The organism is Halomonas sp. KM007 (assembly GCF_050709225.1).
Taxonomy (GTDB): Bacteria; Pseudomonadota; Gammaproteobacteria; order Pseudomonadales; family Halomonadaceae; genus Vreelandella; species Vreelandella hamiltonii.
This window is the reverse complement of sequence record NZ_CP136131.1, coordinates 1,312,742-1,774,114: the sequence shown is the minus strand read 5'-3', so window position 1 is coordinate 1,774,114 and position 461,373 is coordinate 1,312,742. Positions and strand designations below refer to the sequence as shown.

412 protein-coding genes, 10 tRNA genes, 11 rRNA genes, 1 other RNA gene, 8 pseudogenes, 1 CRISPR repeat array and 1 riboswitch (2 of these 444 only partly in view) are annotated in these 461,373 nt (G+C 59.2%); of the genes and pseudogenes, 286 read left to right on the top strand and 156 right to left on the bottom strand.

The window, feature by feature from the left end; genetic code table 11:
- From RVM27_RS08305 to RVM27_RS08295, 3 genes are all read left to right on the top strand, one after another.
- Positions 1–1,171: ribosomal RNA gene (locus RVM27_RS08305) — 23S ribosomal RNA — on the top strand (it extends 1,722 nt beyond the left edge of the window).
- Between the two features lie 153 nt (positions 1,172–1,324).
- Positions 1,325–1,440 (top strand): 5S ribosomal RNA (gene rrf / locus RVM27_RS08300).
- A gap of 114 nt (positions 1,441–1,554) precedes the next feature.
- Positions 1,555–2,886, top strand: coding sequence for a deoxyguanosinetriphosphate triphosphohydrolase (locus RVM27_RS08295; protein ID WP_193462185.1), 1,332 nt, complete (start codon positions 1,555–1,557; stop codon positions 2,884–2,886).
- Here the strand turns inward: RVM27_RS08295 and RVM27_RS08290 are convergent.
- From RVM27_RS08290 to RVM27_RS08280, 3 genes are all read right to left on the bottom strand, one after another.
- Positions 2,883–3,791 (bottom strand): nuclease-related domain-containing protein, encoded by a 909-nt coding sequence (locus RVM27_RS08290; protein ID WP_016915648.1) that lies wholly within the window; start codon positions 3,789–3,791, stop codon positions 2,883–2,885. The genes RVM27_RS08295 and RVM27_RS08290 overlap by 4 nt on opposite strands.
- A 61-nt stretch (positions 3,792–3,852) precedes the next feature.
- Positions 3,853–4,227 carry a translation initiation factor gene (locus tag RVM27_RS08285; RefSeq protein WP_498957720.1) on the bottom strand — a complete coding sequence of 125 codons (375 nt, stop codon included), beginning with the start codon at positions 4,225–4,227 and terminating at the stop codon, positions 3,853–3,855.
- Positions 4,228–4,246: 19 nt separating this feature from the next.
- Positions 4,247–4,945: an HAD family hydrolase gene (locus RVM27_RS08280; RefSeq protein WP_498957719.1), complete on the bottom strand. Its 699-nt coding sequence runs from the start codon at positions 4,943–4,945 to the stop codon at positions 4,247–4,249.
- 225 nt (positions 4,946–5,170) lie between these two features.
- On the opposite strand from RVM27_RS08280, the gene RVM27_RS08275 reads away from it, so the two are divergent.
- A complete protein-coding gene (locus tag RVM27_RS08275) occupies positions 5,171–5,488 on the top strand; it encodes a hypothetical protein (protein WP_227407400.1) in 318 nt (105 codons plus the stop codon).
- Positions 5,489–5,794: 306 nt separating this feature from the next.
- Here RVM27_RS08275 and fba read toward each other — a convergent pair whose 3' ends face one another.
- The 6 genes from fba to tkt are packed head-to-tail and all read right to left on the bottom strand — an operon-like array spanning position 5,795 to position 12,312.
- Positions 5,795–6,859 (bottom strand): class II fructose-bisphosphate aldolase, encoded by a 1,065-nt coding sequence (fba, locus tag RVM27_RS08270; protein WP_016915653.1) that lies wholly within the window; start codon positions 6,857–6,859, stop codon positions 5,795–5,797.
- Between the two features lie 40 nt (positions 6,860–6,899).
- Positions 6,900–8,066: a phosphoglycerate kinase gene (locus RVM27_RS08265; protein WP_016915654.1), complete on the bottom strand. Its 1,167-nt coding sequence runs from the start codon at positions 8,064–8,066 to the stop codon at positions 6,900–6,902.
- Between the two features lie 44 nt (positions 8,067–8,110).
- The gene (locus RVM27_RS08260; protein WP_498957718.1) at positions 8,111–9,148 is read right to left on the bottom strand and encodes a type I glyceraldehyde-3-phosphate dehydrogenase; all 1,038 of its coding nucleotides are present in this window, start codon (positions 9,146–9,148) and stop codon (positions 8,111–8,113) included.
- Between the two features lie 58 nt (positions 9,149–9,206).
- Positions 9,207–9,926 (bottom strand): LrgB family protein, encoded by a 720-nt coding sequence (locus tag RVM27_RS08255; protein WP_498957717.1) that lies wholly within the window; start codon positions 9,924–9,926, stop codon positions 9,207–9,209.
- Positions 9,916–10,269, bottom strand: a complete 354-nt coding sequence (locus RVM27_RS08250; protein WP_498957716.1) for a CidA/LrgA family protein — start codon at positions 10,267–10,269, stop codon at positions 9,916–9,918. The genes RVM27_RS08255 and RVM27_RS08250 overlap by 11 nt, the downstream gene beginning before the upstream one ends.
- A gap of 51 nt (positions 10,270–10,320) precedes the next feature.
- Entirely contained in the window at positions 10,321–12,312 is a 1,992-nt protein-coding gene (gene tkt, locus RVM27_RS08245; RefSeq protein ID WP_498957715.1) for a transketolase family protein, read from the bottom strand.
- A gap of 240 nt (positions 12,313–12,552) precedes the next feature.
- On the opposite strand from tkt, the gene metK reads away from it, so the two are divergent.
- Both metK and ligB read left to right on the top strand, forming a co-directional pair.
- On the top strand, positions 12,553–13,773 hold the full coding sequence (gene metK, locus RVM27_RS08240) for a methionine adenosyltransferase (RefSeq protein ID WP_016915659.1): 1,221 nt from the start codon (positions 12,553–12,555) through the stop codon (positions 13,771–13,773).
- Between the two features lie 173 nt (positions 13,774–13,946).
- Positions 13,947–15,626, top strand: coding sequence for an NAD-dependent DNA ligase LigB (ligB, locus tag RVM27_RS08235; RefSeq protein ID WP_498957757.1), 1,680 nt, complete (start codon positions 13,947–13,949; stop codon positions 15,624–15,626).
- Here the strand turns inward: ligB and RVM27_RS08230 are convergent.
- Complete coding sequence (locus RVM27_RS08230; protein WP_498957714.1) at positions 15,623–16,558, bottom strand: AEC family transporter; 936 nt, start codon at positions 16,556–16,558, stop codon at positions 15,623–15,625. The genes ligB and RVM27_RS08230 overlap by 4 nt on opposite strands.
- A gap of 140 nt (positions 16,559–16,698) precedes the next feature.
- Here RVM27_RS08230 and metF point away from each other — a divergent pair, with 140 nt between their 5' ends.
- On the top strand, positions 16,699–17,538 hold the full coding sequence (gene metF, locus RVM27_RS08225) for a methylenetetrahydrofolate reductase [NAD(P)H] (protein WP_287806661.1): 840 nt from the start codon (positions 16,699–16,701) through the stop codon (positions 17,536–17,538).
- 137 nt (positions 17,539–17,675) lie between these two features.
- Here the strand turns inward: metF and RVM27_RS08220 are convergent, their stop codons facing one another.
- The 4 genes from RVM27_RS08220 to prlC form a co-directional block, all read right to left on the bottom strand.
- A complete protein-coding gene (locus RVM27_RS08220; RefSeq protein ID WP_287806664.1) occupies positions 17,676–19,880 on the bottom strand; it encodes a TRAP transporter permease in 2,205 nt (734 codons plus the stop codon).
- A gap of 100 nt (positions 19,881–19,980) precedes the next feature.
- Positions 19,981–20,961 (bottom strand): TAXI family TRAP transporter solute-binding subunit, encoded by a 981-nt coding sequence (locus RVM27_RS08215; RefSeq protein WP_287806667.1) that lies wholly within the window; start codon positions 20,959–20,961, stop codon positions 19,981–19,983.
- A gap of 278 nt (positions 20,962–21,239) precedes the next feature.
- A complete protein-coding gene (locus tag RVM27_RS08210; protein WP_287806670.1) occupies positions 21,240–21,488 on the bottom strand; it encodes a YheV family putative zinc ribbon protein in 249 nt (82 codons plus the stop codon).
- Positions 21,489–21,544: 56 nt separating this feature from the next.
- Positions 21,545–23,593: a M3 family metallopeptidase gene (gene prlC / locus RVM27_RS08205; protein WP_498957713.1), complete on the bottom strand. Its 2,049-nt coding sequence runs from the start codon at positions 23,591–23,593 to the stop codon at positions 21,545–21,547.
- Between the two features lie 176 nt (positions 23,594–23,769).
- Here prlC and RVM27_RS08200 point away from each other — a divergent pair, with 176 nt between their 5' ends.
- The 3 genes from RVM27_RS08200 (at position 23,770) to RVM27_RS08190 (ending at position 26,455) form a co-directional block, all read left to right on the top strand.
- Positions 23,770–25,110, top strand: coding sequence for a sodium-dependent transporter (locus RVM27_RS08200; RefSeq protein ID WP_498957712.1), 1,341 nt, complete (start codon positions 23,770–23,772; stop codon positions 25,108–25,110).
- A gap of 31 nt (positions 25,111–25,141) precedes the next feature.
- Positions 25,142–25,687, top strand: a complete 546-nt coding sequence (locus RVM27_RS08195) for a gamma carbonic anhydrase family protein (protein WP_193462197.1) — start codon at positions 25,142–25,144, stop codon at positions 25,685–25,687.
- A 96-nt stretch (positions 25,688–25,783) separates the two neighbouring features.
- Complete coding sequence (locus tag RVM27_RS08190; protein ID WP_498957711.1) at positions 25,784–26,455, top strand: metal-dependent hydrolase; 672 nt, start codon at positions 25,784–25,786, stop codon at positions 26,453–26,455.
- On the opposite strand, the gene RVM27_RS08185 is transcribed toward RVM27_RS08190, so the two are convergent.
- Genes RVM27_RS08185 through RVM27_RS08175 form a run of 3 tightly spaced genes read right to left on the bottom strand, consistent with a single transcriptional unit; the run spans position 26,431 to position 30,480 of the window.
- The gene (locus RVM27_RS08185; protein WP_287806680.1) at positions 26,431–27,813 is read right to left on the bottom strand and encodes a sigma-54-dependent transcriptional regulator; all 1,383 of its coding nucleotides are present in this window, start codon (positions 27,811–27,813) and stop codon (positions 26,431–26,433) included. The two genes, RVM27_RS08190 and RVM27_RS08185, sit on opposite strands and share 25 nt — an antisense overlap.
- The gene (locus tag RVM27_RS08180) at positions 27,806–29,713 is read right to left on the bottom strand and encodes a sensor histidine kinase (protein ID WP_498939708.1); all 1,908 of its coding nucleotides are present in this window, start codon (positions 29,711–29,713) and stop codon (positions 27,806–27,808) included. Before RVM27_RS08180 ends, RVM27_RS08185 begins: the two co-directional genes overlap by 8 nt.
- The gene (locus RVM27_RS08175; RefSeq protein ID WP_039183605.1) at positions 29,710–30,480 is read right to left on the bottom strand and encodes a GntR family transcriptional regulator; all 771 of its coding nucleotides are present in this window, start codon (positions 30,478–30,480) and stop codon (positions 29,710–29,712) included. The genes RVM27_RS08180 and RVM27_RS08175 overlap by 4 nt, the downstream gene beginning before the upstream one ends.
- A gap of 322 nt (positions 30,481–30,802) precedes the next feature.
- On the opposite strand from RVM27_RS08175, the gene lldD reads away from it, so the two are divergent.
- The 6 genes from lldD to rrf (RVM27_RS08145) all read left to right on the top strand — a co-directional run bounded on the left by lldD (position 30,803) and on the right by rrf (RVM27_RS08145) (position 37,759).
- On the top strand, positions 30,803–31,963 hold the full coding sequence (lldD, locus tag RVM27_RS08170; RefSeq protein WP_287806685.1) for an FMN-dependent L-lactate dehydrogenase LldD: 1,161 nt from the start codon (positions 30,803–30,805) through the stop codon (positions 31,961–31,963).
- Positions 31,964–32,488: 525 nt separating this feature from the next.
- Positions 32,489–34,020 (top strand): 16S ribosomal RNA (locus RVM27_RS08165).
- A gap of 85 nt (positions 34,021–34,105) precedes the next feature.
- A tRNA-Ile gene (locus RVM27_RS08160) sits at positions 34,106–34,182 on the top strand.
- Positions 34,183–34,296: 114 nt separating this feature from the next.
- Positions 34,297–34,372 (top strand) — tRNA-Ala (locus tag RVM27_RS08155).
- A gap of 244 nt (positions 34,373–34,616) precedes the next feature.
- Positions 34,617–37,509 (top strand): 23S ribosomal RNA (locus tag RVM27_RS08150).
- Positions 37,510–37,643: 134 nt separating this feature from the next.
- A 5S ribosomal RNA gene (gene rrf / locus RVM27_RS08145) occupies positions 37,644–37,759 on the top strand.
- Together the 16S, 23S and 5S rRNA genes with 2 tRNA genes alongside form the textbook arrangement of a ribosomal RNA operon.
- 86 nt (positions 37,760–37,845) lie before the next feature.
- Here the strand turns inward: rrf (RVM27_RS08145) and RVM27_RS08140 are convergent.
- The 4 genes from RVM27_RS08140 to flgA all read right to left on the bottom strand — a co-directional run bounded on the left by RVM27_RS08140 (position 37,846) and on the right by flgA (position 39,525).
- Positions 37,846–38,064 (bottom strand): hypothetical protein, encoded by a 219-nt coding sequence (locus RVM27_RS08140; RefSeq protein WP_287807786.1) that lies wholly within the window; start codon positions 38,062–38,064, stop codon positions 37,846–37,848.
- Between the two features lie 67 nt (positions 38,065–38,131).
- Positions 38,132–38,581, bottom strand: coding sequence for a flagella synthesis protein FlgN (locus RVM27_RS08135; RefSeq protein ID WP_287807789.1), 450 nt, complete (start codon positions 38,579–38,581; stop codon positions 38,132–38,134).
- 8 nt (positions 38,582–38,589) lie between these two features.
- The gene (flgM, locus tag RVM27_RS08130; protein ID WP_096921695.1) at positions 38,590–38,856 is read right to left on the bottom strand and encodes a flagellar biosynthesis anti-sigma factor FlgM; all 267 of its coding nucleotides are present in this window, start codon (positions 38,854–38,856) and stop codon (positions 38,590–38,592) included.
- Positions 38,857–38,940: 84 nt separating this feature from the next.
- Entirely contained in the window at positions 38,941–39,525 is a 585-nt protein-coding gene (gene flgA / locus RVM27_RS08125; protein WP_498957756.1) for a flagellar basal body P-ring formation chaperone FlgA, read from the bottom strand.
- A 338-nt stretch (positions 39,526–39,863) separates the two neighbouring features.
- Here flgA and flgB point away from each other — a divergent pair, with 338 nt between their 5' ends.
- The 11 genes from flgB (at position 39,864) to flgL (ending at position 50,173) form a co-directional block, all read left to right on the top strand.
- Positions 39,864–40,295 carry a flagellar basal body rod protein FlgB gene (flgB, locus tag RVM27_RS08120; RefSeq protein WP_287807846.1) on the top strand — a complete coding sequence of 144 codons (432 nt, stop codon included), beginning with the start codon at positions 39,864–39,866 and terminating at the stop codon, positions 40,293–40,295.
- A gap of 25 nt (positions 40,296–40,320) precedes the next feature.
- Entirely contained in the window at positions 40,321–40,731 is a 411-nt protein-coding gene (gene flgC, locus RVM27_RS08115) for a flagellar basal body rod protein FlgC (RefSeq protein WP_287807795.1), read from the top strand.
- Positions 40,732–40,733: 2 nt separating this feature from the next.
- Positions 40,734–41,423, top strand: a complete 690-nt coding sequence (locus tag RVM27_RS08110) for a flagellar hook assembly protein FlgD (protein ID WP_039180897.1) — start codon at positions 40,734–40,736, stop codon at positions 41,421–41,423.
- Positions 41,424–41,459: 36 nt separating this feature from the next.
- Entirely contained in the window at positions 41,460–42,677 is a 1,218-nt protein-coding gene (flgE, locus tag RVM27_RS08105) for a flagellar hook protein FlgE (RefSeq protein WP_039180896.1), read from the top strand.
- 30 nt (positions 42,678–42,707) lie between these two features.
- Entirely contained in the window at positions 42,708–43,466 is a 759-nt protein-coding gene (gene flgF, locus RVM27_RS08100; protein WP_287807799.1) for a flagellar basal-body rod protein FlgF, read from the top strand.
- A 30-nt stretch (positions 43,467–43,496) separates the two neighbouring features.
- On the top strand, positions 43,497–44,279 hold the full coding sequence (gene flgG / locus RVM27_RS08095) for a flagellar basal-body rod protein FlgG (RefSeq protein ID WP_287807802.1): 783 nt from the start codon (positions 43,497–43,499) through the stop codon (positions 44,277–44,279).
- A 38-nt stretch (positions 44,280–44,317) separates the two neighbouring features.
- Complete coding sequence (locus RVM27_RS08090; protein WP_287807804.1) at positions 44,318–45,007, top strand: flagellar basal body L-ring protein FlgH; 690 nt, start codon at positions 44,318–44,320, stop codon at positions 45,005–45,007.
- 114 nt (positions 45,008–45,121) lie between these two features.
- Positions 45,122–46,177 carry a flagellar basal body P-ring protein FlgI gene (locus RVM27_RS08085; RefSeq protein WP_498941791.1) on the top strand — a complete coding sequence of 352 codons (1,056 nt, stop codon included), beginning with the start codon at positions 45,122–45,124 and terminating at the stop codon, positions 46,175–46,177.
- Positions 46,177–47,190, top strand: coding sequence for a flagellar assembly peptidoglycan hydrolase FlgJ (gene flgJ / locus RVM27_RS08080; RefSeq protein ID WP_498957710.1), 1,014 nt, complete (start codon positions 46,177–46,179; stop codon positions 47,188–47,190). Before RVM27_RS08085 ends, flgJ begins: the two co-directional genes overlap by 1 nt.
- A 67-nt stretch (positions 47,191–47,257) precedes the next feature.
- Complete coding sequence (gene flgK, locus RVM27_RS08075; protein ID WP_498957709.1) at positions 47,258–48,916, top strand: flagellar hook-associated protein FlgK; 1,659 nt, start codon at positions 47,258–47,260, stop codon at positions 48,914–48,916.
- 15 nt (positions 48,917–48,931) lie between these two features.
- Complete coding sequence (gene flgL, locus RVM27_RS08070) at positions 48,932–50,173, top strand: flagellar hook-associated protein FlgL (RefSeq protein ID WP_193462109.1); 1,242 nt, start codon at positions 48,932–48,934, stop codon at positions 50,171–50,173.
- Between the two features lie 52 nt (positions 50,174–50,225).
- Here the strand turns inward: flgL and fliR are convergent, their stop codons facing one another.
- From fliR to fliF, 13 genes are all read right to left on the bottom strand, one after another.
- A complete protein-coding gene (fliR, locus tag RVM27_RS08065; protein WP_498957708.1) occupies positions 50,226–51,017 on the bottom strand; it encodes a flagellar biosynthetic protein FliR in 792 nt (263 codons plus the stop codon).
- A gap of 3 nt (positions 51,018–51,020) precedes the next feature.
- Positions 51,021–51,290 (bottom strand): flagellar biosynthesis protein FliQ, encoded by a 270-nt coding sequence (gene fliQ / locus RVM27_RS08060; protein WP_039180870.1) that lies wholly within the window; start codon positions 51,288–51,290, stop codon positions 51,021–51,023.
- A gap of 28 nt (positions 51,291–51,318) precedes the next feature.
- Positions 51,319–52,041, bottom strand: coding sequence for a flagellar type III secretion system pore protein FliP (gene fliP, locus RVM27_RS08055; protein WP_422822518.1), 723 nt, complete (start codon positions 52,039–52,041; stop codon positions 51,319–51,321).
- Positions 52,042–52,103: 62 nt separating this feature from the next.
- Positions 52,104–52,541: a flagellar biosynthetic protein FliO gene (gene fliO / locus RVM27_RS08050; protein ID WP_039180865.1), complete on the bottom strand. Its 438-nt coding sequence runs from the start codon at positions 52,539–52,541 to the stop codon at positions 52,104–52,106.
- Positions 52,538–53,056, bottom strand: coding sequence for a flagellar motor switch protein FliN (gene fliN / locus RVM27_RS08045; protein WP_498957707.1), 519 nt, complete (start codon positions 53,054–53,056; stop codon positions 52,538–52,540). Before fliN ends, fliO begins: the two co-directional genes overlap by 4 nt.
- Positions 53,053–54,108 carry a flagellar motor switch protein FliM gene (gene fliM, locus RVM27_RS08040; RefSeq protein ID WP_498957706.1) on the bottom strand — a complete coding sequence of 352 codons (1,056 nt, stop codon included), beginning with the start codon at positions 54,106–54,108 and terminating at the stop codon, positions 53,053–53,055. Before fliM ends, fliN begins: the two co-directional genes overlap by 4 nt.
- Before the next feature lie 21 nt (positions 54,109–54,129).
- On the bottom strand, positions 54,130–54,603 hold the full coding sequence (fliL, locus tag RVM27_RS08035) for a flagellar basal body-associated FliL family protein (RefSeq protein WP_498957755.1): 474 nt from the start codon (positions 54,601–54,603) through the stop codon (positions 54,130–54,132).
- Between the two features lie 161 nt (positions 54,604–54,764).
- On the bottom strand, positions 54,765–56,003 hold the full coding sequence (locus tag RVM27_RS08030) for a flagellar hook-length control protein FliK (protein ID WP_498957705.1): 1,239 nt from the start codon (positions 56,001–56,003) through the stop codon (positions 54,765–54,767).
- An 18-nt stretch (positions 56,004–56,021) separates the two neighbouring features.
- Entirely contained in the window at positions 56,022–56,474 is a 453-nt protein-coding gene (gene fliJ / locus RVM27_RS08025) for a flagellar export protein FliJ (protein WP_096921684.1), read from the bottom strand.
- The gene (fliI, locus tag RVM27_RS08020; protein WP_498957704.1) at positions 56,475–57,863 is read right to left on the bottom strand and encodes a FliI/YscN family ATPase; all 1,389 of its coding nucleotides are present in this window, start codon (positions 57,861–57,863) and stop codon (positions 56,475–56,477) included.
- A gap of 4 nt (positions 57,864–57,867) precedes the next feature.
- Positions 57,868–58,623, bottom strand: a complete 756-nt coding sequence (locus tag RVM27_RS08015) for a flagellar assembly protein FliH (RefSeq protein ID WP_144984068.1) — start codon at positions 58,621–58,623, stop codon at positions 57,868–57,870.
- Complete coding sequence (fliG, locus tag RVM27_RS08010; RefSeq protein WP_287807833.1) at positions 58,616–59,620, bottom strand: flagellar motor switch protein FliG; 1,005 nt, start codon at positions 59,618–59,620, stop codon at positions 58,616–58,618. Before fliG ends, RVM27_RS08015 begins: the two co-directional genes overlap by 8 nt.
- Complete coding sequence (gene fliF / locus RVM27_RS08005) at positions 59,613–61,364, bottom strand: flagellar M-ring protein FliF (protein ID WP_498939734.1); 1,752 nt, start codon at positions 61,362–61,364, stop codon at positions 59,613–59,615. Before fliF ends, fliG begins: the two co-directional genes overlap by 8 nt.
- 256 nt (positions 61,365–61,620) lie before the next feature.
- Between fliF and fliE the strand changes: the two genes are divergently transcribed.
- Complete coding sequence (gene fliE, locus RVM27_RS08000; RefSeq protein WP_498957703.1) at positions 61,621–61,947, top strand: flagellar hook-basal body complex protein FliE; 327 nt, start codon at positions 61,621–61,623, stop codon at positions 61,945–61,947.
- A gap of 158 nt (positions 61,948–62,105) precedes the next feature.
- Here fliE and RVM27_RS07995 read toward each other — a convergent pair whose 3' ends face one another.
- Complete coding sequence (locus tag RVM27_RS07995; protein WP_498957702.1) at positions 62,106–62,459, bottom strand: flagellar protein FlaG; 354 nt, start codon at positions 62,457–62,459, stop codon at positions 62,106–62,108.
- 253 nt (positions 62,460–62,712) lie between these two features.
- On the opposite strand from RVM27_RS07995, the gene RVM27_RS07990 reads away from it, so the two are divergent.
- From RVM27_RS07990 to RVM27_RS07860, 27 genes are all read left to right on the top strand, one after another.
- A complete protein-coding gene (locus RVM27_RS07990; protein WP_498957701.1) occupies positions 62,713–64,404 on the top strand; it encodes an HD domain-containing phosphohydrolase in 1,692 nt (563 codons plus the stop codon).
- A 173-nt stretch (positions 64,405–64,577) separates the two neighbouring features.
- On the top strand, positions 64,578–64,994 hold the full coding sequence (fliS, locus tag RVM27_RS07985) for a flagellar export chaperone FliS (RefSeq protein WP_039180829.1): 417 nt from the start codon (positions 64,578–64,580) through the stop codon (positions 64,992–64,994).
- A 6-nt stretch (positions 64,995–65,000) separates the two neighbouring features.
- A complete protein-coding gene (fliT, locus tag RVM27_RS07980; RefSeq protein WP_498939739.1) occupies positions 65,001–65,408 on the top strand; it encodes a flagellar protein FliT in 408 nt (135 codons plus the stop codon).
- Positions 65,405–66,652 (top strand): flagellar hook-length control protein FliK, encoded by a 1,248-nt coding sequence (fliK, locus tag RVM27_RS07975; protein WP_498957700.1) that lies wholly within the window; start codon positions 65,405–65,407, stop codon positions 66,650–66,652. The genes fliT and fliK overlap by 4 nt, the downstream gene beginning before the upstream one ends.
- A complete protein-coding gene (locus RVM27_RS07970) occupies positions 66,639–66,929 on the top strand; it encodes an EscU/YscU/HrcU family type III secretion system export apparatus switch protein (RefSeq protein WP_144984092.1) in 291 nt (96 codons plus the stop codon). The genes fliK and RVM27_RS07970 overlap by 14 nt, the downstream gene beginning before the upstream one ends.
- Positions 66,930–67,035: 106 nt before the next feature.
- Positions 67,036–67,368: a flagellar transcriptional regulator FlhD gene (flhD, locus tag RVM27_RS07965; protein WP_498957699.1), complete on the top strand. Its 333-nt coding sequence runs from the start codon at positions 67,036–67,038 to the stop codon at positions 67,366–67,368.
- A complete protein-coding gene (gene flhC, locus RVM27_RS07960) occupies positions 67,365–67,889 on the top strand; it encodes a flagellar transcriptional regulator FlhC (protein WP_039180820.1) in 525 nt (174 codons plus the stop codon). Before flhD ends, flhC begins: the two co-directional genes overlap by 4 nt.
- Before the next feature lie 223 nt (positions 67,890–68,112).
- Entirely contained in the window at positions 68,113–68,982 is an 870-nt protein-coding gene (gene motA / locus RVM27_RS07955; protein WP_189462945.1) for a flagellar motor stator protein MotA, read from the top strand.
- On the top strand, positions 68,979–69,908 hold the full coding sequence (gene motB / locus RVM27_RS07950; protein ID WP_498957698.1) for a flagellar motor protein MotB: 930 nt from the start codon (positions 68,979–68,981) through the stop codon (positions 69,906–69,908). The genes motA and motB overlap by 4 nt, the downstream gene beginning before the upstream one ends.
- Before the next feature lie 43 nt (positions 69,909–69,951).
- On the top strand, positions 69,952–72,051 hold the full coding sequence (cheA, locus tag RVM27_RS07945; protein ID WP_498274399.1) for a chemotaxis protein CheA: 2,100 nt from the start codon (positions 69,952–69,954) through the stop codon (positions 72,049–72,051).
- Entirely contained in the window at positions 72,048–72,548 is a 501-nt protein-coding gene (gene cheW, locus RVM27_RS07940) for a chemotaxis protein CheW (protein WP_016915719.1), read from the top strand. Before cheA ends, cheW begins: the two co-directional genes overlap by 4 nt.
- A 126-nt stretch (positions 72,549–72,674) precedes the next feature.
- Positions 72,675–73,955, top strand: coding sequence for a methyl-accepting chemotaxis protein (locus RVM27_RS07935; protein ID WP_498957697.1), 1,281 nt, complete (start codon positions 72,675–72,677; stop codon positions 73,953–73,955).
- Between the two features lie 73 nt (positions 73,956–74,028).
- A complete protein-coding gene (locus tag RVM27_RS07930) occupies positions 74,029–76,191 on the top strand; it encodes a methyl-accepting chemotaxis protein (RefSeq protein ID WP_498957696.1) in 2,163 nt (720 codons plus the stop codon).
- Entirely contained in the window at positions 76,188–77,060 is an 873-nt protein-coding gene (locus RVM27_RS07925; RefSeq protein WP_498957695.1) for a CheR family methyltransferase, read from the top strand. Before RVM27_RS07930 ends, RVM27_RS07925 begins: the two co-directional genes overlap by 4 nt.
- Before the next feature lie 79 nt (positions 77,061–77,139).
- Entirely contained in the window at positions 77,140–78,201 is a 1,062-nt protein-coding gene (locus RVM27_RS07920; protein WP_498939751.1) for a protein-glutamate methylesterase/protein-glutamine glutaminase, read from the top strand.
- A gap of 42 nt (positions 78,202–78,243) precedes the next feature.
- Positions 78,244–79,920, top strand: coding sequence for a methyl-accepting chemotaxis protein (locus RVM27_RS07915; RefSeq protein WP_498957694.1), 1,677 nt, complete (start codon positions 78,244–78,246; stop codon positions 79,918–79,920).
- Between the two features lie 53 nt (positions 79,921–79,973).
- On the top strand, positions 79,974–80,363 hold the full coding sequence (gene cheY / locus RVM27_RS07910) for a chemotaxis response regulator CheY (RefSeq protein WP_016915725.1): 390 nt from the start codon (positions 79,974–79,976) through the stop codon (positions 80,361–80,363).
- Between the two features lie 42 nt (positions 80,364–80,405).
- The gene (cheZ, locus tag RVM27_RS07905) at positions 80,406–81,101 is read left to right on the top strand and encodes a protein phosphatase CheZ (RefSeq protein WP_498939755.1); all 696 of its coding nucleotides are present in this window, start codon (positions 80,406–80,408) and stop codon (positions 81,099–81,101) included.
- Positions 81,102–81,233: 132 nt separating this feature from the next.
- Positions 81,234–82,400, top strand: a complete 1,167-nt coding sequence (flhB, locus tag RVM27_RS07900; protein WP_498957693.1) for a flagellar type III secretion system protein FlhB — start codon at positions 81,234–81,236, stop codon at positions 82,398–82,400.
- A complete protein-coding gene (gene flhA, locus RVM27_RS07895; protein ID WP_498957692.1) occupies positions 82,397–84,481 on the top strand; it encodes a flagellar biosynthesis protein FlhA in 2,085 nt (694 codons plus the stop codon). The genes flhB and flhA overlap by 4 nt, the downstream gene beginning before the upstream one ends.
- A gap of 50 nt (positions 84,482–84,531) precedes the next feature.
- Complete coding sequence (flhF, locus tag RVM27_RS07890; RefSeq protein WP_287808194.1) at positions 84,532–86,706, top strand: flagellar biosynthesis GTPase FlhF; 2,175 nt, start codon at positions 84,532–84,534, stop codon at positions 86,704–86,706.
- Positions 86,703–87,302, top strand: a complete 600-nt coding sequence (locus tag RVM27_RS07885) for a hypothetical protein (RefSeq protein WP_144984134.1) — start codon at positions 86,703–86,705, stop codon at positions 87,300–87,302. The genes flhF and RVM27_RS07885 overlap by 4 nt, the downstream gene beginning before the upstream one ends.
- 81 nt (positions 87,303–87,383) lie before the next feature.
- Complete coding sequence (locus tag RVM27_RS07880) at positions 87,384–87,797, top strand: flagellar protein FlhE (RefSeq protein WP_227407420.1); 414 nt, start codon at positions 87,384–87,386, stop codon at positions 87,795–87,797.
- Positions 87,798–87,823: 26 nt separating this feature from the next.
- A complete protein-coding gene (locus RVM27_RS07875) occupies positions 87,824–88,528 on the top strand; it encodes an RNA polymerase sigma factor FliA (RefSeq protein WP_096921670.1) in 705 nt (234 codons plus the stop codon).
- A 39-nt stretch (positions 88,529–88,567) separates the two neighbouring features.
- A complete protein-coding gene (locus tag RVM27_RS07870; protein ID WP_039180782.1) occupies positions 88,568–89,383 on the top strand; it encodes a motility protein A in 816 nt (271 codons plus the stop codon).
- Positions 89,384–89,387: 4 nt separating this feature from the next.
- Positions 89,388–90,059 (top strand): OmpA/MotB family protein, encoded by a 672-nt coding sequence (locus RVM27_RS07865; RefSeq protein ID WP_498957691.1) that lies wholly within the window; start codon positions 89,388–89,390, stop codon positions 90,057–90,059.
- Positions 90,060–90,082: 23 nt separating this feature from the next.
- Positions 90,083–92,092, top strand: a complete 2,010-nt coding sequence (locus RVM27_RS07860) for a sensor domain-containing diguanylate cyclase (protein ID WP_498957690.1) — start codon at positions 90,083–90,085, stop codon at positions 92,090–92,092.
- On the opposite strand, the gene RVM27_RS07855 is transcribed toward RVM27_RS07860, so the two are convergent.
- From RVM27_RS07855 to uvrA, 3 genes are all read right to left on the bottom strand, one after another.
- Complete coding sequence (locus tag RVM27_RS07855) at positions 92,089–92,649, bottom strand: invasion associated locus B family protein (RefSeq protein ID WP_498957689.1); 561 nt, start codon at positions 92,647–92,649, stop codon at positions 92,089–92,091. The genes RVM27_RS07860 and RVM27_RS07855 overlap by 4 nt on opposite strands.
- A 39-nt stretch (positions 92,650–92,688) precedes the next feature.
- The gene (locus tag RVM27_RS07850) at positions 92,689–93,426 is read right to left on the bottom strand and encodes a Crp/Fnr family transcriptional regulator (protein ID WP_039180770.1); all 738 of its coding nucleotides are present in this window, start codon (positions 93,424–93,426) and stop codon (positions 92,689–92,691) included.
- 129 nt (positions 93,427–93,555) lie between these two features.
- The gene (gene uvrA, locus RVM27_RS07845; protein ID WP_498957688.1) at positions 93,556–96,399 is read right to left on the bottom strand and encodes an excinuclease ABC subunit UvrA; all 2,844 of its coding nucleotides are present in this window, start codon (positions 96,397–96,399) and stop codon (positions 93,556–93,558) included.
- A 184-nt stretch (positions 96,400–96,583) separates the two neighbouring features.
- Between uvrA and RVM27_RS07840 the strand changes: the two genes are divergently transcribed.
- The 4 genes from RVM27_RS07840 to RVM27_RS07825 are packed head-to-tail and all read left to right on the top strand — an operon-like array spanning position 96,584 to position 100,281.
- Positions 96,584–97,963, top strand: coding sequence for an MFS transporter (locus tag RVM27_RS07840; protein WP_498957687.1), 1,380 nt, complete (start codon positions 96,584–96,586; stop codon positions 97,961–97,963).
- A 41-nt stretch (positions 97,964–98,004) separates the two neighbouring features.
- The gene (gene ssb, locus RVM27_RS07835) at positions 98,005–98,604 is read left to right on the top strand and encodes a single-stranded DNA-binding protein (RefSeq protein ID WP_039180763.1); all 600 of its coding nucleotides are present in this window, start codon (positions 98,005–98,007) and stop codon (positions 98,602–98,604) included.
- A gap of 58 nt (positions 98,605–98,662) precedes the next feature.
- The gene (locus tag RVM27_RS07830) at positions 98,663–99,559 is read left to right on the top strand and encodes a sugar nucleotide-binding protein (protein ID WP_287808207.1); all 897 of its coding nucleotides are present in this window, start codon (positions 98,663–98,665) and stop codon (positions 99,557–99,559) included.
- A complete protein-coding gene (locus tag RVM27_RS07825; RefSeq protein ID WP_039180758.1) occupies positions 99,556–100,281 on the top strand; it encodes a lysophospholipid acyltransferase family protein in 726 nt (241 codons plus the stop codon). Before RVM27_RS07830 ends, RVM27_RS07825 begins: the two co-directional genes overlap by 4 nt.
- 89 nt (positions 100,282–100,370) lie before the next feature.
- Here the strand turns inward: RVM27_RS07825 and fabB are convergent, their stop codons facing one another.
- Together fabB and fabA are read right to left on the bottom strand one after the other, a co-directional pair.
- Positions 100,371–101,588, bottom strand: a complete 1,218-nt coding sequence (gene fabB / locus RVM27_RS07820) for a beta-ketoacyl-ACP synthase I (protein WP_039180755.1) — start codon at positions 101,586–101,588, stop codon at positions 100,371–100,373.
- 12 nt (positions 101,589–101,600) lie between these two features.
- On the bottom strand, positions 101,601–102,116 hold the full coding sequence (fabA, locus tag RVM27_RS07815) for a 3-hydroxyacyl-[acyl-carrier-protein] dehydratase FabA (RefSeq protein ID WP_016915744.1): 516 nt from the start codon (positions 102,114–102,116) through the stop codon (positions 101,601–101,603).
- Positions 102,117–102,393: 277 nt separating this feature from the next.
- On the opposite strand from fabA, the gene RVM27_RS07810 reads away from it, so the two are divergent.
- The gene (locus RVM27_RS07810; protein WP_498957686.1) at positions 102,394–104,232 is read left to right on the top strand and encodes a putative bifunctional diguanylate cyclase/phosphodiesterase; all 1,839 of its coding nucleotides are present in this window, start codon (positions 102,394–102,396) and stop codon (positions 104,230–104,232) included.
- Here the strand turns inward: RVM27_RS07810 and RVM27_RS07805 are convergent.
- The 5 genes and pseudogenes from RVM27_RS07805 to RVM27_RS07785 all read right to left on the bottom strand — a co-directional run.
- Positions 104,231–104,719: pseudogene (locus RVM27_RS07805) on the bottom strand (SAM-dependent methyltransferase); the annotation flags it as partial. The gene RVM27_RS07810 and the pseudogene RVM27_RS07805 overlap by 2 nt on opposite strands.
- A 149-nt stretch (positions 104,720–104,868) precedes the next feature.
- Positions 104,869–106,281 carry a cryptochrome/photolyase family protein gene (phrB, locus tag RVM27_RS07800; RefSeq protein ID WP_498957685.1) on the bottom strand — a complete coding sequence of 471 codons (1,413 nt, stop codon included), beginning with the start codon at positions 106,279–106,281 and terminating at the stop codon, positions 104,869–104,871.
- A gap of 30 nt (positions 106,282–106,311) precedes the next feature.
- Positions 106,312–107,232, bottom strand: coding sequence for a MerR family transcriptional regulator (locus tag RVM27_RS07795; protein ID WP_186299159.1), 921 nt, complete (start codon positions 107,230–107,232; stop codon positions 106,312–106,314).
- Between the two features lie 239 nt (positions 107,233–107,471).
- Entirely contained in the window at positions 107,472–108,089 is a 618-nt protein-coding gene (locus RVM27_RS07790) for an NAD(P)/FAD-dependent oxidoreductase (RefSeq protein ID WP_498957684.1), read from the bottom strand.
- The gene (locus tag RVM27_RS07785; RefSeq protein WP_498957683.1) at positions 108,065–108,550 is read right to left on the bottom strand and encodes an NAD(P)/FAD-dependent oxidoreductase; all 486 of its coding nucleotides are present in this window, start codon (positions 108,548–108,550) and stop codon (positions 108,065–108,067) included. The genes RVM27_RS07790 and RVM27_RS07785 overlap by 25 nt, the downstream gene beginning before the upstream one ends.
- 200 nt (positions 108,551–108,750) lie before the next feature.
- Here RVM27_RS07785 and RVM27_RS07780 point away from each other — a divergent pair, with 200 nt between their 5' ends.
- Entirely contained in the window at positions 108,751–109,653 is a 903-nt protein-coding gene (locus RVM27_RS07780) for a TIGR01777 family oxidoreductase (protein ID WP_039180721.1), read from the top strand.
- Between the two features lie 30 nt (positions 109,654–109,683).
- Here the strand turns inward: RVM27_RS07780 and rapA are convergent, their stop codons facing one another.
- Positions 109,684–112,629: an RNA polymerase-associated protein RapA gene (rapA, locus tag RVM27_RS07775; protein ID WP_498957682.1), complete on the bottom strand. Its 2,946-nt coding sequence runs from the start codon at positions 112,627–112,629 to the stop codon at positions 109,684–109,686.
- Between the two features lie 115 nt (positions 112,630–112,744).
- On the bottom strand, positions 112,745–113,548 hold the full coding sequence (locus RVM27_RS07770) for a redoxin family protein (RefSeq protein WP_498957681.1): 804 nt from the start codon (positions 113,546–113,548) through the stop codon (positions 112,745–112,747).
- A 67-nt stretch (positions 113,549–113,615) separates the two neighbouring features.
- Here RVM27_RS07770 and RVM27_RS07765 point away from each other — a divergent pair, with 67 nt between their 5' ends.
- Complete coding sequence (locus tag RVM27_RS07765; RefSeq protein ID WP_287808222.1) at positions 113,616–113,864, top strand: hypothetical protein; 249 nt, start codon at positions 113,616–113,618, stop codon at positions 113,862–113,864.
- A 97-nt stretch (positions 113,865–113,961) separates the two neighbouring features.
- Positions 113,962–115,170: an ABC transporter substrate-binding protein gene (locus tag RVM27_RS07760; RefSeq protein ID WP_498957680.1), complete on the top strand. Its 1,209-nt coding sequence runs from the start codon at positions 113,962–113,964 to the stop codon at positions 115,168–115,170.
- A gap of 125 nt (positions 115,171–115,295) precedes the next feature.
- On the opposite strand, the gene RVM27_RS07755 is transcribed toward RVM27_RS07760, so the two are convergent.
- The 6 genes and pseudogenes from RVM27_RS07755 to typA form a co-directional block, all read right to left on the bottom strand.
- Complete coding sequence (locus RVM27_RS07755; RefSeq protein ID WP_498957679.1) at positions 115,296–116,621, bottom strand: branched-chain amino acid ABC transporter permease; 1,326 nt, start codon at positions 116,619–116,621, stop codon at positions 115,296–115,298.
- Complete coding sequence (locus tag RVM27_RS07750; protein WP_498957678.1) at positions 116,618–117,625, bottom strand: branched-chain amino acid ABC transporter permease; 1,008 nt, start codon at positions 117,623–117,625, stop codon at positions 116,618–116,620. The genes RVM27_RS07755 and RVM27_RS07750 overlap by 4 nt, the downstream gene beginning before the upstream one ends.
- Positions 117,626–117,641: 16 nt before the next feature.
- Entirely contained in the window at positions 117,642–118,370 is a 729-nt protein-coding gene (locus RVM27_RS07745) for an ABC transporter ATP-binding protein (RefSeq protein ID WP_498957677.1), read from the bottom strand.
- A 100-nt stretch (positions 118,371–118,470) separates the two neighbouring features.
- Positions 118,471–119,241 (bottom strand): ABC transporter ATP-binding protein, encoded by a 771-nt coding sequence (locus RVM27_RS07740; RefSeq protein ID WP_096923354.1) that lies wholly within the window; start codon positions 119,239–119,241, stop codon positions 118,471–118,473.
- A 180-nt stretch (positions 119,242–119,421) separates the two neighbouring features.
- Positions 119,422–119,551 (bottom strand): annotated as a pseudogene (locus tag RVM27_RS07735) (hypothetical protein); the annotation flags it as partial.
- 250 nt (positions 119,552–119,801) lie between these two features.
- Positions 119,802–121,628, bottom strand: coding sequence for a GTP-binding protein TypA/BipA (typA, locus tag RVM27_RS07730; RefSeq protein ID WP_498957676.1), 1,827 nt, complete (start codon positions 121,626–121,628; stop codon positions 119,802–119,804).
- Positions 121,629–121,791: 163 nt separating this feature from the next.
- Here typA and RVM27_RS07725 point away from each other — a divergent pair, with 163 nt between their 5' ends.
- From RVM27_RS07725 to trhP, 49 genes are all read left to right on the top strand, one after another.
- A complete protein-coding gene (locus RVM27_RS07725; protein WP_498957675.1) occupies positions 121,792–122,775 on the top strand; it encodes a bifunctional biotin--[acetyl-CoA-carboxylase] ligase/biotin operon repressor BirA in 984 nt (327 codons plus the stop codon).
- Complete coding sequence (locus RVM27_RS07720; protein ID WP_039180687.1) at positions 122,772–123,611, top strand: type III pantothenate kinase; 840 nt, start codon at positions 122,772–122,774, stop codon at positions 123,609–123,611. Before RVM27_RS07725 ends, RVM27_RS07720 begins: the two co-directional genes overlap by 4 nt.
- Positions 123,612–123,761: 150 nt before the next feature.
- Positions 123,762–123,845, top strand: a tRNA-Tyr gene (locus RVM27_RS07715).
- Between the two features lie 105 nt (positions 123,846–123,950).
- Positions 123,951–124,024 (top strand) — tRNA-Gly (locus tag RVM27_RS07710).
- A 14-nt stretch (positions 124,025–124,038) separates the two neighbouring features.
- Positions 124,039–124,113, top strand: a tRNA-Thr gene (locus RVM27_RS07705).
- 143 nt (positions 124,114–124,256) lie between these two features.
- Positions 124,257–124,332, top strand: a tRNA-Trp gene (locus RVM27_RS07700).
- A gap of 71 nt (positions 124,333–124,403) precedes the next feature.
- Positions 124,404–124,787: a preprotein translocase subunit SecE gene (gene secE, locus RVM27_RS07695; protein WP_189462968.1), complete on the top strand. Its 384-nt coding sequence runs from the start codon at positions 124,404–124,406 to the stop codon at positions 124,785–124,787.
- 8 nt (positions 124,788–124,795) lie between these two features.
- The gene (gene nusG, locus RVM27_RS07690) at positions 124,796–125,329 is read left to right on the top strand and encodes a transcription termination/antitermination protein NusG (protein ID WP_287808232.1); all 534 of its coding nucleotides are present in this window, start codon (positions 124,796–124,798) and stop codon (positions 125,327–125,329) included.
- Between the two features lie 120 nt (positions 125,330–125,449).
- Positions 125,450–125,881: a 50S ribosomal protein L11 gene (rplK, locus tag RVM27_RS07685; protein ID WP_287808234.1), complete on the top strand. Its 432-nt coding sequence runs from the start codon at positions 125,450–125,452 to the stop codon at positions 125,879–125,881.
- 2 nt (positions 125,882–125,883) lie between these two features.
- Positions 125,884–126,576 carry a 50S ribosomal protein L1 gene (rplA, locus tag RVM27_RS07680; protein ID WP_287808235.1) on the top strand — a complete coding sequence of 231 codons (693 nt, stop codon included), beginning with the start codon at positions 125,884–125,886 and terminating at the stop codon, positions 126,574–126,576.
- A gap of 326 nt (positions 126,577–126,902) precedes the next feature.
- Positions 126,903–127,409: a 50S ribosomal protein L10 gene (rplJ, locus tag RVM27_RS07675; RefSeq protein ID WP_016915767.1), complete on the top strand. Its 507-nt coding sequence runs from the start codon at positions 126,903–126,905 to the stop codon at positions 127,407–127,409.
- A gap of 102 nt (positions 127,410–127,511) precedes the next feature.
- Entirely contained in the window at positions 127,512–127,880 is a 369-nt protein-coding gene (rplL, locus tag RVM27_RS07670) for a 50S ribosomal protein L7/L12 (RefSeq protein WP_016915768.1), read from the top strand.
- Positions 127,881–128,244: 364 nt separating this feature from the next.
- Complete coding sequence (gene rpoB / locus RVM27_RS07665) at positions 128,245–132,321, top strand: DNA-directed RNA polymerase subunit beta (RefSeq protein WP_498957674.1); 4,077 nt, start codon at positions 128,245–128,247, stop codon at positions 132,319–132,321.
- Positions 132,322–132,331: 10 nt separating this feature from the next.
- Positions 132,332–136,546 carry a DNA-directed RNA polymerase subunit beta' gene (gene rpoC, locus RVM27_RS07660; protein WP_287808237.1) on the top strand — a complete coding sequence of 1,405 codons (4,215 nt, stop codon included), beginning with the start codon at positions 132,332–132,334 and terminating at the stop codon, positions 136,544–136,546.
- Between the two features lie 196 nt (positions 136,547–136,742).
- The gene (gene rpsL / locus RVM27_RS07655; RefSeq protein ID WP_009098973.1) at positions 136,743–137,117 is read left to right on the top strand and encodes a 30S ribosomal protein S12; all 375 of its coding nucleotides are present in this window, start codon (positions 136,743–136,745) and stop codon (positions 137,115–137,117) included.
- Positions 137,118–137,258: 141 nt separating this feature from the next.
- The gene (rpsG, locus tag RVM27_RS07650; RefSeq protein WP_016915771.1) at positions 137,259–137,729 is read left to right on the top strand and encodes a 30S ribosomal protein S7; all 471 of its coding nucleotides are present in this window, start codon (positions 137,259–137,261) and stop codon (positions 137,727–137,729) included.
- Between the two features lie 167 nt (positions 137,730–137,896).
- Positions 137,897–140,020 (top strand): elongation factor G, encoded by a 2,124-nt coding sequence (gene fusA, locus RVM27_RS07645; RefSeq protein WP_287808240.1) that lies wholly within the window; start codon positions 137,897–137,899, stop codon positions 140,018–140,020.
- A 29-nt stretch (positions 140,021–140,049) separates the two neighbouring features.
- Positions 140,050–141,243 carry an elongation factor Tu gene (tuf, locus tag RVM27_RS07640; protein WP_039180669.1) on the top strand — a complete coding sequence of 398 codons (1,194 nt, stop codon included), beginning with the start codon at positions 140,050–140,052 and terminating at the stop codon, positions 141,241–141,243.
- A 159-nt stretch (positions 141,244–141,402) separates the two neighbouring features.
- Positions 141,403–141,714, top strand: a complete 312-nt coding sequence (gene rpsJ, locus RVM27_RS07635; protein ID WP_009098983.1) for a 30S ribosomal protein S10 — start codon at positions 141,403–141,405, stop codon at positions 141,712–141,714.
- A 150-nt stretch (positions 141,715–141,864) separates the two neighbouring features.
- The gene (gene rplC / locus RVM27_RS07630; protein ID WP_039180665.1) at positions 141,865–142,503 is read left to right on the top strand and encodes a 50S ribosomal protein L3; all 639 of its coding nucleotides are present in this window, start codon (positions 141,865–141,867) and stop codon (positions 142,501–142,503) included.
- 15 nt (positions 142,504–142,518) lie between these two features.
- The gene (gene rplD / locus RVM27_RS07625) at positions 142,519–143,124 is read left to right on the top strand and encodes a 50S ribosomal protein L4 (RefSeq protein ID WP_096921646.1); all 606 of its coding nucleotides are present in this window, start codon (positions 142,519–142,521) and stop codon (positions 143,122–143,124) included.
- Positions 143,121–143,417, top strand: coding sequence for a 50S ribosomal protein L23 (rplW, locus tag RVM27_RS07620; protein WP_016915776.1), 297 nt, complete (start codon positions 143,121–143,123; stop codon positions 143,415–143,417). The genes rplD and rplW overlap by 4 nt, the downstream gene beginning before the upstream one ends.
- 17 nt (positions 143,418–143,434) lie before the next feature.
- The gene (gene rplB / locus RVM27_RS07615) at positions 143,435–144,265 is read left to right on the top strand and encodes a 50S ribosomal protein L2 (protein WP_016915777.1); all 831 of its coding nucleotides are present in this window, start codon (positions 143,435–143,437) and stop codon (positions 144,263–144,265) included.
- Positions 144,266–144,298: 33 nt separating this feature from the next.
- Entirely contained in the window at positions 144,299–144,574 is a 276-nt protein-coding gene (gene rpsS / locus RVM27_RS07610; protein ID WP_009098993.1) for a 30S ribosomal protein S19, read from the top strand.
- A gap of 18 nt (positions 144,575–144,592) precedes the next feature.
- Positions 144,593–144,925, top strand: a complete 333-nt coding sequence (gene rplV, locus RVM27_RS07605) for a 50S ribosomal protein L22 (RefSeq protein ID WP_010626471.1) — start codon at positions 144,593–144,595, stop codon at positions 144,923–144,925.
- An 11-nt stretch (positions 144,926–144,936) separates the two neighbouring features.
- Complete coding sequence (rpsC, locus tag RVM27_RS07600) at positions 144,937–145,644, top strand: 30S ribosomal protein S3 (protein WP_016915778.1); 708 nt, start codon at positions 144,937–144,939, stop codon at positions 145,642–145,644.
- Positions 145,645–145,659: 15 nt separating this feature from the next.
- Positions 145,660–146,073, top strand: coding sequence for a 50S ribosomal protein L16 (gene rplP / locus RVM27_RS07595; protein WP_007112000.1), 414 nt, complete (start codon positions 145,660–145,662; stop codon positions 146,071–146,073).
- On the top strand, positions 146,073–146,264 hold the full coding sequence (rpmC, locus tag RVM27_RS07590) for a 50S ribosomal protein L29 (protein ID WP_016915779.1): 192 nt from the start codon (positions 146,073–146,075) through the stop codon (positions 146,262–146,264). Before rplP ends, rpmC begins: the two co-directional genes overlap by 1 nt.
- A 1-nt stretch (position 146,265) precedes the next feature.
- Positions 146,266–146,526 carry a 30S ribosomal protein S17 gene (gene rpsQ, locus RVM27_RS07585; RefSeq protein WP_009723897.1) on the top strand — a complete coding sequence of 87 codons (261 nt, stop codon included), beginning with the start codon at positions 146,266–146,268 and terminating at the stop codon, positions 146,524–146,526.
- A 51-nt stretch (positions 146,527–146,577) separates the two neighbouring features.
- Entirely contained in the window at positions 146,578–146,949 is a 372-nt protein-coding gene (gene rplN / locus RVM27_RS07580; protein ID WP_009723896.1) for a 50S ribosomal protein L14, read from the top strand.
- Positions 146,950–146,963: 14 nt separating this feature from the next.
- The gene (gene rplX / locus RVM27_RS07575; protein WP_009723895.1) at positions 146,964–147,278 is read left to right on the top strand and encodes a 50S ribosomal protein L24; all 315 of its coding nucleotides are present in this window, start codon (positions 146,964–146,966) and stop codon (positions 147,276–147,278) included.
- Positions 147,279–147,296: 18 nt separating this feature from the next.
- Positions 147,297–147,836, top strand: coding sequence for a 50S ribosomal protein L5 (gene rplE / locus RVM27_RS07570; protein WP_016915781.1), 540 nt, complete (start codon positions 147,297–147,299; stop codon positions 147,834–147,836).
- Between the two features lie 10 nt (positions 147,837–147,846).
- Positions 147,847–148,152, top strand: a complete 306-nt coding sequence (gene rpsN, locus RVM27_RS07565; protein WP_026001935.1) for a 30S ribosomal protein S14 — start codon at positions 147,847–147,849, stop codon at positions 148,150–148,152.
- Positions 148,153–148,184: 32 nt separating this feature from the next.
- The gene (gene rpsH / locus RVM27_RS07560; protein WP_009723892.1) at positions 148,185–148,577 is read left to right on the top strand and encodes a 30S ribosomal protein S8; all 393 of its coding nucleotides are present in this window, start codon (positions 148,185–148,187) and stop codon (positions 148,575–148,577) included.
- Between the two features lie 9 nt (positions 148,578–148,586).
- Positions 148,587–149,117, top strand: coding sequence for a 50S ribosomal protein L6 (gene rplF / locus RVM27_RS07555; RefSeq protein WP_016915784.1), 531 nt, complete (start codon positions 148,587–148,589; stop codon positions 149,115–149,117).
- Positions 149,118–149,126: 9 nt separating this feature from the next.
- Positions 149,127–149,477 (top strand): 50S ribosomal protein L18, encoded by a 351-nt coding sequence (gene rplR, locus RVM27_RS07550; RefSeq protein ID WP_008959159.1) that lies wholly within the window; start codon positions 149,127–149,129, stop codon positions 149,475–149,477.
- Positions 149,478–149,488: 11 nt separating this feature from the next.
- Entirely contained in the window at positions 149,489–149,989 is a 501-nt protein-coding gene (gene rpsE, locus RVM27_RS07545) for a 30S ribosomal protein S5 (RefSeq protein WP_016915785.1), read from the top strand.
- Positions 149,990–149,995: 6 nt separating this feature from the next.
- Positions 149,996–150,178, top strand: a complete 183-nt coding sequence (gene rpmD, locus RVM27_RS07540; RefSeq protein ID WP_009723888.1) for a 50S ribosomal protein L30 — start codon at positions 149,996–149,998, stop codon at positions 150,176–150,178.
- A gap of 3 nt (positions 150,179–150,181) precedes the next feature.
- Entirely contained in the window at positions 150,182–150,616 is a 435-nt protein-coding gene (gene rplO, locus RVM27_RS07535; protein WP_016915786.1) for a 50S ribosomal protein L15, read from the top strand.
- Positions 150,617–151,948: a preprotein translocase subunit SecY gene (gene secY, locus RVM27_RS07530; RefSeq protein ID WP_016915787.1), complete on the top strand. Its 1,332-nt coding sequence runs from the start codon at positions 150,617–150,619 to the stop codon at positions 151,946–151,948.
- 50 nt (positions 151,949–151,998) lie between these two features.
- The gene (gene rpmJ / locus RVM27_RS07525) at positions 151,999–152,112 is read left to right on the top strand and encodes a 50S ribosomal protein L36 (protein WP_081139244.1); all 114 of its coding nucleotides are present in this window, start codon (positions 151,999–152,001) and stop codon (positions 152,110–152,112) included.
- Between the two features lie 121 nt (positions 152,113–152,233).
- Entirely contained in the window at positions 152,234–152,590 is a 357-nt protein-coding gene (gene rpsM / locus RVM27_RS07520; RefSeq protein WP_039180640.1) for a 30S ribosomal protein S13, read from the top strand.
- A gap of 52 nt (positions 152,591–152,642) precedes the next feature.
- Complete coding sequence (gene rpsK / locus RVM27_RS07515) at positions 152,643–153,029, top strand: 30S ribosomal protein S11 (RefSeq protein WP_009099028.1); 387 nt, start codon at positions 152,643–152,645, stop codon at positions 153,027–153,029.
- Between the two features lie 12 nt (positions 153,030–153,041).
- Complete coding sequence (gene rpsD / locus RVM27_RS07510) at positions 153,042–153,662, top strand: 30S ribosomal protein S4 (RefSeq protein ID WP_016915789.1); 621 nt, start codon at positions 153,042–153,044, stop codon at positions 153,660–153,662.
- Between the two features lie 125 nt (positions 153,663–153,787).
- The gene (locus tag RVM27_RS07505) at positions 153,788–154,783 is read left to right on the top strand and encodes a DNA-directed RNA polymerase subunit alpha (protein ID WP_016915790.1); all 996 of its coding nucleotides are present in this window, start codon (positions 153,788–153,790) and stop codon (positions 154,781–154,783) included.
- Positions 154,784–154,822: 39 nt separating this feature from the next.
- Positions 154,823–155,209, top strand: coding sequence for a 50S ribosomal protein L17 (gene rplQ, locus RVM27_RS07500; protein ID WP_044628819.1), 387 nt, complete (start codon positions 154,823–154,825; stop codon positions 155,207–155,209).
- Positions 155,210–155,406: 197 nt separating this feature from the next.
- The gene (locus RVM27_RS07495; RefSeq protein WP_498939796.1) at positions 155,407–156,786 is read left to right on the top strand and encodes a serine hydrolase; all 1,380 of its coding nucleotides are present in this window, start codon (positions 155,407–155,409) and stop codon (positions 156,784–156,786) included.
- A 108-nt stretch (positions 156,787–156,894) separates the two neighbouring features.
- Entirely contained in the window at positions 156,895–157,770 is an 876-nt protein-coding gene (locus tag RVM27_RS07490) for a DMT family transporter (protein WP_498939798.1), read from the top strand.
- A gap of 101 nt (positions 157,771–157,871) precedes the next feature.
- Positions 157,872–159,227, top strand: a complete 1,356-nt coding sequence (gene trhP / locus RVM27_RS07485; RefSeq protein ID WP_498939800.1) for a peptidase U32 family protein — start codon at positions 157,872–157,874, stop codon at positions 159,225–159,227.
- Here trhP and RVM27_RS07480 read toward each other — a convergent pair.
- The 7 genes from RVM27_RS07480 to RVM27_RS07450 form a co-directional block, all read right to left on the bottom strand.
- Positions 159,220–159,957: a DODA-type extradiol aromatic ring-opening family dioxygenase gene (locus tag RVM27_RS07480; protein WP_144984202.1), complete on the bottom strand. Its 738-nt coding sequence runs from the start codon at positions 159,955–159,957 to the stop codon at positions 159,220–159,222. The two genes, trhP and RVM27_RS07480, sit on opposite strands and share 8 nt — an antisense overlap.
- 53 nt (positions 159,958–160,010) lie before the next feature.
- Positions 160,011–160,421, bottom strand: coding sequence for a DoxX family protein (locus RVM27_RS07475; RefSeq protein WP_016915796.1), 411 nt, complete (start codon positions 160,419–160,421; stop codon positions 160,011–160,013).
- A gap of 92 nt (positions 160,422–160,513) precedes the next feature.
- Positions 160,514–161,434: a LysR family transcriptional regulator gene (locus tag RVM27_RS07470; RefSeq protein WP_016915797.1), complete on the bottom strand. Its 921-nt coding sequence runs from the start codon at positions 161,432–161,434 to the stop codon at positions 160,514–160,516.
- Positions 161,431–162,045, bottom strand: a complete 615-nt coding sequence (gene thiE, locus RVM27_RS07465; protein ID WP_039180618.1) for a thiamine phosphate synthase — start codon at positions 162,043–162,045, stop codon at positions 161,431–161,433. The genes RVM27_RS07470 and thiE overlap by 4 nt, the downstream gene beginning before the upstream one ends.
- Positions 162,035–162,844 (bottom strand): hydroxyethylthiazole kinase, encoded by an 810-nt coding sequence (gene thiM, locus RVM27_RS07460; protein ID WP_193461404.1) that lies wholly within the window; start codon positions 162,842–162,844, stop codon positions 162,035–162,037. The genes thiE and thiM overlap by 11 nt, the downstream gene beginning before the upstream one ends.
- 26 nt (positions 162,845–162,870) lie before the next feature.
- Positions 162,871–162,962, bottom strand: a riboswitch (TPP riboswitch).
- Between the two features lie 48 nt (positions 162,963–163,010).
- Complete coding sequence (locus RVM27_RS07455; protein ID WP_039180612.1) at positions 163,011–163,355, bottom strand: hypothetical protein; 345 nt, start codon at positions 163,353–163,355, stop codon at positions 163,011–163,013.
- A 120-nt stretch (positions 163,356–163,475) separates the two neighbouring features.
- Positions 163,476–163,850 (bottom strand): DUF2237 family protein, encoded by a 375-nt coding sequence (locus tag RVM27_RS07450; protein ID WP_039180609.1) that lies wholly within the window; start codon positions 163,848–163,850, stop codon positions 163,476–163,478.
- 206 nt (positions 163,851–164,056) lie between these two features.
- Between RVM27_RS07450 and gloA the strand changes: the two genes are divergently transcribed.
- Both gloA and RVM27_RS07440 read left to right on the top strand, forming a co-directional pair.
- Positions 164,057–164,590 (top strand): lactoylglutathione lyase, encoded by a 534-nt coding sequence (gene gloA, locus RVM27_RS07445; protein ID WP_096921639.1) that lies wholly within the window; start codon positions 164,057–164,059, stop codon positions 164,588–164,590.
- A 1-nt stretch (position 164,591) separates the two neighbouring features.
- Positions 164,592–164,957, top strand: a complete 366-nt coding sequence (locus RVM27_RS07440) for a DUF6164 family protein (RefSeq protein ID WP_193461403.1) — start codon at positions 164,592–164,594, stop codon at positions 164,955–164,957.
- On the opposite strand, the gene RVM27_RS07435 is transcribed toward RVM27_RS07440, so the two are convergent.
- Together RVM27_RS07435 and ampC are read right to left on the bottom strand one after the other, a co-directional pair.
- Positions 164,938–165,630 carry a cupin domain-containing protein gene (locus RVM27_RS07435; protein ID WP_498957673.1) on the bottom strand — a complete coding sequence of 231 codons (693 nt, stop codon included), beginning with the start codon at positions 165,628–165,630 and terminating at the stop codon, positions 164,938–164,940. The two genes, RVM27_RS07440 and RVM27_RS07435, sit on opposite strands and share 20 nt — an antisense overlap.
- A gap of 140 nt (positions 165,631–165,770) precedes the next feature.
- The gene (gene ampC, locus RVM27_RS07430) at positions 165,771–166,955 is read right to left on the bottom strand and encodes a serine hydrolase family protein (protein WP_498957672.1); all 1,185 of its coding nucleotides are present in this window, start codon (positions 166,953–166,955) and stop codon (positions 165,771–165,773) included.
- A gap of 147 nt (positions 166,956–167,102) precedes the next feature.
- On the opposite strand from ampC, the gene RVM27_RS07425 reads away from it, so the two are divergent.
- Positions 167,103–167,990: a LysR family transcriptional regulator gene (locus tag RVM27_RS07425; protein ID WP_212636770.1), complete on the top strand. Its 888-nt coding sequence runs from the start codon at positions 167,103–167,105 to the stop codon at positions 167,988–167,990.
- Between the two features lie 20 nt (positions 167,991–168,010).
- Here the strand turns inward: RVM27_RS07425 and RVM27_RS07420 are convergent, their stop codons facing one another.
- The 5 genes from RVM27_RS07420 to RVM27_RS07400 all read right to left on the bottom strand — a co-directional run bounded on the left by RVM27_RS07420 (position 168,011) and on the right by RVM27_RS07400 (position 171,208).
- Entirely contained in the window at positions 168,011–169,144 is a 1,134-nt protein-coding gene (locus RVM27_RS07420; protein WP_498957671.1) for a TroA family protein, read from the bottom strand.
- Between the two features lie 22 nt (positions 169,145–169,166).
- Positions 169,167–170,057 carry a metal ABC transporter permease gene (locus RVM27_RS07415; RefSeq protein WP_096921635.1) on the bottom strand — a complete coding sequence of 297 codons (891 nt, stop codon included), beginning with the start codon at positions 170,055–170,057 and terminating at the stop codon, positions 169,167–169,169.
- Complete coding sequence (locus RVM27_RS07410; RefSeq protein WP_016915809.1) at positions 170,041–170,775, bottom strand: metal ABC transporter ATP-binding protein; 735 nt, start codon at positions 170,773–170,775, stop codon at positions 170,041–170,043. The genes RVM27_RS07415 and RVM27_RS07410 overlap by 17 nt, the downstream gene beginning before the upstream one ends.
- Positions 170,772–170,921 carry a hypothetical protein gene (locus tag RVM27_RS07405; RefSeq protein WP_167385702.1) on the bottom strand — a complete coding sequence of 50 codons (150 nt, stop codon included), beginning with the start codon at positions 170,919–170,921 and terminating at the stop codon, positions 170,772–170,774. The genes RVM27_RS07410 and RVM27_RS07405 overlap by 4 nt, the downstream gene beginning before the upstream one ends.
- A gap of 80 nt (positions 170,922–171,001) precedes the next feature.
- Positions 171,002–171,208, bottom strand: a complete 207-nt coding sequence (locus tag RVM27_RS07400; RefSeq protein WP_287808277.1) for a hypothetical protein — start codon at positions 171,206–171,208, stop codon at positions 171,002–171,004.
- Positions 171,209–171,365: 157 nt separating this feature from the next.
- On the opposite strand from RVM27_RS07400, the gene cas1f reads away from it, so the two are divergent.
- Together cas1f and cas3f are read left to right on the top strand one after the other, a co-directional pair.
- Positions 171,366–172,352, top strand: a complete 987-nt coding sequence (gene cas1f, locus RVM27_RS07395; RefSeq protein ID WP_498939819.1) for a type I-F CRISPR-associated endonuclease Cas1 — start codon at positions 171,366–171,368, stop codon at positions 172,350–172,352.
- A complete protein-coding gene (cas3f, locus tag RVM27_RS07390) occupies positions 172,349–175,693 on the top strand; it encodes a type I-F CRISPR-associated helicase Cas3f (RefSeq protein ID WP_498957670.1) in 3,345 nt (1,114 codons plus the stop codon). The genes cas1f and cas3f overlap by 4 nt, the downstream gene beginning before the upstream one ends.
- Here the strand turns inward: cas3f and RVM27_RS07385 are convergent, their stop codons facing one another.
- Together RVM27_RS07385 and RVM27_RS07380 are read right to left on the bottom strand one after the other, a co-directional pair.
- The gene (locus tag RVM27_RS07385) at positions 175,694–176,023 is read right to left on the bottom strand and encodes a type II toxin-antitoxin system HicB family antitoxin (protein WP_081192045.1); all 330 of its coding nucleotides are present in this window, start codon (positions 176,021–176,023) and stop codon (positions 175,694–175,696) included.
- Positions 176,024–176,039: 16 nt separating this feature from the next.
- Positions 176,040–176,291: a toxin HicA gene (locus RVM27_RS07380; RefSeq protein WP_081192043.1), complete on the bottom strand. Its 252-nt coding sequence runs from the start codon at positions 176,289–176,291 to the stop codon at positions 176,040–176,042.
- Positions 176,292–176,615: 324 nt separating this feature from the next.
- On the opposite strand from RVM27_RS07380, the gene csy1 reads away from it, so the two are divergent.
- The 4 genes from csy1 to cas6f are packed head-to-tail and all read left to right on the top strand — an operon-like array spanning position 176,616 to position 180,573.
- Positions 176,616–177,998, top strand: a complete 1,383-nt coding sequence (gene csy1 / locus RVM27_RS07375; RefSeq protein ID WP_498939824.1) for a type I-F CRISPR-associated protein Csy1 — start codon at positions 176,616–176,618, stop codon at positions 177,996–177,998.
- A complete protein-coding gene (gene csy2 / locus RVM27_RS07370; RefSeq protein WP_193461395.1) occupies positions 177,991–178,959 on the top strand; it encodes a type I-F CRISPR-associated protein Csy2 in 969 nt (322 codons plus the stop codon). Before csy1 ends, csy2 begins: the two co-directional genes overlap by 8 nt.
- Positions 178,960–178,974: 15 nt before the next feature.
- Entirely contained in the window at positions 178,975–180,000 is a 1,026-nt protein-coding gene (gene csy3 / locus RVM27_RS07365) for a type I-F CRISPR-associated protein Csy3 (protein WP_498939826.1), read from the top strand.
- 3 nt (positions 180,001–180,003) lie between these two features.
- Entirely contained in the window at positions 180,004–180,573 is a 570-nt protein-coding gene (gene cas6f, locus RVM27_RS07360; RefSeq protein WP_287808274.1) for a type I-F CRISPR-associated endoribonuclease Cas6/Csy4, read from the top strand.
- Positions 180,574–180,702: 129 nt separating this feature from the next.
- Positions 180,703–187,691: direct repeats of the CRISPR family, unit length 28 nt; unit sequence GTGCGCTGCCGCCCAGGCAGCTCAGAAA.
- Positions 187,692–187,858: 167 nt separating this feature from the next.
- Here the strand turns inward: cas6f and RVM27_RS07355 are convergent.
- Positions 187,859–188,176 carry a hypothetical protein gene (locus RVM27_RS07355; protein WP_081137944.1) on the bottom strand — a complete coding sequence of 106 codons (318 nt, stop codon included), beginning with the start codon at positions 188,174–188,176 and terminating at the stop codon, positions 187,859–187,861.
- Between the two features lie 744 nt (positions 188,177–188,920).
- Between RVM27_RS07355 and glnA the strand changes: the two genes are divergently transcribed.
- The 4 genes from glnA to glnG all read left to right on the top strand — a co-directional run bounded on the left by glnA (position 188,921) and on the right by glnG (position 193,629).
- Positions 188,921–190,327 (top strand): glutamate--ammonia ligase, encoded by a 1,407-nt coding sequence (gene glnA / locus RVM27_RS07350; RefSeq protein WP_039183269.1) that lies wholly within the window; start codon positions 188,921–188,923, stop codon positions 190,325–190,327.
- A 151-nt stretch (positions 190,328–190,478) separates the two neighbouring features.
- Positions 190,479–190,961, top strand: coding sequence for a DUF4124 domain-containing protein (locus RVM27_RS07345; RefSeq protein ID WP_096921621.1), 483 nt, complete (start codon positions 190,479–190,481; stop codon positions 190,959–190,961).
- Between the two features lie 186 nt (positions 190,962–191,147).
- Positions 191,148–192,209 (top strand): nitrogen regulation protein NR(II), encoded by a 1,062-nt coding sequence (glnL, locus tag RVM27_RS07340; RefSeq protein WP_039183267.1) that lies wholly within the window; start codon positions 191,148–191,150, stop codon positions 192,207–192,209.
- Positions 192,202–193,629, top strand: coding sequence for a nitrogen regulation protein NR(I) (gene glnG / locus RVM27_RS07335; RefSeq protein ID WP_081193481.1), 1,428 nt, complete (start codon positions 192,202–192,204; stop codon positions 193,627–193,629). The genes glnL and glnG overlap by 8 nt, the downstream gene beginning before the upstream one ends.
- A gap of 218 nt (positions 193,630–193,847) precedes the next feature.
- On the opposite strand, the gene RVM27_RS07330 is transcribed toward glnG, so the two are convergent.
- Positions 193,848–194,360, bottom strand: coding sequence for a YqiA/YcfP family alpha/beta fold hydrolase (locus RVM27_RS07330; protein ID WP_287808772.1), 513 nt, complete (start codon positions 194,358–194,360; stop codon positions 193,848–193,850).
- Positions 194,361–194,367: 7 nt separating this feature from the next.
- Positions 194,368–194,499: an entericidin A/B family lipoprotein gene (locus tag RVM27_RS07325; protein ID WP_016915839.1), complete on the bottom strand. Its 132-nt coding sequence runs from the start codon at positions 194,497–194,499 to the stop codon at positions 194,368–194,370.
- 1,001 nt (positions 194,500–195,500) lie between these two features.
- On the opposite strand from RVM27_RS07325, the pseudogene RVM27_RS07320 reads away from it, so the two are divergent.
- Positions 195,501–196,508, top strand: a pseudogene (locus RVM27_RS07320) (RNA-guided endonuclease InsQ/TnpB family protein); the annotation flags it as partial.
- Between the two features lie 210 nt (positions 196,509–196,718).
- Here the strand turns inward: RVM27_RS07320 and RVM27_RS07315 are convergent.
- From RVM27_RS07315 to RVM27_RS07305, 3 genes are all read right to left on the bottom strand, one after another.
- A complete protein-coding gene (locus RVM27_RS07315) occupies positions 196,719–198,164 on the bottom strand; it encodes a sodium/glutamate symporter (protein ID WP_287806342.1) in 1,446 nt (481 codons plus the stop codon).
- Between the two features lie 92 nt (positions 198,165–198,256).
- The gene (locus tag RVM27_RS07310) at positions 198,257–198,796 is read right to left on the bottom strand and encodes a phosphatase PAP2 family protein (protein ID WP_287806344.1); all 540 of its coding nucleotides are present in this window, start codon (positions 198,794–198,796) and stop codon (positions 198,257–198,259) included.
- Positions 198,759–199,922 carry a glycosyltransferase family 4 protein gene (locus RVM27_RS07305; protein ID WP_498957669.1) on the bottom strand — a complete coding sequence of 388 codons (1,164 nt, stop codon included), beginning with the start codon at positions 199,920–199,922 and terminating at the stop codon, positions 198,759–198,761. The genes RVM27_RS07310 and RVM27_RS07305 overlap by 38 nt, the downstream gene beginning before the upstream one ends.
- Positions 199,923–200,071: 149 nt before the next feature.
- Here RVM27_RS07305 and RVM27_RS07300 point away from each other — a divergent pair, with 149 nt between their 5' ends.
- Positions 200,072–200,425 (top strand): 5'-nucleotidase C-terminal domain-containing protein, encoded by a 354-nt coding sequence (locus tag RVM27_RS07300; protein ID WP_498957668.1) that lies wholly within the window; start codon positions 200,072–200,074, stop codon positions 200,423–200,425.
- A 30-nt stretch (positions 200,426–200,455) separates the two neighbouring features.
- On the opposite strand, the gene RVM27_RS07295 is transcribed toward RVM27_RS07300, so the two are convergent.
- The 4 genes from RVM27_RS07295 to ugpB form a co-directional block, all read right to left on the bottom strand.
- The gene (locus RVM27_RS07295; protein WP_498957667.1) at positions 200,456–201,508 is read right to left on the bottom strand and encodes a sn-glycerol-3-phosphate import ATP-binding protein UgpC; all 1,053 of its coding nucleotides are present in this window, start codon (positions 201,506–201,508) and stop codon (positions 200,456–200,458) included.
- Positions 201,509–201,510: 2 nt separating this feature from the next.
- Complete coding sequence (ugpE, locus tag RVM27_RS07290; RefSeq protein ID WP_016915847.1) at positions 201,511–202,359, bottom strand: sn-glycerol-3-phosphate ABC transporter permease UgpE; 849 nt, start codon at positions 202,357–202,359, stop codon at positions 201,511–201,513.
- 40 nt (positions 202,360–202,399) lie between these two features.
- Positions 202,400–203,284 carry a sn-glycerol-3-phosphate ABC transporter permease UgpA gene (ugpA, locus tag RVM27_RS07285; protein WP_016915848.1) on the bottom strand — a complete coding sequence of 295 codons (885 nt, stop codon included), beginning with the start codon at positions 203,282–203,284 and terminating at the stop codon, positions 202,400–202,402.
- A gap of 67 nt (positions 203,285–203,351) precedes the next feature.
- Positions 203,352–204,677, bottom strand: a complete 1,326-nt coding sequence (gene ugpB, locus RVM27_RS07280) for a sn-glycerol-3-phosphate ABC transporter substrate-binding protein UgpB (protein WP_016915849.1) — start codon at positions 204,675–204,677, stop codon at positions 203,352–203,354.
- 174 nt (positions 204,678–204,851) lie between these two features.
- On the opposite strand from ugpB, the gene argE reads away from it, so the two are divergent.
- Positions 204,852–206,033 (top strand): acetylornithine deacetylase, encoded by a 1,182-nt coding sequence (argE, locus tag RVM27_RS07275; protein WP_498957665.1) that lies wholly within the window; start codon positions 204,852–204,854, stop codon positions 206,031–206,033.
- Between the two features lie 74 nt (positions 206,034–206,107).
- Here the strand turns inward: argE and RVM27_RS07270 are convergent, their stop codons facing one another.
- The gene (locus tag RVM27_RS07270) at positions 206,108–206,422 is read right to left on the bottom strand and encodes a hypothetical protein (RefSeq protein WP_039183225.1); all 315 of its coding nucleotides are present in this window, start codon (positions 206,420–206,422) and stop codon (positions 206,108–206,110) included.
- A gap of 156 nt (positions 206,423–206,578) precedes the next feature.
- Here RVM27_RS07270 and RVM27_RS07265 point away from each other — a divergent pair, with 156 nt between their 5' ends.
- The 11 genes from RVM27_RS07265 to RVM27_RS07215 all read left to right on the top strand — a co-directional run bounded on the left by RVM27_RS07265 (position 206,579) and on the right by RVM27_RS07215 (position 221,725).
- Positions 206,579–207,043 (top strand): YchJ family protein, encoded by a 465-nt coding sequence (locus RVM27_RS07265; RefSeq protein ID WP_498957664.1) that lies wholly within the window; start codon positions 206,579–206,581, stop codon positions 207,041–207,043.
- 25 nt (positions 207,044–207,068) lie between these two features.
- On the top strand, positions 207,069–208,097 hold the full coding sequence (locus tag RVM27_RS07260; RefSeq protein ID WP_498957663.1) for a Bug family tripartite tricarboxylate transporter substrate binding protein: 1,029 nt from the start codon (positions 207,069–207,071) through the stop codon (positions 208,095–208,097).
- Positions 208,098–208,127: 30 nt separating this feature from the next.
- A complete protein-coding gene (locus tag RVM27_RS07255; protein WP_498957662.1) occupies positions 208,128–211,613 on the top strand; it encodes an EAL domain-containing protein in 3,486 nt (1,161 codons plus the stop codon).
- 9 nt (positions 211,614–211,622) lie between these two features.
- On the top strand, positions 211,623–211,910 hold the full coding sequence (locus RVM27_RS07250) for a GIY-YIG nuclease family protein (RefSeq protein WP_498957661.1): 288 nt from the start codon (positions 211,623–211,625) through the stop codon (positions 211,908–211,910).
- Between the two features lie 25 nt (positions 211,911–211,935).
- Entirely contained in the window at positions 211,936–212,970 is a 1,035-nt protein-coding gene (locus RVM27_RS07245) for a histone deacetylase family protein (protein ID WP_498957660.1), read from the top strand.
- A gap of 64 nt (positions 212,971–213,034) precedes the next feature.
- Positions 213,035–213,463, top strand: coding sequence for a hypothetical protein (locus RVM27_RS07240; protein WP_016915857.1), 429 nt, complete (start codon positions 213,035–213,037; stop codon positions 213,461–213,463).
- A gap of 32 nt (positions 213,464–213,495) precedes the next feature.
- A complete protein-coding gene (locus tag RVM27_RS07235) occupies positions 213,496–215,175 on the top strand; it encodes a PDDEXK family nuclease (RefSeq protein WP_498957659.1) in 1,680 nt (559 codons plus the stop codon).
- Entirely contained in the window at positions 215,172–217,439 is a 2,268-nt protein-coding gene (locus RVM27_RS07230; RefSeq protein WP_498957658.1) for an ATP-dependent DNA helicase, read from the top strand. Before RVM27_RS07235 ends, RVM27_RS07230 begins: the two co-directional genes overlap by 4 nt.
- A 48-nt stretch (positions 217,440–217,487) precedes the next feature.
- Complete coding sequence (locus RVM27_RS07225) at positions 217,488–218,267, top strand: TSUP family transporter (RefSeq protein ID WP_498957657.1); 780 nt, start codon at positions 217,488–217,490, stop codon at positions 218,265–218,267.
- Between the two features lie 28 nt (positions 218,268–218,295).
- Positions 218,296–220,023 (top strand): ExeM/NucH family extracellular endonuclease, encoded by a 1,728-nt coding sequence (locus RVM27_RS07220; protein ID WP_498957656.1) that lies wholly within the window; start codon positions 218,296–218,298, stop codon positions 220,021–220,023.
- Between the two features lie 295 nt (positions 220,024–220,318).
- A complete protein-coding gene (locus RVM27_RS07215; protein WP_498957655.1) occupies positions 220,319–221,725 on the top strand; it encodes a site-specific integrase in 1,407 nt (468 codons plus the stop codon).
- Here the strand turns inward: RVM27_RS07215 and RVM27_RS07210 are convergent.
- From RVM27_RS07210 to RVM27_RS07195, 4 genes are all read right to left on the bottom strand, one after another.
- Positions 221,700–224,522: a DEAD/DEAH box helicase gene (locus tag RVM27_RS07210; RefSeq protein WP_498957654.1), complete on the bottom strand. Its 2,823-nt coding sequence runs from the start codon at positions 224,520–224,522 to the stop codon at positions 221,700–221,702. The genes RVM27_RS07215 and RVM27_RS07210 overlap by 26 nt on opposite strands.
- Entirely contained in the window at positions 224,519–226,483 is a 1,965-nt protein-coding gene (locus RVM27_RS07205; protein WP_498957653.1) for an RNA/DNA-binding domain-containing protein, read from the bottom strand. Before RVM27_RS07205 ends, RVM27_RS07210 begins: the two co-directional genes overlap by 4 nt.
- 3 nt (positions 226,484–226,486) lie before the next feature.
- Positions 226,487–229,765 (bottom strand): site-specific DNA-methyltransferase, encoded by a 3,279-nt coding sequence (locus RVM27_RS07200; RefSeq protein WP_498939879.1) that lies wholly within the window; start codon positions 229,763–229,765, stop codon positions 226,487–226,489.
- A 292-nt stretch (positions 229,766–230,057) separates the two neighbouring features.
- Complete coding sequence (locus RVM27_RS07195) at positions 230,058–231,092, bottom strand: IS630 family transposase (RefSeq protein ID WP_498957652.1); 1,035 nt, start codon at positions 231,090–231,092, stop codon at positions 230,058–230,060.
- 102 nt (positions 231,093–231,194) lie between these two features.
- Here RVM27_RS07195 and RVM27_RS07190 point away from each other — a divergent pair, with 102 nt between their 5' ends.
- Both RVM27_RS07190 and RVM27_RS07185 read left to right on the top strand, forming a co-directional pair.
- Positions 231,195–231,542 (top strand): hypothetical protein, encoded by a 348-nt coding sequence (locus RVM27_RS07190; protein WP_498939880.1) that lies wholly within the window; start codon positions 231,195–231,197, stop codon positions 231,540–231,542.
- Positions 231,543–231,556: 14 nt separating this feature from the next.
- Positions 231,557–231,736 (top strand): hypothetical protein, encoded by a 180-nt coding sequence (locus tag RVM27_RS07185; protein WP_193461377.1) that lies wholly within the window; start codon positions 231,557–231,559, stop codon positions 231,734–231,736.
- Between the two features lie 95 nt (positions 231,737–231,831).
- On the opposite strand, the gene RVM27_RS07180 is transcribed toward RVM27_RS07185, so the two are convergent.
- From RVM27_RS07180 to tnpA, 4 genes and pseudogenes are all read right to left on the bottom strand, one after another.
- Complete coding sequence (locus RVM27_RS07180) at positions 231,832–232,263, bottom strand: GNAT family N-acetyltransferase (protein ID WP_193461376.1); 432 nt, start codon at positions 232,261–232,263, stop codon at positions 231,832–231,834.
- 1,084 nt (positions 232,264–233,347) lie between these two features.
- A pseudogene (gene tnpC, locus RVM27_RS07175) lies at positions 233,348–234,913 on the bottom strand (IS66 family transposase); the annotation flags it as partial.
- A gap of 28 nt (positions 234,914–234,941) precedes the next feature.
- Positions 234,942–235,250, bottom strand: a complete 309-nt coding sequence (gene tnpB, locus RVM27_RS07170) for an IS66 family insertion sequence element accessory protein TnpB (protein ID WP_498957651.1) — start codon at positions 235,248–235,250, stop codon at positions 234,942–234,944.
- Positions 235,251–235,281: 31 nt separating this feature from the next.
- Positions 235,282–235,572 (bottom strand): IS66 family insertion sequence element accessory protein TnpA, encoded by a 291-nt coding sequence (gene tnpA / locus RVM27_RS07165; protein WP_498957650.1) that lies wholly within the window; start codon positions 235,570–235,572, stop codon positions 235,282–235,284.
- A gap of 585 nt (positions 235,573–236,157) precedes the next feature.
- On the opposite strand from tnpA, the gene phnC (RVM27_RS07160) reads away from it, so the two are divergent.
- The 18 genes and pseudogenes from phnC (RVM27_RS07160) to RVM27_RS07075 all read left to right on the top strand — a co-directional run bounded on the left by phnC (RVM27_RS07160) (position 236,158) and on the right by RVM27_RS07075 (position 251,023).
- Positions 236,158–237,021, top strand: a complete 864-nt coding sequence (phnC, locus tag RVM27_RS07160; RefSeq protein ID WP_498939884.1) for a phosphonate ABC transporter ATP-binding protein — start codon at positions 236,158–236,160, stop codon at positions 237,019–237,021.
- 62 nt (positions 237,022–237,083) lie between these two features.
- Positions 237,084–238,103, top strand: a complete 1,020-nt coding sequence (phnD, locus tag RVM27_RS07155; protein WP_498939886.1) for a type 2 periplasmic-binding domain-containing protein — start codon at positions 237,084–237,086, stop codon at positions 238,101–238,103.
- Between the two features lie 67 nt (positions 238,104–238,170).
- Entirely contained in the window at positions 238,171–238,965 is a 795-nt protein-coding gene (phnE, locus tag RVM27_RS07150) for a PhnE/PtxC family ABC transporter permease (protein WP_498939887.1), read from the top strand.
- A gap of 35 nt (positions 238,966–239,000) precedes the next feature.
- The gene (phnF, locus tag RVM27_RS07145; protein WP_498957649.1) at positions 239,001–239,747 is read left to right on the top strand and encodes a GntR family transcriptional regulator; all 747 of its coding nucleotides are present in this window, start codon (positions 239,001–239,003) and stop codon (positions 239,745–239,747) included.
- A gap of 41 nt (positions 239,748–239,788) precedes the next feature.
- Positions 239,789–240,238, top strand: coding sequence for a phosphonate C-P lyase system protein PhnG (gene phnG / locus RVM27_RS07140; protein ID WP_498957648.1), 450 nt, complete (start codon positions 239,789–239,791; stop codon positions 240,236–240,238).
- 2 nt (positions 240,239–240,240) lie between these two features.
- Entirely contained in the window at positions 240,241–240,960 is a 720-nt protein-coding gene (gene phnH / locus RVM27_RS07135) for a phosphonate C-P lyase system protein PhnH (RefSeq protein WP_498939893.1), read from the top strand.
- The gene (locus tag RVM27_RS07130) at positions 240,960–242,051 is read left to right on the top strand and encodes a carbon-phosphorus lyase complex subunit (RefSeq protein ID WP_498939895.1); all 1,092 of its coding nucleotides are present in this window, start codon (positions 240,960–240,962) and stop codon (positions 242,049–242,051) included. The genes phnH and RVM27_RS07130 overlap by 1 nt, the downstream gene beginning before the upstream one ends.
- A complete protein-coding gene (locus RVM27_RS07125) occupies positions 242,048–242,917 on the top strand; it encodes an alpha-D-ribose 1-methylphosphonate 5-phosphate C-P-lyase PhnJ (RefSeq protein ID WP_498939897.1) in 870 nt (289 codons plus the stop codon). The genes RVM27_RS07130 and RVM27_RS07125 overlap by 4 nt, the downstream gene beginning before the upstream one ends.
- Positions 242,914–243,762, top strand: coding sequence for a phosphonate C-P lyase system protein PhnK (gene phnK, locus RVM27_RS07120; RefSeq protein ID WP_498957647.1), 849 nt, complete (start codon positions 242,914–242,916; stop codon positions 243,760–243,762). The genes RVM27_RS07125 and phnK overlap by 4 nt, the downstream gene beginning before the upstream one ends.
- Positions 243,763–243,802: 40 nt before the next feature.
- Positions 243,803–244,561 (top strand): phosphonate C-P lyase system protein PhnL, encoded by a 759-nt coding sequence (phnL, locus tag RVM27_RS07115; protein ID WP_498957646.1) that lies wholly within the window; start codon positions 243,803–243,805, stop codon positions 244,559–244,561.
- The gene (locus RVM27_RS07110; protein ID WP_498939903.1) at positions 244,558–245,706 is read left to right on the top strand and encodes an alpha-D-ribose 1-methylphosphonate 5-triphosphate diphosphatase; all 1,149 of its coding nucleotides are present in this window, start codon (positions 244,558–244,560) and stop codon (positions 245,704–245,706) included. Before phnL ends, RVM27_RS07110 begins: the two co-directional genes overlap by 4 nt.
- A complete protein-coding gene (gene phnN, locus RVM27_RS07105) occupies positions 245,706–246,263 on the top strand; it encodes a ribose 1,5-bisphosphate phosphokinase PhnN (RefSeq protein ID WP_498939904.1) in 558 nt (185 codons plus the stop codon). Before RVM27_RS07110 ends, phnN begins: the two co-directional genes overlap by 1 nt.
- Positions 246,264–246,295: 32 nt before the next feature.
- Positions 246,296–247,066: an MBL fold metallo-hydrolase gene (phnP, locus tag RVM27_RS07100; RefSeq protein WP_498939906.1), complete on the top strand. Its 771-nt coding sequence runs from the start codon at positions 246,296–246,298 to the stop codon at positions 247,064–247,066.
- A gap of 379 nt (positions 247,067–247,445) precedes the next feature.
- Positions 247,446–247,583 (top strand): annotated as a pseudogene (locus tag RVM27_RS07095) (transposase); the annotation flags it as partial.
- A gap of 69 nt (positions 247,584–247,652) precedes the next feature.
- Complete coding sequence (locus RVM27_RS07090; protein ID WP_498939908.1) at positions 247,653–247,982, top strand: hypothetical protein; 330 nt, start codon at positions 247,653–247,655, stop codon at positions 247,980–247,982.
- Entirely contained in the window at positions 247,960–248,280 is a 321-nt protein-coding gene (locus RVM27_RS07085; protein ID WP_498939910.1) for a HipA N-terminal domain-containing protein, read from the top strand. Before RVM27_RS07090 ends, RVM27_RS07085 begins: the two co-directional genes overlap by 23 nt.
- A 120-nt stretch (positions 248,281–248,400) precedes the next feature.
- On the top strand, positions 248,401–248,685 hold the full coding sequence (locus RVM27_RS07080; protein ID WP_498957754.1) for a HipA domain-containing protein: 285 nt from the start codon (positions 248,401–248,403) through the stop codon (positions 248,683–248,685).
- Between the two features lie 325 nt (positions 248,686–249,010).
- On the top strand, positions 249,011–251,023 hold the full coding sequence (locus tag RVM27_RS07075; protein ID WP_193461373.1) for a sensor domain-containing diguanylate cyclase: 2,013 nt from the start codon (positions 249,011–249,013) through the stop codon (positions 251,021–251,023).
- A gap of 132 nt (positions 251,024–251,155) precedes the next feature.
- Here RVM27_RS07075 and acuI read toward each other — a convergent pair whose 3' ends face one another.
- The 4 genes from acuI to ispB all read right to left on the bottom strand — a co-directional run bounded on the left by acuI (position 251,156) and on the right by ispB (position 254,473).
- Complete coding sequence (acuI, locus tag RVM27_RS07070) at positions 251,156–252,136, bottom strand: acrylyl-CoA reductase (NADPH) (protein WP_193461372.1); 981 nt, start codon at positions 252,134–252,136, stop codon at positions 251,156–251,158.
- A gap of 45 nt (positions 252,137–252,181) precedes the next feature.
- Complete coding sequence (gene acuR / locus RVM27_RS07065) at positions 252,182–252,754, bottom strand: TetR/AcrR family transcriptional regulator (RefSeq protein ID WP_498957645.1); 573 nt, start codon at positions 252,752–252,754, stop codon at positions 252,182–252,184.
- A 548-nt stretch (positions 252,755–253,302) separates the two neighbouring features.
- Positions 253,303–253,379: transfer RNA gene (locus RVM27_RS07060), tRNA-Pro, on the bottom strand.
- Positions 253,380–253,468: 89 nt separating this feature from the next.
- Positions 253,469–254,473 (bottom strand): isoprenoid biosynthesis enzyme family protein, encoded by a 1,005-nt coding sequence (gene ispB / locus RVM27_RS07055; RefSeq protein ID WP_498957644.1) that lies wholly within the window; start codon positions 254,471–254,473, stop codon positions 253,469–253,471.
- A gap of 285 nt (positions 254,474–254,758) precedes the next feature.
- Here ispB and rplU point away from each other — a divergent pair, with 285 nt between their 5' ends.
- From rplU to proB, 4 genes are all read left to right on the top strand, one after another.
- Positions 254,759–255,070: a 50S ribosomal protein L21 gene (gene rplU / locus RVM27_RS07050; protein ID WP_016915863.1), complete on the top strand. Its 312-nt coding sequence runs from the start codon at positions 254,759–254,761 to the stop codon at positions 255,068–255,070.
- A 30-nt stretch (positions 255,071–255,100) separates the two neighbouring features.
- Positions 255,101–255,358 (top strand): 50S ribosomal protein L27, encoded by a 258-nt coding sequence (gene rpmA / locus RVM27_RS07045; RefSeq protein ID WP_016915864.1) that lies wholly within the window; start codon positions 255,101–255,103, stop codon positions 255,356–255,358.
- 139 nt (positions 255,359–255,497) lie between these two features.
- Positions 255,498–256,688: an Obg family GTPase CgtA gene (cgtA, locus tag RVM27_RS07040; protein WP_287805221.1), complete on the top strand. Its 1,191-nt coding sequence runs from the start codon at positions 255,498–255,500 to the stop codon at positions 256,686–256,688.
- A gap of 40 nt (positions 256,689–256,728) precedes the next feature.
- Entirely contained in the window at positions 256,729–257,889 is a 1,161-nt protein-coding gene (proB, locus tag RVM27_RS07035; RefSeq protein WP_016915866.1) for a glutamate 5-kinase, read from the top strand.
- On the opposite strand, the gene RVM27_RS07030 is transcribed toward proB, so the two are convergent.
- Positions 257,862–258,887 (bottom strand): DUF1853 family protein, encoded by a 1,026-nt coding sequence (locus RVM27_RS07030; protein WP_498957643.1) that lies wholly within the window; start codon positions 258,885–258,887, stop codon positions 257,862–257,864. The genes proB and RVM27_RS07030 overlap by 28 nt on opposite strands.
- Before the next feature lie 102 nt (positions 258,888–258,989).
- Positions 258,990–260,303 carry a ferredoxin reductase family protein gene (locus tag RVM27_RS07025; protein WP_016915868.1) on the bottom strand — a complete coding sequence of 438 codons (1,314 nt, stop codon included), beginning with the start codon at positions 260,301–260,303 and terminating at the stop codon, positions 258,990–258,992.
- 197 nt (positions 260,304–260,500) lie between these two features.
- Between RVM27_RS07025 and RVM27_RS07020 the strand changes: the two genes are divergently transcribed.
- Positions 260,501–261,850, top strand: coding sequence for a Glu/Leu/Phe/Val family dehydrogenase (locus tag RVM27_RS07020; RefSeq protein WP_498941796.1), 1,350 nt, complete (start codon positions 260,501–260,503; stop codon positions 261,848–261,850).
- 81 nt (positions 261,851–261,931) lie between these two features.
- Here RVM27_RS07020 and RVM27_RS07015 read toward each other — a convergent pair whose 3' ends face one another.
- Positions 261,932–262,408 (bottom strand): PepSY domain-containing protein, encoded by a 477-nt coding sequence (locus RVM27_RS07015; RefSeq protein ID WP_498939919.1) that lies wholly within the window; start codon positions 262,406–262,408, stop codon positions 261,932–261,934.
- 123 nt (positions 262,409–262,531) lie between these two features.
- Here RVM27_RS07015 and RVM27_RS07010 point away from each other — a divergent pair, with 123 nt between their 5' ends.
- The 12 genes from RVM27_RS07010 to RVM27_RS06955 all read left to right on the top strand — a co-directional run bounded on the left by RVM27_RS07010 (position 262,532) and on the right by RVM27_RS06955 (position 275,731).
- Complete coding sequence (locus RVM27_RS07010) at positions 262,532–262,894, top strand: PepSY domain-containing protein (RefSeq protein WP_081138002.1); 363 nt, start codon at positions 262,532–262,534, stop codon at positions 262,892–262,894.
- Between the two features lie 12 nt (positions 262,895–262,906).
- The gene (locus RVM27_RS07005) at positions 262,907–263,581 is read left to right on the top strand and encodes a winged helix-turn-helix domain-containing protein (protein WP_394425738.1); all 675 of its coding nucleotides are present in this window, start codon (positions 262,907–262,909) and stop codon (positions 263,579–263,581) included.
- Positions 263,578–264,948 carry a sensor histidine kinase gene (locus RVM27_RS07000; protein WP_498939922.1) on the top strand — a complete coding sequence of 457 codons (1,371 nt, stop codon included), beginning with the start codon at positions 263,578–263,580 and terminating at the stop codon, positions 264,946–264,948. The genes RVM27_RS07005 and RVM27_RS07000 overlap by 4 nt, the downstream gene beginning before the upstream one ends.
- Before the next feature lie 10 nt (positions 264,949–264,958).
- Positions 264,959–266,905 (top strand): metallophosphoesterase family protein, encoded by a 1,947-nt coding sequence (locus RVM27_RS06995; protein WP_498939924.1) that lies wholly within the window; start codon positions 264,959–264,961, stop codon positions 266,903–266,905.
- A 98-nt stretch (positions 266,906–267,003) separates the two neighbouring features.
- Positions 267,004–268,752 (top strand): bifunctional diguanylate cyclase/phosphodiesterase, encoded by a 1,749-nt coding sequence (locus RVM27_RS06990; protein ID WP_498957642.1) that lies wholly within the window; start codon positions 267,004–267,006, stop codon positions 268,750–268,752.
- A gap of 129 nt (positions 268,753–268,881) precedes the next feature.
- A complete protein-coding gene (gene phnD / locus RVM27_RS06985; RefSeq protein WP_039183168.1) occupies positions 268,882–269,862 on the top strand; it encodes a phosphate/phosphite/phosphonate ABC transporter substrate-binding protein in 981 nt (326 codons plus the stop codon).
- Positions 269,863–269,970: 108 nt separating this feature from the next.
- Positions 269,971–270,855, top strand: coding sequence for a phosphonate ABC transporter ATP-binding protein (phnC, locus tag RVM27_RS06980; protein WP_096921597.1), 885 nt, complete (start codon positions 269,971–269,973; stop codon positions 270,853–270,855).
- The gene (gene phnE / locus RVM27_RS06975; protein ID WP_096921596.1) at positions 270,852–271,679 is read left to right on the top strand and encodes a phosphonate ABC transporter, permease protein PhnE; all 828 of its coding nucleotides are present in this window, start codon (positions 270,852–270,854) and stop codon (positions 271,677–271,679) included. Before phnC (RVM27_RS06980) ends, phnE (RVM27_RS06975) begins: the two co-directional genes overlap by 4 nt.
- A 34-nt stretch (positions 271,680–271,713) precedes the next feature.
- Positions 271,714–272,529 (top strand): phosphonate ABC transporter, permease protein PhnE, encoded by an 816-nt coding sequence (gene phnE, locus RVM27_RS06970; RefSeq protein WP_016915879.1) that lies wholly within the window; start codon positions 271,714–271,716, stop codon positions 272,527–272,529.
- A gap of 12 nt (positions 272,530–272,541) precedes the next feature.
- The gene (locus RVM27_RS06965) at positions 272,542–273,171 is read left to right on the top strand and encodes a histidine phosphatase family protein (protein ID WP_039181483.1); all 630 of its coding nucleotides are present in this window, start codon (positions 272,542–272,544) and stop codon (positions 273,169–273,171) included.
- Positions 273,172–273,283: 112 nt separating this feature from the next.
- Positions 273,284–273,763: a C40 family peptidase gene (locus RVM27_RS06960; RefSeq protein WP_144984320.1), complete on the top strand. Its 480-nt coding sequence runs from the start codon at positions 273,284–273,286 to the stop codon at positions 273,761–273,763.
- Positions 273,764–274,015: 252 nt separating this feature from the next.
- The gene (locus tag RVM27_RS06955; protein ID WP_287806183.1) at positions 274,016–275,731 is read left to right on the top strand and encodes a putative bifunctional diguanylate cyclase/phosphodiesterase; all 1,716 of its coding nucleotides are present in this window, start codon (positions 274,016–274,018) and stop codon (positions 275,729–275,731) included.
- A 10-nt stretch (positions 275,732–275,741) separates the two neighbouring features.
- Here the strand turns inward: RVM27_RS06955 and RVM27_RS06950 are convergent, their stop codons facing one another.
- On the bottom strand, positions 275,742–276,341 hold the full coding sequence (locus tag RVM27_RS06950) for a putative metalloprotease CJM1_0395 family protein (protein WP_096921593.1): 600 nt from the start codon (positions 276,339–276,341) through the stop codon (positions 275,742–275,744).
- Between the two features lie 72 nt (positions 276,342–276,413).
- Here RVM27_RS06950 and RVM27_RS06945 point away from each other — a divergent pair, with 72 nt between their 5' ends.
- From RVM27_RS06945 to RVM27_RS06930, 4 genes are all read left to right on the top strand, one after another.
- The gene (locus RVM27_RS06945) at positions 276,414–276,644 is read left to right on the top strand and encodes a DUF2835 family protein (RefSeq protein WP_096921592.1); all 231 of its coding nucleotides are present in this window, start codon (positions 276,414–276,416) and stop codon (positions 276,642–276,644) included.
- A gap of 114 nt (positions 276,645–276,758) precedes the next feature.
- Positions 276,759–277,340 carry an antibiotic biosynthesis monooxygenase gene (locus tag RVM27_RS06940; RefSeq protein ID WP_096921591.1) on the top strand — a complete coding sequence of 194 codons (582 nt, stop codon included), beginning with the start codon at positions 276,759–276,761 and terminating at the stop codon, positions 277,338–277,340.
- A gap of 249 nt (positions 277,341–277,589) precedes the next feature.
- Positions 277,590–278,261 carry a glutathione S-transferase gene (locus RVM27_RS06935; protein ID WP_498957641.1) on the top strand — a complete coding sequence of 224 codons (672 nt, stop codon included), beginning with the start codon at positions 277,590–277,592 and terminating at the stop codon, positions 278,259–278,261.
- Between the two features lie 62 nt (positions 278,262–278,323).
- Entirely contained in the window at positions 278,324–280,831 is a 2,508-nt protein-coding gene (locus RVM27_RS06930) for an EAL domain-containing protein (RefSeq protein WP_096923346.1), read from the top strand.
- 135 nt (positions 280,832–280,966) lie between these two features.
- Here RVM27_RS06930 and nhaD read toward each other — a convergent pair whose 3' ends face one another.
- The 6 genes from nhaD to RVM27_RS06900 form a co-directional block, all read right to left on the bottom strand.
- Positions 280,967–282,445, bottom strand: a complete 1,479-nt coding sequence (nhaD, locus tag RVM27_RS06925) for a sodium:proton antiporter NhaD (protein ID WP_096921589.1) — start codon at positions 282,443–282,445, stop codon at positions 280,967–280,969.
- Between the two features lie 242 nt (positions 282,446–282,687).
- On the bottom strand, positions 282,688–284,301 hold the full coding sequence (locus RVM27_RS06920; protein WP_498957640.1) for an ABC transporter ATP-binding protein: 1,614 nt from the start codon (positions 284,299–284,301) through the stop codon (positions 282,688–282,690).
- Positions 284,294–285,133, bottom strand: coding sequence for an ABC transporter permease (locus tag RVM27_RS06915; protein WP_100731973.1), 840 nt, complete (start codon positions 285,131–285,133; stop codon positions 284,294–284,296). The genes RVM27_RS06920 and RVM27_RS06915 overlap by 8 nt, the downstream gene beginning before the upstream one ends.
- 45 nt (positions 285,134–285,178) lie before the next feature.
- Complete coding sequence (locus tag RVM27_RS06910) at positions 285,179–286,138, bottom strand: ABC transporter permease (protein ID WP_016915892.1); 960 nt, start codon at positions 286,136–286,138, stop codon at positions 285,179–285,181.
- Positions 286,139–286,152: 14 nt separating this feature from the next.
- A complete protein-coding gene (locus tag RVM27_RS06905) occupies positions 286,153–287,751 on the bottom strand; it encodes an ABC transporter substrate-binding protein (protein WP_227407467.1) in 1,599 nt (532 codons plus the stop codon).
- Positions 287,752–287,770: 19 nt separating this feature from the next.
- Complete coding sequence (locus RVM27_RS06900) at positions 287,771–288,538, bottom strand: HAD family hydrolase (RefSeq protein ID WP_498957639.1); 768 nt, start codon at positions 288,536–288,538, stop codon at positions 287,771–287,773.
- A 279-nt stretch (positions 288,539–288,817) separates the two neighbouring features.
- On the opposite strand from RVM27_RS06900, the pseudogene RVM27_RS06895 reads away from it, so the two are divergent.
- Positions 288,818–289,793: pseudogene (locus tag RVM27_RS06895) on the top strand (TAXI family TRAP transporter solute-binding subunit).
- Here RVM27_RS06895 and RVM27_RS06890 read toward each other — a convergent pair.
- Positions 289,790–290,746 carry a calcium/sodium antiporter gene (locus RVM27_RS06890; protein ID WP_227407470.1) on the bottom strand — a complete coding sequence of 319 codons (957 nt, stop codon included), beginning with the start codon at positions 290,744–290,746 and terminating at the stop codon, positions 289,790–289,792. The pseudogene RVM27_RS06895 and the gene RVM27_RS06890 overlap by 4 nt on opposite strands.
- Before the next feature lie 97 nt (positions 290,747–290,843).
- Positions 290,844–291,812, bottom strand: coding sequence for a LysR family transcriptional regulator (locus tag RVM27_RS06885; RefSeq protein ID WP_498957638.1), 969 nt, complete (start codon positions 291,810–291,812; stop codon positions 290,844–290,846).
- Positions 291,813–291,944: 132 nt separating this feature from the next.
- Here RVM27_RS06885 and RVM27_RS06880 point away from each other — a divergent pair, with 132 nt between their 5' ends.
- On the top strand, positions 291,945–292,889 hold the full coding sequence (locus RVM27_RS06880) for a sodium-dependent bicarbonate transport family permease (RefSeq protein WP_227407472.1): 945 nt from the start codon (positions 291,945–291,947) through the stop codon (positions 292,887–292,889).
- A 77-nt stretch (positions 292,890–292,966) separates the two neighbouring features.
- Here the strand turns inward: RVM27_RS06880 and ssrA are convergent.
- Positions 292,967–293,346: a transfer-messenger RNA gene (ssrA, locus tag RVM27_RS06875) on the bottom strand.
- A gap of 44 nt (positions 293,347–293,390) precedes the next feature.
- Positions 293,391–293,882, bottom strand: a complete 492-nt coding sequence (gene smpB / locus RVM27_RS06870) for an SsrA-binding protein SmpB (RefSeq protein ID WP_039181437.1) — start codon at positions 293,880–293,882, stop codon at positions 293,391–293,393.
- Between the two features lie 126 nt (positions 293,883–294,008).
- On the opposite strand from smpB, the gene RVM27_RS06865 reads away from it, so the two are divergent.
- Together RVM27_RS06865 and RVM27_RS06860 are read left to right on the top strand one after the other, a co-directional pair.
- The gene (locus tag RVM27_RS06865) at positions 294,009–294,443 is read left to right on the top strand and encodes a type II toxin-antitoxin system RatA family toxin (protein WP_039181434.1); all 435 of its coding nucleotides are present in this window, start codon (positions 294,009–294,011) and stop codon (positions 294,441–294,443) included.
- Positions 294,433–294,744: an RnfH family protein gene (locus RVM27_RS06860; protein ID WP_193461358.1), complete on the top strand. Its 312-nt coding sequence runs from the start codon at positions 294,433–294,435 to the stop codon at positions 294,742–294,744. Before RVM27_RS06865 ends, RVM27_RS06860 begins: the two co-directional genes overlap by 11 nt.
- A 3-nt stretch (positions 294,745–294,747) precedes the next feature.
- On the opposite strand, the gene RVM27_RS06855 is transcribed toward RVM27_RS06860, so the two are convergent.
- On the bottom strand, positions 294,748–295,215 hold the full coding sequence (locus RVM27_RS06855) for an outer membrane protein assembly factor BamE (RefSeq protein ID WP_193461357.1): 468 nt from the start codon (positions 295,213–295,215) through the stop codon (positions 294,748–294,750).
- Between the two features lie 72 nt (positions 295,216–295,287).
- On the opposite strand from RVM27_RS06855, the gene fur reads away from it, so the two are divergent.
- Complete coding sequence (fur, locus tag RVM27_RS06850; RefSeq protein WP_016915905.1) at positions 295,288–295,740, top strand: ferric iron uptake transcriptional regulator; 453 nt, start codon at positions 295,288–295,290, stop codon at positions 295,738–295,740.
- A gap of 150 nt (positions 295,741–295,890) precedes the next feature.
- On the opposite strand, the gene recN is transcribed toward fur, so the two are convergent.
- Positions 295,891–297,564 (bottom strand): DNA repair protein RecN, encoded by a 1,674-nt coding sequence (gene recN, locus RVM27_RS06845; protein WP_498957636.1) that lies wholly within the window; start codon positions 297,562–297,564, stop codon positions 295,891–295,893.
- 200 nt (positions 297,565–297,764) lie between these two features.
- Here recN and grpE point away from each other — a divergent pair, with 200 nt between their 5' ends.
- The 8 genes and pseudogenes from grpE to greA all read left to right on the top strand — a co-directional run bounded on the left by grpE (position 297,765) and on the right by greA (position 308,526).
- Positions 297,765–298,394, top strand: coding sequence for a nucleotide exchange factor GrpE (gene grpE / locus RVM27_RS06840; RefSeq protein WP_498957635.1), 630 nt, complete (start codon positions 297,765–297,767; stop codon positions 298,392–298,394).
- Positions 298,395–298,539: 145 nt separating this feature from the next.
- Positions 298,540–300,474, top strand: coding sequence for a molecular chaperone DnaK (dnaK, locus tag RVM27_RS06835; RefSeq protein ID WP_096921580.1), 1,935 nt, complete (start codon positions 298,540–298,542; stop codon positions 300,472–300,474).
- 109 nt (positions 300,475–300,583) lie between these two features.
- Positions 300,584–301,735 (top strand): molecular chaperone DnaJ, encoded by a 1,152-nt coding sequence (gene dnaJ, locus RVM27_RS06830; protein WP_227407476.1) that lies wholly within the window; start codon positions 300,584–300,586, stop codon positions 301,733–301,735.
- 188 nt (positions 301,736–301,923) lie between these two features.
- Entirely contained in the window at positions 301,924–302,205 is a 282-nt protein-coding gene (locus RVM27_RS06825; protein ID WP_044629464.1) for a DUF2218 domain-containing protein, read from the top strand.
- A 114-nt stretch (positions 302,206–302,319) separates the two neighbouring features.
- Entirely contained in the window at positions 302,320–303,126 is an 807-nt protein-coding gene (gene dapB / locus RVM27_RS06820) for a 4-hydroxy-tetrahydrodipicolinate reductase (protein WP_287806454.1), read from the top strand.
- A 387-nt stretch (positions 303,127–303,513) separates the two neighbouring features.
- Positions 303,514–304,747: pseudogene (gene carA / locus RVM27_RS06815) on the top strand (glutamine-hydrolyzing carbamoyl-phosphate synthase small subunit).
- Positions 304,748–304,822: 75 nt separating this feature from the next.
- Entirely contained in the window at positions 304,823–308,053 is a 3,231-nt protein-coding gene (gene carB, locus RVM27_RS06810; protein WP_498957634.1) for a carbamoyl phosphate synthase large subunit, read from the top strand.
- The gene (gene greA / locus RVM27_RS06805; protein ID WP_044629467.1) at positions 308,050–308,526 is read left to right on the top strand and encodes a transcription elongation factor GreA; all 477 of its coding nucleotides are present in this window, start codon (positions 308,050–308,052) and stop codon (positions 308,524–308,526) included. The genes carB and greA overlap by 4 nt, the downstream gene beginning before the upstream one ends.
- A gap of 129 nt (positions 308,527–308,655) precedes the next feature.
- Here the strand turns inward: greA and yhbY are convergent, their stop codons facing one another.
- Positions 308,656–308,982 carry a ribosome assembly RNA-binding protein YhbY gene (gene yhbY, locus RVM27_RS06800; protein WP_287806458.1) on the bottom strand — a complete coding sequence of 109 codons (327 nt, stop codon included), beginning with the start codon at positions 308,980–308,982 and terminating at the stop codon, positions 308,656–308,658.
- 114 nt (positions 308,983–309,096) lie between these two features.
- On the opposite strand from yhbY, the gene rlmE reads away from it, so the two are divergent.
- The 16 genes from rlmE (at position 309,097) to RVM27_RS06720 (ending at position 326,032) form a co-directional block, all read left to right on the top strand.
- A complete protein-coding gene (gene rlmE / locus RVM27_RS06795; RefSeq protein ID WP_498939953.1) occupies positions 309,097–309,744 on the top strand; it encodes an RlmE family RNA methyltransferase in 648 nt (215 codons plus the stop codon).
- Positions 309,745–309,957: 213 nt separating this feature from the next.
- Positions 309,958–311,949 (top strand): ATP-dependent zinc metalloprotease FtsH, encoded by a 1,992-nt coding sequence (ftsH, locus tag RVM27_RS06790; RefSeq protein WP_287806461.1) that lies wholly within the window; start codon positions 309,958–309,960, stop codon positions 311,947–311,949.
- Between the two features lie 99 nt (positions 311,950–312,048).
- Positions 312,049–312,960, top strand: a complete 912-nt coding sequence (gene folP / locus RVM27_RS06785; protein WP_498957633.1) for a dihydropteroate synthase — start codon at positions 312,049–312,051, stop codon at positions 312,958–312,960.
- Between the two features lies 1 nt (position 312,961).
- On the top strand, positions 312,962–314,326 hold the full coding sequence (gene glmM, locus RVM27_RS06780) for a phosphoglucosamine mutase (protein WP_498957632.1): 1,365 nt from the start codon (positions 312,962–312,964) through the stop codon (positions 314,324–314,326).
- A gap of 77 nt (positions 314,327–314,403) precedes the next feature.
- The gene (gene tpiA / locus RVM27_RS06775) at positions 314,404–315,153 is read left to right on the top strand and encodes a triose-phosphate isomerase (RefSeq protein WP_287806467.1); all 750 of its coding nucleotides are present in this window, start codon (positions 314,404–314,406) and stop codon (positions 315,151–315,153) included.
- Positions 315,154–315,157: 4 nt separating this feature from the next.
- Positions 315,158–315,517 (top strand): preprotein translocase subunit SecG, encoded by a 360-nt coding sequence (gene secG, locus RVM27_RS06770; RefSeq protein WP_016915922.1) that lies wholly within the window; start codon positions 315,158–315,160, stop codon positions 315,515–315,517.
- A 30-nt stretch (positions 315,518–315,547) separates the two neighbouring features.
- Positions 315,548–315,634, top strand: a tRNA-Leu gene (locus RVM27_RS06765).
- Positions 315,635–315,757: 123 nt separating this feature from the next.
- A tRNA-Met gene (locus RVM27_RS06760) sits at positions 315,758–315,834 on the top strand.
- A 283-nt stretch (positions 315,835–316,117) separates the two neighbouring features.
- Complete coding sequence (gene rimP / locus RVM27_RS06755; protein ID WP_081138051.1) at positions 316,118–316,579, top strand: ribosome maturation factor RimP; 462 nt, start codon at positions 316,118–316,120, stop codon at positions 316,577–316,579.
- A 68-nt stretch (positions 316,580–316,647) separates the two neighbouring features.
- On the top strand, positions 316,648–318,162 hold the full coding sequence (nusA, locus tag RVM27_RS06750) for a transcription termination factor NusA (RefSeq protein WP_039181366.1): 1,515 nt from the start codon (positions 316,648–316,650) through the stop codon (positions 318,160–318,162).
- Positions 318,163–318,189: 27 nt separating this feature from the next.
- Positions 318,190–320,730, top strand: coding sequence for a translation initiation factor IF-2 (infB, locus tag RVM27_RS06745; protein ID WP_287806474.1), 2,541 nt, complete (start codon positions 318,190–318,192; stop codon positions 320,728–320,730).
- A gap of 19 nt (positions 320,731–320,749) precedes the next feature.
- Positions 320,750–321,163, top strand: a complete 414-nt coding sequence (gene rbfA / locus RVM27_RS06740) for a ribosome-binding factor A (protein WP_498957630.1) — start codon at positions 320,750–320,752, stop codon at positions 321,161–321,163.
- Positions 321,163–322,083 (top strand): tRNA pseudouridine synthase B, encoded by a 921-nt coding sequence (gene truB, locus RVM27_RS06735; protein ID WP_498957629.1) that lies wholly within the window; start codon positions 321,163–321,165, stop codon positions 322,081–322,083. Before rbfA ends, truB begins: the two co-directional genes overlap by 1 nt.
- A gap of 117 nt (positions 322,084–322,200) precedes the next feature.
- Positions 322,201–322,470, top strand: a complete 270-nt coding sequence (rpsO, locus tag RVM27_RS06730; protein WP_009723734.1) for a 30S ribosomal protein S15 — start codon at positions 322,201–322,203, stop codon at positions 322,468–322,470.
- Positions 322,471–322,607: 137 nt separating this feature from the next.
- A complete protein-coding gene (pnp, locus tag RVM27_RS06725; RefSeq protein ID WP_498957628.1) occupies positions 322,608–324,773 on the top strand; it encodes a polyribonucleotide nucleotidyltransferase in 2,166 nt (721 codons plus the stop codon).
- 89 nt (positions 324,774–324,862) lie between these two features.
- A complete protein-coding gene (locus RVM27_RS06720) occupies positions 324,863–326,032 on the top strand; it encodes an MFS transporter (protein ID WP_058578291.1) in 1,170 nt (389 codons plus the stop codon).
- Between the two features lie 74 nt (positions 326,033–326,106).
- Here the strand turns inward: RVM27_RS06720 and RVM27_RS06715 are convergent, their stop codons facing one another.
- The 11 genes from RVM27_RS06715 to dksA form a co-directional block, all read right to left on the bottom strand.
- Positions 326,107–327,285: an acetyl-CoA C-acetyltransferase gene (locus tag RVM27_RS06715; protein WP_044629480.1), complete on the bottom strand. Its 1,179-nt coding sequence runs from the start codon at positions 327,283–327,285 to the stop codon at positions 326,107–326,109.
- 209 nt (positions 327,286–327,494) lie between these two features.
- Entirely contained in the window at positions 327,495–327,875 is a 381-nt protein-coding gene (gene panD, locus RVM27_RS06710; protein WP_009723730.1) for an aspartate 1-decarboxylase, read from the bottom strand.
- A 33-nt stretch (positions 327,876–327,908) separates the two neighbouring features.
- Entirely contained in the window at positions 327,909–328,769 is an 861-nt protein-coding gene (panC, locus tag RVM27_RS06705) for a pantoate--beta-alanine ligase (protein WP_137094227.1), read from the bottom strand.
- A gap of 21 nt (positions 328,770–328,790) precedes the next feature.
- Positions 328,791–329,582: a 3-methyl-2-oxobutanoate hydroxymethyltransferase gene (gene panB / locus RVM27_RS06700; protein WP_062360564.1), complete on the bottom strand. Its 792-nt coding sequence runs from the start codon at positions 329,580–329,582 to the stop codon at positions 328,791–328,793.
- A gap of 154 nt (positions 329,583–329,736) precedes the next feature.
- Positions 329,737–330,261: a 2-amino-4-hydroxy-6-hydroxymethyldihydropteridine diphosphokinase gene (folK, locus tag RVM27_RS06695; protein WP_498957627.1), complete on the bottom strand. Its 525-nt coding sequence runs from the start codon at positions 330,259–330,261 to the stop codon at positions 329,737–329,739.
- Entirely contained in the window at positions 330,258–331,643 is a 1,386-nt protein-coding gene (pcnB, locus tag RVM27_RS06690) for a polynucleotide adenylyltransferase PcnB (protein WP_287806494.1), read from the bottom strand. The genes folK and pcnB overlap by 4 nt, the downstream gene beginning before the upstream one ends.
- 820 nt (positions 331,644–332,463) lie before the next feature.
- A complete protein-coding gene (locus RVM27_RS06685; RefSeq protein WP_287806497.1) occupies positions 332,464–333,849 on the bottom strand; it encodes a sigma-54-dependent transcriptional regulator in 1,386 nt (461 codons plus the stop codon).
- Positions 333,827–336,772, bottom strand: a complete 2,946-nt coding sequence (locus RVM27_RS06680; protein WP_498957626.1) for an ATP-binding protein — start codon at positions 336,770–336,772, stop codon at positions 333,827–333,829. Before RVM27_RS06680 ends, RVM27_RS06685 begins: the two co-directional genes overlap by 23 nt.
- Positions 336,762–336,938, bottom strand: coding sequence for a hypothetical protein (locus tag RVM27_RS06675; protein ID WP_016915939.1), 177 nt, complete (start codon positions 336,936–336,938; stop codon positions 336,762–336,764). The genes RVM27_RS06680 and RVM27_RS06675 overlap by 11 nt, the downstream gene beginning before the upstream one ends.
- 1 nt (position 336,939) lies before the next feature.
- Entirely contained in the window at positions 336,940–337,839 is a 900-nt protein-coding gene (gene gluQRS / locus RVM27_RS06670) for a glutamyl-Q tRNA(Asp) synthetase (RefSeq protein WP_498957625.1), read from the bottom strand.
- Between the two features lie 120 nt (positions 337,840–337,959).
- Positions 337,960–338,397 carry an RNA polymerase-binding protein DksA gene (gene dksA / locus RVM27_RS06665; protein ID WP_016915941.1) on the bottom strand — a complete coding sequence of 146 codons (438 nt, stop codon included), beginning with the start codon at positions 338,395–338,397 and terminating at the stop codon, positions 337,960–337,962.
- Between the two features lie 201 nt (positions 338,398–338,598).
- Here dksA and RVM27_RS06660 point away from each other — a divergent pair.
- Positions 338,599–339,764: pseudogene (locus tag RVM27_RS06660) on the top strand (aminotransferase class I/II-fold pyridoxal phosphate-dependent enzyme).
- Positions 339,761–340,489, top strand: a complete 729-nt coding sequence (gene sfsA / locus RVM27_RS06655) for a DNA/RNA nuclease SfsA (RefSeq protein ID WP_287806508.1) — start codon at positions 339,761–339,763, stop codon at positions 340,487–340,489. Before RVM27_RS06660 ends, sfsA begins: the two are co-directional and overlap by 4 nt.
- Here sfsA and RVM27_RS06650 read toward each other — a convergent pair.
- The 6 genes from RVM27_RS06650 to RVM27_RS06625 all read right to left on the bottom strand — a co-directional run bounded on the left by RVM27_RS06650 (position 340,486) and on the right by RVM27_RS06625 (position 345,085).
- Positions 340,486–340,947, bottom strand: a complete 462-nt coding sequence (locus RVM27_RS06650; protein ID WP_287806511.1) for a DUF4426 domain-containing protein — start codon at positions 340,945–340,947, stop codon at positions 340,486–340,488. The genes sfsA and RVM27_RS06650 overlap by 4 nt on opposite strands.
- Before the next feature lie 12 nt (positions 340,948–340,959).
- Complete coding sequence (gene metW, locus RVM27_RS06645) at positions 340,960–341,559, bottom strand: methionine biosynthesis protein MetW (protein WP_287806512.1); 600 nt, start codon at positions 341,557–341,559, stop codon at positions 340,960–340,962.
- The gene (gene metX, locus RVM27_RS06640; RefSeq protein WP_498957624.1) at positions 341,559–342,755 is read right to left on the bottom strand and encodes a homoserine O-acetyltransferase; all 1,197 of its coding nucleotides are present in this window, start codon (positions 342,753–342,755) and stop codon (positions 341,559–341,561) included. Before metX ends, metW begins: the two co-directional genes overlap by 1 nt.
- Positions 342,756–342,810: 55 nt before the next feature.
- A complete protein-coding gene (locus tag RVM27_RS06635; protein ID WP_144984243.1) occupies positions 342,811–343,404 on the bottom strand; it encodes a YggT family protein in 594 nt (197 codons plus the stop codon).
- A gap of 87 nt (positions 343,405–343,491) precedes the next feature.
- On the bottom strand, positions 343,492–344,319 hold the full coding sequence (gene proC / locus RVM27_RS06630; RefSeq protein WP_100732157.1) for a pyrroline-5-carboxylate reductase: 828 nt from the start codon (positions 344,317–344,319) through the stop codon (positions 343,492–343,494).
- Between the two features lie 67 nt (positions 344,320–344,386).
- Complete coding sequence (locus RVM27_RS06625; RefSeq protein ID WP_498957623.1) at positions 344,387–345,085, bottom strand: pyridoxal phosphate-binding protein; 699 nt, start codon at positions 345,083–345,085, stop codon at positions 344,387–344,389.
- A gap of 34 nt (positions 345,086–345,119) precedes the next feature.
- Here RVM27_RS06625 and RVM27_RS06620 point away from each other — a divergent pair, with 34 nt between their 5' ends.
- Complete coding sequence (locus tag RVM27_RS06620) at positions 345,120–346,160, top strand: type IV pilus twitching motility protein PilT (RefSeq protein WP_287806524.1); 1,041 nt, start codon at positions 345,120–345,122, stop codon at positions 346,158–346,160.
- 10 nt (positions 346,161–346,170) lie between these two features.
- On the opposite strand, the gene RVM27_RS06615 is transcribed toward RVM27_RS06620, so the two are convergent.
- Positions 346,171–347,313, bottom strand: a complete 1,143-nt coding sequence (locus tag RVM27_RS06615; RefSeq protein ID WP_498957621.1) for an anhydro-N-acetylmuramic acid kinase — start codon at positions 347,311–347,313, stop codon at positions 346,171–346,173.
- A gap of 115 nt (positions 347,314–347,428) precedes the next feature.
- Between RVM27_RS06615 and tyrS the strand changes: the two genes are divergently transcribed.
- The 5 genes from tyrS (at position 347,429) to RVM27_RS06590 (ending at position 354,633) form a co-directional block, all read left to right on the top strand.
- A complete protein-coding gene (gene tyrS, locus RVM27_RS06610; protein WP_498939988.1) occupies positions 347,429–348,628 on the top strand; it encodes a tyrosine--tRNA ligase in 1,200 nt (399 codons plus the stop codon).
- Positions 348,629–349,097: 469 nt separating this feature from the next.
- A 16S ribosomal RNA gene (locus RVM27_RS06605) occupies positions 349,098–350,630 on the top strand.
- Between the two features lie 294 nt (positions 350,631–350,924).
- A 23S ribosomal RNA gene (locus tag RVM27_RS06600) occupies positions 350,925–353,818 on the top strand.
- A 153-nt stretch (positions 353,819–353,971) separates the two neighbouring features.
- Positions 353,972–354,087: ribosomal RNA gene (gene rrf / locus RVM27_RS06595) — 5S ribosomal RNA — on the top strand.
- A 357-nt stretch (positions 354,088–354,444) separates the two neighbouring features.
- Positions 354,445–354,633: a hypothetical protein gene (locus RVM27_RS06590; RefSeq protein ID WP_287804711.1), complete on the top strand. Its 189-nt coding sequence runs from the start codon at positions 354,445–354,447 to the stop codon at positions 354,631–354,633.
- A 128-nt stretch (positions 354,634–354,761) separates the two neighbouring features.
- Here the strand turns inward: RVM27_RS06590 and RVM27_RS06585 are convergent, their stop codons facing one another.
- Complete coding sequence (locus RVM27_RS06585) at positions 354,762–355,613, bottom strand: Tim44 domain-containing protein (RefSeq protein ID WP_144984767.1); 852 nt, start codon at positions 355,611–355,613, stop codon at positions 354,762–354,764.
- Positions 355,614–355,755: 142 nt separating this feature from the next.
- On the opposite strand from RVM27_RS06585, the gene RVM27_RS06580 reads away from it, so the two are divergent.
- A complete protein-coding gene (locus tag RVM27_RS06580; RefSeq protein ID WP_287804708.1) occupies positions 355,756–356,331 on the top strand; it encodes an isochorismatase family protein in 576 nt (191 codons plus the stop codon).
- On the opposite strand, the gene yaaA is transcribed toward RVM27_RS06580, so the two are convergent.
- Both yaaA and RVM27_RS06570 read right to left on the bottom strand, forming a co-directional pair.
- On the bottom strand, positions 356,328–357,113 hold the full coding sequence (gene yaaA, locus RVM27_RS06575; RefSeq protein WP_287804707.1) for a peroxide stress protein YaaA: 786 nt from the start codon (positions 357,111–357,113) through the stop codon (positions 356,328–356,330). The genes RVM27_RS06580 and yaaA overlap by 4 nt on opposite strands.
- A gap of 150 nt (positions 357,114–357,263) precedes the next feature.
- Positions 357,264–358,295, bottom strand: coding sequence for an aldo/keto reductase (locus tag RVM27_RS06570; protein WP_498939995.1), 1,032 nt, complete (start codon positions 358,293–358,295; stop codon positions 357,264–357,266).
- Positions 358,296–358,544: 249 nt separating this feature from the next.
- Here RVM27_RS06570 and RVM27_RS06565 point away from each other — a divergent pair, with 249 nt between their 5' ends.
- Positions 358,545–359,042, top strand: coding sequence for a tetratricopeptide repeat protein (locus tag RVM27_RS06565; RefSeq protein WP_498957620.1), 498 nt, complete (start codon positions 358,545–358,547; stop codon positions 359,040–359,042).
- Positions 359,043–359,092: 50 nt separating this feature from the next.
- On the top strand, positions 359,093–359,602 hold the full coding sequence (locus tag RVM27_RS06560) for a hypothetical protein (protein ID WP_026001954.1): 510 nt from the start codon (positions 359,093–359,095) through the stop codon (positions 359,600–359,602).
- Here RVM27_RS06560 and RVM27_RS06555 read toward each other — a convergent pair whose 3' ends face one another.
- From RVM27_RS06555 to RVM27_RS06535, 5 genes are all read right to left on the bottom strand, one after another.
- Positions 359,603–360,148, bottom strand: a complete 546-nt coding sequence (locus tag RVM27_RS06555) for an LOG family protein (protein ID WP_016915960.1) — start codon at positions 360,146–360,148, stop codon at positions 359,603–359,605.
- Between the two features lie 50 nt (positions 360,149–360,198).
- Entirely contained in the window at positions 360,199–360,720 is a 522-nt protein-coding gene (locus RVM27_RS06550) for a DUF501 domain-containing protein (RefSeq protein WP_016915961.1), read from the bottom strand.
- Between the two features lie 12 nt (positions 360,721–360,732).
- Complete coding sequence (locus RVM27_RS06545; protein WP_016915962.1) at positions 360,733–361,035, bottom strand: hypothetical protein; 303 nt, start codon at positions 361,033–361,035, stop codon at positions 360,733–360,735.
- 39 nt (positions 361,036–361,074) lie between these two features.
- The gene (locus tag RVM27_RS06540; protein ID WP_016915963.1) at positions 361,075–361,482 is read right to left on the bottom strand and encodes an acyl-CoA thioesterase; all 408 of its coding nucleotides are present in this window, start codon (positions 361,480–361,482) and stop codon (positions 361,075–361,077) included.
- 64 nt (positions 361,483–361,546) lie between these two features.
- Positions 361,547–362,353, bottom strand: a complete 807-nt coding sequence (locus RVM27_RS06535; RefSeq protein WP_016915964.1) for a hypothetical protein — start codon at positions 362,351–362,353, stop codon at positions 361,547–361,549.
- Between the two features lie 66 nt (positions 362,354–362,419).
- Between RVM27_RS06535 and RVM27_RS06530 the strand changes: the two genes are divergently transcribed.
- Entirely contained in the window at positions 362,420–362,779 is a 360-nt protein-coding gene (locus RVM27_RS06530; RefSeq protein ID WP_050980333.1) for a hypothetical protein, read from the top strand.
- A gap of 19 nt (positions 362,780–362,798) precedes the next feature.
- Here the strand turns inward: RVM27_RS06530 and RVM27_RS06525 are convergent, their stop codons facing one another.
- The gene (locus RVM27_RS06525; RefSeq protein ID WP_016915967.1) at positions 362,799–363,230 is read right to left on the bottom strand and encodes a hypothetical protein; all 432 of its coding nucleotides are present in this window, start codon (positions 363,228–363,230) and stop codon (positions 362,799–362,801) included.
- A 38-nt stretch (positions 363,231–363,268) separates the two neighbouring features.
- Here RVM27_RS06525 and RVM27_RS06520 point away from each other — a divergent pair, with 38 nt between their 5' ends.
- Positions 363,269–364,432 carry a MalY/PatB family protein gene (locus tag RVM27_RS06520; RefSeq protein WP_016915968.1) on the top strand — a complete coding sequence of 388 codons (1,164 nt, stop codon included), beginning with the start codon at positions 363,269–363,271 and terminating at the stop codon, positions 364,430–364,432.
- Between the two features lie 23 nt (positions 364,433–364,455).
- On the opposite strand, the gene RVM27_RS06515 is transcribed toward RVM27_RS06520, so the two are convergent.
- From RVM27_RS06515 to RVM27_RS06505, 3 genes are all read right to left on the bottom strand, one after another.
- Entirely contained in the window at positions 364,456–365,400 is a 945-nt protein-coding gene (locus RVM27_RS06515) for a tetratricopeptide repeat protein (protein ID WP_016915969.1), read from the bottom strand.
- 454 nt (positions 365,401–365,854) lie between these two features.
- Positions 365,855–366,340: an opioid growth factor receptor-related protein gene (locus RVM27_RS06510; protein WP_498957619.1), complete on the bottom strand. Its 486-nt coding sequence runs from the start codon at positions 366,338–366,340 to the stop codon at positions 365,855–365,857.
- Positions 366,341–366,556: 216 nt separating this feature from the next.
- The gene (locus RVM27_RS06505) at positions 366,557–366,937 is read right to left on the bottom strand and encodes a helix-turn-helix transcriptional regulator (protein WP_498957618.1); all 381 of its coding nucleotides are present in this window, start codon (positions 366,935–366,937) and stop codon (positions 366,557–366,559) included.
- A 350-nt stretch (positions 366,938–367,287) separates the two neighbouring features.
- Here RVM27_RS06505 and hsdR point away from each other — a divergent pair, with 350 nt between their 5' ends.
- The 4 genes from hsdR to RVM27_RS06485 are packed head-to-tail and all read left to right on the top strand — an operon-like array spanning position 367,288 to position 375,248.
- The gene (gene hsdR, locus RVM27_RS06500; protein ID WP_498957617.1) at positions 367,288–370,749 is read left to right on the top strand and encodes a type I restriction-modification system endonuclease; all 3,462 of its coding nucleotides are present in this window, start codon (positions 367,288–367,290) and stop codon (positions 370,747–370,749) included.
- A gap of 37 nt (positions 370,750–370,786) precedes the next feature.
- On the top strand, positions 370,787–372,001 hold the full coding sequence (gene fic / locus RVM27_RS06495) for a protein adenylyltransferase Fic (RefSeq protein ID WP_446718565.1): 1,215 nt from the start codon (positions 370,787–370,789) through the stop codon (positions 371,999–372,001).
- A gap of 23 nt (positions 372,002–372,024) precedes the next feature.
- Positions 372,025–373,749 carry a class I SAM-dependent DNA methyltransferase gene (locus RVM27_RS06490; protein ID WP_498957616.1) on the top strand — a complete coding sequence of 575 codons (1,725 nt, stop codon included), beginning with the start codon at positions 372,025–372,027 and terminating at the stop codon, positions 373,747–373,749.
- Positions 373,746–375,248, top strand: coding sequence for a restriction endonuclease subunit S (locus RVM27_RS06485; protein ID WP_498957615.1), 1,503 nt, complete (start codon positions 373,746–373,748; stop codon positions 375,246–375,248). Before RVM27_RS06490 ends, RVM27_RS06485 begins: the two co-directional genes overlap by 4 nt.
- A 102-nt stretch (positions 375,249–375,350) precedes the next feature.
- On the opposite strand, the gene RVM27_RS06480 is transcribed toward RVM27_RS06485, so the two are convergent.
- Complete coding sequence (locus RVM27_RS06480) at positions 375,351–375,896, bottom strand: HD domain-containing protein (protein ID WP_498957614.1); 546 nt, start codon at positions 375,894–375,896, stop codon at positions 375,351–375,353.
- A gap of 103 nt (positions 375,897–375,999) precedes the next feature.
- Positions 376,000–376,076 (bottom strand) — tRNA-Met (locus RVM27_RS06475).
- A 276-nt stretch (positions 376,077–376,352) separates the two neighbouring features.
- Between RVM27_RS06475 and phbB the strand changes: the two genes are divergently transcribed.
- Complete coding sequence (phbB, locus tag RVM27_RS06470) at positions 376,353–377,099, top strand: acetoacetyl-CoA reductase (protein WP_026001958.1); 747 nt, start codon at positions 376,353–376,355, stop codon at positions 377,097–377,099.
- Between the two features lie 96 nt (positions 377,100–377,195).
- Here phbB and RVM27_RS06465 read toward each other — a convergent pair whose 3' ends face one another.
- Positions 377,196–380,009, bottom strand: a complete 2,814-nt coding sequence (locus tag RVM27_RS06465) for a DUF349 domain-containing protein (protein WP_498957613.1) — start codon at positions 380,007–380,009, stop codon at positions 377,196–377,198.
- Between the two features lie 181 nt (positions 380,010–380,190).
- Here RVM27_RS06465 and minC point away from each other — a divergent pair, with 181 nt between their 5' ends.
- The 4 genes from minC to sbcB all read left to right on the top strand — a co-directional run bounded on the left by minC (position 380,191) and on the right by sbcB (position 383,777).
- Positions 380,191–380,937: a septum site-determining protein MinC gene (minC, locus tag RVM27_RS06460; RefSeq protein WP_498940005.1), complete on the top strand. Its 747-nt coding sequence runs from the start codon at positions 380,191–380,193 to the stop codon at positions 380,935–380,937.
- Between the two features lie 158 nt (positions 380,938–381,095).
- The gene (minD, locus tag RVM27_RS06455) at positions 381,096–381,914 is read left to right on the top strand and encodes a septum site-determining protein MinD (RefSeq protein WP_081138813.1); all 819 of its coding nucleotides are present in this window, start codon (positions 381,096–381,098) and stop codon (positions 381,912–381,914) included.
- Entirely contained in the window at positions 381,911–382,162 is a 252-nt protein-coding gene (gene minE, locus RVM27_RS06450) for a cell division topological specificity factor MinE (protein ID WP_016915987.1), read from the top strand. The genes minD and minE overlap by 4 nt, the downstream gene beginning before the upstream one ends.
- A gap of 121 nt (positions 382,163–382,283) precedes the next feature.
- Positions 382,284–383,777, top strand: a complete 1,494-nt coding sequence (gene sbcB, locus RVM27_RS06445; protein ID WP_498957612.1) for an exodeoxyribonuclease I — start codon at positions 382,284–382,286, stop codon at positions 383,775–383,777.
- Positions 383,778–383,790: 13 nt separating this feature from the next.
- On the opposite strand, the gene RVM27_RS06440 is transcribed toward sbcB, so the two are convergent.
- The gene (locus tag RVM27_RS06440) at positions 383,791–386,634 is read right to left on the bottom strand and encodes a M16 family metallopeptidase (RefSeq protein WP_498957611.1); all 2,844 of its coding nucleotides are present in this window, start codon (positions 386,632–386,634) and stop codon (positions 383,791–383,793) included.
- Positions 386,634–387,320, bottom strand: a complete 687-nt coding sequence (locus RVM27_RS06435) for an SOS response-associated peptidase (RefSeq protein ID WP_498957610.1) — start codon at positions 387,318–387,320, stop codon at positions 386,634–386,636. The genes RVM27_RS06440 and RVM27_RS06435 overlap by 1 nt, the downstream gene beginning before the upstream one ends.
- 199 nt (positions 387,321–387,519) lie before the next feature.
- Between RVM27_RS06435 and RVM27_RS06430 the strand changes: the two genes are divergently transcribed.
- Positions 387,520–388,134, top strand: coding sequence for a TetR/AcrR family transcriptional regulator (locus RVM27_RS06430; RefSeq protein ID WP_039183407.1), 615 nt, complete (start codon positions 387,520–387,522; stop codon positions 388,132–388,134).
- Positions 388,131–388,793 (top strand): 1-acyl-sn-glycerol-3-phosphate acyltransferase, encoded by a 663-nt coding sequence (locus RVM27_RS06425; RefSeq protein WP_498957609.1) that lies wholly within the window; start codon positions 388,131–388,133, stop codon positions 388,791–388,793. The genes RVM27_RS06430 and RVM27_RS06425 overlap by 4 nt, the downstream gene beginning before the upstream one ends.
- 5 nt (positions 388,794–388,798) lie before the next feature.
- Here the strand turns inward: RVM27_RS06425 and RVM27_RS06420 are convergent, their stop codons facing one another.
- Together RVM27_RS06420 and RVM27_RS06415 are read right to left on the bottom strand one after the other, a co-directional pair.
- Entirely contained in the window at positions 388,799–390,073 is a 1,275-nt protein-coding gene (locus RVM27_RS06420; RefSeq protein WP_498940012.1) for an HlyC/CorC family transporter, read from the bottom strand.
- Positions 390,074–390,142: 69 nt separating this feature from the next.
- On the bottom strand, positions 390,143–390,940 hold the full coding sequence (locus RVM27_RS06415; protein WP_498957608.1) for a cytochrome C assembly family protein: 798 nt from the start codon (positions 390,938–390,940) through the stop codon (positions 390,143–390,145).
- A 258-nt stretch (positions 390,941–391,198) separates the two neighbouring features.
- On the opposite strand from RVM27_RS06415, the gene ffh reads away from it, so the two are divergent.
- The 11 genes from ffh to RVM27_RS06360 all read left to right on the top strand — a co-directional run bounded on the left by ffh (position 391,199) and on the right by RVM27_RS06360 (position 402,187).
- Entirely contained in the window at positions 391,199–392,626 is a 1,428-nt protein-coding gene (ffh, locus tag RVM27_RS06410; protein WP_039183396.1) for a signal recognition particle protein, read from the top strand.
- A 301-nt stretch (positions 392,627–392,927) separates the two neighbouring features.
- Positions 392,928–393,176: a 30S ribosomal protein S16 gene (rpsP, locus tag RVM27_RS06405; protein ID WP_009098555.1), complete on the top strand. Its 249-nt coding sequence runs from the start codon at positions 392,928–392,930 to the stop codon at positions 393,174–393,176.
- A gap of 58 nt (positions 393,177–393,234) precedes the next feature.
- Positions 393,235–393,780, top strand: coding sequence for a ribosome maturation factor RimM (gene rimM / locus RVM27_RS06400; RefSeq protein WP_016915997.1), 546 nt, complete (start codon positions 393,235–393,237; stop codon positions 393,778–393,780).
- A gap of 89 nt (positions 393,781–393,869) precedes the next feature.
- Positions 393,870–394,646, top strand: coding sequence for a tRNA (guanosine(37)-N1)-methyltransferase TrmD (trmD, locus tag RVM27_RS06395; protein ID WP_039183457.1), 777 nt, complete (start codon positions 393,870–393,872; stop codon positions 394,644–394,646).
- Between the two features lie 149 nt (positions 394,647–394,795).
- Positions 394,796–395,152 carry a 50S ribosomal protein L19 gene (rplS, locus tag RVM27_RS06390; protein ID WP_100731956.1) on the top strand — a complete coding sequence of 119 codons (357 nt, stop codon included), beginning with the start codon at positions 394,796–394,798 and terminating at the stop codon, positions 395,150–395,152.
- Between the two features lie 104 nt (positions 395,153–395,256).
- The gene (gene xerD, locus RVM27_RS06385; protein WP_016916000.1) at positions 395,257–396,138 is read left to right on the top strand and encodes a site-specific tyrosine recombinase XerD; all 882 of its coding nucleotides are present in this window, start codon (positions 395,257–395,259) and stop codon (positions 396,136–396,138) included.
- 7 nt (positions 396,139–396,145) lie between these two features.
- Positions 396,146–396,904 (top strand): DsbC family protein, encoded by a 759-nt coding sequence (locus RVM27_RS06380; RefSeq protein ID WP_498957607.1) that lies wholly within the window; start codon positions 396,146–396,148, stop codon positions 396,902–396,904.
- A gap of 84 nt (positions 396,905–396,988) precedes the next feature.
- The gene (locus RVM27_RS06375; protein WP_498957606.1) at positions 396,989–398,305 is read left to right on the top strand and encodes a homoserine dehydrogenase; all 1,317 of its coding nucleotides are present in this window, start codon (positions 396,989–396,991) and stop codon (positions 398,303–398,305) included.
- Between the two features lie 2 nt (positions 398,306–398,307).
- On the top strand, positions 398,308–399,696 hold the full coding sequence (gene thrC / locus RVM27_RS06370) for a threonine synthase (RefSeq protein WP_498957604.1): 1,389 nt from the start codon (positions 398,308–398,310) through the stop codon (positions 399,694–399,696).
- Between the two features lie 6 nt (positions 399,697–399,702).
- Positions 399,703–401,499: a single-stranded-DNA-specific exonuclease RecJ gene (locus RVM27_RS06365; protein WP_498957603.1), complete on the top strand. Its 1,797-nt coding sequence runs from the start codon at positions 399,703–399,705 to the stop codon at positions 401,497–401,499.
- A gap of 70 nt (positions 401,500–401,569) precedes the next feature.
- Complete coding sequence (locus RVM27_RS06360) at positions 401,570–402,187, top strand: YitT family protein (protein ID WP_498957602.1); 618 nt, start codon at positions 401,570–401,572, stop codon at positions 402,185–402,187.
- Between the two features lie 85 nt (positions 402,188–402,272).
- Here RVM27_RS06360 and RVM27_RS06355 read toward each other — a convergent pair whose 3' ends face one another.
- Positions 402,273–404,834, bottom strand: coding sequence for a heavy metal translocating P-type ATPase (locus RVM27_RS06355; protein ID WP_498957601.1), 2,562 nt, complete (start codon positions 404,832–404,834; stop codon positions 402,273–402,275).
- Entirely contained in the window at positions 404,807–405,259 is a 453-nt protein-coding gene (locus tag RVM27_RS06350; protein WP_498957600.1) for a MerR family transcriptional regulator, read from the bottom strand. The genes RVM27_RS06355 and RVM27_RS06350 overlap by 28 nt, the downstream gene beginning before the upstream one ends.
- A 262-nt stretch (positions 405,260–405,521) precedes the next feature.
- Here RVM27_RS06350 and RVM27_RS06345 point away from each other — a divergent pair, with 262 nt between their 5' ends.
- The 8 genes from RVM27_RS06345 to rimI all read left to right on the top strand — a co-directional run bounded on the left by RVM27_RS06345 (position 405,522) and on the right by rimI (position 413,316).
- Positions 405,522–406,871, top strand: a complete 1,350-nt coding sequence (locus tag RVM27_RS06345) for an OmpP1/FadL family transporter (RefSeq protein WP_498957598.1) — start codon at positions 405,522–405,524, stop codon at positions 406,869–406,871.
- A 234-nt stretch (positions 406,872–407,105) separates the two neighbouring features.
- A protein-coding gene (prfB, locus tag RVM27_RS06340) for a peptide chain release factor 2 (protein ID WP_498957596.1) occupies positions 407,106–408,204 on the top strand; the annotation gives its coding sequence in 2 pieces (ribosomal slippage) (positions 407,106–407,180 and positions 407,182–408,204; 1,098 coding nt in all).
- A gap of 34 nt (positions 408,205–408,238) precedes the next feature.
- Complete coding sequence (gene lysS / locus RVM27_RS06335) at positions 408,239–409,750, top strand: lysine--tRNA ligase (protein ID WP_498957595.1); 1,512 nt, start codon at positions 408,239–408,241, stop codon at positions 409,748–409,750.
- A gap of 89 nt (positions 409,751–409,839) precedes the next feature.
- Complete coding sequence (locus tag RVM27_RS06330) at positions 409,840–410,226, top strand: hypothetical protein (RefSeq protein WP_016916012.1); 387 nt, start codon at positions 409,840–409,842, stop codon at positions 410,224–410,226.
- Positions 410,227–410,313: 87 nt separating this feature from the next.
- Positions 410,314–411,717, top strand: coding sequence for an MFS transporter (locus RVM27_RS06325; RefSeq protein ID WP_498957594.1), 1,404 nt, complete (start codon positions 410,314–410,316; stop codon positions 411,715–411,717).
- Between the two features lie 42 nt (positions 411,718–411,759).
- Positions 411,760–412,068 (top strand): BolA family protein, encoded by a 309-nt coding sequence (locus tag RVM27_RS06320; RefSeq protein ID WP_039183366.1) that lies wholly within the window; start codon positions 411,760–411,762, stop codon positions 412,066–412,068.
- Positions 412,065–412,886, top strand: a complete 822-nt coding sequence (locus RVM27_RS06315; protein WP_498957593.1) for a hypothetical protein — start codon at positions 412,065–412,067, stop codon at positions 412,884–412,886. The genes RVM27_RS06320 and RVM27_RS06315 overlap by 4 nt, the downstream gene beginning before the upstream one ends.
- Positions 412,870–413,316: a ribosomal protein S18-alanine N-acetyltransferase gene (gene rimI / locus RVM27_RS06310; RefSeq protein ID WP_287808014.1), complete on the top strand. Its 447-nt coding sequence runs from the start codon at positions 412,870–412,872 to the stop codon at positions 413,314–413,316. Before RVM27_RS06315 ends, rimI begins: the two co-directional genes overlap by 17 nt.
- Here rimI and RVM27_RS06305 read toward each other — a convergent pair.
- Together RVM27_RS06305 and rsmD are read right to left on the bottom strand one after the other, a co-directional pair.
- Positions 413,313–413,507: a cell division protein ZapB gene (locus RVM27_RS06305; protein WP_016916017.1), complete on the bottom strand. Its 195-nt coding sequence runs from the start codon at positions 413,505–413,507 to the stop codon at positions 413,313–413,315. The two genes, rimI and RVM27_RS06305, sit on opposite strands and share 4 nt — an antisense overlap.
- A gap of 105 nt (positions 413,508–413,612) precedes the next feature.
- Positions 413,613–414,233, bottom strand: coding sequence for a 16S rRNA (guanine(966)-N(2))-methyltransferase RsmD (gene rsmD, locus RVM27_RS06300; RefSeq protein ID WP_189463761.1), 621 nt, complete (start codon positions 414,231–414,233; stop codon positions 413,613–413,615).
- Positions 414,234–414,323: 90 nt separating this feature from the next.
- Here rsmD and ftsY point away from each other — a divergent pair, with 90 nt between their 5' ends.
- The 19 genes from ftsY to RVM27_RS06205 all read left to right on the top strand — a co-directional run bounded on the left by ftsY (position 414,324) and on the right by RVM27_RS06205 (position 434,059).
- A complete protein-coding gene (gene ftsY / locus RVM27_RS06295) occupies positions 414,324–415,649 on the top strand; it encodes a signal recognition particle-docking protein FtsY (RefSeq protein ID WP_498957592.1) in 1,326 nt (441 codons plus the stop codon).
- Positions 415,646–416,314, top strand: a complete 669-nt coding sequence (gene ftsE, locus RVM27_RS06290) for a cell division ATP-binding protein FtsE (protein ID WP_016916020.1) — start codon at positions 415,646–415,648, stop codon at positions 416,312–416,314. Before ftsY ends, ftsE begins: the two co-directional genes overlap by 4 nt.
- Entirely contained in the window at positions 416,311–417,369 is a 1,059-nt protein-coding gene (gene ftsX, locus RVM27_RS06285; protein WP_039182312.1) for a permease-like cell division protein FtsX, read from the top strand. Before ftsE ends, ftsX begins: the two co-directional genes overlap by 4 nt.
- Positions 417,370–417,575: 206 nt before the next feature.
- The gene (rpoH, locus tag RVM27_RS06280; RefSeq protein WP_498957591.1) at positions 417,576–418,445 is read left to right on the top strand and encodes an RNA polymerase sigma factor RpoH; all 870 of its coding nucleotides are present in this window, start codon (positions 417,576–417,578) and stop codon (positions 418,443–418,445) included.
- Between the two features lie 190 nt (positions 418,446–418,635).
- Entirely contained in the window at positions 418,636–418,785 is a 150-nt protein-coding gene (locus RVM27_RS06275; protein WP_287808005.1) for a P-loop NTPase family protein, read from the top strand.
- A gap of 273 nt (positions 418,786–419,058) precedes the next feature.
- Entirely contained in the window at positions 419,059–419,325 is a 267-nt protein-coding gene (gene rpsT, locus RVM27_RS06270; RefSeq protein WP_016916025.1) for a 30S ribosomal protein S20, read from the top strand.
- 99 nt (positions 419,326–419,424) lie between these two features.
- A complete protein-coding gene (murJ, locus tag RVM27_RS06265; RefSeq protein ID WP_016916026.1) occupies positions 419,425–421,002 on the top strand; it encodes a murein biosynthesis integral membrane protein MurJ in 1,578 nt (525 codons plus the stop codon).
- Between the two features lie 102 nt (positions 421,003–421,104).
- Positions 421,105–422,142, top strand: a complete 1,038-nt coding sequence (gene ribF, locus RVM27_RS06260) for a bifunctional riboflavin kinase/FMN adenylyltransferase (RefSeq protein ID WP_498957590.1) — start codon at positions 421,105–421,107, stop codon at positions 422,140–422,142.
- A 7-nt stretch (positions 422,143–422,149) separates the two neighbouring features.
- Positions 422,150–424,981 (top strand): isoleucine--tRNA ligase, encoded by a 2,832-nt coding sequence (ileS, locus tag RVM27_RS06255; RefSeq protein WP_498957589.1) that lies wholly within the window; start codon positions 422,150–422,152, stop codon positions 424,979–424,981.
- Positions 424,974–425,522, top strand: coding sequence for a signal peptidase II (lspA, locus tag RVM27_RS06250; RefSeq protein WP_498957588.1), 549 nt, complete (start codon positions 424,974–424,976; stop codon positions 425,520–425,522). The genes ileS and lspA overlap by 8 nt, the downstream gene beginning before the upstream one ends.
- A gap of 21 nt (positions 425,523–425,543) precedes the next feature.
- A complete protein-coding gene (gene fkpB / locus RVM27_RS06245; RefSeq protein ID WP_044630334.1) occupies positions 425,544–425,987 on the top strand; it encodes an FKBP-type peptidyl-prolyl cis-trans isomerase in 444 nt (147 codons plus the stop codon).
- 36 nt (positions 425,988–426,023) lie between these two features.
- Positions 426,024–427,004, top strand: coding sequence for a 4-hydroxy-3-methylbut-2-enyl diphosphate reductase (gene ispH, locus RVM27_RS06240; RefSeq protein ID WP_273682719.1), 981 nt, complete (start codon positions 426,024–426,026; stop codon positions 427,002–427,004).
- A 64-nt stretch (positions 427,005–427,068) separates the two neighbouring features.
- A complete protein-coding gene (locus RVM27_RS06235) occupies positions 427,069–427,473 on the top strand; it encodes a type IV pilin protein (RefSeq protein WP_498940051.1) in 405 nt (134 codons plus the stop codon).
- The gene (pilV, locus tag RVM27_RS06230) at positions 427,473–427,883 is read left to right on the top strand and encodes a type IV pilus modification protein PilV (protein WP_287807993.1); all 411 of its coding nucleotides are present in this window, start codon (positions 427,473–427,475) and stop codon (positions 427,881–427,883) included. Before RVM27_RS06235 ends, pilV begins: the two co-directional genes overlap by 1 nt.
- 2 nt (positions 427,884–427,885) lie before the next feature.
- Positions 427,886–428,422, top strand: a complete 537-nt coding sequence (locus tag RVM27_RS06225) for a PilW family protein (protein ID WP_498957587.1) — start codon at positions 427,886–427,888, stop codon at positions 428,420–428,422.
- Between the two features lie 9 nt (positions 428,423–428,431).
- The gene (locus RVM27_RS06220; protein WP_287807989.1) at positions 428,432–429,760 is read left to right on the top strand and encodes a hypothetical protein; all 1,329 of its coding nucleotides are present in this window, start codon (positions 428,432–428,434) and stop codon (positions 429,758–429,760) included.
- A 68-nt stretch (positions 429,761–429,828) separates the two neighbouring features.
- Positions 429,829–430,851, top strand: coding sequence for a tryptophan--tRNA ligase (locus RVM27_RS06215; protein ID WP_498957586.1), 1,023 nt, complete (start codon positions 429,829–429,831; stop codon positions 430,849–430,851).
- Positions 430,852–430,990: 139 nt separating this feature from the next.
- Positions 430,991–432,202 (top strand): YeeE/YedE family protein, encoded by a 1,212-nt coding sequence (locus tag RVM27_RS06210; protein WP_498957585.1) that lies wholly within the window; start codon positions 430,991–430,993, stop codon positions 432,200–432,202.
- A 177-nt stretch (positions 432,203–432,379) separates the two neighbouring features.
- Positions 432,380–434,059, top strand: coding sequence for an NAD-dependent malic enzyme (locus RVM27_RS06205; protein WP_498957584.1), 1,680 nt, complete (start codon positions 432,380–432,382; stop codon positions 434,057–434,059).
- Positions 434,060–434,123: 64 nt separating this feature from the next.
- On the opposite strand, the gene acnA is transcribed toward RVM27_RS06205, so the two are convergent.
- The gene (acnA, locus tag RVM27_RS06200; protein WP_498957583.1) at positions 434,124–436,871 is read right to left on the bottom strand and encodes an aconitate hydratase; all 2,748 of its coding nucleotides are present in this window, start codon (positions 436,869–436,871) and stop codon (positions 434,124–434,126) included.
- A gap of 225 nt (positions 436,872–437,096) precedes the next feature.
- On the opposite strand from acnA, the gene trxB reads away from it, so the two are divergent.
- On the top strand, positions 437,097–438,047 hold the full coding sequence (gene trxB, locus RVM27_RS06195) for a thioredoxin-disulfide reductase (protein ID WP_287807977.1): 951 nt from the start codon (positions 437,097–437,099) through the stop codon (positions 438,045–438,047).
- A 55-nt stretch (positions 438,048–438,102) separates the two neighbouring features.
- Here trxB and RVM27_RS06190 read toward each other — a convergent pair whose 3' ends face one another.
- Positions 438,103–438,615 carry a GspH/FimT family pseudopilin gene (locus RVM27_RS06190; RefSeq protein WP_287807975.1) on the bottom strand — a complete coding sequence of 171 codons (513 nt, stop codon included), beginning with the start codon at positions 438,613–438,615 and terminating at the stop codon, positions 438,103–438,105.
- Between the two features lie 125 nt (positions 438,616–438,740).
- Between RVM27_RS06190 and thiO the strand changes: the two genes are divergently transcribed.
- On the top strand, positions 438,741–439,838 hold the full coding sequence (thiO, locus tag RVM27_RS06185) for a glycine oxidase ThiO (protein ID WP_287807973.1): 1,098 nt from the start codon (positions 438,741–438,743) through the stop codon (positions 439,836–439,838).
- Positions 439,839–439,842: 4 nt separating this feature from the next.
- On the opposite strand, the gene RVM27_RS06180 is transcribed toward thiO, so the two are convergent.
- Positions 439,843–440,112, bottom strand: coding sequence for a PP0621 family protein (locus RVM27_RS06180; protein ID WP_081138865.1), 270 nt, complete (start codon positions 440,110–440,112; stop codon positions 439,843–439,845).
- A gap of 135 nt (positions 440,113–440,247) precedes the next feature.
- Between RVM27_RS06180 and RVM27_RS06175 the strand changes: the two genes are divergently transcribed.
- On the top strand, positions 440,248–441,882 hold the full coding sequence (locus RVM27_RS06175) for an NAD+ synthase (RefSeq protein WP_287807971.1): 1,635 nt from the start codon (positions 440,248–440,250) through the stop codon (positions 441,880–441,882).
- Positions 441,883–442,119: 237 nt separating this feature from the next.
- On the opposite strand, the gene RVM27_RS06170 is transcribed toward RVM27_RS06175, so the two are convergent.
- On the bottom strand, positions 442,120–442,932 hold the full coding sequence (locus RVM27_RS06170; RefSeq protein ID WP_287807968.1) for an outer membrane protein assembly factor BamD: 813 nt from the start codon (positions 442,930–442,932) through the stop codon (positions 442,120–442,122).
- A 197-nt stretch (positions 442,933–443,129) separates the two neighbouring features.
- On the opposite strand from RVM27_RS06170, the gene rluD reads away from it, so the two are divergent.
- From rluD to ilvN, 5 genes are all read left to right on the top strand, one after another.
- Positions 443,130–444,089, top strand: a complete 960-nt coding sequence (gene rluD, locus RVM27_RS06165; protein WP_016916047.1) for a 23S rRNA pseudouridine(1911/1915/1917) synthase RluD — start codon at positions 443,130–443,132, stop codon at positions 444,087–444,089.
- A complete protein-coding gene (gene pgeF / locus RVM27_RS06160) occupies positions 444,086–444,841 on the top strand; it encodes a peptidoglycan editing factor PgeF (RefSeq protein ID WP_287807966.1) in 756 nt (251 codons plus the stop codon). The genes rluD and pgeF overlap by 4 nt, the downstream gene beginning before the upstream one ends.
- Positions 444,842–444,998: 157 nt before the next feature.
- The gene (gene clpB, locus RVM27_RS06155) at positions 444,999–447,593 is read left to right on the top strand and encodes an ATP-dependent Clp protease ATP-binding subunit (RefSeq protein WP_498957582.1); all 2,595 of its coding nucleotides are present in this window, start codon (positions 444,999–445,001) and stop codon (positions 447,591–447,593) included.
- A 502-nt stretch (positions 447,594–448,095) separates the two neighbouring features.
- Positions 448,096–449,820: an acetolactate synthase 3 large subunit gene (locus tag RVM27_RS06150; protein ID WP_081193998.1), complete on the top strand. Its 1,725-nt coding sequence runs from the start codon at positions 448,096–448,098 to the stop codon at positions 449,818–449,820.
- Positions 449,820–450,311 carry an acetolactate synthase small subunit gene (gene ilvN, locus RVM27_RS06145; protein ID WP_016916051.1) on the top strand — a complete coding sequence of 164 codons (492 nt, stop codon included), beginning with the start codon at positions 449,820–449,822 and terminating at the stop codon, positions 450,309–450,311. The genes RVM27_RS06150 and ilvN overlap by 1 nt, the downstream gene beginning before the upstream one ends.
- A 77-nt stretch (positions 450,312–450,388) precedes the next feature.
- On the opposite strand, the gene ilvY is transcribed toward ilvN, so the two are convergent.
- The gene (gene ilvY, locus RVM27_RS06140; RefSeq protein ID WP_498957581.1) at positions 450,389–451,276 is read right to left on the bottom strand and encodes a LysR family transcriptional regulator; all 888 of its coding nucleotides are present in this window, start codon (positions 451,274–451,276) and stop codon (positions 450,389–450,391) included.
- Positions 451,277–451,469: 193 nt separating this feature from the next.
- On the opposite strand from ilvY, the gene ilvC reads away from it, so the two are divergent.
- The 5 genes from ilvC to rrf (RVM27_RS06115) all read left to right on the top strand — a co-directional run bounded on the left by ilvC (position 451,470) and on the right by rrf (RVM27_RS06115) (position 458,975).
- A complete protein-coding gene (ilvC, locus tag RVM27_RS06135) occupies positions 451,470–452,486 on the top strand; it encodes a ketol-acid reductoisomerase (RefSeq protein ID WP_016916053.1) in 1,017 nt (338 codons plus the stop codon).
- Between the two features lie 150 nt (positions 452,487–452,636).
- Complete coding sequence (gene pssA, locus RVM27_RS06130) at positions 452,637–453,521, top strand: CDP-alcohol phosphatidyltransferase family protein (RefSeq protein WP_498957580.1); 885 nt, start codon at positions 452,637–452,639, stop codon at positions 453,519–453,521.
- A 464-nt stretch (positions 453,522–453,985) separates the two neighbouring features.
- Positions 453,986–455,517: ribosomal RNA gene (locus RVM27_RS06125) — 16S ribosomal RNA — on the top strand.
- Between the two features lie 294 nt (positions 455,518–455,811).
- Positions 455,812–458,706: ribosomal RNA gene (locus RVM27_RS06120) — 23S ribosomal RNA — on the top strand.
- Between the two features lie 153 nt (positions 458,707–458,859).
- Positions 458,860–458,975, top strand: a 5S ribosomal RNA gene (gene rrf / locus RVM27_RS06115).
- Between the two features lie 203 nt (positions 458,976–459,178).
- Here the strand turns inward: rrf (RVM27_RS06115) and hisC are convergent.
- Complete coding sequence (hisC, locus tag RVM27_RS06110) at positions 459,179–460,240, bottom strand: pyridoxal phosphate-dependent aminotransferase (RefSeq protein WP_498957579.1); 1,062 nt, start codon at positions 460,238–460,240, stop codon at positions 459,179–459,181.
- A gap of 191 nt (positions 460,241–460,431) precedes the next feature.
- On the opposite strand from hisC, the gene RVM27_RS06105 reads away from it, so the two are divergent.
- Both RVM27_RS06105 and radA read left to right on the top strand, forming a co-directional pair.
- A complete protein-coding gene (locus RVM27_RS06105) occupies positions 460,432–460,881 on the top strand; it encodes a copper resistance protein NlpE N-terminal domain-containing protein (protein WP_026001970.1) in 450 nt (149 codons plus the stop codon).
- Positions 460,882–461,056: 175 nt separating this feature from the next.
- Positions 461,057–461,373: the beginning of a DNA repair protein RadA gene (gene radA / locus RVM27_RS06100; protein ID WP_498957578.1), read on the top strand. The gene runs 1,057 nt beyond the window's last position; 317 of the gene's 1,374 nt are visible here — the first part of the coding sequence; the start codon lies at positions 461,057–461,059; the stop codon falls past the right edge of the window.

The following is a 461,373-nucleotide window of genomic DNA, read 5'->3' as shown; positions in this document are numbered from 1 at the left end:
CCAAGCCCGAACCGGTCGAAGATACCAGGTGGCTGCAACTGTTTAGTAAAAACACAGCACTCTGCTAACGCGCAAGCGGACGTATAGGGTGTGACGCCTGCCCGGTGCCGGAAGGTTAAGTGATGGTGTTAGGATTCGTCCGAAGCTCTTGATCGAAGCCCCGGTAAACGGCGGCCGTAACTATAACGGTCCTAAGGTAGCGAAATTCCTTGTCGGGTAAGTTCCGACCTGCACGAATGGCGTAATGATGGCCACGCTGTCTCCACCCGAGACTCAGTGAAATTGAAATCGCCGTGAAGATGCGGTGTACCCGCGGCTAGACGGAAAGACCCCGTGAACCTTTACTATAGCTTCACACTGGACGCTGATGTTGCCTGTGTAGGATAGCTGGGAGGCTTTGAACCCCGGACGCCAGTTCGAGGGGAGCCAACCTTGAAATACCAGCCTGGCATCATTGGCGTTCTCACTCAGGTCCGTGATCCGGATCGAGGACAGTGTGTGGTGGGTAGTTTGACTGGGGCGGTCTCCTCCCAAAGCGTAACGGAGGAGCACGAAGGTACCCTCAGCACGGTCGGACATCGTGCAATGAGTGCAAGAGCATAAGGGTGCTTGACTGCGAGACAGACACGTCGAGCAGGTGCGAAAGCAGGTTCTAGTGATCCGGTGGTTCTGTATGGAAGGGCCATCGCTCAACGGATAAAAGGTACTCCGGGGATAACAGGCTGATACCGCCCAAGAGTTCACATCGACGGCGGTGTTTGGCACCTCGATGTCGGCTCATCACATCCTGGGGCTGAAGTCGGTCCCAAGGGTATGGCTGTTCGCCATTTAAAGTGGTACGCGAGCTGGGTTTAGAACGTCGTGAGACAGTTCGGTCCCTATCTGCCGTGGGCGTTGGATGTTTGAGAAGAGCTGCTCCTAGTACGAGAGGACCGGAGTGGACGACCCTCTGGTGTTCCGGTTGTCACGCCAGTGGCATTGCCGGGTAGCTATGGTCGGACGGGATAACCGCTGAAAGCATCTAAGCGGGAAGCCCCCTTCAAGATGAGACATCCCTGAGGCCTAGAGCCTCCTGAAGGGCCCAGCGAGACCAGCTGGTTGATAGGCACGGTGTGGAAGCGCTGCAAGGCGTTGAGCTAACGTGTACTAATGGCCCGTGAGGCTTGACCCTATAACACCCAAGGGGTCTGGTCGTGATGATAACGAAGAGTGTGAACGCACTCGACACACCGGATACGCCGCAGTGAGCCCAAGTGCTTGCTGACAAGAGACGCACACAATACACGTCAACGAATACTCAGCATGATATGCATTACCTGTTACGCCTGACGACCATAGCACGCGTGAACCACCTGATCCCATGCCGAACTCAGAAGTGAAACCGCTTAGCGCCGATGGTAGTGTGGGGTCTCCCCATGTGAGAGTAGGTCATCGTCAGGCACTTATATCGTAGAAAGCCCCGAGCACTCTGTGTTCGGGGCTTTTTTCTGTGCGTTAAATTTGTCTACCCCTGGTGCTTTTATGTCAGAATGAAGGCTCCAAGGAGGAGTGCCGATGACACAAATGCAATGGGATCAGTTACTTTCCCCTCAGCGCTTACATGACAAGCGCCCCGGCAGTAACCGCGAAATAGGGCGCACTCCTTTCCACAAGGACCATGACCGCATCGTCTTCTCAGGCTCCTTTCGTCGCCTGGGGCGCAAGACGCAGGTGCATCCCCTTACCGAAAACGACCATATCCATACGCGGTTGACCCACTCCCTGGAAGTCGGCTGCGTGGGCCGCTCGTTGGGCATGATCGTCGGCGAGTTGCTGCGTGATCGGCTGCCGGAGTGGATCACCCCAGCTGACCTGGGCGTCATCGTGCAAACAGCCTGTCTCGGCCACGACATCGGTAACCCCCCCTTTGGCCATGCCGGTGAATATGCCATTCGTGACTGGTTTCGCCGTGCCGAGGGGAGTGGCTTGCTGGAGGGACTCTCCGAACAGGAGCGCCAGGATCTGCTGACCTATGAGGGTAATGCTCAGGGATTTCGTGTCATTACGCAGATCGAGTACAACCAGTTCAACGGCGGCATGCGGTTATCTGCAGCAACCCTGGGGACTCTGTTGAAATATCCCTGGACCGTTCGCTATGGTGGCCGCGCTGGCAAGTTTGGCTGTTATCAGTCCGAGCAGGCGTTGCTCAAGGAAGTCGCTGACGCCGTGGGTCTGCTTCCTCAGGGCGAGCAGCGCTGGTGCCGTCATCCACTGGCGTGGCTGGTCGAAGCAGCGGATGACATCTGTTATGCGCTGCTGGATCTGGAAGATGGCCTCGAAATGGGGATTCTGCGTTACGAAGAAGTCGTCGAAATACTGCGTCAGATTGCTGGCGAATTTCCCCCTGAGTATGAAGAGATGCAGCGCAAGAGTGTCTCGCAGCGCCGCCGTATCGCGCTACTGCGGGGGGCAGCCATGGAGCGTGCGGTCAATGATGTGGCGGCCGTGTTTGTACAGCATGAGCAGGCGCTGCTGAGCGGTACCTTGAGCGATGACCTGCTGGAGCTTTGCCATCCGGATCTGGGCTGGGGCGTGCAGTCTGCCAAGCAGTTGGCTCGAGAACGCATTTTCCAGAACGAGCGCAAGGCCAAGCTGGAAATCGGTGCCTACACCACGCTGGGGATTCTGCTGGAGGCGTTCATTGGTGCTGCCCATGAGCTACACCATACCGGGCAAAGCTCTTTCAAGCATCAGCGCGTGCTGGCACTGATCGGTGAAAACACGCCGCTGCCCTCCTGGACGCTCTACGACAGCTACCGTCGTATGCTGGATTTCATTGGTGGCATGACCGACCACTACGCCGTGGACCTTGCCCAGGAGATGGGCGGGCGGCTGCGCGGGGATTAAACCGACGGGTGGCGCAAATGTTTTAGCTCCATCAGCCGCACCCGTTCCAGCAAGGTATGGATGACCTTGTCATGGATGACGTCGCTCATATGGCCCGGTTTAAGCTCGCTCAACTGGCGTGACAACCGTTCTCCGCTGACCACCAGAATATCTGAAGCTGCCTCACTGGTATCGATTTGCCAGCCAGGCAGCACCAGCACGCCTCGAACGGGAACAGGCACCCCACAGCGTCGCTCCAGCCACTGGGTGAGCCAATTGACCCCCTGACGCGTCTTGTGCAGTGGGCGACGCTCCTGCCAATGGGGAAAGCGCAGCCGTTCGCGTTCGACGGCCACGCTATTGAGCTCGCGGCCATCCGAACCTATCGCCAGCGCTCTGGCGCGGGTTTCGACGACAAAGACGCCATGGGGCGTCACGACCACGTGGTCGATGGTGAAGCTGTCGGTAGGTACGTCGTGAAACACATAGTAAGGGTGTGCCTCCGGGCGGATGAGTCGCTCCAGCTCCTGGCCAACGGCCAGCTCGCAGGCCAGCCCCAGCTTCAGGCGACGGATACGCTGATAATCGCGTACCAGCAGCAGTGAAAACGCCAGTACCAGCAGCGTGCTGAGCAGCCCGTACAGTGCCCACTCCACCCAGTCCTGCTGCTCCACGAACAGCATGCGGCCCATGCCGTAGACCAAGGGCGCCAGACTCACCAAAGGCCCTAGCGTACCGTTTAGAAACAGGCTCGAGAATGCTTGATCCAGCCGGTAACGCAGTGCCTGCCCAGGCTCGTGAAGCGGGGCATCGAAAGGAGACTGCACGCGCGCATCATGCAGACTGCGCAGCGCCAGCACGATACCGCCCATTGCCGCCATCGGAAACAGGAAAATGAGAGGTAGCAGGTATTCCAACCAAACCATTGCGATGCCTTGCCCTTGAGCCGTTTACCAGAAGTAGAGCGATTGGTGCTACATCAATACTTCAACCGCCTGCCAATTTTACCTGATATCCCATGGAGGTTAGCGTGTCACGCAGGGTTTCGCGATGATCTCCCTGGATTTCGATCACGCCCTCCTTGACGGCGCCACCGGTGCCACAGCGCTGCTTCAGGGTCTTGGCCAGTGCTTTCAGCTCCGCGTGGGCTAGCGGTATACCGCTGATGGTGGTCACACCCTTGCCTTTGCGGCCACTGGTCTCTCGTCGAATTCGCACGATGCCATCCAACGTAGCCAATCGAGCCTGTTCGCTGGCGTCTTCGCAGCGGCAGTCGTCAATTGCGGCACGGCACTGGGGGCATGTCTTGCCATGCTCGGTGGAATACACCAGACCACCCAGTTGGTCACGTAATGAAGCCATGTCTTGTCTCTGCTGAGGGTTATTGCTCTGTCGAGTGATGCGGCGTTGCCGTGTGCCATCGCTCGCGGGTCAAACGCTCCACAACGGCAGGCAGCTGATACATGTTACTGATCATGATAGCGCCTTCCGGGGTATTTTCGGCATCTGGAAAGCGGTTTAAATGAACCACCGTCATGCCCGCTTGAAGTGCTGCCCTGACGCCGACCAGCGCATCGTCGATGGCAATGCACTGTGCGGCGGCAAACCCCATGATGCTGGCCGCATGTAAGTGCAGGCACGGCTCGGGTTTCCAGCAGTTGGCGGTATAGCCGCTGAACAGGCGATTATCGAAGTAATGGGTCAGGCCCGTGGCCTTCAGCGCCGCGCGTATCTTCGTTTCCGGGCCGTTGGAAACCACCGCGCTGGGGTAGTGCGACAAGGCTTCCAGTGCTTCCAGTGCCCCGGGAATGGTGGTGAGTTCGTTGGTCAGTCGCGTGGCCAGGTTGGCGCGCATATCGTGCTCCATGCGCTCGAGTTGTTCGATGTCGACTTGACCATGGCGGTCCTGCAGCTCTGCGACGATCCTGCGAAAGCGGGCGCCGCGAAATTCGCCCATATAGTCGGAGGCAGCGAAGGGAAGCCCCACCGTATTGAGGCCGCGTGCCATTTCTTCGGCAAGCAGAGGTTCGCTATCGACGAGCGTGCCATCACAGTCAAACAACAAAAGTGGAAGCGGCATGTCAGTTCCTTGCAGTACCTGAAGCACTACGCATGTTGGGGTAAGCCGACCATCTTGCTATTGAACGGGATTTTAGCTCCTTTGTGAACACTGTTTGATAATTTTTTACGTTTTCGTCGATGGCGGAGTCGCTGCACGTCGAGAAAGCCCCTGGCAGGTGCTTATCCCTCGGAGCGGCTATAGTGAACAGGTGCAACGTCATGCATCATGAAAAAGGAGATTGATATGCGAGTATCCCCTTGGCTATTACCTTGGGTTTTGAGTGCATCCTTGTGTGTAGCCGCGGCCAGCGCGTGGGCAGACACCGCGGCTGAGAATGGACAGCACGAAGCGTTGGATGATGCGGCGCTGGAAGAGACGTACGGTATCAAGGCGGGGGCCGTCCGACGCGACGAACAGCCCGCCTCACAAGCGCAGGAAGATGCTGGCGACGATGATGAAGAGCATGCCGAAGGCGGCACTGGGGGCACCGGCAGTGCCGATGACGCCATGTTGCAAGGTGAAGACGAACAGAGCAGTGAAGAGCAAAGCAGCGATCAGTAACGCGATGCCGCTTAACGCGACAAGCGTCGTGAGTTGGCACTGCTGCGCCGATGGTAAGGCTTCATGGCTTGTTGACTGGTTGTCCACCATGGCGCGTACTGACCGCGCATGGCGCTGAACAAGACTTTTTGCATGATGAGGCCAGCTTCCACGCAGGCCTCGATCTTTTCAGTCACCATGCGCTGGTTTTCACGCATCATGGCAGGACTGAAAAAGGGCTGTGTTGTTTAGTAATGGCTCATTATTGCTGCAATGCAATAAAAAAGGCGACCCGAAGGCCGCCTTGATGTCGTCGCGAGGCGCTGCTTATTTGATCTTGGGCGCCAGCTCACCACGCTCGTAGCGCTGGAACATGGCTTCCAGGCTGATCGGCTTGATCTTGCTCGCGTTGCCTGCGGTGCCAAAGGCTTCATAGCGAGCAATACACAGATCGCGCATGGCCGTGACGGTTTCTTTCAGGAACTTGCGCGGATCGAACTCTGATGGGTTCTCGGCCATGAAACGGCGAACGGCGCCGGTCGAGGCCAGACGCAAGTCGGTATCGATGTTGACCTTGCGCACTCCGTGCTTGATGCCCTCGATGATCTCTTCCACCGGTACACCGTAGGTTTCCGGGATCTGACCACCGTAGCGGTTGATCACTTCCAGCCACTCCTGGGGTACCGAGGAGGAGCCGTGCATGACCAGGTGGGTATCCGGAATACGAGCGTGGATCTCTTTGATACGCTGGATCGAGAGCGTATCGCCCGTGGGCGGCTTGGTGAACTTGTAAGCGCCGTGGCTGGTGCCGATGGCAATGGCCAGGGCGTCCACATGAGTCGCCTTGACGAACTCGGCAGCCTCTTCCGGGTCGGTGAGCATCTGCTCCATATCCAGCTTGCCTTCGGCGCCAATACCATCTTCTTCACCGGCCATGCCGGTTTCCAGACTGCCCAGACAGCCCAGCTCGCCTTCCACGGAAACCCCACAGGCATGGGCCATTTCCACGGCACGACGGGTCACGTCGACGTTGTAGTCGTAATCCATCGGCGTTTTACCGTCTTCGCCCAGGGAGCCATCCATCATGACGGAGGAGAAGCCGAGCTGAATGGAGCGCTGGCAGACAGCCGGGCTGGTGCCGTGATCCTGGTGCATGACGACCGGAATGTGCGGGAACTCTTCCACCGCCGCAAGAATCAGGTGGCGCAGGAAGGGGGCGCCAGCGTATTTGCGTGCGCCAGCAGATGCCTGCACGATCACCGGCGAGTCAGTCGCGTCAGCGGCTTCCATGATGGCCCGCATCTGTTCCAGGTTGTTCACGTTGAACGCGGGAATGCCGTAGCCGTATTCGGCGGCGTGGTCGAGCATCTGGCGCATGCTAATCAAAGCCATGGGGTCACCTTATTGGGTTGTATGTTCAGAGTTCTAAGTATTAGCGCTGAGCAGCGGCTTCCAGCGCGGCAACGGCCGGCAGCTGCTTGCCTTCCACGTATTCGAGAAATGCTCCGCCGCCGGTCGAGATATAGGAGACTCGGTCAGCGATCGCGTACTTGTCGATGGCCGCCAGGGTGTCTCCACCTCCAGCAATAGAGAACGCGGCACTGTCGGCAATGGCGCGCGAAATGACCTCGGTCCCCTTGCCGAACTGGTCGATTTCAAACACGCCCACGGGTCCGTTCCACAGGATCGTGCCAGCATCCTTGAGCAGGCTGGCCAAGTGGGCGGCCGTGTCGGGGCCGATGTCCAGAATCATTTCGTTGTCTGCCACCTGATCAACGGGCTTGACCACCGCCTCTGCTGCTTCGGAAAACTCAGTGGCCACCACTACATCGGTAGGCAGCGGAATCTTCACCTTGGCCATCAGCGCCTTGGCCTGATCGAGCAGGTCTGCTTCGTAGAGCGATTTGCCCACATTATAGCCTGCTGCCGCAATAAAGGTGTTGGCGATACCACCACCGACGATCAATTGATCGCATTTTTCCGACAGTGCGTTCAGCACGTCCAGCTTGGTAGAGACCTTCGAGCCGCCGACGATGGCTGCCATGGGGCGTGCGGGATTGGCCAGCGCTTTCTCCAGGGCATCGAGCTCCTGGGCAAGCAGGGGGCCAGCACATGCCTGGGGGGCAAAGCGCGCGACGCCATGGGTAGAGGCCTGGGCACGGTGAGCGGTTCCAAAGGCGTCCATCACGAAGATGTCGCACAGTGCGGCATACTGCCTGGCAAGCTGTTCGTCGTCTTTCTTCTCGCCACGATTGAAGCGCACGTTCTCCAGCAGTACCACGTCACCGTTCTGCAGCGTCGGCGCAGTGTCGAGGTAGTCGTTGACCAGTTTGACGGGGCTGCCGAGCAGTTCGCCCAGGTGCTCGGCGACGGGGGCCAGCGAGAACTCGTCAGCGGGTTCACCTTCCGTGGGGCGGCCCAGATGGCTCATGAGCAGCACTTTGGCGCCCGCCTTGGCGGCAGCTTGTATGGTCGGCAACGCAGCACGCAGGCGAGCATCGCTGGAAACACGGCCGTTCTTGATCGGCACATTCAGGTCTTCACGAATCAGTACGCGCTGCCCATCCAGGGGCAGGTCGGTCATCTTTTGCACGTTCATGTGAGCGGTTTCCTCGTGTTCAAGCGAATGAAAGGTCGTGGCGGTCATACCCGCTGGCGTAGCGTTGCCAGTCGCTGGCTGATATCCAGCATACGGTTGGCAAACCCCCACTCGTTGTCAAACCAGCACAGCAGCTTGAGCAGGCGCTTGCCTGCCACTCTGGTTTGCGTGGCGTCCAGAATGCCAGAGCGAGGGTCGTGATTGAAATCGATGGAGGCTATGGGGGCCTCGGTATAGCCCAGCACGCCCGCCAGCCGCTGTTGGCTGGCCTCGCGTAGCAGTGCATTGACCTGCTGGGCATCGGTGTCGCGGCGTACGGTAAGCGAGACATCCATGGCCGAGACGTTGATCGTGGGAACGCGCACGTGCAGACACTCGAAGCGGCCTGCCAGCGCTGGCATCAAACGGCTGATGCCCACCGCAAGCCCGGTATCGACCGGGACGATGGACTGCATCGCCGAGCGGGTAAGGCGCAGGTCAGTCTGGTGGTAGGCGTCGATGACTGGCTGGTCGTTCATGGCCGAGTGAATCGTGGTGGTGACACCGTGCTCCAGCCCCAGCGCTTCATCCAGTACCGTCAGCAAGGGCACCAGGCAGTTCGTGGTGCAGGACGCCGCCGAGAGGATACGCTGTGCACCGCTGAGCTCATGCTCGTTGATCCCCCACACGATGGTGGCATCCACGTCGTTTTCTGCCGGTTGGGAAAACAGCAGCTGCCGTGCACCGGCCTTCAGGTGCCGCTCCGCCGTGGCGCGATCCTTGAAGCTTCCTGAGCACTCCAGTACCAGATCGATATCCAGGGCTTTCCAGGGAAGCGCATCGGGGTCACGCTCACATAGCACCTGAATGCGCTGGCCGTTGATCACCAGAGCGTCACCATCGTTCTCGACTTCGCCAGGAAAGCGCCCGTGGGTGGTGTCGTAGCGGGTGAGATAGGTGATGGTGGCCAGGTCGGAAAGCTCGTTGATGGCGACCACTTCCAGATCGGGATGGCCGCGCTCCACCAGTGCACGCAGTACGCACTGGCCGATACGTCCATACCCATTGATTGCAATGCGGAACTTAGCGGTTGCGTTAGCCATGTCGCGAAGCGGCCCCAAAAAAAGTGGCTAGATGATAACGTACTTCAGCGCCCGTTGCTCAGCTGCCAGCTCCCACCAGTCCCCAGGCGAACGGCAGCAGCAACGCGGTGAATATGCCCGTCAAACTCATCCCGAGGGAGGCAAAGGCACCGGCAGTGGGGCTCATCTCAAAGGCCCTGACAGTGCCAATGGCATGACCGTTAAGCCCCAGAGCGAAGCCGAGCAGGCGCTCGTCGGTAATGTCCAGCCATCTGGCAACGAGGCTCACCATCGGGATGGTGGCGACGCCTGTAACCAGCAGCGCACCCATTAACAAGGCAACGCTGCCACCCAACTGTTCGGTGATCCCGATGGCAATCGGAGCAGTGACGGACTTGGCCGCGATGGAGGCGAGTACTTCTGGGCTGGCGCCAAGCAGCCAGGCAATCCCCAGGGAATAGCAGGCGGCCAGAGACGCCGCCACGGGCAGGCAAGCTGCCAGGGGGCGCCATAGCTCACGGATACGCGGTAGCTGTTGATAAAGAGGCATGCCGAGTGCCACGGTGGCAGGCCCCAGCAGTATGGTCAGCCAGGTCGCCCCTTGTTGGTAAATGGGGTAAGGCAAGCCCAGCACGGCAAGCGTGGCCGCCAGCAGCAAGGCTGCAATCAGTATGGCGGGTAGCCAGGCAGGGTGGCCCAGCCGCCGGAACAGCGCGGTGCCCAAGAGGTAAGCCGCGAGCGTCAGGCCCACGGCAAACAAGGGCGTTGCGGTCAATAAGGTGAGCGTGTCACTGGCCATGTTCACGTCCCATCAGACGCTTGAGCAACCACAGCGTGGTCAAGACGCTGAGTAGCGTGCCCAGGAGCAGCGCCGCCAGGATGGCCAGCCACTGTCCCGCCAATTGATCCAGAATGAAAAATACCCCGACTACGCCGGGCATGATCAGCATGGCCAGTAACGCAATCAGGGGCTGGGTGGCGGCGGCAAGGCTTGTGGGCACACGGCCGATAAGGGCCAGAGTGACGCACAGCAGCAGCATTCCGACTACGCCAGAAGAAATGGGCAGGCCGAAGAAGTGAACCACGGCTTCTCCGACCAGCCAGTAGCCGATCAGCCAAAGCAGGCCATTCAGCGCGGGCATCTATAGGCCCACGCTGTCTGTTCAGGCGTGATCAGGCAGGGCGAGACAAGCTCAGCCGAGCAGTTCATTGGCCTGCTTGACGATATTCTCGACCGTAAAGCCAAAGTGCTTGAACAGCTCACCTGCCGGGGCCGACTCACCGTAGGTGGTCATGCCAATGACGCGCCCTTCCAGACCAACGTACTTGTACCAGTAGTCGGCGTGGCCCGCTTCGATGGCAATGCGCTTGGTCACGGCTTTGGGCAGCACGCTCTCGCGGTAGTCGGCGTCCTGGCCGTTGAAGCGGTAAGTAGATGGCATGGACACCACGCGCACGGCCTGGCCCTGCTGCTCGAGCGTGGCCGCAGCTTCCATGGCCAGCGCCACTTCGGAGCCGGTGGCAATCAGGATCAGTGCGGGCGTGCCGTCGCAATCCTTCAGCACGTAACCGCCGCGCTGGATGGCGGCCAACTGGGCCTTGGTGCGCGGCTGGTGCGGCAGGTTTTGACGCGACAGTACCAGCGCAGTGGGGCCGGAGTGGCGTTTGATGGCCGCATCCCAGGACGCCGCCGTCTCCACCGCATCACAGGGGCGCCAGGTGTTCAGGTTAGGCGTGGTGCGCAGGCTGGTGAGCTGCTCGATGGGCTGGTGGGTCGGGCCATCTTCGCCCAGACCGATAGAGTCGTGGGTGAACACGTAAATGGCCTGCTGGCCCATCAACGCCGCCATGCGTACGGCGTTGCGCATGTACTCCATGAAGATCAGGAAGGTCGCGCCATAAGGAACGAAACCACCGTGCAGGGCGATACCGTTCATCACTGCGCCCATACCGAATTCACGCACACCGTAGTGCAGGTAGTTGCCGCTGGCATCTTCAGGAGTGATCGCTTTGGCGCCTTTCCAGAACGTCAGGTTGGAGGGCGCGAGGTCAGCGCTGCCGCCGAGCAGTTCCGGCATTTGCGGGCCAATCACGTTCAGCGCTTCAAAAGAGGCTTTACGTGAAGCGATGCTTTCGCCTTTGTCCTGGGCCTGCTCGATCAGCGCTTCGGTGGCCAGCTCCGTGGGCAGCTGCGCTTTCATGCGGCGTTTGAACTCACGGGCCTGCTCGGGGAATGCTTCGGTGTAGCGAGCGAAGCGGCCTTCCCACTCCTGCTGGCGCGCTTTACCTGCCTCGCGGGCATCCCAAGCGGAGTAAACGGACTCGGGGATATGGAAGGGGGCATGCTCCCAGCCTAGCTGCTTGCGTGCCAGCGCTACTTCATCGTCACCCAACGGTGCGCCGTGGGCCTCTTCTTTGCCCTGCTTGTTGGGAGCGCCAAAGCCGATAATGGTCTTGCAGATGATCAGACTAGGCTTGTCGTCCTGGCTTTTTGCCAGCTCGATGGCGGCTTTGATTTCTTCAGGCTTGTGGCCGTCGACGTTGGGCACCACGTGCCAGCCGTAGGACTCGAAGCGCTTGGCGGTATCGTCGGTGAACCAGCCTTCGACTTCGCCATCGATGGAGATGCCGTTGTCGTCGTACAGGGCAATCAGCTTGCCCAACTGCTGGGTGCCGGCCAGGGATGCCGCTTCATGGGAAATGCCTTCCATCAAGCAGCCATCGCCCAGGAAACACCAGGTGTGGTGGTCAACGATGGTGTGGCCGGGGCGGTTGAACTGTGCAGCGAGGGTTTTCTCGGCAATGGCAAAGCCAACGGCGTTGGCAAAGCCCTGGCCCAAGGGGCCGGTGGTGGTTTCGATGCCGGGAGCATAGCCGTACTCAGGATGGCCTGCCGTGGGCGAGTGCAGCTGGCGGAAGTTTTGTAGCTGTTCCAGGCTGAGTTCGTAACCGCTCAGGTGTAGCAGCGAGTAGAGCAGCATGGAGCCATGGCCGTTCGACAGCACGAACCGGTCGCGATCGGCCCACTTGGGGTCTTCGGGGTTGTGCTTGAGGTAGTCATTCCACAGCACCTCGGCAATATCAGCCATGCCCATGGGGGCGCCGGGATGGCCAGACTTGGCCTTCTGAACGGCATCCATGGAAAGGGCGCGAATGGCATTGGCCAGCTCAAAACGGGACGGCATGGGGTGCTCCTCGCCTGAAAACGGAAAGAATAAAGGCGCTATTGTCGCTGACTTCCTCGGCGGCGGCAAATTCTCGGGGTGCGTTCTGGGAAGAACCCCCAACAGCGTGTAGACTCTGCCTCCCGAAGTAGTAGTGAAAAGGCTCTGCTTCTATATACGGGCAGGGAACCTCCTGCCATGATTTCCTGCTGATGCTGCGGTCATAACGAAGCAGCCGTCATACAGAGGGTCGAGTGCGCGATGAGCGAATATTCCCTGTTTACCTCCGAGTCCGTTTCCGAAGGTCATCCTGACAAGATTGCTGACCAGATTTCTGATGCGGTGCTGGATGCCATTATCGCCCGTGACAAGCAGGCGCGTGTTGCCTGTGAAACGATGGTGAAGACGGGTGTTGCCATTATTGCGGGTGAAATTACCACCTCGGCATGGGTTGATCTCGAAGCGCTGGTGCGTGATGTGATCACCGATATCGGCTATACCTCCTCGCAGGTAGGTTTCGATGGCGCCACCTGTGGCGTGATCAACCTGATCGGCAAACAGAGTGTGGATATTGCTCAGGGCGTTGATCGCACCAAACCCGAAGATCAAGGGGCGGGTGACCAGGGCTTGATGTTCGGTTACGCCACCAACGAAACCGACTCCTTCATGCCGGCCCCTATTCACTACTCCCATCGCTTGGTCGAGCGTCAGGCCGAGCTGCGCAAGCATGGCCTGCTGCCCTGGCTGCGTCCGGATGCGAAGAGCCAGGTCACCTTCCGCTACAATGCCGAAGGCCAACCCTGTGGCGTGGATGCCGTGGTGCTGTCGACCCAGCATGACCCGGAAATCGACCAGGAAGACCTGCGCAAGATGGTCAAGCGCGAAATCATCGAGCAGGTGATTCCCGCAGAGTGGCTGGATGCGAATACCCAATACCATATCAATCCGACCGGCAAGTTCGTGATCGGTGGCCCAGTGGGCGACTGTGGTTTGACGGGGCGTAAAATCATCGTCGATACCTACGGCGGCATGGCCCGTCACGGCGGCGGTGCGTTCTCGGGCAAGGATCCGTCCAAGGTAGACCGCAGCGCGGCCTACGCAGGCCGTTACGTGGCGAAGAACGTGGTTGCTGCAGGCTTGGCCGACAAGTGCGAGATCCAGGTGTCTTACGCCATCGGCGTGGCAGAGCCCACCTCCGTGTCGATCGACACCTTCGGCACAGGCAAGATCGACGATGCGAAAATCGTCGAACTGGTGCGCGAGCACTTTGACCTGCGCCCCTACGCGATCACCACCATGCTCGATCTGCTGCACCCGATGTATCGTCTGACCTCTGCCTACGGCCACTTTGGTCGCGAGCCGTTCGAGCATAGCTACCGTTGGACGGACGACAAAGGGGAAGAGCATACCGAGACGTTTACGGCGTTCCCTTGGGAGAAAACCGACAAGGCCGACGCGCTGCGCAAGGCGGCTGGTTTGTAGACGCCTGGTCATACCGCTGCCCTGATAGCGCCCCCTGATGAAAATCAGGGGGCGTTTTATTCTTTCCTATTGGCTGAACAACGTAACATTGCATCACGCCCAGTTTGAGTTAAGTTAAAGCTAGCGCGGTGGTGCAGGCACCGATGGCTTTGCTGATCATCAGGGGGGCGGCGATGGGGTGGCGGTGGATATTCAGAGCAGGGTGGCTGAGTGGCCTGTGCGCTCTGGCGCTGACAGCGCAGGCCGAGGAGTGCCCAGCATGGCCACAGGAGCGCCTTGTTCAAGAGCGCCAGACGCTGGCCGAGCATATCGCGCTGTGGGACCGTGCCTACCATGACGCGGGTGAGTCGCTGATTGCCGATGAGCTTTACGATCAGGCGCTGGCGAGGCTGACGCATTGGCAAACCTGTCTGGACGATACCACGCCCCACCGTCCCCTGACCCGATCCACCCGTAGCGATGGCACGGTGACTCACGCGGCTCCACAAACCGGGCTCCACAAGGCCGACGAGGCCGGAGTGCGGCGTTTTACCAGCCGTCGCCAGGGGCTATGGATCCAGCCCAAGGTGGACGGCGTGGCGGTGACTTTGCGCTATCGGCAAGGGGAATTGGTCGAAGCGGTCAGCCGCGGCGATGGGGAGCGCGGCCAGGACTGGACCGAGCGCGTTCGACAACTGCCCGATGTGCCTGCTTCGCTGCCCGAGCCGCTATCAGCGGTGTTCCAGGGCGAGCTCTATTGGCAGCTTGATCGGCATATCCAGTCGCAAGCTCCCGAGATTGGCGCGCGCGGTGCGGTGGCCGGGGCCATGGCGCAGCAGGCACCCAGTGAGGCGACGCTTTCCCGCGTAGGCTTGTTCGTGTGGGATTGGCCCGATGGGCCTACCGAGATGACGGAGCGGCTGGCGCGACTGACGGCACTGGGGTTCGATACGGTCGAGTACACGCACCCGGTTGCGGGCCATCAGCAAGCGGCCGAATGGCGCGAGCGGTGGTTCAACGAGCCGCTGCCCTTCGCTACCGATGGCGTGGTGCTCAAGCAGGCCGAACGCCCTGGCATTCGTCACTGGTCGGCGTCGCCTCCGGAGTGGGCCATCGCCTGGAAATACCCCGCGCAGCAAGCGCTGGCCCAAGTGCGTGGTATCGAGTTTCGGGTGGGGCGCACTGGGCGAGTGACGCCCGTGTTATGGCTGTATCCCGTGAGCCTGGAAGGGCGCAGCATTCGTCGTGTATCGCTAGGGTCGCTGGAGCAGTGGCAGGCCTGGGATGTTCGCCCAGGAGACCATGTCGCCGTGACGCTGGCAGGGCTGACGATTCCTCAAGTCACCAGCGTAGTCTGGCAGAGTGCTGAGCGGGCGCCGCTCAGTGTGCCATCGCCAGCGCGTTATGACCTGCTGAGTTGCCTGACGCTGACCCCAGACTGTGATGCCCAGCTATTGGCACGCCTGACCTATCTGGGGAATCAGCTAGGTATGCGTGGCATCGGCGAAGGCACCTGGCAGGCCTTGATGCGTGCCGGGGTCGTGACGGAGCTGCTGGGCTGGCTGGCGCTGTCGGAGGCGCAGCTGCAACAGGCCCATGGTATTGGCCCCGCCACGGCCGCCTCGCTGGCGGCACAGTTTGCGGCGGCACGTCAGGCGCCCTATGCCGCCTGGTTACGTGCGCTGGGCGTACCGTCGGGCGGCAGCGCCGAGCTGGGGGAGTGGGCAACGCTGGAAGGGCTCTCCCGCGCCGAGTGGCAGGCCCAGCCTGGGGTGGGCCCCGTCCGAGCCGAAGCGCTGGTGGCGTTCTTTGGCCATCCCGAGATCCAGCGGATGGCACGTCAGCTTCAGCAGGCGGGTGTGGAGGGCTTCTAGGCCAGCCCGGTCAGGTAGAGCATCATCCCCAGGTAGAACGGGATCAGCAGTGGCGCCAATAGCGTCGTGGTCAGCACGGCCAGGGCGCCTTTTTGGGGCTGAATGCCCAGCTCCATGGCCACGACCACCACATTGGAGGCCATCGGTACCACCCCCAGCAACAGCAGCGCCATGGCCAGCTCCGGTGCCAGCGGCGTCAGCTGTTGCAGCACCAGCACGGCACCGACCATGACCAGTGGCCACAGCACGTAGCGCAGCCCCACGCAGGCTGCCACGAAGCGCGTATCCCAGGCGGCCAGCGTCACCTGGCTGAGCGTCATGCCAATGATCATCATGCCCAGCAGGGTGTACGTGGCGGGAAAGACGGCCAGCGAGTTCATCATGGGCTCGGGGAGCACTACACCCAGCGAGCTGAGCAGCAGGGCCAGCAGGAAGGCATAGACCAGCGGCAGACGGGCAATCTTGATCAGACTCTGGCGCACCGAAAAGTGCCCTCGCGCGCTCAGGTAAAAGCCCACGGTAAATTCATACAGGTTGATCCCCAGCATGCAGAACAGGTACAGCGTGACGCCCTCCGGCGGCAGCAAGATCAGCGCCACGGGCAGGCCGAAATAGCCGGTGTTGCCGGTGCCGGAGGAAAAGGCCAGCAGAGCACCCTCCAGGGGGCCGAAGCGATGGCGGGTCAAGCGATGTACCAGCAGCGCCATGGCGCTGACCAGCAGAAACATGGCCAGCGACAGGGTCAGATAGGCTGCCGTGGGGCCGCCGTTCATCAGCGCGCGGAAAATCGTCAGGGGAGCAATGAGATAGACCAGCAGCGTGGCAATCGGGCGGGGGTCGATCTTGAGCCGCTGGGCCGCAAGGAACCCTAACCCGACATAGCCCAGCAGCATCAATAGTGGCCCCATCAACGTAGCGGGTGCTAAATCCATTTCTCCTCCTTGAATTTTGTCTGCCGAACAACATGAGCCGAATTGAAGATCGTGCGTGAAATCTTTCATTAGCCGCCACGCGGGTAAGCAGCGAGAATACCTCACATAATGATCACTTTGTTGTACTGCGAGGATACACCATGAGCAGCCAGGAACATCCGTTAGGTATCAGCTTCGAGTTTTTTCCGCCCAATACCGATGCCGGCCGGGAGAAGCTGATTCACGTGCGCGATGAGCTGGCCGCATGTAACCCTCGCTTCTTCTCGGTGACCTACGGGGCTGGCGGGTCCACGCAGGCGCGTACCCGCGATATCGTGCGTACTGTGAGTGAAAGCGGTATTACCACCGCCCCGCACCTTTCCTGTATCGGCAGTGAGAAAGCCCAGCTACGTGACCTGCTGGCTCAATATCAGGCGGAAGGCGTGGATAGCCTGGTGGCGCTACGTGGCGATATGCCGTCTGGCATGGGCAGTATCGGCGAGCTGCGCTACGCCAACGAGCTGGTCGAGTTCATCCGTGCCGAAACCGGTGATCACTTCGATATCGCCGTGGCGGCCTACCCAGAATCTCATCCACAGGCTCCCAGCCTCGACAAGGATGTGGAAAACTTTGCCCGCAAGATGAACGCGGGCGCCAATATGGCGATTACCCAGTACTTCTTCACCGCCGACGCCTACTTCCACTTCGTGGACAAAGCGCGGGCGCTGGGTGTCGAGCAGCCGATCATTCCCGGCATCATGCCCATCACCAACTACACCAAGCTGGCGCGCTTTTCCGATGCCTGCGGTGCCGAAATCCCCCGCTGGATTCGCAAGCAGTTAGAGGCTTACGGCGATGACAGCGACGCCATTGCCGCCTTTGGTACCGATGTAGTGACTCGCCTGTGTGAACGCCTGCTGGACGGCGGCGCGCCAGGCCTGCACTTCTACACACTGAATCAGGCGGCCCCAGTGTTGAAGGTGTTGGATAATCTGAGCTAACGCTGTCGCCTGATGATGATACCGGCCTGCATCTTTGATGCAGGCCGGTTTTTTTATGGTAGTTCTAAAGGTACGAAAAAAAGCCGGAACCTCTCGGTTCCGGCTAGTGCATAGCTTGGCTCTAGTAACGTAACGGTTTACGCAGCGCTTGCCGTTGCCTTGCCTTTGCCACCATGCTGCTTGCGCTGCATGATAAACAGCACCGTACCAATCGCTAAGCCCGCGATGTCGGTGTAGATGCCGCCGTAGATCAAGAACATGGCACCGACCAGCATCACTAAGCGCTGGGGTAAGTTCACCGGACCGAAGAACCACTTCTGAACCATGCCCGAGAGCAACACAATGCCTAGCGTGGCGGTGAGGCCTACGCGCAGTATCTGCATGGCGGAGCCTTCCATCAGCATCGCCGGGCTGTAGAAGAACATGAACGGAACGATAAAGGCCGCCAAGCCAATCTTGAACGACGCCACCGATGTGCCCATGGGATTATCCCCAGAAATACCGGCGGCTGCATAAGACGCAAGCGCCACGGGCGGGGTAATGGCTGATACCACGGCGAAGTAAAATACGAAGAAGTGGGCGACGAGTGGTTCGATACCAATGTTGATCAAGCCCGGTGCCACGACCGAAGCCGCCACGGCGTACGCCGCAGTGGTAGGCATACCCATTCCCAGCAAGATGCTGATCAGCATGGCAAACACTAGCGCCAGTAGCTGGCTAACGCCTGCAAGGCCAAGCAGCAACGATGAGAAGCGCGCGCCAACGCCGGTGAGCGAGATAACGCCCACAATCAGGCCCGCGCAGGCACACACGGCGATGATCTGGATGGACATCGTACCTGCTAGCTGAAGGGCCCTTAAAATGGCGCGAATGCCCATTTTATTGGGTGAAATCCAGCTAACGACCGCCGCTGATGCGGTGGCCAGGGTACCGGCACGAATCACTGAGTAGCCCATGAAGAGGGCGGCAATCAGAATAATAATCGGCGCAAACAGGTAGACCTGTTTCACCAGCTTCGAAAATAGCGGAATCTCATCCTTACGCATTCCCCGCATGCCTTTACGCGCGGCTTCAAAATCCACCATGAAGTAGATAGAGGCGAAGTACAGAATGGCAGGAATCAAGGCTGCAACGGCAATTTCGGTATAAGGAATGCCGGTGACCTCTGCCATGATGAAGGCACCTGCCCCCATGATGGGCGGCATAATCTGTCCACCGGTAGAAGCGGCTGCTTCAATGGCACCGGCGCTACGTGCCGGGTAGCCCACTTTCTTCATCAGAGGAATAGTGAGTGAGCCTGTCGATACCACGTTGCCTGCGGAGGTCCCGTTGATCATTCCCATTAAGCCAGAAGCAAAGATAGACACCTTAGCGGGGCCGCCGCGAGCACGACCTGCCGCGGCAAAGGCGAAGTTGACGAAGTAGTCGCCCACTTTAGACGCCTGCAAGAACGCGGCAAAAATGATGAATAGAATAATATAGGTAGAGGAGACCGCTGTTGTTGGGCCAAGGATACCCGCATCGGTATAGACCTGGCTAAAGAAGCGCTGGACCGATAGACCAGGGTAGCCCAGGAAGCCGGGTAAATAGGGGCCTGCAAAGACGTAGGTCAGAAACACGGCTGAAATGACGACCAGCGCCAAACCTGCCACACGGCGAGTCAGTTCGAGAATCAGCAGCGAGCCCGCGATGGCGGCCCAAGAGATACCAGGAGGCGCAAACGAGGTGCCGGTGGACATCCGCATGTTGGTGTTAAACGCCATCAGCAGGTAGCCGGCGCTGGCCAGTGCACATACCATGAGCACTAAGTCGGCAGGATTAAAACGGTGGCGGGCTTGGCGATAGAACCAGGAGAGCACAATCGCGCCTGCTGTGGTGGCCATCAGTGGGTAGCCAAAGTGCAGCGTCTCCACGGCCGGGTCGATGCGCATGGCACCGCCGTTGATGGCCTGCTGCATCAAGAATACTTGCACCAGCGAGTAAACTGCAGGAACCAGCAGCGCATAGCTCACCCATTTTAGCCAAGCAGGGGAGGCCTGCTGGTCATCTTCAGCAAAGCGGGCACCGGCAAACAGCCCGTAACCCAAAATTAATGCACCGGCGATGTGTACGATACGGAACGACCAGGTTTCCATGGGGTACACGTTGAGTGAAAACAGGTGGAAACCTGAATAGGCAATCGCCAGTGCTGCAAATAATAGGAACTGCCAGCCAACGAACAGGCGGCGGTTGGGCTCAACAACTTCTTCATCGACGCCATCAGCAATCGATTCTGGCGTTGATGAAGCAGCTAAGGCGTCATCCTTGAGGCCGTTGGGGTCTTGGTCGGTATTGTGACTCATCAGAGGTCACCCTCACAGCAAAAGCAAAGAAAGGGGGCAAGAGCAAACGCTGCCCCGCCCGACAGGATCGGCAGCGGGGCAGCGCGATGGTGCGTGGAGCTTACTTGATCATGTCGTCAGAGATATCGTAACCGTTCTCTTCGTACCAGCGTGCTGCACCTGGGTGGAAAGGCAGTACCGTGTTGTGCACGATGTTTTCCGGAATGCTGGTTTCAGCACTGCGGTGTACGTCGCGCATACGATCATTGTTTTCCATCGTGGCTTTCGTGACTTCATAGATGAAGTCTTCCGGCAGGTCACAGCCAGCAATCGCGAAGTTCCACATGGAAACGGCGCGAGCATCCTCTTCCAGCGTGGTGTAAGTGCTAGCCGGGATGGTGAACTCAGCGACCGGGAAGGCGTCTAGCACAGTCGCCAGCTCTTCTTCGGTAAACTCAATAATGTTCACGTCGGTTTGGACTTCCAGCTGGCTAACTGCCGGAATCGGGATGCCCGCAGCGAAGGCGACAACGTCCAGCAGGCCGTCCTGAAGCTGGCCGCCCAGGTCAGACCAACCGCCATTACGGCGGTCGAAGTTTACGCCCAGGGTTTCCAACATGGCCGGGAAGTAGGTGTCAGAGGTAGACGCCGCCGGGCCGAAACCGATGCGCGCACCGTCGGGGATGTCGGAAATAGATTCAATACCGGAGCTAGAGAGCGCAGCGATAGAGAACGGGGTTTCATACATCGGGAACAGCGCGCAAACGTTGTCCATGACTAGGCCAGGTGCCAGCGGGCTTTCGCCTTTCATGGCATCGGAAGCCGGTCCCATGGTGGTTAGGCCGAACGCCATATCGCCACTATGTACTAGCGCCAGGTTTTGGGTAGGGCCACCAGTCACTTCGCCGCCGCCTGAAACACCGAGCTCATCGGCGATGAAGTTTGCCCAGCCAGAGCCGTAAACGAAGTAGGTGCCGCCTTGACTGGCCGTACCCACCGTGAAGTTGGTTGGCCACTCGGAACGGTCCGCGTGGGCAGTACCAGCGGCGAGTAGCGCGCCACCAGCGAGCAGGGCAATCGTTTTGGGCATCGTATTGCGCATGGCGAGTTTTCCTAAGCTGTTATTGGGATTATCGTCTGGCGCGTGTGGGACACCGCCAGTGCTTTATCATTAAGCAGCTTATATAGAGCGATACTTGTGCCACATATACGATTTAATATAGAAATCAATGCATTAAGAATTTTCTCTTCAACTTTGGTTGAAAAGAAAAAGCCATTAAGTGTCTGGCTTTTCGCACTCTCTAGATAGGTTTGTGTGCGGTTTTCCGCACACTTTCAAGGGGGCTAGCGATGCAGCCGCTGCACCGCTAGAGAGGGGCGTTATTTGTTTTTACCTGCGTCAAGAATGCGAACCGGCTGCACATCCTGGATTTTTTGCTCATCACGCACCTGATTCACTCGTGTAGTGAGCTCGGGGGCCGCTTCGTCTTCAATGGGCAGCTGTTCGAAGAAATCACAGCTCACGCATTCACGGTAGCGGATGCCGTGCTGCTCCCACGCACGAATGCGGTCCATGGCGGCACAGCGGGGGCAGGTCACGCCTGCAATAAAACGCTTAATACTCGACATACATACACTCCCAACGTGCGGCGGCAACGCCGCCGCACCGGATAAAAATAGCCAGCTTAGGCGGCGCGAATACCGCTATGGCGCAGCAGCGGTTCGACGCTAGGTTCGCGGCCTCGGAAGGCGCGGAATAGCTCGGCGGCATCCCGCGCACCGCCTTGCTCCAGAATCTCTTCGCGGAAGCGCTGGCCAGTGTCTGGGTCAAAAATCCCGGCTTCTTCAAAGGCGCTCCAGGCATCGGCAGAGAGCACTTCTGCCCATTTATAGCTGTAGTAGCCCGCTGCGTAGCCGCCTGCAAAGATGTGGCTGAAACTATTTTGGAAGCGGTTGAAGTCGACTACGGGAACGACAGAGGTTTGGCGACGCACGTCGTCGAGCAGCGTCTGAACATCGCTGGCCGAAGGCGCTTCCAGCTCGTGATGGAGGCGTAGGTCGAACAGAGAAAACTCGATCTGACGAACCATGCCCATGGCGGACTGGAAGTTTTTCGCCGCTTGCAGGCGCTCGAACAGAACGTCCGGCAGCGGTTCGCCGGTTTCGACATGCTTGGCTAGCAGGTCGAGACCTTCCCGCTCCCAACAGTAGTTCTCCATGAACTGGCTGGGCAGTTCGACCGCGTCCCAGGCCACGCCGTTGATGCCAGAAACATCGGCGATGTCCTGCTTGGTCAGCATGTGGTGCAAGCCGTGGCCGAACTCGTGGAACAGCGTCGTGACTTCGTCGTGGGTCAGCAAGGCGGGTTTGCCGCCCACCGGGGCGGTGAAATTACAGGTCAGGAAGGCGACCGGCAGTTGCAGGCCGTGTTCTGTCTGGCGGCGTACTCGGCAGTCCGCCATCCAGGCGCCTCCGCGTTTGCCCTCCCGGGCGTAAAGGTCGAGGTAGAACCCCGCAATCGGCTTGCCTTGCTCGGTAATTCTGAAAAACCGCACATCGTCATGATAGCTGGCCACGCTGGCATCTTCCGCTACCTGCACGTTGTAGAGGCGCTCGATGACTTGAAACAACCCGTTGACCACGTGGGGGGCGGGAAAGTAGGGGCGTAGCTGCTCCTGGGAGAGGTCATGGCGAGCCACGCGCAGCTTTTCACTGGCATAGGCGACATCCCATGGCTGCAGCGTGTCGAGCCCGAGCTCATCACGGGCATAGGCGCTGAGCTCGGCAAACTCCTGCTGGGCTTGCGGCTTGGCACGCTGGGCCAGGTCTTCGAGAAAGTCGAGTACCTGGGCAGGGGAGTCGGCCATCTTGGTGACCAGCGAGTAGTCGGCGTAAGTATCGAAGCCGAGCAGGCGGGCCAGCTCTTGGCGCAGGGCCAGCGTCTCTTCCAGAATCGGGGCGTTATCAAACTGGCCTGCTTTAGGGCCCTGGTTTGAGGCGCGCGTCACAAAGGCGGTATACACTTCCTCGCGCAGTTCACGGTTGTCGGCATAGCTGACGATCGGAAAGAAGCTGGGGAAGTCGAGCGTAATGCGGTAACCCTCTGCGCCTTTGGCCTCTGCCAGTGCTTTCAGCGTTTCCAGAGCACTTTCCGGCACGCCTGCCAGCAGCGCAGGGTCAGTGATGTCCTTGTGCCATGCCTGTGTGGCATCCAGCACATGGTTGGAAAACTGATTGGACAGCGTGGAGAGACGCGCTTGAATGTCGCCGTAACGCGCCTTCTTGTCGGCTGGCAGGTCCACGCCCGCCAAGCGGAAGTCGCGCAGCGCATTATCAACGGTGCGCCGTTGGGCGGTGCTCAGGTCGTGCCAGGCAGGACCTTCCTTGAGCGCCTGCCAGCCCTTGAAGAGCCCTTCATGTTGGCCTACCCAGGTGCCAAAGGCCGACAGCTTCTCCAAACAGGCCTGATAGGCGTCACGCAGTTCCGGGCTGTTCATGGTGCTGTTGAGGTGCAACACCGGTGACCAGGCCTGAGACAGGCGGTCGTTCACGGCTTCCATGGGCGCGGCAAAGTTGTCCCAGGTAGGCGGTTGATGAGCGGCTTGTTGGGCAAGGCGCTCGATGGCGTCGCGACCCTCATTGAGCAGTTGGTCTACCGCGGGCACCACGTGTTCGGCACGAATGTCGGCGAAAGGGGGGAGCTCATGGCTCTCTAGCAACGGGTTACGGGACATAGGCACCTCATGGCGGCAGGTTGGTTCATGCGGGCGCGTAAAGCGTCCGTGGATAATGACACAGTGCGGGCAGCCAAGGTCAGTTTCAATGGCGGCATTGGCCTGGAGGCATGCGCCTGCTAGTCTTGCCGCCTTTTGATACGTCGAATCGAGTGCCACCAAGGCAGGAGCAGAAGATGAGTGAAACGCTGGAGCGTTGGGGGTCGAAGCGTGCCTTTATTCTCGCGGTGACCGGTGCTGCGGTAGGGCTTGGCAATATTTGGCGTTTTCCCTATGTGGCGGGGGAAAACGGCGGGGCGGCCTTCTTGCTGATTTACGTGGCGTTTGTCCTGTTGCTGGGACTGCCCGTGATGATGGCGGAAATACTCATTGGCCGCGCTGGCCGTCGAGGCCCCATGCAGTCACTGGGCGTACTGGCCACACAGGCGGGTGCCTCGCCCCACTGGCGCTGGCTGGGGCTGTTCGGTGCGCTGACGGTGTTTTGCATTCTGTCGTTTTATTCCGTGGTGTCTGGCTGGTCGATCGAGTTTCTGGTGGCCTCCATCAATGGCAGCTTTGACGGGGCCAGTGCCGCCGAGATCGGCGCTGGCTTTGACGCCTTTCTGGCCAACCCCGGCTTGCTGATTTTCAACCATTCACTGTTCCTATTCATGACCATGACGGTGGTAGCGGCTGGCGTCGCGAAAGGCCTGGAGCGGCTCAATAATCTCTTGATGCCGGTGCTCTATGGCCTGCTCCTGCTGTTAGCCATTTATGCCATGACCACCAGTGGTTTTGGGGCGGCGCTGCACTGGCTGTTCATGCCGTCTTTCGAAAACGTCACCGCATCGGTGGTGCTGCATGCCATGGGACACGCTTTTTTCACCCTGGCCGTAGGGGCGTGTGCGTTGATGGCCTACGGGGCCTATATGCCGGATGAGCAGAGCCTGCCGAAAGCCGCTTGTGCGGTGGCCGTGCTGGACATCAGCGTGGCGCTGCTGGCGGGTATCGCGATCTTTTCAGTAGTGTTTGCCCAGGGGATGGACCCAGCGGACGGGCCGGGACTGATGTTCGTGACCCTGCCCATTGCCTTCTCCGAGTTGCCTTGGGGCTCCCTGTGGCTGAGCGTGTTCTTTTTGCTGCTGCTGTTGGCAACATGGACGTCAGCCATCAATCTGGCGGAGCCGATGGTAGCCACGTTGCAGGGCCTTGGCTGGCGGCGCAGCGTTTCCACGGCCGTCGTGGCGATCAGTGTCTGGCTGTTGGGGCTGCTGTCGGCGTTCTCTTTTTCTCACCTGGCGGAGTTCCGGCCGCTGTTTGGGCGCAATGTGTTCGAGCTGGTCAGCAGTATTCCCCCCGATATCTTCCTGCCCATGGGAGGATTGCTGATTGCCATCTTTGCGGCCTGGGTGATGCCACAAGCTCAGGTGATGCACACCTTGGGCGTAGGGGAGCGAGGCTTTCTAGTGTGGCAGCGTCTGGTGCGCTGGGTTTCCATTCCGTTGACGTTCATCGTTCTGCTGGGTGGATTGCTATAGTGGTTCTTATGTGGCTGATAGGAGAGTCTTCATGAGCAATGCCTTACGCGCGTTTCACGCACACTCCCCTACGCTGGGCGAGCGTGTCTATATCGATCCGGCCAGTGTCGTGATAGGTAACGTCACCTTGGGCGACGACTGCTCGGTGTGGCCCATGAGCGTGATCCGTGGCGATATGCACCGGATTACCATTGGGGCGCGCACCAGCGTGCAGGACGGCAGCGTGCTGCATATCACCCACGCCAGCGATTTCAATCCGGAGGGCTTTCCTTTGACGATCGGTGACGATGTCACCATCGGTCACAAGGCCATTCTTCACGGCTGTACGTTGGGCAACCGTATTCTGGTGGGCATGGGCGCCATCGTCATGGATGGCGCGGTGGTGGAAGACGAGGTGATCATTGCGGCGGGAGCGGTGGTGACACCTGGCAAACGGCTGGAAAGTGGCCATGTATATGCGGGCAATCCTGCCAAGCCACTGCGGCCTTTGAAAGAGCAGGAGCGGGCCTTTTTCCCCTATACGGCAGGCAACTACGTCAAATTGAAGGACGAGTTTCTGGCACAGCAAGGTGGCTAGCCTAAACCTTTGGTAAACGGCAGCTTTTTTTATATCAGGCCGTGTTGTAGTCTTCGATAATCTGGTAATTTATCCAGTTTTTCAGAGTGCCACGACATGGCCAACTTTCGCACGCACATCACGGTGGCCGCCGCAGGCGGTACGCTCATGGCCTATATGGGCTGGCAGGCGCAGTGGTGGCCCGCGTCGCAATCCTTGCTGATCATTGCGCTGGTGGCCTTCGGCGGCATCCTGCCCGACATAGACGCAGACCGCTCTCGCTCTATCCGTCTGATTTTCAACCTGTTGTCGGTGCCTACCCTGGTGATGGGGGTATTGATGTTGCAGCCCTGGTTGACGCCTGGACTGCTGCTGGTGGCTTGTGGTGGTATCTATTTCTCAGTGCGCTACCTGGCCGCGATTCTCTTCTCCAGATTGACCGTTCACCGAGGTATCTGGCATTCGCTGATGGCGGCAGGGCTGTGCGCCTTGGCGACGGCGGCGCTCAGCTTTCATCTGCTGGAGCAACCCGCCTGGTTGGCCTGGTCGCACGGGGCCGCGGTACTGGTGGGGTTTATCATCCACCTGGGGCTGGATGAGCTGTTCAGTGTCGATCTGGAGGGGGCGCGGCTGAAGCGCTCGTTTGGTACGGCGCTCAAGCTGGGTGACAGCCGGCGCCCGCTCTCCAATCTATTGATGCTCATTGCCATGCTGGTGCTGATACCCTGGGTGCCGCCCTGGGGAGTGCTGCTGGAGTTGATGCATCAGGGATCACTGCTGTGGCGATAATCGTCAGCACTCAAACCGTGTTTTTTGAGCTTGTCGTAGAACGTCTTGCGCGGGATGCCCAAGTGGCGACACACCTCCGTTACGCGGCCATGGTGGCGCGCCAGTGACTGGCTGATGAGGCTCTTTTCGAACAGTTCTACCTGGCGCGGTAGCGAGGGTTCATGGGTATCTGCGGCGACGCCCTCCAGCAAGGCGTCCAGACGATAGTCGAAAGCCGCACCCAGCAAAACGTAGCGTTCTGCCAAATTGCGCAGCTCACGCACGTTGCCTGGCCAGTCGTGGGCCAGCAGGGCGGCAATGGCCGGGCTGTCCAGCGTCGGCGCTTCCAGCCCGCTACGGTTGGCGGCGACCACGGCAAAGTGTTGAAAAAGGAGCGGGATGTCTTCTCGCCGTTCGCGCAGGGCGGGCAGGGGCAGAGTGACCACATTGAGGCGGTAGTAGAGGTCTTCGCGAAACAGCCCGTCGTCGGCTGCCACCTTGAGATCCACTTTGGTGGCGGCAATGACGCGAATATCGAGCGGCACGGCTTCGTTGGCCCCCAGGCGTTCGACGCTACGTTCCTGCAGTACGCGCAGCAGTTTGACCTGCAGCGCCATGGGCATGGACTCGATCTCGTCCAGAAACACCGTGCCGCCGTTGGCATGTTCGAACTTGCCGATACGCCGCTCCACGGCCCCCGTGAAAGCGCCTTTCTCGTGGCCAAACAGCTCTGATTCGATGGTGTTTTCCGGCACGGCGCCGCAGTTGATGGCCACGAACGGATTATTGCGGCGGGCGCTGCGTTCATGGATCGCACGAGCCACCAGATCTTTCCCCGTTCCAGTTTCGCCAAACAGCAAGACATCGGCCTCTACCTGGCTGATGCGCTGGATCATGGCTGCCAAGCGCGAAATGATTGGCGTGCGGCCGACCAGGCGAGGCCCGAGTGCTGCGTGCTGGACTTCGAGTTCGGCTTTCAGGCGCAGGTTTTCCAGGCTCAGCTGGCGCTTTTCGATGCCGCGTCTGACGACGTCCAGCAGTTGATCGCCCGCAAAAGGCTTTTCCAGAAAATCCCAGGCACCGGCGCGCATCGCTTCTACCGCCGTCGAGATGTCGCCATGGCCGGTGATCAGAATGATCGGCAGGGTGGCATCGCGATGATGTAGTTCATGCAACAGGGCCATGCCATCCATGCCGGGCATGCGGATGTCACTGACGATGACGCCTGGAAAGTCGTCTGGCAACGCTGCCAACGCTTGCTCTGCGGATTCGAAGCAGTAGGGGGTGTAGCCGGCCAGCTCCAGGGTCTGGCTCGCGGTGATACGCAGGTGTGGCTCGTCGTCGATCACCATGACCGGCAGTGTCGACGGTTCATGCATGGTTATTGTTCTCCGTTACTCTCTGCAGCTCGCTGGGGGGCGGCACACGCGTGCGCGGCAAGGAGATCGTGAAGCACGCGCCTCCCTCGGCTCGGTTGCTGGCCTGCAGCTTGCCGCCCAAGTCTTCCATGATACGCGATGAGATGGAAAGTCCTAGCCCCAGGCCGCTGCCTGGTGCCTTGGTGGTGAAAAAGGGCTCGAAGATGCGCGAGACATGTTGTTCGGCGATGCCGGGGCCATTGTCGATGACATGGATATGCACGTGATGGGGCGTGGCCTCGGCCTGCAGTGTGAGTGTGGGCTGGGCGGCGTCTTTCATTGCCTGAATGGCATTGCCAATCAGGTTGACGATGACCTGTTCCAGGCGTACCAGATCCCCCTCTACCCATAGAGTCTCGGACGGCCACTGCGGCGTGACCTGGATATTGCCATCGCGCAGGCGGCTATGAAACAGCCGGAGGGCGTATTCGATGCAGGCCTGAACAGAGATGGTTTCGTGCCGTTCGCTGCTCTTGCGAGAAAATTGCCGTAGCTGAGCACTGATGTCGGCCATGCGCTGGGTCAGCTCGACGATTTGCGCCAGATTGGCATCGGCTTTCTCGATGCGCGTCAATTCGATGAAGCGGCGCGCATTTTCAGCATAGGCGCGGATGGCGGCCAGCGGCTGATTGAGCTCATGATTGATGCCTGCTGCCAGCTGGCCCAACACGGCCAGCTTGGCGGCTTGTATCAACTCGTTCTGGGTTTGCTGAAGATTGGCTTCTGCCCGGCGGCGCTCTTCGATTTCATCGGAAAGGCGTTGATTGCTGGCCACCAGATCGCGTGTTCGACGCTCCACGCTGGCTTCCAGCTCATCGCGCGCGCGCGCCAGAGTCTGTCGTTCACGTTCGGCAAAGGCTTCCCGCTCTCGGCGTAGCCGTAAACGTTGCCAACCGATGCCCGCGCCCAGTGCAACGACGCCATAGAGGCCTCCTGCCATCAAGGCGGCCACCCACTGGGCGCTGATCACCGAGTTCAATGGCTTGAGAATATGCATCTGCCAGCCAAATTCCGGTAGCGGTCTCGTCAAGCTGAGGTAGCGCTCTCCCTGCAGCGGGCCATGGGCAAAGCTGACAAGGTAGCTGTCGGGGCCATAGGGGGCCTCTACCTCGAGGCCGGAGGGGTCGAGCGGCTCGATGGCATAGCGACGCGTTGCGCGAAGGCTTTCGCGCTGCGCTTCGTTGAGGGGGTAAAGCGCATTCATGCGCAGCTCGGGTTGGCTGGCCATGAAAATGATCGAGTCGCTGTCCGTGACAAACAGCTCCGCATCTTGCTGTGCCCAGTTCTCTTCGACCTCATCGAGCAGCACTTTGATGACCAGCACACCATCCGGTGTAGCGTCGGGTGATGTATCGTCCAGCCATACGGGGGCAGAAAAGTAGTATCCCCGCTCCAGTGACTGCGTACCCAGACCGTAAAAACGCCCCTGCCCACCGGCAATGGCATCGGTGTAATAACTGCGGAAGGCGTAGTTATGGCCAATGAAAGTATTGGGGCGATGCCAGTTGCTGGCCGCAATGGTGTAGGCGTCGCGATCCAGCAGGTAAACGTCCGACACACCTGCCGTAAAGCGAAAGCGGTCCAGCAGCAGGTTCAGCGGCATGGGGTCCTGACCTTCGTGCGCGGCCAGGAAACGCTGGATGCCTTCTCGGGTAGAGAGTATTTGGGGCAGGTAATCATAACGGGACAGGTAGCCCGTCAAGTTGGCTGCCGATAGGCGCAGTTCGTTTTCAGCGTCGTCACGCAAATTGCCAAGCGCTTGCTCTCGAGCCAGCTGTGCGGCTTGCCACATGCAGAGCGCAAGCCCCACCGGCAGGATCAGCAGCCAGGCAAGCCGCCAGCGTGTGCCGGATGAGCTCATGCGGAGGTGCGCGTGCCTTGGGCGCGGCGTAATGCGCGCTGAGCGCGGGTTTCCGCCCGGGCCATTTCGAGTAACCCCTCTTCCACATACACCAGATGTTCATGAGCGCGGGCTCGGGCATCTTCTGCGCGGCCATCCAGGATAGCATCGAGAAGTGCTCGGTGCTGCTTCATCAACTGTGAGCGGGAGTCTGGCTTGGCAAACAGGTGCGCAAGATTATCCACGATACTCTGCTCCAGGAGATGGAAGATACCGCGAATGGTGTGCAAGAGCAGGACATTGTGCGCTGCTTCGGCAATCGCCAAATGAAACGCGGCGTCCAGCTTGGCTTCCTGTGCAGGGTCGGCGCCGACGAAACCGCCGTCCAACTCCTCGAAGCGCTGTATCAGCACGGCTTTGTCGGCGGGTGTCGAGCGCAGTGCAGCATAGTAGGCCGATATGCCCTCCATGGCATCGCGAAACTCCAGCAGATCCAGGTGAAACTCCTTGTGGCGGGAAAGCATTTCCAGCAAGGGGTCGGTATAGCCGCTGTTGAGCGTCTCGTTGACGAAGGTGCCGCCGCCTTGGCGACTGCTCAGTAATCCGCGGGCAGCCAATTTCTGAATGGCTTCTCGCAAGGAGGGGCGGGATACGCCAAAACGCTCAGCCAGTTCTCTTTCAGGGGGCAAGCGCTGCCCGGGTTTCAGGCTTCCTTCCAGAATCATGCCTTCAAGGCGTTCGGTAATCACATCGGCAAGGCGCTGCTGGCGGAGCGGCGGGTAAGACATGAACAGTAGCTCCAATAATTGGTAAGACCAAGAGTAAGCAAATTAAGTGTTCTGCTCAAGCGTAGGCAGTGCATCAATCTCGTCGGAAATTGGCTCTTTGAACTAAAGTATGGTGGGCGTGGAGGCCGTGATTAATGTTTTATGTTTGACACGATAGGCAGGCCTCTCTAATGTTGTTTCTGTTTTTTGTAAATTGGTAAAACCAATTTTTATTCTGGCTGAAGTGCTGGCATGCCAAAGAGTCGTAGGTACGCAAGTGCATGTAAGCATGGCTTTTTTGTTGACGTAACAATAACAGCGCAATTTCTCCATAGGGTGCTTCATGATCATTTCTGCCTCCACGGACTATCGCCAGGCTGCCAAGCGTCGCCTTCCTCCTTTCCTTTTTCATTATGCGGATGGAGGGTCGTACGCAGAGCACACTCTGCGTCGCAATGTGGATGACCTGCGTGATGTTGCGCTACGTCAGCGGGTGCTGAAGGACATGTCCTCGCTTTCTCTGGAAACCGAGCTGTTTGGTGAAAAGCTTGCCATGCCGCTGGCGCTGGCGCCGGTAGGGCTGGCAGGTATGTATGCGCGGCGGGGTGAAGTGCAGGCTGCCCGAGCGGCCAGCAAAAAAGGCGTGCCCTTTACCTTGTCGACTGTGTCGGTTTGTCCGATTGCCGAAGTGGCGGCAGCGGTTGACCGGCCCATCTGGTTTCAGCTCTACGTCCTGAAAGACCGTGGGTTCATGAAGCATGTGCTGGATCGCGCCAAGGAGGCTGGCGTAAAGACGCTCGTCTTTACCGTGGATATGCCAGTTCCCGGAGCGCGTTATCGTGATGCGCATTCCGGCATGAGCGGCAGGCACGGCCCGACACGGCGTATTCTGCAAGCGGCGTTGCATCCCTTGTGGGCCTGGGACGTGGGTGTCAATGGTCGCCCGCATGACTTGGGAAATGTGTCCGACTATCGCGGTAAGCCAACCGAGCTCGAGGATTACATTGCTTGGCTGGGCGACAACTTCGATCCTTCTATCTCCTGGAAGGATCTTGAGTGGATTCGAGAGCAGTGGGATGGGCCCATGATCATCAAGGGCATTCTTGATGCGGAGGATGCGCGGGATGCGGTGAGATTTGGCGCAGACGGTATCGTGGTATCCAACCATGGTGGTCGTCAGCTGGACGGCGTGCCGTCCTCGGCGCGTGCCCTACCTGCTATCGCGGATGCGGTCAAAGGAGACTTGGCGATTTTGGCAGACTCTGGGGTGCGCAGTGGCCTGGATGTCGTCAGGATGATTGCCATGGGGGCGGATACAGTGCTTATTGGTCGGGCATTCATCTATGCGCTGGCGACAGCGGGAGAGGCTGGCGTGACCCACCTGCTCGAGCTGTTTGAAAAAGAAATGCGCGTTGCCATGACGTTGACCGGGGCGCGTACCATTGCGGATCTCGGGCCTGAGTCGCTGGTGTCGAATGCTCTGCGGATGCTGCCGCAAGAGTAGCTGTGGACAGCGCGGCCTGCGTCGTCAGGACGCTAATAGATACAGTGCTGCAAGGCTGTGAAATTATTTTACGAAAGCCCTTGCCAACCCGGCAGCGAATCCGTAAAGTACGCATCCGCTGCCGGGGACGCCAAGCGTTGCCAGCGGTGAAGAAGGTTGAAAAACCTTCGGTTTGTCAGGAAGTTAGCGTCATCTGTTGGTTGGATTGATCGCTCGCTTCATTCGCTGAAAACAGCCCTTGACAAACACCACGGAATGCGTAGAATACGCCTTCCTCGCTGAGGCAACACGGTTCAGGTCACCGAGCCCGTCGCAGCGAAATGATTACAGTAGTATCGCTCTTTAACAATTTGATCAGGTAATTCATGTGGGCGCTTGCCGATGAGGGTGAATCATCACCCAATATCAAGGCAAGCGAACACGAAGATACTCTTCGGAGTATCGCAGTGAATTCGTTTGAACCTTGAGCCAAGTTTGATCCGCTTTTGTTGCCTTCGGGCAGCGAGTAAGGATCGCATTGATCTTAAACTGAAGAGTTTGATCATGGCTCAGATTGAACGCTGGCGGCAGGCCTAACACATGCAAGTCGAGCGGTAACAGGGGTAGCTTGCTACCCGCTGACGAGCGGCGGACGGGTGAGTAATGCATAGGAATCTGCCCGATAGTGGGGGATAACCTGGGGAAACCCAGGCTAATACCGCATACGTCCTACGGGAGAAAGGGGGCTCCGGCTCCCGCTATCGGATGAGCCTATGTCGGATTAGCTGGTTGGTGAGGTAAAGGCTCACCAAGGCGACGATCCGTAGCTGGTCTGAGAGGATGATCAGCCACATCGGGACTGAGACACGGCCCGAACTCCTACGGGAGGCAGCAGTGGGGAATATTGGACAATGGGGGGAACCCTGATCCAGCCATGCCGCGTGTGTGAAGAAGGCCCTCGGGTTGTAAAGCACTTTCAGTGAGGAAGAACGCCTGGTGGTTAATACCCATCAGGAAAGACATCACTCACAGAAGAAGCACCGGCTAACTCCGTGCCAGCAGCCGCGGTAATACGGAGGGTGCGAGCGTTAATCGGAATTACTGGGCGTAAAGCGCGCGTAGGTGGCTTGATAAGCCGGTTGTGAAAGCCCCGGCTCAACCTGGGAACGGCATCCGGAACTGTCAGGCTAGAGTGCAGGAGAGGAAGGTAGAATTCCCGGTGTAGCGGTGAAATGCGTAGAGATCGGGAGGAATACCAGTGGCGAAGGCGGCCTTCTGGACTGACACTGACACTGAGGTGCGAAAGCGTGGGTAGCAAACAGGATTAGATACCCTGGTAGTCCACGCCGTAAACGATGTCGACCAGCCGTTGGGTGCCTAGCGCACTTTGTGGCGAAGTTAACGCGATAAGTCGACCGCCTGGGGAGTACGGCCGCAAGGTTAAAACTCAAATGAATTGACGGGGGCCCGCACAAGCGGTGGAGCATGTGGTTTAATTCGATGCAACGCGAAGAACCTTACCTACCCTTGACATCTACAGAAGCCGGAAGAGATTCTGGTGTGCCTTCGGGAACTGTAAGACAGGTGCTGCATGGCTGTCGTCAGCTCGTGTTGTGAAATGTTGGGTTAAGTCCCGTAACGAGCGCAACCCTTGTCCTTATTTGCCAGCGAGTAATGTCGGGAACTCTAAGGAGACTGCCGGTGACAAACCGGAGGAAGGTGGGGACGACGTCAAGTCATCATGGCCCTTACGGGTAGGGCTACACACGTGCTACAATGGCCGGTACAAAGGGCTGCGAGCTCGCGAGAGTCAGCGAATCCCTTAAAGCCGGTCTCAGTCCGGATCGGAGTCTGCAACTCGACTCCGTGAAGTCGGAATCGCTAGTAATCGTGAATCAGAATGTCACGGTGAATACGTTCCCGGGCCTTGTACACACCGCCCGTCACACCATGGGAGTGGACTGCACCAGAAGTGGTTAGCCTAACGCAAGAGGGCGATCACCACGGTGTGGTTCATGACTGGGGTGAAGTCGTAACAAGGTAGCCGTAGGGGAACCTGCGGCTGGATCACCTCCTTAAACGATGTCTTCCCCTCGCGGCAAGCGCTCACAATGAATTACCTGATCAGATGATAGAGCAAACGGTTTTCGCACGACCCCTCTTGGGTCTGTAGCTCAGTTGGTTAGAGCGCACCCCTGATAAGGGTGAGGTCGGCAGTTCAAATCTGCCCAGACCCACCAAATTCCTGTTACGCCGAAACAACGACATCGCCCCCTGCAGCTTGCTGCAATGTGCGGTTCATTGACGTGTCTGCGAGGAATTTATAACAAGAGGTTGGTCTTGCATAACACGATGGGGCCATAGCTCAGCTGGGAGAGCGCCTGCCTTGCACGCAGGAGGTCAGCGGTTCGATCCCGCTTGGCTCCACCATATCGCGTCGTACCAGGTGATACCTGCTGTGCTTCTCGTGCCGTTTGTTGGTTTTGTGACCATTGATAAGCCAGAACGCACTGCGTTGTCTTATCACTGTTCATAGAACAGTCGCTCTTTAACAATGTATATCATGCTGACAGAAACGCGTTGAACGCGTTTCTACGTAAATTGTATTGTGATACGTCTCAAGCGTATCCGGCAATCGTTATCATTGCGAACCCCAGACCCCTTCGGGTTATAGGGTCAAGCAATGAAGCGCACACGGTGGATGCCTAGGCAGCCAGAGGCGATGAAAGACGTGGTAGCCTGCGATAAGGTTCGGTGAGGTGGCAAACGACCTGTGACCCGGACATCTCTGAATGGGGAAACCCACTCATCACAAGATGAGTATCTTGCGCTGAATACATAGGCGTAAGAGGCGAACCAGGGGAACTGAAACATCTAAGTACCCTGAGGAAAAGAAATCAACCGAGATTCCCCTAGTAGCGGCGAGCGAACGGGGACCAGCCCTTAAGCGTGTGACTGATTAGACGAACAGACTGGGAAGTCTGGCCATAGCGGGTGATAGCCCCGTAGTCGAAAATCTGATCACGTGAAATCGAGTAGGTCGGGGCACGAGAAACCTTGACTGAAGACGGGGGGACCATCCTCCAAGGCTAAATACTCCTGGCTGACCGATAGTGAACCAGTACCGTGAGGGAAAGGCGAAAAGAACCCCGGAGAGGGGAGTGAAATAGATCCTGAAACCGTGTGCGTACAAGCAGTAGGAGCCCACTTGTTGGGTGACTGCGTACCTTTTGTATAATGGGTCAGCGACTTATATTCAGTGGCGAGGTTAACCGTATAGGGGAGCCGTAGGGAAACCGAGTCTTAACTGGGCGACACAGTCGCTGGATATAGACCCGAAACCGAGCGATCTATCCATGAGCAGGGTGAAGGTTGAGTAACATCAACTGGAGGCCCGAACCAGGATCTGTTGAAAAAGATTTGGATGACTTGTGGATCGGAGTGAAAGGCTAATCAAGCTCGGAGATAGCTGGTTCTCCTCGAAAGCTATTTAGGTAGCGCCTCACGTATCACCGCCGGGGGTAGAGCACTGTTTCGGCTAGGGGGTCATCCCGACTTACCAACCCGAGGCAAACTCCGAATACCGGTGAGTGCCAGCGTGGGAGACACACGGCGGGTGCTAACGTCCGTCGTGAAAAGGGAAACAACCCAGACCGTCAGCTAAGGTCCCCAAATCCTGGTTAAGTGGGAAACGATGTGGGAAGGCTCAGACAGCTAGGAGGTTGGCTTAGAAGCAGCCATCCTTTAAAGAAAGCGTAATAGCTCACTAGTCGAGTCGGCCTGCGCGGAAGATGTAACGGGGCTAAACCAGGTACCGAAGCTACGGGTTCACACTATGTGTGAGCGGTAGAGGAGCGTCGTGTAAGCCGATGAAGGTGTGTTGAGAAGCATGCTGGAGGTATCACGAGTGCGAATGCTGACATGAGTAACGATAAAGGGAGTGAAAAACTCCCTCGCCGGAAGACCAAGGGTTTCTGTTCGACGCTAATCGGAGCAGAGTGAGTCGGCCCCTAAGGCGAGGCCGAAAGGCGTAGTCGATGGGAAACGGGTCAATATTCCCGTACCGGACATGATTGCGATGGGGGGACGGAGAAGGCTAGGTGAGCCAGGCGTTGGTTGTCCTGGTGAAAGTGAGTAGGCTTGGGTCTCAGGTAAATCCGGGACCCTTCAAGGCCGAGACACGAAACGAAGACACTACGGTGTCGAAGTCATTGATGCCACGCTTCCAGGAAAAGCCTCTAAGCTTCAGATCATGTGCGACCGTACCCCAAACCGACACAGGTGGTCAGGGTGAGAATCCCAAGGCGCTTGAGAGAACTCGGGTGAAGGAACTAGGCAAAATGGTGCCGTAACTTCGGGAGAAGGCACGCCGGCGTAGGGTGACGAGACTTGCTCTCCAAGCCCGAACCGGTCGAAGATACCAGGTGGCTGCAACTGTTTAGTAAAAACACAGCACTCTGCCAACTCGCAAGAGGACGTATAGGGTGTGACGCCTGCCCGGTGCCGGAAGGTTAAGTGATGGTGTTAGGATTCGTCCGAAGCTCTTGATCGAAGCCCCGGTAAACGGCGGCCGTAACTATAACGGTCCTAAGGTAGCGAAATTCCTTGTCGGGTAAGTTCCGACCTGCACGAATGGCGTAATGATGGCCACGCTGTCTCCACCCGAGACTCAGTGAAATTGAAATCGCCGTGAAGATGCGGTGTACCCGCGGCTAGACGGAAAGACCCCGTGAACCTTTACTATAGCTTCACACTGGACGCTGATGTTGCCTGTGTAGGATAGCTGGGAGGCTTTGAACCTCGGACGCCAGTTCGAGGGGAGCCAACCTTGAAATACCAGCCTGGCATCATTGGCGTTCTCACTCAGGTCCGTGATCCGGATCGAGGACAGTGTGTGGTGGGTAGTTTGACTGGGGCGGTCTCCTCCCAAAGCGTAACGGAGGAGCACGAAGGTACCCTCAGCACGGTCGGACATCGTGCAATGAGTGCAAGAGCATAAGGGTGCTTGACTGCGAGACAGACACGTCGAGCAGGTGCGAAAGCAGGTTCTAGTGATCCGGTGGTTCTGTATGGAAGGGCCATCGCTCAACGGATAAAAGGTACTCCGGGGATAACAGGCTGATACCGCCCAAGAGTTCACATCGACGGCGGTGTTTGGCACCTCGATGTCGGCTCATCACATCCTGGGGCTGAAGTCGGTCCCAAGGGTATGGCTGTTCGCCATTTAAAGTGGTACGCGAGCTGGGTTTAGAACGTCGTGAGACAGTTCGGTCCCTATCTGCCGTGGGCGTTGGATGTTTGAGAAGAGCTGCTCCTAGTACGAGAGGACCGGAGTGGACGACCCTCTGGTGTTCCGGTTGTCACGCCAGTGGCATTGCCGGGTAGCTATGGTCGGACGGGATAACCGCTGAAAGCATCTAAGCGGGAAGCCCCCTTCAAGATGAGACATCCCTGAGGCCTAGAGCCTCCTGAAGGGCCCAGCGAGACCAGCTGGTTGATAGGCACGGTGTGGAAGCGCTGCAAGGCGTTGAGCTAACGTGTACTAATGGCCCGTGAGGCTTGACCCTATAACACCCAAGGGGTCTGGTCGTGATGATAACGAAAACCGGATACGCAGCAGTGAGCCAAGGCGCTTGCTGACAAGAGACGATCACAATACACGTCAACGAACACCTCAGCATGATATGCATTACCCGTTACGCCTGACGACCATAGCGAGCGTGAACCACCTGATCCCATGCCGAACTCAGAAGTGAAACCGCTTAGCGCCGATGGTAGTGTGGGGTCTCCCCATGCGAGAGTAGGTCATCGTCAGGCACTTATCCCGTAGAAAGCCCCGAGCACACTGTGTTCGGGGCTTTTTGCTGTGTGCTGATATTCAAAGACCTTGATATTCAAAAATCTTAGTTACCACTCGATGGGCTCTCCTGCCCAATGCTGGTCGTCAGATCCGCTACCACGGAGGTGATTTTGTCATGCTGCAGCCCCAGCGGTGAGCGGCTGACGGCGATGATGTGGTAAGGCTGAGAGGACGAGAGTAGACGCTGCAAGATGGCGTTGCCAATGCCGCCGTTGGCCCCTGTGACCACTGCATTGAACTGTTTGGGAAGATGAGGCAGCATGACGACTCCAGCGTTAGACTATATTGCCTAATTGAAGCGTCTTGTATAAAGGTTGTCCAGGTATGTTTTAAGCAGAGGCGTTGATTCGCCCAGGTTGAGCGCTATTACGCCCATCAGGCTTGTAGAGGGTTTTTTCAGCGATTTGCCGAATATAATCAAGCATTTCCTGGTTGTGCTTCATGCGCACAGACAGCATTTGTCCGGTGAGGGCGTTCATGCGAGCCACTCGCTCACCTTTTTCCAGCATCTTTTCCCAAACAGGTAAACACTCGGCATCATGGGCTGCCTGGCGAGCACCTAGAGAGCCTTCCGGGTAGCCAAGCTTGTTCTGTACACCACGCCTCAGCACTTCGACACGCTCCAACTCGACCAGCAGCACCTGCTTTTTATGGGCAAGTTCAGCGAGTGCATCGCCATCGATGCTGCCCTTGGTCAGCTCTTCTTGCTCATGTGTCAGAAATCCAATCAAATCGTCAAGGCGCTGGAGTTGGCTGGAAAGAAGGCGAGATAAGCTCATGACCGGGACTATAGTTCTTTCAAGTTTGCAATGAGGCCATCGGCAATGCGATCAGCACGAATTTCCATGCGCCCTTCACGAATGGCATCACGGATTTCCTGCACTTTGGCCATGTCAATGTCTTGGCTACTATCCGCGCTGAACTGACTCAGTTGCGTCGATTCGCGGGCGGAGTTAGCACTGTCCGGCGTCTTGGGGCCGGTGATTTTTTGAGTGTCTTCACGCTGCTGTGCTTGGTTGGTGCGCACCAGCGGATTAAGGTTGTCGATTTTCACGTTGTGGGCCTCATCGTCAACGTCTGGGCATCTCGGGCTGTGTAATAACTATCGGCCTGGGCAATGAAGACTTTAGGTGCTGAATCAAAAATCCACCACTAAAATGCCTTGATCAATGACACGTGCCGTCGCGATTTCGCGACTCCCAAAGCGTACTCTGATGATGTCGCCTCGTGCGCCGTTGGCCATGGCTTCTCCTTCACGAGAAACACGAAAACCAGCCCCTTGTGCTATGACCGTGACACGCTGGCCCCGTTCAACCAGATGCGGCGCCTGTAGAAAGTGTGGCTGAAAAGAGCTACCGCTACGAATCGGTCGCTGGGCTACCTTGCCGATGATATCGGCTTGATCTGTCAGCGTTTGTGGTGCCAGATTGCTCAAGTTGCCATCCCTCTGGCTCAGCATGTCAGCAGTGATGAGTGTACCTCGCTCGATGTCGCGTAGCGCGACAACATAGCTACCTACGACGTCGACCTGGGCTTGCATGTACCTGACTTGGCGACCATCGGTGCCACAGCGCACGCCCACCGAAACTCTGCCCACTGGTGGTTGTGCGGTATTGGCTAGAAAAGGGTCCGGCTGAACGCAAGCAGGCAGGTGTGGGGATGGTGGCGTGACGGTGATGACCGCCTCCTGCCCCAGTGCCTGGGTATGCTGATAAAGGAACATATGCACGCTCTCTTCCAACGAGAGGTCACTCGCCTGTGCCCCATGAGGAAGAGCAATGACTATTAATGCTAAGAGTGTTAATAGTTTGCGCATGGCAGCGGCAGAAACGAGAGACAGCGCATGGAGCATGAAGAGGGCCACTCAGTGTGAAAGCTCAGAGTCTACGCAGGCCGGATGCTGCATAGACTCGGCAGTGTAATGCAAAAGTACCCACCGTATCATGGGAAATGCTGGTGGAAACGCTACCTGTTCCATGCTTTAAGATGAAAGCCTCGCCTCTATTATCCATGATCAAGAATTTCCGATTTATTTTTGCCTCACGGCGAGCGAGGGTCGGCATGATTGATCAGCTTGAATCTGCCTTTAATTTTCACCAGCAGGCGCTGGGCCTGCGCCAAGCACGTCACCAAGTGCTAGCCGCTAACATTGCCAATGCGGATACGCCCAACTATAAGGCGCGCGACATTGACTTTGCTAGTGAGCTGAAAAAAGCCGTTGAAGGCGGACAGTCTCAACAGCAGCCAAATGGCGGCTTGGCGTTAGTGCGCACCTCCGAACAGCACTTGGCAGGAGAAGGCCCCGCATGGCGTGGTGCTGGAAACACCGAGCTGCTCTATCGTGTTCCTGATCAGCCGAGCCTGGATGGTAACACCGTTGACATGGACCGTGAGCGAACCCAGTTCGCGGATAACGCTGTGCGCTACCAGGCGGCGCTCACCATGATGAACCGTCGTATTCAGGGCCTGAAAAATGCGATGCAACCTGAATAACCTAGTAATAGGAGAAAAATAAGCGATGTCGATGTTTTCAGCGTTCGAGATTGCCGGTTCCGCCATGAGCGCCCAAGCCCAGCGGATGAACGTCACGGCCAGCAACATGGCGAATGCCGATAGCGTGGCAGGGCCCGATGGTGAAACCTACCGCGCAAAGCAGGTGATGTTTGAAACCCAGGCACAGTCTAACCGCTACGGTGTCGGCGGCGTCCGGGTTACTGAGGTTGTGGAAAACGATTCACCGCTGCGCATGGAGTATATGCCGAACCACCCAGCGGCTGATGAAGATGGCTACGTTGCTAAGCCGAATGTTGAGCCGGTCCATGAGATGGTCAATATGATTTCGGCATCGCGCTCCTATCAGGCGAACGTCGAGGTCTTCAATACCACCAAGCAAATGATGATTCAAACACTGTCGCTGGGTGAGGGCTGATCATGAATATTGATACCAGTGTCATTAACGCGGTTAATGGCGGCGGCTCAAGCGGCATGCCTGCCAGACAGTCCCAGGAATTGCGTGAAAGCTTCCTGACCCTATTGATTACTCAGTTGCAAAATCAGGATCCACTCAATCCCATGGACAATGCTGAGATGACCTCTCAGTTGGCACAAATCAATACCGTCAGCGGTATCGAAGAACTGAATACGACGCTGAACGGTATTACCCAGCAAATGGACGCTGCGCAGACGTTGCAAGCGGCAGGATTGATCGACAAGGCCGTTCTGGTGCCTGGTAACAACGTCATGGTGAGCTCCGATGCTGAAAACGGCACGTATGCCACGCCCTTTGGTATCGAACTCAGTGCTCCCGCTGAAAAAGTAGAAGTGACGGTGACCAGTCAGTCGGGTGAAGTCGTCTACACCAATAATCTGGGACGAGTAGCCGCGGGCGTCGAGTCGTTTAGTTGGGGAGGTACTACCAACGCTGGCGAAGCTGTTCCAGCCGGTGCTTATCGCGTCAACTTCAGGGCCACCAATGCCGATGGAGAGCTGCTGGAAGCCAAGCCACTCAACTATGCCTTGGTACAAGGAGTATCTCCTGGTGCTGGGGGCCGTGATGTTCGGCTTGATCTAGGCGCTATTTATGGCCAGGTCACGCTCGACCAGATCAAACAAATTCTTTGATGACTCGCTAGCCGTCACTATTTTCAGGGGAATATCATGAGTTTCACTCAAGCACTTAGCGGCTTAAATGCTCAGCAAGAAAAATTGGGCGTCGTTGGTAACAATATTGCCAACTCGCAAACAGTGGGTTTCAAGAATTCGAATGTCCAGTTTGCCGATGTCTTCGCTAACTCCCGGGTGGGGTTGGGCGTTCGTACTTCGGCAGTTTTGCAGGATTTTAGCCAGGGTAACATCGAGTCCACCACGCGTAACCTGGACCTGGCCATTGCCGGTGAAGGCTTTTTCCGCTTTCAGCAAACCAATGGTGAAATAGCCTACTCACGCAATGGGCAGTTGACCATGACCGCAGATGGTCGATTGATCAATGCGCAGGGCGCCCAAATCATGGGCTATCCAGCCGATGCCGATGGTAACGTGCAAGAGGGCGGCAACGTCATTCCTCTGCAAATTCCGCCGGGCGACCTGCAAGCCAATGCCACATCAGAGCTGTCGTTATCGCTTAACCTCAACTCTGGTCAGCCTGTCATCGATGCGGCGTTCAACCCGAATAACGCCAATACCTATAACTACTCTACGAATGCCACGGTATTCGATTCGCAGGGTAATGCACGTAACCTGACGCTGTACTTTACCAAAACCGCACCCAATGAATGGGATGTCAACGGCCGCCTGTCCGGCGGGCCGGCAGGGGCTGACACCTACGATATTGACTTGGGCAGCCTGTCATTTACTCAGAACGGCACGCTTGCACAGGACAATGCCAATAATGCCGTGTTCGCCAATGGTGAGTTTGGTGCGGGGAACCCATTGGCTGAACTCGATATCGACCTGTCCTTCGAGGGGACAACGCAGTTCGCGAGTGACTCAACGGTCAATGACACCATTCAGGACGGCTATTCATCGGGTGCTTTGGTAGGCATTACCATCGAAGAAGATGGCACGGTGATGCGCAACTATTCAAATGAGCAGTCACGCGCATCTGGCCAGGTGACTCTTGTGACGTTCCGTAATCCTGAAGGGCTGCGCCCCGATGGAGATAACCTGTGGGCTGCTACGGCATCCTCGGGCCAAGAGCTTCTGGGAGCGCCCGGTGCTGGCCTGAGAGGGCTGATCCAGCCCAATGCCATTGAAACGTCGAACGTGGATATGGCAAGAGAGCTGGTTGACATGATCGTAGCGCAGCGTGCCTATCAAGCGAACTCGCAAACCATCAGCACCCAGGACGAGCTCCTGCAGACCATTATTAACCTCTAATAGTGGCGTCATCGCGCTAAGGAGCACGCTGTGGATCGTATGCTTTACACCGCCATGAGTGGCGCAAAACACACCATGGACCAGCAGGCAGTGGTCAGCAACAACCTGTCTAACGTTTCCACGGCAGGGTTTCGCGCCCAGCTGCAGGCGGTACGCTCAGTGCCCGTGCAAGGCGATGGCGTGTTGCCGACCCGTGTGTCGGCCGTCACCACGACGCCGGGAACCGACTTCTCGCAAGGCCCCATCGAGCGTACCGGCCGAATGTTGGATGTCGCCATGCAAGGCAATGCCTGGATGGCGGTGTTGGCGGAGGATGGCACCGAGACGTATACCCGGCGCGGCGACCTGCAGTTGGATAGTGATGGCGTGCTGCTAAGCGTTGGCCGCCCAGTGATGGGGGATGCGGGCCCCATTGCGGTGCCTCAAGGCGCGCAGATCTCCTTTGGCGCCGATGGGACCATCAGTGCTATTCCCCAGGGCGAAGGGCCTGAGGCGATGGTCGACGTTGGCCGTATCAAGCTGGTCACGCCAGACCAGCAGGCGTTGGTGCGTGGAGACGATGGCTTGTTCAGAGTGCCACCCAATGAGGGTGGTGAGCCCGGTGCGCTACCAGCAGACGAGAATGCACGTCTGGTGAGTGGTGCACTGGAAGGAAGCAATGTCAGTGCCGTCGATGCCATGGTTTCCATGATCGACGTGGCGCGTCGTTATGACATGCAAATGAAAATGCTGAGCACAGCCGATGAAAATGCTCAACGTGCCAACAGTATCCTATCGATTCAAGGCTAACTGCAGCCACTCAGCCAAGGGAACAATGTCATGATCAAGTCTTTGTGGACTGCCAAAACCGGGTTGGAGTCGCAGCAAACCAAGCTCGACGTTATCTCCAACAACCTGGCGAACGTCAGCACCAACGGTTTCAAGCGCTCTCGTCCGGTGTTTGAAGATTTGCTGTATCAAAACATGCGCCAACCCGGTGCGCAGAACAACATTCAGGACCGACTGCCCTCGGGCATGCAGATAGGGACCGGTGTGCGTGCTGTTGCCACAGAGCGCTTGCACACACAGGGTGGCCTTGAAGAGACCGGCAATTCTCGTGACCTGGCCATCAATGGAGAGGGCTTTTTCCAGGTGTTATTGCCCGATGGCACCATTGGCTATACTCGCGACGGTAACTTTCAGTTGAATGAAAATGGTCAGATGGTCACGGCGAATGGTTACCCCCTCGAACCCGCCATCTTTATCCCTGCCAATGCACTGGCAATCACGATTGGTGAAGACGGGACCGTGAGCGTTCGTCAGCCGGGTATTGCTCAGGATGCAGACATCGGCCAGATCAACGTCGCTTCGTTCATCAACCCAGCGGGTCTGGAAAGCATCGGTGGCAACCTGTATCTGGAAACCGGTGCGTCAGGTGCGCCCAACCAGAATGTACCGGGTAACAATGGCGCTGGCCGTCTGTTCCAGGGGTATGTCGAAACGTCTAACGTCAATGTCGTTGAAGAGATGGTCAATATGATTCAGACGCAGCGCGCGTATGAAATCAATAGCCGCGCCATTTCCACCAGCGATGAGATGTTGGCGCGCTTGAGCCAGCTCTAATGCTGCCGATTCGTAGAGCATAGAGATAGGGTCGCGTTATGTTAGAACTTCATGGCAGTTTGCGCCGTTTGGCGCTCGTTGGAATGGCCGTGTTCATTCTGATGGCGGCAGGGTGTGCGCAGGTACCACGCGCCTCGGTAGTCGGCGAGCAAGAGCAGATCACTATCATCGACCGTCCGCCACCTGTTCCTAATGGCTCTATTTATCAGGCGCGTCGCGGCTATCAGCCGCTTTTTGAAGATCGTCGGCCGCGCACGATAGGAGACATTCTGACCATTGTGCTGGATGAAGAAGTCAGTGCTAGTAAGAACTCTCAGTCCAATGCCAACCGCTCGGGCAGTGCAAGTCTTAACCTGGCCCAGCTACCCGACGTGTTGGATGCGCTGGCGGAGTACGGTTTCGATATCGGAGGTGCCAGTGACTTTGCAGGCGGTGGCGGCTCACAAGCCAACAATACGTTTACCGGTACGATTACCGTGTCCGTGTTGGAAGTCATGAATAACGGGAACCTGCGCGTGCGCGGTGAAAAGCAGATTGCGATCAATCAGGGCACCGAGTTCATTCGTTTCTCCGGTGTCGTGAATCCCCGCACGATTACCGCGCAAAACACCGTGCCGTCGACTCAAGTCGCCGATGCGCGTATCGAGTACGTGGGCGATGGCTATATCAACGAAGCGCAGCACATGGGGTGGCTGCAGCGCTTTTTCCTGAATGTGTCGCCGTTCTAGGCGTGTCAACAAGCTCGACAACAGAGACCTGGTGAAATGGCTATGCAGTGGAAGATGTATCAACGGATTCAAGCAACCGCGCGCTTCGCGACTCTGTTGGCTCTCTGTTTTGTGATGCTGCCAGCACACGCCGAGCGGGTGCGCGAGCTAGCGAGCTTTGCTGGCGTTCGCGACAACCAGCTGGTGGGGTATGGCCTGGTCGTAGGCTTGGATGGCAGCGGTGACCAGACCACGCAAGCACCTTTCACCAGCCAGAGCTTGACGAACATGCTTTCCCAGCTAGGTGTCACCGTGCCTCCGGGTACCAACCTGCAGCTGCGTAATGTCGCGGCCGTCATGGTGACCGCCGACTTGCCGCCGTTCTCCAGGCCTGGCCAACGACTCGATGTCGTGGTGTCGTCCATCGCCAATGCCAGCAGCTTACGTGGCGGTACGCTGTTGATGACGCCTTTGAAAGGTGCCGATGGCGATACCTATGCCATTGCTCAGGGCAATATGCTGGTGGGTGGTGCCGGCGCTCAGGCGGGTGGCAGTAGCGTACAGATCAATCAGCAATCTTCTGGCCGGATCCCCAATGGTGCTCTGGTCGAGCGTGAAGTGCCGCTCAACCTGGGTGGCAATGGTGGCGCGCTGGAACTGCAGCTCAACGACGCTGATTTTGGCACCGTGCAACGCATGGTCTCGGCGATCAACAGCGAGTTTGGACGTTCAGTGGCATATGCCAGAAATGGCCGGGTGATTGCGCTGGATGGCCCCATGGACGCCAACGAGCGGGTCAACTTCATGGCGCGTGTCGAAAATGTGCAAGTGACACCTACGGAAGCACCTGCCCGCGTGGTCCTGAATGCGCGGACCGGCTCTGTGGTGATGAACAGTGCGGTGACTCTGCGTCGTGCTGCGGTCGCCCATGGCAACCTCTCCATCATGATCGATACCCAGTTTGGGGTAAGCCAGCCCAATCCACTGGGCCAGGGTGAAACGGTGGTCGTGCCCGATGCGGATATCAACATCGAGCAGCAGGAGGCGTATTTGCAGATCGTCGAAGGCGCGCAGCTCAATGAAGTGGTCAATGCGCTGAATGCTCTCGGGGCGACACCACAAGACTTGATGTCGATTCTCGAGGCGCTCAAGGCCTCTGGCTCATTACGCGCCGAGCTGGAGATCATTTGATGAGCATGGGAGACATGACGAGCCAATTCGCATTGGACATGAATGGCTTTCAGCGCCTTCAGCATAACGCTCGGGTCGACCCCGAGGCGGGTGTGCAAGGTGCTGCGCAGCAGTTTGAAGCGCTGTTCATTCAAATGATGGTCAAAAGCATGCGCGATGCCACGCCAACGTCAGGCCTGATGAACAGCCGTGACATGAGTTTTTATCAGTCGATGATGGATCAGCAGTGGTCGCAGGTCATGGCGTCTCGCGGCATTGGGCTGGCGGATGCCTTGATCGACCAGTTGCAGCGTCAAGGTGCTATTGGCCAAGCGTCGGATGCCGACCAGGAGCTTCAAGCACTGATCGCCGGCATACCTCGTGGGACACCCAGAGTGCTGGATAATCCGCTTCAGCCACCAGAAGCATGGCGTGATGACAACACCGGCAATGGTCGTTTCTATCACGAGCTGGATATCGTTCGTCAGCGCGAGTCTCGTCAGGTCGAGAGCCAGGCCGCCACCCCGCGAGCGGCTCATCCGCAAGAACACGTCGAGCGTTTCATGAACACGCTGGCGATGCCTGCGAAAGCGGCGAGTGCGGCCACGGGTGTCCCTGCTGAGTTGATTCTTGCCCAGGCGGCGCTGGAAACCGGTTGGGGAAGGCATGAGATAGCCACCCAGCAAGGGCATAACAGCTACAACGTATTTGGTATCAAAGCCGGTAGCCATTGGCAGGGCAAGACCACCGACATCGTGACCCATGAGTACGTGAACGGTCGACGCACACAGGTCGTCGATGCTTTTCGTGTCTATGACTCGTTCGAGCATGCGTTTACCGATTATGCCCGGTTGATTGGCAATAACCCTCGGTATGCGGGTGTCGTGCAGGCTGGCTCACCAGAGCAGGCCGCACATGCACTTCAGCGCGGTGGGTATGCGACCGACCCACGTTATGCCGAGAAGTTGATCGCGGTAATGAACACCATGGGTCCCCTCGGCACATCCAGCAACTTGTTGGCGGATGCTCGCTAGCATGGCGGGGTATTCAAGTTTTTCTGCGCATTGCCGATAACCAGATATCGGCCTAAGGAATTGAACCATGAGCATGTTTTCGATCGGCTTGAGCGGCCTGAATGCTGCGCAGAATGCCTTGAATACGACCAGTAACAATATCAGTAACGTATATACACCGAGCTATAACCGCGAACTCACCATCCTGGGTGAGGGGCGGACTAGCGGTGGCGTACGTGTCAACGATATCGAGCGTCAGTTCAATACCTACGTAGCCAATCAGCTCAATAACGCCAAGACTCAGTCCAGCGCACTGTCTACCTATTACAACCAAGTGTCCCAGATTGACAACTTGCTTGCTGATCGAGATGCAGGCCTCTCGCCGTTGATGCAGACCTTTTTCTCGTCTCTGGAGGACTTGGCCAGTTCTCCCTCAGACCCTGCCGCTCGTCAGGGCGTGCTGGGTACGGCGAATACCCTGAGTGCTCAGTTCCGTTCTTTCGATGGTTATTTGCAGGACATGCAGAGCAACATCAATAACCAGATCAAGGACGAAATTACCCAAGTCAACAATACGGTTGAACAAATAGCGGGACTCAATCGTGAAATTGCCCTTGCGCGAGCAAGAACGGGGGAGGCCCCCAACAGTTTGCTGAACCAGCGTGATTACCTGGTTTCCGAGCTGAACGAACGTATGGATCTGCGCCTGAATGTGCAAGATGGTAAAACCTATAACATCAGTCTGCCGAACGGGCAGCCATTGGTGACAGGTACGAACGCATTCAAGCTGGAGCCGATGCAGGCCGATTATGACCCGCAGCGCACGATAGTTGGGTACCGTGATGGTGGTGGCAATCTGGTAGCGCTGAATGAAAGTACCATCACTGGAGGCGCGCTGGGAGGGTTGATGACCTTCCGGTCTGAAACACTGGACAAGACACAAAGCCAAGTAGGCCAGCTTGCCGTATCACTGTCCGTGGCTTTCAACGAACAGCATCGGCAAGGGGTAGATCTCGAGGGCGTCGCTGGAGAAGATTTCTTCAATGTGCGCGCTCCCCAAGCCTACAGCTATCCAGACAACAGTGCCGTGACCATCGATACCATTGCGTTCGATGCGGACACCATAGATCAACTACGTGCCACGGATTATACCGTCAGTTTCGAGGGAGGGGCGCCGTCGGTCATCCGCAAGGATAGTGGCGCAACCGTGGATATTGGCAGTGGTTGGGATGCGGCTAACAGCACGCTGACGTTTGGCGGTATTTCCATCTCGTTCAGCAATGTGCCTGCCAATGGTGACCAATTCGAGATCCAGCCAGTGCGCCGCGCGGCCAACGGCATGGAGGTCAATATCAATGACCTCGACAAGATTGCCGCTGGTCAGCCGGTCAACCCGGATGATGATCCTGCTGATTGGGTAGCCGCTGGTGCCGGAGACAACCGCAACGCACTGGCACTGCAGAACCTCCAGAGTATGAACATTGTGGGTGGCAGTGCATCCGTGAGTGGTGCTTACGGCGCCATGGTCAGCGATGTGGGTAACCGCACCAATATCACGCAAGTCAATCTCGATGCTCGGCAAGGGCTGACGGATCAGCTACGCGCCGTGCAGCAGTCGGAGTCCGGTGTGAACCTCGATGAAGAGGCCGCCAACCTGATTCGCTTCCAGCAATTTTATCAGGCCAATGCCCGGGTGATCGATACGGCTAGTACGATCATGGACACCATTTTGAACTTGCGGAACTAACAAGAGGCTTAGGCGATGCGTATCAGTACGGTCACCATGTTTGAGCAAAGCACGGCTTCTATCAACCGTCAGCAAAACGATTTTCTAAAGATCAGCCAACAGATTGCCAGCGGCCGCCGTGTGGTCAATCCATCGGATGATCCGCAAGCCGCGTCGCGTGCGGTAGGCGTCGATCAGTCCAAAGCGATTACCGAGCAGTATGCGGATGCACGAATTTCGGCACGCAACTCCTTGGCGCAGACAGAGAGTATTCTCAATAGTATCAGTGATGCGGTCATCAGTGCGAAAACGCTGCTCGTGCAGGCATCCAGCGACACATTGAGCGATGTCGACCGAGAGTCTATTGCCAGTGAGCTAAAAGGCATCTATGAAACGCTGATTGGTCAGGCCAACGCGACGGACGGCAATGGACGCTATATTTTTGGCGGCTACAAGGATAACGCCCCGCCCTTCGTGAAGTCCGCAGATGGCAGTGTCGAATATACAGGTGACAATAACGGTCGTGAGCAGCGGGTCGATGCATCGCGGTTAATGCCGGTCACTGAAAATGGTGTGACCATTTTCCAGCAAGTACCCAGTGGTGCCGGCTACATCGCCGAGGCCAACGTGGCGAACCAGGGGAGCGTGCTCATCAATGGCCCTCAGGTGACCAACGTCAACGACCCTGATTACGGCGATAGCTTCCGTGTCAGGTTCGCAGAAAATGGCGCCGGTGAGTCTATTTACACCTTGCAGCAGTTCGATGGCGCGGCTTGGTTGGACGTTGCTGGACAAGTGGGGCAGCCCTACGATGCCAGTGGTCAACAGTTGAGTTTTGGCGGTGTCAACGTCACGCTGCGTGGGCCTTCCGAAGCAGGCGATGAAATTCTTGTCGCGCGTTCAGGGAGCGAGCAACGACCAGCAGACCTGTTCCGTACCATGGAAGCGGCCATTCGTGTTCTGGAGACGCCTGCAGAAAGCAGTAGCCAGAAGGCTGCGCTGCGCAACACGCTCAATACCTCGATGCGTGATTTGGACAATGCGTTGGACAATGTGTTGACGGTACGGGCCTCTGCAGGCGCCAGGCTGAATGAGCTGGATGTCATCGACGCGGTGGGCAGCAACCGGATGCTCAACTACGAGCAGACGCTTTCTGATCTTGTGGATCTGGACTATGCCGCGGCGATCTCCGAATACAGCCTGCGTCAGGTAGGTTTGCAGGCGGCACAGCGTGCGTTCGTCGATATCAAGGGCATGTCGCTGTTCGATTTTATGTGACCTTGTCTCGCCACGCTGCGAAACGCCCTGCCACTTGCCCAGTGGCAGGGCGTCAATTTATGGGGGCCATGGCTTCGATCAGCCCTTGAGTAAACATCACGCCTTGACTGAACAGCTGTTGTAGAAAGCTGCCCAGGTCGGTCATCAGTACCATCAGTAGCGTCAGGCCCACCAGGATAGACGTGGGGAAGCCGATGTTGAACACCGTCAGCTGTGGCGCCGAACGGTTCAGGATGCCTAGCGATAGGCTGATCACGAGCAGTGGCCCTGACAACGGCAGTGCCAGCAGCATGCCTGACGCAAAGATGGTACCTCCATAGCGGGCAAGCAGCTCGAAGGCGCCAGGGTTCAAGGTCCCGATGCCTATGGGCAGCGTGACAAAGCTCATGATCAGAGCCTCCAGCACCATCAGGTGGCCATTGAAAGCCAGAAACATCAGCAGCGTCACCGTATAGAGAATGCGCGACAACACCATGATGTTGGTGCCGCTGGAGGGGTCAAAGAAACTGGCAAAGGCCAACCCCATCTGCAAACCGATGAACTCGCCCGCCGCCTGCACCACGGCAAATATGATATGCATGACCAAGCCAATGGCCAGCCCTATCAACATCTGCTCGATGATGATGCCGACGCCTGCCCATGACATGAGCGCTACATCCGGCATCGGGGGGAGTAAAGGGGCTATCACGATGGCAATGACGGCAGCGAGTGCCACCTTGACCTGATTAGGCACGCTGGAGTGGCCCCACAGTGGGGAGGCGGTCATGAAGGCCGTAATGCGCACGAAGGGCCAGAAAAACGCGACCAGCCAGCCCTGCAACTGGGCAAAGGTGACCTCGACCACGGCCTACATCACCATCGCGGGAATATTACTGAACAGGCGATGTGTAAAATCGGTAATCAAGCCAATGAGCCAGGGGCCTGCCACGACCAGTACGGTGAACACGGCAAGAATTTTAGGAATGAAGGTCAGCGTCATCTCGTTGATCTGCGTGGCAGCCTGAAAAAGACTGATCAGCAGGCCGACGAAGAGCGCTGCCAGCAATATTGGGCCCGCCAGGAATAACATTACCCGCATTCCTTGGTAGGCAAGGCTCATCACCATCTCTGGCGTCATGTTCGTTCTCCTTACCGGCCTGGCGGTACTAAATCATGTAAAAGCTCTCAGCCAGTGAGCCGATGATCAGTTGCCAACCGTCCACCAGCACGAACAGCATAAGCTTGAAAGGAAGTGAAATCGTGACCGGGGGAACCATCATCATCCCCAGCGACATGAGCGTACTGGCAACCACCAGATCAATGATCAAGAAGGGAATGAAGATCGTAAAACCAATCTGAAATGCGGTTTTCAGTTCGCTGGTCACGAAGGCGGGTAGCAAGACGCGCATGGGAAGCTCTTCGGGGCCTTGCAAGGGGCCTATGTCAGCCAAGCGTACGAACAGAGCCAGGTCAGGTTCCCGCGTTTGTGCCAGCATGAATTCTCTGAACGGAATTTGGGCCTGAAGCAAGAACTCTTCGAAATTGATGGCTTCCTGTGTCAAGGGCACCCAGGCCGTGTCGTATACCTGGCTGATGACCGGTGACATGACAAAAAAAGTCAGGAACAGGGCAATGCCCAGCAATACCTGATTCGGAGGCGTGGCCTGGGTGCCCATGGCCGTTCTCAACAGGCTCAGCACGATGATGATGCGCGTGAAGCTGGTCATCATCAATAGCATGGCAGGTAGAAATGCCAGCGAACTCAGGAAGAGCAGCGTTTGCAGCGATAGAGACCACTGTTGGCCTCCATCATCTGTCGGCTGGGAGACCAAGCCTGGCAACTGCTGTGCCTCCACGCCAGGGGAGAGCAAAGACAGCAGGCAGCCCATCAAAAGCAGGCTGAACAGCCACCCGCGTGGTGCTATGGAGCGAAACAAAGGCAGAGCATGGGTCATGGCTTGGGCTGAGAGTCGGTGGTGTGCTGAGCGCCGGAGCGCTTGAGACGATGGTTGGCCAAGGCGCTGCTGAAGCGTTGTGAAAAAGGAGAGGGCGAACTCTCGGCTATGGGGGCCGCGCGGTCTTCAGGAGCAGGCCGCTCGTGGAGCATGGATACTTTTCCACCGCTGACGGCGAGCACGAGCCAGGTATCCTCTATCTCGACGACCACCACCCGTTCGCGGCTCCCAATGGCGGTGCTACCCACCACGCGCAGATGGGCACCATGATCATAACGGTGCTGCTGCCAGCGTTTGAGCAGCGCAGTGCACACCAGAATGATTGCCACCACCAGTGCCAGCGCTGCAGCGGTTTTTCCAAGGACCGCCATGCCGATCAGGGCATCACCGCCGCTTAACGCATCCACGGAAGTCGAAGTCGTCGCGACACTCATCGATTTAGTTTATGAATACGCTCTGACGGCGTAATGATCTCGGTAATACGGATGCCGTACTTATCCTCGATGACGACCACTTCGCCCTGCGCAATCAGATACCCGTTGATCAAAATATCCATCGGCTCACCTGCCAAACCTTCCAGCTCGATGACCGAGCCTTGGGCGAGCTCCAGCAATTGTTTGATCGTCAGCTTGGTACGGCCTAGCTCGACGGTGAGTTTGACGGGGATGTCCATGATCATTTCCAGATCACGGGTCCCGCCACTGCTGGGTTCACCGCTCAGAGGGCGGAAGACATCGTCACTGGCAGGTTTTGCCTGGGGGGCTTCGGGGGCAGGCTCTTCCGTGGCCTCCGATTGCTCGGCAGCTTCTTGTTCCGCCATCGCGGCAGCCCAGGGGTCGTCATCGTCACTGGCGGCATCGGCGCTGGACGATGACTCATCTTGTGCAGACATGGCTTCCGCCCAATCGTCATCAGATACTTTTTGATCGGGTTTGTTTGGGTCTGTCATGCTTTGGGTTCCTTGGCTTTCTGTCGCGTTGAACCTTTGATAAAGTCCTTGGACGATACGTTATTCATGGCCGCATGGTCGATCATGTGCAGCACGCGCAAAGCGCGCTGCTGCCGCTGGCTGCCGTATTCACACTCCATCACAGGTACGCCATCGACCCGTGCTGTAATCGTAGAGGGGATGTCCAAAGGCAGTACATCGCCTTTTTTCAAACCCATCACGTGAGCAATACGGCTGGGGATCTGAGCGAACTCTGCAATGAGTTCGACTTCAGATTGGCGCAGTTCGCTGGCCATGCGCCGTGACCAGGTGCCATCGCTGTCGTGGTTACTGTCATTGATCGGGTTGACCAGCAGGTCCCTGAGCGGCTCGATCATGGCGTAGGGCATGCAAATCTGGAAACTGCTCGACAAATTGCCTACTTCGATATTGAACTTGGTATTGACGACGATCTCGTTAGGCGAATTGGTAATATTGGCAAACTTGGACTGTATTTCCGAGCGCAGAAAATGCACATCCAGCGGGTAGACGACCTTCCACGCTTCTTGATAAGCATCTATGGCCAGATTCAACAACCGCTGAATGATGCGCTGCTCGGTATTGGTAAATTCACGGCCATCCGACTTCGTGACGAAACGTCCGTCGCCGCCAAACAGGTTGTCCACCACCATGAAGACCAGGTTGGGAGGGAAAACCACCAGCGCAGAACCTCGCAGTGGCTTCATCGACACAATGTTCAGGTTGGTAGGTACCGGAACGTTACGCGAGAAGTCGCTGAAGCTTTGATAGCGCACTGATTCGACCGTGATATCCGAACTGCGGCGGATCAGGTTGAAGAGCCCATTGCGGAAATAGCGGGCAAAGCGTTCGTTGATGAAGTCCAGTGCGTGCAAACGCTCCCTGATGACCCGGTGCTGGGTCGACGGGTCATAGGGGCGTATGCGCGTTTCATCCTGTGCGTGAGATGACGTAGCCGCTGGCTCGTCATCACCGCTGACGCCTTTCAACAAGGCATCGATTTCTTCCTGGGACAGTAGATCGTCCTGCGACATGAACGGCTCCAGTACCCGGGATTATTGAACGATGAATTCGGTGAACAGCACTTCCCTGAGATCCAGGGGGGGCTGGTTCTCGGTCAAGGGCACAGACAAACGGCTGATGATGTCCTGAGCAAGCGCTTCTTTGCCTTCTGTAGAGGTCAGCTCACTCGCTTGCTTGCCAGACAGCAGGATCAGCAGCCGGCTGCGTACTTGCGGCATGTGCTCTTCGATGATGGCTTTGCTCTGTTCGTTGCCAACCCGCAGTGTGATGCCGGTATAGAGCAGGCGTGATCCGAAGCGATCATCGGCCAGGTTGACCGTGAAAGGTTCGATACGTGTGAAGACGGGGGGCGTTGGGGCTAGCGTTTGCTGTTGGGTTTCACCCTCAGCTCCGCCTCGCTGGTCAAGGACGAGATAGATCGCCGCCGCTGCTCCCGCGGAGGAAAGCAGTACCAGTATGATCATTACCAGAAGCAGTTTTTTAGATCCGCTGCTTGATTCAGCCATTGTGATTCCCATGGTGTTCATGCATGACACTTATCCGGCATTATGCCTAACGAGTGTGATGATGAAGAAACGAACAGGCTTATTGGAATAGCCTATCTCTTGGTTTAGCGGGCAGACACTTTCGTCGGCCCGTCTTGCATACTATTCATCTAGTGCGCTGGTCAGGCATAGAGGTCAACGCGGCCATCCAGAGTGGTGGTCACGGTGCGCTCGGTATCGATCTCGATATCAGCCTCTTGAGCTCCGTTGCCGTGCTGTGTGCCTGCGTCCGAGTTCTGCTGTGCAAATGCTTGTTGCTGAGTGCTTTGCTCACCAACGGAGGCGTCGGTCAGCATGATTCCCTGCTCTGCCAATATGTCACGTAGCTGCGGGATAGCATGTTCGATGACTTGCCGGACTTGCGCATGAGCCGATAGGAAATGTGCTTGCGCGCCATGCTCCGTCATCTTCAATGAGATGGAGAGCGGACCGAGCTCGGCTGGATGAAGGTTCATCTTCACCTGCTGTTCACCCCCAAGCTGGGTGATGTGGACCAACTGTTGACCCAACTGGGACGGCCAGGCGGGGCTGGAGACTGGCGTGCCCAAGCTGGCCTGGATGGGGGGAGAAGACGGCATGGGGCCAGATGACGTTGCGCTATTGGGCAGTATGAAAGAGGTCTCTGCGGGAGCCGACTTCAGGGCGCTCTCTGGTACGGCCAGCGTCTGCATGAAGCTGGTGGCCGTATCAGGGGTGGCGCGCAACAGGCCGTTGGCAGTATCGCCCAAGGGACTGGGAGGCGTGGCAGCTTGCCAGGTCAACGTCGGGACACTGGAGGGCGCTGCCAAGGCTCTGGAATCGTCGGCGGCGGCAACGTTCGGTGCCATGGACGGGGTAGCCATGACGCTCAATGACTGGAGCAGCGGCATGACTTCATGCTCTTCTAGCGACAGTTGACTGGCAACCGAGCGTATGGCCGCCTCGGCGGCAGAAGACATCGGTGTCGTAGAAGTATCTTGCTGATACGAACTCATCAGGGCCAGGCGTTGGGCAATCTCTTGCAGCTCGTCCTGGGAGGTGGCAGGTAGCAGCTCCGGTGCGGGGAGATCCGCCTCGGACAATGAAACCGATGCCTGCTCACTGCCGAGGTAACTCATCAGTTCGTGGAGGGTTTCTGTATCCAGCCGAATGCCCAGTGCCTCCAAGGCACTGGCAAAGGACTCAAGAGACAGGTCGTCAGCAGAGGTCGTGGAATGTGCTGTCGAATAGCTCTCATTGACCGAGCGATGCTGCCCATTGGCTGCATGCTGTAGCGCCTGTCGGAAAAAACCATTGGCGAACGTGTCACCCAAGGGCTTCGCTGCACTGGTTGCCGTGCTGGCATGGCCCTGATTCACGGAAAGTAACATTTCGATATTCATATAAATCCCGGAGCCACGTTACAGTAGCTTATCAGGGCTCTGGCGAGCCATTCGATTGGTGACCAACTCATCGTTGGCTTTTTGTTCATGCCTGGCCTGACGGCGATGCTCTTCCAGCAAGCGGCGTGAAGCCAGTGTATCGTAAGAAGAGAGCCGACGCTGCTCTTGCTGCCAGTGTTGCTGACTTTGCTGTACCCGTTTCTGTTGTGCTGCCAGGGCTTGACGTGCTCGGCTCAGTGCCGCGTCAAGAGAGGCTAGAAACTGTTGGTAATTGTACATGGTGGCCGGGTCGATGCCCTCTCTCATCGCCTGTTGCAGACGCTCGGCATACTCCACACGATAACGGCTCAGTGACGCCAGCTGCGCCTCCGTTTGCTGTTCCGTCTGGCGCTCTTGGGCCAGCAGCTTGCCTGCCTGATCGCGGGCATCGCGAGCCAGGCCGGTCAGCATGTCGATCTGATGGTTACTCATTTAGCCTCCCACCACCGCGTGCAGCGCTTGACGCGACTCTGAAAGCGTTGCGCACTCATCTATGTTCTGTTGTAAAAAACGTTCCAGGCTTGGGAAGCGGTTGACCGCTTCGTCCAGCTTGGGGTCATGCCCTGGGCTGTAGGCGCCTACGCTGATCAAGTCGCGATTGCGTTGATAGCGTGAGAAAATTTGCTTGAAGGTGCGCGCTTCCTGCTGTTGCTCGGGCGTGACGATCGCTGTCATGGCGCGGCTGATGGATGCTTCGATATCGATCGCGGGATAATGGCCTGCTTCAGCCAAGGTGCGCGACAAAACGATATGGCCATCCAGAATGGCGCGGGCAGAATCGGCAATGGGATCCTGCTGGTCGTCGCCTTCCGTCAGTACGGTGTAGAAAGCAGTAATGGAGCCGCCTCCTCGCTCTGCATTGCCTGCGCGCTCAACCAGTCCCGGGAGCTTGGCAAATACGGACGGCGGATACCCCTTGGTGGCAGGAGGTTCACCAATGGCCAGCGCGATTTCGCGTTGGGCCATGGCGTAGCGGGTGAGCGAATCCATGATCAACAGCACATTGCGGCCCGCATCGCGGAAGCTTTCGGCGATGCGGGTGGCGTAGGCAGCGCCTTGCAGGCGTTGCAGCGGGGAGGTATCCGCAGGCGCAGCGACGACGACCGCACGCCGACGTCCCTCGGGGCCCAATATGTTGTCAATGAAGTCCTGTACTTCGCGCCCACGTTCGCCAATCAGACCGACCACGATCACGTCGGCCTCGGTATAGCGTGCCATCATGCCCAGCAAGACGGATTTGCCCACCCCCGAGCCCGCAAATAGCCCCATGCGCTGCCCCCTGCCGACACTCAACAGCGCGTTGATGGCGCGAATGCCTACGTCGATTTGTGCTTCAATGGGGGCTCTTGAAAGTGGGTTCAAAGGCCTGGAGCTGAGCGTCGTGCGCGGAGCTTCTTCGATATTCTCTCGGTCATCGAGGGGATTGCCATTGCCATCGAGCACCCGCCCAAGCAACTCTTCTCCCATCGGAAAGCGTCGTGCGCTATGGCCGTTGCCATCGACCAGTGGGGTGACGCGCGCGCCAGGCATCAAGCCGGAAACTTCTTCAAGCGGCATCAGAAAGAGCTTGTCGCCTGAAAACCCGACGACTTCTGCTTCGGCAAATTTATCGCTGTCGTTCAAGCGTCCATCGACACCGGGCAATTCGATATGACAGGCGCTGCCCACGGCGACACGTAGCCCAACGACTTCGATGACCATGCCCGTGGCCCTGACGACTCTGCCGCTGGTGCGGTAGCGAGGCAAGCGGCTGACGCGCTGAGTGGTGCGTTGAAGGGCTTTGCGCCAGCGGTGCTGATGCGGGCAGGAGAGCGTGTTCATCGTATCAACCTGACGGTGGCGCGCTGTGGCGCTTGCGTAGCTGCGCTTGAACGCTTTGCCAGCGACTTTCAAAGGTGGCGTCCAGCTCCCCTTGCGCACTGGTGACACGGCAGCCGCCACGGGCGAGCTGATCGTCAGGCTGCAGCACCCACTGGGCAGCTTCAAGTTCGCTACCCAGGTGCGTTTCAACGAGAGTGTGATCCGTGGGATTCAGCCACAGACGTTGCTTGCCCACCAAAGGGGGCTCGGTATGCAGAAGCTCGCGCACGACCTGAAGAATGTGCTCTGGGTGTTCATCGAGAGCATCGGCGGCCAGCTGCTTGCCGGTCGCCAGCGCCAGGTCGGCAAGGTCGTGAGCGATGGTGTCGTCCAGCCGTTCAAGCGCCTCGGAAAACTGCTTGGCCAAGGATGCCAGTGGCGCCAGCGTTTTCTGAAGCTGTACATCCAGCTCCTTTTCCGCCTGCGCGCGGCCTTCCTCCAGTCCTTTGGTCAGGCCCTCTTCATGACCACGTGCCAGGCCAGCCTGATAACCCTCTTCTTCGGCCGCTTCGCGAATCTGGTCATAGATTTTTTGACGCTCGCGTTCTTCTCGTACGCGTGCTTCCGCCGCGGCTCGCTGAGCAGCCTCGACTTTGCGCTGGTGAGCGCTCGGCCCTTGCAGGCTATCGGCATCAGCGGTTGGTGAAGTGAGTAACTCCTCCATCTGCCAGCGTCGCCACTGGCCGTGACGGTCGAATTCAGGCGAATGAGTATCAGACATACTCATCATCTCCACCCGCTAGCACAATTTCACCTGAGTCTGCCAAGCGTCGCACGATCTGCAGGATGGCTTTTTGCTCGGTTTCCACCTGGGAAACACGGATGGGACCACGGGCCTCCATGTCTTCGCGCACCAGATCGGCAGCACGCTGCGACATGTTGCGCAGGAACTTGTCCACCAGTGCGTCCTGGGCGCCTTTGAGTGCCACCACCAGCGAGTTGGTTTCCACTTCCTGAAGCACCATCTGAATCGCACGATTGTCCAGGTCGAGCAGATTTTCGAACAGGAACATTTCGTCGATGATCTTCTGAGCCAGGTCCTCGCTGTGAGAACGCACTGTCTCGATCGCGACTTCTTCCTGGGCCGAGTTCATCAGGTTGAGTATCTCGGCAGCGGTCCTCACGCCACCCATCTTGCTGCGCTTGAGATTCTGGCCGTCCAACATGCTGGTGAGCACTTCGGTCAGCTCTTGCAGCGCGGCAGGCTGCACACCGCTGAACGTCGCGATCCGCAGTACCACATCATTGCGCAGTTTCTCTTCGAACAGCTCGAGGATGTCGGCCGCCTGATGGCGATCCAGGTGCACCAGAATCGTCGCGATGATCTGGGGGTGCTCGTCACGAATCAGCTCGGACACCATGGAAGCTTCCATGAGGTTGAGCGCATCGATACCCGAGTTGTTGCCCGTAGATTCGAGAATGTCCTCGATCAGGCTGGTGGCGCGCTCGCTGCCCAATGCCTTGGTCAGGACGGAGCGGATATGCTCGCTGGAGTTGAGGTTCAGCGCGACAAACTCTTCGGTTTCCCGATGGAACGCCTCCAGCACGGCCTTCATATCTTCATGCGACACTTGATGCAGTCGTGCCATCTCGGTGCTGATCTCCTGCACCTCGCCGGCGCTGAGAAACTTGAATACCTCGGCGGCGCTGTCTTCGTCCAGGGCCAGCAATAGAATGGCGCTTTTACGTGCTCCGCTCATCTCCGTGATGCTAGTCATTGGCATTCATCCAGCTGCGGATAATCATGGCCACCATGCGTGGGTCTTCCTGGGCCATTTCGCGCAGATCATTGAGATTGTGTTCATACAGTGATGTCTTGCGACGACGCTTGGGTTTGCCGCTGTAGGTATCATCCTCATCGGTGTCTCCCACGCTCTCTTCATCGTCATCTTCACTGCCGATGCTGGTGTTCAAGATGCCTCCAGGCATGGCAGCTGCCACCACGGGCGGTTGCGTGTAGCGCTTGATCAACGGGCGCAAAATCAGCCAGTAGAGCAGAAGGGCAACCAATGCTACCAAGAGGTAGCGGCCAAGGTTTGCCGCCATGGCAAGCGTGTCAGGTTGCTGCCACCAGACTGGCTCCAGGCGGCCATCGTCATCGCTGGCAAACGGCGTGTTGACAATTTCCACCTGATCGCCGCGCAGGTCAGAGAAGCCCATGGCTTGCTGCACGAGGCGCTCTAGCTGTGCCACTTCTTCTTCGCTGAGGGCGACTTGTTCGGCTTCTCCCTCTTCATTGATGACCGTACGGAAGTTCACGACCACGGCCGCTGTCAGGCGCTCGATCTGCCCCAGGCGATGCTGAATGTGCTCGATGCTGCGATCGACTTCGTAATTGACGACGTCTTCTTGGCGCAAGTTGCGTAAGGCGCCAGGTTCAGTTGTCGTATCCTCGGCGTTGTCATCGGGCTGGTTGATCGGAGAGGGAGCGACGCCTGGTGGCGTATTGCTCAGCGCGCCGGGAATGCCTGATGCCAAGGGGTCGTCGCCATCGTAGGACAGGCTCAGCTGGCGGCTACGAACGGCAGATTCGTTGGGCGTCTGGTTGGGGCGATAGCGCTCCGACGTCTCTTCGCGACGAGAAAAATCGATTTGCGCGGCGACCTGGGCGCGAACGTTGTCGCGTCCCACGATAGGCAGCAGGATGTTCTCGATACGCTGCTGGTATGACCGCTCGACTTCGGTGATGTAGGCAAGTTGAGTGCCGTCCAGATCATTGCCTTGCTGGGAGTTGGCGGTCAACAGACGACCGTTTTGATCCACCACGGTCACGTTCTCGGTGGAAAGCTCCGGAACGCTACTGGACACCATATGGACGATGGCGCTGACTTGGCCTTCGCCCAGGACCCGTCCAGGCAGCAGCGTCAATACGACGGAGGCCTTGGCGGGTTCACGGTCACGAACGAAAACGGATGGCTTTGCCATCGAAATATGAACGCGGACACGCTCGACGGGGCCCAGGGATTCAATCGAGCGTGCCAGTTCGCCTTCCAGGCCGCGCTGAAAGTTGACCTGCTCCGCAAACTGGCTAATGCCGAAGGCCTGATTGTCCATCAGCTCAAGCCCTAGATTGCCGCCTCTGGGAAGCCCTTGCTCGGCTAGCTGGAGCCTGAGAGGGTGGACCTGTGCGCTGGGGACAAGCAAGGCTTGGCCCCCCTGGCTGAACTGATAGGGAACGCCACGGCTGTCCAGCTCGGCAATGATCCGTCCACCGTCTGCCTCGTTCAGGTTGCTGTAAAGCACGCGATACTCTGGGCTGCTGGCCCACATGAAAAGTGCTGCCACCACTGCAATGGAGGCCGCTGCAGCCACCAGGACAACCACCAGCGGATTGCCGCGCAGTTGCTTCATGGTGCGCTCGAAGGTTGAGGGGGAGGCTGATTCGTTCGCCGCCACTCCGCTTTGCGAAGCGCTTGCTGTCGTGCTGTTTTGACGGCCTGCCGTAGCACCGGTTTCGCTCATGCATCCCTCCAACAGGGTTGGCAAAACGGGTGTCGGCCCAGGCGCATCACCAAAGAAGGCATAGGCTATTTCCGTCAATCGCGGTGATCCGCCAAGCAATAAGGGCGGAATTGTGATGAACGCCATTATGATGAGGTGCGTCCACCATAAATGAACGAAAAGCTTGGCTTTTCACGCGCATTTGTTCGTATGAGGGGGGCTGTGTCGGTGGTAGGCTCCTGCTAACACTTTAACCTCTGCGATATGAGGAGTTGGTATGAGTTCGCCCTCCATACAGTCTGCGTTACAGCAAATGCATAGTCTGGCCGCGCAAGCTGCCCAGCCAGTACGTGGCGAGCAGATCTCGACCGTCGTAGGGCAGGCGGGATTTGGCAGTGAGCTGCAGGCATCTATTCAAAGAATCAATCGTTTGCAGCAGTCTGCCAATGCCAAAGCCATGGCCTTCCAGGCAGGAGAGCCGAACATCGAGCTCAACGATGTGATGGTGGACATGCAAAAAGCCAGCGTGGCATTTCAGATGGGGCTGCAGGTGCGCAATCGCCTGGTGACGGCCTACCGCGACGTCATGAACATGCAGGTGTGAGGACGTGGTTGCTCTGGAAGAACGCGACGCTCTGGCGTCGCGGCACTAGGCTGGGCCTCTGGGCGGCAGCTAAGTGTGGAGACAGGGCTGTCGCCTCGATGCCGCGGATCTCGACCATCCCGCTCAAGTGGCTGGTCAGCGAATGGAGCCTGTCAGTCTCATGCATTCAAAGAAATCAAGTTCCCTTGAAGTTCCTCCAGTCGTTCGGCCATCACGATGATTTCCTCGGCAGGAATCTGACGGATGACATCGCCGGTTTCACTGTCAATGACGCGGGTGATGATGCGCGAAGACTCCTCGCTGATATCGAACTCGAGTCCGCGTGGTCTCATCGTTTCATTGATGCGTTGTATCGGTTCCAGAAGGGCATCTCGCGTGGCGCTCAACGCCGATGGCGTGCGCTCCTCCGGTTGAGAGGGCGAGGCAACCTCAGGGGGGGTGCGTTGAGCGCGCTCCTGGGGTGCGGGAGTGTTGGTAATAGAGACCATCGGGTCGATTGGCAGTGGGCCCATAAACAACGTTCCTCTTTTAAAAGCCGTCTAAGGCTGGGTAACGTAAACTTAGAGGCCGATGCAGGTGTTGGCTAGCCTCCAACAATGTTATCGGCGAGATTTTCACAAACTTTATCTTTTCCAGTATAGACAAAAAGAAAAGTCTGATACGCAGCAATCGGCATGCGGAGCCATTGGGGCTTCTGTTATGCTCAGTTCCCTTATTTCAAGGGTGGGTTCACCTGACCACCACGGCTGTGAAAGCGAGGCACGCATGGCAGTCCAGCAAGATGAGTATGAACGTATTTCGAACCCATCCGCCATCAGTTCTCTGCTGAATACCATGATAGAAAGCGGTGGGGTGTCGCTTTGCCTTGATGCCCCTGAGGCGCGTCCCGAGCCCATTGTGTTGATGGAGCAGCACGAGGGTGAGACGCTCGTGATGGACTTGTCTTCCGTCGACTATCTGCTGTATCGCCTGGAGCAGGGCGAACGCTTCTTTCTGCGTGGGCAATCTCAGGGCAAGGTGATACGCACGCCTCTGCTCGTCCTGACGGAAACGCGTCGCTCTGGTGGGCGCTATTTATGCTGCAGCGACTACCCGGAGTCGGTAGACGTCCTCCAGCGCCGTGAGTCATACCGTGCTGAGCTGCGTATGGGCATGGTGGTGTCGGCGACCGTTTACGGCGATGGCGAAGAAGGGGCGCAGGGTGAGTTGCGAGACCTCTCCCAGGAAGGGTGTCAGTTGGAGCTGCCGTTGGCAGCGAGTGGCGTGCTGACCGAGACCTCGGAACCCATGCGTTTGGTGTTTGCCTTTCCGGATGGTACTCAGTTCGAAGTGCATGCCGTTGTTCGCCATCAAAAAACAGACGCAGAGCGCCACCTGCTGCGTGTGGGGTTCCGCTTTGCTGGCTGCACCTCCGAGCAAGAGCGACAGATCTGGTACTTCGTCTGTGAAATCGAGCGTGAGGCCTCGCGTTACAAGAAAGAGTCCCAGGATGAGCGTCAGCCCTCGCCGCTGTTCGAGCAGCCCGGCAAGCGCACACCTGACAGCGAGCATGTTGGCAGGCGGGACATTCGCCGATATGCCACCCCAACCGCCAGGCGTCTGGTCAAGGTGGCCGCCTATCTGGACGCTCAGCTGCTGATGCTGCAGCAAGGTCACGATGTCGACTCGCGACAGCTGTCTCGTAATGCCGACCGTATCCTGCAGCTTCATGAAGAGGATCGCGAGGCGCTCTTGTTCGCATCTCGGTGCCTCTCCATGGAGCCCTTGCTGGTGCGGCATGGGATCGCTGTGGCTATTCACTTGCTCGACCTGGTGGGTGGCAATATGCCCCGCGACGTGCGCAAGGCCATCGTTGCCAGTGGCCTGGTCCATGACCTCGGCAAAGCCCTGATCCCCCAGGTGGTTTTCAAAGCGCCCAATTTCGAGCCCAATCATCGTCACGTGTTGAGCGAGCATGTGTCGCTGTTGCTGGCTCGCTTGAATACTTGCCAGTGGTTGTCGGCCACGGTGGCGGAGGCGGTCATTGGTGGAATCAACGAGCGCCTCGATGGTAGCGGTTACCCGGATGGCTTGACGGGAGAGGACATTACCGAGCTGGCCAAGGCGAGCGCCGTGGTCGACGTGGTGGAGGCCATGAGACGGGATCGGCCGGATCGACCAGCACGCACTGCCCAGCAGATCTATCGGCATTTGCTGAGCCATCCCCATCAGTTCGATGCACGATGGATCAAGCGCTATATCGAGCATTTCAGGACGTTGCCCATTGGCTCGCTCGTGTTCTTTGCCAGTGAGCAGATGGGATGGATCGTGCGCCTGGATGACAACGGGGCGCCCTTTGAAGTGGTGTTGACCCAGCAAGCCGAGCCGCCTGTGCGTGAGAGCCTGCTGGGCGTCGTGCGCGGAGATGTGTTGGAGCGGCTTGGTAAACCGATGAGAGAAGTGGCGGTTTCTACTTGAGTTCTTTTGATCTGGATCATTCGTAGCGATCGCACGGCAAATAAAGCCTGTGCTCATTAAAGTCCGCTGTTGCGGCGCCGATATATCAGATAGCGAGCAATTATGCCGAATCTCAATTATCCAGCAGTGTATAGCCACCTTTTGGCTACTGCCTTTACAAGGAGAGCCCACTAATGACTTACACTCGCAGCGGTGCGGCCTACGGTCGAGGGGCAAGCGCTTACGCCCGCGTTGGCGTTGAAAGTGGCGTCATGTCGGCAGACCCTCATCAACTGATCGTCATGCTGTTCGATGGCGCGCAGGCGGCGATCCGTGCGGCGCGTATTCATATGCAGGCGGGCAATACCGTGGAGAAGGGCAAATCCATCTCCAAGGCGCTGGATATTGTCAATAACGGTTTGGCTGCGGCGCTGGATCAGGAGAAAGGGGGCGAAATTGCCGAGCAATTGGCATCGCTCTATGACTACATTGCCCGTTTGCTGCTGGCTGCCAATCTGCGTAACGATGAAGAGAGCCTCAATCAGGCGGATCGTCTGCTTGAGGACATTGCCTCTGCATGGCGTGAAATTGGTCAACGGCAAAGTGCGTGAGGCAACATGACAGCTTCCGAAACAGCAGCCCAGGGTAACTCCCAGCAAGCGCTCATTGATGCCTATGCAAGGCTGCTGGTGAGCGTGAATCATATGCATGAGCTTGCAGACAAAGAGCAGTGGGCCGAGTTGATAGAGCAACGCAGCAACTATGTAGTGTTGGTGGAAAAGTTGCGCGAACTGGACAGCCTGGTCTTGCTGGATGACGATGGCAAGCGTCGCAAGTCCGAACTGCTCGAGCATATCCTGGAGCATGACGTGGAAATTAGGCGTCGTCTCGTAGCCAGGCGAGACGAGCTGGGTAAATTGATCAGCGTGACCCAGCGTCAGCGAGACTTGCATCGCGCTTATGCTCCCCAGCAAGGTGGCAGTGACTTTGCTGCGGATATCGCCAAGGATGAGGGGGCCTCGTGAGTGGCATCACGCCACTCATTGATACGCTGTTACATCAGGTGCTGGGTCGCCAGGCTGAGGCCTCTTCTCTTCGCGCCTTGAACTCGCCAGTCCAGCCAGTTTCCCCGGGCGAGGGGCCAAGAGCCTTGCAGGGGGATGCCAGCCTCGATGGGCGGCCTCTCAATCCGCTGCTGGGCGACCTGCGGCGTTTGTCTGGCACGGCAGAAGGGCTTCGACAGCCTCCTGCCGGGAATGCCACGCCCAACGCCACGCCAAGTTCGACCCAAACGCATTTCAGTCCTGCGGCGCGCACCATTGCCGACGTGCTGCTACGGTTTCCTGCGCCTCCCGCCGTCATCAGGCCGGCTGCCCCGCTATTGTCACCTCAGGAGCCGCTGTCGACGACACAGGTGGCGAGCCGTCTGGAGGGCAGTATTCGTGATAGCGGGCTATTTTACGAATCTCACCTCAAGCGCTGGTTTCAGGGCGACATGCCTCGTCAACAGCTTCTGCGTGAGCCACAGATGCAGCCAGGGCCTCGTCCTGCGTCCCTGCCCATGTCGGCCATGATGCCTCTGGTTGCTACCGGGATCCCCACGGGTGCGTCGTCTCAGGGCAGCGCCATGACTATCTTGCCCAATCTTCCCCTGATGCCCGTCAAAGGGGGCGATGCTTTGCTGGAGCGGCCTTTGCCTCTCCCCGTTGCGTCTTCGTCCTCGGGAGCGCCCTCGGCGCCTGCTGTCGTGACACCCAATCAGCCCTTCGCTCCCTTCATGGCCGAGCGTAGGGATGCTCCCGTCGTACAGCCAGCAGCGGTGGTTGCAGAACAGGACATGGCGACTCGGGGTGTGAGAGAAGTGGTGCATGACAGTCTGCAGGGCGTAGTGCGTCAACAGTTGGAAATGTTGGTCACGCCTACGCTACGTTGGGAAGGGGACGTATGGGCCGGCATTTTCATGGCGCTGGTGATCAATCTGCCAGGTCGTGACCCTCAGGATGAAAAAGCGCAGACAGAAGATTCCCAGCCAGGGTGGCGTTCAGAAATGCAGCTCGATGTGCCTGGGCTGGGCGCCTTCCGCATTGCGCTATGGCTGCACCATCAGGTGCTCAGTATCGATCTGACGGCTGATAACCCTGATACCTACCAGCAGCTCGATAGTGAGCTGGATCGCCTGGAGCAGCGTTTGAGTGCGCTCGATTTCGCTAAAGTGCAGGTAAAAGCCCGCTATATTCCATCCGAGGAGGCTGTGGATGATGTCCAGTGAGCGTCGGCGACAGGCCGTTGCGCTGGCCTATAAAGAGGGTGAACAGGCGCCGCGAGTAGTGGCAAAAGGGTACGGTGAGCTGGCCGACAGGATCATGGCCGAAGCCCAGCGCCAGGGCATCTATGTCCATGATGCACCCGAGCTCGTCGCGTTGCTCATGCAGTTGGAGCTGGATGCTGAAATACCCGCCAGCTTGTATCAAGTGGTGGCGGAGCTATTGGTATGGGTATTTGAATTGTCAGACGGTGAGCTGAATCAGCGTGAAAGGCGCAAGTAGCCAATGCAATCGTTGTATGCAACCATGATGCTAGGTAAAGAAAAAGTCATCAATGGCGCCACTATAACGGTCACAACGGCGCGCCTGGGTCGTTCGATGGGACACTATGAGTCAAACAAGCTTTCTTGATGAAATACAAGAGATAAACCTCGCTTACCTTCTGCTCGCTCAGCGTCTGTTGAGCGAAGATCGGGAGGCTGCCATGTTTCGTCTCAAAATTGACGGTGAGCTGGCAGATCTGTTGGTCTCACTGAATGCTTGGCAACTCACCAAGCTCGCGCGTAGCAACCAGCTGGTCTGTCGTTTCAGTCACTCCAGTGGTCAGCGCCTGCGCCAGGTTCTGGATAATCCACGAGATCAAGGCTTGTCAGGGCTGCATGCGTCGCTGTTGTCCGCCTGTGAGCCTCTTTCCTCGCTTTCGTCAGGAGAGTCGAAGTGAGTCAAAAGAGCCTTGTGGATGAAATGCATCAGGTGCAATTGGCCATTGAGCTGATCGAGCTGGGTGCGCGTCTGCAGGTATTGGAGACCGAAACGGAGTTGAGTCGCACCCGACTGATCAAGCTCTACAAAGAAGTGCGCGGAATGTCTCCGCCTAAAGGTATGCTGCCTTTTTCGGCCGACTGGTTCGTGACTTGGCTGCCTAACGTGCATTCGTCACTGTTTTACAACATTTATCTCGGCTTGCTCGAGGGGGCGGAGTGTGAGCGTATCGACGCTTTCGTCAAAGCGTATCGGCTGTACGAGGAGCAGGTTTCGCTAGAGGGGGCAGAGTCGGTGCTGGGGCTGACGAGAGCGTGGACCCTGGTGCGCTTTTTTGAAAGCGACCTGCTGCAGCTGACCACGTGTACGCGCTGTGAGGGCCACTTCGTGGCACATGCCCATAGCCCGATTCATGATTATGTCTGCGGTATCTGTCAGCCCCCCTCTCGGGCAGGCAAGACGCGTAAGCCCGCGCGTTGAACGTATAAAATTGTCAAACCTCTGGCGGCAGACCATTAAAGCAATAAACTGCGCTTTAACGCATAGATAGCGGCAAAAGTCGTTGATGCTTTCTCATTAAACCGTGCTGTCACCTGAGTATGATAGATATAAGCTTCACCTTAGATGGGGCCGTTTGCCACTGCCGATAAGGCATTGCGTATGGCGCTGTTGATAAACCACTCATATCGCAAGGAAACTGCTTGTGCTGATTCTCCTAGGTTATGTCGTCGTCTTGTTCTGCGTCTTTGGCGGCTATGTGATGGCTGGTGGTAGCCTGGGGCCGCTCTATCAGCCCCTGGAGCTGCTGATCATCGGTGGCGCTGGCGTTGGGGCTTTCCTGGCTGCCAACAATGGCAAGGCGATCAAGGCCACGTTCAAGATCCTGCCCCGGCTCAAGCGAACCAAGAAGTACAACAAGGCGCTGTACATGGATCTCATGGCCTTGCAGTACAAGATTCTTTCCAAGGTTCGCCGAGAGGGCATGCTCGGGATCGAGCGCGATATAGACAATCCCAAGGAGAGCCCGCTATTTCAAGAGCATCCCGACGTTCTGGCCGACTCTCATATCATGGACTTCCTGACGGATTACCTGCGCCTGATGGTCAGCGGCGGTATGGAGCCCATGGAAATCGACGAGCTGATGCTCCACGAAATAGAGGTTTTCGAGCAAGAGGCTCACATTCCCATCGACGCGATTGCCAAAGTGGGGGATGCCATGCCCGCCTTCGGTATCGTGGCGGCGGTCATGGGGGTTATCAAAGCCTTGACCTATGCGGACGCAACGGCAGAACAGATGGGGCAGATGATCGCCATGGCGTTGGTGGGTACCTTCCTCGGTATTTTGATGGGCTATGGCTTCATCAGCCCGATTGCCAGCTATGCCGACCGCCAAGCCAAGGAAGCCGAAAAAATGCTTCAGTGCATTCGCGTGACGCTGCTGGCCAGCTTGCACGGCTATGCCCCGCAGTTGGCGGTCGAGTTTGGGCGCAAGGCGCTGCACAGTACTGAACGCCCTAGCTTCTCTGAGCTGGAGGAGTACGTACGCGATGCCAAAAAGGGCGGTAATGCATGAGTAAGGGGGGGGATAAGCGCCCGATCGTCATCCGGCGCAAAAAGGTGGTTCATGCCCACCATGGGGGGGCATGGAAAATCGCGCTGGCAGATTTCATGACGGCATTGATGGCGCTGTTCCTCGTCATGTGGATTCTCAGCGTTTCCAGTGAAGAGACCCGCAGGGGAGTGGCCGAGTATTTCAGCACGCCGCTGGTCACGGCGATTACTGGCGGCGATCGTTCCGGCAGTACCCGTGTCATTCCTGGCGGTGGCCCTGACCCTACGCACAGCGACGGCGAACGTGCGCGGATTGATGTTTTGCAGCACACGCGGCCGAGTGCTCAAGAGCGGCGTTTCTTTGAAGATTTGCAAACGCGTATAGAGCGGGCAATCGAGCGTGATCCCGATCTGCGTGAGTATCGTAACCAGATGCGCTTCGACCTGACGCGTGAAGGCCTGCGTATTCAGTTGCTGGATACCGAGCAGCGGCCCATGTTCGCGCTGGGCAGCGATCAGGTAGCGCCTTACATGCGCAGCCTGCTGCGCACCATGGCTCCGTTGCTGAATGACCTGCCGAATGACCTGAGCATCAGCGGTCATACGGACAGCGTTCCGTATGCAGGTGGGTATCGCGGTTACAGCAACTGGGAACTCTCCAACGATCGAGCCAATGCATCGCGTCGTGAGCTGGTGGCGGGAGGGCTTGATCCAGGTCAACTGCTGCGCGTATCGGGCTTTGCAGACCGAGTGCTGCTCGCGGACACTACGCCGACGGATCCCATCAATCGACGTATCGAGCTTGTGGTGCTGCTGCCAGAAATTGCCGAGGCCATACGTAATCCGGGAATTTTGACGCCCAGCTCACCGCAGCCAGCAGAGCCGGCAGAGAGCGTTCCAGAAGAGCTTTTGCAACAAAACATACCGCAAGCCAGCGACAGCCCATGAGCCTGGCTTGCCACATAATGATGACGTTCAAGTGGAGCGGTGCATGGACATAGCGGATTTTTTTGACACCTTCTTTGAAGAAGCCGAGGAGCTGCTGGCGGATATGGAGCAGCACTTGTTGGAACTGGATGTCGATAATCCGGATGGCGAGCAGCTGAACGCTATTTTCCGCGCGGCCCACTCCATCAAAGGTGGGGCGGGGACCTTTGGTTTCAGCGTGTTGCAAAAAACCACGCATATCTTCGAAAACCTGCTGGATCATGCGCGCAAGGGAGAGCTAGCACTGCGCGCTGACCTCGTCGATACCTTCCTGGAGGCCAAAGACATCATGCATGAGCAACTCAATGCCTACCGCAACGAGGAAGAGCCGAATCAGGAAGCCTACGAGCGGATATGCGAGACGCTCCAGCAGATCGCTTTGGAAGAGATTGGCAAGTCTCTGGATGCGCCAGCCGCACCCAAGGTAGAAGAAGCGCCTGCCAAAGCAGCCAGCGCGTCTTCTACCAGTGAGCCAGAAAACGGTCAGGAAGGGGAGCACCGTCTCAAGGTGGCGCTGCTCAATGTGAGCGAAAAAGATCGACTGCTGCTGGTAGAAGAGTTGGAGCAGTTGGGCGATGTCGAATCACAGTCGGGTGATGAGAAGCGCTACGAAGTCATCCTGTCGGGAGGCGTCAGCGCCGACGACATCGAGGCCGTGATGTGCTTTATCATCGAGTCGGATCAGATCGACATCACGGCATTGGCTGCCAGTGCTCCTGCGGCTGCCGGTGAACCGCCAGCACCTGTGGCCGAGCCCGCTCAGCAGGACAGCGCTACCGTCACCAAGGCGCCTGCGCCCGCCAAGCCAGCGGCTGCCAAGGCAGCGACCAAGAAACCTGCCGATCAGGCGCCCAAAAAGGCAGCTGCCGAAACCTCGTCGATCCGCGTGTCGGTCGACAAGGTGGATCAGATCATCAATCTCGTGGGCGAGCTGATCATCACTCAATCGATGCTCGATCAGACGGTGAGCGACCTCGAAGGCCAATCGGTCAGCAACAGCTCCCTGCAAAATGGCATGAGCCTGCTGCAGCGTAATGCCCGTGACCTCCAAGAAGCCGTCATGTCGATCCGCATGATTCCCATGGAGTTCGTATTCAGTCGCTTTCCCAGGGTCGTGCGCGATACGGCTAGCAAGCTGGGCAAAGAGATCGAGCTGATCACCGAGGGTAAATCCACCGAACTGGACAAGAGCCTCGTAGAGCGGATTACCGACCCGTTGACACACCTGGTGCGTAATAGCCTGGATCACGGTGTGGAAATGCCGGATGTGCGTGAATCGCTGGGCAAACCGCGTGTGGGCAAGCTGGTGCTTTCGGCGCGCCACCAGGGCGGGAACATTCTGATCGAAGTGCGTGATGACGGTGCAGGCATGGACCGTGATCGGCTGTTGGCCAAGGCGCGTGAAAATGGCCTCAACGTGTCGGATACGATGTCCGATGAAGAGGTGTTCCAGCTCATTTTTGCGCCCGGCTTCTCCACTGCCAAGGAGGTGACCGATGTCTCTGGTCGTGGCGTTGGCATGGATGTGGTCAAACGTAACATCCAGGGCATGGGTGGACGTGTCGAAATCCAGTCGAAAAAAGGCGAAGGCACCAATACACGCATCGTGTTGCCGCTGACCCTGGCCATTCTGGACGGCATGTCCATCAAGGTAGGCAATGAGACGTTCATTCTGCCGCTATCCACCGTGTTGGAGTCGCTACAGCCCGCCAAAGGGGACATGTACGCCATGGCAGGGGATGACGTGGTACTCAAGGTGCGCGACGAGTATCTGCCGGTCATCGCCATTCATGAAGTACTGGACGTCGAAAATGCCATCACTGACCCCACCCAAAGCATTGCCGTCATCGTGCAGGGAGAAGGACGTCGCTATGCCATGTTGGTCGATGAGCTGATCGGCCAGCAGCAGGTCGTCGTCAAGAATCTGGAAGATAATTACCGCAAGGTGCCGGGCGTATCGGCCGCTACCATCCTGGGGGACGGTAGCGTTGCGCTGATTCTCGATATTACCGGCTTGCATCGCTTGAGCCGGGCGAAAAAAGAAGCAGGTAAAACCGCTAATCAACCCCATCTCTCTTATTACAAAGAGGCTGAGCCGTCATGAGTCACTCATCCAACGAAGCAGTGTTAGCCGCTGCTGAAGCAGAAAACCGCGAATTCCTGGTGTTTTCACTCGGGGATGAAGAGTACGCCATCGATATCCTGAAGGTTCAGGAAATTCGGGGCTATGAAAACGTGACCCGCATTGCGAACGCGCCCGATTTCATCAAAGGGGTCACGAATCTGCGTGGTGTTATCGTGCCCATCGTCGACCTGCGCATTAAGTTCCATCTCGAGAATGTGGAGTACGGTGGTCAGACAGTCGTGATCGTGGTCAATGTTGCCGATCGCATTGTTGGTATCGTGGTCGACGGAGTTTCCGATGTGATGACGCTCGTGCCTGATCAGATTAAGCCTGCACCTGAGTTTGGGGTGACGCTCTCCTCCGACTTCCTGAGCGGCTTGGGCAGTTTGGATGACCGGATGTTGGTGCTGGTAGATATCGATAAACTGCTGACCAGTGAGGAGATGGCGCTGGTGGATAGCACGAGCCATCGCTAATACCTGACATGGGCACAGGGAGCGTGCCCATGTTGTTCCAGCTAACCCGCCTTGGCGCCAGGGACAGCACTCGCCGGTATGGTGGCGTTTGGAGTAATGCGTGTGACACAGCTAGTGCGTCAACTGATGAGTAATATGACGGTGCGTCTTAGTTGGGGGTTGGTGTTGGCCACCTTTTCACTGCTGGTCGTGCTGGCCTGTGGTATTGGCCTTTACGCGCTTCATCATGGCGCTACGCTGGTTCAGGCAACGGCGGACGCTCAAGCGCAGCAGCAGGCATTTACGGCCTTTGCCGAGCGTATCCGCTGGGCGCTCATTGCCATCGTGTTAATGACGATTGCCACTGTTGTCATCGTATTGTGGGGCGTCACGGTCAACGTTTTGCGTCCACTGGATCGCCTGGTGGGCTACTTCGAACGCATGGCTCAGGGCGATTTGAATCAGCAGATCACCTCGCCAGGCAAGAGTGAAATCGGCAAGCTCTACAGCGCCATGGCGCACATGCAGGCAGCGCTTTCGGAAACGGTGGGGGTCGTTCGGCGCAGTGGGACCACCATCTTCGAGCGCTCCCAGCAGATTGCCAGTGGCAATAATGACCTCTCCTCGCGTACCGAGCAGCAAGCCTCTTCTCTTGAGGAGACGGCTTCCAGTATGGAGCAGCTCGCCTCCACCGTCAGCCATAATGCCGACAATGCCCGTCAGGCGAGTCAGTTGGCGGGCGATGCAACACTGACCGCGCGGCGTAGCGGGGAAGAAGTGGGGCAAATCGTCGAGACCATGCAGGATATCAGCGCTAGCTCACACCAGGTGGCGGACATCATTACGGTGATCGATAACATCGCTTTTCAGACCAATATTCTCGCGCTCAATGCCTCGGTAGAAGCCGCGCGGGCAGGTGAACATGGCAAGGGGTTTGCCGTCGTGGCCCAGGAGGTACGCAGCCTGGCCAGTCGTAGTGCCAACGCAGCCAAAGAGGTTCGCACACTGATCGATACGTCATTGGGTAAAGTGGATGCGGGCACCCAGCGCGTCAATCAGGCGGGACAGACCATGCAGGATCTGGTCACCGCGGTACAGCGGGTCAGTGACATCATGGATGAGATTGCGGCAGCTTCTGAAGAGCAAAGTAACGGCATCGGGCAAGTGAACCAGGCGGTTGCCCAGATGGATCAAGTTGTTCAGCAGAATGCTCAGCTGGTGCAGCAAGCGGCACGCAGCGCCAACGAGCTGGAAAGCGAAGCAGCAAGGTTACGTGAAGCGGTGGAGCGCTTTCGTGTGGCGGAAGGGGCAGCTCCCCCATCTACCGCGCCTGTGCTGTCTCAGCCGATGAAGCGTCCTTCTGCCTCTGCGTTGGCCGCCCCAGCACTGACAAGGAAGGCGTCCCAGGAAGAGTGGGAAGCGTTTTAAGCACAACCAGTTTCTGCACAGCCAATACTCTGAACCAGCGCCAAGCGCCTAAAATTAACAATAAGGCAGTAAGATGCGTAACAATCAGCCAGTCACTCAACGCGAAGTCGAGTTGAGCCAGGACGACTTCCTCGTTTCTCGCACCGATCTCAAGGGGCGTATTACCTACGCTAATCCGGCTTTTATCGAGATCAGTGGCTATCGCCATGAAGAGTTGATAGGTGCTCCTCACAACCTGATTCGCCACCCCGACATGCCCGCTGCCGCCTTCGAGAATCTGTGGAGTACGCTGAAACGTGGCGATACTTGGCGGGGGCTGGTCAAGAACCGCTGCAAGAGTGGCGACCATTATTGGGTCGATGCCAGCGTCACGCCGATCGTGGAAAACGATCAGGTGGTGGGTTACACCTCCGTGCGTGTGCAGGCGACGCGCGAAGCCATTCAGCAAGCGGAGCAGCACTACAGCGATATTCGTGAAGGGCGCAACAAGCGCCTGTATCTGGATAAAGGGCGTGTTCGCCAGCGTGGGCTCGTTGCCAGAGTCAGACGTATGCGTCTGGATACCATTCGCGCCAAGCTGATAGGAATGGTGTGCATTGCGGCTCTCCTGCTGATCGCCAGCGGTGGATTGGGGCTATACGGTTTGAACGTGGCGGGTGAGCGCCTGGAGGGCCTGAACAACGACGGCCTGCGTGATGTCATTCGGCTGCAACAGATCGATCAGACCATCGCTCAGACGCGCCAGTCGATGATCGAGCCCGAGCGTATGCAGCTCATCACCCAGCGTTTCGACATGGGGGATACCGTGGCAGCCAGTGCTGCCCAGGTGGCGGATGTGTGGCAGGCCTATTACAGCCGCGATGTGAACGCCACGCCGCTGGCCAGCCAGTTCGATGAACAGCTGCAGGCCTTTCTGGATAATGGCATGCGCCAGGCAGTGGGTGTGCTCCAAGCGGAAGAGACCTACCAGGCATTTACCGGCCTGGACGCCGTGATCCGTGTCATGAACGAGGATGGCCGGGCGCTCTCTTCCCTGGTCAATGAACTGATTGCCCAAAAGCAGGCAACCGCGGAAGTGATGGCCTCCGAGGCCGAGCGGGGACAAACCGTCATGCTGAGCGCTCAGGTCGGTGTGCTAGCCACCGGCTTGGCGCTGTTGATCGTGATCAGCCTGCTGACGCTGCGCTCCATTACACGACCGCTGAAGCAAGCCTCGCGGTTTACCTTGCAGATTGCCGGCGGCAATCTTGCCGCCAGAGTACCGCCCAGACGGCGTGATGAAATAGGCCAGCTCATGGATGCCCTCGACACCATGCGCAAGAGCTTGAGCAGCATCATTGGCGAGGTCAAGACAGGCATCGATGTCGTCACGCCAGCGGCCAAGGATATTGCCAGCGGTAACGAGGCGCTTTCATCACGTACTGAGCAGCAGGCGGCATCGCTGCAACAGACGGCGTCCAGCATGGAGGAAATGACCACTACCGTTCGTCAAAACAGTGATAACGCTCAAGAAGCACGGCGTCTGGCCGATAATAATGCAACAAGGGTGTCACAAACGGGTGAGTTGATGACACAGTTGGTCGATAACATGCAGCGAATCACGCAAAGTTCGCAGAAGATGACCGACATCATCAACGTCATTGACTCCATTGCCTTCCAGACCAACATTCTGGCCCTCAATGCGTCAGTCGAAGCCGCACGAGCGGGAGAGCATGGGCGTGGGTTTGCCGTCGTGGCCGAAGAGGTACGCAAGCTGGCGGGACGTAGTTCCGATGCGGCTCAGGAAATTCGCGGCCTGATTGATGACTCGAGTCAGCAAGTGGGCGAAGGGGCGGGCCTGGTTGAAAGGGCCGAAGTCGCGATCAGCGAGGTGGCTGAGGCTGCCCGGAGCGTCACGCAAATCATGCACGACATTTCGGCAGCTTCCCAAGAACAGAGCAGCGGTATCGCCGAGGTCAATCAGGCGGTGGCCGAAATGGATCAAGCGACACAGCAGAACGCTCTGCGTGTTCAGGAAACGGCACAAGCAGCGCTGGCCCTGGAGCAGCAGGCCGAGCTTCTTGCGTTATCGGTCGAGGCCTTTCGCTTGTCAGGCCATCGTCAGGTGCCGCCGCAACGTGAGCAGTCGCAGGCAGCCGCGCTGCCGAAGGTGACTGCGCAACCTCGCAGCGCCACACCGCCTGTGCCGGTCAAGAAACGGCCAATGGCTTCTGTAGAGGAGTGGGAAACATTTTGACAGACCAACGCGAACGGGGAGTCGACGCTGGACAGTGGGCAACCAGCGGACAGATGGAGCGTGATCTGGTACTCACCGATGCGGATTTTACGCGTATTCGTGAGCTTATTTATCAGCGTGCAGGCATCGTGCTGGCGGAGCACAAGCGTGAAATGGTGTATAGCCGCCTGGCCAAACGGCTGCGCCACCATGGTATGACGCGCTTTACCGACTACCTTTCGCGGCTTGAGCGTCAGCCCGACGCCAAGGAGTGGGAGGCGTTCACCAATGCGCTGACCACCAACCTCACGGCTTTTTTCCGAGAGTCGCACCACTTTCCGCTGTTGGCAGAGCATATCAAGCACAAGCAGGAGCCGGTCACTATCTGGTGCTCAGCAGCATCGACGGGGGAAGAACCCTACTCGATTGCGATGACGCTGCTGGAGAGTCTGGGAGCCCGCGCGTCACAGGCCAAAGTGATTGCCACCGATATCGACACCGATGCCTTGGCCAAAGCGCGCCGCGGTATTTATCCCCAGGAGCAGGTACGCAAGCTGGATGAAGCACGCGTGAAGCGATTTTTCCAGAAAGGCACGGGTAACCACATCGGGCTGGCGCGGGTACGGCCAGAAGTGTCTGCGCTGGTAGAGTTCATGCCGCTCAACCTGCTGGCGCCGCAGTGGCCTGTCAAAGGTCCCTTTGATGCCATTTTTTGTCGTAATATCATGATTTATTTCGATAAAGATACACAAGCGAAAATACTCAAGCGGTTTGCACCACTGATGAAGCCTGATGGCCTGCTCTTTGCTGGACACTCGGAAAACTTCTCTTACATCAGTGATGCTTTCAAGCTTCGTGGACAAACCGTCTACACCCTTGCCAATCGATGATCGTTGTGTGTGACGCTGCTGATGAGGCCACGGCCCACAGGAGTAATGCCGAAATGGCGACTGTTAAAGGAGGCGTGCTTTGAGCGCAGCCAAGATCAGAGTGTTGTGCGTCGATGACTCGGCGCTGATTCGTGACCTGTTGACCGAAATCATCAACTCGCAGCCTGATATGGAAGTGGTCGCGGTGGCTCCCGACCCCATTGCGGCCCGTGACCTTATCAAACAGCACAATCCGGATGTCTTGACGCTGGATGTCGAGATGCCGCGCATGGACGGCCTGGATTTTCTCGAGCGGCTGATGCGTTTGCGCCCCATGCCGGTGCTGATGGTTTCCTCATTGACGCAAAGCGGTTCCGAGATCACCTTGCGGGCACTGGAGCTGGGCGCGTTGGACTTCGTGGCCAAGCCGAGCCTGGGCATTCGTAGTGGCATGATGGAGTACGCCAACGAAATCGCTGAAAAATTGCGCGCGGCGGCACGCTCTCGGCCGCGACAGGCGCGTAACAAGAATACTCCGCCACCCAGCCAGCTCAAGGCGCCGATGATCTCCAGTGAAAAACTGATCATCATTGGCGCTTCCACAGGGGGCACCGAGGCAATCCGCGCCGTGCTGGAGCCGTTGCCAGCCAACGCGCCTGCGATTCTGATCACTCAGCACATGCCCGGCGGTTTCACCCGCTCGTTTGCCGAGCGGTTGGACAGGCTGTGTCGCATCACTGTCAAGGAAGCCACCGATGGTGAGCGCGTACTGCCAGGCCATGCCTATATCGCCCCTGGTGACCAGCATCTGGAGTTGGTACGCAGTGGCGCCAACTATGTGGCGCGGCTCAATGATGGCCCGCCGGTGAACCGTCATCGTCCGTCGGTCGATGTCTTGTTCCACTCCGCAGCCAAGCATGCAGGGAAAAACGCGGTCGGCGTGATTCTGACCGGCATGGGCAAGGACGGAGCTGCCGGGCTTCTGGAAATGCGTCAGGCCGGTGCCCCGACCATTGCCCAGAACGAAGAGACCTGCGTGGTGTTCGGCATGCCTCGGGAGGCCATTGCCGTGGGCGGCGCAGTGGAAGTACTGCCGCTGGACGACATTCCATCGAAAATGATGGCGCTGGTGGCCGCCTCCGGACGCGCTCAGCGCGTCTAGGGCCCCAGAAACAAGACACACGAACCAAGGGAATTCATAACAATGACACGTTTGTTGCGCAATCTTAGTATTCATCTTGCCGTTATTTTTGCGTTGGTTTGCTTTGTGGCGTTGATTCTGCTGATCGCCGGTTTGAGCATTGCCTCGGATCGCAGTGCACAGAGCAATTTGGCCACGCTGGATCGTATCGGCAACCAGCAGCTCAATGAGCTGAACCGTGCGGACTCGCTGCTCAACCAGGCCATGCTGGCGCTGGAAACCGCTTCGAACCTGCTGATGGTGGGACAGACCCGTCAATCCAATGAGCAGGTGGATATCGCTGCCAACCGTCTGGAGCGTGCCGAGCGTCGTTATACGAACTTCATGGCCGCACCGCGCTCGCCAGAGGGTGAGTTGCTAGGGGGCGCAGTGGATGAAAGCTTCATGCGGGTATTGGCGTTGGTCAAGGAGCAGCATGCCAGCTTCGACACCATGGACATCAATACCTTCAACCGCCTGCGCGGCGAGCTGATCGAGCCCTTGGGCGAGTTGGCTGACAATACCACGGCGTTTACCGAATATGCTTTTGGCAGCGTGGGCACCTTACGTGAAGGCGCTCAGGCGCAAGGCAATCTCTTTACCATGATCAGTATCGCTGCCGTTGGACTCGCGCTGCTGGTCACACTGGCCATCTACCTTGGCCTGCGCCGTACGGTGATCAGGCCGCTGAGCGATGCCGCTGCGCGCCTTGGGCGCATAGCGGAAGCCGATTTGACCCAGCCGCTCCCCCAGGCGGGCAAGAACGAGATAGGTCGACTGTTCGCTGCCATGGCCACCATGCAGCAAAATCTCAGTGCTACGGTGGCCAGGGTGCGGGAAGGTAGCCGGGCGATCCATCACGGCACCCGGGAAATTGCCAGCGGCAACGCGGACCTGTCCTCCCGCACCGAGCAACAGGCTGCTTCCATCGAGCAAACCGCGGCCAGCATGGAGCAGATGACGGCTACGGTGAAGCAGAATGCCGACAATGCCCGCCAGGCAAGCACGTTGGCAGCAGATGCGTCTACCACCGCCGAGCAGGGGGGGCAGGTCGTTGAGCAGGTGGTGCAAACCATGCACGGTATTTCGACCAGCTCCCAGAAAGTGGCTGACATTACCAGCGTGATTGATTCGATTGCTTTCCAGACCAACATATTGGCGTTGAACGCTTCCGTGGAAGCTGCGCGGGCGGGCGAGCAGGGGCGTGGTTTCGCGGTGGTGGCTGGCGAAGTACGTAATCTGGCCAGCCGCAGTGCGGACGCCGCCAAGGAGATCAAGTCCCTCATCGAGGCCTCGGTCAGCCAGATTCAGCAAGGCTCCTCGCTGGTCGAGCAGGCAGGGCAGACCATGACGGAAGTGGTCACGGCAGTGCGGTGTGTCACGGATATCATGGATGAGATATCGGCGGCCTCGCAAGAGCAGAGTGATGGTATCGAGCAGGTCAGTCAGGCCGTTGGCCAGATGGATCAAGTGACCCAGCAAAATGCCGCGCTTGTACAGCAGGCGTCCGCTGCAGCGGCCTCGCTGGAAGAGCAAGCCAATCGTTTGGAAGAGGCTGTGGCGGTCTTCCAAGTGCTCAATGCTCGGGCGGAGCACACCGCGCCAGCGGTAACGTCAGCGCTGCCCAAGGCCGCTGCCAGCCCTGCGCCCGCTCGTCGCGTTGCCACTCAGCAGCACCACGATGAGTGGGAAGAGTTTTAACCCTGACTGAAATACCAGTCCCCTGTAAATATTGTGATGTGAGAGGATGACCAATGGCCGATAAGAACATGAGCTTCCTGGTGGTAGATGATTTCCCCACGATGCGCCGCATTGTGCGTAGCCTACTGAAGGAGCTGGGCTTTACAAACGTGGACGAAGCGGAAGATGGCCAGGACGCGCTCAACAAGCTGCGGGCAGGCAATTTTGAATTTGTCGTCTCCGACTGGAACATGCCCAACCTCGATGGCCTGGAGATGCTCAAAGAGATCCGTCAGGATGAAGCGTTGAAAGACCTGCCGGTACTGATGGTGACGGCCGAAGCCAAAAAAGAGAACATCATCGCTGCCGCTCAAGCGGGTGCCAATGGTTACGTCGTCAAGCCGTTTACTGCGGCCACTCTGGAAGAGAAGCTGAATAAAATCTTCGAGAAGATGGGTAAATGACGCAGCCGGGCTTTGGTGCTCGGTCAACGAGGAGACAACATAATGAGTCAGAATGAGCAGGGCAGTTCTGCCCAACTCTCTGAAGAGGCTGCTGAAGACCTGATTGTTCGAATTGGCAAGCTCACCCGCATGCTGCGCGACAACATGCGCGAACTGGGGTTGGACAAGGAGATCGAGAAGGCTGCGGAGGCGATTCCTGACGCTCGTGACCGTCTGCACTACGTGGCCACCATGACCGAGCAGGCTGCAGACAAGGCGCTGAACGCCATTGATCGTGCTCAGCCGTTGCAGGATCAGCTCTCCGAGCGTGCCGAAGCCCTGGACAAGCGTTGGGCCGAGTGGTTCGAGGCACCCAAAGAGCTGGATGATGCCAAGTCGTTGGTCAAAGAGACGCGAACTTACCTGAGTGATGTGCCCGAGATCACCGCAGCGACCAATAAAGAGCTGCTGGATATCATGATGGCACAGGACTTCCAGGATCTGACGGGGCAGGTCATCAAGAAGATGATGGACGTGATCCGTGAGATCGAGCATCAGCTGGTGCAGGTGCTGATCGACAACGTCCAGGGTGCCGAAGCCCGTGAAACCATGCAGCGCAAGGCGAACGATCAGTGGAAAAACGAGAATGCGCGGCGCAATGAAGATCTGCTGAACGGTCCTCAAGTAAAAGAAAACGCGCCTGACATCGTGACCGGCCAGGATCAGGTAGACGACTTATTGGATGAATTAGGCTTTTAATGCTGGGTTATTGACACATTGTAAGTGGTCGCATCTGGCACAATAGCTACCTGCTCAGCCGTCCTTTGGGGCGGCTGAGTGCATAGTATGGTGTAGTTTGATTCATCGTCCCCTCGTCAGCCGGATGACCGCATGGCAGATAACGACAGCGATCAGGAAAAGACCGAAGAGGCGACGCCCCGACGACGGGACAAGGCCCGTGAAGAAGGGCAGGTGCCGCGGTCTCGAGAGCTGACGACTTTCATGATGTTGTTGGGAGGGGTGATTGGTCTCTGGAGCATGGGGCAGATGCTCTATGATCAGTTGGGTACCGTGATGGAACAGGCGTTTCTGTTCGAGCGTCGTCAGGCCATGGAAACCACCCCCATGCTGGTCAACGCGCTGGACCTGGGCCAGCGGACGCTCTTCGCGATGCTTCCCCTCTTTCTGCTGTTGACGGTGATTGCGTTGATGGCACCCGCGCTGCTGGGAGGTTGGTTGATTTCATCCAAATCACTGCAACCAAAATTCTCCAAGCTGAATCCTGTCAAAGGTATCAAGCGCCTGTTTTCGATGCAGTCGTTGAGCGAGCTTGCCAAGGCGATCGCCAAGTCCATTCTGGTGGGCAGCGTTGCGTTCAGCTTTTTATATTTTAATATTGGCAGATATCTGGGGCTGATGGATCAGCCGGTTCAGCAAGCCCTGGCCACGGCACTCAATATGGCGGCCCTGGCGGCCGGCCTGGTCGTGCTTTCCCTGATCGTGGTCATCCTGATCGATGTCCCCTTCCAGCTATGGAACAACGCCAAGCAGCTCAGGATGACCAAGGAAGAGGTCAAGCGAGAGCACAAGGACTCGGAAGGCGACCCCCACGTCAAAGGGCGCATTCGTCAACAGCAGCAGGCCATGGCGCGTGGGCGCATGATGAGCAAAGTGCCCGAAGCGGACGTGATCATCACCAACCCGACCCACTACGCCGTGGCCTTGAGGTATCAGGAAGGGAAAATGGGCGCGCCCAGGCTAGTGGCCAAGGGTGCCGATGCCGTGGCTGCCAAAATCCGTGAGATCGGCGCCGAGGCTGGCGTGCCGCGATTGGAGGCAGCGCCGCTGGCGCGTGCCCTGTATCATCATGTGGATCTGGAGGCGGAAGTGCCGGCCGAACTGTATACCGCAGTGGCCGAAGTCATGGCCTGGGCCTACCGTCTCAAGCACGTAGCACAACAAGGAGGCGAGGTGCCCCCCACCCCCGATAATCTGCCGGTCCCACCGGAAATGGATACGCCCGGCCGTCGTGCCGATGGCAATGAGGCGCAGCCATGAAAAGTTTGAGTCAGCTACTCAATCAGCGTAACTGGTCCAACGATGTCAGCATGAAACTGCTGGCCGGACCGCTGCTGATCCTGATGATCCTGGGCATGATGATCCTGCCCTTGCCACCGTTCGCGCTCGATCTGCTCTTCACCTTCAATATTGCCTTGGCCATCATGGTGCTGCTGGTCAGCATGTTTGCCGAGCGACCGCTGGATTTTGCCGCGTTTCCTGCCGTGCTGCTGTTCACCACGCTGCTGCGCCTTTCGCTCAACGTTGCCTCTACGCGCGTAGTGTTGATGGAAGGGCACCAGGGGGGCGATTCGGCAGGCAAGGTCATCGAAGCGTTTGGCACCTTCCTGGTGGGGGGCAATTTTGCCGTTGGCCTGGTGGTCTTCCTGATTCTCGTGATCATCAACTTCATGGTCATCACCAAAGGTGCGGGCCGTATTGCCGAAGTGGGGGCGCGCTTTGTGCTCGACGCCATGCCGGGCAAGCAGATGGCCATCGATGCGGACTTGAACGCAGGCCTGATTGGCGAAGACGAGGCCAAGAAACGTCGCGCGGAAGTGGCACAGGAAGCCGATTTTTACGGCTCCATGGATGGTGCCAGCAAGTTCGTGCGTGGCGATGCAGTGGCCGGTCTGGTCATCATGGTGGTCAACATCATCGGTGGACTGCTGATTGGCATGATGCAGCACGACATGGGCTTTGCCGATGCGGCGCGCACCTACACGCTGTTGACCATTGGGGACGGTCTGGTCGCCCAGATTCCTGCGCTGGTCATCTCCACGGCGGCGGGCGTGACCGTGTCTCGGGTGAATACCGAACAGGACGTTGGTCAGCAGATGATCAGCCAGCTGTTCGTGAACCCACAAGTCATGATTCTGGCGGCCATGGTGATGGGGCTATTGGGCCTTGTGCCAGGTATGCCCAACTTTGTATTTCTGCTGTTCACCAGCCTGTTGGCCGGTCTGGCCTGGTACCTGATTCGCCGCAAGAACCAGACGCTGGTCAATCAAGAGCTGACCGCTGCCCCGCCACCCATGCTGCAGGAGACCCCTGAGGCGAGCTGGGAGGATGTCCAGCTCGTCGATACGCTGGGACTCGAGGTTGGGCACCGCTTGATTCCCCTGGTGGACTCGCGCCAGAAAGGCGAGCTGCTGGGGCGCATCAAGAGCGTGCGCAAGAAATTCGCCCAGGAAGTGGGCTTTCTGCCGCCCGTGGTGCATATCCGCGACAACCTGGAGCTACCGCCGAATACCTATGTGCTTTCCATGAAAGGCGCCGAGATCGGGCGTGCCGAGGCACAGCCGGGCAAGTGGTTGGCCATTGACCCAGGCCAGGTATCGGGCGAGCTACAGGGCACGCCGACGCAGGATCCGGCCTTTGGCTTGCCAGCGGTCTGGATCGACGCCAATCAACGTGAACACGCACAGGTGTATGGTTATACGGTCGTGGATGCCAGCACGGTCATCGCTACCCACCTCAACCACCTGCTGCACCGCCACTCCCCCGAGATGCTGGGGCGCCAGGAAGTGCAGAAACTGCTCGACAAGCTGGGCGACGATCAAAAGTCACTGGTCGAAGAAGTGGTGCCCAAATCCATCTCGTTGACGGTGCTTCAGCGTATCTTGCAGAACCTGCTGGATGAGGATGTGTCGATTCGTGATATGCGCAGCGTGCTGGATACCCTGGCCGAACATGCAGGCCAGCAAAAGGATCCCAACGAGCTGACGGCGCTGGTACGGATTGCGCTGGGGCGTGCGATTACCCAGCAGTGGTTCGCTGGGCAAGAGACGCTGAATGTCATGGGTCTGGATGCGCAACTAGAGCAAGTGCTGCTTCAGGCCATGAATGGCAACGGCGCCATGGAGCCCGGACTCGCGGATACGCTCATGAATCAGGCGCAGCAAGCGTTGGAGCGTCATGAAGGCAGTGGTGAAGCCCCGGTGCTGGTGGTACAGCACTCGCTGCGTGCCGTGCTCTCGCGTTTTCTGCGCCGTCGCATGCGCCACCTGGTGGTCATGTCTCAGGCAGAAATTCCTGACGACCGCACGCTGCGTGTGACCACGCTGGTGGGTGGTCGCTGATGCCGCTCCTGATGGTTAGCCGTCTTTCGTACACAGGTAACAGGTGAATCATGAGCGTTAGACGTTTTGTCGGAGCCAACAGCCGCGATGTCATGCGCCAGGTGCGAGAAGTACTCGGCGATGACGCCCTGATCGTGGCCAATCGGCGCACCGAAGGGGGAGTCGAAATCCTCGCCATGGCAGACGATGCGGTCGATCAGTTCGATCCTGCCCCTAGCCCGGCCACGCAGCAGGAACCCGCTGCGCCGGTGTTTTCGTTGCCCCAACAGCCAGACCCGTTGGAAGTCATGAGCGAGCGCCTGCTGCGCGAAATGCAAGAGATGCGCGAGCTGCTGGCGCGACGGCAACCCGACCCTGCGCCAAGGGCGGACAGCGCGTCAGAGCACTTGCAGCAGGTGATGCTGCGCGTTGGCTTCAGCCATGAGCTGAGCCAGGAAGTGGTCGAGGCCTTGCCCGATGAGCTGGCATCGTTACCGGCTTCCAGCGACAGCTTGATGGCCTGGCTACGCGAACAGCTCATGGCGCGGTTGCGTGTACTGCGTCAGGAAGAGGCGTTTTTCGACCAGACCGGCATCGTGGCTCTGGTAGGCCCTACCGGGGTCGGCAAGACGACCACCACGGCCAAGCTGGCGGCGCGTTTTGTGATGCGCCATGGCACACGCCCGGTGGCGTTGGTGACTACCGACAGCTTCCGAATTGGTGCCCATGAGCAGCTGCGGATCTATGCGCGACTGCTGGATACCCCCATGTATGCGCTGGATGTCGAGCAACCCATTGACGAGCTGGTGGGACGGCTTCAGGGCAAGCAGTGGGTAGTCATCGATACCGTCGGCATGAGCCAGCGCGATCAGCGGGTGATCGAGCAGATTGCACACCTTCAGGGGGGGCAATCCACCGTGCGTCTGGTGCTGATGTTGAATGCCGCCAGTCAGCCCGAAACGCTGGAGGAGGTCGTGTTGCGCTATCGCCAGGCAGCCAGGGCGGCTGGGGCGACGCTGGACGACTGCATCATCACCAAGCAGGATGAAGCGGGGCGCTTGGCCCCGGCGTTGGATATCGTCATGCGCCATGGCATGCGTGTGCTGTTTGGCTCCCATGGCCAGCAGGTGCCGGAAGACATGTCCGTGGCCGACCCTCAGGCGCTGATCGCTCAGGCGTTGGGCGCACAGCCCCGCGCCGTGCACCAGACCGAACCCTCGGCGCCGCTCAGCTTGCCACGCTGGTCGCGGGATGTGCTGGGGCAAGGGCGCAGGCTCTCATCGGTGCTGGCTCGACTGCGCAAACGGGTGGATGACTTTTACCTGCTGGAAGCCGCCTGGGATATCGGCGCACTGCCTGGGGTCATTCAGGATCAGCGGCTGGATGAGCTGTTGTCCGGGGCAGATGCCAATAGCCGCGCCATGGGGCTGGCCTGGTCGCCACGCCGCCAAGGGCGTGGCTGTGACTGGACGATGCCGGATGTTCGGCTGGATGAGCAGGGCCGTTGGTTGGCCCTGACGCGGCTTCAGCACCGTCAGCCTGCCGGCTGGCAGCCGCGTCTGGAAGAGTGTGGAGAAGATATGGCAGTTCACCTGCTGCCCGCTCTGCCAGAACCCGACGTGCTCACCTGGCTGCACGACCAACGTTTGACCTGGGTCAGCGCGGTGCATGCCAGCCAGCGAGTAGACTATCAGGGCGAGCGCTACGCCCTGAAGAATCTGTTTCAAGAGAGTACGCTGACCCACAGCGTCACGGTGCGTTTTCGCGGCCAGCGCATGCAGCTGTGGAATGCCTATGTCGAGGTGCAGGCCGCCTCGGGTCACGCCCTGCTGACCTGGGTGGGCGACATCCGTGACCCTGAAAGTGACAAGCGCGTCGCGCGTCGCTATTGGTTGACACCCGCCCGGTTGGGTAGCGATGTACTGTCACTGCTGGTCACCCAGCTCGAAAGCGATGGGCTGGCCGCACTGACCAAGCGAGCGTGGCAACAGCTCAAGGAAAGCGACAGTGGCGAAGTGAGTCGTGAGCTGCGCCTGTTGATGGCCAGCGGTGCAGCGGCCGTGGCAGGCCACCTCGACCTGGCCGATGATGAACCAGGCCAGGCGCTGAGAACGGATCTGGTGCGGCTGTTGGGTAGCCAGCGCAAGCGCCGGGATACGGCCCTGCTGGACGCGCTGCTGCATGTGTTGATGGCCCGAGATGCCATTCGGCAACTGGGCAGTGTCAGCCTCGAGGATGTGCTATGAATGGCCAGGATCAGGCTGCCGGGCTGAGAAAATGGGCAGATTTGCAGCGCCAGCAGCGAGGCGAGCAACCTGACGAGCCTGCGGCCGACGCGCCGAGTGTCGATACTTCCACTTCAGACAAGGAAGTGGCGCAAACGAACGTTGGCGCGGACGCTTCGGAAACCGCTCCCAAGGAGGTCGCAAGTGCGGCAGCGAACGTAACGGCCCCCCGCCCGACACGCACACTGGTCATTGTGGGGTTGAGCTCAGCGGGTGCCGTGCACGTCGACAAGGTCAAAGGTCGCTTGGCGCAGTGGGCATCGCTGGGGCGCCAGTGGGCGGGCGATCCTCAGGAGTGGGACGTCAAGGTGGCAAGCCCCGAGGCAGGGTCGATGGCTGCCTTGGCGCATCACCCTCACTGGGCGCTATGGGTGAGCAGTGACGCCGAGGCCTTCGCGAGCATGTACCGTGCCCTACGCCAGATGCGTGAGCAAGGGGGGCCGCGCCGCCTGCTGGCCCTGCACGAGCCGCACCTCCCGCGTCAGGGCTTGCTGGACAACCTGCGTGATGCCGCTGCGCACTATTTGCAAATAGAGCTGTTGCTACTGGCTCGTTGATGACCCCATGACAAGGGACCGGCAATGCCTCTACAGACGATGTTGCTACGAACATTGATCAACACCGCAAAGTGGTCAACAGTGACATGGAGCGTGTTTCTCTCCAGCGCCGCGTGGGTGCTGGTGTTATCGCTGGTTGTGGGTGAATCGGCGCGGGCGGCGACAGGTAGCTGGAGCAGTCAAATGCCCGCGGTGATGGTGGCCATGAGCGATCGGGCGAGCAGCAGCCAGGCCATCAGGCCTCCGGCGGGCATACCGCTGGGCGACGCGACATTGGCGAGGGTGCAATGGCGTTTCGAGGCGCCTGCCCATGCGCCTGTCAACGCCTGGCTATGCCATCCTGCACAATGCGTGCCCCTGAGTGGCATGCGTGGCAGCACCATGGCACTGGCAGGTCTGGAAGCCAACGCGCCGCTTCATTTGCGCTTTGCGCTGTCGCCGGGGCAACGGCCCGTGCGCGTACAGGGGCTGCAGGTCATCGTGAATTATCAGTAAAGATCGTTTAGCCGTGAGGCAATAGGATGTATACAGCACAAGGCAGGATCAAGCAGAGTGAGCTGTTAACTCAATACATGCCACTGGTGAGACGTCAGGCCTTGACACTGCAGGTCAGGTTGCCCGCCAGTATCGAGCTGGATGATCTGATTCAAGCGGGCATGGTGGGCTTGCTGGAGGCACTGGGTCGCTTTGATGCCGCACAGGGCGCGACGTTTGCCACGTTCGCCAGCCAACGCATTCGGGGCGCCATGATGGATGAACTGCGCACTCGGGACTGGCTGCCGCGCAGCGTGCGCCGCTCTGCCCGCGCAGTCGATGAAACCGTACGCCGTTTGGAGCAGACGCTGGGCAGGCCCCCTGAAGAGGTGGAAATTGCCCGTGAGCTGGAGATGCCGCTGAGCGACTATCAACAGCTGCTCAACGACACCAATAGCGGGCAGCTACTGCCCTTCGAGGAACTGGTGGCCGATGGCGGTGAGCCAGCCGGGGACGAAGGCAGCGCCAATCGCCCTTTCGAACAACTGCTCGACGAGCAGCAGCGGCACACTCTGATCGAAGCGATCGAGGCGTTGCCCGAGCGTGAAAAACTGCTGATGGCCCTGTATTACCAGGAAGAGATGAACCTCAAAGAGGTGGGGGCGGTACTGGGCGTCACCGAATCGCGGGTATCGCAACTGCATAGCCAGGCCGTCAGCCGCCTTCGTGCCCGCTTGAGCGACCAAGATTGACCTTCTTATCCTCTCACGTTAACCGGCAAGGAGCCGTTGATGAACCCCTCTACGTTGATCGGCATATTTGCCAGCATGCTGTTGTTGATAAGCGTGCTGTTCTTTACCGCAGAGTCGCCAGAAAGCTTTATCAACTTGCCTGGTCTGGCCATCGTCATTACCGGTACCCTAGCGGCGACGTTCATCAGCTACCCCTTGAAGGAGGTACTGCGGGTAGTGCGCCTGGTAGGCCTGGTATTCCGCCGCGAGAACACCTATGTGCGCGATGATATCGGCGAGCTGGTGGCCATGTCGCGGTTATGGTTCAAGGGCGATGTCCGAGCGGTAGAGCGGGAGCTGGAGCATACGCGCAACCCGTTTCTGCGCACCGGTATTCAACTGGTGATTGCCAACACCAAGGAAGATGAAATTTTCGACATGCTGCGCTGGCGGATCGCAAGGCTGAAGGCGCGTGAGCATGCCGAAGCGCAGATTTTCCGCACCATGGCCACCTATGCGCCGGCCTTTGGCATGATTGGTACGCTGGTGGGGCTGGTCAACATGCTGGAAGTCATGGATGCGGGCGATCTGCAGGTGATCGGCCCACGTATGGCCGTGGCGCTGCTCACCACGTTTTACGGTATTCTGCTGGCCAATCTGGTCTTCAAGCCCATTGCCGTCAAACTGGAGCGGCGGACCGAAGAGCGCCTGATCACCATGAACATGGTGCTGGAAGGCATTTCTCTCATTACCAAGCGTCGCTTGCCGTCGTTCATCGAAGAGACGTTGAACTCGTTCGTGGCCAACTACCACGACGAAATCCGTGATGCGAGCGTCAAGCCGCGCCCAGGCGTCGATTCGGCGTTGAAAGGGTAGCGCCATGCTCAATCACGAGGCACGGTTTGCGCTGGAACTGCCAGCGGCAGCGGGCGAGAGCGACGAAGGGTGGCTGACCAGTTACCTGGACGTCTTGACGCTGCTGATTACCCTGTTCGTGCTCTTGCTGGCGCTGACGCCTCCTGGCGGTGGCGAAGGGAGGGAGAGCGATGCCATGGGGCCGGCCAGTGCCATCATGGCCATGCCGTTGGCCTCATTGGCCACCGGTATTCATCCACGTCACGACGGCGTGCAGTCGCAGATGGCGGGGCTGGATATTCCTGGGGTCAGTGTCTCGCAGGGTCGTGAGGGCATCACCCTGCGCATCGACGACAGCCTGTTGTTTTCCAGTGGTAGCGATGTGCTAACGCCTCAGGGCCTGATCGTGTTAGAAGGTCTCACGTCAGTACTCCAAACGTTCGAAGGCCAAATATCGGTGGAAGGGCATACCGATAACGTGCCCATTGCCACCCCGCGCTTTCCCTCTAACTGGGAGCTTTCCACGGGTCGCGCCATTGCCGTGGTGCGCCAGTTGGAGCGTCAGGGTATCGCCATTTCTCGTATGCGGGCGGTTGGCTATGCCGACACCCAACCCATGGAAAGTAACGCTACCTCGGAAGGGCGAGCTGCCAACCGACGCGTTGAACTGCTGCTCAAACAGCAGGTCGAGGGGTAAAGCACTATCTCGAGGCTATCTTCGTGTCGACGCATCATTCTCGACTGCAGTCCTTTGGCGCTGTCTTGGTACTGGATACCGACGTGCGGCAGGTTCAGGCCGTCAGCCGCAACCTGGCGGCATTACTGGGGTTACCCACCAACGAGCAGCCGCCCCCTACGCTGACGTCTCTGCTGGGCAAGCGGCTCAGCCAGCGGCTGCGCCATGAACTGCAAGGGCAGCCCCGCCTATCCGGCCCGCTCACTTTTCGCCGAGCCACCGTCGATACGCGCTTTCAACTCCAGGCCTATCGAACAGACCGACACGTCGTCGTCGAAATAGAGCCATTGCCCCCGATGGGCAAGCAGCGCCTGCTGGGAACGCTCAATGAGCGCCTGGTGCGCCTGGCCGAAGCCACGCACCAGGAGGAACTGCTGGACTACCTGGTCGGTGCCGTTCAGGAGTTGACCGGGCACGAGCGCGTCTCGGTGTGCCATTTCGACGGCGATTGGCATGGGCTCATCGTGGCCGAAAAGTGTACGGGGCGCTTGGCAGGGCTGCGCGGGCAACGGTTTCCGGCCAGCGATTTCCCACTGGCCTTGCGGCATGCCTACGAACGTCATCCGGTGCGCTTGATTCAAGACGTCACCGCCGACACCGAGCCCCTGGTGCCCGCAGACGTCACGGCCAACCTGCGCAACTGCTTCTTGCGTGCGCCGGCTGCCGAGCGGCGCGTCTATCTGCAGCGGCTGGGGGCACACAGTGCCTTCAGTGTGGCCATGCAAAGTGATGCTGGCCTGTGGGGGCTGCTGTTCTGTCATTCGGCCCATGCCCACCCCGTGGCGCCGCCCTTGCGCGATGCGGTGCGGACACTGGTGCAAATGGCGATGCAGCGGTTGTTGCTGCTGCGTGCTCGCCAGGAGGCACGTTACCTGCAGCGCGTGCAGGATAGCCTGGTGCTGTCGGTCTCTGCCCAGCAAGAACCCAAAAGCCCCCAGCAGATTCTTCACGAGCAGGCTGCGTCCTGGTGTGCGCTGTTCCGTGCTCAGGGGGTTGCCCTGTGGCTCAATGGCAGCGTGTGTTCTGCCGGTGTGGTGCCGCTCTCCACGGTGGTGTGCCAACTGGTGAAGCGTATCGACAGGGGGCATCGCCATGGGGGGCCGTGGTGTACCCGAGAGGTGGCGGTGGAGCCGCTGACAGCGTCACTCCACATGTCAGAGCAGTGTGGGATTCTGGCTGTGCCGCTCTCCATCAGCCCAGCACAGCGAGGCTGGCTGTTGTTCTTTCGGCCCGAGCAGGTGGAAACCCTCTATTGGGCCATGGGCCCTGTCTCGGCTGCCGTGGCCTCATCCACGCAGCCGACGCCCCCCTCGGCTGCGTGGAGTGAAGACGTGGTCGGCAAAAGCGAAGCATGGCAGCGTGTCGAACGCCTGGCGGCCATCGACTTGGGGGAAGATTTGACGCTGGCTATTTCTGCCTATGAGATCAGTACGCTCAACATGCACCTTGAGCAAGAGCGCAAGGCACTGGCCACAGCCAACCAGCGGCTCGAGCAGTTGGCCCACTTTGACCCATTGACTCAGGTCTGGAATCGCTATCGTATCGAGCAGGCCATCGATGCCGAATTAGTCGCGGCCAAGCGCTACGGCGCCGCATTCGCGTTGCTGCTGTTTGACGTGGATCACTTCAAGCAAATCAATGACGCTTATGGGCATGGCGTGGGGGATGACGTGCTGGTCTCGCTGGCTCGTCTGGTGGAAACGTCGCTGCGGGGCTGCGACCATCTTGGCCGCTGGGGCGGCGAAGAGTTCGTGGTGCTGGCGACACATTCCGATGAGGAAGCGGCCATGGGCCTGGCTGAGCGGCTGTGCAGCCTGGTGGCCACGCTGCATGTCAACGGGTTGGACCAGCCCATCACCGTCAGTATCGGCGTGGCGATATGGCAGCCGGGCGACAGCTGCAAGACGCTGATGTCGCGGGCCGATGTGGCCATGTACCGAGCCAAGCGCGGTGGTCGCAATCGTGTGGAAATCGCCGAGCAGCGAGCCGGTTAATCTTCTGTCGTGCTGTCCTCGCACAGCTGCTGCATGCGTGCGATGGCGCTGTCTGCACCGGCAAGGCTGAAGGTCATGTACCACGGCTCCTGCTCGTTTTGGTCGAAGCCCAGGAACAGCTGCTCACCGGTGCGCATCTGGGCCATCAGTGTGTCGAGATCGCTCAGGTAAAAGTGTGCGTAGAAGCCATCGTCGCCGCGCTCGGTGATGAACTCGGCCATGGTATCCACGATGGGCTGGTCATCGATGCGCAGCCGTGTGGGCACCAGATTGACGGCGCGGCTCTCGCCTTGCTGCTGTTCCAGCGTCACGCGCATTTCCAGCCAGGGGAGGTCGCATACCCCCTGGCTGGTATTGAGGCTCAGGGTGGCATCGGAGTAGCTGTGGGTCTCCACTGCGCGAAAATGGCGCTCTTCGCCCAGTGCCAGCGTCATGGACGACCAGTGCTGGTGAGGTTCGGCGTGCTCCACGTTGAACGTGGCTGCCAGGGCGAACGGGGCGTTGCCCAGCAGGCTCCCCCCCAGTACCGCCAGCAGTGTACGGGTGTTGATGGGCATAAACGGTATCATCGTCGTCGGTCTAAAAGGCAAGGTCGCTCAGGCTTCCAGCAGCGGCCTGACGTTGTCGGTCAGGTAGCAGTCGTCGAACTCTCCTTCGGTGGCCAGCGCTTCGAGATCCGGTATGGTGACATGGTGTCGGTCACGAAATACCAGGCCGTCTTCGCTGAGTGCGGTGAAGGTACGGCTGACATGAACCGGGCTCAAGCCCAGGATATCGGCCAACTGCTCTTGTGACAGCGGGAGGCGGAACTGCCCGCTGATATCGTCGTTGGTCTGGCGCAGGCGCAGATACATTTCATGTAGGAAATGGGCCATTTTCTTGCGCGCGCTGCGCCGTGCCAGGTTGACCAGCCGTTCGGTCAGCAGCGCTTGCTGTCGGCTGGCAATGGCAAACATCACCGACGTGAGCGACAGTGACTCGCGAAAGACCTCCAGCATACGCTTGTGGGGAAAGTGACAGATCACGCCGTCACTGATCATGCGGACGTTTTCAAGGCGCTGGGAAAAAGCAAACTCCCGCAGACCGATGATGTCGCCGGGCAGAAAAACTTCCAGGATCTGGCGGTCGCCGTTTTCGAGGTGGCGGTAGGAGTAGGCCCAGCCGCTGCGCAGCGTGCAAAACTCATTGGCCGGTGCCCCCATCTCCCATAGTACCGTGCCCGCCTTGATGGACGTGGGGCTCTCTTCCAACGAGGCCAGCAGCTCTTTCTCGTCATCGGTGAGCGAGCAGTAGTGGCTAAAGTGGCGGATAATACAGCTTTTGTCCTGTTCCACAGCGTGTGTCTCCTCGCAGAAAACAACCATTGTTAAGCAGTCTCGCTGCTTACTATAAGCAGTCAGGGCCGTCTTTTCCTGAACTTTTTGGCCGCTGCTCCAACGCTTGAGCAGCGGCCCATGAGACGCCTAGCGAGTGGCGCGGTTGCCACGCTCGAGTAACGGCGCCAGGAAGCGGCCCGTATGCGATACCGTCTGTTTGGCCAACTGCTCCGGCGTGCCTTCGGCGATGATCTGCCCACCCCCAGAACCGCCTTCCGGCCCCAGGTCGATCAACCAGTCGGCCGTCTTGATGACATCCAGGTTATGCTCGATCACCACGATGGTATTGCCGTGGTCGCGCAGTCGGTGCAGCACCGTCAGCAGCTGGCGGATATCCTCGAAGTGCAGGCCGGTGGTGGGTTCATCCAGAATGTAGAGGGTTTTGCCGGTGTCGCGCTTGGCCAGCTCTCGCGCCAGCTTGACCCGCTGAGCTTCGCCCCCGGAAAGCGTCGTGGCACTCTGCCCCAAACGGATGTAGGACAGCCCCACATCCATGAGCGTTTGCAAGCGCCGGGCGATGGCGGGCACGGGGCTGAAGAAGGCCAGCGCATCTTCCACCGTCATCTCCAATACCTCGTGGATGGTCTTGCCCTTGTAGTGGATATCCAGGGTTTCGCGATTGTAGCGCTTGCCCTTGCACACGTCACAAGGGACGTAGATATCCGGCAGAAAGTGCATCTCCACCTTGATCATGCCTTCGCCCTGGCAAGCTTCGCAGCGACCGCCCTTGACGTTGAAGCTGAAGCGCCCGGGTTTGTAGCCTCGGGAGCGAGCCTCCTGGGTACCGGCGAACAGCTCACGAATAGGCGTGAAAATGCCGGTATAGGTGGCCGGGTTGGAGCGCGGGGTGCGGCCGATCGGGCTCTGGTCGATGTCGATGACCTTGTCGAGCTGGTCCAGGCCTTCCACCTTCTCGTAGGGAGCCGGTGTCAGGGTGGTGGCCCGGTTGAGTTCACGGGCGGCAATCGGCATCAGCGTGCCGTTGATCAGCGTCGACTTGCCGGAGCCGGAGACGCCCGTCACGGCAATGAACAGCCCCAGTGGCAGGCTGAGGGTGACATTTTGCAGGTTGTTGCCCGTGGCACCGCGCACCACCAGTTGCTTCTCGGGATTGCCCGGGATCCGGTAAGGCGGGACGGCAATTTCGCGGCTGCCGGAGAGATACTGGCCGGTCAGCGAATTCGGGTTGTCCATCACCTGCTGCGGCGTGCCCTGGGCGACGATCTCGCCCCCATGGACACCTGCACCGGGGCCGATGTCCAGCACGTGGTCCGCCGCGCGGATGGCATCTTCGTCGTGCTCGACGACGATCACGGTGTTGCCCAGGTCGCGCAATCGCTCCAGCGTCTTGAGCAGACGGTCGTTGTCCCGCTGGTGCAGCCCGATGGAGGGTTCGTCCAGAATGTACATGACGCCCACCAGGCCAGCACCGATCTGGCTAGCCAGGCGGATACGCTGTGCCTCACCCCCGGAGAGCGTGTCGGCGCTGCGTTCGAGGTTCAGGTAATCAAGCCCCACGTTGACCAGAAATTCCAGGCGAGCATGGATCTCGTTGACGATCTTGTCGGCAATTTCTCCCTTGCGCCCGGGAAGCGCCAGCGCGCCAAAGTAGCGCCACGCCTCGCCAATCGGCAGGTGGACGATATCCGCGATGTTTCGGTCATCGACATACACATGGCGAGACTCCTTGCGGAGCCGCGAGCCGTGGCAGGCGGTGCAGGGCTGAACCGCAATGTACTTGGCCAGGTCGTCGCGCACCATGCTGGACTCGGTTTCCCGGTAGCGGCGCTGCATGTTGGGCAGCACCCCTTCAAAGGCATGCTCACGGGTGACTTTCCGGCCACGGTCTCCCACGTAAACGAAGGGGACCAGCTCGCCACCACTGCCGTTGAGGATGATGTCCCGCTCGTGGCGGGCCAGCTCCTGCCACGGCGTTTCCAGCTCGAAGCGGTAATGCTTGGCCAGCGCCTGTAGCTGGGTAAAGTAATAAATGTTGCGCCGGTCCCAGCCCTTGATCACGCCTTCCGCCAGGGAAAGCTCGGGGTGGCTGATCAGTTTCTCCGGGTCGAAGTACTGCTGTATGCCCAGGCCGTCGCAGGTCGGGCACGCCCCTGCCGGGTTGTTGAACGAAAACATCCGCGGCTCCAACTCGGAGAGCGAATAGCCGCAAACGGGGCAGGCAAAGCGGGACGAGAAGACTAGATCGTCCTGCTCGCTGTCCATGAAATGCACCATGGCGGTGCCGTCGGCCAGGTTCAGGGCCGTCTCGAAGGATTCCGCCAGGCGCTGGGCGATATCGTCACGTACCTTGAAACGGTCCACGACCACGCTGATATCGTGCTTCTTGCGCTTGTCCAGCGGCGCTATGTCGTCCAACTCCAGCACCTGGCCATCAATCTGGACGCGCACGAACCCCTGCGCGCGCAGCTCGGACAGCAGCTGTAAATGCTCCCCCTTGCGGCCTTTGACGACCGGCGCCAGCAGCATCAAGCGGGTGCCTTCCGCCAGGTTCATGACCTGATCGACCATCTGGGAGATCGTCTGGGCTTCCAGGTCCTCGCCATGCTCTGGGCAGCGAGGGGTGCCGGCACGGGCAAACAGTAGGCGCAGGTAGTCGTAAATCTCGGTAATCGTGCCAACCGTCGACCGAGGGTTGTGAGAGGTGGATTTTTGCTCGATGGAGATGGCCGGAGAGAGCCCTTCGATGTGATCCACATCGGGCTTTTCCATCATTGATAGAAACTGGCGCGCATAGGTGGAGAGCGATTCCACATAGCGCCGCTGGCCCTCGGCGTAGAGCGTATCGAACGCTAGGGACGACTTGCCGGAGCCTGACAGGCCGGTAATCACGATCAGCTTGTCGCGGGGCAGCTCCACATCGATCTGCTTGAGGTTGTGGGTGCGGGCACCCCTGACCAGAATGCTGTCCATCAACACCTCGAATCGCGTGGCAAAAGCGTAATTATACGGTTGCGGCACCCCTTCCGGCAAAACTGTCTCGCTTCGCTGCAGCGTGGCGGGCATTTCATGCTTGGCGTTTCCAGCGTGCCGACAAAGCGCTAGAATGGGCGGTTATTTCAGGCCGTTCGGCCCACTCATCGTACACAAGGGTTCTATGCGCAAGGTTTCTGCACTGCTGCTGGCTGCCGAGCGCCGAGCCATCAGCGGCTTGGCCGGTCTCTATGCATCACGCATGCTGGGACTCTTCATGGTACTGCCGGTGCTGGCCCTTTATGCCGACACCCTGGAAGGGGCGACGCCGCTTCTGGTTGGCCTGGCGCTCGGTGTGTATGGCCTGACTCAGGCGGTTCTGCAGATTCCGTTCGGGTTGCTGTCGGATCGGATCGGTCGGAAACGCGTGATCGCCATTGGCCTGCTGATCTTTGCCGCAGGCAGTATCGTGGCCGCCATGGCGGACACCATTGGTGGCGTGATCGTCGGGCGAGCGCTGCAGGGGAGTGGTGCCATTGCGGCGGCGATCATGGCGCTGCTGGCCGACCAGACCCGTGAGCAGGTGCGTACCGCTGCCATGGCCACCATCGGCCTCTCCATCGGTGTGTCCTTTGCCATTGCCATGGTGCTGGGGCCCTGGTTGGCATCATGGGGAGGACTGTCGAGCCTGTTCTGGTTCACGGCACTGCTCACCCTGGTGGGCCTGCTGGTGCTGTGGCGCTGGGTGCCGCCAGCTCCCCGGCGTTTGCGACATCGCGATGTCGGGCTGGATCGCCAGCAATTCAAACGCGTCATTACCCGCCCAGACCTGTGGCGCCTGGACGTGTCGATCTTTGCCCTGCATCTGGTCCTCATGGCCATTTTTGTGGCCGTGCCGTTCAGGTTGCTGAACGCTGGAGTGGCGGTGGAGTACCATGGGCTGGCCTATCTGGCCATCATGGGACTGTCGTTTGTCGCCATGGTGCCGCTGGTGATCGTGGCCGAGAAACGCCAACGCATGAAGCTGATGTGTCTGCTGGCCATTGGTGCCATCGTGCTCAGCTTGGCGGCGCTTGGTCTACCGCTCTCCCAGGGGCAGGGGCTGTTTGTATGGCTGCTGGTGTTTTTTACCGGCTTCAATTTGCTGGAGGCCACCCTGCCGTCCATGCTGAGTAAACTGGCGCCAGCCGGGGCAAAAGGCACCGCCATGGGCGTCTACTCCACCAGCCAGTTTCTGGGTGCGTTTCTAGGCGGTACTCTGGGCGGTTGGCTGGCGCACACCTGGGGGCTTGACGCGGTGTTCATCGGCTGCGCGGCGCTGGCGCTTGGCTGGTGGCTGGCCATGTGCGGCATGCCGTCACCGCCGCCGCTCTCCAGTGAGGTGGTGGCGCTGCATGATACCCAGCCCGATGCCATGGACCTGCTCATGGAGCACCTTGCCGATGTGGCCGGTGTCGAAGACGTCATGGTCGTGCCGGAAGAGCGCCTGGTGTATTTGAAAGTGAATCGCAAAGAGCTTGATCAGGCGGCACTCGCCCGATTGATTCCGCCACCGCGGTCCTGATCAATGAGAGACCATCACCGTATACGACAAGGAGCGACCTTATGGCGCGCGGTATTAACAAAGTCATTTTAATTGGTAATTTGGGCCAGGATCCGGAAGTGCGCTTCACTCCGTCCGGTACTGCAGTGGCCAACCTGAATCTGGCCACCTCGGACACCTGGATGGATCGCCAGAGCGGTCAGCGTCAGGAACGTACCGAATGGCATCGCGTGGTGCTGTTCAACAAAACGGCGGAAATTGCGCAGCAGTACCTGAAAAAAGGCTCCAAAGTCTATATCGAAGGTCGCCTGCAGACGCGCAAATGGCAGGATCAGAACGGTCAGGAACGCTACAGCACTGAAATCGTCGCCAACGACATGCAGATGCTGGATGGCCGCAGTGGTGACTACCAGGGGGGAGGTGCTCCGCAAGGTGGCTATGCCCAGCAAGCGCCAGCCCAGTCTGCGCCGCCGCAACAGCATTACCAGCAGCCGCCTCAGCAGGCACCTCAGCAGGGTGGCTACGCTCCGCAACAGAATGCCGCGCCTCAGCGTGGCGGCGCGGCGCCTCAGCAGCAGCCTCCCGCGCATCAGCAAAACAGCAGCTACGGCGCTCCGGATCCGGGTAACTTCGACGACTTTGACGACGAAATTCCGTTCTGATCGTCATGCCCCGCGGGGTGCTGCCGCGATGCTATCGGGTTGAGAAAGAGGGTCTGTCTTGAAGCTGCTAATACTGAACGCAGGGCACTGCTTGAGCCTGGCGCTGGCCCGTGAGGCGAGTCGGCGCACGGACACCGAGCTGGTGATTGAACAGGGCTTGAGTGTTTCTCCGGATCAGCTCGCGGCCATCGCGCCCGATGCGGTGATCATTCCACCGCTGTCGCATCCGTTAAGCATGACGCCAGCGGATGTCTATGCCCATGCGGATGCGGTGGACCAGTGTGTCGATGCCTGCCAGGTGGCAGGCATCGCGCTGGTCTGGTGTGTGTCCGACCAGCTCTACGAAGAGGGGTTCGAGATCCCGATCGACGAACATGTCGTGCCCGCCCCACGCGATGAGTGCTTGCGTCGCCTGGTGCAGACTGGTGACCGTATCCGCGCGGAGTATCACCGCCACCTGATCGTGCGGCTAGGGCCGCTGTTCGCCCTGGAAGGCAGCCATGCCTGGCTCAATGAAGTGATCGACAGCTTTTTGGCAGGCCAGCCCGTGCGTGCGGCAGAGGACGTGATTTTTTGTCCTACCTCGGCTGATGCCGTAGCCATGGCGCTGGTGGGGATGCTCCAGCAGCAAGCCTGCGGGGCCGATGCCTGGGGGGCGTATCACCTGGCGGGCACCGAGCCGGTCAGCGCTTTCACGTTTGCTTCCATGGTGCGTACCCAGTTGGCCACCCATCTCGAAGGGCGTGGCGAGGAGGTCGCATTGGGTGAGGTGCAAGCGTTGAACCACCATCACGATGCCAAGCTGCGGCGGGTACTGAACTGCCGCCGTGTCCTGGACGTTTTTGGGGTGCACCAGAAGCCCTGGCGATTGGAAGTCGGGCGAATGCTGGATGCCTGGTGCCTGACGCGCACCCAGCCGGAGGACGCAGGATCAGGAACAGGAGAGTCCGCTTGATGAATGTGGTACGCAGCCTGGTGTTCTATCTGGGCTATTTTTCAGCCATGCTGCTGATTGGTGTGCTGTTCTTGCCCGTGGCGCCGTTTCTTCCCCTGGCGGCGCGCTATCGTCTGTTGAACCTCTACAACTACTTCCTGATGGTCTGGTTTCGGCTGGCCTGTGGCGTACGGTACGATATTCAAGGGCGTGACCATATTCCCGCGGGGCCCTGCGTCATTCAGGCCAACCATCAGTGTGAGTGGGAAACGCTGTTCCTGCAGGTCATGAAGCCGCCGGTCTGCACCGTGCTCAAACGAGAGCTGCTGCGCATTCCCGTATTTGGCTGGGGGCTGCGTTTGCTGCGTCCCATCAGCCTGGATCGCTCCAAGCCGGCACGGGCCATGAAGCAGGTGCTGACGCAGGGGGTGGAGCGTTTGAACAGTGGGCTCTCAGTGCTGATCTTTCCGGAAGGGACCCGTGTCGACCCAGGCGTTCGCAAGCGCTACAACAAAAGCGGTAGCGTGGTGGCCTGTCGTGCCGGTGTGCCGGTGCTGCCGGTAGCGCACAATGCCGGTGAGCGTTGGCCGGGGCGGCAGTGGGTCAAGCGTCCGGGTGTCCTGCGTGTGCGCATTGGTCCGCCCATCGAGACCGCAGGGCGTACCCCGGATGAAGTATTGGCCGATGTGGAAGCCTGGATCGAGGGCCAGCTGAGTGAGATCTCCGAGGTGCCCAGGCCCTGAACGCCGGTGCCCTGCCAACCGGGGCACACACGCTGCACCAACACAAACGGCGCCCTTGGGCGCCGTTTGTGTTGGTCGTCGAGACCGTCTCAGCCGTTATAGCGCTGGAATACCAGGCAGGCGTTGGTGCCGCCAAAGCCAAAGCTGTTGGACAGCACGCGGTCGATGGTGGCGTCATCGCGACGCTGGGTCACGATATCGAAGCCATCGGCTTGCTCGTCCAGGTGCTCGACATTGGCAGAGGCCGCCACGAAGCGGTGCTGCATCATGAGCAGCGAGTAGATGGCCTCTTGCACGCCGGTGGCGCCCAGCGAATGACCCGTCAGCGACTTGGTAGAGCTCATGGCGGGTGTCGTGTCGCCAAAGACGCTGCGAATCGCTTTCAATTCGGCAACATCACCAACGGGAGTCGATGTACCGTGGGTGTTGATGTAGTCGATGCTGCCATCGACGGTCGCCATGGCCTGACGCATGCAGCGCATGGCGCCTTCGCCAGAAGGGGCGACCATGTCATGGCCATCGGAGGTGGCGCCGTAGCCGACCAGCTCGCCATAGATCTTGGCGCCGCGTGCCTTGGCATGCTCCAGCTCTTCAAGGACCAGCATGCCGCCGCCACCCGCGATGACGAAGCCATCACGTGCTTGATCATAGGGGCGAGAGGCGTGCTCGGGGGTGTCGTTATAGTGCGTCGACAAGGCGCCCATGGCATCGAAGAGGCACGACAAGGTCCAGTGTTCCTCTTCACCGCCGCCTGCAAACACGACGTCCTGCTTGCCTAGCTGAATCTGCTCCATGGCGCTGCCGATACAGTGAGCCGAGGTGGCGCAAGCAGAGGAGATGGAGTAGTTGATGCCCTTGATCTTGAACGGCGTGGCCAGACACGCCGAGACCGTGCTGCCCATGGTACGGGTGACCCGGTAAGGACCGACGCGACGCAGGCCTTTTTCGCGCATGACGTCGGCGGCTTCTACCTGGTTGGCGCTGGAGGCACCGCCCGAGCCTGCGATGAGGCCGGTTCGCTCGTTGGAAACCTGCGCTTCGGTCAGGCCTGAATCTTCGATGGCTTGTGCCATGGAGACATAGGCATAGGCCGCTGCATCACCCATGAAGCGGCGCAGCTTGCGGTCGATCAATGCGTCCAGGTCGATATCGACGCTGCCTGCCACGTGGCTTCTGAAACCGCGCTCGGCGTACTCTTCCTTGAACCGAATACCGCTACGCCCGCTCTTGAGCGCGTCCAGGACCTGTTGCTGGTCGTTGCCCAGGCAGGACACGATGCCAAGGCCGGTGACTACCACTCGTCGCATGGGAGCCTCCTGTTAAAAATTCGCAGTGGAGGTGAATAGGCCAACGCGCAGGTCATTAGCCTGGTAGATGTCGCGCCCGTCAACGGATACGGTGCCATCGGCAATACCCAGAATGAGCCGACGGGTAATGATGCGCTTCACGTTGATCCGGTACGTTACCTTTTTCGCATCGGGCAGAATCTGGCCGCTGAACTTGACGTCGCCACAGCCCAGGGCGCGGCCTCGGCCAGGGTGGCCCAGCCAGCCAAGGTAGAAGCCGACCAGCTGCCACATGGCATCCAGACCCAGGCAGCCGGGCATGACCGGATCGCCCGGGAAGTGGCAATCAAAGAACCACAGGTCAGGCGTGATATCCAGCTCGGCGATCAATTCGCCCTTGCCGTGCTCACCCCCCTCTTCATGGATATGAATGATGCGGTCAAGCATCAGCATGTTAGGGGCAGGCAATTGGGCGTTGCCAGGGCCAAACAGCTCGCCGCGTGAGCAGGCCAGCAGTTCTTCGCGATCAAAGGAATGTTGCTTGGTCACTGAATCGTTCCGAAAGTCAAAAATGGTGGTTGCGCCTAGTCTACTGCCCGCAACCGCTGAATGCACGCTGCAGGCGTCTTATCCTGTGTTTTAAGGCGCATCGTGACCGCCAATGGCTACCATGGTCGAGTACGGCGGAGGCACCCTAATGCGCGAAATTGCCTAATCAACGGATGATTCACGTAATATGATCTATCCAGGGGTGGGGTAAGGCGGCATGATGTCATCCATACCGTTGCCGACGTAGTGACTGCTGAATAGGACAACAAGAAACGCCATGTGGCTGCCTATCTCGATGAATCGTCCTTTGGTCTGGGTGGCGCTGACTGCGCTGCCTGCCTGTGTCTGGATTCCAGATGCCGCGCTGCGCATGGTCGCGGTCAGCCTGGTCTCGCTGGGCTTGTGGGATGCCTGGAATCAGGTGCGTCAGCAGCGCCTTCGTTTGCGTCTTTCCCTGGATGCCATGGGATTGGCGGGAGACGCGATCGTGATTAGCGATGTCCAGAATCGCGTGTTGATGGTCAATCCCGCCTTTACCGACATTACTGGCTACGAAAGCCATGAAATGGTCGGTCGCAAGCTGGAAACCCTCGCCGCACCGCGCCACGACAAAGCCTTCTATCAGAATTTCTGGAGTACGCTGAAGGCTACCGGGCGTTGGGAAGGCGAGATGTGGAACCGCCGCAAGCATGGCGACGAGTACCCCGAATGGCTGAAGGTGCGTGCCGTCACCGACCGTCGCGGCAATATCACCCATTTCATCAGTCTGTTTACCGATATTTCGGAGCAGAAGGCCCGCGAGCGCGACCTGCGCCGCATCGGTTATGAAGATCCCCTGACCGGACTGCCCAATCGCCGCCGCCTGCATGACCTGATGGCCTCTCGCTTGCGTCACCTGCGTGCGGGAGAGAGCCTGGATATTGCGCTGATCGATATAGACGGCTTGAAATCGGTCAACGACAGCCTGGGCGTAGAGCAGGGGGACCGCCTGCTGGCACGCTTTGCGCAGCGTTTGACCAGTTACATGGCCGGCAGTGTCGTGGGTCGGCTGGGTGGCGATGAGTTCATGGTCATTCGCACCACCACCTTCGATGACCATGACAAGTGGGTCATGACCTTGCGCGACCATATGGGTCGCCCGTTTGAAATCAACGACCAGTCGCTGCGACTGGGGCTCACCATCGGTAGCTGCCGGGCACCCGAAGATGGCCGTGATTCCGGCGTACTGTTCCAGCGTCTGGAGTCCGCGCTGTATAGCGCCAAACGGCTGGGGCGTAACCATAGCCAGCGTTTCCGACCGGCGCTCGACAAGCAGGACAACCCTCAACTGGCGTTGGTGAGTGACCTGCGCGCGGCGCTGATCTCGGGAGACCAGCTGGAACTGCACTACCAGACCCAGCATCATCCCGGTACCGGCGAGCTGATGGGCATGGAAGCGCTGCTGCGTTGGCGCCACCCGCAAGACGGCATGATTTCACCAGGAGACTTCATTCCGCTGGCCGAGCGCCACGGCCTGATGGCCGAGCTGGGCAGTTGGGTCATCGAGAAAGCCTGCGCGCAGCAGGCCCATTGGCAGAACAGCGGCATGCCCAAGGTCACGGTGTGGATCAATATTTCGGCGTTGCAGCTGTTTCAGGGCGACCTGGAAACGCAGCTGGCAACCTGTCTGGAGCGTTATAAGCTGAAGCCTTCCCAGATCGGCCTGGAGCTGACCGAGTCGGTGCTGCTCGACGAGCGGGCCGGTGACATGGGACCGCGTTTGCAGACGCTACGCGACCAAGGGTATGCGATTGCCATCGATGATTTCGGCACGGGCTATTCGTCGCTGGGTTACCTGAAGCGGCTGCCGGTAGACAAGATCAAACTGGATCGTGCCTTCATTCGCGAGCTGCCGCATGATCAGGCCGATGCCGCCATCGTCACGGCAGTCCTGGCCATGGCGGCGGGGATGAAGCTCGAAGTCGTCGCCGAAGGCGTCGAAACGCAAGAGCAGTGCCAGTTCCTGATCAAGGCGGGCTGCACCTTGGTGCAAGGGTTCTATTTTGCCAAACCACTCTCTGCCGCTGAGCTGGAGCAGCGCTGGGTACCGCTGCCTTTGGCGGAAGGGGCCAACTGATCATCTCCACGGAAATCAGCCGATCAAGGCGCCCCGTCAGTTCGCGGTAGTCCTGCTTCAGCAGGGTGATACGGTCTTCCAGCCCCTCTTCCTGGATGCGGCGGGCCGTATAGGCATGCTGCTCTTCGGAGATGGTGGTGGTGACTCGGCAGCCGCGTGTCTTGGCGGCATGGATCGCCAGCCCGCCCCAGCCAGTGCCGATTTCCAGCAGATGGTGCTCTGGCTGCACGTCCAGCTTTTCGAGCATCAGGTCGAGCTTGTAGGTAGAGGCCTCTTCCAGGCTGGCTTCCGGGTAGGGGGAGGCGGCACTGGAGTACATCCAGTGGCGTTGGTCCAGAAAAGTGGCAAACAGGTCATTGCCAATATCGTAATGCGCGGCAATGTTGCGTTTGGAGCCGGTCACGCTATTGCGCTGGAAGCGATAGGCCAGGCCCAGCACCCAGCGGGTAAAGCGTGCGCAGCCATTTTCCATCTTGCCGTTGACCTGCATGGGCATGGGGAAGTCGTTGCGATCCGAGAGAGGGGTCTTCACGAACCCTGGGTGGATGATGAATTCCTTGTTGAGTAACGGTGCCACGTGAGGGGACAGCGATGTCGGCGGCGAGAGCCGCCGACAGAGGCAAGTGTTTATCTAGCCTACTTCGATAAGGCCTTGAAGGCGTCCAGGGCACGTTGACGGGCTGCCTTGTGGTCGACGATGGGGGAGGGGTAGTCCACCGGGTTCAGCATGTCCTGTGGTGGCGCATGACGCGCCTTGGCGGGCAAGGAAGCCAGTTCTGGTAGCCAGTGGGTGATGAAGGCGCCTTCAGGGTCGAAACGCGTCGACTGGGTGGTAGGGTTGAAGATGCGAAAGTACGGGGCTGCGTCCGTACCCGTGGAGGCCGCCCACTGCCAGCCACCGTTGTTGGCGCAAAATTCGCCATCTACCAGATGGCGCATGAAGAACGCTTCTCCCCGCCGCCAGTCGATCAGCAGATGCTTGCTCAAGAACATGGCGGTGATCATGCGCAGTCGGTTGTGCATCCAGCCGGTCGTCACCAATTGGCGCATGGCCGCATCCACGATGGGGTAGCCGGTACGCCCTTCGCACCATGCCGCAAACCCCTCATCGTCATCACGCCAGGCCAGATCGCGGGTGTGCTCCTGAAAGGGTTGATAGCGGCATACCTGCGGAAAGCCCACCGCGACATGCTGGTAGAACTCCCGCCAGATCAGTTCGTTCACCCAGGTCGTGAGTCCGGCATCCCCGTCTGCCAGGTGGCCGTCGTTTTCGCTCATCACGGCTTGCAGGCACTGGCGATGAGAGATCATGCCCAGCGCCAGATAAGGGGAAAGTCCACTGGTGCCACTGACGCCAGGGAAGTCGCGCTGTTGCTGGTAGTAGCGGCCCCGGAAGCGCAAAAAGCGCTCCAGGTGATCGCTGGCCGCGTTTTCGCCCGCAGGCCATTGGCGGCCATCCACGGGGGAGTCCTCGAGCTCGGGGAGGGCGGGCAGTGGATCACTGGGCAGATCCAGAGGCGACTGCGCCTGAGGCGTATCGCGTAGTGCCAGCTGCTCCTGAGTTATCTGCTTGTGCCACGCCTTGGCGAAGGGGGTGAACACGCCATAGTAATCGCCCTTGCCGGTGAGCAGGCTGCCTGGCGCAAAGGCAATGGCATCGTGGTGGCCCTGTGCCGTCATGCCCGCGTGTTTGAAGGCTTTCAGGACGGCCTGGTCACGGCGCTGTTCGTTCAGCGGGTACTCGTAATTGAAGTGCAGCTGCTGAACGCCGTGTTTCTGAGCCAGCGCGAGCAGTACGCTGGGTGCGTCATCGAAACTGTCGATATCCCGATGCAGCAGCGGGATATTGAGACCGCTCAAGGACTCCTTGAGGGAATGCACACCGCGTGCCCAGAAATCGAGCTTGTTGGTGCCATGCCCATGGGCACGCCACTGTTCGATACTGCGCAAGAAGACAGCGACCACCGGGCCTTTGGCGGCGGCCGCCGCCAAGGCGGAGTTATCGTGAACACGCAGGTCGCTGCGTAGCCAAACCAACTGCAGATCCATGTGCACTCCCGTGGCGTGGCCTGTCGGGCGCTAGAGAATGCCTGATTCGCGTAGCAGCGGGCGCAAACGCGCCACGGCTTGAGGCAGGTCATCGCCCAGCATGTGTACCGGGCCGTCGCGCAGCTCTGTTTCACGCAGTCGGGCGACTTCACCGCACACGCCGATCGGTACGCCCAAACGCTCGGCCGCCTTGGGCAGGTCGACCCGAATGTAGTGGTCGTTTTCGCGCTGACCGCTGGAGAGCAGCACCATGGAAGAGTGCAAGCGCGACACCGCCTGGGGCAGATCTTCCAGCGCCAGCGAATGGTCGAGCAGCTGTACACGGTAGCCCTGTTCGCTGGCCATCAGCGCACACATCAACACCCACAGGGGGCCTGGGTCGTCGGGCATGGCGGTCAGCAGCAGCAGCGGGCCGCGGGTAGCCTGGTTGGCATAGTGCAGGCGAATGCCCACTTGGCTGCGCAGGAAGGACTCGAAGGTGCGCCGCACCAGGTCGTCCGGCTGAGCGGCCCATTTGGCTTCCAGGCTCAAGATGACCGGTTGCCAGAGCTCGTTGATGGCCACGCTGAGCGGGTAGAGCGCCAGACTTTGGTGGTACAGCGCCTCGAGCCGCGGCAGGTCGACCGCCTCGATGATGGCTTGCAGCTGCTGCCGCTGGCTGGCCCAGTCGCCGGCATCCGGCGCGGGGGTTTCCACGGTTTCCGGCTGGTCCAGCAGGTCGGCGACCTGACTGACCGGCACGCCACGGTTCAGCCATTGCAGAATACGCTCGATGCGACTGATGTCATCCTGTGCGTAAAGCCGGTGTCCTTTGGGAGTACGTTGCGGACGAATCAAGCCGTAGCGTCGCTCCCAGGCGCGCAGGGTGACCGAGTTCACACCCGTCAGACGGGAAACTTCCCGAATCGGATAGAGCGGGGTATCGGGTGGGTGGGTCGCCTTGTTGCTCATGGGCGCCATTGCCTCTTGGTTGCCTGCAACAGGTATTGCAGGGGTCTGTCTGTAATTGCCGTGGCGGTAGTTCGGTGCCGGGTCGGCGGTATGCCACTCATTCGGGGCGTGTCGCTACGTCGATGAGCCGATAATCGCTGAGATAGCGTCACGCTATTATAGGCACCTTTGTACAACTTGTGGCGGCTAGGTACAACCTCTGTGGCTTCCATGCTCCTGTACTCCTGTCGTGATATTCATTAGACCGACCGGCCTATTAAGGCCCTGCCCAGCCCATTGCCGGATAACCAGGCATCCTCGACGCGGCTGCCTTTCCAGCTATCGCCGCATAGCGCGATGTCCTGCTGGCTGTATAGGTATCCCTGCGCTTCCGGCTCTTCAGCTTGGGCGTACCGCCAGCGATGGGCGCCCAGCTCTATCAATTCGGGAATCGATGCCGCAGGAACGGGCAAGCATTCCAGAAAGGCCTCTAGCAGCTGCTGGGCCGCGTCCTCTGGCGTCAGCTCGATATGCGCGTCGCTCCAGTCCAGTTGAGCAAGGAGGCTCAGGCTTTCCGGCTGTTCTTCACGCCCCGGCTTGGTGTGGTTTCGGGAGACGAGGCGTAGTTTGGGGTGCTGCGCATGCAGGCTTTGCCAGTGTTCGGCAATGCCCGACGGCGTGGGTAGCGGCGCCGCAAAAATGGCCCAGGCGGCCCAGCAAGCGCGCTGTGGGAGAGCCTCGCAGGCGGCGCTCAGCTCGGGAGCCCATTGGCCGATCAGCTCGCTGGCCTGGGGCGGTGGCGCCGTGATCACGACGCGGCTGAAGGCCCCATGATGGTTTCCTGCAGCGTCTTTCAAATGCCATGCGCCATCCGCCATCCGCCACCCGCTTCGAGCGCGACGATACGCGGTTCCGAAAGGAGGGCCGTGTGTGCATGAAGAGCGATGGCGTCTATCAGATACCGAGTCAGCGCACTCATGCGCGGAGCCCCGGTATAACGCAACTGGCCGTCATCGTGTGTTTGCCAACCGGATGCACTAGCCTGATAAGTGCACGTCGGCCAAGAGGCCACGCAGCCTGCGTGCTGCCACTGGGTGAGCTGTTGGGCGAAGTCGGCATCGCGCACGGTAAATGCCTGAGCGCCCAGATCAAGCGTCGCCGCTGGGCGGCCCTTGCTGGACATGCGGCCGCCCGGCCCTCGCGCCTTGTCGAACAGGCTGACCGTCACGCCGTGCTGTGCCAACAGATGAGCACAGGCGAGCCCTGCCATACCTGCGCCGATGATGGCCACGGCGTCACGCGAGGTAAGAGCAGGGGGAGCGAAAATAGATTCAGGCATGGCGGCTCACGGAAGCGATGACGTGTCGAAAGATAATTCTATTGTAGCAGTTGTGTATAGATATCGTACAATTTAAAAAGTTGCAATACGGATGGTCGACTCGCCCGCTGCACACAGCGACGGCGTTTTGCCATAGGTGATGGATAGATCATGGATAGGTGATGGAGTGCAGGGGCTATCCAGCTTCAGGAGGGAGTACCATGCGAGTACTGATTACCGGCGGTAGCGGGTTCGTGGGACAGCGTCTGTGCCCACAGCTGATTGCTCAAGGGCACGACGTGCAGGTGGTGTCGCGCACGCCCCACAAGGTACGCGGAAAGCTGCCCCCCGAGTGTGATATCCGCGACAGCGCGCAGGCATTTATCGATACGCCCCCCGATGCGCTGGTGAACCTGGCAGGGGAGTCGATAGCCGCCAAACGTTGGAGCGCCGAGCAAAAGGAGCGGCTGATTCGCTCGCGGGTCGACAGCACCCAGCAGCTGGTGGCGCTGTGCGAGCAGTTGGCGGCCAACGGTCAGCCGCTGCCTGCGGTCCTGGTCAGTGGCTCGGCCATGGGGTATTACGGCGATCAGGGCAGCAAGGTCGTGGATGAGGCTACTCAGCCCCACGATGAGTTTGCCCATCGGCTGTGTGCCCAGTGGGAAGCCGCTGCCAAGCCGGTGGAAGCTTTGGGGGTTCGGTTGGCCATTCTGCGCATAGGCCTGGTGCTTGCGGCAGGCGGCGGCACCCTGCAAAAAATGGTGCCGCCTTTCAAGCTAGGGCTGGGTGGGCGATTCGGCGATGGTCAGCAGTTCATGCCCTGGGTTCATCGAGACGACCTGGTAGCCGCCATCATCTTCTTGATCAACGGGTCTGGTCTGTCGGGTGCTTTCAACGGCAGTGCACCGCATCCGGTGACCAACGCCGAGTTCACCCAGACGCTGGCCAAGCAACTGCATCGTCCCGCCATTTTCCCGGTACCTGCCTTCGTGCTGAAGGCGGGCTTCGGCGAGATGTCACAGCTGCTGTTGACCGGCGCGGACATGCGACCGGCACGACTGCTCGAGGAGGGATTCAGCTTTCAATACCCGACGCTACCGAAAGCGCTGGCGGCCATTTTCTAGCCGCCAGCAAGCCGCTGGTCTAGGCGTTCGCTAGGCGTTCGGGTCCACGGTGATGATGACCCGCACCGAGTCGAGCCGCAGGCGAGTGTTTTCGATGGCATCGCTGAGCGCCTGACGCTCCTGCTTGAGGGCTTCCAGCTCCTCGCTGCGCACCGCCGGGTTGTGCTCTGCCAGCGCCGTCAGGCGGGCCAGCTCGGCATCCAGCTGAGCACGCATGCGCGTTTCGGCGGCTTCCACGATGCTGGGCAGCTCCCGCTCGGCCTCGCTCTCCCCTTGGGTCAGCAGGTCACGCAGCTGGTCATGACGGCTCTTGATCAGGTCACGGGCCAGCGACTTGTTGACCTTCTGCAGATTTTTGCCCAGTCCGGTAAAGGAGATCTTGCTGGTCAGATTGGCACCGGACTCATCCAGCAGCACCCGAACGGCGGTGGGGGGCAAAAAGCGGTTCAGGTGCAGCGATTTGGGTGCCGGGCAGTGGGTGCGGAACACCAGTTCCGCCATTAAGCGCCCGCTGGGGATCGCCGGATGGCGCAGCAGCGCCAGGGCGGTATTACCCATGGTGCCATCCAGAATGCGGCCCATCATCTCGCGCAGCAGCGGGTGCTCCCAGGAGAGGCGTTGCACGTCATCCCGCGCCAGGGCCTGGCCACGGCTATAGGTAGCAGAGAAACCCTCTTCCCCTTTGACCAGCCCCGGCAGTCCGTCCAGCATGTGCTGGCTGGGCTGCAGGTGCAGCAGGCCATTGCCAATTTCCTGGCTATCGACCCCAAAGACATCCAGCGCACGCTCCACGTAGCGGGGCAGTGCCGGGTCTTCATCCAGCTCACGTACCGCGTCGATGACCTGTTGCGCCTGGGTCGGGCGGCAGGCGTTCAGCTCCAGCAACCGGTTGCGGCCCGCGTCGCGCTCGGCCAGTTTGGCGGTGAACATTGCGTGGGTTTCGTCGATGATCTCGGTGAGCGCTTCATCGTCGAGCAGCGCATCGGCCAGCGCGTCGCCAAAGGCGTCGAACAGGTCGCTGCCAATGCCGTGGGGGGCGCTGAAAGCGGCCATGCCTTCGTCGTACCAGCGCTGTAGCCGTTCCCCCGGGCTGCCGATGAAGCTGGGCACGTGCAGCTCGATGGCGTGGCGTTGGCCAATCCGGTCGAGGCGGCCAATCCGCTGCTCCAGCTGGTCCGGGTGCTGGGGCATGTCGAACATCACCAGATGACGACAGAGCTGGAAGTTGCGGCCTTCGGAACCGATCTCGGAGCACACCAGCACCTGGCAGCCATCTTCCTCGTCGGCGAAGGCGGCGGCGGCGCGGTCGCGCTCCACCAGCGACAGCCCTTCGTGGAAGACCGGCGCCTGGTAGCCGCCCAGCACACGCAGGCCTTCGGCCAGCCCTTCGGCGGTCTCGCGGTGGTGGGCAATGACCAGCACCTTGTCGTTGGCAAAACCGTTTTCGCTGTCGTCGCTGAGCTTTTCCAGCAGCCAGTTGACCCGGGGGTCGATATGCCACCAGGGTTCACCGTTCAGCGGATCATTGCTCAGCTCGCGGTACATGGCATCCGGGTAGATCAGTACGTCCGGGTGGTCCATGCCGGTTTCGATGAGCAGCTCGTCCAGATAGTCCTCGTCGCGCTCCAGGCGGCGCAGTACTCGGCGATAGGCGGAGGGCAACTCCAGCTTGGTCAGGTGCAGCCGCCGCTCCGGGAAGCCGCCCACGTGGCGTCGGCTGTTGCGGAACATGACGCGCCCGGTGCCGTGACGGTCGAGCAGCGCATCGCGCAGTTGGGCACGGGCCGCGTCCTGCTGTTCAGAGCTGGCCTCGGCGTTGCACAGCGTCGCCAGCAGGGCCTGGCTGTCGCGGTCGTCGGCGATGGTGGCCACGCGCTCACGGGCGCTGGGTGTCTGGGGCAGTTCCTCCAGTGCATCGATGGCGCTGGCCACGGCGACGTAGTGCTGCTCTTCGTCCTTGAAGCGCTCGATGTCGTGGTAGCGCTCCGGGTCCAGCAGGCGTAGCCGCGCAAAGTGGCTCTCCTGGCCCATCTGCTCGGGGGTGGCGGTGAGCAGCAGCAGGCCGGGGATCTCGGCGGCCAGCTGCTCCACGCACAGGTAGCCGGGGCCGCTGGTCTCCGGGTGCCAATCCAGGTGATGCGCTTCGTCGACGATCAGCAGGTCGAAGCGGCTGGCCAGGGCCTGTTCCTGACGGTGACGATTGGCAAACAGCCAGCCCTGGCTGGCCAGCACCAGCTGGGCGCTCTCGAACGGATTGGCGCTGCCGTGGGCCTGGCTCTGGTGCTCGTCGAGCAGCGTGACGCTCAGCGAGAAGCGGCGCAACAGCTCCACCAGCCACTGGTGGGTCAGGCTGTCGGGCACCAGAATCAGCGCGCGCTCTACGCGGCCTGCCAACAGCAGGCGGTGGAGGATCAAGCCTGCTTCAATGGTCTTGCCAAGCCCCACTTCATCGGCCAGCAGCACCCTGGGGGCGTGGCGGCGTGCGACTTCGTCGGCGATATAGAGCTGGTGGGGAATCAGGTCGATGCGCGGCCCGGCAAACCCCAGGGCGCTGTGCTGTTCGATACGCTGAAAGTGGTGCAGGGTACGAAAACGCAGGTCGAACCAGTCGTTGCGGTCCACCTGGCCGGTCAGCAAGCGGTCACGGGCCTGGTCGAACTGCATGGTGTCGGCCAGGCGTGCTTCGGGCAGTTCGCGCAGGTTGCCGTCGCTGTCCTCACCGATATAGGTGATCAGGCCACGGCTCTCTTTGCTGTCGTCCACGATCATCTGCCAGCCGTCGGCTGACAGGACGCGGTCACCGCTGCCGAACATGACTCGGGTGAGGGGCGCCTGGCGGGTGTTGTAGGTGCGGGTTTCCTGGCTGGCACTGAACAAGATGGTAACGCTACGGGCGTCGCAGTTGAGCACGGTGCCAAGCCCAAGCTCGGCCTCACCGTCGCTAATCCAGCGCTGGCCGGGAGAAAAATCGCTCATGATGCCTCGAGGAAGTCGTCAAAATCGGGTCGCTCGCCACCGGGAATGGGCCTCGGTGGCAGACAGGGCGGGGGATTCTAACGCAAAGCAGCGAGGGGATTAAGGGCTATCATGGTCAATCGTTCAGCCAGCGCTCCAGGTGAGCGCGGGTGAGTTCACCGACGTGCACGTCCAGTGTTCGTCCCTGGGCGTCGAACAGTACGGTCGTGGGCAGGCCGGGGGCTGCGAATTCGGCCATCAGCAGCTGCCGAGGGTCGCGTAGTGCATGACGAAACACCAGCTGCTGTTCATCCAGGTAGCGCACGATGGGCAACAGGTCTTCGCCCTGGTTGACCACCACCACGCTGACCCCCTCCATCTGGTCTGCGGCTTCCAGCAACGGCATTTCGCGGAGGCAGGGCGGGCACCAGGTGGCCCACAGGTTGACCATCAGCAGGTCACCTTGCGCATCGAGGGAGGCCAGGTTCACCGGGTTGCCGTCCAGGTCTTCCAGGGTAATGTCCGGCACGGACGCCACCGCAAAGGAGGGCCCCAGCGGCGCCAGGGTGACCAGAACCAGCCAGAGGCTGGCGGCACCTACGGTCATGACCAGGCCGCCGAGCATGGCCAGCAGCCGTTCACGCAGTGCCCAGGCGGTCCATACAAGGCCCGCCACCATGCCGCCAAGGGCATTGAAACCTGGCTGCCACAGCTTGAGGGCATCCAGCGGCGCCTGACTGTAGCTCTCCCAGTGTAGAATGACGAACACGGCACGAGCGCCGAGCAACCATACCAGCAGCAAGCCGTTGAACCAGCGCGTGTGCTGCTGGGCACTCAGCCCCAGCAGGTAGCGGCTGCTCACCAGCAGCATGAGCGCCACACCCAGGGCGTAGAGGCGTGGCGTCGAGATCAGCAGTGGGCCAAGTGCAATGGCATTCATCAGTTTGTCCGTTAAGCAGTTACACTGATTCACCATATCATGCATGCAACACATCACGGAGAGGTCGATGTCGCAAACTTCCTTTGACCGCCTGCGCGCCCTGGCAATTGGCTCTCAGGCGCTGGGGCTAACGCTCATTATCACCTTGGAGACCGTGATGGGTGACGCCGCGCGGCCCTGGCAGGGGGGCGTGCTGGCCGCCATGGTGGCGTGTGCACTGGTCATTGCGCTGGTGCGTATGTACCGCAACAAGCGCCGCCAGAAGCGCTTGGCAGAGCGACTAGACGCGTCGGCGTCAGAAAACCACAAGCGTTAGAAGCCGTTGCTTGTGTTTTTGGCGCGACGGTTCCAGATTAAGGGGAGCCCTGCGCTGGACAGTCGGGGCACTTAACACACTGGGAGCGACAAACAATATGATTAATAAGCGCGCATTAACCATTGCCGTAGCGGCTTCATCACTTGCCTTAACCGGGATGGCCCAGGCGGAAGTCAAAGTGGGCTTCCTGGGCGGCTTTACCGGGGGGATCGAAAGCCTGACGCCGCCTATTTTCGAGGGGGCCAAGCTCGCCGTTGCCCAGATCAACGAACAGGGGGGCGTGCTGGGCGGCCAGACGCTGGTCATGCCGTCAGGGGATACGACCTGCTCGGATGCATCGGCCGCGTCCAACGCCGCCGACCGTATGGTCAATACTGAAAACGTCACCGCCATCGTGGGGGCGCTGTGCACCGGGGCCACGATTGCTGCGGCCAATAACGCGGCCATTCCCGGCGGTGTGCTGATGGTGTCTCCGGCCTCCACCGCGCCTGCGGTGTCCGAGCTGAACGATAACGACCTGGTGTTCCGTACCGTGCCGTCCGACGCTTTCCAGGGCGAGATGCTGGCCAAGCTGTTGCTGGACAAGGGCATCGACTATGTCGCCGTCACGTTCGTGAACAACGACTATGGCCGTGGCCTTTCTGACGCCTTCAGTGCCGCCTTCACGGCGGGCGGTGGCGAAGTAGCCGAAAACCTGGCCCACGAAGACAACCGTGCCGACTACCGCTCCGAGCTGGGCTCCCTCTCCGCCAGTGGCGCCGACACCCTGGTCGTGCTGGCCTATGCCGACACCTCTGGCCAGACCGTACTGCGTCAAGCCTATGAGAGCGGCATGTTCACCCAGTACGTGGGTGCCGACGGCATGGTAGGCGACAGCCTGGTGCAGGCGATTGGTGCCGATGTCCTCGACGGCATGATCGCCACGCGCCCCGGCAGCCCCGAACTGCCCGGCACGGAGCTGTTCAATAGCGCCGCCGAAGCGGCGGGCATTGACCCCAGCGCGGTATTTGCCGCCCAGGCATACGATGCCGCTTTCCTGATTGCCCTGGCTATCGAGCAGAACGGCAGCGCCGAGCGTGAAGGATTGTCGGAAGCGCTGCGCAGCGTTTCCAGCGCGCCGGGTGAAGTGATTCTGCCGGGCGAATGGGAAAAAGCGGTGGCGCTGATTGCCGAAGGCACCGAGATCAACTACGAAGGCGCTTCCGGCTCCCATGAGTTCGATGAGAACGGCGATGTGCCCGGCGTGGTGGTCGAAATGGTGGTCGAGAACGGCACCTTCACCATCAAGGGGTTGGTAGAGCCATAACCCCGGCACAGTACTGGTCAACTGACCGCCCACAAATGAATGCCCGGCCATGATTGGCCGGGCATTTTGCATTGTGGTGAGTGTTAGTGTGGTGAGTGTTAGTGGGGTAAGCGTTACGGGGCGTGTTATCCGTGGGTCTTGATCTTCTCGGGCAGCAGTCCCTTGGGGGCAAAGCGCAGTACCAGGGTGATCAGCATGCCAATCACCAGCACCCTGGCCTGGAGGGCTCGGCTGTCCATGTTGCCCGGTGCCTCCCAGCCAAAGGCGCTTTCGCCCAGCGAGACGAACAGCTGCATCAAGAACAGCGCCAGCGGTTCCGACATGATCCAGATGATATAGACCGCCACGGCACCAAAGATCGTGCCCAGGTTATTGCCCGGGCCGCCCAGGATCACCATCACCAGCACCAGGAAGGTGTGGTTGAGGGGCAGGTAGCCTTGCGGGTCGAACAGGCTGTTGAAGGTGCCCAGCATGCCGCCCCCCAGGCCCATCAGAATGCAGCCCAGCACGAAAATCTCCAGGCGGCGCTTGTTGATGTCCTTGCCCATGGCCGATGACGAGACTTCGTTGTCACGGATGGCGCGAATCATGCGCCCCCAGGGCGCGTGGTAGGCGCGATGGAGCAGGAAGAAGATGACCGCGATGACCACCGCCGTGAGCGATAGATACACCGCGCGTGCCAGCGTAAAGCCCAGCTCGGCGGGGCCAGGGGTTGGCCAGGGGAGCGGAGACACCGTGGCCGTGCCCCGGGTGAGCCAGTCGGAGTTCTTCAGAAACGCCTTGATGATTTCTGCAATGCCCAGCGTGGCAATGGCAAGGTAGTCGCTGCGCAGGCCCAGGCAGACATGGCCGATCAGGTAGCCCACGCCGCCTGCCAGGGCACCGCCGACGATCCAGCCGACCCAGGCTGGCAGGCCGAAACCGCCGACGAAACCTGCCTGGGATTGAATCTGGCTGGTGACATCGCGCAGCAGGCTGATGACCACCAGGTAGAGCACCACGGCCAGCACCACGGCCAGCACGGTACGCAGTTTTTTCGGCACGCCCAGGCGGTCGAGACGCGTGGCGCCCAGCACCACCACGAAAGCCGCCAGGCCGTAGAGCAACACGCGACCGAGTTCGCCGGGCAGCTCGCTGCCCCAGAAAGCATCGTTGACCGGCACACTGAACAGCATGGCGCAGAAGCCACCCAGCGCCACGAAGCCCATGACGCCCGCATTGAACTGGCCCGCGTACCCCCACTGAATGGTCAGGCCCAGCGCCAGGATGGCATAGCAGGCGGCTTCGACCAGCATGCGGGTGCTGTAAGCGGCTCCCATGATGGCATAGACCGCCAGAATGGCCGCAAGCAGCGCGCCGAACAGCACCAGCTCACGCATCGGGAACCGGCGTTTGGGCGTAGCATCCTGCGGCGTGTAGTCGGGGTTGCGCAGCTTCGATGAAGGGTTCATTGGATCACCTTGCCTTTAAACAGACCGGTGGGACGCCATACGAGAATGGCCACGAGGATAAAGAAGGGCACCACGATCTTGTACTCCGTGCTGACGAACGCCAGGTTCGACGGCAGCTCCAACCACGCGGGCAAGCTGTCGCGGAAGGGCCGTAACAGTACGTTCCAGTTGAAGACGGCCAGGGTCTCGGCAAAGCCCACCACGAACCCACCGGCAATGGCGCCGTAAGGGTGCCCCACGCCGCCCACGATGGCCGCTGCAAAGATCGGCAGCAGCAGGAAGAAGCTCAGGTCCGGCTTGAAGGTGACATCCAGCGACAGCAGCGTACCGGCGATGGCCGCCAGGCCCCCGGCAATCACCCAGGTCACCGCCACGATGGTGTTGGTATTGATGCCCGACGCCTGGGCCAGCTCCGGGTTGTCCGACATGGCGCGCATGGCCTTGCCCAGCCGTGAGCGGTTCAGGAAGACATGCAGCGCGATGACGGCCACCAGCGTGATCACGAACAGGTAAATCTGTGGCTCGGTGATCACGATGGGGGCACGCACCCCTTCGAAGGGCAGGGCAATGCGAAAGATCTCCTTGCGATCATCCACGTAAAGGCTTTGGCTACTGGTACCGGCAAACAGGCGGATCAGCCCCTGCAGCATCAGGGTCACCCCTAGGGAGCCAATCACCATGACGATGGGCTTGACGCCGTGGGCACGCAGTGGCTTGTAGAAGGCCTTGTCGATGCCCACCGCCAGCAGCGCGGTCAAGAGTATGGCCAGGGGCAGCATGACCAGTGCGGTCGGCACGCCTATGCTGGGGCCGACCGCCGGGAAAGCGGTGGTCAGCAGCAGCACCATGAAGGCACCGAAGGTCATCATGTCGGCGTGGGCAAAGTGCGCAAAGCGCATGATGCTGAAGATCAGCGTGACGCCAATGGCCCCGATGGCATAGATCGAGCCTGTCACGCTGCCCGCGATCACCACGTTATTGATAAAAAAGACCAGTTCGTTCACAGGTTTCTCCCCCGGGCTAGCCGCCCAAAAAGCTTTTTGCGACATCCGGGTCGGCCAGCAGCGCAGCCCCTGTGTCCGTGAAGCGGTTCTGCCCGGCGGCCAGCACAAAGCCCTTGTCGGCAATGGCCAGCGCCTGCTTGGCGTTCTGTTCGACCATCAAGATGCCAACGCCTGCGGCATTGATCTTTTTCACGCGGTCAAAGATTTCGTTCATGTAGAGTGGCGACAACCCTGCCGTGGGTTCGTCCAGCAGCAGCAGGCTGGGCTCTGCCATCAGGGCACGGCCCATGGCCACCATCTGACGCTGGCCGCCCGACAGCTCCCCCGCCGGCTGATGGCGTTTCTCCACCAGCGGCGGGAAGAAGTCGTATACCTGATCCAGCATGCGCTTGACGTTGTTGGGCTTCAGGTAGGCCCCCATCTCCAGGTTTTCCTTCACCGTCAGGCTGGGGAATACGTTCTTCTCCTGAGGCACGAAGCCCATGCCACGCTCCACCCGCTGATTCGGGGGCAGGTTGTGGATCGGCTCACCGTTGAGCAGTATTTCGCCCTGATTGACGTTGAGCAGGCCAAACACCGCCTTGAGCATGGTCGATTTGCCTGCGCCGTTGGGGCCGACGATCACGCCGACCTCATCGGCATACAGGGTCATGTCGACCCCGTTGAGGATATTCATGCTGCCATAGCCGCCGTGCACATGGCGCGCTTCGAGCAGCGGCTGGGGAGTTGCGGGGGTAGAGGACATAAGGTGTCTCAGCAAACGTCGCGCAGTGTTTCTGTCACGATCATGTTGTTATCTCCATGCGCTGCCAGGCAGTGACATGGCGGTAGTGGGGTGCCGTGCGCTACGCGGCATCGGTGCCGAAATAAGCCTCGATCACGGCAGGGTTGTTCTGTATGTCCTTGATATGACCCTCGACCATGACGCTGCCTTGCGCCAGTACGATGACCGGATCACACAGGCGAGAGATCATGTCCATATCATGCTCGATGACCAGGAAGGTGTAACCCATCTCACGGTTGAGGCGCTCGATGTTGCCCATCAGGTCGCCCAGCAGAGTGCGGTTGACGCCGGCGGCAATCTCGTCGAGCAGCACTACCTTGGCATCGGTCATCATGGTGCGGCCCAGTTCCAGCAGTTTCTTCTGGCCACCAGAGAGGTTGCCCGCCAGCTCATTGCGCACGTGGTGCAGGCCCACGAAGTCGATGACTTCCAGCGCTCGCTGGCGCACCTCGGCCTCCTGCTGGCGCACCAGGCCCGGTTTGAACCAGGTGTTGAACAGGCTTTCCCCTGCCTGATGGGGGGGCACCATCATGAGATTTTCCAACGCGCTCATCTGGCTGAATTCGTGGGCGATCTGAAAGGTGCGCAGCAGTCCCTTGTGAAAGCGCTGGTCGGCGCTGAGGGAGGTAATGTCTTCACCTTCCAGCAGGATACGGCCGCTGTCCGGCGTGAGCGCCCCGGCGATCAGGTTGAAAAGGGTCGACTTGCCTGCCCCGTTGGGGCCAATCATGCCGGTGATCGAGCCCTTCTCCACGCGTATGGAGCAGTCGTTGATGACGTGTAACCCACCGAATGCCTTGTTGACATGTTGTACTTCGATAAGGGGGTGCATGGTGTCCTCGGCAGGCAGGCGGCCAGGTCCGCCTGCTATCGCATGTTATTGTTGAAACCCAAGGTGTTGCGTTGGTCGGTGTCTAGCCTTTGGCCTGGCGCAGCCGCTGGCTGGCGGCAAAGGCTCTGACGATAATCAGCGTGCCCAGCGGCATGAAGATGTTGGTCAACCGCTCGATGAAATCGAAGGCGCCGCCGCCGTTTTCACCGGTGAGGTAGGGGAAGCGCCACAGGTTGCCCAGGCCAACGGCAGAGCCCACTACTGCCAACAAGCAGGTACCCTTGTGCGTCCAGACGTTATGACCGCTCATGTGAAGGAGTGTCCATGGTAGTGGTGTCGGATGGGGGTAGGTATCCAAACACTTGTATGAATTGTAGCGTCACAGCGCCCCGAGGGCGTCAACGATTGCGTTACTGTGCGATAGAATGGCGACGCTTTCCAGCACGCTAGCGTTTAGGTTGCGTTAATGATGATATTTGTTGTCCGCCCAGCACAGTCGACCATGGGCTGAGGTAGCAAAAAGCCCGCACAGTGGCGGGCTTTCCATGGCAGCGATCCGTTTACTTCTTGCTGGAACGCTTGCGCTCGTTCTCTTTCAGCAGCTTCTTGCGCAGACGGATGAAGGTCGGCGTCACTTCGACCAGCTCGTCGGAGTCGAGGAACTCGATGGCCTGTTCCAGCGTGAACTTCACCGGCGGTGTCAGCACGATGTTTTCATCGTTGCCTGACGCGCGCATGTTATCCAGCTTCTTGCCCTTGGTGGGGTTGACCACCAGGTCGTTGGCGCGGCTGTGGATACCGACCAGCATGCCTTCGTACACTTCGGTACCGTGGTCGATGATCAGTTTGCCGCGCTCTTGCAGTGTATACAGAGCGTAGGCCAGCGCCTTGCCATCCACCATGGAGACCATGACGCCGTTACGACGCTCGATGGCGGCATCGGGCTTCAGCGGGCCGTAGTGGTCGAAGCGGCTGGTCAGGATGCCGGTGCCCGACGTCAAGGTCAGGAACTGGCCACGGAAACCGATCAAGCCACGTGCCGGGATCATGAAGTCGAGACGCACACGGCCCTTGCCATCCGGGTTCATGTTGGTCAGCTCGCCCTTGCGGTAGCCCAGCTCTTCCATGATCGAGCCCTGATGCTGCTCTTCACAGTCGATGATGACCTCTTCGTAGGGCTCCTGCTTGATGCCGTCGATCTCCTTGATGATGACCTCGGGACGACCAACGGCCAGCTCGAAGCCTTCACGACGCATGGTTTCGATCAGCACCGACAGGTGCAGCTCGCCACGCCCGGAGACCTTGAACTTCTCGGGCGTTTCGCCCTGCTCGACGCGCAGCGCCACGTTGTGGATCAGCTCCTGGTCCAGGCGATCCTTGATGTTGCGGCTGGTGACGAACTTGCCATCCTTGCCTGCGAACGGCGAATCGTTGACCTGGAAGGTCATCGAGACGGTGGGCTCGTCTACGGACAGCGGCGGCAGCGCATCGACGGCGCTCGGGTCACACAGGGTGTCCGAGATGGACAGCTCTTCGATACCGGTGATGCACACGATATCGCCAGCGGTGGCTTCGGTGGTCTGCACGCGCTCGAGGCCCATGTGAGTCATGACCTGACCGATCTTGCCCTTGCGCACCTTGCCATCCACGCCGATCACCGAGATCTGCTGGTTGGGCTTCACGGAACCGCGTTTGATGCGGCCCAGGCCGATGACGCCGACGTAGCTGTTGTAGTCCAGGGCAGAAATCTGCATCTGGAAGGGGCCATCCACTTCGACTTTCGGCGGCTCGACGATATCGACGATAGCCTGGAACATCGGGTCCATGTTCTCGGCCAGCTCTTCCGGATCCATGCCCGCAATGCCGTTCAGGGCCGAGCAGTAGATGATCGGGAAGTCGAGCTGGTCGTCGGTGGCACCCAGGTTGTCGAACAGATCGAAGATCTGGTCGATGACCCAGTCGGGACGCGCGCCGGGGCGGTCGATCTTGTTGACCACCACGATGGGCTTGAGGCCCTGCGAGAAGGCTTTCTGGGTCACGAAGCGAGTTTGTGGCATCGGGCCGTCCACGGCGTCGACCAGCAGCAGCACAGAGTCCACCATGGACATGACGCGCTCTACTTCACCGCCGAAGTCGGCGTGCCCAGGGGTGTCCACGATGTTGATGTGGTAATCCTTGCCATTGCTATCTTGCCACTGAATAGCCGTATTCTTGGCCAGGATGGTGATGCCGCGCTCTCTCTCCTGGTCATTGGAGTCCATGACTCGCTCCTGACCCTCGGCCTTGCGGTCGAGCGTTCCGGACTGGCTTAACAGTTTGTCTACCAAGGTAGTTTTACCGTGGTCAACGTGGGCAATAATGGCAATGTTGCGAAGATTCTCGATCACGACGCGATCCTGCTGGAAAAATAGGGCGGCATTATAGGGTCTGGGTACGGTCCACTACCAGCGCTGTCTTAAATAAAGCACCAAGTCAATAACCTAAACGCGGCAGTTTTCGCCTTCATGACGGTTCCGTTAAGATAGGCGTTTTCCCAGTTGGGGCAGGCACATGACCATCGGTAACCTGATGCGTTTGTTGAGCGATGGCGAGGTTCATTCCGGTGAACAGTTAGGGGAGGCGTTAGGCGTTTCCCGAGCCGCCGTGTGGAAACAGTTGAAGAAACTCGAAGCGCTGGGCGTCGAGCTGGTCGCCGTCAAAGGGCGAGGCTATCGCCTGGCTTACCCGCTCGAGCCGTTGGATGGCGCGCGTATCGTCGAACGGCTACCTGCGGATGCCCGCCACCTGCTGGCGCGCCTGTTCGTCGAAGACCAGCTGCCTTCCAGCAACGAGTACCTGCGTGAGCGGTTTTCACAGGGTGCAGGCCACGGTGAAGTGTGTTTCGTCGAGCTGCAGACGGCAGGGCGAGGCCGACGAGGTCGCGTCTGGTCGACGCCTTGGGGGCAGAGCCTGATGGTATCCATGGGCTGGCGCTTCGAGTCCGGCGTCAATGCTCTGGAGGGGCTGAGTCTGGCGGTGGGCGTCGTGGTCTCTCAAGTGCTCGAACAGTATGGCGTGGCGCCCAAGCTGAAGTGGCCCAACGACGTGCTGCTGGCCGAACAAGGGGACGAGCTTGGCAAGCTCGCGGGTATTCTGATCGAAGTGACGGGGGATGCCGCAGGCCCCTGTGAAGTAGTGATCGGCATTGGCATGAACTTGATGCTGCCCGATAGCCTGCGAGCGACCATCGACCAGCCGGTGGCCGCATTGTTCGATGCGCAGCCCGGAATCTCGCGCAACCAGCTGGCGGCGGACATGGTATCGGGGTTGCTGAGCATGCTGGCAGGATTCGAAACCAGCGGATTTGCACCCTGGCTCGATGCCTGGAACCAGCGCCATGCCTATTCTGGGCTGCCCATCCGGGTCATTCAGGGGGAGCGCACCAGCGACGCCGTTGCAGGCGATGTCGATGAAAGTGGTAACCTGTGGGTTACTGAAAACGGTCACTCGCGACGCCTGTCGGGCGGTGAGATCAGCGTACGTAGGCGTCTATGATTCTGGATTTGGATATCGGCAACACGCTGTCGAAGTGGCGTCTCAAGGATTCCGAAAGCAGCGAGATCCGTTCCCGTGGGGCCGTATGGACCCGGGAGGAGTGGCGTCCAGGGGCAGACATTCCTGACCTGGGCGTCGTGGAAGCCGTACGTATTTCCAGCGTGGCCAGGGCTGCTGTGCTGGAAGAAACCGTCGCCCTGCTGCGCCGTCAGGTGCGGCAGGTTCATGTGGCGCGCTCGACGCCCGAAGCGCTGGGCGTCGTCAATGGGTATGAGGAGCCTGGCCGCCTGGGCGTAGACCGTTGGATGGGGGCGTTGGCAGGTTACCAGCTGGCCGGTGGCTGCTGTGCGGTGGATTGCGGCAGTGCCATTACCATCGACTTCGTGTTGCCGGGCGGTGTGCATCTGGGGGGCTTCATCATTCCAGGTTTGCGATTGATGAAAGAGAGCCTCAAGCTGGGCACTCGCAATGTGGCCATCGACCCCGACAGCGAGGCCGACGCGCTGCTGGAGCCGGGCAGGCGTACGGTGGATGCTGTCAACCATGGCATCTACATGGCGGCGGTCAGTGCCATCAATCGTATTTACAGTGAAGTATGCGATCAGCAGGGGGTGGCGCTGCCCATGCTGCTGACCGGAGGAGATGCGCGCGTGGTGTCGCGCGGGGTCCAGGTGCCCCATGCCGTCTGGCCCGACATGGTATATGGCGGTCTCGAAGCCACATTTCCGCTGACCTTTGCCGAGCGCGCAGGCAAGATGTCGGGAGCGCCGCGGGTGCCGGAGCCGGTTTCGTTGGAAAAAATTCGCGCGGGGCTTGCATTTTCCATGCTGCTTTGACAGAATGCAGCGCGTTCCAAAGCAGATGCAGTCAAGACGAATGGCTTGCAAAGCTGATTGATTCAATCGGCAAGCAAGTGAAAGCCTCGAAAATAAAGAGCTTTTGGCTTGACACTGTTTTGAGGGCTGGCATAATATGCCGCCACAGATGGAGAGGTTCCCGAGTGGCCAAAGGGAGCAGACTGTAAATCTGCCGCGAAAGCTTCGAAGGTTCGAATCCTTCCCTCTCCACCAGATTGTACGGGCGCTGAGCTGTCAGTGCCTGTGAATGAAAAGCCGGTAAGCGGGCATTAGCTACTGTTTCTCGTGCAGCGGATTGTCATTCTTTAGGCAAGTTCGGCGGGCGTAGTTCAATGGTAGAACCTCAGCCTTCCAAGCTGATGGTGCGGGTTCGATTCCCGCCGCCCGCTCCAGTTTGATGTGTTTGGCTCATGTAGCTCAGGGGTAGAGCACACCCTTGGTAAGGGTGAGGTCGACGGTTCAATTCCGTCCATGAGCTCCATATTGCGAAGAAAGCGAGCGATGCTCGCTTTTTTTGTCTTCGCCCACGGCAGTGGGTGTGGTGTAAGGGTTGTCAGGCGGAAAAATCTCCGCTATCATGGCGCCCGCTCTTGCGCAGGTAATAAATTGCGCATTTGACGATACAGGCCAGTAGCTCAATTGGCAGAGCAGCGGTCTCCAAAACCGCAGGTTGGGGGTTCGATTCCCTCCTGGCCTGCCAATCTTCCCCAGGTTGGCAAGTCTTTCTAGAATTCCTTTGTCGCTCGCTGCACCCTTAGGAGTCTCGTTTTTATGAAGCCTAGTTCCGTAAAACATGGCGATGAGGTGCAACAGACGCGCCATGACGGGCTCAAGTGGGCGGCGGCTGTGGCGCTGCTTGTTGTTGCAGTCGTTGGTAATACCTATTTCACCGATATTGGCCTGCTCTATCGTGTCCTGGGTGTCGTTGTGCTGTGTGCGTTGGCAGGATTGATTGCGCTGACCACCGCCAAGGGTCGCGACCTGATCGAGCTTGCTGTCAGCGCCAAGAAAGAGATTCAGCGCGTTGTATGGCCAACCCGTCCTGAAACCATTCAAACGACCGCCATCGTGCTGGTGGCTGTGCTGGTGGTAGGGTTGATGCTGTGGTTGATTGACACTCTTCTTGGCTGGGCGATGTCCGGCGTTATTGGTTAGGAGTTTTCATGTCCAAACGTTGGTACGTCGTCCACGCTTATTCCGGCTTTGAAAAGCATGTCATGCGCTCGCTGATCGAGCGTGTGAAAATGTATGGCATGGAAGATCGCTTTGGCGAAATCCTGGTGCCGACGGAAGAAGTGGTCGAAATGCGTGACGGCAAGCGCCGCAAGAGTGAGCGCAAGTTTTATCCTGGCTATGTGCTGGTCGAGATGGAGATGGCCGACGAAACCTGGCATCTGGTGAATGAAACGCCGCGTGTCATGGGGTTCATCGGTGGCACCAAAGAGAAGCCGGCGCCCATCACCAGTCGCGAAGCCGAAGCCATCCTTCGTCGTGTGAAGGACGGCACCGACAAGCCGCGTCCCAAGACCATGTTCGAGCCGGGTCAGTCCGTGCGTGTCATCGATGGTCCGTTTGCCGATTTCAATGGTGTCGTTGAAGAGGTGAACTACGACAAGAGCCGTCTGCAGGTCAGCGTGCTGATCTTCGGCCGCGCGACACCTGTAGAGCTAGAGTTCTCTCAGGTAGAAAAAGAGTAATTTCAAATTGTTGCAGGATGGTGCCGTGGGTGCCATCCTGGATTCATGTAAAGCAGCCCCGCGCTGCTTTACGCGTACCGGGGAGCCGCCAGGCGTTATCACCCAATTGGAGTAATTATCATGGCCAAGAAAGTACAGGCTTATATCAAACTGCAGGTTGCTGCAGGTAAAGCCAACCCGAGTCCGCCCGTAGGCCCCGCGCTGGGTCAGCACGGCGTGAATATCATGGAATTCTGTAAGGCGTTCAACGCTGCGACTCAAGAGATTGAGCCGGGCCTGCCGACGCCTGTCGTGATCACTGTCTACTCTGACCGTAGCTTCACGTTCGTCACCAAGACGCCGCCGGCCGCCGTACTGCTGAAAAAAGCAGCGGGCATCAAGTCCGGTTCTGGTGAGCCGAACAAGAAGAAGGTTGGCAGCGTGACACGTGCACAGCTGGAAGAGATCGCCAAGACCAAAGAGCCTGACATGACGGCTGCTGATCTTGAAGCCGCAGTGCGTACCATCGCTGGTAGCGCTCGCAGCATGGGCTTAAACGTGGAGGGTCTCTAATCATGGCTAAACTGTCCAAGCGCGCCAAGATGATTCGCGAGAAAGTAGACAGCAGCAAGGCTTACTCTCTGGAAGAAGCCGTTGCCCTGCTTTCTGAGCTGTCAACCGTGAAGTTCAAAGAGTCTCTGGACGTTGCGATCAACCTGGGTGTCGATCCGCGTAAATCCGACCAGGTCGTTCGTGGCGCTACCGTCATGCCTAACGGCACCGGTAAAGACGTTCGCGTAGCTGTGTTCACTCAGGGTGCCAACGCCGATGCGGCTAAAGAAGCCGGCGCTGACATCGTGGGCATGGAAGAGCTGGCCGAGCAGGTCAAGAAAGGCGTGATGGATTTCGACGTCGTCATCGCTTCTCCGGATGCCATGCGCGTTGTCGGTCAGCTGGGCCAGATCCTCGGTCCGCGCGGCCTGATGCCGAACCCGAAGGTCGGTACCGTGACGCCTGACGTGGCCACTGCGGTCAAGAATGCCAAAGCGGGCCAGGTGCGTTTCCGTACCGACAAGAACGGCATCATCCACACTACGCTGGGCAAGGTCGATTTTGACGTGACCGCCGTTCAGGGTAACCTGGAAGCACTGGTAGCTGACCTGAAGAAGCTCAAGCCGAGCTCTTCCAAAGGCATCTACTTCAAGAAATTCACCCTGTCCACTACCATGGGCCCGGGTTTGACTATCGACCACTCCTCGCTGGTATAAGCGAGTCGAGGATAGTCCCGCTGGCGGCATGAGCGAAATCTCGTGTTGCCGGCGGCTGGAACCGAGCAAGAACTTTGCGGTCCCTCGCTGAGCTTTATGCCAGATGAGGCACCGTCAAAGACCGCAGGTGCCGCCGCTTTTCTGAAGCGGCGGCTTAATCGCCCTAAAGCGCCTGCGCAGATGGTGTGGCCGCCAGTTGGTTAACGCTTTTAGCAACCGCTTTCTGGTGAGCACCATCCCCTAAGGCTTCCTGTGCCGCTGTTGGGCCTGGAAGAGATGGTAACCTCCGGAACCTTGACGGGTTTCGGCACGAAGGAGTGATCACTGTGCCACTAGCACTTGAAGGCAAGAAAGCGATTGTTGCCGAGGTCAGTGAAGCGGCCAAGGGCGCACTCTCCGTCGTAGTTGCCGATTCTCGCGGCGTCACGGTCGGTAAAATGACCGATCTGCGCAAGCAGGCGCGTGAGAATGGTGTAGAGCTGCGTGTTGTTCGTAACACGCTGGCTCGCCGCGCACTCGAAGGCACCCAGTGGGAGTGCCTGAACGAGAGCTTCGTTGGTCCTACTCTGCTGGCTTTCTCCACTGAGCATCCGGGCGCTGCCGCTCGTCTGTTCAAGGAGTTTGCCAAAACCGAGCAGAACTTCGAAGTCAAAGCGTTGGCCTACGAAGGTGAGCTGATTCCGGCTGCTGACATCGATCGTCTGGCAACCCTGCCGACTTACGACGAGGCAATTGCCAAGTTGATGTCGGTCATGAAAGAAGCCTCCGCTGGCAAGCTGGTTCGTACCCTGGCCGCCCTGCGCGACCAGAAGCAAGAAGCCGAAGCTGCCTAAGCAGCGTTTCTTGCGGGCCGCGTTATTGACACGCAGTCTGAACCTGCAATAAATCCCGAGTTCTCGGTTGTCCGAGACTCCCGCAAAGTTAGGAATGGAACAATGGCACTGACCAAAGACGATATCATCAATGCTGTAGCCGACATGTCCGTCATGGAAGTTGTCGAGCTGATCGAAGCGATGGAAGAGAAATTCGGCGTTTCTGCTGCTGCAGCCGTTATGGCTGGTCCGGCTGCTGCTGGCGAAGCTGCTGAAGAGCAGACCGAATTCGACCTGGTACTGGCGTCTGCTGGTGACAAGAAAGTTAACGTCATCAAAGCCGTTCGTGAAATCACCGGTCTTGGCCTGAAAGAAGCCAAAGGCGCTGTTGACGGCGCTCCGGCGACCATCAAAGAAGCGATGTCCAAGGACGACGCTGAAGCTGCCAAGAAGAAGCTGGAAGAAGCTGGCGCAACCGTCGAGCTCAAGTAATCCTTGTGCTGATGGCTTTACGCGCTGCGTAAGCTTCCACGGCTGGCGGCGGGCTATCCCGCTGCCGGCCTTTTTCTGTTGTAATATGCTGCCGTGCAGCGAAACGACAGAGCCGCTGCGGTAAAAAGCAGCACAATAGCAGGACCGTTGTTGTGAAGCGTACGTTGTTGTAATGCGTCAGTTGTAAAGCGTGAGCGTGTCGGCAGGCAACAACGAAGCGCGGACAGCACTACCGTAACACTGTTATCTATCAAGATTTTTGACGGCGAGCTACCGATTGAGGAGCTTGCTGTCTGCGTCTGAAACGCCCGCGGGCAGATGACCACGCATCGGTCACCCATGGTGAACAAGCTGGGGAATACAGATGGCTTACTCATATACTGAGAAAAAACGCATCCGCAAGGATTTCGGCAAACTGCCCCAAGTGATGGATGTGCCTTACTTGCTGGCCATCCAGCTTGATTCCTACTACGACTTTCTCCAGCAGGATCGTTCGCCTGATGAGCGGCACGAAGTGGGTCTGCACGCGGCATTCAAGTCCGTGTTCCCGATCGAGAGCTTCTCGGGTAACGCTGCGCTGGAATATGTCAGCTATCGCTTCGGTACGCCGGCGTTCGATGTGAAGGAGTGTCAGCTGCGTGGCGTGACCTACTCCGCCCCGCTGCGCGTCAAGGTTCGCTTGATCATCTATGATCGCGACTCCTCGAACAAGGCTATCAAGGATATCAAAGAGCAGGAAGTCTACATGGGGGAAATCCCCCTGATGACCGAGAACGGTACCTTCGTCATCAACGGTACCGAGCGGGTAATCGTTTCCCAGCTCCACCGCTCACCCGGTGTGTTCTTCGATCATGACAAGGGCAAGAGCCACTCTTCCGGCAAGCTGCTCTACTCTGCTCGCGTGATTCCTTACCGTGGCTCATGGCTCGACTTCGAGTTCGACCCGAAAGACAACGTCTTCGTGCGTATCGACCGTCGTCGCAAGCTGCCGGCTTCCGTGCTGATGCGCGCGCTGGGCATGAGCACCGAAGAGATCCTCGACGAGTTCTTCGAAACCAGTACCTTCCATATCGAAAAGTCTGGCTTCTCCGTGGAGCTGGTTCCGTCGCGCCTACGCGGTGAAACCGCCACCTTCGACATCAAGGATGCCGATGGTGAGCTGATCGTCGAAGAAGGCCGTCGGATCACCCAGAAGCACATCCGCCAGTTGGAAAAAGCGGGTCTGGAGCGTCTGGAAGTGCCGATGGAGTACCTGTTCGGCAAGACGCTGGCCAAAGACCAGATCGACACCAAGACGGGCGAGCTGATCTGCCCGTGCAACACCGAAATTACCCCAGAAGTGCTGGAGCGCATGGCTCAGGGCGGCATTACCCTGATCGAAACGCTCTACACCAATGACCTGGACTGCGGTTCCTTCGTTTCCGACACGCTGAAGCTGGACACCACCAGCTCGCAGCTGGAAGCGCTGGTCGAAATCTACCGCATGATGCGTCCTGGCGAGCCGCCCACCAAGGAAGCCGCCGAAACGCTGTTCCACAACCTGTTCTTCACCGAAGACCGCTACGACCTGTCGGGCGTGGGCCGGATGAAGTTCAACCGTCGTCTGCGTCGTGACTCCGACGTGGGCTCCGGTGTATTGGACCGCAAGGACATCCTCGATGTGCTGCGCGAGCTGATCAACATCCGTAACGGCTTTGGTGACGTCGACGATATCGACCACCTGGGCAACCGTCGTATCCGCTGCGTTGGCGAAATGGCCGAGAACCAGTTCCGTGTAGGTCTGGTGCGTGTCGAGCGTGCGGTGAAAGAGCGTCTGTCCATGGCGGAGAGCGAAGGCTTGATGCCCCAGGACTTGATCAACGCCAAGCCCGTGGCGGCGGCGGTGAAAGAGTTCTTCGGTTCCAGCCAGCTGTCCCAGTTCATGGACCAGAACAACCCGCTTTCCGAGGTGACTCACAAGCGTCGTGTGTCGGCACTCGGCCCGGGCGGTCTGACCCGTGAGCGTGCAGGCTTCGAAGTACGTGACGTACACGCCACGCACTACGGTCGTCTGTGCCCGATCGAAACGCCGGAAGGCCCGAACATCGGTCTGATTAACTCGCTGGCAACGTACAGTCATACCAACAGCTATGGCTTCCTGGAAACGCCGTACCGCAAAGTGAATGCCTGTCAGGTCACTGACGACATCGTTCACCTGTCGGCGATCGAGGAGGGCGACTTCGTTATCGCCCAGGCGTCGGCGGCAGTAGACGAGTCTGGCAAGCTGATCGATGACCTGGTGCAGGTACGCCACCGCGGCGAAACCACCTTCATGCGTCCTGAGCAAGTGACGCTGATGGACGTGTCTCCGCGTCAGGTGGTATCGGTCGCAGCGGCCTTGATCCCGTTCCTGGAGCACGATGATGCCAACCGCGCCTTGATGGGTGCGAACATGCAGCGTCAGGCCGTTCCGACCCTGCGTGCCGACAAGCCGCTGGTCGGTACCGGCATGGAGCGTTTCGTGGCCCGCGACTCCGGCGTATGTGCCGTGGCGCGCCGAGGCGGCGTCATCGACTCCGTGGATGCGCGTCGTGTGGTGGTGCGGGTCAATGAAGATGAGATCATCGGCGGCGAAGCCGGCGTCGACATCTACAACCTGACCAAGTATACCCGCTCCAACCAGAACACCTGTATGAACCAGCGCCCCATTGTGCGGCCTGGCGACAGCGTGGCACGCGGCGATATTCTGGCCGACGGCCCGTCTGTCGACATGGGGGATCTGGCTCTGGGCCAGAACATGCGCATCGCGTTCATGCCCTGGAACGGTTACAACTTCGAAGACTCCATCCTGCTCTCCGAGCGTGTCGTTCAGGAAGATCGCTTCACCACGATTCACATTCAGGAACTGACCTGTGTGTCTCGTGACACCAAGCTGGGGCCGGAAGAGATCACTTCCGATATCCCCAACGTCGGTGAATCGGCGCTGGGCAAGCTGGACGAAGCGGGCGTTGTGTACATCGGTGCTGAAGTCGGCCCCGGCGACATTCTGGTGGGTAAGGTAACGCCGAAAGGTGAAACCCAGCTGACGCCGGAAGAGAAGCTGCTGCGCGCCATCTTCGGTGAGAAAGCCTCTGACGTGAAAGACACCTCCCTGCGCGCCCCCACCGGCATGAAAGGTACGGTTATCGATGTTCAGGTGTTTACTCGTGACGGCGTTGAGAAAGACTCCCGTGCGCTCTCCATCGAGCAGATGCAGCTGGACGAAGTGCGTAAGGATCTTCAGGAAACCTACCGTATTGCCGAAGACGCCACCTTTGAACGTCTGAAGCGTACGCTGGATGGCCAAGCGGTTAATGGCGGCCCGAACCTGAAGAAAGGCGACGTGCTGAGCGAGACGTACCTGGACGAACTGCCCCGTCAGCAGTGGTTCAAACTGCGCATGCAGGATGAAGCCTACAACGAACTGCTGGCCCAGGCCGATGAGCAGCTCGAAAACCGCCGTAAAGAGATGGACGAGCGTTTCGAAGACAAGAAGCGCAAGCTGACCCAGGGCGACGACCTCGCACCGGGCGTGCTGAAAATCGTCAAAGTCTATATGGCGGTCAAGCGTCGTATTCAGCCCGGTGACAAGATGGCCGGTCGTCACGGTAACAAAGGTGTTATCTCCGCGATCATGCCCATCGAAGACATGCCATTCGACGAGAAGGGCGAGCCGGTGGACGTGGTGCTGAACCCGCTGGGCGTACCGTCGCGCATGAACGTCGGTCAGATTCTGGAAACCCACCTGGGTATGGCGGCACGCGGCTTGGGTGTCAAGATTGACGCCATGCTGCGCGACGCCCGCGGTCAGCAAGTCGCAGAAATTCGTGACTTCCTGGGTCAGGTGTATAACACGCCCGGTACCCGCGTCGAGGATATCGACTCGCTGACCGATGACGAAGTCATCGCGCTGGCGAAGAACCTAAAGGGCGGTGTGCCGATGGCCACGCCGGTGTTCGACGGTGCCAAAGAGCACGAAATCAAGCACCTGCTGAAGCTGGCGGACATTCCGGAGTCGGGCCAAATGACGCTGTACGATGGCCGTACCGGCGATGCGTTTGACCGTCCGGTGACCGTTGGCTACATGTACATGCTGAAGCTCAACCACCTGGTAGACGATAAGATGCACGCGCGTTCTACCGGTTCTTACTCGCTTGTTACGCAGCAGCCGCTGGGTGGTAAGGCGCAGTTCGGTGGTCAGCGCTTCGGTGAGATGGAAGTGTGGGCGTTGGAAGCCTACGGCGCTGCGTACACGCTACAAGAGATGCTCACCGTCAAGTCGGACGACGTCGAAGGCCGCACCAAGATGTACAAGAACATCGTGGATGGCGACCACACCATGCAGGCAGGCATGCCGGAATCCTTCAACGTACTCGTGAAGGAAATCCGCTCGCTGGGCATCGATATCGAGTTAGAGAGCTAGGAGCCGTCATATGAAAGATTTGGTGAAAGTACTCAAATCGCAATCTCAGTCCGATGAGTTTGACGCGATCAAGATTACCCTCGCGTCGCCGGACATGATTCGCTCCTGGTCGTTTGGCGAGGTGAAGAAGCCCGAGACCATCAACTACCGTACCTTCAAGCCGGAACGGGATGGTCTGTTCTGCGCCAAGATTTTTGGCCCGGTCAAGGACTACGAGTGTCTGTGCGGCAAGTACAAGCGCATGAAGCACCGTGGCATCATTTGTGAGAAGTGTGGCGTCGAAGTCACCAAGGCTGCCGTGCGCCGTGAGCGCATGGGCCACATCGAGCTGGCCTCGCCGGTCGCTCACATCTGGTTTTTGAAATCACTGCCGTCGCGTATCGGCATGTTCCTCGATATGACCCTGCGTGATATCGAACGCGTGCTGTACTTCGAAAGCTTCGTGGTCATCGACCCCGGCATGACCACGCTGGAGCGTGGTCAGCTGCTCAACGACGAGCAGTACTTCGAAGCCCTGGAAGAGTTCGGCGATGACTTCGACGCCCGCATGGGTGCCGAAGCCGTTCAGGAACTGCTCAAGGACATCGATCTGGAAGAAGAGATCAACACGCTGCGCGAAGAGATTCCGCAGACCAACTCTGAAACCAAGATCAAGAAGCTCTCCAAGCGCCTGAAGCTGCTTGAAGCCTTCTACCACTCCGGTAATGCGCCGGCGTGGATGGTCATGGAAGTGCTGCCCGTGCTGCCGCCGGATCTGCGACCGCTGGTACCGCTGGACGGTGGCCGCTTCGCGACCTCCGATCTCAACGACCTCTACCGTCGTGTGATCAACCGTAACAACCGCCTGAAGCGTCTGCTGGACCTCAATGCGCCGGACATCATCGTGCGCAACGAGAAGCGTATGCTGCAGGAAGCGGTGGATGCGCTGCTGGACAACGGCCGTCGCGGCCGTGCCATCACTGGCTCCAACAAGCGTCCGCTGAAATCCCTTGCCGACATGATCAAGGGTAAGCAGGGCCGTTTCCGTCAGAACCTGCTGGGTAAGCGTGTCGACTACTCAGGCCGTTCGGTCATTACCGTGGGCCCGACCCTGCGTCTGCACCAGTGTGGTCTGCCGAAGAAGATGGCCCTCGAGCTGTTCAAGCCGTTCATCTACTCCAAGCTGCAGTCGCTGGGCCATGCGTCCACGATCAAAGCCGCGAAGAAGATGGTCGAGCGTGAACTGCCGGAAGTGTGGGATATTCTGGCCGACGTCATCCGCGAACACCCGGTACTGCTCAACCGTGCACCGACCCTGCACCGTCTGGGTATCCAGGCGTTCGAACCGCTGCTGATCGAAGGCAAGGCGATCCAGCTGCACCCGCTGGTGTGTGCGGCTTACAACGCCGACTTCGACGGTGACCAGATGGCGGTCCACGTACCGCTGACCCTGGAAGCCCAGCTCGAAGCCCGTGCGCTGATGATGGCGACCAACAACGTGCTGTCGCCTGCCAACGGCGAGCCGATCATCGTGCCGTCGCAGGACGTTGTTCTGGGTCTGTACTACATGACCCGCGAAAAGATCAACGCCAAGGGCGAGGGCATGGTGTTCTCTGACCTCAACGAGGTAGAGCGCGCCTTCGGTACTCAGTCCGTCTCGCTGCATGCCCGCGTCAAAGTGCGCCTGGATGAAGTGGACGTCGACGAAGAGACCGGCGAGCGCTCCGAGCATCGCCGCCTGTACGACACCACCGTGGGTCGTGCCCTGCTGTTCCGCATTCTGCCGGAAGGCGTACCGTTCGCGCTGATCGATCAGCCGATGAAGAAGAAGGCGATCTCCAGCCTGATCAACGAAGTGTATCGTCGCGCGGGCCTCAAGCCCACGGTCATCTTCGCTGACCAGCTGATGTACACCGGCTTCCGTCTGGCGACCTGGTCCGGCGCCTCGATCGGTGTCAACGACTTCGTCATTCCCGACGCAAAGACCGATATCGTCGAAGCGGCCGAAGCCGAAGTCAAAGAGATCGAAGACCAGTTCTCGTCCGGTCTGGTGACCGCAGGCGAGAAGTACAACAAGGTTATCGATATCTGGTCCAAGGCCAACGACAAGGTGGCCAAGGCGATGATGGTAGGTATCTCCAAGGAGACCGTCGTCGACCGTGAAGGCAATGAAGTGGAGCAGGACTCCTTCAACAGCGTCTTCATCATGGCCGATTCCGGTGCCCGTGGTAGCGCCGCCCAGATCCGTCAGTTGGCGGGTATGCGTGGTCTGATGGCCAAGCCGGATGGCTCGATCATCGAAACCCCCATCGTGGCCAACTTCCGTGAAGGTCTGAACGTACTTCAGTACTTCATCTCGACCCACGGTGCGCGTAAAGGTCTGGCGGATACGGCCCTGAAAACGGCCAACTCCGGTTACCTGACTCGCCGTCTGGTCGACGTGGCCCAGGATCTGGTGATCACCGAAATCGACTGTGGCACCGAGAACGGTCTGACGCTGCACCCGATCATCGAGGGTGGCGACATCATTGTACCGCTGTCACAGCGTGTACTGGGCCGAGTGGTGGCGCAGGACGTCATCGATCCGAGCACCGAAGAAGTGCTGATCCCGCGCAACACGCTGCTCGACGAGAAGTGGTGTGCCTCGCTGGACACCATGGGTGTGGACGAGATCGTGGTGCGCTCCACCATTACCTGTGACACCGCGCACGGCGTTTGTTCGTCCTGCTACGGTCGTGACCTGGCGCGTGGCCATCAGGTCAACATCGGTGAGTCGGTGGGTGTCATCGCTGCCCAGTCCATCGGTGAGCCGGGTACCCAGCTGACCATGCGTACGTTCCACATCGGTGGTGCAGCATCGCGTTCTTCGGCGGTCGACAGCGTACAGGTGAAGCACGGCGGTAAAGTACGCCTGCACAACATCAAGCACGTTGAGCGTGCCGACGGCAAACTGGTGGTGGTGTCTCGTTCAAGCGCCCTGGCTGTCGCCGACGATCATGGTCGTGAGCGTGAGTACTACAAGCTGCCTTACGGTGCCGAGCTGTCGGTTCGCGACGGTGACGTCGTCGACGCTGGCACGGTCGTGGCCAAGTGGGACCCGCACACCCATCCGATCATTGCGGAAGTGGAAGGTAAGGCGCAGTTCATCGATCTCGACGAGGGTGTCACCATGCACCGCAGCGTCGATGAAATGACTGGTCTCTCCTCCATCGAGGTCATCGAGTCGGCCGCCCGCCCGATGGCTGGCCGCGACAAGCGCCCGATGGTGATGCTGCAGGACGCCGCAGGCGAGTACGTGTCCGTGTCCGGTTCCAACACGCCGGTACAGTACCTGCTGCCCGGCAACTCGATCATCTCCGTGGACGACGGCTCGACCATCGGTGTGGGTGAAGTCGTTGCCCGTATCCCGGTAGAAGCCTCGGGTAACAAAGACATCACCGGGGGTCTGCCGCGCGTAGCCGACCTGTTCGAAGCCCGTAAGCCGAAAGAGTCGGCCATTCTGGCGGAAATCAGCGGTGTGGTGAGCTTCGGTAAAGAGACCAAGGGCAAGCGTCGTCTGACGATCACCCCGGAATCTGGCGATCCGTTCGAAGCGCTGATTCCGAAATGGCGTCAAATCGCCGTCTTCGAAGGCGAAGCCGTCGAGAAGGGCGAAGTGATTTCCGATGGCCCGAGCAACCCGCACGACATCCTGCGCCTGCTGGGTGTGGCGGAGCTGGCCAAGTACATCACTGCCGAAGTACAGGACGTATACCGTCTGCAAGGCGTAGGCATCAACGACAAGCACATCGAAGTCATCGTGCGTCAGATGCTGCGCAAGGTAGAGATCACCGATTCCGGCGACTCTGACTTCATCACCGGCGACCAGGCAGAACTGGTGCGCGTGCTGGAGCAGAACGAGCGTCTGGAGAAAGAAGGCAAGTTCCCGGCCAAGTACCAACGCTTGCTGCTGGGTATCACCAAGGCCAGCTTGGCCACCGAATCGTTCATTTCGGCGGCGTCGTTCCAGGAAACGACCCGCGTATTGACCGAAGCGGCGGTAACCGGCAAGCGCGATTACCTGCGTGGCCTGAAAGAAAACGTGGTAGTTGGACGTCTGATTCCGGCAGGTACCGGTCTGACTCACCACGCAGAGCGTCGTCGCAAGCGCGAAGACGTAGAGCGTCTGTTCAACCCCTCGGCTACCGAGGTTGAGCAGGAGCTGGGTGCTCAGTTGACCGCCCTGGATTCAGACGACGATCTGTAACCCAGGGCAGGCCAAGAGCAGCCAAGAGCGGCTGGCCCTGAATGGCAGAACCTGGCGGTAAACCACCGCCAGGGCTTGACGCCAGGCAGGGTCAGCCTTTAGAATGCGCAGCCTTTAACAGTGGGGTGGGTGCGCCCGCATCCGCTGCTTGCATTTGTTAATAGGCCAAGGCAACCATTGGAGTCAGCTAAACACCATGGCAACGATTAATCAGCTAGTGCGCAAGCCGCGCAAGCGCCCCGTCACCAAGAGTGACGTGCCTGCGCTTCAGGCATGCCCGCAAAAGCGCGGCGTTTGTACGCGCGTTTACACCACCACCCCCAAGAAGCCGAACTCGGCCCTGCGTAAGGTTTGCCGTGTGCGCCTGACCAACGGTTTCGAAGTCTCTTCTTACATCGGTGGTGAAGGTCACAACCTCCAGGAGCACTCTGTTGTTCTGATTCGCGGCGGTCGTGTAAAGGATTTGCCAGGTGTGCGTTATCACACCGTTCGTGGCGCCCTTGACACCTCTGGCGTACAGAACCGTAAGCAGGGTCGTTCCAAGTACGGTACCAAGCGTCCGAAGTCCTAAGGCGCTGAACGCAGCCTCATGGAGCGCTGCGGTGTTACCTTTTAACCGAATATGATGGTCTGATAAGAGTAAGGTCGGGCGGCGCCAAAGGCGCAAGCAGGTTCCGGGTTTACCTGAAGGATCCTTAATTGAGGGCTTATCATGCCTAGAAGAAGAGTTGTAGCTAAACGCGAAATCCTGCCGGATCCCAAGTTCGGAAGTGAGCGTCTGGCGAAGTTCATGAACCACCTGATGGTCAGCGGCAAGAAGTCCGTAGCTGAGCGCATCGTCTATGGTGCGTTGGACAAGGTTGCCGAGCGTAGTAAAGAAGAGCCGCTGGAAATCTTCGACAAGGCGCTGGAAACCATCCAGCCGATGGTCGAAGTAAAGTCGCGCCGCGTGGGTGGTGCTACTTATCAGGTGCCGGTTGAAGTTCGTCCGTCACGCCGCCAAGCGCTGGCAATGCGCTGGCTGGTAGACGCTGCGCGTCGTCGCGGTGAGAAAACGATGGTTCAGCGCCTGGCAGGTGAAATGCTGGATGCCGCTGAAGGCAAGGGCTCTGCTGTCAAGAAGCGTGAAGACGTGCACCGTATGGCAGAAGCCAACAAGGCCTTCTCTCACTATCGTTTCTAAGCTCGACGTTTCTGGGCTCGTGTCTTTTTCTGTCGGTTGCAGGGCGTTAAAGGTTTTTATCGTCATGTTGCAACACGCCGCCGCTATCGTTGTCGATGGCGGCGGTAGCATAAGCAGAAATGGCACCGCTGGATTAACGAGCATCACCAACTAACGGGAGTTTCACCGTGGCACGCAAGACTCCACTGAATCGCTATCGTAATATCGGTATCGTGGCGCACGTTGATGCGGGTAAAACCACAACAACCGAGCGCGTACTGTTCTATACGGGTCTGAACCACAAGTTGGGTGAGACGCATGAGGGTGCGTCTACAACTGACTGGATGGAGCAGGAGCAAGAGCGTGGGATCACTATCACCTCTGCTGCAGTAACCACTTTTTGGCGGGGTATGGCTCAGCAGTTCGACGAGCACCGTATCAACATCATCGATACCCCTGGGCACGTTGACTTCACCATTGAAGTCGAGCGTTCGCTGCGTGTTCTCGATGGTGCGGTCGTTGTGCTGTGCGGTTCCTCCGGCGTTCAGCCGCAGACCGAAACCGTATGGCGTCAGGCCAACAAATACGAAGTTCCGCGCATGGTGTTCGTCAACAAGATGGACCGTACCGGCGCTGACTTCTTCATGGTTGTCAACCAGCTGAAAGAGCGTCTGGGTGCCAACGCTGTGCCGATCCAGATCAACTGGGGCACGGAAGAAGACTTCAAGGGCGTTATCGACCTGATCGAGATGAAGGCTATCTTGTGGGACGAAGAAAGCCTGGGCATGAACTTCGAGCTGGTGGACATTCCTGCGGAGCTGCAAGAGACCGCTGAAGAGTACCGCGAGCAGATGGTCGAAGCCGCTGCCGAAGCGTCCGAAGAGCTGATGGACAAGTACCTTGAAGAAGGCGAGCTGAGCGTCGCTGAAATCAAGGCAGGTCTGCGTGCTCGTACACTGGCCAACGAAGTCGTTCTGGTCACCTGTGGTTCTGCGTTCAAGAACAAAGGTGTTCAGGCGGTTCTGGATGGTGTTATCGAGTACATGCCTTCGCCGACAGAAGTCAAGGCGATCGAAGGTGAGCTTGACGACAAGGATGGCACCATTGCCACTCGTGTTGCCGACGACAGCGCTCCGTTCGCCGCTCTGGCGTTCAAGATTGCTACCGACCCCTTCGTAGGTACCCTGACCTTCATTCGCGTCTACTCCGGCGTTCTGAAGTCTGGTGACGGCGTCTACAACTCCGTCAAGCAGAAGAAAGAGCGCGTTGGCCGTATCGTTCAGATGCACGCCAACTCGCGTGAAGAGATCAAGGAAGTACTCGCGGGCGACATCGCGGCCTGTATCGGCCTGAAAGATGTCACCACCGGTGACACCCTGTGCGATATCGACAACAAGATCGTTCTCGAGCGCATGGAGTTCCCGGAGCCGGTTATTTCCGTTGCCGTCGAGCCGAAGTCCAAGGCGGACCAGGAAAAGATGGGTATCGCACTGGGCAAACTGGCCCAGGAAGATCCTTCCTTCCAGGTCAAGACCGACGAAGAGACCGGTCAGACCATCATCTCCGGTATGGGTGAGCTGCACCTGGACATCATCGTTGACCGTATGCGTCGCGAGTTCAAGGTAGAAGCCAATATCGGTAAGCCGCAGGTCGCCTACCGCGAAACCATTCGCGGCAGCGTCGAGCAGGAAGGCAAGTTCGTTCGTCAGTCTGGTGGTCGTGGTCAGTTCGGTCACGTCTGGCTGCGCATCGAGCCGCTGACTGCAGAAGAGAAGGGTGAAGGCGAAGAAGAAATCTTCTTCAAGTTCAACTCTGAAATCGTGGGTGGTGTGGTTCCCAAGGAATACGTCCCTGCGGTTGAAAAGGGTGCTTTCGAGCAGCTGAAAAACGGTGTCATCGCCGGTTACCCGATGATCGACGTCAAAGTCACGCTGTTTGATGGTTCCTACCATGACGTGGACTCGAACGAGACTGCGTTCAAGATTGCTTCTTCCATGGCAGTGAAAGAAGGTGCCCGGAAGGCCAAGGCCGTGCTGCTGGAGCCGGTGATGAAGGTCGAAGTCGTGACCCCCGAAGATTTTATGGGTGACGTCATGGGCGACCTGAACCGTCGTCGCGGCCTGGTGCAGGGCATGGATGACTCTTCCTCTGGTAAAGTCATTCGTGCAACGGTGCCACTGGGTGAGATGTTCGGTTACGCAACCGATCTGCGCTCACAGACCCAGGGCCGTGCGAGCTACTCTATGGAGTTCGCGAAGTACGAGGAGGCGCCCTCCAGCGTCGTTGAAGCCGTCATCAACCAAAACGGTTAACCGTTAGCTAACGTAAAGAGGTTATAGCAGTGGCTAAGGAAAAATTTGAACGTTCCAAACCGCACGTCAACGTCGGCACCATCGGTCACGTCGACCACGGTAAAACGACTCTGACAGCGGCCCTGACCCGCGTGTCTGCTGAGGTTTTCGGCGGCGACTGGCGTGCATTCGATACTATCGATAACGCACCGGAAGAGCGTGAGCGTGGTATCACCATCGCGACTTCTCACGTTGAGTACCAGTCCGAGCAGCGTCACTACGCGCACGTTGACTGCCCGGGGCACGCTGACTACGTCAAGAACATGATCACTGGTGCTGCTCAGATGGACGGCGCTATCCTGGTATGTTCTGCCGCTGACGGCCCCATGCCGCAGACTCGCGAGCACATCCTGCTGTCTCGTCAGGTTGGCGTTCCGTTCATCGTTGTGTTCCTGAACAAAGCGGACATGGTCGATGATGAAGAGCTGCTCGAGCTGGTCGAAATGGAAGTTCGTGAACTTCTGAACGAGTACGACTTCCCGGGTGACGACACGCCGATCATCACTGGTTCTGCGCTGATGGCTCTGAACGGTGAAGACGAGAACGGCATGGGTACCACCGCCGTTACCAACCTGATCAAAGCTCTGGATGACTACATCCCTGAGCCGGAGCGTGCTATCGACCAGCCGTTCCTGATGCCGATCGAAGACGTATTCTCTATCTCTGGCCGTGGTACTGTTGTTACCGGTCGTGTAGAGCGCGGTATCGTTAAAGCCGGTGAAGAAGTGGAAATCGTGGGTATCCGCGACACCACCAAAACTACCGTTACTGGCGTTGAAATGTTCCGTAAGCTGCTCGACGAAGGTCGTGCAGGTGAGAACGTTGGCGCGCTGCTGCGTGGTACCAAGCGTGATGACGTCGAGCGTGGTCAGGTTCTGGCCAAGCCGGGCACCATCAACCCGCACACCACGTTCGAAGCCGAAGTATACGTACTGTCCAAAGAAGAAGGTGGTCGTCACACGCCTTTCTTCAAGGGCTACCGTCCTCAGTTCTACTTCCGTACCACTGACGTAACTGGTACTTGTGAACTGCCGGAAGGCGTTGAAATGGTAATGCCGGGCGATAACATCAAAATGGTTATCACCCTGATCGCTCCGATCGCCATGGACGAAGGTCTGCGCTTCGCTATCCGCGAAGGTGGCCGTACCGTAGGTGCTGGCGTCGTCGCCAAGATCGTCAAGTAAGCTGTTGGCTTGATGATGCAAGGGGGCTCGCAAGAGCCCCCTTTTCTGCGCACCAATCGCAAATGTTTGACATGGCCGATTGGCGTGCCTATAATGCGCATCCTTTGAATGCGTGGGTAGACGGCTCGCGCCGTCGACATCCATTGGAGTTTAGGGCAAATGCAGAACCAAAAGATTCGCATTCGGTTGAAAGCGTTCGACCATCGCCTGATCGATCAGTCCACTGCGGAAATCGTTGAAACCGCTAAGCGTACTGGTGCTCAGGTTCGTGGTCCGATCCCGCTGCCGACCAACCGCGAGCGCTATACCATCCTGATTTCTCCGCACGTCAACAAGGACGCGCGCGATCAGTATGAGATTCGCACTCACAAGCGTGTGCTCGACATCGTTGAGCCGACCGAGAAAACCGTTGATGCGCTGATGAAGCTCGACCTCGCCGCTGGCGTAGACGTGCAAATCAAGCTCGACTAATACACTAGACACTTTGCGGCCCAGCGCTCATCGCCATCTGTCGAGAGCAGCAGCCGCCGCGCCGTGAGGCGCCACACAATGTGCTAGTGGAATGCTCTGGAAAGGGCAGCCATAGCGGGTGATAGCCCCGTACACTATAGGAGACTGAGCATGACTATCGGTTTAGTCGGTATCAAGGCCGGGATGACCCGCGTCTTTACCGAAGACGGCGCATCCGTGCCCGTGACCGTTATTGAAGTTGATCCTAACCGTGTAACGCGCGTCAAGACGCTTGAGTCTGACGGCTACGCAGCGGTTCAGGTCACTACTGGTTCTCGTAAAGCCAAGCACCTCACCAAAGCGCAAGCGGGTCAGTTTGCCAAGGCGGGTGTCGAGGCTGGTCGTTCACTGATGGAATTCCGCCTTGCAGAAGGCGAAGAAGCTCCTGAAGTGGGTGGCGAACTCACCGTATCCCTCTTCGAAGCTGGTCAAAAGATCGACGTGACTGGCACTTCCAAGGGTAAAGGCTTCCAGGGTGCTGTTAAGCGCTGGAACTTCCGTACCCAAGACAACAGCCATGGTAACTCCCTGTCGCATCGTGCGCCGGGTTCTATCGGCATGTGTCAGACACCTGGTCGCGTATTCAAGGGCAAGAAAATGGCCGGTCAAATGGGTAACGCCCGTTGCACCGTACAGAGCCTTGAGATCGTCCGTGTCGACGCCGAGCGTAACCTGCTGCTGATCAAGGGCGCTGTACCGGGAGCGACCGGTAGCAACGTTATCGTTCGCAGCGCCGTGAAAGCTGGCTGAAGGGGATAATTACCAATGAATCTGAATCTTGCTGCAGGCACGGGTACCGTTGAAGTAGCCGACGCCACTTTTGGCAAAGAATTCAACGAAGCGCTGGTGCATCAGGTCGTCACTGCCTATCTGGCAGCTGGTCGTCAGGGTACACGCGCTCAAAAGAGCCGTTCCGACGTGCGTGGCGGTGGTAAGAAGCCGTGGCGTCAGAAGGGTACCGGTCGTGCGCGCGCTGGTACTATCCGCTCTCCGCTGTGGCGCAGTGGTGGTGTTACTTTCGCGGCGCGTCCTCAGGACTACACCCAGAAAGTAAACCGCAAGATGTACCGTGCGGCGATGCGCTCCATCCTGTCTGAGCTGGTACGTCAAGAGCGTTTAGTCGCTATTGAAGAGTTCAGCGTAGAAGCGCCGAAGACCAAGCAGGTAGCTGCCAAGCTGAAAGAGCTCAACCTTGAGAAAGTGTTGATCGTCACTGAAGAAGTCGACGAAACGCTCTATCTGGCCGCACGCAACCTTCCCCACGTTGACGTGGTGGATGTCGCTGCAGCTGATCCGGTGAGCCTGGTTGCCTTTGACAAGGTCCTGGTCACCGTCTCCGCCCTGCGTAAATTCGAGGAGAAGCTGGCATGAACCAGGAACGCGTATTCAAGGTTCTGCTTGGACCGCACGTGACCGAAAAGGCCGCGATGGCAGCCGAGCGCAACCAGTACGTTTTCAAGGTGGCACCCGATGCTACCAAGCCCGAGATCAAGAAAGCCGTTGAAGCACTGTTCGGCAAGAAGGTCGGTGGCGTTCAAGTACTGAACGTCAAGGGTAAAACCAAGCGTACTGCTCACGGCGTTGGCCTGCGTAAGGGTTACCGCAAGGCGTATGTGACCCTGGCTGCGGGTGAAACGCTCGAAGACTTCTCTGGCGCCGAATAAGGGCAGGAGTACGGATAATGGCAATCGTCAAGACCAAACCCACATCCGCCGGTCGTCGCCACGTCGTCAAGATCGTTGGTGAGGAACTGTACAAGGGCCGTGCTTATGCACCGCTTTTGGAAAAACAGTCCAAGTCCGGTGGCCGTAACAACTACGGTCGCATCACCACCCGCCACGTGGGCGGTGGTCACCGTCATCACTATCGGTTGATCGACTTCAAGCGCACCAAGGATGGCATTCCGGCCACCGTTGAGCGTCTGGAACACGACCCGAACCGCAGTGCGCACATTGCACTGCTGAAATATGCCGATGGCGAGCGTCGTTACATCATTGCACCGAAAGGCGTCAGCGCCGGTGACGTGCTGGAATCTGGTGTCAACGCGCCCATCAAGAAAGGCAATGCCTTGCCGCTGCGTAACATCCCGCTCGGTTCTACCGTTCACGGTATCGAACTGAAGCCGGGTAAAGGCGCGCAGATTGCTCGCAGTGCCGGTACTAGCGCTCAGCTGGTTGCTCGTGAAGGTAACTACGCCACCCTGCGTCTTCGCTCTGGCGAAATGCGCAAGGTCCTGGCCGAGTGCCGCGCGACCCTGGGCGAAGTGAGCAACTCCGAGCACAGCCTGCGTCAACTTGGCAAGGCCGGTGCGAAGCGCTGGAGAGGCGTGCGTCCGACAGTTCGCGGCGTCGCGATGAACCCTGTGGATCACCCGCACGGTGGTGGCGAAGGCCGCACCAGCGGTGGCCGTCACCCCGTTACTCCGTGGGGCGTGCCGACCAAGGGTCACAAGACGCGTAAGAACAAGCGCACCGACAAGCTGATCGTACGTCGTCGTAACAAGACGCGTTGATCTAAATTGCCAAGACATTAAGAGGTAACGGCTGTGCCACGTTCACTAAAGAAAGGTCCCTTCATTGACCTTCATCTTTTGAAGAAGGTAGAGGCTGCAGTGGAGAAGAACGACCGTAAACCGATCAAGACCTGGTCGCGTCGTTCGATGATCCTGCCAAACATGGTAGGCCTCACAATCGCTGTCCATAACGGTCGCCAACACGTCCCGGTGCACGTCTCCGAGGAAATGGTTGGTCACAAGCTGGGCGAATTCGCTGCCACTCGCACTTATCGCGGGCATGCGGCGGACAAGAAAGCCAAACGGTAAGCCAGAGAGGATTGAGAGATGGAAGTCACAGCTAAGCTGCGTGGCGCTCGTTTATCCGCCCAGAAGGCCCGTTTGGTGGCTGACCAGGTGCGCGGTAAACCGGTCGCCGAAGCACTCGACCTGCTGACCTTCTCACCGAAGAAGGCTGCCAAGCTAGTCAAGAAAGTGCTGCAGTCCGCCATTGCAAACGCGGAAGAAAATAACGGCATGGATATCGACGAGCTGCGTGTCTCGACCATCTGCGTCGATGAGGGCATGACGCTCAAGCGTATCAAGCCGCGTGCCAAAGGCCGCGCGGATCGTATCTTGAAGCGCACCTGCCACATCACCGTCAAGGTAGCCGAGAAGTAGGAGTCGACCAGATGGGTCAGAAAGTCAATCCAACAGGCATTCGACTGGGCATCGTCAAAGACCATGCTTCTGTCTGGTATGCCGAGCGCGGCGCTTATGCCGATAAGCTCAACAACGATCTCGAAGTGCGCAGCTTCCTGGACGAGCGTCTGAAAAGCGCCTCCGTAAGCCGCATTCACATCGAGCGTCCGGCGAACAATGCCCGCATCACCATTCACACTGCCCGTCCGGGTATCGTGATTGGCAAGAAAGGTGAAGATGTCGACCGTCTGCGTCGTGATCTGACCGAGATGATGGGCGTTCCGGTGCATGTGAACATCGAAGAAGTTCGCAAGCCCGAGCTGGATGCCAAGCTGGTTGCTGCCAACGTGGCAGGTCAGCTTGAGCGTCGCGTCATGTTCCGTCGTGCCATGAAGCGCGCGGTACAGAACGCAATGCGTCTTGGCGCTGGCGGCATCAAGATTCAGCTGTCAGGTCGTCTGGGTGGCGCCGAAATCGCACGTACCGAATGGTACCGCGAAGGTCGCGTTCCGCTGCACACTCTGCGTGCGGACATCGACTACGCCACTTACGAAGCTCACACCACCTACGGCGTCATCGGCGTCAAAGTGTGGATCTTCAAGGGTGAAATCCTCGGCGGTATCGAGGAAGTACGTGCCAAGGCCAAGCAACAGCAACAGCCTGCCGGCAACGCGCCCAAGAAGAAAGGTTCCAGGTAAGGGGAGAGCGAGTCGATGTTACAGCCCAAGCGTATGAAATTCCGCAAGATGATGAAAGGCCGCAACCGTGGCCTGGCGCATCGCGGAAGCAAGATCAGCTTCGGGGAGTACGGCCTCAAGGCAACCGGTCGTGGCCGCATCACTGCGCGTCAGATCGAAGCTGGCCGTCGTGCGATCACACGTCACGTCAAGCGTGGCGGTAAGATCTGGATCCGCGTTTTCCCTGACAAGCCGATTTCCAAGAAGCCGCTCGAAGTTCGTATGGGTAAGGGTAAAGGTTCCGTTGAGTACTGGGTAGCCCAGATCCAGCCGGGTCGGGTCCTGTATGAAATTGAAGGTGTATCCGAAGAGCTGGCCCGTGAAGCATTTGAACTGGCCGCCCAGAAGATGCCCCTGTCCACCACCTTTGCGAAACGGACGGTGATGTGATGAAAGCCCAGGAAATTCGTGAAAAGTCCGTAGGAGAGCTCCAAGAGCAGCTCCTCGAGCTCCTCCGCGAGCAGTTTAACCTGCGCATGCAGAAGGCCACTGGCCAACTGAGCCAGACTCATCTGCTCAAGCAGGTCCGTCGGGATATCGCCCGCGTTAAGACTGTGCTCAACGAGAAGGCAGGTGATTGAGATGGCCGAAGAGAAAAAAACACGTACGCTGACCGGCAAGGTGGTCAGCGACAAGATGGACAAGTCCATCGTCGTCATGATCGAGCGTCGTGAGCGTCACCCGATCTACGGAAAATACGTCAAGCGCTCCACCAAGCTGCACGCCCATGATGAGGCGAACCAGGCAAAGGCAGGCGATACGGTTTCCATTCAGGAGTGCCGTCCGCTTTCCAAGAAGAAAGCCTGGACGCTGGTCGAGGTGGTCGAGCAGGCCAAGGGTTAATCCCTTGCGTCTGTTCAACCAGTGCAGTCAGATTAGGTTTGGAGAAAACCGATGATTCAGACTCAGACAATGCTGGATGTCGCCGACAACAGCGGAGCGCGCCGGGTGCAATGCATCAAGGTGCTGGGCGGTTCACACCGTCGCTACGCCCGCGTTGGTGACGTCATTAAAGTAACGGTCAAAGAAGCTATTCCTCGTGGCAAGGTCAAAAAAGGCCAGGTTCTCAAGGCAGTAGTCGTTCGTACCCGTAGTGGCGTCCGTCGTAGTGACGGTTCGCTGATCCGTTTCGATGGAAATGCGGCGGTTTTGTTGAATAACACCAACGAACAGCCGATCGGCACGCGTATCTTCGGGCCGGTAACTCGTGAACTTCGTAATGAGAAGTTCATGAAGATCATTTCCCTAGCGCCTGAAGTGCTGTAAGGAGCGAGGCGGATATGCAAAAGATCAAACGTGACGATGAAGTCATCGTCATCGCCGGGAAGGATAAGGGCAAGCGTGGCACTGTGAAGCGGGTACTTGAAAACCGTTTCGTGGTGTCCGGTGTGAATATGATCAAGCGTCACACCAAGCCTAATCCCATGGCGGGAAATCAGGGCGGTATCGTCGAGCGTGAGGCTCCGATTCACGCGTCCAACGTAGCCATCTTCAATTCGGAGACCGGTAAGGCGGATCGCGTCGGCTTCCAGGTGAAGGAAGACGGTACCAAGGTACGTATCTACAAGTCGACGCAGACGCAGATCGACGCCTAACGCGAGTCGGGTAGCATAATGGCGAACTTGAAAGAACGTTATCAAAACGAGGTGGTAGCTCAACTCAAAGAGCAGTTCAGCTACGCCAACGTAATGCAGGTACCCCGGATCACGAAAGTGACTCTGAACATGGGTATCGGCGAAGCGGTCAGCGACAAAAAGCTGATCGACAATGCCATCGGCGACCTGGAGAAGCTTTCCGGTCAGAAGCCGCTGGTGACCAAGGCACGCAAGTCCATCGCGGGCTTCAAGGTGCGCGAAGGTTGGCCGATCGGTATCAAAGTGACACTGCGCTCCGAGCGTATGTGGGACTTCCTGGACCGTCTGGTGAACATTGCCATCCCACGCGTGCGTGACTTCCGTGGTCTCAACCCGAAGTCCTTCGACGGTCGCGGCAACTACTCCATGGGTGTGCGTGAGCAGATCATCTTCCCGGAGATCGAATATGATAAAGTCGATCGTGTACGGGGACTGGACGTCACTATCACTACTACCGCCAACACCGACGAGGAAGGTCGTGCGCTGCTTGCAGCACTGAACTTCCCGTTCAAGAAATAAGGGTTGGATCATGGCTAAGAAAAGTATGATAGAGCGTGAGCTCAAGCGTACTCAGCTAGTCGAGAAGTTTGCGGCTAAGCGCGCAGAGCTCAAGAAAATCATCTCGGACGTGAACGCTTCTGAAGAAGATCGTTTCGAGGCGACGCTGAAGCTGCAGCAACTGCCGCGCGACTCCAGCCCGGTGCGTCAGCGTAACCGCTGCCGCGTGACTGGCCGTCCGCACGGCTTTTACAACAAGTTCGGCCTCGGCCGTAACAAGCTGCGTGAAGCCGCCATGCGTGGCGACGTCCCTGGCCTCAAAAAGTCCAGCTGGTAACGCCACGTAGAATCATCAGGAGCGCACATTAAATGAGCATGCAAGACACTCTGGCGGATATGTTTACCCGTATCCGCAATGCGCAGATGGCCACCAAGGAGACGGCTACCATGCCGTCCTCCAAACTGAAAGTCGAAGTGGCCCGAGTGCTAAAGGAAGAAGGCTACATTACCGACTTTACGGTGGCTGAAGGCGTCAAACCCGAGCTGACCGTTACTCTCAAGTACTTTGAGGGTAAGCCGGTTATCGAGCACATTCAGCGGGTTTCCAAGCCGTCTCTGCGTCAGTACAAGGGCAAGGACAACCTGCCCAAGGTAGCCGATGGCCTGGGTATCGCGATTGTCACCACCTCTAATGGTGTCATGACCGATCGTGCCGCGCGCCAGGCTGGCGTCGGTGGCGAAGTCATCTGCACCGTATTCTAGGAGGCTGGAATGTCCCGCATAGCGAAATATCCGGTTAAAGTGCCTGCTGGCGTTGATGTCAAAATCGATGCTGGCCAGCTGACCGCCAAAGGCGGCCAGGGCACGCTGTCTATGCCCATTCACCAGGACGTGGTGATTGGTCAAGAAGACGGCCAGCTGACCTTCGCCCCGAGTGAGTCTGCCAAGAGCTGGGCAATGGCCGGTACTACCCGCGCCTTGGTTCAGAACCTGGTTACGGGCGTATCCGAGGGTTTCACAAAAACTCTCGAAATTGTTGGCGTCGGTTATCGTGCCCAAGCTAAGGGCCAGACGCTCAATCTTTCACTGGGCTTCTCGCACCCGGTCGACTACGAACTGCCTAAAGGTGTTACAGCGGAAACGCCGAAGAACACCGTGATCGTGCTGAAAAGCGCGGACAAGCAGATGCTCGGTCAGTGCGCCGCGGAAATCCGCGCCTTCCGTCCGCCTGAGCCGTACAAAGGCAAGGGTGTACGTTACGCCGACGAGCAGGTGCGTCGCAAAGAAGCCAAGAAGAAGTAAGGCAGGGTTATGAACGCGAAGAAAGAATCTCGTCTCCGTCGTGCCCGCCGCGCTCGCGCCAAGATCCGCGAGCTGGGCGTGTATCGCCTGTGCGTCAACCGTACCCCGCGTCACATCTATGCGCAGATTATCTCGCCGGATGGTGGCAAGGTGCTGGCCAGCGCTTCTACGCTGGACAAAGCACTGCGCGAGGGTGCGACCGGTAACTCAGACGCGGCCTCCAAGGTTGGCGCTCTGATTGCCGAACGCGCTAAAGAAGCAGGCATCACCCAGGTGGCCTTCGACCGTGCTGGCTTTAAGTATCACGGTCGCGTCAAGGCTCTGGCCGACGCCGCACGTGAAGGCGGCCTGGAATTCTAAAGGGTTTTACGATGGCGAAGAACGAACAGCAAAACGGTGATCTGCAGGAGAAGTTAGTGCAGGTCAACCGCGTCGCCAAGGTGGTCAAGGGTGGTCGTATTTTCGGCTTCACCGCACTGACCGTCGTAGGTGATGGTAAAGGTCGTGTCGGTTTCGGTCGTGGCAAGGCGCGTGAAGTGCCGGTCGCAATCCAGAAAGCGATGGACCAGGCTCGTCGCAACATGGTCAAGGTCAACCTTGCAGGTCACACACTGCAGTACCCGGTAAAAGCCCGTCACGGTGCTTCCAAGGTGTACATGCAGCCGGCCTCCGAAGGTACTGGTATCATCGCTGGTGGCGCCATGCGTTCCGTACTGGAACTGGCAGGCGTTCACGATGTACTGGCCAAGTGCTACGGTTCCACCAACCCGGTTAACGTGGTGCGGGCGACTGTCAAAGGTCTCTCTGCCATGCAAGCACCGGAAGACATTGCCGCCAAGCGCGGTCTGTCTGTCGAAGCGATCACGGGGTAAGGCACCATGGCAGCAACGATCAAGGTTACCCAGATCCGCAGCACCATCGGCGTTTTGCCCAAGCACAAGGCTACTATGAAAGGCCTGGGCCTGCGTCGCATCGGTCATACGGTTGAGCTGGAAGACACCCCTGCCGTACGCGGCATGATCCACAAGGTTAACTACCTTGTGCGCGTTGAGGGAGAGTAATCCATGAAACTCAATACCCTGAGCCCGGCACCGGGCTCCAAACACGCTGAAAAGCGCGTTGGTCGTGGTATCGGTTCCGGTCTGGGCAAGACCGGTGGCCGTGGCCACAAAGGTCAGAAATCACGCAGTGGCGGTAGCGTCAAGCCTGGTTTCGAAGGCGGTCAGATGCCGCTGCAGCGTCGTTTGCCGAAGTTTGGCTTCACGTCTGCCAAGTCGCTGGTATCTGAAGAAGTACGCCTGGCGGAACTTGCCAAGGTTGCCGGTGACGAAGTCACCATGGAAACCCTGAAGCAAGCCAACGTGCTGAAGGATGCGACGCTGCATGCGAAGATCATCCTTTCTGGCGAACTGAACAAAGCGGTTACCGTTCGTGGAATCAAGGTCACCAAAGGTGCCCGTGAAGCGATCGTAGCCGCTGGCGGCAAGGTAGAGGACTAAATGGCCAAGTCAGGAAACATGCCGGCGATGGGCAGCGGTCTGAGTGAACTGTGGGCGCGTTTGCGCTTCGTGCTCCTCGCCATCGTGGTGTACCGTATCGGTGCCCACATTCCCGTTCCCGGTATCAATCCTGACCAGCTTGCTGCCTTGTTCAGGGAGCAACAGGGCACCATCCTGGGCATGTTCAACATGTTCTCGGGTGGCGCCCTGGAGCGCATGAGCGTCCTCGCCCTGGGCATCATGCCCTATATTTCGGCGTCGATTATCATGCAGCTGATGACTGCAGTCTCCCCTCATCTTGAACAGCTCAAGAAAGAGGGCGAGGCTGGCCGCCGCAAGATTAGCCAGTACACCCGCTACGGCACGGTGCTACTGGCTTTTGTCCAGGCTACCGGCATGTCCGTGGGTCTGGCTAGCCAAGGCATCGCTTACAGCGCTGACTTCAGCTTCTATTTCACCGCCATCATCACGTTTGTGTCGGGTGCGGTGTTTATGATGTGGCTAGGTGAGCAGATCACCGAGAAGGGCATCGGCAACGGTATTTCGCTGCTGATCTTCGCGGGGATCGTCGCTGGGCTGCCCAGTGCCGTGGGGCAAGCCTTCGAGCTTGCTCGTAACGAAGGGGCCTGGAATGTTCTTCCGCTGTTAGCGCTGTCCGTGCTAGGTATTGCCACCGTGGCATTCGTGGTGTTCATCGAGCGTGGCCAACGCCGCCTCAAGGTGAACTACCCACGTCGCCAAGTGGGCAACAAGATGTATGCAGGTCAAAGCAGCTACTTGCCGTTGAAGGTGAACATGGCGGGCGTCATTCCCGCGATCTTTGCCTCTAGTATCCTACTCTTCCCGGCCTCTATCGGTCAGTGGGTAGGCGCTGGCGAAGGCATGGAGTGGTTGCAGCGTGCCTCGCAGGCGTTAGGCCCTGGCCAACCGCTTTACATCTTGCTTTTCGCTGCGGCAGTGGTATTCTTCTGCTTCTTTTACACAGCGCTGGTCTTCAACCCCAAGGATGTGGCTGACAATCTCAAAAAGTCAGGCGCTTTCCTGCCGGGCATTCGCCCCGGCGAGCAGACCGCTCGCTATATCGACAAAGTGATGACTCGTCTCACTCTGTTCGGTGCCTTGTATATCACTGCGGTTTCCCTGATGCCCCAGTTCCTGATCGTAGCATGGAACGTTCCGTTCTTCTTTGGCGGTACGTCGCTGCTGATCGTGGTAGTGGTCATCATGGACTTCATGGCCCAGGTGCAGTCGCATCTCATGTCGCATCAATATGACTCAGTGATGAAGAAGTCCAACCTGAAAGGCTACGGTAGCGGCGGCATCATGCGCTGAGGCGCCCCTAACGAATTGGCGCGCCGCGAGCCGTTTTTGGAGAAAGAACGATGAAAGTTCGAGCTTCCGTAAAGAAGATGTGCCGTAACTGCAAGATCATTCGTCGCAATGGCGCTGTACGTGTCATCTGTGTCGAGCCGCGGCACAAACAGCGTCAGGGTTAAACCTGGGCTGTTTTAAGCGGGTGCAGGCATACCCCTTGCCTTCGGGCTCCTAAAGGGGTATGCTGTTGCGCCTTTTGTAGATGAATAAACGAGCAAGCCGCTCAAATTTCGGAGTAAGCTGATGGCCCGTATTGCAGGCGTCAATATCCCGGACAACAAGCATGCGGCGATCTCGCTGACCTATATCTTCGGGATTGGCCGTACTCGCGCTCAACACATCTGTGTTGCTGCCGGTATCGCGCCGACTACCAAGATCGTAGACCTGTCTGGCGACGAGCTGGACACCCTGCGTTCTGAAGTTGGTAAGTACACCGTAGAAGGCGACCTTCGTCGTGATGTCACGCTTAACATCAAGCGTCTCATGGACTTAGGCTGCTACCGTGGTCTGCGTCATCGTCGTAGTCTTCCGCTGCGTGGTCAGCGGACCAAGACTAACGCGCGTACCCGTAAGGGCCCGCGTAAGCCGATCCGCAAATAACACGCAAGCTCTTTAATCGAGAGCTGACGTTAAGACAGGAATAGACATCAACATGGCTAACCCGCGTAGTAACCGTAAAAAGGTTAAAAAGCAGGTAGTGGACGCCGTCGCGCACATCCATGCCTCTTTTAACAACACGATCGTGACGATCACAGACCGCCAGGGCAATGCTCTCTCTTGGGCAACAGCCGGTGGTTCGGGTTTTCGTGGTTCTCGCAAGAGCACCCCGTTCGCTGCGCAAGTTGCAAGCGAACGTGCAGCAACTGCTGCAGCCGAGTATGGTGTGAAAAACGTAGACGTGCTGGTCAAGGGCCCCGGTCCCGGCCGTGAATCCGCCGTGCGCGCACTGAACGCCGCCGGCTTCCGCGTGCAAAGCATCGTAGACGCGACGCCCATCCCCCACAATGGCTGCCGTCCGCCGAAGAAACGCCGCGTTTAAGGAGACAGATTCATGGCTCGTTATATTGGACCGAAGTGCAAACTGTCTCGTCGTGAGGGCACCGATCTCTTCCTGAAGAGTGGTGTGACTCCCTTCGAGAAAAAGTGTAAATCCGAGCAGATCCCGGGTGTACACGGCCAGCGTCGTCAGCGTCTTTCCGACTACGGCTTGCAGCTTCGCGAGAAGCAGAAAGTACGCCGTATGTATGGCGTACTCGAAAAGCAGTTCCGCAACTACTACAAAGAAGCCGCTCGCCTGAAAGGTGCGACCGGTGAAGTACTGTTGCAACTGCTTGAATCCCGACTGGATAACGTCGTCTACCGCATGGGCTTCGGCTCGACTCGCTCTGAAGCGCGTCAGCTGGTCAGCCACAAGGCGATTTCCGTCAACGGCCGCACCGTTAACGTTGCTTCCTACCAAGTGAAGCCGGGTGACGTGGTAGCTGTTCGTGAAAAGGCGAAGAACCAGGCTCGTATCCAAAGCGCGTTGAGCATTGCTGCCAACCGTGGCGATATCACCTGGATCGAAATCGACGCCAAGAAGATGGAAGGCACTTTCAAGGCTCTGCCTGAACGCGGTGACCTGACTGCCGACATCAACGAAAACCTGATCGTCGAGCTGTACTCCAAGTAAGCAGTCTGTTTGTTGCTTCTGCTTCTTGAGGCCTGGGCGGGATAGCAAAGCTAACCGCCCAGATGCTCTTGAGTATTGTGCTTTAGAGTACTCAGTATCCGTTTGGCAGCCTGAAAGGTGTTCATATGCAGCGTTCAGTGACAGAGTTTCTTCGCCCCCGCGACATCAAGGTCGAAGAGATCAGCGCACATCATGCCAAAATCGTTCTCGAACCGTTCGAGCGCGGCTTTGGTCACACCCTGGGGAATGCACTTCGTCGCATTCTGCTTTCATCCATGCCCGGCGCTGCCGTGGTAGAGGCTGAAATCGCCGGTGTAGAGCACGAATACAGTGCGCTCGAAGGGGTGCAGGAAGATGTCATCGAAATCCTCCTGAACTTGAAAGATGTTGCGATCAAGATGCACAGCCGCGATGAGGCGGTGCTCTCGCTGAACAAGCAGGGCCCAGCCGTCGTCACCGCTGGCGACATTGCGCTTGATCATAGCGTCGAAATCGTCAACCCGGACCACGTCATTGCACACGTCAATGAAGGTGCCGAGCTGAAAATTCAGCTTAAGGTCGCGCTGGGTCGTGGTTACGAACCGGCTGACGCTCGTGGCTCTGATGAAGAGACCCGTGCGATTGGCCGCCTGCAGCTGGATGCCACCTTCAGCCCTGTTCGCCGTGTTTCCTACTCGGTCGAAGCCGCTCGTGTCGAGCAGCGTACCGACCTCGATAAGCTGATTATCGACTTGGAAACCGACGGCACCCTGGATCCGGAAGAGGCTATCCGTCGCAGTGCGACCATTCTGCAAGAGCAGCTGGCCGCCTTCGTCGACCTGGAAGCTGATAAAGAGCAGGAAGTCGAAGAGGAAGAGGATCACGTCGATCCGATCCTATTGCGCCCCGTAGACGATCTCGAGTTGACCGTACGCAGCGCTAACTGCCTCAAAGCCGAGAATATCTACTACATCGGTGATCTGATTCAGCGCACGGAAGTGGAGCTGCTGAAGACCCCGAACCTCGGTAAGAAGTCCTTGAATGAAATCAAGGATGTATTGGCAGCGCGCGGCTTGTCCCTCGGCATGCGGCTGGAAAATTGGCCACCCGCTAGCCTGAAGGACGACAAGGCCTCCGCGTAAGCGTCGACTTGAGTCCCAGTTTGGTAAGGAATCACAACCATGCGTCATCGTAAGAGTGGTCGTCATCTGAATCGTACCAGCTCGCACCGTCAGGCCATGTTCAAGAACATGTCTGTCTCGCTGGTCGAACATGAAGTCATCAAGACAACCCTGCCCAAGGCCAAGGAACTGCGTCGCGTTATCGAGCCGCTGATCACCCTGGCTAAGCAGGATAGCGTTGCAAACCGCCGTTTGGCCTTTGCTCGTACGCGCTCCAAAGAAGCCGTCGGCAAACTGTTCAACGAGCTGGGTCCGCGCTACGCTGAGCGTCCGGGTGGTTACATCCGTATTCTCAAGTGCGGTTACCGCACCGGCGACAACGCGCCCATGGCGTACGTTGAGCTCGTAGACCGCCCGGTGGCTGAAGAAGAAGCCGTCGCTGAATAAGCGCTGCTCCTTCTGGTAGGCACAATGAAAACCGACCCTTTGGGGTCGGTTTTTTTATATCTGCGCTTTTTCCGCTGCTTTATCGAGATGAATGCTCTATGGGAAGATCTATTTAACGATAAGGCATGCTAGGCTAATGCAGCAGCCGTATGAATGGCCAAGTGTCGGGCAGTGTGATCAATCAGTAAGAGGTCGGTATGGCAACAATACGGGGAGTGAGCACAGGGGTTTGGGCGGCGCACTGGCTACTGGTCATGCTGATGATGACGCTGATGGGTAGCGCCAACGCCCAGGCGAATCCTCGTTATGCAGGCATCGTTGTGGATCTCGAAAACGGCGAAGTGCTATACGCTGAAAATGCTGACGAGCCACGCTATCCTGCGTCGCTCACGAAAATGATGACGCTCTACCTAACATTCGAAGCGCTGGAGGAGGGAAGGCTAAGCCTCGATCAGCCGTTGCCCGTTTCTGCTCAGGCGGCTGCCATGCCGGCGACCAAACTATGGCTGTCGGCCGGTAGCTCCATTCCTGTGGATACGGCGATTCGTGCGCTAGCCGTGCGTTCTGCCAACGATGTGGCGGTCGTGGTGGCAGAGGCACTAGGAGGCAGCGAGCAACGCTTTGCGAACCTGATGACGGCGAAGGCGCGTGAGTTGGGCATGAATGCCACTACCTTCCGCAACGCTTCGGGCTTACCGGATGATCTGCAAATCACCACCGCGCGAGATATGTTGACGCTCTCGGTGCGGGTGATGCAGGACTTTCCCCAGTATTACCACTATTTCGGTTTGCAGGAGTTCACCTACCGCGGTACTCGCCATACCAGCCACAACCGATTGGTGCGTGACTACCCAGGGGCCGATGGCTTAAAAACTGGTTTCATTCGCGCCTCAGGCTTTAACGTGGCCACCACTGCTGTCCATGATGGCCGCCGTATGGTAGCCGTAGTGATGGGTGGATTCAGTTCCTCTTCCCGTGATACCCATATGGCAGATCTGCTAGACCGCAGCTTTATGCGTGCGTCGCTAAGAGATCAACGCTCATGGCTTGCTGATACCAGTTTCTCAAGTGAGTTTATGGGGTTTGCGGGACCAGCCCAACCGCTTACTCAGCCTCGCTCACAACCGATGATGGCTAATATCTCCGCCACGTCGCTATCACCCACACGGCCCATGTCTAACAGTACGCCGGCACAAACCGTTGAGGCCCAGCTTCTCCAAGCGGAGGCCGCACGTGAGGAGGCACCAGAAGCTGCCTCGCAAGATCCACTGCAAGCCTTTATTGAGCGGGAGCGCGTGCTGGCGACGGCACCTCCCACTGCGCAAATGGCCTCTGCTGGCTGGGGCATTCAAGTAGGTGCCTTTAGCCAGGCGGCCCAAGCTGAGCAATTGGCTCGCCAAGCCGCGCAGCGGCTGCCAACGAGCGTGGGAGGCCGCGTTGCCATCGATCCGCTTCAGGGGCCCACGACAGTATTTCGCGCCCGTGTCGTCTCACTGAACGAATCCCAGGCGCGGCAAGCTTGCCAAACGCTTCAGGCGCAGGGCATGGATTGTATGGTGGTCAACGCAAGCCTTTAACCACCGCAGTGGTTCACCGCCCCGCTAATGTACGTTGGCGGGGCTTTTTATTGTATGTCGATGATATCCGAGTAGGACCATAACAATAGCAACACAAGGAGCATGTTTATGACGCCATCCTTAAAAGGCATACTTTGCATGTGCTTAGGCGTGCTGTTTTTAGCACTAGGGGACGCAGTATCAAAGTGGTTAGGGGCGGTGCACTCCCCGATACAAATTATTTTTTTCCGCACGCTAGTATCGTTACCGCTCATTGCTCTGTTGGCTTATTTTGGCGGCGGGCTACGCAAGCTGCGCACCAAGCGGCCAGGCGTTCACCTGCTGCGTGGGTTGATCTACACCGCCACCATGGTGTGCTTTGTGTGGGGGCTAACCCTGTTACCGCTGGCAGAAGCCACCGCCATTGCGTTTGTCGCACCGCTATTTGTCACGCTGCTATCCGTGCCGCTTTTAGGTGAGCGTATTGATCCGCCAGTGCTTGTAGCATCACTGGTAGGCTTTGTGGGCGTGCTGATTGTAGTTCGCCCGGGCGGAGGTGCGTTTCAACTAGGCGCCATGATTATGCTGGCCGCAGCGGTATTTTATGCCCTGATGATGGTCACGGCGCGGCGCTATGGCGCCAACGAGCACCTGTGGGCCATGGTGTTCTACATGACGGCCGTGCCGCTGGTACTGACGGGCCTCAGCCTGCCCTGGGTATGGCAAACGCCCCATCCCTGGCACTGGCTGGGCTTTGCCGCCTCCGGGGTGCTGGGGGTGGGGGCCACGGCGTTCATCACCCTGGCCTTTCGCCATGCGCCCGCCGCCATTGCGGCGCCCTTCGATTACACCGCCATGCTGTGGGCCGTGCTGCTGGGGTGGTGGTTCTGGGGAGAACTGCCGGACGTCTGGGTCTGGGTAGGCAGCGCGCTGATCATGTGCAGCGGTCTGGCCATTGCCTATCACGACCGTCGCACCACCCTGAAACGTCGCCCCACGGCCTGACATGCACCGGGAATTGACCCAGGTCAGCAAACCGGCCGACGGGCCGCAACCGGCGAGGTGCGCTGGCTATAATGCCGCCCGTTCAAACAACGGTGACGGTTATGCAAGCTCCCGAACTTCTCTCGCCTGCGGGCACGTTTCACAACATGCGTTACGCGTTTGCCTACGGGGCCGATGCGGTCTACGCCGGGCAGCCGCGCTACTCGCTACGGGTGCGCAATAACGACTTCAAGGTGGCGACGCTGCACCGGGGCATCGAGTATGCCCATGCCAGAGGCAAGCAGTTCTACGTGGCCTCCAACATCGCTGCGCACAACAGCAAGCTCACGACCTACCTGCGGGATATGGAGCCGGTGATCGAGGCTGGGCCGGACGCTCTGATCATGTCCGACCCCGGGCTGATCATGATGATCCGTGAGCGCTGGCCGCACCAAGTCATCCACCTGTCGGTGCAGGCCAATGTGGTGAACTGGGCCGCGGTCAAGTTCTGGCAGCGGCAGGGGATTCAGCGCATCATTCTTTCTCGGGAGCTATCGTTGGAAGAGGTGGCTGAGATCCGCACCGAATGCCCGGATATCGAGATCGAGACGTTCGTTCACGGTGCGCTGTGCATCGCATATTCAGGACGCTGCCTGCTCTCGGGGTACGTCAATCGCCGTGACCCGAACCAGGGCACCTGCACCAACGCCTGCCGCTGGCAATACAAGACGCTGGATGCCACTCAGGATGCCACCGGCGAGCTGATAACCGTGGCGGCAGACACCGAGCGGGCCGCGTTGATCGAAGATGTCTCCCGGCCGGGCAAGCGGATGCCCCTCTACGAAGATGAGCACGGCACTTACCTGTTCAACTCCAAGGACCTGCGCGCCGTGCAGCACGTGGCACGCTTGGCGCGCCTGGGTGTGGCGTCACTGAAGATCGAAGGACGTACCAAGTCCCACTACTACGTGGCGCGTACTGCGCAGGTGTATCGTCAGGCCATTGACGATGCCGTGGCAGGCCGCCCCTTCGACATGGGCTTGATGGATCAGTTGGAAAACCTGGCCAACCGAGGCTATACCGAGGGCTTTTACCGCCGCCATGTGCACGATGAGTTTCAGAACTACGAGCGCGGCCACTCCGTTGGCGTGCACCAGCAGTTCGTGGGCGACATCATCGGTGTCGATGCCACGGGCAGCCTGCTGGACGTCGAGGTCAAGAATCGCTTCGAAGTGGGCGATGCCATGGAGCTGATGCTGCCCGGCGGCAATCGTCGTTTCGTGCTGAAGCAGATGGAAAGCGGGCGCGGTGAGTATCAGACTGCCGCACCCGGCTCAGGGCATCGTGTCCGCATAGCGCTACCTGGCGCGCCCATCGCCCCGGAGCAGTGGGAGTTTGCCCTGCTGATGCGGGATCTTCCTACCGCTCCCTCCCACACCCCCGCCCAGGCCAGCCATCTGGGCGTGGCCGTCAGTTGAACGCGTAGACATCCATCGCCAGCACGCCGTGCTCGACGCTATGGTGCAGCCGCTGGCCCTGGCCCCCGGCTCCCATGGCGACCAGTAACGGTTGGAAGTGCTCCGGCGTGGGATGGTTGCGCTGGGCATGGGGAGCCGTTTGCCATGTCAGCAGCGCCTCCCGCGCGTCTTTTTCCAGTTGAGTGTGTGCCCAATCGGCAAAGGCATCCACCCAGCCTGGTGCCTGGCTGCCCTGGGGCAGTAGCGCATGCAGGTTATGGGTCAGGCTGCCGGAGCCCACGACCAGAATACCTTCGCTGCGCAGGTGGGCAAGCCGCTGGCCCAACTCCATCAGCGCCGCGTTGCTCCACCGGCTGGGAAGCGACAGCGACACGACCGGTAGCCTGGCCTCGGGGTACATCAGGGAAAGTGGCACCCAAGCGCCGTGGTCCATGCCGCGCTCCACGAGTCTGGCACCGAGCGTGTTGCCCAGCGTTGCGGCCAGGGCTGGGTCCCCCGGTGCCGGGTACTGCACGGCGAACAACGCCGCCGGAAAACCGCCAAAATCGTGGAGGGTCTCGGGGTGAGCGCTCTGACTGATGAGCAGCTCCGGCGTTTCCCAGTGGGCTGAGACCACGACGATGGCCTTGGGGCGAAGCGTCTGGCCCAGCTCACGCAGGAACTGGTGAGCGGGCGTGGGGGTCAGCGCCAGCATGGGCGAGCCGTGAGAGATAAACAGGCTAGGTAACATAAGGCACCTCGATGTGTGGCCTGCCAGCGTAGGGACGCCAGCAGGCCAGTGGCTCACGCGAAGCGGCGTGCAACGACCAGGCTGCCGCTGCCAAGGCCGGCTTGCACGACCAGTGCAATGGCCCAGAATACCGGGAATTCCCAGCCGCCGCCCGGGTTGGAAAAGAGCCAGCCGTTACCGATATGTACCCAGGCGGCTCCCAGCAAAACCGGTACCAGGGCCAGGCTGACCCAGCGCGTATAGATACCCAGCAGCAGGGCCAGGCCTCCGCCGACTTCCGCCGCAATGGTCAGGTAGGCCAGAAAGCCTGGCAGGCCCAGCGACTCAAAATAGCCGACCGTTCCAGGCAGGGTGAACACGAATACTTTCAACAGCCCGTGGGCCAGGGTCATGATACCCAGGCTGATGCGCAGCAGGGCAGTGGCATGCAGGTGTGATGCTTGAGTCGTCAGTGTCGTCGTCATGGTGTTCTCTCGTGGTCGTCGGCATCCCCTCTGGATGCGATGACGCCACTTTACGACGACTGCCTGTCTGGATAATCCCTGCTTTTGGCACTTCACTGTTGCGCTGGGCGCGACAATCCCAGCGCCTTCTCCCAGGCGGGTGGGTCGCCCCAGGCAACCGTCAACTGGTCGATCAGGCGTGCCACTTTGGCAGGCAAAAACTGCCGGGCAGGATAGAGCGCGTGGATGTCCAGGTACGTGGGAGGTATCTCCTGCAATAGCGGCACCAGGCGGCCCTGGGCGATGCTTTCGGTCACCAGGAAGCTGGGCTGATGGGCGATACCTAGCCCGGCTTCCGCGGCATGGGTCAGCATATCGCCGTTATTGCTCTCCAGCGGTCCGTCGACACTCAACCACTGCTGCCCCACGCGCCAGTCGCCGCTGTTCTGGCCGCTGCGATAGCGTAGGCAACGATGGTCGGCCAGCGCCTCCAGGCGGGTGGGAGTGCCGTGCTGTGCCAGGTAGTCAGGAGAGGCGCAGAACACCATCTGGCAGCGTGCCAGGCGCTTGGCCACCAGGCTGGAATCCGGCAGGCTGCCAATGCGAATGGCCAGGTCGTATCCCTCTTCGAGCAGGTCTACACGGCGGTCATTGAGGTCCAGGCGCACCTCCAGGTGGGGATGATCCCGCATGAAGCGAGCCACCTCGGGAGCCAGGTAGCGAGTGCCAAAGCTCATGGGCCCGTTGATGCGCAGTCGTCCGCTCACGCTTTGAAGGCCGCTACCCACTTCATTGGCAGCCTCCTCCAGAGCCAGCAGGATCGCCTGTGCGCGGGCCAGATAGCGCTCGCCTGCTTCCGTCAGGTGCAGCCGCCGGGTGGTGCGCTGTATCAGCCGCGCGCCCAGCGATTCCTCGAGCGCCATGACCCGGCGCGATAGCAAGGTGCGCGAGAGGTCCAGGGCCTCCGCCGCCCGCGTGTAACTGCCCAACTCGGCCACCTTGACGAAGGCTGTCAGCTGGTCGAACTGGGTCATGACCTGAAGAACGCCTGGGCCGCCTGACGTGGGTCAGGATGGCCGCAAATGGCCGAGATCACCGCGAGCCCGTGGGCACCGGCGGCTTTCACCTGGGCGGCGTGCTCGGCTTTCAAGCCACCGATGGCCACGCTGGGCAGCGGACAGGCACTGGCCAGTTGGGCCAGCCCGGTAAAACCGATGGGCTGCGCGTGGTCCTGCTTGCTCCCGGTGGCAAACACAGGCCCCAGCCCCACGTAATCCAGCAGCGCCACGGGGGCACGCTGCAACTGTTCCAGAGTATTGATGGAGAGCCCGATGATCGCCTGCTCGCCCAGTACCTGGCGGGCCTGCATCACGTCCGTATCGCTCTGGCCAACGTGCAAGCCGTCGGCACCGCTGGCGTGCGCCACGTTCAGCCGGTCATTGATGATCAGCGGCACTCCGCTACCTGCCAGCACTTCCTTGAGACGCTTGGCCTGGGCAATCATGGCCTCGTCGCTGGCCTGCTTGTCGCGTAGCTGGACCAGCGTGACGCCTCCTGCCACGGCGGCTTCCACGGTACGTTCCAGGCCCGTGGAGGCGCATAGCTGAGCATCCGTGACCAGGTAGAGCGTAAGATCAACCGACATGTAGGGTCTCCGAGTGAGGTAGTGCAGGCAGGTCATCTGCCGTGAGCGAGTACAGGGTATCCAGCAGCGCCACATAGAAACTGCCCGGCCCTTCGGCCTGCTGCCCGGCGTGGCTGCCTGCCAGATTAAAGTAGGTCAGGGCGCCGAGCGTGGCGGCCAGCGGGGCGTGACGGTTGGCCGCCACGAAACCGGCGACCAGCGCGCTGAGCCCGCAGCCCAGGGTGGTTACCCGTGGCATCAGCGGGTGGCCGCCGGTCAAACGATACAGCGACTGGCCATCGGTGACGATATCGGTGGCCCCGGTCATGGCGACGACACAGTGATACCGACGCGCCAGGGTGATGGCCGCTTGGGTGGCATCGTCGGTGCTGACCGTGGCATCCACGCCCCGGCCCTGGTGGGCAAGGCCGCTCAGCGCCATGATTTCCGAGGCATTGGCACGAATCACACTGGGCTGGTAAGCCAGCAGAGACAGGCAGGTTTGCTGGCGCAGCCGCGTAGCGCCCACGGCAACCGGGTCCAGCACCCAGGGCACCGCGTGGGCCTGGGCTGATTGGGCGGCCAGCTGCATGGCTTCGGCCCAAGGGGTAGAGAGCGTACCGATGTTGATCGAGAGCGCTCCCGCGATGGCGGTAAATTCCGCCACTTCTTCCTGGGCATGCAGCATGGCGGGGGAGGCCCCGGCGGCCAGCAGCAGGTTGGCGGTACTGTTCATGGCAACGTAGTTGGTGATGCAGTGAACCAGCGGGGTCTGGTCACGCAGCGCGAGCAGCGTCTCGCGTGGGCTGGGTAGGGTCATGACTTCCTCCCGGCAGGGAGGTGGTGAATGGAAGCACCACGACTCCCTACGCCGGTGCTATCCGGTTCAGGTTCAAAGGGTGCTTCTCAGCCGCGTCGCGGCGCCCCTGTCGTAGGCGTACTATCCTCGGCCAGGCGGGATGTGTAAAGCCAATGGTGCGGAAAGATCAGCGAAACGCGATGCGTGTGCCGTAGGTCAGCATTTCATCGGGCGTCATGGCGCTGCCCGAGACGCCGATCATCTCGTCGCCACACTGGTCGGAACAGGTCAATACGCCGTGGGTCAGCCCCAGTTGCCCGAGGGTGTCGCGGATTTCTCCGGTGCCCAGAAACGTGCTGACTTGCCCCTGTGCATTGCTCAGGTCCGAGACGCCGTGGGCATGATGAAAGCGGACCTTGTAGATGCCATCCATCGAGACGACCTCCACGATGGGGGAAAAGCCGTTCTGTAGCGCGTTGGCCAACTGCTTCAACGTCAGGCGATCATCTAGCGTCATTTCAATGTCGGTCATGACACACTCCCAGGCTAACGATACGCTGAATGTACAGCTGTAGAGACAGTAGTGTAGAAGAGTTGCATAGAAAATCCACTACGACCAATGCCTGGGGAAGCGCCCCGCGCGCTGGCAGGCCTAGTGCACTGCATCCAGGGCGTGTTGCTGTAGTTTGATCAGCGGAATGATGTCCAGCGTGCGTGCATTGGTGCCTGACAGAATCACCGGCGGGGCCAGACCGACCTCTGCGGCTTCTGCCCAACGGTGGGCACACAGGCACCAGCGATCACCGGGCCGCAGGCCAGGAAAGCCGTACTCGGGGCGCGGGGTGACCAGGTCATTGCCCTGCGCGCGGGAAAACGCCAGGAACTCCTCGGTGACCATGGCACATACCGAATGAATGCCCACATCGTCGGTGCCGACCCGGCAAAAGCCATCACGATAAAACCCCGTCTTGGGCGAGTGACAGCAGGGGGTGAGCGGCTCACCCAGTACATTGAGATCACGTGACATGCGGCCTCCTCAGGCAGGGGCTAGAATTATCGCAGCGCCGCCCTCATACATGACCCAAGGGGCGGTAACGGCGGATTCGATGGGGTTCGCGTTAGCAGCAGCCTAAAGCCTTGTACATGGTATGGGCTTCGTCAAAGTATTTACGTACCAAAGTGCCTACTTGGGCACCAATTGCCAGATACATCACGCAGCAACAGGAGAAAGTCATGTCGTTTTCAGGTGAACAGCATCCCGGTGTTGCCCCTGCGGCTCCCCAGACCCAAGGGTTTCGGTTGAATCACACCATGCTGCGGGTCAAGGACCCGGAGCGCGCGCTGGCGTTCTATTCCCGCGTATTTGGCATGCAGGTGCTGCGGCGGCTGGATTTCGAAGAAATGCAGTTCTCGCTCTATTTTCTGGCCAACGTGGAAGCCGACGACCAGGTGCCGGAGGACCAGAACGCTCGCACCGCCTGGACTTTCAGCCAGAAGGGCCTGCTGGAACTGACCCACAACTGGGGCACCGAAACCGAGCAGGACTTTGCCTACCACGACGGCAATGCCGAGCCCCAGGGGTTTGGCCACATCTGCTTCAGCGTGCCGGACCTGGAGGCCGCCCAGGCCTGGTTCGACGAGCACGATGTCACCTTCGTGAAGCGTGCCGACCAGGGCAAGATGAAAGACGTCATTTTCGTCAAGGACGCGGATGGCTACTGGATCGAAGTGATTCAGGCGGATCGCATGGCGGCATTGGGCGGCTAACATGGCACATTTGCTGTTCCGGTTGCGCCACGTGACCGATGAAGAGGCCATGGAAGTGCGCCAACTGCTGGATGAACACGGCTTCGACGTGTATGAAACCCAGGCGGGGTTTTTCCGCCTGGGGGTCGATGCCATCTGGCTGCGCAACCCGGCCCAGCGAGACGACGCCGAGGCGCTGCTGGCGCAGTACCAGGTCGAACGCCAGGCCAGCGTGCGAAAGGCCCACCAGGAAGCGCTGGCCCGCAACGAAGCGCCGACCTGGGGGCGGCGTTTACGGGAGCAGCCGATTCAGATCGCGCTGGTGATGGTCGCCGTGATCCTGATCGCGCTGCTGACCCTGCTGCCGTTCATTGGGCTGGCGCGTTAGTCTGGCACACCGCATCCGTCAGGTGCCCGCGTTTCATGTACATCATGACGCCGTGCTCACCGGCCCGCAGCGATGGGGTGGCCCCAGGTGGGTAGCGGCACCAGCTGCCCTGCGGGTATTCGTTGCCCGCCTCGTAGAGCGAGCCTTCCAGTACCAGCAGTTCCAGCCCGCCCGGTAGCGCAGGGTAGTCGATGGTCACCTCATGCTCCCAGCGTTCCAGGCTGACCCGCTCCTGCGCGTAGGTGTGCAGCATCTTGTAGCCGATGCCTGGCCGCCGGTCGGGCTGCCAGGGCAGGCGGTGGGCAGGAATGGCCAGCTGCAGCAGGTCGTTGTCATCGAATTGATGCAGCTTCACCAGAATCAGCGCACCCTCTTCGCCAATATGGGGCGTATGGCCAGTGCCAATGGGATTGCGCAGGTAGCTGCCCGCAGGGTAGCGGCCATGTTCGTCGGCAAATACGCCCTCCAGCACCAGAATCTCTTCACCGCCGCCATGGGTATGATGGCTGAACTGGCTGTGCGGCGCGTAACGTACCAGGCTGGTGGCGCGGGCGACTTCCTCGCCAATACGGTCCAGCATCATACGTTCCACGCCTGCACTGGGCGACGCGACCCAGTGATACTGCTCCGGCGTCATACAGGCAAAGTGGCTAAAATCGGCGTTCAGGCGCATGGGCTTGGCTCTTTGCAATGAGTGAGATGAGCAGGGAGAGGGGCTAGTCTCCTTTATCAGCGCTGCAAAACGCAATCTTCCCTCATGCTTGACCTCGTCATTTGCAAACAAACCGCCGCTCGAAAGCGGCGGTTTTTTCATTATGGGGAGTCGGTCAGCGCACTGAGAATATGGTGAGCCGTCTCGATACGCGCCTGATTGGGGTAGTTGCGGTTTGCCAGCATCACCATGGCGATCTGCTCGCTGGGCACGAAGACCACATAGCCGCCGAAGCCATTGGTTGAGCCCGTCTTGTTGTAGTAGGCCGCTTGCCGAGGGGCTTGCGGTGGCGTGAGGCGATGTGCCGGGTTGGGCGCTAAAATCATCTCGAGCGAATTGCCTTCCAGCAGTGTCTCCAGGGTCACCGGGTAGTGATAATGCTCCCAGCCCAGGCCCTGGGTCATGGGGCCAACGTCGAAGTAGCCTGTGCGTGTCGTTGCCAAGGCGTCATCCAGCCGTTCCGTCGTGCCGCTGGCATTGGCCGGGTCTCGCATGTTCGCTTCCAGAAAGGTCAGCACGTCGGCGGCATTGGCTTTCAGCCCGTAGGCCTGGGCATCCAGCACGCCTGGGTTCACCCGAATGGGCTCATCCTCCTTCGAGTAGCCATAGGCATAATGTGCCCGTTGCGCGTCGGGCACTTGAAAATGGGTGTGTTCGAGCCCGAGCGGTATGAACAGCGCTTCTTCCATCAGCGTCTCGAAAGGGCTGCCCAAACGTTGCGCGGTGAGATAGCCCAGCAAACCGATGCTCGGATTGGAATACAGACGTTGTGCCCCTGGAGCCGATTCGGGTTGCCATTGGCGATAGTAATCGATCATTTGCTCTTCTGATTGCACCGAGTCCGGAAACTGCAGCGGAAGCTCGCCTGCCGTGTAGGTGCCCAGTTCCAGCAGGGTGATCTCATCGAAGGCACTGCCTTCAAGGGCTGGCCAGTAGCCGCTGGCGGGGTCAGAGAGGGAAAGGGCACCGCTGGCCTGCGCGTAGCCCGCCAGGGCAGCCGTGAAAACCTTGCTGATGGAGCCTAGTTCGAAAAGCGTCTCATCCGTGACCGGTTCCTCCGTCTCCAGGTTTGCAAGCCCATAATTAAAGTAATACGGCTGCCCCTGAATGCTGAGCGCGACGGCCATGCCGGGGATACGATACTGTTCCATCAGCGGGGTGATCGTGCTGTCTAGCAACGCTTGAAGATCGGCCTCGTGAGGCTCTTCGAGCGCCCAGGCTGCCCCGCTGAAAAGTAAGGAGGAGGCCATGAGAAGACAGCGGCGTGCTGAAAACGGCGTGCGCATGCAAAACTCCTGTTGCGATGAGTCATGTCGGTGGAAGGCAGCTCTGGTCGATACAAAAGCCACGGGTGACTAAAATAAAGAGCGCGGTGGGTCTCCACAAATGGCAAGATTTTGCATGAGCTATTAGAAAAATTTGGGGGTGGCGCAGTGCGTTCCTATTTGCCGTTAAAGGCTCTGCGGGCCTTTGAGGCATCGGCCAGACACTTGAGCTTCACGCGTGCAGCAGAAGAGCTGCACGTGACACAGGCGGCCGTGAGCCATCAGGTCAAGCGCCTGGAAGGGCTATTGAAGGTGCCGCTATTCACACGTTTGCCCCGAGGGCTAATGCTGACTCAGGAAGGCGAGCTGCTGTTGCCTGTGCTGAAGAATGCGTTCGATCAGATGTCGCATACGTTGGAGCGGTTAGGCGAAAGCCGTCATCGTGAGGTCTTGAACGTGGGTGTGGTGGGTACGTTTGCCGTGGGTTGGCTGCTGCCACGGCTGGCAGACTTTCATGACGCGTATCCGTTCGTCGATTTACGGCTCTCCACCCACAACAATCGTGCCGATTTAGCCGCTGAAGGTCTCGATTTTGCGATTCGCTTTGGCACGGGCGCCTGGCATGGCACGGCGGCTCAGCCACTACTGCCTGCATCGCTTTCTGTGCTGTGTGCTCCGGATATTGCTGCACGGCTCGACACGCCAGCCGATGTGTTGCATGAAACCTGGCTGCGTTCGTATCGTGCCGATGAGTGGGCCGAGTGGTTGTTGGCCGCCGGATTGCCTCGTAGCCTTCCCACGACCCAGAGCATCGTCTTCGACTCTTCCATTGCCATGGTGGAAGCCGCGCTTCAAGGGGTGGGCGTGGCATTGGCGCCACCGTTGATGTTTTCTCGGCAGCTGAGCAGTGGTGCGCTGGTGCAGCCTTTCGACACCACTGTCAGTCTAGGGGGGTACTGGCTGACACGCCTGCAAGCGCGGGCAGAAACCCATGCCATGGCGTCTTTCAGACAGTGGCTGCTCACCACGATCAACCTGCGTGAGACTGAGCGGTAAGCAGCCGTTGACCTCAATGATCAGTGACGATGACCATGATCACCATGGTCATGGTCATGGTCATGGTCATGGTCATGGTCATGGTCATGGTCGTGGTCGCCATGACCATGATCATCGTGGCCCGGTTCGGCCAGGGCGGCGTGCAGCACCGTGGCGTTGTGGCGCATCATGCCCAGGTAAGTGCTGGCATCGCCCTCACTGGCCAGCGCATCCGCGTAAAGCGTGCCTGCAATGGGCAGGCCGGTTTCTTCGGCCAGTTGCACGATAATGGACTGGTTGGTCATGTTCTCGTGGAACAGCGCCTGAACATTCTCCTGCTCGATCACGTCCACCAGCGCTGCCATGCTGGCGCCGCTGGGATCTGCTTCGGTAGAGAGCCCCACCGGCGACAGGAAGTTGACCCCATAGGCACGGGAGAAGTAACCAAAGGAGTCGTGGCCGGTGATGACGCTGGCGGAAGCCGGGATCTCACTGATCAGCGCACGAATCTCGGCATCCAGCTCCGCCATTTCAGCCAGGTAGCGATCGGCATTGGCTTGGTACTGCTCGGCGTTGTCCGCATCGACTTCCATCAAACCGTCGCGGATGTTCTCGACGTAGACCCGCGCCTGGGTCATGTCCTGCCAGGCATGGGGATCATCGTCGCCGTGCTCATGGTCATCATGACCATGACCATGTTCATGAGCATCGTGCCCGTGATCGTGGCTGTGTCCATGATCATGGCCGTGGTTATGTCCATGACCATGGCTATGCCCGTGATCATGCCCATGGTCGTGATCGTCATGCCCATGATCGTCATGGCCCGCGTAAGCCAGGGCGTTGATGCCATCCGTCGTGGTGACCACCGGGCCTTGATAGTCGCTGGAGTCGATCAGTCGCTCCATCCAGCCTTCGAACAGCAGGCCGTTGAAGACCACCAGATCGGCCTCGGCCAGCGCACGCGCATCACCTGGGCGCGGCGAGTAGACGTGTGCATCGCCGTCAGGGCCGACCAGGGAAGTGACCTCGACATGCTCGCCGCCCACGTTCTCGACCATATCGGCCAGAATCGAGAAGCTGGTGACCACCTGCACACGCTCATTGGCGATGGCGGCAGGCAGGGCCAGCATGGCGGAAACGCCTACCAGCCAGCGGGACGTATGGGAAAGGGACATGACAAACTCCTTTAGTGAATGATCAGGATGTCTGCTCCAGGGCGAGTGGCGTGGTCTTGCGTCGCAGCTTGGCCGCTAAGCTGTGATAGCGGCCAAACAGCGCTGACAACAAGTAAGCCACCCCTGCGAGCAGGATAATGCTTGGCCCCGAAGGGGTATCAAAATGGAACGACAGCAGCAGCCCGCCAGTGCTCGACACCATGGCCAGCACCACCGCGATGCCGATCAACCCTTCCAGCCGCTTGCTCCAGAACCGGGCCGCCGTGGCGGGCAGCATCATCAGCCCCACGGCCATCAGCGTGCCCAGGGTTTGGAAGCCCGCCGTCAGGTTCAGCACCAGCAGCCCCAGAAACACGCTATGCACCCAGCCACTGCGGTGGCTTTGGCCGCGCAAGAACAGCGGGTCCAGGCACTCCACCACCAGCGAGCGGAAAATCACCGCCAGCGTGACCACGATGAGCGTGCTGATACCGGCAATCAGTAGCAGGGCGGTCGAGTTGATGGCCAGAATGGAGCCAAACAGCACGTGGGTTAAATCCACGCTGCTGCCGCCCATGGAAATCAACATGACGCCCGCCGCCAACGAAATGATGAAAAAGCTCGCCATGGCTGCGTCTTCCCGCTGGCCGCCCATTTTGGAAACGGCCCCGGCCAGTAGCGCCACCATCAGCCCGAACAGCACGCCGCCCACACTCATCACCGGCAGCGAAAACCCCGCCAGCAAGAAGCCCAGCGCCACCCCCGGCAAAATGGCATGGGCCATGGCATCGCCAATCAGGCTCATGCCGCGCAGCACCAGAAACACACCCAGCGGCGGCGCAGCCAAGGAGAGTGCCAGCCCACCCACCACGGCGCGGCGCATGAAGCCGTAGTCGAACGGCGCGATAAACCACGCGTCAAGCAGTGCCAGCATGACGACCTCCCAACGAGAAGGGCACCACCTGGGCGGGGGCGTGATGCGTGTGCAAGGCACTCGGTGCCACCCAGCGGCCATGGCCGCCGCTCAGCATCAGCACCTCATCGGCCAGGCGGCGCAGGTGGTCCATGTCGTGCAGCACGATGATGATCGTCACGCCTTCATCGGCCATCTGGCGCAGGATACGGATCAAGATATCCACCGTGTCGCTGTCCACGTTGGCGAACGGCTCATCCAGCAGCAGCAGCTCGGCTTCCTGCATCAGCGTGCGGCCAATCAGTGCCCGCTGGCGCTGGCCGCCGGACAGCTCGCCCAGTGGCCGATGTGCCAAATGGGAGATGCCCAGCCGCGCCATGATCTCGCGACCCTTGCGGTAGTGCGCCGCGCAGTAACCTTTCATGGCCCCATGGCTTGGCCAACTGCCGGTCATCACCAGCTCTTCCACGCTCATGGGGAAGGTGAGGTCTAACGCCAGCTGCTGGGGCAGCCAGGCACGGCGCGCTTTATCCACCGTGCATACCACCTTGCCGCTAATCGGCCGAAGCTCACCCATAATGGCCTGAATCAGCGTGCTTTTACCGGCACCGTTCGCACCAATGAGCGCGGTGATCGCGCCGCGCTTGATGTCGCCGTCCACATGCTCCAGCACGGTGCGACCACCCTGTGCCAGGTGCAGGTCGTGCAGTTGCAGGCGAGAAGAGGAACGCTCACTCATAGCGGCCACCCGCCTGCCCACGCCACCAGCCCCCACAACGCCAGCAGGGGAAGGGCAACCAACCCCAGCCGTTTGGTGGCCGACAACGACATCAGCGAAAAATGACAAGGGCCTTCCTTGTTATGGCGATGCATATGCTCACTCATCGAGCGTCCTCGCTATCGAATAAATAAGTTATAACATAACGAATAGAGAAGCAAAAAAAAGAGCCGCATATTCTACGCGCTCATGCGGCCCTGACCAGGCCCAACGCCTGCACCCCGCTCAGCTCGCCCTGGGCCTTCAGCCGCTCATACTCTGCCAGCGCCGCCCGATGTGGCTGGCGATCGGTGAGCGTCCCCGCCAGCGCCAGCGCCGACTTCACCACGCCAATACGCGCATCGAAACGGTCATCCGCCGCTAACATCTTCTGTACACGTTGCCGTAATTGCATGGCCAAACACCTGAGTCACCGAAACGATAGTGCTAAGCGTAGCACGGCGGAAAGATGCCATGAGCGTGGAAAGTGGGTAGGCAAAGCGTGATGAGGATCAATGGTGTTTCAGGGCGAAGAGTGCTTAGATGGTGGCAAGAACAATAGGAGAGCCGCCATGGATGACTTTTCACCTTCTGATCTTAAAACCATCCTGCACTCCAAGCGTGCGAACCTGTACTACCTCCAGCACTGCCGAGTGTTGGTGAACGGTGGGCGGGTAGAGTACGTCACCGATGAAGGTAGCAAGTCGCGCTACTGGAATATTCCCATTGCCAATACCACCTCGATACTGCTGGGCACAGGCACCTCGATTACCCAAGCGGCCATGCGCGAACTCGCCAAGGCAGGCGTACTGGTCGGGTTTTGTGGTGGCGGTGGCACACCGCTGTTTGCCGCCAATGAAGTGGATGTGGACGTTGCCTGGCTGACGCCACAAAGCGAGTACCGGCCCACGGAGTATCTCCAATACTGGGTACGCTTCTGGTTTGATGATGCCAAACGCCTGGATGCTGCGCGCGCCTTTCAGCAGGCGCGCTTGGCCCGTATCGAAGCGCTGTGGACAAGCCGAGTGATGAAAGACGCAGGCTTTACTATTGCCACCGATCACCTGCACAGCGCACTCACCCATCATCGCGAAGCCATCAAGCAAGCCCCCAGCACGGTTGACCTGCTCACCCTGGAAGCGCGATTAACCAAAACGCTGTTCAAGCTAGCGGTGAACGCCGTTGATTACGGCGACTTCACCCGCGCCAAGCGCGGCGCGGGTACCGACCCCGCCAACCGTTTTCTCGATCATGGCAACTACCTGGCCTATGGCTTGGCGGCGACCGCCACTTGGGTATTGGGCATTCCCCACGGCCTGGCGGTACTCCACGGTAAAACCCGCCGAGGTGGGCTAGTGTTCGATGTGGCGGATCTGGTGAAAGACGCGGTGATTCTGCCCCAAGCGTTCATTTCCGCCATGCGCGGCGATGAAGAGCAGGAGTTCCGCCAAGCCTGCATCGAACGCTTGACCCGCACCGAATCCCTCGACTTCATGATCGATACGCTCAAGGAAGTCGCCCAGGCGCTGGGGCAAGAACTGGGGAACGGCGATTCATGAACGTGCTGCTGATTTCCCAGTGCAATAAAAATGCCCTGAAAGAAACGCGCCGAATTCTCGACCAGTTTGCCGAACGCCGGGGCGACCGCACGTGGCAAACGCCGATTACCCAGGCCGGGCTGGATACGCTGCGTAAGCTGCTGCGCAAAACCGCCCGCAAGAATACCGCTGTTGCCTGCCACTGGATTCGTGGCCACGACCACAGTGAGTTGATGTGGGTGGTGGGGGATGCTGCCCAGTTCAATCTCAATGGCGCCGTACCGACCAACACCACCGCCCGAGATATCCTGCGACGCCGCGATGAAAATGATTGGCACAACGGCGAAGATATTCTCCTGCTCACCGCGCTGGCTGCGTTGCTGCATGATTTGGGGAAAGCCTGTGATGCCTTTCAGCAGCGGCTCAAGGGCAAGTTGGAAGGGCGTAATTTATACCGCCATGAGTGGATATCCCTACGTCTGTTCCAGGCATTCGTGGGAAGTGATGACGATGCCTCCTGGTTGGCGCGCTTGGCTGAAGGCAGTTATCAAGAGCAAGACTGGCTGGGTGGATTAGAGCGTGACGGGATAGATACACCCGCCTCTGCGGTATTTAGCCGTTTACCCCCGTTGGCGGCTGCGCTGGGTTGGCTAGTGCTTAGCCACCATCGGCTACCGTTAAAGCCACCGGAACGCGATGGCGAGGCTGAACGGCGCTGGGGCAGAGGAAATACGCCACTTCAATCAGAGCAACTAGGCGGGCTGTTTGCTTCTATTCATGCCGAATGGAACGAGCTTCCCGAGACCCAGGACCCTAAACGCATTACGCCCTACTGGCAGTTCAAGGGCGGGTTGCCTGTTAGTACGCCACGTTGGCGTGAGCGTGCCTCAAAGCTTGCCATGCGATTACAGGCACGGCTGCCCAATGGTTGCCACTGGTTGGAAAGCCGCTATGTCATGCACTTGGCACGGCTTAGCTTGATGTTGGCCGACCACCACTACTCAAGCCTTGAAGACCTCCAGCATCGCGTGCGCGGCGAGCCCAGCTACCCGTTAATTGCCAATACCGTGCGCAAAACTGGCAAGCCCAACCAGCCATTGGATGAGCATATTCTGGGGGTTGAGAAACATGCGGCGGCGGTTGCTCGCGCGCTACCCAGCGTCGACAGCCACTTACCCCGTTTAGCGCGCCACAAAGGGTTCCGTAAGCGCAGTAGCCACCCACGTTTTCGCTGGCAAGATAAAGCGTTTGACCTTGCCCAGTCGCTAAGGGAGCGCAGCCAGCGCCAAGGATTTTTTGGCATTAACATGGCGTCCACCGGGTGCGGTAAAACCCTCGCCAATGGGCGCATCATGTATGCGTTGGCTGACCCTCAGCAGGGCGCGCGGTTTAGCATTGCGCTGGGGCTACGCACCCTGACGCTTCAAACTGGCCAGGCTTTACGAGATCGCTTGAATTTAGGGGAAGACGAACTCGCCGTACGCGTAGGGGGAAGTGCCAATAAAGCCCTATTCGAACACTATGAGCAACAGGCTGAAGCCCGAGGCTCGGCGTCGCAACAGGCGTTGATCGAAGAAGATGCTCACGTGGTGTTCGACGGTAATTTTGATAATCACCCGGTGCTGCGCCGCTTGAGCGATGAGTCGGGCACTCGCGCGCTGATCGCTGCGCCCATTTTGGTATGTACCGTTGACCACCTAGTGCCAGCCACCGAGAGCATTCGGGGTGGACGTCAGATCGTGCCCATGCTGCGCCTGATGAGCAGCGATCTGGTGCTCGATGAAATAGACGATTTCGATATCAACGACTTGCCGGCGCTTACCCGATTAGTCAATTGGGCTGGGCTGCTAGGTTCACGGGTGCTGCTTTCATCGGCCACCTTGCCGCCTGCGCTGGTTGAAGGGTTGTATGAAGCCTACCGAAGCGGTCGTGAAGCTTTTCAACGCCATCGAGGCGAACCAGGCTTGGCGGTGGATATTTGCTGTGCCTGGTTCGACGAGCATGACCGCCAGCATGAAAACTGCGCCAGTAGCGAGACCTTCAAGGCCGCACACAACGCTTTTGCCAAGCGCCGCTTAGAACGTTTGGCCAAAAGCCCAGTACGCCGCCGTGCAGATATTTTAGCGTTACCGCCGTTGAGCAAACGCCCTGAAGAGGTAAGGCCAACGATTGCGACCCTGCTGCGTCAAAATGCGCTAGCACTCCACCAGCAGCATCATTCCGTTGACCCACACTCGGACAAGCGCGTCAGCTTTGGCTTGGTTCGCATGGCTAATATTGATCCCTTGGTGGATGTTGCCAAAGCGCTGTTTCAACAGGGCGCGCCGGAGGGTGTTCGCATTCACCTCTGCGTTTACCACTCTCGTCACCCGTTGGTCATGCGCTCAGAAATTGAGCGCCGGTTAGACAAAACGCTGCAACGGGCTGAACCAGATCGCGTTTTTCAGCAGCCGGATATTCGTCACCTTCTGGATGGCAGCGAAGAGCAAGACCATCTGTTTATCGTTCTAGGCTCGCCAGTCACTGAGGTGGGGCGCGACCACGACTACGACTGGGCCATTGTCGAACCATCGTCCATGCGCTCGATTATCCAGTTGGCTGGCCGTGTTCGACGACACCGCGAGCAGGCGTGTGATTCGCCCAATATTTTGCTGCTCGATACCAACCTCAAACATTTAGAGCAGCCTGGAAAACCCGCTTTCCACAAACCCGGCTTTGAAACAGATCTGCAATGGCGGCTAAGTAGCCACTCGCTTAGTGAGCTGTTAACGCAAGATGAGTACCAGGTGATCGATGCCCGCCCCCGCGTGCTGGCGCGGGAAGTGCTGCGCGCCAAAGATAGTCTTGTCGACCTGGAGCATGAGCGGCTACATCAACTGATGATCGAGCAGCCCGCCGAGCCATTGACCAAAAAAGAGCTACGAATTGGCAAAACGCCCAAACCACCGCCGTTAGGAGCCTACAGCTGGCATGTGATGCCGCAACTGCATTTGACGGGTGTATTGATACAGCGCGACCCCTTTCGCAAACAGCTCGAATCTGAAACCACGCTAGCGCTGCTGCCCGATGAGGGCGGTGAAACCTGGACACTCCACCGCGTAGACGATGGCGCAAGGCGAGGCGAAAAGCTCTACGTGCCGGTGGAAGAGAGCCTGCTGGTGCGGGTAGCGCTAGAAAAAGAGCAGGGCGAGCGGATACAGCCCTGGGGTGCAACCGACTATTTAACAGCCCTGGCCGACTTGGCGGAAGACCTGGATATCTCCCTGGATCGCGCCGCCCGTACCTTCGGCACGGTAACAGCTTCGGCTAGAAATCAGCGATGGGGGTATCACCCTGTGTTGGGGTTTTGGCGGAGTAACTAGCTATACGTTCGCGAGCCGATCACTGATTAAGCGGTTGAGGCTGATATTTTCCTCTGCTGCCTTGATCGCAAGCTCGCGGTGTTTTTCTGGGGGAATGCGCACATTAAAACGACCAGAGTAGTGGCGTTCAGACAGTGGGAGCGGTGGTGTTTCTCCTTCGGCCTCCATGTCGGCCACTACGTCGGCCACCAGAGACAGAATACCTTCCAGCGCTTCTTGGTGAGTATCTGCAAGCCAGGAGAGGCTGGGTAGTTCGGCGCATAAACCAACGAATTGGTCATCTTCTTCGGACCAGCGGATGCGGTAGGTGTAATGGGTATGGTTCACCATGGTGCGACTCCCATCGTCATGCTGATGACGATAATTTATCAATGGCAGCGAGCGCTTGGCGTACCTGATAAGCCTTGGCTTCTCCATTTTTCCCTCGCTGAATATTAACGCGAGGGTCGCGGGGCCAAGGTGTTTTGTACACTCGATGGCTGGTTTTTTGCTGGCGAGGAGGGCCAAAGTAGTGATCGCATAAATAGGCCAATTCGTCGAAGCTCATGCTTTGAGGCTGTCGACGTGCTTTATCCAGAAGCTTATCAAGCTTTGCCATAAGCGCTCTCAAATAGTAGTACTAATAATAGTACTGTATTGGATGTATGTCACGCTGCCATGATGAGTCTGCTGCCTGTTCGGCAGGACATTGCCAAATGCAAATATAAGGCGTGCGATAGTATTGCTGAGCTACCTTCTCGGCAGTCAGAAATGAAGGTTAGGAGCCTTGGAGCAGGTAGTCAAGCCTTTTTGATTTTATAAGCGTGCGATAGTAGGATGTTTCTTGTGCTCGCGATTTTTTGCTGTGTAGAAGGGCTTACTGGTTTGTAGTTGTCAGAGCTGTTCAGGCTACAGTGTAAAAATATGATTAGAGGGGGAATTTATGCTTGAAAGTACCGAAAGTGAGGGGCAAGGACTCAAATTGGTAATCCAGCGCTTTCTGAAGGAGCGCTTCGATACCAAGGCAGAAAAGCTATCCCCCGACGATCCAAAATACCAAGCGCTGGTTGAGCAGTTTCAATTCGATACCTGGATCAACGATGCAGCCAGGCGCGTTGGTCAACTGCAAGTCGTCACCCATTCTCTCAAGCCGATTCACCCGGATGCCAAAGGCTCCAATCTTTACGCCCCACCTGAATCGCTAAATAACCATTCTCTGGTTGGCAGCCACACGCTATCCACTGATTTTGCGGGCGATGTGGTGGGGAACGCTGCCGCCCTGGATGTTTATAAGTTCTTGAAGCTGCAATTCGAAGGAAAGTCACTGCTTGAGCGGGTGCTGGAAAACGACTCTGAGCTGGCAAAGGCGTTAAGCGCCAATCCTGAGCAGGCTCAAGCATGGATCAAAGCCTTTGCGGCGATTACCGAACCGCGTGGAGAGCATGCCTCACATACCCGAGGCAAACAGCTCTATTGGCTGGTGGGGGAGGATGCAGCAGACCTGGAAAATGATGCTGAGAATTTTCATCTGCTCGCACCGCTTTACGCCACTTCGCTGGCGCACCGTGTATTCCAAACCATTAACCATGATCGCTTTAGCGAAGAGGCCAAAGAGGCACGTAAGGCCAAGCGAGAAAGCAAGTACGCTGGGCAGGCCGTGCACAGCTACCCCAACTTGGCTGCACAGAAAATGGGCGGTACCAAGCCGCAGAATATCTCGCAGCTGAATAGCGAACGGGGTGGCAATAACTATTTGCTGGCCTCCATGCCACCCAGTTGGAATGTTCGAGATATTCGTCCGCCGCTGAAAACCGCGACGGTATTCTCTCACCCCGGCATCTTTGGCAGTCGTTCAGACGTGCGCTCGCTGGTTAGAGACCTCAAACAGTTTCTTGAAACGAACCCTACGCCAGACATGCACACCCGCGACCTGCGCGATGACTACACCGCCATGTTGATGGACGAGCTGGCGCTGTTTGCCATGCAGATGCATAGCCTGCCATCGGGGTGGAGCGACGATGAAAAGTGTGAATTACCAGTAGAAGAAATGTATTGGCTAGACCCCGGTCGTGCTGAAGGTGATATTGCTTTTCGTGAAGCGCGAAACAGCATGGAATGGGCAGACGATATTCGCCATCGATTCGCTAATTGGCTCAATGCCGCGTTAGGCGGAAAGCTGCCTTTGGGTGATGTGGAATTCCGCCACTGGAAGAAAGCGCTAGAGAAAGATGTGACCCACCAACGCTTGCTTGATCGTGATCGCCGCTGGATGGAAAGCCTAATGGAAGACTTAACCAACCTGCCAGGAGGTGATGACGATGAGTAAAGTAAAAAACCTTTTGGTTCTGCCGCGCCTGCGAGTGCAAAACGCCAACGCGATTTCCAGCCCCATGACCTGGGGCTTTCCTGCCATGAGTGCATTTGTGGGCTTGATGCATGCTCTGGAGCGGAAGCTGGTAGAGGCGAGTATTCCCGTGTCGTTAGACCGCGTTGGGGTTATTTGCCATGACTTTGAAGCCCAGGCCACTGAGGGTGGTTACATCCGTGGCTTTCACCTGACGCGTAATCCGGTGGATAAGACAGGTGGTACGGCAGCGATTGTAGAAGAAGGGCGTGTCCATCTGGATATCACGCTGATCTTTACAATTGATACCGGCGCTACAGAAAGCGAGCATGAGAATATCGCTAAAAAAATCGGAGAGATTGTAGCGGGCATGCGCATTGCCGGAGGCAGTGTCATCCCTAACCGTGCGGAGCCAACCCATAAACAACGTCCTCAATGGGTCACGCTTGATGACGATGAAGAAGAGCGGCAAAAGCAGTTCGCGCGCTTAAAGCGGCGCTGGCTGCCGGGCTTTGCCCTCACCCTTCGGGATGATTACCTCACCGAGCACCTTCACACACTGCAACAGCAAAATCCAGACGCCAGTTTACTGGATGCATGGTTAGACCTCTCTCGTCTTAACCATGTTTGTACGCTAGAGAACGAAGGCAAACCCAACGAAAAGCCTGTTTGGCAGGCGCAGCGTCCCTATCGTGGCTGGTTGGTGCCTATTCCAGTCGGTTATGGCGCTATTTCAGATCTTTTCCAGCCAGGTGAAGTCGCCAACGCCCGCGATACCAAGACCCCGTTCCGCTTTGTCGAAAGTCTCTACTCCATCGGTGAGTGGGTTAGCCCGCACCGTATGAAGCAACCTGAAGACCTGCTTTGGTACGTTGATAACGACGAAGAAGCGGGCCTCTACCGTCTCAATAACGACTATCACCTTCGCACCTCAGCACAGTAAACAAGGAGCTTTATCATGGCTAAAAACGATACCCTTAAAACCGCTTCTGTCCTCGCCTTCGAACGCAAGCTCGACCCTTCCGATGCGCTACTGTACGCCAGCAACTGGGATAAGCGGCAAGAAGAACAGCAATGGCAGCCGGTCAAGGTGCGTGAAAAGTCGGTGCGCGGCACGATTTCCAATCGCTTGAAAGCCAAAGACCAGGACCCCGCCAAGCTAGATGCCGCGATTGAAAATCCCAATCTACAAACCGTCGATGTAGCCACGTTGCCCCATGATGCAGATACCCTGGTGGCTCGCTTCACTCTGCGCGTACTGGCTGGTGCGGGAACACCGTCAGCCTGTAATAACGCTGAGTACCAAGCCAAGCTGGAACAGGCCGTTGCCGAATATAAACAAGCACAAGGATTCGGCGAACTGGCGCATCGTTACGCCAATAACCTCGCCAATGGCCGTTTTTTGTGGCGCAACCGCATGGGCGCAGAGCAAGTAGAAGTGAGTGTTCGCCAGTTGGCTCAAGGCAAAGCCACCAAAGAGTGGACGTTTGATGCGCTGTCACTTTCGTTGCGTGCTTTCGAGGATACTGCCGAGCTTAAAGAACTTGCGGGTGTCATCGCCGCTGCGTTGGCGGGCGAGCAGCACTTGCTGCTAGAAGTGGTGGCCTATGTCCGCATGGGCAGTGGTCAAGAAGTATTCCCTTCTCAAGAGCTGATTCTTGACCGAGGCCGAGGCGACAAAAGCAAAACGCTTTACCACGTCAGCGATATTGCCGGTATTCACTCGCAGAAGCTGGGTAATGCCATCCGTACCATCGACACCTGGTACCCCAATGAAAGCGATGAAGATCTTGGGCCTATTGCTGTCGAGCCTTATGGTTCAGTGACCACCCAGGGCAAAGCGTACCGCCAGCCCAAGCAGAAGGCCGACTTTTACTCACTGCTGGATAACTGGATGATCAAAGACCAAGTGCCTTCCAAGGAAAACCAGCACTTTGTGATGGCAACACTCATCCGTGGTGGCGTGTTCGGCGAAGCGGGGTAAGCCATGGATTATTACATTGATATCCGGCTCAGGCCCGACCCCGACTTTCCCGAAGCCATGCTGATGGGGGCGCTTTACAACAAGTTGCATCGAGCGCTATTCGACCTACAGGCAACGGATCTAGGCGTGAGCTTTCCAGTTCATAAACACGGTGTTCGTGCCCGCACGTTAGGCAACCATTTGCGTTTGCATGGCACCCATGAGCGACTAAAGCAGCTGATGGGTATGGATTGGCTGACAGGCATGCGGGATCACACCCAGGTAAGCGAAGTGTTGGAAGTTCCTGCGGGTGCTCAGCATATCAACGTGGCGCGGAAGCAGTTCAACACGGGCAGCGAGAGCCGTGCCAAGCGCTATGCCAAACGGCACAGCATTAGCGAAGAGGAGGCAAGGAGCATTTACGCCAAGGTGGCGGCTCGACGAATTGAGCTACCGTTTGTGCAGATCAATAGTCGATCTACTCAACAGCGTTTCAGCCTATTTATTGAACATGGCAAACCTGCAGCGTCTTCATCGGAAGGCTCATTCAGCCATTACGGCTTGAGCCCCAGCGCCACCGTGCCCTGGTTTTGACCCTTTTTTCTAACATGAAAATAGGCAGCTAATAATCAATGGCTTAGCGGTATTGCTCCTGAAAGGGTAATGCCGCTTTTTTTGGTGAAAGCTCTTTAACAATCAGCACATTAATTTTGATATGCTCTAGTGCGCTGCCGCCCAGGCAGCTCAGAAACACACCTCAACCTTAATCACCATCGGCTTATTGTGCGCTGCCGCCCAGGCAGCTCAGAAAAAAAAGCCCCGGCGTACCGGGGCGTGGTGTTGGTGCGCTGCCGCCCAGGCAGCTCAGAAATCTCCCGCTACGTTGGTAAGCACCCCTGTTAGGTGCGCTGCCGCCCAGGCAGCTCAGAAACTGCTGGCTACGCACTAATTTCAGCAATGCCAGTGCGCTGCCGCCCAGGCAGCTCAGAAAAAAGGCTGGCGACATCCTCAACGCCGCCACGCGTGCGCTGCCGCCCAGGCAGCTCAGAAAACCACCACCGGACTGGCTGCTGGCGATATGGGGTGCGCTGCCGCCCAGGCAGCTCAGAAAAAAGAATCCGAGGAGGTGTCTGACGAAGGCATGTGCGCTGCCGCCCAGGCAGCTCAGAAAATCGGTCGCCTGCGTTTCAATCGTGTGCTGATGTGCGCTGCCGCCCAGGCAGCTCAGAAAAGGCACCGCGACCACGAACGTTGCGCAGGCTGGTGCGCTGCCGCCCAGGCAGCTCAGAAAACACGTGCGGACGCCACCCGAGCGCCCCGCATGTGCGCTGCCGCCCAGGCAGCTCAGAAAAGGGGCACTGCCCTGCCCTTCGGGCCGTGGCTGTGCGCTGCCGCCCAGGCAGCTCAGAAAAAGAGCAGGCGCAGCTTTCGCCACCGTTTCTGGTGCGCTGCCGCCCAGGCAGCTCAGAAAGCATTGAAGGGGATGTAGTGCTTCAGGGTACCGTGCGCTGCCGCCCAGGCAGCTCAGAAACGGTATTGGCCAAAGCAAGGAAGCGGAAGCCGGTGCGCTGCCGCCCAGGCAGCTCAGAAAAGCACCTAAAACAGGATGCCCGCCCGGTGATTGTGCGCTGCCGCCCAGGCAGCTCAGAAAATGTGCCTCCATTGTCACCTGAGCGATAGATGGTGCGCTGCCGCCCAGGCAGCTCAGAAATACACACGCTGCGGCGATGTTATCAATACGGCGTGCGCTGCCGCCCAGGCAGCTCAGAAAAATGCCCGCAAACGGACTCCAAACAGTATCGCGTGCGCTGCCGCCCAGGCAGCTCAGAAATAGAGAAAGATAAGCAAGATAGCCGCTAGGCCGTGCGCTGCCGCCCAGGCAGCTCAGAAAAGTGGCCTAGCGTGTCTTTTTTGATACCCCATGTGCGCTGCCGCCCAGGCAGCTCAGAAAAGAAGCCCCCGCCGAAAAACCGATAACGATGAGTGCGCTGCCGCCCAGGCAGCTCAGAAAGTGGCGATTATGATTTGCCAGCAACAGACGTGGTGCGCTGCCGCCCAGGCAGCTCAGAAAAAAAACGCCACTATTCCGACACGCGCCACCGAGTGCGCTGCCGCCCAGGCAGCTCAGAAATAACTGAGCGCCTACGGGCGCTCTACAGGAACGTGCGCTGCCGCCCAGGCAGCTCAGAAAAGGGCAACGACCTGCGCACCGCAGGGTATGAGGTGCGCTGCCGCCCAGGCAGCTCAGAAACCCTGGGTCTGTAGCGTGCGGGCTTTCTCTAAGTGCGCTGCCGCCCAGGCAGCTCAGAAATGTTGAGCGCTAAACTGCGATGTTGCACCAAGGTGCGCTGCCGCCCAGGCAGCTCAGAAATGGCATCCGCGCGCCGTCTTGACAGGCATATCGTGCGCTGCCGCCCAGGCAGCTCAGAAAAGCCGCCGTCAACGCTGGACGCTCAACTAAACGTGCGCTGCCGCCCAGGCAGCTCAGAAAAACTCCTGCCGCAACGCCGCATCGCCCACCGCGTGCGCTGCCGCCCAGGCAGCTCAGAAAATCAACTAAACGCATATCGGCAATAACGCCGCGTGCGCTGCCGCCCAGGCAGCTCAGAAATAGCGTTTCAACGCCTGTGGCCGTTGGATTAGGTGCGCTGCCGCCCAGGCAGCTCAGAAATGAAAACCAAGTGTAACGCCGTTTTTGTTAGTGTGCGCTGCCGCCCAGGCAGCTCAGAAAAAACACCGCTTGGCACCAATCTGCCGCCCGTTGTGCGCTGCCGCCCAGGCAGCTCAGAAAATCAACTAACGGCACCGCTGAAATGGGCGGCGGTGCGCTGCCGCCCAGGCAGCTCAGAAAACGGTGCAGCACGCGCAAGAGATTATGGAATCGTGCGCTGCCGCCCAGGCAGCTCAGAAACATTGACGCTAATGGCGGCGCAATCCGGAGTTGTGCGCTGCCGCCCAGGCAGCTCAGAAAAACCTGACCAGTGGGCAGTCTGCAAACGTGCAGTGCGCTGCCGCCCAGGCAGCTCAGAAATATGCGTCTCAGCTTGTGCCGGGTGACCCATCGTGCGCTGCCGCCCAGGCAGCTCAGAAAATGATGACGGGCGACGTATCGCCGTCCAATATGTGCGCTGCCGCCCAGGCAGCTCAGAAACAGCAGGCGTACACACTAGGCGAGCCGCTAACGTGCGCTGCCGCCCAGGCAGCTCAGAAAACACCGCCGCGCAAGCTCCGATTGGCTGTATCGTGCGCTGCCGCCCAGGCAGCTCAGAAAATACGGCGCGCAGCTTACTGGAACCGATACGCGTGCGCTGCCGCCCAGGCAGCTCAGAAATAATCGCCGCTGCGCCGGATCTATACGAGGCGGTGCGCTGCCGCCCAGGCAGCTCAGAAAACGGGTTGCGTGCAGGCGTCGTGCAATGATACGTGCGCTGCCGCCCAGGCAGCTCAGAAAAGCACCAGAGCGTTTGCGAAGGCAAGACGCTAGTGCGCTGCCGCCCAGGCAGCTCAGAAAATGCTATACACACACTACAGGAGGCCACCATGGTGCGCTGCCGCCCAGGCAGCTCAGAAATGCGTTTCGTCAATCGAGCCGTGTTGGTAGTGGTGCGCTGCCGCCCAGGCAGCTCAGAAAATGCCGTGATGACCCACAACCTCCACAAACGCGTGCGCTGCCGCCCAGGCAGCTCAGAAAGTCCACGGTGCAGCGGTGGCAAACGACCAACCGTGCGCTGCCGCCCAGGCAGCTCAGAAATGAAAGAACGCGCTCGGCAAACGGATTGGCCAGTGCGCTGCCGCCCAGGCAGCTCAGAAATGAACGGCGTGGCCGATAAGCCTATCACCCGTGTGCGCTGCCGCCCAGGCAGCTCAGAAAAATAGCCGCCCACCAGCCCCGCAAACCAAAGCGTGCGCTGCCGCCCAGGCAGCTCAGAAAATGAGCATATTGAAAGGCAGTTCCTAAAAGGAGTGCGCTGCCGCCCAGGCAGCTCAGAAATCTTCATCGACGCCAAAGCCTTCGTCGTTTTTAGTGCGCTGCCGCCCAGGCAGCTCAGAAAAGCAGCGTGGCAGTGTGGTGACGGCTGAGGCAGTGCGCTGCCGCCCAGGCAGCTCAGAAATGCTCGATGTCGATGCTTTGATCCCCGCCGATGTGCGCTGCCGCCCAGGCAGCTCAGAAAATGCAGGATAACGCGGATCTACAACACAAGCTGTGCGCTGCCGCCCAGGCAGCTCAGAAACGTTCCGATGGGTAACGCTTCATAAATAAAACGTGCGCTGCCGCCCAGGCAGCTCAGAAAAAAGATACCGCCAAGATGTACGGGCTACGCGGGTGCGCTGCCGCCCAGGCAGCTCAGAAAAGGCCGCGTGGTCAACGTCGTGACTGCCGAACGTGCGCTGCCGCCCAGGCAGCTCAGAAAGCAACGAAAAGCGACTGGAAAAAACGCCGCGCGTGCGCTGCCGCCCAGGCAGCTCAGAAAACCCCAGCGCACCGCATATCGGCGCTAGCACCGTGCGCTGCCGCCCAGGCAGCTCAGAAAGTGTGGTGTAGCGGCTCCTCGCCCATCAGATCGTGCGCTGCCGCCCAGGCAGCTCAGAAAAAGATACGAAAGGCAGCGAACAGCTCGCCCGAGTGCGCTGCCGCCCAGGCAGCTCAGAAAAGAACGGCCCCGACAACGCGTTCGTGCGTGAGGTGCGCTGCCGCCCAGGCAGCTCAGAAAACGGTCGAAAAACAACTGGCCGCGCTGGTGGAGTGCGCTGCCGCCCAGGCAGCTCAGAAAGCTAGGCTTAAACGTTCGCCACCTGCTGGCAGGTGCGCTGCCGCCCAGGCAGCTCAGAAATTGCGGCGTACTATGGTGCAACCGCCATTGGTGTGCGCTGCCGCCCAGGCAGCTCAGAAATTGTTCGCCAATGCCGCCGCCGCTCAATATGTGTGCGCTGCCGCCCAGGCAGCTCAGAAAGTAGGGGAAGTCAGCGAAGCGAAAAGCCAAAAGTGCGCTGCCGCCCAGGCAGCTCAGAAAAGTCGGCGGTGTGCCTTCTAGCTCTGCTAATGGTGCGCTGCCGCCCAGGCAGCTCAGAAAAGGTGTCGGCGGCAAGCGTCGTAGTAGATCGAGTGCGCTGCCGCCCAGGCAGCTCAGAAATGCCGTAGCTGGCTACGTGACGGGGAGGTGCTGTGCGCTGCCGCCCAGGCAGCTCAGAAAGCCCCAAAAGTTGTCGTATTCCCATTCAAGCTGTGCGCTGCCGCCCAGGCAGCTCAGAAAAGGCCCAGATCCAGACGGAACAGAATACCCATGTGCGCTGCCGCCCAGGCAGCTCAGAAACTGGTGGAAAAGCACGAAGTGATGAAACACAGGTGCGCTGCCGCCCAGGCAGCTCAGAAAAGCAATGGCAACCGTTGACCATGCGCCGTTTGGTGCGCTGCCGCCCAGGCAGCTCAGAAACGCAAATGGAACGGCTGGTATGCCGTAGCTGGGTGCGCTGCCGCCCAGGCAGCTCAGAAATGACCGATGGCCACGGCCAAACGCTCAGCAAAGTGCGCTGCCGCCCAGGCAGCTCAGAAAATGGCCTGTAGCGCAGCCACCGACGATGCGGCGTGCGCTGCCGCCCAGGCAGCTCAGAAAAAGAACATCGAGCGTACTCGGATTGAGGCAGCGTGCGCTGCCGCCCAGGCAGCTCAGAAAATCACCAGTGGCGTCAGCGCCAGCACCGGCCCGTGCGCTGCCGCCCAGGCAGCTCAGAAATTCGTCTTGGTTTCCACCAGGACTTCGAACTCGTGCGCTGCCGCCCAGGCAGCTCAGAAAAGTGACACACTAGGAGTGTTTCTATGATCCCAGTGCGCTGCCGCCCAGGCAGCTCAGAAATCAAAAAAGCGAGATCCGCGCTTCTTGGCGAAGTGCGCTGCCGCCCAGGCAGCTCAGAAAATGCGACAAGATGCGTTTCGCCATCTTGCCAGGTGCGCTGCCGCCCAGGCAGCTCAGAAAAGCAGGGCGACTTGCGGTTAGACTCGTATGAAGTGCGCTGCCGCCCAGGCAGCTCAGAAAATCTGCTATCGAGATAAACAATCTCGTAAATCGTGCGCTGCCGCCCAGGCAGCTCAGAAAGAAAGAACATTTCGAGATGCAGGTGCAGTGCAGTGCGCTGCCGCCCAGGCAGCTCAGAAATAAAGCTAACCATTCAAAAATAATCCGGGCAAGTGCGCTGCCGCCCAGGCAGCTCAGAAAAGTCGCAATGCGCGTCACCTTTTCGGCACTACGTGCGCTGCCGCCCAGGCAGCTCAGAAAAGCGCCCCACCCCCACGCTTAGAACTGCCGCCGTGCGCTGCCGCCCAGGCAGCTCAGAAATAAGTGCTAAAATAGGCATCGCTGTTGCGCGGGTGCGCTGCCGCCCAGGCAGCTCAGAAAATCTGCAACATCATCTCCAGCGCCTCATGCAAGTGCGCTGCCGCCCAGGCAGCTCAGAAAAGTGGTGCCGAGTACGAAACCGAAAAAGGCAAGTGCGCTGCCGCCCAGGCAGCTCAGAAACACAGGTGTCGCTGCCTGCTGTTGCTGTGCAGGTGCGCTGCCGCCCAGGCAGCTCAGAAAAACGGGCTCAGTTAGCAAGCGCGTCAACGGGTGTGCGCTGCCGCCCAGGCAGCTCAGAAATTAGAGATGGAGCAAGTTTTCAATGGCTAACAGTGCGCTGCCGCCCAGGCAGCTCAGAAATGAACGGCTTTGGCAAAACAGAACAAGCGGCTATGCGCTGCCGCCCAGGCAGCTCAGAAAAAGTGCTCACGGTTATCACCCACCACCACCTCGTGCGCTGCCGCCCAGGCAGCTCAGAAAATGCGGCAGTCATGCACGCGAACGGTTAATCCGTGCGCTGCCGCCCAGGCAGCTCAGAAACGGTGGCTTAGGAATAACGGACACCCTAAAGCGTGCGCTGCCGCCCAGGCAGCTCAGAAATATCGGCAGTTCGACATGACCGGCATTGCCAAGTGCGCTGCCGCCCAGGCAGCTCAGAAAGACGCAAGGACGCGCAGCATGAAGAGCTAAGCGTGCGCTGCCGCCCAGGCAGCTCAGAAAATCGGCAGGCACAGGTGCTCATAGCCGTAGTCGTGCGCTGCCGCCCAGGCAGCTCAGAAAACGCGCAACGTTTGAAGTGTCCACGTTGGATGGTGCGCTGCCGCCCAGGCAGCTCAGAAACCCGTCACAAAAACCAGTGCGACCATCACCCTGTGCGCTGCCGCCCAGGCAGCTCAGAAAGTAAACGCCGATACTTTTATTCGCGAATTCGAGTGCGCTGCCGCCCAGGCAGCTCAGAAACGGAATAACCGGGCCATGGTGCGCTTGGCGTAGTGCGCTGCCGCCCAGGCAGCTCAGAAATACGTGCGCATCGCTCAAGGCGTTGGTGGTGTGTTCGCTGCCGCCCAGGCAGCTCAGAAAACTCGGTACCGCTGTTCATCACCTGACGCTGCGTTCGCTGCCGCCCAGGCAGCTCAGAAAATCACTGCCGTCCCAGATGCTGCGGGCGGGCAGTTCGCTGCCGCCCAGGCAGCTCAGAAACACTGGCTCGCCGCGCATCTTCTCGCCCAGTAGTTCGCTGCCGCCCAGGCAGCTCAGAAAACGGCAACCATGGCGCGGTGTCGTAAGTGTGGGTTCGCTGCCGCCCAGGCAGCTCAGAAAAAAGGCTGGCAGATCGAGCCGGTAGCGTTGGAGTTCGCTGCCGCCTAGGCAGCTCAGAAACCAAGGCTAACAGCAAGGTCGAGACGCTTGAGGTTCGCTGCCGCCCAGGCAGCTCCTGTTCCGGTCGGTGCGCTAGTGTTGAAGCGGTGAGTTCATGCAGGTGCCTGCCGCATGGGTGGCCCATGCTTAACCCCCACCCCAACATGTCGCCCGAGCGGGGGCCGTGGTTACTCTTTTTCGTTCTCTTCTTCCTCTTCCCAGTGTTCCATGGCGCGTTTGTCGTCGGGTAGGCGGACGATGTCGCCGATGTCGATTTTCTGGTGTGATTTGAAGCGGTGGCCGTGTTCGTCGAGGATGGCGGCGACGCTGCCGATGCTGACGGCGTCGTCGTCGCGGTAGGCTTCTACTTTGACGCGTACGATACGGCCCTGGTAGCGGGCGGAAAGGATAGCGCCGGGGTAGGGGGAGGTGTGGTCAGGGTCGTTCTTGAAGTACTCCACCACGCTCGCGCTGCCGGGGTCGTCCCACTCAATGTGTTTATGCATAGGAAGGCTTCCTTTCGTGGGTCTAAAAAAGGGTTCCTTTTCAGTGTAGTTTGCGTTGGTAGAAGTCAACCAATGTTCGTGGACACCGTGGGCTGGGCCGCTTAACTTAATCGTTTACGAACCAGAGAGCGGAGCGCCCATGCACTTATGTGGTAATGACTCGCCTATTTGTAATTTATTGTAGGTGTTGGTTTCTTTTCGTAGCAAGTGGAAGGGTCGAGAAGCGCATAAAAATCGACCGTCTGGCTAATGCACTAATTTTGTGCAAAGGCTGTTTTTTGCGTATTTTTTTGGTGCAGGTTGGGTGGGTGCAGTGCTCCATGTGATGACGTGACGAGCCAATGCGACATCAAGAGGCATCAGGAATAATTGTTTTTTCTTTTTGAATCATGCTGTTATTTTTTTGAAGGCCATATTGGTGCATAGTTGGCATGCTACGTGCTTATGTTTTGTGACGGCTTCGTAGGCAGTTTTGTGACAGCTTCGTAGCCAGTTTTGTGAACAGTTTCATGGGTCGTCTGTCAGTCGCTAGCAGGTCATAGGCAGAAGCCTCTCGGCGTGCTACAACGATAGCCGGTCTGAAATGATCGCTGGGCGATTTGTTATCCATGGTCAAGCAAACGTAAAGCGAACAAAAAAGACAAACGTGCCACGTGCCAAGGCATGTAGACGATTTGTTGAATAACACTTTTATCGATAGCTTATTGTTTCAAGCTCTAAGCCACGCTCATACCGGAGGACACTATGTCAGCCAAGACTCTTGCGCTAATCGAAGAACATGACGTTAAGTGGGTAGACCTGCGTTTCACCGACACACGCGGTAAAGAGCAGCACGTGACCGTGCCTGCGCGTGACGTGAACGAAGAGTTTTTTGAAAACGGCCAGATGTTCGATGGTTCTTCCATCAATGGCTGGAAAGGCATCAACGAGTCTGACATGATCCTGCGTCCGGAAGACGGCACCGGCTTCCTGGACCCCTTCACCGAAGACGCTACCCTGATCCTGCGTTGCGACATCATCGAGCCTGCCACCATGCAGGGCTATGACCGTGACCCGCGTTCCATCGCCAAGCGCGCCGAGGCCTACCTCGAGTCCACTGGCCTGGGCGACACCGCCTTCTTCGGCCCCGAGCCGGAATTCTTCATCTTTGACGAAGTGCACTGGAAGTCCGACATTCAAGGCTCCATGTACAAGATCACTTCCGACGAAGGCGCCTGGGCCACCGACAGCAAGGTCGAGACTGGCAACCTGGGTCACCGTCCGCGCCTCAAGGGTGGCTACTTCCCGGTGCCGCCGGTCGACAGCTTCCACGATATCCGTGGTGCCATGTGTAATACCCTGGAAGCGATTGGCCAGACCGTCGAAGTACACCACCACGAAGTGGCCAACGCCGGTCAGAACGAAATCGGCGTGAAGTTCAACACGCTGGTGAAGAAGGCCGACGAAGTTCAGGAAATGAAGTACGTGATCCACAACGTGGCGCACGCTTACGGCAAGACCGCTACCTTCATGCCGAAGCCGCTGGTAGGCGACAACGGTTCTGGTATGCACGTACACCAGTCGTTCTGGAAAGATGGTCAGAACCAGTTCGCGGGCGATGAGTACGCTGGCCTGTCTGAAATGGCGCTGTACTACATCGGCGGTATCATCAAGCACGCTCGTGCTCTGAACGCCTTCACCAACGCTTCTACCAACTCGTACAAGCGTCTGGTACCGGGCTTCGAAGCGCCGGTCATGCTGGCCTACAGTGCTCGTAACCGCTCTGCGTCTATCCGTATTCCTTACACTGCCAGCCCGAAAGGCAAGCGTGTAGAGACTCGCTTCCCTGACCCGACTGCCAACCCCTACCTGGCGTTCGCAGCGATGCTGATGGCGGGTATCGACGGTATCAAGAACAAGATCCACCCTGGCGATGCCATGGACAAGAACCTGTACGACCTGCCGCCAGAAGAAGGCAAGTCCGTACCGACAGTGGCCAACAGCCTGGATCAAGCACTGGAAGCACTCGATGCTGACCGTGCGTTCCTGACCGAAGGTGGCGTGTTCACCGACGATATGATCGATGCCTACATCGAACTGAAGATGGAAGACGTCGAGCGTATCCGCATGACGACTCACCCGATCGAGTTCGACATGTACTACAGCTGCTAAGCTGATGGCATGACTGCTAAGATCACCCTTGCGGTGTGACGAGCCAAAACCCCGCTTCGGCGGGGTTTTTTATGGGCAGAATAGGTGAGGAGACAGCGTGGTGAGCAAGCGGCGTGTTGCATGGTCAGCCATATTATCCACAGGAGTTTTCGTGGCTGCCTGCCTGTGGGTAAGCGCTGCCCAGGCGCAAACGGTGTACCGCATCGTCGATGCCCAGGGCAACGTCACGTTTACTGATAACCCCGAGCGCGGAGGCGAAGTGCTGCGGCTGGCGCCCTTGCCCAGCTTGCCTGCCGCGACCCGCCCAGCCGCGCCTTCGGCGGCACGGCCTTTGGGGCGTCCGGGCCAGCCGTTCATGCCTTATGACCGGTTCGTCATTGTTGCCCCCGCGCCAGGGGCGTCGCTGCGCGGTGGCATGACACCCGTGGAGGTCAGCGTTTCCCCTGCGCTGCGCGAGGACCACCAGATCCAGCTGCTCGTCAACGGCGAGCTTAGCCAATCTCCTCTGCACAGCGATGCTTTTTGGCTGGCAGGCCTGCCTCCAGGGCAACATCGTTTGCAGGCAGAGCTGCTGGACAGCCAGGGGCGTATTCAACATCGCACCGATCAGGTGACGATTTTTATCGCCGATTAATGCAATGCACTATAATGGTGCATTAGGTTGGCTAACTCTCCCTGCCCGTGCGCTATAAATGCCCGAGCGGCACCGGCTGGCTGCCCCCAAGCCGTGCATGGCGTCGTTTTGGGTAACTTGGCGCGCTTTTTGCACTTCCTCAGCTAAATCTCTAACGCAACGGTTAGCGACGCTTCAGGACACGCCATGTATCAGCGCTTATTGGAACACCTCACCACGGCGGTACTGCTGCTGGACGGCGAACTTCGGGTTCGCTGGATGAATCCGGCCGCCGAGGCGCTGTTGGCGGTGAGCTTCAGCCGCGTACAAGGCATCAGTCTGGATACCTTGCTGGGCGGCGATGAGAGTATCGATGACGTGCTGGCCAAGGCACGCGATGCGTTTCACCCTTACACCCAACGCGAAGCGCGTATTACGCCGCTCAACAGTGAACCCTTGACGGTGGATTACACCGTGACGCCGCTGTCTGCCGAAGAGCTGCTGTTGGAGGTGGAGCCCCGTGATCGGCTGATGCAGATTTCCCGAGAAGAAGCGCTGACCACCCGCCAGGAAACCATCAAGGTACTGGCCCGCGGGCTGGCCCATGAGGTGAAAAACCCCTTGGGCGGTATCCGCGGTGCGGCGCAGCTGCTGGAGCGCGACCTGGACGACCCGGCCTTGCGGGAGTTTACCCACATCATCGTCGAGGAAGTGGATCGTCTGCGCGATCTGGTGGACTCCATGCTGGGCCCCAATCGCATCATCAAGCATGAGCCGGTGAACATTCACAAAGTGCTGGAACGCGTGCGTGCGCTATTGCTGGCCGAGCACCCGCAGGTCACCGTTCATCGCGATTACGACCCCAGCTTGCCCGACCTCTCTGGCGACGAGTCGCAGATGATTCAGGCGGTCTTGAACGTGGCCCGCAACGCGGTACAGGCCATGAGCGAAGCCGACACGCCGTCCCCCACGCTGACCCTGCGCACCCGTGCCCGCCGCCAGTTCACCCTGGGGGCCGAGCGCCATCGGCTGGTCAGCGAGGTGGGTGTCATCGATAACGGCCCCGGCATTCCCGATGCGCTTCGCGAAACGCTCTTCTACCCCATGGTGTCAGGTCGCGCGGAAGGCAGCGGCCTGGGACTGTCGATTGCTCAGTCAATTTTGCACCAACATCAAGGATTGATCGAATGCGATTCTCGACCCGGACACACCGAATTTCGTTTACTGATTCCATTGGTTATTAATTTACCGGAGATGCGTCATGACTGAGGCGACACGTACCGATGTTGCACGGGTGGTTATCGTCGATGATGACCGCGCTATCCGCTGGGTACTGGAACGCGCGCTGGCGCAACCCGACCTGGATGTAGAGTGTATCGAGCGGGCGGATACGGCGCTGGCTCGGCTGCTGGAAAACCCGCCGGACGTGCTGGTCACCGATATTCGCATGCCAGGCATCGACGGTCTGGACTTGATGTCCCGCGTGCGTGCCGCCCATCCTGATTTACCCGTCATTGTCATGACCGCCCACTCGGATCTGGATAGCGCGGTGGCTTCTTACCAAGGGGGCGCTTTCGAGTACCTGCCCAAGCCCTTTGATGTCGACGAAGCGCTGGCGCTGGTGCGGCGCGCGGTGGCTCATGCCCGCGAGCGGCAGCGGCCGGTCAGCGTACCGGAAGGGCTGAGCGCCGAGATCATCGGCGAAGCGCCTGCCATGCAGGAGGTGTTTCGCGCCATCGGCCGCTTGTCGCACTCTCATATCACGGTCTTGATCAATGGGGAGTCGGGCACCGGTAAAGAGCGGGTGGCCCAGGCGCTGCATCAGCACAGCCCGCGCTCCGGCAAGCCGTTCATTGCCCTCAATATGGCGGCAATTCCTCGTGACCTGATCGAGTCGGAACTGTTTGGCCATGAGAAAGGCGCCTTTACCGGTGCCGCCCAGCAGCGCCAGGGGCGTTTCGAGCAGGCCAACGGCGGTACGCTGTTTCTGGATGAAATTGGCGACATGCCCGCCGAGACGCAAACGCGCCTGCTGCGGGTGCTGGCTGATGGCGAGTTTTACCGGGTCGGCGGCCATACGCCGGTCAAGGTGGATGTGCGCATCATTGCCGCTACCCACCAGAACCTGGAATCTCTGGTGGATGAAGGGCGTTTTCGTGAGGATCTGTTCCACCGTCTGAACGTGATTCGGGTGCACCTGCCGCGCCTGGCCGAGCGCCGTGAAGACATCCCCCGCTTGACGCGTCACTTTTTGGCGGAGGCGGCCAAGGAGCTATCCACCGATATCAAGGTGCTGACGCCCGAGGCAGAAGCTCACCTGACGCGGCTGCCGTGGCCGGGTAACGTTCGTCAGCTGGAAAATATCTGCCGTTGGCTCACCGTGATGGCATCAGGGAGGGAGATCTTGATCGAGGACCTGCCTCCCGAGCTGCGCTCGGTCAGCGCGCCGGAAGGAGGTGCTTACGGTGATTGGCGTTCGGCCTTCCGGGATTGGGCCGACCACGCCCTGGCCGAAGGGCATACGCACCTGCTGGAAGAAGCGGTGCCGGATTTCGAGCGCATCCTGATCGAAACCGCCCTGAAGCATACCGGGGGGCGCAAGGGGGAAGCGGCCGAGCTGCTGGGCTGGGGGCGCAATACCCTGACGCGCAAGCTCAAGACGCTGCTGCCTGCGCTTGCCGACGAGTAGGCTGTTGATCGCCGTAGGCTCGGCGATCCCGGCTCGGAACCACTAAAAAGCCCGCTGACACGGTCAGCGGGCTTTTTCATGCCATCCTGTTCACGGCATGCGGGGCAGCTTAGTCGTCTGCACCCGGTACGCCGCCCAGCTCTTCGATCAGCGCCTTGTAGCTTTCGGTCTGCTCGGTGAGGGTCTGAGTGACAAGCAGAACAATAGGAGAGGACGCATCACGCTGCACACGTGGCCAGAAACCGCGTGAAATCCGCCAAGATGACATCCAGGCTTTGGTGCAGCCGATGGTCGTCATCCACCATGCGCAGCGAGAGCCGCTGGCGCTGGGCGTGCTCGATGACCGGGCCTGGCAGCACCACATCGTCCTGCCAGCCATGGATCACATGGGTGTGTCGGGCCTGAATGAAAGGGGAGCTTTCCGGGTAGCGGGGCATGCCGAGCGCGGGAGCCAACAGGAAGCAGCCCAGCATGGGCGTCTCGGCACTCAGTGCCGCACTGATCCAGCCGCCCAGGCTAGACCCTGCCAGAATGCATCGGGATGGGTCGTCGCCTCGGGCATTCAGCGTCTCACGCAGGTGGCTCAAGCGGGCCGCCGGCTCGCTCATGCCGCGATAATCCATGACCACGGGCTCGCAGTCATCCACGTGTTCCGCGACGCCTTTCAGCGCCTGTATCTTCAGGGCGCCTGGGCCGCTCTCCAAGCCGTGGGAAAGAAAGACCGTCATCATCATGGGGTTATTCCGCCGAGCGCTGAATGGCGGCGCCACCCCGCTCGATATCCTGACCCATACCACGAACCGTATTACATCCGCTGATGACCAGCAGGGTCGACATCAAGAGTATGCCAAGCAGCATGGAGCGTTTCATGAGCGTGTCCTCAGTGGGGCCCATCCTCGAGAGTGGGGCATTCGGTGTATAACATAAGCGTTAACGAGAGGGCTCGCCACTGGTCGTGCTGACTTTGTGACACAAACGGCGTTGGCAGGCTAAAAATGCGCTATACGCATTTGTCTCATGTGCCAGTTTTATACAGGTTTCGGGTCGTCGGTGGGCTGGATTGGCATAGCAGGGTGGTTTTTTTATTTTCATATGTATTTGTTTTTTATTTGCTTTTCTATTTTTTAAAAGTTTTGGCCTGGCTGATGCATTATCATGGACAGTAGCATGAACTGCCTCGGGTTCACAGGGAGTGTCCCCTTTCTTCATCGACAGTGTGGGCAGGCTAACAGGCAGTCAAGGAGGGCAGGACGCCCAGAAAGCACCAGGGACGTGTAGGGACATCGAGCCTGCTCACTCTTGCCAGCACCTGGATGTGCTGGCCATCAAGGCCAAGGATCGGCAGCGATGCAAAACAGCCATCTCGCGTTTGTGGGATGGTTTTTTTGTGTTATTTTTGTTGTCTCAAGTAACTGATTTTAGATACTTTTACAAATCCATCCCTTCATCTGTACAGTAATGGTACAGATGGGCGCAGTGTTTTGGTCTATCCTGTCGTGTAGACCAAATTTCAGCGGTGAGAAGACGTCAACGCAACGGCCGCACACTGACAGGGACACGCGTTATGGCGATGGTATTGATGTTATGCATGTTCGTGCTCTTCTTGGGGTTTTCGGGGGTAGGCCTGTATATGGCGTTCAAGACGTCATTTTCAGGGGGCCTGGAAGAGCGTGACGACATGCCACCTGATATGTAAGTCCTCCCTTGCAAGACATCCGTCCCAATGTAAAACGCCCGCTATTGCGGGCGTTTTGCTATCCGATGTTTACCAAACAGCGCGTAAAGCATCGCCCAGTCGGGCGGTGATACAAGCGCGCACCGCGTAGCGGTGCCAGATTGACTTCGCCTCATTACCCTGATATTTATACAGCATGACAAAGCGTGCCTACAAAGAGCGGTTCTACCCCACCTCCGAACAGGCTGAGCTGCTGGCGCAGTCGTTCGGGTGTGCCCGTTTTGTCTGGAATAATACCCTGGCCTATCGCACCGAGGCGTATCAGCAGCGCGGTGAATCGGTCTCGCACTCATCGGCGGAAAAGCGACTGGTGGGCTTAAAGGCGGAGTTTCCGTGGTTGCGGGATGTTTCCAGCGTGATCCTGCAGCAAACGCTCCGCGACCAGAAAGCCGCCTTCGACAACTTCTTCAACCCAAAGCTCAAGGCGCGCTACCCACGTTTCAAGCGCAAGGATTGCCGGCAGTCGATCCGGCTGACCAAGGCCGCGTTCCGCTATCGGGATGGTGAGATCACTATCGCAAAAGCGAAGACGCCGTTACCCATCCGATGGAGTCGGTCACTACCCTCTGCACCCTCTACCATCACGATTTCACGCGATCGTGCTGGACGCTACTTCATCAGTTGCCTGTGTGATTGCGTGCCAAAAGCGCTTCCGGTCACGCCCAAAACGGTCGGCATTGACCTTGGCTTGAGCGATTTGTTCATTACCAGTGACGGCGCAAAATCGGGCAATCCGCGTCATCTGAAACGCTACGAGGCGAAGCTGGCCTGCTTGCAGCGCCGGTTGGCGAAAAAACAGACAGGTTCAAACAACCGCAACAAACACCGTTGGAAAGTGGCACGGCTACATGCCAAGATCGCCGACTGTCGCCGTGACGCTACCCACAAAGCGACCCGCGCACTCATTAACGAAAACCAAGTCCTGTGCGTCGAGTCACTTAATATCATTGGTATGATCAAGAATAGACGGCTTTCTAAATCCATTAGCGATGCCGGGTGGGGTGAGTTCGTCCGGCAACTGGAATACAAGGCCGCCTGGGCGGGGCGCCAACTGGTGAAAGTGAGCCAGTGGTTCCCCAGCAGCAAGCGGTGTCATGGCTGTGGCTACAAGGTTGAGAAACTGCCGCTGTCGCAACGTCACTGGCACTGCGAAAGCTGCGGCTATCCCATTGACCGCGACATCAACGCGGCCAGGAATATACAAACCGCCGGGCTGGCGGGGTTAGCCTGTGGAGCGATCGGAGCGGGGGCAGCGGCCTGGCTGCTGTCTAGTGAAGGCGTGTGGAAGCAGGAAGGTTCTGGGGGTGATCTCAGAACCCTCGCCCAAAGCGCGAAGCGCGGCGGGCGGGGAGTGTCAGTTGCCTTGCCATCGACCCTTGCCACGGTCGGGCACCATCCTGCCAAAGTAGAGCAATCCGAATGCCAGCCAACCGACGGTCAGTATGGCGGTCAATCCCAGCACGGCGGGTGCGCCAAACTGGGCAATCAGCGGTAACGCGGCGGCGGTGAACAGGCCGCCCCCCACCACGGGTTCGAACATCAGCTGTTTGTAGCCAAAACTCTCCAGTGCGCCGGACTTGTTCTTGGGGTCTGCCATGCGCATCAGCAACAGTCCGGTGACGGTCACCCCCATGGATTGGCCGAAGTCACCAATACCGCGTTCGAACCAGTTCTCGGGGATCACGCGAGGGGCGATCACGATCAGCACGAACAAGCCCCAGGCAATCCCGGCCAGTGCCAGCAGCAGGAACGGGATGAAGTAATCGCCCAGCGTGGTCAGCGAAAGCGTCGCGAGGGCGGCTACGATGGTGAAATCCAGCGCGGTGCCCGCAATACGTGACATGGTGCGGGTGGATACGTGCCGTTCCAGCCCAAAGCGCATGACACATAGCTGTACGATCACCCCGCCAATCATGGCGATGGGAAACAGCGGCACGTGGGCGAGTATTTCCAGCCCGCCGTCGCGTGCCCAGGTCATCTGCTCTACCCACTGCAGGCCTGTCAGCAGCAGCCAGCCAATCACGATGGCGATGCCCACCAGCCCGATATGCAGGCTCAAGGGGTCGGTGGTACCTGCTTCTTGTGCCAGATCCTTCTTGAATTCGCTGAACTCCTCTGTGGAGGGGCGTTCGTCTTCACGCAGGCTTTCATCCGGCTGGTCTTCTTCACGGGTGGGCTTGACCACGCCTCTGCGTGCCGCGATGTTGATCATCACCGTGCCGATCAACACCCCCGAAACGATGCCGACGGTGGCCAGGCCCAGCGCCAGGTCGGCGCCTTCCTCAAAGCCGAGGTCGGCGAAGGTATCGGCCATGCCTGCGGCGGTGCCGTGCCCGCCTTCGAAACCGATTTCAATCAGTGCCCCCACCATGGGGTTCATGTTGAACATGGGAACCAGTACCAGCAAAGCAAGGCTTAGACCTACCACATACTGGCCCCACGCCATGGTCTGGCCCACCACGACCTGCGGCCCTGCACGTAACCAGATGGTGCGAATCCCAGGGATGGCCTTGCCGATGAACAGGGCAGCAAAGACGACGTTGATCAGCAGCCCAGGCAGCGCCGACCAGCTCTCCTGGACGTAAGCGGGGAACAACCCGGGGCTTTCTTCGAACAGTGTGGGCATGAAGCGCCCGATGACATCGGGGCCAAGCAGCAGCAGGAGCAGCCCGCCAATCACCGAACTGGGAAGAAACAGGCGGCGCAGCCAGGGTAGCCAAAGGCGCAGCGCATTGCTGACCAGCAGCACCAGCGCAATGAGCACCAGCGCGATAAACAGTTCACCTACGGTCATGGTCATCTCATCGCTCCTTGATGATCCGAAAAGGGTAATGAGATAAACGTAGTGCCAATCAAATGAAAGCGCTATGGCGTTCAGGCGTCGAACAGCACCTAGCCCATCCAGTAAAGGCTCAGTAACGCAAACCCGTAGCCCATGGCAGCACCGGCCAGCACGTCACTGGCATAGTGCAGGCCCAGGCCTACTCTTGAAATCGCGATGATCAAGGCAAGCGGTAACACGATCGGTAGCAGCCAGGGCGTGTGGCTGGCCACCAGTACGCTGAACATCACGGCATGCATGGTATGACCACTGGGAAAACTGTAGCGGTCTCGGGCAGGTTGGCCGCAGTGGACGCCCCCCAGGTAGGTGATGAAAGGGCGTTCGCGACACAGCCGAGTTTTCACCAGCTTGTAGACCAGAATCGCCAGCAGCGCGATCAGTGAGTATTGCCACATGCGCCATAGTCCGTCCGTTTGCAGCCACGGCTGAGCTGCAATCAGCAGCACCCAGATGGGCCAATCACCCAGTTTGCTGGCCGTCTGGAGCGTCAGACGCCAGGGGCGGTAGAGCGAGAGATGCGTCACGCGCTGGCAAAAGCGCCACTCCCACAGGTCAAGACGATCGAATACGACAAGCGGGCGAGCTCGCATGGCGGGCCTCCTGGGCATGGTGCAGGTAACGTAGAAATTGTTCGGCAATGCCCGACCAGCTCTGTTCCAGTGCGCGCAGGCGGGCGACTCTTCCTAGTCGTGCGTAATCGGCAGGGTGCTGGCACAGCGTGACCGCTGCGTGTTGAAAGCCCAACGCATCGTCGGTCGCCACGGTGATGCCGTTATGACCACTGTGAATCAGTTCTGCACTGGCTGCGTGGCGAAACGCCACGACTGCCAGGCCGCTGGCCATGGCTTCGGTCACTACGTTGCCCCAGGTTTCGGACAGCGAGGGAAACACGAACATGTCGGCGCTGGCGTAGTGGCGTGCCAGCGAATGCTTGTCCACAAATCCGGTGAAGTGGGCTTCTGGCAAGGCTTTTTGCAGCTGGCTGCGGGCCGGGCCGTCGCCCACGATGACCTGCGCCATATCGGGGCGAGCGCTGCGCATGGCTTGCAGCGTTTCCTGCAGGAGCGAAAGGTTCTTCTCGGGTGCCAGGCGCCCCACGTACAGGGCCACCGGTTGATGCTCGCTGACGCCCCACTGCTGACGCAGCGCGAGGTCGCGGTGGGCGGGCGAAAAGCGCTCTCTATCGATACCTCGGGCAAGCACCTGCACGTCTTTGATGCCATCTTGGCGCAGCGCCACGGCTTGCTGCTGGGTAGGCACCAGGGTGAGGGTGCAGCCATTGTGGAAATAGCGCAAATAGCGTCGTGTCGCTTTGGTCAGCCAGGCAACACCATGATCTTGGCAATAGTGGTCGAAGTTGGTATGCCAACCGGCCACCAGCGGCAATTCCAGGCGCTGGGCTGCCTGGCGGGCCGCCCAGCCCAAGGGGCCTTGGGTTGCCAGATAGACGACGTTCGGGCGGTACTGCTGCCAAAAGCGCTGAAGCTTCCCAGGGCGGGCAAAGCCTACCTGAACGTCGGTATAGTTAGGCAGCGCAAACCGCTTGACCTGAAGTTCCTGGGTGGCGCACGCGGCGCTGCCAGGTTGACGCGGCGCCGGGCGTATCACGTCCACTGTGATACCCAGCAACAGCAGTTCACGACACAGCCGGTTCAGCGTGTGCGCGACGCCGTTGATTTCCGGTGACCATGTTTCGCTGACGATACAGAGTCGCATGAGCGATTCATCCCTTTATCACGTTTAGCGCCATGGTGAGGCCCAACAGTGACACCGAGGCGACAGCCAGGTGAACAAGCGATGACACGCAATGTGCCCTGTCTTGTGCAGCAGTAAGCAAGTATCGTTACATATACCAGGAAAGTGACTTGACCCTGACCAATGCGCCGGACGAAAGCGGTGGCTTCCTGCAGGTGTCCGAAGGCACGCGGCTCACCTACGACAGCCGTCAACCCGCAGGCGCGCGTCTCATCAGCCTGGAGGTGAACCGCGAAGGTGCCATGCAGGCGATCGATCCGGACAAGACCTATACCGTGGCTACCAACAACTTCACGGCGGCGGGTGGCGATGGCCACACGGCACTGGGGGCGGCCCACGACGATGGCCGCCATACCATCGTGGGCCATACCGACTGGGAGATGTTGCGTGATCATGTGGTGTCTCGTGGCGAGGTGTTCTATCAGCCCGAGGGTCGCATTGTGGATATTGCCCAGGACGAATAGCCGCCTCGTCGCCCTGGGCAAGCGGCAGGCTCAGCCGGTGCGCTGCCCGGTGGTGGCATTGAACGGGTGCAGGGCACCGGCGGTGACGTACAGGTTGAGCGTCTCGCCCTCCTGAACGGTGGGCTGGCCTGCGGTTTTCAGTACCGTAGGCTGTTGGCGGTCGGCCAGATGCACGTACAGGTGGCTTTCGGCCCCGGCTGCTTCGTACAGCATCAGCGTGGCTCGTAGCGCGATATGCGGCTCGGCAGGCGGTGTCAGCAGCATGTCATCCGGGCGAATACCCAGGGTGTCCGTGCCTTCCGGCAGCTGGCTCAGTATCCCTTGGTGGTCCTGGGGGGTCAGATACGCCAACGGCAGGATGTTCATGGCAGGGGAGCCGATGAACTGCGCCACGAACAGCGTGGCAGGGCGCGTGTAGATCTCCATGGGCGTGCCCACCTGCTCGATATTGCCTGCGTTCAGCACCACCAGGCGGTCGCCCAGGGTCATCGCTTCGAGCTGGTCGTGGGTGACGTACAGGCTGGTGGTCTTCAGGCGACGCTGCAGCTGCTTGATCTCGACGCGCATCTGCACCCGCAGCTTGGCATCCAGGTTGGAGAGCGGCTCGTCGAACAGGAAGGCCGAGGGCTCGCGTACCAGCGCGCGTCCCATGGCCACGCGCTGGCGCTGGCCACCTGAAAGCTTGCGCGGTTTGCGCTCCAGGTACTCCTCGATTTCCAGCATTTTGGCGGCGGCGCGCACGCGCTGGTCGATGTCATGCTTCTTGAAACCGCGGTTCTTCAAGCCGTAGGCCAGGTTGTTGTAGACCGTCATGTGAGGGTAGAGCGCATAGTTCTGGAACACCATGGCGATGTCCCGTTCGGCAGGCTCCAGCCGATTGACCACCCGCTCGCCGATCTTCAACGTGCCTTCGGTTATGGTTTCCAACCCGGCCACCATGCGCAGCAGGGTCGATTTACCGCAGCCGGAAGGCCCCACCAGTACCACGAACTCACCATCTTCGATGTGCAGGTCGATGCCTTTGACGGCTGCCACGTTACCGGCGTAGGTTTTCTTCAGCCCTTCCAGGGTAATGCTGGCCATGGTTACTTCTCCGTCTCGGTCAGGCCTTTCACGAACAGGCGTTGCATAAACAGGATCACCAGCACCGGTGGCAGGGCCGCCATCACGACAGCAGCCATTACCAAATGCCACTGGGGGTCGCCATCGGCGGCGGTGGTCATGCGTTGGATGCCCATCACAATGGTGTAGTAGTCGGGGTCAGTGGTGATCAGTAGTGGCCAGAGATATTGGTTCCAGCCGTAGATAAACATGATCACAAATAGCGCCGCGATATTGGTAATGGAAAGTGGCATTAAGATGTCTTTAAAAAACTTCAGCGGGCCTGCGCCATCCACCCGTGCCGCCTCTAACATCTCTTCCGGTACCGTCATAAAGAACTGACGAAATAGGAACGTCGCCGTTGCCGACGCAATCAGTGGTATTGAAAGTCCCGCGAAGCTGTTGAGCATCTTCAGGTCTGCCACGACTTGAAAGGTGGGAATAATACGCACCTCCACCGGTAGCATCAGGGTGATAAAAATGATCCAAAAAAAGAACATCCGGAAGCGGAAGCGGAAGTAAACAATCGCAAACGCTGATAGCAGCGAAATTGACAGTTTGCCTATGGTAATTGCCATCGCCATGACAAAACTGTTCCACAGCATCTGCCCAGCCGGTGGTGCGCCAGCCCGAGAAAGGCCTGTATTCCACATGGCTTTGTAGTTATCGATGGCATGTGGGCCTGGTAATAGGGGCAGTGTGCCGCGCAAAAACTCTCCCGGCCCATGAGTCGAGGCGACAATTGCGATGTATACCGGGAAAACCACTAGCGCGACGCCAATGATTAGGATGGTATGGGCAAACACATTGGCCCAGGGGCGGTTTTCAACCATCACAAGGCTCTCTGGTTAGTAAGTGTCTGGAAAATCGGCATTAGTAATTTACTCGTCGTTCAATAAAGCGGAACTGCACCACGGTGAGCAGAATCACAATGACCATCAAAATGACCGACTGAGCGGCTGAAGAGCCTAGGTTCAGGCCAATAAAACCGTCGGCATAAACCTTATAGACCAGAGTGTTGGTGGCTTGTGATGGGCCGCCTTGGGTTGTGGCGTGGATAATACCGAAGGTGTCGAACATGGCGTAGACCACGTTGACGACCATTAGGAAGAAGGTGGTGGGCGTTAGTAGCGGGAACACAATGGTCCAGAAGCGTTTCATTGGGCTAGCGCCGTCAATGGCCGCCGCTTCGATAAGTGACTGAGGAATAGATTGCATACCGGCTAAAAAAAACAAGAAGTTGTAGGAGATCTGTTTCCAGGCAGCCGCTAATACCACCAGTAGCATTGCATCATTTCCCGAGGTTCGATGGTTCCAGTTGTAGCCGACCATATCCAGCAGATAGGGCACGATGCCAATGGAGGGATTAAAGATAAACCACCACAATACCCCGGCAATGGCGGGGGCGATGGCGTAGGGCCATACCAGTAGCGTGGTGTAAGTGCTGCGTGAGCGAATCATACGGTTAACGGTGCTGGCCAACAGCAGCGCCACTGACATAGAAATCAGCGTAGTACCTACGGCGAAGACAGCAGTCACCGATAGCGAGTTGAGATAGTCCCCATCACGGAACAGTCGGGCAAAGTTTTCCAACCCAACAAAAGTCGTACGCAGGCCGAAGGCATCCTCGCGAAGCAATGACTGGTACATTGCTTTGCCGGCCGGCCAAATAAAGAAGATCAGCGTAATAATGACCTGGGGAGCCAACAGGGCATAGGGCAAAAAACGCCCTGGGAAGGTCATGCGTTTGGTCTGCATTGAAGCTCACCTTACAACAAACGAATGCGCCGCCTACCGATCAGTAGACGGCGAAAGGTTTTTTGGTTTATTGGTTAGCGGCTTCGAAATCGCGCAATAAGTTGTTGCCTCGACGGACAGCATCGTCAGATGCTTTCTGCCCATCCTTGCGGCCACTCATCACGGCTTCCATCTCTTCAGAAATGATGTCGCGAATCTGTACGAAGTTACCAAAGCGCAGACCCTTCGAGTTTTCGGTTGGCTCGTTTAGCGTCATTTGCTTGATGGAGGTATCAGCACCTGGGTTTTCGTCGTAATAACCCTGCTCTGCGCTTAGGTCCCAGGCCGCCTGGGTAATGGGCAGGTAGCCGGTCTTTTGGTGCCACTCAGCTTGCACCTCGGGTTGTGAGAGATACTCGAAGAAGGCGGCAACGGCCTCGTACTCTTCATCGCTGTGGCCTTGCAGTGCCCACAGGGTCGCGCCACCAATAATCGAGTTCTGCGGCGCGCCGTCTACGTCAGCGTAGTAGGGCAGCATACCAAAGCCAACCTCAAAGTCTGCGTTAGCGGCAATATTTGCCCGCGAAGCAGAAGAGCCGAAGAAAATGGCGCAATCTCCAGAATAGAACATTGGTAACGCATCATCACCAGGGCCAGGGCCACCCCAACGATATAGGCCCTCTTCTTGCCACGCTTTTAGATTATCCCAGTGGCGGGCTACGTGTTCGTTGTTGAAGTTCAGTTCGGTTTCTAGGCCCCCGAAGCCATTCTCCAGTGTGCCCAAGGGTAGGTTATGCATGGCCGAGAAGTTTTCCAGCATCACCCAGCTTGGCCATGAGGAAGTAAAACCACATCGAGCCGCGCCTGCCTCAGTCATTTGAGTTGCGTACTCAGCCATTTCTTCCCAGGTTTGCGGTGGCTGCTCTGGGTCTAACCCTGCTTCCTCAAACACATCGCGGTTGTAATACATAATAGGCGTTGAGGAGTTGAACGGAAACGATAGTAGATTGCCGTTGGCATCGGTGTAGTAACCAACCACGGCGGGTAGGAAGTCCTCGCGATCAAACGCACGACCGTGTTCTTCCATAAGTTGATAAACAGGGTAAATAGCGCCAGCTGCATTCATCATGGTGCCGGTGCCGACTTCAAACACTTGCAAAATATGCGGCTGCTCACCGGCGCGGAAGGCTGCAATGGCACCGGTCATCGTTTCGGTATAGTTGCCGCGGTAGCTGGGTGTCACGCGGTAGTCTTCCTGTGAGGCGTTAAACTCTTCGGTCATCTGCTCAAGAATTTCACCCAGTTGGCCGCCCATGGCGTGCCACCAGTTAACGTTGGTTGCTGAGTGAGCAGAAAGGCTGAACGTGGCGGTAGCCACACCGAGGGCAAGCGCGTGCAACGTGAAACGTGACATAACGGCTCCTTGTGGGTCGTGCGCAGTACGTTTATTAAGTTTTTGAGTGCACTACACAGTAGAAAGTGTAGATGACGCTTTCATGAACGCACGGTGAAGTTGTCGTGACGGTCAGCATTTCCAAATGCCCATGGCGGTGCTAGGGTGGCCAAAAGCCTGCACAGCGAGAGCACTATGAGCGATGTCACCACGCTACTGACCAGACTGGTCGCCTTCGATACCACCTCCAGCGCGTCCAATCTGGCCCTGATCGAATTTGTCGAAGCGTACCTGACCAAGGCTGGCGTCGCTTCCGAGCGGGTGATGAGCCCCTGTGGTACCAAAGCCAACCTGATTGCGCGCATCGGCCCTGATGCGCCCGGCGGGGTGATGCTTTCCGGGCATACGGATGTGGTGCCCGTCGTAGGGCAGCCGTGGAGCAGCGACCCGTTCACCCTGCGTGATGGAGGCGATGGTCGGTTGTATGGGCGAGGTACCTGCGACATGAAAGGCTTCATCGCCTGCGCGCTGGCCATGGTGCCCGAGTGGGTCAAGGCGCCTTTGCAGCAGCCGGTCTACCTGGGCTTTTCCTATGACGAAGAGATCGGCTGTGTCGGGGCGCCGAGCCTGATCAAGCGCTTTTATGAGCACTACTCCACCACGGCACGGGTCATCGTCGGCGAGCCGACCAGCATGCAGCCAGTGGTTGCCCAGAAAGGCGCCACCAACCTGCGCACTACCGTAGTGGGGCGCGAGGCCCACAGCAGCCAGGTGAACCAGGGCACCTCGGCGATTCATGTGGCGGCCAGGCTGGTCACTTTCATCGAGGACACCATGGCCACGCTGGTCGAAGAAGGACGCGTGGACGAGGCGTTCAACGTGCCGCATACCAGCCTGCACGTGGGCAAGATCAAGGGGGGCACGGCCATCAACATCATGGCGCGGGAGTGCCAGTTCGAGTGGGAGATACGCCACCTGCCCACGGAAACCTTCGAAGAGGTGTATGCCCGCTTCAGCGACTACTGCGCCACGCTGAGTGAGGCCCTGGCGGCTCAGGGGAAAACCGTCGACATCACCACAGAGCCCTTGAACGTGACGGTGCCCGGGTTGGCAAACCGTGACAACCAGCAGGTGCTGCAATTGGCAGAAGCGCACCTTCCGGCAGGCTGTTGCCAGCATGCCGTGGCCTACGCCACCGAGGCTGGCCAGTTTCAGGGGCAGGGGCTGCAGACGATCATTCTGGGGCCGGGCAGCATTGCCCAGGCGCATCAGCCGGATGAGTATATCGAGGTCTCACAGCTCGAGGCATGCCAGCAGTTCATGCAGCGCTTGGGTGGCTCCCTGCAATCGGCCTATCAAGCCGATGACCATGCCTGAAGTCGAGCGCTCACGCCCATAAAAAAACATCCGCCCGGTGACGCGGCGGATGTTTTCATGATGCTTTAGAACGATCAGTGCTGAGGGTAATGCTCTTCATAAAGCTCGGCTTTCGCATGGCGCATGACATCTTCGCAGGCCTGCTGGCGAGCCAGTTGGGTCAACAGCTTCTGGGTGACTTCGAAGCCTTTGCCCAGGCAGTGGTCGACTTCGTCTCGGCTAACCGTGGGCGACACGTCATAGTCGATTTTCACCGTACGCCCTTTGCCTTCCAGGCGGTCTGCCACGGCTCTAAGCCGCCACGCGATTCGCTCTTTCCAGTTTGCTGATTCTTCCGCGCCTTCGTTTACGCTAAACGTGCACTGCCATTCCGGTCTGTAAACCTTCATAGGAGAACCTCCACTGCGTTTGGAAAGAATGATCGATCGTGTTGTCGTACTCCGTCTGTCTGAAGATCTTGCTCTGCTACTATACCTGACTCGGGCCCTATTACCGAAACAAAACGTCTACAGCCTTTACTTATTGCACAAGCCAGAGCCACCGTTATGACCCACTCCATGCCGGAAAGTTGCCCCTGTGGCAGCACGTTGCCACTGGTAGCCTGCTGCCAGCCGTTTCATCAGGGCCAGGCCATTCCAGAAACCCCGGAAGCCCTGATGCGTTCACGATACACCGCTTTTGCGTTGAATGAGCGTGACTATTTGCTGGCCACCTGGCACGCCACTACGCGCCCAGCCACACTGCCACCCGACCCCACGACTCAGTGGCAATCGCTGGTCATCGTGTCGGCACCGCTGCCTTCCCGTGATGAGGGGCACGTGCACTTCAAGGCAACGTTCAGGGAATCAGGCCGTTGGCAGGTGCTGGAGGAAGCGTCGCGGTTCGTATGGGAGCAGCAGCGTTGGTGGTACGTCGACGGAAAGCCCACCGTGATCCGCCTGAAGCCGGGCCGTAACGATGCCTGCCCTTGTGGAAGCGGACGCAAATTCAAGGTATGTTGCCAGCTATAAGACTAAGTAGCATGAGGCACCCCCGATGAACGCGAAGCAAACCGAACGACGACGGCAGCGTGGCTTATGGTCTTCATCGAGCGGCTGGGCGGCCATCGTGCTGTTGGGGTGGCTAAGCCTTTTCGTGGGCGCCTCTGCCCATGGCCAGACGCAAACGGAGCCTTACCCTGCCACGGACATGACGCTGGTGCTGCCCTACGGGGAAGGCGGCGCAACGGATGTCTTGTTCAGAGCCATTGCCGAGCGTGCCCAGGTCGCGCTACAGGCCCCCATCGTCGTCGTGAACATGCCCGGCAGCGGGGCCACGCTGGGGGCGCAGTTCGTCAAGGAATCCCCGCCCGATGGTTACACCGTACTGGGCAGCCATCAAACCATCGACCTCGCCTACCTGTCGGGGCTTGCCAACTTTTCGCATGAGGCATTCGCCCCCATTGCCCTGCTGACCCGCACCGTGAACATTCCGGCCACCTATGCAGGTCACTCGGTCAGCAGTGCTTCTCAGATTGCCGAAAAGGTGCGCGAACAGCCGGGCAAGCTGCTGTTCGGGGTGATTCCCAACTCAACGGACCACTTTTTTTGGCTACACTTCTTCGCTCAGGCCGGTATCGATGCCAGCGATGTACAGTTCGTCCAGTATCCTGATACCGGTGCCCAGGTCGTGGCCTTGTTAGGCAGAGAGCTTGATTTTGCCATGCTCAACCTGCCGTCTGCAGGCACCCTGTTTGCGTCGGGTGCCCTGGTGCCTCTGGGCGCTGCCAGCGAGCAGCGTCTTGCGGCGCTACCGTCCGTGCCGACGCTTCTGGAGCAGGGCATCACGCTGGTCAATACCACGGACCGCGGTTTGCTTGCTCCCTTGAACACGCCTCCTGAACGGCTGGCCAGCATTGCCACCGCCTTCCGTCAGGCGCTGGAAGCGCCTGACTTGGCACGTCGCTTGATGGACACCCACGGCTCTCTGGTGGACTTTCGCCCGCTGGAGGCCTATGGCCAGTATCTGGATGAGCAGTATCAACAGTTGGAAAGCCTGACCCAGCGGTTAGCGTTCGAGCGCTAGCCAGACCATCGACCGGAGCCTCCACGTCCCATGCCCTTGAATACTCGTGATTTAGCCGCCGAGACGCTACTGCTGCTGGTCTCGGCGACACTCCTGTGCATGGGAGCGACCAGCCTGTTGGTGGGGCTGGTGCTGCCACAAGTGGTATTCGGCCCGATGCTGGTGCCGGATGCCGCGCTGGCGACGCTGCTGATCGGCGTCAGCCTGCTGGCCACGCTGTGCCAGTGGCGCGTGGTGAGGCTGGCAAGTGCCGGGGGCTTGACGGCGCTGCTGCTGTACACCTTGCTGCACAACCTGATGGCGCAGGGCGTCAGCGAATCGTGGGTCACTGGGCAACCGCGCATGACCAGTTTGGCGGCGGCAGTGTTGCTGGTGGTCAATGTCTGCCTATGGCGCGGGGTCGAAGGGGTAGCAAGACAGCGCTGGTGGCGCGCGACAGGCATAGGTTTGCTGCTATTTGGCGGCGTGGTGGTTCTCCAGCTATGGCGTCCTCAGGCAAGCCAGGCGACGCTATTCACCTTCTCGCCTCTGGCGGTACTAGTGTTCATCGTGCTATTGGCGGTTGCGCTGTTGGTGGCCGGCTGGCGGCAGCGTCATAAGCGGCTCAGCCCGGGCCGCTTGACCGTGGTGGTCGGGTTGGCAGGGGTGTTGGCCAGTAGTCTGGCGTGGTTGCTGCTGAGCATGCATCAACGCTCTTCCATCGAGCAGCAGGCGGGTTATCTGCTGGATAGCGTGCAGCTCAATGCCGAGCAGGTGATGACGGAAAGGCTGCTGTTGATGCAGCGTATGGCCGAACGCCTGGCAACGGTAGAGGGCCAACCGCGTGACGTGTTGTTGACCCGCGACGCCCAGAACTATTTTCGTGACACACTCAGCCTGCATGCGATTGCACTGATGGATGCGTCGGGAGTGCTGTCATGGTCGCAGGGACGCAGGCACACCAGCGATATCTGGCTGCTGGAGCAACTGAGCACTCCGTCTGTCCAGGCATGGGCTGATATTCCGTTCGATCGTCCGCGCCTCTTGATACCGGACAGCCTCCAGCCTAATAACGTGATCATGTTGATCCCCATCCCGGATAGTGCACAACGGTTGCTGGCTTCGTTCAACCTGGGCGAGCTGCTGAGTAATGAATTGCGCCTGGCACTTGGGCCGTTTCATGTGGATGTCAGCCGCCTTCAGCACCGTCTGGTGCGGCTGCACCCTTCCGGGTTCACGGTCGATGATGGCGAAGCCTCCACACTGATGCTGGCATCTCGGCATATGGGGTTGCCGGGGGGGATCAACCTCATGCTGAGCGCCTATCCCGGCCAACACTACAACTGGGCACTGTTGGGCGTGATGCCGCTGAGCGTCACGCTGGGTGGGCTGGTGATGAGCTGGCTGCTGGCGTTCAGCGTGGGGTTGGTGGGCGCGAGCGTCACCCGGGCCAAAGAGCTGGCCGAAGCGCGCCACTCCCTGGCCGACAGCGAGCAGCGCTATCGTTCGCTGTTTGCGCACCACCCCGACGCCATTTTTGCCGTGGATCCCGAAGGGCGTTTCATCGAAGCGAATGCAACCTGCGGGCGTGTGACCGGCATTCCTCGGGAAGAGGTCATGCAGCGTCACTTTGCCAACGTTATCGACCCTGACGACGTCACGCATGTGGCGCAACAGTTTCAGCAGGTGCTGGGCGGTGAAATCGCGCGCTTCGAAGTCTCGCTGCGCCACCGTGATGGCCAGCAGCGCTTGCTGGATGTGATCGGTATTCCGATCACGGTCAATGGTCGAGTCGACGGAGTGTACGGCATTGCACAGGACGTCACCGCAAGCCGCGCCCAGCAGACTCGTCTGCGCATTCTGGAGCGCAGCGTGGAAGCCAGCGTGAACGGCGTGCTGATTGCCGATGCCCGCGCACCGGATTTGCCGATCATCTACGCCAACCGTGCATTTAGCGTGATGACCGGCTACTCGCTGGAAGACGTCATTGGTCGGAACTGTCGTTTTCTGCAAGGGCCGGAGAGCGACCCGGATATGGTGGAGAGGCTGCGCCACGGTATTCAGCATCAGCATGAGACCCACGTCACGCTGTGTAATTATCGCAAGGATGGCACGCCGTTCTGGAACGATCTCTACATCGCGCCGGTGCGTGGCCAGGATGGCGGGGTGACCCATTTCGTCGGCGTTCAGCACGATATTTCCAAGCACAAGGCCTACGAAGCTCGCCTAGCCTATCATGCCACCCATGACGATCTGACTCGCCTGCCTAACCGCATGCATTTCGAAGAAGCCCTGCAGGCACAGTTTGCCCAGGCACAGTTGGGGGGGCACGCCATCAGCGTGCTGTTCGTGGATCTGGACGATTTCAAGCCGATCAACGACAGCCTGGGCCATGCCGTGGGAGATCAGGTATTGATCGAAGTAGGCCAGCGGCTGGAGGCGGCGCTGCGCCAGGAAGATACGGTGGCCCGCTTGGGCGGTGACGAGTTCGTGCTGCTGATTTCGTCGGTCAGTGACGAAAAGCAGGTGATCGACATCGTCGAGCGCCTGTTGCCCGCCCTGGCTCGCCCTTACTGCATCGATGGCCACGAGCTGTACCTGACGGCCAGTGTCGGCATCGCCATCAGTGGGCCGACCACACCCCAGCCACAAAGCTTGATTCAGCAGGCAGACATGGCGATGTACAAGGCCAAGCAGCAAGGGCGCAATGCGTATGCCTGGTTCAGTAACGACATCAACGAGCTGGCCAGCGAGCGCGTCATCCTGCGCAACGACTTGCAGGAAGCCATCGAGCATGATTGTCTGGAGCTGCATTATCAGCCGCTGTTCGACCGTTCGGGTAATATCGTCAGTGTCGAGGCGCTGGTGCGCTGGCGGCACCCTGTGAAAGGCTATATCTCTCCTGCACGTTTCATTCCGCTGGCCGAAGCAACGGGGCAGATCATGCCCATCAGCGAGTGGGTCCTGCAGCGTGCCTGTAGCGACATGCTGAGCCTGCAGCAAAAGGGGTTGGGAAGCCTGAAGGTGGCGGTCAATCTCTCGCCTTTGCAGTTTCATCGCGCAAGCTTTCTGGCGACGCTGCGCCAGACGCTCTCGTCGACCGGTCTTCCTGCCGAGCAGCTGACGCTGGAACTGACCGAAGGCATCCTGATGAACAACACCGAGGCGGCAATTGGTATTCTGCATGCGCTGCGCAGCATGCAGGTGAGCGTCGCCATTGATGACTTCGGCACCGGATACTCGAGCTTGAGCTATCTGAAGCACTTGCCCATCAGTACCATCAAGATCGATCGCAGCTTCATCAACGAGCTGATTCACAGCGACGATGATGCCGCCATCGTGCAGGGCATCATTTCCATGGCCCACCATTTGGGGCTTGGCGTGGTGGCCGAAGGGGTCGAGAATGTCGCCCAGCATCAACGCTTGATGACTTACCGCTGTGACATGTTCCAGGGCTTCGGGCTGGCCAAACCCATGCCGCTGGCGGAGCTCGAAAACATCATGGCGACGTTCACGGCTTCGACTATCCCTGATTGACGAGAAAACATGGCGTTATCCAACAGGACCTGGTACCTGTATCTGCTGGAGTGTCGCCGAGGCACCTATGTGGGCATCACCAACGACTTGACGAAGCGCTACCAGGCCCACCGAACCGGCAAGGGCGCGCGCTATACCCGTGCGCACCCGCCCACGGCGCTCTTGGGGGCGCAGCCGTTTCCTGATCGCGCCACGGCCAGCCAGGCCGAGTACCGCTTGAAACAGCGCACCCCGGATCAAAAGCGCCACTGGGCCCGCCAATGGCCGGTCGAAGGGTGGCACCCGGAACGCGAGTAAACACACCATGGCAACAGGAGCCTTCATGCGTACGTTTTTTTCCGAGGAGAGCCGTCTGCGTCAGGCGCGCAGTGAACTGCACGATGGCACGCTGGTCAGCCCCTTCGAATGCCCGGCGCGCATGGATCTCGTGCTGGCGGCGCTGGCGCAGGCCAATATCGAGGTGCAGGCGCCGCAGGCCTATGGGCTCGACCCCGTGCTGGCAGTGCACGATGCAGACTACGTGGCGTTCCTGGAGGGGTGCTGGCAGGCATGGCAGGCCGCCGGCCATGAAGGCGAGGCCATTCCCAATATCTGGCCAGCGCGGACCCTGCGCGGCGACCGCATACCGCGCTCGGTGAGCGGCCAGCTGGGCTACTATGCGCTGGCCGCCGAAACCTCGATCAGTGAGGGGACGTTTGCGGCGGCCATGGCCAGCAAGGACACTGCGCTGGCCGCCGTGGAGCATACGCTGGCCACCGGCGAGCCCAGCTTTGGGCTTTGCCGCCCGCCCGGCCATCACGCAGCCTTCGATCAGTTCGGCGGCTACTGCTTCTTCAACAATGCCGCCATTGCTGCCCAGCGGGCCCTGGCCAGCGGCATGCATCGCGTGGCCGTGCTGGACGTGGACTTTCATCACGGCAACGGTACCCAGCAGATTTTCTACCAGCGTGACGATGTGCTGTTCGCTTCCCTGCATGGCGACCCCGACGTGACCTTTCCCTACTTTTCCGGCTATGCCGACGAAACGGGGGAGGGCAAGGGAGAGGGCTACACGCTGAACTACCCGCTGCCGCCCGGTACGTCGGTGGCGCGGTGGATGGCGGCGTTGGACGATGCCTTGACCCGGATTGCCCAGGCCGAGTGTGAGCTGGTGGTGGTGTCGCTGGGCGTGGACATCTTCGAAGGCGACCCGATCAGCGCTTTTACCTTCCAGCACGCCGACTTCACGGCCCTTGGCCAGCGGCTGGCCCAGTGTGGTTTGCCCTGCGTCTTTTTACTGGAAGGGGGCTATGCAGTGGGAGATATCGGTGTCAATGTGGTGAATGTCTTGCAGGGCTTTGGTGCGGGTGCGAGATGACAACGGCACCAAATTCGGGCAGTCTTACGCCTTTTTAGCCTATCAATGATGGCGGGAGCGTGTCGTGGCAGTCTACGGCGGAATACAGGCACATGAAGTGGAGCGTTGGCTGAATGCCCTCACCAACGCGGCCTATGACCGACGCTGCCCGCTCTCCAAAGTGCATGGCGGCAACGCCCGTGCGCGCACCGCTCGCCAGGACCTGCTTTATCTGGCGACCTCGTTTCGCGGTGGCGAGCGCAGTCGCGAAGCCGTTGCCGACGGCTTGAGCCGCTGGTGCCAGCACTACCTCAGCGAAGCGGAGTGGTACGTGCTAGTGGGCGGTCGCAAGCCGCCCTCCTCGAACGTTACCAGCACCGCACCTCTCGCGGGTCAGCCCCGTGATGCCCAAGCCGGTAGCGAGTCTGCCGCCCCTTCCGAGGATGATGCTTCCTTGGAAGATCCCTTCGTGGACGACGCGCTAGACGCGCTTTATCAACACCGAGTGGGTTAACCCACGCCATCCAGCGCTGTTACAATGGATGCATGAACAGTGCTCATGCCGTTTCGGCCACCGCCTCCCTCGATGACCCTTTTTACTACCTGGCGAATTTCCGCTTCGTGGTCGATTGGGTGCAGTCGCGTCACGGCGATTTGCTGAGTGCCGAGGAGCATCACGCCCTCCAGCAATGGTCACGGCTGCCGCGGGCTGCTCAAGCGCTGCTGGTACGCATGGTGATGCGCAAAGGCGAGCTGTTCCGCATCGATAAGCTCAGCTATCCCGAGATTGGCGACACCCAGCAGGCACTGGCCCCGCTACTGGCCCAAGGGTGGGTCGACGAGACACCGCCGTTGAGCATCGAGGCGCTATTTCGGCTGCTGCGCCTCAGCGAGCTGCGCGACGCCCTGCAACCGATGATCCTTGAGCTGGGCATCGCCCCCAGGGCGACCAAACGCGAACTTCAGGCGGCACTGACACCAAGGCTTACCGAGGCGCGCCCGCTGCAGCAGTGGTGGCCAGAGGCCACCACGAACATCGTGCGCCTCGACATCATGGCGCTATGCGACCGCCTGCGGCTGATGTTCTTTGGCAACCTGCGCCAGGACTGGGCCGAATTCGTGCTCACCGAGCTTGGCTTGCAGCGTTTCGAACAGCTTCCGCTCTCTTCGGATTCGCGTGCATTTCAGCGCCGCGAAGAGGTCGATACCTATCTCACGCTGCACCGCCTGCGCGAGCGCCTGGAGAGCGGCGAGGCGCCGGGAGTGCTCGCCACGGACGTGCCCGCTGCCTTCGGCAACCGCTGGCTGGACGCCCGCCGCTCGCGGCTGCTGCTGACCCTGGGGCACACGGCAGAGCGCAGCGGTGAGGCGGCCCTGGCCCTGGCGCTGTATGCCGAGTCCAGCAACAGCGAAGCGCGCATTCGTCGACTGCGAGTGCTGGAGCGCCTGGGCCGCTATCAGGAGGCTTACGCGCTTGCCCAGGCGTCGCTCGATCAGGCAGGCGAGAGCGAAGCCCAGGCGCTGGGACGCCTGCTGCCGCGCCTGACGCGCAAGTTGAATTTGCCCGCCCCATCGGCTGCGAAAGCCGTCGATGCCCCCACTTACGTGCTGGAGCTGCCCGGGCCGCAGCCGGTGGAGCGCGCCGTTGCCGAGCACTTATCCACCGCCAGTGCGCCGGTCTTCTATGTGGAAAACTGCCTGATCACGGGGCTCTTCGGCCTGCTGCTCTGGCCAGTCATTTTCAAGCCGCTGCCGGGAGCGTTCTTTCACCCGTTCCACAGCGGGCCTGCGGACCTCTACCGCGAAGACTTCGTGGGCCAGCGCCAGGCAGAGATCGACGCCTGCCTGGCGCAGCTGGAGGATGGCCGCTACCGCGCGACGATTCTGGCCACCTGGCAGGACAAGCAGGGGCTTGCTTCCCCCTTCGTGCATTGGGGAGTGCTGAGCGAACCGCTGGTCACCATGGCGCTTGACTGCCTGCCCGCCGCGCACCTGCGCGGCTGTTTTACCCGCCTGCTGGGGGATCTCAAGCACAATCGCGCAGGCCTGCCGGACCTCATTCAGCTGATGCCGGAAGCAGCAGATGGCGAGCCGCGCTATCGGATGATCGAGGTCAAAGGGCCGGGGGACCGCCTGCAGGATAACCAGCGCCGCTGGATCGACTTCTTCTGCCGCCAGGAGATGCCCGTCGAGGTTTGCCACGTGCGCTGGCAGCCCCACCCATGAGCCGCTATCGCGTGGCGGTGCGTACCCTGTGTGACTTCACCGCCCGCCAGGGTGACCTGGACCACCGCTTTACGCCCGCACCCAGTGCTCAGGAGGGCATCGAGGGGCACGCTCTGGTGGCCAGGCGGCGGGAAAAGATCCCCGGTTATCTTGCCGAACTGCCGCTCTCCGCTGAGTATCAGGGGCTGCGCGTATCTGGCCGCGCCGATGGTTTCGATGTGGCGGGCAACTGTGTCGAAGAGGTCAAGACCCATCGCGGTAGCCTGGCGCGCATGGCGGATAACCAAAGGGCGCTGCACTGGGCGCAGGTGAAAGTGTACGGCGCGCTGCTCTGTGCCGAACGGGGCCTTGCGCATATCACGCTGGCGCTGGTGTACCTGGAGATTGCCAGCGGTCAGGAAACCCGGCTGACCTGCGAAGCCCGCGCCGATGAGCTGGAAACGTTTTTTGCCCACCAGTGCCAGCGCTTCCTTACCTGGGCCGACCAGGAGGCGGCCCACCGCGAGCGCCGCGATGCATGGCTCGCCACGCTGAGCTTTCCCCATGCGGATTTCCGCCCCGGCCAGCGGGCACTGGCCGAGGATGTCTTCAAGGCGGCCAGCACCGGCCGCTGCCTGCTGGCCCAGGCGCCTACCGGTATCGGCAAGACCCTGGGCACGCTGTTTCCCATGCTCTCCGCGATGCCCCGCCAGCGGCTCGACCGCATCGCCTTTCTGACCATGAAAACCCCCGGCCGCCGCCTGGCGCTGGATGCCCTCACCAGCCTGCAGGCCCCCGCGCAGCCGCTGCGGGTGCTGGAGCTGGTGGCGCGTGACAAGGCCTGCGAGCACCCCGGTACGGCGTGCCAGGGCGATGCCTGCCCGCTGGCAAAAGGCTTTTACGATCGCCTGCCCGCGGCCCGTCAGGCGGCGGTGGAACATGGCTGGCTAGACCGCGAGGCTCTGCGCGAGGTGGCGCTGGCGCATCAGGTGTGCTCTTACTATCTGGGCCAGGAGCTGGCCCGCTGGGCCGATGTGGCCGTGGGGGATGTCAATCACTGGTTCGATAGCCACGCGCTTTTGCATGGGCTGGCCCAGGCCAACGACTGGCGGGTGGGCCTGCTGGTGGATGAAGCCCACAACCTGGTCGAGCGTGCCCGTGGCATGTACAGCGCCGCGCTCTCCCAGCAGCGTCTGAGCTACCTGCGGCGCCACTCCCCACCGGCGCTGGCCAAGCCCTTGGCGCGCGTTGGCAGGCAGTGGCAGGCCCTCAACAAGGCGGTGGCAGACCCGGCGCCGGAGCGTCGTTATCACCTGCTGGATGCGCTACCCAGCAAATTGTTGGGTGCACTGCATACCTTGGCCGGGGCGATCACGGATTATCTGGTGGAGCATCCTGACGGGGCGAGCCAGGCGCTTCAGGAACTGCTGTTCGAGGCGCTGGCGTTCTGTCGCCTGGCAGAGCAGTTTGGCGATCATTCGCTGTGCGACCTGGACGTCGCGGGGAAGGGCAGTGCCGTCCTCGGCCTGCGTAACGTGATCCCGGCGGATTTTCTTGGCCCGCGCTTCAAGCGTGCCCACTGCGCGGTGCTGTTCTCCGCCACGCTGTCGCCCTTTCACTACTATGGTGACCTGCTGGGGCTGCCGGAGCACAGCGTGTGGCGCGAGGTGGCGTCTCCCTTCGTGGCGCAGCAGCTGGAAGTGCAGCTGCGCACGGATATCTCCACCCGTTACCATCACCGCGGGGCCTCGGTGGCGCCCATCGTGGCTACCCTGGCGGCGCAGTACCAGCGCCACCCGGGCCATTACCTGGCGTTCTTCAGCAGCTTTGCCTACCTGGAACAGGTGCTGGCTGCGTTTGCCCAGGCCCACCCGGACATTCCCGTGTTTGCCCAGACGCGCAGCATGCAGGAGGCCGAGCGCGACGCTTTTCTGGCACGTTTTACGCCCGGCGGCTGCGGCATCGGTTTTGCAGTGCTTGGGGGTGCTTTCGCGGAGGGGATCGACCTGCCCGGCGAGCGGTTGATCGGTGCCTTTGTGGCCACGCTGGGCTTGCCGCCCTTCAACGACTTCAACGAAGCGCTGAAGGCTCGGCTACAGGCGCGCTTTGGGCGCGGAGACGACTATACCTACCGTGTGCCGGGCATGGTCAAGGTCGTACAGGCGGCGGGCCGGGTGATCCGTGGCCCCGAGGACCGTGGGGTTGTGGTATTAATGGATGACCGCTTTTCCCAGGCGCGTATACGGGCGCTGCTGCCACGCTGGTGGCAGCTGGATACCCCTTGACGCTGAGTCACGTCCCCTAACCCATAACCACAAGGACCGCATTGCACCATGGCCGATCTACTCTGGTACCAGTACGTACTCATTGGGCTGATCTTTGCCTGGAGTGGCTTCGTGCGCACCAGTTTGGGCTTTGGTGGCGCCGTGCTGGCGCTGCCGTTCTTGCTGCTGGTCAGCAACGAGCCGCTGGTCTTTCTGCCCATCATTGCCATTCATCTGCTGATCTTCTCCAGCTGGATTGCCTGGAACGGGCACCGGCAGGTGCGGCGGGCGGGTCATGGGGCGGCGGTGCAAAGCAATATCGATTGGGGGTATCTGGTCAAGGCGCTGAAGATCATGATCATCCCCAAGCTGGTCGGGGTGGTGGGCCTGCTGACCCTGCCCAACCATGTCATGACCAGCATCATCTTTGGCATCGTGATCATCTACGCCATTGGCTATGTCTTGAACAAGCCGTTCCAAAGCAAGCACCGCTATGTGGATTACCTGCTGCTGGGGCTGGGCGGCTATGTCAGCGGCACCTCGCTGATTGGCGCGCCGCTGATCGTGGCGGTGTTTGCTGCCCATGTGGCCAAGGAGCAGCTGCGCGATACCATGTTCGTGCTGTGGTTCATCCTCGTGGTCATCAAGATGGTGTCGTTCGTGGTGGCGGGGGTCGACCTGCAGCTGGTACATCAGCTATGGCTGTTGCCGTGCGCTTTCATTGGCCACCTGCTGGGCGAAAAGGCGCACCGTTACCTGCTCCATGCCGATACTGGGCTGTTCTTTCGGGTGCTGGGGGCGGTGCTGATTCTGGTCAGCGTGGTGGGCTTGCTGAGCATGCCAGGCTGAATAACCTTTCAAGAGGAGCGGTGGTCGCATGACATTCATCGACGCGCTGGCCAGCCTGCAACGTGCAGGTCGGCTGCACAGGTCCCTTCGGCGAGCGACCCAAGGCTTCGTTTGGCTCGTGCTGCCGCTGGCGCTGCCTGCCATGGCCAGCTGCCCTGCGGAGTCCTCCACGGACCTGGCGCACATCAAAGGCATTGGCGAGCAGTCCGCCCTCGCCGAAGGCCAGCGCGTGACCATCGATGGCGTCGTGACCGGGGAGTTTCTGGGACGCGAGCGCCTCAGCGGGTTCTACCTGCAGCAAACCACCGAGCAGGGCCCAGTAGGCATATTCGTGTATGCGCCGGAGCTGGCCGAGCACAAGGCCGCGCAGGTAGTGGCGGGCCAGCATCTTCAGCTACAGGCGCGTACAGGAAGCTTTCGCGGCACCCCTCAGCTGCAGCGCGTCACTCGGCTGGTGACCTGTGACAGCGCAGGCGAGCTGCCCGAACCCATTGCGTTATCCTGGCCCCAGGACGCGGCCTCGCTGGACGCCATGGAGGCGCTATTGGTCACTTTCCCTGAGCCGCTGACGGTCACCGATAACCATGATCTGGGCCGTTACGGCACGCTGGCGCTGGCCAGCGAGCGACGCTTTCGGCCGACCCATAGTGCCGCTCAGGCAGCTCCTTCGCCTGTGCCACTGCTGCTGGACGATGGCAGCTACCGCACGAACCCCGACCCCGTGCCCTATCTGAACGAGCAGGGGACGCGCCGCGTAGGCAGCACCCTTGACGGGCTGACCGGGGTGCTCACCCACGCCTTTGGCGACTACCGTCTGCACCCCACGCAAGCGGTCACGTTCACCGACAGCAACCCCCGCCCCGGCCCGCTGGAAGCACCGGGTGATGCCCTGCGGGTGGCTACCTTCAACGTCGAGAACTACTTCATCACCCTGGGGGAGCGTGGCGCCGCCAATGCGCCCGCGCTGGAGCGTCAGCGCGGCAAGCTGGCAGCGGCCATCGCGGGGCTGGAGGCGGATATTCTGGCGCTGATCGAAATAGAGAACCGCCCCGACGCGTTGACCGATCTGGTCGAGCAGTTGCACCAGCGCACGGGGATTCGCTACCAGCCGGTGGGCGAGCCCGAGCGCCATGGCACGGACGCCATTCGGGTGGCGTTGCTCTATCGGCCGGACCGTGTGGAGGCCCTGGGAGCCCTGCATATCGACCGTGACGATGCCCACGACCGACCGCCGCTGGCCGGCTTCTTCCGCAGTGTGCGAGGAGGGCCAGAGGTAGGGGTGGTGACCGCGCACTTCAAGGCCAAATCCGGCTGCCCTGCGCAGGGGGATATCGACCGTGGCCAAGGCTGCTGGAACGAGCGGCGTGTTGCCCAGGCGCAGGCCACCCAGCGTTTTCTGGACACCTTGCGCGAGGAAGCGGGCCATGAGCGTTTGCTGCTACTGGGGGACCTCAATGCCTATGGTGCCGAAGACCCGATCCGCACTTTGGTACATGCAGGCATGACCGACCTGATCGCGCGTCATCTCCCCGCCGAGCGCCGTTACACCTACGTGTTTCGTGGTGAGTCCGGGTATCTCGACCATGCCCTGGCCCGCGCTGGACTGGCCGAGGCCGTGCAGCAGGTGCATACCTGGCCCATCAACGCCGACGAGCCGCGCTTTTTGAGCTACGACCAACAGCCGGACGACACCCCGCCCAGCCCGTTTCGCTCGTCAGACCATGACCCCATCGCGGTGGACCTGGTATGGCCATGAAACGTGGCGGGCGCTGATGAGGGGCGCAAAAACAAAAACGGCCACTTGCTCTAAGAGCTAAGTGGCCGTTTTCGTTGAATTCTTGGTCGGAATAGCAGGATTCGAACCTACGACCTCTGCCTCCCGAAGGGGATTTAGGGAGTTGATTGGGTAATAAGCTATCTCTTTGGATTGCGAGGTTAGTTCATTTATTTCAAAGAGTTACTCCTGTTTTGCCTTGTCATCTTTTTGCTGAGCCATATGGGTAATTTCCAACCTCTGGAACCTATTTGGAACCTAGAAAAAGGTGACCTTAATGGCTAAAACAACCGCTAGCCTGACGACCCGTACATTGGATCGCTTGACCAAAACGTTGCCTGATGGCCTCGAGGTGTGGGACACAGCCTTAGGTGGTTACCACATCCGCTCAGGTAAGCGTGGTCTTGCCTGTCGACTGTCTTACTACAACACGCTCGGTCAACGTCGTGTGCTGACGCTTGGCCGCTATGGTGAGATTACCGCGGAAGAAGCCCGCCAGTTGGCAAAGGAGGCATTGGCTGACATTGCTCAGGGTAAAGATCCCCGTGCCGTTGCTGAGCAGGCTAAATTCGATCACCAACTTCAAGCACAGCAAACGATTCGTTCTTATTTGGATGGCCCCTACAAAGCTTATCAAAGCCGAAAGAAGGGTGGCCAAGCTACCTTGAGCAGGCTTCATAAAGCCTTTGCGGACTGGCTTGATAGGCCTATGGCTAGTATTACACGTGCGGATGTTGAGCGTTGGCAGGCAGCACAAGAGGCCATGAAACCTTCTAGGCCCAATAGCAAAGCAGCTAACAAGCCACGCGCCTTCTCTACTATGAAGCGTGACTTCGGGGCGTTACACACCTTGCTCGCTCATGCCGCTGAGCGAAAAGTCATCTCTACCAATCCACTCAAGGGTATCAAGCTCCAGAAACCGGCTATGACAGAAGAGGAGCTAGCATCGGTGGGTAATGAGCGGCGGTACCTTGAGCCAGAAGAAGTACAGGCACTTTTTCTAGGCTTGGAGCTGTATCAAGAGGAAAGGCGGAAGCAGCGACGTAATAGTCGAGCGCACGGTAAGGCCTTTCTTCCAGACCTGGATCAGCTGGCATACGTCGATCACGTGAAGCCGTGGATTCTATTCATGTACTACACAGGCTTTCGTCCAGGGGACATAGCTGGGCTCTGCTGGGAGCACGTCAATTTACCCTTCAAAACTGTCCGAAAGACCATCGAGAAGACAGCACACCACCACCCTGAACCACAAACTTTCCCACTATCGAGCTCAGTCGTTGAGGTGTTGACGACTTGGCACAATCAGCAAGGAAAGCCTAAAACAGGACTGGTATTTCCTAACCCCTTAACAGGAAAGCGTTTTGATAGAACCGCGATGCAAAAGCCATGGGCGAAGGTCAGAGCGTTCGCCAAGTTACCTGACGACTTAGTGCTCTATACCCTACGCCATAATTTTGCATCGCAGTTGGTCATGGCTGGAGCCGACCTGCTAGCGGTCTCTAAGTTGATGGCTCACAGTGATATCCAGACGACGATTCAGCACTATGCCCACCTGAGGCCCGACCATACCCGCGACATTGTGGAAGCATTTGCTGCCTCTCTGGCCAACTCACAGGAACACCTGACGCATAGGCTACCCCGTGAGCGGCCAAGTGCTACTAACCAGACAACGCTTGCTCGATAACATCGCGGGTTTTCGATGGATCATAAACAGTGCTGAATGCCCAGTGGCCAAAGCCTCCTTGAGTGTTGACGGCGGTTATCCAGTTATTCATGGCAGCTCGCTTCGCAGCGTTTTGCGAGCTGTCCTGACCTTTGACCTCAAGCACCAGAGTCTTGCCGTTGCTGAAGCGTATCAAATAGTCAGGCACGAAATTTCGAGATGATCCACGCCATAGGTAGCGAAGCTTGAAGTCGAGGTGATCATTTTTAGCCCAGGCAGTAATATCTGGATGTTTTTCACAGATATCCGCCACCATTTTTTCCCACGTACTGTCGTATACCACATGGCTAATTTGGGAGCGCTGCGTGGGCGAACAAGGCTTTGTGGTTAGCCAAGGGCGCATATAGGCAGTTGAACCAATAGGCTGATGTTCGTCGTAAATCAGCTCTTGTTTTTCAACATTTTGCTCAGTGACATAGTGGCCAACATGGCCGACGACTGTATCCATGTTGAGGGCAAAGAGCAGGCGTCGCCTGATAGGATCCTGGTGCCATAGGCTAGGAATATCGATTTTGTCACTGTTCAAAAATTGCTCAACAATCCGAATAAGCTGCACGGCGAGGTACTGCTTGTCGCCACCAAATGATTCTGCATTCTGCTGGTAGAGCTTCTTCGCAGCCCTAAAAATCAAATTCTGTAGTCGGAAGTCTTGAACCGCTTTTTCCAAGGCAATCTCTGTCACCATCTCCAGGTTCGGAGACCCTGTTAAGGAGGGAGCGATATCTGCGTTCAGCGGTGTTTGCCCCGGGTCAAGCTTAAGAGAGGGCACTTCCTCCCAGTTGATGACTAACTCGGGTTTCAGAACGTTATCGATACGTTCCACATTGGGCCAACGCAGTTCTAGATGATTGCGTCCTGTTTCGACCTCTACACGAACACTGGGCTTGGGTGGAGGGGGTGGTTCACCGCCACCGCTATCATCCTGGAAGATAGAGAGCGGAACACCAAAGACGTTGACGTACTCAGGAACAAATCTTTTCTCAGCCGTCATATCATGAGACACACGACGCAGGCCGCGCCCAATGACTTGCTCGCATAACAACTGACTTGTGAAGGCCCGCAGGCCCATAATATGAGTCACGTTGGCGGCATCCCAACCTTCTGAGAGCATCGCCACAGAAATGACATTCTGGAGCTGTTGGCCTGGTTTGCCTCGCTTGCCCACCGTATCCACAAGTGCACGCAGTTGTTCCTCCTGCTTCATCGCCAACAGGTCTGCTTGTTTATCCTCGGGCAAGCCCGATGCCTTGATCACCGCTTTCAGGCGTTCTGCGTACTGTTTATCTTTTGTGATGCTTTCGCCTTTCTCCGCCTTTTCCAGCACCTTGGAATCTACCCGAAGCGTGGCCTCAGGTGCTTGGGTTCCTGAGATCAAGCAATCACCGCTATTGAAGAAGCGTTCGATGCGAGCTGCTGTCTCGGTACGGTTACATACGGTCAGCATGACGGGGGGAATAGTATGCCCAGCGGTTTGCCATTGCTGCTTGGTCTCTTGCCAATCATAAGAAAGCAGTGCATAAGCTTTTTGAACCAAATCAGGCAAGGGGGCAGTGGCTTCGGCCTTGCGATTAAGGTCTTCTTTCACCTCCCCTTCACGGTAGAGATGATAGAGCTTACTGGCATAGGTCTTGGCGTTAGGCAGTGCATCATCACGAACGACGACACGAGGTGTTTTCACCAGCCCCGCCTCAATAGCATCGTTTAGGCCAAAGTCCGAGATGATCCACTCGAAGAGACCTGATTCCGTATTGCTCTTCCCAGTAGGAGCAAAAGGTGTCGCAGAGAGGTCAAAACAGCGGCGGATACGTCGTGTTTTATGAATTCGATCCAGTCCCTCTATCCAGCGAGTGGCCTCATCCAAGTCTATACCCATTTCCTCCGCTTGCTTCTTGCTGATTTTAGCTTCGGCTGGCTTTCGGTAAGCGTGGTGGGCCTCGTCGTTGATGACGATTAGATCCCGCTCATTCGCTAGCTTACCAAGTACTCTGCGGGTAAAGGCTTCGTCACTCTCTTTGCCTTTACGCACCACAGAACGGTCCTGCTCTTTTAATGGCATCAAGGCATGCCAGTTTTCGATAACCAGTTGTACCTGGTTCAGCTGCTGCCGCATGGCTTCGTTTGGGCAAAGGTTGAACTCATCGTACACGTTTTGCAGGTGCCCTGGTTGTAACACCTGCAAGCGGCTCTTCACTGTGAGCCCAGGGGCAACAATAAACACAGCCTTGGAGTAGCGCCGGTCTTTAGGGTACTGAATGGCGTTAAGCGTCTGCCAAGTAATGATCAACGACATGACAGATGTCTTACCCGACCCCGTGGCCATCTTGTTACAGATGCGTTCCCAAGGCCCGCCATCACCATGCAGGTAAATACCTTGGCGATACTGTTCTTGAGCCTCTAACCACCAAATCAGTGTTTCGATAGCTTCAAGTTGGCAAAAATAGAAGGGGTACTGGCGTGGGCCACCTTCCCATCGGCAGCCATCCTCATCCCATTCACCACGCTCATGCCAATGCTCTAACAGTTGTCGAGTTACCGAGGTGACCCCCGGGTAGCCCGCTTCTCGCCACTCATCAACACGTTCTCGAATGCGGTTTACCTGTTCCAGGGGTTCTGAACGCGTTGTATTGCTGCGAGTATCAAAAATATCGTAAGCGGCAGGACGACGACCTTGTTGTAAATTCAGCTTCTTACCATCTCGCTCCCAGTAAGCCGTTGGGACATCATAAGGCGAGTTGATGATCAGCGTTGGTTGGCTCATTCGGTGATTCCTTCTACCGCGATATATTTTTGCTGGCTATGGTTAGGCGTGTCGGGATACCGCAGCGCTAGCTGTCGATTGAGCACCATAGGCTTCAGATAGCTGTGGCGTAAACTTTCACTGTTACGCTGCATCAACGTAGCAAGTTCGTATACGCTGAGGTAGCGGCCTTGGCAAAGGGTTAGCAATATGTGTTTCACCGTCGCGGTTGGTGGCTTTCTACCCCGGGCGGGGCTTGCAACCTGCCAAAGGTAGCCAGCGATATCCCTACCGAACTGTCTCTCCAGCTCAGCCAACGGCTGATCATCGTTACCAGAGGCTAGGGAGCTATCCCCGGATAATAGGGAGCTAGATTCAGATGCTAGGGAGCTGGCTTCGAATTCTAGGGAGCTAGGCTCGGATGCTAGGGAGCTGCTGGAATCGTCGTTCGCAGCAGTAACGGCGCCAATGCCTGCGGAGTGGGTGTGGTTGGGTTCTGCCAAGGTGTAGTACATGCCACGGCTGCGGCCGTGAGGCTCTAAAAAACCCTTATCAACGAGCCCAGCCAACATTCCTGTAATGTCGACACGATGCAGGGTCAGCATTGCCTGTAGGCGCTGGTTGGTGACCTGGTTTTCTGTAGAAGCGATGACGATGGCTTGAGCTTCATCACGAGAAAGAGCCTTGAACTCAGGGCCAAACAACTGGTGAAGCCGATCGAGCACATCTTCAGGCATCATGCTTATGAGCGGGAGTGATAGCTTGACGCGATCCGGACGAAACGTCTCGCTCAAGCTAGGTGGCTGCCAAAGATTGGCGTGCCAGCTACGGCGAATTTTATCCAATCCTGAACCAGCTTTATCGCCTACGCCTAGCCATTGGAACATCTTCTGTAGCGACTTGTTTCGGCACTCGCTCACACCTCCGGCGACCAACTGTTCTTGCGAGAGCAGCAACGTACCAGGGTTCGAAAACTCAAACGCATCCTTGAAGCGCTCAATGATGATGCCACCCTGGCCAGAGTGATCAGCATGAATCAACGCATTCACCAAGGCTTCTTTCAGAGCTTCATGGGCATCACTAGACCCACGTCGTTCTTGATTGAAAGGCACTTTCAGCGCCGGATCATGGGTCAGCTTTTGTGAGACGCGCTGATAAAACTGAAAAAGATTAGCTTCCCAGGTGCCATCGATATGCAACCGGTCACTCCAGCGAATGTTGTCGTCGTCTGCTAACCGCTCACGAAAGTCGAGCTGAAAGCCGGGGAGTACCTCGTTGTCTTGAATGGCTTCTGTTTTGCCGAACATCAACAGCCCAGCTACCGTTAAGCCAGTACTACCTGTACGACGATCCTTACGCCAACCACCTAACTTAGTGAGCAGGCCAATATCATCTTCAGTGAGCCAAGGGTGGTCAGGTACTCGTGAAGCCACACGATTTCGGAATTGCTTAAGTGAGGCAGCATCCAGGTCGTCTAAATCGAAGTGAGCCAGAATACGACTATCCGCAGGCTCATGGTCGAGACGATCCGCAAACATTCGCTGCACTTCCGCATCGTTGCAGCGGAAATCACCTTCGTGGTTACGCCGAAAGGTTCCTTTGATGGGATCTACCCCAATATAAACGGGGCGTTCGCTTCTGGATGCACGTGGGACTTCAATCACCAGAATGGCATCACCGCCGTACGTTTCGACATTGACGTGATGCTCCTGAAGAATATTGGCACTGACTTTCTGGGCATTGTTAATCGTCACCCAGAAGTCGCCCCGTAACTTCTCTACGTCCGTTTCGCTCAGCCGAGCGGTAACAGGGCCATCATCACCTTCCTTGACGCCGAGGTAGATTGTGCCGCCTGCGGTGTTAGCAAAAGCGCTATAGGTTTCCCATAGGCTCTTGGGCAGGCCGCCTTTGGCTGCTTTGTACTCGGTATCGACCCCTTCATGGCGAGACAATACCTCGAATAAGCTAAGTTGCTGGGTCATGGCTCAGTCCAACCGAACGACTTTGAGCGATTCAATGCCTCGGTTATCAACAATCTTCACCGCAATACACTGGTTATCGCCTGGCTCAAAAGGCAGCGATTTCGTGCCGTGGTACTGGTCGAGCAGCGACTCATTGAGCTCAGCACGAATGTCTTTCTTCAGCTTGTACCAGCCGTCTTTCTTGCCGGCCATGGGGAAGAAGACTTGGCGAGGGTAAAGCGAGCGGTCGTCGTAGTCGGTATCCAGCTCCCAAACTGCAATGTCACGCTTGCCACCGGACTTCAGCTCACCGGTTTTGGTATCAAAGTAATCGAAGCCATGTACTTCTACCTGTAACTTGCCACCTTCTAGCTGATGAACTTCTACATCCGGTTGACCCATGAGCCAGAAAGACTGGTTGCTGCGGCTATTTTTCTTCAAATCTTCGGTCAGCAAGTCAGTGTTCATCTGTACCCGCAAGGCCTGAATGCCTCGGATACTGTCGATATCTTTAGCGGCCTCAGGGTCGAAGGTGAAAGCACAGAACACCAGCAGCTTAGGAGTAGGGAAAAGGTCACCCGCTTCATTCTTGGCGATCTCTACCTGACGCTGCTCCAGTGCGGCATATTCAGGCCCAAAGCTAACGGCAACTCGCTCACCGGTATCGGCCACAGTGCCTACCGCATGCAAGTATTTGGCATCTGGCAGGGTTTCCAAATCCATCAGCTTGAGTAATTGGCCGCCTTTACCGCGTATACCCGCCTTTAACAGCTCATCCCGCCACTGGGCATGGCGTGAGGTCGCACCAGAACGGGCAACAGCTACATCGGCCTCTTTGGGTTGTTCCGCCTCATCTAAACCAAGCACGGTAGCAAAAGGCACGGCTTCGACGGTGAAGGGGCCGGTAATGCGCAGCTTATCTTTGCTGGCTTCGGGTTGATCGTAGAGGGTTTCCTGGCCAGCGTGGTTGGCGATACTTTCATCCATTTTTCGCTGCATGGCTTGGCGTGCCGTGTGGAAAGCATCAAAGCTAGCTTCTGCTTTAGCTGGCCAGTCGGTAGGAAAGTCGAAAGGCACTTCCCATTCCAGCAGTGCGTTAACCAGTACCGTTTCCCCAGAAGGTAACGTCACGGTTTTGCTGTCGGATGCAGAGAAATCAACCTTATCACCCTTGCGGCCACCCTCAGAAACCTTATAAGTCAGCGGCTCACCTTTGAGTTTGCTGTTCAACTCGGCCAAGGCTTGCTCAATGGTCGGGTGGTGCTGCTCATAGATCTGATCGATCTCAGGGTTATTGGCAATCGATTTGAGGGTGATATGCGGCACGGTCTTGTAGATAAAACCACCGCTCAACCCTTCCTGCGGATACTTGAGTTCAAAGTAGTCGTAGCTGGCGGTCATCAGGCGCTGCTTGGCTAGGGTTACAGCCACACGGGAGGTGTCACAGGTAACCCAACGCCTGCCCCATTTCTCGGCCACATAGGCGGTGGTGCCAGAGCCGCATGTGGGGTCGAGAACAAGATCCCCTGGGTCGGTCGTCATTAAAAGGCAGCGCTCGATAATAGCCGCCCCAGTTTGAACAACGTAAACTTTTGGATCTGAGCGGCTTTGTACGCCTCCTCCAATATCTGTCCACATAGAAGTGAGGCGTACCAATGGGAAATCATCAAAATAACGAACGTAGCTCAAGCTTCCATTTGACGTTTGTCCTGTCCTTGAGGCTTTAATAAGCCGATTCATTCCATTCGGAACCGATGCCTTCCAGTTATTGCTTTGCCCTGGGTGAAAAAAAGATCCTTTGTATATTATTGGTTTCGTTGTTTTTTCACGGAAACCAGATGACACAATCGTATCAAACCTGAATACCTTATTTATCTCTGTAGGCAATGCCTTGGATTGTGGTGTTCTCTTCCCAAAAAAACTCTCAGCCTGATCGTATTTCGAGGATGGATCATCTTCTTGCGTGGCTTTTCGATTGAAAAGAGGACGATATTTCAAAGATTTTCTACTTTTTCCATACCAAATAACGAAGTCACCAGCTCGGCTAAGCGTATCGCTAGTGAAAGATCCGGCAGTCTGGTAATGAATTAAAGATACGAAATTGTCGTCTCCGAAAACTTCATCTAATAAGCTTCTAACTCTGTGGATATTCTCATCTGAGATCTGCACAAACACTGAACCACTGTCACTCAGCAGCTCCCTAGCCAATAACAACCGATCACGCAGGTAGGTGAGGTAGGAGTGAATGCCCAGCTCCCAGGTATCCCGGAACGCTTTGATCATCTCCGGCTCTTGGGTCAGGTCCTCATCCTTACGATCCTTCACATCCCGCTTGTGGGTGAACGGCTGAAAGTTGGAGCCGTATTTGATGCCATAGGGTGGGTCGATGTAGATCATCTGAACCTGCCCCGCCATGCCTTCTTTCTGCAGCATGGAGTTCATGACCAGTAGGGAGTCACCCGCGATTAGGCGGTTGGCCCAGTCACGTTCATGCTTATAGAAGTCGATAGCTTCACGCAGGGGCAGGTTTTCAAACGGCGCATGGAAAATATCCGGCTGAAAGGCACTGCCGCTTTTCTGGCTGGCTTTCATACGCTTTTGAACTTCACCTAAAATAGTCGCTGGGTCGATCCGCTCGTGCACGTGCAGAGAAACCGTATCCACGTCAAAACTGGTTCGTTCAGCTTTGCCTGCCCACTGAAGGTACGGCGACTGCAAGCGCTTTAGCTCTTCTAACGCTGCCCGCATCTGCTCTTGATCACCAGACGCTAAAGCATCATCAATCAGCGTTTCTACCTGGGCACGGCTAGCGGAGGAGTCAAACTGTAGCTCAGGGTCTAAGTGGGGGTCATACGCCCAAGTGGTTCGTTCTTCCACACCATCGCTGGCGGTATCCACCATACCCACGTGCGGGTTGTTCTTGCGCTTTTCATCGTGGCGGTAGGAAAGCACCTGAGCTTGGTCGGCCTTCTTCTGACGGGCTTTGCTGGTAGGAGCTTTCCTGGTGGGTGCTGATGCCAGTGGCGGTTCAGCAGGCACCTCCTGCATTTGCAGGGTGAGGTCGGGTTCTTTGTTGGCAGCCTCTGATGATTGAACCAAGAAAACTGATCCCCCTCGACCACGTCCTTTACCCAGCGCGCCTTCCTCCACCAGGGCGTCGCGTACACGCTCAAAGGCGCTTCTATCGATGCTGCTGTCTTGATGAGTAATCAAGCCCAGTAACTTGACGTTACCTACGGTAGAGCCGTCCTGTGGAACGCTTGAAAGAATTAACTCACGCAGTTGGGTATCGGTCAGGCTCATGGGGGCATCCCTGTCATACATCTGAAGGTGTCATTAGGGCGAAATAGTGCCTGACCCACCAGGAAATGAGAAGGCGACGGCTCAATGCAACGATGGCTTCGGTACCCAACCCACTGTTTTGGGACTGTCATGAGCACCAACCTGTACCTGGCAATTAGTCCAATGCTACGAAATTTTTCTAGGTTAAATTAGATTATGAGAATATGATTTCTCACCCTCTTAAGGAGAATACTATGGGACGGTGGATCGTGCTGTTGGGGATGGTGGTATTATTAACCCGGCAATAAAATAGCTATGATGCGGCGTATCGAATTGACGGGGCTTTGAAGTATTTCGCGACTCGCCTCGGGAGCTTCTGAAGCTTCCGAAGGTGAGACATCGCCTTCCTCTTCAGCTGGTCTCTGCTGCGCGCCGGAGTACCGCTATGCACGCCGGCTTTGAGGTCGCAGTTCAGATACTCATCGGGGTTCAATTCCGGCGAGTAGGGTGGAAGGTAGAACACTTCAATCTCATCCCGATGCTCCGCCAGCCAGGCCTTGACGATCTTGGCGTGATGGACCTTGAGGTTGTCCAGGATCAGGAAGACCTTCCGCTTGGCATCACGAATCAAGCGCTTCATGAAGTCGATCAGAATTTGCGCATTCATGGTGCCGTCGAAAAACCGGAACCGTACCTTGCCCTGGTTAGTGACGGCGGAAATGAGATTGATCGTCGCTCTTCTCGCATTGAGCCGGAGGATGGGGGTGACGCCTTGAGGTGAGTAGCCACGCACATGCTGGCTATCGCTACGCAACCCGGTCTCATCGCCCCAGTAAATCTCGGCATCTTCGGCCTTGGCTCGGGCATGAATGGTTGGGTAGTCCTCCTCCAGCCAGCGCTTTACTTCGGCTGGACGCTGCTCATAGGCCTGCTTCTTGGGCTTCTGAACAGTGAACCCCCAGCGTTTCAGATATTCGCCAATGGTGCGAATTGGCACCCACTTCCCGGTTTCCAGCTTGATCAACTCCTGTACGGCCTTGCGTGTCCACAGGGCATACTGAAGCTTCAACTGGTCAGGTGTCTTGTCGACCAACATGGCCTGGAGTCGACTTTCTTCATCAGGGGTGAGCTGGCGGCCAGAGCCCTCTCTTCGCCCACGAACCTGGGCGAGCAAGGCCTTTAGACCGCCTTCACGGTATTTCGTAAGCCACCGCCGACGGTGAGGGTGAACGCCAACCTCCTTGGCGATCTCTTTGTTCTTCATCCCACGCTTGGAAAGGCGAACCGCAAGTTTTCGCTTTTCTTCCTGAGCGGCGGGATGGAGTGTGCGAGCATCTTCTCTGTTCATGCTTAAGCATTATAGCATAGCTATTTGGATGCCGGGTTAATAACAGGGTGTGCTAGTAGTCCGCGACAGGCTCCTGAACTACCAGAAACAAGCTATCGGCCTATGGCCGAATCCTGGGTAAAGCTCCAGCGGTGTATTGAGCAAGGCCATCTTTCCCCCGAAATCAGTGCATTAGGAGAAAGGTACGCCAATGGGGCGTTTACGGACTATAGCTACAATGTGGGGCGCATGAATGCCCTCATTAATGCGGTTTATCGTGATACGCCTCGTGTTCATAGGGGACACTGTAACAGTCTGGCTTCGTCCATAGCAGGACGAAAACAACAAATCGACATGCACAACGCCCAAGTCGATCAGAACCGCCAGGCTCTCCAGAACCAGATCAATCAGATCAACCAGAACCGGCCGGTCATCTGTAACCGCGTCGGCACTTACACGATGTGCCAATAAGGGAAGCTACGAGCATGCTTGACCAGTTAAAAGACCTAGTTGAAAAAAAAGGATGGATTCGGTTGTGGTTAGTCGTTGGTCTGGTCATAGGCCTCATGGGCCTATTTGCTGGAAGCGAAGGATTGCTTTTTCTAGGGATGCTAGCCATTGGTTTAGGCTGGGTGTTGCGTTGGGTGGTGCGAGGATTTGAGTAGCACTGCCATATATAACGGCAGCACCTGGCGAGGAAATTGTATTGTCATCGTCAAGGTGACAGGTCGTCACTGTAACGATGACAAAATGGCTGACCTCAGAGCTCAGCCGCTAGGTTTGAAACGCTCGCGGTAAAATTGCTCCCATCATCCACCGTTTGGAAACCATGCCTATTTGCAAACCCTTGGATCGATGAGGTCTTGCCTTGCTCGATCCCAATGACATCGTAGCGATACTTCTGGGCGAAATCGACAAGCAGTTTCAGTAGTGCGGTGCCATGGCCTTGTCGAGTTTTATCGAAATCAATACGGGCAAGGATCAGGGCTCTGCCTCCCCAAAACTTATCCTCATGTTCAAAAACTCTGATGTAAAGGTCGAATTTTTTACGCTTGGCGGTGATGTTGGTGTTGAGGCTGGAGCAGAAGGCGCATGAGGTTTTATAGCCAAACCGGGCCATCAAAAAACTATCGAGGCGAGTGCATAAGGCGTCTACGTCTGAAAGCTCACGGCGGTCAAGAAGGGTCGTCATGTTGAGGGCCTCAGCCAGAAAGGGGGGGGGATGAAATATCCTATCCAGCTGTGGAACCAAGCAGCAATATCAAAGAAATGAACCAGGCGTACCAGGCATCTAGTACCAGCAACGCAGCCCTATACTCTTGGTTCTAGCAGTTCGTCCTCCTCAACTGAGGAATGGATATGGGGATATCTACAGGTTATTGGCCTTGCCTGCATCCACCCACCCTGGTTGTGTGTGGAGAGTATCAAGCGACTCCTTGCTCAGGGAAGGTGAAGCCAGTGCTGTTCTGTGGGTAGAGGGTTAGCAGTGTTTGCGGAAAAGTACACCTGCCCTTATGGAGTTCTAAGGGCAGGTGTACTTTTTTGGCCACCCCCAAGCTGGCTGACAACTTTGGTTTCTCTTTGCCTCACCCCTCTTTCCCCTGCGGTGCCGGAACTGGCGCAGCAGACACTCCGCCGCTAAAGCGGCGGTCTCTACTGCTTGTTCCTTACCGCTGGGGAAAGAGGGATGCGCTTCTCGTTAGTTTGGTATTTTTTCAAATAAATCAGTGGCTTGGTTTTTTTTGGTGTTGTTGGTGCCTGGAAAAAGTACACCTTCCCTTAATGCACCTTTAAGGGAAGGTGTACTTTTTGGCTACGAAAAAACAGTGGCCAGTAGAGGACAGAAGTCAGAAGTTGATGAATAATGCTCCTCTTTTTTTCTCAGCATGGCACCCATAATGATCCAAGAAATTCTGCATGTAAGTAAGCGTTCATTCCAAGACGTAGTTGACCTACTTCACGTCACGGAGGGGCCTTAATAACTCCGGCGAGACCTTGTATTGCTTCCTGCCATCCTCGCCCAGCACGATCACACTCTTGCGGTTGATCTTGGTGACGATTCCCAATACCGGGCCTTCCCGGCCCTCGAAGGTCACTTTCAGACCAACCCGCAACCGACTCAAGGCTTGCAGGGTTTCCTGTTCTTGCAGTTCATCAATGCGCTGGCAGATATACTGGTTCAGTTCCAGCAACTGGTCGATGCTCATGTCTTCAATGCGCATGAACGGTGACCCCGGCTGTGGGTTCTGGCGAGCAGGATGACGTGGATCGATCAGCGCCCGTAACGGGTTCTCGGCGAACCGGATTTTCCAGAGTCGGGGCGTCAGGTCGCTGACTTCAAGGGCCGGGTGCTGGCTGATGCGTTGCAGCACGTCCACCAGATATGTGTACGGGGTAATATCGTGCAGCTTGCAGGTGCTGATCAGGCTCTGGATGATACCCAGGTGTTCCGCACCCAGTTCAGTCCAGCAGAACATCCAGTTTTTCTTGCCCATGGGAATGGGCCGCAAAGCCCGTTCCAGGTGGTTGGTGTCTGGCTGCACGTCCGGGTTTTCCAGGAACACGGTCAGGCTCGCTTCCCGGCTGAGCACGTAGTTCAGGGCCCTGGTCAGCGGGTCGCTGGGCAACAGACCGCCTCGCTCCAACTGATCCCGGCACCACTGGAAGAAGTCGCTGACCACCGGCTTCGAGTGATCCAACCGGTACTGGCGTTTCTTCTCGCCAGTTAGCCCCTGAGCTTTGATGGCCTCTTCATTCCGATACAGCATCGCGATCCGTTGCAGGGCCTCGGTGACGGTCTCAGGATGATCTTTCTGTGCTTCGATAAAATAGCGGCGACCATGCACCCAACATTGGGCATGGGTGACGTTCTCCTGGGCCGCGGCATAACGGGCATAGGCCGCATAGCCGTCACTGATCAGGGTGCCGCTGAACGATTCGCTGAGTACCTGCTCAATGTGGGCGCGACCACGGCTGTTCGAGTAGGTGAACACCACCTCGTCGGCATCGCCGTATAACGGCCAGAACCAGCCAGTTTTCATCTTGCCCTTTTGCGGGCCTGCGCGCCCCTGGTGGCCGGCCTTGATGGGCGTTTCATCCATCGCCAGCACCCGGCTGCGCAACACGTTGTCGGTCTGGGCATCCACGATGGGTCGCAGCAGATCGATGGCACGCTTGACCAGGTTGGTCAGGGTGCTGCGACTGACGGTGATACCGGCTTGCCGGATGCGTTGGTGCTGACGATACAGCGGCAAGTGGAACTGGAACTTGTCGACCAGCAGCCCGGCCAGCAGGCTGACATCGGCCAGGCTGTTATCCAGTACGTTGAACGGGGCTGGTGTGGTAATGGGCTTGTCGCTGCCCTTACGCCGGAACACCGGGCGTTCGCACTTGAGCACCACATAACTGGAGGCCCGCTGGGCCAGCCGGAAGGTAGTCTTGCTGCCAATCACTTCGTACTGATCGGCCTCCGGGCCGGTCAGCTCTGGCGGCAGGTGCTCAACCACTTCTACCGGCACATCGGCAGTAAAGCGCAGGCCGGTGTCGTTCAGGCAGTCGTCATCCCGCTGTTTCTTGCCAGTGCCGCGCTGATAGGCTTTAACCGTGCGCTTCTCATTTTTCGGCGGCTGCGCCGGAACCGGGGCGTCATCCGACGCGAACAGGCTATCCTGCCCAGGCAGGTCAAACACCTGCTTCTCGGACTTGGGGCCGAACAGCTGCTTCTTGAACCAGTCCAACTGCCGCTGCATGACCTGAAGTTGTTCACGCAGCAATGCATTCTCCTCGGCCAGGGCCGAGTAAGAAGGCGTGTTGGAAGAGGTAGTGGAAGCCGTTGAATTCATCGCCGATATTATACCGGAAGTCCGTCTTCTATACCCCTCGAAAACGCTTGAACTGGCGGTATTTCTGCACCTCGATGCCATCGATCAGCAGTTGCAGATCCGTCAATGTCAGGGGGCGTTGACCGGAGGCGGATAACGGCACCCGGAACTGGCCCTGCTCCAGGCGCTTGGCCCACAGGCAATATCCGGTGGCGGTAAAGTACAACATCTTCATCTGGGTCTTGCGCCGATTGACGAAGACGAAATACTGACCGCTGAGCGGGTCGTGCTTCAACTGATTCCGGACCAGGGCACTCAGGCCCTGAACGATTTGCGCATGTCGGTAGGCTCGGTGCACAGCCAGATGCGGGCCTGGCTATCGAGCCCGATCATCCGTGCTGGCTCAGCCGGAGTTCAACGCCATTACCCAGGCTGAGCACAATGTGCCAGCCTGGGCCGGAGGAGTGCGACGAGCCCATCAGTGACGACAAATCCAGAAAACTGGCTTCACTGGACCCTGCCGAATCATGGGTCGACGGATCGGACAGACGCTTGCGCCAGTTGCAGAAACTGGCGTAACCAATGTTCTCTTGTTTGCAAAACTTCGAAGCTGACAGACCACAGTCACGCTGCTGATCAACCAGGGTCTGCCACTGTTCGGGTGTGCGGTGCTTTCTCATGGGGATAACCTCGTGTTGGAAAGTGCGAGGTTACTGTAGGGCGATTTTCAGCAGGTTGGCAGAACGTCGTGGAATGAACGCTTACGGCAATTCAGCTATCGATCCATTCCCGGCCTGCGCCAAAGGCTTCTCCTATGGGGCCTAGCGCAATCGGTAGCGTCACTAGAAAAAGGATCATGATCTCTGCCGATGTGAAAAATATGGTGGGATCCATTTGGTGGCCCAGCTTTCGCGCAAGTGCATCCATCGTTACGTATCCCTGAATTGTTGTAACCCTGTCTTTAAAGCCAGACCTTAAAACTAGTCTTTAAAACCAGCCTTTAAACAACGTAGGAGCTATATGTGGATAACGCCAAGCGGGGTGGCCGGAGAGGGGGGCGGTTAACACTATGACGACCGGGTGACATACACGTTTCAATCGTATGTCATTAAAAGGTAAGTCCTTGATATTGGGTGAGCGACACCGTTGGCACTGCATAGAGGAGGCTATAACGGAGCTGAAATTATCATCAAAATGACATTGTCTAGACAACTGGTGTTCATCTGCTTCCACCAGAATGGCGCTATTCCTAAAGGAGAAGCGTCATGTCTATTCCTACTATTAACGCTGAAGGCTTAAACAAGTCGTTTGGACACCGTCAGGTGCTAAACGACGTCAGCTTTCGCGTTGCAAAAGGCGAGATGGTTGCGCTGATTGGGCCATCCGGCTCAGGCAAGTCCACGTTACTACGCCATTTGGTCGGTCTGACCTGCGGAAACCGTCATCAGGGTGGCCGTGTGTCGCTGATGGGTCGTGAAGTGCAGGCGAGCGGGCATTTGCGCAGAGCCGCTCGCATCGAGCGCTGCCGCACCGGTTATATCTTTCAGCAGTTCAATTTGGTAGGGCGTCTCAGCGTACTGACCAATGTGTTGGTTGGGCAGTTGGGTAGCATGTCGCGGCTAAGAGCTCTCTTTGGCCGCTTTACCGAGCAGGAGCGCCAGCGTGCGCGTGCTTGCTTAGCCCGAGTAGGGCTGGAAGAGCTCATTGACCAGCGCGCCAATACGCTTTCGGGTGGACAAATGCAGCGGGTAGCCATTGCCCGGGTACTCATGCAGGACGCCGAACTGATCCTGGCGGATGAACCCATTGCTTCTCTCGACCCGCGTAGTGCCCGCGAGGTCATGGAAATTCTCAGCCGCATCCACGCTGAAGATGGCCGCACTGTCGTCGTCACCCTGCACCAGGTCGATGTAGCGCGTCGCTATTGCCACCGTGCCGTTGCGCTCAAGGATGGCCGCTTGTACTTCGATGGCCCCATTAACGAACTCACCGATGAACGCCTACAAGCGCTTTACGAAAATGCCGATCTTGATGAGCTCCGCGCAAGCGAAGCCTCAAACGGCGAAGCGCTGTCCAGTGATCGCAGAGATAGAAGGCCACATACCGTCGTAACGCCGGTGCTGGGCTGATACCTGTGCCGATCACGTATGAAACTTGCCATTGATAACCCTATTACTCTGGAGAGACACCCATGACGTTTAAATATCGCCGTTTGGTTCTGCCGCTGATGGCGGGAATTGGTCTGGTGGCTAGCGCTCAGCTGTTCGCCGCCGAAACGCTCAAGTTTGGCATTATTTCTACCGAATCGAGCCAGAACCAGCAACCTATGTGGCAGCCGTTTCTGGATGATATGTCACAGAGCCTTGGGGTAGAAGTTGAGCCCTTCTTTGCGACCGATTACGCCGCGGTGATTCAGGCAATGCGCTTCGATCAGATCGATCTCGCCTGGTACGGCAACAAATCGGCGATGGAAGCCGTCGATCGTGCGGGTGGCGAGGTGTTTGCCCAGACGATCCCTGAGAGTGGTGAGCCAGGGTATTGGAGCTTGATGATTGTGCATGAGGATAGCGACCTGCACAGCATCGAAGACGTATTGGCTAACGCATCTGATCTCGTCTTTGGTAACGGCGATCCCAATTCAACGTCTGGTTACTTGGTGCCCGGTTACTACGTGTTTGCCCAGAATGACGTGGATGCTTCTTCTGCCTTTAAGCGCACCTTGAACTCCAACCATGAAACGAACGCGCTTTCGGTCGCCAACCGACAGGTCGATGTGGCGACCTTCAATACCGAGAGTATGGCGCGCCTGGAGATCACCGCACCTGATAAAGCGGAACAACTTCGCGTGGTGTGGACATCTCCGCTGATCCCTTCTGATCCCCTCGTATGGCGCAGCAACCTGCCCGAGGAGACCAAAGAGAACTTGCGCGACTTCTTCTTCAATTATGGCGAAAGCGAAGAACAGAAGGAGATTTTAGCCCCACTGCAGTGGAGTCATTTTGCTCCTTCCAGCAACGATAGCCTCTTACCGGTTCGTCAACTTGCGTTGTTTAGTCAGCGTGCTGATATCGCCAATGACCAGAGTCTCTCTGACACTGATCGTGAAGCGCAGCTAGCGGCGTTAGATGAACAGCTGGATGCGCTCAATCAACGCCTCAAGGAAATGGAAGAGGCTGAATCGGACGCTCCCTCTGTGGCCAACGCCGAATAACGCTCAAGCACCTAATTGATTATCCACGGCGGGGGATCGCTGGCCGATCCCCCAGCCCGGAGAGACCATGAATACTCACGCTTCTCAAATGACAGCACCGCTGCAGCGCCGACGCAGCTGGTTTTCGCTAATCGCCTGGGGTGTGTTACTGGGTGTGCTGGCCTGGTCCTGGCAGGGTGCCGAAATGCGCCCCAGCTTGCTGGTGACGAATGCTGACAACATGGCCACATTGGCTGGGGATTTCTTTCCCCCCGCGTTCGGCAATCTGGGTCATTACATCAATCAAATGTTGATAACGATCCAAATCGCTATTTGGGGCACATTGCTGGCCATCATTGTTGCGGTGCCCTGCAGCCTGCTCTCTTCCGAAAACTTGGTGCCCTGGTGGGTTTACCAACCGATGCGTCGCCTCATGGACGCGTGCCGTGCCATCAATGAACTGGTCTTTGCCATGCTGTTCGTGGTGGCTGTGGGGCTGGGGCCTTTTGCCGGCACGCTGGCACTGTTTGTACACACAACGGGTGTGCTGGCGAAGCTGTTTTCAGAAGCAGTGGAAGCCAGCGATGCGGGCCCAATGGAAGGGATTCGCGTGACAGGAGCAGGGCGTATCGAGGAGATCACGTTTGGACTGATCCCTCAGGTACTGCCGCTATGGATATCGGTCAGCCTTTACCGCTTCGAGTCGAATATTCGTTCTGCCACCGTACTCGGCATGGTGGGTGGCGGCGGCATTGGGGTGGCGCTGTGGGAAACCATGCGCGGATTTCAGTTCGCTGAAACCGCCACCATCATGCTGGTCATCATTGTCGCCGTCACGTTGCTTGATGTGGCCTCCCAGCGTTTACGCAAGCGCTTCATTTAGCTTGGCAACCCAGCGTCTATTTGGCAGGAGTATAAATGTCTAGACAACTGATACAGCGCCACCATCAGGAAGCGAGCGAGCCGCGCTATCGCCAATTGGCCACGATTCTGGCCCAGGAAATTCGCAGCGACCATAGCGCCGGTGACCAGCTACCCAGCGAACAGGCATTGGCCAAACGCTTTGAGGTAAATCGCCATACGGTTCGCCGGGCGCTGGATGAACTGGTCGCGGCCGGCATGGTGACTCGCCACCAAGGGTGGGGCACGCAAGTGGTAGACCGGCGATTGGACTATATGGTGAGCGCCGGTAGCAAGGTCACCCACAACCTGGCGGAATTGGGGCTTAACACCGAAACACGCTGTTTAGATCAAGGGCTTTTGCGACCGCCAGAAGCTATCGCTCAGCGCTTTGAACTGGCTGAGGGTAAGTGTCTGTTATGCGTGGATACGCTGCGGCTTGTGGATGGTGCTCCGCTGCTTCATTTGCGTCATTGGTTCGATGCCACGCGCGTACCCGACTGGTGTGAGCGTTATCGCGGTGGCTCTACCCGCGCAGTGCTTGACCAGCACTATGGCCTGCGACTCACCCGCGCCGAAGTGCGCCTGGAGGCAGTTCAGGCGGACCGTGACGATAGCCGCTTACTGCAGTGCCCTCAGCTTGCGCCGCTATTGATTCTGACCAGCGACAACGTCGATGAATCACGGCGCCTGGTGGAAATTTCCGTCAGTCGCGCCCGGGCCGACCGTGTCGCCTACCACTTCGATTTTCCGAATGAGCGCTAACTCAGGGTCGGCCTTCACCGATCTGACAACGACGAGGAACAATGATGACTCCTGAACAGCGTCACCGCATTCTCGCGCTGACACCTTTAGAGCGCCTCAATGAAGGCTGGCTGAAGCTTGGTATCAAGGCGACTCATCGCTGCGTACGCGGGCCTGAAACCGGGATGGTCATGGTGCGTGGCCGTATAGGCGGGACGGGCAATGCTTTTAACCTGGGCGAGATGACCCTGACCCGTGTCAGCGTGGTGCTCGATGAAAACGCGCCCGATGGTGGCGACATCGGCCATGGGTGGGTCGCGGGGCGGAGCCGTGAACACGCGGAGTTAATCGCCTTGATCGACGCTTGCGCCCACAAAGCGCACTGGGCGCGACGCATCGATGCGGAGCTGATTGAGCCACTGACTCAGGCGCTAGCGGACGAACGCGCTGAGCGCTCCCAGCTTGCTGCGGCAACGCGGGTCGATTTTTTCACAATGGTGCGAGGGGAGTAGATATGCACGACATCACGATGGAGCTCTCGTCGGAACAATCACCTCATGTGCCCAAGCCGCATCAATGGCCAGCATTGAAGGAAGCGGTTCACCACAGCCAGCAGCTGTTCCGACAAGTATTAAGCAGTATGGCCGAACCTGGCACCTTTGCTGAGGTGGACCTGGCACCGCTACCGCAAAACGTTGCGATGTCGCCCGCTGCCTGGGCAGTGCTACTGGTACTGTGTGACCTGGATACACGGGTATGGATTGCTGACGAGCTAAACCGTGATGGTTTAGCTGAGGCGGTCGCTTTCCATACCGGGGCACGCATTGTGAGTCGCGCGGAAGAGGCTGATTTTGCGCTTGTGGTGCCATCGACCTGTCAGGCAATGCCGCGCTTTTCTGAAGGCAGCGATATCTACCCTGACCGGAGTACCACGCTCATCGTGGTGCTGGAGTCCTTGGCGGAAGGGCGTAGTGATGCCAGCCGCCGCGGCAAGACATGTTGGCAATTAAGCGGACCCGGCATTTTAAACCAGCGAGTGCTTGAACTCGATGACACGGCCGAGGCGCTAATGCACCGCCTAGCGCTCAACCGCGCAAGCTTTCCACTGGGTCTCGACACGATTCTTACCTCGGGATCTTCCCTAACGGCCATTCCCCGTAGCACTCGTATCCAGAAGCCGTTGGAGGGTGCATCACCCACTCCCCTTACTCATCCAGCCAAGGAGCGCGTCTGATGTACGTTGCCGTTAAAGGAGGCGAGCAGGCCATTGCGAACGCCCACCGCTGGATGGCGGACCGCCGTCGAGGCGACCGACACCAGCCTGAACTGCAGACCGAACAGATTCGTGACCAGTTGGGGCTTGCGGTGGATCGCGTCATGGCAGAGGCCTCACTGATGGACGTTGAGCTTGCCGCGTTGGCGTTGAAGCAAGCCAGCGGTGACCTAACCGAAGCAGTGTTTCTGCTGCGTGCCTATCGAACCACGTTACCCCGGCTGGCCGACAGCGTGCCGCTCAAAACAGAGGCCATGCATGTCGAGCGGCGTATCAGTGCCGCCTTCAAGGATGTGCCTGGCGGGCAGGTGCTGGGGCCAACCTATGACTACACCCATCGACTGCTGGATTTCATGCTGCTGGCCGAAGGGGAGATTCCTGATCCGGAAAGAGCCCAGGCAGGGCTTGAGGCTTGCCCCCAGATCCTGGATTCGCTCGATGCCGAAGGATTGATTGAAAAAGAGCTGGACGATGGCGCCGAACCCTACGACATCACCAGGGATCCCCCCGATTTCCCCGTTGACCGAGCCACGCGTTTACAAATGCTAGCGCGAGGCGATGAGGGTTACTTGCTGGCGCTGGGCTACTCGACTCAGCGTGGCTATGGCCGCAACCACCCCTTTGCTGGCGAGATTCGTCAGGGCACCGTTGAGGTGGAAATCGAAGTGGAAGGCTTCGATGCTCCTCTCTGTATCGGTGAGGTCATGATCAGCGAATGCCAGATGATCAACCAGTTCGGCGGCAGCCGCGAAAAGTCGCCACAGTTTACCCGCGGCTACGGTTTGGCCTTTGGTCGCAATGAGCGCAAAACCATGGCGATGGCGTTGATCGACCGCTCCTTGCGCGCTGAAGAGCTTGGCGAACCGGTACAAGGGCCCGCCCAGCAAGCCGAGTTCGTGCTTGCCCATGCCGATAACGTCGAGGCCTCGGGCTTTGTTTCTCACTTGAAGTTACCGCACTACGTCGATTTTCAGTCGGAGCTAGAGCTGTTGCGCCGCCTACGCCGGGAGCACGACCTCCGCGAACCCTCAGAGCAGGAGCGCCCCGTATGACTCTCAGCGTTGATGACCAAGGTGGTCTAGCTTACAGCGGCTATAACTTTGCCTACTTGGACGAACAGACCAAACGTATGATTCGCCGCGCACTGCTAAAGGCTGTGGCGATTCCCGGCTATCAGGTGCCTTTCGGTGGTCGCGAAATGCCGATGCCCTATGGTTGGGGCACCGGCGGGATGCAGCTTACCGCCAGTATCCTCGGCGCTGACGATGTACTTAAAGTGATCGATCAAGGCGCCGATGACACGACTAACGCCGTCAGCATTCGCACATTTTTCGAGCGTGTGGCGGGGGTTGAAACCACCACCAGCACAGCGGCGGCTAGCGTTATCCAGACGCGCCATAGAATCCCGGAGCGTCCCCTTTCTCGACACCAGATCCTGGTGTTCCAGGTGCCCATTCCTGAGCCATTGAGATTTATCGAACCGAGCGAAGAGGAAACTCGGGTGATGCACGCTCTCGAAGAGTACGGCGTGATGCACGTGAAGCTCTACGAAGATATTGCTCGCCATGGCCATATCGCCACTACCTATGCCTATCCGGTGAAGGTGGATGAACGCTATGTGATGGATCCCTCGCCCATTCCCAAGTTCGATAACCCTAAACTCGATATGAATGAGGCGCTTATGCTGTTTGGCGCTGGGCGTGAGAAGCGCCTTTACGCGATTCCTCCCTATACCCAGGTCAAGAGTCTCGATTTCGAGGATCACCCGTTCGAGATCCAGTCGTGGGATGAGGCATGCGCGTTGTGTGGAGCTTCGGACAGCTACCTAGATGAGGTCATTACCGATGACCAAGGCGGGCGGATGTTTGTCTGCTCAGACACGGATTACTGCCAGCAATGTCGCGGGGAGGTGGCATGAAACGCCCACAGCTAATACGCCCGGCACTGCTTGAAGCACGCAATATCACTCGTCTATACGGCCCCAAACAGGGGTGCGAAGAGATTGATTTCACACTGCACCAGGGTGAAGTGCTCGGTATTGTCGGTGAGTCCGGCTCGGGCAAGTCGACCTTGCTGAGAGTGCTTTCAGGGCTTGAAAAACCGGACAACGGCCAAGTGATTTATCACCGTTCTGAGCCATCTTTTTCTGAGCTTACTGGCACAGAGCCTGCTCACACAGGGCTATGCGGAGCCGAAGGGGCACTTGATCTCTACGCCATTAGCGAGGCACGCCGCCGCGCGCTACTGCGAATGGAGTGGGGGCTAGTGCATCAAAACCCCCGCGATGGTCTGCGCCTTGGTGTCTCCGCCGGTGCCAATGTCAGCGAACGCCTGATGGCGTTGGGGCAACGCCACTATGGCAATTTACGCGCCGCAAGCCAGGACTGGATGGGCCGTGTGGAACTGGACCCACGACGTATCGATGATGCGCCACGTACCTTCTCTGGCGGGATGCAGCAGCGCTTGCAGATCGCACGCACCTTGGTGACCGAGCCACGCTTGGTATTCATGGATGAGCCCACCGGCGGGCTCGACGTGTCGGTACAAGCGCGTCTTCTCGACATGCTCCGCACCTTGACCCGGCAGCTTGGGTTATCGGTGATTCTGGTGACTCATGATTTAGCCGTTGCCCGCCTGCTGGCCCACCGACTAATGGTCATGCGGCAAGGTCGGGTGGTGGAGACCGGTCTGACCGACCAGATTCTCGACGACCCGCAGCACGACTATACCCAACTACTCGTCTCATCGGTGTTAACACCATGAGCCGCACTGATGTTCAGGATCTCATGTTCAGGAGCCTGCTATGACGGCGATAAGGCAACCTTTTCTGAGCGCGTCGGCGCTCGACAAGTCCTTCGTGCTACACGCACAGAGTGGCCAGCAGTTAGATGTGATGCGCGGTCTCGAGCTGAGCTTGATGCCCGGTGAATGCCTTGTGCTGGCCGGGCGCAGTGGTATCGGTAAAAGCACGCTGCTCAAAATGGTGAATGGCAACTATCGTGTTTCCGCGGGTCGGTTGACGCTGCACTTTGATGACGGAGAGCTGGAACTCTCCGACCTGCCCGCCCAGGCCTGGCACGTGCTTCGGCGCGACGTGATCGGCTACGTCAGTCAGTTTCTACGTGTGGTGCCCAGGGTCTCTGCGCGGCAGGTGGTGATGGAACCACTGCTATCGCAAGGCGTTGCACTGGACGGAGCGTGTCGCCGAGCCGAGGCACTGCTGGCAAGGCTCAACCTTCCTAAGCGGCTATGGGATCTAGCACCGGGGACGTTCTCCGGCGGTGAACAGCAGCGTGTGAATATCGCTCGGGGCTTTATCGCCGAGCACCCGTTGCTGTTATTGGATGAGCCTACCGCCTCGCTGGATAGCGCCAACCGCGATGTGGTGGTTGAACTCATTCAGGAGGCCAAAGCGCGCGGTACGGCGATGCTGGGAATTTTCCATGATGAGGATGTGCGTGAACGTGTCGCTGACCGCCAACTGCCACTGGAAGAGCATATGTTGAGAGCGGGGGACGCCTCAACCGCTGTGAACAATGATGACCAGGAGTCACCACGATGAGAGCTAATGAACAGGTTCTGACCAACGCCCGCTTAGTGCTAGATGACGATATCGTTCATGGCAGCTTGGTGATTCAGGCAGGGCGCATCAAGGCCATCGAGCAGGGTACCACCACGCTGCCCAGCGCCATCGACTGCGAAGGCGACTTGCTGATCCCTGGTCTGATAGAACTGCATACCGATAACATGGAGAAGTATTTTCAGCCGCGACCCAAGGTATCGTGGCCATCGCGCTCGGCTGCCTTGGCCCACGATGCCCAGATGGCAGCAAGTGGTATTACTACGGTGTTTGATGCTGTCTCCATCGGCGATGTGGATGACCAAAGCATGCGCCAAGAGGCGCTATATCAAATGGTGGAAGCGCTAGCTAACATCAACCGCAGCGGCATGGCGCGGGTAGACCACCGTTTGCATCTACGTTGTGAAGTTTGCCACCCGGATACGCTGGCACGCTTTCAGTCCCTTGCGGATACACCTGGGCTTGGGTTGGTATCGTTGATGGACCACTCGCCAGGGCAGCGCCAGTTCGCCAGCCTTGACGCATACCGGGTGTACTACAAGGGCAAACACGGTTTCGATGACGCTAGCCTTGACGCGTTCATCGAGCGCCAGCAGGGCTTTAGTGCTCAATACTCAAGTGCCTACCGTAAAGCGATTGCTCAGGCCTGCCATGAGCGTGGTCTGGCGCTCGCCAGTCATGACGACGCCACGATAGAGCACGTGGCCGAAAGCCTTGAGTACGGCACGCAAGTGGCGGAATTCCCCACCACTTTGGAGGCCGCTCATGCTTCTCATCACCACGGCATGGCCGTGATGATGGGCGCGCCTAATGTGGTACGCGGAGGTTCTCATTCGGGCAACATTGCTGCCAGCGAACTGGTGCGGCTCGGTGTGCTCGACATTCTTTCCTCGGACTACTACCCCGCTGCGCTACTCGATGCGGTCTTCCTGATCACCAAGATGGAGGATGGCTATGACTTACCTCGCGCCGTCGCCTCTGCCTCACGAAAACCTGCCGAAGCGGTGGGCTTGAGTGACCGTGGGCGCATTGCCGAAGGGTTGCGTGCCGACCTGATTCGTGTGCGTGAAGTCGATAGCCATCCTCTGGTTCAGAGAGTGTGGTGTGCCGGTAAGCAGGTGCACTAATGGGCCGCTTGATCTACCTGATGGGGGCTAGTGGCGTCGGTAAAGATTGCCTGCTGCAAGCTGCCCGCCGTGCGCATCCAGAATGGCTGGTAGCTCACCGCTATCTCACCCGGGAAAGTAGTGCCACCGAGGATTGCGTCGCGCTCAGCGATGCTGAGTTCTCGGTGCGTAGTGAGTTGGGGATGCTTTGCCTTGCATGGCAGGCCCATGGGCTCAAGTACGGCGTTGGCGTAGAGGTCGAAGCGTGGCTCGGCAGAGGCACTACGGTGCTGCTCAACGGTAGCCGCCGGGCGTTGCCGATGGCGCTTGAACGCTTCGGTGATGCACTGGTGCCCGTCGTGATCACTGCACCCCCGGAAGTGTTGCGCCGTCGGCTGATGGGACGTGGGAGAGAGTCGATCGATGAGATTGAGCATCGACTCAAGCGCCATCAGGAAATGGAGCGTGAATTGATGGACGCCTTTCCTGGCGTCGCCCGAGTCAATAATGGGGGGCGACTTGCGGACAGCCTTACGGAACTGACAGCGGTGATCAAGGGATGTTCTGCTCAGGCCTGATGGCCTGGGACTTCATAGCGGGAGAGCTATTGATGGAGTTTCGTTTTGGCGGTACCGGCGATAGCGCCCAGGTGCCACGCTTTGGATGTGACTGTGAGGCCTGCAGTCGGGCTAGAGTGTTTACTAGCTTGCAGCGTGGCCCTTGCTCGGCCGAGGTACGGGTCGATGGCAAGCTCTACTTACTCGACGCTGGGCGCATGGACTTGGCGCACAGTTGCGAGATCGAACGGCCGTCGGCTTTTCTGATTACGCATTATCATGCCGACCATGTTCAGGGGCTTTTCCATTTGCGATGGGGAAGCGGAGAATCGATCCCCGTGTATGGCCCTAAGGATGCCCATGGCTGCGCCGATTTGTACAAAAATTCTGGGGTGCTGGATTTCCAGCCCGGTCTCAAACCTTTTAAAGCCATTAAATTCGAGAGCTTAACGGTGACACCCGTACCGCTTAAGCATTCGAAACCAACATTGGGCTACTGTCTTGACGACGGAGGAACAAGGCTTGCGTATCTCACTGACACCTGCGGTCTGCCAGCTGAAACGGAACGCTTTTTACGCAGTTGGAAGCCTGACGTGGTGGTATTAGATGCCTGTTACCCCGCCACCTATCAGGCACCGCCCAATCACAACACTATTACCCAGGCACTGGAGATTATCACCCGACTCGCTCCCCCACGGGCGTATCTCACTCACATTGGCCATGACCTAGACGCCGAGTGTTTGGCAAGCCCGTCGCGTTTGCCCCCAAATGTGCATATCGCCCGAGATGGAGAGAGTCTTAAAGAGTGGTTGGTGTCGCCATAAAAGAGAGCGGTAGCTTGCTGTAGGGTCACGTGCAAATACTGATTTTGAATACCATTATTTCTGATGCTGGCCGACCATATAGAATATCTTTAAGGAAATGCTGAACAGTTCATTTCTGGGCAACTGAAGCGGTCAATGGGCCCGTGTATTGTCTCCGCGATCACTATTTAGCCACTACCGGTGGCTTTATTACCGAACAGCTGTGTTTTCGGCTGTCAGGCCGAATTTCAAGACCCACTAACCCCATGAGCGTGTTTCTGGCATCGTCCAGCTAGTACGAGGTTCTGTCTGAAAAGTCATAATTGCTATGCTGTCCCTGTGTGTTGAGCAGGAGACTGTCATGGCAGGCCGTTACGAACTTACCGATCAGCGCTAGCTAATGATCAAGGACATCGTTTCTCCACCGCAGTCGATGGGACGTCCACGCCGTAATGATCGCCGTATTTTATGTATTCTCTGCTCCGGGGCACAGTGGCGCGATTTGCCGAAGCGTTAAGGCCCCTGGAAGACCGTCTATTAGTGCTTCCGTCATTGGCGTGATGACGGTACCTTCGACCGGATCTTCAACGCTGAGCAGGTCGAAGGGATGCCAGAACACCACTACCAGACCGCGGGGACGGTGCTCATCCGGTGCAGCGCATCGCACGCGCCGATCATCGACAACCTCCAGCGCCGCATCCGCGAGATCACCCAAATCCAAAGCCTGATTGACCCCGAAATTCTTCAAAAGGTACGGCGCACCCTTGAGTCTATCGAGTCCCCGGTCAGCAATGAGGCCGTCAATCGGGCCGTCGATAAAATTCGCTCTTTGCGCAACCAGCTCGCCCATCGCACTTCGTCCCAAGAAACGCCGCGTGCCCCAAGACCAGCCTATCGGCTGGAGGATGATCAAGATGGCTGGTGTCTCTATCCTTGATGTCCTGCTCTATGGGGAGCCTATCGGCACGCTTACTAATGTCGGCGGAGACCGGACGATTTTCGCCTTCAACGAAGCCTATATCGACAACCCTGACAGGCCGACCCTGGGACTGGCCTTTAAGGACGAATTCGGCGCGCTGCTTACGAATTTCCGAGCCTATCAGAAGCGCTTGATGCCGTTTTTCTTGAATCTTCTACCTGAAGGCCATCTGCGTAAATACCTTTCAGAGAATGCGGGCGTCAATCCCGAGCGCGAGTTTCATCTACTTTGGCCGCTTGGTCACGACCTGCCCTGAGCGGTCACGATCAAACCCGCCGATGGCGAGGCAAGGCCGCCGGTTGGTGGTGAGAGTACCGGGGCCGGTGAGGCCGAAGTAGATCGCCGCGAGAACGCCTTGCGGTTCTCACTTGCAGGGGTGCAGCTCAAATTCTCGGCGGTTCTCGCGCCGACGGGGGGCCTGACTATTACCACATCTGGCGTTGGCGGCTCATGGATCGTGAAACTCCCATCGCGCGAGTTCGAAGGCGTTTCCGAAAACGAATTTTCGATGATGACGCTCGCGCGCCCCACTGGAATAGATGTCCCGTCGATTGGTCTTGTCGATGTCGGCAGCATCAAAAAAAGGCCCCTGCCGGAGCCAATGAAAAGGAACAAATTAGAGGGAATTAGGCCTTCCATGGGGGGTGACATCCTTGTCTAGAGGCTCCATGCCATAACATGGATTAACTTAGTCGAAATTTTGCGCCGCATCAAATTAGACATCTATGGTTTAGCGCGTGCTGTCGTTTCTTCATCTGTAAATTCGTTTGGTCTACTACGCACCTTACCCAGCCCTGTTGTCATCATATTTTAGTGCTCAATCGTAAATGTGGCGCCATCCCCATCGGATAATGCCGGAGCAAGCCTGCCTCATTTTGAAACGTCAGCTAATTCAGCACTTTTTCAACTGTTATGATGGCTAGACTTCTTCATAAGAGATAGGCGATACGCGATTGCGTTGAACCTTCGCCTGCTAGGTACCGTTTATGACATCGATATCGAGTAACACCATCGCCCCAAGTCGTCGAGTGCAGCGCTCGCTCCTGCGCATGATCACGTTCCCCTTTGCGACATTACGTGGACGCTTGGTTGTGGGGGCCGTGGTGCTGTGGAGTTTGCTTTGCCTGATCGTACTCACGTTTGGCTGGCAGGCGGGCAAGCTCCTGGTAAATGAAACCAACCACCAGCACCTGCGTTACGAGGCAGAGCTCATTAGCCACTCCATCACGCGCCAGGTGAATGAGCGCTTCAGCGAACTGGAACGGTTGGCCGAGAGGATGTCGCTTCCCAGGCAGGGAACCTTGATTGATCAGCACGCGTACACGATGGAGCCTCTCTTTGAAGCGCTGCTGGTGTTTAATCTAAGCAGCGATGTCGTTGATGAATGGCCTGCCGATAGAGGGGGGAGCGGTAACAACTTTGCGGATCGTGAATATGCTCGATTTATGCATGCATTCAAAACGCCTTATGTCAGCGCTCCTTTGGTTGGACGGATTACTAATACTCCGTTGGTACTGATGCTGGTCCCCCTTCATGATGACACGGGTCGTTACACAGGCTTTTTAGGTGGCTTGGTCGATCTAAAGGAAAGTCGTCTGTTCAACGGCTTTGATCAGCTCCGCTTGGGTGACGATGGCTATGTCACGATAACGACGGCAACGGGTCAGCGTATTTACGCCCCTAATCAACAAGAAGCCATAGTCACCCTACCTGACACCATTTCACCTGACTTAGAGCAGGCGTTAGATGGTTGGGAAGGCGAGAGTGTGGGGCGGTCTTTGGCTGGCGAATCCCAACTGGTCGCCTATCGACAAATATGGCCAGCGAACTGGATCGTGGGCGTGCATTTGCCGCAAGCCCAAGCTGAAGCCCCGCTTGTTGCGGGCATGAAGCAAATTACTACCTACGTTTGGGGCGTGCTCGTACTGATTTTACCCTTGGTGTGGGGAGTGATTTGGTTAGCATTACGCCCCCTGGCGCATCTCGCCCGTCAGATTCAAGAGCTACAAGACGGGCACCGCTCTGTGCTGACTATCCCCACCACGATGAAAGAGCTGCGCCGTGTTATTGATGTGATTAACCGGACCGAAGCGGCACGCCAAGCAAGCTTGCACGATTTGGCGGAACGGGAAGCCTTGCTCAGGGGAACGTTATCTGCGTCGCCTCAAGGCACGTTCGTGACGAACCCCCGCGGTCAACTGACCTTTATCAATGACGCGCTGCACGAGATTTTGGGTGAGCAAACGCCCCACAGCTTACAAGATTGGAGCGACCGTATTCATCATGACGACCGCCCAGAGGTAAGAACCGCTTGGTTACGTAGCCTCGTTAAACAAACAGATTTTGCGCGCCAGTTTCGTTTCTTGGGCGCCGGTCATGAGGTGTACTGGTTAGATGTGCAAACAGCGGCTGTCCGTGTGGATGATCAATTTATCGGGACAGTAGGTACGGTACGCGATATCACTCAGCACCACCACGACTATGCACAAAAGCGTTGGGAAGCAGAGCACGATCCTCTCACTCGTCTACTGAATCGTCGCGGTTTGACGAGGCATCTCGAAGAATTGCTGATGCAGTGGCAGTCACATGACAAACCGACCGCCGTCATGCTGTTTGATTTAGATCGTTTTAAGCCTGTGAACGATCAAGGCGGTCATGCGCTAGGCGATCAAATGCTTCAATACATCGCGAATATCGTACAGAGTGAGATTCGCAGCAGTGACTATGCCGCTCGCCAAGGGGGAGATGAATTTGCCGTGTTACTGCCGGGCTGTACGCCTGCACGTGCCCTCACTATCGCCGAATCTCTACGTGCCAGTATTGCCGCTAGCTTTATCGAAGCGGAGGATCGTCAATGGCAAGTCACCGCCAGTATCGGGGTGAGCCATTTCCGCCCAGAGGATACGTCGATCGACGATGTACTTAATCGCGCTGACGCGGCGAGTTATCGCGCAAAGCAATGCGGACGTAACAGAGTCGAGGGAGATGTCGATATCTAGCAGTATCACTGGTGCTGTGTCGAAGCTGAGAGGGCAGATAGACTAACAAATAATAACGCTGTATCTCTCAGGATCGGCGGAGCCGCAGGTCGCTCATTGAAGCGCCTTGCGGCCCCCACCCACGTTATGAGGTCACGCCACGTTGACGACCACTCTTCCCCTGATCTTACCTGCAAGCAAGTCTTCCGCGACGCTAATGGATTGCGTTAGGTCGATGGGTCGAGTAATTGCTTCCAATTGAAGAGGGCTCAGTAGCTCTCCTAAGCGACGCCAAGCCTCGACACGGTGGGCCAGCGGCCTCATGACGCTATCGATACCCGCGAGCGTGATACCGCGTAAAATAAAGGGGGCAACGCTGGTGGGTAAGTCCATCCCCTGTGCAAGCCCACAGCATGCCACGGTGCCACCATACTTGGTGGAGGCCAACACATTGGCGAGGGTATGGCTGCCCACAGAGTCAATGGCTCCTGCCCACCGCTCTTTGGTCAATGGGCGTCCGGGTTCGGAGAGCTCACGACGGTCTATCACATTCTCAGCCCCCAGCTCGACAAGGTAGGGCGCTTCCTCGTGACGCCCCGTAGAGGCAACGACGCGATAGCCTAAGCGAGCCAGCAGCGTAATCGCGTAGCTGCCCACGCCGCCGCTCGCACCGGTAACCAAAATTTCTCCTTGGTCAGGCCTAACACCGCGCTCTTCTAGTGCCATGACCGCTAGCATGGCGGTATAGCCCGCCGTGCCAATAGCCATCGACTGATAAGGCGTAAACGCTGACGGCTGTGGAATAAGCCAGCGGCTGTCTAAGCGCGCCTTCTCGGCCAATCCTCCCCAATGCTTTTCGCCTACGCCCCAGCCGTTCAGCAGCACCGTATCCCCTGGTTTGAAGTCAGGCGAGGCGGAATGCTCGACGACCCCTGATAGATCAATGCCGGGCACCATAGGAAATTGCTTCACCACAGGCCCTTTGCCGGTAATGGCCAAGGCGTCTTTGTAGTTAAGCGTGCTGCACTGCACGCTGACGGTCACATCGCCTTCAGGTAACGATGCTTCGTCTAGCGAGGTAATGGTTGCCTGCTGCTTACCCTCTGCCTTATCGATCAGCACTGCTTTGAACATGTTGCACCTCTTTTGTAGACGGTCGTCTATTAAATGATAAAAAAATTACGGAGATATTCCGTCTAAGAACGTATCAAGAAAGGTATCCATTGGGCGTATTTGCGCGTCAAGTCGCGCACGCATGACAGCCCCTTCCCAGCCAATCCAAAAGGCCTCAGCGAGTCGATCGCAATCTGCTGAAGAAATGATGTCGCCCAGTCGTTGGGCTTCACGTAAACACACCGCAATTCGTTGTTGCCAGTCGGTCAGTATCGCTTGCAGGCATGCACGATAGCCTTCGGGAAGACCATTCACTTCCTGCCCTAAGTTGCCGACCAAACAGCCGCGCTGAAAATTGTGACGTTGCATGCCTTCCTTAGCATCTGCTACGAAAGCTTTGATACGAAACAACGGCGGTAGCGTGTCGTTGAGCAAATGACGATCCAATTTTTTGGCAAAGTAGGCGCCGTAATGCTCTAAAACGGCGTAACCAAATGCCTCTTTACTGGAGAAGTAGTAATAGAAAGACCCCTTGGGAACGCCGACGCGCTTGAGGATGCCATCGATGCCCGCATTGGCAAACCCTTGCTCCGTCAGCACTTCGGTCCCGCTTCTAATCAACGCAGCACGCGTATCCACGTGATGATGTGGATGCTTAGGAGGGCGACCACGCCGCTTGATGGAGGATGATTGGTTCATGCAAAGAAATATAGACTGTCCGTCTATAAAATAAAACTCTAGATGGAAATTTTGTGTTTCTGCACATCTCGCTAGTGCAAAGGACCTTGTCGTTGGCTACATTCTGCTCCTGGTTCGAAATAGGCCTGTGCCTGTTCACTGGATTATTTACTGCGCTATCGGGTACAACCGGAGAGTTAGAGATATTGAGCGCGGCCTACGGCTTCAAGAAGGTTGTGCCATCGGGATGCCTTCAATGAGAGGAATCTGTTGGATCCCTGATCTATTCCAAGCTGCTACCTCAATCGTTTTACAGTCAGAAGGCTGTTCACTCTAGGTATGCCTATCGCCTAGTGATTCGAGTGGCAGGCTGACTTATCATGAAACAGCTCAGCAAATATGTCGTAGCCGTAGTTCGTGATCCTTGGAACCTATATGGAACCTAGAACCAACGCATACAAAAACGGCCACTTGCTCTAAGAGCTAAGTGGCCGTTTTCGTTGAATTCTTGGTCGGAATAGCAGGATTCGAACCTACGACCTCTGCCTCCCGAAGGCAGCGCTCTACCAAGCTGAGCTATATTCCGAGGGTTGCCAAGGCGTGCTTAACAACGGGACGCATCATACGTAGTTCAGGGGCTTTTTTCAAGCCCCTTTTGCGCTTGTCGGGCGCCGGTCAGGCTTGACGCTCCACGGCGAGGCGGGCCAGCTGGGCCATGCTGTCGCGGAAGGGGCTTTCGGGCAGCGCGTTCAGCTCGGCCAGGGCCTTGTCGGCCATCTCGATGGCGCGGTCGCGGGTGTAGGTGAGAGCGCCGGTGGCGTGAATGATCTCCAGCACTTCGTCCAGTTGCTCCAGGCCGCCTTTGCGAATCACCTGGCGGATCAGCTTGGCCTGTTCGGGGGTGCCGCGCTCCATGGCGTGGATCAGCGGCAGGGTCGGTTTGCCCTCGGCCAGATCGTCGCCTACGTTCTTGCCCATGGCGTCGGCGTCGCCCTGGTAGTCCAGCAGGTCGTCGATGAGCTGGAAGGCCAGGCCGAGATAGCGGCCGTAGTACTGCAGCGCGCGCTCCTGCTCCGGGGTGGCATCGGCCAGCACCGCGCCGCTGTGGGAAGCGGCTTCGAACAGCATGGCGGTTTTGCCCTGAATGGTCTCGAAGTAGTCGGCTTCCGAGATGCTCGGGTTGCCGATGTTGGTCAACTGGAGGACTTCGCCTTCTGCGATGACACAGGTCGCGCCGGAGAGGATCGCCATGATGTGCATGGAGCCGACATCGACCATCATCTGGAACGAACGGGAGTAGAGGAAATCGCCTACCAGCACCGAGGGTGCATTGCCCCAGGCGTCGTTGGCGGTTTTTTTGCCCCGGCGCATGTGCGACTCATCCACCACGTCGTCGTGCAACAGAGTGGAGGTATGCATAAACTCGATCAGCGTGGCGAGGGTAATATGCTTGTCGCCCTCGTAGCCCAACGAGCGCGCTGCCAGCAGTACCAGCAGCGGGCGCAGGCGTTTGCCGCCGCTTTCGATGATGTACTGGCCGATGGTTTCCACCAGCGGCACGCGAGAATTCAACTGCGTCACAATGGTGCGGTTGACGGCCTCAAAATCGTCGGCCACCACGGCGTGCAGCGGTGAAGGCGAAGGGCTGGCAGGCGGGGTTGAGGAGACGTTGGCTGTCATGGGTTCCGTTCATCGCGGCAGGTAAGAGAGTGGGGGTCATGCTATGGGGCTGCCTGTAAGGCGTCAAGGCATAGCGACGCCGGGCGGGCGGCGGGGTGATTGACAAGCCCCGGTGGCCTTGTGGTAAAGCGCGATAGTCGTTATAATCCGCGACCCACTCATCATGCTCCCTGTCAGATGGCTGCCAAAAGAGGCGCCACTCGCAGCAGGTCGATAAGAGCGGAAGGCGATGAGCGTTGGTTACGCGGGGCGTAACCGGCATTAACGACAAGTCCGGAGAGCGACATGTACGCAGTTATCAAAAGCGGTGGCAAACAGTACCGCGTTCAAGAAGGTCAGACCCTCAAGCTCGAAAAAATCGAAGTCGCGACCGGCGAAACGATTGAATTCGATGAAGTGCTGTTGGTTGCAGACGGCGACGACGTGAACATTGGCGCACCTTTCATCAGCGGTGCCAAAGTTTCCGCCGAAATCGTTTCCCACGGCCGTGGCGACAAAGTCACCATCATCAAGTTCCGCCGCCGGAAGCACCACATGAAGCGTCAGGGCCACCGCCAGTGGTTCACTGAAGTCAAAATTACCGGAATTTCTGCGTAAGCAGTCACTTCCCTTTAGGAGGATTTTGCAATGGCACATAAAAAGGCAGCCGGCTCCACGCGTAACGGTCGCGATTCCGAATCTAAGCGCCTGGGTGTGAAACTGTACGGTGGCCAAGCGGCAACCGCCGGTAACATCATCGTGCGTCAGCGCGGCACGCGCTTCCACGCTGGCACTGGCGTTGGCCTGGGCCGTGACCACACGCTGTTCGCTCTGAACGACGGTGTCGTCAAGTTCGAGACCAAAGGTCCGAAAAACCGTAAATTCGTCAGCATCGTTTCTGCCTAAGCAACTCAGGTTGCGCAGTGCGAAGATGACGAAAGAAAAGCCCCGCCATGGCGGGGCTTTTTTGTCTTTTCAAGCCCTTTTGCCCGTACCGGGAACAGGGTGATGCAGTCAGGGCGGCGGAAGCGGCCGGGAGAATCCAATGCAGTTCGTCGATGAAGCCTCGATCATTGTTGAGGCAGGTAAAGGCGGCAATGGCTGTCTGAGCTTTCGCCGCGAGAAATATGTGCCCAAGGGTGGCCCCGATGGTGGTGATGGCGGCCACGGTGGCAGCGTTTACCTGATTGGTGATGACTCGCTCAACACCTTGATTGATTTCAAGTTTCAGCGCTTCTACAAAGCTGAAAATGGGCAGGGCGGCATGGGCCGCCAGATGAGCGGTAAAGCTGGTGAAGACCTGCACGTAAAAGTGCCGGTAGGCACCACGGTGATTGATGAAGACACCCTTGAGGTGATTGCCGATGTGACCGAGATCGGGCAGGTCGTGCTGGTGGCGGCCGGTGGTCGTCGTGGCCTGGGTAACATTCACTTCAAATCCTCTACCAACCGCGCACCGCGCCGCACCACGCCGGGCACCGAAGGCGACCGTCGTAACCTGCGCCTGGAAATGAAAGTGATGGCGGATGTGGGCTTGCTGGGCATGCCCAACGCCGGTAAGTCGACGCTGATTCGTTCGGTCTCTGCGGCCAAGCCCAAAGTGGCCAACTACCCGTTCACCACGCTGGTGCCGAACCTGGGCGTGGTGAAGCTGGGCATGCACGAGCACTTCGTGATGGCCGACGTTCCGGGACTGATCGAAGGCGCCTCCGACGGCGCAGGCCTGGGGCTGCGTTTTCTGAAGCACCTGACCCGTACGCGGCTGCTGTTCCACGTGGTCGATGTGGCGCCGTTTGACGAGTCTGATCCGGTCGACGCTGCCAAGGCCATCGTGCACGAACTGGGCCAGTTCTCACCGGCGCTCTCCGAGCGGCCGCGCTGGCTGGTGCTGAACAAGTTCGACCTGCTGCCGGAAGAGGAGCGCGAAGCGCGGGCCCAGGCGATCATCGATGCGTTGAACTGGGAAGGCCCGGTGTTCCGTATTTCGGCGATCAGCAGCGAAGGCACCGACAAGCTGGTGCAGGCGGCGTACCGCTGGCTCACCGAGCAGCAGCGTCTGGAAAACGAAGACGAAGAGGCCCATGCCCGCGAGCAGGAGATGCGTCGCCGCATGGAAGAGGAGTCGGTGGCCCGTACCGAAGCGCGACTTGGCCGTCGCCGCAAGCGCGATGACGAAGAAGACGATGACGATTTCGACGACGATGATTACGATGTCGAAGTAGAGTACGCCCCGTAAACGGCAGGCGTGCCGACCAGGATGAATCGCGTGAGCGCATATGGCGTGGGAGAGTCGCGACGTGGAACACAACGAGCAGTTGCCGGGCCGTGAGGCGCTGAGTAGCGCCCGCCGGATAGTGGTCAAGATTGGCAGCGCGCTGCTCACCAACGATGGCCGTGGGCTGGACGAAGCGGCCATTGGTGGTTGGGTGGATCAAATTGCTGCCCTGCACCAGCAGGGTATCGAAGTGGTGCTGGTCTCTTCGGGAGCCGTGGCGGCAGGCATGGTCCGCCTGGGGTGGCAGGCACGCCCCAGCGCCGTGCATGAACTGCAGGCGGCGGCGGCCGTGGGGCAGAACGGGCTCACCCAGTGCTACGAGCAGCACTTTGCTCGCCACGGCATGCTCACCGCGCAAATTCTGCTCACCCACGACGACCTCTCCAACCGCAAGCGCTATTTGAACGCGCTGTCGGCGCTGCGTACCTTGGTCGAGATGCGCGTGGTGCCGGTGATCAACGAAAACGATACCGTCGTCACCGACGAGATCCGCTTTGGCGATAACGATACCCTGGGCGCGCTGGTGGCGAACCTGCTGGAAGCCGATGCGCTGTTGCTGCTCACCGATCAGGAGGGCCTGTTCGATGCCGACCCGCGCCATCATCCTGACGCGCAACTGATAGCCGAAGGCCGTGCCGATGACCCACGGCTGGCCGCCGTGGCAGGCAGCGGCGGTGCGCTGGGCCGAGGGGGCATGAGCACCAAGGTGCGTGCCGCGCAGCTGGCGGCGCGTTCCGGCGCGGTAACGGTGATTGCCAGCGGCCGTCAGCCCGAGGTGATCACCCGTATCGTGCAGGGCGAACCGCTGGGCACGCTGCTGCGCCCGGACCAGGCGCCCATGGCGGCCCGCAAGCGCTGGCTGGCAGGGCAGCTACAGGTACGCGGTACGCTGGTGCTGGATGCCGGTGCGGTCAACGTGCTGCGCGGCAAAGGGTCCAGCCTGCTGGCCGTGGGCGTGCGGGACGTACAGGGCAGCTTCAGACGCGGCGACATGGTGTTGTGCGTGGACGAACAGGGCGCACGGGTCGCCAAGGGGCTGGTCAACTACGGTGCCGATGAGGCACGCCAGTTGGCGGGCCAGCCAAGCCACCAGATCGAAGCCATCCTTGGTTACGTGGAAGCCCACGAGCTGATTCATCGCGATAATCTGGTGGTGGTGTAAGGCGGCAGCGGTATTTGCTGTGGCCAGCCGTCCGGCACGATCATCACCCGCAGCGGGGGGTGAGCCGGGTGGCTGAGCATCACCTGCTGAGGCCCGTAGCGGTCGATCAGCGCCATCATGCTGGCCGTTTGTAGTGCCAGCGCATCGAAGGCTTCCGGCAGCGGCGGCGCCAGCCAGTGGGGCTTTTCCAGCCAGGCCATGCTGGGTGCGTCGGCGTAGCTCTCTGCCAATGCTGGCCAATCCTTCCTGTAGCACCACAGCCCGCGCCGGTGGTCAGGCGTTGCTCCGTCCGGCGGCGGCAGGGTTGCGTGCCACGGGTAGAACAAGACGCCGGGCATGGCCACTCGGGGCTGCAAGGCGGGCAGGGTTTCGCCGCTGTCGCGGGGGGCGAGCCAGTGGCGCAGCAAGTGTCGCGCAGGTGGCGTACACGACAGCGGCAGCTGATGCTGGCGCAAGTGCTGGCACTTCAGCGCCAGACTATCCAACCCACCGGGGCCGACCCAACGGCTCTGGCTCGTCTGCTCTCCAGGCCCTTCGGGCAACCCCAGATAAAACTTGATGGCCACCTCCAGGTGCATGGGCGCCGGGTTCTGCCGAGTGCGGTAGAGAATATCCAGCTCGCCCAGCGTCAGGCGGCGCTGGGTAATGCGTACGTTGTGGCCCAGCAGGCGAGTGTTGGGCGCGCTGTCCAGCAGCAGATGCCACAGCCGTTCATGGTAATGCCCCATGCGCTGAGGCGGTAAACGACGTGTCGGTCGAGCGGCCATCTGTCGAGGCACGGCCTGTGGAGACTCATCCTGCCGAAAATGGTCGGCATGGCGGGCCAGCCAGGCGTGACGCTGTGCGGCGCTGGCCAGGCCCAGCTCGGCGGGGGTAGGGCGGCCAGCCAGATGCTCGGCCAGCGTCACCAGGTCCGGGGTTGCCAGCAGCCACAGCATGTCGCGCAGCAGCCGCTGTGGCGAGTGGGGCCAGACGCCTTCCAGGCAGCCGTCGCTCATGCCATCAACGCAGCCAGAGGGCCAGCAGTGTCAGGGCAATCAACACGGCCAGCGTGGCAGTGCCCAGGTGGCGGGCGTAATGGTGCAGCATGCGAACCTCTCTCAGACGATGTCGAAGCGATCGGAAAAAATGTGCGTCGGCGGGATGCCGTGGGCAATCAGCCCGCGTTCGGCGCTATCCATCATCGGGTCGGGGCCGCAAATGTAACAGTCGGTCCGCGGGTCCAGGTCCGGCAAGACACGTTCGATCAGTGCCTCGTCCACATAGCCGGTTTCGCCCTGCCACCCTTCGTGCGGGTCGGATAGCACGTGAATCACCTCCAGCGGCAGCTCGTTGCTAAGCGTTTCCAGGTGCTCACGGAAGGTGGCTTCCTGCCAGGTCGGGTTGGCATAGATCAGCCAGATCGGGGGGGCGTTGCCCGTGTCACGAAAGCTGCGCAGCATGCTGATGAACGGGGTGATACCGATACCGCCCGCCAGCATCACGATGCCATGAGGGTTATCGGGGTTGGGGGTAAAAGCGCCGAAAGGCCCTTCGATGAAGGCACGGGTATTGGCCTTGACCTTGGGCAGGGTGCGGGTGAAGTCCCCCAGCCGCTTGGCACTGAAGGCCACCCTGCCCGGCTGTGATGCGCTGGAAACGATGGAAAAAGGGTGCTGCTGCAAGGTAAAGGGGGTATCCCCTAGGGTGATCCAGAAAAACTGCCCGGGCTGGAAGTCCAGCTGGTGCTGGCCATCTGCCTCCAGCGTCAGCGTCGTGGTGTCGCCTCGCTCCAGCTGGTTATCCACCACGCGCCAGGGCTGGCGGCGTAGCCGCCACGGGCGCAGCAGGCGAGTTTCCACCAGCAGCCCTAGCGGCAGCAGGAGCAGCAGGGCAAAGACGCCCGAGGTGACGACGCCTTGGGTGTAGCGCTGAGCCATCAGCGCATGCCCCAGCCCGCCCATGACCACGAAAGCGGTCAGGCCGCCATGCAGCAGTCGCCATGTCTCGTAACTCAACCCCAGCCGCTTGCGCCATAGCGAGGTGACCACCAGGGTCAGGCTGGCCAGCAGCAGGGCCATCAGGGCCAGGGCGCGTAGGGTGTCCTCGCGGGGGTCGAGATAGTGCAGCAGGCTGGGCTCGGCGATGAATGTCAGCGTGGGGTGCGCCAGTACCAGCAGCAGGGCACCGATCCCCAGCTGGCGATGAAACTGCAGCACGTTATCGAACCCTGCGCGGTTACCAAAGCCGTGACGGCCCGAAATCAGCGCTTGCAGCGCCATGATGCTCAGCGCCAGCGCGCCCAGCAATACGCCTGCCTCGGCCAAGGCGCTGCGTGGAGCTGGCGGCGACACCAGCAGCCAGCTCACCGGCAGTAACGCCAGCACCATGTAGAGAGTGACCCAAAGCAGCGCTTGGCGGATGACGTGGTTCACGAATGCTTCTCCTTATGCGTCCTTGCGAATGGCGAGTGTTGCCCCGTCTTCCTGTGGGTGGCTAGTCCAAGTGTGGGAAAAACCGAGCATTTCGCAAGTCTGGCCGCCAACGCAGCAGGAGCTGCTACGCTGACGGAAGGGCCATCGAGAGTCAGTATGGTCGATAGCGCCAGCATTCACCCGACAGGAGCAGCATGATGGGCAAAGGAAAATCGAAGAAACGCCAGCCGAGCAAGTCCGACTCTACAGCGTCCTCGGCGGCTGCCAAGGCGCCACAGCAGCTGACCCCCGATACCGGGGCTGCCTTGTTTGAAGACGCTCGTTCGCGGCTGGTGGCCGTGTTCGAGGCGTTGGAAATCCACCCGGATGCTCAGGCGCGTTTGATGCAGCCGAGCCTTTCATTGCAGGTCAGCGTGCCGGTGCGCATGGATGATGGCAGCCTGAAGGCGTTTCCGGCCTGGCGCGTGCAGTACGACACCAGCCTGGGACCTGCCAAGGGCGGGGTTCGCTTCCACCCGGACGTGAACCAGCATGAAGTCACCACGCTGAGTTTCTGGATGGCGGTGAAGTGCGCGGTGGTCAACCTGCCCTACGGTGGCGGCAAGGGCGGCGTTCAGGTGGATGCCAAGTCGCTGTCGTCGCTGGAGCGGGAGCGGCTGGCACGGGGCTATATCCGCGCCATCGCCGACATCATGGGGCCCGACCGCGACATCCCCGCACCGGACGTGAATACCGATGCCACGGTGATGGGCTGGATGATCGATGAGTACGAGCACATTCTGCGTGCCCAGGCGCCAGCCGCCATCACGGGCAAACCGCTGCCGCTAGGAGGCTCGCCAGGCCGGGTGGAAGCCACCGGCCGTGGCGCGCTCAAGGTGCTCGACCTGTGGGCGGCGCAGCGGGAGCGGGCGCCGGAAGAGACCACCGTGGCGGTGCAGGGCTTCGGCAACGCCGCGTACCACTTTGCCCGTTTGGCCAGCGCCGAAGGGTATCGCGTGGTCGCGGTTTCCGACTCCAGTGGAGGCCGCTATGCGGCGGACGGGCTGGACATCGAAGCGCTGAAAAAGGACAAGCAGTCCCACGGCCAGCTGTCGAAAAGTCAGCAGGGGAAAGCCCTGAGTGGCGAGCAGCTGCTGGCGCTGGAGGTGGATGTGCTGGCGCTGGCCGCGCTGGAGAATCAGGTGCATGGTGACAACGTGGCCGAGGTGCAGGCAGGCGCCATTCTGGAGATCGCCAACGGCCCGCTGACCAGCGACGCCGACCGGGCGCTCGAAAAGCGCGACGTGGACGTGCTGCCCGACGTACTGGTCAATACCGGCGGGGTCGTGGTCAGCTACTTCGAGTGGCTGCAGAATCGTGCCGGTGAAAAGTGGAGTGAAGAGCAGGTCAACGAGCGGCTGGATACCCTGCTGGAGCGCGAGGCAAGCCGGGTACTCAAGCGGGCCGAGCAAGAGCAGGTGTCGTTTCGTCACGCGGCGTACTGTCAGGGCATCGAGCGGATTGCCGAGGCCATCATGGCCCGCGGCAACTGCCAGGACTGCCGCTAACCCACGGTGTCGATGACGCCATGAAGATGGCATGAAAAAGGCGGGCCACCAGGGCCCGCCATGCAAGGTGGCTTGCGCGTATCAGTCGCGGTCGATCTCGGTGACCTGGAACGAACCCTGACGCATCTTGATGTCCAGCTCACGACCGTTCTGATCGCGCCCTTCGATGTCGATGGTGCCGCTCTTGTCGATCTCGATCTCCTCGAACTCCATCATGCCTTCCTGGCTGGCGATATTGAGCGCTTGGCGCACATCGTCTTCGCTCATGCCCCAGGCACCGGTGATCAGACGCTTGCGCTCTTCCTTCAGGGTATCGCCGTTATCCAGCGAGAACTCGACATCGGCATACCACTCATCGTCCAGCCAGCCTTCGACTTCGGCGCGTCCACGGCTCTTGATGCTGATCTCTTCATAGTGCGTAAAACCATAATCGCTGGCGTAGGTCAGAATGTCGTCGATGCGGTCCACCGGTTGGGTATCGGCATACACGGTGCTGGCGGCTGCGCTCAACAGCAGGGCAGAGGCAGGAATCATCAGCATTTTTTTCATGGCGTTCATCACAAGCTCCTTTTTCACGATATGTCAGTTGAAGCGACGAGACAGTTATAGCAGCTGGGGTCTTACCGGAAGCTGACAAAGTCATTCATCTACCGTTCATGTTGACTTTGGCATGCTGGCACCATGAAAACCACGACCGCTTTCCTACGCTCCTTGCGCACCTGGCTCCGCCTTCGGGTGGTGGCCTGCGCGCTGGCGCTGGCCTGGATGGGTAACGCCATTGGCGACCAGCCCTGGCAAGCGCTGCACGGTGAAGTAGGGCGTGGCGATGTGGTGCCGCTGGAGACGATTCTGGACTGGCTGGAAGTCAACTATATGGGCGATATTCTGGAAATCGAGATCGACCGGGACGACGGGCTGGTGGAGTATGAGATCAAGATGCTGGGCCCCCAGGGCCAGGTGGTCGAGTTCGAGTTCGATGGTCACAGCGGCCAGTTGATGAAGATCGAAGGTGTCCGCATTCGCGAGATGCAGCGTAACCCCTGAAAGGATGGCGTGATGAAGTGTTTGCTGGTAGAGGATGACCAGGCGCTTGCCCGTGAGCTGAGCCAGGCCCTGCGTGAAGGTGACTGGATCGTCGAACGAGCCGAAAATGGTCAGGAAGCCGACTTTCTGGTGCGTACGGAAGCCTACGATACGGTGATTCTGGACATTGGCCTGCCGGATGGCGATGGCACCCGCTGGCTCTCTTCCTGGCGGGAAGATGGCATCGACCTGCCGGTGCTGATCTTGACCGCTCGTGAGCGTTGGGCCGACAAGGCCGCAGGCTTTACCGCCGGAGCCGATGATTACGTGACCAAGCCTTTCGAGCCCGCTGAAGTACTGTTTCGGCTGCGCGCTCTGGTGCGACGCACCCATGGCCACGCCCATCCGGTCTTGCGGGTAGGCGAGCTGAGCCTGGATACCCACACCCAGCACGTTACCCTGGCAGGCAGGCCCGTCAGCCTGACCGCCCAGGAAACCCGTCTGCTGAGTTATCTCATGCATGCCGCGCCGCGGGTAGTAAGCCGCAGTGAGCTCTCGGAGCACGTCTATGACCGTGACCACGAGCCCGACTCCAACGTCATCGACGTGCAGGTCAGCCGCCTGCGACGCAAGCTGGGTGCCTGGCGTATTGCCACCCTGCGCGGCCAGGGGTATCGCCTGCTGGCCGATGAGCCTGACACACCATGAGCGCTGCCGGGCAGCCTTGGCGGCAACGCTGGGCCAGCCGCTCCATTCATCTGCGCTTGCTGCTGGCAGCGCTGCTGATCGTACTATTGGCCCTGCCGGTGGCGGGTGGGCTGCTGGCCCATCACTATCGTAGCGCCGCAGTGAGCGCGTTCGACGAGCGTCTCGAAGCAACCCTCAACGTGATCATTGCCGGGGTCGCCTACGACCCCCTGAGTGAACAGCTGCGCTACGAACGTGGCTTGGGCGATCCCCGTTTCGAGCATGTGTTTTCGGGCTGGTATTGGCAAATCACCGACAGCGAGCAGCACACGGTAGCGTCGCGCTCGCTATGGGATCAGCGGCTGCCCGTGACCCACAGCGAACAGCTCTCGGCGCGTACCGTGCCGGGGCCAAGAGGGCAGCAGCTGCGAGTGGTGGAGCGGGATATCTATCTGGCCCCCCTGGAATCGCCTTTGCACGTTAGCGTGGCTGCCCGGGACGATGTTCTGGTGGCCGAGATTCAGGCTTTTCAGCGTCTGCTGTGGTTAGGCTTGCTGGGGCTTGGTGCAGTGTTGCTGGGGGTGCTGGCGCTCCAGGTGCGCTGGGGATTGGCACCTTTACGGCGTATGAATGCCAACCTGCGCGACGTGGAGCAGGGACGGGCAGCGCAACTGGATACCCGACTGCCGCAAGAGTTGGCCACCCTGGCCAGCTCCATGAACGCTGTATTGGCGCGCGACCAACGGCTGATCGAGCGCGGTCGCTATACCGCCGGTAATCTGGCTCATGCCCTCAAGACGCCGCTCAGCGTCATGCGCCTGCTGGTGAAGCAGCTGCCCAGCGACAGCCGAGCCACCTGGGACGTAGAGCTTTCGCGTATCGACAACGCGGTGCGTCACCACCTGGCCCGGGCCTCGGCGGCGGGAGACAGCGGGCGTTTCGCGGCCATTGACCTGCAGGCTACCCTGGCGCCGCTGATGAACGGGCTGGCGCGTCTCGCTCAGCGGCGGCACATCACCCTGACGCAGCGTGTGGATAGCCAGATGCGAGTACACATGGACGACCAGGACCTGCAGGAGATGGTGGGCAATTTACTCGATAATGCCCTGCGCTGGGCCAGCCAGACGGTGCATGTGAGCTTTCAGGCGCAGCAAGGCGTATTGAGGCTCACGGTGAGCGATGACGGCCCCGGCATGACCGCCGAGGAGTGCCAAGCGGCGGTGCAGCGCGGCAAACGGCTGGATGAGCAGCGCTCCGGGAGCGGGCTGGGGCTGGCCATCGTGGCCGATCTGGTGGCCCTGTATGGCGGACAGATGCGCCTGCAGCGCGCCGAAGCGGGCGGGCTGCAGGTGGTGATCGAACTACCCGTGCTGGCCGCGCGGGCCTGAAGGAGCAACGATGATCGACGTCACCGAAACACTGCCTGACGTACTGGTGGGGCCGCTGCTGCGTCGCTTGTCGCCGTCACGCCTGGTGATGTGGCTGGTGGCCACGCGACCACTGGCTCTCCAGCTGGTTCTGTTTCCGGACACCTCCGACCAGCAAACCTACCCACTGTCTCGCCAGGATCACCAATGCGTGGTCATCGGCGAGCGGGCCTACCTGTACTGCATCGACCTGAGCTTGCCCAGGGCACTGCCCACCGATACACGCATCGCCTACGACCTGCAGGTACAGAGCCACCAGGGCGTATGGCAGCGCCTTCCCGAGTGGGCACCGTGGTTATGTCACGCCGGGCAGGCCTACCCGGCCTTTGTGCTGGCATCGCGTCACCACCGCCTGATGCACGGCTCTTGCCGCAAGCCCCACCACGACAGCCCCGATGGTCTGGTGCGTGCCGATGCCTGGCTGGCCGAGCGCCAGGAAGCCCCTGGCGAGTGGCCTGCCTGGCTATTGATGACCGGTGACCAGGTCTACGTGGATGACGTGGCAGGCCCCACCCTGCGCGCCGTGCATGCACTCATCGCCCGGCTGGGGCTGGCCGATGAGCAGTTGGAAGGCGCCACGGTGAACGATAGCCAAGCGCTCTATGCGGCTCCCGAAACCTATTATCATCGCGAGTCGCTGCTGCCGGATGTCACCAGCAACGCGGCCCTGCGCGAGCGTTTCTTCGGCGGGGTGAAAAAGCCGGTGTTCACCTCGGCGCACGCCCAGAACCACCTGATGACCCTTGCCGAAATGCTGGCCATGTATTGTCTGGTCTGGTCGCCGACTCCCTGGCAGATCATGGCGCCCACGCCTCCCGAGCTGGCCGAGCAGGAGGCCGAAGCGTACCGTACCGAACAGGCGGTCATCGATGCCTTCGTGGCAGGGCTGCCCCAGTGCGCGCGGCTGATGGCCCACGTGCCCAGCCTGATGATCTTCGACGATCACGACGTCACCGATGACTGGAACCTGACCGCCGATTGGGAGCGCTGTGCTTATGGGCATCCGTTCTCCAGGCGCATCATTGGCAACGCGCTGGTGGCCTACCTGCTTTGCCAAGGGTGGGGCAATGCCCCGGACAAACTCAACCCGCTGCTGCATCAGGTCGGCACGTTGTTCGATGGGTCGGGCATCTTGAACCCCCAGGCCCAGGACAGCGTGATTGAGCGGCTTCTGCGCTTTCAAGGGTGGGAGTTTCAGGTGTCAGGCGCCCCCGCGCTGATCGTGCTCGATACCCGTACGCGCCGCTGGCGCAGTGAGCGCAACCCCAAACGGCCCTCCGGGCTGATGGACTGGGAGGCGCTCATGGAGATGCAGCAGGCGCTGTTGGGCACCCCCAGCGCGGTGATCGTCTCGCCTGCCCCGATGTTCGGGGTCAAGCTGATCGAGGGCATTCAAAAGCTGTTTACCCTGGCCGGCAAGCCGTTGATGGTGGATGCCGAAAACTGGATGGCCCATCGCGGTGCCGCCAGCGTGCTGCTGCACATCTGGCGGCACTCCAGGACACCCGGCAACTACGTGATCCTGTCGGGGGACGTGCACTACTCCTTTGCCTACGACATCGTCGTACGCGGGCAGGAGCAGGCCCCGCATCTGTGGCAGATCACTTCCAGCGGCGTGAAAAACACCTTCCCTCGGCGGCTGCTGGATACCTTCGACCGGCTCAATCGTTGGCTATACGCGCCGCTGTCGCCGCTCAACTGGTTTACCCAGCGGCGCAAGCTCAGCATCTACCCCCGGGACCCCGAGCAGGCCAGCGCTGGCGAGCGGCTGTGGAATGCCAGTGGGATAGGCCTGGTCAGTCTCGACGAGAACGGTCGTCCCACCGATATTCGTCAGTTGGATGCCCGCGGTGGCGACGCGGTGTTTCCGCCGCCGGACATCCCCGGCATGAAGGCGCCCACCGATGGTTCGTCATGAAAATGTCATGTAAATGACGCACGCTTGCTGCCCTGGCACCTTCCTGATGGAGTTGACAAGTCATAGGGATCGTTGACGTTTGACAGGGCAGCAGGCACATGACCGCACAAGAAACCCAGTGGCTTCACCAGATTATCGCGGCAGAAGCGCTGCACGTACTTTTTCAGCCCATTGTCGATGCCAATCAGCAGGCCATTTATGGCTACGAAGCGCTGATCCGTGGCCCCAGCACCTCTCCGTTGCATTCACCGCTAAGGCTGTTCGACGTGGCGACCCAGGCAGGTCTGCTGGTGGAGCTGGATCTGCTTTGCCGACGGCTCGCCATTCGCCGTTTTGCCGAACTCGCACTCCCAGGGCTGCTGTTCCTCAACGTCATGCCGCTGACCATCGTCGAGCGTGATTTCCGCGAGGGGCTGACGCTGGGCTTCATTCAGGAGAGTGGCCTGCCGCCGGAGCGGGTGGTGATCGAGCTGACCGAGCACGTGCCCATCCATGATTACGACCTGATGCGCCAGGCGGTGGCCCACTACCGCGACATGGGGTTTCAGGTGGCCCTGGATGACCTGGGGGCCGGTCACTCCAGCCTGCGCCACTGGGCGGAGCTGCGCCCGGATTTCGTCAAGCTGGACCGCCATTTCATTTCCGGCATCGATCAGGAGCCCGCCAAGCGGGAGTTCCTGCGCTCGATACTGGACGTCGCCAAAAGCCTCGACTGCCAGCTCATCGCAGAAGGGGTCGAAACCGCGGCAGAGCACCTGTGCCTGTGGGAGCTGGACCGTGGATTGGCGCTGTTGCAGGGGTTCTACTTCGCACGTCCCAGCGTTCAGCCGCCTGTTCAGCTTAATACGCTGCTGCCCGCCACCACGCAATTGAAAACTCCCGCCGGGCGTACGGCGCATACCATCCTGCGCAGCGTGGAGGCCGTGGCGCCCAGTGTGTCAGTGCCCACGTTGGCGGAGCGGTTTCGTGAAACGCCGCATCTGCGCTGCGTGGCCGTGATCGAACAGGGCGTGCCCATTGCCGTGGTGCGGCGCAACGGGTTCCTGACGCTGTTCACCAACCCTTATAGCCATTCGCTGTACGCCAAGCGCTGCGTGCTGGACATCGCCGATCGCAAGATGCTGGTGGCCGCCGCCGACATGCCCCTGGAAACGCTGAGCCAGCAGCTGACCGACAGCCGCGACATCGAACAGGAGGACTTCGTCATCGTCGATGGCGAAGGGCAGTATCTGGGTATGGGCAATATCGTCGATTTGCTGCGCGAGATCACCGCCATCCAGGTGCGTCAGGCACGCCATGCCAATCCGCTCACCGGGCTGCCCGGTAACATCCTGATCAACGAAACCCTCACGGCCTATCTGAGCCAGGGCAATGGCTTTGCCGCTGCCTACGTGGATCTGGATAATTTCAAGGCGTTCAACGATGCCTACGGTTATGCCCGCGGGGACCATGTGATCATCTCGCTGTCGCGGTTGTTGCAGGCTCAGGTGGAAAGCGCGGGGGGCTTCATCGGGCATATCGGTGGCGACGACTTCATAATGCTGTTACCGCTGGGGCACTGGGAGAGCGTGTGCCTGCAGATTCTGGCCTCCTTCGAGGTCATGGCCCCGAGTTTCTACGAAGAAGAGGACCGCCAGAGAGGCGGGCTTTCCATCGAAAGCCGTCAGGGAGGCGTCAGCTTTTTCCCTTTCGTCAGCGTGTCGGTAGCCGTCAAGCCCATCAGTGACCCGGGCCACTGCAAGGCCCTGGACATTGCCAGCCAACTCTCCGAACTCAAGCACCAGGCGAAGAAGATTGCCGGGAACAGCCTGTTCGTGGAACGGCGTGGCTGCTGCGTGGGGCAGTGAGCCGCCAGAGCGGCAGGTCGTTCACGCGGGTGTCATGTAGACGTCACGAAGTTGTCACCCGCCAGACCCGCCGCTGTCATCTTGGGGCGTCAGGATACATCCACCTCTTACTACCCCGTTAGGTGATCCATGCAATCCTCTCGTCTCTCTACCGTGTCACTCTCGCGCACTCTGATCAGTGCTGCCGTTGCCAGTGCCTTCGCTTTCAGTGCGATGAATGCGGCTGCCGACCTCTCCTCACGCTACGTGGACAACGATGGCGACATGGTGGCCGATATCCCCAGCGATGAGTCTCGGTTGGTCGATCCGGACACGCTGGTCTTTGCTTACACGCCGGTTGAAGACCCGGCGGTCTACGCCGACGTATGGGCGGGTTTCCTGGATCACCTGAGCGAAGCGACGGGTAAACGTGTTCAGTTCTTCCCGGTGCAGTCGAATGCTGCCCAGCAGGAAGCGCTGCGCGCTGGCCGTCTGCACGTGGCTGGCTTCAACACCGGTGGCGTACCGGTGGCGGTCAACTGTGGTGGCTTCCGTCCCTTCGCCATCATGGCGGCCGAAGATGGCAGCTACGGTTACGAAATGGAGATCATCACCTACCCCGGTAGCGGTATCGACGGCATGGAAGACCTGCAGGGTCGTCAGTTGGCCTTCACTTCCGAAACGTCCAACTCGGGCTTCCGCGCACCGTCCGCGCTGCTGCGCTCCGAGTACGGTCTGGAAGCCGGTGATGACTTCGAGACGGCTTTCTCCGGCTCCCACGACAACTCCATCCTGGGCGTCATCAACAAGGATTACGATGCGGCGGCCATTGCCAACTCCGTTGCCCATCGCATGCTGTCACGTGGTGTCATCAACGAGGGTGACTACGAGGTGATCTACACCTCCGAAACCTTCCCCACCACGGCATACGGCACCGCCCACAACCTGACGCCCGAACTGCAGCAGCAGATTCAGGATGCGTTCTTCAGCTACGACTGGGAAGGCACCGCCCTGCAGGCGGAGTTCGAGAACTCAGGCGAAGCGCAGTTCATTCCCATCAGCTATGAAGAGCACTGGTCGGTCATCCGTACCATTGCCGATGCCAATGGCGTCACTTACGACTGCGATTGATTCCAGCGCTGCGTGACCCTGTCGGCCAGGAGGGCAACCTTCTGGCCGACGCGTTATGGGGTCGAGTCAGTTGAACGTTTTGAGCGACAAGCAAACGAGGCATTCCCCATGTTGACACTCACTGGCGTTGGCAAGCGTTACCCGACGGGCGACCGCGCGCTGACCGATATTCACCTATCGCTGCCCAAAGGCCAGGTGATGGCGCTGATTGGGCCATCGGGTGCAGGCAAAAGTACCCTGATCCGCTGCGTCAATCGTCTGGTGGAGCCCAGCCAGGGCAGTATCCGCCTGGAAGAGACCGAGCTGACCAAACTGTCGGGCAGCCGCCTGCGTCACGCACGTCGCTCCATGGGCATGATTTTTCAGGAATACGCCCTGGTGGACCGGCTGACCGTCATGGAAAACGTGCTGTCGGGCCAACTGGGCTATGTCGGCTTCTGGCGCAGCTTCTTGCGCCGCTACCCCCAGGAAGCCGTTGCGGAAGCGTTTCGCCTGTTGGAGCGGGTGGGCTTGCCCCATGCCATCGACAAGCGCGCCGACGCACTGTCGGGTGGCCAGCGCCAGCGTGTCGGCATCGCCCGTGCACTGCTGCAAAGCCCCAAGTTATTGCTGGTGGATGAACCCACTGCCAGCCTGGACCCCAAAACCTCGCGCCAGATCATGCGTCTGATTCGCGAGCTGTGCGCCGAGCGCGAGCTGGCGGCCATCATCAACATTCATGACGTGGCTCTGGCGCAGCAGTTTGCCGACCGCATCGTGGGCCTGCGTGCCGGACAAATCGTCTTCGACGGCAAGCCCAGCGAACTCACCAGCGAGATCCTCACCACCATCTATGGGGAAGAGGACTGGGACACCACGCCCGAGCCCGCCGACGAAGAAGATGAGCCATCGCAGGTAGCCCTTGCGCCCACATCGGCAGCGCCCACGTCGGCAGCCAAAGCACACCATGACGCGCGGCCGCTCACCCAGGTTGCCAGTGGAGGCGCGCTATGAGCACGGCAGACGCCACGGCGCGCCAGCAAGCTGCGCGCCAGGGTCAGTGGCGGCGTTTGCCGCTGATCGAAAACCCATGGCTGCGCTGGGGCCTGGCCATTGGTGTGGTGGTGTATCTGGTGCTGGCGCTGTCGTCGGTGCAGGTCAACTGGGCGCGGGTGGCGGAAGGCTCCGGTCGAGCGCTCAACTTTCTAGGGGCCTTTTTGCAGCCCGATTTCCTCAGCCGCCAGAACGACATCATCGCCGGGTTGATGGAAAGCCTGACCATGACGCTGACCTCCACCGTGATCGGCGTCTTGCTGGCGATCCCGGTAGGACTGGGCGCGGCACGCAACATTGCCCCGCTGCCCATCTATACCCTGTGCCGCGCCATCATTGCCATCTCGCGGACGTTTCAGGAGATCATCATCGCCATTCTGTTCGTGGTGATGTTCGGCTTCGGGCCGTTTGCGGGCATGCTGACGCTGGCCTTCGCCACCATCGGTTTCATGGCCAAGCTGTTGGCAGAAGATATCGAGGACCTGGACTGGAAACAGGTCGAAGCCGTGCGTGCCACGGGGGCAAGCTGGTGGCAAACCATGAACCATGCGGTGCAGCCGCAGGTGATGCCGCGCTTGATCGGGCTCTCCATGTACCGTCTGGACATCAATTTCCGTGAATCGTCGGTGATCGGCATCGTCGGCGCGGGGGGCATTGGCGCCACGCTGAACACCTCGCTGAGCCGTTACGAATACGGCACCTCGGCGGCGATCCTGCTGATCATCATTGCCATCGTGCTGATGAGTGAATACGCCTCCAGCCATGTGCGCCGCTGGACCCAGTAGCGCTGCGATGCCTTAACCCGTAAAGGAAATTTCCATGCCCGTTTCGAGTTCCCCCCAAGGCGTGCCGCAGTGGCAGCGGCGCACCACCCGTGCCCAGTGGCTCCAGTATGTGGCCTGGCTGGCAGGTATCTGCCTTTTCCTGCTCTGCTGGAAAGTGATCTCCGACAACACCATGTGGGTGTTCGTGGAAGATGCTGGCCGCCAGGGCAGTGACCTGATCAACCGCATGATGCCGCCCCGGTGGGAGTACGCCAGTGTCCTCTGGAAGCCCATGTGGGACACCCTCAACATCGCCACGCTAGGCACCGCACTGGGCATCGTCATGGCGTTTCCGGTGGCTTTTCTGGCGGCTCGCAACACGACGCCCCACCCGCTGGTACGCAGCCTGGCGTTGACCATCATCGTTTCGTCACGCTCCATCAACTCGCTGATCTGGGCGATGCTGCTGGTGACCATTCTCGGCCCCGGCGTGCTGGCGGGCATCATTGCCATTGCGCTACGCTCCATTGGGTTCGTGGGCAAGCTGCTCTATGAAGCCATCGAAGAGATCCACCCCACGCCCGTCGAGGCCATCAGCGCTACCGGGGCGAGCCGCCTGCAGGTCATGAACTACGGCGTGTTGCCCCAGGTGATGCCCGCGTTCGCCGGTATCAGCGTGTACCGCTGGGATATCAACATTCGTGAGTCCACGGTGCTGGGGCTGGTGGGCGCAGGCGGCATCGGGCTGCAGCTCAACGCCTCGATCAACAGCCTGGCCTGGAATCAGGTCAGCGTCATCTTCGTGCTGATCTTTGCCACCGTGCTGGTGTCCGAGTGGGTCTCTGCCCGCGTGCGCCACGCCATCATCTGACCGGGAGATACCATGCGCTTTCCTGATGCCGACATCATGACCATCGACCTGATGCGCCACGGTGAGCCACTGGGTGGCCGCATGCTGCGCGGCAGCACCGACCACCCCCTCAGCGAAACCGGTTGGCAGCAGGCCACGGCGGCCGTGATGCGTCACACGGTCGATGGCAGGCCGCCGTTCGATGCCATCGTCAGTTCCCCCCTGGCGCGCTGCCATGAGTTTGCCTTGTGGTTGGGGGAGGAGTTCGACCTGCCCGTGCAGGTGGACGATGACCTGGCCGAGCTCTATCTGGGACGTTGGGAAGGCAAGACCCATGACCAGGTGTTTGCCGAGGAGGGGCACGCGCTGATGAACGCCTTCTGGCACGATCCCACCACGGCAGCGCCGCCGGAAGGGGAAAGCCTGGCGGCGCTGGATGCCCGGGTGAGTGAAGCGTGGCAGCGCCTGCTGAGCCGACCGCCGGGCAAGCACGTGCTGGTGGTGGCGCATCTGTTCGTCTGCAATGCGCTGCTGCGTCAGGTGATTGCCCAGCCGCTGACCCACGGGCTGGTGATGGACCTGCCTTACGCCGCCATGAGTCGACTACGCCACGAGCGCCATGCGCTGGGCGAAACGACCTTCGTGGAGTGGATCGGTCGCTGAGATTCGTTGCCTGATACGCCCTGACGGGTGCTCTTCCGTATAGGCGGCTAGCGGGCACGCGTGACCTGGGCCATGATAGAGACACCCTATCGAGGCTTCTCAGGAGTGCCCCATGCCGTTTGCCCGCGTTTATTCCCTCCTGTCTCTGGCCCTGCTGTTAGTGCTGGCCGGTTGTGCCAGCAAGGACGTGGCTCCCCCTGCAAAGCCGCCCGTGCAAGGGGGCATGTCACTGGAGCGTGCGCTGATTCTCTCTTACGCCCAGCAATCCATCGGCATTCCTTACCGCTTTGGCGGCAACTCACCGGATGGTCTGGACTGCTCTGGCCTGGTCGAAATGACCTACCGCGCTGCCGGGCTGCGTGTGCCCCGCACGGCGGACGGCCAGTACCGCGCTCTGCCTCGTGTCGATGCCCCCCGCCCAGGCGATCTGCTGTTCTTTGGCGAGGGCAGCAAGGCCACCCACGTGGGCATTTATGGCGGTAATCGCCAGATGATCCATGCCCCGGGCAGTGGCCGTGCCGTGGTCAGCGTTCCGCTGGATATCGACTACTGGCAGCAGCGTTTTCTGGGCGCGGCTTCATTGGCGCCCTAGCAGCAACCGGAAAGGCTCCGGGAATCACACACTGCCTTTGCGGATCGCCGGCACGCGCGTTGATAGAGCGCTGTTGCTGCCAGCACCCTGCCGGTCAATAGGGTGTTAATATGTCGAAAAGTCATGACATTCACGCTGTTTAGACGAGGAGAGCAGAGACGCATGTGCCCGCCCTTGAATGACCCAAAGGAGCAGTCTTTGCCTCACACCGCTACGTCTGCCCATGCGCAAACCTCGGCGTGGCGCGTGGCAATGTCCACGCTGGATACACAAGACACTGCCTCGCCCAGCGAGTCGGCGTTTCGCTATGCCAATGAAGCCATCATCATCACCAATGCCGATAACCGCGTGATGGAGGTGAACCCGGCGTTCAGTGAGCTCACGGGGTTGGCGCTGGAAGATGTGCGGGGCAAGACCCCGGAAACGTTCAGTATCCTGCCGCTGGACGACCACCGCAGCGTACGTTTGATGCGTGAAGAGCTGCAGCTACGTGATCGCAGCAAAAGCCAGGTCAGCTACCGCAGCCATGATGGCCAGTTCTATCCCGGCATGATGTCGGTCAATCGCGTCCGCGACACCCAGGGTCGGGTGGATCACCATGTCATGGTGCTGGCCGACCTGTCGGCCATTCCTGCCCATGCGCGGCACCTCAATCGCGAAGTCTATTTCGATGCCTTGACCGGTTTGCCCAACCTGCAGCTGTTGACGCAACTGATTCAGGAGTCGATTCAGCACGCGGAAAACCAGCAGCAGACGCTGGCGGTATGCTCACTGGATATCGACCACTTTCAACTCATCAACGAGCGTCTTGGTCTTCCGGTGGGGGACGAGCTGTTGTCGGCATTTGCGCAGCGCCTCAGCCACTTGCTGTTCGGTGATGACGTGCTGGCCCGCATTGGGGGCGACGAGTTCGTCTTGTTGCTGCATCATGGGGTCGATGACGTGTTTTTCGAGAAGCTGCTGGCCTCTATTCGTCAGCCGCTGATGATCGAAGGGCAAACCGTTTACTTGACCGCGAGCCTGGGCATCACCCGTTACCCCCATGATCATGTGCAGGGGGATGTGCTGTTGCGCCATGCCAACCAGGCCATGTATCGCGCCAAGCAGCGCGGGCGCGATACCTACCACTTTTTCGACCCTCATCACGACCGTTTGCTGCAAGTCCGCCATGAGCAACGCCAGCGTTTCATGGATGCCCTGACCCACGATGAGCTGCGGCTACACTATCAGCCCCAGGTGGACATGCGCAGTGGTCAGGTCATCGGCGTGGAGGCATTGATTCGCTGGCAACATCCCGAACGCGGGCTGCTGTCACCGGCGCAGTTCCTGCCCGCCATCGACGCTACAGCGCTGGAAATCGACCTGGGTGAGTGGGTGATCGAGCAGGCGCTGCGCCAGTTGGCGAGCTGGCAAGTGGCCAACATCGTCCTGCCCATCAACGTCAACATCAGCCCCGCACACCTGCTGACCAGCCAGTTCAGCCAGCGTCTGGCAGCGCTGTTGGCACGCTATCCTTCCGTCTCGCCTGCGTTGCTGAAACTCGAAGTGCTGGAAAGCGCGGCCATGCATGATGTGACCGCCGCGCTGAAAACCATGGCGCACTGCCAAGCACTGGGCGTCAGCTTTGCGATCGATGATTTTGGCACCGGATTCTCATCGCTGACGCATCTGCGTCAACTGCCGGTCAACTTGATCAAGATCGATCAGAGTTTTGTGCGTGACATGCTGGTGGATCACGATGACATGGCGATCGTCGAAAGCGTCATCTACATGGCCAACCGCTTCCAGCGGCCGATGCTGGCCGAGGGGGTCGAAACCCTCGAACATGCCAGGGCGCTGATGGTATTGGGCTGCGAGCTGGCCCAGGGCTATGGTATCGCTCGGCCGATGCCGCCCGAAGCGCTGCCGGGCTGGCTTGAGCAGTGGCCGCTACGCGATGACTGGCATGGTTTGAGCCGCCTGCAGTGAGGCGGGTGGTTCAGGCGGCCTGCTCGGAGGATGGGGGCATGGGCTCGGTCGGATCACTGGGCTCGCCCTCTCGGGCCTGGTTCATCTCGCTTTGCTCTCGGGCAGCTTCAAGGCGGGCTTCCAGCAGGTACTGACGCGCTTGGGCGGCCACCTGCAGGTCCTTGGGTGAGGGGTCGGCGGGGGCAAGGGCTGCGGCAATCACGGTCTGCATTTTTTCGATGGTGGCCTGGGGGTCCCCAGGCACCGGGCCATAGTCGATGGGCACTTCACCCGCGACCGCATAGCGCTGCCCATCAGGGCCGATTTCGTACTCGTAGGTGGCGCCTCCCGTATAAGGCCCGCCAACGGTTTGGTGCGCCATTTCATGCTGCCGCACCGCGCGATCGGTCTGTTTGAGCTGCTCCAGCTGCTGGATCTCTTCGGGTTCCAGCGGGGTGCCGTCGGGGCGGGTGGGGCCCGTCGTTGCCGAGGCCGTTTCATCGCTGGCAGCTTCCTCGTCGGCATCGCCTGTGCGCTGGGCTTGGGGTTCGGCAGTGACCCGTGCGTTGGGCAGGGTCGGCGAAGGCCAGAGCGTTGCGCTGTAGGAAGCGCCGAGTGATGAAAGATCCATGAGCAGTTACCGATATGATGATCGAATCCAGTATGATGCAGTATCAGCGACGCTACTCGATTACGCAACGCCATGCCTTCCATTGACGTGATGATCCATTTGACGGCAGCCGAATGCCTTGCCCATTACGAAGGGCAGTACGACAACGTGCGTGCGCGCAGCGTGGATGGCCGCTGGGTGGTCTTCCCGGCCACTGCATTGCGCCGCGTAGTGGGACGTGACGGCGTAAATGGCGTGTTTCGACTGTTCTTTACCGATCAGGGTAAATTCCTCGATATTGTGCCTTTGGCACCGCATGCCTAGCTGTGCCCGTGGGGTTTTCTCTCTATAATGTAGCCGTGTGCTTCAGGCGTACCCACCTGAATGCCTGCGACCCGCCTACCCGGCAGTGGTTGCCTACTTATCAGGAGATCACCCATGTCTACCTCACCTGTCACCTTGATGGTGGCGCGTCGCGTGGCCAATGGCCGCTATCAGGACTTTATCCGTTGGCTCAACGAAGGCCGTGAGCTGGCTGCCGACTTTCCGGGCTATCTGGGCTCAGGGGTGCTGGCACCGCCCCAGGACGATGACGAATATCAGATCATTTTCCGTTTCGAAAGCGCAGCGCGACTCGCTTCCTGGGAGCACTCGGCTTCGCGCCATGCCTGGCTGCAGCGCGGCAAAGGGCTCTACGATGCACCTCACGAGCACCGCGCTACCGGTCTGGATAGCTGGTTCAACGTGGCCCCCAATGGCGCTGCGCCCCCGCGTTGGAAACAAGCCATCGCCGTCTGGCTGGCATTTTTTCCTGTCTCATTGCTGTTTCACTGGCTGTTTGGTGGCCTGCTGGCCGAGTGGGCGCTGATTCCACGCGTGTTGCTCAGTACGCTGGTGCTGACGCCCGTGATGGTGTTTGTCTTTATTCCGCTTTCAACGCGGTTGCTGGCACCTTGGCTGCAGGGTAAATGGTCACCGAGGGATATGATTCACCGGATGTGGCAACAGTACAGGACATGACTCGTGACGATTCTTATGGTCACTAATTTTAGTGATTATTATAATTAAAAACAGTTGCTTAAGATTTGTCTAAAATGTTCTGGAAGGCGTTTTTCGCAAAGACGTGCTAAATATTCTCAGTGCGCGGATGTCTCTATGGGGTTCAACGCTGCAATAGTGCTAAGCTGAAATCATCAAGCTAACGCGTGCAGTCAATGGATGCTGGCACCAGCCTAAACGCTGAGTACCAAATCGCCTTATGGAGTAGTCATGATCCGCGTACATCACCTGGAAAAATCACGTTCTCACCGAATTTTGTGGCTGTTGGAGGCTCTCGAGCTGGAGTATGACATCGAGGTCTATCAGCGCGATCCGAAAACACAGCAAGCCCCTGACGCCCTTAAAAAAGTGCACCCGTTGGGCAAGTCACCCGTGATTACCGATGGCGAACTGACCGTCGCCGAGTCGGGGGCAATCATCGATTATCTGGTCAACCGATACGGGAAAGAACGTTTCCAGCCCTCGGCGGAGGACAGTAACGAGTGGGTTAATTATCGTTACTGGATGCATTATGCCGAAGGCTCTTTAATGCCACTGTTGGTGATGGGATTGATCTTTAGTCAAATTCCTAAACAATCGCCCTGGTTCGTCAGGCCCATTGCCCAGGGTATTAGCGGCACTGTTCAAAAACGCTTCCTGCAACCACAGTTGAAACAACATCTTGGCATGATCGAGTCGCACTTGAAGGCCCACGGCAATTTTGCCGGTGAGTTCCCGAGCGGTGCGGACGTTCAAATGAGCTTTCCCATGCAGGCCGTGGCCGCCACCCAATCGCTGGATGCCTTTCCGGCGATTACCGCCTTCGTGGCACGTATTCAGCAGGACGCGGCCTGGCAACGGGTCGTGGAACGTGCAGGGCCACTGACCATGCCCGGTGAGTGACCGCTGCCATGCTGCGCAACGTCGATGGGCGTGCTAGACAGGCCGTTTACCAAGGTTTTCTGATGGTGGTGCTGTTCGGTATGGCATCTCCAGCGGTGGCCGCAGAAATGCTGCGTGTCGGGGTTTATCACAACCCGCCTAAACTGTTTACGGACGACCAGGGGCAATTGCGTGGTGTGCTGGGTGAGCTGCTCTCGGCAATGGCCTTGAAAGAGCAGTGGCAGCTGGAAAGCGTCCCGTGTGATTTTCAACAGTGCCTGACGCTGCTGGAGCAGGATGCCATCGACCTGTTGCCGGACTTGGCGTGGAGCGAAGAGCGTGCCCAGCGCTTCGCCTTTCATGCCGAGCCCGTCATGCACAGTTGGTCACAGCTCTATCAGCCCAGCGACAGCCGCGTCGAGGCCATTCTGGACCTCGAACAACAGCGTGTTGCGGTGGTGGAGGGCTCCATCCAGCAGAGCTATCTGTTGACCGTGACGCAGCGCTTCGACATCGACGTCATGTGGCTGCCGGTGGATAGTTTCGCAGCGGGTTTTCAGGCAGTGGCGCTGGGGGATGCCGATCTGGTGGCCTCCAATCATCTGTTTGGCGACTGGCGAGCCAATGACTATGGTTTGCGTGAAACGCCGATCATTTTCCAGCCTTCACGGCTCTTTTATGCCGCCTCGCCTAGTCTGGACAGCCACATTCTAGAGCGCATCGACGCCACCCTGGTGGAGTGGAAAAACGACGCTGCGTCGACGTACTACGAGACGCTGAGCGCTTGGCGCGCCCACAGCCTGCCTGCACCCTTGGCGCCACGTTGGCTATGGTGGCTGGGTGGCGTGTTGATCGTGGTATTGGTGATAGCGCTGGCGGGCAATGTCCTGCTGCGGCGACGGGAGAGCCTCAACCGGCAGCAGCTCTCTACTCACGAGCATATGCTGACCAGTATTCTGGATAGCGTGGATGCCTATATCTACATCAAGACCCCTGACCTCAAATACCGCTATGTGAACCATCAGATCTGTGACCTGTTTGCTCGGCCGGTCGATCAGATCGTCGGCCAGGGGGACGATGCCTTTTTCGATGCGGCCAGCGCAGCAGAAATGGCCGAGGTAGACCGTCAGGTGCTGGCGACAGGCAAGAAAACGACGGTCGAAGAGCATAACGTGCTCCAGGGGGAAGAGCGTGTGCGTACCTTCCTGTCGGTCAAAATGCCGCTGGTCATGTCTCCGGGAGAAGCGCCCAGCCTGTGCGGTATTTCCACCGAGCTGACCGATTACCTGGAGATGCAGTCGCGTACCCACCATCTGGCGTTTTATGACGCCTTGACCGGTTTACCCAACCGTCGCCTGCTGCTCGAATCACTGGCCGAAGCCACCCACAGCACTTCTGGGGGCTACAGCGCCCTGCTGATCGTGGACCTCGACAATTTCCGGCTGGTCAACGACATACAGGGCCACGACAGCGGTGACCAGCTGCTCGTCAACGTGGCAGAAAACCTGCAGCAGCGGTTGACTCAGGATGCGATCTTGGCACGCTTCAGCAGTGATGAGTTCGTGATTCTGATCAATCGGCTTGGCGAGCAGCAGCATGAGGCTGCTTCCTACGTCGAGCGCGTGGCTCGGCAGTTGCTGGACACCATTTCACAGTTGCGCAATGACCGAGCGCTACCGATCACGGCCAGCGTGGGGATCGCCCTCTTCGATGGCGCTGGCAACCCCATGAACGGGGTGTTGCAACAGGCCGACATGGCGCTGCAGCAGGCCAAATCATCCGGGGGCAATACGCTGCGTTTCTTCAATGTGGACATGCAGACCAGCGTATTGGAGCGGGCGAGCCTGGAAGGCGATCTGCACCAGGCGTTGCAGCGTCAGGAACTGGCGCTGCATTATCAGGTACAGGTGGATCATCAGGGAGTGACGACCGGCGTGGAAGCGCTGTTGCGCTGGTACCATCCCCAGCGCGGCTGGGTGTCGCCAGGCACGTTCATTCCGCTGGCCGAAGAAAACGGCTTGATCGTGCCCATTGGCTACTGGGTCTTGCGATGTGCATGCGAGCAGTTGGCCAAGTGGTCGAATCAGCCTTCCTACGCGTCGCTGACCGTCTCTGTGAACGTCAGCTCGGTGCAGTTCCAGCAGCCGGAGTTCGTGCGCAACGTGGAAGCCCTGCTGGCCGAAACCCAGGCGCCGCCGGGGCGGCTGGTGCTGGAAGTAACGGAAAGCCTGCTGATGCGAGAGCCCACGCGAGTGCGCAACACCATGCTCAAATTGAGGGCCCAGGGGATTCGCTTTGCGCTGGATGATTTCGGCACCGGCTACTCCTCCCTGAGCTACTTGAAACGTCTGCCTCTGGATGAGCTGAAGATTGATCAGTCTTTTATTCGTGAGCTGTTGACCGACAAGACCGATGCCGCCATCGTCGATACCACGATCCTTCTGGCGGTCAGCCTCGGGCTGACCGTGGTCGCCGAAGGTGTGGAGAAAAAAGAGCAGCTGGACTGGCTGAAAGGGCACGGCTGCTACCGCTATCAAGGCTACCTGTTTGGTCGTCCTACACCGATCGAGTACCTGTTCGAGTCCTACTAGCCGAGCGCGCGCAAGCCTTCGTCTCAAAGCGCCTACCCCAGTGAAACGCCCACCACAGCAAAACGCCCACCACAGCAAAACGCCCACCCCATGGAGGGGTGGGCGTTGCCAGAACGGTGGGCAGGCCGTCAGTGCTCAGCCGTATACCGAAAAGCTGCCTGCGTTGAGCCACAGGTGCACGATGATGCTGGCAATGTAGCCCAGCAAGATGACCGGCGCCCAGCGCAGGTGCCCCATGAAGGTATAGTAGCCGCGTGCCTGGCCCATGACGGCCACGCCCGCCGCCGAGCCAATCGACAGCAGGCTGCCCCCGACCCCGGCGGTCAGCGTGATCAACAGCCAGTGCCCGTGGGACATGTCCGGCTGCATGGTCAGTACCGCGAACATCACCGGAATGTTATCCACCACGGCTGACACGACACCCAGCGCAATATTGGCCCAGGTAGCGTCCCAGTTGGTGTACAGCGCGTCCGAGAGTAGCCCCAGGTAACCCATGAAGCCCAAGCCGCCCACGCACATGACCACCCCGTAGAAGAACAGCAGTGTGTCCCACTCGGCGCGGGCCACGCGGTTGAAGACGTCGAAGGGCACCACGCCGCCCAGTTGCTCAAGCTTTTTGTTGTCGCCCAGGCGGCTGTAGCGTTCGCGCTTGCGCTCCAGCGAACGGGGCAGGCTTTGGCGCAGGTAGTAGCCAAAGAATTGCAGATAGCCCAAGCCCGTCATCATGCCCAGTACCGGGGGCAGGTGCAGCAGCGTATGGCAGGCGACGGCGGTGGTGATGGTCAGCAGGAACAGCGCAATGATGCGGCGTGCACCGCGCTTGAGCTGCACGTCCTCATAGACACTGTTGGGTTTCTGGTTCTTGATGAACATGCTCATGATGACGGCAGGGATCAGGAAGTTGACCAGCGACGGAATGAACAGGATGAAAAATTCTTGAAACTGGATCAAACCGGCCTGCCAGACCATGAGTGTCGTGATATCGCCAAAAGGACTAAAAGCACCGCCCGCATTGGCAGCCACCACGATATTGATACACGCGAGATTGATAAAGCGTTTATCGCCTTCTGCCACTTTAGTAATAACGGCACACATCAAAAGTGCCGTGGTCAAGTTGTCGGCAATCGGGGAAAGCATAAAAGCCAAACCCCCGGTCAACCAGAATAGCGTGCGGTAATTGAAGCCTTTACGCAGCATCCATGAACGCAGTGCATCAAAGACTCGGCGCTCTTCCATGGCGTTGATATAGGTCATGGCGACCAGCAGGAACAGCATTAGCTCGGTGAACTCCAGCAGCGTCACCCGAAACGCATACTCCGACGTTTCCGACATGCCGTTCTGGACGTACACCCAGCCAATGAGTCCCCATATCACCCCTGCTGCCACCAGCACGGGCTTGGATTTGCGCATGTGGATCTTCTCTTCGGCCATGACCAGCGCGTAGGCCAGCACGAAGATGGCCACGGCAAAAAAGCCAATGGCCGAACTGGTCAAGTCGATCTCACCGGTCACCGCGAAGGCGGCCGGGCTTGCCAGTAGCAGCAAAGCCGCTAACAAAAAAAGCCAGCCACGAGTCCATCGGGGCTGGCCAGGGTCATGATGCAACGTCAACATGGCGTGTTTATCCTTATAATGATGAGAAGAAAGGGGTTAATAAGCCACGCCAGTTTAACAAGCTATATTGCATTGCAATACGGAATAAAACCGAATGAAAAGCGACAGGGCGTAAGCGATTACGTCTTTTTTTTGAAATTATCCGTTTCGCTAATAGTAAAGCACTCATAACAGTGTCATGAGTAAAGACTGGCCTGCGCCACTCACTCGCCCATGGGCAAATGTGAGCGGCGCAACCCGCGTTAGCGGGTAGCCATGGCCTCTTCCAGCCAGCCCAGCTTCATTTGCGGCACCGACGCCAGCAGCGTCTGGGTGTAGTCGTCGAAGGGCGGGGCAAGTACCTCATCACGCTGTCCATAGCGGACGACCTTGCCCTGGTGCATCACCGCGATACTGTCGGCGATGGCTTTTACGGTGGCCAGGTCGTGGGTAATGAACAGATACGCCACGTTCTCTCTTTCCTGCAGACGCAGCAGCAGCTTGAGAATGCCGTCGGCCACCAGCGGGTCGAGCGCACTGGTCACTTCGTCGCAGATGATCAGCTTGGGCTTGGCCGCCAGGGCGCGGGCAATACAGACCCGCTGTTTCTGCCCCCCGGACAGCTCGGCGGGGTAGCGGTCGATGAAGCTTTCTCCCAGTTCGATCTCATCGAGCAGTTCGATGACCCGTTGGCGTCGCGCCTTGCCTTTCAGGCCGAAATAGAACGTCAGCGGTCGGCCAATGATGGTTTCCACCGTGTGGCGTGGGTTCATGGCCACATCGGCCATCTGGTAGATCATCTGCAGTTCACGCAGTGTCTCCTTGCCGCGCTCGCCCAGGGTGTTGGGCAGTGCCCGGGACTGGAAGCTGACCTGCCCCTGGTTGGGCGGCAGCAGGCCGGTGATCACCCGAGCCAGGGTCGATTTGCCCGACCCGGACTCCCCGACGATGGCCAGCGTCTGGCCAGGGCTGACTGCCATGCTGACCTCGTGAAGCACGTTGCCTGCGCTGTTGCTGTAGGCGGCGCTGACCTGCTCGATGGCCAGGATCGGCGAGTCTTCCGGCGTCTTGGCGGCATGATCGATGGAGCGCACCGAGACCAGCGCCTGGGTGTAGGGCTCTTGAGGGGCCTCGATGATCTGCCGCGTCGGGCCGTACTCCACCATGGCGCCGTGACGCAGCACCATGATGTCGTCCGCCACTTGCGCCACCACGGCCAGGTCGTGGGTGATATACAGCGCGCCCACTCCCGTCTTGCTGATGGCATGCTTGATGGCGGCCAGAACGTCGATCTGGGTCGTCACATCCAGTGCGGTGGTTGGCTCATCGAAAATGATCAGGTCGGGCTCGGGACACAGCGCCATGGCCGTCATGGCCCGCTGCAGCTGGCCGCCGGAGACCTGATGCGGGTAGCGGCTGCCAAAGTTTTCTGGGTCAGGAAGGCCCAGTTGGCGGAACAGCTCCACGGCGCGCGCTTCGGCCTCCTTGCGGCTGGCCAGGCCGTGGAGCAGAGTGGTCTCGATGACCTGTTCCATCAACGTATGGGCAGGATTGAACGCGGCGGCGGCCGACTGGGCCACGTAGCACACCTCCTTGCCGCGCAGCTGGCGCAGGGCCCTGGGCGAGCCTTCGAGAATATTGCGGCCGTTGACCCAGACTTCGCCGCCCAGGCGTATGCCGCCCCGGCCATAGCCAGCCGGCGACAGGCCGATGGTGGACTTGCCCGCCCCGGATTCGCCGATCAGCCCCAGCACCTTGCCTCGTTCCAGCGTCAGGTCGACCCCTTTGACGATGTTGATCTCCTGGGGCGGCTCGCCGGGCGGGTAGGCCGTGGCATCGATGGTCAGGTTGCGAATCGTTAACAGCGTATCAGCCACTGCGGCCTCCTTTCAGATCAGTGGTGTGGCGCAGGATCCAGTCGGCCACCAGATTGACCGAAATCGCCAGCACGGCAATGGCGGCGGCGGGAATCAGGGCGGCGGGAACGCCGAACACGATGCCCTGTCGGTTTTCGCGCACCATGCTGCCCCAGTCGGCTTCCGGAGGCTGTACCCCCAGGCCCAGAAACGACAGCGACGACAAGAACAGCACGGCAAAAATGAACCGCAGGCCCAGCTCGGCCACCAGGGGCGTCAGCGCATTGGGCAGAATCTCGCGGAAGACGATCCAGCGTTTGCCTTCACCGCGTAGCCGTGCGGCTTCCACGTAATCCATCACGTTGATATTGACCGCCACGGCGCGGGAGATACGAAACACGCGCGTGGAGTCCAGCACCCCCATGATCAGAATCAACATGAGAAGGGTGCTGGGCATGACCGATAGGATCACCAGCGCGAAGATCAGCGTGGGAATCGACATCACGATATCGACCCCTCGGGAAATCAGCTGGTCTATCCAGCCGCCATAGACGGCCGCCAGAATGCCCAGCACCGAGCCAATCGAAAAGGCCAGCGCCGTGGCCAGGGCGGCAATGGTAATGGTCGTACGGGCACCGTAGATCAGCCGCGAGAGTAAGTCGCGGCCCAGGTTGTCGGTGCCCAGCAAAAACTCGGCAGACGGGCCCATCCACATGTCGCCGACGCTCTCGGACATGCTGTAGGGCGCCAGCCAAGGGGCGAATATCGCCATGATCAAGAAGCTGAAGGTCAGCAGCAGCCCGACCAGCGCGGTCACGGGCATGCGCTTCAGCAGCGTTAAGGGTTTCGACATGGTGTTACGTTCCTGTCTGGTCACTGTGGCCTGGCAAGCAGCCGGTCATTTGGGATGACGCAGGCGTGGGTTGGTCAAGATGGCAATGATGTCGGCCAGCATATTGAGCCCGATGTACACCGCCGCAAAGATCAGCCCCACCGCCTGGACCACCGGGACATCGCGCTTCGAGACGTGGTCGATCAAGTACTGCCCCATGCCTGGGTAGACAAAAATCACCTCGACCACCACCACGCCGACGATCAGGAAGGCGAGGTTCAGCATCACCACATTGACCACCGGCGCGATGGCATTGGGAAACGCGTGGCGGGCAATGATGCGAAACGAGCCCAGCCCCTTGAGCTCGGCGGTTTCGATATAGGGGGACTGCATGACGTTGAGAATGGCGGCCCGAGTCATGCGCATCATGTGAGCTAGAATCACCAGCGTTAACGTGGCCGCAGGCAGTGCGATGGCGTGCAGACGTTCACCCAGGCTCATGCCGCCATGCACCGTGGAGACGCTGGGAAACCAGTTGAGCTGGACGGCGAACAGGTAGATCAGCAGGTAGCCGATAAAGAATTCCGGCAGGGAAATAGCGGTCAGCGTGGAGCCGGAAATCACCCGGTCCGGCCAGCGGCTCTGGTAGCGCACGGCGACCAGCCCCAGCAGGATGGCCAGCGGCACTGCAACGATCGCTGTCCAGAAGGCTAGAAACAGCGTGTTGCCTGCGCGGCCCCAAAGAGACTGGGCGATATCCTGACGGTTGGACAGGGCAGTGCCTAGATCGCCTTGCAGAATGCCGCCCAGCCAGTCGATGTAGCGTGACCAAGCCGGCTGGTCGAGGCCCAGTTCCCTGCGCAGGTTGTCGACGGCCTGGGGCGTGGCGCTTTGCCCCAGAATCGACTGGGCCACGTCGCCGGGCAGCATCTCGGTGCCCGCGAAAATCAGCACCGACACGGCCAGCAGGAGCAAGAGGCCCAGCGCCAGGCGCTGGGCAATCAGTTTAAGGACAAAAGAGTTCATGGCAGCCTTCCGGGTTATGACGTCAACCAGCACTTCGAAAGCGCAAAGCCTGCCATCATTTCGCCCATCGGGTTGGCTGACCAGCCGCCCACGTTGTCCAGAGTGGCCTCGATGTAGTCATTGAACATGGGCAGAATCAATCCGCCTTCGTCGCGGACGATCATGGCCATGTCGTGGTACAGCTCGCTGCGGCGGTCTGTATCCAGCTCGCCGCGTGCTTCGCGGGCCAAGGCATCGAAGTCCTCGCGGAAGAAGCGGGTGTCGTTCCAGTCGGCGCTGGAAATGTACGCCGTGGAGTACATCTGGTCCTGGGTGGGGCGACCGCTCCAGTAGGAGGCGCAGAAGGGCTGCTTGTTCCACACTTCCGACCAGTAGCCGTCGCTGGGCTCGCGGCGGACTTCCATGTTGATGCCCGCCTGGGCGCAGCTCTGCTGAAACAGCTGTGCGGCATCCACGGCACCGGGAAAGGCCACGTCGGAGGTGCGCAGCACGATGGGGCTGTCGTGGCCGGATTTCTTGTAGTGATAGCTGGCCCGCTCGGGGTCGAATTCCCGCTGGGGAATGCTGTCGGGAAACAGCGGGTAAGCAGCGTTGATGGGGAAATCGTTGCCCACGCTGCCATACCCGCGCAGGATACGCTCGACCATGTCTTCGCGGTTGATGGCGTACTTCAGGGCCAGTCGCAGGTCGTTGTTATCGAACGGCGCCGTGTCGCAGTGCATGGGGAAGACATACTGAGCACGCCCGGAAGTGTTGTTGATCACGATGTTGGGCAGGCGCTGCACCATGTCCACCACCCGTGGCTCGACCCGGTTGATCATGTGCACCTGACCGCTCTGCAGCGCCGAGATGCGCGCCGTCGGGTCGTTGATGATGGTGATCTCGATCTGGTCGGCGAAGCCGTACTCGTCCGGGTTCCAGTAGCCATCGAAACGCTCGGCGATCTGGCGCACGCCGGGCTGGAACTCCACCACTTTGTAGGGGCCGGTGCCGATGCCTGCAGCCGGGTCCTGCTTGCCACCGCCCGGCTGAATCATCAGGTGGTAATCGGAAAGCAAAAACGGCAGGTCGGCATTGGGCTCCAGCGTGACGATGGTGACTTCGTAGGTGTCCGTGGCGCGAATCGACTCGATGCCGCGCATGATGCCCAGCGCACCCGACTGCGAGCTCTCGTCCGAATGGCGCTCCAGCGTGGCCACGACGTCGTCGGCGGTCATCTCCTGGCCATCGTGGAACAGCACGCCACGGCGCAGCTTGAAGACCCAGGTCTTGGCATCCGAGGAAGAGTCAATGCTTTCCGCAAGGCGGGGTACCAGCTCGCCTTCTGGTGAAACATTGGTCAAGGCTTCCCCCCAGGACTGCCCGAAGGAGTGCTGCACCTGGCTGGTCCAGCTGGCTGGGTCAAGGCTGTCCGTCGACTCCCCGCCTTGCATACCGGCGCGCAGAATACCGCCGCGTTGAGGAGTGCCCGAGCTGGCCAATACCTGGCTGGAGAGCAGCGAGCCAGCAAAGGGCGCGGCAATGCCCAGAGCCATGGCGCGACGCATGAAGTCGCGGCGCGACAGCTGGCCGCGTTTTGCTTGCTGGGTGAGAGACTCGAGTGTTGGATGCATGGTGTATTCCCTTGATGGATTAATGATGAGGCCGTGCGATAGTCAACTCGTCATAGTCACGAATCACGTGATCCGCGTGGGTAAGATGGGAGCCGTCCAGGTGAGGAGCGGCGCAGATACCGATGCCGGCCAGTAGACCGGCGGCTTGCCCCATGGCCATGTCGCCATTGGAGTCGCCGATGATCAGCGTACGTTGCGGCGACGTGCCCAACTGTTCGCAGGCGAGTAGCGCCATCTCCGGGTAGGGCTTGCCGCGCGACACTTGATCATGCCCCAACACGACAGAGAACGCATCGGCCAGCGAGAGCAGCTTTAAATGCAAATGCGCGTTGTGGGCGTCATCGGAGGTGACCACGGCCAGAGAAATGCCTGCCTGTCGTGCCTGCTGCACGAAATTCACCAGGCCCTTCACGGGGGTCACGCAGCTGGGCCAGTCCAGCGTGTCGGCCAGGCGGGCGATGGCATCGTGGGAAAGCTGGGTAGCGTCGTTCCAGGCGATCCCCGACTCGAACAGGCTAAGCGAAACGATGGTGGCAATATCGTCCAATGAGCCAATGGTCAACGGGCCGGTGGGGTCCCACAGGCGCTGCTCAGGATCGATGCCTACCTTGGGGTAGAGCGCTCGGTGCGATAGTACTTGTGCCTCGGGAAGGCCTTGGTTAAGGGTCGTGACCAGTTGGTCGAACCAGCCAATCCAGAGGTCGCCGAAATTGAGCAGCGTGCCATCCTTGTCGAACAAAATGGCATCGATGTCGTAGGCGGTGCCTTGCAAGGTGAGTTGGGGCATAGAGTGTCAGGGCTGTTGTGCAGCCATCTCATGAAGGTGGCAATGGCACATAGGTTACACGGGTTTCATGACACTATCCGTGTCAGGCACCGTGAAAATCATCCAAACCATTACCTGGGATTTTTTTTGAACGTTCAATTGAGAATAAAAATTTATCCTGAGCATTCCTACCGTTGATGTCAAGTTGAAGGGCGCTCGCAGGGGGTGGCCAGTCACGTCTACAATGCGCCTATAAAAACGAGGCCTGACAAGGCACCCCAGACCTGCCAAGGAACTTTCATGCGCGCTCATCTTTGCCCTCTTTCTCGTCTGGCTGGCCTGGCGTTCGCGGCTGTCGCGCTGTTATCTTCCACTGCGCTGGCCGAGCCCCCTGTTCGAGTCACCTACAAATCTGCCCTCGCGGGTACCGCTTACCATCAGATGGGCGGAGAGCTGGCGCAGGCCATACAAGCAGGCAGCGCTGGTGCGCTGCTACTGAGCTCCGAAGAGAGCCAGGGGTCGGTGCAAAACATCATGGAGGTCATGCACCGCCAAGGGCTGTATGTGTTTACCGCACCGCCTGCCCTGATAGCAGAGGCGCTGGAAGGGCAAGGCCCCTTTGCAGGCCGCGACCCGGAACACTTTGCGGCCATCCGGGGCCTGTTTCCGGTGCCCCCGTTGACCATGCACTTCGTGATGGCCGGTGACCGAGGCACGGCACCCATCGAAGCCCTGGAGGGCAAACACGTACTGTTGGGGCGCGGCACCTTCAGCTCGGGCGAAGCAGCGCGCTACTTCGAACTGTTTGGCCTGGCGGGCAAGGTGCGCCTGGCCGATGCTTCGATCACCAATGCGTCCGAGGCCCTGCGAGATGGACGTATCGATGCCTACGTCACGGCCAGCTCGTTTCCGACTCCCAACGTGATGGAGACAGCGTCGCTGGTGCCCATCACGCTGATCAGCTTGACCGATGAGCAGGTCGAGCGCACAGGGCCGTACACCAGATCATTCCCGGCGGTACTTACCCAGGCATCGACAAGGGGTAGTGACCACGTCGTCGCCAGTCTTCGCGCTTGCCACGGTGCACATGGACGAAGACGTGGCCTACCGGTTGACCAGGACATTCTGGGAGCAGCAGGCCGCGTTGATGGAGACATCACCCTGGTGGGGCAGCGTGACTGCTGAGCTGCTGGCCCATCTGCCGGTGGACCTGCACCCCGGTGCGCTGCGCTACTACGAAGAAGCCGAGGTCGAACTACCGGAAGCGTTGCGTTAGAACACCGTGAAGCTCAGAGCAATATAAGCGCCATATCCCGCCAGCAGCGCCGCCCCTTCCCCGCGTGAAAGGCGCATGCCGGTATACAGGAACAGCAGCAGCAGGCTTGCCGAGCCCAGCATGACCCACTGGTCGAACTGACCGACGCGCGCGGCGATGGGCAGGGGTTGCAGCAGGGCGGAAATACCCAGTATGCCCAGCACGTTAAAGATATTGCTGCCCAGGATGTTGCCAACGGCAACGTCGGCATGGCGGCGCAGGGCTGCAATGACCGATACCGCCATTTCCGGTAGTGAGGTGCCCACCGCGACAATGGTCAAGCCAATCACCGCTTGCGAAATACCCACGGCCTGCGCCAGCCCGATGGCGCCGTATAGCAGCAGCTGCGAGCCGCCAATCAGCATGCCTAGCCCGACGACCAGCGCCGTGACGATCATGCCGGTAGACCTGGGGACCGCCGACACTTCCTCGGCTTCAGCGCTGTGCATCTCACCGGCAGGTTGCGGCACATTGCGCTCGGTACGATAGGCCCACACCAGATAAGCGGCCAATGAGGCCAGTAGTAGCAAGGCCTGCCATACCCCCAATGCTCCCCCCCATGAGAGCACGATGAAAAGCACGCTGGCCGCCACGACGACCACGCCATCCCGGCGCAGTGCCAATGGTTGTACGGTCATGGGGCAGATGGCGGCACACAAGCCCAGAATCAGCAAGATGTTGCCGATGTTGCTGCCCACGATATTGCCCACGGCAATATCCGGCTGTTGACGAAGCGCTGCGTCCACCGACACCACCAGCTCGGGCGCGGAGGTACCAAACCCCACCACTACCAGTCCGGTCAATAACGGAGAGACGCCCATGCGCTGTGCGCTGGCAACGGCTCCACGGATGAGCGCTTCACCGCCCAGAAACAGTAATCCAATCCCTGCCAGCAGGCTCAGCCCATACAGCATGGTGTCGCTTCCTTGTTCAATGGCCTGACCTGGTATCGGGCCTCATGTTGTCAACATAGCGGGATTGAGGCGCGCTGCAAAGTCCTGGCCGAGCGCCTCAATCCTTTACTGGAAAGGTGGGGTAGGCCTCCAGTAAAAGCCCTAATTCGTTGCAGACGAAGCGTGGCTCGATCCATTGGCTTAAATGCTCATGCACATAGTGCAGAAAGCGCTGAGCAGTGGGGGGCAAGCGCTGGTCGTTGCGCACGATGAACTGCCAATGGCTTTCGATGGGCAAGCCAGCGATGGAAAGTACAGCCAGTTCGGAGTGCTCGTTGGGCAGCACGTGCTCTGACAATACCGCTACCCCCATGTCGGCGGCCACGCCCACGCGAATGGCTTCGTTACTGGCCATTTGCAGGGTCTTGCGCATGGTCAGGCCATGCTCCTGTAACCAGCTTTCCAGCAGCATGCGCGATGCCGAGCCGGGCTCGCGGAGCAGCAGGCGCTCGCCGAGCAGTTGCTCCATGGTCACGTTTGGCTGGCTGGCCAGCGGATGATGGGCGGCAGCAATGGCCACCAGCGGGTTGCGCATGAAGCGGGCCGCCACGGCGTGGGCCAGGGCAGGGGGGTGGCTGAAGATATACAAGTCGTCTTCGCGCCGCTCGAAGCGAGCCAGGACCTGCCGTCGATTGCCGATATTAACGGTGACGTCCACATCAGGGAACGCGTGGCTGAACGGGCCCAGCAGGCGCGGCAGCACGTACTGCGCCGTGTTCACCAAGGCAATGCTGAAGCGCCCCTTGCTGCCATATTGCAAATCGCTGAGCTGGTCCGCGAAATCATCGAAGCGCCCCAATACGTCACGGCTGGCCTGATACAGCGCCTGGCCCGTGGCGGTCATGGTCAGCCCTTGAGCGTGGTGCTCCAGCAGCGGGCTGCCAATGGCCTCGCTCAGCCGCTTCAACTGCTGCGACACGGTGGGTTGTGTCAGGTGCAGCTGCCGGGCGGCCTCGCTGATCGAGCCATGGCGCACCACGGCGACATACACTTGCAACAGACGAAAGGTTAAATGGCGGATATTCACGAAGGCAGCCTTTATACGAAGGTCAAGTTCAGGGTATAGAGAATCATCTATGCCGAGCATTCAATATATGATTAGTTGTCTTGCCGTGTACATCGCAAAATGCGGCCACTTTCATCCGATGGAGCAGCGGCGATGCCCGATATAGTGGTCATGTTTTTTCTACTTGGACTGTTGGCTGGCGCGGTCAAGTCCGACCTTCAGGTTCCCAAGGCCACCTACGACACGCTGAGCCTGTTGCTGATGCTGACCATTGGCCTCAAGGGGGGCATGGCGCTGCATGGCAACCTGCACTGGGGGCTGGTGCCCGAACTGATGGGCGTAGCGCTGCTGTCTGCGGTCATTCCCTTGATGTTGATGCCCGTGCTCAGGCGGTTGGTACGCCTATCGCCGGCGGACAGTGCCAGCATTGCCGCCCACTACGGTTCGGTGAGCGCAGGTACCTTCGCTGTGGCACTAGCGTATGTGGAGGCGCGCCAGTTGGCCGTGGGCAGCGAGGTCACCCTCTATCTGGTGGCCATGGAGCTACCCGCCATCATGATCGCCATTGCCCTGTACCGGCGCTACCAGGGCGCAGCCGTCAAGGAAAGTACCAGCAAACTGTGGCATGAAACGCTCACGAACCGTGGAGTCATCCTGCTGGCGGGCGGTGTCCTCATCGGTGCGCTTTACGGCCCCTTCCAGGGCGAAGAGGTCACCAATCTGTTTACCGGTGCCTTCAAGGGCGTGTTGGCCCTGTTCCTGCTCGAGATGGGCCTGACTGCCGCCCAAACGCTACGGCCAATGCCCTGGCATCACTGGCGGTTGGTGACCTTTGCGCTGGTCACGCCCATGGTGTTGTCGCTGATGGGGATTGCCGTGGGAGCGCTGGTCGGCCTGCCGATTGGTTCGGTGGTGATTCTCGCGACCCTGGCCGCCAGCGCCTCGTACATCGCGGCCCCGGCCGCCATGCGGGCCGCCATCCCAGAAGCCAACATCGGCCTCGCCATGCTGGCCTCGCTGGGCATCACGTTCCCGCTCAACGTGATGCTGGGCATCCCGGTCTACCACCGGCTGATCGAGTGGCTGCTGGTGTCGTAACGCCATGGTTTCTGGGCGCTTTCACCGCGCCCAGAAACGAAAAAAGCACCCGAGGGTGCTTGATTCGAAGGGGTGTCTGGTGGAGGCGGCGGGAATTGAACCCGCGTCCGCCAGCACGCGCCCATTGGCTCTACATGCTTAGATTTCGTCATTTGCTTTAACGTGTCTGACTCCGACGATCAGGATTCAGCTACGCGAGCCTTCTAAAGTTTGACGGTTGGCGAGAAGACACCACCAACCGCGGTCCTATCAGCTTTAGCTCATATCCCCGCTGCGATGAATAGGCACATCACTTTGGGGCCAGACAAGAAGCTAGCAGGGTTTAAGCTGCCAGCGCGCCTTGAGCGTAGTTTTCGTCGTTTGCGACTATTTTTCGTGATGTGGTATTTACGAGATACATCACGCTCTCGGCATGCACCGCAGGGTTTGTCACCGGCGTCGAAACCATGTCGCCCCCTTGTTCAGAGCCGCATTCTAACGTGCTCGTGCCCAATTGACCAGTTATGCCTTGTTATGTTCCCGCATAATTCGGCCTTTCTGGCGATTCCAGTCGCGGTCCTTCTCGGTGGCGCGCTTGTCATGGATCTTCTTGCCCGTCACCAGCGCCAGCTCGCACTTCACCTTGTTGCGCTTCCAGTACAGCTTGAGCGGTACACAGGTGTGGCCCTTGTCCTGCGTGACCGAAAAGATCTTGGCGATCTCCTTGCGGTGCAACAGCAGTTTCCGGGTGCGGGTGGGGTCGGCTATTTCATGGGTGCTGGCCGTGTTCAGTGGCGTGATATGGCTGCCCAGCAGGTATGCTTCGCCGTTGCGAATCAAAATATAGGTGTCGGTGAGCTGCGCTTTTCCGGCGCGCATGCTTTTGACTTCCCAGCCTGCCAGTGCCAGGCCCGCTTCGAAGGTTTCGTCGATATGGTACTCAAACCGCGCCTTCTTGTTCTGGGCTATCACGCTGCTGCCGGGGCCCTTGCTGTTACCTTTCTTAGTGGCCATGGAACCTCATCGTTGATCTGTCGTTCGCACCCCCTTCGTTATGCGGGGAGGCGTGATACCATTCAAGGTCTGTAACTATGTTTCCCATGATACGCTTTGGGCACTGTGAAGTCAGCGGAGAGGTCAATGCCAACCGTCAATCGTACCGCTTTGGTGCGCCATACCCCCCAGCAAATGTTCGATCTGGTCAATGACTTCGAACGCTATCCCGAGTTCCTGCCGGGATGCCGCCGCGCGCGTCTGCTGGAAAAGGACGATCAGCACCTGGTCGGAGAAATGACTCTGGGTCGTGCGGGGGTCGAGCAAACCATCACTACGCGCAACGACCTGCACGCACCAGAGCGGATCGAGCTTTCGCTGGTCAAAGGGCCCTTCAAGCAGCTCAAAGGCCGCTGGCTGTTCATCCCCATGGGGGATGATGCTTGCAAGGTCAGCCTGGAAATGGAGTTCGTATTCGCCAATCGGTTGCTGAGCATGGCATTTGGCAAACTGTTCCAGCAGATTGCCGGGCAACTGGTCGATGCCTTCACCAAGCGCGCCAACGAACTGTATGGCCGTTGATGACATTGCTGTCGAGGTAGCCTTCGCGCTGCCTCACAAGCAGCGTATCGTCGCGCTGAAGGTACCCAGCGGCACCACTGCCAGAGCAGCCGTTGCCCTGGCCGACCTGCCCAGCCTGTTTCAGGAGCTGCCCGCCGAGACCTTCGAGCAGGCGCCGCTGGGCATCTTCGGCAAGGCGTTGCGCCACCCCGATAAGGAGCCGCTGCGCGAAGGCGACCGTGTAGAAGTCTACCGGCCGCTGCAGATCGACCCCAAAGCGGCCCGCCTGGAGCGGGCCAAACGTCAGGCCAGCGGCCAGTAGCCGTTACTGGGCAATCGGTACTGGCTGGGGGTCGGGGGCGGTCTCAGGCGTGGGGGCCTGCTGGGTTGGCTGCATGCTGTCCATTGGGTCAGTGCCTTCGACGGCAGGCCCCATGCCGCGGTCAGAGCTGACCGGCAGGTCGCTAGACAGGTCGCCTTGCTGCTCGACGTTCACCAGTCGGCCAGCGTTATCGAAGGTGAGCGTGACGCGACGCTGTTCCACGCCCCCGTACGCTTTATCGAGGCGGTATACGTAGTCCCACTGGCGGGCATCGAAGGGGGCTTCCAGCAGCGGCCTGCCCATCACATAGGTGACCTGTTCCTGGGTCATGCCCGGCTGGAGCTGGCTGACCATCTCCTGGGTGACCAGGTTGCCCTGGGGGATGTCGCGCTTGTACACGCCGACGTAACTGCAGCCGCTAACGACGGTCAGGGCAACGGAAAGAGTAATGATACGAGTCAATTTTTGCATTTGAGCCTGTTCTTCACTATCGTGGTTTCGGTCGATGATACCCGACCTAACCTGTTACTGCGAAGAGCAACCATGGCCGATCAGAACCATGAACTACGCAAAGCCGGGCTGAAAGTGACCCTGCCGCGCGTCAAGATCCTGCAGATTCTCGAAAATGCTTCGGGCCAACACCACCTTAGCGCAGAAGAAGTGTATAAAACACTGATTGATGCGGGCGAGGATGTTGGTCTGGCGACCGTCTACCGCGTGCTGACTCAGTTCGAGTCGGCAGGCCTTGTGATTCGTCACAATTTCGACGGTGGCCATGCGGTCTTCGAGATGACCCAAGAAGACCACCATGACCATATGGTGTGTCTGGAAAGCGGTGAAATCATCGAGTTCGTCGATGACATCATCGAGCGTCGCCAGCAAGAGATCGCCGAAGAGCACGGCTACGAGCTAGTGGACCACGCTCTGGTGCTGTACGTACGCCCCCGTGGGTCGGACGTCACGCGCCAGGACAGTGGCCCCACGAACCGCAAGTAGTCCGCTGCCACATGAAAACGCCCTTGGGGTGCCAGAGTAGTTCATCTGGCGCCTCAGGGGCGTTTTTGTAGGTCGCGTGATGGCCGAAGCGCTGCCTTCGCCCGGCGAAGGGCAAAGGCTTGGCGTGGGCTTGGTTGAGTTTGGTTGAACTTAGTGAGGAGGGCGCTGGCTGGCGTGAAGCATCTCACGTGCATGGGCCAGGGTCTGGTCGGAAAGTGTCACGCCGCCCAGCATCCTCGCCAGCTCGCTAATCCGGCCGCGTTCGTCCAGCAGCGCCATGTGGGTGAGCGTGGTGTCTCGCTTGGCGCGCTTTTCGATGTGCAGATGCTGGTGCGCCTGGGCAGCCACTTGAGGCAGGTGGGTTACGGTCATTACCTGGCCGTTTTCGCCTAGTTTACGTAGCAGTTGGCCGACGATTTCCGCCGTTGCCCCTGAGATACCCACGTCGACCTCATCAAACACTAGGCTTGGAATCGTCGAATGCGAAGCTGCCACTACTTGAATGGCCAAGCTAATGCGCGACAGCTCGCCACCGGAAGCGACTTTGGTGAGCGGCCGGGCGGGTTGGCCCGGGTTGGCGCTGATCAGGAATTGCACATGGTCCAAGCCCTCGGGGGAAGGCGTTTCGCGTGGGGTGACGTCCACGTCGAAACGTGCTTTGCCCATGGCCAGGAAGGCCAACTGCTGCTGCACCTCTTTGCCCAAGCGAACAGCAGCCTTTTGGCGTGCTTCGGTGAGCTGTTTGGCTTCGCTGCGGTAACGCTCGCGGTACTCGGCCACTTGACTGCTGAGAGCTTCTAAATCATCGTCGCTGGCTTCCAACTGTGCCACTTCCTGTTTGAGCTGGGCGTGCAGCGCGCAAATCTCCTCTGGGGCGACGTGGTGCTTGCGGGCAATGCGGTGTACATCGCCCATGCGCTCTTCCACCCATGCCAAGCGCTCAGGATCTAATTCAGTGGTGCTGGCTAAGCGGTGCAGCTCGCTGGCGGCCTCTTCTACCTGAATGCGGGCGTCGCTGAGCATGGTGAGCGTATTGGCAAGCGTGCCTTTATCGCTGCCGGGTAGGGCGCTGAGGTGGGAGTAGGCCTGGTTGAGTAGCGACAGCGCACCGCCTTCATCGCTTTCACAGCAGTCGGCGGCAAACTGGGTTTCGCGCAGTGTTTCTTCGGCGTGGGCCAGCGTGTGCTGCTCCTCTTCGAGGGTTTGCAGCTCTCCTTCTGCCAAGCCTAGCTGATCGAGTTCTTCAACCTGATAGCGCAGCAGCTGGCGTTTGGCTTCTACTTCGCTGCCCTCTTCGCTGAGCTTTTTCAGCCGACGGCGAACGTTGCGCCACTCACGGAATGTTTCAGCAAGCTGGTGGCTGCGTTCGCGTAAACCGGCGTAGTCATCCAGTAGCGCCAAATGCGTTTCTTCGCGCATTAAGGCTTGGTGGGCATGCTGGCCATGAATTTGAATCAGCTGCTCGCCCAGGGATTTCAGGTCGGCAATGGTGGCCGGGTGGCCGTTGATCCATGCTTTGGAGCGCCCGCTGGCGGTAACGACGCGGCGTAACAGGCACTCGTCGGTAGGCAGTTCCCGGGCCTGCAGCCACTCGATGGCGGCGGGCAGGTGTTGAATGTCGAAGCGGGCGGAAAGGTCGGTGCGCTCGCAGCCGTGGCGCACGCTGCCTGCGTCGGCACGCTCGCCCAGGCAGAGCCCCAGCGCGCCCAGCAAGATGGATTTACCCGCCCCGGTTTCCCCCGTGATGGCGGTCATGCCACGGCTGAGGTCGAGTTCAAGGCGGTCAACAATCGCGTAATCCTGGATCGCTAGCTGTGTCAGCATGAGGCCTCCTGAGGCGGTGCATCCCGAGTGCTGGATGCTTATCCAATAATTGTTGTTTTATACAGTAGTCGATAACTCACTTCAATGCCCCTCTTGAGATGGCTTTGATGGCCCCCATATAGCTTTCATCCGTGGTCTAAATCCCGCGAATCAACTCAGGTGGCCGCCAACGGCACCGCTACGTATTTCAGGAGCAAGGCATGGCTAAAGAACCGCAAACCCCGTTGGATGAAGAGCTGGCGCGTCAGGAGCAGGAAGCCGAAGTCACGGAGCCAACGGCAGAAGAGCGCCTGGTAGAAGGCGAGCTGGAAGGGCTGATCGATGACGATGCACCGCTGAAAGATAGCGCTGGTAGCCCCGAAGCCGACGTGCTGGCCGCTCAGGTAGAAGAACTCGAGCAGAGCCTGGCGGAAGCCAAAGACCAAGCGCTGCGGGCTGCTGCCGAAGCTCAGAATGTTCGCCGCCGGGCGGAGCAAGAAGCCGAAAAGGCGCGCAAGTTTGCCCTAGAGAAGTTTGTCAAAGAGCTGCTGCCCGTGGTGGATAGCTTGGAGAAAGCGCTGGAAAGCATGCAGGACGATGCGTCCGAGGCGCATCGCGAAGGTGTCTCCATGACCCTCAAGATGCAGCTCGACGTGCTGAGTAAGTTTGGCGTCGAAAGCATCGAGCCTCAGGGCGAGCCCTTCGATCCACAGGTGCATGAAGCCATGGCGATGGTGCCGAACCCAGAGCTCGACCCCAACACCGTGATGGAGGTGATGCAGAAAGGCTATCTGTTGAACGGCCGCCTCGTGCGTCCTGCCATGGTCGTGGTCAGCCAAAAAGCGAATTAAGCCGCGTTGACGCATTGCCGCAAAAAAAGCCCTTGAAATGCGGCAAGCGGCCCCCAAATAAAGGTCAACCCCGCGGGATAAGCCCGCAACTTGTTTAAAGAACAAATTTTTTAGTTTTGTAACAACTGAATTCGAGGTTTTTGCTATGGGACGCATTATTGGAATCGACCTGGGCACCACTAACTCTTGTGTGGCCGTGCTCGATGGTGATAGCGCTAAAGTCATTGAAAACGCCGAAGGCGGTCGTACCACGCCTTCCATCATTGCCTACACCGATGACGGCGAAACGCTGGTCGGTCAGGCGGCCAAGCGCCAAGCCGTGACCAACCCGGAAAACACCCTTTACGCCATCAAGCGTCTGATCGGTCGTCGTTTCAAGGACGACGTCGTGCAAAAAGACATCAAGATGGTGCCGTACAAGATTGCCGAAGCCGACAACGGTGACGCGTGGGTAGAAGTCAAAGGCAAGAAGATGGCTCCCCCGCAGGTCAGCGCCGAAGTGCTGAAGAAGATGAAGAAGACCGCCGAAGACTACCTTGGCGAGCCGGTGACCGAAGCGGTCATCACCGTTCCGGCCTACTTCAACGACAGCCAGCGTCAGGCCACCAAAGATGCGGGCCGTATTGCCGGTCTGGACGTCAAGCGCATCATCAACGAGCCGACTGCCGCAGCGCTTGCCTACGGCATGGACAAGTCTCGTGGTGACAAGACCATCGCGGTCTACGACCTGGGCGGCGGTACCTTCGATATCTCCATCATCGAAGTCGCCGATGTCGATGGTGAAACCCAGTTCGAAGTACTGGCCACCAACGGTGACACCTTCCTGGGCGGTGAAGATTTCGACCTGGCGCTGATCAACTATCTGGTCGACCAGTTCAAAACCGACAGCGGCATCAACCTGTCGGGCGACAACCTGGCCATGCAGCGTCTGAAGGAAGCCGCCGAGAAAGCCAAGATCGAGCTTTCCAGCGCTCAGCAGACCGACGTCAACCTGCCGTATATCACGGCAGACAACACAGGCCCGAAACACCTGAACGTCAAGGTGACTCGTGCCAAGCTGGAGTCGCTGGTAGAAGACTTGGTGCAGCGCTCTCTCGAGCCATGCAAAACGGCTCTGAAAGATGCTGGCCTGTCCGCGTCTGAAATCGACGAAGTGATCCTGGTCGGCGGCCAGACCCGCATGCCGATGGTTCAGAAGAAAGCGGCAGACTTCTTCGGTAAAGAAGCCCGTAAAGACGTCAACCCCGATGAAGCCGTCGCCGTAGGTGCCGCGATTCAGGGTGGCGTACTGGGCGGCGACGTGAAAGACGTTCTGCTGCTGGACGTCACGCCGTTGACCCTGGGTATCGAAACCATGGGTGGCGTCATGACGCCGCTGATCGACAAGAACACCACCATCCCCACCAAGAAGACTCAAACCTTCTCGACGGCGGATGACAACCAGACGGCGGTGACCATTCACGTCGTGCAGGGCGAGCGCAAGCAAGTGTCGCAGAACAAGTCGCTGGGTCGTTTCGACCTCTCCGACATTCCGCCGGCACCGCGTGGCGTACCGCAAATCGAAGTGGCTTTCGATCTGGATGCCAACGGTATCCTGAACGTGTCGGCCAAGGACAAGGCGACGGGCAAAGAGCAGTCCATCGTGATCAAGGCGTCCAGCGGCCTGACGGACGAAGAGATCGAGCAGATGGTTCGCGACGCCGAAGCCCACGCCGACGAAGACAAGAAGTTCGAAGCGCTGGTGCAACTGCGCAACCAGGCGGACGGCATGATTCACGCCACCCGCAAGACCGTGCAGGAAGCGGGCGACAAGGCCACCGATGACGAGAAACAAGCCATCGAAACGGCCATCGCCGAACTGGAAGAAGCGGTCAAGACCGATGACCAGGACAACATCCAGAAGAAACTGGATGCGCTGACCGAAGCCTCCGGCCAGCTGGCGCAGAAGATGTACGCCGAGCAGGCAGACGCTGCCCAGCAGGCAGGCGCAGAAGGCGCGGAAAGCACCAACGCCAAGCAGGACGACGACGTGGTTGACGCCGAGTACGAAGAAGTCAACGACGAGCAGAAGAAGCAGTAACCCACCTCTTTCTGCCAAGGAAAGCGGTGACGCGGGAGGCAACTCCCGCGTTGCTGTTTCCGCGGCCGAGACGCCAATAGTGCGTAGCTAACCAGGAGGCGTAGGACCCATGTCCAAGCGCGATTATTACGAAGTCCTGGGTGTCGAAAAAGGGGCCGATCAGAAAGAGATCAAAAAGGCCTATCGCCGTCTGGCGCAAAAATTCCACCCTGATCGAAACCCGGACGATAACACCGCAGCGGAAAAATTCCGCGAGGTGTCAGAAGCCTACGAAGTCTTGAGCGACGGCGAAAAGCGCGCCGCCTATGACCAGTTTGGTCATGCCGGTGTGGATGGCCAGGGCGGTGGCTTTGGTGGCGGCGGCTTCGGCGGCGGAGCCGGTGATTTTGGCGACATTTTTGGCGATGTATTCGGCGACATCTTCGGGGGTGGCGGTGGTCGTCGGCGGGGGCCCAATGCGCCCGCGCGAGGGTCCGACCTGCGCTACAACCTGGAGCTGGACCTCGAAAGCGCCGTGGCCGGTACCACGGTGGATATTCGCGTTCCGCGCCATATCGAATGTGACCGCTGTGACGGTGGCGGTGCCGAGCCAGGCTCCTCCAAGGAAAGCTGCCCCACGTGCCACGGCCATGGCCAGGTACGCATGCAGCAGGGCTTCTTTGCGGTTCAGCAGACCTGCCCCACGTGCCATGGTAGCGGCCAGCACATCAAAGTGCCGTGCCACAAATGTAATGGCGAAGGGCGTGTACGCGAAACCCGCACTCTCTCGGTGAAAATTCCGCCGGGTGTCGATACCGGTGATCGCATTCGCCTCAATGGCGAAGGCGAAAGCGGCGTGAATGGCGGCCCAGCGGGCGACCTGTACGTACAGGTGTCCATCAAGCCTCACCATATCTTCCGCCGCGACGGCAAACACCTGCAGTGCGACGTGCCGATCAATTTCGTGGACGCCGCGCTGGGAGGCGAGCTGGAAGTGCCGACGCTGGATGGACGCGTGAAGCTGAAGATCCCACCGGAAACCCAAACCGGCAAGCTCTTCCGCCTGCGCGGCAAAGGCGTGAAGCCCGTTCGTGGCGGCACCCCCGGCGACCTGCTGTGCAGGGTAGTGGTGGAAACGCCCGTCAATCTCAACGACGAGCAGAAAGACCTGCTTCGCCAGCTGCAAGAGAGCTTCGATGGCAGCAACAGCCACAGCCACTCACCGAAGAAGACCGGCTTCTTCGATAGCGTGAAGAAGTTCTTTGAAGAGATGAAGCCGTAAGGTCTTTATCTATTTCATGCAGTTTGTGTAGCAACGCTAAAAACCAGCATCCATTGGGTGCTGGTTTTTTGTTGCATGTAGCTAGGTGGCTGCACCGTTGCAACGAATTCTCATTCAACGCTTGGCTCTTATCGCGGTGGGGATTAGGCTAGTGGGTACTCACCCGCCACCTATATGGAGAGATCTCTATGCCTTTATCCCGAGCAGAAATTGCCACCCCATCCGGCGCGCGGTTGATCAATCGCCTGTGTAAACATTGGGCGCATAAGCTTGAGGTGGAGCACAGTGAGCAGGACGCCAAGATCGTGTTTGCCAGCGGTACTTGCCTGATGCACGCCGAACCTGATCGGCTGCTGGTCTCCATCGAAACCCTGGAAGAAGAGCACTTGGATCAGCTAGAGGGCGTGGTCGAGAGCCATCTAATGCGTATGGCGAAAGACGAGTCGCTGGAGATTGTCTGGGAGAATTGAAAGTGCATGAAGGGCGCTGCCGTTAGCGCCGCATCGCTAAGGGTGGTCTGCTATAATCGCGGCCACCTTTTTTGTTTCTCGCTGATGCCGAACGGCACACGCACAGGAGTTCCCATGACCCGAATTGCCATTGTGGGCGTAGCTGGCCGTATGGGCCGCACGTTAGTCAACGCCATAGAACAGGATGCCGGTGCCGAACTGGCCGGGGGAATCGTCGAGCCGGGCAGTTCGCTGGCAGGGGCGGATATCGGCGAGCTGGCAGGCGTAGGCAAACGGGGAGTGGTGGCGGTGGACTCGTTGGCGGCCATCGTGGACGACTTCGACGTGCTGATCGACTTCACGGCGCCCAAGGTGACGCTGGCGAACCTGGCGTTTTGTGCCGAGCACGGCAAGCGCATCGTGATCGGCACGACCGGCATGAACGATGACGAGCTGGCCGAGCTGGACAGCTACCGCGACCGCGTGGCGATGGTATTTGCACCCAACATGAGCGTCGGCGTGAATCTGACCCTGAAACTGCTGGAAACGGCGGCCAAGGCGTTGGGCGACGAAGGCTACGACATCGAAGTGATCGAGTCTCACCACCGCCATAAGGTCGATGCGCCGTCCGGAACGGCCATCAAGATGGGCGAAGTGGTGGCGGAGAGCCTGGGGCGCACCTTGAAGGAGCACGGCGTTTTCGAGCGTGTGGGGCAGTGCGGCCCGCGTACCGATAAAGAGATCGGTTTTGCTACCGTGCGGGCAGGCGATATCGTCGGTGAGCACACGGTGATGTTCGCCACCGAAGGCGAGCGCATCGAAATCACCCACAAGGCGTCCAGCCGCATGACCTTCGCCAAAGGGGCTGTGCGGGCGGCGCGCTGGGTGGCCGCTCAGCCGCATGGCCGTTATGACATGCAGGACGTGCTGGCGCTGAGCTGAGCCGTGGGCTTTTGTTAGACCAGGGTCGGCATAAAACGCTGGCCCTGGGGCGCTAAATGCTGTAACATTCCAAAAATTTTGGCCCAGTGGCTGCAAAAAGCAGCACCATATCGACAGTCAAGCACCAAGCTGTCGAAAGAGCACCGCGCTTGTTGCACTGGTCGTCAAGTGGGAAAAGTAGTCAGCGACATGCTGCGCCATGGCCAACACCGTTATGAAGGCCACGGAAAGAGAACAACAAGCGGGATGAAACCGATTTTTTTATTGTCGGCTTCGTCCCGCTTTTTTACGACCCGACGTTTGTACGCAAACGCCGTAACCGGATCGCCGAGCCTGCGCCCACAGGCTCCCACCAGCATGGGAGAACGTGTTTTGAATAACCCCGCATTGAGCAAACCCGCGATATTGGCCCTGGAAGATGGCAGTGTGTTTCATGGAACGGCCATCGGCGCGGATGGAGTCACAAGCGGTGAGGTGGTGTTCAATACAGCCATGACCGGCTATCAGGAAATTCTCACCGACCCCTCTTATACCCGCCAGATCGTCACCCTGACCTACCCGCATATCGGCAATACCGGCATCAATTCCGAAGACATCGAGTCCGCGTCCATTGCGGCGGCGGGCCTGGTGATTCGCGATCTCCCCCTGCTGGCCAGCAGCTTCCGTTCCGAACAGAGCCTTTCCGATTATCTGGTCAGCCAGAACGTGCTGGGCATTGCCGATATCGACACCCGCCGCCTGACGCGCATTCTGCGTGACAAGGGCGCCCAGAACGGGGCGATTCTGGCAGGTGCCGAGGCCGAAGGTGATGATGCCGTCGAGCGTGCGCTGGCGGCGGCGAAGGCGTTTCCGGGCCTGAAGGGCATGGACCTGGCGAAAGAAGTCTCCTGCAAGGAGGCCTATGAGTGGTCGGAAGGCGAGTGGGCCTTGGGCGAAGGCTATGCGGATGCGAGCCAGGGCGAGCGTCCTTACCATGTGGTCGCGTTTGATTACGGTGTTAAATTCAATATCCTGCGTATGCTGGCGGCGCGTGGCTGCCGCTTGACGGTGGTGCCTGCGCAAACCCCTGCGGCAGACGTGCTGGCCATGAACCCGGACGGCGTCTTCCTGGCCAACGGCCCCGGCGACCCCGAGCCCTGTGACTACGCCATCAAAGCGATCCAGGAAGTGTTGGAAACCGACACGCCGGTGTTCGGCATTTGCTTGGGCCACCAGCTGCTGGCGCTGGCCTCCGGTGCCAAAACCGTCAAGATGGGCCACGGCCACCACGGTGCCAACCACCAGTTTTTTTTTTTTTTTTTTTTTTTTTTTTTTTTTTTTTTTTTTTTTTTTTTTTTTTTTTTTTTTTTTTTTTTTTTTTTTTTTTTTTTAGGTGCAAGATCTGGATACCGGTACGGTGATGATCACCAGCCAGAACCATGGCTTTGCCGCCGATGAAGCGACCCTGCCTGCTAACGTACGTGCGACGCACCGCTCGCTGTTCGATGGCACCCTGCAGGGTATTGAGCGTACCGACCGCCCGGCGTTTAGTTTCCAGGGCCACCCGGAAGCCAGCCCTGGCCCGCGCGATGTAGCGCCGCTGTTTGATCGCTTTATCGCCATGATGCAGGCGCGCCGCTAAGTTAGCCGCGCTGCCTCTCATTGCCTAGTTACGCCGTTTTGATGCTCATCGTCACCACTTTTTGCGGGAACCGTTATGCCTAAGCGTACCGATATCAACAGCATTCTTATCATTGGCGCTGGTCCGATCGTCATCGGCCAGGCCTGCGAATTCGACTACTCCGGCGCCCAGGCCTGTAAAGCGCTGCGCGAGGAGGGCTACCGGGTCATTCTGGTGAACTCCAACCCGGCCACCATCATGACCGACCCGGCCATGGCCGATGCCACCTACATCGAGCCGATCACCTGGCAGGCGGTTGAGAAAATTATCGAAGTCGAGCGCCCGGACGCCATTCTCCCCACCATGGGCGGCCAAACCGCGCTGAACTGCGCGCTGGATCTTGAAAAACATGGCGTACTTGCTAAGTACAGTGTTGAGATGATCGGCGCCAACGCCGACGCCATTAATATGGCGGAAGACCGCGACCTGTTCGACCAAGCCATGAAGCGCATTGGCCTGGAGTGCCCGAAAGCCAAAGTAGCGCATACCATGGACGAGGCGTGGGAAATTCAGGCAGAGCTTGGCTTCCCGACCATCATTCGCCCTTCCTACACCATGGGCGGCTCCGGCGGCGGTGTGGCGTACAACAAGGAAGAGTTCGAAGAGATCTGTACCCGTGGGTTCGAGCTTTCCAACAATCACGAGCTGCTGATTGATGAGTCGCTGCTGGGTTGGAAAGAGTACGAAATGGAAGTGGTGCGCGACAAAAACGATAACTGCATTATCGTTTGCGCCATCGAAAACTTCGACCCCATGGGCGTACACACCGGCGACTCGATTACCGTCGCGCCTGCCCAGACGCTGACCGATAAAGAGTACCAGATCATGCGCGACGCCTCTCTGGCCGTGCTGCGCGAGATCGGCGTGGAAACCGGGGGGTCGAACGTGCAGTTCGGTATGGACCCGAAAACCGGTCGCATGGTGGTGATCGAGATGAACCCGCGGGTGTCGCGCTCCTCGGCGCTGGCGTCCAAGGCTACCGGTTTCCCGATTGCCAAGATCGCTGCCAAGCTGGCGGTGGGTTACACCCTGGACGAGCTGCAGAACGATATCACCGGCGGCCAGACCCCGGCGTCGTTTGAGCCGTCCATCGACTATGTCGTGACCAAAATTCCGCGCTTTACGTTCGAGAAATTCCCCCAAGCGAACGACCGCCTGACCACCCAGATGAAGTCGGTGGGTGAAGTGATGGCGATTGGCCGTACCTTCCAGGAGTCGCTTCAGAAAGCGCTGCGCGGCATGGAAACCGGCAACGACGGCCTCGACCCGATCATCACCGAGTTCACCGACGAAGCCATGGCCCAGATCAAGGGCGAGCTGCAGGCAGCGGGTGCCGAGCGCATCTTCTTCGTCGCCGACGCCATGCGTGCGGGCATGAGCGTGGATGAGATCTTTGCGCTGACCAACATCGACCGCTGGTTCCTGGTGCAAATGGAAGACCTGATTCTCACCGAAGCCGCCGTGTCCAAGCGCGCCCTGGCAGAGTTCTCGGCGCGTGAGCTGTTCCAGCTCAAGCGCAAGGGCTTCTCCGATGCGCGGCTGGCGAAGCTGCTGGGCGTCTCCGAGAAGGAGTTCCGCAAGACGCGTCAGGCAGCAGGCATTCGCCCAGTCTACAAACGCGTGGACACCTGTGCCGCCGAGTTTGCTTCCGATACCGCCTACATGTACTCCACTTATGAAGAGGAGTGCGAAGCGGACGTGTCGGATCGTCAGAAGATCATGGTGCTGGGCGGTGGCCCGAACCGTATCGGTCAGGGTATCGAGTTCGACTACTGCTGTGTGCACGCCGCCTTCGCCATGCGCGACGACGGCTATGAAACCATCATGGTCAACTGCAACCCGGAAACCGTCTCCACCGACTACGACACCTCCGACCGTCTCTACTTCGAGCCGGTGACGCTGGAAGACGTGCTGGAAATCGCCGACAAGGAGAAGCCGGTGGGCGTCATCGTCCAGTTCGGCGGCCAGACGCCGCTGAAGCTGGCTCGCGAGCTGGAAGCCGCAGGCGTGCCGATCATCGGTACCACGCCGGACGCCATCGATCGCGCCGAAGACCGCGAGCGCTTCCAGGTGATGATCGACAAGCTCGGCCTGAAGCAGCCGCCCAACGCCACGGCCCGGAGCTTCGAAGAAGCCTTCACCAAGGCCGAGAAGATCGGCTACCCGCTGGTCGTGCGCCCCAGCTACGTACTAGGTGGCCGTGCCATGGAGATCGTCTACGATGCCTCCGAGCTCGAAAACTACATGACCAACGCGGTGAAGGTCTCTAACGACTCTCCGGTACTGCTGGATCACTTCCTGAGCGCGGCGGTGGAAGTGGATATCGATGCGGTCTCTGACGGCCAGCAGGTCGTGATTGGCGGTATCATGCAGCACGTTGAGCAGGCGGGCGTTCACTCTGGCGACTCCGCCTGTGCGCTGCCGCCTTACTCGCTGCCTGCCGACGTGCAGGACGAGATGCGTGAGCAGGTCAAGAAAATGGCCGTAGAGCTGGGCGTAAAAGGTCTGATGAACGTGCAGCTCGCGTGGCAGGATGGCGAGATCTACGTGATCGAGGTCAACCCCCGTGCATCGCGTACCGTGCCGTTTGTTTCCAAGTGCATCGGCACCTCGCTGGCCCAGATTGCCGCGCGCTGCATGGCTGGTAAGACGCTGGCCGAGCAGGGCTTCGAACGTGAGATCGTGCCGCACTTCTATAGCGTCAAAGAAGCGGTCTTCCCGTTCAACAAGTTCCAGGGCGTTGATCCAATTCTCTCGCCGGAAATGAAATCCACCGGTGAAGTGATGGGCTCCGGCGATACCTTCGCTGAAGCCTTCTTCAAGGCGCAGCTAGGCGCGGGCGAAGCGATCCCAGCGCTGGATGGCGACCGTAAAGCGTTCCTGTCAGTGCGTGAACCTGACAAGCAGGGGATTATCGAAGTGGCCCGTTCTCTGCTAACATTGGGCTTCACACTTTGTGCAACACGCGGCACGGCAGCAGCGATTGAAGCCGCCGGGCTACCCGTGGAGCACGTCAATAAAGTCTACGAAGGCCGTCCCCATATCGTCGATCTGCTGAAGAACGACGAAATCGCCTACATCGTGAACACTACCGAAGGTCGTCAGGCAATTAACGACTCTTCGATCATTCGCCGTACTGCTCTCGCGCGCAAGGTGCCCTATGCGACCACCTTGGCGGGCGCTAATGCTGTTTGCATGGCGCTAGAGTACGGTAGGGAGATTACGGTGCGGCGCCTTCAGGATCTGCATGCAGGAGCAAGTCAATGAACAAGGTCCCGATGACGGTAGCGGGAGAAAAAAGCCTTCGCGAAGAGCTCAACCACTTGAAGGGCGAAGCTCGCCCTCAGGTGATTGCGGCCATCGCTGAAGCGCGTGAACACGGCGACCTAAAGGAGAACGCCGAGTACCACGCCGCCCGTGAACAACAGGGGTTTATTGAAGGCCGTATTCAGGAAATCGAGAGCAAGCTCTCTGGCGCCCAGGTGATTGATGTCACCAAGCTGCCGAAAACCGGCAAGGTGATCTTTGGCGTCACCGTGTCACTGCTGAACCTGGACAGCGACGCCAGCGTGACGTACCGCATCGTGGGTGAAGACGAAGCGGACATCAAGGCCGGGCGTATTTCCGTGACATCGCCCATTGCCCGCGCGCTGATCGGCAAGGAAGAGGGCGACGTGGTGGTGGTGAAAACCCCCGGTGGCGACGTGGAGTACGAAATCGAGAGCGTCGAGCACCTTTGATCACGTTCCGCTAGCGCCATGAAAAAGGCCCGGTGCAGTTTTCTGTACCGGGCCTTTTCGTCTGGTGCTGTTTTATGATGGGCGCCAGATCCGTTCAGCCAAGCGTCCGCTCAGCCAAACGGTCCTGCGTCAGTGCCGCCCGTGGTGGTTCTCGAAGCGGGTCACGTTGGAGAGCTTGGGGTTGGCCTTGGGGTTGCGACGGTACAGCAGCGCCATCTTGCCGATGGTTTGCACCAGCTCGGCCTTGCTGTCAGCCAGCAACTCGTTGATCATCGCGGCGCGATCCTCCCGCTCGGGCAGGGCGAGCTTCACTTTGATCAGCTCGTGGTCGTTGAGCGCGCGGCTGAGTTCTGCGAGCAGGTTTTCGGAGACGCCGTTCTCAGAAACGGTGACCACGGGGTTCAAATGGTGGCCAATGCTACGAAATGCTTTCTTTTGTGCCTGTGACAAGCTCATGGTATCTTGCGGTATCCCGGTTAGCGCTTAACGTTCCATCTTACGGTGAAATGCCGCCAAGTGAAAGCAATCCCGTCAATGCGCCCATCTCTTATTCCAGCGTCAGATGCCCCTATGCAGCAAAAGCCTCCAAGCCGTAAACATTCAGTGAGCAAAACCAGCAACAACTGGAAGAAAGAACATTTCGACGACCAGTACGTGAAACAGAGCTGGCAGGATGGCTATCGCTCTCGGGCAAGCTACAAGCTGCTGGAGCTGGATGAGAAGGACAAGCTGTTTCGCAATGGCATGACGGTGATCGACCTGGGTGCAGCGCCCGGCGGGTGGAGTCAGATCGCCGCTGAGAAGGTTGGTCCGGAAGGTGTCGTGATCGCCTCCGACATTCTGGAGTTGGACGCCCTGGCAGGGGTCGACTTCATTCAGGGCGACTTTACCGAAGAGCGTGTACTCAATGCGATTCTCGAGCGGTTGGGAAATCGACCGGTAGACCTTGTTATGTCCGACATGGCCCCCAATATGAGTGGTATGGCCGCCATCGACCAGCCGCAGGCCATGTACCTTGTCGAGCTTGCTCTGGAGCTGGCGCGTGAAACGCTCTCGCCCAAGGGGCGTTTTCTGGTCAAAGTGTTTCAGGGGGAGGGCTTCGACACCTATTTGAAGGAGCTGCGCGGCAGCTTTCAGCGCGTAGTGACCCGTAAGCCGGATGCTTCACGGGCCCGTTCACGAGAAGTCTATTTTCTGGCCGAAGGCTTTCGCGGTTAGCGAGTGACCGCGTGCATGGCCACGATAGCGACGATTTATCACCACGATTGCCAGACAGGCAGGCGTAAGGTGTGTCACATTATGCACATTGGACGAGCGTGACACAGATGGCCCAGGGCGTTATGCGCTTTGGCAATGGTTGAACGTTAAACTCTAGTGTAAGGTCTGAGTATTAACGGTTAACTGACGGATTCTTGTAATGAGGGTAGCCCCTTGAACGATATGGCGAAGAACCTGATTCTGTGGTTGGTCATCGCGGCCGTTCTGCTGACAGTGTTCAACAATTTCAGTACGGAAAGCGCGCCGCAAAGCACCAACTACTCCCAGTTTGTGCAGCAGGTGCAAAATCAGCAGATCCGCAGCGTCACCATCGATGGGTATACCATCACCGGTGAGCGGACCGATGGTTCGCAGTTCCAGACCATCCGCCCTGCCGCAGAAGATCCCAAGCTGATCGACGACCTGCTGAGCAACAATGTCACGGTGGTCGGCAAGGAGCCTGAACAGCAAAGCATCTGGACGCGGCTGCTGATTGCCAGTTTCCCGATCCTGCTGATCCTGGCGATCTTCATGTTCTTCATGCGCCAGATGCAAGGCGGTGCCGGTGGCGGCAAGGGTGGCCCGATGAGCTTCGGCAAGTCGAAGGCCAAGCTGCTCTCGCAAGACCAGATCAAGACCACCTTTGCTGACGTGGCGGGCTGTGACGAGGCCAAGGAAGAGGTGGAAGAGCTGGTCGACTTCCTGCGCGACCCCACCAAATTCCAGCGCCTGGGAGGCACCATTCCCCGTGGCGTGCTGATGGTCGGTCCTCCCGGTACCGGCAAGACGCTGCTGGCCAAGTCCATTGCCGGTGAGGCCAAGGTACCGTTCTTCTCCATCTCGGGTTCCGACTTCGTCGAAATGTTCGTGGGCGTGGGTGCGTCCCGCGTACGCGACATGTTCGAGCAGGCCAAGAAGCAGGCGCCCTGCATCATCTTCATCGATGAGATCGATGCCGTGGGTCGCTCGCGCGGCACCGGCATGGGCGGCGGTAACGATGAGCGCGAACAGACGCTGAACCAGCTGCTGGTCGAGATGGACGGCTTCGAGGCCAACGAAGGCATCATCGTGATTGCAGCCACCAACCGTCCGGACGTACTCGACCCCGCGCTGCTGCGCCCGGGCCGCTTCGACCGTCAGGTAACCGTGGGCTTGCCGGATATTCGTGGCCGTGAGCATATTCTGGGCGTTCATCTGCGCAAGGTGCCGCTGGCCGATGACGTGAAGCCGCAGCTGATTGCCCGTGGTACGCCTGGCTTCTCCGGTGCCGACCTGGCCAACCTGGTGAACGAGGCTGCCCTGTTTGCGGCGCGTCGTAACAAGCGCCTGGTAGGCATGGAAGAGCTTGAGCTGGCCAAGGACAAGATCATGATGGGCGCCGAGCGCAAATCCATGGTCATGACCGATAAAGAGAAGCTGAATACGGCCTACCACGAGTCAGGTCACGCTATTATTGGTTTGGTAGTACCAGGGCACGACCCTGTCTATAAGGTGACTATCATCCCGCGTGGTCGTGCGCTGGGCGTGACAATGTTTTTGCCGGAAGAGGATCGCTACAGCCTCTCTCGTCAGCAAATTCTCGGTCAGATTTGTTCGCTGTTTGGTGGCCGTATCGCCGAAGAGATGACGTTAGGCCCCAATGGTGTGACCACGGGCGCCTCGAACGATATTAAGCGTGCCACCGAGCTTGCTCACAATATGGTGGCTAAGTGGGGCCTTTCGGACGCCATGGGTCCGATCATGTACGACGAGGATGAGTCTCACCAATTCCTTGGTGGCCCTGGTCAGGGCGGCAAGCTGAAGTCCGGCGAAACAACCACGCGTCTTGATAAAGAAGTACGCAAGATTATTGACGAATGCTACGAGCAAGCGCGCCAGATTCTGCATGATAATCGCGACAAGCTGGATGCCATGGCCGAAGCGTTGATGAAGTACGAGACCATCGATGCGCATCAGCTGAAGGACATCATGGAAGGGCGTGACCCTCGCCCGCCGGAAGGCTGGGGTGACGGTGACTCTTCGGGTGGCGGCTCTCCGGTAGGTGGCGACAAGCCGGAAGCGAAACCAGAAGAGCCTGAAGCTTCCTCGGAAGGCGATAGCGAAGAAGACGATGACGAGCCGCGTCGTCGCCCTTCGGACCCGCTGGGTGGGTCGGCGGGCTCGTGAGCCAGGCCATCACGCCAACCAGCAAAGGCGCCCCAGCGGGGCGCCTTTTTGTTATCCTGTGGCCAATGACAGTGAATTTTTTTGATTTCAGGCGGCAAGATGAACCCGATCGTTGACCCTATCTCGGCTCCGCACGTCCCGGAAGATGCGTTTCACCTGCGCTGTGGTCGCCATTCGCTCGATCTCTCGTTTCCACGGGTGATGGGCATATTGAACGTTACTCCGGACTCGTTTTCCGACGGTGGGCAGCATGTGGCCCTCGATGATGCGCTGCGCCATGCCGAGCGCATGCTGGCGGAAGGCGCGGCGATGATCGATGTGGGGGGAGAGTCGACCCGCCCAGGTGCCACGCCGGTCACCGAGCAGCAGGAGCTGGACCGAGTGGCTCCGGTGGTGGAGGCGCTGGTGCGTGAGCTGGATGCGCTGGTGTCGGTGGACACCAGCAGCGCCCTGGTCATGCGCGAGGTGAGCGCGCTGGGAGCGGGCATGATCAACGATGTACGTGCCCTGGAGCGCGATGGCGCTCTGATGGCGGCGGCCAGCAGTGGCCTGCCGGTATGTCTGATGCATCGCCAGGGTGAGCCGCAGGACATGCAGCACTCGCCTGGCTACGATGTGCCGGTGGAGCAGGCCGTGGCGGCCTACCTGGCGGAGCGGGTCGCGGCCTGCGAAGCGGTGGGGCTGCGTCGTCATCGGCTGCTGCTGGACCCCGGTTTTGGCTTTGGCAAAACCGTCGAGCACAACCTGCGGCTGTTGAAGCACATGGCCTCGCTGAACGAGCTGGGCTTGCCGCTGCTGGTGGGCATGTCGCGCAAGAGCATGATTGGTAAGGTGCTGGGCCGTCCTGTGGAAGAGCGCCTGGCGGGAGGGCTGGCGCTAGCTGCCATGGCGGTGGAGCGCGGAGCCAAAGTGATTCGGGTGCACGATGTAGGGCCCACGGTGGATGCCGTGAATATGGCCTGGGCCGTGCTGCAAGAAGGCTGTGAGCCGCTCGTGAAGAAGGAGTCTTGACATGACGCGTCGTTATTTTGGTACCGATGGTATTCGTGGCACGGTAGGGCAGGCGCCGATTACGGCTGATTTCATGCTCAAACTGGGTTGGGCTGCCGGGCAGGTGTTGCGTCGCGAAAAGGGCCGCACCCGGGTGTTGATCGGTAAGGATACGCGTATTTCCGGCTATATGTTCGAGTCGGCGCTGGAGGCGGGACTGTCTGCCGCCGGGGTGGATGTGTCGCTGCTGGGGCCGATGCCCACGCCGGGTATTGCCTACCTGACGCGCACTTTCCGGGCGGATGCCGGGATCGTCATTTCGGCCTCGCACAACCCCTTCGATGACAACGGCATCAAGTTTTTCTCTGCCGAAGGCAAGAAGTTGCCCGATGAGATCGAAGACCGTATCGAAGCCATGCTGGAAGCGCCGCTGACCACGGCCGAGGCCGCGCAGCTTGGCAAGGCGACGCGTATCGACGATGCAGCGGGCCGCTATATCGAGTTCTGTAAATCCACGCTGCCGGACAGGCTGAGCCTGCATGGCCTGAAAGTGGTGCTGGATTGCGCCCATGGGGCCACTTACCATATCGCCCCTAGCGTATTCCGCGAGCTGGGGGCCGATGTCAGCGTGATTGGGGCGTCTCCCGACGGATTGAATATCAACCAACAGGTGGGTTCCACCCATCCCGCTGCGCTACGTGCCGCGGTCATTCAGCAAGGGGCCGATCTGGGCGTGGCCTTCGATGGCGACGGCGACCGCGTGCTGCTGGTGGATGCCGATGGCCGAGAAGTGGATGGCGATGACATTCTTTACCTGATCGCCCGTGACCGTTTCGAGCGTGGCCTGCTGGAAGGTGGCGTGGTGGGCACCCTGATGAGCAATTTTGGGCTGGCCATGGCGCTGGAGCGGCTGGGTATTCCCTTCCTGCGCGCCAAAGTGGGCGACCGCTTCGTCATGGAGATGATGGCTGCCAACGGTTGGGAGCTGGGGGGCGAGGCTTCGGGGCATATCGTGTGTGGTCATGTGCAGAGCACCGGCGACGGCATCGTGTCCGCGCTGCAGGTGCTGGCCTTGATGGTTCGCGAGCAGAAGCCGCTGCCTGCCCTGCTCAAGGGGCTCGAAAAAGTCCCTCAGTCGCTGGTCAACGTGCGGCTACCGGCAGGCTCCGATGCCCGTCAGGTAATGGCAGCTCCGCCCTTGCAGGACGCCGTGGCGGCGCTGGAAACCGAGCTGGGCGATCAGGGGCGCGTGCTGCTGCGCGCCTCGGGGACGGAGCCACTGATTCGGGTCATGGTAGAAGGCCGTGCCCATCTGGATGTCGACCGTCTGGCGAATCGGCTGGCACAGCAGGTGCAGGCGCTGCTGGGTGACGACTCCGGCAAATAACGCAGGACTCGTCACAGCGGTTGTCTTGACAAGGCGGCTCCTATACCATTTCGCTCCACCTGGATTGAGGATCACCCATGCGCACGCCCTTGATTGCCGGTAACTGGAAAATGAACGGTTCGGCGGCATTGATCGAGTCGTTTGGTAAAACGTTTGCCTCCGCCACGCTGCCGGAAGGTGTCGAGGTGGTCATTATTCCGCCTTTTCCGTACCTGGACATGGCGCGTCATGCCTTTGGTGATACGCCTTTGGCGCTGGGCGCGCAAACGCTCAATCCTCAGCATTCCGGCGCCCACACCGGTGAAGTCAGTGGACGCATGCTCAAGGAGTTTGGCGTTGGCTACGTGCTGGTGGGCCACTCCGAGCGTCGCCAGCTCTATCGTGAGAGCGACGAGCAGGTATTCAACCGGTTGGTAGCCGCGCTGGATGTCGGCTTGACGCCGATTCTGTGTGTCGGCGAGACCCTCGAGGAGCGTGATGCCGGCCAGACCATGGACGTGGTCTTGCGCCAGGTAGGCTACGTCATGGCGCGGCTGGAGCCAGAGCAGCGTCGCCAGGTGGTGATTGCCTACGAGCCTGTCTGGGCCATCGGCACCGGGCGCACGGCCTCGCCGGAGCAGGCGCAAGAAGTGATGGCAGGTATTCGTGCCTACCAGGCAGGGTTCGATGCGTCGCTGGCCGAGCAGTTGAAGCTGCTTTACGGCGGCAGCATGAATGCAAGTAATGCGGCAGAGCTGCTTGCTCAGCCGGATATCGACGGCGGTTTGGTGGGCGGTGCCTCGCTTAAAACCGACGATTTCTACGCCATTTGTCAGTCAGCAGGATAACGCCATGCAAGTTGCAATTCTTATGGTTCATGTGGTGATTGCGGTCGCCCTGGTAGTACTCATCCTGCTTCAGCAGGGTAAAGGCGCTGAGGCGGGGGCTGCCTTCGGTGGCGGCGCATCGCAAACGGTGTTTGGTTCGCGGGGTAGCGGTAACTTCCTTTCTCGCACCACGGGTGTGCTGGCGGCGGGCTTTTTCGTCACATCCATGGCGCTGGCGTACTTTGCTACCCAGGCAGGCCAGGCACCGGAAGCGGGCATTCCCGACGCACGCCTGATCGAGCAGCAGCGCAGCATTCCTACGCTTGACGACAGCCCTGCAAGTATGGATAATACCGCGCCAGTGCTTGAGGAAAGCGGAGAGTAATCAGCCGCGTTTTCTTTGGCCTCCCCTGATGCCGAAGTGGTGGAATTGGTAGACACGCTATCTTGAGGGGGTAGTGACCGTATGGTCGTGCGGGTTCAAGTCCCGCCTTCGGCACCATCTGTTTCGCTGGCTCGCCAGCTTCCCAGAGTATTTGCCAAAGAAAGTCAGGGTTGGCACCTGAGACGAAAACAGCACTTGACGTCGGTAGTTTAAGTGTCTATTATCGTCGACCTAGATTGATGCGGGGTGGAGCAGTCTGGTAGCTCGTCGGGCTCATAACCCGAAGGTCATCGGTTCAAATCCGGTCCCCGCTACCATTTGTTTAGCAACATTGCAGTGTCGTGAAGCAGTTCGCAATTTGCTTCAAGGCAGCGAAAAGATCGCACCATGTTGCTAAAATGGTATTACAGGTTTCTTTCGAAAAGCCCCTTCCTGTGAAGGGGCTTTTTGTTAGTAGCTTTTTTGCGAGCCAAGAGTGTCTCACGCGCGGACGTTGTTCAGTAGCCAGAGACACATTCCCAGGTAATGCCAATCAGCCTCCTGGCTTTTATCAAGACTCCTGGCCAGGCGCCTGATGCAACGGCTATAGGAGCTTTGTCTGTGGCCACAAAACACGCTGCGCTTCATGCGCTGATCGAACCCATCGTTGCCGCCATGGGCTTCGAGCTTTGGGGCATCGAGCATGTTTCCCAGGGCAAGCATTCGCGGCTGGTCATTTATATCGAGCGTGAGAGCGGCGTCAGCGTGGAAGACTGCGCTGATATCAGCCGTCAAGTCAGTGCCGTGATGGATGTGGAAGATCCGATTCCAGGCGAGTATCGCCTGGAGGTCTCGTCACCCGGTATGGCACGCCCCCTTTATTCTCTGGATCACTTCACTCGCTACCAGGGCCATCAGGTGGCGCTGAAGCTACGCCTCGCTTTCGATGGCCGACGCAAGTTCCAGGGGTTGTTGGCTGGGGTCGAAGGAGACGAAGTGCTGCTGCAAATGGAAGGCGAAGAGTACTGCTTTCCCATTGAAAGCATTGATGCTGCGCACGTTGTCCCGCAGTTCGAAGAATAACGGGTGGCGGCTTCCGGTAGATGCCGGGTCGACGCACAAAAGGACAGGTTTTCTGGCGAGGCATACGCATGAGTAAAGAAATCTTAATGGTCGTGGACGCGATCTCCAACGAAAAAGGCGTCCCCCGTGATGTAATTTTCGAAGCGGTTGAAGCCGCGCTGGCCAGCGCGTCGCGCAAGCGTTTCGAGCACGAAGAAGCCAATGTGCGGGTGCGTATCGACCGTAAAACCGGCGACTACGACACCTTCCGCTACTGGACCGTCGTGGAAGACGACGAGTTCGAGACGCCCGACTACGAAATCAAGCAGAGCATCGCCGAGCAGCGGGATCCGCCGCTGGCGTTGGGCGATGTGGTCGAGCAGAAGATCGAAAACGCCATGTTCGGCCGTATTGCCGCACAAACCGCCAAACAGGTCATCGTCCAGAAAGTGCGCGAAGCCGAGCGCGCTGAAGTCGTGCGTCAATACGCAGACCGTGAAGGCGAACTGGTGGCCGGTATCGTCAAGAAGACCACCCGTGATGGCCTGATCATCGACCTGGGCGAGAACGCCGAAGCGTTCCTGCCGCGCAACGAGATGATTCACGGCGAGCGCTACCGCATGAACGAGCGAGTGCGTGCGCTGCTGGTCAAGGTGGACCCGGATGCCCGTGGTGCCCAGCTGCAGCTGTCGCGTACCTGCCCGGAGTTCATCATCGAGCTGTTCAAGATCGAGGTGCCGGAAATCGCCGAGCAGCTGATCGAAATCAAAGGGGCGGCTCGCGACCCCGGCTCTCGGGCCAAGATCGCGGTGAAAACCAACGACCGCCGTATCGACCCGGTGGGCGCTTGTGTGGGTATGCGTGGTTCTCGGGTGCAGGCGGTCTCTTCCGAGCTGCAGAACGAGCGCGTCGATATCGTGCTGTGGGATGACAACCCGGCGCAACTGGTCATCAATGCCATGGCGCCTGCCGATGTGGCGTCTATTCTGGTGGACGAAGACGCCCACGCGATGGACGTGGCGGTCGCCCAGGACAACCTGGCCCAGGCCATTGGTCGCAGCGGCCAGAACGTGCGCCTGGCGTCCGAGTTGACCGGCTGGCGTATCAACGTCATGACCGAAGACGAGGCGGAATCCAAGCGCGAGCAGGAGATCGACAGCCTGGTGGACTCTTTCGTTCAGCACCTGGAAGTGGACGAAGACGTTGCCCGCCTGCTGGTTGAAGAAGGGTTCACCACCCTGGAAGAAGTTGCTTACGTGCCGCTGGAAGAGATGCTCGAAATCGAAGAGTTCGACGAAGAGCTGGTGGAAGAGCTGCGTGCACGCGCAAAAGACGAGCTGCTGACGATGGCGATTGCCTCGGAAGAAGCGCTGGACGGTGCCCAACCAGCGGATGACCTGCTGGAAATGGACGGTATGGAGCGCCACCTGGCCTTCATTCTCGCCAGCCGCGGCATTGTCACAATGGAAGATCTCGCCGAGCAGTCTGTCGACGATCTGGTCGATATCGAGGAGTTGGACGAAGCGCGCGCAGCGGCACTGATCATGACTGCCCGTGCGCCCTGGTTCGAAACCGACGACACATCGGATTCGAACACACAGTAAACAGGTCACGGGCTGAGGAGGGTCACTATGTCGGATATGACAGTTAAAGATTTTGCAGTGAAGGTGGGCCGCGATGTGCCCCGCCTATTGGAACAGATGAAAGAAGCCGGTTTGCAGCACGCCTCGGAAAGCGACGCCGTATCTGAAGAAGACAAGCAGACGCTGCTGAGCTTTCTGAAGAAGAGCCACGGCGGCAGCGACAACGAGCCGAGCAAGAACCGCATCACCCTGACGCGTAAAACCCGTAGCCGCATCAAGACCGGCGAGCGCGGTAAAACCATCGAAGTTCAGGTGCGCAAGAAGAAGACCTACGTCAAGCGTGAAGAAGAGAAGCCCAAGGCTGCCGAGCCCCAGCACTCTGGCCCGCGCCAGCTGGTAGGCGACATGGCCGAAGCGGAAGCCGAGCGCAAGGCGCAGGAAGCCCAGGCGGCAGAAGAGAAAGCCGTAGCCGCAAAAGCCAAGGCGGCTGAAGACGCTGCACGCAAGGCGACGGAAGAGCAAGCCAAGGCCAAGGCGGCAGAAGTGCCGGACATCGACGTGCCTGACCTGGAAATCGACGATGCACCGACGGGTGAAGACCTGCCGCCTGCACCGCCGAAGGAAGGCCGTACCGACCGTCGCACGGCACCGCCCAAGAAGACGGCTGCCAAGAAAAAAGGCCGCGACGATGACGACGATCGCGGTGATCGCGAAGAGCGCAAGCGTGGCGGTGGCGGCAAGAAGGTCAAGCGTGCCGAGCGCCGTGGTGGCCGTCGTGGCGGCGCAAGCCAGAGCGGCAACGGCAAGCACGGCTTCCAGAAGCCGACTCAGCCGATCGTGCGTGAAGTCTCGATCCCTGAATCGATCAGCGTGGCCGAGCTGGCCGACAAGATGTCGATCAAGGCCAACGAAGTCATCAAGGCCATGTTCACCATGGGCGCGGCGGTGACCATCAACCAGACCATCGACCAGGATACTGCGGCGATCGTCGTGGAAGAGATGGGCCACAAGGTCAAGCTGGTGAAGGACGACGCGCTGGAAACGGAAATGCTGGAAGGCATCTCCTACGAAGGCGAAGAGATCACCCGCTCACCCGTCGTGACGGTCATGGGTCACGTTGACCACGGCAAGACCTCGCTGCTGGACTACATCCGTCGTGCCAAGGTCGCCACTGGCGAAGCGGGCGGTATTACCCAGCACATCGGTGCTTACCACGTGGAAGACAACCACGGCGGCGTTACCTTCCTGGATACCCCCGGTCACGCGGCGTTTACCGCCATGCGTGCTCGTGGTGCCAAAGCCACCGACGTGGTCATCCTGGTCGTGGCTGCCGACGATGGCGTGATGCCGCAAACCGTTGAAGCGATCGAGCACTCCAAAGCGGCTGAAGTGCCCATGGTCGTGGCGGTGAACAAGATCGATAAAACGGGCGCGGACTTCGACCGCATTCGTAACGAGCTGTCACAGCACGGCGTGATCTCCGAAGAGTGGGGCGGTGACACTCAGTTTGTTCACGTGTCCGCCAAAACCGGCGAAGGCATGGAAGACCTGCTGGAAGCGATCCAGCTGGCCTCCGAAGTGCTTGAGCTGACGGCCGTTCCGTCGGCGCCTGGCAAAGGTGTCGTTGTCGAGTCTCGCCTGGACAAAGGCCGTGGCCCGGTGGCTACCGTGCTGGTTCAGAACGGTACGCTGAAGAAGGGTGATATCGTGCTGGCAGGCCTGCACTATGGTCGCGTTCGTGCGCTGACCAATGAGCTGGGTCAACAGGTCGATACCGCTGGCCCCGCCATGCCGGTCGAGATCCAGGGTCTCGACGGCACGCCGGATGCGGGTGACGACTTCATGGTCGTGGCCGACGAGAAGAAAGCCCGCGAAGTGGCCAACTTCCGTCAGGGTAAATACCGCGAAGTACGCCTGGCGCGTCAGCAGAAGGCCAAGCTGGAGAACATGTTCAGCCAGATGGGCCAAGACGAAGTGGCCAAGGTCAACATCGTCCTCAAAGCCGACGTTCAGGGTTCACTGGAAGCCATCAAGGGCGCTCTGGAAGAGCTCTCCACCGACGAAGTGCAAGTGGCGGTGGTCTCCTCCGGCGTGGGTGGTATCACCGGAACCGACGCCAACCTGGCGCTGGCGTCTGAAGCCATCGTGGTCGGCTTCAACGTACGTGCCGATGCCGCAGCCCGTGAGATCATCGAGCGTGAAGGCCTGGATCTGCGCTACTACAGCGTCATCTACCAGCTGATCGATGAGGTCAAGCAGGCGATGAGCGGTATGCTTGCCCCCGAGTGGAAAGAAGAGATCGTGGGTGTGGCCGAAGTACGCGACGTCTTCCGCGCGCCGAAGATCGGTGCGGTGGCCGGCTGTATGGTCGTCGAAGGCACGGTTTCCCGCAGCAAGCGTATCCGCGTTCTGCGTGACAACGTGGTCATCTACGAAGGCGAACTCGAATCGCTGCGCCGCTTCAAAGACGACGTGCAAGAAGTGCGTAACGGCATGGAGTGTGGCATCGGCGTGAAGAACTACAACGATGTCCAGGTCGGCGACAAGATCGAAGTCTTTGACCAAGTGAAGGTCGAGCGCAGCCTGTAAGGCCGCGCGAGGAGCAATCATGCGCGAATTCAAGCGTACCGACCGAGTAGCCGACCAGCTCCAAAAGGAGCTGGCGGTACTGATCCAACGCGAAGTGAAAGATCCGCGCTTGGGCATGGTCACGGTGAGCGGGGCCACCGTTAGTCGTGACCTTGGCTACGCCGATATCTACGTCACCCTGCTGGGTGAACAGGATCCCGAGCGTATCAAGGAGAACCTGCAGGTACTGAAACGTGCAGCAGGGTTTCTGAGAAGCCAAATCGCCCAGCGCATCAAGCTGCGTCACGTACCCGAACTGCGCTTTCATTTCGATGAAAGTGTGGTGCGCGGCCAGCACCTCTCATCGCTGATCGACGAAGCGGTCTCTACCGACCGTGCCCGCCAATCAGATGACGAGAACGACACCGACGCCCAGGGTGAGGAGACGCGCTAATGGCTCGTCGCCGTCGCGGATTACCGGTGAATGGCGTGGTGCTGCTGGACAAGCCCAAGGGCATTTCCAGCAACCATGCACTCCAGCGTGTGCGCCGTCTGTTCGAGGCGCAGAAAGCCGGGCATACCGGCACGCTGGACCCCATGGCAACGGGCCTGCTGCCCATTTGCCTGGGGGAAGCCACCAAGTTTTCCGCACACCTGCTGGAAGCCGACAAGATGTATCGCACCCGGGTCGAACTGGGCGTGATCACCGACACCGGTGATGCCGAGGGTAACGTCATCGAGCGGCGTGAGGTGCCAAGCCTCACCGCCGAGGATGTGGAGGCCGTGCTGGTCCGCTTTCGTGGCGAGATCGACCAGGTGCCGCCCATGTATTCGGCGTTGAAGCACCAGGGCAAAAAGCTCTACGAGCTGGCGCGTGAGGGCAAACAGGTTGAACGTGCAGCGCGGCGGGTTAGCGTGTATGATGCGCGCCTGCTGGCGTTCGAAGGCACGGCGTTCGAGCTGGAAGTCAGCTGTAGCAAAGGCACGTATATCCGTACCTTGGCCGAAGACATCGGTCACGCCCTGGGCTGTGGTGCCCACATCAGTCAGCTACGGCGACTCAAAACCGGGCCGTTCGATGGCGACGCGATGTGGACACTCGAGGCGTTGGAAGCACTGGCTAGCCAAGCCGACCGCGAAGCCGAACTCATGCCCGTGGATGTGCTGGTCGACCATCTGCCATCGCTGAACGTCGATGACACCTCGTTTGGCCGACTGGCCCACGGACAGTCAGCCGAGCTCACCGTCGATGAATTGGCACCCGATGCGTTGGCACGACTTTATCACGCCGAGACGTTTATCGGCCTTGGCGTTGTAAAAGGGCCGCAGGAAGTGGCCCCCAGGCGGCTGTTAAGCACGGTCGCTCGTTCGTAATATCGCGGTAAAACGTTGCAAGGATGTGGCGATTTGCGCGAAAATGGTCGCCTGAGACTGCAAATATGCGTGGTCTCACCCATTCATTTTTAGGCATATTGCTTACTGGAGAGACAGATGGCATTAACCGCTGAGAAAAAGGCCGAGATCGTCAACGAATACGGCCGCGGCGATAACGATACCGGTTCCCCTGAAGTTCAGGTTGCACTGCTGAGCGCCAACATCAACGGCCTGCAGGACCACTTCAAGACCAACAAGCAGGATCACCACTCTCGTCGTGGTCTGATCCGCATGGTAAACCAGCGTCGTAAGCTGCTGGACTACCTGAAGCGTAAAGATTTCGAACGCTATCAGTCTCTGATTCAGCGTCTGGGTCTGCGCCGCTAAGTTCTTAACGGCCATGATTCGAAACGGGCAGCTCCTTGTGAGCTGCCCGTTTTTTTGTTTCTGGTAGCCGTACGGCGCCTCAACGCCTAGAATGGTGGCGAGTCAAACGACCCAAGCGAAAAGACAAGTAGCTATTAATGTTAAAGGAAGTAGCCGTGAATCCGGTCAAAAAAACGTTCCAATACGGTCGCAGCACCGTCACCCTCGAAACTGGGCGTATCGCTCGCCAAGCCACTGGTGCCGTGATGGTCACCATGGACGACACCGTCGTCCTGTGTACGGTGGTGGCGAAGAAAGACGTCAATCCCGCCCAATCCTTCTTCCCGCTTTCGGTGCACTACCAGGAAAAGACCTACGCGGTCGGCAAGATTCCTGGCGGCTTCTTCAAGCGTGAAGGTCGCCCTACCGAGAAAGAGACCCTCACGTCACGGCTGATCGACCGCCCCATTCGCCCGCTGTTCCCCAAGGGCTTCATGAACGAAGTGCAGGTGATCTGTACCGTTCTGTCGACTGACCGCAACCATGACCCGGATATTGCGGCCATGCTGGGCACCTCGGCAGCGCTGAGCATCTCAGGCGTTCCGTTCAATGGCCCGATTGGCGCTGCGCGCGTTGGCTTCAACGAAGAGCAGGGCTACTTCCTGAACCCCACCGTCGAAGAGCTGACCACCTCCGAGCTGGACATGGTGGTGGCCGGTACCGAAAACGCCGTGCTGATGGTGGAGTCCGAAGCGCAAGAGTTGCTCGAAGACGAAATGCTGGGTGCCGTACTGTTTGGCCACCAGGAGATGCAAGTCGCGATCGACGCCATTAAAGAATTGACTGCCGACGCTGGTAAGCCGCGCTGGGAGTGGCAGGCGCCGGCAGAAAACGTTGCCTTGAAAACGGCCATGGCCGATGCCTTTGAAGCCAAAGTGGGTGAGGCGTACCGCATCACCGATAAAATGCAGCGCCAAGATGCACTCGCAGCGCTGAAAGACGCGGCCGTCGAACAGTTAGCGGCTGCCGAAGGCGAAGAGGAAGCGGAAGGCAAGTTCAGCAAGGATGACGTGAAAGGCGCGTTCGCAGCGCTTGAGAAGCGTGTGGTGCGCTCCCGCGTGGTCAAGGGCGAGCCGCGTATCGATGGCCGCGACAACGTCACCGTGCGTCCGCTGAACATCGAAGTCGGCGTGCTGCCGAAAACTCACGGCTCAGCCATCTTCACCCGTGGTGAGACCCAGGCCATTGCGGTCGCAACACTCGGCACGCTGCGCGATTCGCAGCTCATCGAGTCGCTGGAAGGCGAGCGTAAAGACCGCTTCATGCTGCACTACAACTTCCCTCCCTACTCGGTGGGTGAAGCGGGCTTCATGGGTGGCCCAAAGCGCCGTGAAATCGGCCACGGCCGTTTGGCGCGTCGCGGTGTCCAAGCGATGCTGCCATCCGAAGAAGAGTTCCCCTACACCATCCGTGTGGTGTCGGAAATCACCGAATCCAATGGCTCTAGCTCCATGGCGTCCGTGTGCGGCTCCTCGCTGGCGTTGATGGATGCGGGCGTTCCGCTGAAAGCCCCGGTAGCGGGTATTGCCATGGGCCTCGTCAAAGACGAAGACGGCTACGCGGTGCTGACCGATATCCTGGGTGACGAAGACCACCTGGGTGACATGGACTTCAAAGTGGCCGGTTCTGAAGAGGGCGTCACTGCCCTGCAGATGGACATCAAGATCGAGGGCATCAACGAAGAGATCATGGAGACTGCGCTGCAACAGGCCCACGATGCGCGCATCGGTATCCTGGCGCAGATGAACGCCGTGATCAGCCAGAGCCGTAACGAGGTGTCGGAAAACGCCCCTTCCATGGCGACGATCAAAATCGATCCGGACAAGATTCGCGACGTCATCGGCAAGGGCGGCGCCACCATTCGTAAGATTTGCGAAGACACCGGCGCATCGATCGATCTTGATGACGATGGCACCGTTCGCATCTACGCCGAAGACAAAGCCGCTGCCAAGAAAGCGATCGATACCGTACTGGCGATCACCGCCGAAGCGGAAATCGGCAAGCTGTACAAAGGCAAGGTCGTACGTATCGCCGACTTTGGTGCGTTCGTGAACATCATGCCGGGAACCGATGGCCTGGTGCACATCTCGCAAATCGTCCAGGAGCGCGTCAATAACGTGCGCGACTTCCTGAACGAAGGCGACGATGTCATCGTGAAGGTGTTGGATATCGACAACCGCAACCGCGTGAAGCTCTCGATCAAAGAGATCACCGAAGAAGAGAAAGCAGCGTTTGAAGCTGCCGAGGCGGACGTCGCTAGCTAACGAGTGCTCAGCGTAGGATTTACCGCCCCCGCAGCCCTTGGCTGTGGGGGCGGTGTCGTTTTGATAGGTCAGGAATGTGAGGACATAGCATGGAGCAGCAGGAATCGCCGCGTTGGTGGGCGGTGGTGGCCGTGATGATCGGCATTTTTTTGTTGGTGACCGCAGAGCAACTACCCATCGGTTTGCTCTCTCAGGTGGCAGAATCGATGGGCGTGACCCCAGGTATGGCAGGGTTGATGGTGACGGTGCCCGGCGTCGTGGCGGCGTTTTCAGCGCCGCTGCTACCGGTGGCGGTAGGGCGTCTCGATCGCCGTATCATGCTGACGCTGATGATGGCAGTGATGGTGCTGGGCAGCGTGCTCTCCGCCATGGCCAGCAACTTTGCCCTACTGTTGGCGGCGCGAGTGTTGGTGGGGATCAGTATCGGCGGTTTTTGGGCCATTGCGGGCAGTATTGCGCCACGTCTGGTGCCTAGCGATCAGGTGTCGCGGGCCATGACCATCATTTTTGGCGGCGTGGCGGCGGCCTCGGTGCTCGGCGTACCGTTGGGCACGCTGCTGGGTGATATCAGTAACTGGCGCGTGGCCTTTGGTGCCTTGGGGGGCTTGAGTTTGCTCACGGCGTTGGCGCTTTGGCGCTGGCTACCGCCACTGCCGCCCCGAGAGCCGGTGCGGCTTCGGGTGCTGGCGCAACAGCTAAAGAATCGTGGCGTGCGGGTAGCCGTGTTGACCACGGGGTTTGTTGTGGTGGGTCACTTTGCGGCCTACACCTTCATTAGTCCCATTTTGCAAGAGATCAGCGGGGTCGCGCAGCGCCATGTCGGAAGCCTGCTGCTGCTGTACGGTGCGTCGGGGATTTTGGGCAATATCGTTGCAGGAATGTTTGCTGGCCGTCACCCGTACCGTGCGGTGCTCGCGATTCCCAGCCTACTGCTGGTAGTCGTGGCGATCTTCCCGGTGGTAGGCGTAGAGCCGACCAGTGGCGTGCTGCTGTTAATGCTGTGGGGTGCTGTATTTGGCAGCGTATCAGTGAGTATTCAGACATGGATACTACGCACGGCGCCCAATACGGAAGCCGCCACGGCGTTAATGGCGTTCGTGTTCAACATGTCGATTGGCCTGGGGGCCATGGTCGGGGGGCAAGTGGTCGATGGCACCAGCCTACCGGTGGCGATGTGGGTTGCCTCGGGGCTGTTCCTGCTGGGGATGCTATTGGTATGGCGCACACCCTCGCGCATTGTGGGGGAGAAGCGTCGCTAATGGCTTGGCAAGACCAGTGAAAAAAATGCCCCCGCGTGGCGGGGGCACTCTCTCTACGTTCCGCTTAAGAGGTGTTACGGACGCTCAATCGCCAGTGCAACCCCTTGGCCACCGCCAATACATAGCGTCGCCAAGCCTTTTTTGGCATCGCGGGCGATCATTTCGTGGAGCAGTGTCACCAGCACGCGGCAGCCCGACGCACCAATAGGGTGACCTAGCGCGATGGCGCCGCCGTTGACGTTCACCTTCGACGTGTCCCAGCCCAGCTCTTTATTGACCGACAGCGCTTGAGCAGCGAAGGCTTCGTTGGCTTCAACGAGGTCCAGGTCATCCAAGCTCCAGCCCGCTTTTTCTAGGCAGCGACGGGTGGCGGGGGCCGGCCCGATCCCCATGATGGCCGGGTCGACGCCTGCGTTGGAGTAGGCGGCAATGCGGGCTAGGGGCTCCAGGCCAAGCTCTTTGGCTTTTTCCGCCGAGCAGAGCATAACCACGGCCGCGCCGTCGTTCAGCGACGAGGCGTTACCCGCCGTCACGGTGCCGTCTTTCTTGAACGCAGGACGCATCCCGGCCAGCTTGTCTGCCGTGACTTCACGAGGGTTTTCGTCGGTATCGAAGACCACCGGGTCGCCTTTACGCTGCGGCACCTCGACCGGGACAATCTGGCTTTTGAATTTGCCCTCTTTGATGGCGGCAGCAGCTTTTTGCTGGGAAGCGGCGGCAAATTCGTCCATGGCTTCTCGCGTGATACCGTACTTCTCTGCCAGGTTCTCGGCCGTGATGCCCATGTGGTAGTTATTGAACGCATCCCACAAGCCATCGTGCACCATGGAGTCGATAGCCTTCCAGTCGCCCATGCGCTGGCCGTTGCGCGAGTTCGGCAGAATATGGGGAGAGGCGGACATGTTCTCCTGACCACCGGCCAGCACGATCTCGGCATCGCCGCAGCGGATGGCTTGAGTCGCCAGGTGCAGCGCTTTGAGGCCAGAGCCACACACTTTGTTGATCGTCATGGCCGGTACGGTGTCTGGCAGGCCTGCCTTGATGGCTGCTTGGCGCGCCGGGTTTTGGCCAACGCCTGCGGTGAGCACTTGGCCCAGTAGCACTTCATCGATTTGCGCAGGAGCCACCCCAGTGGAAGCCATAATATCTTTAATCACTAGTGCGCCCAGGTCGCTGGCAGGAATACCAGCGAGTGATCCACCAAAGCTACCTACGGCGGTGCGGCGTGCCGCCACAATGACCACGTCTTGCATACGATGACTCCTTGAGTAAGTGTTGCATCGTTCCTATGGCAGATAGACGTCGCTGCCTATCCGTTGTTATTAACATCGTTATTAGCGTGTATTGACAGGCTTGGCTATCAGCATAGGGGAAGGTTGTGCATTGCGGCAATACGCTTTTTTGGCAAATAAAAACGGGCCGATCAACGGCCCATTAAATAACGCATTCTCAGGTGATTAGCTTATGCCAATTGGACCGGAATGGCGTTGCTGGTATGGCTAACGTGGTTGCCTTCTTGGAGGTACACCAGCGCAGGCTGATGGTTTTCAAGTTCGGCTTCTGAGTAGTGGGCGTAGCTGCAAATAATGATGCGGTGCCCTGGCGAGGCCAGATGCGCCGCTGCGCCGTTGATCGAGATCAAACGTGACCCCTCTTCGCCACGAATGGCATAAGTGGTGAAGCGCTCGCCGTTCTCCACGTTATAAATCTGAATCTGTTCATTTTCGCGGATACCGGCCATATCCAGCAGTTCGCCGTCGATGGCGCACGAGCCTTCGTAATTGAGAACGGCGTGGGTAACGCGGGCCATGTGCAGCTTGGCTTTGAGCATAATGGTATGCATAGAAACTCCTGGGTAAAGAGCTAGCCTGACGGGCTAGTCAGTGGCAGCGCTAGGAAGCTGCACGCTGAGATTGTCGATAAGCCGGGCTGGGCCGAGCTTGGCGGCGGCTAAGAGCACGGCATGGCGCGTGGAGGCCGCCACAGGTTTTAGGGTGGCATCCCGCAGCTCAAGATAGTCCGGCGTAAAACCGGCATCATACAGCGCGGTTTTACCCCGTTGTAGTACCTGTTCGGCGGATTCGCCTTGGGCCAGCGCATCACGTAGCTCGCACAGCGTACGGTAGAGCGTGGGCGCTATGGCGCGCTCCTGCTCGCTGAGGTAGCCATTACGTGAGGAGAGCGCCAAGCCATCGTCGGCGCGCACAATCGGCACGCCAATAATCTCGATGGGCATGTGCAGGTCGGCCACCAGCTTGCGGATCACCGCCAGCTGCTGGTAGTCCTTTTCACCAAAGCAAGCGACATCTGGCTGCACTAGGTTAAACAGCATGCTCACTACGGTGGAGACACCGTCAAAATGCCCAGGGCGTGAGCCACCGCAAAGCCCTTCGCCGACCTCGGGCACGTGAACACGGGTTTGCGCATCCAAGCCGTTGGGGTAAAGGGCGCTCACTGTCGGGGCAAACAGCAGATCACAGCCTGCTTCGGTGAGCTGGCGCTGGTCAGCTTCAAACGTGCGCGGGTAGGCGTCTAAATCTTCGCCAGGGCCAAACTGCATTGGGTTAACAAACAGACTGGAGACGACCACATCTGCATGCTGGCGGGCGGTCGCAATGAGTGCCAAATGCCCAGCGTGCAGGTTGCCCATGGTAGGCACCAGCGCAATGCGCTGGCCCTTTAGGCGATAGTCGCGCAGAGTGGCGCGTAGCTCGTTAATATCTCGCAAAGTGCGCATAGGGGATTCGCTGTCACTCACTTAAAAACAGTGTTCCAGAGCGGGAAACGTGCGGGTTTTGACCGCTTCATGGTACTGCTCAAACGCACCTTGAATAGAGTGTGCGTCCGCCATAAAGTTCTTCACAAAACGCGGTGTGCGGCCATGGGTAACGCCCAGCACGTCGTGCATTACCAGAATCTGGCCGTCGGTATCCGGGCCTGCGCCAATACCGATGACTGGGACATCGAGGGCGTCGGTAACCGCTTTGCCAAGGCTAGCGGGCACGCACTCTAATAGGATGACCGACGCTCCCGCCTCGACCAGCACTTTGGCATCATTAATGATTTTTTCTGCCTGCTCGGCCTCGCGGCCCTGCACTTTATAACCGCCCAACTGGTAAACGGTTTGCGGCGTTAAGCCTAAGTGGGCGCACACCGGTACGCCACGGCGCGTCAGTTCGCGTATGCCGTCGGCCATCCACGCCTCGCCCTCTACCTTCACCAGCTCCGCACCTGCGCGCATGAGTGCCGCGCCATCTTCCAGCAGGCGTTCGGTGGTGGCGTTGCTCATAAACGGCAGGTCGACCATTAGCAGGCTGTGGCCTTTGCCACGTGCTGCACAGCGGGTGTGGTAGCAGATGTCGTCGATGGTCACAGGGAGGGTGCTGCTATGGCCTTGCAGAACCATGCCCAGGGAGTCGCCTACCAGTAGGACATCAATACCTGCCGCGCTAGCGGCATGGGCAAAGGAGGCATCGTAAGCAGTCAGGCAACTGAACGTTTCACCGGCGCGCTTATACGCCTGCAGAGTGCTCAGGGTGACGGTTTTCATGGCGTGCTCTCATTCAATCTTTATGGGGCCGATGCGGCAGGGGGGTGTGACACGCCTGCTTTGCTCGGCCATTATTATCGCAGCGTCCCTGCCTGCGCGATGTGGCGTAACCGGCAATTGTTACCTGATTGGGGGCGTGGTGTCGAGATTTGTGTCAGATGGTAGCAGTCGAGAGGGTGGCCGTGTTGGGTAAGCGGCGGATGTCGTCCAGCGGGAGGGGCGATGCCCAGTGATCGAGCGGCTGCCCATGCAAGGTGAGTGGTTGCTCCAGCGTGCCGGCAAGCTCCGCCAGTGGCACCAGTACGAAGGCGCGCAGGTGCATCTGTGCATGGGGCACGGTCAGGCGCGGCCACTGGCACTGCTGTGACCCATAGAGCAGCAGGTCCAGGTCCAGGGTGCGGGGGCCCCAGTGGCGCAAGCGCCGCCGCCGATGGCGCTGCTCGAGCGCCTGTAGCTGATCCAGCAGAGCCAGCGGCGAGAGGCGGGTTTCCAGGCAGGCTACGGCATTGATGAAGTCAGGCTGGTCCTGGGGGCCTATCGGCGAGGTGGCGTAAAGCGAAGAGTGGCCCAGCATCTGGCACAGGGGCAGCTCGGCCAGCGCCTCCAGGGCCCGAGTGAGCTGCCCCTTGGGGTCGTCCAGATTGCTGCCCAGGCCAATATAAGCGCGTACCGGGCTCACGCTTCGCCCTTGCGAGATTTACGCTTTTTCTTGCGCCGCCGGTCGCCCTGGCTTGCCGGGTCGCTGCCGACTTTTTGCAGCAGGCGCAGCTGTTCGTGCTCGTCCCCTTTTTGGAAGGCCGTCCACCAGTCGCCCAGACCACGCGGGATCTCGCCCGCCTGCTCACGGAGCAACAGCAGGTCGTAGGCTGCCCGAAAACGTGGATGCTCACGGGTCTGGAAGGCGCGCTTGCCCCGCCGCATGGGCAGGCGCGATTGCAGCTCCCAGATTTCCCGCATGGGAATACCGAAGCGCTTGGGAATCGACGTATGCTGCAACTGACGAGAAACGACCTGCTGGGCGGCGGTTTGCAGTGCGGGTACTGAAGGCATGCCCTCGCGTTCTAGCTCTGCCTGGCGATGTACCACCGGTGCCCAGAGGAACGCCGCCAGCAAAAAGGCCGGTGTGACCGGGCGGTCTTCGGCAATGCGCTTGTCGGTATTGATCAGCGCCTGCTCGATCAACTCCTCTGCCCAGGCGGCATCGGCCATGGCCTCTTCGGCTTCCGGGAAGAGCATGCCGAACAGGTTGTAGTGGCTCAGCAGGCGGAAGGTAATCAGCCCATGGCCGGACATGAACAGCTTGAGCACTTCGTCGAACAAGCGTGCCGGAGGAATGTTCAGCAGCAGCGGCGCCAGGTCGTACATTGGCGCTTCGGTGGCCGGTTCGATGGTGAAGTCGAGCTTGGCAGCAAAGCGCACCGCCCGCAGCATGCGCACCGGGTCTTCCCGATAGCGCGTGGCAGGGTCTCCGATCAGGCGCAGAGTGCGTGAATCGATGTCCTGCGCGCCGTTGGCGAAGTCGTGAATGGTGAAGTCGGCAATGTTGTAATAGAGCGCATTGACCGTGAAGTCACGCCGTAGCGCATCCTCCTCGATACTGCCCCATACGTTGTCGCGCAGCAGCAAGCCATCGTCGGACTGATGGGCAATGTGATCGCCGTGCTCGTCCTGCGGCTTGCCGCGGAAGGTAGTCACCTCGATGACCTCACGACCAAAGCGCACATGCACGATACGGAAGCGACGGCCGATCAGACGTGAGTTGCGAAACAGGTCGCGCACCTGCTCCGGCGTGGCGTTGGTGGCCACGTCGAAATCCTTGGGCATCTTGCCCAGCAGCGCATCACGAATGCAGCCACCCACCAGGTAGGCATCGTAGCCAGCACCATTGAGGCGATAGAGCACCTTCAGCGCGGCTTCACTGATTTGCTGACGAGAAACGGGGTGCTCGGAGCGCGGAATAATGCGTGGGCTGAGCGCGTTGTCAGCGCTCACTGGGGAATCGAGCAGTGATTTCAAGTGCTCTCCCGGACTATGTAATAAACGGGTAAATCCTTTAAACATGCGGCGATATCGACTCGCAGGGGTATCGATCAAGGCGTTGAGTGTATCCGACCCCCGATAGCTTGCAAAGCGCCGAGGCGGCGTTTGGATGGTAACAGGTGACAAATGCGGAAAGGGGAGGCTACATGAGCCTCCCCCTACTAAGCAGACAATCAGCATCCATGCTGCTGTTTTTATTCATGATGGCACATCGCCCTGAATACGCACCGCAGTCGGTAGGCGTAAGAACCACTCTGATTCCGACCGCCTCGTATTCAAAACAATAATCCAACCGCGAACTTTTCTCTCCCGGCGAGTTGTTATTGGCTCCGGGGGTGTACACCTATGCTGCTGTTATTGTTGTTTGGATGCAGCTTGTTGTGTACGTCGCGTCCTTTTTGGGCACTTGTAGATTGCTGTTGTTTTTGTTGTCGCATCAGGGGCTGCGCCGTGTTTGCAAACCCTGTGCTTACAAGTAGTGAGACTCAAGCCTGTTGTTCTTGTTAGTACCGTTATCTCTGCCTGGCCCTGTTGTTCTTGTTGTGGCTCAGGTCGGGGCGGCGTCATGTTGTTTTTGTTGGCGACTGCCGCGTGGCCCAGTTTGTTCTTCTTGCTGAGTAATATTGCACTCGCTGTGCCACCTATCAGATAACTTTTGGTTTTCATGAACTTGGCAATTTTCAGGCGGGTCGGGGAACTTATCCGCACAGGAAGTGTTACCCCGAAATTACCCTTTTTGCCGAGTCGTTGTGTGGGAAGGTAACAGTGAAGGGGTAACGGTTTTTGGGTAATTCTTATGCAAATCAATCTATTGGACGTTAGTCTTATTATCGACTTAAGTTTATCGGCGTGTCGTTTTTTTACGGGGAATCCCTAGCCGTTGACGCCTTTCCCAGAGGTTCTTGCGGCTGATGCCCAGCTTCTGTGCCAGCTCCGTTTCGCTCATCTGGTCCTGATGCTCCAGCACGAAGTGCTGAAAATAGTCCTCCAGAGAGAGGTCGTCCTCGTTGGGTTCCGGTTCACCGTCGCTGGCAGGAGCCGTGGGTGTGACGCTGGCGGTGGGGGGCGGCGCCGGGCGATTGGTCACTGGACCAAGACCCAGGTCGTCAGGGTGGATCAGATGCCCCTCGGCCAGAATGACACCGCGCTCCAGGGCATTTTCAAGCTCGCGGACGTTACCGGGCCATGGGTAGTCGCGCAGGTCCTGGCGTGCCGCCCGTGAAAGCCGCAGCCCCGGCCGCTCATGTCGCTTGCAAGCTTTCTCCAGCAGAATGTCGGCAATCTTCAGCACGTCATCCTCGCGCTCCCGCAGCGGCGGCAGCGCGATCTGCATGACGTTCAGGCGGTAGTAGAGGTCGAGCCGAAATTCGCCGCTCTTGGAGAGGGCGCGCAGGTCCCTGTGGGTGGCAGCAATCAGGCGCACATCCACGTGGCGTGTTTCGACCGAGCCAATCTTGCGGATTTCGCCCTCTTGCAGCACCCGCAAGAGCCTGGCCTGGGCGTCCAGCGGCAGTTCACCAATTTCATCCAGAAACAGCGTGCCGCCGTCCGCGGCTTCCACCAAGCCGGTGCGGGCGGCGCTGGCGCCGGTAAAGGCTCCCTTTTCATGGCCAAACAGCTCGGACTCGATCAGCGTTTCGGGGATCGCCGCGCAGTTCACGCAGATCAACGGTGCCTTGGCACGCTTGCTTTGTTGATGAATGGCGCGGGCGACCAGCTCCTTGCCGGTGCCGGACTCGCCCTGGATCAGCACGGTGACATCGGCGGGCGCCGTTTTGCGAATGCGCGTATAGACCTGCTGAATGGCGTTGCAATCACCGATCATCGTCTGCCTGTCACCGCCATCGTCGGTGATGTCCGGGGGAGTACCCTGCTGCATGGATTGCTTGTGCAGAATGCGCTCGACGGTTTCCAGCAGTTCGGTATGGTCAAAGGGCTTGGCCACGTAATCCACGGCGCCCTGCTTCAAGGCATCCACCGCCGAGCGCATGCTGGCATAGCTGGTCATGATGAGCACTGGGGCCGGGGCGGCCAGGGCGATCAGCGTCGTGCCCGGCTCCCCCGGCAGGCGCAGATCGCTGATCACCAGATCGAAGTCGCTGGGGGGGAGCTCGCGGGCTTCCTCGACGCTGGCGGCCTCGCTGACGCGATAGTCATGACGCTCCAGCAGGCGCTTGAGGGCGCTGCGAATAATCGCTTCATCTTCAACAATCAGTATCCGGGGCATGGGGCAAGTGATCATCCTGTCGGTAAAGCGGGAGCCATAGCGTGATGGCCGTGCCGCGAGGCTGTCCGGGAGGTGGCGAAGCCACTTCTATGTTGCCTTGGTGCTCATTGATGATTTGATACGCCAACGATAACCCAAGCCCGGTACCTTCGCCTGCCGGCTTCGTGGTGGTGAACGGTTCGAACAGCCGGTGTTTGACGCTGTCGTCGATGCCGTGACCGTCGTCGGTCACTCGCCACCAGGCGTGGTTGGCCTGGTGGCCAGCCTCGATCACCACGCTGCCTTGCGGGGCACAGGCATCCTTGGCATTGCTCAGCAGGTTGACCATCACCTGGGTCAGTCGCTGGGCGTCACCACGCACCACAATGTCATCCGCGCACGCATTGGTAAAGCGCACATCCTCCCCTGAGCGGGCCAGGTGGATCAAGTGCAAGGCATCGTCGCTGACGCTGGCCAGGGCGACCGGGGCGGCGGGCTGAGGCAGGGCCGCTCGGCCGCCATGGGCAAAGCCGACCAGCGAGTTGACGATGCGGGTTACGCGCTGGGTCAGCTGTTGGATCTGGTCGGCGGTTTCCAGCAGTGCTGGGTCTTCGGTGTCGTAGCGCAGGTTTTGGGCCAGCGATGAGATGCCGGTAATCGGATTGCCGATTTCATGGGCCACGCCGGCGGCCAGTTGGCCAATCGAGGCCAGCCGCGCGGCGTGCACGAGTTCCTCTTCCAGCCACTTCATTTCGGTGTGGTCTTCGACCAGCACCACGCTGCCGCCACGGCTGTCATGGCCACTCAGAACCGCTTTATGCAGGGTGAGAAAGTAATCCCTGCCGTGCAGCGAGACGGCCTGTTTGTAAAGCGGGGTCTGGTCTGCTTCCAGTACGCTGCCCAGTAGTTCCGGCCAGGGTGCGGGCAGGCTGTCGCGGCGTGAGCCGATCACGCTGTCCCCACTGATACCCGAGAGCTGCGACAGCGCCTGATTCCACATCAGGAGTTCGTCGTCGTCACCCAGTACGCAAAGCCCGACGGGGAGATACGCCAGCGTCTGGCGGTGGTGGCGGCGCAGACCGTCCAGTTCGCGGGCCAGCCCGGTCAGCCGTGAACGATAGGCTTCCAGGCGGCTTTCGACGAAGTGAATGTCGTCGGTGACCGGCGCATCGTCGTGGCGATAGGGCAGGTAGCGGTCCACGATGTCGCGCGCCACCGAAGGCCCCATGAGCCCGGACAAGTTGGCCTGGATACGATCACGCAGGCGGCGCAGTGCGTAGGGGCGGCGCTCCTGGAGTGTCAGGTTGAGCGCCTTCAGGGCGCGACTGACCTCACGGCCAGCGGCTTCCTCGCCCAGCGCCTGGGCCAGGTGCGCGGTGAAATCACCGGCGGTGGCGGCCTCCAGCGGCAGGCGCTTGGAACGGATGACCGCGTCCACCGAGCAGGCCTCGGCAGACGAGCTTTCGCCTTCGGACATGCGCGTGAACAGCGATACCACCATCAGCAGAACGATATTGATGGCCAGCGAGACCAGCGTGACGCTGAACCAGGCAGGGTCATCGGCGCTCATCAGCGGAGTGAAGGGCAGGGCGGGCAGCGGGGTGTTGAGCAGCAGGGGCAGCCAAAGCCCCCACAGCCAGATGACGATACCGCCGACCAATCCCGCCAGGGTGCCCTTGCGATTGGCGCCGGGCCAGTAGAGCAGTGCCAGCATGCCCGGCAGGCACTGGGCCATGCCCACGAAGGCGGCCAGCCCCAGGCTGGTGAGGGAGTGATAGCGGCCCAGGCTTTCGGCGAACAGCCAGCCACCGGCAATCACCGCGACCACCAGCGCGCGACGTAGCCACAGCAGCCAGCCATAGAGGTCGCTGCGTGCTTCCGGCGGCCGGGCTACGAGCACCAGGTGATTCAGCACCATGCCCGACAGCGCCAGCGCAATCATCATCATGGTGCCGCTGGCTGCGGCCAGGCCGCCGATGAAGGCCAGCGCACCGACCCACCAGTGCTCGGTCATCAGATAGGCGGCGTAGGCCGCGACGGGAACGTCGGGCTGGGTCGATTGGGCTGCCCATAAGATCAGCGGGACGGGCAGCGCCATCAGCAGCAGGAACAGCGGCAGTGACCAGCTGGCCTGAAGCAGGGTGTGCCGTGAGAGGCTTTCGGCGAAGGTGATCTGAAACAGGTGCGGCATCAGGAAGGCGGCGGCAAAAAACAGCAGCAGCAGGGTTCTCCATTGGGGCGCGTCCAGCTGCGGGGTAGCGGCCTGCACGGCGGCCCCCGGGCCTTCCAGCCAGCGCTGCAGGTCCAGGGGGCCATCGAACACCCACCACAGCGCAATCACGCCAAGTCCCAGCATGGCCAGCAGCTTGATCACCGATTCGAAGGCAATCACGGTCAGCAGCGTATCGTGGCGCTGGCGGTGGCTGTGGCGGGCGCCAAACCGCACCGCGCAGGCAGCGATAGTGGCACAGAGCAGCAGCGTGACGGCCCCGCTGTAATGGCTGCCCGAGAGCAGCGCAATGGTGTCGCTGAGAGTCTGTACCTGAATGCCCAGCAAGGGCAGGACGGCCGCCAGGCTCAGCAGCGTGACCAGCGTACCGGCCCAGCGTGACCGATAGCGGAACGCAAACAGGTCGGCCAGAGAGGAGAGCTGGTAAGTGCGGGTGATACGCTGGATGGGCACCAGCAGTACCGGTGCCAGCAAGAAGGCACCGGCCGCGCCCAGGTAGTAGGCCAGGTAGCCGAAACCGGCCTTGGAAGCCATCTCGACGCTGCCGTAGACCGCCCAGGCGCTGGCATAGACCCCTAGCGCCAGGGTGTAGACCATGGGGTGACGAGTGACCCGAATAGGTACCCAGCCGCGCTCGACGGCCATGCCGCAGGCCAGCAGCAGGCCAAGATAGCCCAGGCCCAGCAGGGCAACCCCCGCTAGCTCAACGCTCATCCAGCTTCCTCTTCTGTTCGAGCCAAAGGGTCAGGGCGATCAGGCCACCCCAGATGGCGAAAGGGCGATACCAGGCCGTGTCCGGGTCGCCCCAGCCGTTCATGAACAGAGGCGACAGCAGATAGCCGCCAAACACCAGAAACAGCATGATGCGGTAAACGTACATGTCAGGGCTCCTCGGGCGTGGGCCGGTAGGCGTGGGGCGTCAGGCGCTTGGGCGACCAGTGGGCAATGGCCCACTGCAGTTGAGTGTCGACGGGCTCGCTTGCCAGGGTTGCCGGGGGCGCCTGGTCGAGCAGCGTGAGCGCCTGGTGCAGCTGGCGGCGCACGGCGTCTGGTGCCTCGGCCAGCGGCGGGGCCAGGTTCTGCTTGGAGAGCTTCTGACCATCCGCAGATACCACCAGCGGCAGGTGCAGGTAGCGCGGCGTGGCATAGCCCAGTGCCGCTTGCAGCTGGCGCTGCCAGGGGGTGTTGTCGAGCAGGTCGTAGCCGCGCACGATATCGGTGATGGCCTGGTCTGCATCATCGACCACGACCGCCAGCTGATAGGCCCACAAGGTATCCTTACGCTTGAGCACCACGTCGCCCAGCGTCGCCGGGTCGAACTGCTGGCGACCAAACAGGCGGTCCTGCCAGACGACAGGGCGCTGGCCGAGGTCGCTGCGCAGCCGCCAGGCAATAGGTTTGGTCGCGTCGCGCACGCCGTCTCGGCACCAGCCAGGATAGACGTCGAAATCCTGCCACTGCTTTCTCGAACAGCTGCAGGGGTAGGCGAGGCGCTGGGTGATCAGCTCCTCCAGCGCCCGCTGATAGGCGTCTGAGCGGGTGTGCTGCCAGCAGACCGCTTCGTCCCAATACAAGCCGAACCTTTCCAGCTGCTGCAGGATAGTGCGGTCGGCGCCGTCTGGGCAGCGTGGCGGGTCGATGTCTTCTATGCGCACCAGCCATTGGCCACCGGCGGCACGGGCGTCCAGATAGCTACCCAGGGCGGCCACCAGTGAGCCAAGATGCAAAGGGCCGGAGGGCGTAGGGGCAAAACGCCCGCGATAGGAAGCGGTAGCGGTCATGGCAACCCGTTTCTGGCAATCAAAGAGCACAAGTATGGAAAGACACAAGATGACAAACAAAAACGGGCACCTCAAGGGTGCCCGTCAGCGGCCGTCACTCATGTTGCGGTGGCCGCGGTGTCAACCGCCCAGCTGCTTCTCTTTCAGCTCGGCCAGCGTTTTGCAGTCGACGCACAGCGTGGCCGTCGGGCGTGCTTCGAGGCGGCGAATACCGATCTCGACCCCGCAGGCCTCGCAGAAGCCATAGTCGTCTTCATCGATCTTTTCGATGGTTTCGTTGATCTTTTTCAGCAACTTGCGCTCACGATCCCGAGTACGCAATTCCAGGCTGAAGCCTTCTTCCTGGGTCGCGCGGTCGGCGGGGTCGGCGTAGTTATTGGCGTCTTCCTGCAGGTGGCGTACGGTACGATCCACCTCTTCCATGAGGTCCTGTTTCCAGTCCAGAAGCAGCTGGCGGAAGTGCGCGAGCTGCTTCTCGTTCATATACTCTTCACCCGGTGCCGGCTCGTACGGGATGAAGGACTTGGACGCTTCCGATTTCTTTTCCGCTACTGGCATGGGAGTGCCCCTTACGTTATGACTACTGAACGTTGTGACTGCTGATCGACCATGTGCGTGTGTCACGATCGCACGCCAAAGGGGTGCTTGTTTAGCTGAAAATTAGCTGCGATGCAAGCATAATAGTGCGTTTTCGACCATGGTCCTACATCTTGTACGCCATGGGTCATGTTTTGACTACTGCTAGGAAAAGGAACCGTTATGGCCTGGAATACGCGTGTGGAACACGTCGCACCTTTTCGCGTGATGCACTTATTGGAAATGGCGCAGGCGCGTGAGGCGGCGGGTCATGATGTCATCCACCTGGAGGTAGGAGAACCCGATTTTGCCACGCCAGCCCCCATCGTGGCGGCAGGGCAGCAGGCGCTGGCGGAAGGCCGTACACGCTATACACCGGCGGCGGGGCTGGCCTCACCTCACTGCGTGAAGCGATTGCCGACCATTATGCCCAGCACTTTGGGGCAACGGTGGACCCGGCGCGGATTCTGGTGACCCCCGGCGCGTCCGGTGCCCTGCTGCTGGCCAGCCAGCTGCTGGTGGAAAGCGGTCAGCGCGTGCTGATGGCCGACCCCAATTACCCGTGCAATCGCCACTTCATGGCGCTGGCCGGTGCCCAGATCGACAGCGTACCGGTGGGCCGTGACAGCGGCTGGCAGCTGACCGCACCGCTGGTCGAACGTCACTGGCAGCCCGATACGCGGCTGGCGATGCTGGCCACGCCTTCCAACCCCACCGGGCATACGCTCGGCGCTACCGCACTAAGGGAGGTCATGCAGACGGTGGCCGCCAAGGGAGGCGATCTCATCGTCGACGAAATCTATCAGGGGTTGAATTACGACGATGCCCCGCTGTCGGCTCTGTCGCTGTCGGAGAATGCGTTTGTGGTGAACAGCTTTTCCAAGTACTTCGGCATGACGGGCTGGCGGCTGGGGTGGCTGGTGGCGCCCGAGCAGGCGGTCGAGCCACTCACGCGGCTGGCGCAGAACGTGTTTCTGGCTGCGCCGACGCCCTCACAGTACGCGGCGCTGGCGGCCTTCACGCCGGAGTGTCGCGATATTCTCGAAACCCGTCGGGCCACCCTCAAGCAGCGGCGTCAGGTGTTGCTGGATGGCCTGGCGGCGTTGGGGCTGGCGCCGGACCTGCCACCCCAGGGGGCGTTTTATGTATGGTTGGATATTTCTCGCTACAGCCGCGACAGCCAGGCCTTTTGCGAACGCCTGCTGCTAGAGGAGAACGTGGCCATCACTCCGGGGATCGACTTTGCCGTCCAGGGCGGAGAGCACCATGTGCGAATCGCGTTCACCAATGAAGTGCCCAGGCTTCAGGAAGCCATGGAGCGCCTGGCCCGCTTCGTAGGTCGCTTATGATGCACTACCCCACGCTGGTGCCGGGTACGCTGCTGCGCCGCTACAAGCGTTTTCTGGCCGATGTGCGGCTGGACAGCGGCGAAGAGGTGGTGGCGCACTGCCCCAATACCGGTTCAATGAAGGCGGTCAACGTGCCGGGGGCTCGGGTATGGCTATCGCCCAGCGACAACCCCAAACGCAAGCTGGCCTGGACCTGGGAGTGGATTGCGCTGCCCCAGCCGGACGGCACGCTGGCGCTGGCCTCGGTGCACACCGGGCGGGCCAATCGGTTGGTCGAGTCGGCCATACAGGCGGGAGACATCCCCCCTCTGGCAGGCTACGCCACGCTGAAGCGTGAGGTGAAAGTAGCCGATGCGCGGCTCGATTTTCGCCTCGACGACCCGGTGAAGGGGACGGCCTATGTCGAGGTCAAGCAGGTAACGCTCAAGGAGGACGATGGCCACGGCTATTTCCCGGATTCGGTCAGTGAGCGTGGCACGCGGCACTTGCACCACCTGACGGCGCTGGCCCAGCAGGGCAAGCGGGCGGTGCTGCTGTTTTGCGTCGCTCATGAAGGGATCGAGGACGTGGCTCCAGCGGCCCACATCGACCCCGTTTACGCGACCGCGTTGGCCGAGGCCATGGCGGCGGGCGTCGATGTGCTGGCCTACGGCATTCGTCTCGAGTGGCGCGACGCAGCGCCGTTCACTGCACGTTTGAACCGGGCGCTGACGTTGCGGGCCTAACGCTCGATATAGAAACGCTGGATAAAGCTGACCGGCTGCGGGGGCGCATTGCGGTCGTGGCGCACTTCCAGGTCGAAGCGCATGGGTTCGTCATGGCGCAGGGTGAACAGCGCAATGTGGTAGGTGGCATCGCCGTCGCGGACATTGCGAAAGCCGAGAGACTCCCCGGCGTCATTCAGTCCTCCGACGCTGCCTTGGACGTTGGCCATGACCGGGCGCGTCGTGCCATCGGGCTGGCGCTGGCGCACGGCCACGTTGACCAGCCCGTGCCCGGCGCTGCGCTGGATACGGTGGGCTTGAGCGACTTCCTGGCTCAGGTGCCGCGTGGCGATGGCGCTGTAGTGAATTTCATAATCGCCCACCTCGACCCACTGTTCTGCCGTGGCCTGGGTCGACATCAGCAGCAGACCCAATAGTGTCAGCAGCGCGAGGCTGCGGCGCAGTCTTGCCATCGCCATGGCGGTTCTCCTCTACGATGGGCGGCGGCGAACCCTGAAAATGGCAATTTCGCCAAACAGATTCGGCCACCATTTGGATGTCCAGTGCCCTTTGTAGTCGCCCACGCCCACGGCGCGGTCCACGATCACCAGCCCCTTCTCGCCACAGAGATGCTCGAAGTCATTGAAGGTCGACAGGTGAATGTTGGGCGTGTCGTACCAGGCGTGGGGCAGCGACTTCGATACCGGCATGTAACCGCGCACCCCCAGGTGGACGCGGTGACGCCAGTAGGCAAAGTTGGGGAAGGTAATGATGCCTTCCTCCGCCACCCGCAGCATCTCATCGAGCATCTTGTCCGGGCGGCGCAGTGCCTGCAAGGCCTGCGTCATGATGACCTGGTCGTAGCTGTTGTCGCCGAAGCTGGCCAGGCCGTCGTCGAGGTTGTGTTCGATCACGCTGACCCCCTTGGCCACACACTGGGTGATGCCCTCCGGGTCGATCTCCAGCCCGTAACCGGAGACCTGTTTCTCGTTGGCCAGCCGCTCCAGCAGCGCGCCGTCGCCGCAGGCCAGGTCGAGGATACGGGCGCCGTGGGGCACCCAGTCATAGATCAATTCCAGATCGGTGCGCATTAACGAGCCTCCTTCTTGGCGACGGCGTCGATCTTCAGCTCGCGAGCGACGCGGCCCATGAAGGCACTGAACAGCGCGTGGTAGCGGGGTTCAGGCAGCAGGAAGGCGTCGTGGCCGTGAGGGGAGTCGATATTGGCATAGCTGACCGATTTGCCCGCCTGGGTCAGGGCATCCACCAGCTCACGGGAACGCGAGGGTGGGAAGCGCCAGTCGGTGGTGAAGCTGACGATCAGGAAAGGGCATTGGGCCGGGGCCAGCGCCTGGGCAAGGTCGCCCCCGTGGCTGGCGGCAGGGTCGAAGTAGTCCAGCGCCTTGGTCATCAGCAGATAGGTATTGGCATCGAAGGCGGTGGAGAAGGTATCGCCCTGATAACGCAGGTAGGACTCCACCTGGAACTCGACATCGAAGCCGAAATTCAGGTCGTCGCTGCGCAGGTCGCGGCCAAACTTGCTGCCCATGGCGTCTTCGGAGAGGTAAGTGATATGACCGACCATCCGCGCCAGCTTCAGGCCCCGCCTGGGCACCGTGTCGTGCTCTGCGTACCATCCATCGAAGAACTCCGGGTCGGAGCGAATGGCCTGACGAGCCACCTCGTTGAAGGCGATGTTCTGGGCCGACAGGCGTGGCGTGGCGGCAATGATGACCGCATTGGCCACCCGCTCCGGGTACGTGATGCTCCACTGCAGTACCTGCATGCCGCCCAGGCTGCCACCCACGGCCGCAGCCCAGCGCACGATGCCCAGGTGGTCGGCCAGGCGTGCCTGGCTGGCCACCCAGTCGTTGACCGTGATCACGGGGAAGTCGGGCCCCCACTGGCGGCCGGTGTCTGGGTTATGGCTGACGGGGCCGGTACTGCCGTGGCAGCCGCCCAGGTTGTTCAGCGACACCACGAAGAAACGGTCGGTGTCGATGGATTTGCCCGGGCCGATATGGGCATCCCACCAGCCGGGCTTGCGGTCCTCGGCAGAGTGGTAGCCCGCCGCATGGTGGTGGCCGGAGAGCGCGTGACAGATCAGTACCGCGTTGGAGCGCTCGGCGTTGAGCGTGCCGTAGGTTTCATAGATCAGCTCGTATTCCGGCAGCGTCTTGCCGCAGGCAAGCGGTAGCGGCGTATCAAATTTGGCAACGTGTGGTGTGACCAGACCCACGGAGTCCGCTGGCCGGTCAGCAAAAGCAAGAGTGTCTGAATCAGGCATCGAAAGCGCTAGTCCTGCAAAATGGATCCTGCTCAAAAAGACGCGACGACCAGCCTCAGAGGCCGACCAGCGCGCCCGAGATTCCCGCCGCGCGGATCAGCGCGCCAACCACCAGCCCATCGACCAGGTTGATGGCGATGAACACCACGATGGGCGACAGGTCGATCATGCCCAGCGGCGGGATGACCTTGCGCACGGGAGCCATGATGGGCTCTACCAGCTGCATGACCAGCAGCGCGCCTGGATGACTGGCATTGGGGGCCACCCAGCTCAGGATGATCATGACGATCATGGCAAAGAAGTAAATCTTCAGGATGGCATTGGCCAGGGCCGCTACCCCGGCAATCAACAGGCCGGGAATCGGCGGCATGCCCAGACCAATGACCATGAAGATGGCCACGATGCTGACGACCTTCAAGACGAACCCTGCCGCAAGGGTGGCCAGGTCGAAGCGACCTGCCACGGGGCCCAGGAAGCCCTGGAACAGCCCTACCACCGGCTGGGTGATCTTGACCACCGACTGGCTCAGGGGGTTGTAGTAATCGGCCCGTGACGCCTGCAGCAAGAAACGCAGCATCAACAGAAACAGATAGATATTGATCAGTGTGTTGACGAGCATTAGCCCCGCGCTGCCCAGTTGGCTTCCCATTGCTGCCTCTCCTTCGATCTTGGTATTGGTGTGCAAAATAAACGCTAAAGGCGTATCAGGCACGTCATCCTGTGTGTAACGCAGGCATTATGTGTGTTGGCCGAGCTCTTTGGCCATGGCATCGGCACGCTGAGCGCACGCTTGCATGGCATCGGCGATGATGGTTCTCAGTTCGGCCTCTTCCATGTGGGCAATGGCGCGTTCGGTGGTGCCGCCCGGCGACATCACGTTCTGTTTCAGCGTGGCGGGGTCTTTGTCGCTGTGCTTGGCCATGGTGGCGGCACCCAGCGCGGTCTGGATGGCCAGCCGTCGCGCCGTGGCGGCCGAAAGCCCCTGTGCCACGGCGGCTGCTTCCATGGCTTCGAACATCAGGAAGAAATAGGCCGGTGCACTGCCGGACACGGCGGTGACGGCATTCAGCAGGTGCTCTTCTTCGACCCACTCGACGATACCCACGGCTTCCATCATCTGTGTGGCCAGTTCGCGCTGGGCCTCGCTGACGGCCTGATTGGCGTAGAGGCCGCTGGCGCCCATGCCGACCAGGGAAGGCGTGTTGGGCATGCAGCGTACCAGGGCGTTACCACCCCCGAGCCACTGGTCGATGGTGTCAGCGTCCAGACCTGCCGCAATCGAGACGACCAGCGGTGCCTGCTGCTGGACGCTATCGCGCAGGGCCTCACAAACGCCGCGCATGATTTGCGGCTTGACGGCCAGGACGACCACGTCTGCGCCACTCACCGCCGCGTTGTTATCGGTATGGGTATGAATGCCCAGGCGCGAGGCCAGGGCTGAAAGCTCGCTCTCGTTGGGGGCCGTGGCGGTGATGTCGCCAGGCGCGACACCGCTGTCGATCAGGCCGCCGATAATGGCGCTGGCCATGTTGCCTGCGCCAATGAAGGTGATCTTGTTCGCCATGGGGGATCCTTTTTCGCAAATGGCTGCGACGTGCAGCAGAAAATAAGCCGTGTTCGGGTGGTTGCCGTCAACTCCGAGCGCCAAAAATGGCGGTGCCCAGCCGTACCAGCGTGGCACCTTCCAGAATCGCGGCTTCGAGGTCATCGCTCATGCCCATCGAGAGCGTATCCAGAGGGGCGTCGGGCAGGGCTGCCTGCAGCGTTTCCAGCAGCGCCCGTAGCTCAGCCAACGGTTTGCGCTGCGCTTCCTGCGTTTCCGCCAGGGCAGGAATCGCCATGAGGCCCCGCAAGGCGAGGCTGGGCAGGGGCGCGATTTCCCGGGCCAGGGCCAGCGTATCTTCCGGCAGTACCCCGGATTTGCTGGCTTCGCGACTGATATTGACCTGCAGGCAGATATTCAGCGGTGGCAGGTGGGCCGGGCGCTGTTCGCTCAGGCGCTTGGCAATCTTGAGGCGGTCGACGCTGTGCACCCAGGCAAACTGTTCGGCCACGGGCCGGGTCTTGTTGGATTGCAACGGGCCAATGAAGTGCCAGACAATGTCTTCCAGGTCGGCCAACTGCGCCTGCTTGTCCAGCGCTTCCTGCAGGTAGTTTTCGCCAAACGCCCGCTGGCCGTGCTGCCAGGCCAGGCGCACGCTGCTGGCGGGCTTGGTTTTGCTCACCGCCAGCAGCGTTGCACCGTTTGCGGGTCGCCCGGCCTGGACGAGCGCCTGGCCCAGGCGTTCGCGCGCAGCGGCCAGTGACTCGGGAAGCGCGTTGTCTGTCATACTCAAACACCTTACCGCAGCTGGGAAAAGAGAGATGGATATTACCGAACTGCTGGCATTCTCGGCAAAGCAGAATGCGTCCGACCTGCATCTTTCTGCAGGCTTGCCTCCCATGATACGTGTTGATGGCGATATCCGTCGGCTTAATGTGCCCGCCATGGAGAACAGTGACGTTCGGCGATTGATCTACGACATCATGAACGATCGTCAGCGCCGCGACTATGAAGAGCATCTGGAAACGGACTTCTCTTTCGAGGTGCCCGGCGTTGCGCGTTTCAGGGTCAATGCCTTCAACCAGGCGCGGGGGGCCGGGGCGGTGTTCCGTACCATTCCCAATGACGTGCTGTCGATGCAGACCTTGGGTATGGGTGAGGTGTTCGAGCGTCTTGCCATGCTGCCGCGGGGATTGGTGCTGGTGACAGGGCCAACGGGGTCGGGCAAGAGCACGACGCTGGCGGCCATGATCGATTACATCAATGACCACCGCTTCGAGCATATCCTGACCATCGAAGACCCGGTGGAGTTTGTGCATACCAGCAAGCGCTGCCTGATCAATCAGCGCGAGGTGCATCGTGACACCCACAGCTTTGCTGGTGCGCTGCGCAGTGCGCTGCGGGAAGACCCGGACGTGATTCTGGTGGGCGAACTGCGGGACCTGGAGACGATTCGGCTGGCGCTGACCGCCGCCGAAACCGGCCATCTGGTGTTTGGCACCCTGCATACCACGTCGGCGGCCAAGACCATCGACCGGATCATCGACGTGTTCCCCGGGGAAGAGAAGTCCATGGTGCGCTCGATGCTGTCCGAGTCGCTGCAGGCAGTCGTCTCGCAGACGCTCCTCAAGCGACAGGGGGGCGGGCGCGTGGCAGCTCACGAAATTCTGATTGCCACGGCAGCGGTGCGCAACCTGATCCGCGAAGACAAGGTGGCTCAGATCTACTCCGCCATTCAGACCGGCGGCGCGCTGGGCATGCAAACGCTGGATGCCTCCTTGACGCGGTTGGCCAAGGAGGGGGTGGTCACACTGGGCGATGCTCAGGCCCGAGCCAAGGGAACGCTGTCGGTCAAGGAGTAGCGGCGCGGTATCAGGCGGCGTAAATACCGCCCAGTACACGCGGGCCGCTGGCACCCGTCACGGAAGGCAGGTTGCTGGGGAGCCCATGCAGGCGCTGATGGGCCAGCCAGGCAAAGGCACCCGCTTCGATCCAATCTTCCGGCCAGCCCAGCGTGGCCGGTGATACCAGCGCCATGTGCGGTAGGCGAGCCGCCAGTCTCTCCATCAAATGGTCGTTATGGGCGCCTCCTCCGCAGACCAGCAGGGTCGTTTTTTGATCGCCCAGCGGCAGTTGGGCAATGCCTTGCGCGATACTGGCCACCGTGAGTTCCGCCAGCGTTGCCTGAATGTCGCAAGGCGCTTCGTGGCCGGTGAGGTGGCGCTGTAGCCAATCCAGGTGAAAGAGCTCACGACCCGTGCTGCGCGGCGGTGGCTGCTGAAAGAAGGGCTCTTGCAGCAGTCGCTCCAGCAGGGCGGTGTCCACGCGGCCACTGGCTGCCCAGGCGCCCTGTTGGTCAAATCGGCCGACATGATGCTGGCCAAACCAGGCATCCAGCAGCACATTGGCCGGCCCCGTATCGAACCCCACCACCGCCTGCCCTGGTTGGCTCGATAGCCAGGTAAGGTTGGCAAAGCCGCCCAGGTTGAGCACCAGCTGTTCACCTGCCCGTGCTCCGAACAGTGCCTGATGAAACGCCGGAGCCAGGGGTGCCGCCTGGCCTCCTGCGGCCAGGTCACGACGGCGAAAATCCGCCACGACGGCGCAGCCGGTCAGTTCTGCCAGCAGGCTCGGGTTGTCCAGTTGCCAAGTATAGCGAGGCCCGCCCTGGTGCCCCTCAGGGGCATGTTCGATGGTCTGGCCGTGGCTGCCGATGGCCGCTATCTGGTAGTGAGCGATGCCATGCTCTGCCAACAGGGTGTTGACGGCCCGTGCTTGCAAGCGGCAGAAAGCATCTTCGGCAGCGGCCAGCTCGGCAAACGTCACCGACGACGAGTGGCATAAGTGCAGCAGCTGCCCATGCAGCGCATCGGGCATGGCAACCGCCGTGGTACCGATCAGGGTCGGAGGGGTATGGGGCGTTATTTCGACGAGGGCGGCATCGATGCCGTCCAGGCTGGTGCCCGACATCAGCCCGACATACAAGGTCGGTAACGCGAGAGGTGAAGTTTTCATATCGCCATGCATCCAAAACGGGGTGAAGGCTCAACCAGTGCCTTGGGGCGTGGTAATATCGCCCGCTATCACGGTTAATCGCCTATATACGGCATATAGTACATGGAGAGAGGCAATGAGTGAGGTGGATCAGGCGTTAGCGCTGCTGTCGCGAGGTACGCATGAAATCCTGGTAGAAGACGAGCTGCGCAAGAAACTGGCGTCGGGCCGCAAGCTGCGCATCAAGGCTGGATTCGATCCTACCGCCCCCGACCTGCACCTCGGCCACAGCGTGCTGCTCACCAAAATGCGCCAGTTCCAGGACCTGGGGCACACGGTGATCTTCCTGATTGGTGACTTCACCGGTCGGATCGGTGATCCCACCGGCAAGAACGTCACCCGCAAGCCGCTGACCGAAGCCGATGTCAAAGCGAATGCGGAAACCTATAAAGAGCAGGTTTTCAAGATCCTCGATCCTGAAAAGACCGAAGTCCGTTTCAATGCGGAATGGTTCGGTGAGCTGACCGCCGCGAAGATGATCGAGCTGGCCGCCCAAAGCACCGTGGCCCGCATGCTGGAGCGTGACGACTTCGAGAAGCGTTACAAGGCCAACCAGCCCATCGCCATTCATGAATTCCTCTACCCGCTGGTGCAGGGCTACGATTCGGTTGCGCTGGAAGCCGACATCGAGCTGGGCGGTACCGACCAGAAGTTCAACTTGCTGATGGGGCGTGAAATCCAGAAGCATTTTGGCCAGGAGCCACAGGTCGTCATTACCATGCCGCTGCTGGAAGGGCTGGACGGCGTCCAGAAGATGTCCAAATCGCTGGGCAACTACGTCGGCGTGGATGAAGCGCCTGGGTCGATGTTCAACAAGCTGGTCTCCATGCCTGACAGCTTGATGTGGCGCTACTTTGAATTGCTCTCGTTGAAAACCAACGAAGAGATCGCCGCGCTGAAGCTCAGCGTGGAGCAGGGTGCCAATCCTCGGGATGTGAAGATGGAGCTGGCGCGTGAGCTCATCGCCCGTTACCACGGTGATGAAGCAGCCGCGAATGCGCACAAGTCGGCGGGCAACCAGCTGGCCGAGGGTGAGCTGCCGGAAGACCTGCCGGAAGTGACGGTGGATTTCGAAGGCAGCGAGCAAGCGCCCATCGCCGCTGTTCTGAATCGCTCCGGCCTGACAAAGAACAGCGCCCAGGCCAAGGACATGCTGAAAAATGGCAGCGTCAAGGTCGATGGCGAGGTCGTTGCTCAAGATGCCATGCTGGCCACCGGTAAGGTGTGCGTCATCCAGGCAGGCAAGAAACGTTACGCCCGTGTGACGCTTGCTTGAACTTTTTGAAAACTTTTTCAAAATAGCCCTTGCCAACCCGGCAGCGAATCCGTAAAGTACGCATCCGCTGCCGGGGACGCCAAGCGTTACCAGCGGTGAAGAAGGTTGAAAAACCTTCGGTTTGTCAGGAAGTTAGCGTCATCTGTTGGTTGGATTGATCGCTCACTTCATGCGCTGAAAACAGCCCTTGACAAACACCACGGAATGCGTAGAATACGCCTTCCTCGCTGAGGCAACACGGTTCAGGTCACCGAGCCTGCCGCAGCGAACTTAAGAAAGTTGCTCTTTAACAATTTGATCAGGTAATTCATGTGGGCGCTTGCCGATGAGGGTGAATCATCACCTAATATCAAGGCAAGCGAACACCAAGATACTCTTCGGAGTATCGCAGTGAATTCGTTTGAACCTTGAGCCAAGTTTGATCCGCTTTTGTTGCCTTCGGGCAGCGAGTAAGGATCGCATTGATCTTAAACTGAAGAGTTTGATCATGGCTCAGATTGAACGCTGGCGGCAGGCCTAACACATGCAAGTCGAGCGGTAACAGGGGTAGCTTGCTACCCGCTGACGAGCGGCGGACGGGTGAGTAATGCATAGGAATCTGCCCGATAGTGGGGGATAACCTGGGGAAACCCAGGCTAATACCGCATACGTCCTACGGGAGAAAGGGGGCTTCGGCTCCCGCTATCGGATGAGCCTATGTCGGATTAGCTAGTTGGTGAGGTAAAGGCTCACCAAGGCGACGATCCGTAGCTGGTCTGAGAGGATGATCAGCCACATCGGGACTGAGACACGGCCCGAACTCCTACGGGAGGCAGCAGTGGGGAATATTGGACAATGGGGGGAACCCTGATCCAGCCATGCCGCGTGTGTGAAGAAGGCCCTCGGGTTGTAAAGCACTTTCAGTGAGGAAGAACGCCTGGTGGTTAATACCCATCAGGAAAGACATCACTCACAGAAGAAGCACCGGCTAACTCCGTGCCAGCAGCCGCGGTAATACGGAGGGTGCGAGCGTTAATCGGAATTACTGGGCGTAAAGCGCGCGTAGGTGGCTTGATAAGCCGGTTGTGAAAGCCCCGGGCTCAACCTGGGAACGGCATCCGGAACTGTCAAGCTAGAGTGCAGGAGAGGAAGGTAGAATTCCCGGTGTAGCGGTGAAATGCGTAGAGATCGGGAGGAATACCAGTGGCGAAGGCGGCCTTCTGGACTGACACTGACACTGAGGTGCGAAAGCGTGGGTAGCAAACAGGATTAGATACCCTGGTAGTCCACGCCGTAAACGATGTCGACCAGCCGTTGGGTGCCTAGCGCACTTTGTGGCGAAGTTAACGCGATAAGTCGACCGCCTGGGGAGTACGGCCGCAAGGTTAAAACTCAAATGAATTGACGGGGGCCCGCACAAGCGGTGGAGCATGTGGTTTAATTCGATGCAACGCGAAGAACCTTACCTACTCTTGACATCCTGCGAATTTGGTAGAGATACCTTAGTGCCTTCGGGAACGCAGAGACAGGTGCTGCATGGCTGTCGTCAGCTCGTGTTGTGAAATGTTGGGTTAAGTCCCGTAACGAGCGCAACCCTTGTCCTTATTTGCCAGCGCGTAATGGCGGGAACTCTAAGGAGACTGCCGGTGACAAACCGGAGGAAGGTGGGGACGACGTCAAGTCATCATGGCCCTTACGAGTAGGGCTACACACGTGCTACAATGGTCGGTACAAAGGGTTGCCAACTCGCGAGAGTGAGCCAATCCCGAAAAGCCGATCTCAGTCCGGATCGGAGTCTGCAACTCGACTCCGTGAAGTCGGAATCGCTAGTAATCGTGGATCAGAATGCCACGGTGAATACGTTCCCGGGCCTTGTACACACCGCCCGTCACACCATGGGAGTGGACTGCACCAGAAGTGGTTAGGCTAACGCAAGAGGGCGATCACCACGGTGTGGTTCATGACTGGGGTGAAGTCGTAACAAGGTAGCCGTAGGGGAACCTGCGGCTGGATCACCTCCTTAAACGATGTCTTCCCCTCGCGACAAGCGCTCACAATGAATTACCTGATCAGAATGCTGTTGATGCGCAGTGATAAGCGTTTTCTTCACATTAAAAAAAGAAAAAAGGTCTTTCTTTTTCTTTTGAAGTGAAAAAAGCATCCGCTTACCACTGCGCATAGCAGTCGCTCTTTAACAATGTATATCATGCTGACAGAAACGCGTTGAACGCGTTTCTACGTAAATTGTATTGTGATACGTCTCAAGCGTATCCGGCAATCGTTATCATTGCGAACCCCAGACCCCTTCGGGTTATAGGGTCAAGCAATGAAGCGCACACGGTGGATGCCTAGGCAGCCAGAGGCGATGAAAGACGTGGTAGCCTGCGATAAGGTTCGGTGAGGTGGCAAACGACCTGTGACCCGGACATCTCTGAATGGGGAAACCCACTCATCACAAGATGAGTATCTTGCGCTGAATACATAGGCGTAAGAGGCGAACCAGGGGAACTGAAACATCTAAGTACCCTGAGGAAAAGAAATCAACCGAGATTCCCCTAGTAGCGGCGAGCGAACGGGGACCAGCCCTTAAGCGTGTGACGGATTAGACGAACAGATTGGGAAGTCTGGCCATAGCGGGTGATAGCCCCGTAGTCGAAAATCTGATCACGTGAAATCGAGTAGGTCGGGGCACGAGAAACCTTGACTGAAGACGGGGGGACCATCCTCCAAGGCTAAATACTCCTGGCTGACCGATAGTGAACCAGTACCGTGAGGGAAAGGCGAAAAGAACCCCGGAGAGGGGAGTGAAATAGATCCTGAAACCGTGTGCGTACAAGCAGTAGGAGCAGACTTGTTCTGTGACTGCGTACCTTTTGTATAATGGGTCAGCGACTTATATTCAGTGGCGAGGTTAACCGTATAGGGGAGCCGTAGGGAAACCGAGTCTTAACTGGGCGACACAGTCGCTGGATATAGACCCGAAACCGAGCGATCTATCCATGAGCAGGGTGAAGGTTGAGTAACATCAACTGGAGGCCCGAACCAGGATCTGTTGAAAAAGATTTGGATGACTTGTGGATCGGAGTGAAAGGCTAATCAAGCTCGGAGATAGCTGGTTCTCCTCGAAAGCTATTTAGGTAGCGCCTCACGTATCACCGCCGGGGGTAGAGCACTGTTTCGGCTAGGGGGTCATCCCGACTTACCAACCCGAGGCAAACTCCGAATACCGGTGAGTGCCAGCGTGGGAGACACACGGCGGGTGCTAACGTCCGTCGTGAAAAGGGAAACAACCCAGACCGTCAGCTAAGGTCCCCAAATCCTGGTTAAGTGGGAAACGATGTGGGAAGGCTCAGACAGCTAGGAGGTTGGCTTAGAAGCAGCCATCCTTTAAAGAAAGCGTAATAGCTCACTAGTCGAGTCGGCCTGCGCGGAAGATGTAACGGGGCTAAACCAGGTACCGAAGCTACGGGTTCATCCTTACGGATGAGCGGTAGAGGAGCGTCGTGTAAGCCGATGAAGGTGTGTTGAGAAGCATGCTGGAGGTATCACGAGTGCGAATGCTGACATGAGTAACGATAAAGGGAGTGAAAAACTCCCTCGCCGGAAGACCAAGGGTTTCTGTTCGACGCTAATCGGAGCAGAGTGAGTCGGCCCCTAAGGCGAGGCCGAAAGGCGTAGTCGATGGGAAACGGGTCAATATTCCCGTACCGGACATGATTGCGATGGGGGGACGGAGAAGGCTAGGTGAGCCAGGCGTTGGTTGTCCTGGTGAAAGTGAGTAGGCTGGGGTCTCAGGTAAATCCGGGACCCTCCCAGGCCGAGACACGAAACGAAGACACTACGGTGTCGAAGTCATTGATGCCACGCTTCCAGGAAAAGCCTCTAAGCTTCAGATCATGTGCGACCGTACCCCAAACCGACACAGGTGGTCAGGGTGAGAATCCCAAGGCGCTTGAGAGAACTCGGGTGAAGGAACTAGGCAAAATGGTGCCGTAACTTCGGGAGAAGGCACGCCGGCGTAGGGTGACGAGACTTGCTCTCCAAGCCCGAACCGGTCGAAGATACCAGGTGGCTGCAACTGTTTAGTAAAAACACAGCACTCTGCTAACGCGCAAGCGGACGTATAGGGTGTGACGCCTGCCCGGTGCCGGAAGGTTAAGTGATGGTGTTAGGATTCGTCCGAAGCTCTTGATCGAAGCCCCGGTAAACGGCGGCCGTAACTATAACGGTCCTAAGGTAGCGAAATTCCTTGTCGGGTAAGTTCCGACCTGCACGAATGGCGTAATGATGGCCACGCTGTCTCCACCCGAGACTCAGTGAAATTGAAATCGCCGTGAAGATGCGGTGTACCCGCGGCTAGACGGAAAGACCCCGTGAACCTTTACTATAGCTTCACACTGGACGCTGATGTTGCCTGTGTAGGATAGCTGGGAGGCTTTGAACCTCGGACGCCAGTTCGAGGGGAGCCAACCTTGAAATACCAGCCTGGCATCATTGGCGTTCTCACTCAGGTCCGTGATCCGGATCGAGGACAGTGTGTGGTGGGTAGTTTGACTGGGGCGGTCTCCTCCCAAAGCGTAACGGAGGAGCACGAAGGTACCCTCAGCACGGTCGGACATCGTGCAATGAGTGCAAGAGCATAAGGGTGCTTGACTGCGAGACAGACACGTCGAGCAGGTGCGAAAGCAGGTTCTAGTGATCCGGTGGTTCTGTATGGAAGGGCCATCGCTCAACGGATAAAAGGTACTCCGGGGATAACAGGCTGATACCGCCCAAGAGTTCACATCGACGGCGGTGTTTGGCACCTCGATGTCGGCTCATCACATCCTGGGGCTGAAGTCGGTCCCAAGGGTATGGCTGTTCGCCATTTAAAGTGGTACGCGAGCTGGGTTTAGAACGTCGTGAGACAGTTCGGTCCCTATCTGCCGTGGGCGTTGGATGTTTGAGAAGAGCTGCTCCTAGTACGAGAGGACCGGAGTGGACGACCCTCTGGTGTTCCGGTTGTCACGCCAGTGGCATTGCCGGGTAGCTAAGTTCGGACGGGATAACCGCTGAAAGCATCTAAGCGGGAAGCCCCCTTCAAGATGAGACATCCCTGAGGCCTAGAGCCTCCTGAAGGGCCCAGCGAGACCAGCTGGTTGATAGGCACGGTGTGGAAGCGCTGCAAGGCGTTGAGCTAACGTGTACTAATGGCCCGTGAGGCTTGACCCTATAACACCCAAGGGGTCTGGTCGTGATGATAACGAAGAGTGTGAACGCACTCGACACACCGGATACGCCGCAGTGAGCCCAAGTGCTTGCTGACAAGAGACGCACACAATACACGTCAACGAATACTCAGCATGATATGCATTACCTGTTACGCCTGACGACCATAGCACGCGTGAACCACCTGATCCCATGCCGAACTCAGAAGTGAAACCGCTTAGCGCCGATGGTAGTGTGGGGTCTCCCCATGTGAGAGTAGGTCATCGTCAGGCACTTATTACGAAACCCCGGCCTTATGGTCGGGGTTTTGCTTTTTAGGGGTCTCCCCCTGAAGAGTAGCGGAGCGCCGCCCGCCGGGTGGCCGGCCCGAACATCGTCAGGCACTTATTAAGTAGAAAGCCCCGAGCACACTGTGTTCGGGGCTTTTTGCTGTGCGTTACATACCTCAGGTGCTGAATACGCCGTATCGCTGATCAATGTATCGCAGATCAATGCACGATATTTGCTCAAAGCTGGCTGGCTTAACATAATTTATAACAACTCCTTACCCTTCTCATCTGGTGTATAACCCTGTGCTCTTTTAGGATATGACTGAACGATCTGGAGTTATGGCTCAGGAGGAGAACGACATGAATGCGACGATCATCAAGAAGCTGGCGACTGCGCTTTTCATTGCGCTGATGGTAGGTGGTCTGGCGGCCTGTGATAATCAGGGCCCCGCCGAGGAGGCTGGCGAAAGCATTGATAACAGCATCGAAAGCGCCGGTGAAAGCCTGGAAGAGATGGGCGAGAGCATCGAAGAGTCTGCCGAAAACTAAATTTGAAAAACTAAATCTGAAAAACTAGGCAATGCACTACCCGCTATCCGAACATGACGGGTCAAGCATAAAAAAACAGCCGCTGAATCAGCGGCTGTTTTGCGTTGCAGCGGTCAATGACCAGCGTATCAGGCACCCGGGTTCTGCTCGATACCTTGCAGGTACCAGGGCGCCTGGTCACGCATGGCGCGTGTGAGGTGCCAGGTTTCGTTGAACTCGGTCTGTTCGCCGTTCTCTTCCAGTAGGCCATGGAAGATGACCGTGGCTTCGGCAACGCCGTCGTACTCATTGATATCGCCAAGCTCGGCGAACAGGCGCACGACCTCCGTGCGGTTGTTGGCAGGCTCCTGCGCGCGCTCTTCGCGCAGCAGGTTGTAGAGCTCGGGGGTCACGTACTCCTGAATCTGGCTGAAGTCGTTATTGTCCCAGGCGCGCTGCAGCGTCATGAAGTGCTCCTTGGCGCCGCCGAGAAAGCGCTCTTTGTCGAACCAGTCAGGCGTGCTTTGCAGACCGCTGGCTAAACTGCCGGGAGCCGCAGACGAAGAGAAGCTGGTGGGAGCGGGGGCAGCGTTACCATGCTGCTCTCGCTGGTAACCTGCTTGCGTGGCAGGACGGCGTTGGCGCATGAAGGCGCGGAACGCAAAGATGGCGAGCGCCGCAACACCCACCATGACCAGCAGGTCCATCATGCGCAGCTCATCGAAGGCACCGCCAAAGAACAGCGCTGCCAGCAAGCCGCCGGCCAGCAGGCCGCCCATCATGCCTCCCATGCCGCCACGGCGTGCTGCGGCAGCGCCTGCCTGGCCCTGCTGGGCAGGCTGAGCCTGTTGCTGTGCGGGCGTGCTGGCAGGGCGGTCCGCCGAGCGAGACATGCTGCCCACGTTACCACCACCGCCCATGCGTCGTGCTTCGGCATGCTCGATGGCAGCACTCATACCCATCACGCTGACCAGCAGCATGACAAAAAACTGTCGTAACATTGAGGTTTCTCCCTTCAGGATGCAGAAAACGGAAGGCGCTGGGGACCCAGCTCCCAATCCATAAGCGATGGTCAGTGTACCTTGTAACGTCCTGTCTGGGTTATGCTGACACTCACTATAAAGACAAAAGTAGGGTGAAAAAGTGCGTATTCAAAAGACAGATAGTCTGCTGCTGCTGATCGATTTCCAGGCCGGGTTGCTGCCTGTCATCGAGAGTGGCGAACTGGCCATTCGCGAAGCCGCCTGGCTGGCTGGAGTCGCCGAGATGCTGCAGGTGCCGCGCTGGCTGACCGAACAGTACCCGGAGCGTTTAGGCGGCACGGAGGCGGGGCTGGTAAAGGCCGTGGGCACACATGAACGATGGCAAAAAACGCATTTCAGCGCCATGGAAGAGCCAGATTTTGCACAGGCCCTCAAAGCGCTGGGGCGGCATCAGATCGTCGTGTGTGGCACGGAAGCCCATATTTGCGTACTGCAAAGTGTGTTGGGCCTGCGAGAGGCGGGCTACGAGGTGTTCTGGCTGAGCGAAGCAACGGCTAGCCGTCGCCGCGAAGAGGCGCAGCTGGCCAAAGCGCGTGCCTGTGCGGCAGGCGCGGTGGCCGTCAGCGCCGACATGGTGGCGTATGAATGGCTGCACCGCTGTGACACCCCGCTTTTCAAGGAGGTGCACCAGCGATTCCTCAAACCGCGCTCACCGCAGCCGGTGACCTTTTTCTAGCGGTCCCGGTCGGCTTCCTTGCGTGTAAAGACCAGCGTATCGCCTTCCGATGCGGCGGGATCGAAGCGGTAGCCTGCCACATCGAACGATGCCAGGGCATCGGGGTCGTTGATCTGTTGCTGGATGATCCACGCGCTCATCAAACCACGGGCTTTCTTGGCATAGAAGCTGATGATCTTGAACGTACCGTTTTTTTCGTCCTTGAACACTGGCGTAATGATGCGTGCATCCAGCTTCCGAGTGTCGATGGCCTTGAAGTATTCGTTCGAGGCCAGGTTGACCAGTACCCTGGAACCACTTTCTTCCATTGCCTGGTCGAGCGCGGGAGTCACCACAGGCTTCCAGTAGGCATAAAGGTCCTTGCCAGCATCGTTGGGCAGTTTGGTGCCCATTTCCAGACGGTAGGGCTGAATGAGATCCAGCGGGCGCAGCAAGCCGTAGAGACCTGAGAGGATACGCAAGTGCTGCTGCGCAAAGCGGTTGTCTGCCTCGCTGAAGGTCTCGGCCTGCAGGCCGGTATACACGTCCCCTTGAAATGCCTGAACGGCGGGCTTGGCGTTGTCGAGGGAGAAGGGGGGCTGCCATTCGGCAAAGCGCGCGGCATTGAGCCCGGCCAGCTTGTCGCTGATGCCCATCAAATCGCTCAGCTGTTGAGGTGAATAACCACGCAAGATACCGATCAGCGGCTGGCCATGCTTCAGGAGATCAGGCTGTGTCACCTGGTCGGTAGTGGATGGCGTTTCGAAATCCAGCGTTTTGGCCGGGGAAATGACGCTCAGCATGGCGGGCTCCTTTTGCCGTGACCAAGGATAAGCCACTGCCCCACGTTAGCGTGCGGGCAGTGACAAGAAATCGTGCAGCTATTATATCAAGCCTTGGGGTGTGCCAAGGCTATCGGGGTGATAGCGGCAGGGCTATCGGGCGCAGGGGCATCAGGGGCAGGGATTTGGCATGCGGCGATGAATGTCATCGATGGCCGTGAGCACGTCCTCGTCCAGTTTGAGCCCTTCGCTGGCGAGGTTGCTTTCCAGCTGGTCCATGGTCGTCGCGCCGATGATGTTGCTGGTCAAGAAGCTGCGCGAGTTGACGAAGGCCAGCGCCATCTGCGCGGGGTCCAGGTCGTGCTCTCGGGCCAGGTCCACGTAAGCCTGTGTCGCCGCTTCCGCTTCTGGCGAGGTGTAGCGCTTGAAGCGCTCATACAGCGTCAGGCGGCCCTTGGGAGGCTGGGCGCCGTTGAGGTATTTGCCTGACAGAACGCCAAAACCCAGTGGAGAATAGGCCAGCAGCCCGACATCTTCACGATGGGCGATTTCCGCCAGTCCGACCTCGAAGGAACGGTTCAACAGGTTGTAGGGGTTCTGAATGGAGGCGACCCGGGGCAGGCCCAACCGCTCCGACAGATGCAGCATGCGCATGACGCCCCAGGGGGTCTCGTTGGAGAGACCTACGGCGCGAATTTTGCCTGCATCGACGAGTTCCTTCAGTGCCGACAGTGTTTCTTCGAGCGACGTGGTCTCTTCCTGGGCATCGTGCACATAGCCGAGCTTGCCAAAGAAGTTGGTGCTGCGCTCGGGCCAGTGCAGTTGATAAAGATCCACGTAGTCGGTCTGGAGCCGCGCGAGACTGGTGTCGATGGCCTGATGAAGGTGCTCCCGGCTCATCTTGGGCCCGCCGCGAATATGATCCAGGCCCGGGCCGGCTGCCTTGGTGGCGATAATCACGTCATCACGGGCGCCGCGCGCCTGCAGCCATGTGCCAATGTAGCGTTCGGTGAGCCCCTGCGTCTCTGCCTTGGGGGGAACCGGATACATTTCCGCCGTGTCGATGAAGTTGATGCCAAACGCAACGGCGCGATCCAACTGTTCGTGAGCTTCGGCTTCGCTGTTTTGCTCACCAAAGGTCATGGTGCCTAAACACAGACGACTGACGTCGATGCCCGTTCTACCCAAGGGGCGCGTTTGCATTGACTCTCTCCTTAATTGAGACGTGATGTGCTCGGGTGGCAAGGCGCTGAGAAGCGCCATATTCGACCACTGGCAGCCATGTTAACGAGGCGCTACAAAAGCAGCAAATCAATAGGGTTGAGTCGGCGCCAAGGCAAGCGTATGCTTGCCAGCCCATTGATCGGCCCAGCGCTGATTTATCGCGTGGTTAGCGGCTCCTGAACGGCGCTAGCCGAAGTTTTCCAAGCAAAAGAGGCAGGGTGGTTTGCCATGCCGCAAGTATCATCGCTGTTGACTCGGCTGGAGTTTCGTCTGGCCGAGCAGCTGTTTCACACGCGTTGGCTGTTGCCGCGCTCGCCGCGTACCCAACGGCTGACGATGCGTCTTTTCAAGCGTTGTGCGGAAGCGGGCCACCCCGATGCGCAGTCGCTGTACGGACACATGCTGTTTCACCGTAGCGTGTCGCCTCAGGATAAAGCGCGCGGGGCTCGCTATGTATTGGAAGCTGCCCAGGCGGGTGATGTAAAGTCACAGTATCAGGTTGCGCATATCTACGAGCATGGCTGCGTGCAGTATCCGCGGCGCGAGGATTACGCGGTGACCTGGTATGCACGAGCGGCTCAGGCAGGCCATTACCTCGCGGCACAGCGCCTGGTGCGCGCCTACCGACGGGGGGAGCTTGGGCTGGTGGTAGACCAGGCCCAGGCCGCCTACTGGCTGAATCTGGCCGAACAACCTTCGCTGGCGGGCCGTCGCGCAGCGGCGTGAGCGGGTTCGCAGCAGGTCGTTGGCCTGCCGATAGACTGATGAGGAAAGCAGTGTCCGAGACGCTACCAACAGTGCTGGATATTGAAGCGTCCGGGTTTGGACGTGGCAGCTACCCGATCGAAGTTGGCATCGCACGTGCCGACGGCAGCTGCTGCGCGTTTCTGATTCAGCCCCTCGAAGAGTGGACCCACTGGGACCCGAAGGCCGAGCTGCTGCATGGCATTTCCCGTGATCGATTGATCAAGGAGGGCTACCCGGTGCGCCAGGTAGCCCACTGGCTGAACGATGAGCTGCGCGAACTTGGCAAGGCGTACAGCGATAGCTGGGGCTACGACAATACCTGGCTATCGCTGCTGTTCCATCATGCGGGCATGCTGCCGCGGTTTCGTCTGGAGGCGCTGCGTATCCTGATGAGTGAAGAGCAGCAGGCGATCTGGAGCGAGACCAAGGAAGCCCTCGTAGCCGAGCGCAGCATCCACCGTCATCGGGCAGGCGAAGATGCGCGCCTGTTGCAGCTGACCTACCAACGTACCCTGGCGCAGCTTGGCCGCTGCTCCTGACTAGCGTAGCTGGGTTTCCATCACATCCAGAAGTTGATCGGGCGTGGGCGCGTCCAGCAGCATGTCACGTGTCGTCTGAGCCATGAATCCGTGACCAACGGTGCCATCCAGGAAGGTCAGCAACGGAGCGTAGAAGCCGTCGGTATCCAGCAGCCCCATGGGCTTGTCGTGGAGACCCAGATACCCCCACGTCCATATCTCGAATAGCTCTTCAAACGTGCCAATGCCACCGGGCAGGGCGATGAATGCATCGGCGTTGGCCGCCATGGTCGCCTTGCGTTCGTGCATGTTGGGTACGCGAATCAATTCGGTCAGCCCGAAGTGCGCCTGTTCGCGCTCCACCAGGTGGTCAGGCATGACGCCGATGACGTCACCGCCAGCATCCAGCGCTGCATTGGCCAACGCCCCCATCAGACCTATCCGTGCGCCGCCGTATACCAGGGTATGACCGCGCTGGGCCAGTGCGCTTCCCAGCGTATGGGCCGCGTGACGAAAAGCGGGGCTGCTGCCTTCACGGGAACCGAGGTAGACACAAATACGAGACATGATAACGAGTCCTTATCGTAAACGGGGAGGGGCGGGGTGCCGCTGTCGACTCAAGCCAGACAGCGTTGAACGTCGTAATGCTCATCCATCCACTGGCCGATCACATTGTGGCCGCACAAGTGGTGTGCGTACTGGGTGTGCAGGCAGCGTACCTGTTGCCAGTTGCTGATGCCGCCAACGCCGCGCTCGGTGAGCACATCGGTGTAACCCAGTCGTGCGACCTCTTCCCGCTGGGCCTCGCTCATGAAATGCCAACGCGTGGCCACGTAATCTTCATGGCTTTGTCGATAGGCGGCGAGAAACTCGGGCTCTTCCTGCAGGCGCTGTTCCAGCGACTTGATGACGCCCACGGCCTCGATACGCGATATCTCGATCTTGAGCAGATCCGAGCAGAGCCAGTACAGGGTAGGAAACGGTTTGTCGTCAACGATGGGGGCCATGCGCAGCACGAGAGGGGTGCCATGCGCATCGGTGGCTGCAACGGCTTCGATACCGCGTGGGGCACGCCCGAGCTGCTGGGTGATAATCGCCAGTTGGCGTTCGTCGGGTGCTTGGTCGGTACGAATAACCATTGCTGAGGGGTCTCACTGTTGATCGTCTTGAACGAATTTGGTCGAACGGCCTACGGCTCTGAAAAAGCAGCGGTTCAACTGCTCCGGTGACGCCACGTAGCGCCACTTCTCTTCGCAGTACTCCGCCGCTCGGGCCATCAGCGCATCGTAGAGCCGATTGAACGGGGCATCATAATCGTAGGGGTCTGCGCCAAACAAGCGGATGTGCGGGTAATCGGCAAAACGCTCCATGAAATAGCGCTCCAGGTCGGCCTCGACGGCGCGGTGCTGCGCCGTATTGTCGGGATCAATCCAGAGATTGTAGCGGATAGCCATAAGGACTCCTGATGCCCCGCCTTGGGTGGCCCATGTCGATCAGGCTGGTGCGGGCTCGGTGACTAAGTGTGTGGAAAGTGCCCGACGCAGCTCTCCTTCGAGGGGGACGGCACGCTTGGCATGATGGTCATAATGCACCATGACCGTGTGTCCCAGGTTCGTCAACGTTTCGCGTTGGCGTGCTTCCTGGGTCACGGTGAAGGAGCTGTTGCCCAGCCGAGTCAGGTAGGTACGTATTTCGATATCGTGGCCATAAAACAGCTCAGCGCGATAATCGATCTCCATGCGCGCCATGATCAGCCGCCACTGGCGTGGATTCAAATCAGGGGTGAAGAGCTTGAAAAGATCATTACGCGCCAGCTCGAACCAGGCGGGCAGGCGGGTATTGTTGATATGGCCCAGAGCGTCAGTATCGTAAAAGGCTGGCTCGATGATACGTGTAAACATCGCTTTATCCTTGTTATGGAGGTGTCAAAATACCTTGTCAGCATTCACCCAAGCGAGCGCTTGGTCAAGCGCGGCGTCGATGATACCAGGCAGTGAGCTGCATCCAGCCCAGCAGCCAGAGCGTCGCCACGGCAAACCCGGCCAGCGTGCCCCAGAAAAGTCCCAGCGTGTCGTAGGTATAGGAAACGCATAACGTATAGCACAGCAGTGAGCCCAGGCCCATGGGGTAGTGCTTGATGACCGTGGCCACGGGCGCATGGCCGTGGTTCAAGTGCAGGATGAGTAAAAAGGGCAGCATGGTGACAGGAAACGCGGCCAGAGTCCCCGCCCACTCCGGTGGAACCCAGTGGGCGATCCGGGTGATGGTGAAGATGATGACGGTGGCCAGCGTGGCGCGTGCCAATAATGCTGACCAGGAAAATGCCTTTCCGGCCGAGCTTTTGACATCGGGCACCGCACGAAATAGCCAGCTGAACAGCACGATGGCGCACAGCGTGACCAGTGTCCCGGTGACCCGCGTAAAGCTGAACTGTGCCAGCAGCGTACTGACGGCCAGCCAGGCAGCGAAACCGCCCAGTACACCGCCGAGTACGCCCGGCATGCCGGGGCGGCGACCCGCCACGATATAACCAGCCCCAAGGGCCATGGTGGCGGTAAAGCCTGCCAGGGTATGAACGGCGCTTGCGCTGGCAAAATCCGTAGAGATTTCCAGGCCAATGAAAAACAGCGCCAGTGCCGTGCCCAGGGGGTAGCCCGAAAGCAAACCGGCCAGGCGTGGGCTAGCGCGGACGGCGACCGCGCCCAACCCTAATACCATGCTGACTGACAGCCCCAGTTTGGCCAGCTGCCAGGTGAGCGGAACTTCTATCATGCGGCGTTTTCCTTGCTTTATTATGTGATTTCTTAGTGGTGCGACAAACGTGCGAGGCTCCAGACCGTGACGCGGACGACCCCCTCAAAAAAGCATGCGCTTTCACCGCCCCCCAGGCCGACGTGCTGTGAGCTATGTCAGCGCGACACCTCACTGACCAGGCACCACCTGATCCCCCGCACGCTGCATGACAAGCCGCGTTACCAGAAGCGGCATAGCCGTGAAGAGCGGCTGACGGCGATCGTCTGGATCTGCCACGCCTGCCATAAGCATGTTCATCGCCTGTATAGCGAGCGTGAATTGGCCGACCGCTTTGCCAGCCTGGAAGCGCTGCAAGCAGACCCGGAGATTCACGACTTCGTGACGTGGCTGGCCACCAAGCCAGCAGGTTTCAAGCCCAAATCGCCGGTGCGTAAACGCCGCTGAACCCGTGTTCATCCGGAGCCTAAACCAGGCGCAGCCCCTGCTGGTCCTGCCAGGCCGCTTCCAGCGCTTGCTCGAGCGGTGCCTTGAGATGCTCGGGCAGTGCGGCGTGGGCATCGTTCAGCGACACGAAGTCACGATTGCGCAGCCAGCAGTAGGCCCAGGCGCACGCTTCTTCTTCGCTTTGTGGCGCAGGGCGGGCAGGCATCTGGTTGAGCAGAAACACCGCCGTACGAGGCGCCCAGCGCGGTATTTCAGCAGTGCTTTCCTCGCACCACTGCCGGAGCGTGGCGCCGTTGGGAGTCGACTCCGGCGTGCCCAATTTGGCTACCCGTGCCGTTTCCGCCAGAATCAGCGCCAACTGATCGACATCAGCCCTGCCTAGCGACAGCCACTGACGCAGCAGTGCCGGGAGTCCTGTACGCACCTTGGTATAAAAGTCATCTTGCGGCATGCTGCGTGACTACCTCGTAAACATAAGTGAGACCGATCATGGCATTCGATTTTGCCACGCCTGTTGAGCGACGCGCGCCTGCCGGAGGTTATGCATCCCAAAAATGGCACCGCTTTGGTGCTGACGTGTTGCCGCTGTGGGTGGCCGACATGGACTTTCGCTCACCCCCTGCCGTCATAGACGCGCTTCAGGCACGGGTCGAACACGGCGTCTATGGGTACGGCGAAGTGCCCACCAGTTTGACCGATGCCCTCTGCCAATGGAGCGCCCAGCACTATGGCTGGACGATTGAGCCGAGCTGGCAGCAGTGGCTGCCAGGCGTGGTGCCGGCGCTGCACTTTGCCGCCATGGCGCTGACCCAGCCAGGCGAAGGCATCTTGACGGTCGCCCCGATCTATCCCCCCTTCATGGCGGTGGCTGCCCGTACGGGGCGCGTGGCACAGCAGGCGATGTTAGCCGAGCCCGCCGCCCCTGGCGAGCCCTGGACACTGGATATTGCCGCGCTGGAAGCGGCCATGACCCCACAAACGCGGCTGCTGCTATGGTGCCATCCCCACAACCCCACGGGGCGCGTCTGGTCCACAGAAGAACTGGCGGCCCTGGCAGCGTTGGTGGAGCGCCATGACCTGTGGGTAGTCTCGGATGAACTGCACTGTGACCTGCTATTGAGAGAGGGCGACACGCATCGCCCGTTGGCGGCCATGTTTCCCACCCTGGCCAAGCGCACCATCACGCTGTGGGCACCGTCCAAAACCTTCAACCTGGCCGGGTTGACCAGCGCCTGTGCCGTCATCGCCGATGCCGAACTGAGAGAGCGCTTTGCCACGGCCACCAAAGGGTTCTTGCCCGATGGCAATGTACTGGGCCTGGTGGCTGCCGAGGCCGCCTACCGTGACGGGGAGCCGTGGCGGCAGGCGTTGCTGGAGGTGCTACGCAGCCACGTGGCAACGCTGGAAGCACGCGTGGCCACGTGGCCGGGTGTCTCGATGAGCGCGCCAGAGTCCACCTATCTGGCGTGGCTGGATATGCGTGAGGCGGGACTGGGGGCGTCGCCCGCTCAGGTGCTGTTGGAGCAGGCAGGCGTGGCGCTATCGGACGGTGCGGCTTTTGGTTGCCCGGGGTTCGTGCGCCTCAATTTTGGCACCACCGCTTCCCAGCTGGAAGCGGCGTTGTCACGCATGGATACGCTGTTAAACGCGTGATGCGCTGTGCCGACTGTGCAGCATCAATAAAGTAGGGCAAACAGCTTGCGGCGGTAGGTGACCGTCAACGGGTGGTCGGCTCCCAGCGCATCGAACACCTGCAGTAGCGTTTTGCGGGCCGCGTCGTCGTTATAGGCGCGGTCCTGCTTCATCAGCGTTAGCAGGGCTTCCAGGCCTGCGTCGTACTGGCCATCGGCCACCTGGCGCAGCGCCCGCTGGTACTGCGCTTCGCTGTCCGTACGATCACCCAGCGCGGCGATCTCTTCGGTTGAAAGCGCCTGCTCGCTGAACTCGATGCTGGCGCGCACGCCACGGGCCGGTGCCGCATCGCGCTCCTCTGGCGGCAAATTGTCCAACACACTGCGCGCTTCGTCACCACGGCCTTCAGCGACCAGCGCTTTGGCCAAACCTACCTGATACGCGTAGTGCTCGGGATATTGGCCCATCAGCGTTTGGTAGATCTCCCGTGCGCCAGCGGCGTCGCCGGCGCCCAAGGCTTCCTCTGCCTGCTCTTCAGGGCTGGGCGGTGCGTTACCGGGGGCAGGGAAGTAGCGATTGAGCCACTCGCGGACTTCTTTCTCTGGCAACGCCCCCTGAAAGCTATCCACCAGGCCCCCCTGGCTTACCAGTTTTACGTCTGGCACCGAGCGCACGCCAAGCTGGCTGGCAATTTCCGGGTTGGCTTCCACGTCCAGCGTGGCCAGCAGAAATGCCCCGGCATACTCGACGGCCAGCTTCTCGAGCACCGGCATCAGGTTTTTGCACGGCTCGCACCAGGGAGCCCAGCAATCCAGTAGCACAGGTACCTGCATGGACGCTTCCAACACCTGCTGAATATTGCCCGCGTTCAGCTCGATAATGACCTCTTCGCGAGTAACGGAGGGGCGCTCGCCCTGTGCAGCAGTGCTCTTGCTGGTCGCGGGGTCGGCCGTCAAAGGGTTGCCGGTGCGGGGATCGATAATCGACATGGGTAAACTCTGCATCGCGTGAAAAAGGGATTACCCTTGGATATGCAGGCGTGAGGTGGAGGATTCAAGCAATGCGTTGGAAATAAAACGTTGGCTGCATAAGTGATGCGCACAAAAAAGCCGATCCTCGAAAGAAGAGTGCTACACGGCAGAGGAAACTGCATCGAGACCATGTTCATGGCATTGCCTTTCGTGTGCTTGGTGCCGTGTTTGTACGTTTGCCCTCTGTTCAAGAAGCTCGGGTATCCGGGTATCGTCAGGTGGTCGATCCCACTACAGGCGGTACACGCGATCAGTACCTATACAGTATCAAGGTCACCCGGACTCAGTGGAAACGAATCCACTTTGATCTGCTAGAGCAGGTCGATCCGGTGGCAGCTGTTGAGGTGTTTACGCTTCGCCGTGACATGACCCCAACAGGCATCTTTAGAGACATTGAGCCGTTTAAGCTGGTCTAAAGCGCCTCCCGCCAATATTGGATGGACGTATCAGCGACCATCCCCTGCTGGGTGCCAATCTCGATGACGGCTTGCTGAAAAGTGCGTGCGAGGCCTGGCTGATGACACAGCGCCAGTGACCGAATGATACGCGTGATGCGTAAATGGTTATGGCCACCGGCTTTCAGCCAGATGTGCGTCGGTATCGCTAACGTTGGTTGAGCAACGATGCCGTTTCCATCCCGGGCGAGGCCAAAAAAATCAAGCATCACCGTTAGCGATTGCTGCTGGTGCTGGCGCATAACATCGCTTTCTTGAAAGGCAGCTTGCACGGTGGGTGTTAAAAGGGGCGCAAAGCCGTTAAACCTGCCCGCCTCAGGAATAGGGAACAGCCACTGAATATAGTCGTGGGTGTGTTCTAGCCAAAAGGACGACAGCGCCCAAATATCCTCTAGACGCCGACCTTTATGGTCCAGGCCTTCGCCACTGTAAAAATCGATCAAGCGCGTATCGTTATCCATTAGACAGCCTCCATAGTGAGCTCTGTCGTCGCGTATAACGCCGTCTCGCGCGCATGGCGATCTGTTAAACGCTGGGTAGCCATGTTGGAGCCGTAAGCAAAATAGAGCATGGTAACCCTCCTTTGTGTAGAAACGATAAGTCGTGGCTTTTTCCGCATGCGGAAAACATGTATGTCAGAACCTGGGAGTAAAAGCTGTTCATGACGGTGCAGAGTGTTCGGTGGCGTAATGTGCCAGCATCTGTTCTGCGTTGGTTTTGATCGTTTCTTGCCACACATCAGGAGCAAGGACCTTGATATTTGGCCCCATGCCCATCAGCCACCACAGAGTTTGTTGGTCATCCGGTACATGGGCGGTTAGCCGATACCAACTGTCAGTGCCCGGCAATGCTTCTATCGACTGTTTGTCTGACAGCGGTGTTTCCTGTAATAGCCACGCTACGGATCTGGTAATGTCAGCTTCCAGAACCACATCGCTTGGCCCCTGACGGTATCCAAACGCACCGCCCTGGATGTACTCATCGATGTCAAAATCGTGCTGCGCCTGCCAGGGCTGATGACTTAATGTTGCCAGCTTCACTCGGTGAAGGGCGAACTGGCGCAGGTCCCTGAACCCGTCCACATGCGCTAACAGATAGGTGGCGCTGTGGCGACTCTTTCAGGTTGCTAACGATGTTTTGGTGACGCCATTAACTATGGGTTGGTTTGTCCCTGCAGCACTGCTGATGAATTAAGTGTTCTGTATATTTAGCTGCGTTATGGGTGGTCATTTCGCACCACCCTGATAAAGTCCATTGATTAGTAGCATAATGCTGAAAGCTGAATCTTTCTTAGCAAGTGCTAAATGCAGATGACATGGAGCCGTTTGTGCGAGTCAGCGACCAAATCTCAACAAATTTTAGTTTCCTAGCCGAGCATGACGCGCTTTTTGTGCAGTTGGCATCCGCTGCTGAGGGGGCTTTCTCCAGCGACCCTAACACTACCCTTATCAAACTCCGCCAGCTAGGCGAAGCGCTTGCTCAACATCTGGCTGCGCTCTCCGGTATCGAATGTGACGAACAAACCAGCCAGTCGGAGCTTCTTTACCGCCTGAACCGGGAATTGCGGCTGGAACCGCAGATCAAAGAGTTGTTCCATATCCTGCGGATTGAAGGCAACAAAGCCACTCACCAGTTCCGCACCCAACACAAAGAAGCCATGGATGGCCTGAAAGTGGCACGGGCCCTGGCCATCTGGTTTCACCGTTCTTTTGGCAAAGCCGGTGCCAGCTTCAAACCCGGCCCCTTCGTACCGCCCGCCGACCCCAGCGCCCAGCTACGCCAGCTCCAGAGCGACATCGAAAAACTCCGCCACGATCTGCAACACGCCAACATGGCGCTGGAGGGCAGCCAGCAGCTCAGCCAGCTGATCGAAAAAGAGAAGGCGGAATACGAAGCCCTGGCCGTGGCCATGGACGAAGAATCCCGCGCTTTGGCGGAACAGGCCCGCCAGCACGAACAGGCCCTGAGCCAACAGCAGCAGGCCTACGAGCAAAAGATCAAAGCGCTGCAACAGAAGCTCACGGAGCAGGGCGAACAAACCGTTAATCAACAGCGCCAGCAGGTGGCCAAGCAAACCAAGGCCGCCACGGATACTCTGGTACTGAACGAAGAACTCACCCGCATTCTCATCGACCAGCAATTGCAGGACGCCGGTTGGGAAGCAGACAGCCAGGACATCACCTTCCAGAAAGGCGCCCGCCCGGAGAAAGGCACCTATCGCGCGATTGCCGAATGGCCCACCAATCACAATGGCAAGAAGGGCCGGGCCGATTACGTGCTATTTGCAGGCCTTACGCCCATCGCAGTGGTAGAGGCCAAGAAAGAGAACACCAACGTCGCCGGCAAAATCCGCCAGGCCGAACGTTACAGCAAAGGCTTCAAGGTAGACGCACCCTTAGTCGGCGCCTGGGAACTGATGGGCCGTACCATCGCCTGGCCTGCCGATGAAAGCGGCCATTACCACGTGCCCTTTGTGTATTCCTGCAACGGTCGACCCTATATTCCGCAACTGGCGGAACAGTCCGGCACCTGGTTCCGGGATGTGCGCGAACCCAGCAACCTGCGCCGGGCACTGCCGCAGTTCCACACCCCGGGCGGCCTGCTGGATTTGCTGGAAAGGGACAAGGAAAACGCCGAGAAGCTGTTAAAGGAAGAGCCTTTCGGCTACCTGAAACTGCGGGATTACCAACAAAACGCCATTGTCGCCACCGAACACGCACTGGCCCGTGGCGTGCGCACCGCGCTGCTGGCCATGGCCACCGGCACCGGTAAAACCCGCACCATCATCGGGTTGATGTACCGTTTCCTGAAAGCCGAACGCTTTCACCGCATCCTGTTTCTGGTAGACCGCACCGCACTGGGCCAGCAAGCCATCGACGCCTTCAACGAAGCACCGCTGGAACAGAACCACACCCTCAGCAAGATCTACAACGTTGCCGAGCTGGGCGACATGGCCGCTGAAGCGGAAACCCGCATTCAGGTGGCCACCGTGCAGGCCATGGTGAAACGTATCTTTATGAGCGACAACCCGCCGCCTATCGACCAGTTCGACTGCATCATCATCGACGAAGCCCACCGGGGTTACACCCTGGACCAGGAAATGACCGAAGGCGAACTGGCCCTGCGGGACACCAGCCAGTACCTGTCCAGCTACCGCCGGGTACTGGATTACTTCGATGCGGTGAAAATCGGCCTCACCGCCACCCCGGCCAAGCACACCAGCGAAATCTTCGGCAAACCGGTGTACACCTACTCCTACCGGGAAGCCGTGGCGGATGACTGGCTGATCGATCATGAACCGCCCATACGTTACGAAACCCTGCTCACCAAAAACGGCATCACCTTTGAGAAAGGCGATTCCGTCACCGTGCTAAATACCCAGACCAAAGAAGTGGACACCACCGAGCTGGAAGACGAGCTCACCTTCGAGGTCGAGGCCTTCAACCGCCGGGTGATCAACGAGAACTTCAACCGGGTGATCTGCGAACAGCTGGTACAGGAGCTGGACCCGTTTGGTGATGAGAAGACCATGATTTTCTGCGCCACCGACCTGCACGCGGATATGGTCAAACGCCTGCTGGACGATGCCTTCAAGGATCTCTACAACGGCCAGTACAACGAAGCCGCCGTGGCCAAGATCACCGGCCAGAGCGACAAGGTGGACCAGCTTATCCGCCGCTACAAGAACGAACGCTACCCCAACATCGCCATCACCGTGGACCTGCTCACCACCGGCATCGACGTACCGCGCATCTGCAACCTGGTGTTCATGCGCCGCGTGCGCTCACGCATCCTGTATGAACAGATGATCGGCCGCGCCACCCGCCGCTGCGACGAGATCGGCAAAACCGTGTTCCGCATCTACGACCCGGTGGACATCTACGCTGCCCTGCAGGATGTGAACACCATGAAGCCCTTGGTGAAAGACCCCAACATCACCCTGGAACAACTGGTGGACGAGCTCACCGACGACGAGCAACTGGAAAAGGCCCTCAACAGCCCCGGTGAACAACCCGATGAAAGCCAGGCCGATGTGGTACTCAGCCAGCTCAGCCAGAAACTTATGCGAGTGCTGCGCAAGGCCGACAACAAAGCCGAGAACCGCCCCGAACTGAAACAGAAACTGGACGAACTGCACCAGAGCTGGGGTGTGGAACCCAAATCCCTGCACACCCACCTGCACCAGCTCGGCCCCCGCCAGGCCTCCGAGTTCATCAAGCAGCACAGCGGCCTGCTGGGCCAGTTAGCAGAGGTGAAATCCTTGGTTGGCAGCGACTACATGCCGTTGATCTCCGACCACGACGACGAAATCCGCGAACGTATCCAGAGCTACGGCGAGCATGACAAGCCGGAAGACTACCTGGACAGCTTCAACGAGTTCATCAAACAACAACTCAACCAGTCCGCCGCGCTGGCCGTGGTGGTCAACAAACCCCGTGACCTCACCCGCGAACAGCTACGGGAAGTAAAACTGCTGCTGGACAACCACGGTTACTCCGAAGCCCGCCTGCAAAGCGCCGTGCGCAACCAGACCAACAAAGACATCGCTGCCAGCATCATCGGCTACATCCGCCGCGCCGCCCTGGGCGAGCCGCTGGTTCCTTTCGAACAGCGCGTGGCCGAAGCCATGGACCGAATCTACACCCAGCACAGCTGGACCCCAAACCAGCGCAAATGGCTGGAACGCCTGGCCAAGCAGCTGGTGCACGAAGTGATCATCGACCGGGAGTTTGTAAACCATCGCTTTGCCGACGATGGCGGGGCGAAGCAGATGAACAAGGTGCTGGGAGAGCAGCTGGATACCGTGCTGGAGGAATTGAACGAGGCGATGTGGCCGGAGCGGAGTGCTTGAGAATGCCATGTTTATGGAATCGACATAGGTTTAACCTGTGTCGATTTTTCAGTATTTTTTCGACACAGATCATTGCTATGTTTACCGCATAAACATAGACTGCGCAAAACACACACCATTGTCGAAATTTTCAAGGAATTTAAACATGGCCTGGCGACCGGATCAGCCTTACAACCAGTTACCGCCGCTTCCGCCTGCCAAAGAAGTGACCGAGACTCTGGGCATCCTCAAAGCCTGCATTCCCGCCCGGGCCGCTCTGGCTGAGCTTAAACAGGCAGGTGAACTGATTCCGAATCAATCACTGCTGATAAACCTTCTGCCACTGCTGGAAGCCAAAGACAGTTCCGAGATCGAGAACATCGTCACCACCACCGACAAACTGTTTCAGTTTTCGCAGGAAGATCAGGGGGCCGATCCGGCCACCAAAGAAGCGCTCCGATATCGCACAGCCCTTTATGAGGGCTTCGTCCATCTTCAGCGCAAACCACTGTGCGCGAGCACCGCTATAGAGGTGTGCAGCACGCTGAAAGGCGTGGATATGGATGTACGTAAGGTGCCCGGGACCATCATTGGCAATCAGGCAACCGGTGAAACCATCTACACCCCACCGGTTGGTGAAGAGGTTATTCGCAACCTGCTCACCAACTGGGAAAACTATCTGCATGCAGACGACGACACGGACCCACTGATCAAAATGGCCATCAGCCATTACCAGTTCGAAGCCATTCATCCGTTCCACGACGGCAATGGACGAACCGGCCGTATCGTCAATGTGCTTTACCTGATCGAACAGCGGCTACTCACCCTGCCCATACTCTACCTGAGCCGCTACATAGTTCAGCACAAAAACGATTACTACCGCCTACTGACCCAGGTTACCCGCACCGGTGAGTGGCAGGAGTGGATTATCTTTATGCTTAACGGCGTGGAGCAGGTATCGTCCTGGACCTGCGCCAAGATCGCCGCCATGAGAAAGCTCATTACTGAAACTGAAGACCATGTCAGACAAGCGCTGCCCAAGATCTACAGCCACGAACTGGTCCAGACCATTTTTGAGCAGCCCTATTGCCGCATCAGCAACCTGGTAGAAAAAGACATCGCCAAACGGCAGACAGCATCCAGTTACCTGAAACAGCTGGTCGAGATTGGCGTACTGCAGGAGAAAACAGCAGGCAACGAAAAGCTGTTCCTCAATCCGCGCCTGCTACGCCTGATGACCAGCGATAGCAACGAGCTTCAGCCTTACCACTGAATTCAGCAACCTTGAGAACACACATGACCAACAACGACATCGTCCAAAAACTCTGGAACCTCTGCGACGTGCTGCGGGACGACGGCATCAACTACTCGGACTACGTCACCGAACTGGTGCTGCTGCTGTTCATCAAGATGGTGCACGAGAACACCGAAGCCGGCACCCTGAAAAAGCATCCGCTGCCGGAAGGCTGCCGCTGGACCGACCTGAACGGCAAATCCGGCATCAACCTGCTGAACGACTACAAACGCATCCTGCTCAGCCTGTCCACCGGCAACGACGGCGACGGCAATCTGGTACACGACGACCCGCTGATCAGCGCCATCTACGCCGATGCCCAGACCCGCCTGCGGGAGCCGCGCCATCTGGAACAGATGATCAAAACCCTGGACCAGATTGACTGGTTCAGCGCCCAGAAAGACGGCCTGGGCGACCTGTACGAAGGCCTTCTGGAAAAGAACGCCAACGAAACCAAGTCCGGTGCCGGCCAGTACTTCACGCCCCGCGCCCTGATCAACACCATGGTGCGCTGCCTGAAGCCGCAACCGGGTGAGCGCATCCAGGACCCGGCCGCGGGCACCGCAGGCTTTCTGATTGCCGCCCACGAATACATCAAAAGCCAGACCGATGACCTGTACGAGCTGAAGGCCGAAGCGAAAACCTTTCAGACCACCAAGGCCTACGTGGGCATCGAACTGGTGCCCGGCACCCGCCGCCTGGCGCTGATGAACTGCCTGCTGCACGGCATGGAAGGGGACGCCGAAGGCGTAGTGCACCTGGGCAACGCCCTGGGCCAGACCGGCGCCGGACTGGAAAAGGCCGACGTGATTCTCGCCAACCCGCCCTTTGGCACCAGCAAGGGCGGCGACGCCAGCATCACCCGGGACGACCTGACCTACAAAACCAGCAACAAACAGCTGGCCTTTTTGCAGCACATCTACCGCAACCTCAAACCCGGTGGCCGCGCCGCTGTGGTGCTGCCGGACAACGTGCTGTTCGAAGCCGGCGTGGGCACCGACGTGCGCCGGGACCTGATGAACAAGTGCAACCTGCACACCATCCTGCGCCTGCCCACCGGCATCTTCTACGCCCAGGGCGTGAAGACCAACGTACTGTTTTTCACCAAAGGCAGCGCCAAGGACAAATACCAGGAAGAGAACTGCACGGAACACGTCTGGGTCTACGACCTGCGTACCAACATGCCCAGCTTCGGCAAACGCACCCCCTTTGGCGACCCACACCTGAAGCCGTTTGAAGCGGTGTATGCCGCACAGGGAAGTGCAAATGTCGCGGGAGGCAGGACGCCGGGAGCGACTGGCGAAGCCTTCACAAAAGTGCTCAGCGAACGCAAAGAGGGCGAATACAGCTTCCATTCCGAAAACATCGAACTGCCGGAACACAGCGACGAAAACGCAGGCATCGACCCACGCTGCCCGACCGCCAGGGATGGCGGAAGTGCCGAGAATGCAGGAGCAATTCTCGGCCACAGCCGCTGGCGCAGCTTCAGCCGCCAGTGGATTGCCGAGCACAAGGGCGACTCACTGGATATTTCCTGGCTGAAGGATAGTGACAGTGTGGATGCCGCCAACCTGCCGGAGCCGAGTGTGTTGGCGGGTGAGGCCATGGGGGAACTGGTTCAGGCGCTGGGCGAGCTGGATGCGTTGATGCGGGAGTTGGGGGCTGAGGAGGAGGCTGATGGGGCGAGGGTGCTAATAACAGAGGCCATCAGTGGGAGCGTGAAATGACAGTAAGCTCAATGCCCCCTCAATGGTCCTCATCAACGCTCAGCGATGTCACCACCATCATTAGAGGAGTGACATACAAGAAGGCCCAAGCCTCTAATCAGCCGTTTACCGGTTCCCTCGCCATTTTGAGAGCGAACAACATCCAAGGCGGGAATGTCATCGCAAAGGATCTGGTGTATGTGCCTTCCGATTTGGTAAAGCCGCATCAACGGCTGCTCAAAGGCGATATCGTGGTGGCAATGTCCAGCGGAAGCAAAGCCGTAGTCGGCAAGACCGCAAGAATAAAAGAGAATTTTGATGGCAGCTTTGGTGCCTTCTGCGGTGTTCTGAGACCTGTGTCGAAGATTATTCCAACCTACTTGGCTTGGTTTACACACTCTCTGGAATATAGAAACCGAATCTCCTCACTTTCGGCTGGTGCAAATATCAACAATCTGAAACCGTCGCACTTTGATGAAATCCAGATCCCGCTTGCACCCCTCGCCGAACAAAAAGTCATCGCCGACAAACTCGACACCCTGCTGGCCCAGGTGGAAAACACCAAAGCCCGCCTCGAACGCATCCCGCAAATCCTGAAACGCTTCCGTCAGTCCGTGCTGGCTGCGGCGGTGAGTGGGCGGTTGACGGAGGAGTGGCGGAATCATAATCCTAACAGCCAGCACCCAGACCCCGCTGAAATCCGACAGTATTGGCTAGAGCAAAGCCGTACCACAGGCAAGAAATACTCGGCACCCGAACCGGCGACTCCTAACTTTGGGCCCAAGCTCCCAGATAGTTGGCTGATGACAAGTATTGGGCAAGTTTTTAACGTCTTTGTAGGATCAACGCCAAGCCGAGGTCGCGAGGATTATTGGAATGGGGACATTCCCTGGGTGAGCAGTTCAGAGGTTGCCTTTTGCAGGATTACGTCAACGAAAGAGACTATCACTGAAACCGGACTTTCAAACGCATCCACAACGATACATCCCCCAGGAACGATCATGCTCGCAATGATCGGCCAAGGACGCACGCGCGGTCAGGTAGCTATATCGGATATACCCGCTTGCCACAATCAAAACACCGCTGCGTTGCGCGTACCACAAGAGTTCGTGATTCCAGATTATCTCTATCACTACCTTACCCAGCAGTATGAAGAAACCCGACGGATTGGCGGCGGAAATAACCAAAAAGCGCTGAATAAACGAGTAGTGCAGTCAATGGACTTTCCACTACCACCATTCGAGGAACAAACCGAAATCGTCCGCCGAGTAGACCAACTCTTCGCCCACGCCGACCGCATCGAGCAACAGGTCAACAACGCCCTGGCCCGCGTCAACAGCCTCACCCAGTCCATCCTGGCCAAGGCCTTCCGGGGCGAACTCACCGAGCAATGGCGCAAGGACAACCCGGAGCTGATCAGCGGGGAGAACAGTGCGGCGGCGTTGCTGGCGCGGATCAAGGCGGAGCGGGCGGCATCGAAGCCAGCGAAGAAAACCCGTCAAAAGAGAACCACTGCATGAGCAGTAGACCCGCCTAGGGTTTGTAAGACAGACGAAGTAAGGCATAAAAAAAGCCGCCACGCGTTAGCGTCGGCGGCAGGCTAATGCTTCTACTCTCTAGCGCTATTGTGCCTGCAACATAGGTGTCTCTGGCCGCCAGAAAACGTTTTGCCCAATCCGGCTAAAGCCCCACTGGCTTTTGCTACGAAACGCACGCTGTTGGTTATCTGTCATGGCGCTTTGCCCATCTGCATCACGAATGTAACGAGCAAGTGTCATGGCGGCTGGCTGGCCATAACGCGCGCCCGGGGAAGCGCATGTCCAGATATGGCGTAAGGTCATCGCAATATCAGGCTCATGTTGGTCTAAATAGGCAAGGCCATAGGCACACGCTTCTAGCGTAAACGCATCGTGGCTACAGAGCTTCCACGCCGCGTTAGCCGTTAGGCTTGCCTTTCGAGTCGTCTTACCAATATCGTGCAACAGCCCCGCTACAAAGCACGTTTCCTGCATCAGGCGCGGCATAGCTGGCTCATTTAAGCGCAGCATGGCAACAGCATTATTCGCGACGTTCAGCGAATGCTCTAGCAACCCACCTGCATAGGCGTGGTGGTAGGTCACGCTGGCGGGTGCATTCAGAAACGCCTCGATACGGTCCTTACGTTCCAATACCCTGGGCACGGTGTGGGCACAATTTGGGCACAGAGCTTTTTGAAATGACAGGCAACAAAAAAGGCAGATCAGTAAGTAACTGATCTGCCTTTCAAAATATTGGTAGCGGGGACCGGATTTGAACCGATGACCTTCGGGTTATGAGCCCGACGAGCTACCAGACTGCTCCACCCCGCATCAACGTGTGGCGTATTCTACGCATTTTTATCGCTAAGTCAACCCCTTCGATAAAACGCTTTTATGCTGGCGGTCATGGTCATCGTGCTGCAACATGGCCAGAGTATAGCTATGCTTTCAATAGGCATAATAAAAAGCATGCTGTCAGCAGGCCGTCTGTACATTCACGCGGCGTGCTGTAAGTGAAAAAAGCGTGAAGGCGCTTATTCAAAGTGGCTTGCGACGCCATAACAGTGCTTACAGTCCAAGCCATTTGTCATATCAGGGAGGTAGTCAATGGCCAATCAAGCCCCCGTCGCCTGGGTAACTGGTGGAACTGGTGGAATCGGAACGGCAATCTGCCGCGCGTTGGCAGATGCGGGTTATTTGGTAGTGGCGGGGTATCACAACCCTGACAAGGCCAAGACGTGGCTGGAAGCGCAGCAGGCCGATGGCTATGACAACATTGCATTGTCCGGTGTGGATTTGTCCGACCACAATGCCTGTGTCGAAGGTGCCCGCGAGATCCACGAAAAGCATGGGCCCATCAGTGTGCTGGTCAACTGTGCCGGTATCACTCGCGATGGCACCATGAAAAAGATGTCCTACGAACAGTGGTATCAAGTCATTGATACCAACCTCAATACGGTATTCAACACGTGTCGCAGCGTGATCGAGATGATGCTGGAGAATGGCTACGGCCGGATCATCAACATCTCTTCCATCAATGGACGTAAAGGCCAGTTTGGCCAGGTGAACTATGCGGCGGCCAAGGCCGGTATGCATGGTTTGACCATGTCGCTGGCGCAGGAAACGGCCACCAAGGGGATTACGGTCAATACCGTGTCGCCGGGCTATATCGCCACTGATATGATCATGAAGATACCCGAGCCGGTGCGCGAGGCGATCCGCGAAACCATTCCGGTGAAGCGCTACGGCACACCTGAAGAGATTGGTCGCCTGGTGGCGTTCCTGGCGGACAAGGAGTCAGGGTTCATTACCGGCGCCAATATCGACATCAACGGCGGTCAGTTCATGGGCTAAGCCCTGCTGTCAGGCACGACGCTTCACAAGAGCGATGTGAAAAACGGGAGGCCATGCGCCTCCCATTTGCGTGAGTGCCGTCTGCTTTGGAGGGATTCAGGGCTGAGGCGGTCTGGCCAGTCGCTGCAGCAGTCGCTCGATTTCAGGCGCTTCTTGCTGCCACAGTTCGCTGGGTAACGGCCCCAGTGCGAGCAGCTCGGCCAGGACGTCATTCAGCTCATCGACGGGGCTGCGCGTTTGATGGATACCGCTGTTGAGCCGCTCGACCTGAATGGCCAGGCGCAGCGGCTCGTCACGTTGATTGACGGTTCCTAGCGCCAGCAACGAAAGATGCACCCTCAGGCGGGCCAGTGACTCTTCCAGAGCGTTATCCTGCGCGGGCGTGCCGGCGGCAAGCAGTGCTCGTCGCGCCTGATTGCGCTGTTGATGAGCGTGTGCAAAGGTCTCGGGTAGCGGCCTGTCCTGCACGTCGGGCACCTCGACGTCAGCAGCAGGCCCGCCTTGCAACGCTTGCTGGTCGGCCTGCAGGTGTGCATGGACGAGTGGCATCAGCGCTTGCCATTGATGCACGGCCTCGGTCATGGCCAGCTGGTTCAGACGCTCGCGTTTGGCGCGCACGATGCCGCCCAAACGGCGCTGCATGCCCTCGCTGCGCCGATGCCTGGGCAGGGGTTCCCACTGTTCGATACGAGAGAGATACTCCTCGAGGGTGCGGGTATCGCTGGCGCGGGTGGGCTGCCAGCTTTCCATTTCATCGATGATCTCCTGCAACTGGTCCAGGGACTGCTGTTGTCGCGTGGCTTGGGCCTGCTTGCGTGCTTCCCGCTGTGCAAACAGCTGGTCGCAGGCGCTGCGGAAGGCTTTCCAGAGGGCCTGTTCCTCACCTTTTGGCGCACGTCCCAGGGTTCGCCACTGCTGTTGCAGCTGTTTGGTGCGCGCAATGCGCGCTTCCAGCGGCTGGGCGTCATCGCTTTGCAGAGCATTGACCTGTTCGATCAGATTGCGCTTTTGGTTGGCAATCTGCTCCGCACGCTGATCGATCAGAGCCTGCAGCCGATGGCGAATCGCGCCAAATCGTCGGCCAATCGCTTCGCTATGCTCGCGTGGTACGGGGGAGTAATGTCGCCACTGAAGACGTGCCTTGTCACGAATTTCTCGTAGCGCGTCCGGGTCGGCATCCTCGGCCGGCTGGGCCAACAGGGTTTCGAGCTGTTCGCAGAGCGCTTCACGGCCACGCAGATTGGCGTCGCGCTCGGCGTCGAGCTGAGCGCGCCAAGGGGCCAGGCGCTCGTGAATCCGGTCGGAGGCGTGGCGAAAGCGTGCGGATTGCTCGCGATTGGCGGCGGCATCTCCCAGCGCTTTCCACTCCTTGACCAGTTGGCGGTGATGGCGGTCCAGTGCCGCTTCGGCCATGTGCTGGTCATCGGCCAGGGCCTCGATGCTGGCGCACAGCTGTTCACGTTTGGGGCCTGCCACGAAGCCGCGCCAGTCCCGCAGTTCGGCCAGTCGGGCGCCTAGCTGCTTGAGTCGGCGCTTGAGGGGTTGGGCCTCGTCGCCGGACAGCGCTTCTATCAGAGGCTTGAGGCGCTGGTGCTGGCGGCTGGCGCTTTTGAACGGGCCGCGCTCCAGCAGATGCTCGAAGCTGTCCAGGTCGGCTGCCAGGGCCTCGAACGAGGGCCCCGAGGGCGGTGAGGCGCTGGTCTTGGGCGTATGTGCCAGCTGTTTTTGCGCCTGGATCAGCAGGGTGGGAGGCGTCAAGGTGGCAGGCCAGTCGCACTGGGTCATCAGTGCGCGGAGCGCCGTGGTGTCATGCTGTACCACCGCTTGTTCCAGTGCGCTGCGTACCGACAGCCAGCGCTGCCAGGCCTCCAGGCAGTGTTCGTACTGCTGCAGCACATGGAAATAGCGCTGCTGGGCAGTCTCATGGGGGGCGTGTTGATCGGAGAGCGCCTGCCAACGCTGGTCCAGAAGCTGTCGCTGGGCGCGCAGGCTATCGATATCCTGAGCCGTCAGGTCGGTGCCGTGGGTCAGGCCTTCCAGCGTTTCTTCGAGCCCGCTCAAGAGCTGATCGCGAGTGTTCTCTACTTCGGCTCTTCTTGCCAGGCTTTGCTGGCGTGCCTGCTCCTGTGCTTCATGGTCTTGCAGCGTTTTGCGGCAACCCAGTACGGCCTGCTGGAAGCGTTGCTCCTGTTCGGCAGTGGCCGGGTGATCCAACTGACGCCATTCCCGCTCGAGGTGGCGAAAGCGACCGCCATAGAGTGGTTCCCAGGGCGCGTGAGCGTGCTTTTCCATTTGCGTCAGGATGTGTTCGCGTTGAGCCAACTGATCGGCCAGCCATTCGGCATCGTCGCGACGCTGGGTGAGCTTTTCCTTGGCCAGCCGCACCACCTGCCGGTCGCGCCGGGCTTCTTTCAACAAGCGCTTGAGGTTGTCTTCGTCGGTGATGCGCTCGGCTGCCTGCTGGCGAACGACCGCCACGCTGTTATGGCAGGCGTGCTCCACCAGTATCTGCTCATCGGTAATCCGCTCCAGGGCGGCCAGGCGCAGGCTCAGGTTGTCGCCTAGGCCAGTCAACGCGTTCAACACTCGTGGGTCGCTCAGCTCGGCCACCAGGGTTTGGCGCGTGGCGAGGTCGGTGCGGCCCTCGGCCCCGGCAAGTCGCTGGCAAAGCGCGTTGAACCACGCCTCATTAGCGGCTTGCCCGGAGTAGCCTGCCATCAAGCCTTTCAGGTCATCCAGCGCCAGCAAAGCGGCCAGTGCGACGTCGGCGTTGTCGTCCCGGGCGAGCGTGACAAGCGCGGTGCGCTGCTCAGGATGCTGCGGGTCCAGCGTGTGAAGTGCCTTGAGACGCACCTCGGGATCGGGGTGTTGCCACCGAGGAGCGAACAGGCGTCGTAACAGTCCGTGCATGGATCATCCTGCCAAGAGGTGCGTAACATGAAAAAAATCAGCCATCGATGAGTAGGTGGTTGCAGTCATCGCCGCTGTCGCTTAGCTTTGCCCTATGGTTGTGAGTTTTCCAGTCAATCACAACCCAAGGCGCGAGATTGCGCTACCCTTATTTTACCTGAACAAGACATGGAGTTCGGCCATGAGCCTCAACGCCAACAGTGCCGACATAGCCTTCACCTTCAAAGGCGGCATGCTGCCGATGACCGTCATGGAGTTGACCAGTGCTGATCCGGAGCGCATCCGGCGTCAGTTGGCAGGCAAGTTGTCGCAATCACCCGCGTTCTTTCAGCATACACCGGTTGTGTTGAGTGTGGAAAAGCTCGATGAGCCGCACCTGGCGCTGGAGCGTATCTGTGCCGTATGTCGCGATCACAAGCTGTTGCCCGTGGCCGTACGCGGAGGCGCCGAGCCGATCCGCCAGTCTGCCTGGGCGCTGGGGCTGGGCTGGTTTGCCCCGGTAGAAGAGGGGCGTGCAAGGGCGTTGGAAAGCGTCGCGCCGCTGACTGAACCAACCCAGGAAGATGAGGAAGAAGCGCTTCAGCCCACGCAAGTGCCGGGGGTTACGCGCCTCTACAGAGGGACGGTGCGCTCCGGGCAGCAGGTAAGCTCTGCCGCAGGCGACCTGATCGTGATTGGCGCGGTGAACGCAGGCGCCGAAGTATTGGCGGCAGGCAGTATCCATATTTACGGTGCCTTGCGAGGGCGTGCCCTGGCAGGTATCCATGGCAATACCGATGCCGGCATCTACTGCCGGGAACTGGAAGCCGAGCTACTGTCCGTGGCGGGCAACTACAAGCGTCTGGAAGATATCGACTCTCAACTGCTGGGGCGGGCAGCTGAGGTGCATTTCATCGCGGAACAGCTGGATATCAAACCTTTGGACTGAGCCGAGTGGCTGAACCGCCGGGCAGAGGCTGATGTTTTCTGCCTAGCGACGCCGCCGTCGCGATCCGTTACAGTACCGCTTTTGACGACATTGATGTTCCCGTTAGGTGAATAGCGCCACGGCGCTCGCCATAAACGACTTCAAGAAGGAAGTGACTCTTGGCCAAAATTATTGTGGTGACCTCTGGTAAAGGGGGGGTCGGTAAAACTACCAGCGCTGCGGCGATTTCGACGGGCCTGGCACTGCGCGGAAAGAAAACCGTAGTGATCGATTTCGATGTGGGGCTGCGTAACCTGGACCTGATCATGGGGTGCGAGCGTCGCGTGGTCTACGATCTGGTCAACGTGATCCAGGGAGAAGCTGGTCTGAATCAGGCGTTGATTCGTGACAAGCGGGTAGAGAACCTGTTTATCCTCCCCGCGTCGCAAACCCGCGACAAGGATGCGCTGACTCAGGAAGGCGTGGAAAAGATCCTGGAGCAGTTGAAGGAAGACTTCGACTTCATCCTGTGTGACTCCCCGGCAGGTATCGAGCGTGGCGCCCAGTTGGCCATGTACTTTGCTGACGAAGCCATCGTGGTGACTAATCCCGAGGTGTCGTCGGTACGTGATTCGGATCGTATTCTGGGGCTGTTGGGCTCGAAAACCCAACGTGCCGAGCAGGGGCTGGAGCCGGTCAAGGAGCACCTGTTGATCACCCGCTACAACCCGTCGCGTGTGACCTCGGGCGACATGCTCACGCTGGAAGACATTCGCGAGATTCTGGCCATCGACCTGTTGGGGTTGATTCCGGAATCCGAAGCGGTGCTGCGCGCTTCCAACCAGGGGGTGCCGGTGACCCACGATGCGGCCAGTGATGCTGGGCAAGCCTACGCCGACACTGTGTCTCGGCTGCTGGGTGAAGAGATGCCGCTACGTTTTCATGAGCTTCAGCGCAAGGGATTGCTGAGCCGGATGTTTGGGGGTAGTCGTCGATGAAACTGCTGGAATTCTTGAAGCGTGAGCGCAAGAAATCCGCCTCGGTGGCCAAGGAACGATTGCAAATCATCGTGGCGCATCAGCGTAGCCAGCGTGGTCAGCCAGACTACATGCCGCTGCTTGAGCGCGAACTGCTGGAGGTCATCCGCCGCTATGTGCACGTGGATGACGATGCCATTCAAATCTCCCTGGACAGTGAAGACAACTGTTCGGTGCTGGAGCTGAACGTGACGTTGCCCAAGAGCTAGGGGCTGGGCGATGTAGCGGCGATAGGCGTCGTGGGTGTGCTAGTCTTGAGCTTTTGTTCCCACCCGACCCGCATGGGCGTTGCCTGTGGGTGGGGGATTTCGCTCAAGGGAGTATGCATTCATGGCGCCATCCCATGCCGCCCCGGCCAGTTTTCTATGGCACGACTACGAGACCTTCGGTGCTGACCCACGCCGTGATCGGCCTGCCCAGTTTGCGGCACTGCGCACTGACGCCGAGCTCAACGAAATCGGCGATCCCATCGAGCTCTACTGCAAGCCCGCCGACGACTACCTGCCGCATCCGGCAGCCTGTCTGATTACCGGCATCACGCCTCAGAAAGCCCGTCGCAAAGGGCTGCCGGAAGCCCAGTTTGCCCAGCAGGTACAGCGCGCCATGAGCGAGCCGGGCACCTGTGTCGCGGGTTACAACAGTCTGCGCTTCGACGATGAAGTCTCCCGCCACCTGTTTTATCGCAACCTGCTCGACCCCTATGCCCGTGAGTGGAAGAACGGCAATTCTCGCTGGGACCTGATCGACGTCGTACGGGCTTTTTACGCGCTGCGCCCGGAGGGTATCGAGTGGCCGCTACGTGACGATGGCGCACCCAGCTTCAAACTGGAGCATCTGACGGCGGCCAATGGCATTGCCCACGAAGGGGCCCACGATGCGGTGGCCGATGTGCGTGCCACCATTGCCTTGGCCAGGTTGCTCAAGACGCGCAATCCCAAGCTGTTCGACTACTTGCTGGGCCTGCGCGGCAAACGGGCGGTGGCCCAGCAGCTGGATTTGCCGAATGCCAAGCCGCTGCTGCATATCTCGCGCCGCTACCCGGCCAGTCGTGGCTGTAGCGCCCTGGTCATGCCCTTGGCCGAGCATCCCACCAACCCCAACGGGGTGATCGTCTATGACCTGAGCGTGGCACCGGACGACCTGCTCTCATTGAGTGCCGAGCAGATTCGTGAGCGGGTGTTCGTCAGCCAGCAGGATCTTTCTGAAGGCGAGGCGCGTATTCCCCTCAAGGTGATTCATATCAACCGCTGCCCGGTGGTCTTTCCAGCCACGGTGCTCAAGGATATCGAGGGTGAGCACAAGGGAGAGTACGGGGCGATTGCTGCCCGGCTGGGCGTCGATATTGCGGCCTGTCGAGGGCACTGGAAAACCCTGCGCGCTGCCGCCGGGGTGGCCCAGAAGGTCAGAGAGGTGTTTGATGCCAAGCATGACGCCTCTCCCCAGGACCCTGACCTGATGCTGTACGCCGGCAGCTTTTTCTCGGCGGCAGACCGCCAGCAGATGGAAAGCGTGCTGGCCATGGAGCCATGGGATCTGGTGGGCCAGCGCTTTGCCTTTCAGGACCCGCGTCTGGAAGAGATGCTGTTCCGTTTCCGCGCCCGTAGCTATCCGGAAACGCTGGAAGGCGATGAGCGTGAGCAGTGGGAAGCTTTTCGCTGGATGCGCATGAACGATCCGGCGTTATCCGAGTTTACCTTGAAAGCGTTTGCCCGAGAAATCGAGCGGTACAATCAGCAGTCGCTGAGTGACCATGAGCGGCAGATACTGGAAGAGCTGGTGATGTACGTGGAGGCCATGATGCCCGCCCAGGCGTTCGACGCCTGAGCGGGGTGGCAGGCTAGCGCTCGTTGAAGGAGGCGCGTGCGTTGCGGTAGGCAGTGATGTCGCTGGGCGCGTCACCTGGGTCGAAGCGGATGTCCAGACGATGGCCGAGCAGCTCGGGCCACAGTGTCTGCAGCGCTTCCGGGGTAACGTCCAGAGCCAGCTCGGCCAGCCGCTCGCGGCGGTCAAACCGAATCTCTTCCAGCGCCGTGGCCTGCCAGTAGCGGTTGGCCATGCCCTGCAGGCTGGTGTCCCGCTGGCGCAGCCGGTCGTGCACGGCCTGACGGTGCGCGGCCAGCTCCTCATCGCTCAGCGCTTCGAGGCGCGCTTGCGCCTGGTGCAAGAAGTCATCCATGCGCTCGGCGATCGTGGCGCTATCCACATCGGGCGACTGAACGATCAGCGCAACCCCCGGTGCTTCCAGTAGCGGCGAGTAGCCTGCATTGACGATATAGCCCAGCTGCTCTTCGGTACGCAGCTGCTGGTAGAACGGCGTATCCAGCCACTGCGCCAGGACGCTGAGTCGTGCCTGCTCTTCGAGGCTCTGATCGCGCCCTTGCAGGTAGCGGAGTACCAGCGACTCTTCACGGGTGCTGTGAGGCTGTAGCGTGGTGGCGTCATTGGCCACCCGCAGCGGCTGCAGGGTGGGAATGTCGTCACGGCTCAGACGTGGCGTCAGGGCGCCGCGGATCAGACTGGCCTGCTCCCGTGCCTGGTCGGCGGTCAGGTTACCCACGGCCATGGCATCGATGTACAGATTGCCCAGGAAGCGGCGCCGGAAGTTGTCCAGGTGCTGTTTCTCCAGGCGCTGGCTTGCTTCCAGCAGCTCGGCACTGGACCACTGCGGGGTCAGCAGGGCTTCGCCCAGCGCGCGGCTGGCCTGTCCGGTGAGCGATGCCTGCGGTGCATTACGCCACTCGCGTTGCAGCTGGTAGCGCACGCGCTCGAAGGCACTTGCCGAAATGTCGGCCTGCTGGAGCTGCGCAATGGCCTGCTCGATCAGCGGCGTTTGCCCATCCCGCCAACCCGAAAACGACAGCGTGATGCCGCGTGCATGGGGGTAGGCGCTGAAGGCTTGCCCTGCCAGCCAGGCGGGGTAGAGTGATTCGTTGAGGCTGTCGTTCAGCCAGCTGGCCAGCAGGCGTGTCAGCACCGCTTCTTCGGCTGAGTAGCTGGCGCTGGGGTGCTGCAGGCTGACCCGCCATTCGACGCTGGGCGTGTTGAATCGACTATCCTGCATGTGCCAGGCGGCAAAGGTCTCTGTGTCGATGAGCGAGGAGGGGCGCTCGTCCTGGCCGGGCTGCAGCGTCAGGTCTTCGGCAATGAAGGGGTTGGGTTCTGCCAGCGCCAGGCCCTCCAGGGCCCGGCCCGGCTGTGCAGGCTTCTGCTCGCGCCACTGGGTATTGAACCAGGGCGAGACCTGTTCGCTTTCGATATCCGGGGCGGAGTAGAAGCGCAGCATGTTCTGAGGCGTCAGCGCATCCAGATACTCCTGCTGACGCTCGCTATCCATGCCATCCATGCGATACGGCGCGTATTGCACGTCTTCCACGGGGTAGCGCGAAAGGCTCATGGCTAGGCGCGTGGCTTCCTGTTGGGGCGCGCCGTGCTGCTGGAAGCGGAAGGCCTGCTCGCTCAACCGCTGCTGTTCCTCATAGCGCCATTCGGCCAGGCCCTCTTCACGAATTTGCTCGATGGCGGCGAAGAGGGTGGCTTCGATGTCGTCCAGCCGCTCGGCCCCGGCGGGGGTCAGGCTGATGGAGACGGTGAACAGGGCGTGGTTGCCGTCACCGCGGCCCACGCCGGCGGATAGCCCGTCGGCCAGTCCTGCCTGGCGGAGCACGGCCAGTAAGCTGCCGTCGCTCTCGTCACCCAGCAGATGAGACATGAGCTGGGTGGGCTTGGTGCGGTACTCGTCCGTGGGGTCTGGAATCGGAAAGTAAAAGCGCAGCTGACGGCGATCCTGCAGCGATTGACGCTCGATATAGCGGGGGAGCGTGTCCGAATCCACCAGCGGTGCATCGATTACCGGCACGCTGAGACCGTGATCCGGGATCTCGGCAAAGCGCTCGACCACCAGGCTTTCCAGCTCGTCCAGCGGCTGGGGAGCGACCACGGCCAGGTTCATCACATTGGCATCGTAGTAGCGATGATAGAAGTCGATCACCCGCTCACGCAGCGTCGCCTCGCCCTCTGGCGGATTGGCCAGGGTGTCACGGCTGCCCACGGCAAAGCCGGTGGTGGCGTTCGCTGGGTTGAGCAACTGGTTCAGGACGTCGTTCTCGCGCCGCGACTCATCACGTATGCGCGCCATGTACTCGGAGTGGACGATATTGCGTTCGCTCTCCAGCTGGTCGGCATTGAACAGCGGTGAGAGGAAGAATTCGCTGAAACGATCCAAGGCGCCGGGCAGTGCCGAGGGCGCGACATCGAAGAAGTAGTTGGTGTCCTGCTGGGCAGTGAAGGCGTTGTGGGAGCCCGCATTATCGGAAATGAAACGCTGGTAGGCATCCGACTGGGGGTAGGGTTCGGTGCCCAGAAACAGCATGTGTTCCAGGAAGTGCGCCAGCCCCTGCAGGTCTTCCGGGTCTTGTGCACTGCCGACCCGCACGTTCATGGAGGCCGCCGCCTTGTCGGCGCTGGGGTCGCTGACCAGCAGCGCCTGTAGGCCATTTTCCAGCGTCAGTACCCGGTAGTCACGCTCGTCGAAGGGGCTGACGGTGGGGGTCACGATGTCGGCAATGGGGCTCTCTTCGGCCCAGGTGGCGGGCAGTGCCCCCCAAAGTAGCCCTGTAGACAGGCCAAGGACGATGTGCCGCGCAGCAAGGCGCGGCGGGTAAGCAGGGATGAGTCGCAGCATTACAGCTCCTGTGGCACGGTCCAGCGCAGCATGGGCCCAACGGGATGCGCGCAGGAGGGTGACTGAAAGGCAGGGTTGTTCACATGCCTTGATACCGGAAAAGCGCCCAACAGTTCCAGAGGGGCCGGCATCAATAGCGGTGTCAGTTGGTCGGGGTCGGTGTTCGGGTCCAGCCATGTCGATACGTCTTCGGGGGCGATCACCACCGGCAGGCGGTCGGTCAGCGGTGACAGGCAGGCATTGGCCGGCACGCTGATCAAGGCCGTCGAGTCGGTAAAGGTCGTCAAGGTGGTGTGATAGCGGCACCAGAGGGCGCCCAGCAGAAGGGGCGCGCGCTGCACGTGGGTCACCAGATAAGGCTGCTTGTTGCGCGCCTGAGGCTTCCAGACATAAAAGCCGCTCACCGGGATCACGCAGCGCCGGGCGTTGAACGCCTCCTGAAACATGGCGCGTTTGCTCAGGGTTTCGGCCCTGGCACAGTGGGGGGCGTGGTCGAGCACTTTCAGCCAAGGGGGGGTAAGGCCCCAGAACAGCGGTGCCAGCGTCATGCGACCCTGTGCCATGCGAATGGCAGAGACGGGCTGGCGCGGGGCCATGTTCGGCGACTCGATCAGCGGCGCCGCCGAGGCCAGCTCCGGCAATAGACGAGCGAGCGGTAAGCGCTGTACGTGTAGGCGTCCCGTCATGCGGTCTCCTCGAGTGCAACGCGGTCGCTTGACTGCCACTGGGCAAGGTCAAAACGGTGTCAGCGGTGTGAATACGTTAAATGCCGTGTTTTAGTGTCGAAAACAGTGTTCGATGTAAGGTATCCTATCGTAGTCCTTGCTCTCGCTAAAGCGCGATGAGGCAATCTTTCCTGTTTGCCGTTGACCCTAAGAGATCGCCATGGCCCGTCCCAGACAGCATGCGCCCGACGCCCTCCATACGCAGGTCATGCACGCTTGTGATGAGTGGTTGGCTCAGCAGCCAGTTCATGGCCTATCACTGCGTGCCCTGGCCCGAGAAGTGGGCTGTGCGCCCAGTACCCTGCTCAAGTTATATGGCAGCTTCAATAACCTGTTGCAGCATGTCAACGTTGAAACCCTGGCCCGGTTGCAGCAGACCATTACCGGCTTGGCGGCCGATGACCCTGAGCCTTGGCTGCGTGCTCTGGCGCATGCCTATTGGCGCTTTGCCGAGCAGGATTGTTACCGCTGGCAGCTGTTGTTCGACTATCCGCTGGCCCAGGAGGGTGAGCTGGATCAGCGCCAAAGCGATCTCATCGAGGCGCTGTTTACTCAGGTGGAAACCTCACTGAAACAGTACCAGCCCGCGCTGGACGATCTCGAAGCGCGCCGCCTGGGGCGCACGCTGTGGGGAAGTGTGCATGGCCTGGTGCAGTTGGGGTTGAATGAACGGCTGGGCTACTGGCAGGGGCAGCAGCTGAAGGTCGATGAGTTGCTGGACCAGTTGATGAGCACGGTTCTGGCCGGATTGCGGCACCGGGAGGCGGTGACGTGACAGGAGGGGTGAAGGCGCTGCGCCGCCTGCTACGTCGATTGATCTATCTCGCCATGCGTGGCTGCTATCGGCTGACGGTGCATGGGCAAGGGCATGTGCCGAAACAAGGCGCTGCGCTGGTGGTGTGCAACCATGTCAGTTTCATGGACGCTCTGGTACTGGGAGGCGCCAGCCCCCGACCGCTGCGGTTCGTGATGGACCAGCCCATCTTCGAGTCCCGCTGGCTCAAGTGGTGGTTTCAACTGGTAGGTGCCATTCCCATCGAGTCGGAGCGCCATAGCCCCGGCGCGCTGCGGCGCACGCTGGACGAGGTCAGCAAGGCGCTGCGCGACGGCGACGTGGTCATGGTGTTTCCGGAAGGGCGCTTGACCCCCGATGGCGAGATTCACACCTTTCGCCGTGGGCTGGAGACCATTCTGGCTCGTGACAACGTGCCGGTGATCCCTGCCGGGCTGGCCGGGCTGTGGGGTTCCTGGACGTCACATCACGGCGGAAAAGCCTTGAAGAAGTGGCCGTCGCGGTTCAGAGCGCCGGTCAGCCTGCACTTTGGCCCGCCCATTGCCGTACAAAAGGTGGAGGGCGTTGCCCTGCGGCGCTACCTGGAGACCCGGGTAAGGGCGCTCAAGGCAGCGGCCGATAGCGACATCGCGCACCGTTAGCCGCATCAACGACGCGGCAGGCGGAGCTTCTGCCAGCAGCGGGCGGAAGTGATCAGGTTGTCACGAATCTCGAGAATTTCCATTCGCGTATTGCCTATCTGCAGGCAGGCCGGGCCGTCCGGGAAAGATTCCAGATGTTCGAGAATCAGCCCGTTGAGGGTTTTCGGGCCGTCAGTGGGCAGTTGCCAGCCCAGCATCTTGTTGATCTCGCGGATATTGGCCGTGCCTTCTATGACGTGGCTGCCATCGTCCTGCTGATGAATCTCTTCGTCTTCGGACACGTCGGTGGTGAACTCGCCGACGATCTCTTCCAGAATGTCTTCCAGAGTGACCAGTCCTTCCACATCGCCATACTCGTCGACGACGATGCCGATGCGCCGTTTCTGTTTCTGGAAGTTCAGCAGTTGGGTATGCAGCGGTGTCGACTCGGGAATGAAATAGGGCTCGCGTGCTTCCTGAACGATGGCGGCCTTGGTGACTTCATCGCGGGATAAAAAGCGCGCTGCGTTCCGCAGGTGCAGCATGCCGATGATATTGTTGATATCACCTTTGTAGACCGGCAAGCGAGTATGCTGGCTGGTGCGGATCTGGGTCAGGATCTCTTCCAGGGAATCATCCAGATCGATGCCCAGCACTTCATGCCGCGGCACCATGATGTCGTTCACCGTGACGTTTTCGAGATCCAGAATCGACAGCAGCATGGCCCGGTGGCGGTAAGGGATCAGGGTGCCCGCTTCATGTACCACGGTACGCAGCTCGTCACGAGTTAGGCTATCGCCGCCACTATCCACGCTTTTCACGCCAATCAGCCTTAGCAGACCGTTCGACATCACATTGACCAGCCATACCAAGGGGTAGAGTAGCTTTAGCAGCGGCTCCAGGGCGTAGGAGGTGGGGTAAGCAATGCGCTCAGGCTTGATGGCCGCGTAGGTTTTGGGTGTAACTTCCGCGAAAATCAGAATGGTGATGGTGAGCAACGCGGTGGAAATAGCCGGGCCGGACACATCGCCAAAAAAGTGGATAGCAATAATCGTGGCAATGGAGGCTGCCAAGTTATTGACGAAGTTATTGCCAATCAGAATAACGCCAATGAGTCGATCAGGGCGGGTGAGCAAGCGCATCACGCGCTTGGCGCTACGGTCGCCGCTGTTGGCTTGGTGGCTGAGTCGATAGCGGTTGATCGACATCATGCCCGTTTCGGAGCTGGAGAAGAAGGCAGACAGTAAAATCAGCAAGGCTAGCAGGCCGAACAGTAACCCCAGGGGGAAGTCGTCGCTCAAGTCGAATGTTCCTTTATGGCGTATCAGGCTCGATTTGTAGAGTCATGCGGGTAGCGTGTCAAGGAGCGCTTAGCGATTCAGCAGGATTTCCAGCACGAACTTGCTGCCGAAATACGCCAGCAGCAGCAGAGCGCAGCCCCCGAGGGTCCAGCGCACCGCGCGCATGCCACGCCAGCCGAAACGGTAGCGGCCCACCAGCAGCGTCGTGAAGATGATCCAGGCCCCCAGCGACAGCACGGTCTTGTGGGCCAGGTGTTGTGCAAACAGGTTGTCCAGGAAGATCAGGCCGCTGGCGATGGATGCCGTGAGCAGCAGAATGCCCGCCCACACCAGCTCGAACAGCACCCGCTCCATGGTGGTCAGCGGTGGCAGTGACTGCACGATGCCGCGAATGTGGTGATGGCGCAGGGCCTGATTTTGCAGCCCCACCAGTACCGCCTGCACGGCAGCGATGGCCAGCACGGCGAAGGCCAGGGCCGAGCTGACCGCGTGCAGCAGAATGCCGGGGGTCAAGCCGCTGTCGCTACCCTGGCTGGGCAGCCAGGTGGCGACGATGAGCGCGATGCCCGCCAGCGGAAACAGCACGATACCGGCGTTCAAGACGGGCTTGAACAGGCTGGCCACCAGCACCACGTTGACCGCCACGGCCATCAGTAGCGTGGCGCTGGTGGTGAAGCCCGGCAGCAGGCCGGGGGCGGCGCCCACCAGTTTGACCACCACGGGGATATGCAGCAGCAAGCCAAGGGTGCCCAGCAGGCGCACCATGCCTTGGCGTGGCGGCACGCGGCGAAACAGCGTCATGCCCTGCCAGATGGCAGCAGCAACATAGAGTACAAAGGCAATCGTGGCGAAAGGTAGCGCCTGCATGATGCTATCCGTGCGCCTGGCAGCGCGTCATGGGGTAAACGTGGCGACCGGCCAAACGTTTCTGCAAAAACGCCGCAGGGCCCGGTCACTGCCGCTCTTTCCAGAGCAGTACTGCTACTATAACGAATCATGGCAGCGTCGCACAGTCATGGCTAGCCAACGCTCGCGGTCATGGAGACTCGCGGCGTGAACGCGTATAATTGGCGCCACATTCGTCCGGAGAAGACTCCCGGCGACAGCGACGGAGGCAGAGGCCCCATGTTTCAGAATTTGAGTGAGCGTCTATCCCAGACGCTGAAGTCTATCAAGGGTCAGGCGCGCCTGACCGACGACAACATCAAAGACACGCTGCGAGAAGTGCGCAAGGCATTGCTCGAAGCCGACGTGGCGCTGCCCGTGGTCAAGGCGTTCATCGAGCGGGTGCGTGAACGTGCGGTGGGTCAGGAAGTCTCCAAGAGCCTGTCGCCGGGTCAGCAGTTCGTCAAGATCGTCCAGCAGGAGCTGGAAGCCATCATGGGCGAGGCCAATGAAGGTCTCTCCCTGAAAGGCTCTCCTGCCGTGGTGCTGATGGCCGGTTTGCAGGGCGCGGGCAAGACCACCTCGGTGGCCAAGCTGGCCCGTTACCTGCGCGAGCGCGAAAAGAAGAAAGTGCTGGTGGTTTCGGCAGACGTCTATCGCCCTGCGGCCATCGACCAGCTGGAAACCTTGGCCAAAGAGGTGCAGGTCGACTTCTATCCATCGCGCTCCGACGAGAAGCCCGTCGATATCGCCACGGCAGCCATCAAGCACGCCAAGATCCAGTTCCATGACGTCGTACTGGTAGATACCGCTGGCCGCCTGGCCATCGACGACGCCATGATGGCCGAAATTCAGGCGCTGCATAAAGCCATTGCTCCCCAGGAAACGCTGTTCGTCGTCGACGCCATGACCGGTCAGGATGCGGTGAATACCGCCAAGGCCTTCCATGAAGCGCTGCCGCTAACCGGCGTCATTCTGACCAAGGCCGACGGTGACGCCCGTGGCGGTGCCGCGCTGTCGGTGCGCCACGTGACCGGCAAGCCGATCAAGTTCATGGGGGTGGGTGAAAAGGTCGATGCCCTGGAGCCCTTCCATCCTGATCGGGTAGCCTCGCGCATTCTGGGCATGGGCGACATGCTGTCGCTGATCGAAGAAGCCGAACGCACCGTCGACAAGGACAAGGCCGCGAAGCTGGCCAGCAAGGTCAAGAAAGGCGATGGCTTCGACCTGGAAGATTTCCGCGACCAGCTCCAGCAGCTCAAGAAAATGGGCGGCATGGGCGGCCTGTTGGGCAAGCTGCCGGGCATGGGTCAGATGGCAGAGATGGCCCAAGGCCCCGGGCCAGAAAAGGAGCTGGGCAAGCTGGAGGCGCTGATCAACTCCATGACGCCCAAAGAGCGCCGCAAGCCCGATATCATCAACGGTTCGCGCAAGCGCCGCATCGCGGCAGGTGCCGGACTTCAGGTGCCGGACCTGAACCGGCTGCTGAAGCAGCACAAGCAAATGCAGAAAATGATGAAGAAAGCCGGGCAGAAGGGCGGCATGCAGAAGATGATGCGTGGCATGTCTGGCCTGATGGGCGGTAAAGGCCCCGGCGGCCCAGGTGGCCCCGGCGGTATGGGAGGCATGGGCGGAATGGGTGGCCCGGGTGGTTTGCCCTGGCGCTGAGCCCGTCTGATGCTCCTTTGCAAGGTTGACGGCCTGTGAGTTTTCTGGCTGTCAGGCTTTCCAAGCAGGTCGCATTTGCGTAGAATGCGGCCTCTTCATGTTTGGGTGTTGCTGAAATGTGCTCTGGCACTGGGCGATATTCCATGGATGAAGGTCCTGAAGGTGCCCTCTGCTGGGCCAGGCAAGCGCTTCGCAAGCCCTGGTGAGGCAGGAGCACCAAGAAAACAGTATGACGAGTGTTCTGATAGCGCATTGGCGCTATGCCCCACTCGCGTAACCTCAACCGAAGGATAGTTATCGTATGGTTACCATTCGTTTGGCACGTGGTGGCGCCAAGAAGCGTCCCTTTTATCACCTGACCGTGACCGACTCTCGCAACGCCCGTGACGGCCGTTTCATCGAGCGTATCGGTTTCTTCAACCCGGTTGCCCGTGGTCAGGAAGAGCGTCTGCGCGTTGATCTGGACCGTGTGACTCACTGGCAGAGCCAAGGCGCCCAGCTGTCTGGTCGCGTTGCTGAGCTGGTTAAAGAAGCGCGCAAGCAGGCCTAAGCCTGTTGCCCGTCGCAAGTCATAGCAATAGATGCTGTTGTAGCTGGAGTGGTCGTCAATGACGCGTTTTGAAACCAGCCCGACTGACGACACGCACGTTGTGCTTGGTAAGCTGACCAGCCCTCACGGGATCAAAGGTTGGCTGAAGGTCTACTCCTATACCAATCCCATGGACAGCATTCTGGAGTACCCTGAGTGGTGGGTGCGTCAAGGTAATACGTTGACCCCCATGCGCGTCGTTCAGGGCAGTCGGCAGGGTAAGGGACTGGTTGTGCAACTGAAAGGGGTCGATGACCGAACGGCAGCCGAAGCGCTGGCCCAGGCGGACATTCTGATGCCCAAGGACGCACTGCCCGAGCTTTCCGACGATGAGTATTACTGGCATGAGCTTGAGGGCCTCGCGGTCTTTACTCAGTCAGGCGAGCGGCTGGGACGGGTCAGCTACCTGTTCGAGACCGGCGCAAACGATGTCATGGTGGTACGTGGAGACGACGACGCAATCGACAAGCGAGAGCGATTGTTGCCTTTCCTGCCCGATGACGTGATCGTTGAGATCCACCTGGAAGAGGGCCGTATGGTCGTCGACTGGGACCCCGAGTTTTGATGAGCCAGAACGCTTTGACGGAACGAACGGAAACGGATGCGACGATGACTTCACCGGTACCCGTGGAAAGTGCGACAGACGCGCCCGCCATGTGGATTGGCGTGGTATCGCTGTTCCCTGACATGTTCGATGCGATTACCCAGCAGGGTGTGATCGGTCGTGCCGTCGAGAAGCAGCAGATTGCCCTGGAGTTCTGGAATCCACGCGACTACGCCACCGACCGCCATCGCAGTGTCGATGATCGCCCTTACGGGGGTGGCCCCGGCATGCTGATGAAGGTCGATACCCTCAGGGCTGCGATTGCCGATGCCCGCCAGCGCGCGGAGCAGGCAACCGGTTTGACGCCCACCGTGATCTACTTGTCGCCCCAGGGGCGCAAGCTTGATCAGCAGGGAGTTCAGGCGCTGGCCGCCGCAGGACCCCTGGTGGTGGTGGCCGGACGCTATGAAGGTATCGACGAGCGTGTGGTGGAGAGTGACATCGATGAAGAGTGGTCGATCGGTGATTATGTGCTCAGTGGCGGCGAACTGCCGGCCATGGTACTGATCGACGCAGCGGCAAGGCTGATACCCGGTGTACTGGGTCATCAGGACTCCGCTATCGAGGACTCGTTTAACGACGGCCTGCTGGACTGCCCGCACTATACTCGCCCGGAAGTGATCGACGGGCGCAAAGTGCCGGACGTGCTGTTGAGCGGTAACCATGCCGCCATCAAGCGCTGGCGGTTGAAGCAGTCTCTGGGGCGTACCTGGCAGCGTCGACCCGACCTGCTGAGCGGACGTACCCTGGATGCCGAGCAGCAACGGCTGCTGGATGAGTTTATCGAGGAGCACGCCTCGTCTGTCGTGTCGACAACGACACCTTAGAGGATGGCGGCGGTGCAGGGCGAAGGCGTTGGCCAACGCACCTGTGTCACCCATAACGACTCCCGCGTGGCTCGCTTCGAGCGCCGGGATCACGGTTTGCCCCTTCCACAACTGCGCGGCAAACCACTACGTTATTTAGGAGTATGAAGATGAGCAGCAAGAACAAGGTGATCCAGGCGATCGAAGCCGAGCAAATGAGCAAAGAGATTCCTGCTTTTGCACCGGGCGACACCGTCGTCGTTCAGGTTAAAGTAAAAGAAGGTACTCGCGAGCGTCTGCAGGCGTTTGAAGGTGTGGTCATCGGCAAGCGTAACCGTGGCCTGAACTCCGCTTTCACCGTGCGCAAGATTTCTCACGGTGTTGGTGTTGAGCGTACTTTCCAGACCTACAGCCCGCTGGTAGACTCCATCGAAGTCAAGCGTCGCGGTGACGTTCGTCAAGCCAAGCTGTACTACCTGCGTGAGCGTAGCGGTAAGTCGGCGCGTATCAAGGAAAAGCTGGCTTAATCGCCACGCTTTCACGGGCGCTTGGCGCTCGGATACGGAAAACCCCGTTACCGCTTTGCGGAGCGGGGTTTTTGTTTATCGTTCTACCGTGAGACCGTTTGCGTATGAGCATGATCGATGCGTATCTGGATGCTCTGTGGTTAGAGCAGGGCGCCAGTGACCATACGCTAGCGGCCTACCGTCGAGACTTGACGGCCTGGCAGCAGTGGCTGGCGGAGGAGGGCGAGACGCTGTTGACGGCCTCGCCGGACCGCCTGGGCGTGTGGCTCGACCAGCGCCGTGAGCAGGGGTATCAGCTGCGCAGCAATGCGCGCCTGGTGTCGTCGCTGCGCAGCTTCTATCGCTGGGCGCGGCTGTACGGGCATATCGATGCCGACCCGTTGGCCCGCGTGGCGCTGCCACGGGTGCGCCCCAGCCTGCCCAATACACTGGAAGAAGACGAAGTGGAGCGGCTGTTGCTGGCGCCGGACATCGAAACGCCGCTGGGCGTGCGTGACCGCGCCATGCTGGAGTTGCTGTACGCCTGTGGGTTGCGGGTTTCCGAGCTGGTGGGTTTGACCGGCGATGCGGTGAACCTGCGCCAAGGAGTGGTGCGGGTGCGAGGCAAGGGCGACAAGGATCGCCTGGTGCCCATGGGAGAAGAGGCTGCCGAGTGGTTGGAGCGCTACCTGCGCACGGCGCGTCCTGCCTTGATGCAGGACCCGACGCGGCCTGCTCTGTTTCCCGGTCGGGGTGACCGTGCCATGACCCGCCAGACCTTTTGGCACCGTATCAAGGCCCACGCCATCACGGCCGGTATCTCGAGGCCACTGTCGCCGCATACGCTGCGTCATGCGTTTGCCACCCACTTATTGAATCATGGTGCCAATTTACGTGTCGTACAGCTGCTGCTGGGTCATAGCGATCTATCGACCACGCAAATTTATACGCACGTCGCCCAGGCGCGCCTGGAGCAGCTGCATGCCGACCACCATCCAAGAGGTTGAGAAAAGAATGCGTCAACGTATACCTGAATGTGTAGCGTCCCGTGCCCCCTGGTGGGTGCTGGCAATCAGCCTGCTGCCCTCGCTGGCCCTGGCGGACGCCACGGCCGACCGCTTGGCCGAAAGCCTGAGTGTCAATGGCCAGCCGATGCCGGTGGAGCAGGTCAGCGTCACGCCGATGGAGGGCATCTACCATGTGCGCCTGGAGAGCGGTGAGTCGTTCTACTCCAATGCCGATGGCAGCCACTTTCTGGTGGGGGATCTGTTTGAAAACGCCGATAATGGGCTGGTCAACCTGACCGAGCAGTCGCGCAATCAGCAGCGGGCCGAGGCGCTGGCCGCCATCCCCGAAGACGAACGTGTCATCTTTCGCGGCGTCGGTGAGCCCAAGGCAACGGTCATCGTGTTTACCGATCCTACCTGCCCCTACTGCGAGCGCTTGCACGAGACGATTCCAGAGCTCAACGAGCGCGGGATTGCGGTACACTATCTGGCCTTCCCGCGCGCGGGCATGAGCAGCGCCGCTGCGGAAACGCTTCAGCAGGTATGGTGCTCCGACAATCGCAGCGAAGCGATGAATCAGGCCAAGGAGCGGCTGGCCATTGGCGCCAGTGCGCGGTGCGACAACCCGGTCGCCGAGCAGTATGCGCTGGGCCAGGCGCTCGGGGTTCAAGGCACCCCTGCCATCGTGCTGCCCAGCGGCCAGATGGTGCCGGGTTTTGTGCCTGCCGAGCGGCTGGTGGCCATGTTAGGCTTGGAAGATGAATAACGTCACCCGAGTGACGAACATAGCGCTGAGACACTGAATCACGAGGCGGTGCCCAAGGGCGCCCAACACGAAAGGGGAAGTATTTTGAAACCGGTAAGAGTAGGCATTTGTGGGCTAGGTACGGTTGGTGGTGGCACGTTCAACGTGCTGACGCGTAATGCGGACGATATCAGTCGCCGCGCGGGCCGTCCCATCGTCATCGAACAGGTCGCCCACCGCAGTATTCATGCTGACTGCGATATTACCGGCATCAACGCCACCACCGACGTGTTCGAAGTGGCCAACAACCCCAACGTGGACGTGCTCGTCGAACTGATCGGTGGCTACGACATCGCCCGTGAGCTGGTGCTGACGGCCATTGCCAATGGCAAGCACGTGGTGACGGCCAACAAGGCACTGATCGCGGTGCACGGCAACGAAATCTTCCGCGCGGCCCACGAAAAGGGCGTGATCGTGGCGTTCGAGGCGGCAGTGGCTGGCGGCATTCCCGTCATCAAGTCCCTGCGTGAGGGGCTGGGTGCCAACCGTATCGAGTGGGTGGCCGGTATCATCAACGGCACCGGCAACTTCATCCTGACCCACATGCGGGACGAGGGCCGTGCCTTTGAAGACGTGCTGGCCGAAGCCCAGGCGCTGGGCTACGCGGAAGCCGACCCCACCTTCGATGTGGAAGGCATCGATGCCGCCCACAAGCTGACCATCCTGGCCTCCATCGCCTATGGCGTGCCGCTGCAGTTTGAAAAAGCCTTTACCGAAGGCATCTCGCGGATCACCGCCGAAGACGTGGAGCAAGCCGACAACCTCGGTTATGTGATCAAGCACCTGGGCATCTCCAAGCGTACCGAGCAAGGGCTGGAGCTGCGGGTGCATCCCACGCTGATTCCAAAAGAGCGTTTGCTGGCCAATGTCCACGGGGTGAAAAACGCCATCGCGGTCATGGGCGACGCCGTGGGCCCGACGCTCTATTACGGTGCCGGTGCCGGTGCCGAGCCGACGGCTTCGGCCGTGGTGGCCGACCTGCTGGACGTGGCACGTGATATCGCCACCGACCACCACTATCGAGTGCCTTACCTGGCGTTCAGCGGCATCGACGAAGATGTCAGCCAGCTGCCGATCATGCCCATGGAAGAGATCACCACGGCGTACTACCTGCGCCTGCTGGCGGTGGACCGCCCCGGCGTGCTGGCCCGTGTAGCGACCATTCTGGCCGAGCAGGGCATCTCCATTGAAGCGCTGATCCAGAAAGAAGCCACCGAAGGTGAGCTGGTACCAATCATTCTGCTGACCCATCGCACCAAAGAGCGCCAGATGAATGCAGCGATCCGTGAGATCGAGGCCATGGCCGATATCGCAGGCCCTGTCACCCGCATTCGTGTGGAAGCCCTGGGCGAAGGAGAGTGAGCATGCGCTACGTCAGTACTCGCGGTCAGGCCCCCGCGCTCTCGTTCGAGGAAGTCGTGCTCACCGGCATGGCCAGCGACGGCGGCCTCTACGTGCCGGAAACCGTTCCGACCTTCAGCCGTGAAGAGCTGGCCAGCATGGCCGGGCTCTCCTATGCCGAGATCGCCTTTCGGGTGATGAAGCCGTTCGTCAACGGTGAAATCGATGACGATACCTTTCGACGTTTGGTCACCGATGCCTACGCCACGTTCAACCACGACGCGGTGGTGCCGTTAAAACAGTTGGATGCCAACCACTTCCTGCTGGAGCAGTTCCACGGCCCCACGCTGGCGTTCAAGGACGTGGCACTGCAACTGCTGGGGCGGCTGCTGGATCACTTCCTGAAAAAGCGTGACGAGCGTGCGGTGATCATGGGCGCCACGTCCGGGGATACTGGCTCGGCGGCCATCGAAGGCTGCCGCCACTGCGACAACCTGGATATTTTCATTCTGCACCCCCACAACCGCGTCTCCGAAGTGCAGCGCCGCCAGATGACCTCGGTGCTGGCAAATAACGTCTTTAACATCGCCATTGAAGGTAACTTTGACGATGCCCAGGCGATGGTGAAAGCCAGCTTTGCCAATCAAGACTTCTTGAACGGCACGCGGCTGGTGGCGGTGAATTCGATCAACTGGGCGCGCATCATGGCCCAGATCGTCTACTACGTGGCCGCCGGGGTAGCGCTGGGCGCACCGCAGCGGGAAGTAAGCTTCTGCGTGCCCTCGGCCAACTTCGGCAACGTCTTTGCAGGCTATATGGCTTACAAGATGGGCCTGCCGGTGAAGCAGTTCATCATCGCCACCAACGCCAACGATATTCTGCATCGTACCCTGGCGGCCAACGACTTCTCCAAAAAGGAGCTGGCTGCCACGCTGGCCCCCTCTATGGATATCGTTGTGTCGTCCAATTTCGAGCGCCTGCTGTTCGATGCCTACGACCGCGACGGGGCCGCCGTGGCCGCCCTGCTGGAGCGCTTCCAGCAAGCGCCCACCGCGCTTGCCGATGCGCCGCTGGCCAAGCTGCGCGAGAAGTTCGCCAGCTACAGCGTCGATGACGAGACGATCCTGGAAGTGATTCGAGAAGCGCATCATCGCACCGGGGAAATTCTTGATCCGCATACGGCTACCGGCTACCGAGCGGCGGAGCGGGCGCGTCTGGATACCACCACGCCGATGATCACCCTGGCCACCGCCCACCCGGCGAAATTTGCCGAAGCCGTGGTCAAGGCGGGCTTCCAAGGCGTACCGCTGCCGACCCACATGGACGACCTGCTGGAGCGCGAAGAGCGCTACACGGTGTTGCCCGCCGAATTGAGCGCGGTCCAGCAGTTCGTTGCTGACAACCGCCGCTGAGGTGATATGACCCAGGTGTCACCCCTTTCTCAGCAGAGTCACCATCCCCGCCTAGAGCCTCGTCCCCTGGACGAGGCTGTCTATTTACGTGCCCAGTCAGAAGGACTGAGCGAGCTGCAGGCGCGGCTGTTGGCCTCGCGGCTGCCCGGCTATACCGGGGAGCTTGCGCCGCTGGTGTCACCGAGCCTGCGCTATCTCGTGCATCCTGAAAAACTCGCCGATGGCCGTCGTGCGGCGGAGCGCATTGCTCAAGCGGTCGCCGAGGGCGAGTCTATCGGTATTCTGACCGACTACGATGTGGACGGCATCACCTCCCACGTGGTCATTCGGCGTACGCTGGTCGAGCTATTTGGCGTGCCCGAGCACAAGCTGCACAGCTTGATTGGCCACCGTATTCACGACGGCTACGGCATCAGCCTGCCGCTGGTGGAGCGAACGCTGAGCTTAAAACCGCTGCCGACGCTGGTGATTACCGCCGACTGCGGCAGTTCTGACGAGCCGCGCATTGCGCGGCTGAAAGCAGCCGGTATCGATGTGGTGGTCAGTGATCACCATGCGCTGCCCCTGGAAGGCCCACCGCCCTCGGCGTATGCCTGCGTGAACCCGACCCGCAGCGACTGCCACTACCCGGATAAAACCATTGCGGGCTGCATGGTGGCGTGGCTGCTGATGTCGCTCGCCCGCGGCGTACTGGTGGAGTGGGGCGTATTGCCGGAGGCCACGCCGAAGCTCTCACCGTGGCTCTCCTACGTGGCGTTAGGTACCGTGGCGGACTGTGTCTCGCTGGGTGGAAGCCCTGCCAACCGTGCGGTGGTGAGCTACGGCTTAACGCTTATCAACCGTATGGATGCCGCCTGCTGGCGAGCCATGGCCGCGCGCTTAGGGGCTGACAGCGTACCCTTCAATGCCGAAACACTGGCGTTTCAGATGGGGCCGAGAATCAACGCTCGCTCGCGATTGGACGACCCCTACGCGGCGCTGCACTTCATGCTGGCCGAGAGCGACGGCGTCGCGAACCGGCAGCTTGAGGTGCTGGACCAGGATAACCAGTCCCGCAAGGCGATTGAGGCGGACATGGCCGAGGAGGCGCGGGCGCTCGCCGCACCTGCCTTGGAGGCCAACGAGCCTGCCGTCGTGGTGCTGCTGGAAGATGGCCACCCCGGCGTGCAGGGTATCGTCGCCTCGCGGCTGGTGCAGGCCTACGGGCGTCCATCCGTGGTGCTGACGCGGGCAGCGGCACCCAATATGCTCACCGGCTCTGGGCGCTCCATCGAGGGGCTGCACCTAAGGGATGCCCTGCAGCGCACCTTCGAGCTTGCACCCGAGGCGCTGCCGCGCTTCGGTGGGCACAGTGGTGCCGCAGGCGTCGGCGTGCCGCGGGAGCAGCTCGATACCTTCAAAACGGCGTTTTTGCAGGCGGTGAGCGAGCAGTTAGGCGATACACCGCTCTACCCGCGTCTGTGGACCGATGGCGAGCTCTCGACGGCCCAGCTTAGCCTGGCCACGCTGGAAGAGATCGAGACCCTGGGCCCCTACGGGCGGGAGTTCGATCCGCCGCTGTTCGAAGGGCGCTTTATCGTCGAGGCGTTACGCCCCGTTGGGGCGGAGGGCTCACACCTAATGATGGAGCTCTCCATGGGAGCGGTGACCAGCAAGGCGATCTGGTTTCGCGCGCTTACGCCGGGGGAGCTGCCCTCGTTTAGCGTGGGCGACACGCTGCACTGCGCGTACAAGCTCAACCGCAACCGCTGGCGGGGACGCGAGTCGCTGCAGCTGATGGTGGAGCACGCTAGCCCCGTTTAATGCTCTCCGCTATCCTCGCGTCCTTGGCCGCTTAAGCGGCCGCTCTAATAATCCTAAAAAGGACGCACTCATGCGCATGGAAGATCTTCCCAAGGACCCCCACAAGCCCTACGAAGACATCATGGCGATGCTGTTGGGCACGCTGTTTGTGGCGCTGGGGGTGACGTTTTACACCCACGCGGTGCTGCTCACCGGTAGCACCGCAGGGCTCGCGCTGTTGCTGAACTATGTAACGGGGTGGGGGTTTGGCGTCTGGTTTTTTGCCATCAATCTGCCGTTTTACTATCTGGCGATCAAACGCATGGGGTGGAGCTTTACGCTGCGCACCTTTGTTGCCATTGGCCTGGTCTCGCTATTTTCCGAGTTGACCCAGCGCTGGGTCAGCTTTGAAAGCGTCCCTTCGCTGTACGCCGCCGTGATGGGCGGCGCGCTGATGGGCATCGGCATGCTGATGTTGTTTCGCCACCGTACCAGCCTCGGCGGCATCAACATTCTGGCGCTCTACCTGCAAGACAAGCATGGCCTGCGGGCAGGCTTTGTGCAGCTGGGAATCGACGCCGTCATTCTGCTCATCGCCCTGACCCAGCTCCCGCTGGACCGAGTGGGTTACTCGGTGCTCGGCGCGCTGACGCTCAACCTGATCATTGCATTGAACCATAAGCCAGGACGTTACATCGGCGTGAGCTGATGCCTTGCTCAGCGTGGCGTGCTGCCCCAGAACCACCAGACGATGGCCGCGATCAGCGCAAGGCCTATCAGGTTTACCAGCAGGTTCATGATCGTGGCTCCTGTGGCGACAGGGTAGTGGGCGGGCGCCAGCGTCTCAAGCGGTTGGCGTTGCTCACCACGGTGATGGAGGAGAGCGACATGGCGGCTCCGGCAATCATGGGCGAGAGCAGCATGCCGGTGAACGGGTACAGCACTCCAGCAGCGACAGGAATGCACAGCACGTTGTAACCGAACGCGCCCACCAGGTTCTGCTTGATATTGGTGAGCGTTGCTCGGCTGATGGCGATGGCGTCTGCGACCCCGTGCAGCGAGCCGCGCATCAAGGTGATTCCCGCACTTTCGATGGCGACATCGGTGCCTTGGCCGATGGCAAAGCCCACGTTGGCGCGCGCCAGAGCCGGGGCATCGTTGATGCCATCGCCCACCATGCCAACGATCTCTCCCGCTTGCTGCAAGCGCTCGATTTCGGCGTGTTTGTCTTCTGGTAATAGCCCCGCACGGTACTCCTCGATGCCCACTTCCCGGGCAACGGCAGCAGCAGCGTGGGAGTGGTCTCCTGTCAGCATGATGACGTTGACGCCTTCTTGCTGAAGTCGCGCGATGGCCGCTTTGGCATCGCTGCGCAGCGGGTCGCTGATGCCGAAGAGGGCGGTCAATTGGCCGTCCACCGCCAGATACACCAGTGTGCGTGCTTTGTGTTCCAGTGGGCCGGCAATGGCCTGTCCAGCCGTCAGATCGACGCCTTCGTTGACGAGCAGCAGTGCGTTACCCAGCAGCAGCGTTCGGCCATCCTCGGTATACGCCTTGACTCCGCCCCCGGTCACGCTATCGAAGCCGCGAATCTCAGTAGCCTTGGCACCCGCTGCTTCGCCATAGGTGGTCAATGCTGCGGCGAGCGGGTGCTCCGAGCGGCGCTCTAGTGCCAGGACATAGCCGAGTGCGGTGTTGGCATCGCCATGCAGTATCTCGGCGTCTGTCACGCTGGGCTTGCCCTCGGTCAGCGTACCGGTCTTGTCCACCACCAGGGTGGTGAGTTTGCTGGCGGTTTGCAGGGTCTCACCGTTTCTGACCAGTACTCCCTGTTCAGCGGCCTTGCCCACGCCGATCATGGTGGATATCGGTGTGGCCAGGCCCAGCGCGCAGGGGCAGGCGATGATCAACACGGTAGTGGCGGTGACCAGCATGTGGATCATCCGAGGCTCGGCGCCCAGGTTGAACCAGGCCAGCGCAGTGAGCACGGCAATGATCATCACCGAGGGCACGAAGATACTCGAAATTCTGTCGGCCAGCTCGCCAATCGGCGGGCGCGAGTTCTGTGCACTGGCCACCTGCTCGGTGATCTGCCCCAGGCGTGTATCGGCCCCGACGCGGGTGGCCTGGTAGACCAGGCTGCCTTTGCCGTTCACGGTGCCGGCACTGACGTCGTCCCCCACGCGCTTTTTGATAGGCAGCGGCTCTCCGGTGAGCATGGACTCATCAATATGGCTCTCGCCTTCCAGTACCTTGCCATCCACCGGCAGGCGCTCGCCAGGGCGTACGCGGATGTGGTCGCCTTGACGGACCGCGTCGAGGTCGACTTCTTGCTCTTCATCATCGCGCACCACCCGCGCCGTGCGGCTTTGCAGATCCAGCAGGCGTTTCAAGGCGTTGCTGGTGCGGCCGCGGGCCTTGAGCTCCAGCGCATTGCCCAACAGAATCAGGCCGATCACCATGGCAGAGGCTTCAAAATAGATGCCGTGCGCCACCTCAGGCAACCAGGGGGCAAAGGCCACTACCACCATGGAGTAGAGCCAGGCGGTGCCGGTACCCATGGCTACCAAGGTGTCCATGTTGGCTTGATGATGCTTGAGGTTCTTCCATGCATTCACAAAGAAGTGGCGGCCAGGAAAGACCAGAATGGCCAGGGTGAGCAGGCCAATCACCAGCCAGAACAAGCGCCCCATCCCCACCGGGTGCGGGTGATAGACAAACATGCCGAGCATGAGCGGTAGCGCCAAGGCGAGTGAGTACGCACTCCCCTTCAGGCGCGTTCGATAGAGCCGCGCTTCTTGTTCTGCACGCGTCTCTTCGGCGGCGCGCATATCGACAATCGGTTCGGCGCGGTAACCTGCGGCATCGACGGCGGCCATCAGCGTCGCTGCATCGACGTGGCCAAATACCTGAGCGGTATGGGTCGCGAAATTGACGCTGGCCGTATCCACGCCTTGTGCGCGTTCCAAGGCTTTCTGGACGCTTTTGACGCAGCTGGCACAGGTCATGCCGGTGATGGCCAGGCGTATTCGCTGGCTGCCCTGGTGGGAGCGTGGCGTGTCAGCCATGTGGGCCGCTGCCGTCGAGTCGTTACCTTCGGCCTCGGTTTTGGTGTCGTCAACAGCAGGCGGGGCCAGCTCGCTGGGGGGGTAGCCTGCCTGTGCCAGGGCGTCATCCAGAGCCGTCATGCTCAGGGTGGTGGTGACCTCCAGGCGTTTGTCGGCTGGGAAGCCGGTTACCTCGGCAGTGGCGTCCTCGGCGAGAATCGCTTCCCGCATGCGCTTAACGCAGCCCTGGCAGTTCATACCCGGCACGGTGCGTATCAGCATCACGGTTTGCTCGGTGTCACGCTGCATGCTGCCTCCTCGGGAAAACTTTCGATCAAGCGGCACAGGCTGTGGCCATCGGGGGTGCCGTCGGGCATGGCCTGCCAGCTCTCCAGCGCCTGCTCCATACGCTCGGCAAGTGCCTCTAGCTCGGCAATCCGCGCGCGTATTTGCGGCAGCCGGTGGGCAAGCAGATCGCGCACTAGCGGGCAGGGGGAGTCGCCTTGGTCGGCATGGGCTAGGATGTCACGGATTTCCGCCACGCTAAACCCCAGCTTGCGCGCCCGCTGAATAAAGTGCAGACGCTCCAAATCGGTGGTGGAGTAGAGCTGGTAACCGTTGTCGGGATGGCGTTGGGGAGATAGCAACCCTTCTCGGGTGTAATGGCGGACGGTTTCAGCAGTGACGTGACCGCGTTTGGCAAGCTCGCCAACTTTTAAATCGCTTAACGACATAACCTCCCCCCCGATTGGCGGTAAATGTTCAAACTGTAGTGTAAAACCTTTGGGTAACCCATAGGTCAAGTGGCCGTGATCGACTCAGTCGAAATGACTAAAACACTGATTTAAAACGATCGTACGACTAATGTATAGGCGGAAAATAAAATAAAACGCTCGTTTGCACTTGAACCAAACCAAGCATTGGGCGAAAACTGAGGTGTAGGAACAACGCGGATGGATGGCACCGTCCGCCGGATCATCGGGAGAGAGGCCCACAATGCATAATAACTTCAAGAAATTAACCCTCGCGGCCGCGGTTGCAGCAGTTACCTTTGCAAGCCAAGCTAATGCAGGCGGATATCAGATTAACGAGCAGAGCGTCAGTGGGCAGGGGTATGGCCATGCTGGGCGTAGCTCGAACGTCAACGACGCCACCATCGTGTTCGGTAACCCTGCGGGTATGTCGTTCCTGGACCGTGCTCAGGTGACGGTTGGGGGAACCTACCTAAATGTTAGTACAGACATCGACAATGCAAGTGCCAGTCGTGATTTTGGCATGGGCCCTGTGGAAATCACCGGCTCATCGGATGGCGACATAGTGCCTGGCACTCTTGTGCCATTTGCCTTTTATGCACAGCCTGTCAATGATCGCCTAGCATTCGGTTTTGGTGTATATGCTCCCTTTGGCTCTAAGACAGAGTATGAAAGCAGTTTTGTTGGACGTAACTTGGGAAACTATACCGAATTGACGGTTGTAAGTGCACAGCCTACTGTTTCATATCGCTTCAATGATCAATGGGCTGTTGGTGCAGGTGTAACGTATAACCGTGTGGATGGTGAACTGCATCGACAGGTTGCAAACCCATTCAGTCCAGTTGGCTCTGCTGCAGACTTGGATGCACGAGTTGAAGGCGACGATGATGGTTGGGGCTATAACCTTGGTGTTATATATCAGCCAGTTCCTGAAACCACGATGGGGCTTACCTACCGCTCGAAGGTAAGTTACACGCTCACAGGTAATTATCGCGCTACTGACCCTACCGGTATCGTGAACGCGGTTGCTCCTGATCGTTTGAATCGAGATGCAACTCTCGATCTTACTACGCCTGAGACCATCAACCTCTCGATTACTCAAGAAATGAGTGATCGACTAAAACTTATGGCGGGTGCGTCATGGACTCGCTGGAGTCGCTTCAATGAGATACGTGTTGATGATCCGAATGACTTAGGCGGTGTGCCGATTACGCAGGAGCAACAAGGCTATTCAAATGCCTGGGCTTATGCGCTCGGAGGGGAGTATCAGCTCAATCCTCAGCTTGCTTTGCGAGCTGGCATTACCTTGGACTTCACTCCTACAAGCGATCAGTATCGCAGTGCTCGTATTCCATCGGATGATCGCCGGATCTTTTCCATTGGCGCAGGCTGGAGTCCCACTGAAGACTTGACCCTGGATTTTGCTTACTCTTACTTAACGGAGCGCAGCACGCAGGTTGATCAAAGCCGAGGAGATCCGCTTTTCAACCCTGCGACAGGGCAGCTTGTTCAGGGCGGGGTAGAATCCTCCTACTCGGCTGATTACAAGAACGAAGCCCATGGCTTCGGTGCTCAGCTGACCTACCGGTTCTGATGTAACGGCTCGCGCTTACTGATCGACTGACCCGGCTTCGGCCGGGTTTTTTGCTTTCTCAGGGTGGGTGCGATTGGCAGCGGGTTTGGTTACAATGCCTGCCAGAATGTCGCCGTTGGGGTGGCTGGCACCGTCTCAAGTGGCCAGGCCGTCCCAACGGCGACTGTCTCTTTTGCGGCGCGAGGCGACCCCGCGTCAGCGAGCTTTATTTACCGACCAAGGCTAGGGCGATCCATGTTGGAAACCAACCCGATTCACAACCAGATCAAGGACCTGTCTGAGCGGACAGACGTTCTTAGGGGGTATCTTTGACTATGCCGAGCGTAAAGATCGGCTAGAAGAAGTATCCCGCGAACTCGAAGACCCCAACGTCTGGAACGATCCAGACTATGCTCAAAAGCTGGGCAAAGAGCGTGCCTCCCTGGAAGCCATTGTGGCCACCATCGACGAGCTGGAACAGGGCCTGGCGGATAGCCGCGACCTGTTGGAGCTGGCCGAGATGGAAGAGGACGAGGCCACGGTCGAGGAAGTCCGCAAGGAACTGTCTGGACTGCAAGACGCGTTGGAGAAGCTCGAATTTCGTCGCATGTTCTCGGGAGAAATGGACGAGAACAATGCTTATCTGGATATTCAGTCAGGATCGGGCGGCACCGAAGCTCAGGATTGGGCCAACATTCTGCTGCGCATGTACCTGCGTTGGGCCGAAAGCCACGGCTTCAAGACCGAGATCATCGAAATCTCTGCCGGGGAAGTCGCGGGCATCAAGTCGGCGTCGCTGCATATTCAGGGTGACCATGCCTTTGGCTGGCTGCGTACCGAAACCGGCGTCCATCGTCTGGTGCGTAAAAGCCCCTTCGACTCTGGCGGCCGTCGCCACACCTCGTTTGCCTCCGTCTTTGTGTCGCCAGAAATCGACGACAGCTTCGAGGTCGAGATCAATCCATCGGATCTGCGTGTCGATACCTATCGTTCCAGCGGTGCGGGTGGTCAGCACGTCAACACCACCGACTCGGCGGTGCGGATCACCCACGAGCCCACCGGCATTGTGGTGGCATGCCAGAATCAGCGCAGCCAGCACGCCAACCGCGACTTCGCCATGAAGCAGTTGAAGGCGAAGCTGTGGGAACACGAGATGCAAAAGCGCAATGCGGCCAAGCAGGAAGCGGAAGACTCCAAAGCCGATATCGGTTGGGGCAGCCAGATTCGCTCTTACGTACTGGACGATCAGCGCATCAAGGATTTGCGCACCGGCGTTCAATCCAGCAACTGCGACAAGGTGCTCGACGGGGATTTAGATCAGTTTATCGTCGCCAGCCTGAAGCAGGGTTTGTAATCTTTTTAGCGTTTGAACAGAAATAGGGTGCCCGATGGCCAACCAAGACGCGTCTTCTCTCGATAACGAAAATCACCTGATCGCCGAGCGCCGTGCCAAGCTGGCGGCCCGCCGTGAGCGAGCGGCCGAGCAGGGCAAGAGCGCTTTCCCGAACGATTTCCGCCGCGACAGCCTCACCGTCGAGCTGCACAACCTGCTGGGTGAGAAAGACAAAGCCGAGCTGGAAGCGCTGGATCATCAGGCGTCGGTGGCCGGTCGCGTGATGCGCAAACGCGGTCCTTTTATCGTGATTCAGGACGTGGCTGGCCAGATTCAGCTCTACGTGGACAAGAAAGGGCTGCCGGAAGACGTGCTGGAGGACATCAAGGGCTGGGACATCGGCGATATCGTCGCGGCCCGCGGCCCGGTGCACAAATCCGGCAAGGGCGACCTCTACGTCATGATGGTGGAAGCGCAGCTGCTCACCAAGAGCTTGCGCCCGCTGCCGGACAAGTTCCATGGCCTGACCGACCAGGAAGCCCGCTATCGTCAGCGTTACGTGGATCTGATCATGAACCCGCAGTCGCGCAAGGTGTTCGAAACCCGCGCGGCGGTGATCAGCTCCATGCGCCGTTTCTTCGAAGCCCGTGGCTTCATGGAAGTGGAAACGCCGATGCTGCAGCCGATCCCCGGCGGTGCGGCGGCGCGCCCGTTCATCACTCACCACAATGCGCTGGACATCGACATGTACCTGCGCATCGCGCCCGAGCTGTACCTGAAGCGTCTGGTGGTGGGTGGTTTCGAGAAAGTGTTCGAGATCAACCGCAATTTCCGTAACGAAGGGCTCTCCACTCGGCACAACCCGGAGTTCACCATGGTGGAGTTCTACTGGGCCTACGCGGATTACCGCGACCTGCTGGACATGACCGAAGCCATGCTGCGCACGGCAGCCCAGGAAGTGCTGGGCACCACCACCCTTACCTACCAGGGGGCCAGCTACGACTTCGGCCAGCCCTTCAAGCGCCTGACCCTGCGCCAGGCGATTCTGGATCACGGTGACGGTATCACCGAGGCCGACCTGGCGACGCTGGACGCTGCTCGCGCGGCTGCCGAGAAGCTTGGTATCAAGGTGAAAGAGAGTTGGGGCCTGGGTAAGCTGCAGACCGAGATCTTCGAGGAAGTGGCCGAGCACAAGCTCGACCAGCCCACGTTCATTACCGAATACCCCGCCGAGGTGAGCCCCTTGGCGCGCCGCAACGACGCCGACCCGTTCGTCACCGACCGCTTCGAGTTCTTTGTCGGTGGTCGCGAGATCGCCAACGGCTTCTCGGAGCTGAACGACGCCGAAGACCAGGCGGAGCGTTTCCGTGAGCAGGCAGCCGAAAAAGACGCCGGGGATCTGGAAGCCATGTACTACGATGCCGACTACGTTCGCGCCCTGGAGTATGGCCTGCCGCCCACGGCGGGCGAGGGCATCGGCATTGACCGCTTGGTGATGCTGTTCACCGACAGCCCCTCCATTCGTGACGTGCTGCTATTCCCGGCGATGCGTCCCGAAGTTGATTGACGTTAAATGTGGCGCTAGCGGACGAAAAGTTGGTAAGGGCGCGATTTAGCGCCCATAATGGTCAACGTTTCGACGGCGAGGAGAATCCCATGAAACTGCTAAATCGCTCTGCCTTGAGCGTCAGGCCGACCCAGACCTTCGTGGACTGGATCAATGCGCTCGAACCCACCATGGGAGACGACGACCTGACCCTGGCCGACGTCGAGCGTGAAAGCACGGTGTATCTGATTCCCGAAATGGATACCCCGGAGGCGCTGGAGACGTTTGTCCGCGACCGGCACGTGGAGATTCTGGAAACCGAGCTGCGCGCCTGGGAAGAGGATGAGCGCCAGTGGCCCGAAAAACTCGACTGGGCGCTGTTCGAAGATTTCCTGCGCGTCGAGCACAGCTATCTGGCCATCGACCTGGATGACGAGACGGCCCTCGAGATCTCTGACGTTGACGATGCCCTGCTGCTCGACAACGAACAAGATTAGCGTGCTATTATTTTTAGCGTAAGCGCACTGTGAAACCGGCTTCGGCCGGTTTCGCCGTTTCAGAGGGGGGGTCAGGAAGTGATGACCATGCGACTGTTCGAAACTCGCCCCGGTGACGACGGCCTGCCCGGGCCAGAGCGACGGCTGGCCGTGCTGGCCTTGGTGACTGGTACCTTGATGGCGGTCATGGATACCACCATGATCAATCTGGCGTTACCGACGATTTCCGCCGACCTGGATATCCCGGCGTCTCGGGCCGTCTGGATCACCAACCTGTTTCAAGTGGTATGCGCCGCCTTTTTGCTGGTGTTTGCCGGTATCAGTGAGCTGGTCACACGGCGGCGACTGTATCTGTTTGGCATTGGCCTCTTCATGGCCGCCTCGCTGGGGGCAGCGTTATCCCGCCAGTGGGAGTCATTGCTGGTGTTTCGCGCCTTGCAAGGGCTGGGCGCTGCCGCCACTCTCTCCATAGGGCCATCGCTCTATCGTGCCATCTTCCCGTCGCGGCTGTTGGGCAGCGCGCTCGGTTTGAGTGCGCTGGTGGTGGCCGGGGGCTACGCGGCAGGCCCGACCTTGAGTGGCGTCATCCTGTCGTTCGCCGATTGGCCTTGGCTGTTTGCGCTGAACGTGCCCCTGGGGCTCTGCTCGCTCTGGCTGGCGGGCCGGGCCTTGCCACGCGATATTCCCCGGCAGGGCGCCTTCGATACCCTGGGTGCGCTCTACTCCATGCTGATGCTGGCCAGCTTCTTCGTGGCCATGGACGCCGTCGGGCACGCTGCGCCCCTGTGGCAAAGTGGGGGATGGGCACTGCTGGCCGTACTGGCTTGCGGGCTGTTTATCCGCCGTCAGCGGCACGCTCCTTATCCGCTGCTGCCGCTGAGCGTCTTTGCCGAAAAGCGTTTTACCCTGGCCGTGTCGGCTTCTGGGCTGGCGTTTATCGGCCAAGGGCTGACCTTCGTGGCGCTGTCGTTTTTCTATCAGGAGCAGATGGGCTTTTCACCGCTGGAAACGGCCTGGCTGTTCACCCCGTGGCCGCTGGCCATCATGCTGGTGGGGCCGCTGGCGGGCAGGTTGGCAGACCGTATCAATCCTAGCCTGCTGTCGAGCACGGGCCTGGTGCTGCTGATCATCGGGCTGGTGGCGCTGGCGCAGGTCGATGAAGGCACTGGCGTGGCGGGAAGCCTGTGGCGCACGGCGCTGTGCGGCATCGGTTTTGGCCTGTTTCAGCCCCCCAACAACCGTGAAATGATGGGCAGCCTGCCGCCGGAGCGTAGCGCCAATGTGTCGGGGGTCATGAGCACCATGCGCACGGTCGGGCAGTCTTTCGGGGTGGCCCTGGTGGGGGCTGCCCTGGCGCTAGGGGCGCCCGTTCAGCTGACCCTTTGGCTGGGAGCGGCCACCACGGTTCTGGCGCTGCTGGCCAGCCTGTCGCGTATTCGCGTGGCGCAGCAGGCGTTATTGGCGCGGCGGGCATCGTCGGCTGGCAAGTAAGGGCGTACAATGGTGGCGTTGCGGACAGAAGGAGAACGCCCCATGGCGATACAGACACAGATCGAGCAGAAGTTGGCGGCGCTGACCCCTGAACTGCTCCAGGTCGAAAACGAAAGCCACATGCACAACGTGCCGGCCAACTCTGAAACGCATTTCAAGGTCACGCTGGTCAGCGACAGCTTCGAAGCCATGATGCCGGTGAAACGCCACCAGCAGATCTATGCGCTGCTGGCCGATGAGCTGTCGGGGCCGGTGCACGCCCTGGCGCTGCACCTCTACACGCCCACCGAGTGGCAGGCACGGGGCGGTGCGCGCCCCGATTCGCCCAACTGTCGTGGCGGCGAAAAGTGACACCGGAGGCCGCGCGAAGGCACTATCTGGAGGCCATGGGCATTACCGCCTGGGCCTCCCGCTATCAACTGCCCAACGCACTCCCCACGCAAGCCTGTGAATGGGAAGACGCCCCTGCCAAGGCGCCGCCGCGCGAGCGCCTGCACGCCCTGCTGGACGATGCTCCGCCGCCGCGCCCACGGCCCGCTGCGGCAGAGGCCAGCGCCCCCGCGCCTGCCAGTTCCCATGCCGCCCCCCAGGCGGTGCGCGCGCTGCTGGGTGGCCAACCTGTCGAAACGCCAGCGCCGCAAGCGTCAGATGATGCCGTACCCGAGACCCCCAAGGCAGTGGCCAAACCGCTGGAGTTCAGCCTGTCCTGCGTCTGTCTCGGTGGCCGCTGGCTCAGCCTGTGCGAAGGCGACATGTCGCCTCCCGAGCAGCAGCTGTTGGCCAATATGCTGCGTGGGGCGGGCCTTTTGAAAGGCGAGCTGCCATCGGTGGTCACTTTCAAATGGCCGCCGATGGCCACCGCATTTACCCCAGAGGACCCGTTGGAAGAAGCCCAGGAAGGTCTGGCTGCCTTCGTCTCCGGCGCGGCCAGCCGTCAGGGCTGGGCGTTGGAAAACGTGCTCTGGTGGGGCGCGAGCGATGCCGCCGAGGCATCGGCCATGGCGCAGGTGATGGCCCTGACCGATGGGCGTAGCCGCAGCTTGTCCTTGCCGGTATGGGAGGCGCCAGGATTGTCGGCACTGATGCAGCAGGCCGGGGCCAAACGTGCCCTGTGGCCACGGTTGGTGGCATTGGGGCAGCAGTGGAGCCCGCATGATCACTCGGCTTGACGGCCAGCACGCCGAAGGAGTGTGCTCGCTCGAAGCGCAGGCGCGCAGCGGAGCAAGTCGCGCTCAGTTGCTGGCAGCGCTGCAGGGCGAGCAAGCCTGGGTAGCAGGGTATTGGCAAGAGGACGTTCTGCTGGGCTATGCGCTGCTGGTCAGGCTGCCCTTCGATGCCGAGTTGCAGGCCATTGGCGTAAGCCCTGAGGCACAGGGGCAAGGAGTGGGGAGGCAGCTGCTGGACGCCTGCGTGGCCGTTGCCAGGCAGTGGTCATCCGAGCGGCTATTGCTGGAAGTGCGCGCTGGCAACCAGCGGGCCATCGCGCTTTATCGTCGGGCGGGGTTCGCACAGGATGGGTGCCGTAAAGGCTACTACCCGGCCGCTGAAGGGGCGACCGGGCGAGAAGATGCGCTGCTGATGTCGCGGTCGTTGCTTTAAGAGGCGCTGCCCCCTTCGATACCGTCGAACTTGCTGAGGACACCCTGCAGGCGACGTTCCCACTCTTCGCGCTCCTGCTTCAGCTGGCTGTTTTCATTGCGAAGCTCTTCGTTTTCCAACTTCATCATCTCCAACGCCTCGACGGTGTCGGTGACTTTCTGCTCCAACTGATTGAAAAGCTCCAGGCTCATGCCTACCTCCGGTGACGATCGGCAGGCAGCGGCCTGCCGACATGGGAATGAAGAACGATGTCGATGCGCCGAGCGTAACGCTGCGGCGAGTCGTCGGCAAGCGCTTTACGCAGGCCCGCGACGATAGAGTCGGGCAACGCTTTCACCCGCTCGGGTTTCTCTATGCAACTGCCAGTTGGCCGGGACTTCCGGGGTCAGCGTGTGCTCGGTTTCGAGATAGATCATGGCGTCGTCGGCCAGCCAGCCGCCTGCCTCCAGTTGGGCGCAGCAAGGTGCTGCCAGCCCCTGGTGGAAGGGGGGGTCGAGAAACACCAACGCCATGGGGTCGCCGGGCTGGGCGAGAAATGCCTGCGCCTCCTGGGTCACCACGTGGCCCTTGAGGGTGCCCAGAGTGGCCAGATTGTCGCCGATGAGTGACGCCACCGCCGGGGTGCGCTCGACGAAGGTCACGGCAGCCGCCCCCCTGGAGAGCGCTTCGATACCCAGCGCACCGGTGCCTGCGAACAGGTCGAGGACGCGCTGGCCGTAAAGCGCTTGGCCCAGCCAGTTGAACAGGGTTTCACGCACCCGGTCCGGCGTGGGGCGCAGCCCCGGCTGGTCGAGTACCGGCAGCAAACGGCGGCGGTAGTCACCACCAATGATGCGCAATTTTCCCGGTGGCCGAGTCGTGCCACGGGATGCAGAGGCGCCGCGAGGCGTTGAGCGAGAGGAGCGTTGTCGTTTCATGACGCGGATTGTAGCGGGCAACTTATCCAAAGTCTTGGCCTGCGGTGGTAGGATAATCGCAATGTTCACCTATTCAGTCGGATGACCCTTATGTTCGGTTTTTTCAAACGCAAGAAAAAGCACGACTCCCAGCAGGAGCCGCAGGAAAGTCAGGATCCGTCGCTAGGCGCTGAGCCCCCCGTCAGCGCGCGTGACACACCGGCTCCCGCGGCGGAAGAGGCCGCGCCAGAGGTGCCGCCTGCCAGTGCCAAGGCGCTGAATGAGCCGCTATCTCCGCCAGCCACCGAAGAAGAGGCGCCGCTGCCCCAGGACGAAGAGCCGGTGCACAGTGAGCTTGTGGAACATACTCTGCCAGAGCCAGAGCCAGAGCCAGAGCCAGAGCCAGAGCCAGAGCCAGAGCCAGAGCCAGAGCCAGAGCCAGAGCCAGTCAAGCCCGCGCTACAAGAGAAGCCGGTGGCCGAGCAGGGCGAGAAAAAGGGCTGGTTTGCACGCATCAAGTCGGGGCTGGGCAAGACCCGCGCCAACCTGACCGATGGCTTGGCCGATCTGTTTCTGGGCAAGAAGCATATCGATGACGAGCTGCTGGAAGACCTGGAAACCCAGCTGTTGATGGCCGATGTGGGCATCGAAGCCACCAGCGAGATCATCGAGCGCCTGGAAGCGCGGGTGTCCCGCAAGGAGCTGAACAACCCGGAGGCGTTGTATCGCGGCTTGCAGGAAGAGCTAGCAGCGCTGCTGGGGCCGGTCTCCACGCCGCTGGATGTCCAGAGCGCCAATGGAGGTCCCTTCGTCATTCTGGTGGTGGGGGTCAACGGCGTGGGGAAAACCACCACCATCGGCAAGCTCACCCAGCGTTTTCAGCGCGAAGGCAAGAGCGTCATGCTGGCGGCGGGGGATACCTTCCGAGCGGCCGCCGTGGAGCAGTTGAAGGTCTGGGGCGAGCGCAACAGCGTTCCGGTGATTGCTCAACACACTGGCGCGGACAGCGCATCGGTGATTTACGATGCGGTGGCGGCGGCCAAGGCCCGAGGGGTGGACGTGCTGATTGCCGACACGGCCGGGCGGCTGCATAACAAGAGCCACCTGATGGAAGAGCTCAAGAAGGTGCACCGTGTCATGCAGAAGCTGGATGACACTGCACCCCACGAGGTCATGCTGGTGCTGGATGCGGGCACGGGCCAGAACGCCATCTCCCAGGCCAGCACGTTCAATGAAGCGGTGCCGATCAGTGGCATCACGCTGACCAAGCTGGACGGTACCGCCAAGGGCGGCATCATCTTCGCGCTGGCCAAACAGCTGGAGACGCCCATCCGGTTCATTGGCGTGGGTGAAGGTCTGGATGATCTGCGCCCCTTCGATGCCCACGATTTCGTCAACGCACTGTTTGACCGCCAGGGAGACGATGGCCGCGCATGATTGCCTTCGAGCATGTGGGTAAGCGCTATGGAGGGCGCTTTGATGCGCTGGCGCACCTGAACTTCCGCGTGGCCAGAGGCGAAATGGTCTTTTTGACCGGCCACTCGGGGGCGGGCAAAAGTTCGCTGCTGCGGCTCATCATGCGTCTTGAAACTCCTAGCCGGGGCCGGGTGGTGGTGGCGGGGCACGATATTGCCCAGCTGCACCCCAGTCAGGTGCCGTTCTACCGCCGCCAGATTGGCGTGGTGTTTCAGGACCACCAGCTGCTGTTCGACCGCAGCGTGTTCCACAACGTGTCGCTGCCGCTGGAAATCCAGGGCGTCGAGCCACGAGAGGCCGCCCGGCGGGTGCGTGCCGCCCTCGACAAGGTAGGCCTCTTGCATCGCGAAAAAGCGCTGCCCATCGAACTTTCTGGTGGTGAGCAGCAGCGGGTGGGCATTGCGCGGGCTGTGGTCAACAAGCCAGCCTTGCTGCTGGCGGATGAGCCCACCGGTAACCTCGACCCACAGCTGTCGGCGGATATCATGGGGCTCTTCGAGGATTTCAATCGGATTGGCACGACCATCATGATCGCCAGCCACGACCTGGCATTGATTGCCCGGTTGCGTCACCGCATTCTGCGTTTGCAGGATGGTCGTCTGGTGGGTGACGAGGGAGCCTTATGAAGCGTTCGACACCTCGCCATCCTGCCACGCCGCGCCAAGGTGGCGCTGCCCCGCGAGCCAAACGCGCTGCACCCACCCCGCCTTCACCGAGCGAAGCGCCAGCACGCAAGGGCGCGCGTTCGCAGCAGACGCGTTTCAGCAGTCGCCTGCGCGCCTGGGGCAGGCACCATCGTGCCATGGCCATCGACAGCCTTTACCGGCTGGTGCGCCAGCCGCTGGGCAACCTGCTGACCATGCTGGCCATTGCGATTGCGCTGGTACTCCCGGCCGCGCTCTGGCTGACGCTGGATAGCGCTCGCCTGCTGAATACCGAGCTGGATGAAAGCGCGACGCTGACGGTCTACCTCGACGTTGCCGTGGACGAAGCGCAGGCGGCGCGCATAGAAGAGGCGGTCGTGGCAGACGAAGGCGTGGCGCAGACACGCATGATCAGCCCGGAAGAGGGCATGGCCGAATTCCAGCAGTCGCTGGGTATCGATGACACTTTGGCGGGGCTGGATGACAACCCGTTGCCCACCAGCATCGTGATCGCACCGCAAAGCGTCGACCCCGATGCCATGGCGGAGCTGGCCCATCGGCTCGAAACCCTCACTGGCGTAGACGAAGTTCGTGTCGATCTGGCCTGGGTGGAGCGGCTGCGCCATTTGGCCGAGCTGGGGCGCCGGGTGGCGCTGGCGCTGGGCGTTCTGTTCGGCTTTGGCGTCTTGCTGGTGGTGGGCAACACCATACGCCTGGCGGTGGAAAGTCGTCGCCGCGAGATCGAGGTGGTGATGCTCATGGGGGCCACCCATGCCTTTGTCAGGCGGCCATTTCTCTACAGTGGTGCCTGGTACGGCATTGGGGGAGGCGTGATTGCACTCGGGTTGCTGGGGTTGGGAAATCACTGGCTATCGCTGCCAGTGGCGGCCCTGGCAGCCAGCTATGGCGCCAGCTTCACTTTGCCGCAGCTGGATGTGACGGGCTCTACAATTCTGCTATCTTGCAGTACACTATTGGGCTGGTTAGGAGCATGGCTGGCAGTGACCCGCCACCTTTCCAGTATCCGCCCGCGCTAGGTTCGCAGCGCAGGACATCGGGCAGTCACGGTCATGTCATCTCAGGTTAATGGACCAGTGACAAGCTTGAAAGAGGTGCTACCGCTGATGAACTGGCCTAGTGAACCTTGACGGTTGGCCAGGGTCTTATCAGTCAATTCCAGACGCGCTGGCCGAGTATCGCTTGCGCGTCGACCACGAAAGGTTTTAAGGGAGGCCATCTGCACATGAGCACTAGTCTTCTACCGGTGGGACAGCTGTCGCCAGGCAACGACCTGGGCGGCTACATTCAAGCGGTGAATGGCATCGCGGTGCTGAGCGTCGAAGAGGAGCGCGAGCTGGCGTTTCGCCTTTATGACGAAGGCGACCTGGAAGCGGCGCGTCGTCTGGTGTTGTCGCATCTGCGCTTCGTTGTCCACATCGCTCGCAGTTATTCGGGGTACGGCCTGCCCCAGGCCGACCTGATCCAGGAAGGCAACGTTGGCCTGATGAAGGCCGTCAAGCGCTTCGATCCTAACCAGGGCGTGCGCCTCGTATCCTTTGCGGTGCATTGGATCAAGGCAGAAATCCACGAGTTCGTGCTGCGCAACTGGCGTATCGTCAAGATTGCCACCACCAAGGCACAGCGCAAACTGTTCTTCAATCTGCGCAGCGCCAAGAAGCGTCTGGCCTGGTTGAACAACGACGAAGTCAACGCCATCGCCAAGGACCTGGACGTCAAGCCGGAAATTGTGCGTGACATGGAAGGCCGCTTGTCGGCGTTCGACGCTGGCTACGACGCAGCGCCCGGCGATGACGACGAGAGCGCTTATCAGGCACCTGCCTACTTCCTCGACGACGCTTCGGCAGACCCGGCGACGCAGCTGGAAGATAGCGACTTCGAAGAGGATTCGACGCGCCGCCTTCAGCTGGCCTTGCAGGCACTGGATGACCGCTCTCGGGATATCCTCCAGCGCCGCTGGCTGACCGATGACAAAGCCACGTTACATGACCTGGCCGATGTCTACGGGGTGAGCGCCGAGCGTATTCGCCAGCTCGAAAAGAACGCCATGAAAAAGCTTCGTCAGAAAATGGGTGATGCTACCATCGCTGCATGATGTGAGCTTGTTGGGTGGTGCTGCTACTTAGTGCCACCGCCTAACGCTGAAAAGCCCGAGCCCGAGAGGGATCGGGCTTTTTGCCTGATGCAGGTTGGCTTTACGGCAATGCCCGCGACTATTTCTGCGCCTTGTCTATTTTTCGCTCTGCTTTTCCTGCTAGATTCCCCTTTGGGCATACGCCTCTGCCGTGAAAGAGCACCCCGAACGTGACCTGGTCATCGATCTGGCGGCTCAGTCGGCGCAGCCGATCAATCGCTGGATCGAGGAGACCGATGTCTTTGGTCTGCTCAATGAGTTAGGCATGCAAGTGGTTGCGCAAGTCCTACGAGCGGCTTGAGAAGCTGAAGTCGCAGCTTGAAACCATTGACAACGGCTAGCAAGCACGCTTGACGCGTGATAGACTACGCCATCCTCTCAGACAAGACCCGTGAACGGGCAGCGAAATGACTGCTCGTTACACTATTTGGCAGAATTGAAAGTGCTGCCAAATCAATCGGTTGTTGTGGAAAGATTCGTACGGAAATGTCGTGCCAAGGCAATTGCCAGCCGACAGACACATAGTTAATCCGTTGCCGTTGATGGGCAACCTTTATTCTCCAAGGAGATACCTGTGGCGAACAGCAAGCAAGCACGCAAGCGCGCCCGCCAGGCCGAGACTCGTCGCGTCCTGAAATCCAGCCAGCGCAGCATGGTCCGCACTTACATCAAGCGCGTGATCAAGGCGATCAACACTGGCGATCATGGCAAGGCCATGGAAGAGTTCAAGGTCATGCAGCCGGTCGTTGACCGCATTGCTGACAAGGACGTGCTTTCCAAGAAGAAAGCAGCGCGCCTGAAAAGCCGCTTGAACAAGCGCATCAAGGCTCTGGCGGCGTAAGCCGGCAGTCGCCCTAAAAAACCGGCTGCGGCCGGTTTTTTTGTGTCCAAACGTTGCCCGTGCTGCTTGAGCCCCCCTTTTCTCAGTATGGAACCAGTGATGAGTGCGAAGACACCGCCGCAAGCCAATATGTCGCCGCCGCGCCGAGGGCTGATGCGCTCTGGACTGGTGGTGAGCGCCATGACCATGATCTCGCGGGTCATGGGGCTGGTGCGGGATGTGGTGGTTGCCACCTTCCTGGGGGCGGGCAACGGGTCCGATGCCTTCTTCGTGGCGTTCAAGATTCCCAATTTCATGCGCCGACTGTTCGCCGAAGGGGCCTTCAATCAGGCCTTTGTGCCGGTGTTGTCGGAGTACTCGACCCAGCGCAGCAAGCAGGAAATTCGTGAGCTGCTCAATGCGGTGGCGGGCAGCCTGACCGCCATCCTGGCGCTGATCACGGCGTTTGCCATGCTCGGTGCGCCCTGGCTGGTATGGCTGTTTGCGCCAGGCTTTGGGCGTGACCCCGACAAGCTGGCCATGACCGCCGACATGCTGCGCTTGACCTTCCCCTACCTGCTGCTGATTTCCTTGACGGCCTTTTCCGGCAGTGTTCTGAATACCTGGAACCGCTTTGCCGTTCCTGCGTTTACGCCAGTGTTGCTCAATCTTTCGTTGATCGGGGCGGCGCTGTTTTTAATGCCTCTGATGGAAGAGCCTGCCATGGCGCTGGCCTGGGGGGTGCTGATTGCCGGTGCTGCCCAGCTCGCCTTTCAGGTGCCGTTTTTGCTGCGCCTGGGGCTATTGCCAACGCCATGGCCCAACTTCGCCCATGATGGCGTCAAGCGTATTCTCAAGCTGATGGCTCCGGCGCTGTTTGGCGTATCGGTGTCGCAGATCAACCTGTTGCTGGATACGGTGTTGGCGTCGCTGCTGGTGGCCGGTAGCGTCTCCTGGCTCTACTACTCGGACCGTTTGGTGGAGCTGCCGCTGGGCGTGTTTGGGGTAGCCATTGGTACCATCATCCTGCCCGCGCTTTCCAAGCGCCACGCAGAGCAGTCCAGCGAACATTTCGCTGCCATGCTGGACTGGGCCATTCGCGTGGTGCTGTTGCTGGGCGTGCCTGCGGCGCTGGCGCTGGCGGTGCTGGCCGAGCCTTTCCTGATCACGCTGTTCCACTATGGGGCGATGACCGAGGTGGATATTCAGATGGCAGCCATGAGTCTGCGCGCCTATGCGTTCGGTCTGGTGGCTTTCATGCTGATCAAGGTGCTGGCCCCTGGCTTCTTTGCCCGCCAGGACACCAAAACCCCCGTGAAGGTCGGGATCGTCGCCATGGTCGCCAACATGCTGCTCAATTTGCTGCTGATCTGGCCGCTGGCGCACGCAGGGCTGGCGCTGGCCACGGCGCTGTCGGCGTTCCTGAACGCGGGGTTGCTGGGCTACCTGTTGTATCGTCAGGGCGTGCTGGTGTTTCAGCCTGGCTGGGGGCGGTACGCGGTGCAGCTGGGTGGGGGCAGCCTGCTGATGGGGGTGGCACTCTATCTCGTGTCGCCCCACTGGCAGGCGTGGCTGGAGTTCGGCATGTGGCAGCGGATTCGCTGGGTGTCCGGACTGGTGGTGCTTGGCGGTGGACTCTACTTCCTGTGGCTGACGGCGCTGGGGCTGCGCCCACGGCATTTCAGGATGAATAGCTAGGCTGAGGCGGGGCGTTGGTCAAGATGGCCCGATGGCAATCTTGACCTGCACCAGGCCAGCACGTTCGTTATAATCAAACGCTTTCAAGACGGCAGAGGTGCCATGCACGTCATTCGAGGTCTGCACAATCTGACACCCTCTCAGCGTGGCTGCGTGGCGACCATCGGTAATTTTGATGGCGTGCATCGCGGCCATCAGGCGATCCTGCAGCAGTGCCGAGAGCACGCGGCCCGCCTGGGAGTGCCCTTGACCGTGGTGGTCTTCGAGCCGCAGCCACGGGAGTTCTTTGCGGGTGACCAGGCGCCGCCTCGTCTGACGCGGCTGCGGGAAAAAGTGCGCTTGCTGCACGACCACGGTGCGGAACAGGTGCTTTGCCTGCCGTTCAACGACGCCTTGCGCAGCCTGACCGGCCGCCAGTTCATCGACCAGGTGTTGATCCAGGGGTTGAACGTCCGCCATCTGGTGGTAGGGGATGACTTCCGCTTTGGCTGTGATCGTCGTGGCGACTTCAGTTTGTTAGAAGCCGTGGGGCGCACTCATGGCTTTGGCGTAGAGCATACTCGCACCTTCAAGGTCGATGACGAGCGGGTATCAAGCACCCGAGTGCGTACGCTGCTGGCCAGCGGTAACTTTGAAGTGGCCGCCCGCCTGTTGGGCAGGCCTTATTCGCTGCATGGCCGCGTGGTGCGCGACCAGCAGTTGGGTCGCACCATTGGCGTACCAACCGCGAACCTACCGCTATTGCCCCAGCCGCTGACGCTACGGGGGGTGTTTGCGGTGGTGGCCGAATTGGCGAATGGCGAGCGGCACCCCGCCGTAGCGAACGTCGGCTTTCGGCCTACGGTGGGGTCTAAACGCCCTACGCTGGAAGTGCACCTGCTGGATTTTTCCGGCGATCTGTATGGCCAGCGGCTGACGGTTTACCCCTGCACACGGCTGCGGGGGGAAGTGAAGTTTGACGATCTTGACGCGCTAAAAGCACAGATTCACCAGGACCAAGCCAAGGCGCGCCGCTACTTTGCGACCGCCGACGCTGATCTAACGACCTCTCTTCCGCTGGCCTCGGCCCCGCTTGGGCGTGAGACCGCTTCTTCTGATTTCACTTCGGCGGATGACGCCGCCGATACTAACGACGGCTGACCGGACTATGGACTATAAGCACACGCTAAACCTGCCAGAAACCGACTTTCCTATGCGCGGCATGCTGCCGAAGCAGGAGCCAGGGCGTGTTTCCCAGTGGCAGGATATGAACCTATACCAGCGCCTGCGCGAAGCCCGTGCGGGTGCGCCGCTGTTTGTACTGCACGATGGCCCTCCCTATGCCAACGGCAGTATCCATATCGGTCACGCCGTTAATAAAATTCTCAAAGATATTATCGTTAAGTCCAAAAACCTGGCGGGTTTTGATGCGCCTTACGTGCCGGGTTGGGACTGCCACGGCCTGCCCATTGAGCACAAGGTCGAGACCACCCATGGCAAGCATCTGGCGGCAGACAAGGCCCGTGAGCTGTGCCGTGAGTACGCCGGCGCCCAAATCGAAACCCAACTGGTGGACTTTGTGCGCCTGGGTATCATCGGTGACTGGGATCATCCGTATCGCTCCATGGATTACGCCAACGAAGCGGGCGAGATCCGCGCGCTGGCGGATATGGTCGAGGCGGGCTACGTCTTTAAAGGCCTGAAGCCGGTGAACTGGTGCTTTGACTGCGGCTCGGCTTTGGCGGAAGCGGAAGTCGAGTACGCCGATAAAAAATCCGATGCCATCGACGTTGCCTTCCCCGTGGAAGACGCCGACAAGCTGGCGGCGGCGTTTGGCTTAAGCGAGCTGTCAAAGCCCGCCGCTGTGGTGATCTGGACCACCACGCCGTGGACCATTCCCGCCAACCAGGCGCTGAACGTTCACCCGGACTTTACCTACGCGCTGGTGGATACCGGCGAGCGTCTGCTGCTGTTGGCCGAAGAGCTGGTCGAGAGCTGCTTAGAGCGCTTTGGCTTACAAGGTGAGGTGGTCGCGACGACCCAAGGCAAACACCTGGACCTGATCAATTTCCGCCACCCGTTCTACGACCGCCTCTCGCCGGTTTATCTGGCGGATTACGTTGAGTCTGAGGTGGGCAGTACCGGTATCGTTCACTCTGCTCCGTCTTACGGTATGGATGACTTTGTCACTTGCCGTGAGCACGGCATGAGCTTTGACGATATGCTGAACCCGGTGCAGGGCAACGGCGTTTACGTGGATGACCTGCCGTTCTTCGGCGGCCAGATGATCTGGAAAGCCAACCCGAACATCATCGAGAAGCTGCGTGACGTAAACGCGCTGATGGCCCACACGCCGATCACCCACAGCTACATGCACTGCTGGCGTCATAAAACGCCGGTGATCTACCGCGCCACGGCCCAGTGGTTCGTCGGCATGGATATCAAAGGCAAGGATGGCAAGACCCTGCGCGAGCGCGCGCTGGCCGGTATCGAAGCGACGGAATTCACCCCTGCTTGGGGGCAAGCGCGTCTGCACAGCATGATTGCCAACCGCCCGGATTGGTGTATCTCCCGCCAGCGTAACTGGGGCGTGCCGATTCCGTTCTTCCTGCATAAGCAAACCGGTGAGCTGCACCCCAACACCGTGTCTCTGATGGAAGAAGCTGCCAAGCGCGTGGAGCAAGAGGGCATTGAGGCATGGTTCAAGCTCGAACCTTCCGAGCTGCTTGGCGCGGAAGCCGCTGACTACGATAAAGTCACCGATACGTTAGACGTGTGGTTCGACTCAGGCACCACCCACCGACACGTGCTGCGCGGCTCGCACCCCCACGGCCATGAAAGCGGCCCGCGAGCTGACTTGTACCTGGAAGGTTCTGATCAGCACCGCGGCTGGTTCCACTCGTCGCTGCTCACCGGTGCGGCGATTGATGGTCACGCGCCGTATCGTCAGCTGCTGACCCACGGCTTCACGGTGGATGCCCAGGGCCGCAAGATGTCCAAGTCCATCGGTAACGTGGTCGCGCCGCAAAGCGTGATGGATAAGCTGGGCGCCGATATTCTACGCCTGTGGGTAGCGTCTACCGACTACTCCGGTGAAATGGCCGTCTCGGATGAAATCCTCAAGCGCACTGCTGATGTGTACCGTCGTATCCGCAACACGGCGCGCTTCCTGCTTTCCAACCTGAACGGCTTTGATCCCAAGCGGGACCAAGTGGCGTTTGGCGATATGCTAGCGCTTGACCAGTGGGTCGTGGATCGCGCCGCACAGCTTCAAGGCCGCATCGAAACCGCCTACGAGGAGTACCGCTTCCTGGATGTGTACCAGCAGGTACACGGCTTCTGCGCGCGGGAATTGGGCGGCTTCTACCTGGACGTGATCAAGGATCGCCAGTACACCACCCAAACCGACTCGCTGGCCCGCCGTAGCGCGCAAACCGCGCTTTATCACGTGGTGGAAGCGCTAAGCCGCTGGGTCGCGCCGATTCTCTCCTTCACCGCCGAGGAGATCTTTGAACATATCCCCGGCGAGCGGGGCGATAGCGTGCTGCTGGAGACCTACTACACCGGGCTTTCCACGTTGGATGAGGGCGCCGAGATGGGCCGCGCTTTCTGGGAGCAGGTGCTGGAAGTGAAGCACTCAGTGAACAAATGCCTGGAAGACGCCCGTAACGCCAAAGTGATCAAGGGTAGCCTCGCGGCAGAAGTGACGCTGTTCGTCAATGACGAGCTGCACGCGACGCTAGCGAAGCTGGGCGACGAGCTGCGCTTTGTGATGCTCACCAGTGAAGTGCACCTGGCACCGCTGGCAGATGCCGCCAATGCCGAAAGCACTGAGCTTGAAGGCTTGAAGGTTGCGGTGAGCGCCAGTGGGCATGCCAAGTGCGAGCGCTGCTGGCACCACCGGGCAGACGTAGGCAGCGTTGCCGAGCACCCGGACCTGTGTGGCCGCTGTGTAAGTAACCTGCCCGAAGGTAGCGGCGAGATTCGTCACTATGCCTAACACAGCTTCCCCGGTGAACGATTCACACCAGCGGCCGCCCATGCGGCGGCCGCTGCGCTGGCTATGGCTTGCCGTGGCGGTCATTGTGTTGGATCTTGCAACAAAGTATGCCGCTAGCCACTTTTTAAGCTATGCACAGCCGGTTGAAGTCTTGCCGTTTTTCAACCTCACGCTGCTGCACAACACCGGCGCGGCGTTTAGCTTTTTGGCTGACCACCCCGGCTGGCAGCGCTGGTTCTTTGCGGCGATTGCTATTGGTGCCAGCATTGGCCTCACCGTTTGGCTGTCGCGCATTCGTGCAGATGAGAAGCTGCTCGCTATCGCCTTGCCGCTGATTATCGGTGGGGCGCTGGGTAACCTATACGACCGCTTAATTCATGGCTATGTGGTGGATTTTCTCTCTTTCCATGCGGCAGGCTGGTACTACCCTGCCTTTAACGTGGCGGATATCGGCATTACCCTAGGGGCTGTGGGCTTAATTTGGGAGTCGATTATGGGCGAGCGTCGCCGCAAAAAAGCCGCGCACTCTTCATCTTCTTAACATGCCAATGAGTGAGGCATCATGGATTACCTAATTGACGACGGGATGGAAATTACCCTGCACTTCACGCTGAAGCTGGAAGATGGCACGGTGGTGGATTCCACCAAAGAGAAAGCGCCAGCGACGTTTCAGTATGGCGACGGCAATTTGCCGCCCGGCTTTGAGCATCCCATCAAAGGTATGGCAGCGGGCCAGAGCGGGACGTTTCATATCACCCCTGAGCATGCGTTTGGCCAGCACAACCCGCAGAACATTCAAACCCTGAAGCGGGCTGACTTTGGTGATGAAGCGCCTGAAATCGGTATGGTGATGTCGTTTGCTGACAAAGCGGGAACGGAATTGCCGGGCGTGGTCAAAACCATTGACGGTGACCGTGTAGAAGTTGACTTCAACCATCCGCTGGCAGGACGTACATTGACGTTTGAGGTTGAAGTGCTCAACGTCACGCCGATCACCACCCACTAATTTCCTGAGCGATGCAGGTTGCATCAAGGCGCTTTTATGCAGTCATCAGAGTCATTTCAGCCCGTACAGATCAAGCTAGCCAACCCGCGCGGGTTTTGTGCGGGCGTCGACCGCGCGATCGATATCGTCAACCGCGCGCTGGATGTCTTCGGCCCGCCGATTTACGTTCGCCATGAAGTGGTGCACAACCGCTTTGTAGTAGAAACACTGCGTGAACGCGGCGCGGTCTTCGTAGAAGAGCTCCACGAAGTGCCCGACGATGTGATCGTTATCTTCTCTGCCCACGGCGTTTCCCGTGCGGTTCAGCAGGATGCCGAGCAGCGTGGCCTGAAAGTGTTCGATGCCACCTGCCCGCTGGTCACCAAAGTGCATATGGAAGTGCTTCGCTACGCCAAGCGTGGCCAGGAGTGCATTCTGATTGGCCACGAAGGTCACCCGGAAGTTGAAGGCACCATGGGGCGCTACGACACCTCCCACGGCGGCAAGATTTATCTGGTGGAAGATGAGCAGGACGTTGCCAATCTGGTTGTCAATGACCCCTCGGCGCTAGCGTTCGTCACCCAAACCACGCTCTCCATGGATGACACTGCCAAAGTGATCGACGCGCTGCGGGAGAAATTCCCTGAGATTCAGGGGCCGCGCAAAGACGATATTTGCTACGCCACTCAAAACCGTCAGGACGCGGTGCGTGAGTTGGCGGCGGATAGCGACTTGGTGCTGGTGGTCGGTAGCCCCAACAGCTCGAACTCCAACCGGCTGCGTGAGCTTTCTGAGCGTATGGGCACCCCCGCGTACTTGATCGATAACGCCGAGCAAATCGATCCATCGTGGTTAGAAGGCATAAAACGTATTGGCGTCACCGCTGGCGCGAGCGCCCCTGAAGTGCTCGTCAAAGGCGTCATTGATAAGCTGCAGACACTGGGCGCGGAAGCCCCCGTCGAACTGCAGGGGCGTGAAGAGAACATTACATTCTCTATGCCCAAAGAGCTGCGTGAACAGGTGATCGTCAGCGGATAATGCAAACCGTATCGGTTTAAGACATACTCCAAGTATGAGTAAACCGATATGGGAGCATCGCTTAGTGACTTATGGTTTTAATCGCCGCGCAGGGGATTATGGTAAGCACCAGCGCGGCTTTACCCTCATCGAGTTAATGATTGCGGTGGCCATTATTGGGATCATCGCCAGCATCGCCTACCCCAGCTACACCCGCTACGTCGAACGCTCCGTTCGCTCTGATGGCCAAACGGCACTCTTGCAAGCGGCTTCAGAAATGGAGCGCTGCTATTCCCGTGACTACACCTATGAAGAGTGTGATTTGGAGATGACCATCTCTCCGAGCGGCCATTACGACATCTCAAACATCCCTGGTAGCCAAAGCGACGGCGGCTACGTATTAACCGCGACGACCCAACGCTCAGACGGCTGTGATGAAGATCTCACCTTAAATGCAAAAGGGGTACGTGCCCCAGAGGCGTGCTGGTAATGAAGCATCAGCAAGGGTTTTCACTCATTGAGGTGCTGATCGCGCTGGTAGTGCTTGCCTTTGGCCTGATGGGGGTGGCCGCCATGCAGATGAAAGCCCTGCAAAGCGCGACCGAAGGGTATCAGCGCTCGGTGGTAACACTTGCCGCTGTGGATGCGCAGGAGAGGCTTTGGGCGCAGCTAGCCCAAGAAACTAGCTGTGACGACATGGTTGACAATATATTAAGTGATTGGCAATCAAGCTGGTTTGCAGATAGCGACACACCAATACGCCACTTCTCAGGAGATATTGAGCTTGGTACGGCAGAGTGTGAATTCAATATTTTAATTACACTTAATGACAATGATTCAGCCAGTACTGATGAAACGTTTACTTACACCTTTCGTCTCCCTGGTCTTCTAGGTAACTGATGATGCTCTACCAACGCCAATCAGGTTTTACCCTTGTCGAGCTAATGGTTGCTATGGCAATTGGCACCCTGATTATTCTAGGCGCCGGACAGCTTTTTTTGACCACATTTCAAACCTTTAAAAAAGTAGACGAGCTAAGCCGAAAGCAGGAGTCGCTTGTTTTTATTACAGGCGTAATGATCCAAGATATCCGGTCTGCAATAAATGTTGACGTTGAGTCGGATGCAGCAGCTATTGGACTTTTAGTTTCTTCTGCGGGTAGTCGATGCGATGAAGATGAGAATTTAGAGAAAAGGTACTTTTTGTCAGAAAAAAACGGGAAATTTTCTTTAAGTGTTAGCAGAAAGTGTGATGGCGAAAGCAGGTGGCACACTGAGCCACTTGTTGAAGGCTTTTACGACGATAGTGAAGAGTCGTTTTCTTTTGAAGACTTAGACGATGGTCTTTACCAGATGACAATACGGCTAGCTACCCAGAACGGGGAAAGCTATGAAAAGCATATGCTTCGCATACAAAATCGGGCAGAAGCATTTCCATAGGTGCTGATTATGCAAAAACAACAAGGCGCTGCCCTTATTATCGTACTGGTACTACTGAGCGTATCCTTGGTGATTGGTATGTCTGGGATGAGCGCCGCACTAGTTGATGAGCGGCTGGCGGGGAATTATAGTGCGGCTGTGCTAGCTCAAATGAATGCAGAGAGAGCGGCGTCTGAGAGTATGATGAATGATATTTTGATAGGTAATGGTAGTGGGCAAGGTCAGGAGTTCTGGAGCGATGAGCCTGGCAAAAATCTATTGAAAAATAATTTACAAGAAATAATAAATAGCGATGATAATATAAATGATTGGAAAGATTTTGTTAGAAATTTTAGATATGAGGATGTGAAGGAGGAGTTTAGTGTCGTAAGCCAATATGACGATAGTATTTGTGATGATGAAGGTTATAGCCAGTGTCTATATTTTCCTGTGTATATAGATATAGAGTCCGAAGGGCCTGAACGGTACATAGTTGCTTTTGGCGCCATTAAAAATAAGCAAAATGACATCATTGCTCAAAGCCCACCTATTTTCATAGAGTTGTCTCTTAAAGATGGAGATACTCCTCCTTTTGATCCAGATACGGTTGAAGATGCCATTAGTGTGTTTGATAGTATCGGTATGTTAGCAGGAGAGAAGATAGATATAGATAATGACGGAAGATTTGATTTTGTAGGGTTGTTGCAAGCCGGTGTTGAATTTGAAGCTGATAAAAACTTTGATTTCGAGGGTGATGGATCTGGAGAGGTTAGCCAAGCTGATAAGATGGATTTTCCCTTTGTTGATGTTGATATGATTATTGAAGAGGTTAAGCATTCAATTGACCCTATTAATGATGATGAGGAGGACTGCATTCTAACGCTCGCCGGTGATCAAGAAGGAAGAGTTATATTTTGCGATGGGGATGTAGAGTTAAGCGGTAATTTTGCTAATGCTTTTATAGTTGCGGATGGCGATGTCAAAATAATAGACGATGTTGCTTTAGAGGATGTTTTTATTATTGCAGGAAAAGATATTGAGAATGCAAGTGACAAGAATGATTTCTCAATTAAAAATTCATTTTTTTTCTCTAAGGAAGAGGTTGATCTTGAATTGAAGGGGAATAACACTATAGATGGCTTTTGGATTTATTCCGGTGATGATATCGATATTGATATTAAAGGTGGAGGGAATAAAGAGTGGGTTGGGGGATTAATAGCAAGAAGCGATATTGATTTTGATACTAATGGGCGTTACAACTTTCGTCATGCTTCAGCAAGCACAGCATTTTCTCAGCTAGCTGGTGGAGCAGGTAGTAGCAGTAATTCAGGATTGATGGTAGCTTCTTGGGAAAGCTAATTAATGCGTAGTAAGATGAGCGACTATTTTAGTTATTTTCTCCAAGCGGCATGGTTGAGTCCATTAGTATGAGTAAACTCTGTAAAACCCGCGTCCTTACCGGCATCACCACAACCGGCACCCCGCACCTCGGCAATTATGTCGGGGCAATTAAGCCTGCCATTGAGGCCAGCCAAGACCCCAACGTGCAGTCGTTCTACTTTCTTGCCGACTACCACGCGCTGATCAAGTGCCAAGACCCCAAGCGTGTGCAGGCTTCCCGCCTGGAGATCGCCGCGACGTGGCTGGCGCTTGGCCTGGATACCGACAACGCGATCTTCTACCGCCAGTCGGATATTATCGAGATCCCCGAGCTGATGTGGATGCTCTCCTGCGTGTGTGCCAAGGGGCTAATGAACCGTGCCCATGCTTATAAAGCCGCCGTGGCAGAGAATGAAGAGGCCGGTAATCAAGACCCTGATAAAGGCGTCACCATGGGGCTGTTTGGCTATCCGGTACTGATGGCCGCTGATATTTTGATGTTCAATGCGAATAAAGTGCCGGTTGGCCGCGACCAGATTCAGCATATCGAAATGGCCCGGGATATGGCTGGCCGCTTTAACCACCTGTTTAAAGGCCAGTACTTTGTACAGCCTGAAGCCGTCGTGGATGAAAAAGTGAAAGTGTTGAAAGGGTTGGATGGACGCAAGATGTCCAAAAGCTACAACAATACGATTCCGCTGTTTGTGAGCGAGAAAAAGCTGCAGAAGCTGGTGCGCAAGATCAAGACCAACTCTCTGGAACCTGGTGAGCCCAAAGACCCCGACACGTGTACGCTGTTCCAGATCTATGCCGCGTTTGCCAGCGATGCCGAAACCGCCACCATGCGTCAACAGTATGAAGAAGGTATGGGCTGGGGAGAGGCCAAGGATCAGGTCTTCGAATACCTCAATGCCCATCTCAGCGCGCCGCGTGAACGCTATAACGCCTTGATGGAAGACCCTGCCCATATCGAAGCCATATTGCAGAAAGGTGCTGAGCGTGCCCGTGCCGAGGCATCCAACACCATGGACAAGCTGCGTTCGGTGGTAGGGCTAGGGCGTTTTGTTTGATTATTCTTTTTTGGCATATAAACCTTTCAATAAAGAATTTCCAGCGTTTACGCCTCGCCGTTAGGCTTATAACTATTGTCCAACTTAGCCAAGCGCCTTGCTGTTGCTGGCGCTTTTGGCGTTGCTAAACAGGTGAATTATGGCGACTACCTCAATGGTGGCTCCGGTCTCGTACCGCGTGCCCCTTCTGGCCATGGCAGCGATTGTGCTGGGTGCCTTGGTGATTGGTGTGCTGTTTAGCGCCAATATCGGCTTGCTTATGATCGTAGGTGGCCTGCTGGGTATGGTGCTGTACCACGCAGCGTTTGGCTTTACGGCGGCCTGGCGGGTGTTCATTACCGAGCGTCGTGGGCGTGGCTTGCGGGCGCAAATGGTCATGCTGGCGATTGCCGTAGTGCTGTTTTTCCCGGCGCTGGGGGCGGGGTCGCTGTTTGGTACGTCGGTAAGTGGCTTCGTCTCGCCGATCGGCATTTCGGTGCTGTTCGGTGCGTTCATCTTCGGTATCGGCATGCAGTTGGGGGGCGGCTGTGCCTCGGGCACGCTGTTTACCGCTGGCGGTGGTAATGCCCGTATGCTGATTACCCTGGTGTTCTTTATCGTGGGCTCGGTCATCGGGTCTGCGCATTTCACCTGGTGGCAAAGTTTGCCCGCCTTCCAGCCGGTGTCGTTGGTCAACGTGGCTGGCGTGGGGGGCGGTATCGGCATCAGCCTGGTGCTGTTCGCTGCCATCGCCGCCTTTACGGTGATCATGGAGAAGCGCCGTCATGGCCAGCTGGAGCAGGTGCCCACGGTCGATAAGCCCGGTGTGGAGCGCTGGCTCACGGGCCCTTGGCCGCTGGTGGCGGGGGCCGTTGCCCTGGCGCTGCTCAACTTTGCCACCCTGGCATTGGCGGGTCGCCCTTGGGGCATTACCTCGGCCTTTGCGCTGTGGGGCGCCAAGGCGTATGAGCTGGTGGGCGGCGATGTGAGTCAGTGGGGTTATTGGCAAGCACCGGCTAACGCGGCCGCGCTGGAAGCCAGCGTGTGGAGCGATATCACGACGGTCATGAACGTGGGCATCATGCTGGGGGCACTGGCTGCCGCCCATCTGGCCGGGCGTTTCGCACCGAATTTCCGGATTCCGCTGCGCTCGGTGCTGGCCGCTGTGATCGGTGGTCTGCTGCTGGGGTATGGTGCGCGCTTGGCGTTTGGTTGCAATATCGGTGCTTACTTCAGCGGCATTGCGTCGGGTAGCCTGCATGGCTGGGTTTGGATGGCGGCGGCCTTTGCGGGCAACCTGATTGGCGTGAAGTTGCGGCCGTTTTTCTTTGCTGGCGAAGAGGGGCGCCGTCCCACCGCCAAGAGCTGCTGATCGCTAGCGTTTTGGTTTCTTCGATGAACGCCTCGGCCATGGCCGGGGTGTTTTTTTATGGCCACTCTCTACCCTGTTTCTACCTTTGTCGCACGACCATGTTACATTACGCACAAACGCCGCCAACGCCCAGCGTTGCTGCATTGCAACAGCAATTGACATAAAAAGAGAGTGCCTATGTCCACGACGAGTAAACGCCCCCTGTACATTCCTTACGCCGGTCCTTCGCTGCTTGAAATGCCGCTATTGAACAAAGGCAGCGCGTTTACTCAGGAGGAGCGGCTAGCGTTTAACCTGATAGGCTTGTTGCCACAAAAAGTCGAAACCATTGATGATCAGCTTGAGCGTGTTTACCGCCAGTACCAGCAGTGCCATAGCGATTTAGAGCGCCATATTCACCTTCGCGCCATTCAGGATGACAACGAAACGCTCTATTTCCGTCTTGTCTCTGAGCATCTGGAAGAGATGCTGCCAATTATCTACACGCCAACGGTTGGCCAGGCGTGCCAGGAGTTCTCCAATATCTACCGCAACCACCGGGGGCTGTTTATCAGTTACCCGGACCGCGAGCATATGGACGATATCCTGCGTAGCGCCACCAAAGATAACGTGAAAGTGATCGTGGTGACCGATGGCGAGCGGATTCTCGGCCTTGGCGACCAGGGTATCGGCGGCATGGGCATTCCTATCGGTAAGCTGGCGCTCTATACCGCTTGCGGCGGGATTAGCCCAGCCTATACGCTGCCGATCATGATCGACGTAGGCACCAATAACCAAGCGCTGCTGGATGACCCGATGTACATGGGCTGGCGCCATGAACGGGTAGGCCAGGAAGAGTACGATGCCTTTATGGCGGAGTTTATTGCTGCCGTGAAGCGCCGCTGGCCGAACGTGCTGCTGCAGTTTGAAGATTTTGCCCAGGCCAACGCCGTGCCGCTGTTGGAGCGCTACCGTAACGAACTGTGCTGCTTCAACGATGACGTGCAGGGAACGGCCTCTGTGGTGGTGGGTACGCTGATGGCTGCCTGCCAGGCGCGGGGCGAAACCATTGCGCAGCAGCGAGTGGTGTTCGTGGGTGGTGGTTCGGCGGGGTGTGGCATCGCCGAGCAGGTCGTGGTCGCCATGGAGGCGGAAGGCCTGACCGAAGCAGAGGCGCGAGCGCGCATCTTCATCGTCGACCGAGATGGTTTGATGACCACCGACCAGACCTGGCAGCGGGATTTCCAGCGTCGTCTGGCCCATGATCCTGCGCTGGTAGCCAACTGGAACGGTCAGGGGCTGGAAGAGACCATTGCCCAGATCAAACCCACCATCCTGATTGGGGTCTGTGGCCAGCGGGGCATCTTTACCGAACAGGTCGTGCGTACCATGCATGCAGGCTGTGAACACCCGGTCATCATGCCGCTCTCCAACCCCACCTCCCAGGCAGAAGCCGTGCCTGAGGACGTGATTCGCTGGACCGATGGCCAGGCGTTGGTGGCCACGGGTAGCCCCTTTGCACCGGTGGTCTACAATGGGCGGACCTACCCCATTGCCCAGTGCAACAACGCCTATATTTTCCCCGGTATTGGCCTGGGGGTGATTGCCGCCGACGCCCACCGCGTGACCGACGAGATGCTGATGAGCGCCTCGCGTGCCCTGGCCCGTGAAGCGCCGCTGGTCAAGGAAGGGCAGGGTGCGCTGCTGCCACCGCTGTCGCGCATTCGTGAAATCAGTAAGTCGATTGCTTTCGAAGTGGCTGCTCAGGCGCAGCAAAACGGCGTGGCGCTGAAAACCAGCGGCTCGGAACTGCGTGAGCGTATCGAAAAGTCCTGCTGGTCGCCGGAGTATCGCTTCTACCGCCGTCGCGCTTTCTAAGACGCGGTGCAAAAAAAAGCCCCCACCAAGGTGGGGGCGATGCAAGCATTGGCGGTTTTTACCGTTAGGCTGCGCCGATCATTTTGCGCAGCACGTAGTGAAGGATACCACCGTGGCGGTAGTAAGCCAGCTCATTGGCGGTATCAATTCTGCATTTGGCATCAACGGTACGCTCCTGGTCGCCCTGTTTGATGACCACTTTGACCGTGCCGCCTGGGCTCAAGTCGCTTAATCCCGCAATCGAAATCTCTTCGTCACCGGTGAGCCCAAGGCTCGTGCGGCTTTCGCCTTCGGGGAACTGCAGCGGTACGACGCCCATGCCAATCAGGTTGGAACGGTGGATCCGCTCGTAGGATTCGGCAATCACCGCCCGTACGCCCAGCAGCCGGGTTCCCTTGGCTGCCCAGTCGCGGGAAGAGCCGGTGCCGTACTCCTTGCCTGCCACCACCACCAGCGGCGTGCCTTCTTCCTTGTACTTCATGGCGGCGTCATAGATCGACATCTGCTCACCACTGGGAACATGGCGCGTTTCACCCCCGACCACGCCGTCCAGCATTTCGTTCTTGATCCGCACGTTGGCGAAGGTGCCGCGCATCATGACTTCATGGTTGCCTCGGCGTGAGCCGTAGGAGTTGAAGTCCACGGGTTTGACGCCATGCTCCTGCAGGTAGCGGCCAGCAGGGCTGTCGGGCTTGATGGAGCCTGCGGGGGAAATATGGTCGGTGGTGACGGAGTCACCCAGCATCGCCAGTACCCGAGCACTCTGGACATCTTCGATGGCATCGGGCTCGCGCTGCATGCCTTCGAAGAAGGGTGGGTGTTGGATGTAGGTGGAGGAGGGCCACTCGTAGACGTTGCTTTCCGGCACCTTGATCGACTGCCACGTCTCGTCGCCTTCGAAAACGGCGCCGTACTCCTTGCGGAACATCTCGGTGTTGACCTTCTGTACGGCGTTGGCGATATCCGCCTGCGAGGGCCAAATGTCTTTCAGGTACACCGGGTTGCCATCGCTGTCTTCCCCGAGCGGGTCGGTGGACAGGTTGCATTGAACGTTGCCCGCCAGTGCATAGGCCACCACCAGCGGCGGTGAAGCCAGCCAGTTGGTTTTGACCAGCGGATGCACGCGGCCTTCGAAGTTGCGGTTACCCGACAGCACGGAGGCAACGGCAAGGTCCCCCTGCTGAATGGCTTTTTCGATGGCGTCGGGCAGCGGGCCGGAGTTGCCGATACAGGTGGTGCAGCCGTAGCCCACCAGGTTGAAGCCCAGGGCATCCAGGTCATCGTTCAGTTCGGCAGCGGCCAGGTAGTCGGTGACCACCTTGGAGCCCGGCGCCAGAGACGTCTTGACCCAGGGCTTGGTGGCCAGCCCCTTCTGACGCGCGTTACGTGCCAACAGGCCCGCCGCCATCATGACGCTGGGGTTGGAGGTGTTGGTGCACGAAGTAATGGCGGCGATGACTACCGCGCCGGGGTCAAGGCTGAAGTCCTGCTCGCCCATGGTGACGGACTGGCTGTCACTGTGTTTGAAGTCGTGCTCGTAGCTACGCTCAATACCCACCGCTGTTTGGCCACCTTCCGAAGCAAGTTTGCTCTTCTCGGTGGTGGGGCGTGCTTTGCCGTCCTCTTCCATGACTTTGTTAAAGGCGCTGGCCATATCTTTCAGGGCAACGCGGTCCTGCGGGCGTTTGGGGCCTGCAAGGCTTGCTTCTACCTCGTTCATATCCAAGCTGAATGTGTCAGTGAACACAGGCTCGTCACCCGGCTCACGCCACAGGCCTTGGGCTTTGCTGTAAGCCTCAACCAACGCGATCTGGCTATCTTCGCGACCGGTTAAGCGCAGGTAGTTGAGCGTTTCGTCATCCACCGGGAAGAAGCCGCAGGTGGCGCCGTATTCCGGGGCCATGTTGGCAATGGTGGCGCGGTCCGCCAGCGGCAGGTCTTTCAGGCCATCGCCGTAAAACTCGACGAACTTACCTACCACGCCTTTTTTGCGCAGCATTTCGGTGACGGTCAGCACGAGGTCGGTGGCGGTAATGCCTTCCTGCAGCTTGCCGGTCAGCTTGAAGCCGATGACCTCGGGAATCAGCATCGAGACCGGCTGGCCCAGCATGGCCGCCTCGGCCTCGATGCCGCCTACCCCCCAGCCCAGTACCCCCAGGCCGTTGATCATGGTGGTGTGGGAGTCGGTGCCTACCAGCGTGTCCGGGTAGGCGAAGGTTTTGCCGTCTTCTTGTTTGGTCCAGACGGTGCGGCCCAGGTACTCCAGGTTGACCTGATGGCAAATGCCGGTGCCGGGCGGCACGACACTGAAGTTGTCGAACGCTTTCTGGCCCCAGCGCAGGAATTCGTAGCGTTCGCCGTTGCGCTGCATTTCGATATCGACGTTTTCTTGGAACGCCGTCGGATGACCGAACTTATCGACCATCACCGAGTGGTCGATCACCAAGTCCACTGGAGAGAGCGGGTTGATACGGGCGGGATCCTCGCCCAGTTTTTCCACCGCCGCGCGCATGGAGGCGAGGTCGACCACGCCAGGCACACCGGTAAAGTCTTGCATCAATACCCGCGCCGGCCGGTAGCCTATTTCACGGCTTGATTTACCCTCTTTCTGCCAATCTACCAGGGCCTGCATGTCTTCCTGGTCGACGCTTTCATCGTCAGCGAAGCGCAGCTGGTTTTCGAGCAGAATCTTGAGCGTCTTGGGTAGCCGGTCGATATTGCCAAGGGCTTCAGCGGCTTTGGGCAGGCTGTAATAGTGGTACGTCTGGTTGCCTACCTCTAACGTATGCTGCGTATCGGGTATTTTGCTCATGGCTTTCTCCTCTGATTGCTTGGCGTTACGCGACGGTCACTCTTTTCTTGGTATGGCGAATCAATAGTATGGCTTATTAATAGCACATGGGTGTTTCACCATAGAGTTTCAAGGCATCTTTGCCTAATAGCGTAGACTAACCCTTGTAATAGCTTGTACTTGGCGCCATTTCAGGCAGACTCTCTTGCAACGTTATTTGCTCAATATTGTGACAAAGGTGGTGTCATGGAAACGCGTCATGAACGTTTGATCATTCTAGGCTCTGGCCCGGCGGGGTACACGGCAGCGGTTTATGCCGCTCGGGCAAACCTGAAGCCGCTGCTGATTACCGGCATGCAGGCGGGTGGCCAATTGACCACGACGACCGATGTGGACAACTGGCCTGGTGATGCCGAGGGCGTACAAGGGCCTGAGTTGATGGAACGCATGAAGCAGCATGCCGAACGTTTCAACACCGAAGTGCTGTTCGATCATATCCACGAGGTGAGCCTGGGCGAGAAGCCCTTCACCTTGAAGGGCGATAGCGGCGTCTATACCTGCGACGCCCTGATCGTGGCTACCGGCGCCAGCGCTCGCTATCTGGGGTTGCCGTCAGAGCAGCAGTTCATGGGCCAGGGGGTCTCTGCCTGTGCTACCTGCGACGGTTTCTTCTACCGCAATCAGGAAGTGATCGTGGTCGGCGGTGGCAACACGGCGGTCGAAGAAGCGCTCTACCTGTCGAACATTGCCTCCAAGGTCACGTTGGTGCATCGCCGCGATACGCTTCGCGCCGAAAAGATCCTGCAAGACAAGCTGTTCGAGAAGGCGGAGGCAGGCAAGATCGCCTTGGAGTGGTTTTACGAGGTGGAAGAAGTGCTGGGCGACAACACCGGCGTCACCGGCGTGCGGGTGAAGTCGACGCAGGACGGCAGCACCAAGGATATCCACGCGCCTGGGCTGTTTATTGCCATCGGCCATAGCCCCAACACCGGCATCTTTGAAGGCCAGCTGGAAATGAACGGCGGCTATATCAAAGTGAAATCGGGCAGTGAAGGTAACGCAACGGCGACCAGCGTGCCGGGTGTGTTCGCCTGTGGCGACGTGATGGATCATATCTATCGCCAGGCGATTACCTCAGCGGGTAGCGGCTGCATGGCCGCGCTGGATGCTGAACGCTATTTAGACGGTATTTCGTAATTAGGCGCCTGTTTGCTTTAGAGGGAGCCCATTAGTTAGAACAGCTAATGGGATCTCAATCTATCCGTGCTCTGCCTGCTGGGCTAAGCACAAGGCTCTGACAGGATGCTTGAGCTTGGTCATTGGTGGGGCAAACAGTATACGTACCTTGAGAACCTTTAATGCTGCCTAAAGAGGTATATCTCACTGTTGGCGCACCGCTTTTAGTTACGATAGTACCTGCTGTGGGCGCGAACACTCTAATAACTTCATTGACTTCATCTTCTAGCCTTTTATCTCCCTTTACGACCATGATGGGGCCATTCCAGTCACCGGTACAGGCCGTTCTGCCTTCATTGGCAGGGCAAACCGTCACGTCACTGCGCTGTGTAATCGCCGTATTGCGCGCCAGCGTTAGCGCTGTTTGTAAGCGATTTACTTCGCTGGCGACCGCCGAACGCTCTCCCAATGCTTGAAAGCTGGGAAGCCCCCAGGCCGCCAGTATGCCCATTAAGGCGAGTGCCACCAGCAACTCAAGCAGTGTAAAGCCCGTGTTGTTTCGCCTAGCGATGTGGTGAGGCTGTGCCATAGTCTCTCTCAGTAGCTTGACCTGTTGAAACGCATCACTATGCTCATTCTCTTTATGCCGCCAATGCGCTGGTACTCTGTTAGCGGCTCTTTTAGCGACTCTATTAGCAATAGTGGGCAATATTTGTGAGCGATTTCTTAATTATAGGCGGTGGTGTTATTGGCATGATGACCGCGCTGCAACTGGCAGATGCAGGTCAGAATATCACGCTGGTAGAGCGTGGGGTATGCGGGAAAGAGGCTTCCTGGGCGGGTGGGGGTATCGTCTCGCCGCTCTACCCCTGGCGTTACGGTGAGCCGGTGTCGCGGCTCTCGCGCTGGTCGGAAGGGGTGTACCCCACGCTGGCGCTGCGGCTGCTGGAAGAAACGGGCATCGACCCCGAGTATCGCCAGAAAGGCCTGCTCTACCTGAACGTGGAAGATGACGAGCAGGCGCTGGCGTGGGCTCGGCAAATGGGCAAGCCGCTCGAACGGGTCGAGGCAGAAGTCGTGCAGCAGAAAGAGCCCGCCGCGCTGGCCTCTGGCGGAAGCGCTCTGTGGATGCCGACGCTGGGCAGCATTCGTAACCCCCGCCTTGGCCAGGCGCTGCGGGCCCGGCTGGCGGCGATGCCGAGCGTCACGCTGGTCGAGCAGTGCCAGGTCACCGGCTTCCTCCAGCGTCAGGGCAAGGTCGTGGGGGTGGCCACGGCGTCGGGCGAGCTGCATGCCGAGCGAGTAGTGGTATGTGGCGGAGCCTGGGCAGCCCAGCTACTGGAAGGCATGGGTGTCCAGTTGCCCGTTCGGCCCGTGAAAGGGCAGATGATCGCTTATCAGACCCCGCCAGGGCTGGTGCAGCGGGTGGTGCTGAAAGATGGTCGCTATGTGATTCCGCGCAACGATGGTCTGCTGCTGGTGGGCTCGACGCTGGAAGAGGCCGGGTTCGATAAAGCCACCGACCAGGACGCCTTGGCGTCGCTGCGCCAGAGTGCTGAAAACATCATTCCTGCGCTGGCCAGGTACCCCGTGGCGTATCACTGGGCGGGGCTGCGTCCGGGCTCCCCGGACGGCATTCCGTTCATCGGCGCGCTGCCGGAATTTCCCAACGTGTTCGTCAATGCAGGGCACTACCGCAATGGGCTGGTACTGGCTCCCGCCTCGACGCATCTGCTGGTCGACCAGCTATTGGATCGTGAGCCGCTGATCGACCCAGCGCCTTACTTGCCGGTGGCGCTACGTCGGGGGTAGCGCATCAAGCATTACCGTCGTCGCGATCACGCTGTTCCTGCAGGAAACGGTCGCGGTGGGCGCTGCAGCAAAACCACTGCTCATGGTCACGCAGTGCCTCGCTTTCCGGCACGTGAACGTCGCACCAGCGGCAGCGCACCATCTGCCCGCCTTCATGGCGAGGAGCGGGGGGCTGCTGCTGGGAAAGGCGGTGCTGGCGATACATGCCGTAGAGTTTCAGGCCTGCATAAAACAGCACCGCAAAAATAATCAGCCGAATGATCAACAGGTTCATCCTCGATAACTCCCATACCGGGAAAAAGCGGGCAGCACGCCTGTAGCCGTATGGCCTTTGCCAGCAGGCGCACCTTGCGGGACAATGCCCCAAGTGCCATCGTATTCTGAAGATTCTCAAGAGATTTTGACGCCCATGCAAGACTTAACGCTGGTAATGGCCCAACTCGACCCGCTAGTGGGAGATATTCCCGGCAATGCCGCGCGCGCCATCGAGGCCGTGCGTGAGGCGAGGATCGAGCATGGGGCGGACATTGTGGTCTTTCCCGAGCTGTTTCTTTCCGGCTACCCGCCGGAAGACCTGCTGCTGAGGCCTTCCATGGAGGCGCGCCTGCGCGAAGCCCGCGCCAAAATGGCCGAGAAGGTGGCCCGAGACGTGCTGGTCATCATTGGTTATCCCGGTGTGCGTGAAGGCAAGTGCTACAACATGGCGGGCGTGCTGTACAACGGCCAGTGGGAAGCAGAGTACGCCAAGCAGGCGCTGCCGAACTACCAGGTGTTCGATGAGCAGCGCTACTTCACCCCCGGCACCCAGCCACTGGTTTACGAGCACAAGGGTGCCAAGCTGGGGCTGTTGATCTGTGAAGACTTGTGGGAAGGCTCGCCGGTCAAGGCGGCGCAGGCGGCCGGGGCGGAAGTATTGATCAGCCTGAATGCCTCACCCTACCACCAGGACAAGCCCACCGAGCGGCTGCGCCTTCTGGAGCAGCGGGCTCAGGACGTTCAGCGCCCCATTCTCTACGTCAACACCATTGGCGGCCAGGATGAGCTGGTGTTCGATGGCGGTTCTTGCTGTGTGGATGAGCAGGGCCAGCTCAAGGTGCTGGCCCCTTACTGGCAAGCCGGGCTGATGCCCGTTCAACTGCTGCAAACCAGCGCCGAGCGTTGGGAGCCCCAGGCTGGAGAGATCGAGCCGGAAGTCATGCCGGAAGAGAGCCTCTATTGCGCGCTGGTCACCGGGCTGCGTGACTACGTCAATAAAAGCGGCTTCAAAGGCGTGGTGCTGGGGCTTTCCGGCGGCATCGACTCCGCCTTGTCGCTGGCGATTGCGGTGGATGCGCTAGGGCCGCAGCGCGTGCAGGCGGTCATGATGCCTTACCACTACACCGCCGATATCTCCAAGCAGGATGCCGCCGAGCAGGCGAACCTGCTGGGGGTGCACTATGACGTGATGCCCATCGAGCCGATGGTGGAAGCCTTTATGGGCACCTTGGCGGAAAGCTTTGCTGGCACTGAGCGGGACACTACCGAAGAGAACCTGCAGTCTCGCTGTCGTGGTGTGCTGTTAATGGCCATTTCCAATAAGAAAGGCCTAATGGTGCTGACCACCGGTAACAAGAGCGAAATGGCAGTGGGTTACGCTACCTTGTATGGCGATATGGTGGGCGGCTACAACGCTATTAAGGATGTGTATAAAACTTGGGTTTATCGCTTAGCCCGCTGGCGCAATACTCAGTCTCCGGCGATTCCCGAGCGGGTCATTGAGCGCCCGCCTAGCGCTGAGCTCGCCCCTGATCAGCAGGATAGCGACTCGCTACCCGACTACGATGTGCTGGACGCCATTTTGGTCCGCTACATCGAAGGGGATATGAGCGCCGAGTCGATTATTGCGGCAGGCTTTGAGGAAGAGGATGTCTATAAAGTCGTCAAGCTGGTGGATCGCTGCGAATACAAGCGTCGCCAGGCCCCTGTTGGAGTGCGGGTCACGCCGCGTGGTTTCGGGCGTGACCGTCGCTACCCCATTGTGAATGGCTGGCAGCCTGGGGATTAATGTAAGCGCTCACTGGCTTAAGGCAGTACCGGAGGAGGGGCCAAACTTTTCCAATCACGGTGCTTTCGGTTAGCTCAAGCTTCAGCTTGTGGGGCGAGGCGCCGCTTAGGCTTTGATAAGTTTTGTTAAATAAGTTTTATTAGGTATGAACGCAAAAAACCACGCCGAAGCGTGGTTTTATTGATGCATGGGTTGTACAGCTTAAACGTAGCGGCCGCTAGTGGCCTGATTCAACGCTTAATCGCTGTTGCCATGTTTGGGCGTAAAGCGGCCGTTTTGAAGCTGCTCGTGATCTGGCGCGTTTTCGCGCAGCACGGTGAGCACCTCGTGGGCGCGGTCGTCCATGCCTAAGCCTTGATAGCCCTCCACCATCGTGGCTAGCGCATCACGGGTGGCGCTGGACTCTGGGTAATTTTCGATGACCCAACGGCCCCGCTCAACGGCGGCCAAGAAAGCACCGCGGCGCAGGTAGTAGTCAGCCACATGCAGTTCATGGCGGGCTAATAGCTCACGCAGATAAACAATGCGTTGCTGGGCATCCGGCGCATATTGGCTCTGTGGGAAGCGCTGAATCAGTTCGCGGAAATCGTTGTAGGCATCCCGCGAGGCGCCCAGGTCACGCTTGGAAATATCGATCAGGCGCAGGCGTTCCAGGCTGAAGCGCCCTGCTTGCCAAGCGGACAGCCCGCGTAGGTAGTAGGCGTAATCCACTTGCGGGTGGTCAGGGTGCAGGCGAATGAATCGGCTGGCCGCCGCGCGGGCCTCTTCCCAGTTACTGTTTTCGTAGTAGGCGTAGATCAGCTCGAGCTGGGCCTGTTCGGCATGAGGGCCAAACGGGTAGCGGGTGTCCAGGGCTTCCAGGCGCTCGATGGCGATAGGGTAGCGATTGCTGTCGAGGGCCGTACGGGCCAGCTCATACAGCTCGCGCTCTTGAACACCGGCAAACTCGTCTTCGTCTTCCGGAGTGGTGTCATTGCTGGCACAGCCTGCTAACAGGGCAAGACTCAGGGCCAGGGCGCCAAAGCGGTTGGCAGCGGAAAAAACGCGCATCATCATCCTCGTTGCAAACAAGCCTCAATCACCGAAAAGCGACGATGGCCATAAGTAGAAATGGTAGAATAGGTCGCAGTCAGCCCACTATAAAACACCTGAGCGCAAAACGCAGGCTTGGCGACACTTTGCTGTAAGGGTTCAGCGGTGTCGTGTCATCCAGAAGTGGGCGTGTTTGTGTCATAAAGAGGTCATTCATGTCTCGAATTGTGGAAGCCACGCAGCGCGTCCCCGCCACCCTGGCGGGCGCACGCTTGGACCAAGCGGCGGCGGAGTTGTTCAGCGATTATTCCCGCGAGCGCTTGAAAGCGTGGATCAATGCGGGAGAGCTCACGGTCGATGGGGCCAAGGCCAAGCCCAAGGCCAAGCTGCACGGTCACGAAGTGTTGGCGCTCCACGCCACCATCGAGGAAGACACTCGCTTTGCGCCCCAGGACATCGCCCTGGACATCGTTTATGAAGACGACGACGTCATGGTGGTCAACAAGCCTGCGGGAATGGTGGTACATCCTGCCGCAGGCAATCCCGATGGCACGCTACTCAATGCGCTGCTGTTTCATCACCCTTCGCTGGCAGAAGTGCCCCGAGCGGGCATCGTCCATCGGCTGGACAAGGACACCACTGGCCTGATGATGGTGGCCAAGACCCTGCCCGCGCAAACGGCGCTGGTGGAGCAGCTTCAGGCGCGGACTGTGTCACGCCAGTACGATGCGGTCGTGCTCGGCAAGCCGGTGTCGGGCAGCACGATCGACGCCCCCATTGGGCGGCACCCGAAGGACCGCAAGCGCCAGGCCGTGACCGCCTCGGGCAAGCCGGCGGTGACGCATTTTCGTGTCGTCGAGCGGTTCCGCGCGCACACCCACGTGCGCTGCCAGTTGGAAACCGGGCGTACTCACCAGATACGCGTGCACATGTCTCATGCGCGTTTTCCGCTGGTGGGTGACCCACTGTATAGCGGTCGCGCCAAGCTACCGCCGGGGGCAGCCGGGCCATTGAAGGAGATTCTGCGTGAATTTCCCCGTCAGGCGCTGCATGCGCGCCAGTTGAGCTTCGTCCACCCCGTCAGTGGAGAAACGCTGACCTTCAAGGCGGAGCTGCCTGACGATTTGCTGATGCTGCTGGATTATCTGCGTGAAGATAGCGAGACCATGCGATGAGCGATGCCATAGACCTGCGCCCCACGCTGCTGCGCCCTGATTGGGCGGCGCCTGCCAGCGTGCAGGCTTTTGTGACCACCCGCGAGACAGGCCCCAGCCAGAACGACTTCGCGGCGTTCAACCCGGCGGCCCACGTGGGCGACAACGCCGACCACGTGGCGCTTTGTCGTCGGCTGCTGCACAAGGAAATCGGCGATAGCCGTCCGCTGCTGTGGCTCAATCAAACCCACGGGGCACGGGTGCAGCAGGAGTATCAGGAGAGCGCGCCGGAAGCCGATGCCTCGGTGGCCAGCAGCAGCGACTATGCCTGTGTGGTGCTCACCGCCGACTGCCTGCCGGTGCTGTTCTGCAATCGGCAGGGTACCCAGGTGGCGGCGGCCCACGCCGGGTGGCGCGGGCTGGCCGGTGGCGTGCTGGAAGCCACGGTGGCAGCGATGAACTGCGACCCCGAAGACATTCTGGTGTGGCTTGGCCCGGCGATCTCCAATGCCCAGTTCGAGGTGGGCCCGGAAGTGTACGGCACCTTCGTGGCCATCCAGCCCGACACCGCAGAAGCCTTCGATCATAGCCCTTATCGCCTGGGCCATTACATGGCCGACCTGTACCGCCTGGCGCGCTTTCGCCTGGAGGCGTTGGGCATCCATCAGATCAGCGGTGGTCACTTCTGTACGGCCTGCGAGTCGCGCTTTTACTCTTATCGGCGGGATAACGGCAACACCGGCCGCATGGCAAGCGTGATCTGGATCAAGTGAGCCGTCGGTCAACGGCTGGTTAATATCGCATGCCTCTTGAAATGGCCATAACTGCCGCCATTTTACTTGTCAAGCTAATCGTCTTTAGCACGTTCAACGACAGGTTATCGGGATGCGCCGTGGGTCGAAACGCACGGCACCCCTAAGGAGGTACTCCATGCGATTCGATAAATTTACTGCCAAGTTGCAGGCCGCCATTGCCGAGGCTCAATCCCTCGCCGTGGGGCGTGGCCACAATCAACTCGACCCTGCCCATTTGCTGCTGGCGCTGCTCGACACGCGCGATACCGGCATCAAGGCGCTGATCGAAAAAACCGAAGGCAGCAGTTCCCGGCTGCGCGACGGCTTGCAGCGCCAACTGGAAGACTTGCCCAAAGTCAGCCAGTTCGACGGCGAGGTCCAACCTTCCCGGGAATTCGTCAAACTGATGAACCTGACCGACCGCGAAGCGCAAAAGCGCGGCGATCAGTTCATTGCCTCCGAGCTGGTGCTGCTGGCAGCGCTGGAAATGAACGGTGCCATCACCAAACTGCTCAAAGAGGCCGGGCTGACGCGCAAAAGTCTTGAGGCGGCCATCGACAGCCTGCGTGGGGGCTCCCGCGTTGACGACCCCAATGCCGAAGATCAGCGTGAAGCGCTGAACAAATATACCCTCGATCTGACCCAGCGAGCGCTGGAAGGCAAGCTCGACCCGGTGATCGGTCGTGACGACGAAATTCGTCGCACCATCCAAGTGTTGCAACGCCGCACCAAGAACAACCCTGTACTGATCGGTGAGCCGGGCGTGGGCAAGACCGCCATCGTCGAAGGCCTGGCCCAGCGTATCGTCAATGGGGAAGTGCCCGAAGGCCTGAAGGAAAAGCGTGTGCTCTCGCTGGATATGGGGGCGTTGCTGGCGGGCGCGAAATTCCGTGGAGAATTCGAAGAGCGGCTGAAAGCCGTGCTCAAGGAACTCTCCCAGGAAGAAGGTCGGGTGATCCTGTTCATCGACGAGCTGCATACCATGGTGGGTGCAGGCAAGGCGGAAGGTGCCATGGACGCTGGCAACATGCTCAAACCGGCGTTGGCCCGAGGCGAGCTGCACTGTGTCGGGGCCACCACGCTGGATGAGTATCGTCAGTACATCGAAAAAGACGCGGCCCTGGAGCGGCGCTTCCAGAAAGTGCTGGTGGACGAGCCCTCGGAAGCGGATACCGTGGCCATTCTGCGCGGCTTGAAAGAGCGTTACGAAGTTCACCACGGTGTCGATATCACCGACTCGGCCATCATCGCGGCGGCCAAACTCTCGACCCGTTATATCACCGACCGCCAGCTGCCGGACAAGGCCATCGACCTGATCGACGAGGCTGCATCGCGCATCCGTATGGAGCTGGACTCCAAGCCGGAGGAGATGGATCGTCTCGACCGCCGCCTGATCCAGCTCAAGATGGAGCGGGAGGCGCTCAAGAAAGAGACCGACGACGCCACGAAAAAGCGTCTGGAAGCCCTCAATCAGCACATCCATGAGCTGGAGCGCGAGTACGCCGACCTGGATGAAATCTGGAAGGCGGAAAAGGCCAGCATCCAGGGTGCAGCGCAGTTCAAGGCCGAGCTGGAGCAAGCGCGTATCGACCTCGAACAGGCGCGCCGCCAGGGGGATCTTGGGCGCATGTCGGAGCTGCAGTACGGCAAGATTCCCGCGCTGGAGAAAAAGATCAGCGAAGCGGGTGAGGGTGAAGCCGATACCACCAGCCATCAGCTGCTGCGCTCCAACGTGACGGAAGAGGAGATTGCCGAAGTCGTGTCCCGCTGGACCGGCATCCCGGTGTCCAAAATGCTCGAAGGCGAGCGTGACAAGCTGCTGCGCATGGAAGATGCCCTGCACGAACGGGTCATCGGTCAGCACGAAGCCGTGGAAGCAGTGGCCAACGCGGTGCGGCGTTCCCGGGCGGGTCTCTCCGACCCCAACCGCCCCAACGGCTCGTTCCTGTTTCTGGGCCCCACCGGGGTGGGCAAGACCGAGCTGTGCAAGTCGCTGGCCAATTTCCTGTTCGATACCGAAGAGGCCATGGTGCGCATCGATATGTCCGAGTTCATGGAGAAGCACTCCGTGGCCCGTCTCATTGGCGCACCGCCTGGCTACGTCGGCTATGAAGAGGGCGGTTATCTGACCGAAGCGGTGCGCCGCAAGCCGTACTCGGTGCTGCTGCTGGATGAGGTGGAAAAAGCCCATCCGGATGTGTTCAACATCCTGCTCCAGGTGCTGGAAGATGGGCGCTTGACCGATGGTCAGGGGCGTACCGTGGACTTCCGCAATACGGTCATCGTCATGACCTCCAACCTGGGCTCGGACATCATCCAGCGCATGGGAGGCGACACCAGCAGTGACGACGGCAGCGACTACGAGTTGATGAAGCAGGCAGTCATGGAAGTAGTGGGCAATCACTTCCGCCCTGAGTTGATCAACCGCATCGATGAAGTGGTGGTGTTCCATGCCCTTGGCCAGGAGCAGATTCAAGCGATTGCCGGGATTCAACTGGAGCGCCTGAAGGCTCGCCTGGCAGAGCACGATCTGAGCCTGGAAATCAGTGACGACGCCATGGCGCAGTTGGCGGTGGTTGGCTTTGACCCCGTATTTGGCGCGCGGCCGCTGAAACGTGCCATCCAGAGCCGCATCGAAAACCCGCTGGCGCAGGATCTGCTGGCTGGCAAGTACGCCCCGGGCGATACCATTCGCATCAGCGCGGGTGAAGGCAAGCTGATCTTTGGCTGATCCCGGAAGGGCTTGCTGCGCAATCAAATAGGGCGAATGCCCCGTCAGTGACGCTGGCGGGGCATTTTTTTGCAGCGACTGCGACCTTTGTTGCGTTTGCTCGGATAGGTGGTTGACACGCCAAGGGCGCTAATGGAATCTTGTGGGTTCCTGATTTGCGGGCGCGGAACCAGCGGGCAATCCCTCATCACCGCGCGAAGGGTAGGCTCACGCCTCTACCCGCCGAAGGACTTCCGGGCTCGGGCTAACCGCCTGACCTGGCCAACGCCCCGACACGGCAAACCGCCGTGTAAGGGAGGCACGCGTCAAGCTCGCCACGTCCAGACAGGCCATGGTGACCAGCAACGCGTGCTCCCGATGAGAGTGCAGGCCCTAACCGGGCCATATTGCCAGGGTTTGGCATCAGGTGCCTAAGATGGGCTAGAAGCAGCGGCATACCGCCGCACTCGACCCCGCAGGATGTCCTGCGGATCGCACTCGAGACCTCCAGGGGAGAAACACAGTGGAACTGCTTTCCGGCGCAGACATGATCGCCCGCTTCTTGCAAGATGAGGGCGTAGAGTACATTTATGGTTATCCCGGTGGTGCGGCGCTGCATATTTACGATGCGCTGTTCCGCCAGGACAAAGTGAAGCACATCCTCGTGCGTCACGAGCAAGCGGCCACCCACGCGGCTGACGGCTATGCCCGTGCCTCCGGCAAGCCCGGTGTGGTGCTGGTGACGTCCGGCCCCGGTGCGACCAACGCAGTCACGGGTATCGCGACTGCCTACATGGACTCCATTCCCATGGTCGTGCTGTGTGGTCAGGTCATGAGCCACCTGATTGGTGACGACGCCTTCCAGGAAACCGATATCGTCGGCGTGACCCGGCCCATCGTGAAGCACAGCTTCTCGATTCGTCACCCTTCTGAAATCCCGGAAGTGCTGAAAAAGGCCTTCTACCTGGCCTCTACCGGTCGCCCCGGCCCCGTGGTCGTCGATATTCCCAAGGACATGACCGCGCCCACCGAGCGCTACGAGTACGTGTACCCGAAGAAGGTCAAACTGCGCTCCTACAATCCGGTGACCCGGGGGCATACCGGGCAAATCAAGAAAGCCGTCGAGATGATGCTGAAGGCCAAGCGCCCGGTGTTCTACACCGGCGGTGGTGTGGTCACCGGCAAGGCCAGCGAAGGCTTGACCGATCTGGTGAAGCAGCTTGGTTATCCGATCACCACCACGCTGATGGGCATTGGCGCTTACCCGCAAAGCGACCGCCAGTGCCTGGGCTGGCTGGGCATGCACGGCTCGTATGAGTCCAACATGGCCATGCACCACGCGGACCTGATCATTGCCATCGGCGCACGTTTCGACGACCGCGTGACCAACAACACGTCGAAATTCTGCCCCACGGCCAAGATCATCCATGTGGACGTCGATCCCAGTTCGGTCTCCAAGACCGTGCGTGCCGACGTGCCCATCGTCGGTCCAGCCGCCAGTGTCATCAACGAGATGATCAGCCTGGTGCAGGGGCACGAGATTGCCCACCCCGAAGCGTTGGTCGACTGGTGGCAGAAGATCGACGGCTGGCGCGCCGAGCGGGAAGGCAAGCTCTATGAGCCCTCCAAGCCCGGCGAGGCGCTGAAGCCCCAGGAAGTCATCGAGGCACTGTGCCGCGTCACTCGGGGCGAAGCGTACGTCACCACCGACGTGGGCCAGCACCAGATGTTTGCTGCGCAGTACTACAAGTTCGACAAGCCCAACCGCCTGATTACCTCCGGTGGCCTGGGCACCATGGGCTTCGGCTTTCCGGCCGCCATGGGCATCAAGCAGAACTTCCCCGAAGACGACGTGGTATGTGTCACGGGGGAAGGCAGCTTCCAGATGATGATGCAGGAGCTTTCCACCTGTAAGCAGTACGGGGTGGGGGTCAAGATCGTCAACCTGAACAACGCGTCGCTGGGGATGGTGCGCCAGTGGCAGGACTTGAACTACAAATCCCGCCATGCGCACTCCTACATGGAGTCGTTGCCCGACTTCCATATGCTGATCGAAGCTTACGGGTTTACCGCCATCACGGTCACTACCCTGGACGAGCTGGAGCCAGCGCTGGAGCGTGCCTTTGCCAACAAGCATGAGCTGGTATTCCTGGACGTGAAGGTCGACCCCTTTGAGCACGTTTACCCGATGCAAGTGCCGTTAGGCGCGATGCGTGACATGCTGCTGTCCAAAACGGAGCGTACCTGATGCGTCATATCATCTCGATTCTGATGGAAAACGAACCGGGTGCGCTGTCACGTGTAGTCGGGTTGTTCTCTCAGCGTAACTTCAACATCGAAACGCTGAACGTAGCACCGACGGAAGACCCGTCGCTGTCACGCTTGACGGTCACCACCATCGGTGACGACCGGGTGATCGAGCAGATCACCAAGCACCTCAACAAGCTGATCGACGTGGTGAAGCTGGTCGACCTGACCGAAGGTAACCACATCGAGCGGGAATTGATGCTGGTGAAAGTCAAGGCGCTGGGCGCTGCCCGTGATGAAGTGAAGCGTACCGTGGATATCTTCCGCGCCCAGGTCGTGGACGTGACACCGAGCCTCTACACCGTTCAGATCACCGGCGATGCCTCCAAGCTGGATGCTTTCCTGCAGGCCATGGCGCCGGTGGGCATTCTGGAAGTGGCGCGTACGGGCGTCTCCGGCATTGCCCGCGGTGACAAGGTGCTGTCGCTCTGATCGCGCGTTAGTACCCACCCAAAGCCGCCCTTCGCCGGGCGGTTTTTTTGTTTTTGGGTGGCGCCAGGCGGATGCCGCTAGCGAGGTGCCACCGTGGTCCAGAAAGCATCGATCATGGGATTCTGCAGCCGCCGGTTCAGCACGCACAGGCCAACATCGTAGTGGGGCAGCTCGGGCTTGACGTTGAGCACCTGCACACGCTCTGCCAGCGGGCTGTTGTCCAGCACGATACGCGGCACCACACCGACCCCAAACCCTAGCCCCACCATGCTGACGATGGCCTCATGCCCCGCTACCTGGGCATAGATACGGGGCGCAATGCCCATGGCCTTGAACCAGGTATTGGCGTACTCCCGCGACAGGCCCGCCTCCGACAGAATCATGGGCACATGCCGCCACTGTTCGGCGGTCGAGCTTTCCGGATGGCTAGGCAGCCAGGCATGGGTTTCCGTCGGGGCGATGAACAACAGCGGCGAGCGGGTGAGCGACTTGAACGCCAGGGCGCTGGGAGGAATGCGAGGCCTGGGCGTAATGGCCATGTCATCGGCCCCTTCCAGTACGCGGTTCATGGCGTCTGCCGGGTCACCCGTATGCAGCTTGAGCTCAATGCCGGGGTGGCGTACCCGCACATCGCTCAACAGCTCATACAAAAAGCTGTAGCTGGCGGTGACCGAGCAGTAGATGCTGATTTCCCCGCTGAGCTGTGTCGCGCTGGTGGCCAGCGTGCGCTTTTGGGTTTCCCACTGCTCCAGCGTCTGCTTGGCGTAGCGCAGGAAGGCGATCCCTTGCGGGGTCAGCGTGACATGCCGGTTGTCGCGTTCGAACAGGCGGGTGCCCAGCTCGCTCTCCACCTGTTGAATCGAGCGGCTCAAGGTGGAAGGGCTGATATGGCACAGCTCGCTGGCGCGCCCGAAATGCAGCGTATCTGCCAAGGTGGACATGTGCTTGAGAAGACGAAAATCCATGGGGTCGATGCCCTGAGTGTGATTTCATTTTATGAAATAGTATGTTGCAAATATAGCGTTTTACGCAATGGTGCTGCTGGCGTAGAGTGACTTCAACGCCGAATCCCAGTGCTGCACTAGACAGCACGGGTGGCCATCAACGCTGACACATACACGATAACGATCTGATTCAACCGATTTCTGGAGTCTCGCCATGCACGTTTACTACGATAAAGATTGCGACCTTTCCCTCATTCAGGCCAAGAAAGTCACCATCGTTGGCTACGGTTCTCAGGGACATGCCCACGCCAACAACCTGAAAGAGTCGGGTGTCGATGTCACCGTAGCGCTGCGCAAAGGCTCCTCGTCCGCGGCGAAAGCAGAAGCAGCGGGCCTGAAAGTCGCCAGCGTGCCGGAAGCGTGCAAGACCGCCGACGTCGTGATGATTCTGGCGCCGGACGAAAACCAGAAAGCCATCTACGAGCAGGAAGTCGAGCCGAATCTGAAAGAAGGTGCGACCCTGGCGTTTGCCCACGGTTTCAACATCCACTACAACCAGATTGAGCCGCGTAAAGACCTCGACGTAATCATGATCGCGCCGAAAGCACCGGGCCACACCGTGCGCTCCGAGTTCGTCAAGGGCGGCGGTATTCCCGACCTGATCGCGATCCACCAGGACGCCTCTGGCAACGCCAAAGAGCTGGCGCTCTCTTACGCTGCAGGCGTTGGCGGTGGCCGCAGCGGTATCATCGAGACGACCTTCAAGGATGAAACCGAAACGGACCTGTTCGGCGAGCAGGCGGTCCTTTGTGGTGGCGCGGTCGAGCTGGTGAAGGCCGGTTTCGAAACTCTGACCGAAGCAGGTTACGCACCGGAAATGGCCTACTTCGAGTGTCTGCACGAACTCAAGCTGATCGTCGACCTGATGTACGAAGGCGGCATTGCCAACATGAACTACTCCATCTCCAACAATGCGGAGTACGGCGAGTACGTGACCGGCCCTGAGGTCATCAACGACGAGTCCCGTGCCGCGATGCGCAATGCACTCAAGCGCATCCAGACCGGTGAGTACGCCAAGATGTTCATCCAGGAAGGCAACACCAACTATCCTTCCATGACTGCACGCCGTCGCCTGAATGCCGAGCACGAAATCGAGCAGGTGGGTGCCAAGCTGCGCGGCATGATGCCGTGGATTGCTGCCAACCAGCTGGTCGACAAGTCCAAAAACTGATCGACCACCGTCATGAAAACGCCCCGAAGCGCCTCTGCGTGCTTCGGGGCGTTTTGCATTCCGGCTGTCAGGACTGGTCGGCAAGGGTTCACCGTGTAGAATGAGAAGGGTTACTTGTGAACGTGACTTCACTCTAAATGGATGACACTTATGACTCAGGATGCTCGCGACCCAGAGCAAGAATCGCTCCCTTCGTCCGCTGCAGGCGCGGACAGCGCGGCTACTCCTTCGTCGAAGGAAGAGGAAATCGTGCGGAACGAGGATCTTGCCGCTGCTTTTCTTCGTGAAACCGAAGTCGTGGAGGAGGCCGTCGAAAACGGCAAGAAGATTCGCCGCAAGGGCATCTACCTGCTGCCCAACCTGTTTACCACGTCGGCACTGTTTTCTGGTTTCTTTGCCGTGGTGGCCGGGATCAATGGCGAGTTCACGTCGGCAGCGGCGGCCATCTTCATCGCCATGGTGCTGGATGGCCTGGATGGTCGCGTGGCGCGCATGACCAATACGCAAAGCGCTTTTGGGGCCGAGTACGACAGCCTGTCGGACATGATCTCGTTTGGTATGGCGCCTGCCTTGGTTGCCTTTACCTGGATACTGCAAGATATCGGCAAGACCGGGTGGGTGGTGGCCTTTCTCTATGTGGCGTGTGCTGCCCTGCGTCTGGCCCGCTTCAACGTACAGATCGGCAGCGTCGACAAAAAGTGGTTCATCGGCTTGCCCAGCCCTTCGGCTGCGGCGCTGGTCGCCGCCAGCGTGTGGACATTCCACAGCTTCGACGCCGATGCCTTCGGCTTCAAGCTGCTGATGCTGGTGGTGGTGGGCGCGGCGGGTATTCTCATGGTGAGCAATATCCGCTACTACAGCTTCAAGGATTTGGACTTCAAGAAGCCCGTGCCCTTCGTGGTGCTGCTGGCGGTGGTGCTTGGATTCGTAATGATCTCGGTACAGCCCTCGGTCATGTTGCTGTTGCTGTTTGGTGCCTACGTCTGCTCAGGGCCGGTGCTGGCTGTCATGCGCAAGGCCAAGCCCAAGCACTGAGCTGAAATTATTTTAAAAAAGCCCTTGCCAACCCGGCAGCGAATCCGTAAAGTACGCATCCGCTGCCGGGGACGCCAAGCGTTACCAGCGGTGAAGAAGGTTGAAAAACCTTCGGTTTGTCAGGAAGTTAGTGTCATCTGTTGGTTGGATTGATCGCTCGCTTCACACGCTGAAAACAGCCCTTGACAAACACCACGGAATGCGTAGAATACGCCTTCCTCGCTGAGGCAATACGGTTCAGGTCACCGAGCCCGTCGCAGCGAACTCAAGAAAGTTGCTCTTTAACAATTTGATCAGGTAATTCATGTGGGCGCTTGCCGATGAGGGTGAATCATCACCTAATATCAAGGCAAGCGAACACCAAGATACTCTTCGGAGTATCGCAGTGAATTCGTTTGAACCTTGAGCCAAGTTTGATCCGCTTTTGTTGCCTTCGGGCAGCGAGTAAGGATCGCATTGATCTTAAACTGAAGAGTTTGATCATGGCTCAGATTGAACGCTGGCGGCAGGCCTAACACATGCAAGTCGAGCGGTAACAGGGGTAGCTTGCTACCCGCTGACGAGCGGCGGACGGGTGAGTAATGCATAGGAATCTGCCCGATAGTGGGGGATAACCTGGGGAAACCCAGGCTAATACCGCATACGTCCTACGGGAGAAAGGGGGCTTCGGCTCCCGCTATCGGATGAGCCTATGTCGGATTAGCTAGTTGGTGAGGTAAAGGCTCACCAAGGCGACGATCCGTAGCTGGTCTGAGAGGATGATCAGCCACATCGGGACTGAGACACGGCCCGAACTCCTACGGGAGGCAGCAGTGGGGAATATTGGACAATGGGGGGAACCCTGATCCAGCCATGCCGCGTGTGTGAAGAAGGCCCTCGGGTTGTAAAGCACTTTCAGTGAGGAAGAACGCCTGGTGGTTAATACCCATCAGGAAAGACATCACTCACAGAAGAAGCACCGGCTAACTCCGTGCCAGCAGCCGCGGTAATACGGAGGGTGCGAGCGTTAATCGGAATTACTGGGCGTAAAGCGCGCGTAGGTGGCTTGATAAGCCGGTTGTGAAAGCCCCGGCTCAACCTGGGAACGGCATCCGGAACTGTCAAGCTAGAGTGCAGGAGAGGAAGGTAGAATTCCCGGTGTAGCGGTGAAATGCGTAGAGATCGGGAGGAATACCAGTGGCGAAGGCGGCCTTCTGGACTGACACTGACACTGAGGTGCGAAAGCGTGGGTAGCAAACAGGATTAGATACCCTGGTAGTCCACGCCGTAAACGATGTCGACCAGCCGTTGGGTGCCTAGCGCACTTTGTGGCGAAGTTAACGCGATAAGTCGACCGCCTGGGGAGTACGGCCGCAAGGTTAAAACTCAAATGAATTGACGGGGGCCCGCACAAGCGGTGGAGCATGTGGTTTAATTCGATGCAACGCGAAGAACCTTACCTACTCTTGACATCCTGCGAATTTGGTAGAGATACCTTAGTGCCTTCGGGAACGCAGAGACAGGTGCTGCATGGCTGTCGTCAGCTCGTGTTGTGAAATGTTGGGTTAAGTCCCGTAACGAGCGCAACCCTTGTCCTTATTTGCCAGCGCGTAATGGCGGGAACTCTAAGGAGACTGCCGGTGACAAACCGGAGGAAGGTGGGGACGACGTCAAGTCATCATGGCCCTTACGAGTAGGGCTACACACGTGCTACAATGGTCGGTACAAAGGGTTGCCAACTCGCGAGAGTGAGCCAATCCCGAAAAGCCGATCTCAGTCCGGATCGGAGTCTGCAACTCGACTCCGTGAAGTCGGAATCGCTAGTAATCGTGGATCAGAATGCCACGGTGAATACGTTCCCGGGCCTTGTACACACCGCCCGTCACACCATGGGAGTGGACTGCACCAGAAGTGGTTAGGCTAACGCAAGAGGGCGATCACCACGGTGTGGTTCATGACTGGGGTGAAGTCGTAACAAGGTAGCCGTAGGGGAACCTGCGGCTGGATCACCTCCTTAAACGATGTCTTCCCCTCGCGACAAGCGCTCACAATGAATTACCTGATCAGAATGCTGTTGATGCGCAGTGATAAGCGTTTTCTTCACATTAAAAAAAGAAAAAAGGTCTTTCTTTTTCTTTTGAAGTGAAAAAAGCATCCGCTTACCACTGCGCATAGCAGTCGCTCTTTAACAATGTATATCATGCTGACAGAAACGCGTTGAACGCGTTTCTACGTAAATTGTATTGTGATACGTCTCAAGCGTATCCGGCAATCGTTATCATTGCGAACCCCAGACCCCTTCGGGTTATAGGGTCAAGCAATGAAGCGCACACGGTGGATGCCTAGGCAGCCAGAGGCGATGAAAGACGTGGTAGCCTGCGATAAGGTTCGGTGAGGTGGCAAACGACCTGTGACCCGGACATCTCTGAATGGGGAAACCCACTCATCACAAGATGAGTATCTTGCGCTGAATACATAGGCGTAAGAGGCGAACCAGGGGAACTGAAACATCTAAGTACCCTGAGGAAAAGAAATCAACCGAGATTCCCCTAGTAGCGGCGAGCGAACGGGGACCAGCCCTTAAGCGTGTGACGGATTAGACGAACAGATTGGGAAGTCTGGCCATAGCGGGTGATAGCCCCGTAGTCGAAAATCTGATCACGTGAAATCGAGTAGGTCGGGGCACGAGAAACCTTGACTGAAGACGGGGGGACCATCCTCCAAGGCTAAATACTCCTGGCTGACCGATAGTGAACCAGTACCGTGAGGGAAAGGCGAAAAGAACCCCGGAGAGGGGAGTGAAATAGATCCTGAAACCGTGTGCGTACAAGCAGTAGGAGCAGACTTGTTCTGTGACTGCGTACCTTTTGTATAATGGGTCAGCGACTTATATTCAGTGGCGAGGTTAACCGTATAGGGGAGCCGTAGGGAAACCGAGTCTTAACTGGGCGACACAGTCGCTGGATATAGACCCGAAACCGAGCGATCTATCCATGAGCAGGGTGAAGGTTGAGTAACATCAACTGGAGGCCCGAACCAGGATCTGTTGAAAAAGATTTGGATGACTTGTGGATCGGAGTGAAAGGCTAATCAAGCTCGGAGATAGCTGGTTCTCCTCGAAAGCTATTTAGGTAGCGCCTCACGTATCACCGCCGGGGGTAGAGCACTGTTTCGGCTAGGGGGTCATCCCGACTTACCAACCCGAGGCAAACTCCGAATACCGGTGAGTGCCAGCGTGGGAGACACACGGCGGGTGCTAACGTCCGTCGTGAAAAGGGAAACAACCCAGACCGTCAGCTAAGGTCCCCAAATCCTGGTTAAGTGGGAAACGATGTGGGAAGGCTCAAGACAGCTAGGAGGTTGGCTTAGAAGCAGCCATCCTTTAAAGAAAGCGTAATAGCTCACTAGTCGAGTCGGCCTGCGCGGAAGATGTAACGGGGCTAAACCAGGTACCGAAGCTACGGGTTCATCCTTACGGATGAGCGGTAGAGGAGCGTCGTGTAAGCCGATGAAGGTGTGTTGAGAAGCATGCTGGAGGTATCACGAGTGCGAATGCTGACATGAGTAACGATAAAGGGAGTGAAAAACTCCCTCGCCGGAAGACCAAGGGTTTCTGTTCGACGCTAATCGGAGCAGAGTGAGTCGGCCCCTAAGGCGAGGCCGAAAGGCGTAGTCGATGGGAAACGGGTCAATATTCCCGTACCGGACATGATTGCGATGGGGGGACGGAGAAGGCTAGGTGAGCCAGGCGTTGGTTGTCCTGGTGAAAGTGAGTAGGCTGGGGTCTCAGGTAAATCCGGGACCCTCCCAGGCCGAGACACGAAACGAAGACACTACGGTGTCGAAGTCATTGATGCCACGCTTCCAGGAAAAGCCTCTAAGCTTCAGATCATGTGCGACCGTACCCCAAACCGACACAGGTGGTCAGGGTGAGAATCCCAAGGCGCTTGAGAGAACTCGGGTGAAGGAACTAGGCAAAATGGTGCCGTAACTTCGGGAGAAGGCACGCCGGCGTAGGGTGACGAGACTTGCTCTCCAAGCCCGAACCGGTCGAAGATACCAGGTGGCTGCAACTGTTTAGTAAAAACACAGCACTCTGCCAACTCGCAAGAGGACGTATAGGGTGTGACGCCTGCCCGGTGCCGGAAGGTTAAGTGATGGTGTTAGGATTCGTCCGAAGCTCTTGATCGAAGCCCCGGTAAACGGCGGCCGTAACTATAACGGTCCTAAGGTAGCGAAATTCCTTGTCGGGTAAGTTCCGACCTGCACGAATGGCGTAATGATGGCCACGCTGTCTCCACCCGAGACTCAGTGAAATTGAAATCGCCGTGAAGATGCGGTGTACCCGCGGCTAGACGGAAAGACCCCGTGAACCTTTACTATAGCTTCACACTGGACGCTGATGTTGCCTGTGTAGGATAGCTGGGAGGCTTTGAACCTCGGACGCCAGTTCGAGGGGAGCCAACCTTGAAATACCAGCCTGGCATCATTGGCGTTCTCACTCAGGTCCGTGATCCGGATCGAGGACAGTGTGTGGTGGGTAGTTTGACTGGGGCGGTCTCCTCCCAAAGCGTAACGGAGGAGCACGAAGGTACCCTCAGCACGGTCGGACATCGTGCAATGAGTGCAAGAGCATAAGGGTGCTTGACTGCGAGACAGACACGTCGAGCAGGTGCGAAAGCAGGTTCTAGTGATCCGGTGGTTCTGTATGGAAGGGCCATCGCTCAACGGATAAAAGGTACTCCGGGGATAACAGGCTGATACCGCCCAAGAGTTCACATCGACGGCGGTGTTTGGCACCTCGATGTCGGCTCATCACATCCTGGGGCTGAAGTCGGTCCCAAGGGTATGGCTGTTCGCCATTTAAAGTGGTACGCGAGCTGGGTTTAGAACGTCGTGAGACAGTTCGGTCCCTATCTGCCGTGGGCGTTGGATGTTTGAGAAGAGCTGCTCCTAGTACGAGAGGACCGGAGTGGACGACCCTCTGGTGTTCCGGTTGTCACGCCAGTGGCATTGCCGGGTAGCTATGGTCGGACGGGATAACCGCTGAAAGCATCTAAGCGGGAAGCCCCCTTCAAGATGAGACATCCCTGAGGCCTAGAGCCTCCTGAAGGGCCCAGCGAGACCAGCTGGTTGATAGGCACGGTGTGGAAGCGCTGCAAGGCGTTGAGCTAACGTGTACTAATGGCCCGTGAGGCTTGACCCTATAACACCCAAGGGGTCTGGTCGTGATGATAACGAAGAGTGTGAACGCACTCGCAACACCGGATACGCCGCAGTGAGCCAGAGCGCTTGCTGACAAGAGACGCACACAATACACGTCAAGAACACCTCAGCATGATATGCATTACCTGTTACGCCTGACGACCATAGCACGCGTGAACCACCTGATCCCATGCCGAACTCAGAAGTGAAACCGCTTAGCGCCGATGGTAGTGTGGGGTCTCCCCATGTGAGAGTAGGTCATCGTCAGGCACTTATTACGAAACCGCCTTATGGCGGGTTTTGCTTTTTGGGGTCTCCCCCTGAAGAGTAGCGGAGCGCCGCCCGCCGGGTGGCCGGCCCGAACATCGTCAGGCACTTATTAAGTAGAAAGCCCCGAGCACACTGTGTTCGGGGCTTTTTGCTGTGCGTTGCATACGTCGAAACACCCAGCCAAAGGCTGGGTGTGAGCATCGTCAGGCGCAGAGCGTTTCCATGGCTTCGATAAAGCTGTCCATTTCGTCGTCCGTGCCGATGGTAATGCGCAGGAAGTTGTTCAGCGCCTCGGTGTTGAAGTGCCTGACCAGAATGCCGCGCTCACGCAGGCCAGCGAAGAGCTGGGCGCCTTCATGGTGAGGGTGCTGGGCGAACAGGAAGTTGGCCTTGGAAGGCAATACCTCAAATCCAAGCCGCTCCAGGCGCTGGCGGGTGCGCTCCCGGGTGGCGATCACGTTATTGCGGCATGCGTCGAAGTGTTCGGTATCCTTCAGGGCTTCGATGCCCACCAGGCTGGCCAGGCTATCTACGGGGTAAGAGTTGAAGGAGTCCTTGACCCGCTGCAGGCCTTCAATCAGCTCGCTGGAGCCAATCGCATAGCCCAGCCTCAATCCTGCCAGGCTACGTGACTTGGAGAATGTGCCCGTGACCAGCAGGTTCGGGTAGCGGCTAATCAGCGACACGGCGCTGTCAGCGCCGAAATCCACGTACGCCTCATCCACCAGCACCACGCGGTCGGTGACTTTCTGCAGAAGTGCCTCGATAGCCTCCAGCGGGTGGGCATGGCCCGTAGGGGCGTTGGGGTTGGCAAAGATAACGCCGCTTCGCTCTCCCGCGCTGGCTAACGCATCCATATCCACTTCCCACTGGGCATTCAAGGGATGCTTGCGCAGCTCTACGCCGTAAAGGTTGGCATATACCGGATAGAAACTGTAGGTGATGCTGGGTACATCGAGAGGTGCCCCTTGGCAAAAAAACGCCTGAAATGCGAAGGCCAGGACTTCATCGGAGCCGTTGCCCACGAAGGTTTCCGCGACGCTGACGCCGTAGCGGCTGGCCAGGGTTTCACGCAGCGCCAGAGAGGTAGGGTCGGGGTAGAGCCGTAAATGATCGGTAGGGTATTGGGCCAGCGCCTGGCTGACACCAGGAGCCGGGGGGTAGGGGTTCTCGTTGGTGTTGAGCTTGATCACGCGCTCGCGGGGCTGCTCGCCGGGAATATACGGGGTAAGATCCCTGACGGCAGGGCTCCAGTATTGGCTCATGGGGGTAACCTGATTGTGCGGATGTGAATATCCCCATGGTCGCCTGATGGCCGCAAGAGCGCAAGCATTCCCATTGGCCGCGATTCGGCCCATACTTCTCCTGTGAAGGGGTGGGCGTCGCACCTTGTAGCGGTTATGCTGTCATAAGCGCGCGAAAGAAATGTATGTCCAACACCATAAGGAGACACGCAATGCAATTCAGGAGTTTGCTAGCCGGTTCGGCTATGTTGGCACTGCTGGCGGGCTGCGCAGCTGGCCCGACGGATCAGCGCGACGACGCAGGCATGAGCGCCTCACAGGCTAACTATCAGGGTACTCTGCCCTGCCGTAACTGTGACGGCATTGACCTGGATGTGACCATGCAGGGTGAAGAAATGGCCGCTCCGGAAGAGCGTACCTTTACCTTGAATGCGACTTACCGCAACCACCCCCAGACACCGCCCGATGAAAACTACGCCGGTAACTGGGAAGTGCTGACGGGTACGCCTGCCGACCCCGACGCGACGGTCTACGAACTGACACCGGACGGTGACGGCCAGATCTACTACTTCCAGCGGATCGACGAGCGTACGCTCGAGCTGATCGACCCGGAGCGTCGTCGCTTTGAAAACGGCGAGATGCTGCAACTGCGTCGCCAGTAATCGCTGAGCGCATCGCATCAAGGCGGCCATTGGCCGCCTTTTGTATGTCTGGCGGTGGTAAAACAGTAGCAATGACGGTCGTTACAACCGTCTTAACGACCGTCGCAACAACCGTTGTAACAACTGTTGCAACAACAGTGGCAAGTACAGTCATGCGAGACAGGAGCGGCTAGCGGTGGCAAAAGCAAAGAGCGCCTTTATGTGTACCGAGTGTGGTGCCGAGTATCGCAAGTGGCAGGGGCAGTGCACCAGCTGTCAGGAGTGGAATACGCTCAGTGAGATCCGGTTGACCAGTGCGCGGCCTGGCAGCGGAGCGACGGCGACCGGGCGTGCTGGCTATGCGGGCAACCTCTCGAAGGAAGTCGTGGACCTCAGTAACGTCGACCTCAGCGAAGTGCCACGGTTGACCTCCACCTTTGCCGAGTTCGACCGTGTATTGGGAGGCGGCCTGGTACCGGGCTCGGCCGTGCTGCTGGGGGGGAACCCTGGGGC

Bases quoted from the DNA above. Each gene is read 5' to 3' on its own strand.
- RVM27_RS08295 (WP_193462185.1), top strand. From the start codon at position 1,555: ATGACACAAATGCAATGGGATCAGTTACTTTCCCCTCAGCGCTTACAT.
- RVM27_RS08290 (WP_016915648.1), bottom strand. From the start codon at position 3,791: ATGGTTTGGTTGGAATACCTGCTACCTCTCATTTTCCTGTTTCCGATG.
- RVM27_RS08285 (WP_498957720.1), bottom strand. From the start codon at position 4,227: ATGGCTTCATTACGTGACCAACTGGGTGGTCTGGTGTATTCCACCGAG.
- RVM27_RS08280 (WP_498957719.1), bottom strand. From the start codon at position 4,945: ATGCCGCTTCCACTTTTGTTGTTTGACTGTGATGGCACGCTCGTCGAT.
- RVM27_RS08275 (WP_227407400.1), top strand. From the start codon at position 5,171: ATGCGAGTATCCCCTTGGCTATTACCTTGGGTTTTGAGTGCATCCTTG.
- fba (WP_016915653.1), bottom strand. From the start codon at position 6,859: ATGGCTTTGATTAGCATGCGCCAGATGCTCGACCACGCCGCCGAATAC.
- RVM27_RS08265 (WP_016915654.1), bottom strand. From the start codon at position 8,066: ATGAACGTGCAAAAGATGACCGACCTGCCCCTGGATGGGCAGCGCGTA.
- RVM27_RS08260 (WP_498957718.1), bottom strand. From the start codon at position 9,148: ATGGCTAACGCAACCGCTAAGTTCCGCATTGCAATCAATGGGTATGGA.
- RVM27_RS08255 (WP_498957717.1), bottom strand. From the start codon at position 9,926: ATGGCCAGTGACACGCTCACCTTATTGACCGCAACGCCCTTGTTTGCC.
- RVM27_RS08250 (WP_498957716.1), bottom strand. From the start codon at position 10,269: ATGCCCGCGCTGAATGGCCTGCTTTGGCTGATCGGCTACTGGCTGGTC.
- tkt (WP_498957715.1), bottom strand. From the start codon at position 12,312: ATGCCGTCCCGTTTTGAGCTGGCCAATGCCATTCGCGCCCTTTCCATG.
- metK (WP_016915659.1), top strand. From the start codon at position 12,553: ATGAGCGAATATTCCCTGTTTACCTCCGAGTCCGTTTCCGAAGGTCAT.
- ligB (WP_498957757.1), top strand. From the start codon at position 13,947: ATGGGGTGGCGGTGGATATTCAGAGCAGGGTGGCTGAGTGGCCTGTGC.
- RVM27_RS08230 (WP_498957714.1), bottom strand. From the start codon at position 16,558: ATGGATTTAGCACCCGCTACGTTGATGGGGCCACTATTGATGCTGCTG.
- metF (WP_287806661.1), top strand. From the start codon at position 16,699: ATGAGCAGCCAGGAACATCCGTTAGGTATCAGCTTCGAGTTTTTTCCG.
- RVM27_RS08220 (WP_287806664.1), bottom strand. From the start codon at position 19,880: ATGAGTCACAATACCGACCAAGACCCCAACGGCCTCAAGGATGACGCC.
- RVM27_RS08215 (WP_287806667.1), bottom strand. From the start codon at position 20,961: ATGCGCAATACGATGCCCAAAACGATTGCCCTGCTCGCTGGTGGCGCG.
- RVM27_RS08210 (WP_287806670.1), bottom strand. From the start codon at position 21,488: ATGTCGAGTATTAAGCGTTTTATTGCAGGCGTGACCTGCCCCCGCTGT.
- prlC (WP_498957713.1), bottom strand. From the start codon at position 23,593: ATGTCCCGTAACCCGTTGCTAGAGAGCCATGAGCTCCCCCCTTTCGCC.
- RVM27_RS08200 (WP_498957712.1), top strand. From the start codon at position 23,770: ATGAGTGAAACGCTGGAGCGTTGGGGGTCGAAGCGTGCCTTTATTCTC.
- RVM27_RS08195 (WP_193462197.1), top strand. From the start codon at position 25,142: ATGAGCAATGCCTTACGCGCGTTTCACGCACACTCCCCTACGCTGGGC.
- RVM27_RS08190 (WP_498957711.1), top strand. From the start codon at position 25,784: ATGGCCAACTTTCGCACGCACATCACGGTGGCCGCCGCAGGCGGTACG.
- RVM27_RS08185 (WP_287806680.1), bottom strand. From the start codon at position 27,813: ATGCATGAACCGTCGACACTGCCGGTCATGGTGATCGACGACGAGCCA.
- RVM27_RS08180 (WP_498939708.1), bottom strand. From the start codon at position 29,713: ATGAGCTCATCCGGCACACGCTGGCGGCTTGCCTGGCTGCTGATCCTG.
- RVM27_RS08175 (WP_039183605.1), bottom strand. From the start codon at position 30,480: ATGTCTTACCCGCCGCTCCGCCAGCAGCGCCTTGCCGATGTGATTACC.
- lldD (WP_287806685.1), top strand. From the start codon at position 30,803: ATGATCATTTCTGCCTCCACGGACTATCGCCAGGCTGCCAAGCGTCGC.
- RVM27_RS08140 (WP_287807786.1), bottom strand. From the start codon at position 38,064: ATGCTGCCTCATCTTCCCAAACAGTTCAATGCAGTGGTCACAGGGGCC.
- RVM27_RS08135 (WP_287807789.1), bottom strand. From the start codon at position 38,581: ATGAGCTTATCTCGCCTTCTTTCCAGCCAACTCCAGCGCCTTGACGAT.
- flgA (WP_498957756.1), bottom strand. From the start codon at position 39,525: ATGTTCCTTTATCAGCATACCCAGGCACTGGGGCAGGAGGCGGTCATC.
- flgB (WP_287807846.1), top strand. From the start codon at position 39,864: ATGATTGATCAGCTTGAATCTGCCTTTAATTTTCACCAGCAGGCGCTG.
- flgC (WP_287807795.1), top strand. From the start codon at position 40,321: ATGTCGATGTTTTCAGCGTTCGAGATTGCCGGTTCCGCCATGAGCGCC.
- RVM27_RS08110 (WP_039180897.1), top strand. From the start codon at position 40,734: ATGAATATTGATACCAGTGTCATTAACGCGGTTAATGGCGGCGGCTCA.
- flgE (WP_039180896.1), top strand. From the start codon at position 41,460: ATGAGTTTCACTCAAGCACTTAGCGGCTTAAATGCTCAGCAAGAAAAA.
- flgG (WP_287807802.1), top strand. From the start codon at position 43,497: ATGATCAAGTCTTTGTGGACTGCCAAAACCGGGTTGGAGTCGCAGCAA.
- RVM27_RS08090 (WP_287807804.1), top strand. From the start codon at position 44,318: ATGTTAGAACTTCATGGCAGTTTGCGCCGTTTGGCGCTCGTTGGAATG.
- RVM27_RS08085 (WP_498941791.1), top strand. From the start codon at position 45,122: ATGCTGCCAGCACACGCCGAGCGGGTGCGCGAGCTAGCGAGCTTTGCT.
- flgJ (WP_498957710.1), top strand. From the start codon at position 46,177: ATGAGCATGGGAGACATGACGAGCCAATTCGCATTGGACATGAATGGC.
- flgK (WP_498957709.1), top strand. From the start codon at position 47,258: ATGAGCATGTTTTCGATCGGCTTGAGCGGCCTGAATGCTGCGCAGAAT.
- flgL (WP_193462109.1), top strand. From the start codon at position 48,932: ATGCGTATCAGTACGGTCACCATGTTTGAGCAAAGCACGGCTTCTATC.
- fliQ (WP_039180870.1), bottom strand. From the start codon at position 51,290: ATGACGCCAGAGATGGTGATGAGCCTTGCCTACCAAGGAATGCGGGTA.
- fliP (WP_422822518.1), bottom strand. From the start codon at position 52,041: ATGGGCTGCCTGCTGTCTTTGCTCTCCCCTGGCGTGGAGGCACAGCAG.
- fliO (WP_039180865.1), bottom strand. From the start codon at position 52,541: ATGAGTGTCGCGACGACTTCGACTTCCGTGGATGCGTTAAGCGGCGGT.
- fliN (WP_498957707.1), bottom strand. From the start codon at position 53,056: ATGACAGACCCAAACAAACCCGATCAAAAAGTATCTGATGACGATTGG.
- fliM (WP_498957706.1), bottom strand. From the start codon at position 54,108: ATGTCGCAGGACGATCTACTGTCCCAGGAAGAAATCGATGCCTTGTTG.
- fliL (WP_498957755.1), bottom strand. From the start codon at position 54,603: ATGGCTGAATCAAGCAGCGGATCTAAAAAACTGCTTCTGGTAATGATC.
- RVM27_RS08030 (WP_498957705.1), bottom strand. From the start codon at position 56,003: ATGAATATCGAAATGTTACTTTCCGTGAATCAGGGCCATGCCAGCACG.
- fliJ (WP_096921684.1), bottom strand. From the start codon at position 56,474: ATGAGTAACCATCAGATCGACATGCTGACCGGCCTGGCTCGCGATGCC.
- fliI (WP_498957704.1), bottom strand. From the start codon at position 57,863: ATGAACACGCTCTCCTGCCCGCATCAGCACCGCTGGCGCAAAGCCCTT.
- RVM27_RS08015 (WP_144984068.1), bottom strand. From the start codon at position 58,623: ATGTCTGATACTCATTCGCCTGAATTCGACCGTCACGGCCAGTGGCGA.
- fliG (WP_287807833.1), bottom strand. From the start codon at position 59,620: ATGACTAGCATCACGGAGATGAGCGGAGCACGTAAAAGCGCCATTCTA.
- fliF (WP_498939734.1), bottom strand. From the start codon at position 61,364: ATGAGCGAAACCGGTGCTACGGCAGGCCGTCAAAACAGCACGACAGCA.
- fliE (WP_498957703.1), top strand. From the start codon at position 61,621: ATGAGTTCGCCCTCCATACAGTCTGCGTTACAGCAAATGCATAGTCTG.
- RVM27_RS07995 (WP_498957702.1), bottom strand. From the start codon at position 62,459: ATGGGCCCACTGCCAATCGACCCGATGGTCTCTATTACCAACACTCCC.
- RVM27_RS07990 (WP_498957701.1), top strand. From the start codon at position 62,713: ATGGCAGTCCAGCAAGATGAGTATGAACGTATTTCGAACCCATCCGCC.
- fliS (WP_039180829.1), top strand. From the start codon at position 64,578: ATGACTTACACTCGCAGCGGTGCGGCCTACGGTCGAGGGGCAAGCGCT.
- fliT (WP_498939739.1), top strand. From the start codon at position 65,001: ATGACAGCTTCCGAAACAGCAGCCCAGGGTAACTCCCAGCAAGCGCTC.
- RVM27_RS07970 (WP_144984092.1), top strand. From the start codon at position 66,639: ATGATGTCCAGTGAGCGTCGGCGACAGGCCGTTGCGCTGGCCTATAAA.
- flhD (WP_498957699.1), top strand. From the start codon at position 67,036: ATGAGTCAAACAAGCTTTCTTGATGAAATACAAGAGATAAACCTCGCT.
- motB (WP_498957698.1), top strand. From the start codon at position 68,979: ATGAGTAAGGGGGGGGATAAGCGCCCGATCGTCATCCGGCGCAAAAAG.
- cheA (WP_498274399.1), top strand. From the start codon at position 69,952: ATGGACATAGCGGATTTTTTTGACACCTTCTTTGAAGAAGCCGAGGAG.
- cheW (WP_016915719.1), top strand. From the start codon at position 72,048: ATGAGTCACTCATCCAACGAAGCAGTGTTAGCCGCTGCTGAAGCAGAA.
- RVM27_RS07935 (WP_498957697.1), top strand. From the start codon at position 72,675: ATGAGTAATATGACGGTGCGTCTTAGTTGGGGGTTGGTGTTGGCCACC.
- RVM27_RS07930 (WP_498957696.1), top strand. From the start codon at position 74,029: ATGCGTAACAATCAGCCAGTCACTCAACGCGAAGTCGAGTTGAGCCAG.
- RVM27_RS07915 (WP_498957694.1), top strand. From the start codon at position 78,244: ATGACACGTTTGTTGCGCAATCTTAGTATTCATCTTGCCGTTATTTTT.
- cheY (WP_016915725.1), top strand. From the start codon at position 79,974: ATGGCCGATAAGAACATGAGCTTCCTGGTGGTAGATGATTTCCCCACG.
- cheZ (WP_498939755.1), top strand. From the start codon at position 80,406: ATGAGTCAGAATGAGCAGGGCAGTTCTGCCCAACTCTCTGAAGAGGCT.
- flhB (WP_498957693.1), top strand. From the start codon at position 81,234: ATGGCAGATAACGACAGCGATCAGGAAAAGACCGAAGAGGCGACGCCC.
- flhA (WP_498957692.1), top strand. From the start codon at position 82,397: ATGAAAAGTTTGAGTCAGCTACTCAATCAGCGTAACTGGTCCAACGAT.
- flhF (WP_287808194.1), top strand. From the start codon at position 84,532: ATGAGCGTTAGACGTTTTGTCGGAGCCAACAGCCGCGATGTCATGCGC.
- RVM27_RS07885 (WP_144984134.1), top strand. From the start codon at position 86,703: ATGAATGGCCAGGATCAGGCTGCCGGGCTGAGAAAATGGGCAGATTTG.
- RVM27_RS07875 (WP_096921670.1), top strand. From the start codon at position 87,824: ATGTATACAGCACAAGGCAGGATCAAGCAGAGTGAGCTGTTAACTCAA.
- RVM27_RS07870 (WP_039180782.1), top strand. From the start codon at position 88,568: ATGAACCCCTCTACGTTGATCGGCATATTTGCCAGCATGCTGTTGTTG.
- RVM27_RS07865 (WP_498957691.1), top strand. From the start codon at position 89,388: ATGCTCAATCACGAGGCACGGTTTGCGCTGGAACTGCCAGCGGCAGCG.
- RVM27_RS07855 (WP_498957689.1), bottom strand. From the start codon at position 92,649: ATGCCCATCAACACCCGTACACTGCTGGCGGTACTGGGGGGGAGCCTG.
- uvrA (WP_498957688.1), bottom strand. From the start codon at position 96,399: ATGGACAGCATTCTGGTCAGGGGTGCCCGCACCCACAACCTCAAGCAG.
- RVM27_RS07840 (WP_498957687.1), top strand. From the start codon at position 96,584: ATGCGCAAGGTTTCTGCACTGCTGCTGGCTGCCGAGCGCCGAGCCATC.
- ssb (WP_039180763.1), top strand. From the start codon at position 98,005: ATGGCGCGCGGTATTAACAAAGTCATTTTAATTGGTAATTTGGGCCAG.
- fabB (WP_039180755.1), bottom strand. From the start codon at position 101,588: ATGCGACGAGTGGTAGTCACCGGCCTTGGCATCGTGTCCTGCCTGGGC.
- RVM27_RS07810 (WP_498957686.1), top strand. From the start codon at position 102,394: ATGTGGCTGCCTATCTCGATGAATCGTCCTTTGGTCTGGGTGGCGCTG.
- phrB (WP_498957685.1), bottom strand. From the start codon at position 106,281: ATGGATCTGCAGTTGGTTTGGCTACGCAGCGACCTGCGTGTTCACGAT.
- RVM27_RS07795 (WP_186299159.1), bottom strand. From the start codon at position 107,232: ATGAGCAACAAGGCGACCCACCCACCCGATACCCCGCTCTATCCGATT.
- RVM27_RS07790 (WP_498957684.1), bottom strand. From the start codon at position 108,089: ATGGCGGATGGCGCATGGCATTTGAAAGACGCTGCAGGAAACCATCAT.
- RVM27_RS07785 (WP_498957683.1), bottom strand. From the start codon at position 108,550: ATGCCTGAATCTATTTTCGCTCCCCCTGCTCTTACCTCGCGTGACGCC.
- RVM27_RS07780 (WP_039180721.1), top strand. From the start codon at position 108,751: ATGCGAGTACTGATTACCGGCGGTAGCGGGTTCGTGGGACAGCGTCTG.
- rapA (WP_498957682.1), bottom strand. From the start codon at position 112,629: ATGAGCGATTTTTCTCCCGGCCAGCGCTGGATTAGCGACGGTGAGGCC.
- RVM27_RS07770 (WP_498957681.1), bottom strand. From the start codon at position 113,548: ATGAATGCCATTGCACTTGGCCCACTGCTGATCTCGACGCCACGCCTC.
- RVM27_RS07765 (WP_287808222.1), top strand. From the start codon at position 113,616: ATGTCGCAAACTTCCTTTGACCGCCTGCGCGCCCTGGCAATTGGCTCT.
- RVM27_RS07760 (WP_498957680.1), top strand. From the start codon at position 113,962: ATGATTAATAAGCGCGCATTAACCATTGCCGTAGCGGCTTCATCACTT.
- RVM27_RS07755 (WP_498957679.1), bottom strand. From the start codon at position 116,621: ATGAACCCTTCATCGAAGCTGCGCAACCCCGACTACACGCCGCAGGAT.
- RVM27_RS07745 (WP_498957677.1), bottom strand. From the start codon at position 118,370: ATGTCCTCTACCCCCGCAACTCCCCAGCCGCTGCTCGAAGCGCGCCAT.
- RVM27_RS07740 (WP_096923354.1), bottom strand. From the start codon at position 119,241: ATGCACCCCCTTATCGAAGTACAACATGTCAACAAGGCATTCGGTGGG.
- RVM27_RS07725 (WP_498957675.1), top strand. From the start codon at position 121,792: ATGACCATCGGTAACCTGATGCGTTTGTTGAGCGATGGCGAGGTTCAT.
- RVM27_RS07720 (WP_039180687.1), top strand. From the start codon at position 122,772: ATGATTCTGGATTTGGATATCGGCAACACGCTGTCGAAGTGGCGTCTC.
- secE (WP_189462968.1), top strand. From the start codon at position 124,404: ATGAAGCCTAGTTCCGTAAAACATGGCGATGAGGTGCAACAGACGCGC.
- nusG (WP_287808232.1), top strand. From the start codon at position 124,796: ATGTCCAAACGTTGGTACGTCGTCCACGCTTATTCCGGCTTTGAAAAG.
- rplK (WP_287808234.1), top strand. From the start codon at position 125,450: ATGGCCAAGAAAGTACAGGCTTATATCAAACTGCAGGTTGCTGCAGGT.
- rplA (WP_287808235.1), top strand. From the start codon at position 125,884: ATGGCTAAACTGTCCAAGCGCGCCAAGATGATTCGCGAGAAAGTAGAC.
- rplL (WP_016915768.1), top strand. From the start codon at position 127,512: ATGGCACTGACCAAAGACGATATCATCAATGCTGTAGCCGACATGTCC.
- rpoB (WP_498957674.1), top strand. From the start codon at position 128,245: ATGGCTTACTCATATACTGAGAAAAAACGCATCCGCAAGGATTTCGGC.
- rpoC (WP_287808237.1), top strand. From the start codon at position 132,332: ATGAAAGATTTGGTGAAAGTACTCAAATCGCAATCTCAGTCCGATGAG.
- rpsL (WP_009098973.1), top strand. From the start codon at position 136,743: ATGGCAACGATTAATCAGCTAGTGCGCAAGCCGCGCAAGCGCCCCGTC.
- rpsG (WP_016915771.1), top strand. From the start codon at position 137,259: ATGCCTAGAAGAAGAGTTGTAGCTAAACGCGAAATCCTGCCGGATCCC.
- rpsJ (WP_009098983.1), top strand. From the start codon at position 141,403: ATGCAGAACCAAAAGATTCGCATTCGGTTGAAAGCGTTCGACCATCGC.
- rplC (WP_039180665.1), top strand. From the start codon at position 141,865: ATGACTATCGGTTTAGTCGGTATCAAGGCCGGGATGACCCGCGTCTTT.
- rplD (WP_096921646.1), top strand. From the start codon at position 142,519: ATGAATCTGAATCTTGCTGCAGGCACGGGTACCGTTGAAGTAGCCGAC.
- rplW (WP_016915776.1), top strand. From the start codon at position 143,121: ATGAACCAGGAACGCGTATTCAAGGTTCTGCTTGGACCGCACGTGACC.
- rplB (WP_016915777.1), top strand. From the start codon at position 143,435: ATGGCAATCGTCAAGACCAAACCCACATCCGCCGGTCGTCGCCACGTC.
- rplV (WP_010626471.1), top strand. From the start codon at position 144,593: ATGGAAGTCACAGCTAAGCTGCGTGGCGCTCGTTTATCCGCCCAGAAG.
- rpsC (WP_016915778.1), top strand. From the start codon at position 144,937: ATGGGTCAGAAAGTCAATCCAACAGGCATTCGACTGGGCATCGTCAAA.
- rplP (WP_007112000.1), top strand. From the start codon at position 145,660: ATGTTACAGCCCAAGCGTATGAAATTCCGCAAGATGATGAAAGGCCGC.
- rpmC (WP_016915779.1), top strand. From the start codon at position 146,073: ATGAAAGCCCAGGAAATTCGTGAAAAGTCCGTAGGAGAGCTCCAAGAG.
- rpsQ (WP_009723897.1), top strand. From the start codon at position 146,266: ATGGCCGAAGAGAAAAAAACACGTACGCTGACCGGCAAGGTGGTCAGC.
- rplN (WP_009723896.1), top strand. From the start codon at position 146,578: ATGATTCAGACTCAGACAATGCTGGATGTCGCCGACAACAGCGGAGCG.
- rplX (WP_009723895.1), top strand. From the start codon at position 146,964: ATGCAAAAGATCAAACGTGACGATGAAGTCATCGTCATCGCCGGGAAG.
- rplE (WP_016915781.1), top strand. From the start codon at position 147,297: ATGGCGAACTTGAAAGAACGTTATCAAAACGAGGTGGTAGCTCAACTC.
- rpsN (WP_026001935.1), top strand. From the start codon at position 147,847: ATGGCTAAGAAAAGTATGATAGAGCGTGAGCTCAAGCGTACTCAGCTA.
- rpsH (WP_009723892.1), top strand. From the start codon at position 148,185: ATGAGCATGCAAGACACTCTGGCGGATATGTTTACCCGTATCCGCAAT.
- rplF (WP_016915784.1), top strand. From the start codon at position 148,587: ATGTCCCGCATAGCGAAATATCCGGTTAAAGTGCCTGCTGGCGTTGAT.
- rplR (WP_008959159.1), top strand. From the start codon at position 149,127: ATGAACGCGAAGAAAGAATCTCGTCTCCGTCGTGCCCGCCGCGCTCGC.
- rpsE (WP_016915785.1), top strand. From the start codon at position 149,489: ATGGCGAAGAACGAACAGCAAAACGGTGATCTGCAGGAGAAGTTAGTG.
- rpmD (WP_009723888.1), top strand. From the start codon at position 149,996: ATGGCAGCAACGATCAAGGTTACCCAGATCCGCAGCACCATCGGCGTT.
- rplO (WP_016915786.1), top strand. From the start codon at position 150,182: ATGAAACTCAATACCCTGAGCCCGGCACCGGGCTCCAAACACGCTGAA.
- secY (WP_016915787.1), top strand. From the start codon at position 150,617: ATGGCCAAGTCAGGAAACATGCCGGCGATGGGCAGCGGTCTGAGTGAA.
- rpmJ (WP_081139244.1), top strand. From the start codon at position 151,999: ATGAAAGTTCGAGCTTCCGTAAAGAAGATGTGCCGTAACTGCAAGATC.
- rpsM (WP_039180640.1), top strand. From the start codon at position 152,234: ATGGCCCGTATTGCAGGCGTCAATATCCCGGACAACAAGCATGCGGCG.
- rpsK (WP_009099028.1), top strand. From the start codon at position 152,643: ATGGCTAACCCGCGTAGTAACCGTAAAAAGGTTAAAAAGCAGGTAGTG.
- rpsD (WP_016915789.1), top strand. From the start codon at position 153,042: ATGGCTCGTTATATTGGACCGAAGTGCAAACTGTCTCGTCGTGAGGGC.
- RVM27_RS07505 (WP_016915790.1), top strand. From the start codon at position 153,788: ATGCAGCGTTCAGTGACAGAGTTTCTTCGCCCCCGCGACATCAAGGTC.
- rplQ (WP_044628819.1), top strand. From the start codon at position 154,823: ATGCGTCATCGTAAGAGTGGTCGTCATCTGAATCGTACCAGCTCGCAC.
- RVM27_RS07495 (WP_498939796.1), top strand. From the start codon at position 155,407: ATGGCAACAATACGGGGAGTGAGCACAGGGGTTTGGGCGGCGCACTGG.
- RVM27_RS07490 (WP_498939798.1), top strand. From the start codon at position 156,895: ATGACGCCATCCTTAAAAGGCATACTTTGCATGTGCTTAGGCGTGCTG.
- trhP (WP_498939800.1), top strand. From the start codon at position 157,872: ATGCAAGCTCCCGAACTTCTCTCGCCTGCGGGCACGTTTCACAACATG.
- RVM27_RS07480 (WP_144984202.1), bottom strand. From the start codon at position 159,957: ATGTTACCTAGCCTGTTTATCTCTCACGGCTCGCCCATGCTGGCGCTG.
- RVM27_RS07475 (WP_016915796.1), bottom strand. From the start codon at position 160,421: ATGACGACGACACTGACGACTCAAGCATCACACCTGCATGCCACTGCC.
- RVM27_RS07470 (WP_016915797.1), bottom strand. From the start codon at position 161,434: ATGACCCAGTTCGACCAGCTGACAGCCTTCGTCAAGGTGGCCGAGTTG.
- thiE (WP_039180618.1), bottom strand. From the start codon at position 162,045: ATGTCGGTTGATCTTACGCTCTACCTGGTCACGGATGCTCAGCTATGC.
- thiM (WP_193461404.1), bottom strand. From the start codon at position 162,844: ATGACCCTACCCAGCCCACGCGAGACGCTGCTCGCGCTGCGTGACCAG.
- RVM27_RS07455 (WP_039180612.1), bottom strand. From the start codon at position 163,355: ATGACCGACATTGAAATGACGCTAGATGATCGCCTGACGTTGAAGCAG.
- RVM27_RS07450 (WP_039180609.1), bottom strand. From the start codon at position 163,850: ATGTCACGTGATCTCAATGTACTGGGTGAGCCGCTCACCCCCTGCTGT.
- gloA (WP_096921639.1), top strand. From the start codon at position 164,057: ATGTCGTTTTCAGGTGAACAGCATCCCGGTGTTGCCCCTGCGGCTCCC.
- RVM27_RS07440 (WP_193461403.1), top strand. From the start codon at position 164,592: ATGGCACATTTGCTGTTCCGGTTGCGCCACGTGACCGATGAAGAGGCC.
- RVM27_RS07435 (WP_498957673.1), bottom strand. From the start codon at position 165,630: ATGCGCCTGAACGCCGATTTTAGCCACTTTGCCTGTATGACGCCGGAG.
- ampC (WP_498957672.1), bottom strand. From the start codon at position 166,955: ATGCGCACGCCGTTTTCAGCACGCCGCTGTCTTCTCATGGCCTCCTCC.
- RVM27_RS07420 (WP_498957671.1), bottom strand. From the start codon at position 169,144: ATGTCCCTTTCCCATACGTCCCGCTGGCTGGTAGGCGTTTCCGCCATG.
- RVM27_RS07415 (WP_096921635.1), bottom strand. From the start codon at position 170,057: ATGCTGGCACTGCTTGACGCGTGGTTTATCGCGCCGTTCGACTACGGC.
- RVM27_RS07410 (WP_016915809.1), bottom strand. From the start codon at position 170,775: ATGAGTGAGCGTTCCTCTTCTCGCCTGCAACTGCACGACCTGCACCTG.
- RVM27_RS07405 (WP_167385702.1), bottom strand. From the start codon at position 170,921: ATGAGTGAGCATATGCATCGCCATAACAAGGAAGGCCCTTGTCATTTT.
- RVM27_RS07400 (WP_287808277.1), bottom strand. From the start codon at position 171,208: ATGCAATTACGGCAACGTGTACAGAAGATGTTAGCGGCGGATGACCGT.
- cas1f (WP_498939819.1), top strand. From the start codon at position 171,366: ATGGATGACTTTTCACCTTCTGATCTTAAAACCATCCTGCACTCCAAG.
- cas3f (WP_498957670.1), top strand. From the start codon at position 172,349: ATGAACGTGCTGCTGATTTCCCAGTGCAATAAAAATGCCCTGAAAGAA.
- RVM27_RS07385 (WP_081192045.1), bottom strand. From the start codon at position 176,023: ATGGTGAACCATACCCATTACACCTACCGCATCCGCTGGTCCGAAGAA.
- RVM27_RS07380 (WP_081192043.1), bottom strand. From the start codon at position 176,291: ATGGCAAAGCTTGATAAGCTTCTGGATAAAGCACGTCGACAGCCTCAA.
- csy1 (WP_498939824.1), top strand. From the start codon at position 176,616: ATGCTTGAAAGTACCGAAAGTGAGGGGCAAGGACTCAAATTGGTAATC.
- csy2 (WP_193461395.1), top strand. From the start codon at position 177,991: ATGAGTAAAGTAAAAAACCTTTTGGTTCTGCCGCGCCTGCGAGTGCAA.
- csy3 (WP_498939826.1), top strand. From the start codon at position 178,975: ATGGCTAAAAACGATACCCTTAAAACCGCTTCTGTCCTCGCCTTCGAA.
- cas6f (WP_287808274.1), top strand. From the start codon at position 180,004: ATGGATTATTACATTGATATCCGGCTCAGGCCCGACCCCGACTTTCCC.
- RVM27_RS07355 (WP_081137944.1), bottom strand. From the start codon at position 188,176: ATGCATAAACACATTGAGTGGGACGACCCCGGCAGCGCGAGCGTGGTG.
- glnA (WP_039183269.1), top strand. From the start codon at position 188,921: ATGTCAGCCAAGACTCTTGCGCTAATCGAAGAACATGACGTTAAGTGG.
- glnL (WP_039183267.1), top strand. From the start codon at position 191,148: ATGTATCAGCGCTTATTGGAACACCTCACCACGGCGGTACTGCTGCTG.
- glnG (WP_081193481.1), top strand. From the start codon at position 192,202: ATGACTGAGGCGACACGTACCGATGTTGCACGGGTGGTTATCGTCGAT.
- RVM27_RS07330 (WP_287808772.1), bottom strand. From the start codon at position 194,360: ATGATGACGGTCTTTCTTTCCCACGGCTTGGAGAGCGGCCCAGGCGCC.
- RVM27_RS07325 (WP_016915839.1), bottom strand. From the start codon at position 194,499: ATGAAACGCTCCATGCTGCTTGGCATACTCTTGATGTCGACCCTGCTG.
- RVM27_RS07315 (WP_287806342.1), bottom strand. From the start codon at position 198,164: ATGACCATGACCGTAGGTGAACTGTTTATCGCGCTGGTGCTCATTGCG.
- RVM27_RS07310 (WP_287806344.1), bottom strand. From the start codon at position 198,796: ATGCGAGCTCGCCCGCTTGTCGTATTCGATCGTCTTGACCTGTGGGAG.
- RVM27_RS07305 (WP_498957669.1), bottom strand. From the start codon at position 199,922: ATGCGACTCTGTATCGTCAGCGAAACATGGTCACCGGAAATCAACGGC.
- RVM27_RS07295 (WP_498957667.1), bottom strand. From the start codon at position 201,508: ATGGCCAGCATTACCCTGGAAGGGCTGAAGAAAACCTACGCCGGTAAC.
- ugpE (WP_016915847.1), bottom strand. From the start codon at position 202,359: ATGGTTGAAAACCGCCCCTGGGCCAATGTGTTTGCCCATACCATCCTA.
- ugpA (WP_016915848.1), bottom strand. From the start codon at position 203,284: ATGCAGACCAAACGCATGACCTTCCCAGGGCGTTTTTTGCCCTATGCC.
- ugpB (WP_016915849.1), bottom strand. From the start codon at position 204,677: ATGTCACGTTTCACGTTGCACGCGCTTGCCCTCGGTGTGGCTACCGCC.
- argE (WP_498957665.1), top strand. From the start codon at position 204,852: ATGAGCGATGTCACCACGCTACTGACCAGACTGGTCGCCTTCGATACC.
- RVM27_RS07270 (WP_039183225.1), bottom strand. From the start codon at position 206,422: ATGAAGGTTTACAGACCGGAATGGCAGTGCACGTTTAGCGTAAACGAA.
- RVM27_RS07265 (WP_498957664.1), top strand. From the start codon at position 206,579: ATGACCCACTCCATGCCGGAAAGTTGCCCCTGTGGCAGCACGTTGCCA.
- RVM27_RS07260 (WP_498957663.1), top strand. From the start codon at position 207,069: ATGAACGCGAAGCAAACCGAACGACGACGGCAGCGTGGCTTATGGTCT.
- RVM27_RS07255 (WP_498957662.1), top strand. From the start codon at position 208,128: ATGCCCTTGAATACTCGTGATTTAGCCGCCGAGACGCTACTGCTGCTG.
- RVM27_RS07250 (WP_498957661.1), top strand. From the start codon at position 211,623: ATGGCGTTATCCAACAGGACCTGGTACCTGTATCTGCTGGAGTGTCGC.
- RVM27_RS07245 (WP_498957660.1), top strand. From the start codon at position 211,936: ATGCGTACGTTTTTTTCCGAGGAGAGCCGTCTGCGTCAGGCGCGCAGT.
- RVM27_RS07235 (WP_498957659.1), top strand. From the start codon at position 213,496: ATGAACAGTGCTCATGCCGTTTCGGCCACCGCCTCCCTCGATGACCCT.
- RVM27_RS07230 (WP_498957658.1), top strand. From the start codon at position 215,172: ATGAGCCGCTATCGCGTGGCGGTGCGTACCCTGTGTGACTTCACCGCC.
- RVM27_RS07225 (WP_498957657.1), top strand. From the start codon at position 217,488: ATGGCCGATCTACTCTGGTACCAGTACGTACTCATTGGGCTGATCTTT.
- RVM27_RS07220 (WP_498957656.1), top strand. From the start codon at position 218,296: ATGACATTCATCGACGCGCTGGCCAGCCTGCAACGTGCAGGTCGGCTG.
- RVM27_RS07215 (WP_498957655.1), top strand. From the start codon at position 220,319: ATGGCTAAAACAACCGCTAGCCTGACGACCCGTACATTGGATCGCTTG.
- RVM27_RS07210 (WP_498957654.1), bottom strand. From the start codon at position 224,522: ATGAGCCAACCAACGCTGATCATCAACTCGCCTTATGATGTCCCAACG.
- RVM27_RS07205 (WP_498957653.1), bottom strand. From the start codon at position 226,483: ATGACCCAGCAACTTAGCTTATTCGAGGTATTGTCTCGCCATGAAGGG.
- RVM27_RS07200 (WP_498939879.1), bottom strand. From the start codon at position 229,765: ATGAGCCTGACCGATACCCAACTGCGTGAGTTAATTCTTTCAAGCGTT.
- RVM27_RS07195 (WP_498957652.1), bottom strand. From the start codon at position 231,092: ATGAACAGAGAAGATGCTCGCACACTCCATCCCGCCGCTCAGGAAGAA.
- RVM27_RS07190 (WP_498939880.1), top strand. From the start codon at position 231,195: ATGGCCGAATCCTGGGTAAAGCTCCAGCGGTGTATTGAGCAAGGCCAT.
- RVM27_RS07185 (WP_193461377.1), top strand. From the start codon at position 231,557: ATGCTTGACCAGTTAAAAGACCTAGTTGAAAAAAAAGGATGGATTCGG.
- RVM27_RS07180 (WP_193461376.1), bottom strand. From the start codon at position 232,263: ATGACGACCCTTCTTGACCGCCGTGAGCTTTCAGACGTAGACGCCTTA.
- tnpA (WP_498957650.1), bottom strand. From the start codon at position 235,572: ATGAGAAAGCACCGCACACCCGAACAGTGGCAGACCCTGGTTGATCAG.
- phnC (WP_498939884.1), top strand. From the start codon at position 236,158: ATGTCTATTCCTACTATTAACGCTGAAGGCTTAAACAAGTCGTTTGGA.
- phnD (WP_498939886.1), top strand. From the start codon at position 237,084: ATGACGTTTAAATATCGCCGTTTGGTTCTGCCGCTGATGGCGGGAATT.
- phnE (WP_498939887.1), top strand. From the start codon at position 238,171: ATGAATACTCACGCTTCTCAAATGACAGCACCGCTGCAGCGCCGACGC.
- phnF (WP_498957649.1), top strand. From the start codon at position 239,001: ATGTCTAGACAACTGATACAGCGCCACCATCAGGAAGCGAGCGAGCCG.
- phnG (WP_498957648.1), top strand. From the start codon at position 239,789: ATGATGACTCCTGAACAGCGTCACCGCATTCTCGCGCTGACACCTTTA.
- phnH (WP_498939893.1), top strand. From the start codon at position 240,241: ATGCACGACATCACGATGGAGCTCTCGTCGGAACAATCACCTCATGTG.
- RVM27_RS07130 (WP_498939895.1), top strand. From the start codon at position 240,960: ATGTACGTTGCCGTTAAAGGAGGCGAGCAGGCCATTGCGAACGCCCAC.
- RVM27_RS07125 (WP_498939897.1), top strand. From the start codon at position 242,048: ATGACTCTCAGCGTTGATGACCAAGGTGGTCTAGCTTACAGCGGCTAT.
- phnK (WP_498957647.1), top strand. From the start codon at position 242,914: ATGAAACGCCCACAGCTAATACGCCCGGCACTGCTTGAAGCACGCAAT.
- phnL (WP_498957646.1), top strand. From the start codon at position 243,803: ATGACGGCGATAAGGCAACCTTTTCTGAGCGCGTCGGCGCTCGACAAG.
- RVM27_RS07110 (WP_498939903.1), top strand. From the start codon at position 244,558: ATGAGAGCTAATGAACAGGTTCTGACCAACGCCCGCTTAGTGCTAGAT.
- phnN (WP_498939904.1), top strand. From the start codon at position 245,706: ATGGGCCGCTTGATCTACCTGATGGGGGCTAGTGGCGTCGGTAAAGAT.
- phnP (WP_498939906.1), top strand. From the start codon at position 246,296: ATGGAGTTTCGTTTTGGCGGTACCGGCGATAGCGCCCAGGTGCCACGC.
- RVM27_RS07090 (WP_498939908.1), top strand. From the start codon at position 247,653: ATGCCAGAACACCACTACCAGACCGCGGGGACGGTGCTCATCCGGTGC.
- RVM27_RS07085 (WP_498939910.1), top strand. From the start codon at position 247,960: ATGGCTGGTGTCTCTATCCTTGATGTCCTGCTCTATGGGGAGCCTATC.
- RVM27_RS07075 (WP_193461373.1), top strand. From the start codon at position 249,011: ATGACATCGATATCGAGTAACACCATCGCCCCAAGTCGTCGAGTGCAG.
- acuI (WP_193461372.1), bottom strand. From the start codon at position 252,136: ATGTTCAAAGCAGTGCTGATCGATAAGGCAGAGGGTAAGCAGCAGGCA.
- ispB (WP_498957644.1), bottom strand. From the start codon at position 254,473: ATGACAGCCAACGTCTCCTCAACCCCGCCTGCCAGCCCTTCGCCTTCA.
- rplU (WP_016915863.1), top strand. From the start codon at position 254,759: ATGTACGCAGTTATCAAAAGCGGTGGCAAACAGTACCGCGTTCAAGAA.
- rpmA (WP_016915864.1), top strand. From the start codon at position 255,101: ATGGCACATAAAAAGGCAGCCGGCTCCACGCGTAACGGTCGCGATTCC.
- cgtA (WP_287805221.1), top strand. From the start codon at position 255,498: ATGCAGTTCGTCGATGAAGCCTCGATCATTGTTGAGGCAGGTAAAGGC.
- proB (WP_016915866.1), top strand. From the start codon at position 256,729: ATGGCGTGGGAGAGTCGCGACGTGGAACACAACGAGCAGTTGCCGGGC.
- RVM27_RS07030 (WP_498957643.1), bottom strand. From the start codon at position 258,887: ATGAGCGACGGCTGCCTGGAAGGCGTCTGGCCCCACTCGCCACAGCGG.
- RVM27_RS07020 (WP_498941796.1), top strand. From the start codon at position 260,501: ATGGGCAAAGGAAAATCGAAGAAACGCCAGCCGAGCAAGTCCGACTCT.
- RVM27_RS07015 (WP_498939919.1), bottom strand. From the start codon at position 262,408: ATGAACGCCATGAAAAAAATGCTGATGATTCCTGCCTCTGCCCTGCTG.
- RVM27_RS07010 (WP_081138002.1), top strand. From the start codon at position 262,532: ATGAAAACCACGACCGCTTTCCTACGCTCCTTGCGCACCTGGCTCCGC.
- RVM27_RS07005 (WP_394425738.1), top strand. From the start codon at position 262,907: ATGAAGTGTTTGCTGGTAGAGGATGACCAGGCGCTTGCCCGTGAGCTG.
- RVM27_RS07000 (WP_498939922.1), top strand. From the start codon at position 263,578: ATGAGCGCTGCCGGGCAGCCTTGGCGGCAACGCTGGGCCAGCCGCTCC.
- RVM27_RS06995 (WP_498939924.1), top strand. From the start codon at position 264,959: ATGATCGACGTCACCGAAACACTGCCTGACGTACTGGTGGGGCCGCTG.
- RVM27_RS06990 (WP_498957642.1), top strand. From the start codon at position 267,004: ATGACCGCACAAGAAACCCAGTGGCTTCACCAGATTATCGCGGCAGAA.
- phnD (WP_039183168.1), top strand. From the start codon at position 268,882: ATGCAATCCTCTCGTCTCTCTACCGTGTCACTCTCGCGCACTCTGATC.
- phnC (WP_096921597.1), top strand. From the start codon at position 269,971: ATGTTGACACTCACTGGCGTTGGCAAGCGTTACCCGACGGGCGACCGC.
- phnE (WP_096921596.1), top strand. From the start codon at position 270,852: ATGAGCACGGCAGACGCCACGGCGCGCCAGCAAGCTGCGCGCCAGGGT.
- phnE (WP_016915879.1), top strand. From the start codon at position 271,714: ATGCCCGTTTCGAGTTCCCCCCAAGGCGTGCCGCAGTGGCAGCGGCGC.
- RVM27_RS06965 (WP_039181483.1), top strand. From the start codon at position 272,542: ATGCGCTTTCCTGATGCCGACATCATGACCATCGACCTGATGCGCCAC.
- RVM27_RS06960 (WP_144984320.1), top strand. From the start codon at position 273,284: ATGCCGTTTGCCCGCGTTTATTCCCTCCTGTCTCTGGCCCTGCTGTTA.
- RVM27_RS06955 (WP_287806183.1), top strand. From the start codon at position 274,016: ATGTCCACGCTGGATACACAAGACACTGCCTCGCCCAGCGAGTCGGCG.
- RVM27_RS06950 (WP_096921593.1), bottom strand. From the start codon at position 276,341: ATGGATCTTTCATCACTCGGCGCTTCCTACAGCGCAACGCTCTGGCCT.
- RVM27_RS06945 (WP_096921592.1), top strand. From the start codon at position 276,414: ATGCCTTCCATTGACGTGATGATCCATTTGACGGCAGCCGAATGCCTT.
- RVM27_RS06940 (WP_096921591.1), top strand. From the start codon at position 276,759: ATGTCTACCTCACCTGTCACCTTGATGGTGGCGCGTCGCGTGGCCAAT.
- RVM27_RS06935 (WP_498957641.1), top strand. From the start codon at position 277,590: ATGATCCGCGTACATCACCTGGAAAAATCACGTTCTCACCGAATTTTG.
- RVM27_RS06930 (WP_096923346.1), top strand. From the start codon at position 278,324: ATGGTGGTGCTGTTCGGTATGGCATCTCCAGCGGTGGCCGCAGAAATG.
- nhaD (WP_096921589.1), bottom strand. From the start codon at position 282,445: ATGTTGACGTTGCATCATGACCCTGGCCAGCCCCGATGGACTCGTGGC.
- RVM27_RS06915 (WP_100731973.1), bottom strand. From the start codon at position 285,133: ATGTCGAAACCCTTAACGCTGCTGAAGCGCATGCCCGTGACCGCGCTG.
- RVM27_RS06910 (WP_016915892.1), bottom strand. From the start codon at position 286,138: ATGAACTCTTTTGTCCTTAAACTGATTGCCCAGCGCCTGGCGCTGGGC.
- RVM27_RS06905 (WP_227407467.1), bottom strand. From the start codon at position 287,751: ATGCATCCAACACTCGAGTCTCTCACCCAGCAAGCAAAACGCGGCCAG.
- RVM27_RS06900 (WP_498957639.1), bottom strand. From the start codon at position 288,538: ATGCCCCAACTCACCTTGCAAGGCACCGCCTACGACATCGATGCCATT.
- RVM27_RS06890 (WP_227407470.1), bottom strand. From the start codon at position 290,746: ATGCTGTATGGGCTGAGCCTGCTGGCAGGGATTGGATTACTGTTTCTG.
- RVM27_RS06880 (WP_227407472.1), top strand. From the start codon at position 291,945: ATGCCCGATATAGTGGTCATGTTTTTTCTACTTGGACTGTTGGCTGGC.
- smpB (WP_039181437.1), bottom strand. From the start codon at position 293,882: ATGGCCACTAAGAAAGGTAACAGCAAGGGCCCCGGCAGCAGCGTGATA.
- RVM27_RS06865 (WP_039181434.1), top strand. From the start codon at position 294,009: ATGCCAACCGTCAATCGTACCGCTTTGGTGCGCCATACCCCCCAGCAA.
- RVM27_RS06860 (WP_193461358.1), top strand. From the start codon at position 294,433: ATGGCCGTTGATGACATTGCTGTCGAGGTAGCCTTCGCGCTGCCTCAC.
- RVM27_RS06855 (WP_193461357.1), bottom strand. From the start codon at position 295,215: ATGCAAAAATTGACTCGTATCATTACTCTTTCCGTTGCCCTGACCGTC.
- fur (WP_016915905.1), top strand. From the start codon at position 295,288: ATGGCCGATCAGAACCATGAACTACGCAAAGCCGGGCTGAAAGTGACC.
- recN (WP_498957636.1), bottom strand. From the start codon at position 297,564: ATGCTGACACAGCTAGCGATCCAGGATTACGCGATTGTTGACCGCCTT.
- grpE (WP_498957635.1), top strand. From the start codon at position 297,765: ATGGCTAAAGAACCGCAAACCCCGTTGGATGAAGAGCTGGCGCGTCAG.
- dnaK (WP_096921580.1), top strand. From the start codon at position 298,540: ATGGGACGCATTATTGGAATCGACCTGGGCACCACTAACTCTTGTGTG.
- dnaJ (WP_227407476.1), top strand. From the start codon at position 300,584: ATGTCCAAGCGCGATTATTACGAAGTCCTGGGTGTCGAAAAAGGGGCC.
- RVM27_RS06825 (WP_044629464.1), top strand. From the start codon at position 301,924: ATGCCTTTATCCCGAGCAGAAATTGCCACCCCATCCGGCGCGCGGTTG.
- dapB (WP_287806454.1), top strand. From the start codon at position 302,320: ATGACCCGAATTGCCATTGTGGGCGTAGCTGGCCGTATGGGCCGCACG.
- carB (WP_498957634.1), top strand. From the start codon at position 304,823: ATGCCTAAGCGTACCGATATCAACAGCATTCTTATCATTGGCGCTGGT.
- greA (WP_044629467.1), top strand. From the start codon at position 308,050: ATGAACAAGGTCCCGATGACGGTAGCGGGAGAAAAAAGCCTTCGCGAA.
- yhbY (WP_287806458.1), bottom strand. From the start codon at position 308,982: ATGAGCTTGTCACAGGCACAAAAGAAAGCATTTCGTAGCATTGGCCAC.
- rlmE (WP_498939953.1), top strand. From the start codon at position 309,097: ATGCAGCAAAAGCCTCCAAGCCGTAAACATTCAGTGAGCAAAACCAGC.
- folP (WP_498957633.1), top strand. From the start codon at position 312,049: ATGAACCCGATCGTTGACCCTATCTCGGCTCCGCACGTCCCGGAAGAT.
- glmM (WP_498957632.1), top strand. From the start codon at position 312,962: ATGACGCGTCGTTATTTTGGTACCGATGGTATTCGTGGCACGGTAGGG.
- tpiA (WP_287806467.1), top strand. From the start codon at position 314,404: ATGCGCACGCCCTTGATTGCCGGTAACTGGAAAATGAACGGTTCGGCG.
- secG (WP_016915922.1), top strand. From the start codon at position 315,158: ATGCAAGTTGCAATTCTTATGGTTCATGTGGTGATTGCGGTCGCCCTG.
- nusA (WP_039181366.1), top strand. From the start codon at position 316,648: ATGAGTAAAGAAATCTTAATGGTCGTGGACGCGATCTCCAACGAAAAA.
- infB (WP_287806474.1), top strand. From the start codon at position 318,190: ATGTCGGATATGACAGTTAAAGATTTTGCAGTGAAGGTGGGCCGCGAT.
- rbfA (WP_498957630.1), top strand. From the start codon at position 320,750: ATGCGCGAATTCAAGCGTACCGACCGAGTAGCCGACCAGCTCCAAAAG.
- truB (WP_498957629.1), top strand. From the start codon at position 321,163: ATGGCTCGTCGCCGTCGCGGATTACCGGTGAATGGCGTGGTGCTGCTG.
- rpsO (WP_009723734.1), top strand. From the start codon at position 322,201: ATGGCATTAACCGCTGAGAAAAAGGCCGAGATCGTCAACGAATACGGC.
- pnp (WP_498957628.1), top strand. From the start codon at position 322,608: ATGTTAAAGGAAGTAGCCGTGAATCCGGTCAAAAAAACGTTCCAATAC.
- RVM27_RS06720 (WP_058578291.1), top strand. From the start codon at position 324,863: ATGGAGCAGCAGGAATCGCCGCGTTGGTGGGCGGTGGTGGCCGTGATG.
- RVM27_RS06715 (WP_044629480.1), bottom strand. From the start codon at position 327,285: ATGCAAGACGTGGTCATTGTGGCGGCACGCCGCACCGCCGTAGGTAGC.
- panD (WP_009723730.1), bottom strand. From the start codon at position 327,875: ATGCATACCATTATGCTCAAAGCCAAGCTGCACATGGCCCGCGTTACC.
- panC (WP_137094227.1), bottom strand. From the start codon at position 328,769: ATGCGCACTTTGCGAGATATTAACGAGCTACGCGCCACTCTGCGCGAC.
- panB (WP_062360564.1), bottom strand. From the start codon at position 329,582: ATGAAAACCGTCACCCTGAGCACTCTGCAGGCGTATAAGCGCGCCGGT.
- pcnB (WP_287806494.1), bottom strand. From the start codon at position 331,643: ATGTTTAAAGGATTTACCCGTTTATTACATAGTCCGGGAGAGCACTTG.
- RVM27_RS06685 (WP_287806497.1), bottom strand. From the start codon at position 333,849: ATGCCCCGGATACTGATTGTTGAAGATGAAGCGATTATTCGCAGCGCC.
- RVM27_RS06680 (WP_498957626.1), bottom strand. From the start codon at position 336,772: ATGAGCGTTGAGCTAGCGGGGGTTGCCCTGCTGGGCCTGGGCTATCTT.
- RVM27_RS06675 (WP_016915939.1), bottom strand. From the start codon at position 336,938: ATGTACGTTTACCGCATCATGCTGTTTCTGGTGTTTGGCGGCTATCTG.
- gluQRS (WP_498957625.1), bottom strand. From the start codon at position 337,839: ATGACCGCTACCGCTTCCTATCGCGGGCGTTTTGCCCCTACGCCCTCC.
- dksA (WP_016915941.1), bottom strand. From the start codon at position 338,397: ATGCCAGTAGCGGAAAAGAAATCGGAAGCGTCCAAGTCCTTCATCCCG.
- sfsA (WP_287806508.1), top strand. From the start codon at position 339,761: ATGATGCACTACCCCACGCTGGTGCCGGGTACGCTGCTGCGCCGCTAC.
- RVM27_RS06650 (WP_287806511.1), bottom strand. From the start codon at position 340,947: ATGGCGATGGCAAGACTGCGCCGCAGCCTCGCGCTGCTGACACTATTG.
- metW (WP_287806512.1), bottom strand. From the start codon at position 341,559: ATGCGCACCGATCTGGAATTGATCTATGACTGGGTGCCCCACGGCGCC.
- metX (WP_498957624.1), bottom strand. From the start codon at position 342,755: ATGCCTGATTCAGACACTCTTGCTTTTGCTGACCGGCCAGCGGACTCC.
- RVM27_RS06635 (WP_144984243.1), bottom strand. From the start codon at position 343,404: ATGGGAAGCCAACTGGGCAGCGCGGGGCTAATGCTCGTCAACACACTG.
- proC (WP_100732157.1), bottom strand. From the start codon at position 344,319: ATGGCGAACAAGATCACCTTCATTGGCGCAGGCAACATGGCCAGCGCC.
- RVM27_RS06625 (WP_498957623.1), bottom strand. From the start codon at position 345,085: ATGACAGACAACGCGCTTCCCGAGTCACTGGCCGCTGCGCGCGAACGC.
- RVM27_RS06620 (WP_287806524.1), top strand. From the start codon at position 345,120: ATGGATATTACCGAACTGCTGGCATTCTCGGCAAAGCAGAATGCGTCC.
- RVM27_RS06615 (WP_498957621.1), bottom strand. From the start codon at position 347,313: ATGAAAACTTCACCTCTCGCGTTACCGACCTTGTATGTCGGGCTGATG.
- tyrS (WP_498939988.1), top strand. From the start codon at position 347,429: ATGAGTGAGGTGGATCAGGCGTTAGCGCTGCTGTCGCGAGGTACGCAT.
- RVM27_RS06590 (WP_287804711.1), top strand. From the start codon at position 354,445: ATGAATGCGACGATCATCAAGAAGCTGGCGACTGCGCTTTTCATTGCG.
- RVM27_RS06585 (WP_144984767.1), bottom strand. From the start codon at position 355,613: ATGTTACGACAGTTTTTTGTCATGCTGCTGGTCAGCGTGATGGGTATG.
- yaaA (WP_287804707.1), bottom strand. From the start codon at position 357,113: ATGCTGAGCGTCATTTCCCCGGCCAAAACGCTGGATTTCGAAACGCCA.
- RVM27_RS06570 (WP_498939995.1), bottom strand. From the start codon at position 358,295: ATGCAAACGCGCCCCTTGGGTAGAACGGGCATCGACGTCAGTCGTCTG.
- RVM27_RS06565 (WP_498957620.1), top strand. From the start codon at position 358,545: ATGCCGCAAGTATCATCGCTGTTGACTCGGCTGGAGTTTCGTCTGGCC.
- RVM27_RS06555 (WP_016915960.1), bottom strand. From the start codon at position 360,148: ATGTCTCGTATTTGTGTCTACCTCGGTTCCCGTGAAGGCAGCAGCCCC.
- RVM27_RS06550 (WP_016915961.1), bottom strand. From the start codon at position 360,720: ATGGTTATTCGTACCGACCAAGCACCCGACGAACGCCAACTGGCGATT.
- RVM27_RS06545 (WP_016915962.1), bottom strand. From the start codon at position 361,035: ATGGCTATCCGCTACAATCTCTGGATTGATCCCGACAATACGGCGCAG.
- RVM27_RS06540 (WP_016915963.1), bottom strand. From the start codon at position 361,482: ATGTTTACACGTATCATCGAGCCAGCCTTTTACGATACTGACGCTCTG.
- RVM27_RS06535 (WP_016915964.1), bottom strand. From the start codon at position 362,353: ATGATAGAAGTTCCGCTCACCTGGCAGCTGGCCAAACTGGGGCTGTCA.
- RVM27_RS06525 (WP_016915967.1), bottom strand. From the start codon at position 363,230: ATGCCGCAAGATGACTTTTATACCAAGGTGCGTACAGGACTCCCGGCA.
- RVM27_RS06520 (WP_016915968.1), top strand. From the start codon at position 363,269: ATGGCATTCGATTTTGCCACGCCTGTTGAGCGACGCGCGCCTGCCGGA.
- RVM27_RS06515 (WP_016915969.1), bottom strand. From the start codon at position 365,400: ATGTCGATTATCGATCCCCGCACCGGCAACCCTTTGACGGCCGACCCC.
- RVM27_RS06490 (WP_498957616.1), top strand. From the start codon at position 372,025: ATGACCAACAACGACATCGTCCAAAAACTCTGGAACCTCTGCGACGTG.
- RVM27_RS06485 (WP_498957615.1), top strand. From the start codon at position 373,746: ATGACAGTAAGCTCAATGCCCCCTCAATGGTCCTCATCAACGCTCAGC.
- phbB (WP_026001958.1), top strand. From the start codon at position 376,353: ATGGCCAATCAAGCCCCCGTCGCCTGGGTAACTGGTGGAACTGGTGGA.
- RVM27_RS06465 (WP_498957613.1), bottom strand. From the start codon at position 380,009: ATGCACGGACTGTTACGACGCCTGTTCGCTCCTCGGTGGCAACACCCC.
- minC (WP_498940005.1), top strand. From the start codon at position 380,191: ATGAGCCTCAACGCCAACAGTGCCGACATAGCCTTCACCTTCAAAGGC.
- minE (WP_016915987.1), top strand. From the start codon at position 381,911: ATGAAACTGCTGGAATTCTTGAAGCGTGAGCGCAAGAAATCCGCCTCG.
- sbcB (WP_498957612.1), top strand. From the start codon at position 382,284: ATGGCGCCATCCCATGCCGCCCCGGCCAGTTTTCTATGGCACGACTAC.
- RVM27_RS06440 (WP_498957611.1), bottom strand. From the start codon at position 386,634: ATGCTGCGACTCATCCCTGCTTACCCGCCGCGCCTTGCTGCGCGGCAC.
- RVM27_RS06435 (WP_498957610.1), bottom strand. From the start codon at position 387,320: ATGACGGGACGCCTACACGTACAGCGCTTACCGCTCGCTCGTCTATTG.
- RVM27_RS06430 (WP_039183407.1), top strand. From the start codon at position 387,520: ATGGCCCGTCCCAGACAGCATGCGCCCGACGCCCTCCATACGCAGGTC.
- RVM27_RS06415 (WP_498957608.1), bottom strand. From the start codon at position 390,940: ATGCAGGCGCTACCTTTCGCCACGATTGCCTTTGTACTCTATGTTGCT.
- ffh (WP_039183396.1), top strand. From the start codon at position 391,199: ATGTTTCAGAATTTGAGTGAGCGTCTATCCCAGACGCTGAAGTCTATC.
- rpsP (WP_009098555.1), top strand. From the start codon at position 392,928: ATGGTTACCATTCGTTTGGCACGTGGTGGCGCCAAGAAGCGTCCCTTT.
- rimM (WP_016915997.1), top strand. From the start codon at position 393,235: ATGACGCGTTTTGAAACCAGCCCGACTGACGACACGCACGTTGTGCTT.
- trmD (WP_039183457.1), top strand. From the start codon at position 393,870: ATGTGGATTGGCGTGGTATCGCTGTTCCCTGACATGTTCGATGCGATT.
- rplS (WP_100731956.1), top strand. From the start codon at position 394,796: ATGAGCAGCAAGAACAAGGTGATCCAGGCGATCGAAGCCGAGCAAATG.
- xerD (WP_016916000.1), top strand. From the start codon at position 395,257: ATGAGCATGATCGATGCGTATCTGGATGCTCTGTGGTTAGAGCAGGGC.
- RVM27_RS06380 (WP_498957607.1), top strand. From the start codon at position 396,146: ATGCGTCAACGTATACCTGAATGTGTAGCGTCCCGTGCCCCCTGGTGG.
- thrC (WP_498957604.1), top strand. From the start codon at position 398,308: ATGCGCTACGTCAGTACTCGCGGTCAGGCCCCCGCGCTCTCGTTCGAG.
- RVM27_RS06365 (WP_498957603.1), top strand. From the start codon at position 399,703: ATGACCCAGGTGTCACCCCTTTCTCAGCAGAGTCACCATCCCCGCCTA.
- RVM27_RS06360 (WP_498957602.1), top strand. From the start codon at position 401,570: ATGCGCATGGAAGATCTTCCCAAGGACCCCCACAAGCCCTACGAAGAC.
- RVM27_RS06355 (WP_498957601.1), bottom strand. From the start codon at position 404,834: ATGCAGCGTGACACCGAGCAAACCGTGATGCTGATACGCACCGTGCCG.
- RVM27_RS06350 (WP_498957600.1), bottom strand. From the start codon at position 405,259: ATGTCGTTAAGCGATTTAAAAGTTGGCGAGCTTGCCAAACGCGGTCAC.
- RVM27_RS06345 (WP_498957598.1), top strand. From the start codon at position 405,522: ATGCATAATAACTTCAAGAAATTAACCCTCGCGGCCGCGGTTGCAGCA.
- lysS (WP_498957595.1), top strand. From the start codon at position 408,239: ATGGCCAACCAAGACGCGTCTTCTCTCGATAACGAAAATCACCTGATC.
- RVM27_RS06330 (WP_016916012.1), top strand. From the start codon at position 409,840: ATGAAACTGCTAAATCGCTCTGCCTTGAGCGTCAGGCCGACCCAGACC.
- RVM27_RS06325 (WP_498957594.1), top strand. From the start codon at position 410,314: ATGCGACTGTTCGAAACTCGCCCCGGTGACGACGGCCTGCCCGGGCCA.
- RVM27_RS06320 (WP_039183366.1), top strand. From the start codon at position 411,760: ATGGCGATACAGACACAGATCGAGCAGAAGTTGGCGGCGCTGACCCCT.
- rimI (WP_287808014.1), top strand. From the start codon at position 412,870: ATGATCACTCGGCTTGACGGCCAGCACGCCGAAGGAGTGTGCTCGCTC.
- RVM27_RS06305 (WP_016916017.1), bottom strand. From the start codon at position 413,507: ATGAGCCTGGAGCTTTTCAATCAGTTGGAGCAGAAAGTCACCGACACC.
- rsmD (WP_189463761.1), bottom strand. From the start codon at position 414,233: ATGAAACGACAACGCTCCTCTCGCTCAACGCCTCGCGGCGCCTCTGCA.
- ftsY (WP_498957592.1), top strand. From the start codon at position 414,324: ATGTTCGGTTTTTTCAAACGCAAGAAAAAGCACGACTCCCAGCAGGAG.
- ftsE (WP_016916020.1), top strand. From the start codon at position 415,646: ATGATTGCCTTCGAGCATGTGGGTAAGCGCTATGGAGGGCGCTTTGAT.
- ftsX (WP_039182312.1), top strand. From the start codon at position 416,311: ATGAAGCGTTCGACACCTCGCCATCCTGCCACGCCGCGCCAAGGTGGC.
- rpoH (WP_498957591.1), top strand. From the start codon at position 417,576: ATGAGCACTAGTCTTCTACCGGTGGGACAGCTGTCGCCAGGCAACGAC.
- murJ (WP_016916026.1), top strand. From the start codon at position 419,425: ATGAGTGCGAAGACACCGCCGCAAGCCAATATGTCGCCGCCGCGCCGA.
- ribF (WP_498957590.1), top strand. From the start codon at position 421,105: ATGCACGTCATTCGAGGTCTGCACAATCTGACACCCTCTCAGCGTGGC.
- ileS (WP_498957589.1), top strand. From the start codon at position 422,150: ATGGACTATAAGCACACGCTAAACCTGCCAGAAACCGACTTTCCTATG.
- lspA (WP_498957588.1), top strand. From the start codon at position 424,974: ATGCCTAACACAGCTTCCCCGGTGAACGATTCACACCAGCGGCCGCCC.
- fkpB (WP_044630334.1), top strand. From the start codon at position 425,544: ATGGATTACCTAATTGACGACGGGATGGAAATTACCCTGCACTTCACG.
- ispH (WP_273682719.1), top strand. From the start codon at position 426,024: ATGCAGTCATCAGAGTCATTTCAGCCCGTACAGATCAAGCTAGCCAAC.
- pilV (WP_287807993.1), top strand. From the start codon at position 427,473: ATGAAGCATCAGCAAGGGTTTTCACTCATTGAGGTGCTGATCGCGCTG.
- RVM27_RS06225 (WP_498957587.1), top strand. From the start codon at position 427,886: ATGCTCTACCAACGCCAATCAGGTTTTACCCTTGTCGAGCTAATGGTT.
- RVM27_RS06220 (WP_287807989.1), top strand. From the start codon at position 428,432: ATGCAAAAACAACAAGGCGCTGCCCTTATTATCGTACTGGTACTACTG.
- RVM27_RS06215 (WP_498957586.1), top strand. From the start codon at position 429,829: ATGAGTAAACTCTGTAAAACCCGCGTCCTTACCGGCATCACCACAACC.
- RVM27_RS06210 (WP_498957585.1), top strand. From the start codon at position 430,991: ATGGCGACTACCTCAATGGTGGCTCCGGTCTCGTACCGCGTGCCCCTT.
- RVM27_RS06205 (WP_498957584.1), top strand. From the start codon at position 432,380: ATGTCCACGACGAGTAAACGCCCCCTGTACATTCCTTACGCCGGTCCT.
- acnA (WP_498957583.1), bottom strand. From the start codon at position 436,871: ATGAGCAAAATACCCGATACGCAGCATACGTTAGAGGTAGGCAACCAG.
- trxB (WP_287807977.1), top strand. From the start codon at position 437,097: ATGGAAACGCGTCATGAACGTTTGATCATTCTAGGCTCTGGCCCGGCG.
- RVM27_RS06190 (WP_287807975.1), bottom strand. From the start codon at position 438,615: ATGGCACAGCCTCACCACATCGCTAGGCGAAACAACACGGGCTTTACA.
- RVM27_RS06180 (WP_081138865.1), bottom strand. From the start codon at position 440,112: ATGAACCTGTTGATCATTCGGCTGATTATTTTTGCGGTGCTGTTTTAT.
- RVM27_RS06175 (WP_287807971.1), top strand. From the start codon at position 440,248: ATGCAAGACTTAACGCTGGTAATGGCCCAACTCGACCCGCTAGTGGGA.
- RVM27_RS06170 (WP_287807968.1), bottom strand. From the start codon at position 442,932: ATGCGCGTTTTTTCCGCTGCCAACCGCTTTGGCGCCCTGGCCCTGAGT.
- rluD (WP_016916047.1), top strand. From the start codon at position 443,130: ATGTCTCGAATTGTGGAAGCCACGCAGCGCGTCCCCGCCACCCTGGCG.
- pgeF (WP_287807966.1), top strand. From the start codon at position 444,086: ATGAGCGATGCCATAGACCTGCGCCCCACGCTGCTGCGCCCTGATTGG.
- clpB (WP_498957582.1), top strand. From the start codon at position 444,999: ATGCGATTCGATAAATTTACTGCCAAGTTGCAGGCCGCCATTGCCGAG.
- ilvN (WP_016916051.1), top strand. From the start codon at position 449,820: ATGCGTCATATCATCTCGATTCTGATGGAAAACGAACCGGGTGCGCTG.
- ilvY (WP_498957581.1), bottom strand. From the start codon at position 451,276: ATGGATTTTCGTCTTCTCAAGCACATGTCCACCTTGGCAGATACGCTG.
- ilvC (WP_016916053.1), top strand. From the start codon at position 451,470: ATGCACGTTTACTACGATAAAGATTGCGACCTTTCCCTCATTCAGGCC.
- pssA (WP_498957580.1), top strand. From the start codon at position 452,637: ATGACTCAGGATGCTCGCGACCCAGAGCAAGAATCGCTCCCTTCGTCC.
- hisC (WP_498957579.1), bottom strand. From the start codon at position 460,240: ATGAGCCAATACTGGAGCCCTGCCGTCAGGGATCTTACCCCGTATATT.
- RVM27_RS06105 (WP_026001970.1), top strand. From the start codon at position 460,432: ATGCAATTCAGGAGTTTGCTAGCCGGTTCGGCTATGTTGGCACTGCTG.